Here is a 362092-nt window from a genome sequence, read left to right as displayed (position 1 = left end):
ACCCGGTCGTAAACCTGGAGCATATAGATAGAAGGAACTAGCATTAATAAATTAATAAATGCGGTAAATATGCCAACGGTCCAAAAAACCTTACTGCGAGTCCGTATAACATCCGCAATTTCATTGCGCGGTATAAATTGATTCACTTTCTGCCCTTACATCATGTGCACTGTCAGTCAAAGTCCGCATTGATTTTTATGAGATTAACCTCACAAAAAAAGCCCCCAAACATGCTCAAGACTGCAGCTGCTTTTTCATTAACTATAGATACACATTTGGAATTCCAGCAAGGCGGAAGATGAAAAAAACATCCCCCAAAAACTCAAAAAAAAACCAATATAAAGCAAAAAGTTATCTAAGCCTGAATCAAAGGACACCACACACCTTCCCCACATCCCGGCAAAGTCAAAACGCCACACCTGGAAATAATTAGAAATCTAATAATCTCCATGGTTAAAAAGACATGTGAAATCATTTCACTCATAAAAAATATTAAACAACCACGGCAATGACACAGGATTAATTGAGCACACAATTAGTTATAGGGAAGTGAAAACAATAAAAAATAAAAAAAATCCTATAGCCTTGACAAAAATCTCATCAGCTCCTTTGATTAAAACGTGAAAGCAACAATTGGCATTAGTGTGTCATTTTTATATGCCGTTGTTTTCACAAGCTTTAATACTAAAAAAACTGACCAAACCTCTTCCTGGCACGGCTATGGGGGGCCGGTCACATCTTTCTTATGTCCGTAGAAAATGGGTACATCCAAAGGGGTAACGTATGGCCACATTAGTAGCACAGCAAAAAGCGGCTGCTCTTTTCCTTGCAATCTCTGGAAAGAATATTGATACCGCGGCGTTAGATTACTACTCGCAGAAAATTGAAACTTCTGCACTTTCTCTGGAGCAAGTTGCGCAAAAATTCATTACCGGCACCTCAAGCCTGAACGGTCTGACGGCTTCTCAAATCGTAACCAAGGTCTACACCGCGGTGAACGGCAGCGCCCCTAGCAGCAGCGTGCTCGCCGATCTTTTAGCGGGCAACCCCACCACGGCGTCCGTCGTCGCCAAGGTGATTAACGACGTACTCAGCTACAGCGGTTTTGATTCAACGCTGCTGACAGCACAGAGCAATTTCGAAGCCCAAGTCGAAAAAACCCTGTTCCCAGTCGCAACCGCCGCATCGTCGGCCGGCGCAGCTGACGTCCAGGGTATTTTCCATGTCGTGGGCTTAACGCAAACTCAGGACGGCATTACCTACTGGGGAACCGTATTGGCGCAGGGCGGCAAAACGCTGGCGGCAGTCGCACAAACCTTCGTGAACAACAGCCCGCTGAAAACGTTAAGCGATAGCGATTTCATCAATGCCATCTTCCAAAATAGCTATGAACGCGCACCGACCTCGGCCGAAAGCAGCAGCTATCTTGCCTTGCTGAGTGGCGGTTCGACTCGCGGCGATGTCGTCGCTCAAGTGATCGCAGCACTGAAGGGCACCGTTGCCGCCGGCGATACCACGGCCCAACAACACTTCCAGGCGGCGACGCACGTGTGGCAACCGGGTGAACTGCCGGCCCTGAACTATCAAGAACAAGTCGCAGCCGCCTTCCTGGCAATACCGGGCCGTGGCGTCGATGCCAGCGGGCTGGACACCTGGAGCAAAGAACTGTTTGCCGGTAAGACTTATGCACAAGTCATCACTACCCTGATCAATTCCGCAGAGTCGCAAAAGAAAGGCGCTCAATTGACTGGCGATGATTTTGTTCAGCATATCTTTACCCTGGTGCATGGCACCGCCGCCACCGCTGCGCAATTAGCCAGCTATGGTGCGCTGGGGAGCAAAACAACCATCACGCAGGCCATTATCAACGACCTGCGCAACTCCGTCGCCACTGACAGTGCCACCGTCACTCAGCAGCATGGCTTCGAATACGATATCGGTACCAGCCTGCTGTACAAAACCGCTGCGTCTCTGACAGCAACGGCCGCCGGCGGCAACGCGACGGGCACCGTCAACACCGGCGCATCTCACCAAATTAGCAATGCCGAAACGGCAGTGTTGACGGATGTGCAACTGAACGCCAATGCCGCCAGCATCGTGAACCTGAAGTTCGCCGACCATCTGGCGAATCTAACCATTAACGGCACCAGCGCAGCAACGGTCAACCTGTCTGACAACGGCGTTAATCCAGGCGTAGATATCACCGTCAATAACGGCAACGTCATCTTGAATGCCAGTTCGGGTGCGGATGACGTAGTCGTCACATCGGCGGCAAACATTGCGGCCGGCACGGCGCAGTTTAACCTTGGCGCCGGCAACGACAGCCTGCACTGGGCAGGGAACGGGGTTTCGGGCGGTGCGAACAGCGTGGCCAACACGGTTAAGGCTGACGGCGGCGCGGGTACGGACTCCATCTCCGCCAACTTCATTACCAAAACTGTGGTGACCAACCAGAACGCCCTGGGCGTTCGCACCAGCACAGTGACCAGCAACGCCAATAACTTCTCGAATTTCGAGAAGATCGACCTGACCGGCTATATCGGCAAGTCCGTTGGTACGCTGATTACGACACCGCTGATTGGTTCTCCGACCACCACCAGCGTGACCACGCCAACCAACACCTTTGACTTTGGGCTGACCAACGGTACATCTACGGTTGAAGGCACTACCGGCGGCACGGTTACGCAGAACGCGGCGGCCACTAATCTGGGCACGCAAGGATTTGTGATCTCCGGTCTGGCTAACGTCAACGTCATCAACGCCGCCGGCGGCAACGCCGCGCAGCTGGAAGTGAAAGGGGACGCGACCTCCGCCAGTACGCTGAATTTCACCTTCGTGCAGAACGCCACCGATCACTTCAACATCAACTTCGATGCAGTGAGTTCCGCCAATGTGAATGCCGGCGCCATCACCCTGAACAGCAGCAGCAGCGCCCTGTTGGGTACCGCGCTGAGCACGGTGAACGTGGCCTCAGGTGGTACCGGCAACTTCGATAACATTCTGTCCTTGGCCGGTACCAATGCGCAGGTTCAGACCATCAACGTGACCGGTGACCACGCGCTGGATCTGACGCTGGGCAGCGGTTTCAGCAACGTGCGTGATATCAATGCGTCCACCAACACCGCGGGTCTGAATCTCGACTCCAGCCATGGCGGTACCGGTGACGGTATCATCATTCAGTTGCTGAACATTCTGCCGCTGAGCGTCATTACCACCAACCTGTTGGCGCCGGTGTTGACGGCGTTGGGCCTGAACGGTTACCAAATGACCGTAGAAGGTTCCAGTGCTGCCGATACCCTGGGCGTGATTGGCAACACCACGCTGACCGGTGGCGCAGGTGCCAACACCTATGACATCAAGGCGAGTAACACCCAGGCGGGTGTGACCATCAAGGACTTTAGCAGCCTTAAAGACAAGATTGTCGATGTTAACCATGGCGGCCTGACTATCTCCAATGACGCCACCGGCACGGCGGTCGCGGACTACGGCACACGTTCCGCAGACACACTGGATGCGCTGTTGGGGACGCTGGTGGGCGGTTTGACCAACGGCGTTATCGGCCTGCTGGGCGGCATTCTCGGTCTGGACAGCAGCAACTCGCTGACGTCGAAAGTGGGTGTGGCATCCGTAGTATTCAGCGGTGGCGGTAATACTGCCAGCTCTTATGTGATTATCGACAACAACGATAACCATGCGCTGGATCTCAACGATACCGTGGTATACCTGACCGGGCAGAACCACCAGCAATTGGTGGATACGCTGCACTACGCGTAAGCGTAGCGCCATCACCGAGCGAGCTGATTTTTATTCAGCGCCGCGAGGGGAAATGCAATACGTGTACTGATGCCAGCCGGCTATGCCGGCTGGCTTTTTATTGGCGTCAATGTCGGCGAGTGATGAAGAAGCGCGTCGCTTAATCCTGGATAAAAAAAAACCGCAAGCTTATTAAGCTTGCGGTTTTTTATTCACGGCGCGTACGGCGCTCTCGATAGCCTACCAAGGCGATGCTATAGGGGCACTGGAGCGCATCATTACCGGTACATCACCATCGGGTGCGGCCGTATTCCCCTGAACCTCTTTGAGCGGTGTGGCACTTTGGTTTTGCGGAGCTTCAGCAGACATAAAACTGCGCAGGCTTGAAGAAATGCCGCTTGCAGGTTGGCTCACCGGTTTTTCCTGCCAGAAAAGCATCGCATGCTGATTATTGCCTTTCAGGGCTATGGAGATTTTCCCGCCCGGCAGCACTTGATATTTTTCGACGGAATAGGATCGCGCAACATCTGCCACCTGACTTAAAGCCAGCATCGACGGCTTCGGTTGGCCGTTCCGCGTCAGCAACCCAAATCGATGTTCGTTGATTTTCGGGTTGTCGCCATCATCGAGCAAATCGTACCACCATACCCCCTTAATAAAGGGACGCGATTTGGCCAGGAAGGTATATTTCACCACATATTGCGCGGCCACATCTTTTGATAACCCGCCTTTACCGTCATAGGTTGGCACACCAATTTCCGTGATATAAATCGGCACCGTCTTACCTGCTGCCTTTGCAAGCCGGGCCTCAAATTTATCCACGACGCCGAGGTTCCCCTCAGGGGCCCGTATAGCGTAATTATCGTTGCCATACGAGTAAGGGTGGATAGAGAAGCCATCAACGTAATTCAGCACGCCGAGTTTAACGATGTTATCAACCCAGGAAGGATCGCGAGTGCCTGTTGGGTTAGCCGTTCCCGTAATGACAATTGCGTTGGGATCGGCTTTTCTCACCGCAGCCGCCGTTGCTTTCACCAGCGCGACGAAAACTTCCGGCGGCGGAGGCGTCCGCGGCTTTGGCTTAATTGCAGTGGCATTCGTCCATTCGTTCCAGATCTCGTAATACTTGATCTTGCCCTTGTATTTAGACGCTGTCCAATACGCATAATTGGCGAATGCCTGAATGGCCTCAGGGGTGGTTGGATAACCCGATGGATCGTAAAGCTTGTTACCGTACGCCAATACTAATAACCCATTCAGACCGAATTTCGCCTGAGCATCGTTAAACGCTTGGTCAGCCTTTTGCATATTGCCGGTTATGACATACTGCCCTTTTTGCTGTTCCAACCCGCTCCAGGGAAAATCCGCACGATACGACGTGAAACCGTATCGCTTGATCAGCTCCAAATATTTATCCGGATCGTTGGGATACCAGCGAAAATGCGCATGCACCCCGACTTCGAAAGCCAACGCATTCGCACTGATGAACATCAGCGGCAATGCGAGAGCCAGCGATGCGGCGGGTCCCTGGCGACGCATCCGTTTACGGCTTGATTTAGTCAACATCTGACCTCCAGTTTTAAAAGAAAAATGAATCGTCTCAATACCCCAGAGATCAGGAAATCCGCATTTCCCGGGCGCGACGCTCGGAGAAAACCTCAGTACGCCGCTTTATTAATGAATCCTTTGAAAATGGTCAGGAAGACGATTTTAATGTCTAACCAAACGCTCCAGTTACGGATATAGTCCAAATCGAACTCAACGCGCTTTTGCATTTTTTCCAACGTATCCGTCTCGCCACGCCAACCATTGATTTGGGCCCATCCCGTAATGCCTGGCTTCATTTTATGGCGCAGCATATAGCCGTTGATCAACTTTCTATACTGCTCATTATGTGCCACGGCATGCGGCCTTGGACCTACGATCGACATGTCGCCTTTCAATACATTGACAAACTGCGGCAGTTCATCCAGCGAGGTGCGTCGCAAGAAGGCGCCGACAGGTGTTAAACGCGAGTCCCCTTTTTTCGCTTGAACGACTTTATCGCCATCTTCCATCACGGTCATCGAACGGAACTTCCATACCTCGATAGCCTTACCATCCATGCCATAACGCCTTTGTTTGAAGATGATCGGGCCGGTAGAGGTAAACTTAACCATACCGGCGATCAGCAACAGAACCGGAGATATGAACAGCAGAATAAATATTGACAGAATGATGTCTTCAATACGCTTAATCACCTGATTAATCCCGCTCATCGGGGTATCAAACAATGAAACGACAGGGACGCCATTAATTTCTTCAGAACGCGACTGTAATATATTGAACGTAAAGATATCAGGAATCAGCATCACTGAGCAGGTCGTATCAGAAAGATCCGCAATCGTATCTTTGATCAATTTTTCCTGCTCCATCGACATTGCGATATATACCCGATCAATACGCCCACATTTTGCATCGCTGACGAGTTGAGACAAGTCGCCACAGCGCTCAATCTTGCTGTTCAATGGAGAATTATCATTGTCGTAAATGCCCAACACTTTAAATCCCATCCAGTGAGCATCACGCAAAGACTCTGCCAGGCGAATGCCGACGGGCATCGCCCCCATGATGGCCACATTACGGGTATTGAAACCAATATTGCGCATGTATCCCAAGAGCAGCCGGATCACGCTGCGCGTAATGATCAAACCGCAGCACACCAACAGATACCATTGGATATAAATGGAATATTCGTTGTTGAACACATTTATCAACGCCACCGTGCCCGACGTCAACAGCAGGCTCAACGACCAGTTTTGCAAAATGAGCTGGATTTCCAGACCCGCACGCACACCACGCCATGATCGATAAAAATCAGTAATACCACCAATCATTTGGAAGATGACGATCGAAATTAATACCATAATCCAGTGCTGCATGCTGAATGCGGCACCGGAGATTAAGCAGGATAAGTACAATCCGCTAAAGATAACGAAAATATCAGAGAAGCGCTGAAGCATTGAAGTAAGAGAAGCATTAGTATGCAACACACCCCGACGGAAACCGTTCATAGATAACTGCCTATTAACTATCATAGTATAGATGCCTTTTGTTAGTTTTCTCTGGTACCTATATCACTTCGCAATGCTGGGCCGTATACCGCCCACCCAGCATTAGAATATAGCTTTAAAACCAGAGATCAGCTTCGAAGCAAGGCCAGTATTTCCTCTGTTTTCTTCTGCATCAGTGCAGGATTGGCTCGCGACTCGACGTTCAAACGCACCACCGGCTCAGTATTCGAGCTGCGTAAATTAAATCGCCAATCTGCAAATTCCAGACTAATGCCATCGGTCGTGTCAAATTCCAGCGCCGAAGGCCGATAGCGATTTAATACTCTTTCGATCGCGGCTTTTGGATTTTGCAGTTTGCTATTAATTTCACCCGATGCTGGATACGCGATCATACGATCCCCGACCAACTCCCCGAGCGTCTTGTTTTTAATGCACAGCAACTCAGCAACCAACAGCCATGGGATCATGCCGCTATCGCAATATGAAAAGTCGCGGAAGTAATGGTGGGCACTCATCTCGCCGCCGTATACGGCGTCTTCCAGGCGCATACGTTCTTTAATGAATGCATGGCCAGTTTTCGACATCACCGGCACTCCGCCCGCCTGCTTGACCACATCAATGGTGTTCCAGCTCAAGCGTGGGTCATGGATGATTTTCGCCCCGCCGTCTTTCTCCAGAAACGCCTCTGCCAGCAGGCCAACGATATAGTAACCTTCAATGAATCCACCGTTCTCATCGAACAAGAAGCAGCGATCGAAATCACCGTCAAACGCGATCCCCATATCCGCCTTATACTGGCGCACGGCTTGCGCCGTATCTTCCCGACATTCCGGTAGCAACGGGTTAGGGATCCCGTTGGGGAAATTGCCGTCAGGCTGGTGATGAACCTTGATAAACTCAACCGGCACCTGAAGCTGCTTGAAACGCGATTCGATAGCATCGATGACGTGACCGGCCGCGCCGTTACCGGAGTTGACCACCAGCTTCAACGGTTTGAAGTTAGCCGTATTCACATAGCCCAGCAGATGATCCACATACTCTTTTTCAATCGATATTTTTTCGTAGCTACCGCGCTTGGCCGGATCAACCGCAGCGAAGCTGTTATTTTCCGCCAGGCGCTGAATATCGCGCAAACCGGTATCACCGCTGATCGGCTTGGCTTGGCTGCGCACCAGCTTCATTCCATTATAATTCATAGGATTATGGCTAGCCGTCACTTCGATGCCACCATCGAGACCTAAGTGGAAAGTGGCAAAATAGATTTCTTCAGTCCCACTGACGCCAATATCCAGAACATTAACCCCAGCATCGCGTAGCCCCTCAGCCAACGCGAGTTTTAGTTCCTCGCTGGTCAAACGAATGTCTCCCCCGACGACAACGCTTTGAGGTTGCAAAAACTCTCCATAGGCACGGCCGACACGATAGGCGATATCGCTGTTCAGTTCTTCACCTAGTTGCCCGCGAATGTCGTATGCTTTGAAACAAGTCAATGATTGAGACATATTGAGATCCTTACCAAATGTAAATACAGCGATGCGGCTCAAATATCCGCCGCACCAAAATTCTTAATTATGCTGAGCGGAATCGCCGATTCGCACGATATCGTCCTCGCCCAAATAGGCACCCGATTGAATCTCAATCAAATCCAACGGGATTTTTCCCGGGTTTTCGAGAGAATGTTCAACCCCAAGAGGGATATAAATGGATTCGTTTTCACTGATGAGTTGCATTTTTCCATTGGTATGCACTTTGGCGGTGCCTGACACCACGACCCAGTGTTCCGAGCGATGATGATGCATCTGCAAGGACAATTTCTCACCAGGCTTCACGGTAATGCGGCGAACCTGGAAGCGATCGCCTTGCGCAATCGCATCATGTTTGCCCCATGGACGATAAACCTCACGGTGCTGTTTGCTTTCGGAGCGCTTTTGCCGTTTCAGCTGATTGACGATTTCCTTCACGTCTTGCACTTTATCTTTATCGGCAATCAACACGGCGTCTTTTGTTTCAACCACAACCAGATTGTTCACCCCAACAGCGGCCACCAATTTATGCTCCGCGCGAATGTAGTTATTTGAACAGTTATGCTCAAGAACATCACCGAAAGTAGAGTTCCCTTTTGTGTCTTTTTCGCTGATTTCCCACAATGCAGACCATGATCCGACGTCATTCCACCCCGCGTCCAGAGGCACGACGACAGCATCTGCAGTCTGTTCCATCACGGCATAATCGACAGACTCATCCGGGCAGGCGATGAAAGCGTTTCGATCAACGCGGATAAAGTCCATATCGGGGGTCAGATGCGCGAGCGACAGCTTACACGCGTCCAAAATATCTGGGCGGAAACGCCCCAATTCTTCCAGGTAACGGCTGGCTTTGAACAAGAACATGCCGCTATTCCAGAGATATTCACCGCTGGTCAGATACTGCTGCGCAGTATCAAGATCAGGTTTTTCAACGAACCGCGAAACGCCGCAAATACTGGAACCGTCGATGCTGGTACCTTTTTGAATATACCCATAGCCCGTTTCCGGGCCCGTCGGTACTATGCCGAAAGTAGCCAGTTTACCCGCTTCAGCATAAGGAATCGCCTGATTCACCGCGTCGCGGAAAATCTCTTCGTCCTGAATGACGTGATCCGCGGCCAATACCAACATCAGCGGATCGTCACCGCTGGAAACGGCCTGCAAAGCGGCGAGCGCAATCGCCGGCGCGGTATTACGCCCTACCGGCTCCAGAATAATATTATGTGACAAACGCGTTATTTGTCGTAGCTGTTCAGCCACGATAAAACGATGCTCTTCGTTACATATAACAAGAGGATCAATAATGTCTAACCCTTTAAGCCGCATGACCGTTGTTTGCAACATGGAAAACTCGTTGCACAGTGCTAAAAACTGTTTGGGAAATAATTCACGAGAAAGCGGCCACAGGCGACTTCCTGTTCCCCCAGCCATAATAACAGGATAAAGGTTACTCATTTTTACTCTCACCGATTAAATATAATAGGAAAAAAAAGTTATTTTCATTCCAAAAACGTGGATGTATCGATTATCTGTAAAGACGGTAGGTATTGGATACCATTTTTTCTGAAGTGAAATTAGCATTGTAGAAATCGACACAGTCTGCTTTCATTGCACCCCAATCACGCTTGTCGCGAGTACTCAGTATTTCAGCGGCCTCATCAGCTGCATTGGTCGTAAACAGATAGCCCGTAACACCTTCATTCACCACCTCCGGCAATGAACTGCAGCGGCTGGCGACCACAGGCAACCCATAGCTCTCTGCCTCAACGGCGACAAGGCCAAACGATTCCCAGCGGCTTGGCATCAACAACACATCCGCATAAGTGAAATAAGGAGCCATCGCTGAAGGCGTCAACCAGCCTTTAAAGTCCATTCGGACATGAGGCGCGGGTTGTTCTTTCGCATGCACATTGCCGCCGACGATCGTGATTAAAAATCTGTCATCCAGTTTATCGGCAATCTGCTGAACCAAATCAAATCCTTTTTGGTAATCAAAGCGGCCAACAAACAATATATTGATTTTATCTTGATGATAAGGGTTAGTCTCATCGGGCAACGCGACAGGAGGCTCTACGCCGTTATAAACCACGGTCAAATTACCCGGTTCCATTCCGGCCATCAGTGCCGTTCTTTTCTCATATTCGCTGGTACAGATGATCACATCGGTATTCTTTTGCAGTACTTTCTCTATCTTGGCATAGAACTTTTTTTTCTTTTCTGATGTGTCCATCAGGAAAGAAAAAGCATGTGGGCAATAAATAATTTTGGGTTTGCACGTCATTCTTACCAATGGCGTTAACAACCGACAAACAACCCCTGCAAAAGTACTGTGGACGTGAATGACATCCGGTTTTTCTTTACGCACTAACTGGATATAGTTAATAGCCAAAGAGATAAATGAAGGGATATTTCTCCCGGTGCGCGAAAACACCTTCATTTTTTCATCAGGGAAAGCCCCGATCTCGCGGTATTGGCTATCGGGCAACACACAGTAAAAATCAAATTCATCATTTTGCTGTACAAGTTGTCTAATTACCGTAGCGACGCCACCTTTCACTGTTTCGGCAACATGCAGCACTTTTTTTTTCATTGCATAGCTCTCGTCATTATCTCGCTCAACGCTGCAGCCGAACGCATCCAATCGAAACGTTTGACATTCTCAAAACCCTCAGCGATTAAAGTTTGGCGCAACGCTTCATCCTGTATAATCCGCTCCAGTGCCTGTTGCATTTCCGGGATATTCTCCGGCTCAAAGTACAATGCACTCTGCAACAACACCTCGGGCAAAGAAGCGCGATTGGACGATACTACCGCGCAGCCACAGGCCTGTGCTTCTAACGGAGGAATGCCAAACCCTTCATATAAAGAAGGAAACACAAAGGCACGAGCATGAGAATAGAGTTCGACAAGCTGTTGATCGCTCACCCGCCCCAAAAACTGTATGTTATCGTTCGCCGCAGCTTCTTTTGTCGAAAACCCCACATCCGCGAAGTTCTTATTGGCGGCTCCAATGATTTTCAGTGTTACATCCTGGCTGTTTGCCATTTTAGAGAAAGCGGCAATCAGACCATGAAAGTTTTTGTGATAATTTGGAGACGAAACAGCCAATAAATAGGGGCGCTCTGTATCGGATACTGGCGCAGCGGGTTTAAACTGCTCAGAGACCGCATTATAGATTACGTAAATATTGTTTAATGGGTAGTCAAACGCCTGGCTAATTTCTTTTTTAGAAAACTCACTAACCGTGATCAACGCCTTACTGTGACGTAGCATCAGAGGGACTAGATTATTATAAACAAAACGAAATTTTGCAGAGTAACTTTGCGGATAGCGTTTATATATAATGTCGTGATGAGTAACAATTTTATTACGATAAAAGATCGGTGCCGTATTACAAAGGTTAATGAGAAGCGGACTTTTCTTTTTCCTTAAAAAAGCAGGAAGCTCCAACTGCTCCCAAAAGTGGCCACTTTTCTTACCCACTACCTGAACATTCAATTGCGACGCGATATCGTGATGAATAATATTAGGTGGCGATACAAAAATGACATCATGCCTAATTTTACTCAGCGCAAGACATATTTCTTGAGCAAACCGCTGAACACCTGTCAAATCCTGCGTTAAAAATCGCGCATTGACATAGATCATTAATTACCTCGTAACTTTAAATAATATCGCGTCAATGTAGCGATTGAATATAGCCTACATTCTTCTTTGACCGACTCACGGCCCCCGTCTCGGGCGTTCTAATCGACAATAACAAGATTGAGATAATGATTGGGAATATGTAGCCTGGATAGTTTGTCAACGGGTTATTGTAAACAAAGTTCATCGATAGCGAGATCATCCAGTATAGGTAAATACTGGGGTTAAGGCCAAGACGAGTACGTTGATAAAGAATGCCAAGAATAACCGACGCAACGATAACAAGAATAATGATGCCGACATTCCCGTAATTCGACAACATGTAGATATACATACTGTCAAGCGGGATTGAGTTCGTATTGTCATCGCCAATCACTGCGTTGCCATTCACAGCATACCCAGCGCCGATAAATGGCGAATATTCACTGTCAGCTCGCACGGCCTCTATATTGACTGTACGAAGTAAAATGCTGTTCTCCGCGTAAGCATTCTCCTTCGGAAATATCATCTCATAAATACTGTAATTGGTTGTCGTAATATAAAAGAACAGTGACAAGACCATCGTTACCATGGTAACTGAGTTCAGGCTAAAACGTTGAGAGAAAAAGCGTCTCAACATCAGGAACATGATATAAAGCAGCGCCATAATGATCGCCGTTTTCGATGTTGAAAATGCGATCCCTACCATAGTGAGAAGAATATACTTTTTGCGATGTTTTACGCTTACATAAGGCGATAACACCAGTGCAAAGAACAGATATTCACTGAGGCTGAATGGCCCGGTGAGCAAACCAAAAGCACGTAATTGACCTTGGATAGTGCGCAGCAGAAGACCATATTCTTTACCAAACTGTGTCAACTGTGGGCCTGGGTCAAAACCGATTAGCGCATAAAGCAGGCCTGCCAAGCTGGATTCGGCGACTGCAAAAAGCGCATTCAATACGGCAAAGAAAATATAGTACTTGATGATTTTATTAACAATTTCGACACGTTCATTATATTCGAAAAGAAGTAAAACGGCCGCGAAGAAAAAAGAACCGAATGTAAGCAACTCTAAGCGAAACTGAACTATAGAACGGAAGAAATCAAATCTTCCGGCAATCATACTAAAAAGAATATAAACTAACGAGAAGACTACCATTGACAAGAAAAAGACCAATACGCTTCTACACTGTTTTGACACGGTAGGATTACGCGCAAAAAGTAGTATTAGTACGAAAACTGGAACTGCCATGGCAAAAAAGTCTTTATATAACAAAAGTGCCCTGGTCGACATATACGCAGCGACGGTCACGACGCCGTTCAATGAGAGCAATGCCATGTACGTCAGCAAAAGAAAAACAACCAGCGACTTTGTCGATACTCTCATTATGACCCTCTATACACACTCTCATAGGCATCGGTTATTTTTTCCAGTTCAAAAAACGAACGACGCGATTTATTGTTATTTTCTCTAACAACGCTTACCACACTAGCGACAGAAAAATCTTTTAGCTCGAAAATGTTGTCGTAAAAAGCGGCGATTTCAGCCACTCCACCATTGAAAGACGTATACACAACCTTACCAGAGATGGCTGATTCCGCAACTGTCCGCCCAAAGGGTTCATTCCACCGCGTCGGTAGAACAACGGCGTCAATCTGCGTCATAAACTCTTCAATCTTGATAAAGCCAAGCAAATGAATGCCTGCTTCCAACGCCAACCCCTTCAACTTCTCGCCAGAAGCGTCACCGTTGAATCTGCCGGCGGCGTAGAATGCAACCTGAGGATCGCCGCTGGCCTGTTTTGCCAGAGCACAAAACTCATCAAACCCTTTGTCTTCGGTGAGACGGCCGACAAAACCGATCCTGACCTTTTCGCTGACGGTCGGTACGTAGTCTATCGCCGCGACAGGATTGTAGATATGCGTATGCACCGCGTTGCGAGCAAATCCATTTCCCTGATGCAAGGCGGAAATATATTTACTTATACCAACAAAAGCATCCACGCGCTGACTGGCTTTTTTCTTTAGATAAGAGGTGATGCGCACTGCAGGCGACTGTACATCCATATTTTGGCCATGTTTAAACAACGTGCCATTGGGGTGGAATAGATAATAATCGCGAGTCGTATGCACCACGCGCGCCCCCAGCTTCTTGGCCACTCGCCACGCAGCAACGGAAAACCCGCTGAGGTTGTTGGTATGCACCACATCCGGAGAAAATTTGCGTAGCTCGTTGCGCATGGCTCGAGCCATAAATGGATTATAAGAATCGAGTAGATGCCACACCGCTTTTTTTAATTTGCTTGCAGCTGATGCCTTGAACGGCCAGTACACATTCTTGAGAGGTAAATAGGCAATATGCACGCCATTAAGCGTGTCATACTTTACCTCATCAAGTTCATGAAGACAAAATACACCAACTTCATGCCCGGCCCGTTGCAAACTTTCAGCCAATAGTTGGACTGATACCTCAGCACCACCTATTTTATAAGGAGCATAAAGCGTGTTAATTAAAGCAATCTTCATTCCCATCACCAAAATATAATTTATAAGATTAAAGTTTGTTTTTAATCAGCGTAATGTCCGCGTTTTCATAACTCTCATAGTTTTTATAAATTGCGCCGACGAATCCGACCCATTCTGGCGACAAAACTTTCTCATCGAGAACATAAGCGGTTATTTTTATTTTTTCATCGTATATCTTCACAAGATTATCATACAATGATGAATAAAAACCGGCTATAGACCTGACGTTCTCCCCAGCCACAATCGGATAAACCTCAAAGGGAAAGTCCAAGCGACGAACCTCTACATGCTTTCTGATTTCCTCTATTTTCTCTTCACGTTCGCGGCGATGAGGAATATAAACCAGTTCGGCATCAGTCTGGCTTGACTTTAAATCGCTTATCATTTTAAGCGTCAAATCAATATCATCAACAGACGTTACCCCCGCCTCAAAAAGCGGCGTGCCTATAATGAAGACTCTGTTCTTGCCATCAGGAAGGCTGGCCAGTTTAGCCTTAAAGTTTTGGTAACTGTGTTTAATGACCACATCGCGTTTTGAAACATTGCCTTCAATGTCATACACAGAGAAAAAGGTTATTTTTTCGCGCTCATTATTGGTCATGCCAAGTGACTTAAGGAAAACCGACTTTACGATGCTCCGAGTAGTGACATTATTGTAACGTTTAATTCTGAGCGTTGCCGTACCGTCATCCAGTAGAACTACATCCCTTTTTGGGTACTTATGCGCCAAAATCCAAAAAACTCTGGCGCGGTACTCACCGGCGATCAAAGTGACAGTTTCCTTCGCACTCACTACTGAAGTCGCGCTCTTCAATTGCCGCTTAATGTCAAAAGCATTGCCCAAATTCCCCTCAGCATCAATGGTTTTCAAGGAGCGATGCTTAATCATCTTCAGCAGATACACGATCTGACCATGATTCAACGCGGAATTGGCCGAGCGCTTATTGACAATCAGCAGATCGAGCATGATGTCATTCGCATCAAGATATTCAATGAGATTAAAAGCCTGAAGCGGTGACTCGATATACGCAATGTACTTACTCATATTTCTAATATCCGATTAAGCTACGGGCATGAATGTTTAGTTGCCGTTCAATGGAATTTGCCTTCAGCTTTAAGCTGCAGATAATGAGCAACATCACGTTGTGAAAAGGGTTTGGCAGGATGGCCACCGGCTATAGCGTAAGGCTCTATATTTTTAACCACCACGCTACCGGCTTGGATAATCGCCCCCTCACCAATGCTGACGCCAGGAAGAACAATGACATTGATTCCTAACCACACATTATCTCCTATGTGCGTGTCCTTCAGCACATAAGTATTATCGTAGGGAATAGCGTTTCCATGATGATTATGATTTTCTGTAATTAGCACACAGCCAAAACCACAATGGAAATTATCACCAATAACAACCCTGCCCTTGCCGACCACCGTCAAGCCATTAGAATTGAAGTTGTTGCCAAGCCGGGTTTTGTTATTAACCACAGTTAAAAAATTGACTTTCGGATCGCGGCCGCAGCTTTCAGCCACTCTGATAACTTTTGAGCGATAACGCTGCTTACGTAAGTTTCGCAACCATCGCTTAAGACTTGCTAGCATCTTTTCCTCTCAATGCTGATCTGTCGCTTGCCACAATAAAAAGTCACTGCACATGCATAAAAACTGGAAATTGCATATACCAGGCAGAAATACTCAACTTTTATTTCCGTCATGGTGATGACAAAGATACCAATCAAATGCGTAATCATCGAGCCCATAGTAATAATCGATATTAATTTATTTTTACGATAGTAAAACAGTGAGTGCGTAAAAATATAATAAATCGATAAAAATGCAGTTCCAGGCAAAAGTATGTTGAAGTAATAAATTGCGCTATTGAATTCAGCATTAAATAAATATGGAAAAGCAAACGGCAGAATAAAGAAATAAATAACACATGAGACAATAACCAGAGCCGTGTATCCATATTGAATAAGCTCCACGCCTCGAAAATCGTTCGCTTTAAGTTTGCGGTAAATAAATGGCTGGAACGCCTGATTGATTACACCAAAAAAAAGCATAACGATGGAGGTTAGCTGGAATGCCAAGCCATAAACCCCCACAACAGCAGTGCTCATGTAATGAGCGATAAAGAAACGATCTACCGATGACTTAATCCAATAACTACCGTGATGCGGTAATAAGGATACCCCATAGCTAATGATTTCCTTATAACGTTTACGCGACGGCTCGAGCTCGCTGCGTTTAACCGCTCTCTTCCGGTAGACAAAGAACTCATAGGCTAACTGAATGCTGAAAAATGATGCCGCGATCGCTATCAAACGTTGTCCTGGCGTCGCCGCTATCATTTCAAAAAGGGCGATCGTGAACAAAACATTGAATGCGGAAAGCAAAAATTGACCGATAGCCGCAACTTTATAAGTCTGACTAATGCGCAAATGCGATAAATTGATAAAGTTCAGCGCTTGTGCCAGAGAAGCTAAAACAACCAGAAAACCATCACTGAAAGAAACTGAGATCTTGGTGACAAGTGTGACTATGTAGAATATAGCCACCAATAGCACGCTCGACGCGACAGCCAAGGTGATGTTATCTCTGCGGAACACCAGGGAGCTCCCTTCCCCCTCCTGCATATATTTGACCGGCAACAGACCTTGACCACTGAACGAAATGAAAATGATCAAGATCTGAATAACGGACAAATACAGAGTCAGCGCGCCGTACCCCGACGCGCCAAGGTGTGCTGTCAAATAAGGCAATATGATGAAGCCGATGACTTTGCCGAGAATATCCCCTATCGACAAAGCCGCAGCCCCCATAATGGCTTTACTCATTTACAGATACTTTTCCAGGAAGTTAAGCGCATGCCAGAACCCTTCCCCTTGGTTTTTGTGCCCCTGCCACACTTCCGGAATAAACTGCGCGCCCGGCGCATAGCGGCGCAGATCATCCGCCAGCTCGTCAAAGTTCACATCACCTTTACCGATCTGAACCCCTTCACCATCCACACCCAGTGCATCAACAATATGCATGTGCGCGGTATAAGGGCCGACTTTCTGGGTGAAGTCATGAAGATCCCATTGGTAATAATTGCAAGCCATCATGGAGTGCGACGTATCATAGCAAATACGATAGCCGTATTTTTCACAGAACGCTTTAATCTCGTCCGGATCGACAAAGAGGTTGTGGTAGCTCTGGCCACCAAAGTGCCATGGGAATGGAGGCATCGTTTGGATGATAATTTCAACGCCTTCTTGATTGATCTCCCCCAAAGCGGCACCAATACGTTCGTACATCGCCTGACGCGACTCTTTCGGCAAGAAACCGGTGGTATTGAAACCACCCGCATTCACCACGATGACCGGACGCTCAGTTTTCGGGAAATACTGCTTTAATGCGCGAGTCACATCACAGACACGCTGCAACTGTTTGATCGAATGGGCAAGATAAGCAGGATCATCCGTTGCCAAGTCCAAAATATGATCGTTGGCGAACAACTCTGGGCTATGTACCGCAAAACCGATATCTTCAGCGCCGGAGAAGAATTCGGTCAAATCCAGCTCCATGTCCTGATAGCTCAGGTGGAATTCGACGAAATCCAGGTTGGATTTATTCTTCAGCTTGCCGTAATCGTGATAGCGCACAGGAATGCCGAACGGACGATTGAAGTCATAGTCCTTAGCCTCTATCGCTACATCATTCAGATCTGACTCGTAGAAGTAACCGCCTTTTTCGTGGTCACGATTGGCTTTCTTCCCGACCAATTGCTCCAGATACAGAGGCTGCAGACCCTGGCCCGGGCTCTTCACCTCTACCATCTCGCGGGTAATGATTTCGCCTTTTTTCAGATCGCGATTGATAATCAAACTCTTCGCCAGAGTTTCGCGATTGATCATTTCCCCTTGGGTGATAGTACGCTCGCCGGCATTGCCCATGGACTCTTCAACTTCGCGGATGCGCACAACCATCTCTTTGAACTCAGGTGGTAAAAGAGACACTTTATGGTCATTGCCTTCCATAGATTTGTCGATGGTGAAGTGTTTCTCGATCACGCGTGCGCCCAAGGCAGTAACGGCGATCGGCACGGAAATACCGCGCTCATGGCCGGAATAGCCCACCAGGCAACCCGTTACCTGCTGCAGACGCTTGATATAGGCCAGGTTGACGTCTTTAAACGGCGTCGGATACGTTGAGTTGCAATGCAGAATCACAAACTCGGCGCCTTTGGATTTCAAAAAATCAACCGAGCTTTTGATTTCCGCTTCGCTGCACATGCCGGTAGAACAAATCAGCGGTTTGCCTGTAGCAGCCAGCGCGGCCAACATTTCGTGGTTGGTGAAGTCGGCGGAAGCGACCTTATAACCTTCCATACCGTAGTTTTCCAGTATTTCAAGGCTCTTCAGATCCCAAGGGGTACATAGCGGGGTCAACCCCTTCTCCTTGCAGTAATCGAACACTTCGATCAGTTCTTCATTGCTCAACTGGAATTTTCTTAGCAAATCCAGCGTGTACTGCGCGCCAAGATCGGCTGATTTGTCTTTATCGTTGCCGCCCTTATATAGCGAGCTCAGGTCACGCATTTGGAATTTAACGCAATCGGCCCCCGCGTCAACCGCCAGGTCAACCAGATGCTTAGCCAACTTGATGTCGCCATTATGGTTGTTGCCAATTTCAGCAATAATGTAAGTCGGCGAAGTTTCAGTGATGGTGTGCTTGCCGATCGTCAGGCCTTTTTCGCTTTGCAGCGCCACAGCGACCAGACGCCGATAGTCATCAACCAGCGGCAATACGTCAACGCCATTCGTAAACAGTGAGTCAATCTCGTTACGTGGCGCGTCCACTTTTTTATAGCGAACGTTCTGGTTCATCACTTCTGACATTTCGCGACTCAGATCGAAATCACCATTAGTGATCCAGCGGCGGAAATCACCGTCAGAAAAAGAGCCGCACAGCTTGCCGTCTTCAGTGACAACAAAAATGATTCGCTTTTTGTTCGAGTTGATTTTTTCTAATGCTTTAATGATTGATTCTGTTTCAAACACTAAAAAATCAGATATCTTTTTCTGGATTAACATGAATTATCTCCCACTCCAATTTTTCAAAATTACTTCAACAACCGCCCAATCCAGCAGGGTGTCAATTTCAAAGCTTTCCTCTTCAGACATCTTATGCGCAATGACTTTACCGCCAAGACGATTACCGGTGCTGAGGAGAATGTCACTTCTCGTAACGTAAATAGAACCGTTTTCTTTGAGTTTGATATTTTCAGGCTTAATATCTTGCCGACGCGGACGGTTTAAATAATCGTAATAAGCTTTCGGATTGTCTTCGTTTTCCCACAGGAAATGCCAAAACTCACATACACTCAGTAATGAATCGGCTTTTTTTTCGATAATCTTTTTGATTGCAGAATCAATCGCATCATCTTTACGTACAGGAGAGGTTGCCTGCAGCAAGACGGTATAGTCTGGATGGTAATTCTCATGTTCAGCCAACCATTCCAGGGTATGCAAAAGTGCAGGTTCCGTCGCGGCGGTATCGTTCGCGAGATGAGCTGGGCGCATGAACGGCACTTCTGCGCCATATTCCCTGGCTACAGCAGCAATATCCTCACAATCTGTTGAAACAATAACGCGCTCAATACTCGAAGAATTTAATGCCTGCTCTATGCTCCAGGCAATTAATGGTTTACCTGCAATTTCTTTAATATTTTTCTTGGGAATACCCTTAGACCCACCCCTTGCCGGAATAATTGCAAGATTACTCATTTATTCTCTCCGAAATTGGATTTTACTAATTACTTTGAATGAATCAGAAAGCTCCTCATTACGAGGAGCTTTTTCTTAGAAGGGGATTTATTTATACTCGTAAGCGTAGTAGCCGTAGGCGCTACCCGATTTATTTTCTACGGCGTTAAGGATAATACCTTTAATTTCCATGCCGTTTTGCTCGAAGCGACGAATACTCACTTCGATCTCTTTCAGCGAGTTCACGCCATAACGCGCGACCAACAAGGTAGTGCCTACATTGCGTGCGACAATCGCGGCATCCGTCACCGCCAGGATCGGCGGGGTATCGACCAGAACGATGTCATACTCTTTGCCTGCCCATTCCAGGAATTCCGTCAGGCGGTTGTGCATCAACAGTTCTGACGGGTTCGGTGGGATCTTGCCACGCGAGATAAAGCTAAGATTCTCAATCGAGGTCTTTTTGACCGCTTGCTGCGCTGTCGCTTGTCCTGACAATACATCGGACAGCCCTACGCCCAATTCACAGTTTAACAGTGAGTGGGCGTAGCCTTTACGCATATCGGCGTCCACGACCAGAATACGTTGCCCCGCCTGAGCGATAACGGCTGCCAAGTTGATACTGACAAACGTTTTGCCGATGCTTGGGCTGGCGCCCGAAATCATTAGAACGTTATTTTTGGCCTCCAAGGAGGCAAAATGCAGGCTGGTACGCAGGCTTCTGACGGCTTCGATCGCCAGATCGGCCGGATTGCCCACGGCAAGCAGGGTGTAACTCCTGTTGCTATTGCGCTTGCCGGACAGCATGGTTTCGCGGTCACTTTTTTGCTGCCATTCAGACAGCGGAATACTGGCGTAAACGTTGATCCCTTGCTGTTCCAGCTGTTCCGGGCTTTCGATGCCGCGATGCAGCATGGTTTTAAGCAATACAAAACCCGTCGAGAACAAGCCACCCAGCAACGTGACTATCAGTACGATAATGGTTTTTTGCGGTTTAACCGGACGAGGCTGCGTAACGGCAGGATCCACGATTCGCACGTTACCAACCGTGCTCGCTTTAGTAATCCCCAGCTCTTGCTGTTTATTCAGCAACTGCATGTAAATCTCTTGCCCGGCCTGCACATCACGGGTCAAGCGCAAAATTTCCTGCTGGGTTTTCGGCATGACGCTGACACGCTTGTTCAGCTTGTCTTTTTCTTGCTGCAGCGTAGCGCGTTTTTCCATCAGTGCACGATAAGCGGGGTGTTCTTTGGTATAAAGCTTGGAGATTTCCGCTTCTTTAAACGTTAGCTCATTCAGTTGAGCCTCAACCCCCACGATCGTATCAAGAACAGACTTCGCTTCAAGTGACAGATCGACAGAATCATTCGCCTGACGGAAACGGTTGAGCTTATCTTCGGCGCTATCCAGCGAGCTGCGAACTTCCGGCAGTTGTTCTTTCAAGAAATCCAGGCTTTTAGCGGCCTCTTCCGATTTACGCTCGACGTTCTGCAACAGATAATTTTTGCTGATGCTGTCAAGAATGTTTCGCACTAATATCGGATCGTCACCGGTCAAGCTCAACGCCAAAACGCCGGTATCTTTGCCTTTGTCTTCAACGGTCAATGCATCCAACAGATTATTGGTCGCAACCAGTCGCGCCAACTTGGCGACTTCAAATACGGTGCCTGGCTCCGCTGAAATATCGCTTACCAGCAAGGAAACCCCATGGCCGCTTTCCAGCGCACCGACTTTCCCTTTGATAATCTCGGTGCCGTTATTGCTCAACACATAGTTCTTTGCGTCGATCACCGTCAATTCCAGCTCAAGATCGTCTGAGTTGGCTGGCACATTGAGGCGGGACAACGCAATTTTGGCAGGTTCGGTTCCCGTCAAGCGGGCCCAGCCGCGACCAAATACCGGGAAGTATTTTTGCTGCACCACCGTTTCAAGGTTCAGATCATCGACAGTCTTGCCCGTCACCATGCGTGACTTTATCAGCTCGATCTCCGTGGAAGAGCCCGGTTGACTGTTCGGCAGCATTTGGGATAGGTCGTTGACCAACGAGTTACCGACGTTTTGTTCAACCTGAACCATCGCGTCAGCTTGATATATCGGAGTCGCGAACAGTGAATAAATGATCCCGGCAACAGAGAATAACGCAGTAATCCCGATGATGAGCCAGCGGTGATCAATTAAAGTTCCCAACAAGCGACTTAGATCAATCTCATCATGATTATTGGCTGTTGATAAGCCTGGTTTCGTATTATCAGTCATTGTAATCTCTGGTTAACGATTTAATGCCTGGGCCCATTTTTGGGCTGCATCATCAAGAAGGCGGTAAACAAACTCAAACGCTTCAGCGCTCTTTCTGTAGGGATCGGGAATTTCTTTCTGTCCCAACCAATGGGCGAAAAGCATGGTTTTGCCTCTGACCTCCGGAGCCAAACGGCAAACGGCATCGATATGCCCTTTCTCCATAACCAGAATCAATGAATATTCCCGGCACATTTCTTTCGTCAACTGTCTGGCTTCATGGCCCTCTAACGACAGCTGATGTTTTTCCGCAATGGAAATAGCGCTCTTGTCCGCAGTTTTGCCAACTAAGGCGCCGATGCCTGCGGAAGCGATCTCTTTTTCCGGCAGATGCCGCTTCAAGAGACGCTCCCCCGTGGGGGAGCGGCAAATATTACCTACGCAGACAACCAAGATAGAATCAAACATGGCTAACCCCCCTACTACGGCCAGTTGCGGATACGCAGTGAGCCTTCCGTGAGATTGTTGAAGCTATCGATGGTTGGTGCCAACTGAACGATCAGACGGTTCCAACGCGCGATTGGCGCTGCCGTCACGTAAACAATGTCATACGGTTGCAGATGGAATTCAGCCCCCATCACCAATGCTGTCGCATCGGACATATTGAGCTGATAAATATTAGCCAGCTTGTTGCCCTGCGTTCCGTGCAACGGCCGGATAACGAACACGCCGGTCGCATCGGCCGCAGCTTGGCTTATCCCTTGAGAATTCCCCAACGCTTCCGTCAACGTCATGCCGCTGCGATCCATTTTAAGCGTCGCAGGGGTCTTAACTTCACCCATAACAAACACTTTAAGATCGTCGTTGCGCGGAATATACAGAATATCCCCCGGATAAAGCAGACGGTTTTGGGTCAGATCGCCATTCTGCATCAGCTTTTGCAGCGACAGACTCTGCTCTTTTCCATTGTGCGTGAGAACGATGTTGCGCCAGTCGGCATTTTCAGTCAGACCGCCTGCAGCGTTAATCGCATCCATCACAGTTAAAGGTACGTTGGTGATCGGCTGCTGTCCGGATTTGGTAACTTCGCCCGTCACGTAAGCTTTTTGCGAGCGGAAAGCGGCAATATTGACGTCAACCTGCGGGCTTTCGATGTACTGAGCCAAACGGGAGGCGATTTGATCGCGGATTTGGGTAACGGTTTTACCCACCACGTTTACCTTACCGATATAAGGATAGAAGATCGTGCCGTCGGAGTGTACCCAGTTGCCTGTGTCGCTGGCGCTGCGGTATTGCCCCGCAGGCGTGGTCAGCTCAGGGTGATCCCAGACGGTAACGTTAAGGACGTCGCCGATCCCGATCCGGTACTCATACGTACGCAACGATGCATCCAGCTGCGCATTCGACTGAGCAACCACCTGTGTCGGACGCATTGAGTCCAACAGCTTCGGTGTCATAGGGTAAATGTTGACCAGCTTATCGATATCGAAGTCAGCATCTTCTTGTTTTACGACGTCTTTTCCGCTGGTCGATAAATGGGTTCCAGGAAAAACAGTGCATCCACTGATTACGCTAATCGATATCAATAGTGATATCGCTTTCAATTGTCGTTTTGCCATCAAATTATCATCACTTTCAAGTAAATGTATCTGCAAAGCTACTATGCGCGCCAACCGTGGCAGCGTCTCTGTAACCTTATCAAACTGTCTGTCGCTTGCTGCGCCGTCTCAAAACATGGGCTCTGTTTGCAATTATCGAGAACGTTTATCTGCCGTTGATAAGAGCAAAGCTATTATGAGCAGGATAAATAAACTGTGATGCCCAGCACCGGTAAAAATCAGTGCGGAGGCGAGTTTAAACTTTAATTTTTTATTAATAACAGCGACTTGTCATAAGCACATGGCCATACCGCATAAAACTCTCTCGCCATAGCAACTCGGATAATCGCAGTAAAATGTATACTAATATAAAAAATGGGACAGTGAAATTCCCCAAAATTCAACAACTATTCTAGCTTCTCCCGCCATGATGGCAACGGCCCTCATCGAGAGAAGCGAGAAGTTTTACTCAAAGCGACAGCTGTTCAGCCCATTCACGGAAAGCTTTGCCTTGGGTTGGGTGCCGCAACCCATAAGTGACAAAAGCGCGAAGGTAACCCAGTTTTTCACCGCAGTTGAACGATTCCCCCACCAGCTCCGTCGCCTCTACCGGTTTGTGTTTCAACAATTCTGCAATCGCATCGGTCAGTTGAATACGCCCCCAGGCTCCCGGTTCCGTGGTCTCCAGCAGCGGCCAAATATCGGCAGACAAGACATAGCGCCCTACCGCAGAGTAGTTGGATTCCAACTTGGTTTCCGGCGCCGGTTTTTCAATAATCGATGTGATACGAGCACTTTCACCCGGTTTCAGGTTGCTGGCCTCACACTCAACCACGGAATAATCATGCAGTACGTGTTCGTCTGCCTTTTGCACCAAAACCTGGCTCAGGCCGCTCTGCTCAAAGCGCGCAATCATGTGTGACAGGTTGTCTTTCTTCAAGTCGGCTTTTGCGTCATCCAGCAAGATGTCCGGCAACAGAACGACAAATGGAGAATCACCGACCAACGGTTTAGCGCAGAGAACGGCATGTCCCAGTCCTTTTGGCTGCCCCTGGCGAATGTGCATCAGCGTCACGCCTTTTGGCGTTATCGACTGCACCTCATCCAGCAGTTGCCGTTTCACGCGTGCCTCCAGCATCGCCTCCAGCTCGAATGAGGTATCGAAATGGTTTTCAATGGCGTTCTTGGAAGAATGCGTCACCAGGATGATCTCTTTAATCCCCGCCGCGACGCATTCGTTGACAATGTATTGAATCAACGGTTTATCAACGATTGGCAACATCTCTTTCGGAATCGCTTTGGTCGCCGGCAGCATACGCATGCCCAATCCGGCAACGGGAATAACCGCTTTCAACTTCGTCATGGTAGACCTCATTCAATCTCGTGATCGCTTTCAGCCGCAGTGGCGACAGCCTGTTACTTTCCCAACGTCTGCTTCAACCAGCGGCTGAAATTTTCACCTTCCGAACCGTGACGCAGACCGTACTGCACAAACGCCTTCATATAGCCAAACTTGTCGCCACAATCATGGGACTTACCGCTCATATGGAATGCTTCAACCGTTTGTTCATCCATCAGCATCGCAATCGCATCGGTCAGTTGAATCTCATCACCCGCGCCGGGAGGGGTTTTCTCAAGTAGCGGCCAAATATCGGCGGCAAGCACATACCGGCCGACGACGGCCAGATTGGAAGGGGCATCCTCGCGGGCCGGCTTCTCAACCACCGCCGTCATCGGAGCGCTTTCTCCCGCGGCGATCGTCGCGCCTGCGCAATCTACCACACCGTATTTGGACACATCTTGTTCCGGCACAGGTTCAACCATGATTTGGCTGTAACCCGTATCACCAAAACGTTGGATCATTTTAGCCAGATTTTCTTTGCGCAAATCCGCCGTAGAATCATCCAATAAAACATCGGGCAACAGCACAACGAAAGGAGCATCACCCACCATTGGTTTGGCGCACAGCACCGCATGCCCCAGCCCTTTCGCCTGTCCTTGACGCACCTGCATCACGGTCACATCCGGGGGACAAATGCTTTGCACTTCACTCAGGAGTTGGCGCTTCACGCGCGCTTCGAGCATGGCCTCCAGCTCAAACGAAGTGTCAAAATGGTTTTCAATCGCGTTTTTCGATGAATGCGTGACCAATACGATATCTTTAATCCCCGCCGCCACGCATTCAGCAACAATGTACTGAATTAAGGGCTTATCGGCCACGGGCAACATTTCTTTAGGGATAGCCTTGGTCGCCGGCAACATACGGGTTCCCAAGCCCGCAACGGGGATCACTGCCTTAAGTCTTGTTTGCATTTTCATTCCAATTCATCGTAGCGCTGCATTCATCTGTGCAGCGTGAACAAGGGGATCCAATCGGGCACGCTACCGCCCTTGGCTTGCAGCTACCAAAGTACTGTTAATGACGCATCCCCCCACGTCATTGCATGAGCCAGGCAATTTTTATGCAAAGCGGCACTCATTCTTCGTTTGAACTGTCATGCTGTTCACAAAAAAATAAAAAAACCGGTGCCTTTATAACCAAACAATGTTAGTTACTGCCGTTATATGACTAAGATTCTTATACTAATGTCTAAGTGATACAAGCCTTAGATCCCCCCAGTCAGCCGTTTTCAGAATAAGACTACTCGTGCCGCATACCGATAAGAATCATAGCCAAAGAAAATTGTTTTAATGTTTTGATTTAAATAAATTTAATAAGGCGTTTCTTTTCTGAGCGCATGGCATCCCGGTAGATATTTGCTCCCCAGGCCCTTGATTCCTTTGGCCGCTCGGCGCCGATCGATGTTTACGGCAATCCTCCTGTTCTGAACCACATCCTCCCGATTAAAGTTGAATTTTGCCGCCTCAACGCCCATCATTCCCGTGCGGCATAAGCCGTAGAACTTACAGGTGAAATTGGGCGTATGGAATGGATCGCTGATCCAACAATTTGGGCCGGCCTGGCCACTTTGGTCGTGCTGGAAATCGTGCTGGGTATAGACAACCTTGTCTTCATCGCCATTCTGGCGGACAAATTACCAAAACAACAAAGAGATAAGGCCCGTGTCGTCGGTTTGTTGCTGGCGCTGGTCATGCGTCTGGCGCTGCTCGCCTCCATCTCGTGGCTGGCGACGCTGACCAAACCGATGTTCATCGTCGCGGAGCACCCCTTCAGCGGCCGCGATCTGATCATGCTGGTCGGCGGGATATTCCTGCTGTTCAAAGCCACCATGGAGCTGAACGAGCGGCTGGAAGGCAAGGACGAAGAGCAGCACGGCGCGCGCAAAGGCGCACGTTTCTGGCCGGTAGTGGCGCAGATCGTGGTGCTGGACGCCGTTTTCTCGCTCGACTCGGTGATCACCGCGGTGGGGATGGTCGATCACCTGGCGGTGATGATGATCGCGGTCTGTATCGCCATCGGCCTGATGCTGTTGGCCAGCAAACCGCTGACGCGCTTCGTCAACGCGCACCCGACTATCGTTATCCTGTGCCTGAGCTTCCTGCTGATGATTGGCTTTAGCCTGGTGGCGGAGGGCTTTGGCTATCACATTCCTAAAGGCTACCTCTACGCGGCGATCGGCTTCTCGGTCATGATCGAGGCGCTGAACCAGCTGGCGCAGTTCAATCGCCGTCGCTTCCTGTCGAAGGTGCGGCCGCTGCGTGAACGCACCGCCGAAGCGGTGCTGCGCATGCTGAGCGGCAAACATGAAGAAGCGGAAGTCGACAGCCATTCCGCCAACCTGCTGGCGGACAGCGACAGCGAAAACGGCGAGATCTTCAATCAGCAAGAGCGGCGCATGATCGAACGCGTACTCGGCATGGCGCAGCGCACGGTCAGTAGCATCATGACCTCGCGTCACGACGTCGAATACCTTGAGCTGAACGATCCGCAGGAAAAGCTGACGCAGTTGCTGGAACGTAATCAGCACACGCGCATCGTGGTGGTGGAAAGCAGCGCCAGCGACGAACCGCTGGGCGTGATCCACACCATCGACGTCCTCAAACAGCAACTGGCGCAGGCGCCGCTGGATCTGCGAGCGCTGATACGCCAACCGTTGATCTTCCCGGAGCAGCTCACGCTGTTAAGCGCCCTGGAGCAATTCCGCCAGGCGCAGACGCATTTTGCCTTTGTGGTCGATGAGTTCGGCTCCGTCGAAGGCGTCGTCACCCTGACGGACGTGATGGAAACCATCGCCGGCAACCTGCCGGAGGCCGGCGAAGAGGTGGACGCACGCCACGACATTCAGCAAAACGAGGACGGCAGCTGGACCGCCAACGGCTATATGCCGCTGGAAGATCTGGTGTTGTATCTGCCGATGCCGCTGGAAGAAAAGCGCGAATACCACACGCTGGCGGGGCTGTTGATGGAACACAGCCAGCGCGTGCCGCAAGAAGGAGAACAAATCAAGATCGGTGACTACCTGTTCGAACCATTGGAGGTCAACAGCCACCGCATCCTGAAAGTGAAGATCACCCCGCCGCCTCCACCGGAGGAGTACGAGGTTTAACATCGAGGCCGGGCATCGCCCGGCCTTCCTTTTACTGGGGAACCAGCAGCTCCGTCGCCACGATCACCACCACCAACCCGACAATTACCGGCACTGAAGTACGCTTCACCACATCAAACGGCGAGATTTTCGCCATGCCGGAGACCGCCACCACCACGCCGGAAACCGGCGACAGCGTACGGCCGAGATTAGAGGCCTGCAGCATCGGGATCACCAGATAGGCAGGATTCACGCCCATCTGTGCCGCCAGTTTCGGGATCAGTTCGACAAACGCATAGAACGGCGCATTGCCGGAGCCGGTGGTCATGGCCGCCAGCATGGTGATCACCACCAACACCAGCATCATGATCAAACCGCCGGTACCGAACGACTGCGCCAACCCGATCAACCCGCTGATAAAGCCGACGGTGCTCAACCCTTGCGCGAAGACACCCGCGGCCACCAACAGCATCACCACGCTGGCGAATGCATCCGCCATACCGCGATACGCCACTTCCAGGCCGCTGAATACCTGTTTGGCGCTGAAGCTGCGCACGAACTCGATCACTGCCGCCAACAGTATGCACCCTACCAGCACGGTAATAATGTGCAGCTCCGGCCCCCATTTGCCGTCGAAGATCAGCACGCCGAGGATCGGCGTAAACGGCAATATCGCGTAGAACCCCGGCGCATGCGTTTTTATTTCACTGACGTCCATGATGTGGTGCTGTTCATCACTCTTCTTATCGAGATAACGCTGCCAGAAAAAGTGCGCCACGGCCATGCAGACGATGGCCGCAATCGAGATAGGCAGCGTGGTTTTGAACGCGAAGTCCACCAGCGGCATTTCCGCCGCCTTGGCTGCCAGCACCACGTCGCCGGAAGTCGGCGCCAGGATAATCGCCGCCGGCGAAGCGCAAATGGCCGCCGCGGCGCCGCGGCTAATGCCAACGTTCACCATCAATGGGAACAGCGTCGCCATCAGCAATACGCCGAGTCCAGTCGCGGAAGAAACCGCCAATGACATCAGGCAAGCGACAAAATAGGCCGCCACCATCAGCAGGTAAGGCGAATTGATCATCTGCAATGGGCGCGAGGCCAGCTTGACGACCACGTCGTTGGCGCCGATATGCGTCATATAGGCGGCGAAACCGCACAGCATCATGATCATCATGCCCAGATCGCCGCCGCGGCTCATCAGCAAGATCTTGACGTACTCGATCATATCGGTCGCGCGCCAGCCGGTAGATGCGGCGCCGGACGGCAACAGCGTTTTCCCCATCAGGGCGCTGATGCCAAGCAGCAGCAGCCCTCCCACCATCAAGACGCCCGTGGCGGAATACCCTTTGATGATATAACGGCCCACGCCCGCCGCCACCGCCGCGCCAATAAGAAGCTCTATCATGTTTCCTCAACTCGTCATTTTTTCGCGCTCAGGCGCATAGTCATAGCAGAATGCGCCCTTACTCTGCACAAATTGATCGCGGGTCTTCATGACCTTCATCAAGGTAACGGAGGGAAATTATCGCGGGAAACGTCGATACTGACGCGGGCCGCAAAACGGCCCGCGTCAGGAGGGATTACAGCTTGTCGAGCAGCTTTTTCAGATCCTGACCCTCGCGCGAACCCTTGTTCTTTTCAGCCCACTTGTTCAGCGCATCCTTGGCCCGATCCTGCAGCGTTTTACGCAGCACCTGATCGACCTGCAGTTGATAATTCAGCTGTTGCCACGGCCCGTAGACCCGCAGCGGGATCGGCGTTTTTTGCAGCTGTTCGATCAGCTCGCCGCGCCCTTGCCAACCGCCGGTGACGCGCACGTTAAGCGCCATATCACACTGTTTGCCCGGCATATCGATGCTGCCGGCGCCGGTCAGCGCCAGCAAAGGCGAATCCGCCGTCAGGCCGCTGAGTTTGATCGTGCCCTGGTTCAGGGTAGCTTGCGCCGAAACATTTTTGACTTCGGTATAGCGCTGATAGCTGTCTTGACCGCGCACGCTGTTGTCATTGCGCGCCACGGCCTGTTGGATCAGTTGCTGGATGTTCAAACCGTGCAGTTGCGCATCCTGCATCGCCAGCTGCGCCGTACCGCGCCAGCGGTGCTCAAATGACTGTGAAGAGAGGCGATCGCCGGTCAGATCCCCTTTCATGCTGAACTTGCCGGTCAGCATCTGCGGCATGTCGAAAGCTTTGAGTACCGTGCCCAGCTCAATTTGGTTCAGCGTCGGTTGCACGCTGATGACCGGTTTATTGCCGCGTGCGTCGAGCGATCCCGGCAAGGAGAAATCACCGCCGGCCAAGTGCCCGGCAAGCTTGTGCAGCGTCAGCAGGCCGCGTTGATTGTCCGCGGCAACGGCCAATTGGGTGACGTTCATACCGCGATAGGTCAACTGCGCCGCTTGCAGGTTCAACTGCGCGTTGAAATCGCGCAGCGCTTCCAGGTTCTGCTGCCGATCGTCGACCTGGCTGGCGATCACCGGCGGGGCGGTTACGGCGGGCTGTTCGGCGGTATTGGTGCTGGATTGCCAGCCGGAAAGCGCGTCGAGATCGAGGTTAGCCGAATTGAGATTCACCACATAGTCCGGCACCGCCCCCAGCGTGGCGCTGATATCGCCGGCCAACTGGCTGTTGTTGGCGCTGACGTTCAGCTGGCTGACGGCAATCTGTGCCGGCGTCTGTTGATAGACCACCAGGGCATTGCCCTCGCCCTGAATGCCGCCGTTAAGAATGTCCGCCCCGGCCAGTTGATAATTGAACTGGGTCACTTTGGCGCCGATCTGGTGCGGGAACTGCTGCAGATCGATATCGGCCGTCATGCTGAAGGCCAGGTCGCGCTGATCGCGGTTGACCCGGCTGGACAGTTCAAGCTGCGCCTGCCGTTTCTCCGTTTGCTGCAGGGTAAGATTGATGTCCCGGACATTGATTTGCGCGTTGTCGGCGCGCTGCCAAATCAGCAGGCTGTCCACGACGCGCAAGTTATCGATGTCGAACTTCCAGGCCGTGTCTGCCGCATCAGCGCCGCTGCCGGCCGGCGCAATCGGGGCGTCCACTTGCGAGTGCTCTTCACTGTCGGGCGTGAGACGAATGACGGCATTTTTCAACATTACCTGTTTCACAAACAGCTGATGCGACAGCAGCGGCAACAGTTTGACGTCAAGGCGCATGTTTTCCGCGCTCACCACCGGCGCCTTGGCGCCCGGCGCGGTCAGCGTCATGCGCCCGGCCAAAATACTGAGCTGCGGCCAGATATGCCAACGCAGGTCGCCTTCAAGCGTTAGCTGGTAGCCGCTCTTCTGCTCGACCTTTTTGACCATGTAACCGCGAAAATCATTCGGATTGACCAGCAGTACCAGCGCGGACATTCCCGCCACCACGACCACCAGTAAAATCGCCAATGTCGTCAGTAATCTTCTCATGCCACCCTCTTGTCAGCGCCACACCGACGGCGCATCCCGCGCCGTTAGTCCTTGTCGATTCGACTGGCTACTGCGCCCTGCTGATCGCGATATTTTGCGTCCTGCCGGCTGTTATATGGCCGGGCCGCCGGGCCGGACAACGGCTCAAAGCTCAAGGCGCCAATCAGCATCCCCGGCCGCAGCGCCAGCGGCAGCTTGCCGGAGTTGTAAAACTCCAGCACGATGCGCCCGTGCCAGCCCGGATCGATACGGTGCGCGGTCACGTGCACCATCAGCCCCAGACGCGCCAGAGAAGAACGGCCGTCGAGCCAACCCACGAGATCGTTCGGCAGCGTCACGGATTCGAACGTCACCGCCAGGGCCAGTTCGCCGGGATGAAGGAAGAACGCCTCGCCTTCCGGCAGGACAATCTCGTCGCTCATCACGCGATCCAGCGCGGCGCTGACTTCATCTTTCGGCCCGCTGAGATCGATAAACGGTGCGGTATGGCCGCGGAACACGCGGAACTGATTGCCCAAACGGACATCTACTGTGGCCCCGTTGATGCGTTCAAGCGGCGGGCGCGGCGAAATCACCAGTTTCTCGCTATCCAGCCAGGCTTCTATATCGCGGTCGCACAGTCTCATGTCTTTCTTCTCCATCAAAACGCGTAACTAAACAAAAATTGCCACACAACGGGCGAAAGGTCTACGCCGGGGTGCAAATAGTTGGCCGTCGGCCGGAAATGCGCATTTCCGGCCATTAAGCGGCATTATTCAAAGAATTGGCTGATTTTGGCTTTCAGAATATCGATCGCGATGCGGTTTTTGCCGCCGCGCGGAACGATGATATCGGCGTATTGTTTGGAAGGTTCGATAAACTGCAGGAACATCGGGCGCACGGTCTTCTGGTATTGCGCCATCACCGAATCCATCGAGCGACCGCGCTCGTTGACGTCGCGCTTCATACGGCGCATCAGGCAGATATCCAGCGGCGTGTCGACGAAGATCGAGAAGTTCATCTCCTGGCGCAAACGGATATCCGTCAGCAGCAAGATCCCTTCCAGAATGATCACTTTTTTAGGTTCCAGGTGGACGGTTTCTTTCTTGCGCGTGTGTTCGGTGTAGCTATACAGCGGCAGCTCGATCGCCTTACCGGCCTTCAGCATCTGCAGATGCTGGAACAGCAGGTTATGATCCATGGCGCTCGGGTGGTCATAGTTGGTTTTGACCCGTTCTTCCATGGTCAGGTGAGTCTGGTCTTTATAGTAACTGTCTTCTGGAATAACGCCGATGTGCTCATCACCGACTTGCTCGCGGAGTTCGCGGTACAACGTGCTGGCGATAAGGCTTTTTCCGGAGGCAGATGCGCCAGCTATACCAATAATGACGCACTGATGCGGATTGTCAGTCATAAAATTAAAGACCTGATTTCATAGTGTGAAGGGGGGAACTAAAACGCGACAATTATAGGGAGTCGCCGGGGATTGCGCCACTGTATATTGCGCGGCGGCGGGTGAATTCGGGCTGCCACGCCACGGGCACGCGGCATTTTAAGATTCTCACGGCTAGGGCAATGCCCCGCAACAGGTTACACTCCTGCGCTGACTTAGGGACCCCGTAGTCTTTCATCGGAGAATGATGTGCTGGATTGGTATTTTTTGACTTTTTTCGGCGACAGCATGCTGCTGCTGCCCTGCGCGCTGATTCTGTTTTTATTGCTGCTCGCATCGCCCGCCACCCGCGTTGCAGGTTGGCAATGGGCGCTGATTTTCGGTTTCACCGGCGGACTGGTCTGCCTGTCCAAGTTGGCCTTTATGGGCTGGGGCATTGGTAGCGCAAGTTATGATTTCACCGGATTCAGCGGCCATTCGGCCCTCGCGGCCAGCATCTGGCCGCCGCTGCTTTGGGCTTTAACCGGTCGATTTTCCCACCCGGTGCGCAGTATCGCGCTGGTGACCGGATGGATATTGCCTTTCACCATCGGCGTGTCGCGCCTGGAAATCCGCGTGCATTCGGTATCCGAGGTCATCAGCGGGCTGATGTTAGGCTACCTGGCCAGCGCGCTGTTTTTATGGCTGCAGCGAGGGAAAGCGCGACCACAGCTTGCCTGGCCGCATTTGGCCATCGCGCTGGCCTTGCCGTTGGCGCTGATGGGACAGCGGCAGCCGGCCCCCACCCAGGGATTGCTGGAACATATCGCCAAAACGCTGGCGCAGATCGAACGCCCTTATACCCGGGCAGATTTGCACAACCCTACCCGCATCCCATAAAAAAACCCGGCGCTTAAGCCGGGTTTTTCATCGCCATAGGCAGATTACAGCGCGCGGAAGGCAATCTCCGTCGGGATCGCTTCCCCCTGCCAATACATCTGCGCGGCCACGCGGCCGGCCAGTTGACGATACATGTCGGCGAATTCGCTCTCCGGGCGGCTGATCACCGTCGGCGTACCGCGATCCAGATCTTCGCGCAGCGAGATGTGCAGCGGCATCTGCCCCAGCAGACGGCTGTTATATTTCTGCACCAGCTTCTCGGCGCCGCCAGTGCCAAAGATCGGCTCATGGTGGCCGCAGTGGCTGCAGATGTGCACGCTCATGTTTTCGACGATGCCCAGCACCGGCACATGCACTTTCTCGAACATCACGATGCCCTTGGCGGCATCCAGCAGGGCGATATCCTGCGGCGTGGTGACCACCAGCGCGCCGGTCACCGGAATGTTCTGCGACAGCGTCAGCTGAATGTCGCCGGTGCCCGGCGGCATGTCCAGCACAAGATAATCCAGATCCGGCCACAGCGTATCCTGCAGCAGCTGCATCAGCGCCTTGCTGGCCATCGGGCCGCGCCACACCATGGCGTTGTCGTCGGTCACCAGATAACCGATGGAGTTGGTCGCCAGGCCGTGCGCCATGATCGGCGCCATGTGCTGCCCGTCCGGCGAAGTCGGCCGTTCATGTTCGGTGCCCAGCATATTGGGGATCGACGGGCCGTAAATGTCGGCGTCCAGAATGCCGACCTTGGCGCCTTCGGCGGCCAGCGCCAGCGCCAGGTTGACGGCGGTGCTGGATTTCCCCACCCCGCCTTTGCCGGAGCTGACGGCGATGATGTTGCGCACGCCTTTGATCCCGGCTTGGCCGTTGGCGCGTTTCAGCGTCGTGATATCGTGTTTCAGCTTCCAGTCGATGGCGGCGGCGCCGGTCACGCGCAACAGCTCAGGGCCGACGCTCGCCTGCAGCGCTTCAAAACCGCTCTGCCAGGCAAACGGCATCGTCAGTTCGATATGCAGTACGTCGTCCAATAATGCGCAGTGATGAATAGCCTTCAGCGCGGTCAGGTTGTTTTTCAACGTCGGGTGTTCAAAGGCGGCCAGTACACCGGTCACCAGGGCGCGCAGAACTTCGGGGTTGGTCTGCTCAGGGGATTTTGCGTTCATCCCGGCTCCTTGATTTTGAATGAGTCGCTTCCGGCTAAGCATATCAGAACTGCCCGGTAGCTGGCGCGTATAACCTGTAAGAAACCGCCCTAGCAGCGAAGGGCGCGATCGGTTAACATCGAAGGCCCTTTTATTCATTACAGAAAGCAAGTTCTCACTATGGCTCAAGTCGCGAAAAAATTATTGGTGACGTGCGCGCTACCGTACGCAAATGGTTCCATCCATCTCGGCCACATGCTCGAGCACATCCAGGCGGATATCTGGGTGCGTTACCAACGAATGCGCGGCCACGAAGTGCATTTCATCTGCGCGGACGACGCGCACGGCACGCCGATCATGCTGAAAGCGCAGCAACTGGGTGTGAAACCGGAAGAAATGATCGCGGAGATGAGCCAGGAGCACCAACAGGATTTCGCCGGCTTTGGCATCAGCTATGACAACTACCATTCGACCCATAGCGATGAAAACCGTGAGCTGTCCACCCTGATTTACAGCCGCCTGAAAGAAAACGGTTTTATCAAGAACCGCACCATTTCTCAGCTGTACGATCCGGAGAAAGGCATGTTCCTGCCGGACCGTTTCGTGAAGGGCACCTGTCCTAAATGCAAATCGCCGGATCAGTACGGCGACAACTGCGAAGTGTGCGGCGCCACCTACAGCCCGACGGAACTGATCGATCCGAAGTCCGTAGTTTCCGGCGCGACGCCGGTGATGCGCGACTCGGAGCACTTCTTCTTCGATCTGCCGGCCTTCAGCGAAATGCTGCAGGCGTGGACGCGCTCCGGCGCGCTGCAAGAGCAGGTGGCGAACAAGATGCAGGAGTGGTTCGAATCCGGTCTGCAGCAGTGGGACATCTCCCGCGATGCGCCTTATTTCGGCTTCGAAATCCCGGATGCGCCGGGCAAATACTTCTACGTCTGGCTGGACGCGCCGATCGGCTACATGGGTTCCTTCAAGAACCTGTGCGACAAGCGCGGCGATCTGGACTTCGACGAGTTCTGGCGCAAAGACGCCACCACCGAGCTGTATCACTTTATCGGCAAGGACATCGTCTACTTCCACAGCCTGTTCTGGCCGGCGATGCTGGAAGGCAGCAATTTCCGCAAACCGACCAACCTGTTCGTGCACGGCTACGTGACGGTGAACGGCGCCAAGATGTCCAAATCGCGCGGCACCTTCATCAAGGCCGGCACCTACCTGCAGCATCTGGACGCCGACTGCCTGCGTTATTACTACGCCGCCAAGCTCTCTTCACGCATTGATGACATCGATCTCAATCTGGAAGACTTCGTGCAGCGCGTGAACGCCGACATCGTCAACAAGGTGGTGAACCTGGCGTCACGCAACGCCGGCTTTATCAACAAGCGCTTCGGCGGCAAGCTGGCCGACAGCCTGGCCGATCCGGCGCTGTACCAGACCTTCGTCGACGCGGCGCAGAGCATCGCCGAAGCCTACGCCGGCCGCGAGTTCAACCGCGCGATCCGCGAAATCATGGCGCTGGCCGATCTGGCCAACCGTTACGTGGATGAGCAGGCGCCGTGGGTGGTGGCGAAAGAAGAAGGCCGCGATGCCGATCTGCAGGCCATCTGCTCGATGGGCATTAACCTGTTCCGCGTGCTGATGACTTACCTGAAGCCGGTGCTGCCTTCGCTGACCGAGCGCGCCGAAGCGTTCCTCAACGCCGAGCTGAGCTGGGACGCGATCCCGCAACCGCTGCTGGGCCATCAGGTGAACGCGTTCAAAGCGCTGTTCAACCGCATCGATCTGGACAAGGTCAGCGAAATGGTCAACGCCTCGAAGGAAGACATGGCCGCCGCTAAACCGGTGACCGGTCCATTGGCCGATGATCCCATTCAGGAAACCATCACCTTCGACGACTTCGCCAAGGTGGACATGCGCATCGCCCTGATCAAGAGCGCCGACTTTGTCGAAGGCTCCGACAAACTGCTGAAACTGCAGTTGGACCTGGGCGGTGAATCGCGCCAGATCTTCTCCGGCATCCGCTCCGCTTACCCGGATCCGAAAGCGCTGGAAGGCCGCCTGACCATCATGGTCGCCAACCTGGCGCCGCGCAAAATGCGCTTCGGCATTTCAGAAGGCATGGTGATGGCGGCAGGCCCCGGTGGGAAAGAGATCTTCCTGCTGAGCCCGGACAGCGGCGCGCAGCCTGGCATGCAGGTCAAGTAATCGCGCAGATGCGTGGCATAGGGAGGGTCGAGCTTGCTCGGCCCTTTTTTTATGCCCCAATCCCCACGTTATAAGCATGAAGAAAAAGTCATAACCGCCCTGATTCCCCTGCTCGCCGCATCCGGCTATGATGCTCCGAAACCCAGAATAGACGTCCAGACAGAAAGACTGCTATAACAGACCTTCACCGGGATCGTTTCCCTGCTTTTTTGGAGCCTATAATAATGAAAAACCTCAAGACTTCGCTGCTCGCCCTCAGTCTGCTGGCCGCCCTGCCGCTGCAGGCGGCGGAAAACGCCGCCGTGCCGGCCGCCATCGCTCAACATCAGGGGCCGGTGCGCATCGCGGTGATCCGCAACCTCGGATCCGACGACAACACCACGCAATTTTTGGCGGGCGCCATTCAGGAAGGGCGCAAGCTGGGCTTCAAGGTGGACACCTTCCTCAGCAACGGCGACGATGCGCGCTTCCAGGACTTCGTCAACCAGGCTATCAGCCAGAAATATGACGGCATTATTCTCTCGCAGGGGCGAGCCCCCTATTCCACCGACCTGGTTAAACGCATCGCGGCGGCCGGCATCGCCGTCGCGGCGTTCGATACCGACGTCGGCGGCCACGTTCCCGGCGTCACCGTCTCGCAGCAGGACGACGCTTCGCTGGCTAACGCCTCGTTCGGCCAGTTGGTGAAGGATTTCAACGGCCAGGCCAACATCATCAAACTCTGGGTAGCAGGCTTCCCGCCGATGGAGCGCCGCCAGGCCGCCTATCAGCAGTTGCTGAAACAGCATCCGGGCATTCACGAGCTGGAATCGATTGGCGCGGTTTCATCCGACGTGCAGGGCGATACCGCCAATAAAGTGGGTGCGGTGCTGGCGAAATACCCGAAAGGCAAGATTGACGCCATCTGGGGCACCTGGGACGCTTTCACCCAGGGCGCTTACAAGGCGCTGAAAGAGAACGGCCGCACCGAAATCAAACTGTACAGCATCGACATCTCCAACCAGGACTTGCAGCTGATGCGCGAAGCCGGCAGCCCATGGCAGGTCAGCGTGGCGGTGGATCCGAAGCTGATCGGCGCGGTCAACCTGCGCCTGGTGGCCAACAAGATCGCCGGGGAAAGCACGCCGGACAGCTATCAATTCAAAGCGGCGGTCATTCCGCAGGCGCTGCTGCTGGCGCAGCCGGGGCCGGTCAACGTCGCCGGGCTGGCGAAGATCATCCCCGGCTGGGGCACCAGCAGCGATTTCGTTCAGCCGTGGTTCGCCACGCTGCAGGCCGAACACGGTAAATAATGCTGTTTTTGACGAGGCTGCCGACGCAGCCTCTGTTTTTAAACTAATTATCGGCTTTCCCCTTCCGTCCTCGCCAAAATACGCTATGTTATCTGCATCGCCCAATAACTGTATGCATAAACAGGCTTCGAATGAAGGGATTCCCCTCGCTGATTAACATGCTGCTGGCCAGTTCGCTGGTGTTGACCATCGGCCGCGGCGTGACGCTGCCGTTCATCACCATCTACCTCACCGAGCATTTCCATCTGCTGCCGAAGAGCGTGGGCGTGATCCTGGGCGTCAGCCTGACCCTCGGCATCCTTGCCAGCCTGTACGGCGGCTATCTGGTGGACAAATTCAGCAAGAACCGCCTGATCCTGCTGTCGATTTTATTGTTTGCGCTGAGCTTCTTAGCCATTCCCTGGATCCCGCGCCCCGGCGGCGTGATCGTGGTGCTGGCCATCTTGCATACCTGTTATTCGGTGCTAAGCATCACCATTAAGGCCTGTTTCGCCGACGGGTTGCCGGTTGAGCAGCGCATCAAGGCTTTTTCCATCAACTACACGCTGGTCAACGTCGGCTGGGCGATCGGTTCTGCGCTCGGCGTTCTGGTGGCCGGGCTTAGCCCGCTGCTGCCGTTTTATCTGTCGGGCGGATTGGCGCTGGCGACGGTGGCGGCACTGAGCCTGCGCTTGCGCGGCCGGCAACAGCGCGCAACGCCAGCCGCCGCCGCACCGGCCGCGCTCCCCAACTTCCGCCAGACGCTGACTATCCTGCGGAGCGATCGGCGGCTGATCTACTTCACCCTCGGCAGCACCCTGGGCGCCGTGGTGTTCGGTCAGTTCACCGGCTATCTGTCGCAGTATCTGATCACCGTCTCCAGCGCCGAGTTCGCCTACAAAATCATCGGGCTGGTGATGATCGTCAACGCCAGCATCGTCATCGCCCTGCAATACCTGCTCAGCCGCGGCATGCGCCAGGAAAACATGCTGCGCTGGCTGGTGCTGGGCACGCTGTTTTTCATCGTCGGGCTGCTCGGTTTCATGGCGGCCGGCCAGGCGGTCTGGCTATGGCTGGCGGCGATGGCGGTGTTTACCCTCGGCGAAATCATCGTTATCCCGGTGGAATACATGTTTATCGACTTTATCGCGCCGCCGCACCTGAAAGGCAGCTACTATGGGGTACAAAACCTCAGCGCGCTGGGCGGCGCCATCAACCCGGTGCTGTGCGGGGTGCTGCTCAGCTATGCCGCGCCGCCGTTGATGTTCGTGATGCTGATCGCCGCCGCCCTGCTCAGCCTGCTGTTTTTCTTCCTCGGCCACCGGCTGGCAGAACACGCGGCGGCGGCGGCCGAAGACGTACGCTGATCCCGCAGGCAGCGGCCAATACGGGCTGTCAACCCGCCGCTCGGGCATAGCACCCATAGCGAGAATTCATGGTGCGATCTGTGGCATGGCTCACAGTTTAATTGTATGATGAATACATCAGTTAAACGGGAAAAGACAATGGCCAACGTGCTCACACTGTGCTGGAAATACCTAAGGGCCCTGCTCCTCATCTACCTGTGTCTGTTCGTCGGCAACGCGGTGGCGGCGCTGCTGCCGTTTGCCATTCCCGGCAGCATCATCGGCATGCTGCTGCTGTTCGCCCTGCTCTCAACCCAGATTATGCCGGCCAAATGGGTTAAACCCGGCTGCCATTTGCTGATCCGCTATATGGTGCTGCTGTTCGTGCCGATCGGCGTCGGGGTGATGAAATACTACGACCAGATCGTCGCGCATCTGGGCCCGCTGGTTATCTCTTGCCTCATCAGCACGCTGATGGTGCTGGTGGTGGTCGGCTATACCTCACACTATTTTCATCGCGAGCGCCGCATCGCCGGCAAGCCCGACGACACGGAGGGCAACTCATGATCCACGAAATCTGGTGGTCGCTGCCGCTGACGCTGGCGGTCTATTTCGGCGCGCGCTGGCTGGCGCGCAAGCTGAATATGCCGCTGCTCAACCCGCTGCTGGTGTCCATGGCGGTGATCATCCCGCTGCTGCTGCTCACCGGCATTCCCTATGAGCGCTACTTTCAGGGCAGCAAAATCCTCAACGATCTGCTGCAGCCGGCGGTCGTCGCGCTGGCCTTCCCGCTCTATGAGCAGCTGCACCAAATCCGCGCACGCTGGAAGTCGATTATCACGGTGTGCTTCATCGGCAGCCTGACCGCCATGATCAGCGGCGGCGCCATCGCCCTGTGGTTGGGCGCCACGCCGGAAATCGCCGCCTCTATCTTGCCGAAATCGGTCACTACGCCGATCGCGATGGCCGTCGCGGACTCGCTCGGCGGCATTCCGGCGATCAGCGCGGTTTGCGTTATTTTCGTCGGCATCCTCGGCGCCGTGTTCGGCCACACGCTGTTCAACCTGTTGAAAATCACCACCCCCTCGGCGCGTGGCCTGGCGATGGGCACGGCTTCCCACGCGCTGGGCACCGCGCGCTGCGCGGAGATGGACTATCAGGAGGGCGCCTTCGGCTCGCTGGCGTTGGTCATCTGCGGCATCATCACCTCGCTGCTGGCGCCGTTTGTGTTTCCGGTGCTGCTGCATCTGTTCGGTTGATCAGGGTGAAACTTGCGATACATCTCGCATTTATGTATTTCATTGCATTAATTTCATTAATTAAGAGACATTAATCACACTTTAATGTCTCTGGCCTGCCTAGAATGTTATCCCGTTAACCCGTAGAGAGACTTTCTATGCATCCGCGTTTTCACACCGCTTTCAGCGCACTGCCCGCGACACTGCAATCCGCCCTGCAGCCCTATCTGGACGCGTCCGACTTTCCGGCGATGTTCACGGCCGAGCAAGCGGCGGCGATCCGTTCAGGCTGCGGGTTGGACGATGACGCGCTGGCATTCGCGCTGCTGCCGCTGGCGGCGGCCTGCTCGTTAACCCCGATATCGCATTTCCACGTCGGCGCCATCGCGCGCGGGCAAAGCGGCAATCTCTATTTCGGCGCCAATATGGAATTCAGCGGCGCGCCGCTGCAGCAATCCGTGCATGCGGAACAAAGCGCAGTGACTCACGCCTGGCTGCGCGGCGAAAAAGCGCTGGCCTCGATCACCGTCAACTATACGCCGTGCGGCCACTGCCGCCAGTTTATGAATGAGCTGAACAGCGGCGGCGCGCTGCAAATCCGTTTGCCTGGCCGCGCGCCGGCCACGCTGGCGGACTATCTGCCGGACGCCTTCGGCCCGAAAGATCTGGATGTCGCTTCACTGCTGATGGACGAGGTCAATCACGGGCATCAACTGCCGCTGAACGATGCGCTGACGCAAGCGGCGCTGGCGGCGGCCAACCGGAGCCACGCGCCGTACAGCAACGCCCACAGCGGCGTGGCGCTGGAAACGGCAGACGGCAATATCTACGCCGGCCGCTATGCGGAAAACGCCGCTTTTAACCCGAGCCTGCCGCCGCTGCAGGCCGCGCTGATCCTGCTGAACCTCTCCGGCGGCGACTGCCGGGCTATCCGTCGCGCCGTCCTGGCCGAACCGCAGGACGCGAGCATCAGCCAATGGGACGCCACCCGCGTCACCCTGGCGGCGCTGGGTTGCCAAAACGTCAGCCGCGCCGCTTTTTAAGCGCGCCACGGCGGGGCCATCCGGTTCCGCCGCTAACAGCACCGCCCGCCAAATACAATGCCCCGACGCCGCCAGAGACACTTTCTTTAGTTAAAAAATCATTTGATTGTCGATAATTACGCCAACCTGGTTCATCATCGGGCAACAAATGCTGTACATCTTCTCTTTATCTTTTAGGATCGTCGGCAATACAGTTATCTGATACGTGAAGAGTAAAACTGATGGAACTAGAATACGAAAGCAAACGCCCGCTCTACATCCCTTACGCCGGCCCGATTCTGCTGGAATTTCCGCTGCTGAACAAAGGCAGCGCTTTCACCGAGGAAGAACGTAGCCACTTTAACCTGCACGGCCTGCTGCCGGAAGCGGTGGAGACCATCGAAGAACAGGTGGAACGCGCCTACCGTCAGTATCAGGATTTCAAGAACGATAACGATAAGCACATCTACCTGCGCAACATCCAGGACACCAACGAAACCCTGTTCTACCGTCTGCTGGACTCGCACCTGAGCGAGATGATGCCGATCATCTACACCCCGACCGTCGGCGAGGCCTGCGAACACTTCTCCGATATCTATCGCCGTGCGCGCGGGTTGTTCATCTCCTACCCGAACCGCGATCGCATCGATGACATGCTGCAAAACGCCACCAAGCAGAACGTTAAGGTGATCGTGGTCACCGACGGCGAACGCATTCTCGGCCTGGGCGACCAGGGCATCGGCGGCATGGGCATCCCAATCGGCAAGCTGTCGCTGTATACCGCCTGCGGCGGCATCAGCCCGGCCTATACCCTGCCGGTGGTGCTGGACGTCGGCACCAACAACCCGCAACGCCTCAACGATCCGCTGTACATGGGCTGGCGCCATCCACGCATCTCCGGCGAGGAATATCACGCCTTCGTCGAAGAGTTTATTCAGGCGGTCAAACGCCGCTGGCCGAACGTCCTGCTGCAGTTCGAAGACTTCGCGCAGAACAACGCCACCCCGTTGTTGAACCGCTACCGCGACGAGATTTGCTGCTTCAACGACGACATTCAGGGCACCGCCGCGGTCACCCTCGGCAGCCTGATCGCCGCCAGCCGCGCCGCCGGCAGCCAGCTGCGCGATCAGACCGTCACCTTCCTCGGCGCCGGTTCCGCCGGCTGCGGCATCGCCGAGCAGATCATCGCGCAGATGAAGTCCGAAGGGTTGAGCGAAGACGAAGCGCGCGCCCGCGTGTTCATGGTTGACCGTTTCGGCCTGCTGACCGACAAACTGCCGAACCTGCTCGACTTTCAGAGCAAGCTGGTGCAGAAGAGCGACAATCTGGCCGGTTGGGAAACCGCCAGCGACGCCATCTCGCTGCTGGACGTGGTGCGCAACGCCAAGCCGACCATTCTGATCGGCGTGTCCGGCCAGCCGGGGCTGTTTACCGAAGAGCTGATCCGCGAGATGCACAAGCACTGCGAACGCCCTATCGTGATGCCGCTGTCCAACCCGACCTCGCGCGTGGAAGCCCGTCCGGAAGACATCATCAACTGGACCGACGGCGCCGCACTGGTGGCGACCGGCAGCCCGTTCGCGCCGGTAAGCTATAAAGAGCAGCTGTACCCGATCGCCCAGTGCAATAACTCCTACATCTTCCCGGGGATCGGTCTGGGCGTGCTGGCCTCCGGCGCCACTCGCGTCACCGATGCCATGCTGATGGCCGCTAGCCGCGCGCTGGCGGACTGTTCGCCGCTGGCCACCGACGGCCACGGCGCGCTGCTGCCGAATATCGACGATATTCAGGGCGTGTCGAAGTGCATCGCCATGGAAGTGGGTAAAGCCGCCCAGCTGCAGGGCGTGGCGATCGTCACCTCCGAAGATGCGCTGTCGAAAGCCATCGAGCACAACTTCTGGCGGCCGCAGTACCGCAGCTACAAGCGCACCTCGTTCTGAATGGTGAGCTGAAATGACCCAGCCCGGCTCCGCCGGGCTTTTTTGTGCGGCAAAACCGCCGAAAAATGCGGCGGCGCGCGTGCTTCAGGCGGTTCGCGTCTTGCGTCGGTCGGTCAGGTAAAGTAGCCTTGATCCATCTTTTTCAGCCCGGCGCGCGTAAGGCAACAACATGTGGAAACGCCTGATCATCAGCCTGTTCATCATCATTGCGGTGTTGATGGGTTCGGCTATTGCGCTCGATCGCTGGATCAGTTGGAAAACCGCGCCTTACGTCTACGACGAACTGCAGGAATTGCCGCACCGCCAGGTCGGCGTGGTGCTCGGCACCGCCAAGTATTACCGCACCGGAGTGATCAACCAGTACTACCGTTACCGCATTCAGGGGGCGATCAACGCCTATAACAGCGGCAAGGTGAAATACCTGCTGCTGAGCGGCGACAACGCCCAGCAAAGCTATAACGAACCGATGACCATGCGGCGCGATCTGATCGCCGCCGGCGTGGCGCCGAGCGATATCGTGCTGGACTACGCCGGTTTCCGCACCCTGGACTCCATCGTGCGCACCCGCAAGGTGTTCGACACCAACGATTTCATCATCATCACCCAGCGCTTCCACTGCGAGCGCGCGCTATTCATCGCCCTGCACATGGGCATTCAGGCGCAGTGTTACGCGGTGCCGTCGCCGAAAGACATGATGACGGTGCGCGCCCGCGAGATCTTTGCTCGCCTGGGCGCGCTGACCGATCTGTACATCCTCAAGCGCGAACCGCGCTTCCTCGGCCCGCTGATCCCAATCTCCGCCATGCACACCGTGCCGGAAGACGCCCAGGGCTATCCCGCCGTGTCACCGGAACAGTTGGTTGAGCTGGAGCACAAGCTGAAAGAAGAGAAGCAGAGAACCAAACAGCCTTAATCATCCGGCAGAGGGTTTGACACCCGCCTCGGCAATACGCTAAAAGGGCGTATTATCCGAGAGAAAACAAAGTGTTAACGAATACCGGATGATTTGCGTAAAGCGCTCTCTACGTACGCTGACAGCTTATTGCGGCATTGAAAGCGGGGATGCCCTTCTGCCACCGCCGAATGAACTATTCAAACGGTCCAATTCAATGAAGAGGACCATCAGATCATTACTGTCCAGTCCAATCAGGGCGAGTTCCTGTACCAGTGATTGCAAGAGCAATTGTTTGCGGGCGTCAGGGGAACCAGAGGAAAGCATGGCTTCAATCAACACGAAGTTGGCGCTGCGGGGGGAATCCAGGTCAGGATAAGTGGGATCCACATATAAATCGTCTTCCTCAAGACGGATAAAGCGCTGGAATTGATCGTTCGCAGGATAGCCGGTTTTTACTACCGCCGCGTGAATAGCTGATGAAATTCTTTTCTTATCAAGCGTATTACGACTTTTCAGCGTAATGGTAAATACAGGCATAGTTTGCTCCCCGGAAACGGTAGGTGAAACAAGTTTACTGACTTCATACCGCGTTGGTAGCCCGAAAACTGTGTCACGCTGTAACCAATCCAGCCTAAGATCAGGCGATATCCCGAGATACCTCGCCAGCCATTGCCAAATAATGCCTTATTATTTTGCCTGGCACCGTACAGCGCCCCAACGTAACAAGGCCGGCAATAGGCCGGCCCTGTTGTCTGTACTGCGGTAAACCTACTTCTTCTTGGCGTATTTCAACGAGTCCAGCGCCACGGCGAAGATGATGATGCTGCCCTTGATGATGTACTGCCAGTACGGGTTGATGCCGATATAGGTCAGGCCGTAGTTGATGACGGTAAAGATGATCACCCCGGTCACCACGCCCCACACCGTACCCACCCCGCCGGCGAAGGAGACGCCCCCCACCACGCAGGCGGCGATGGCGTCCAGCTCATACATAAAGCCGAGGTTATTGGTGGCGCTGCCGATGCGTCCCGCTTCCAGCAAGCCGCCGAAGGCGTAGAACACGCCGGACAGCGCATAGATCATGATCAGGTTCAACGGCACGTTGACCCCGGACACCTTGGCCGCTTCCGGGTTGCCGCCGATGGCGAAGATGTTCTTGCCGAAGCGGGTCTTGGTCCACAGGATCCAGACGAATATGATGGCGATCAGCGCGTAAAAGGTGATGTAGGACAGCTTAAAGTCGCCGAAGCGCAAGAAGCCCTGGGCAAAGGTGGAAAACTTCGGATCGAAACCCGCGACCGGCGACGCGCCGACCGAATCGTAATACAGCGAGTTGATGCCGTAGACGATGATCATGGTGCCCAAGGTGGTGATGAACGGCGTCACGTTGAGATAGGCGATAATCAGGCCGTTAACCAGGCCGATCACCGCGCCGACCGCGCACACCAGCAGGATGACCAGGGGAATCGACCAGGTTTCCATGTGCGGGAATACCTTGTTGACGTTATCCATCGATTGCAGCAGCGTGGCCGCCACCACCGCCGCCAGCCCTACCTGCCGCCCGGCGGACAGGTCGGTGCCCTGAGTCACGATCAGCCCCGCCACGCCCAGCGCGATGATGATGCGCACCGAAGACTGCGTCAGGATGTTGCTCAGGTTCATCAGGCTGAGGAAGGTAGGATCCTGAATGATGATGATGGCCAACAGCACCAGCAACACCACGTAAATGCCGCCTTCCTTGAAATAGGTAAATAAGGTTTTTTTATTTAGCGCGTTCATAATTCCGATCCTTAAAGGTGCAGGGAGGCGAGACGTAAGATTTCATTTTGCGAGGTCTGTTTGGTGTTAACGATGCCCGCAACCTGACCATTGCTCATCACCAAAATACGGTCGGTGATCCCCAAAAGCTCCGGCATTTCGGACGAGACGATAATGATCCCCTTGCCCTTCTTCGCCAGTTCGGTCATCAGTTGATAAATCTCGAACTTGGCGCCCACGTCGATGCCGCGCGTCGGTTCATCCAGCATTAGGATCTCCGGCTGCGTCAGCAGCCAGCGGCCGATGATCACCTTCTGCTGGTTGCCGCCGGACAGCGAGCCGATATGGGTGTGATGCCCCGGCGTTTTCACCCGCATGGCGTCGATCACCCACTGGGTGTCGCTCTTCATCCGCGCGTTATCCAGCAGGCCGAGCTTGTTTTTATAATTGCGAATGTTGGAGATCAGCGAGTTGAAGCCCACATCGAGGTAAGCGTAAATCCCGGTGGATCGGCGCTCTTCGGTCACCAGCGCAAAACCGTGGTTAATCGCTTCGTTGGCGCTGTGGTTATCGATCGCTTTCCCGTGCAGCTTGATGGTGCCCGCCACCTTTTCGCGAATGCCGAACAGGGTCTCGACGATATCGGTGCGTTTGGCGCCCACCAGCCCGGCGATGCCGAGGATCTCCCCTTGATGCAGATCGAAGGACACATCGCGGATCGAAGGCTGGCGCAGCGACGTCAGGTTTTTCACCTCGAGGATCACCTCACCCGGCGTGTTTTGCCTGTCGGGGAAGCGCTGGCTCAGCGAGCGGCCGACCATCATGGCGATGATCTTGTCCATATCCAGCCCTTCCAGCGGCTGGGTGGCAATCCACTGGCCGTCGCGCAGCACCGTTATCTCGTCACACAGCTGGAAGATCTCCTCCATCTTGTGCGAGATATAGACGATGCCGCAGCCGCGTTCTTTCAGCTTGCGGATGATGGTGAACAGGTGATTGACCTCTTTCTCCGTCAGCGAAGAGGTCGGTTCATCCATGATGACGATCTTGGCGTCGTAGGAAAACGCCTTGGCGATCTCGATCATCTGCATCTGCGACACCGACAGGTTGCCCACCTTTTCGCGCGGGTTGATGTCGATATCCAGCTCGTCGAAGATCGCCTGGGTGTCTTTGAACATCTTGTCCTGATCGACGAACAGGCCTTTGGTCGGATAGCGCCCCAGCCACATGTTGTCCATCACGGTGCGTTGCAGCACCAGGTTCAGCTCCTGATGCACCATCGAAACGCCGTGTTCCAGCGCTTCCTTCGAGCTCTTGAAATCGATTTCCCGGCCCTGAAATACAATGCTGCCGCTGTCTTTTTTGTAAATGCCGAACAGGCATTTCAACAACGTCGATTTCCCCGCGCCGTTCTCCCCCATCAGGGCGTGAATCGAGTGCGGACGGACGCGTAAATTGACATTGTCCAAGGCTTTGACGCCGGGAAATGACTTACAGATATCCGTCATTTCCAGCAAAAATTCGCGTGAGCTATCGGCCATAAATACACCTGGCTTAACGATCTTGCAGTCGTAAACATCCCCGCCGGCGGTATCCCTGGTGTTGGCGCCGCAGGCGGGGTCTTAGCGGGATCTCAATTCTTATTTAACAAACTGAGACAGGTTGTCTTTATCTACGCCGACGTAAGGAATACGCACGACTTTATTTTCGATTTTATATTGGGTGCCTTCGGTGGCCGGCTTGCCCGCCGCCAGGTTTTTCGCCAGCTCGAAGGTGGCCTTCGCCTGGTTGTCGGCGTCGTTCAGCACCGTGCCCGCCATCGCGCCGGATTTCACCAGCGCCAGCGCTTCAGGCAGCGCATCGACGCCGAACACCGGAATACTGGTCTTGTTGTGCGCTTTCAGCGCTTCCACCGCGCCCATCGCCATGGCGTCGTTGTTGGCGATCACCACTTCGATCTTGTTGGCGTTCGGGCCGGAGAGCCAGGCATCCATCTTGTCTTTCGCCTGCGCGGTATCCCACATCGCGGTATCCATCTGCAGCTGCTGGGTCTTGATGCCTTTTTCGTTCAGCGTTTTCACCACGTAGGTGGTGCGCGCTTCGGCATCCGGGTGGCCCGGCTCGCCTTTCAGCAACACGAACTGGATCTGGCCGTCTTTGTTCAGATCCCAGGCCGGGTTGGCTTGCCAGTGTTTGGCGATCAGTTCGCCCTGGATCACGCCGGACTCTTTGGAGTCGGTGCCGACGTAATATGCCTTGTCATAGCTGTCCAACGCCTTGCGGGAAGGTTCTTTGTTGTAGAACACCACCGGGATATCGTTTGCGCGCGCCTTATCGATAACCACCGGCGCCGCGGCCGGGTCGACCAGGTTGATCGCCAGCGCTTTCACGCCTTTGGCCAGCAGCACGTCGATCTGATCGTTCTGCTTGGACTGGTCGTTCTGCGAGTCATTCATCAACAGGGTAACGTCCGGTGAAGCCTTGGCGTCTTTCTCGATCGCCTTGCGCACCACCGACATGAAGTTGTCGTCGTATTTGTAAATCGTGACGCCAATACGGGTGTCAGCATGGGCTGCGGCGCCAAACATCATGGCTGCGGCCATGGCGGCCAGGGTGAAAACCTTCTTATTCATTGTCAGTCTCCGGTTCTGTGTAGGGTATTACTCGTCTTTGAGCCAATGGTCACCGGCAGTGCGCACACCCCAGGCCTGGCGATTTCCACTCAACACCTGTCGTCCGTGGATCTTGTTATTTCCGAGAAATGCTGTGTCAGCGCGAGATAAAGGTTGCAGCGGCAAGGGCCTTTGCGCCGGAAAACGCCTAGAGCATAGACGGCGCGATGTTAATATTCTGTGAATTTTCTCACAGATTGAAAACGGTTACACAAGATTAAATCGTCAGAGAGTGACCGTCGCCTCACTTTGCCAGGGGGCGACAGAATGGCGCCGCACCAGCGTCGGCATGAACAGATGACCGGCCTGCGGCTCCGCCAGGCCTGCTGCGCCCTGCAATGCCAGCTCGGTGGCCAGCGTGGCCATCGAGACGATCGGGTAGCGCACCGTGGTGAGTTTGGGGCTGGTGTAACGCGCGATGGGGATGTCGTCGAAGCCGATCAGCGAGAAATGCTGCGGCACCGTGATACCGTTTTCTTTCAACACCGCCATAGCGCCGGCGGCCATGGCGTCGTTGTAGGCGAACACTGCGCTCAGCTGTAAGTTGCGCCCCAGCAGCTCCACCATCGCCGCCTCGCCGCCCTGCAGATCCGGCGAACCATAGGCACGCCAGTTGTCGGGCGTGGCCAGCCCGGCGGCGGCCATCGCCTGCGCATAGCCCTGCTGGCGCAGCGGCCCGTCTTCGATCGGGTGATTGGAGCCCAGATAGCCGATGCGCCGATGGCCCTGCGACAGCAAAAGACGCATCGCCATTTCTGCGCCGCAGACGTTATCCAGCCCGACGCAGCGCGGCTCATAGCCGGGGATAATCCGGTTGATCAGCACCATGCCCGGCACCTGCTCCAGAAAACCGATCAGCTCGGCGTCGCTCAGGGCTTTGGCGTGAACAATCAGGGCGTTACAGCGTTGGCGGATCAGCACTTCGATCGCGTGGCGCTCTTTGTCCGCCTGATGATAGCTGTTGCCGATCAGCAGATACTTGTGGTGTTTCTGCGCCACCGTGTCTACCGCTTTCACCAGCGCGCCGAAGAACGGATCGGAGACGTCCATCACCACCACGCCCAGGGTATCGCTGCTTTGGGTCGCCAACGCCTGCGCGTTGGCGTTGGGGCGATAGCCCAGATCCGCCACCGCCTGCAGCACCTGCTCGCGCGTCTCTTTGCTGGTCAGCGCGCTGTGGTTCAGCACGCGGGAGACGGTCGCCACGGAGACCCCGGCGCGTTTCGCCACGTCGCGAATGGTGATCGGATGAACTGGAGGCATGCGGGATCCTGAAATCGGGGTTGTGGCCGGTGGCGCTATCCTACCCCGATTGGCCCGCTGCTCTGCGTGAATTACGTCACAGGAAAGAAAACGTTTACATACATTTTTTTAACCTGCCGACGGGCGCTCACTTCAGCGTCCTGGGTTCCGCTGCGCCGGCGGCCAGCTGCGTCAGCTTGCGCCACAGCCATTCCATCGGCCCCTGCTCGAAGTAACGCAGCCACAGTGCGGAAAACGCCAGGTTGGTCAGCCAGACCAGCGGCACGAACGCCAACAGCTGCAGCCGGTCAAACTGCTCATAGAGGCCGAAACGATAAAACAGCGTGGTGCAGATCAGCGTTTGCAGCAGGTAGTTGCTCAACGCCATACGCCCCACCAGGGTCAGCCAGCGGGCGATGCGCAGGCGCGACAGTGCAGGCCAAAAACCGTAACACAGCGCCAGATAGCCCATCGCCTGCAGCGGTGCGCCCAGCTCGCGCGGGACCTGCAGCAGGAAACCGCTCCAGCGATAGTCCCACTGCACCTGCCATTGCAGCGCCACCGCCGGCAGCTGGATCAGCACCGAAAGCGGCAGCAGCCACGCCGCCTGCCGCAGGTAATAGCCGGATGAGTAGCTGCCGCGCAGCCAGCCGCTGCGCATCAGCCCGGCGCCGAACAGCATCAGCCCCGCCAGCTCCCAGCCATACTGCGCGCCGATGGCCAGCAGGCTGGAGGAGAGCAAATCGGCGCGGCTACGCCAGGCTTCGAAACCGCCCTGCAGCTTCCAGAACTTCTCGTACTGCAACTCCGCCACGCCCGGCTGCCAGAAGCTGCCCGGCTCACCGTGCGAGACGAAGCCGAGCAGCAGCAGCACCGCCACGCCAATCAAGTACAGCACCACGCCGGTTTTCAGCAGTTGGACGGTTTCTTTGGCTTCGCGGATCATGCGCCAGCACACCAGGCCGATCAGCCCGTAGGCCAGCAGAATGTCGCCGTCCCACAGGAAGATCGCGTGTGCGAGGCCGAACAGCACCAGCCACGACAAGCGCGCGCGGATCCAGCTTTTGCCGCGCCGCAGCAGCATTTGCAGCCCGGCGCCGAACAGCAGCGCGAACATCGCCAGGAACTTGGCCTGGGCGAAGAGATCGAGCAGCGCCCAGGTCCAGGCGTCGCGCGATGACGGCATCCCCAAATAGGCCGGGTTGAGGTAGGCGGCCTTCGGCAAGCCGAAAGCGCTGATGTTCAGCAATAAAATGCCGAGGATGGCGATGCCGCGCACGCAGTCCAGCGTGGCGATGCGCGGCAGAGGATGACTGTTCATTTTTTATCGCTGTCTTCCGCTCATGAAAAAGGCGCCCGCAGGCGCCTGTTGTCGTCTTGCGGGTCGCCCCGCAACGCCATCACCCCTGGTGATGACGCACCGCACGCAGGAACTCCTGGCGGGTATTCTGGCTGGACTTGAACAGCCCCCCCAGCGAGGTGGTGGTGGTGGCGCTGGTCGCGTCACGAATGCCGCGCGCCTTGACACAATAATGGACCGCATCGATCGATACCGCCACGTTATTGGTGCCGAGCAGAGTCTGCAGCGCGACCAGGATCTGCTGGGTCAGGCGCTCTTGCACCTGCGGACGCTGGGAGAAGAACTGCACGATGCGGTTGATCTTCGACAGGCCGATCACCGAGTCTTTCGGGATATAGGCCACGGTAGCCTTGCCGTCGATGGTCACGAAGTGGTGTTCACAGGTGCTGGTCAGTGTGATATCACGCACCGTCACCATCTCATCCACCTTCATCTTGTTTTCGATGACGGTGATTTTCGGGAAGTTGGCGTAGTCCAGCCCGGAGAAGATCTCGTCGACATACATTTTGGCGATGCGATGCGGCGTTTCCGCCAGGCTGTCATCGGACAGATCGAGATTCAGCAGCTGCATGATTTCGGTCATGTGCTCTTTGATGCGACGCTTGCGCGTTTCGCGATCCAGCACTTCCCCGCGCAGCGGCGTCTCCAGACCACGCTCTTCCAGTGCCGCATGCACCAGCGCGGCTTCTTTACTTAATGATGTCATGTATTTGTTCTCCTGCGGACGGAACCCGCCGGCGGCCTGGTAGGGCGTGCGGCCGGCGAATTGCTTGCTCTCGTGACGGCAGAGTTTTCGTGGTGGATAACGTGAACCCGGTCAAGATTTTGCCCCCACTGTAGATGAGAGCGCGGCGATTATCCAGCGATAGTGCTTCATCCGCAGGTGAAATATTCGCATTTAGCACAATCGGGCCGGCTGCGGGTTTCCATGCTTTTTGTATGGATTTTAATCACCGAGTCGCCGTTTTTTGCGCCAACCGCCGCGCCGGGGTATTCACCACCAGCCCCCCGGCCGCCAACAGCGCCGCCACCGCCACATACAGCGCCGGCTCCAGTCGATGGGTCATGGCGGTCGACAGCGCCGACAACATCGGCCCGACCAGTTGGCCGATCGCATAACCGGTGGTCAACAGTCCGGCCATGTAACGTGCATGACGCGGCGCCAGCTCACGCCCGTGCTGAAGAGCAAGTTGCACCACGCAGAGGAAACCGCCGCCGGTCAGCAACGCCCCGAGCGCCAGGCCGGCCACGCCCGGCACCACTTCGGCGCTCAGCACGCCCACCGCCTGTATCCACAGCGTGATCGCCAACCGGGTCTGGGTGGTCAGCCGATGGCGGGTCAGAATGCCGATGACAATCCCCAGCACCGCCGCACCGCCGAACACCGGCCAGACGAACTGCGCGAACAGGCTGGCGGGAAACCGCGCCGCCGCCATCTGCGACAAAAAGGTCGCCGGCAGGATGTAGCCGAAGCCGGCCAGACTGTAGCTCCACACCAGGCGTTTGAGCGCCGGCGTCAGCAGCAGCGGCTCCGGGGCCACGTCCGGGCGATGCAGCTCGCCGCTGCGCGGCAGAAAGGCGCTAATCCCCCCGACCAGCACCAGCGCCAGCCCGCCATACACCAGCCAGGCCTGCGCCGCCGTCAGCCCCAGCGCGTTGATGCCCACCGCCAGCATGCCGCTGAGGAAGATACCGGCGCCCGGCCCGGCGAACACCGCCGCGCTCAGCGCCGGCCGGCCGTAGTGCGCCAACCGCTCGTTGGTCCAGGCCGCCACCAGCACCATCGCCCAGCCGCTGGCCCAGCCGATGACGAAGCGCAGCGCGCCGTGCGTCCATTCATCCTGCGCCAGCGCCGACAGCAACGTCAGCGCCATCGCGCCCCATACGCCCAGCCACAGGCGCCGCTCGACGTGGCGCGTGGCGCGCATCGCGTCGTAGGCGCCGCACAGGTAGCCCAAATAGTTGATCGCCGCCACCAGCCCGGCGCCGGTCAGGCTGAACTGATGTTCCGCGATCATCAGCGGCACCTGCGGGGTGAAAGCGAAGCGGCCAATGCCCATCGCAACGATCAGCGCGGCAAACCCGCTCAAGGCAATACGTAAAGCCATACCGGTATCCAAAAGGTTAAAAGAAAGTTGCCAGTATCATGCCGCAGTATTAAACTCACAAAAACTGAATAATACTAATCAAGTTCATCACGAAACGAGAACATTATGGATCTGACCCAGCTTCGCATGTTCTGCTGCGTAGCGGAAACCGGCTCGGTCGCCCGCGCCGCCGAGCAGCTGCACCGCGTGCCGTCGAATCTGACCACCCGGCTGCGCCAGCTCGAGCAGGAGCTGGGCGCCGATCTGTTTATCCGCGAAAAACAGCGCCTGCGCCTGTCGCCGATGGGCCATAACTTTCTGTGCTACGCCAACCGCATCCTGGCGCTGAGCGACGAGGCGATGAGCATCACCCACGCCGGCGAACCGGCGGGCAATTTCGCCCTCGGTTCGATGGAAAGCACCGCCGCCACCCGCCTGCCCTCGCTGTTGGCGGCTTACCACCAGCGCTTCTCGCAGGTTTCACTGTCGCTGACCACCGGCACCTCCGGCGAAATCGCCGATCGGGTGCGCGCCGGCACGTTGGCGGCCGCCCTGGTCGACGGGCCGGTGCCTTATGACGAGTTGAACGGCTGTATCGCCTATCCTGAACATATGGTGGTGATCTCCTGTCTCGATCACGCGCCGATCCACAGCGCCAAAGACGCCAACGGCGAAACGCTGTTCGCCTTTCGCGCCAGCTGCTCCTACCGCCTGCGGCTGGAAGCCTGGTTCAAGCGCGAAGGCGCGCGGCCGGGGCAGATTATGGAGATCCAGTCCTATCACGCCATGCTGGCCTGCGTCGCCAGCGGCGCCGGGCTGGCGATGATCCCGCATTCGGTGCTCAGCCTGCTGCCGGGCCATGAGCGGGTCCGGGTTCACGCCCTGCCGCCGGACGTGGCCGACACCGCCACCTGGCTGCTGTGGCGCCGCGACGCGTTCGGGCCAAACGTGCGCGCGCTGAAAGAATTGATTATTGAACAGACGGAAACCGCCGCTGTTGATGAAAGCACCCCCAACAATTTAACAGACGTTAGCGATATCGCCTGATTTAAAAGAAAACCACTGAGGAGACTATGATGGAGATGATCAAAACCCGCGCCGCCGTTGCCTGGGGTCCGAACCAGCCGCTGAAGATCGAAGAAGTCGAGCTGATGCCACCGCAAAAAGGCGAAGTGCTGGTGCGGATCGTCGCCACCGGCGTTTGTCACACCGACGCCTACACCCTGTCCGGCAAAGATCCGGAAGGCGTGTTCCCGGCGATCCTCGGCCACGAGGGCGGCGGCGTGGTGGAAGCGGTCGGTGAAGGCGTCACCAGCGTGGCGGTCGGCGACCACGTGATCCCGCTCTACACCCCGGAGTGCGGCGAGTGCAAATTCTGTAAATCCGGCAAGACCAACCTATGCCAGGCGATCCGCGCCACCCAGGGCAAAGGGCTGATGCCGGACGGCACCACCCGCTTCTTCAAGGACGGCAAGCCGATCTTCCACTACATGGGCACCTCCACCTTCTCCGAATACACCGTGGTGCCGGAGATTTCACTGGCGAAAATCAATAAGGAAGCGCCGCTGGAAGAAGTGTGCCTGCTGGGCTGTGGCGTCACCACCGGCATGGGTGCGGTGATGAACACCGCCAAAGTGCAGCCGGGCGACACCGTGGCGATCTTCGGCCTGGGCGGCATCGGCCTGTCGGCGATCATCGGCGCGCAAATGGCCGGCGCGGGCCGCATCATCGGCATCGACATCAACACCAGCAAGTTCGATCTGGCGCGCAAGCTGGGCGCTACCGATCTGATCAACCCGAAAGACTATGACAAACCGATTCAGGAAGTGATCGTCGAGCTGACCGACGGCGGCGTCGACTTCTCCTTCGAGTGCATCGGCAACGTCAACGTGATGCGTTCCGCGCTGGAGTGCTGCCACAAGGGCTGGGGTGAATCGGTGATCATCGGCGTCGCGGGCGCCGGGGAAGAGATCTCGACCCGGCCGTTCCAGCTGGTCACCGGCCGCGTCTGGCGCGGTTCGGCATTCGGCGGCGTCAAGGGCCGTTCGCAGCTGCCGGGCATCGTCGAGCGCTATCTGGACGGCGAATTCGCGCTGAACGACTTTATTACCCACACCATGGGGCTGGAGCAGATCAACGAAGCGTTCGATTTGATGCACGAAGGCAAATCGATCCGTTCCGTCATCCACTTCGACAAATAAGCCAGGAGGCAGAGATGACGTTGTCATTGGAACTTCTCGAAGAGCACCGCATGTTCGGCGGCTGGCAACAGCGTTATCGCCACGCGGCGCAGAGCCTGAATTGCAACATGACATTCAGCATCTACCTGCCGCCGCCGCGCGATGACAACCCGCCGCCGGTGTTGTACTGGCTGTCGGGGCTGACCTGCAACGACGAGAACTTCACGTTGAAAGCCGGCGCGCAGCGCATCGCCGCCGAGCTGGGCCTGGTGCTGGTGATGCCGGACACCAGCCCGCGCGGCGACGAGGTGCCGAACGACGAAGGCTACGATCTGGGCCAGGGCGCCGGGTTCTACCTGAACGCCACCCAGGCGCCGTGGGATCGTCACTTCCGCATGTACGACTACATCAGCGCCGAACTGCCGGCGCTGATCGAACAGCACTTCAGCGTCAGCGATCGTCAGTCGATCTTCGGCCACTCGATGGGCGGCCACGGCGCGCTGATGATGGCGTTTCGCAATCCGCAGCGCTTCCGCTCGGTATCGGCCTTCGCGCCGATCGTCAACCCGTGCCAGGTGCCGTGGGGCCGCAAGGCGTTCACCGCCTATCTGGGCAGCGACGAGAGCCAGTGGCTGCAGTACGACAGCTGCCATCTGCTGGCCAGCGGCGCGGAAAAAATGCCGGTCCTTATCGATCAGGGCGATGACGACCAGTTCCTGGCCGATCAGCTGCAGCCGGCGCGGCTGGCCGAACTGGCGCGCCAGCGCGACTGGCCGCTGACGCTGCGCATTCAGCCGGGGTACGATCACAGCTACTTCACCATCGCCACCTTCGTGGAAGATCACCTGCGCTTCCACGCCGAGCACCTGTTCCGCTGATAAAAAATCCGGGCGGTTTAACCGCCCGGATTTCTTCAAAAGCCATCAATCAGAAAATCGATAGCGGCTTTAATTTGATTCCTGTGCTCATTGACATTACCAACGGCCTTCCCAATCTGCGAAATACGTACGGCAGCCATCTCATGCGTCATAACAAGAAACTTTTCGCCGTTGACCTCAATCTCCGGGCATAAACGTGCAGAAATTTTAACCCTGACGTTATCCAAAGCATAAAGAGGGATCATTAACCGGGTCGAGAGGACATCAATAAGATCGCTTTGAACGTCCAGTAAGTAGGGATAGGCTGATGCCGGATACGTATTGTCATATACGGTAATATTGCATGTTCAAAATGTCCGATATTCATCAGACAACAAACCATTTTCTTCAGTGATACGATTAAGTTCTTCTAACGCCGCGCGATTTTGCTCGCGCCACTGTTGAATCTCAATATCCCTGACGCGGACGCTCAATGCGTCTGTCAATACGGATGACACATTGACGCCCAGGGATTTTGCGCGCTGGAAAAGATCGCGATCGATGGTTACGTTGACTGTCTTTTTCGTCACATTGCTATTTGCCATATCCATACCTCATCCCTGTAATATACACGGGTCAAATTTTCATCAGTTATACTCGTAAAACAGGGGTATGCCAATTCAGCGATACCCTCACCCCTTCAATTTCGGATCGAGCGCGTCGCGCAATCCGTCGCCCAACAGGTTGAACGCCAGCACGGTGATGAATATCGCCAGGCTGGGGAAGATCGCCACGTGCGGCGCGATCACCATATCGGCGCGCGCTTCATTGAGCATCGCCCCCCACTCCGGCGTCGGCGGCTGGGCGCCCAGGCCCAAAAACGACAGGCTGGCGGCGGTGATGATCGAGGTGCCGATGCGCAGGGTGAAATAGACAACGATCGAAGACAGGGTGCCCGGCAGGATGTGCCGCAGGATGATGGTCCCGTCCGAGGCGCCGATGCTGCGCGCCGACTCGATATAGGTCAGGTGCTTCAGCACCAGCGTATTGCCACGCACCAGGCGGGCGAAGGCCGGAATGCTGAAGATCGCCACCGCGACGATCACGTTGGCCATGCCGCTGCCCATGATCGCCACCACGCCAATCGCCAGCAAAATGCCGGGAAACGCGAACAGCACGTCGCAGACGCGCATGGTGAGGCGATCCCACCAGCCCTCATAGTAGCCGGCCAGCAGCCCCAGCAGGGTGCCGATCGCCCCGCCCGCCAGCACCGAGAACACCCCGGCCGCCAGCGAAATGCGCGTGCCCATCAGGATGCGGCTGAAGATATCGCGCCCGAGGGAATCTACGCCCAGCCAGTGCACCAGCGAAGGCCCCTCATTCAGCCGGTCGTAATCGAAGTAATTTTCCGCATCGAACGGCGCCAGATAAGGCGCCAGCAGCGCCGCCGCAATCAGCAGCAGCACCAACAGGCCGGCGACCAGCGCCGCCCGCTGACGGCGAAAACGCCGCCAAAACTCACCCCACGGCGTGCGTACCGCGTTAGGGTCGATAAGCGGCATCGCCTTCAGTGCGGCGTTGCGCCGCCAATGCTTAATCATGCCGCATCCTCATTGGTAACGAATCGCCGGGTTGATCGCCGCGTACAGCATATCCACCAGCAGGTTGATCAGGATGAACTCCAGCGAGAACAGCAGCACCTCGGCCTGGATCACCGGGTAATCGCGCATCTCCACCGAATCCACCAGCAAGCGCCCCAGCCCCGGCCAGTTGAATACCTTCTCCACCACGATCGAACCGCCGAGCAGGAAGCCGAACTGCAGCCCCATCATGGTCACTACCGGGATCATCGCGTTGCGCAGGCCGTGTTTCATCACCACCACGCTTTCCCGCACGCCCTTGGCGCGCGCGGTGCGCATGTAGTCCTCCTGCAACACCTCGACGAACGAAGCGCGGGTGAAGCGCGCCATCACCGCCGCCACCGCCGCCCCCAGGGTGATCGAAGGCAGAATGTAGTGCCGCCAGCTGTCGGCGCCCACCGTCGGCAGCCACCCCAGCTCGACCGAGAACACCTGCATCAGCAGCATGCCGAGCGCAAAGGCCGGGAACGAGATCCCCGACACCGCCAGCGTCATGCCGAGGCGATCCGGCCAGCGGTTGCGCCACACCGCCGACACCACGCCAATCGCCAAACCGAACGCCACCGCCCACAGCATGCTGGCGACGGTCAGCCAGAAGGTCGGCATAAAGCGCGAGGCGATCTCTTCGCTCACCGGCCGCTTGGACACCATCGAGATGCCGAAGTCGCCCCGCAGCGCATTGCCGAAGAAGTGCGCGAACTGCTGCGGCAGCGGCTTATCCAGCCCCAAATCCTTGCGCACCAGCTGCACCACCGCCTCGTCGGCCTCCGGCCCCGCCGCCAACCGCGCCGGATCGCCCGGCAGCAGGTGGACGAACAGGAACACCAGCACCGCCACAATCAGCAGCGTCGGGATCAGACCCAGCAGTCGTTTCAGAAAATAATTGAGCATCTCATTCCTTCCCCCGCCCGCCGCCGTCGGGCCGCAGACGGGGATGGGCGCCTTATTTCAGATCGGCGTTATCAAAGTTGAACGAGGTATCCGGCATCACGTAGAAACCGCTCAGCTGTTTGCTGTTGGCCGACAACAGACGTTCGGTCGCCAGGAAGATCCAGGGCGCGTCGGCCCAGATGCGATCCTGCGCGTCCTGATACAATTTCTGCTTCTCGGCGCGATCGGTGGTTGCCAGCGCGTCGGTCAGATCCTTGTCCACCTGCGGATTGCTGTAGAACGCGGTGTTGAACTGCTTCGGCGGCGCCGCCTGGGTAGAGAACAGCGGCGACAGCGCCCAGTCCGCTTCCCCGGTCGAGGCCGACCAGCCGGTGTAGAACAGCCGCACGCCGGTGTCTTTCACCCCGACGCTCTCCACCTGCGCCGCGCGCTGCCCGGCGTCCATCGCCGTCACCGTCACTTTCACCCCCACCTGCGCCAGCTGCTGCTGGGTGAACTGCAGCACCTTCTGCGCGGTGCTGTGGTTGTGGGAAGACCACAGCGTGGTGGTGAAGCCGTTCGGGTAGCCGGCCTCTTTCAGCAGCTCGCGCGCCTTGGCCGGATCGTACGGCCACGGCTTATAGCGGGCGGCGAAATCGATCGCCGGCGGCACCGGTCCTTCCGCCGGCACCGCGTAGCCGGCGAACGCCACCTTGATCAGCGCGTCCTTGTTAATCGCGTAGTTCAGCGCCTGGCGCACCTTCGGGTTGTCGAACGGCTTTTGAGTGACGTTCATGCTGATGTAACGCTGCAGGATCGACGGCGCGGCCACCACGTCCAGCTTGGCGTTGCCTTCCAGCACCTTGGCCTGCTCGTAAGGGATCGGGAAGGCGAAGGTCGCCTCGCCGGTCTGCAGCATCGCCGCGCGGGTGTTGTTATCCACCACCGGGCGCCAGGTGATGCTGTCGAGCTTCGGCAGCCCCGGCTGCCAGTAGCCGTCGAACTTCTTCACCTTGACGAAATCGGTCTGGTTCCAGGTCACGAACTGATACGGCCCGGTGCCCACCGGGTGGAAACCGATTTCCTTGCCGTATTGCTTCAGCGCCGCCGGGGAGATGATCGCCGCCGCCGGATGCGCCAGGTTGTTGACGAACGCCGAGAACGGCGCCTTCAGCACGATCTTCACCGTATTGGCGTCCACCGCTTCGGTTTTGTCGATCATCTTGAACAGGTTGTAACGCTTGAGGTGGCTGTCCGGGTTGCTGGCGCGATCGAGGTTGATCTTCACCGCCTCGGCGTTGAATGCGGTGCCGTCGTGGAATTTAATGCCCTGGCGCAGTTTGACGGTATAGGTCAAGCCGTCTTTGCTGACCTCATAGCTGTCCGCCAGCACGTTCACCAGCTTCATGTCCTTGTCGAAGCCGAACAGCCCCTGATAGAAAGACTTGGCCACCGCCTGCGACAGCGTGTCGTTGGCGTCGTAGGGATCGAGGGTGGTGAAGTTGGAGGCCACGGCGATCACCGCGTCCTTCGCCGCCCAGACCGGGCCGGTTCCCGCCGCCAGCAGTACGGCGGCCAACAGCGCATTGCGTTTGAATGTGTGCTTCATGTCGCTTGTCTCTCCTGAGGTCTTTAAAAAGCACCGGCGATCGGGTGGCGGGCGACAAAGTGCCCGGCGCCAACCTGCACCAGCGGTGCGGTAACGGGTTCATCGCCCAGTGCACGCACCGGGCTGGGGATCTCATCGGCCGGCAGCGGCTGCCGTTTGTGAGCATGTGCGGGATCGGCCACCGGCACCGCCGCCATCAGCTTGCGGGTATAGGGGTGCTGCGGATTGTCGAACACCGCCTGCCGCGGGCCGATCTCGACGATCTGCCCGAGGTACATCACCGCCACCCGGTGGCTGATGCGCTCCACCACCGCCATGTCGTGTGAAATGAACAGAAAAGCGATGCCGAACTCACGCTGCAGATCGAGCAGCAGATTGACGATCTGCGCCTGAATCGACACGTCCAGCGCCGAGACCGCCTCGTCGGCGATCACCACTTTCGGGTTCAGCGCCAACGCGCGCGCGATGCAGATGCGCTGACGCTGACCGCCGGAAAACTCGTGCGGATAGCGGCGCGCATGTTCCGGCAACAGGCCGACGCGTTCCAGCAGCCAGGCCACCCGCTGTTCCGCCTCGCGGCCGCGCATCACGTTATGCACCAACAGCGGCTCCATGATGGAAAAACCGACCGTCAGGCGCGGATCGAGCGAGGCGTAAGGATCTTGAAAGATGAATTGAATATCGCGCCGCAGGTGCTGCAGCGCCGATCCCTTCAACCGATCGATTCGCCGCCCGTCGAAGGTAATGGTGCCGCTCTGGCTGTCCACCAGTTTCAGCAAAGAGCGCCCGGTGGTGGACTTGCCGCAGCCGGACTCGCCCACCAGCCCCAGCGTCTCGCCGGGGTAAAGATCGAAACTGACGTTTTCCACCGCGTGCACCCGGCGAGTGACCCGATTGAACAGCCCGCCGCGCAGATCAAAACGCGTGACCAAATGCTCCACCCGCAGGATCGGCGCAGCGTCTGGCGGCACGGTATCCTGCGGCGCGGCATCGCCCTCGCCATCCGCCAGCGGAAACTTCGCCGGCAGCGGCCGATCGGCCATCGCCCCCAGCTTCGGCACCGCCGCCAGCAGCGCCCGGGTATAGGCCTGTTGCGGCGCGGCGAACAGCTCGCGCACCCGATTTTGTTCCACCTGCTCACCGCGGCGCATCACCAGCACCCGGTCAGCGATCTCCGCCACCACGCCCATGTCGTGAGTGATGAAGATCACCCCCATCTGCATCTCCTGTTGCAGCACGCGGATCAGCTGCAGGATCTGCGCCTGAATGGTGACGTCGAGAGCGGTGGTGGGTTCATCGGCGATCAGCAACGCCGGCTTGCAGGAGAGCGCCATGGCGATCATCACCCGCTGGCGCATGCCGCCGGAAAGCTGATGCGGGTAGCGCCCCAGCACCTCTTTAGCCTCCGGAATGCGCACCAGGTCGAGCATGCGCAGCGCCTCCTGGCGCGCGCTGCGGTGGTCCATGCCCTGATGCAAACGCAGCGATTCGGCAATCTGCTCGCCGACCGGAAACACCGGGTTGAGCGAGGTCATCGGCTCCTGGAAGATCATCGCCATATCGGCGCCGCGCACCGTGCGCAGCGTGCGCTGCGAGGCGCGCGCCAAATCGAGCAGCGCGCCGTCGCGCCGGCGCAGCGTCATGGCGCCGCTGACGATACGCCCGCCGCCCTGCTCCACCAACCGCATCAGCCCCAGCGAAGTGACCGATTTGCCGGAGCCGGACTCACCGACGATCGCCAGCGTCTCGCCGCGATCGAGATCGAACGACAGGTTGCGCACCGCTTCCACGGCGCCGTCCGCTTGCGGAAAACGGATGCTCAGATCGCGCACCGCCAGCACCCGCTGCGGCGGCAATGACAACCCGTCGCCGGCGGGCCGGAATGAAACGTCGGTCATACACCCTCCCGGTGAACGCTTAGCGATAAATCCCGACGGACGGCGCATCGCCGACATAGCCAAAACCGCGGTACATCCCCTCGCTGTTGAACGGCAGCGCGATATTGCCGTGGCGATCGACGGCGATCATGCCGCCGCTGCCGCCCAGCGCCGGCAGCTTCTCCATCACCACCCGATCGCTGGCCTCTTGCAGGCTGAGCCCGCCGTATTCGATCAGGGCGGAGACGTCATAGGCCGCCACGCCGCGCATGAAGATTTCGCCGGTGCCGGTGCTGGAGACCGCCACGGTGGCGTTGTTGGCATAGCAACCGGCGCCGATGATCGGCGTGTCGCCCACCCGCCCGGTCTGCTTGTTGGTCATGCCGCCGGTGGAAGTGGCGGCGGCGAGGTTGCCCAGCGCATCCAGCGCCACCGCGCCGACGGTGCCGAATTTGCGATCGGGATCGAGCGGATCCCCGGCCTGCGCCGCGCCGTCGTGATCGAGCAAGACTCGCCCCTGCTCCGCCTGGGCGCGGTGCAGTTGATCAAAGCGTTCCTGGGTAAAGAAGAAGTCGGGAGTAACCATTTCCAGGCCGTGGGCGGCGGCAAACTTCTCGGCGCCTTCGGCGGCAAACAGCACGTGTTCGCTGTTTTCCAGCACCGCGCGCGCCGCCAGCACCGGGTTGCGGATATGGCTGACGCCGGCGACAGCGCCGGCGTCGCAGGTGCGGCCGTCCATCACGCAGGCGTCCAGTTCGTGGGTGCCCTGATGGGTAAACACCGAGCCTTTGCCGGCGTTGAACAGCGGGCATTCCTCCAGCAGCCGCACCGCTTCGGTCACCGCGTCCAGCGCGCTGCCGCCCTGTGCCAATACCGCCTGCCCGGCGGCCACGATCTCGGACAGCGCCTGGATATACTGCCGTTCTTTTTCCGCACTCAGCGCCGCCCGGGTAATTGCGCCCGCGCCGCCATGAATGGCAATCACTGGTTTGCTCATTTGCCTGACACCCTGTGTTAATCCCGCCGTTGCGCAGCGAATAAGCTGAACGCGGTATCATTATTATTCAGTCTTTTTCGACTCTATTTAGTCCTACAGTGGAAGTACAGCATAACGTCCACGCCCCGCTTTTAGCGTAGCGCGCTTAGACCATTTCGCACCTTGAAATAGCTTATTGGAATAAAAAACAGCAGGTTATAAAAAGCGGCAAACCGCTGACAGTGCGGCTGGGATTATTGGTAATTTCGCGAGAGGAAATAGCGGTAGAGCGTAATGAAATAAACGTTCGCGCTGAGTCACGCTTATTGCGGCGCCCGGCCTGCTGTTTTTACCCGGCCGGGCGCAGATGATCCGACGATTAAAAACCCGATCCTGGCTGCTGTAAAAAGGCCTCTTCTTCCGGCGTGCTGGTGCGCCCCAATATCGCATTGCGATGCGGGTAGCGGCCGAAACGATCGATGATCGCCTTATGCCGCAGCTCGAACTCCAGCTGGTCGCCATTATTGAGCTCGGTATATAACACCAGCGCCTGCTGGTGGATCAGCGGCGATTCCGAATGCATGAACGGCAGATAAAGGAAGCCGCGCTGCTCGCGGCTCAGCCGTTCGCACTCCCCGCTGCGGATCGCCTCCTGTGCCAGGACCAGCGCCATGCCGTCGCAGGCGAATGACTGCGGCGTGCCGCGAAACAGGTTGCGGCTGAACTGATCGAGCACGATCACCTCCGCCAGGCGCCCTTCGATGGTGTCGCGCCAGTGCGCCAGCTCCCCCGCCGCCGCCGCCCGCCAGATTTCGCCGAAACGGCTATGCAGCAGACGATCGAAATCATCGTCCTTTTTGAACCACATGATCGGTTCGATCTCGTCGAACCAGAACTCGATAACCTGTTTATGCATCATGATCCTCCTCTGTTTTTCGCAGTTTATACCCGATCGCCCTGACGCCGCAGTGCGAAAGATGGCGGGCATAACCCGTTCTCCCCCCCGGCGTTCTCTGCCATAATACCCGCACTTTGTCGCTATCATTGCGCACCCTGATTACGGAGTTCCCCTTATGGATCATTGCCATACTTCCGATCTCATCTCCCTGGAGCAAGCGCTGGAAAAAATGCTCGGGCAGATCGCCCCGCTGCAACAGACCGAATCCGTCGCGCTGACCGCCGCCGCCGGCCGCATCACCGCCGCGCCGGTGGTCTCGCCGCTCGACGTGCCGCCGTTCGCCAACTCGGCGATGGACGGCTATGCGGTGCGCCTCGCCGATCTGGCGGCCAATGCGCCGCTGCCGGTCGCCGGGAAAGCTTTCGCCGGCGCGCCGTTCGACGGTGAATGGCCGGCCAACAGCTGCGTGCGCATCATGACCGGCGCGCCGATCCCGGCCGGGGCGGACGCGGTGATCATGCAGGAGCAGGCAGAAGTGAGCGAGCTGGGCGTGCGTTTTACCGCGCCGGCAGAAGCCGGCCAGAATATCCGTCTGGCGGGTGAAGACATTCGTCGAGGCGCGAGCGTGTTGCCGGCCGGCGTGAAGCTGGGCGCCGCGCAACTGCCGCTGCTGGCTTCGCTTGGGATCGCCGAAGTGCAGGTGATGCGTAAGCTGAAGGTCGCGGTGTTCTCCACCGGCGACGAGCTGCAGCCGGTCGGCCAGCCGCTGCAAGCGGGCCAAATCTACGACACTAACCGCTTCGCGGTGCGCCTGATGCTGGAGCAGATGGGCTGTGAAGTGCTCGATCTCGGCATTATCCGCGACGATCGCGATGCGCTGCGCGACGCCTTCACACAGGCGAACAGCCAGGCCGACGTAGTGATCAGCAGCGGCGGCGTCTCAGTCGGCGAAGCCGACTACACCAAACAGATGCTCGATGAACTGGGCCAGGTCAGCTTCTGGAAGCTGGCGATCAAACCCGGCAAACCGTTCGCCTTCGGCAAACTGGGCCACGCCTGGTTCTGCGGCCTGCCGGGCAACCCGGTTTCCGCCGCCCTGACCTTCTACCAACTGGTGCAACCGCTGCTGGCGAAGCTGGCCGGCCACAGCGATTGGCGCCTGCCGCCGCGCCTGCGCGCCCGCGCGCTGACGCCGCTGAAGAAATCGCCGGGCCGCCTCGATTTCCAGCGCGGGGTGTTCAGCAGCAACGCCGCGGGCGAACTGGAGGTCAGCACTACCGGCCACCAGGGCTCGCACGTCTTCAGCTCCTACAGCCAGGGCAACTGTTTCATTGTGCTGGAGCGCGAACGCGGTTCGGTGGCGGTAGGCGAAACGGTGGAGATCGAGCCGTTCAACGCCCTGCTGAGGAGCTGAACATGTTGCCGGAATTGACCGACGCCGAAGCGCTGCGCTACAACCGCCAGATCGTGCTGCGCGGCTTTGACTTCGACGGCCAGGAGAAGCTGAAGGCCGCCCGCGTGCTGATCGCCGGGCTGGGCGGGCTGGGCTGCGCCGCCGCGCCATATCTGGCGGCGGCCGGCGTCGGCCATCTGGTGCTGGTGGATTTCGACACCGTCTCGCTCTCCAACCTGCAGCGCCAGATCCTGCACCGCGACGATCGCATCGGCCAGAGTAAAGTCAGCTCCGCCAGGCAGGAACTGAGCGCCATCAATCCGCATATCCGCATCGACGCCATCGACGGCCGTCTGGAAGATGACGCGGTCGCGGCAGAGATCGCCGCCAGCGATCTGGTGCTGGACTGCACCGACAACGTGGCGGCGCGCGACGCGCTGAACCGCCTGTGCCACGCGCAGCGCAAACCGCTGGTTTCCGGCGCGGCGATCCGCATGGAAGGCCAGCTCAGCGTGTTCACCTATCAGCCGGGCGAACCCTGCTACCGCTGCCTGAGCCGGCTGTTCGGCGACAGCGCCCTCACCTGCGTCGAAGCGGGCGTGATGGCGCCGCTGGTCGGCACCATCGGCACCCTGCAGGCGATGGAAGCCATCAAGCTACTGGCCGACTATGGTCAGCCGCTGCGCGGCAAGTTGTTAATGTTCGATGCGATGAGCATGCAGTTCCGCGAAATGAAGCTGCCGAAGGATCCGCACTGCGAAGTGTGCGGCGGGGAATGACGGATAAAAAAAGGGCGGGATAATTCCCGCCCTGATGCGTTGCCGCGAGGGTTATACGATGCCCTGGCTGCGCAGATAGTCTTCGTAGTTGCCGGTAAAGTCGATCACCTTGTTCGGGGTGATTTCCAGAATCCGGGTCGCCAGCGAGCTGACGAACTCACGGTCGTGGGAGACGAAGATCAGCGTGCCTTCGTACATCTCCAGCGCCATGTTCAGCGATTCGATGGATTCCATATCCAGGTGGTTGGTCGGTTCGTCCATCACCAGAATATTCGGGCGCTGCATCATCAGCTTGCCAAACAGCATGCGGCCCTTCTCACCACCGGACAGCACCTTCACGCGCTTCTTGATGTCGTCCTGGCTAAACAGCAAACGGCCCAGCACGCTGCGCACCGCCTGCTCGTCGTCTTTTTCCTGCTTCCACTGGCTCATCCAGTCGAACACGGTCAGGGTGTCGTCGAACTCGTATTCGTGATCCTGCGCGTAATAACCGATACGGGCGTTTTCCGACCACTTCACGGTGCCGCTGTCCGGCTGCGCGTCGCCCACCAGCGTTTTCAACAGGGTGGTTTTACCGATGCCGTTGGCGCCCAGCACCGCGACCTTCTCGCCCACTTCCACCATCAGGTTCAGCTTGTTGAACAGCGGGCCTTCGTCGAAGCCCTTGGTGAGCGCTTCCACTTCCAATGCGTTACGGAACAGCTTCTTGTCCTGCTCGAAACGGATGAACGGGTTCTGGCGGCTGGAGGCTTTCACCTCTTCCAACTGGATCTTGTCGATCTGGCGGGCGCGCGAGGTGGCCTGCTTGGATTTGGAGGCGTTGGCGCTGAAGCGGCTGACGAACGACTGCAGCTCGCTGATCTGCGCTTTCTTCTTGGCGTTGTCCGCCATCAGACGCTCACGCGCCTGGGTGGCGGCGGTCATGTATTCGTCGTAGTTGCCCGGATAGACGCGCAGCTCGCCGTAGTCCAGATCCGCCATGTGGGTGCAGACCATGTTCAGGAAGTGACGGTCGTGCGAGATGATGATCATGGTGCTGTTGCGCTCGTTCAGCACCTGCTCCAGCCAACGAATGGTGTCGATGTCCAGGTTGTTGGTCGGTTCGTCGAGCAGCAGGATTTCCGGATCGGAGAACAGCGCCTGCGCCAGCAACACGCGCAGCTTGAAACCCGGCGCGATTTCGCTCATCGGGCCATAGTGCTGTTCCACCGGAATGCCCACGCCGAGCAACAGTTCGCCGGCGCGCGCTTCGGCGGTATAACCGTCCATTTCGCCGTAGGCCACTTCCAGGTCGGCCACTTTATAGCCGTCTTCTTCGCTCATCTCCGCCATGGCGTAGATGCGATCGCGCTCTTCCTTCACCGCCCACAGTTCGGTGTGGCCCATGATCACGGTGTCCAGCACGCTGTACTGCTCGAAGGCGAACTGATCCTGACGCAGTTTACCCAGGCGCTCGTTCGGATCGAGGAACACGTTGCCGCCGCTCGGCGCCAGATCGCCGCCGAGGATTTTCATAAAGGTGGACTTGCCGCAGCCGTTGGCGCCGATCAGGCCGTAACGGTTGCCGCCGCCGAATTTGACAGAGATGTTTTCAAACAACGGCTTACTGCCGAACTGCATGGTGATGTTGTTAGTGCTTAACACAGCGCTCGCTCTTTATACATAGGGAATGTGATTTGGCGCGCATTATGCCACAACGGGGTGCAGAGATCGCGGGAAGTTTCGGTGACATTTTGAGCGGCGAGTTCACACCGTTTGCCGGCGGGCATTGGCTTGCGTACAAAAAAGCCTGCTAGATTCAGCGAAAAGGATTTCTGCGAAAAGCGCAAAGCAGATAGCCAACGACATGGCGGATGCCGTAAACATTGACAGCAATTTAGTGCGCGGGTTTGCACAAGGTTTTATCAGCGTACCGGTCGATTTCTACTACCTGGGCTACGACTATATTGATACTGAAAACAGATGGTTAAACTCGCAAGATAAAGAGCGATTTATCAGACTCATCAAGTCAGGCCTGGCCAATAAAGCGAGCATCGAGAAAGTGGCTCATATCTTCATCGAAAACTTCGCCAGTAAGGTCAAGTTTGAAGATGTTAAGGACATGACCATAAGAACATCAGGCAAACTCATCGGCAAATTCGCCTTTAATCAGTTAGCCACCGCAAACATGGGATATATATTCTCTAAACAAATCATCCCACGGCTTGTCTCGGGTGTTGCCGTTGGCTCAATTCTCACCGCTGGAGCAAGCCTATCGCGCTCTGTCTATACATCACGCGACTTGAGGGCAAGAAACTCACGGATGTATGATCAACTCAGACGCCTGGGAAACCTCGATCTGTTGTACTTTCTGTTAGAAAACAAAGTCCGACCATTCGAGGATGCCGTCTCGGTTTGGGAAAAAGATCGAAAGAAATTCAACCAAATTTGTCAGTACTTTTTTGCAAAGGTTAACGTATGAAGAACTTTATGCTGGCGGCTTTATCCAGAATTATTCAGGGCATAGGGTGTGGAGTGGTAGCCCTCTCGCTATTGGCCATTGCCTGGTTCATTTTTTATTCTGACGATAGTTTTAAGTATCTGTGGGTTGCGACCTCCATAGCTGGAATTTTCTTAGGGTATTTCATTTTCAGGTTTGCGGTTAAAAAAATACACGACGGAATCCCTGATTAAATAACATTGTGTTCAATTGAGCAGCAGATCACTCAGTCCAAAGAAACTCGCGTCAATTATTACATAGCTTGTCCTAATACCGACGCTCAGCGCAGCTGCTTCTCCAGCCACGCGCGCATATCCGCCACCACCCGCGTCATCTCGCTGTCGCCATTTTCGCGCCGCATCACATGGTCCAATCCAGCGTAATTGACATAGGTAATGTTCGTTTTGCCGGCTGTCCGCAACTCGTCGATCATATTGTCGACCGCCCCCGGCGAAACGGCGCGATCCTGGTCACCCTGCACGATCAGCACCGGCGTCTTGATGCTGCGCAGGGTGGCAAGCTGATCGATGTTCAGCATGCCATGCCACCAGGCATAGCCATGATCGCTGGCGTTCAGGGGGAACGGCGGCGCCGTCAGCACCTGCTGTAAAAATGCGTTCAGCCCGGCTTTCTCTTCTTTTGGCGCGTCGGCCACGCTGTGGCGCACATCGTCAATAAACCAGCGTCCGCCGCCGCTGAACGCCAGGGTGGCGTCAACCAGGCCCGAGGAGGCCGTCACCAGATTGGCGATCACCGCCCCTTCGCTGCCCCCCCAGCACCGCGACCTTTTGATAGCCGTTGCGCGCACTCACCGCCTGCAGCACCTGGGTGACATCGCTCACCCGCCGCTGCGGCGTATCATGCTGCACGAAAGCGTCCGGGCAATCCTGCCGCGGCACCTCTTCGCGGTACGGCAAGGTGTCGTCGATGCCGTATTTCTCCACCGTCAGCAGGTCTGCGGCGGGTAACACCTGTCGCATCGGCGTGACCAGGCGGATATGCCGCACGCTGTTGCAATCCGAACCTTGCAGGATCACCAACAGCGCCGCCGACGATTGCCCGGGCACCGCAGCGTCCAGATAGTAATGAATACTCGAACCATCCTCCCGCGGCAGCGTCAGCGCTGCAGATTGCGCCATCGCCAGCCCGCTCCACAGCGCCAATACGCTCAGCATGCCTGTCGCCACTCTCATCACTTGCTCCTCTTCCCTGTTGCGTTCGGTTAATTCGTCTTTTCTGGTCTACGCTTCATGCCAATCACGTTTCTGACAGGGAAGCCTTACCATGCCACACCTCTATAACACCGCGCTGCTGATCGGCGCCGCGCTGAGCGCCATCGCCGCCCTGCTGCATATTTGGGTGATCGCCGCCGGGCCGCGCGGCTATCGGCTGTGCGGCGCCGGCTATCGCTTCATTAAGGCGGCGGAAGCGGGTAAAAAGTTCCCGGCCGTCGTCACCGCCGGTATCGCGCTGGTGCTGTTTATTTGGGCGCTGTACGCGCTGTCCGGCGCGGGCCTGATCGCGCCGCTGCCGCTGCTGCGGCCCGCGCTGTTTATCATCACCTTTATCTATCTGCTGCGCGGTGTCGCCGGCCCCTTCGCCCTGCGCGATACCGGCCGCAGCCAGCGTTTTATCGTCGTCAGCTCGCTGATTTGCCTCGGCTTCGGGCTGGTGCATCTGCTGGGGATGACGCAGCGCTGGAGTGCGTTGGCGTAACGCCCTGTTGCTGCAAGACGGCGATAAACGCCTGCGCTGCGGCGCTGCGGTAAGCGTCTTTACGCTGCAGCAACACCGCCTGCCGAGCCGGCATGGCGTTGGCCAACGCCACTTTTTTCAACTGCCGGTTCTCGCGCGCAATGGCGGCCGGCAGCAGCGTGGCGAGCTGCCCGCGCTGCACGATCTCGACGATGGCGCCCAGCGCATTGGCCTCCACCGCCACCTGCGGCCGAAAACCGAGCTGCGTGCAGTAGCGATCGATAAACTGCCGCGTGGCGAAGTCGCCGCTCAGCAAGGCCAGCGGCAGATGTTGCCACTCCGCCAGCGTCAGCGGCCGACGCCGCGCCGCCAGGGGATGATCGGCGCCGACCATCAGCTCCAGCGTCTCGCTGAACAACGGTGTGGCTTCTACCTCCACCGACTGCGCCATCTCGAAGGCGATCCCCAGATCCAGTCGATCCTGCGCCAGCAGCGCCTCGATCCGCTCTTGCGCCATCTCCTCAATGCTCAGCGTAATCCCCGGGTAGCGGCGGTAGAACGCATCGATCGCCGGCCCCACCAGATAGGCGGTGAACGTCGGCGTCATCGCCAGCCGCAAATGGCCGCGCGCCAGCGTCGCCACGTCATGGATCGCCCGCGCGCCGGCGTCCAAATCCTGCAGCGCCAGCCGCGCATAGCGCATCCACGCCTCACCAGCGTCGGTCAGACGCACGGCTCTGCTGCTGCGATCGAACAACGGCGCTCCCAGTGCGTCTTCCAACTGCTTGATCTGCTGGGACAACGTCGGTTGCGAGACGTGCAGCGCTTCGGCGGCGCGGGTGAAGTTGCCCTGTTCGGCAACGGCCAGAAAATAACGGATGTGTCGCAGCAGCATAGCGCCCCAGCTATTAGTAAAACCTATAGCCAGCATTATAAATGGGTCTTAGACCCTATAGCCAGAAGCGTTCATCATGCCGCCATCGCATAACGACACCCAATGGAGAAACGGATGAAAGAGGTGATTGAAGGCTTCCTGAAGTTCCAGCGCGAAGCCTTTGTTGAACGCACGGCGCTGTTTCAGCAGTTGGCGACCCGCCAAAACCCGCGCACCCTGTTTATCTCATGTTCCGACAGCCGCCTGGTGCCGGAGCTGGTCACCCAGCGCGAGCCGGGCGATCTGTTCGTGATCCGCAACGCCGGTAACATCGTGCCTTCTTTTGGTCCCGAACCCGGCGGGGTGACCGCCTCGGTCGAGTACGCCGTCGCTGCGCTGGGCGTAGAAGACATCGTGATCTGCGGCCATTCCGACTGCGGCGCGATGACCGCCATCGCCACCTGCCAGTGTCTGGATCACCTGCCGACGGTCGCCGGCTGGCTGCGTTACGCCGATTCCGCCAGGGCGGTCAACCAGGCTTATCCGCACGCCTCCGACGTAGCCCGGGTCGCGTCGATGGTGCGCGAAAACGTCATCGCCCAGCTCAACAACATCAAAACGCACCCTTCCGTCGCCCTGGCGCTGGATCAGGGCCGCCTGGCGCTGCACGGCTGGGTCTATGACATCGCCAGCGGCGCTATCGAGGCGCTGGACGGCGAAACCCGCCGCTTCGTGCCGCTCGCCACCCATCCCGAGGTGACCGCCACCCCGGCGATCGCCCGTTTTTAAGCCCACAAAAGGAGTCAACATGACACACTCTCTGCACAACACCGCCCCGCGCGAAGCGCTCACCGACACCATCATGGCCGCCAAGATCCGCCATAATCTGACGTTCGAAGCGCTGGCCGAGGGCACCGGCCTCAGCCTGGCATTTGTCACCGCCGCCTTGCTGGGGCAGCACGCGCTGCCGGAACCGGCGGCGCGCACGGTGGCGGCCAAGCTGGGGCTGGACGAAGAGGCGGTGCAGCTGCTGCAAACCATCCCGCTGCGCGGCAGCATTCCCGGCGGCGTGCCGACCGATCCGACCATTTATCGCTTCTATGAAATGCTGCAGGTCTACGGCTCCACGCTGAAAGCGCTGGTGCACGAGCAGTTTGGCGACGGCATCATCAGCGCCATCAACTTCAAGCTGGATATCAAGAAGGTCGCCGATCCGGACGGCGGCGAACGCGCGGTGATCACCCTGGACGGCAAATACCTGCCGACCAAGCCTTTCTGATTGGCCTTGCGCCGGCGGCCCGCGCTGCCGGCAAATTGACAGCCAACCGGCCATTGGCTACATTAACTGCGCTGAAACGCCGCCCTGGCGTTTTTCACTGCCCGAGGCCTGTATGTTGGAGATTGTAACCACCCGATAGTCGCTTCCTTGCCGTATGGCGAGGGACTCTGACGTATCCGACGCGCGTTTGCGCGGGGATGCGCGTATCTGGGGTTATTACAGGATCTCCCAACATGAACATTTCCAAAGCGGAACAACGCGTGCTGCACGTGTTGGCCAAAGGCGGCTATATCGCCTTCACCCGCAACGACGCCGGTCGCGTCACCCACGTCGAATGCTACACCCGCGAAGGGCTCGGCCTGGCCGACTGCTCGCTGGCCGTTTTCACCAAGCTCAAAACCAAACGCCTGATCCTCTCTCGCCAGGGGCGCCCTTATCGCGTCACCTTCGCCGGGCTCAAGGCCGTGCGGGCGCAGCTGGACAACCGTTAATCATCGATACCGGCCGGGCAGGCAGTCCGGTCGGTTCAGCGTTTTTAATCAGGATACAACCATGAACATCACGTTACGCCACGAAACGCCGGCCGACGTCGGCGCCATCACCACCCTGACCGCCGCCGCGTTCCTGCACGCCGAACACAGCAGCCACACCGAGCAGTTTATCGTCAATGCGCTGCGCGCGGCGGGAGCCCTCACTCTGTCGCTGGTCGCCGAGCAAAATGGCACACCGATCGGGCACGCGTCCGTCTCGCCGGTCGTGCTCAGCAACGGCGCCGCCGGTTGGTACGGGCTGGCGCCAGTGTCGGTGCTGCCGGCCTGTCAGAACTTGGGGATCGGCAGCCGGCTGATCCGCCAGCTATTGGCCGAACTGCAAGAACGGCATGCCGCAGGCTGCGTGGTGCTGGGCGATCCGAATTATTACGGCCGTTTCGGCTTCCAGGCGCAAAGCGCGCTGACCCTGCCGGGCGTGCCGCAAGACTACTTCCGCGCCATCGCCTTCCAGGGCGCGCTGCCGTGCGCGGAGGTCGCCTTCCACAACGCGTTTAACGCCGAAGCCTAACCCTGTTGCCGGCACCGTCATGGCGCCGGTTTTCAGTCCCGTTCGCCATAACGCAAGACGGTCATTCCTTCCACCGCTGCGCCAGCGTCGATTTCCCTGCGCCGGCCTTGCCGCACATCAGGTGTAAAACTGCAGGGTAGGTTTGCATGCCGTTCTCCGGTCGTTGCCGGAAGGGGATAAAAAAAACCCGCCTGCCGGCGGGTTTTTTATTGGCGGCACACGCGCTATCCCACCCTTTGGAGAAGGGTGATAATAATTTGCGCGAATGGGCGGTAGGATTTTTTCATAGCTAATGAATATGACAACCGTACGCCGTTGTCAATTCGCCGTCATCAATCCCTGTTCTCGCACAAACTCGGTGAATAAACTCACTTTCTGCTGCACATGCCGGCGCGTCGGGTAAACCGCGAAAACCTGATGCACGTCGGCAATCTGTTCAGGGAACAGCCGTACCAGTCTGCCAGCGGCGATCTCGGAATCCGCCACAAACGACGGCAGCGAACCGATGCCCAGTCCCGCCATCAGCATATCCCGCAGCATCAGGCTGTTGTTGGCGATCAGCCGGGGAGTGAACGTCACGCTCAGGCTCTCCTCGCCGGCGGTGAACTGCCACTGCCCCGGCTTTTCCGCCAGGGAATAGGCCAGACAGCTGTGGCGCTGCAATTCATTGGGCGTTTGCGGCACGCCGTGCTGCGCCAAATAGCCGGGCGCGGCGCAAATTCGCTGATGCACGTCACCCAGCGCCCGGGCGCTGAGGGAAGAATCCGGCAGTCGGCGGCGAATGCGCAAGGAAATATCGAAACCGGCCGCCACCACGTCCAATACCCTGTCGTCCAGCGTCAGTTCCACCTGCAGCTGCGGGTAACGTTGCATAAACGGCGGCAGCAGCGGCGACAGCACCGTCAGGCCGAACGAGAGCGGCGCATTGACCCGCAGCGTGCCGGAGACCTGCTGCGCGCTGGCGGCAACCGTCTGCTCCAGCGCGTCGAACTCGCCAAGCAACCGGCAGGCTTCCTGGTAATAGAGCTGCCCGGCTTCGGTCAGGCTCATGCTGCGGGTGGTGCGCACCAGCAACAGCGTCCCCAACCGACTTTCCAACTGCTTAATCTGCTTGCTCAACGCCGCCGGCGTGATCGCCAGATCCTCCGCCGCCTTATAGAAACTGTTGCGCTCAACCACGCGGCGAAAGGCGCGCATCGTCAGTAGCACGTCCATATTATGTCCTGATAGTTAATTATAAATTCAATAAAACACAGATTATTAACCCCGACAACCTCAGTAGACTTTATCCAACCGCTTCCCTGAGTGGGAAGTGAATTTAATCTACTGATAATCATGGAGTTAATAATGAAAAAGACCCTGTTCGCCCTGATGCTCGGCCTGAGCGCCGCCACCGCCCCCGTCGCCGCGCTGGCGCAATCCCCCGCCGCCGATAGCCGCCAGGCGGGTTATGTGCAACCGCTGACCGCCGACAACAGCCTGTTGCTGCTGGTCGATCTGCAGGACATGTTCGGCATGACCATTTCCTCTATCGATCAAACCAATCTGGTGAATAACGCCGCCGGCATCGCCAAGGCCGCCAAGGTGTTCAACGTGCCGACCATTCTGGCCTCGGCCAACGCCAAAAGCTTCGCCGGGCCGGTATTCCAGCAGGTGACGCAGGCACGCCCGGACCTGCAGGTGTACGATCGCACCGCCATCAACGTCTGGCAGGATCGGCGCGTGGTGGATCTGATCAAACAATCCGGCCGCAAGAAAATCATCATCGGCGGGCTGTGGACCGCCAGCTGCGTGATGCTGCCGGCGCTGTCCGCTCTGGGCGAGGGGTATGAGGTCTACATATTGTCGGACGTCACCGGCGACATTACGCCAGATAGTCAAAACAACGCCATGCAGCGCCTGGTACAAGCAGGCGCCACCCCTATCAACTGGGTGGCGTTGATGCTGGAATGGCAGCAGGACTGGGGCCACAAGGCCACGGCGGGGGGCGTATTGCAGATCGCCCGCGACCACGGCGCCGCCTGGGGGATGGGCGCCAGTTACGCCGGGGCGATGAAGGTGGGCAGCGAAGCGAAATAGCGGACGAAAGCCCGCCGCAGGCGGGCTTTTTTCAGGTGCGGTGATAGCAACGGCTATCCTGCGGCGCCTGGTCGCGGCTCTCCAGCCCGTAGTCCCGCACCACCTCCGCCACCCGCAGCCGGTACTGCGCCAGCACCTCGCCACGGCCGCCCGCCTGCGCCGCCCGGTGCTGTTCGAGATTGCGCCACTGCTGCACCGCCGCCTCGTCGCGCCAGAAGGAGAGCGACAACAGGCGCTCGGGATCGGCCAGGCTTTGAAAGCGCTCGATGGAAATGAATCCGTCGATCTGCGCCAGCAGCGGCTTCAGCGCCGCCGCCAACTCCAGGTAGGTCTCCCGCTGCCCGTCGGCGGCCTGCAGTTCAAAAATCACGGCGATCATCCTCGTCTCCTCTCAACGGTAAAATTCCGGCACACGCGCATTGAACGAACGGCGCCACTGCACCGATTTCAACGCCCGCTCATCAATATCCAGCGAACGCAGACACACAGCACCAGAGTGCGATAACCACAGGTTAGCGATGGACGAGCAGTCATACTTCGTCTAACCTCGAAGTATGCATAACATCGAGATAGAAGATCGTTTAGCGGCGCTGAGCGCCGCCATCGCTGACCGCACCCGAGCGCGCATGCTGTGCCTGTTGATGGACGGGCGCGCCTACACCGCCACCGAGCTCAGCGCGGCGGTCGAGGTCGCCCCGTCTACCGCCAGCGCACACCTGGCGAAACTGCTGGAGCAGCGGCTGATTGCCTGCGTCAAACAGGGGCGCTACCGCTATTTCCGGCTGGCCGGGCAACCGGTGGCCGCAGCGCTGGAAGGCCTGATGGCGCTGGCGGGCGTGCCGCGCCCATCGGTGAAGAGCAGCACGCCTACCTCGCTGCAGTATGCCCGCACCTGCTACGACCATATGGCGGGCGAGGTGGCGGTGAAGCTGCACGATCGGCTGCATGCGCTGAACTGGCTGACCGGCGAAGAAGACTACCGGTTAAGCGACGCCGGTCAGGCCGCGCTGAGGCGGCTGGGCGTCGATTGCTCGCCCGCCCCCACCCGCCGCCGCTTCGCCTGCGGGTGCCTGGACTGGAGCGAACGCCGATCTCACCTCGGCGGCGCGCTGGGCGCCGCGCTGTTGGCCGTCTTTATCCAACGCGGCTGGATCCTTCGCCGGCTCGACAGCCGTGAGCTGCAGCTGACCCCCGCCGGTAAAAAAGCGCTGGCCGCACATTTTGACCTCACGGTGTAACCCGGCGACAGGGTAGTTTTACTGCAATACTCTAGGGGTACGCTTAAGCGACCCCGCCAACCCGAGGAGTTTCCATGCTCGATTCCACCCAATTCCCGATCGTCAAACGCTGGCCGGCTCAACATCCGGAACGGCTGCAGCTCTACTCTCTGCCGACGCCGAACGGCGTCAAAGTGTCCATCATGCTGGAAGAGATCGGCCTGCCTTATGAAGCGCACCTGATCGACATCGGCAACAACGAGACCTGGACGCCGGAATTCCTGGCGCTGAACCCGAACGGCAAGATCCCGGCGATCATCGATCCCGACGGCCCCGGCGGCTGGCCGCTGCCGCTGTTCGAATCCGGCGCCATTCTGCTCTACCTGGCGGAAAAGAGCGGCCGTTTCCTGCCGCAGGATCCGGCGCAGCGTTACGAAACCATTCAGTGGGTGTTCTTCCAGATGGCCGCCGTCGGCCCGATGTTCGGCCAGCTCGGTTTCTTCCATAAATTCGCCGGGCGCGAATATGAAGACAAGCGGCCGCTGGAGCGCTACAAAAACGAATCGAAACGCCTGCTCGGCGTGCTGGAAACGCGCCTGGAGGGCCGCGACTGGATCATGGGCGCGGAGTACACCATCGCCGATATCTCGCTGCTGGGCTGGGTGCGCAACCTGATCGGCTTCTATGAGGCGCGCGAACTGGTGGAGTTCGACAGTTTCCCGCGTGTCGCACAGTGGTTGGAGCGCGGTCTGGCGCGGCCGGCGGTGCAGCGCGGGCTGGCTATTCCGGCGCGCACGGCCTGAGACGCCAAACGGGGTGGCCGCCGGGCCATCCCGCCTTTCGCTGTCATAAAATTGTCATCCCTCTGCTCTACTCTCCTTACGTAACAATTTGATGTTATTTATATTGTTGTATTACGACAAGGAGCTTACCCCATGCAACCTGCTGTATCCCTGCTCGCCGGCGCCGTGCTGTCCGCCCTGCTCTGTTCCTCCGCTATCGCGGCGGAAACCTCGCCCAATGCTGATGGCCTGACCGAGCGCGCCGCACGCGGCAACCTCGCCGAACAGGGCGGAGCCCGTCGTCTGGCCGGCGATCAGACCGCCGCGTTGAAGGCGTCGCTGTCGGACAAAACGGCGAAAAACGTGATACTGCTGATCGGCGACGGCATGGGGGATTCCGAGATCACCGCCGCGCGCAACTACGCTGAAGGCGCAGGCGGTTACTTCAAGGGCATCGACGCCCTGCCGCTGACCGGGCAATACACCCACTACTCGCTGGACAAGAAAACCCGCAAGCCGGATTACGTGACCGACTCCGCCGCCTCCGCCACCGCCTGGACCACCGGGGTGAAAACCTATAACGGCGCGCTCGGCGTGGACGTGAACGGTAAAGATCAGCCGACGCTGCTGGAGATCGCCAAGGCGGCCGGCAAGGCCACCGGCAACGTCTCCACCGCCGAGTTGCAAGACGCTACGCCGGCGGCGCTGGTGTCGCACGTCACCTCGCGCAAATGCTACGGCCCGGAGGAAACCAGCGAGAAATGCGCCGCTAACGCACTGGAAAACGGCGGCCGCGGCTCCATTACCGAGCAGCTGCTGAAAACCCGTGCCGACGTCACGCTGGGCGGCGGTGCGAAGTCCTTTAACCAGCTGGCGAAAAGCGGCGAATGGCAAGGAAAATCGCTGAAAGATCAGGCGGCGGCGCAGGGTTACCAGTGGGTGAGCAACGCGGATGAGCTGCAGGCCGTTACGTTGGCCAACCAGCAAAAACCGCTGCTGGGCCTGTTCGCCGACGGCAACATGCCGGTGCGCTGGTTGGGGCCGAAAGCCAGCTATCACGGCAACCTCGACAAGCCGGCGGTAACCTGCGAAAACAACCCGGCGCGCACCGCGGCCACGCCAACGCTGGCGGCGATGACCGAAAAAGCGATCGCGCTGTTGAAAGATAACCCGAATGGCTTCTTCCTGCAGGTCGAGGGCGCGTCGATCGATAAGCAGGATCACGCCGCCAACCCGTGCGGGCAGATTGGTGAAACCGTCGATCTGGACGAAGCAGTGCAAAAAGCGCTGGCCTTCGCCCGCGCCGACGGCAACACGCTGGTGATCGTCACCGCCGACCATGCGCACTCCAGCCAGATCGTCGCCGCCGGCGCCAAAGCGCCGGGCCTGACCCAGCTGCTGACCACCAAAGACGGCGCGCCGATGACCCTCAGCTACGGCAACTCGGAAGAAGAATCGCAGGGGCACACCGGCACCCAATTGCGCGTCGCGGCCTACGGCCCGCACGCCGCCAACGTGGTGGGATTGACCGATCAGACCGATCTGTTCTTCACCATGCGCGATGCGATGGGCATCCAGTAACCGCCTGCCGCACGATGGCCGCCCGCAACGGCGGCCATTTATTATTGGTTACCGATAGGTATTTGCAATTTAACCGCAATTATTGTGTGATAACGAAATAACGTTTAATTGCGCGACAATTAACCCCCTAAAATAACGCGGTTATACGGCCTCTCCCCCCTCTTTGTTTATTACTGCGACAGCAACCGGCCTATTTTTGCTTATATTCATTTTTTTTAGTTACAAAAGTAGTTTTTAACATTCTCGCAAACAATAATACCCCGCCAGTAACGTGAACCGATCAATTTGCACCCGGACGGCCTGCAATAGTTCACTTTTCGTTAAATACCCTATTAACAAAAAGGCATTATCGCTGCCTATCGGCTCACGCCGGGCGGTCGGCTTCATTATTTTCCAGGGTAACTCCCGCTAAATTCTTTCACCTGCAATGAGTAGAATTTACACACAAGAGATTTAATTCAATGAGAAAATTACTCGTCCTGATTTTCAGTCTCAGCCTGTTTGGCGTTACGCAGCAGGCGGCGGCTGAAGAGAAGAATAAAACCGTCGACGTGGTGTTGATCGGCGGCGGCATCATGAGCGCCACCTTGGGTACCTATCTGCATGAGCTGGAGCCGACCTGGACCATCGACATGTATGAGCGCATGAACGGCGTGGCGGAAGAGAGCTCCAACGGCTGGAACAACGCCGGTACCGGCCACTCCGCCTTCAGCGAAATGAACTACACGCCGGAAAAAGCCGATGGCACCATCGACATCAGCAAGGCGGTGAAGGTCAACGAGTCTTTCGAAATCTCCCGTCAGTTCTGGTCTTATCAGGTGAAAAACAATGTCCTGAAAGATCCGAAATCCTTTATTAACAGCGTGCCGCACATGAGCTTCGTGTGGGGCGACGACAACGTCAACTTCCTGCGTAAACGCTACGCGGCGCTGCAGCACAGCACCCTGTTCCGCGGCATGGAATACTCCGAAGATCCTGCGCAAATCAAACAGTGGGCGCCACTGGTGATGAACGGCCGCGATCCGGCGCAGAAAATCGCCGCGACCCGCATGCCGCTGGGTACCGACGTTAACTTCGGCGTGATCACCCACCAGCTGGTTGACGCGCTGAGCGCCAGCGACAAGTTCAAGCTGAACCTGAGCCACGAAGTGCGCGACATCAAGCGCAACGCCGATCAGACCTGGAGCGTGACCGTTGCCGATCTGAACCGCGACGGCAAAGAAACCACCGTTAACGCCAAGTTCGTGTTCATCGGCGCAGGCGGCGCGTCCCTGACCCTGCTGCAGAAATCCGGCATCCCTGAAGCCGACGGCTACGGCGGCTTCCCGGTCGGCGGCCAGTTCCTGGTCACCACCAACCCGGCGATCGCCAACCAGCACCTGGCCAAAGTGTATGGCCTGGCCAGCGTAGGTTCGCCGCCGATGTCCGTGCCGCACCTGGATACCCGCATGCTGGACGGCAAGCGCGTGCTGCTGTTCGGGCCGTTCGCCACCTTCTCCAGCAAGTTCCTGAAGAACGGTTCGCTGTTCGATCTGATGCACTCGCTGAGCACCTCGAACCTGATGCCGATGACCCACGTCGGTCTGGATAACTTCGATCTGGTGAAATACCTGGTCGGCCAGCTGATGATGAACGACGACGATCGCTTCGCCGCGCTGAAAGAGTACTTCCCAGACGCCAAGCAGGCAGACTGGAAGCTGTGGACCGCAGGCCAGCGCGTGCAGATCATCAAGAAAGACGCGGATAAAGGCGGCGTGCTGCAGTTCGGCACCGAAGTCGTCAGCTCTGAAGACGGCAGCATCGCCGCTCTGCTGGGCGCTTCGCCGGGCGCTTCCACCGCTGCGCCAATCATGCTGCACCTGATGGAAACCGTGTTCAAAGACAAAGTGGCGACGCCGGAATGGCAGAGCAAGCTGAAAGAGATCATCCCGTCCTACGGCCACAAGCTGAACGGCGATATCGAGATGACCAACAAGATCCGCGGTTACACCAGCAGCGTACTGGGTCTGAACTACATTGAAGTGAAACCAGAAACTAACTGATTTTCCGTCACTTCCTACTGAAAAGGCCGCTTTATGCGGCCTTTCTTTTATCCCCCTGCCATTCAAAGAGCATTTTTGGCCACCTTTTTACCCCCGGTTTACCCTTGCGTAACGGCGCACTCACGCCTATTATCAAAGAATATACTTGGATAATTAAGCTAAGTCACTGTGACCTGAATGTCGTTTTTGCGGGAGAACTAAAACCATGGATCGCGTCAATATCATTCACGATTTACTAGACTGGATTGAAACTCATCTGGATCAGCCGCTGCTGCTGGATAACGTCGCCGCCAAGTCGGGCTACTCCAAATGGCACCTGCAGCGCATGTTCCGCAGCACCACCGGCCACGCGCTCGGCAGTTATATCCGCGAGCGGCGCCTGTCGCAGGCGGCGCAGGCGCTGCGCTCCACCCCACGCCCGATCCTGGATATCGCCCTGCAATACCATTTCGACTCTCAGCCTTCGTTCTCGCGCGCCTTCAAGAAACAGTTCGGCAAAACCCCAGCAGTGTATCGCCGCACCACCCGCTGGGACGTCGCAGAATGGCCGGCGCAGCCGATAGAAATGCAGGCCGAACCGCGCCATGATGCCCCTACGCTGCCCCGTTGGTACGCCGGCAAACCGCCGGAAGGCGTTTGCACCAGCTGGATGGGGCTGCGTTAATCAGCGCGGTATAAGGCACAAAAAAGGGTTCAGTTCGCGAGAACTGAACCCTTTCTTTATTGACCAGGCACCGAATTATTTGAAGGTGACGTCAATATTCGCCGATGCGCTGAACGGCCCCACTTTCGGGTTGGTGCTCAACCATTTCAGGCTGGCCATAAAGTTCTTTTCAACGATGGTGCCGTTGACCAGGCCCAGATCGACCGGGCTGTTCATCATGATCGGCGTATTTGGCGTCGCCGCCTGCGAGATCAAAATACCGAAGCCGCTGTCGCTGGTCGGCAGGATCACGCTGTTATCCTGCAGCGGATAAGTGCTGCTGAAGCTGGCCTGCAGCGTCTCCCCCTGGCAGTCCTGTCCGGTCGTCGGATCGGACATATTGGCGGCCACCGAGAACGGCACCTGTTTCTCGATTTTGCCCACCACCGCATTCTGACGCGGGATAGTGCCGAAGTTCACCGTCGAACCGTTGTTGGCCACCACGGTGATTTTCGGGTTGCAGGAAATAAACTGAATGTTGCCCAGCCCGGAAATGTAGGCGTTAAAGTTGCTGTTCGGCGTGCCGTTCAAGCCGCCGACGCCATCAACCTGGAATACCGAGTACGAGTTGTTGTCGTTGATCTTGCCGCCGGCCGGCGGCGCCTTGCCGGTTGCTTTAATATAGATGGCGTAAGACACGGTTACCGTCAGCGATCTGGCCGGAGACAAACAACGGCTGCCCGAACGGCGGCATTCCGTGCCGGGACCGACGTCCTGACGTGCGCCTTTAGTCGGTTTGACATCGATCCCCTGATAAGTGACACCCACTTCGATCGAATTATGGATCTGACTCATCCGGGACTGCGGATCCCAGTACAGGTAAGCATTTTCCCCTTTCGGGTTGTTCCAGTCATCCGTACATTGGAAGGTCGAGGTAAAGGTCTGCGAACGCCACAGCAACGCGCCCGGCGCGGTATTGGCGGTCGACACCTTGATGGCTTTATCCAGCACGATATCCTGGCGAATGCTGCCGTTCTGCTTACACGACAGCGCATAGCTGCTCTGCGAAAACGCGCCCAGCGTGACCAGCAGCCCAGCCGCCAACCCGAGATTCTTGTGCTTTAACAAAGAAGACATATCCTTTCCTTTTACGGTTTTCCGCAGGTCAGCGAAAGTTCCTGATAACCCATCAGCTGTTCGGTCGCCGCTTTCAATTCCGGCACCACCAGTGAGCAGCTTTCGCCCGCGTCGTTGCCCCATTTCACCAGCAGGCGATCCCCTGCGGAAGCCCCTGAAATATAAATATCGCCGTTGGTACCGACAGTACCGTTGTTCTTGCCGTCCGCACTGAAGACGTTGGCGCCAATCGGCGGTACGCTGCCGTCGGCCATCTTGCTGTGTACCAACAGGCTTTGGCCCGTGTGCGTTTCAAACTTCACGCGGGTGATTGCGCCGTAAGTCGGCACCACGTCTCTCGCCGCCATCGGGATATCCAGGCCGTTGCCGATATCTTCGGTGCGCAGCGCCACGCGGTTATGGCGGTATGGCGACGCAGAGGTCATCACCGCGTAACCGAAGCGGTCGATGGCGACACCCGGTTGGTTTTCGATACGAACGCCCTTGGCGTCTTTGGCTTCCACCAGCACAAACGTATTCTGCAGCGGCTGGGTCAACGTCACGCCGCCGGAGTGTGCGACGATGCCGCCCGCCACGCCCAACGAAGACTGCTGATAATCTTTGCTGTAGCTATAACCGGCATTGATGGTCCCCATGCTGCCCTGATAACCGACGTTGGCCGAGCTGGTTTGGCCCGAATAACGATCATGACCGCTTTGCACCGCATAGTTCAAGCGGTTGTCATCCAGCGCGGTGCCGCTCAGGCCGGCGCTGTAGGTATTGCCGCTCTGCTTGCTGTGGCCGGCGTTGAAGCTGGCGGTCATGTCCGACGAATCCTTGCTGAAGAAGCTGAACGGAATCGATACGGTCAGGTTGACGCTGCGGTCTTTATAGCCGTAGTTGCTGCGGCTGTCCTGATAGAAGACGCCATAGCTGATATTTTTATAGCTGCTGTTGAAACCGGTTTGTACGGTGCGGTCTTCGCCGGATCCGCCCCAGTAAGACTGGTTGCTGAGGTTGGCGTACAGCGTCGAATTACCGGCGATGCGCTGGTTGACAGACAGCTCAACGCGCTGGCGTTTGTTGTTGAAACGGCTGGTGTAATAGCTGCGACGGCGAGATTCCGCCCAGTCCGGCACGCCCAGGTTGCGATCGTTTTGATCGTAGTAATCGTTACGGTAATAACCGTTCTCATAGCGTTCGCGCTCGGCAACCGCATCGGAGAAATCATAATAGCCGGAGGTCGAGTAACGGTAACCGGCAATGCGGAATTCCGTCCCCCAATCGTTGAGCGACTTGGAATACAGGAAACGGAAACTCTCCCCCTGCTTGTCATCGCCGTTCACCAGGTTGGTGTCGGAATAGGACATATCAAAAGAGACAGCCCCCCAGTTCCCCAGGTTTTTACCGAGGCCCACGACCGCTGAACGGTAGTTTTCCGCCACCAGCACGCCACCGTAAGGCGTGATGTCATACGCCATACCGTGCGACAAGGTGCCTTGGACAAACTTGGGCTGATAGCGGCTGGTGCCGTCGTGGTATTTACCGGCGGTCAGCTGATAGTTCCAAATCCCTTCGCGCAGCATGTTCGGCACCGAGGAGAACGGCACGACGAAAGAGGTTCTCGAACCGTTGGCTTCGATAACCGTCACGTCCAGGTTACCGCTCAGGGTGCTTGGGAAAATGTCCGTCAGCGCAAACGGCCCTGGCGGCACGTTGGTGCTGTAAATGGTATAGCCGTTCTGACGCACTTCAACGCGCGCGTTGGTCGTCGCCACACCGCGCACCACCGGCGCATAGCCGCGCTGGCTTTCCGGCAGCATGTCGTCGGCGCTGGACATCTGCACACCGCGGAACTGAATGCTGTCGAAAACATTGTTATTAGTGTTGGTCTGGCCGATCACCAGACGGCTGCGCAGAGAAACGATGTCCGTTTCCGCCCAGCTGGAAATGTTCTTCCAATGCGTACCGGCGCCCGACTGTTGGTTCAACGTCGAGTTGTTGCGCAGGCGCCAATCGCCAATATTGAGGCCATTGTTAAGGCTCAGGAAGTAATAGTCGGAAGTCTTGTCGTTCTGGTTGTTGCCGTAGCGGTTATGAGTGCCGCTAAAGTTATAGTTAACAAAGCCGGCATTGATGCCGCGATCGTAAACTTTCGGCGAAATGGCGCCTTGCGGGCGCGGGATCAGAAACACCTGCGGCACTTCCAGATCCATACGCTGTACGGCGGCGTCATAGCTCAGCTTGGCGCCGGAGATCTGTTGTGGCAATGCGTAGCATTGCGCGGCACCGGCGGTGGTCAGATCGCCGGGCAGCTTTACGCCGTAATCCTGGTAGTCCACCGCCGTCAGGCACGGCGCTACCGGAGAGTCTTTGGATTCTTTCTTGAACTCGATTTCGCGGTGATCGATACGCTGCCCGTTGAGATAGATATCAAACGGATATTTACCCGGCAGAATATCATCCCCGCTGGCCAACGACGCCACCTGGGCGATATTGTCATCGCCATGGATGAAGGAGGTGTTGAACTGCTCCTCCGCCATGGCCATCTGTGAGAATGAAAAAGGCACAGCAGAAAAATAAATTACACCATTAATCAGCTTCACCAAACGTTTTGGCGCGAGGGTTGTTATTCTTTTGTGTGCCATTTCTTTCATTCCTTGAAGTGCTTCAAATCAATTCAGTGCGACGTTTTTAATCTCGGTGTGACCGCCATAGTCGTTGATATAGGTAAACGACATAGTGTTGGCTGATTGCGCCCCCTGAGGCAGGGAGATGCGCAGGCTGTCGTGTGGCTTGACCATGTCGGCGTTCACTTTCCAGCTCTTGCCGCCGCTCTTCAGGTTCAGCACGCCCAGCGTGACGAACAGCGGGCCATCGTTAGTCACGACTAAATTGCCGCCCTGGCGCTTCCACTTCAGCGCTTCCGCCTGCTGTTGCAGGTTGGTTTTCAACGAATCCGGGCGATAGAACAGTTTGATACGGGTACGGATCGCCACCTGCAGCACGTTATCTTGCTTAGGCGTTGGCGGAATTTCCTGTACGTTGACCCAGAGCAGAGATTCTCTGTCCTGCGGCAAACCGCTGCCGGAATAGATAAAACGCAAAATGGCGTCTTTCTTGGCAGCCAGCTTCAAAATGGGTGGCGTCACCACGATCGGCAAATTCTTAGGCATCTGGCTTGCATCGCCAGTATCCAGCCAGGTTTGCACCATGTAGGTATCGTCGCTGTCATTGCTGATTGAGAGCGATGCGGATTTACTTGCACTGTTATAGATGACACGCGTCGCATCAACCTGAATGCCGGCAAAGGCATTAACAGAGAATGCGAATAAAATACCAGTCAGAATTTTTTTCATCGGAATGTCTCAACTCTCAAAATTTAGCCATCCTTGGCCAATAACTCTATCTATCCTGCCAGCGAATTATTTGTATTCGATGGTGAAGGTAGCGTTAGAGTTTGCCTGACCGGCAGTTACCAGATCCTGGAAGGATTTGTAACGAGCGCGCAGGTTGAAAGTCGCAGCGCCTGGGTTATCGCCATCAGCAGCAACGGTTACGGTAGCTGGGGTAGCCACTTCCTGAGAGATTGGCAGAGTAGAACCGTTGTTATCCAGAATTTCAACGCCAACGCCAGTCGCGCCGCCAGTTACAGCCAACAGCTCTGGGTGGCCGGCTGGGGTGTTACCGTCGAAACGCAGGGTGTAGTTACCCGCTTCACATTTCTCCAGGCTGATATCGAAAGCTTTAGCACCGCTGGTAGAACCGGCAGTTGGGAAAGCGGTGGTAGGATATTTACCCAGGTAAACTTCTTTATTCTGGTCTTTATCAACAACTTTACAGGTGGACTGTACAATTTCACCGGTGAATTTAACGTTGCCGTTTGCTGCCATTGCGTTGGAAGCAGTTGCAGACAATACCAGGGCAGCCAAAGGCAATAATACTTTTTTCATTTCCAGCTCCATAGAACAATAAAATAATCGATTCAGTGGCGGGCTTATATATATATTGCCGCCACTGAGCATACACTCAGCGATAGCACTCCCTTGCTGAAAAGGAGCGTTGCCTCGATGAACTCATTGCCGGACGAAATATAGACTAAGCATATTCTTAATGTTAAATCGTTTAAAACATTCATAAGCCCCCTCTTGATAGGAATAAACTATCGGCGGATACCTATCGATCGATGTTGACGATTCATATGAATAGGAATAATCTGTGTTTGGGAAAGCTGCAGAGTTCAAGATTTTGCATTAAGGCCTGAAAATCAGAATATTATCCCGAATATTTACACTTAGTAACATATTGCGACGTTTGGACTTTGGCACGAATTACGCGTTTAATGGTCTGTCGACACGTTTCGGCCATCCTGACGCTTTAAATAAGAAATTTACCAATAAACCTGGAGTAACTTTCTTTTTAACCATTTAAAATCAACAAGTTAAATATCAATCCAAGGATTGGGAAATGAGCGGTTCTTTCAGAGAGAAAAATAACGGCATTAATTATGTTTTTCAGCCAATGTTCGCGAAATCGGGACAATTGCTGGCCGTTGAATGTCTGTCTCGCTTTACGTTTAATAGCGAATACGCCCATTTTTCTCCTGAACAGTTCTTTCGTCACGCCGACAGCGCAACCCGGATTGAGATTTTGATGGATCAGATCAATCTGATCGATAAATACAAACACTGGTTTCATGAAAACCAAGTGATAGCCACTTTGAATGTTGACGATTATTCCCTGCAATCGCTGGCGAATACTCACTTTGCCGAAAGAATTAATGCCCTGCGCTGTATTCATTTTGAGATCAGCGAGAATTCAACCCGGCTGGTGAAAGATCGCGTGCACGGCGATCCGTCATTGAATAGTTATTCATTTTGGCTCGATGATTTTGGTTCTGGCTATGCGGGTTTTTCCGCGTTGTACAACAGCCAGTTCCGCTTCGTTAAGCTCGACCGTTTTTTGCTTTGGGACTTTATGAAAAAGTCCGGCGGCGAGGGCTTGATGCGCGCGTTACTGCGCTTCTTTTACCTTAATCATTACAAGGTAATTATCGAAGGAGTTGAAACTCCCGAACACAAGAAATGGCTGGATGAAATGCCATATTACGCACTGCAGGGAAAGCTGTGGAAGGAATCCAGCATCAAGGATTTGAACTCGCTTCTTACAGCTGAATACTTTTAACTCGGTATTGGTGTTTGCCCTATGTCTAAAAACAACGTTCTTGTGATTAGTGAGTGTAAGTACAGCTATGTTGGCCTGTCGGTGCTGCTGAAGAAACACTACGGCGCGTACGATATCCGCCTGTTTTCCGATTTCATGCATGGCGGCGCCAAAGCGGAGAAGATCACCAAGCACGATATCGCGCTGATTTTCACCTCGCAAAACCTGGAACAGAGCGTCAACGTGATAGAAAGCCTGGTGTCCCTGCACCAGCAATACAACAGCAAGACGCGCCTGCTGGTGTTCTATGACGACGAGCGGGTAGTGAAACTGCTGTCGATCCTGGGGATTTCCGTTGAGTTGGTCTCCACCCGCATTCCGCTTTATTCGCTGCAGGAAAAAATCCAGCGGCTGCTGGAAAGCAAGGAACCGGGCGGCATCCGGGTGCAGAAAACCCGCGAGCTCAGCCCGGCGGAAAGCGACGTGATCTTCAACCTGCTGCGTGGCGACAGCCTGCTGCACATTGCGGAAAAGCGCGGCACGCACCCGAAAACCATCTTCTCGCAAAAATACAGCGCGATGAAAAAGCTGCGGCTGCGCAGCATGAGCACCATCTTCGTCGCCGGAAAATAAACATCTTGGCTTGTTGCGCGGCACGCCGCGCGGCAACCCCCTTCCGCCAGGTTAAATTAATGTAACAACCGGCGACAAAGCAGCAACAGACACACAACATCCTCTCCTGTTGGTTACGATTTGCACACGGATTATCCGTGAGTCATGTCGTGTGGATTAAAATAAACATCAGGAGATGTTATGAAGTCGTCCTTATTCAGCCGCTATACCTGCTTTGTGCTGAGCATCTTGCTCACCCTGGTTTTCTTGATCATGATGCACAACCATCCGTGGTTCTGGCTGCCGGCCCTGGCCTGCGGTTGCCTGATGGTGCTGGGTATCTACGATCTCACGCAGCAGCGCCACGCCATCTGCCGCAACTACCCGATCATCGGCCGCCTGCGCTTCTTCTTCGAGTTCATCCGCCCGGAACTGCGCCAGTATTTCCTCGAGCAGGATAATGAAGAGATCCCGTTTTCGCGCACCCAGCGCACGCTGGTGTATCGCCGTGCGAAAAATGAGATGGGTGACAAACCGTTCGGCACCCTGCTGGACGTCTACCAAACCGGCTATGAGTGCATCGGCCACTCCATGCGGCCGGTCGAAGCCGCCGACCCAACCAGTTTCCGCATCACCATCGGCGGCGCCGATTGCCGCCAGCCCTACTCCGCGTCGATCTTCAACATTTCGGCCATGAGCTTCGGCGCGCTCTCCGCCAACGCCATCCGCGCGCTCAACCTCGGCGCGGCCAAGGGCAACTTCTACCACGACACCGGTGAGGGCAGCATCAGCCGCTATCACCGCGAAAACAACGGCGATCTGGTGTGGGAGCTGGGCAGCGGCTATTTCGGCTGCCGCACCGCCGACGGCCATTTCGATCCGCGCCGCTTTGCCGAACAGGCGCAAAGCCCGCAGGTGAAAATGATTGAAATCAAGCTCAGCCAGGGCGCTAAACCCGGCCACGGCGGCATTCTGCCGGCGAAGAAGGTGGATGCGGAAATCGCCGCCACCCGCGGCGTGCCGGAAGGCGTGGATTGCATCTCGCCGGCTTCGCACAGCGCCTTCACCACCCCGCTGGAAATGATGCATTTCATCCAGCAGCTGCGCGAGCTGTCAGGCGGCAAGCCGGTCGGTTTCAAGCTGTGCATCGGCCACCCGTGGGAGTTCGTCGCCATCGTCAAGGCGATGCTGCACACCCGCATTCTGCCGGACTTTATCGTGGTGGACGGCAAGGAAGGCGGCACCGGCGCCGCGCCGCTCGAACTCTCCAACTATATGGGCATGCCGCTGCGCGAAGGGCTGCTGTTCGTGCATAACACGCTGGTGGGCTGCGGCCTGCGCGACCAAATCAAGATTGGCGCCAGCGGCAAGATCATCAGCGCTTTTGACATCGCCAGCGTACTGGTGCTCGGCGCCGACTGGGTGAACTCGGCGCGCGGCTTTATGTTCGCCGTCGGCTGCATCCAGTCGCAAAGCTGCCACACCAACCACTGCCCGACCGGCGTCGCGACGCAAGATCCGCTACGTCAGAAGGCGTTGGTGGTGCCGAACAAGGCGGAGCGCGTCTATCACTTCCATCAAAATACGGTGAAAGCGCTGGCGGACATGCTGGCGGCGGCCGGCGTCAGCCGCCCGGAGCAGCTGACCTCGCACCATATGCTGCGCCGCATCACGCCGACCGAGATCAAGGTATACGCCGATATCTATTACTACCTGGAGCCCGGCGCGCTGCTGCAGCCGGAGATCAAAAGCGAGTTCTACGCCCGCATGTGGCGCATGGCGACGCCCACCAGTTTCGATCAGGCGATCTCGCTGCCGGCGGCATGATGGGATAAGGGATAAAAGAGAGTTGCCCCCTCGCCTTGGGGAAGAGCATATGGAGAGGGGTTGCTTGCTACGGCGGCCCTCCCCCTCAACGGCGAGAGGGCGTGTCGGTTACTGCTTGCGCACCGGCGCATCGCCGGCGACGTAGTAGTCGGCGGTGCTGCGCGGCAGCGGCGTGCGCTGGCGAATGCGATCGGCGATCTTCTCGGCGATCATGATGGTGGTGGCGTTCAGGTTGCCGGTGATTATCAGCGGCATGATTGACGCATCCACCACCCGCAATCCTTCCATGCCGTGCACCCGGCCCTGGCCGTCGACCACCGCCATTTCGTCTTCGCCCATCTTGCACGAGCAGGAGGGGTGGAAGGCGGTTTCGGCGTGCTCGCGCACGAAGGCGTCCAACTGCTCGTCGGTCTGCACCTCCGGCCCTGGGCTAATCTCGCGGCCGCGGTATTCGTCCAAGGCCGGCTGCGCCATGATTTCGCGCGTGATGCGGATAGCGTCGCGGAACTCCTGCCAATCCTGTTCGGTCGCCATGTAGTTGAACAGAATGCTCGGATGCTGGCGCGGATCTTTCGATTTCACCTGCACCCGGCCGCGGCTCGGCGAACGCATCGAACCGACGTGCGCCTGGAAGCCGTGCTCTTTCACCGCGTTGCTGCCGTTGTAGTTAATCGCCACCGGCAGGAAGTGATACTGAATGTTCGGCCAGGCGAACTCTGCGCGGCTGCGGATGAAACCGCCGGCCTCGAACTGGTTGCTGGCGCCGATGCCGGTGCCGTTGAACAGCCACTCCGCGCCGATCTTTGGCTGGTTAAACCATTGCAACGCCGGGTACAGCGACACCGGTTTCTTGCAGGCGTACTGCAGGTACATCTCCAGGTGATCCTGCAGGTTTTCCCCCACCCCCGGGAGATCGTGCACCACGTTGATGTCCAGACTTTTCAGCAGCGCCGCCGGGCCGACGCCCGAACGCTGCAGAATTTGCGGCGAGGCGATGGCGCCGGCGCACAGCAGCACTTCGCGGCGCGCTTTGGCATGGGTCAGCTGATTGCTGTCGCCCTGCAGATAGTTGACGCCCACTGCGCGCTTGCCCTCGAACACGATATGGTCGGTCAGCGCATGGGTGACGATCTTCAGGTTTGGCCGTGAACGCGCCTGATCCAGATAACCGCGGGCGGTGCTGGCGCGGCGCCCTTTCGGCGTCACGGTGCGGTCCATCGGGCCGAATCCTTCCTGCTGGTAACCGTTCAGATCGTCGGTGCGCGGATAGCCCGCCTGTACGCCGGCTTCCACCATGGCGTGGAACAGTTCGTTGTTACCGGCCTTCGGCGTGGTGACGCTTACCGGGCCATCGCCGCCGTGGTAATCGTTCGGGCCGATATCGCGCGTTTCCGCCTTGCGGAAATACGGCAGACAGTCCAGATAGGTCCAGTCTTCCAGACCCGGCGCCTTGGCCCAGTTGTCGAAATCCATCGCGTTGCCGCGAATGTAACACATGCCGTTGATCAGGGATGAACCGCCCAGCCCTTTGCCGCGGCCGCATTCCATCCGGCGGTTGTTCATGTGCGGCTCAGGATCGGTTTCATACGCCCAGTTATAGCGGCGGCCCTGCAGCGGAAACGCCAGCGCGGCCGGCATCTGGGTACGGAAATCCATCCGGTAATCCGGGCCGCCGGCTTCCAGCAGCAGGACGCTGACGTCGGCGTCTTCGGTCAATCGGGTGGCTAACACGTTGCCGGCGGAACCGGCACCGATAATGATGTAGTCAAATTCCATTCATTATCTCCTAAATATTCATATGCCTGAATGATGCGAATGGCTTGAATTCCGCATGCTGAATATATCGAGGCAGTTTTGGATGCAAAAAAGATATATCCCCTATGGATTTCGAGTTACAGCCAGGCGGCAAGGGCGCAGAGCCCCAGGCGCTTACTCAAGTAAGTGACTGGGGTCTGCGCTCGCAGCCAACAACGCTGTAGCTTGAAAGACGACGGGGATAGTTAAAATACCGAGGCGTATTCGCCCAGCTCGACCTGCACCGATTTGATCTGGGTGTAGTGCTCCAGCGTGGTCAGGCCGTTTTCGCGGCCGACGCCGGACTGCTTATAGCCGCCGACCGGCATTTCCGCCGCCGACTCGCCCCAGGTGTTGATCCAGCAAATGCCGGCTTCCAGCTGGTGGATCACGCGGTGCGCGCGGGCCAGATCGTGGGTCACCACGCCCGCGGCCAGGCCGAAGGTAGTGTCGTTGGCGCGGCGCACCACTTCCTCTTCGCTCTGGTAGCTGAGGATGCTCATCACCGGTCCGAAGATCTCTTCGCGCACGATTTCCATGTCGTCGCGGCAGTCGCTGAATACCGTCGGCGCCACATAAGCGCCCTTGCCGAATTCGCCGTGGGTGACGCGTTCGCCGCCGCACAGCAGGCGCGCGCCGCTGTTTTTGCCGCTCTCGATAAAGCGCAGCACCGATTCCATGTGCGCGAAGCTGACCAGCGGCCCGAAGTTGGTTTGCGGATCGGTCGGATCGCCGAGGCGAATGCGTTTCACGCGCTCGAGAATTTTCGCCTCAAACTGCGCCTGCAGCGCCGCCGGCACGAAGACGCGGGTGCCGTTGGTGCACACCTGGCCGGAACTGTAGAAGTTGGCCATCATGGCGATATCGGCGGCGCGATCCAGATCGGCGTCGTCGAAGATAATCAGCGGCGACTTGCCGCCCAGTTCCATGGTGACTTCCTTCAGCGTCGAACCCGACGCGTTGGCCATCACCTTCTTGCCGGTTTTCACCCCGCCGGTGAAAGAGACTTTGGCAATGCCCGGATGGTCGGTCAGGTACTGCCCCACCTCCGCGCCGCTGCCGGTCACCACGTTGAACACGCCGTCCGGCAGGCCGGCTTCGGTGTAGATTTCCGCCAGCTTCAGCGCCGTCAGCGACGTGACTTCACTCGGTTTGAAAATCATCGCATTGCCCGCCGCCAGGGCCGGCGCGGACTTCCACAGCGCGATCTGAATCGGGTAGTTCCAGGCGCCGATGCCAGCCACCACGCCCAGCGGTTCGCGGCGTGTGTAGACGAACGAGGTATCGCGCAGCGGGATCTGCTCGCCTTCAATGGCCGGGATCAGGCCGGCGTAGTACTCCAGCACGTCGGCGCCGGTGACGATGTCCACCGCGGTGGTTTCCGACATCGCTTTACCGGTATCCAGCGTTTCCAGCGCCGCCAGCTCATCGTTGCGCTCGCGCAGAATATCCACCGCGCGACGCAGGATGCGCGAACGCGCCATCGCCGTCATCGCCGCCCACACCTTCTGCCCGCTGGCCGCGCTGGCCACCGCACGATCGACGTCTTCAGCGCCGGCGGACTGGACTTCAGCCAGAACTTCGCCGTTCGCCGGGTTAATGGCGTTGAAGGTTTTTCCAGCGGTGCTGTCTACATAGGCGCCATGAATATAGAGCTTCTGCAAGCCAAAACGGGACATAGGATCTCCTTGAGTTAGCCTCCGGGCGGCGTTTGCCCCCGGAGTTGGAACGTGATGTATTCGGTCGTGAGCGCCAGCGCCTGCGCCTGATTGAACGCCGAACCGCGCAGCGCGCTGCGCAGCCACAGCCCATCGATCAGCGCCGCCAGCCCCTTGGCCGCCAACCGCGCCTGCGGCTGCGGCATGACGCGGCGAAATTCGGCGCACAGGTTGGAATAAAGCCGGCGGCCGTTCACCTGTTGCAGCCGGTTGAGCTGCGGCTGGTGCAGGCTGCTGGCCCAAAAGGCCAGCCAGGTCTTCATCGCCGCGCTGTTGATCTGGCTGTCGTCGAAGTTGCCGGCGACGATCGCCTGCAGCCGCGCCGCCGGGCTGTTATCGGTGAGCGCCTGCAAGCGCAACTTCACCGCCTCGCCCAGATGGCTGATCAGATAGCGCATCGTGGCTTCCAGCAGGCCGTTCTTGTCCTTGAAATAATGGCTGATGATGCCGTTGGAAACGCCGGCCCGCCGCGCGATCTGCGCGATGGTGGCGTCATGCATTCCCACTTCGTTTACCGCGGCGAGCGTGGCATCAATCAACTGCTGCCTTCTGATTGGCTGCATTCCTACCTTTGGCATATTTCGACTCTCACAAAACCGACTTCGGCCTTATCTCAGCGGGCAAATTTCACTGCCGTTTCGCCCGTGATTCAGGTCATCATGAGGACTATTAAACTTTTTTTTGATTGAACGTTCAATAAAAATTGCATATATTTTATTGCCGCCTGGTTAAAAATTTGTACTATCTGGTTGTGGAACTGGCTGATTTTTGTGAGGTAATTAACGAATCTGACCAAAATCAGTGGCTGTAAGCGGTTCCCGCCGCGAAGCGCTCCGGTGCTTCAGCAACAGGCGAAAGCGGCGTTACTCAGGCCATTCCCATGGGGATGGCCGCCGCCTTCATTCGCCCGTTTTCCGGCGGCGCCAACGCGCCCCGAAATGCGGAGCGGCACGATTTTACTCAGTTCAGAGGATGACGATGACAACACGCGAAACCTCCTCCAAACCGCAGCAGGACCGCCTCAACCCTGTGGTTTTCTTCACCTCGGCGGGGCTGATCCTGGCCTTCTCGCTGATGACCATCTTTTTCACCGACTTCTCCGGGCAGTGGATCACCCGCACGCTGAATTGGGTGTCGACCACCTTCGGTTGGTACTACCTGCTGGCGGCGACGCTGTACATCGTGTTCGTGGTGTTTATCGCCGCCTCGCGCTTCGGTTCCATCAAGCTCGGGCCGGAACAGTCCAAACCGGAGTTCAGCCTGATGAGTTGGGCGGCGATGCTGTTCGCCGCCGGCATCGGCATCGACCTGATGTTCTTCTCGGTCGCCGAGCCGGTGACCCAGTACATGATGCCGCCGGAAGGCGACGCGCAAACGCTGGAGGCCGCGCGCCAGGCGATGGTCTGGACGCTGTTCCACTACGGCCTGACCGGCTGGTCGATGTATGCGCTGATGGGCATCGCCCTCGGCTACTTCAGCTATCGCTACAATCTGCCGCTGACCATCCGCTCGGCGCTGTACCCGATCTTCGGTAAGCGCATCAACGGCCCGATCGGCCACAGCGTGGACATCGCCGCGGTGCTCGGCACCATCTTCGGGATCGCCACCACGCTGGGCATTGGCGTGGTGCAGCTCAACTACGGCCTCAAGGTGCTGTTCGAGATCCCGGAAAACCTGACGGTGCAGGGCTCGCTGATCCTGCTGTCGGTGATCATGGCCACCATCTCGGTGACTTCCGGCGTCAACAAGGGCATCCGCATCCTGTCCGAGCTGAACGTGCTGCTGGCGCTGGGTCTGATCCTGTTCGTGTTGTTCTTCGGCGACACCGAGTTCCTGCTCAACGCGCTGGTGCTTAACGTCGGCGATTACGTCAACCGCTTTATGGGCATGACGCTCAACAGCTTCGCCTTCGATCGGCCGGTGGAATGGATGAACAACTGGACGCTGTTCTTCTGGGCCTGGTGGGTGGCGTGGTCGCCGTTCGTCGGCCTGTTCCTGGCGCGCATCTCGCGCGGGCGCACCATTCGTCAGTTCGTGGTCGGCACGCTGATCATACCGTTCGTGTTTACCCTGCTGTGGCTGTCTATCTTCGGCAACAGCGCGCTGTACCAGATCATCCACGGCAACGCCGAGTTTGCTCAGGAAGTGATGCAGTTCCCGGAGCGCGGCTTCTACAGCCTGCTGGCGCAATACCCCGGCTTCACCTTCAGCGCCTCGGTGGCCACCATCACCGGCCTGCTGTTCTACGTCACCTCGGCGGACTCCGGCTCGCTGGTGTTGGGCAACTTCACCTCGCGCCTGGCCGACATCAATAATGATGCGCCGAACTGGCTGCGGATTTTCTGGTCGGTGGCCATCGGCCTGCTGACCATCGGCATGCTGATGACCGACGGCGTGCCGGCGCTGCAGAAAACCACGGTGATCATGGGCCTGCCGTTCAGCTTCGTGATCTTCTTCGTGATGGCCGGGCTGTATAAATCGCTGCGGGTGGAAGACTACCGCAAGGCCAGCGCGCTCAGCACCCTGGCGCCGGTGCCGGTCTCCAGCCACGACGTGCTCAACTGGAAACAGCGTCTGTCGCGGGTGATGAACTACCCGGGCACGCAGTACACGCAGAAAATGTTGGATAAGGTTTGCCGTCCGGCGATGCAGGACGTGGCGCGCGAGCTGGAGTTGCGCGGCGCGAAAGTGGAGTTCAGCGAAGTGCCACCGACCGAAGACGAACGCCTGAACCACCTGGAGCTGCTGGTGCACCTGGGCGAGGAACAGAACTTTATCTATCAGATCTGGCCGATGCGCTACTCGGTGCCTGGCTTCACCTACCGTGCCCGCTCCGGCAAGTCGCACTACTACCGGCTGGAAACCTTCCTGATGGAAGGCACCCAGGGCAACGACCTGATGGACTACAGCAAGGAACAGGTGATTGGCGATATCCTCGACCAGTATGAGAAGCACCTGAACTTCCTGCACATTCATCGCGAAGCGCCGGGGGGCACCCTGACCTTCCCGGATATGTGACGGCCAATCAATAACGAGAGGGCGTAGCCAGGCTACGCCCTTTTTTATGCCTGCTCGGCCGGCAAATCGGCTTTCAACAGCACCAGGGAACCGGCCAGCAACACCAGATCCTTGATTAAAAAGCTGGTGGCGCCGGCCATGGCGGGAAAACCGCCGGCGGAGGGCTCCCAGGCGCCCGGCGTGGAAAAGATCAGCGTCAGCGTGGTCAGGTAGGTCACCGTCGATCCGATCGCCCCCAGCAACCCCAGCCGCCGCGACCAGAATCCCGCCAGCAACAGCAAACCGAAGCTCCACTCGGCGACGCCCAGCGCAAAGCTGGCGCCGCGGATGCCGAACGCCTGGTGCATCCAGCTCAGCAGCGGGCTGTTGCCGATCAGTGGCACCAGTCCCTGCGCTTCGTAATCAAACCACTTGGCGTAGCCGAAGGCGGCGAAGATCACCACCAGCGCCGCGCGCATAAAGATAACGTCCCCGTTCGAGCGCCGAAAGCGCCGCAGCCATGTCGCCAGCATCATCCTCTCTCCTTATGTTGCCCGCGGCCGCCGCGGTTTGCCGCTTGCGACCGCGGGGTACGGCGGCTTACTGCCCCATCGCGTCCTTTTTCATTTCGTCTTTCTTCATGCCGTCTTTGGCCATACCGTCTTTCGCCATGCCATCCTTTTTCATGGCGTCTTTCCCCATCTTGTCTTTCTTCATGCAGTCCTTGCCCATGCACGCTTTCTTCATCCCATCTTTCGCCATGCCGTCGTGCGACATCTGGCTCATGCCGTCCTTTTTCATCGCGTCTTTGCTCATGCCGTCCGCGGCGTTGGCGCCGGCCACGCCCAGCATCAGCGCGCTGCACATCATCATTGCGAATAACTTTTTCATGGTATTTCCTTCCGTCATGTCAAAGGCACCGGAGTGCCGGAGAATGGCCGGCGGCCGCCTCAGCTGCCGCCAAACCAGTTGTAACCCTGGTCTTCCCAGTAACCGCCCGGGAAGCGGTTGGTGACCTCGATCACCTGAATGTGCTTCGGATTCTTGTAGCCCAGCTTGGTCGGCATGCGCAGCTTCATCGGGTAGCCGTACTTGCGCGGCAAGATCTGGCCGTCGTAGGTCAGCGCGATAATCGTCTGCGGATGCAGCGCGGTGGCCATGTCGATACTGGTGTAGTAGTCGTCGGCGCATTTGAAGCTGACGTAGCGGGCGCTCAGATCCGCGCCGATCGCCTTGAGAAAGGTGGCGAACGGCACGCCGCCCCACTTGCCGATAGCGCTCCAACCCTCGACGCAAATATGACGCGTCACCTGGCTGACCTGCGCCATCCGATGCAGCTGCGGCAGGCTCCAGGCGCGCTTGTCCTGCACCAACCCCGCCACCTCCAGCCGATAGTCGTCGCCGTTGATGTCGGGCGCGTCCTCCTCGGCGTAAAAGGCGTTGAATGGGAATGGCCGGGTGATCATCGACTCCGGGTAGACCGGCGCCAAACGATCGCCGTTGAACAGCCAGCCCTGCACCCGATCGTTGAGGCGCGAAATACGGCTCAGCGCCTGCTCGACGTTGGCGTTGCCGCTGAGATCGCAGCCGGTAAGCATGGCGATACCGCCCAACGTCAGGCCGTTGCGCAGAAAGCGGCGGCGGGATGACGCGGTCAACAAGCGCTGCGCTTCTTTGACGATCGCCTGCCCTTCAACGATCGTCATGATCTGTTTATCCTTTTTCATCGTGAACTCCTTAACGTCCGCGCAGCATGGCCAGCAGCGTCCGCGGCACCAGCGCCACCATCACCAGGTGAATCGCGACGAAGGCCACCAGCGCCGACATGGCGAAAAAGTGGATATAGCGCGCCGCTTCATAGCCGCCGAGCAGCGTGCGCAGCAGTGGAAACTGCACCGATTTCCACAGCACCAGTCCGGACAGCGCGCTCAGCACGCCAAGGAGCATCACCGACAGGTAGGCCACGCGCTGCACCATGTTGTAGTGGCGCAGATCGGCGTGCTGCAACCGGCCGCGCAACGCCGCGCCGACATCGGCGAGAAACTGCTTCGGGCTGAGCGGCCAATATTTGCGTTTGAAACGCCCGCTGGTCAGATTAAGCAGCAGGTAGCACAGCCCGTTGACGCCAAACAGCCACATGCCGGCGAAGTGCCACTGCAGCGCGCCGCCCAGCCAGCCGCCGAGCGTCAGCTCGTTGAAAAAGCTGAAGTTGAACAGCGGCGAGGCGTTGTAGATGCGCCAGCCGCTGGTCACCATGATCAGCATCGCCAGCGCATTCAGCCAATGCGTTAACCGCAGCCACAGCGGATGTACGGTCTGTCGTTGTTCCGGGGTGAGAGTGAGGCTCATAACGATTCCTGCCAGCTAACGATGCGATGAACCGAGTATTCCCCGGATTTGTTCCCCAAGACCTCACGCAGAGTTAAATAAAATGTGATAACTCCGCCGGTGGCGGTTGTGTAGACTTCAGAGAGAATCGGGCAATCAGCGGTAATGAGAATGGACAAGCCAAAACGAATTTTGATCGTCGAAGACGACGGCGACATCGCCGAGCTGCTGCAGCTGCATCTGCGTGACGAGGGTTACGCCATCAGCCACGCCGCCGACGGCAATCAGGGCATGGCGATGCTGGAACAGGGCGGCTGGGACGCCTTGATCCTCGATCTGATGCTGCCGGGCGTGGACGGATTGGAGATTTGCCGCCGGGCGCGCACCATGACGCGCTACACGCCGATCATCATCACCAGCGCGCGCTCCAGCGAGGTGCACCGTGTGCTGGGGCTGGAGCTGGGCGCCGACGACTATCTGGCCAAACCCTTTTCCATGCTGGAGCTGGTGGCGCGGGTCAAGGCGCTGTTTCGCCGTCAGGAGGCGATGAGCCGCAACCTGCGCATGGACGCCGGCGCGCTAAGCTTCAACGATCTGACCATCGATCCTATCGCCCGCGAGGTGCGCCTGCACCAACAGCCGATCGAGCTGACGCCGCGCGAATTCGACCTGCTGTACTTTTTCGCCCGCCACCCGGGCCAGGTGTTCTCGCGCCTCAGCCTGTTGAATCAGGTCTGGGGCTATCAGCACGAAGGGTATGAGCACACCGTCAACACCCATATCAACCGGCTGCGCATCAAGATTGAGCGCAATCCGGCGGAACCCGAGCGCATCCTCACGGTGTGGGGCATGGGCTATAAATTCGCGGCCGCGCCGCAAGAGTGAGCCATGAAAAACCTTACGTTAGCGCAGCGCCTCACGCTGATCTTCGCGCTGCTGATCGTCATCGGCTGCGCCTTTTCCGGCTGGATGCAGGTGCGCAGCAGCACCCAGTACAGCCAGGCGGTGATCCAGCGCCTGTCCGGCAACCTGGCGCAGCATATCGCCGACAGCAATCCGCTGCTGGGAGTGAACGGGCCGGATCCGCAGGCGGTGCATACCCTATTCGACCAGCTGATGGCGGTGAACCCCAGCGTGGAGGTTTATCTGCTCGACAAACAGGGCGCGATTATCGGCAACGCCGCGCCGGCCGGGCATCTGAAACGGCAGCGGGTCGCGCTGGCGCCGCTGCAGGCGCTGCTCGATGGCGCGCAGATGCCGGTGTATGGCGACGATCCGCGCAGCGCGGACGGGCGCAAGGTGTTTAGCGTCGCGCCGCTGAAGGTCGACGGCCGGGTCGAAGGCTATCTGTACGTGGTCTTGCTCGGCGAAGAGTACACGGCGCTGGCCAGCAACGCCCAGTTCAACTCGGCGGTCAGGATGGCGCTGTGGACCTCCGGGGTAATGGTGCTGTTCAGCCTGCTGGCCGGCGGTTTCGCGTTTTACTGGGTCACTCGCCCCATCCGGCGCCTGACCCGCCAGGTCAATGCGCTGGACAGCGGCGGCATCGAGGCGGTGCAGGCCTACGCGGCGCTGCCGGCGTCGCCGGCCGGGCGCGACGAGGTCAGTCAGTTGCAACAGGCCTTTCACCGCATGGCGCAGCGTCTCGCCGAACAGTGGCAAACGCTGGCGCAGCAGGATCGGCTGCGGCGCGAATTCATCGCCAACGTCTCGCACGATCTGCGCACCCCGCTCACCTCGCTGCACGGCTATCTGGAAACGCTGTCGGTCAAGGCCGCCACCCTGAGCGATACCGAACGGCGCCGCTATCTGGAGATCGCGCTGGCGCAGAGCCGCAAGGTGGGCAAGCTGGCGCAGGAGCTGTTCGAGCTGGCGCGGCTGGAGTACGGCGTGGTGAAACCGCAGAAAGAACCCTTCTCCCTCAGCGAACTGCTGCAAGACGTGTTCCAGAAGTTCGAGCTGGCGGCGGAGGCGCGCAATCAGCGGCTGCACGCCGACATCGCTCCCGGCATTCCGCCGGTGTTCGCCGATCTCAGCATGATTGAGCGGGTGCTGACCAACCTGCTGGACAACGCCATTCGCCATACGCCGCCCGGCGGCGACATTGGCGTGCGGCTGTGGCGGCAGGAAGGTCGGGTGATGGTGCAGGTCAGCGACAGCGGCCCCGGCATTCCGCAGACGCTGCGCGCCGATCTGTTCGTGCGGCCGTCGATCCTGAGCGGCGCCCGACGCCCCGCCGGCGGGCTGGGGTTAATGATCGTGCGGCGCATTCTGCAACTGCACGACAGCGACATCCAACTGATTGAACAACCGCAAAGCGGCGCCTGCTTCCGCTTTGCCATTCCGCCGCGTGAGTCCGGCACAACGGTTATTGCGCGAGCGGGAACCGCAGGCTGAAAATGAGGCTGGCGGCAGACGCGCGCCCGGTACATTCGGCGCGCACCTCACCGCCGTGCAGCGTCATGATGGCGCGTACGATAGACAGCCCGAGGCCGCTGGCGTGGCTGCCGGCGCTGCGCGCGGGATCGGCGCGGTAGAAACGATCGAACAGTTTTTCCAGCTGTGCCGGCGCGATCGGCGGCCCCTGATTGATGACCTGCACCCACCAGGCATCGGCGCGCCGTTCAGCCCGCAGGACGATCAGGCTGTTTTCGTCGGCATAACGCACCGCGTTGGCCACCAGGTTGCTCAGCGCCCGCTGGAACAACATCGCGTCCGCCTTCAGCTCGCCTTCCCCCTCGCAGCTCAGCGCGATGCCGCGTTCTTCCGCCAGCCCTTCGAAGTAATCCGCCACCCGCCGCAGCTCGGCCGCCACATCCAGACGACTGTAGTTCAGCGCGGACTGCGCCTCACCGGCGCGCGCCAGAAACAGGATGTTTTCCACCATGCGCGAAATGCGCTCCAGCTCATCCATATTGTTCGACAGCAGGGTTTCGTACTCTTCCACGCTGCGGGATTGATACAGCGCCACCTGACACTGGCCCATCAACGCGCCCACCGGGGTGCGGATCTCATGGGCCAGATCGGCGGAAAACTGCGTCAGCCGCTGATAACCTTCATTCAACCGATCGAGCATCGCATTGAACGAACGGGTCAGCTGCTGCAATTCCTTCGGTGCCCCCTGTTCGCTGAGGCGCGTCGACAATGTATTGGGCGCGATCTGCGACGCCTGCGCCGCCATGCGCCATAGCGGCTTCAATCCCCGGCGCATGACCCCATAGCCCAGCAGCGCAATCAGCAGGAAAGCCACAATGACCGCCGCGACAATGCGCCACAGGTAACGCGCCAGCATCTTCTGCTCGTTGACCATCACGTGCGCGGCGGAGATCTGCAGCAAACTGCCGTCTTCCAGGCGCACCATCGCCGACGCCGCGCGCAGCGGCACCCCCTGCGCCGTTTCCCCGCCGCGCACGGCGGCCAGCGTCTGCGCCTGTTCGGGCGGCGTCGGCGCGATCGGCGGCAGGGCCACCCTGGCCGGATTCACATTGATGAGCGGCTTTTGCCCCGGGATTTGGAAAATCAGCACGTCCTGTTCATTGCCCAGCATATTTTCGAACAGGCCGTTATTGGCGGTCAGACGCGCCAAAGGAAAGCGCTGCCCCAGTAAATGGCGGAAATACTCGATGCGCCCGGTCACCTGCAGATCGCTGCGGAGCGTCATTTCCTGACGCATGGCGCCGAACAGATACCAGCCCGCCCCGCTCACCACGCAGGCGGCCACCAGCGCGAACAGCATGGCGGTGCGCAGCGTCAGCGACACCGGCCGACGTGAAGCGCGGGCGTTCACGAGCGCGGCTCGCAAACATAGCCGATGCCGCGCACGCTGTGGATCAGCTTGACGTCGAACGGCCGGTCGATTTTGGCGCGCAGGCGTTTGATCGCCACGTCAACCACATTGGTATCGCTGTCAAAATTCATGTCCCACACCTGAGAGGCTATCTGCGTGCGCGACAGCACTTCGCCTTCGCGCCGCACCAGCAGATGCAGCAGCATGAACTCCTTGTTGGTCAACGGGATCACCTGATCCTGGCGCACCGCCCGGCGGCGCAATACGTCCAACTGCAGATCGGCGATGGCGTAATGATCGGCTTCGCGCGCCGGCCCGCGGCGCAGCAAGGTGCGCAAACGCAGCACCAGCTCGGTAAAGGAAAACGGCTTGATAAGATAGTCGTCCGCGCCCAGCTCCAAACCGTGGATACGATCCTGCACGCCGTCGCGGGCGGTGAGAAACAGGATCGGTACGTCGCTTTTCTTGCGCAGCACCTCGATGACCTGCCAGCCGTCCAGCCCCGGCAGCATCACGTCGAGCACGATCGCATCGTAATCCTGCTCCAACGCGCGAAACAGCCCATCGGTGCCGGTGCGCGCCAAATCGACGCCGTAGCCCGCCTCACCCAGCCCTTTCTTCAGGTAATCCCCTGTGCCGATATCGTCTTCAACTACCAGTATTCGCATGCTCGCCACCTCGTTACGTCTGCAAAAATACTAGCAGTTTCGGCGGACAAACTTGATGACATTAATGTCATCAAACGGCCATGGCGCTGACCCAGTAGGTCAACCATGCTTAACCGGCAAACTCATTTCAGGAGAACGTTATGATTACCCGTCATCGTATAGCCGGTTTATTGTTATCCACATTACTGCTGTCCAGCGGCTTGGCCGCCGCCGCCCAACCGCCGGGCAAGGTGATTGCGCCGCTGCGCGGCACCATCAGCCAGGTTGCCGACGGCAATCTGCAACTGACCGATCGCAAAGGCGAGACACTCAGCGTCAAGCTGAACGATCAGACCAAAGTGCTCAGCGTTTCCAAAGCCACGCTGGACGACATCAAACCGGACAGTTTTATCGGCACCGCCGCCGTGCCGCAGCCGGACGGCTCGCTCAAAGCGCTGGAGGTGCACGTGTTCGCCGCCAGCCTGCGCGGCACCGGCGAAGGGCATTCGGCTTGGGAATCCGCCGACGGCAAAGTGGACACCATGACCAACGGCACCGTCGGTAAACTGCTCAAATCCAACGGCCGCACCCTGACCGTCACCTACGGCAACCAGCAGAAAACCGTCGTCGTGCCGGAAGACGTGCCGATCGTGACGCTGGATCCGGGCGATCTGAGCCTGCTGAAACCGGGCGTGCACATTGTGCTGTTCTCCGCCGTCAACGATAAGGGCGAACGCATCGCCACCCGCATTTCCGCCGGCAAAGACGGCACCGTGCCGCCGATGTAACCGGAGGAAAGCCATGAAAACCAACGCGTCGCGGCCGGTGCATCGCTGGCCGGTTCGAATCACTCATTGGATCAACCTGTTCGTCATGGTGTGCATGTTCATGAGCGGTTGGGAAATCTACAACGCCTCGCCGCTGTTCGATTTCCGCTTTCCGCCGCAGATGACGCTGGGCGGTTGGCTGGGCGGCGCGATTGGTTGGCATTTGGCGGTGATGTGGCTATTGGCGCTCAACGCCGTCTGCTATCTGCTGTGGAGCCTGTTCAGCGGTCATTTTCGCCGCGATCTGTTGCCGCTTCGCATCGGCGCGCTGCGGCAGGATATCTGGCTGGCGTTGACGCTGCGCCTGCGCCACCGGCATGGCCACTATAACGCCATTCAGAAACTGATGTACCTCGGCGTACTGGCGCTGGGTCTATTGCTGGTGCTGTCCGGCCTGGCGATTTGGAAGCCGGTTCAGCTACAGGGATTGGTCGCGCTGTTTGGCGGCTTCGATTTCGCACGCTACGTGCATTTTTTCGCCATGGCCGGCATCGGCCTGTTCGTGGCGATCCACGTCTTTATGGTGGCTGTCGTGCCCAAAACGCTGTGGGCGATGATAACGGGTGGCAAACATGAATGAGAAAAAACAGCGGGCAGCCGCGCCGACGCTGGAACCGGACCAAAAAAAGCAGTTGGTCAATCTGCAACGCCGGCTGATGTTGCGCTCCGGGCTGACGCTGGGCGGCATCGCCATGCTCACCGGTTGCAACCTGCAAGACGGCGATCGGGTGGATAAGGTGCTGTGGGCCATGTCGCGCTGGAACGACCGGGTGCAGGCCTGGCTGTTCAGCAGCCAGCGGTTGGCGCAAACTTACCGCCCCGATCAGATTACCCAGCCTTTCCCCTTCAACGCGTTTTACCCGGAATACAACGTCCCCGAGATCGATCTTGCCGGCTATCGGCTTGAGGTCGCGGGGAAAGTGGAGAAAAAAGCGCCCTGGACGCTGGAACAGCTGCAGCGGCTGCCACAGCAAAGTCAGATCACGCGTCTGATCTGCATTGAGGGCTGGAGCGCCATTGGTCAATGGGGCGGCGTGCCGCTGCGCACCTTTCTGCAGCACGTCGGCGCGGATCTGAATGCCGGTTACGTCGGCTTCAAATGCGCCGATCGTTACTACGCCAGCCTCGACATGGCCACTGCGCTGCACCCGCAGACCATCCTGGCGCTGGATTTCGGCGGCAAGGCGCTGCCGGCGGACTATGGCTACCCGCTGCGGCTGCGCGTGCCGACCAAACTGGGGTTCAAAAACGCCAAACATATCGCCGCGATCTTCGTCAGCGACGTCAATCCGGGCGGCTATTGGGAGGATCAGGGCTACAACTGGTTCAGCGGCATTTAGTTTTGCGCGGCGCTGCGCACAACCCTCATTGGCGGCTGGAGGATCTTCTCCGCCGCGATTAATAATCTGTTCGTCACAAAGGGGATAACTATAGGAAAAATAATAGTAAAAAGGATTTTATCATGGAGATTGATGTGAGGGAGTCACATACAGGGGTAGCAGACACATACAGGTATCAGATTGCGGTCAGAAAAGATGATGGTAAAACGGCCATCTATCATTTGGATTTCAAGAAAATTGGGCAAAACATGCACCATTGGTTTGCCCCAGTGTATGTGGACACGACTCTCCTCAATAATGCTTTCTCTCTGGAGTTTTATGATGTTAAGGCGTTGAGCGACGCAGACAGGCATCGGCGCTCAGCTTTCGATACCTATACCGCAATGCATTACACCCTTTTCCAACGCGAACGATTATTCGTAGTTGGCATTGGAGAAACCCTTCTCAAGTTTGCCTATCAGTATCATGCCAGGATCATCTTAAGCGCACCGTTAAGGCCAGCATTAGCTAAAATTTATGATTTTTTGTTGAAAAAATACGCTCACAAAGGGCATTATTTATACAAAATAGAGTTTATAAAGGACGGCCTCTATGTCATCGAAATCCCGCGTAGCCCCCATAGCATCCCACACTTACCAGCAGCACGTTAAGGAACAGCGCCTGAAAGAGATGCAAGCTTTCCACAAAGAGTGGTGGGAACAAAGGCGCCGCGAATGGCGTGAACGCGGCGGCATTGAAGCAAGTGAAGCGCCCGCACGTGGCATCGATACCGAACTTTCATCCTGATTCCGGTTCGTTCTTATTCTTCTTCTCCCGCCGTCAGCAATGCAATCCCCGCTTGCTCAATGGCCTCCCGCGCGGCGGCGGGCAACCCTTCGTCGGTAATGACGGCGTCAAAGGCAGCGATCGGCAGCGCCAGGTAGGTCGCGACCTTGCCGTATTTGGACGTATCGCTGAGCAGAATGCGGCGGCGGCTGGCCTCGACGATGGCCTTCTTCACCATCACCTTGTCTTCGTTCGGCGTCGACAGGCCGCGCATGCTCCACGAAGAGGCGGAGATGAACGCCAGATCGATAAACAGACCGCGCAGCGCCTGTGCCGCCGCTTCGCCGACGCAGGAGCGGTTTTCCCGGCACACGGTGCCGCCGGTGTGGATGATTCTGCACTGGCTGTGTTCGATCAGGAAGCCGGCGATGACAAAGTCGTTGGTCACCACCGTCAAATCGTCACGTTCACCGATCTGTTTCGCCAGCGCCAGCGTGGTGGTGCCGGCATCCAGATAGATACAGCTGCCAGCGGGAATTTGCCGCGCCGCCAGCCGGCCAATGGCGAGTTTCTGCCGGCTGAACATCCCCTCTTTGGCCTGGTGCGAAGGTTCGCTCGCCACCCGCTCGGGCGCCTGCACGCCGCCCGAGACCGACTGCACCGCGCCCTGTTCCTCCAGCTTTTGCAAATCACGGCGGATCGTCATGTGCGACACCCCCAGCCGTTCGGTCAGCTCGGCAATGCTGACGACGCCGCGTTCGGATACCAGCGCAAGAATTTGTTGATGGCGTTCTACAGGTATCACGGTTCCCTCTCGTTGCTGCGGTGATAATAATTGTGATTTTACGTCAATTTTCGTTCACCGATAGCCCTAATTTTTCACGGCGTGATGACGCGCGCAGTTAGTCCAGGTAAACATAAACTTATTTAAAAACATAATAGTAATGTTGATACGGGCCAGAAATCAGACGAAAAATTCGTTTCACATATTGTTAATTATTGTGATATCGATCGCGGATAAACCGTCGACAAGCACTTACATTTAACACAACAAAACAAATTATCACTAAAATTAACAGGAGTGCAATATGACACACCCAGGGAATTATGCCGTCTGCATCATCGGACTGGGCGCGATGGGCATGGGCGCGGCGCGTTCGTGCCTCCGCGCCGGATTGACCACCTACGGGGCGGACCTGAATCCGCAGGCGCTGGCGACGCTGCAACAGGCTGGCGCGAAACAAGCGTCTACCAGCGCCTGCGACTTCGCGGCCGACCTGGACGCCGTGCTGCTGCTGGTGGTGAACGCCGCCCAGGTGAAGCAGATCCTGTTCGGCGAACAAGGCCTGGCGCCAAAGCTCAAGCCAGGCACCGCGGTGATGGTCTCTTCGACCATTTCCGCCGATGACGCCAAACAGATCGAGCAACGGCTGCTGGAATACGGGCTACCGATGCTGGACGCGCCGGTTTCCGGCGGAGCGGCCAAGGCGGAGGAAGGCCAGATGACGGTGATGGCCGCCGGCGCCGACGCCACCTTCGAGCGTCTGCAACCCGTGTTGGACGCCATCGCCGGCAAGGTTTACCGCATCGGCGAGACGATCGGCCTGGGCGCGACGGTAAAAATCATCCATCAGCTGTTGGCCGGCGTGCACATCGCCGCCGGAGCGGAAGCCATGGCGCTGGCCGCCCGCGCCGGCATCCCGCTGGACGTGATGTACGACGTGGTCACCCACGCCGCCGGCAACTCCTGGATGTTCGAAAATCGCATGCGCCACGTGGTCGACGGCGACTATGCGCCCAAATCGGCGGTGGATATCTTCGTCAAGGATTTGGGACTGGTGGCGGATACCGCCAAGGCGCTGCACTTCCCGCTGCCGCTGGCCTCTACCGCTTTCACCATGTTTACCGCCGCCAGCAACGCCGGTTACGGTAAAGAAGATGACAGTGCGGTAATCAAAATCTTTGCCGGCATCGATCTGCCGCAGAAAAAGGAGGCGCTCTGATGCTGCTTGGCGTAATCGCGGATGACTTTACCGGCGCGACCGACATCGCCAGTTTTCTGGTGCAAAACGGCCTGCCGACGGTGCAGCTGAACGGCGTGCCGCAAGACGAAACCCAGATCAATGCGCAGGCGGCGGTCATCAGCCTGAAATCGCGTTCCTGCCCGGCAGAACAGGCGGTCGAACTGTCGTTGCAGGCGCTGGCCTGGTTGCAAAAACAGGGCTGCCGCCAGTTCTACTTCAAATACTGCTCCACTTTCGACAGCACCGCACAGGGCAATATCGGCCCGGTGACCGACGCCCTGCTCACCGCGCTGGGGGAAAATTTCACGGTTGTCTCACCGGCGTTGCCGGTAAACGGCCGCACGGTCTATCAGGGCCACCTGTTCGTCGGGGAACAGCTGCTGTCTGAATCCGGCATGCGTCATCACCCGGTCACGCCAATGACCGACAGCAACCTGCTGCGCCTGATGGAATCCCAGGCCGCCGGGCGCTGCGGGCTGGTGACGGCGGCGGAAATGGATCACGGCGCCGAGGCGGTCAGCGAGAAGCTGCGCCAACTGGCCCAGGAAGGCGTGCGCTACGCGGTGCTGGATACGCTCAACGAGCGGCATCTGCTCATCCAGGGTGAAGCGTTGAAAACGATGAAGCTGGTGACCGGCGGTTCAGGCCTGGCGATCGGCCTGGCGCGGCAATGGGCGCAAAGCGGCGATCGTGCGGCAGAGGCGGCCGGCGCGCCGCAGGGGGAAAAAGCGGCGGTGCTGTCGGGCTCGTGTTCTGTGATGACTAACCGGCAGGTGGCGCACTATCGCGAGCGCGCTTCGGCGCAGGCCATCGATATCGACCGTTGCCTCGAACCGCAGGCACGCGCCGCCTACGCCGCCGAGTTGGCGCACTGGGCGCAGCATCACGCCGGGGAGGCGCTTGCCCCGCTGATCTACGCCACCGCGGCGCCGGAAGCGCTGCAGCAAACGCAACGGCAGCACGGTAGCGCCGCCAGCGAGGCGGTGGAGGCATTGTTCGCCGAACTGGTGGTGCAACTGCGCCAGTTGGGATTCAGCCGCTTTATCGTCGCCGGCGGAGAAACCTCCGGCGTGGTCACGCAGGCGCTGGGCATTCGCGGCTTCCATATTGGCCCCAGCATTTCCCCCGGCGTTCCCTGGGTGCGCGCCAGCGATCGGGCGATTTCCCTGGCGCTGAAATCAGGCAATTTTGGCGATGAAGCCTTCTTCGCGCGCGCGCAAACGGAGTTTCCAGTATGACCATGACCATCGAACAACAGGCGCGCGAAGAGATGGTGCGCCTCGGCGCCTCGTTTTTTCAACGCGGTTACGCCACCGGTTCCGCCGGCAACCTCTCGCTGTTGCTGCCGGACGGCGCGCTGCTGGCGACGCCGACCGGCTCTTGCCTGGGCGAGCTGCAGGCCGATCGCCTGTCTAAAGTGAGCCTGAACGGCGACTGGCTCTCCGGCGACAAGCCGTCGAAAGAGATCAGCTTTCACCGAGCGCTGTATCTGAACAATCCTGAATGCAAAGCGGTGGTGCACCTGCATTGCACCTACCTCACGGCGCTCTCTTGCCTGCAGGGGCTGGACGTCGACAACGCCATCAAACCGTTCACCCCCTATGTGGTGATGCGCGTCGGCAAGGTGCCGGTGGTGCCCTACTATCGCCCCGGTGACGAAAGGCTGGCGCAGGATCTGGCTCGCCTGGCGCCGACCCACCGCGCCTTTTTGCTGGCCAACCACGGGCCGGTGGTGACCGGTAAAAACCTGCGAGCGGCGGCGGACAATGCCGAAGAGATGGAAGATGCGGCGCGGCTGATCTTCACCCTCGGCGATCGTCCGATCCGCTATTTGACCGATGATGAAATTGCCGAATTACGGAGCTGACCCATGCCTAAATTTGCCGCCAATTTATCGATGATGTTTACCGAGGTGCCGTTCCTCGATCGCTTCACCGCCGCTGCCGAACAAGGCTTCAGCGCGGTGGAATTCCTGTTCCCTTACGAACATCCCGCCGAGCTGTTGGCCGAAAAGCTGCGCGAACACGGCCTGCAACAGGTGCTGTTCAATACCGCGCCCGGCGATGTCGCCGCCGGCGAATGGGGGCTGGCGGCGCTGCCGGGCCGCGAGCAAGATGCGCGCGCTGATATCGATCGCGCGCTGGCCTACGCCATCGCCCTTTCCTGCCCCTGCGTGCACCTGATGGCCGGCGTGGTGCCCGCGGGCGCGGATCGGCAGCGTTATCTCGACACCTTTATCGCCAATGCGCGCTATGCCGCCGACGCCTTCGCCCCGCACGGCGTCAAGGTGCTGATCGAAGCGCTCAGCCCGCCGGTCAAGCCCGACTACCTGTTCGCCAGTCAACATCAGGCGGCGGAAGCGGTGGCGGCGATCGAGAGACCGAACGTGTTCATCCAGTTCGACTTTTTCCACGCGCAGTTAGTGGACGGCAATATCAGCGGGCTGCTGGAAACGCTGGCCGGGCGCTACGCGCATATCCAGATAGCCTCGGTGCCGGATCGTCATGAACCGGACGAGGGCGAACTGAATTACCCGTGGCTGTTCGACAAGCTGGATGCGCTCGGCTATCAGGGCTGGATCGGTTGCGAATACCGCCCGCGCGGCGACACCGCCGCCGGACTCGGCTGGCTGAAGCCTTACCGCTAAAGCCGCACGCCGACACCAGGAAAACGATTTTATAACAATGAAGCGCACCCGTATCGCCACGCGGCGATCGCGGTGCCCAACGCTTACCCAACGAAAGGCTTTTTTCATGTCTACCTCTCTGCTGTTGCTGATTGCCGTACTCGGCGTGGTGCTGCTGTTATTGATGGTGATCAAGGCGAAGGTGCAACCCTTTGTCGCGCTGTTGGTGGTCAGTCTGCTGGTGGCGTTGGCCAGCGGCATTCCGACCGGTGAAGTGATGAAAGTGATGACCGCCGGGATGGGCGGCGTGCTCGGCTCGGTGACCATCATCATCGGTCTGGGGGCGATGCTCGGGCGCATGATCGAACACTCGGGCGGCGCCGAGTCGCTGGCGCAACGCTTCAGCCAGGGGCTGGGGCCGAAACATACCGTCGCCGCGCTGACCCTCGCCGCATTTATCCTCGGCATTCCGGTCTTCTTCGACGTCGGCTTTATCATTCTGGCGCCGATTATTTACGGCTTCGCCAAGGTCGCCAAAGTGTCGCCGCTGAAGTTCGGCCTGCCGATGGCCGGCGTGATGTTAACGGTACACGTCGCGCTGCCGCCGCACCCCGGCCCGGTCGCCGCCGCCGGCCTGCTCAACGCCGACATCGGTTGGCTGACCATCATCGGCCTCGCGATCTGTATTCCGGTCGGCGTGATCGGCTATTTCGCCGCCAACTACCTCAACCGCAAAACCTATCCGTTATCGATAGAGGTGCTGGAACAGCTGCAGCTGGCGGCGCCGGAGCCGCGGCCGGAAGATCACGCGCCGCTCAGCGATCGCATCAACCCGCCCGGCGCCAGCCTGGTGGCGGCGCTGATCGTCATCCCGATCGCCATCATCATGCTCGGCACCGTCTCCGCCACGCTGTTGCCGGCAGGCTCGGCGCTGCGCGATGCGCTGTCTCTGCTGGGGTCGCCGGCGGTGGCGCTGATGATAGCCCTGCTGCTGGCCTTCTACTTCCTGGCGCTGCGCCGCGGCTGGAGCCTGCAACACGCCAGCGACGTGATGGGCGCCGCGCTGCCGACCGCCGCGGTGGTGATCCTGGTGACCGGCGCGGGCGGCGTGTTCGGCAAGGTGCTGGTGGAATCCGGCGTCGGCAAGGCGCTGGCCGAAGTACTGACGGCCATCGGCCTGCCGCTGGTGCCCGCCGCCTTTATCATTTCGCTGGCGCTGCGCGCTTCACAGGGTTCCGCCACCGTGGCGATCCTGACCACCGGTGGCCTGTTGTCGGAAGCGGTCAGCGGGCTGAATCAGCTGCAGCTGGTGCTGGTGACGTTGGCGACCTGTTTTGGCGGGCTGGGGCTTTCCCACGTCAACGACTCCGGTTTTTGGATCGTCACGCGCTATTTGGGGCTGTCGGTGGCCGATGGCCTGAAGACCTGGACGGTGCTGACCACCCTGCTCGGTCTGAGCGGCTTTCTGTTCACCTGGCTGTTGTGGCTGGCGGTGTGATTTCTCTGGCATACTGAACGCCGTTGTTTTTCATCGCCTTTCACCCTGTGCAGGAGCAGCAACATGACCGTAATCAACACCGCGCCAACGCTTATCACCGAACGCCTGCGGCTGGACGCGCACACGCTGGACGACTTCGACTCGCTGGCCGCGCTGTGGGCCGATCCGCTGGTGGTGCGCTATATCGGCGGCACGCCGCGCGACCGGGAAGACTCCTGGGGGCGCCTGATGCGCTACGTCGGCCACTGGGCGCTGCTGGGATACGGGTATTGGGCGGTGCGTGACAAACAAAGCGGCGAGTATCTCGGCAGCATCGGCTTCTCCAACTTCCTGCGCGACATCACCCCGGCGCTCGACGCGCCGGAAATGGGCTGGACGCTGGTGAGCTCGGCGCACGGCAAAGGCTACGCCACCGAGGCGCTGCGGGCGGCGCTGGCCTGGGGTAAGACGCATCTGCCGGGCGCGCAAACCGTCTGCATCATCTCGCCGGAAAACCAGGCCTCGCTGGCGCTGGCGAAAAAAGTCGGCTTTAGCGAAAGCCACCGCAGCGAGTATCACCAGAGCCCGATTGTCGTGATGCATTGCCCGCTTTGAATGCCTAAGCGCGTTGCACCGTCAACGCCGTCTGAATGAAGTTGTCCCGCAGCGCGTCGGCGCGCTGCGGATCCCAGGCGATACCGACCTGCCACTCCGTCTCCTCGCCGCTCAGCGGTAAAATGTCGATACCGGCCGGCGCGATATGCGTGATGCTGTGCGGCAGCAGCGCGACACCGACGCCGGCGGCAACCAACGCCAACAACGTTTGGATATCACCGGCCTGCTGCACCACATTCGGCGTCAACCGGTGAGCGGCGATAAACCGCAGCGACTGATCGCTCAGCCCGCGCCCGCGTTTGGGCGTCAATTGCAACAGCGGCAACTGATTGAAACGCGCCATCAAATCGTCGGCGCGCAGCGCCAGCGCGCCCGGCGCGGCCAGCACCAACCGATCGCTCAGCAATGCCACGCCGCACAGCGGCGTATTGACCGGCAAGCGCACGAACCCCGCCTGCAACTCTCCCTGCAGCAACAGCTGATACTGGCGTTCCGACGGCAAGTCCTCCAGACCGATCGCCACCTCGGGGAACCGTTGGCGAAAGGCCGCCACCAGCTGCGGCGCCAGATGAAAGCTGGAAAGGCCAAATCCCAGCGACAGCCGCCCCGCTTCCCCGAGGGCCACCCGCCGCGCGCGCCGCTGAAACTGCTGGTACTGCGCCACCAGCGCCTGCGCCTCCGGGTAGAGCCGCTGCCCGCCGGCGGTGAGCACCGCCCCCTGTCGGCCACGCTCGAACAATCGAACGCCGAGCTGGGTTTCCAGCGCCTGAATTTGCTTGCTCAGCGCCGGTTGGCTGATGCATAGCCGGCTCGCCGCCTGACGATAGTTACCCTGTTCGGCCAGCGCCACCAAGGCGCGCAGTTGTTTTATATCCATTCCATTAAGTTATCGAATAGGGAATTTAATTGATTATACAGTAATCAATCCACCTGCTGTAATCAACGCAGACCCTAACCGGAGAGACCCCATGACCATCTCATTGCGCGCCGCCACGGTGCAATTCCAGCATCGCGCCAACGATAAAAATTACAACCTGTCGACCATCGAGCGCTTTATCGCTCAGGCGGCCGAGCAGCAGGTACAGCTGCTGGCCTTCCCGGAAATGTGCATCACCGGCTATTGGCACGTACGCCATCTGTCCGACGCCGAAGTGCGGGCGCTGGCGGAACCGATCGCGGCCAGCCCTTCGCTGGCGCGCATTCGCCCGCTGGCAGAGCGTTACAACATGGCGATCGGCGTCGGGCTGATCGAGCTGGGCGATGACGGCCGTTGCTACAACGCCTACGCCGTATGCCTGCCGGACGGCGCGCTGCATGTGCACCGTAAACTGCATGCCTTCGAACATCCGGCTCTCGCCAGCGGCGATCGCTATACGGTGTTCGACACCCCCTGGGGCGTGCGCGTGGGCGTATTGATCTGTTGGGACAACAATCTGGTGGAGAATGCGCGCGCGACGGCGCTGCTGGGCGCGGAGGTGTTGATGGCCCCGCACCAGACCGGCGGCACCCATTCGCGCAGCCCGCACGGTATGAAGCCGATCCCACAGGCGCTGTGGCAACGGCGAGCGGAAGATCCGCAGGCGATAGAAGCCGCCTTTCGCGGCGAACACGGCCGCGGCTGGCTGATGCGCTGGCTGCCCTCGCGCGCTCATGACAACGGGCTGTTTTTGCTGTTCAGCAACGGCGTGGGCCGCGATGACGATGAGGTACGCACCGGCAATGCGATGATCCTCGATCCCTACGGCCGCATCGTGGCGGAGACCTGGGCGGCGGAGGACCGGCTGGTCAGCGCCGATCTCGATCTGACGCTGATCCCGCTCAGCACCGGCCGCCGCTGGATTTACGGACGCCGCCCCGAGCTGTACGGTTTACTGACCGAACCGCAAGGCTATGAGCGCGATGCCCGCAGCGCGCGCTTTTCGACGCAGCCGACGGGGCGCGGCGGCTAATGACAGATAAAAAAAATCCGCCCGAAGGCGGATTTTTTATCCGCGCGGCAACCTGTGCCGCGCATTCACGCCCGCAGGCATGAAGAAATCTTAGAAGCGGTAGCCTACGCCAACGTTCCAGCTGCCAACGTCCACGCTGCGGATGCGGCTCTGCTCGTAGCCAACGTCCAGGGCAACGTTTTCGATTGGGTTGAACTGCAGACCGGCACCGTAGGTGAAGCCGTAGTCGCTGTTGCCACCTTTGTTACCGCCAGCCTGGGCGTTGTCGATGTTTTTGCCGTAGCCAACACCGATCACACCGTAGATGCTCGCCCAGTCGTTGAAGCGGTAAGCTGGACCTGCGGTGATGGAATCGTACTGAGATTTCTTGTAGAAACCGCTTTCAGAACGATTTTTTTCCAGGTGGGTGAAGGAGCCGATCACACCCAGTGGGTTGTTGTCGAACTCGTAACGGTATTTCAGGTTGAAACCGTTGGCCTTGTTAGCAACGCCTTGGAGATCACCCTGCGCATAGCCAGCGGATACGGTGCTCTGACCAGCGAATGCGGTACCTGCGCTAACTGCTAATACGCAAGCTGCTACTGCGGAAAGACATGCAATTTTTTTCATAACCACCTCAAACGCGTTTTATTATTAAGTACATCCATTTGTTCATGCTTTGAAAATATAACAAAAATTAGCGTGAAACTCTGCCTTGAAATGAGTGTCTAATGCTTTATATCGTGTAACAGAAGATTTCAAGAACAGTGTATCTGCTTCTTTTCGCTCTATTTTCGGCCGTATTCTACGGCGTTCTGTGACAAAAATCACCAATTTAATATCCAGATAATTCCTAAGAAAAAGCGCACTTTTTGACCAAATTCGCCACATCTCATCCGAGGATCGGCGGATTTCACCGCGATGCGCGCTTTTCTCAGACAGATTTTCGCCATTTCATTTACACTGCTCGCATCCCCGTTTCGACCGTTTTCTCAAGGCTGAGGAACGGCGCAAAAAAGGCCCGTTAAGGATGTCGTTATCTACTTCCGGCAGAGCGCCCTCCGCGCTGCTGCCCATCTGTCTGTTAATCATCGCCATGGTGTCTATCCAAAGCGGTGCCTCGTTGGCCAAAAGCCTGTTCCCGATCGTGGGCGCGGAAGGCATTACGACGCTGCGTCTTTTCATCGGCACCCTGATTCTGTTCATTATCTTCCGCCCGTGGCGTATGCGCATCGTCGCCGGCAGCCGCTTGCCGCTGCTGATTTACGGCCTGTCGCTCGGCGCGATGAACTACCTGTTCTACCTGTCGCTGCGCACCGTGCCGCTCGGCATCGCCGTGGCGTTGGAGTTTACCGGCCCGTTGGCGGTGGCCATGTTCTCGTCACGGCGGCCGATCGACTTTCTCTGGGTGGCGCTGGCGATCGCCGGGTTGTGGTTCCTGTTGCCGCTCGGCCACGGCGTAGGCGGGATCGATCCGTTCGGCGCCGCCTGTGCGCTCGGCGCCGGCGCCTGCTGGGCGGTCTATATCATTTTCGGCCAAAAGGCCGGCGGCGATCACGGCCCCGGCACGGTGGCGCTCGGTTCGTTGATCGCCGCGTTGGTGTTCTGCCCGATCGGCGCCTGGCAAACCGGCAGCGTGCTGTTCAACCTCGATATTCTGCCGGTCGCGCTGGCGGTGGCGATCCTCTCCACCGCGCTGCCTTATTCGCTGGAGATCATCGCGCTGCCCAAAATTCCGGCGCGCACTTTCGGCACCTTAATGAGCCTGGAGCCGGCGATGGCGGCGCTGTCCGGCATGCTGTTCCTCGGCGAACACCTGAGCGGCGTACAATGGTTGGCGCTGGCGGCGATCATCGCCGCCTCCATGGGTTCCGCCCTGACCATTCGCCCCAAACCGCGCCTCGAAAGCCTTTCCTGATCGCCTGACTCGCCTGCCGACCGCAACGCCGGAATGCAGGCGGGTTAACTGTTTTCCTCGTGACAAATCGGCATACTTCCCCTTAGCCTGTATCGCAGGCTCTTTGGACTTTCGCTCACATGGAGAATAACAGTGATTCACAACAGCCTGTTCAACCCACGCTTCGGCCGCGGACTCGCGCCAGCGCTGGTTTCAACCCTGACCGAGTTGCGCCGATGCGACCTGCCCGAACTGGCGCTGGGCCATCACCCGATCGACGGCGATAACATCTTTATGGACGTGATGACGCTGACCACCGTGCCGGCGGCGGAAAAGCGTGCCGAAATGCATCAGGAGTACATCGCGCTGCATCTGCTGATCAGCGGCGAAGAACGCATCGAATACGGCCTGGCGGGCGACTGGCATCGCGAACATCCGCATGCAGAAAATAGCGACCTGCTGCTGCTGGACATCAAACGCCACCCGCAAACGCTGCACATGACGCACGGTATGTTCGCGATCTTTTTCCAGATGGAACCGCATAAGACCGGCTGCGTGTGGCAGCAGCCGCAGCACGTCAAGAAAGCGGTGGTGAGGATCCATCACCGCCTGCTGCTGTGAGCCTGCGGCAGCGCCCGTAGAAAATCGGCGGCCTGGCGGGGAGAGCGCAAGCGCTTGAAACGGCGTCCGGCGTCGGGACGGGCCATCTCCGCCAGGTATTTTCGCCGGTTCTTCGAGTAAGTGCGGATCGTCCACAGCACGATCGACTCGCGGCTAAAGAAAGAACGGCGGAAGCTTTCCCGATTGCCGGTGCCCGGCCACAGCTCGCTTTTGCTGGCCGCGCGTCGGCACGCGCGCCGCACGGCTTGCCACAACGTGCGGCAGAAACCGTAGTCCAGCCACAGGATATAATCGACCTCGCGCCACTTGATCGGTTGCGTGCGGCTGTAATTGCCGTCCAGCACCCAGCCATCCCCCGCTTCGGCCAGCGTCTGTTCAAGCCGCGCCAGGAACGCGTCATCGGGCGTTCCCTGCCATTCGGGCCGCCAATACAGCCTGTCCATCTCGATATAGGGCACGCCAAGCCGCTCCGCCAGTTGACGCGCCAGGGTGCTTTTACCGCTGCCGCTGGTGCCGACGACGTTAATTTTCATTATTCGCCTATAAAGAGAGAGGATAATTGCCCTACTGTAGCGGCATCAATTACCGCTATCAATATGAATGGATGAGAAATTAACACCACGATAACAAAGCGGATATTTAGCCGAAACCCGCAGGCGAAAAAATAAAATAACCAAGGTAAATTTTCACAGCCATAAATAATAAATCAGTGAATGATAAATAATTATATTTTTCATGCTGTTGCATTAAATAAAAATTCAACCAGACCAATTATTCGTAGGCTAACCCTATTTGTGCAATAGCCATTTTCGTCCGGCAAAAATAAACAGCCCTGCTATAATTGATCCCGTAACGAAATAGGACAACGACTAATCAAGAGGATATCTGATATGAGTACCGCTAAACTGGTGAAAACGAAATCTTCTGATCTGCTGTATACCCGTAACGATCTGGACGAAAAAGTTAAACTGGCCGCCATCAAGGCGCTGAACCATCAGGTCGTGCAATTTATCGATCTTTCGTTGATCACCAAACAGGCGCACTGGAACATGCGCGGCGCGAACTTCATTGCGGTCCATGAAATGCTGGACGGCTTCCGCACCGCCATCATCGAGCATCAGGACACCTTCGCCGAACGCGTGGTGCAACTGGGCGGCGTGGCGCTGGGCACCGTACAGGTGGTGAACGATCGGACGCCGCTGAAAAGCTACCCGACCAATATCCACAGCGTGCAAGAGCACCTGAAAGCGCTGGCCGATCGCTACGGCGCGGTCGCGAATGACATCCGCAAAGCCATTACCGAAGTGGAAGACGAAGACACCGCCGATATGTTCACCGCCGCCTCGCGCGATCTGGACAAATTCCTGTGGTTCATCGAATCCAATATCGAATAACGCGAAAGCGTTGCAGATCGCCCGTTGTTCCGGGCAGCGCAGGCTGGGCTTCGCCCGGCCTGTTTTCTTTTGCACGACCGTTGCATTGTACAAAAAACGGCCCATATTAAACGGTAGGGTTTCCTTGTCAGGAGGTGATGATGGCCAGCGGCTGGGCGGCGGACGGCGCCGTACAAGATCAGATTGATTCCACCGTCGACGATGCGGTGCAGCGCGCGCGTGAAGCGCTCGGGCACGGCGAGAGCGAACGCTATTGCCAGGAATGCGGAGAACCGATCCCCGAGGCGCGCCGCAAGGCGTTAAAAGGCGTGCGTTATTGCCTCGCCTGCCAGACCGAACAAGACAAAAAACACGCGGCCACCAGCCTGTACAACCGGCGCGGCAGCAAAGACAGCCAGTTGCGTTAGCATTATCTGCTCCCCTTTTTCTCCTCTCGCGGCCCCCGCTTGCACCGTCGGTGCATCATGAAAGTTAGAGTTAGTTATCAATATTGAAGCAAAAACGTTAAAGAACGGTTGTTTCACAGCCAAAATTTGGTTAATGATAGCCCCGTGCACCAAGATAATTCTTACGCACCATTTTAGTGCCTCATTGTGGTGCACAACCATAACAATTCGCCTTTCCGGCACAACATCACGAAGTAACTCTTTGTTTTTATAGTAGTTGAAAACATGGCACGATTTTTTCATGGCACCAACTGCAATATAAAAAATGGGTAATCCGCAACCTGTACAGGAATTCCTCTCATGAAGTCGATTTTTAAAGTCTCCCTGGCCGCACTCTCTCTGGCCTTTGCCGTAAGTTCCCACGCAGCAGACAAACTGGTGGTCGCCACCGACACCGCATTCGTTCCTTTTGAGTTCAAACAAGGCGACAAATACGTCGGCTTCGACATCGACCTGTGGGCCGCCGTCGCCAAAGAGCTGAAGTTGGACTACACCCTGAAACCGATGGACTTCGGCGGCATCATTCCGGCGCTGCAGACCAAAAACGTCGATCTGGCGCTGGCCGGCATCACCATCACCGATGAGCGCAAGAAAGCCATCGACTTCTCCGACGGTTACTACAAGAGCGGCCTGCTGGTGATGGTCAACGCCGACAACAACAGCGTGAAAAGCATCGACGATCTGAACGGCAAAGTGGTGGCGGTGAAGAGCGGCACCGGCTCGGTGGATTACGCCAAGCAGCACATCAAAACCAAGGATCTGCGTCAGTTCCCGAACATTGACAACGCCTACATGGAACTGGGCACCAAGCGCGCCGACGCGGTGCTGCACGACACGCCAAACATCCTATACTTCATTAAGACGGCCGGCGCCGGCAAGTTCAAAACCGTCGGCGATTCACTGGAAGCGCAGCAGTATGGCATCGCCTTCCCTAAAGGCAGCGACGCGCTGCGCGAGAAGGTGAACGGCGCGCTGAAAACCCTGCGCGAGAACGGCACCTATAACGAAATCTACAAGAAGTGGTTCGGCACCGAACCTAAGTAAGCTGTGAATTTGGCAAGCTATTAACTTAAGCACAGGGGGCGCTTAACCCCCTGCGCTTCGTTGTATCTGATACCCACGTTTGGGATCACCGGGAGAAATATCATGCAGTTCGACTGGAGCGCCATCTGGCCCGCCATTCCTATCTTGTTAGAGGGCGCCAAAATGACCCTGTGGATTTCGGTCCTCGGTCTGATTGGCGGCCTGATCATCGGCCTCGTCGCCGGCTTTGCCCGCACCTACGGCGGTTGGATCGCCAACCACATCGCGTTGGTGTTTATCGAAGTGATCCGCGGCACGCCGATCGTGGTGCAGGTGATGTTCATTTACTTCGCCCTGCCGATGGCGTTCACCGATTTGCGCATCGATCCGTTCACCGCGGCGGTGGTGACCATCATGATCAACTCCGGCGCCTACATCGCGGAAATCACCCGCGGCGCGGTGCTGTCTATCCATAACGGTTTCCGCGAGGCCGGCCTGGCGCTCGGCCTGTCGCGCCGCGAAACCATCCGCTACGTCATTATGCCGCTGGCGCTGCGCCGCATGCTGCCGCCGCTGGGCAACCAGTGGATCATCAGCATCAAAGACACCTCGCTGTTCATCGTGATCGGCGTGGCGGAGCTGACCCGTCAGGGTCAGGAAATTATTGCCGGTAACTTCCGCGCGCTGGAAATCTGGAGCGCCGTGGCGGTTATCTACCTGATTATTACCCTGGTGCTGAGCTTCGTGCTGCGTCGTCTGGAAAGAAGGATGAAAATCCTGTGATTGAATTTAAAAACGTCTCCAAGCATTTTGGCCAAACCCAGGTGCTGCACAACATCGATTTGAAGATCGACAAAGGCGAAGTGGTGGTGATCATCGGGCCGTCCGGCTCCGGCAAATCCACCCTGCTGCGCTGCATCAACAAGCTGGAAGAGGTGACCAGCGGCGATCTGATCGTCGACGGCCTGAAAGCCAACGATCCGAAAGTGGACGATCGGTTGATCCGCCAGGAAGCCGGCATGGTGTTCCAGCAGTTCTATCTGTTCCCGCACCTGACGGCGCTGGAAAATGTCGCCTTCGGCCCGATCCGCGTACGCGGCGCGAAGAAGTCCGATGCGGAAAAGCTGGCGCGCGAGCTGCTGGCCAAGGTCGGTCTGGCGGAGCGCGCCCACCACTACCCGTCCGAACTGTCGGGCGGCCAGCAGCAGCGCGTGGCGATCGCGCGCGCGCTGGCGGTGAAGCCGAAAATGATGCTGTTCGACGAGCCGACCTCCGCGCTCGATCCGGAACTGCGCCACGAAGTGCTGAAGGTCATGCAGGATCTGGCCGAAGAAGGGATGACGATGGTCATCGTCACTCATGAAGTCGGCTTTGCCGAAAAAGTGGCGTCGCGCCTGATCTTTATCGACAAGGGCCGGATTGCCGAAGACGGCAATCCGCACGATCTGATCAATCATCCGCCAAGCCCGCGTCTGCAGGAGTTCCTGCAGCACGTGTCCTGACCCAGGCGGTTTAACGGCGGGCGCGCCACGCGCCCGCCGCTTTCATTCCGCACGCTCTCCCACGCCCCGTCGCGCCACCTTTCCTACTATATTCATTGTTTTTCATCGTATTGCTTTTATATCCGCCGATCACAGAACGCCAAAGAGAGGAACCATGCCGCCAAACGCATACTCCCGACGAGGTTCTCATCTGCGAGAACACCTGCTTTTCCTGCTGCTGTTGCTGGCCCTGAACGTCTTCGCACCACCGGCCCTGGCGCAAAATGCGCCGTCCGCGCCCGCCGACAAGAGCGAGCAGCAGAAAGCCGCCTACGCCGCGCTGGCCGATCTGCTGCAAGACGACAAAGCGCGCGCGGAACTCATCAACCACCTGAAACAGACCGCCGGCGACGCCCCTGCCGCCGCGCCGGCAACGCCGGCAACGCCGGAAGAATCGACGCCCGCTACGCTGAGCGACAGCCTGAACTCGCTGGCGCAGGAAGGCATCGGCACCTTTAACCAAAAGCTTGGCGCGCTGCAAAAGCTGATCGACTCCGGCCCGAAGCGCGTTTTCAATCCCGCCGGCTTTTTCCGCGCGCTGGGCTACTTTCTGCTGACGGTGGCGGTCACCTTTGCGCTGTTCCACCTGATCCGGCGGCTGATCGCGCCGCTGTACAAACGCATGGGCAGTTGGGGACACAATGCGCGGCTACAGCGCGGCCCGTGGTATAAACGCCCTGCCGCCATTCTCGGCGCTTTCGCCATCGATCTGCTGGTGCTGCTGCTGGCGCTGGCGGCGGGCAATCTGTTCGCCCGCCACGTCCACGCCGACAGCACCACCATTCTGCGGCTGCAGACCCTGTTTCTCAGCGCCTTCGCGGTGATTGAATTTTTCAAGGCGGTGCTGCGGCTGATTTTCGCCCCCAACTTCGACTATCTGCGCCCCTTCCCCTTCAGCGACCGGAGCGCGCACTACTGGAACACGCGCCTCGCCTGGCTCAGCGGCCTGATCGGCTACGGCCTGATGGTGGTGGTGCCGGTGGTGGCGGTACAAATAAGCTACCCGGCCGCCGCCACCGTCAACCTGGTGGTGATGCTGGCGCTGACGCTGTACGCCATTTGGCTGATCCTGCACAACCGCAAGCCGATACAGCAACAGATCAACCTGCTGGCCGAACGGTCGATGGCGTTTTTCAGCGTGATCCTGCGCGGCCTGGGGCATATCTGGCATCTGCTGGCGATCGCCTATTTTCTGGTGTTGTTCGTGCTGTCCCAGTTCGACATCGGCAACAGCCTGCGCTTTATGATGAGCGCCACGGTGAAAAGCCTGTTGGTGGTCGGCGTCGGCGCGCTGCTGTCCGGCATGCTGACCCGCTGGATTTTCCGCCGCATTTCACTGCCGACCGACGTCAATCTGCGCTACCCGATGCTCGAGCGGCGCATCAACTCCTACATCCCGAACGGGCTGAAGATACTGCGGGTGATGGTGGTGCTGGCGGTGACGCTGTTCCTGCTCGATGCCTGGCATCTGATTAATCTGTACCAGTGGGCGGGCAGCGAAAATGGCCAGCGGACGCTCGGCGGGCTGGTGCATATTCTGCTGATCCTGTTGATCGCCGTGTTCAGCTGGACGCTGATGGCCAGCATCATCGAGCACCGCCTGGCGCTGGAGCTGAGCAACGGCGTGCGGCCGAGCGCGCGCGAACGCACGCTGCTGACGCTGTTTCGCAACGTGTTGGCTATCGTGATCAGCACCATCACCGTGATGATCGTGCTGTCGCAGGTCGGACTGAACATCGCGCCGCTGCTGGCGGGCGCCGGCGCGCTGGGGCTGGCCATCAGCTTCGGTGCCCAGACGCTGGTGAAAGACGTGATCACCGGCGTGTTCATCCAGTTTGAAAACGGCATGAACACCGGCGAATACGTGACCGTCAGCGGCATCACCGGCACCGTGGAGCGCATGACCATCCGCTCGATCGGCCTGCGCGACGACTACGGCGTCTATCACATCGTGCCGTACTCTTCGATCACCACGCTGGCCAACTATGCGCGTGAGTTCGGGGTATACCGCGCCAATTACACCGTCAGCCGTGACGAGGACATCGATCGGGTCAATGCGGTGCTGCATCAGGCCATCGAGGCGCTGAAGCAGGATGAGCAGGTGAAGCATTTCCTGATTGGCGAGCCGGTCTTCAACGGCGTGGTGGCGCTGGGCGATCGCTCGTTCACCACCCGCGTGACGGTGCGCACGCAGGCGCTGAAACAGTGGGTGGTGCAATACGCCCTCGACCGGCTGGTGAAAATCCATTTCGATCGGGCCGGCATCGGCATGCCGCAGCAGGCGATGCAGATTTCCCGCGCGCCGCAGCCGCATGACGAGCAGGCGCCGCCCGCGGCGATCTGAGGTTAGCGCCCGCGCCCGCAGGGCTGAGCGGCCAGGAAGGCCGCCACGTCCTGCCGGTAGGCGTCGTATTGCACCGAGCGCGGGGCAAACAGGCCCACCACGTTGATCAGCCACGGATGGCGCGCGAACAGCGGCTTGACCATCACGTGATCGGCCTCGTCGATGCGCGTCACCGTCAGCAGCGAGGCCGGGATCGTTTGCCGATACACACGCTCGGTTTCGTCCGCGTCCACGTTGACGTCGCGCCCGCCCAGGATCAGGTGCACCGGCGTGGCGAAATGCCGCAATCCCGCCGTCGCGTCGCTGGCCATGTTGGCGCGGATAAAGCGCCAGCGGTCGGCGCTCAATGCGGCGGCGGCGCCATACTCACGTCGGTACTGCGCGTAGCCGTCCGGTTGTTCGAGCAGCGTTTGGATATGGCGCCAATGCGCCTCGCGCGCCTGGATCTGCGCTTCATCATCCCCTGCGGCCGCCATCGCCGCCCGGGTGTTATAGCGCCCCTGTCGCAGCCAGTTGATCGCCGGCGCCAACGCCAGCGTGAAGGCGATGTCGGGGCGCAAACGCGCCACCTCCGGCATCACCCACCCCGCCTGGCTGGTGCCCCACAACCCCACGCAGCGCGCATCGAAGCGCCCGTCTCGCCGGACCCAGTCGATGATATCGGCGGTTTCCCGCGCGCGATCCGCCATGGTCTGATGCAGCCAGTTGCCGCCGGAGCCGCCAACGCCCGGCTTATCGAAGGATAAAACCGCATAGCCTTGCTGCGCCATCGCCTCCCAAATGCCGTAATAGCCTTCGTCGCGGCTGGCGTTGGCCGGCCCATCGCCGTGCACGAACACCACCACGCCGGGCTTGAACGGCGCATGCTCCGGCAGCACCAGCGTGCCGGTCAACCGATTGCCGCCGGCGGACACCGCGACCGGTTCGGTGACAAAGCGAAAGTCGTTGACGTAAATCACCCAGCCAAGCGCCGCCAAAACCAGCGCCACGAGGCACAGCCCTATTTTGCGCACGTCGTCTCCCCGTTGCGTTTCTCCATCAATATCCAATCGGCCTGGCCGAACAGCAGCCCCAGCAAGGCGTAATGCTCTTCGCGTCGCACCTGAAAGCCGCAGCGCCGGTACAGACGCTGCGCATCCACGTTGCGCCGGCTGACGTGCAGGCTCAGGCGCCGGCCTGCGCCTTGTTCGGCGGCGTAGCCGTTCATCCACTGCAGCAGCCGCCTGCCCACCCCTTTGCCGCGCTGATTCTCCGCCACCGCCAGGTAAGAGAGATACAGCTCATCGGCCGCCGGGGCATGCTGCAACACCACCATTTGCAGATACATGCGCCAAACGTTCAGCCAGCCATAGCGGCGACACAGCCGCCAAATCGGCAATGCGCGCGGGCGCAACCCGCCGTCGCCCTCTGCCTCGGCCGCATTGAGGGCAAAAGCCGCCACCACCTGTTCATTCTGTTTCACCACGAAGCTGCGCTCCCGGCTGCCGCTTTGCCGCCAACGCCACAGCCGATAGAACAGACGCCACTGAAGGCGGGCGCTCAGACGGCGCGCGCGCTGGAATTTGTCGCTGAACGCGGCGTAGATCAACGCCGCCGTTTGCAGCCGGTCAGCGTCGCGATAAGGCTCAATGTGCAACATATCAACCTCGACTAGGGTTGGCGGTAGAGCAGTTGCTCCAACAGCCGCACCGGCGTGATCGCCTCCGGCGAAGGCGACGCGAAGATCGCCTGCCGCCAGGCCTGGCTTTCGATCACGTCCAGCACCAGTTGCGCGAGCGGCAAGGGCGCTATCGCCGGCGCTATCTCGCCGATTTGCTGAGCTTCGGCGATCGTCGTCGCCAGCGCCTCAATCAACTGCCGCTGGTTGGCGCTGAACGGTTCGGCCAATGCCGGGTTACGCGCCACTTCAGCCACAATCTCCGCCGACAGTTGCACATTGTCCGGTTCGGCGACAAAAGCGTGATAGGCGGTGAAAAAGGCCGACAGCGCCTCTTTCGGCCGCTTTCTGTCGGCCAATAATCCGGCGGCGAACTCGGCGAATACACCGTTTTCCAGCAGCGCGATCTCGCCGATCAGCGCCTCCTTGCCGGAAAAATGGTTATAGAGGTTGCCCACGCTGACGCCCGCTGCCTGGGCGATATCCCGCATGCTGGTCTGGTGAAATCCCTTATGGGTAAAGCTGTGCAGCGCGGCCTCAACAATCTTTTCTCGGTTTCCCATCGTCAGTTCCCGAAACGGTGAAGGGGGCGCCTGGCGCCATAAATTGACATGAATGAACGAACGTTCGTTCACATTAAGTTTAGCATAGACCGGTAAAATTGAACCGCAGCTCAACGGCGTGCAAATCGGCGGGAATATAAAAACGCCGCCCCGCTTTCAGGGGCGGCGTCCGGCAGACTCAGTGCAACGCGTCGCCTTGTTTCACCGACGTAAACGCCTGCATCAGCTTCACGACGTCATGCATGCCGATATTGACCTGGTTGATCACTTCTCCGGCATCGTGAGTCAATGCCACACCGCCGCCGGCCTGTTCCACGCAGGTCGCCATGCCGGCGATCGCCGCCGCCACGCCTTGCTGGATAGACTTGGTCATGCGTTCGATCTCGGTCGCCGCCTTGCGCGACTGCTCCGCCAGCGTGCGCACTTCATTGGCCACCACCGCAAAACCGCGCCCGTGCTCACCGGCGTGAGCGGCTTCGATGGAGGCGTTAATCGCCAGCAGGTTGGTTTGGGCGGCGATTTTACGAATGGCTTCGACGATGGTGCCGATCTGCTGAGAGCACTTGCCAAGCTCGGTGACCACGCCCGACGTTTCGCGCGCCGCCGCTTCGACCTGCTGCATGCCTTTCACCGCCTGCTGCACGATGACCGCGCCCTGCGCCGCTTGCCGATCGGTATCCAGCGACAGATGATGCGCGTTGCGCACCATCTCTTCTTCGTGCTGCTGCTGTTGCATTAGCCGGGTGATGTCCTGGGCAATCTTCACCACTTTCACCACCTGGCCTTCATTGTCGAGGATCGGGTTGTAACTGGCCTCCAGCCATACCCGTTCGCCGCGCCGGTTGACGCGCTCAAAACGCCCGGTGATGAACTCGCCGCGCGCCAGGCGCTGCCAATGCCGCCGATAATCGTCGGAAGCGGCGAACGCCGGCGGGCACAGCACCGCATGCGACTGCCCGCATGCCTCTTCCAGGCGATAGCCCATCAGCGCCAGCATATTGTCGTTGGCGCTGACAATGGTGCCCTGCGGCGTGAAAGCGATCATCGCCATCGATCGATTCAGCGCCGCCAGCAGGCTGCGGTGTTCCTGCGCCTGGGTCACTCGCTCGGTCACTTCGCTGGCGATCTTGACGATTTCCACCACCTTACCCTGTTTATTCAGCACCGGCGCGTAGGTGCCCTGCAGCCACACCGCCTCGCCGTTTTTCGCGATGCGCTTTATCGTGTCCGTGATGGGCTGCCCCTTATTCAGCGTCTCCCAATGCTTGCGATATAACGGGCTGGCGACATAGTTCGGATCGCAGAAAATACGGTGATGCCGGCCAATCACGTCATCGCGTTGAAATCCCAGCGTGTTGAGGAAGAGATCGTTGACGCGCAAGACCGTGCCGTCGGGCGAGAATACGATCATGGGAACGGCGTGTTCTATCGCGCCCAGTTCGGCGCCTTTGTGGGTAGTTAACTGACTGAATCGTAACAGCATAAGGTGTAGTCCTTGTGGCAGATGATGGCGCTTTTCTTATTTTGTCTGGCCACATGCCGCGCCCACACGCAGACGTGCCATCGCGGAAGGAACGGGCAGCGCCGAACCTTCTGGTTATTGCTATTAACCGGATTAAATTTATTTATTCAGTAAAGTAATTATTCGAATTTAAATAAACCAACAACCTAAGATTTTTATTATTAAATGCGTAATGAGAATAACGTAAGTAATGAAAATTGAAAGGTAAAATGCGGATTTTTATCGGCGCCGGCAGGATAACCGGCGCCGTTGAGCTAACACATCGCCTCTTACGCGACCAGCGGCTCCGGCTCAGTCACCGTGCCGTTGAGCATGATTTCCGGCACATAGCGCAGTTCATTGAGCAAACTTTGATGGTCCTGCCCCAAGAGCAGGATGACGCTGTCCGCCGCATCCAGACGGTGGTCATCATTGTTATCGACAATGAGGTAACTGCTGTTTTGCTCGCCGAGAACGCTGCTGACCCCGACCTTGGCGCTCAACGCGCCAGGCTGACCGAGATCGAGCAACGCGGCCAACAGCTGGCTGGCGCTGCCGCCCTGCTCGGCCGTCAGGGCGCTGATTCTCGCCTCCATGCCTTGCGCATCGCTGACCCCATAATCCGCCAGCTTAGCGCCGGCGCCATGGGCAATCCGCAGGCCCGAAAGCACATCGTCGATGCTGCCCTGCGTCAGCGAAAAGTCTTTTAACGTCACGCCTGACGCCGCCGTGCTGCTCTGCAGCGTAACGTGGCTTTTCCCTGCGCCGGCGACGATCGTCGTGTCTCCCTGCACGTTAAATTGATCGCTGCCTCCTCCGCCTTTGACCAACAGCTGTTCGCCCTGTAGCCCAAGATCTTCCAGCAGCGGCGCCAATTTGGCCTGCGCGCCACCACTTAACGGCAGCAAGTCCAACATTTGAATGATCGTGCCGTCACCGCTGCCGCCATGAGAGGACGTCAGGGTGAACCCATTACCGGCGAAGGCCGAAGCGTCAACCTGGCGGACCTGAGTGTACCCCTCCGTTAGCGTCAGGTTGAAATTCGCGCCGCCGGACAACGTAATGTCTTGCACCTGATCATTTTGCCCCGTCAGCGTCAAGGCGCCATTTCCCCAGCCGCCGGTGTTAATGGCAACCAATGTCAATGGATTTTCATCGCCATGCGAGTCAAGCGCCAACGAGCCGGCATTACCGCGCCCGGAGAACAACAGATCGAAACGATCGGTGGCATTCTCAAGGAAGGCTATCTCCAGCCAGCTGTCCGCATGATCGCCGATACCGCTGATTTCAAGGCGCGCCGCATCGGCATTGGCGTTGATCACCTTGACGTTATCCGCCCGGCCGGACAACAACAATCCCTCACGGCCAAGCGCCTGCGCCGCCCGGCTCTGCACGACCGTCCCACCGTCCGTTCCCTCTACGGTGGCGTTGCCGCTCAGCACCCCGTAGTCAAACACATGAGCACTCGTCGCCAGCGCTTTCGTGCTGTAACCGTTCCAACCGATTTGCGTCAGCGTAGCTTCCGCCTGGCCGATATAACCCGCCATATCTATCTGTTCGAAATGACTGAAATTGGCGGCATTGCTGCTCACCGTACTGATGCGCACGCCAAAGAGATCGAGCGTCGAGGTCATTTTGACGATCAGGTTGGCGGACAAAATATCGTGCCCGTCACCGCCATCGGCGCTGAATATCCATCCCACATGATTGGCGCCGCCATCGGCATTGCCTCCCCATAGCAGGCTGTCATTGCCGTTGTTCAGATAAAAGTGCCCTTGGGCGGCGGCGAGATCGGCCTGCGAAGTGAGCTGCACCCGATCGTCGCCATAAGTGCCATGCACTGTCACATTGGCATTGTTTACCGTCATGTCCACCCCATACCGAGCCGCAGGGTTATTATGCAGCCAGATATCCGCCGCAGCGTCGCCATTGACGATCAGGTAAGAAAGCTGCGAGGCATAGCTCAGGTCAACCGTGACGTCCGCGTCAGCATCCAGGAACACCCTGAACAGCACGGCGGTTTCCGCATTGCTCAGCGTATGGTGAGCATGCGTATTCACCGTACCCGATGCGTTGCCTCCCCCCTCGCTGGTGGCGAGAGACGCGGTCGTTTTATACGCCAGGCTGGCGCCGACATCGCGCGCGAACATCCACTGTTCATACTGAACATCACCTGTCGGCGGCGCATTGATCAGCTCGGCGATCACCGCCTGCGTGACCAGGGCCTTGTCGCCGCCCAGCGCCCGGTAGTGGTCCAACTGCTGTTCATTCGCCGCCCGGCCATGCACCGCCTGATAGACGTGCTGAATAAAGTCGTCCCCCTGTAAACCACCGATCTGCGCCTGAAATTCCGGCGTCGCCAGAAGGGCCGTGACCAATTCGGTATAGCTCAAGGTGCCGGAGGCCAGCGTCTTGCTCCAATTGTCCAGCGAGACGCTGTCCACCGCCCGCTCGGGCAATGCACGGAACAGCGCCGCTATCTGCTCCAGATACTCGGTCGCCGGCAGTTCGCCCGGCGAATATTCCTGGCCCGCCGCATTGAAATGCTGTTGAGCCGCCGCATCTTCCGGCGCCACCACCCCGCGCAACTGCGCGATCATATCCACCAGCAGATCGCCGCGCGTCGCGCCTTCCGCCAGCCGTTGCTGGTAAGCGGCCAGTTCAGTTGCCGTCGGTGGCCGTTCGAATCCCTGAGCGAACAGATGCAAAATGAAGTCATGATCGGAAAGATCGTTAAGCGGCAGGGTGGCAATCTTGCTCTGCGCCAACGCAGCCAGATCGCCCCCCTGATTGAGCAGCTTGCCGTCATGCGCAATTTCATCGGTCTGCCAGGGTGCTCGCAGCAGATAAAACATCGCCTGCGCGTCGCCGCTTCCGCCGGCGGCATCGGCGGCCGTGCCGGGATACAAACCTTCTGCAATGCGCTGATCGAGCGCATCACGCTGCGCCAGCATCACCGGATCGTCCCCCAGATAGTTAAAGAGGTCGATGACGACGCTGGCGACAGCGCTGTTGAAATGCCCCTGTTGCAGTAAGGCATTGATGTAATCCGGATCGGGAGCGCTATTGTAAACGGAGAAATAAACCTGGCTGAGAATGTCGTATTCGCTTTGGCCGCTCATCCACCCAGCATCAGGTTGGCTCATTAGAATACTGGCCATATAGGCGGGCGGCTGGCTGCCGATATCAAATGCGCTGTCGTAGTAATCGATTTCCGCCGTCGTCGGCAAACGCCCGAAAATGCCGATGATTAAGGCGCCGATCTCTTGTTGCGTCGCTAAAGGAATCATAATAAATCCCGTCAGTGTAATGGACTAAGTTCGCGGCATGGCTGCGCCGCGGCCTGTCTCCTACCTCGCGAAGAGAGACATTGCACACTGCCTGGAGGGGTTTTTATAGGTATGACTACAGTTAAGAAATGCTGATGCGATAAGTCAATAAAACGGGGAAAACCGATCCTCGGTATGGGACTTTGCTCCCATACCGAGGCACCTGAAGGCTTAGCGCCAGCGTTCGGCTGCCCAGGCGGCCTGTTGCTCTGCGTCGTGGAAGGTCCAGGCGACGAAGCGGCTGATCTTCTGCCCTTGCGCCATCTCGATGGTGCGCACCTCGGCCGCGCCCGCCACCTTCAGCGCATGATAAATGGCCGGCAACGTGGTATTTTTCGAGATGAGCGAGGTGAACCACAGGCAGTTGTTGGCCTTGCCGACGCTCTCCTCCACCATCTTGCGCACAAAGGCTTCTTCGCCGCCTTCGCACCACAGCTCATTGTTCTTGCCGCCGAAGTTTTGCACCGGCTTGGCGGCCACTTCCCCTTTGCCCAGTTTATGCAGCTTGCGGCGGGTGCTGGCGCGCGCTTCCTGCTCGGACGCATGGAACGGCGGGTTGCACAGGGTGGCGTCGAATTTCTCGGCCGCGCCGATAATGCCGTTAAAAATCAGCTCAGGCTGTTTTTGCAGCCGCAGGCGCACGCTGTTGCGCAGCGTCGGGTTCATCTCGACGATCATCTTGGCCGAGTTGAGCGACACCGGATCGATTTCGGAGCCGGTGAAACGCCAACCGTATTCGCGCAGGCCGACGATCGGGTAAATGCAGTTGGCGCCGACGCCGACGTCGAGGATCGCCACGCCCTTGCCGCGCGGGATCTCGCCGCCGTTGCTGGTCGCCAGCAGATCCGCCAGGTGATGCAGATAGTCGGCGCGGCCGGGGATCGGCGGGCACAGATAATCAGCCGGAATATCCCAGTGTTCGATGCCGTAAAAGTGTTGCAGCAACGCACGGTTGAGCATTTTCACCGCCGCCGGATCGGCGAAGTCCACCGAGACATCGCCCCAGGCGTTCGGTTTTACGAACGGCGCCAGCGCCGGGCAGCTGGCGATCAGCGCCGGGAAGTCATAGCGCGAACGATGACGGTTGCGCGGATGCAAGCCGCTTTTCTGCTGCGGGAAGGTTTTCTTTTTTTCCACCGTGACGGGCTCTCTTGAAGGGATTTCCGGCGCGTAAGATAACACATCCGGCCCGCAATGGCGCAGCGGCGGGAAACCCGGCACAATGAAAGCTTCATCGATTGCCGCAGGATCCCCCATGAACCGTGAATCTCGTTATTATTATGAACCCGCCGCCGGCCACGGCCTGCCGCACGATCCGCTGAACGCCATCGTCGGCCCGCGCCCCATCGGCTGGATCTCTTCCCGCAGCGCCGCCGGCTTGCGTAATCTGGCGCCCTACAGCTTTTTCAACTGCTTCAACTATCGCCCGCCCATCATCGGTTTCGCCAGCACTGGCTGGAAAGACAGCGTGGCGAATATCGTGGAAACCGGTGAGTTCGTTTGGAACCTGGCGACACGCCCGCTGGCGGAAGCGATGAACCACAGTTCCATCCCCCTGCCGCGCGGCGAGGATGAATTCGCCTTCGCCGGCGTCACGCCGCTGCCCGGGCGCCGGGTCAAAGCCGAGCGCGTGGCCGAAAGCCCGGTGAACTTCGAATGCCGGCTGACCCAGTGCATTCAGCTGCAAACCGCCGCCGGGGAACAGGTAGAGACCTGGCTGATATTGGGCGAAGTGGTGGCGGTGCACCTCGATCCGGCGCTGCTGGACGAACACGGCGTCTACCAGACCGCCGCTGCCGAACCTATCCTGCGCGCCGGCGGCCCAACCGCCTACTACGGCATTTCCGAACAGCACCGTTTCGATCTGGCGCGCCCGACGCGCTGATCGTCTCCCCCTGTTTATGCAGAAGATGAACGGGGGAATTAATAATCAAAAAATCTGAACAAAACTGTCAACACTCTCCGATTTCATCCCGCCTGTCACTGCGCAATAATCTTCCCATCGAAAGGCAGACCCCTTTCTCCCTAATTCACTTTGACAGGAATGACGAACATGAAAACCATCAAAACTTTTGCTGCCGCTATCGCCCTGGCCACCGCTTCTTTCACCACTTTTGCCGCTGAACACGTCAGCGCCCAGGATGCCGCCCAATTCGAAAAAGCCGGCGTGATCGTCGCCAGCGGCGCAACCGACCTGAGCAGCCTGAAGTCTCAGCTGGCCGCCAAAGCCGATGCCGCAGGCGCCAAGGCTTTCACCATCACCTCTACCAGCGGCAATAACCTGATGCACGCGACCGCGGTTATCTACAAATAATCGCCGCCCCAGACGTCAAAAAGCCCGCCGGATATCACCCCGGCGGGCTTTTTTTATGTTCGCGTACGTCAGCGCTGAATGGGTACGACAGCGAGTTTTTTGCCGTCCGCATTATCACCACCCCACGCGTCAACGACCCGGGAAATACCGTTGCAAACAGGCAGAAACCCTGTATTCAATGGGGTTTGCGGGGGGCTTGCACACACATTTTTTTACCTGCCCATGGCTGGACTAACGGAAGAGGATGATTATCATGTTACGCAGACTACAGATGCAGAGAGCGTTGTATGCAACATATCATTGAAGGTTTCCTCAGTTTCCAGAAAGAGATTTTCCCACAGCGTAAGGAACTGTTTCGCAGCCTTGCCTCCAGCCAAAATCCTAAAGCGCTTTTCATCTCCTGTTCTGACAGCCGTCTGGTTCCCGAGCTGGTGACGCAGCAAGAACCTGGGCAACTGTTCGTTATCCGCAATGCCGGCAACATCGTTCCTTCCTTTGGCCCGGAGCCGGGTGGGGTTTCTGCGACCATCGAGTACGCGGTGGTGGCATTGGGTGTTACTGATATCGTGATTTGTGGCCACTCGAACTGTGGCGCCATGAAGGCTATCGCGTCCTGCCAGTGCCTCGACCCCATGCCTGCGGTAGCTCACTGGCTGCACTATGCGGATGCGGCCAAAGCGGTGGTCGAGAAGAAAACCTGGAATAGCGAAACAGACAAAGTTAACGCTATGGTGGAAGAGAACGTGATTGCTCAGCTAAATAATATCAAAACCCATCCTTCTGTGGCGGTGGGTCTGCGCAACAGCGGGCTGCGCCTGCACGGCTGGGTGTACGACATCGAAAGCGGCGAAATTCGCACGCTGGATAGAAACACCAAGAGCTTCGTGTCTCTGGCCGATAATCCCGACGTCTATTTCGAATAAAATAACGCCCGGTTTTTATCATTAAATAAAATCCACGCCGCGGCGTGGATTTTATTGTCAGCCTTAAGGCAAGCGCGCCTCTATCGCCGCAGCGAAGTCGCGGCACATCCGCTCGTCACCCTCGGCGTTGTCCGCCAATACCGTCTCGCCATCCACCACCCGAATGTGCGCCTGCAAATCGAAATCCGCCGGCGGCTGCGGGCGCTTGGCCGCGGCGGCCATCGTCTGCTGCGCCTCATGCCACGCCTGCGCCACCGTCTGGTTGCAGGCCTGCGCCAGATAGTCCGGATTAAACCCTTCGCCAGTCAGGCTGCGCAGCGTGTCGTCATGGCTGACACTGTTGCCCGGCAACCAGTAGTGTTGCGCCAGATCCGGGCCAATGGCCGGGTTGTCCGTCAGATAACCGTCGCGCTGCAGGAAGAAGTGGCGGGTTTGTTCCACCGCCATCATCGCCAGCAGGTAGCCCTGATAAGAACAGGCGGACTCCAGCGACAGCAGATGCGGGATCGCCAGCGTCGGGCGCGGGCTGCCGCTGATGCCGAGGATCTTCTGCTCAACCTCGCGCGCCAGCGCGGTGATGGCTTCCGGCGTGCGCTGCCCGTCATCCCACTGATACAGCGCCCACTCGAAGTACGGCACCAGCAGGATATGGCGTTCGTTGAACGCGCGCATCGGCTGGCGCGCCGCGATGCCGGCTTCGATCAGTGCATCGGGCACCGCCTCACCGGCGGCGTTTTTCGCATAGCGTTTCAGCCAATCGGCGTCGTCCAGCAGGCTGTCGCAGAACATCGACTGGGTTTCGGCATAGGCCATCGAAGTCGGCGGGAACTCCTGCGAAAAGCACGGCGCATTCTGGCGAATGTTGGCGAAATGCGCCGCATGGCCGCCTTCGTGGAACAGCGTGTTAAGCCCGTAAGCCCCGCTGCCCACCTGCCCCGGCTGCGCCAGACTGGTGAAGTTGATGCGCGCCGGCACCCATTCCCCCTGGCGTACAAACGGCGGCACCGGGCCGTGCATGAAGCCGTTCTCATACTTGCCTTTGCGCACCAGCAGATCGAGGTTCATCTCCGCGCCGCCAAAACCGATGTGCAGGCGTTTGAAGCTGTCGACCCAGCGTTCCAGCGAACGGGAAAACGGGAAATAAGGATCCAGTTGGCGGGTGACGTCGCCGGCGCTGGCGAAGCGGACGTTCCATGGCTCCAACGCCTGGCTGCCCTTCTCGGCCGCCAGCTGTTGCAGACTGCGCGCGTTGGCCTCGCGGGTTTCCCGCTCGAAGCGATCCAGAATGGCGAACAGCTGCTCCGGCGTCATGCGCTCGGTCTTGTTCACCTTGTAGTCGAAATAGTTGCGATAGCCCATCTGGCGCGCAAAGCGGTTGCGCAGGCCGATCAGCTCCGGCAGGCCGTTATGCAGCAGCCATTGCTCCAGATCGCGCAGCGCCTGCTGCGAGCTGCGGCGGTAGTCTTCGTTCGGGTTGGTCGCCTGGTTGGTCAACAGCTCGCCGAGCGAAGCCGCCACGCGCCGGCCGTCGGCGTTCAGATGGGTGACCTGATAGCCCTTGCGGCGCGAGTAGAGATCGGATTCGGCGTGGATGATCTGATCCAACAGCGCCTGCGCCTGCGGATCTTCAATGGCGTTACAGTCGAAGAAACGCAGCCAGCCTTGCAGGCCGTGGATCAGCGCATCGCGCTGCGCCTCCTGCGGCAGCGTTTCCAATCCGGCCAGCAGATTGCGGATCTCGGCCAGCCGGCGCGGTTCGGCGATAAAGCGCTTATAGGCGCTTTCCGCGGCGGAAAAGCGCGCCGAGACGTCTTCGCCGCCGGTGCCCATGTAGTTTTGCCAGAACAGCTCTTCTTTGGCGCGGTGAACGTCGAGGTAATCCTGGTTCAATTGATTGAAGTAATCGAGAGCCTGTTGCATAACCGTCCTTCTCAGCCGATGAGGAAATATCCCAGTATAGTCGCGCTCAGGCCTGATGCAGGCGTTTCAGCCCCTGCTCCAGCGTCTCGCTCTCGCCGGCGGCCACCAGGCAACAGGCGACCTGCCGCTGGATGGCCTGCGGGATCGCCACCTCGCCCGCCAGGCAGCGCTCGGTCCAGCGCGCGGTGGTTGCCGCGTCTTTCGCCGCCGGCAACGCCGGCGTTTCATCCTGCAAGGTGCGCTCCAGCAATATGCGCTGTTCGCCGCCGACGATATGGTGAATCTGCGGGCAGCGCAGCGGATTGGCGTAGGCTTCGCCTTCGGTGCCGTGCATCAACAACCCGCGGGCGCCGATCTGACGGAAAAACGACGCCACTCGGCCGACATACTCCGGGTGTGAGACGCTGGCGAGACGCAGCGCATCCTGTTCACCGAACGGCGTCGCCAGCTTGGCCAACGTATGGGCGCTGTTGCGCACCCCCATGCGCCAACGCAGCCCGAGCTGCCGCGCCAGCGGCGCCGACAGCGCGGAAACCGGCATGAATACCGCCTCGCCGTTATCGAGACGCTGTTGGGCGTGAGCGGCCTGTTCCGACCACGGCAGCCCAAGCGCGCGAAAAATCTCGGCGCTGGTCACGCGGGTGCTGTCGTCCAGCACGCCGTGCACCACCACCGGCAGGCCCACTTTCGCGAGCAGCAGCGCCAGCAGCGGCGTCAGATTGGCCTGCTTGCGCGCGCCGTTATAGCTCGGCAGCACCACCGGCAATGGCCGCCCCTGCGGCGCCTGCAGCGGCAAGACCTGCTGCTGCATCGCCTGATAGAACCCCAGCATCTCCTCTTCGGCTTCGCCCTTGATGCGCAGCGCGATCAGAATGCCGCCCAGCTCCAGCTCGGGGACCTCCCCGGCCAGCATCGCCTGATACAGCTCAAAGGCGGTCTGTCGATCCAGATCGCGCGCATGGTTTTTGCCGCGGCCTATTTCTTTGATAATTTTGGTGTAATCCATCCGAAGGTTCCCTCAGCTCACTCTTCGGTTAGCATACCCTATCCGCGCCGCCGCTCAACCTCCGCCGCCAGCCGCCGCTGCGTTTCATCGCCATCGCGCAGCCCGGCGATCACCCCGCCGGCATCGTCGGCGCTGCGGTTTTGGCTCATTTTCCATTTGCCTTCGCGCCGGGTGACGGCGATCTCGATACCGACGATGCCTTTAAGCTGTGCGGCGATGTAGTTGGCCGGCGCATCCTCGATCCGCCAGGGTTCAGGACGCCGCCCTTCCTGCTGCGCGGTGAGATCGATCAGTTGGCGGCGCAGCCAGGCCGGGTCGTCCGTCACCGTCGGCACGCCATGCAGCTGCACCACGCTGTAGTTCCAGGTCGGCACCACCTTGCCGGTCTGGCGCTTGCTCGGGTACCAGCCGGGCGACACATAGCCCTCCTGGCCCTGAAAAATCACCAGACATTCCGCCGCCTGTTGCAACCGTCGCCAGTGCTCGTTGGCGCGCGACAGGTGCGCCCGCAGCCGGATCTGCCCCTGTTCGACATCGGCCAGAAACGGCAGCGGATCGGCCGTCAATCCCTGCTCGCCGTGGCTGACCAACAGCCCCAGCGGGTGGGCGCGCACCAACGCCAGTTGGGCATCCAGATCGTCTTCGCGAAATGCGGCGGGTTGAAACATCAGTGTGGCTCCTTATCGCTCTCTCATGATGTCGACAGTAAAGCACCCGCCGGCGGCCTACTTAAGATCCGCTTTCTGAGTATTTCGAGTGATCCGGTTTAACAAGATCAGGGCGACGCCCATCGCCACCAAATTACAGAGCATCGCGCCGGCAAAGGCCTGCGCATAGCGTTCCGCCGCGCCGCCGCTCGCCAACAGCGGCACAAAACCGACGCCGCTGACCACGATGCCCAGCGCGCCCCCCACCTGCTGCACGGTGGCCACCAGACCCGCCGCCATGCCCGCCTGCCGCTCCGGCGCCAAACCGAGCACCAGATTCAGCAGCGGCGTCATGCTCAGCGCCTGGCCGAATCCCAGCACGACCAACCCCGGCAGCAGCCGCAGCGGATGCGCCAGCGCCCCGCCCCACAGCGCCTGCGCCATCAATAGCGCCAACCCGGCGGCGTAAATCGCCACGCCCGCGCTCAGCACGCCGTTGCCCCAACGCAACGTCAGCCGGGGCGCCAGCATCGAGGCCAGCATAAAGGCCGCGCTGGCCGGGGCGAACAGGCTGCCCGCCTGAAAAGGCGTCAGCCCCGCCCCCGCCTGCAGCAGCAGCGCGAAGCACAAGAAAAACGAGGAGGCGGTGGCATAAATCGCCAGCACCACCGCCATGCCCGGCGCGAAGCCCGCCTGGCGGAACAGCGCCGGATCGAGCACCGCATCATCACCGCGCTGCGCCAGGCGGCGCTCCCAACGCAGGAAGCCCCACAGCGTCAGCAACGCCAATGCCAACATCGGCGCGATCCACCACGGCCAACCGCGCGCCGGGCCTTCCAGCAACGGCAGCAGCAACAGCGACAGGCCGGCCGCCGCCAGCCACAGGCCAACGCCGTCCAGCCGCTGCGCCTGCGCCACTCGCGATTCGGGAATGCGCCGCGCCGCCCACAGCGCCAGCGCGCCGATAGGCAAATTGATCAAAAAGATCATGCGCCAGCCGCTGCCGAACAGGTTGGCCTCGATGATAAATCCGCCGAGGATCTGGCCGAAGATTGCCGCCAACCCCAGCGTCATGCCCAGCCAGGCGAAGGCGCGCCGCCGCTGTTGCGGCGCGTACAGCACCCGCATCAAGGCGTAAATTTGCGGGAACAACAGCGCCGCCGCCGCCCCCTGCAGGATACGCGCGGCGATCAACAGGCTGAGCGATCCCGCCAGCCCGCACAACAGGGAGCTCAGCGTGAATCCCAGCATGCCGAGGCTGAACAGACGCCGACGCCCGAAGCGATCGCCCAGACGCCCACCGGCGATCAACAGCACCCCAAACGCCAGTTCATAACCGGCGACGATCAAACCGATACCGGCGAAATCGGCGGCGAACTGTTGCTGGATCACCGGCGCCGCCACGTTGACCACAAACAGATCGAACACCGTGACGAAGCCGCCTAACAACAACACCGGCAGACCGGGCAATCCCCGCCGTTCAACAGATAATGAATGTTCCATACCACCTCCAGAGATTATGATGGCCGCAGTATGGAATAGAGTTTAAACTGTTACTATATAGCCATTTATACTATTACTGACAGCAACAGGACGGCCGACATGCCCCCACGCACCCTCGAACGCACCCGCCACGAACTGGGGGATTTTCTGCGGCAAAAGCGAGAACAACTGTCGCCAGAGTCAGTCGGCTTGCCGAGCGGCAGCCGCCGCCGCACGCCGGGCTTGCGGCGCGAGGAGGTGGCGGCGCTGGCCGGCGTCGGCCTCACCTGGTACACCTGGCTGGAGCAAGGCAGGGAAATCAATGCGTCGGTGACGTTTTTGGAAAATCTGGCGCGGGTGCTGCAGCTCGACGCCGCCGGCCGCTACCACCTGTTTTTATTGGCGCATCAGCGCCCGCCGGTGCCGGTCGGCCATCAGTGGTGCCAGGTTTCGCCGTTGGTGCGGCGCCTGCTGGACGACCTGACGCTGCGGCCGGCCTACGTCATGAACCTCAGTTGGGACATCATCGCCTGGAATCCGGCGGCGCAGCGGCTGTTCGCCATCGGCGAGCGCCCGGCGCAAGAGCGCAACATGTTGTGGATGCTGTTTGCCGATCCGCAGCTCAATGCGCGCCTGCTGGAGTGGCGGGCGCAGGCGCCGCAAATCCTGGCCAGCTTCCGCCGCGACTACGCCCGCGCGCCGGAGGATGAGGTGATGCGCCAACGGGTACAGGCGCTGGAGCAGGTATCGCCGCAGTTCCGCCAGCTCTGGCGGCAGCATGATATTCACGGACGTTGCCAGGGGCGGCGCAGCTTCACCATCCCGGAGATCGGCCCGGTCACCTTTGACCACGCCTCTTTCATCGTCGACGAAGAGAACCACCTGCGGCTGGTGATGTACAGCGCGCTGCCGGACGAACCGGCCAGCGCGGCGTTTGAAGCGCTGCTGCGCGAAGATTAACGACGGCTGTCGAAAATGAGTTTGCAGGCCAGCCCGGCGAACACGCCGCTCAGCAGATAGTTCGGCCAACGGGCGCTGAAGCGACGGCCGACGAAACGGCTTTTCATGCCGCTGACCGCCAGGATCACCCCGCCGTTAATCAGCAAGCCGACCAGATTCAGCACCGTCGCCAGCGCCAGCATCTGCACCACCACCGAGCCGGCGCGCGGATCGATAAACTGCGGGAACAGCGCCAACACGAACAGCGCCATCTTCGGGTTGAGGATGTTGGTCAGCAATCCCTGACGGAAAATGCGCGCGGTCGGCACCGCCTGCAACCCGGCGGAAGCCTGCAGACTGCTGCCGGATCGCAGCGTTTTCCACGCCAGATAGAGCAGATAGGCCGCGCCCAACATTCTCACCGCATCGTAAGCCAGCGGCACCGCGACGAACAGTTGCGACAGCCCCAGCGCCGCCGCCAGCGCGTGGCAGTAAGTGCCGAGCTGAATGCCCGCCAGCGAAGCGAAACCGGCGCGCCGCCCCTGGCTGACGCTGCGCGAAGCGATCAGCAGCATATCCGGGCCGGGGGTCAGCGCCAGCGCCACGCAGGCGCCGGAAAACAACAACAGCGTTGCGGCATCAATCATGAATCACCTGATAAGAAGACAGACGGGAATGGAGCGTCCATCATAGCGACGCCGACGTGGCTTGTCAGCGCCGCTCGCGTCAGATCACCCACAAATCGAGATACTCGTTGACCGGCATCTGCGCCAGCCGCTGCCGGTCCAGCGACACCTCGAGAATGCGCTGCTGCTGCAGGGCCGGGAACTGGCGCGCCAGGTTGGTTTTGAACTTCTCGATCAGCAGCGGGATGCCCGCTTCACGCCGCCGCGCATGGCCGATAGGGTACTCCACCACCACCTCATCCAGACGGCTGCCGTCGGCGAACTCCACCGTCAGCGCATTGGCTATCGAGCGTTTTTCCGGATCGTGATAATCGCGCGTGAAGGCGGGATCTTCATGGCAATGTATCTTGCTACGCAATGCGTCGATGCGCGGATCTTCGGCCACCCGGTCCTCGTAATCGGCCGCCGTCAGCCGGCCGAACAGCAGCGGGATCGCCACCATATACTGAATGCAGTGATCGCGATCCGCCGGGTTATCCAGCGGCCCTTGCTTGTCGATAATGCGCAGGCAGGCCTCATGGGTGCGGATGCTCACCCTGGCGATATCGGCGGCGGTTTTGCCGGCGGCCTGCATCTGGCGGTGCAGCGTCATGGCCGCCTCCACGGCGGTCTGGGCATGGAACTCCGCCGGGAACGAAATTTTAAACAGCACGTTCTCCATCACGTACGCGCCGTACGGCCGCTGGAAGCGGAAAGGTTTGCCGTCGAACGAGACGTCGTAGAATCCCCAGGTCGGCGCCGTCAGCGCCGAGGGATAGCCCATCTCGCCGGTGGCGGCCATCAGCGCCAGCCGCACCGCGCGGGCGGTCGCATCCCCCGCCGCCCAGGATTTGCGGGTGCCTGCGTTCGGCGCATGGCGATAAGTACGCAGCGATTGCCCGTCCACCCACGCCAGCGACACCGCGTTCAGGATCGCCTCGCGGCTCAGGCCGAGCAGCTGCGCCACCACTGCGGTGGATGCCACCTTCACCAGCAGCACGTGATCCAGCCCCACCCGGTTGAAGGCGTTTTCCAGCGCCAGGCAGCCTTGGATCTCATGCGCCTTGATCATGGCGATCAGCACCTGCCGCATGGTCAGCGGCGCTTTGCCCGCCGCCACCGCCTGGCGCGAGAGCCAGTCGGCCACCGCCAGGATCCCGCCCAGGTTGTCCGACGGGTGGCCCCACTCCGCCGCCAGCCAGGTGTCGTTGAAGTCGAGCCAGCGGATCATGGCGCCGATATTGAACGCCGCCTGCACCGGATCCAGCTGGAAACGGGTGCCCGGCACCCGGCTGCCGTTCAGCACCTCGGCGCCCGGCACCACCGGGCCCATCAGTTTCTTGCAGGCGGGGTAGCTCAGCGCCTCCAGCCCGCAGCCGAGGGTATCGAGCAGGCAATAGTGAGCGGTGCGGTACGCCGCCGGGGTATCGACGGCCTCTTTCATTACATAATCGACGATATCGACCATTTCGCGATCGAACGGCGGACGGCCGGTGTTGGCAGACTCAAGCATCATGATTCCCAAAGGCTCCATAGTGAAAACGACACGATAACGATCGGCGCTCAGCGCTGATCCAGCGGCACGAACGCCCGCGCTTCCGGCCCGGTATAGTTGGCGGACGGGCGAATGATTTTGTTGTCCTGCCGTTGCTCGATGATGTGCGCCGACCAGCCGCTCACCCGCGCCATGACGAACAGCGGCGTGAACATTTCGGTGGGCACCCCCAGCTGGTGGTAAGACACCGCCGAGAACCAGTCGAGGTTGGGGAACATGTTTTTGGTGTCGCGCATCACGCTTTCCAGCCGGTCGGCGATGTCATACAGCTTCATCGCGCCCGCGTCCTGCGACAGGCGCAGCGCGATCTCTTTGATCACCTGATGGCGCGGATCGGCGACGGTGTACACCGGGTGCCCGAAGCCGATCACCACCTCTTTGTTATCGATGCGGCGGCGAATGTCGGCTTCCGCTTCGTCCGGCGTTTCATAGCGTTGCTGGATCTCCAGCGATACCTCGTTGGCGCCGCCGTGCTTCGGCCCGCGCAGCGCGCCAATGGCGCCGACGATCGCCGAATAGACGTCGGATCCGGTGCCGGCGATCACCCGGCCGGCGAAGGTCGAGGCGTTGAACTCATGCTCGGCGTACAGGATCAGCGACGCATGCATGGCCTTTTCCCAGCTGGCGGAAGGCGCTGCGCCGTGCAGCAGGTGCAGGAAGTGGCCGCCGATGGAATCGTCGTCGGTCTCAGGCTGAATGCGCTCGCCGTTGTGGCTGTAGTGATACCAGTAGAGCAGCATCGATCCCAACGACGCCAGCAGCCGATCGGCGATGTCGCGCGCGCCGGCCGCGCCGTGCTGCTCTTTTTCCGGCAGCGTGCAGCCGAGGGCCGAAACGCCGGTGCGCATCACGTCCATCGGGTGAGACGCCGCCGGCAGCGCCTCCAGCACCGTGCGCACACTGGCGGGCAGGCCGCGCAGCGCTTTGAGACGGTGTTTATAGGCCTGCAGCTCGTCGCGGTTGGGCAACTTGCCGTGGATCAGCAGATGGGCGACCTCTTCAAATTCGCAGTGGCGCGCGAGATCGAGAATGTCATAACCGCGGTAGTGCAGATCGTTGCCGCTGCGCCCTACGGAACACAGCGCGGTATTCCCGGCGGGCACGCCGGATAACGCCACGGATTTTTTCGGCTTAACGCCAGTCGGGCTTTGCGGGGGGATCGCTTGGCTCATACTGTCCTCATTTGGCTTCTGCGTGAATGGCGCTTATTCGTCGCGCTGGCGAGCGAACAAAGCGTCGAGTTTCTCTTCGAACAAATAGTAGTTGATGCTTTCGTACAGCTCGTTGCGGGTCTGCATGGTGTCGATGACGCTTTTCTGCGTGCCCTCCTCGCGCAGGGCGCGGTACACCCGCTCCGCCGCCCGGTTCATCGCCCGAAAGGCCGACAGCGGATACAGCGCCATATCCACCCGAGCGCTGCGCAGCTCGTCGGTGGTGAACAGCGGCGTCGCGCCGAATTCGGTGATGTTGGCAAGGATCGGCACCTGCGTCGCTTCGGCGAAACGGCGGTACATGCCCAGTTCGGTGATCGCTTCCGGGAACAGCATGTCGGCCCCGGCCGCCACGTAAGCCTGAGCGCGCTCGATGGCCGCCTCCAGCCCCTCCACCGCCAGCGCGTCGGTGCGCGCCATGATCACGAAGTCCGGATCGCTGCGCGCATCCACCGCCGCCTTGATGCGATCCACCATCTCTTCGGTGGAAACGATGGCCTTATTGGGCCGATGGCCGCAGCGCTTGGCGCCGACCTGATCTTCGATATGCAGCGCCGCCGCCCCGGCCTTGCTCACCGAGCGCACCGTGCGGGCGACGTTGAACGCCGATGCGCCGAAACCGCTGTCGACATCCACCAGCAGCGGCAGCGGGCAGACATCAGTGATGCGGCGAATATCGGTCAACACATCGTCCAGCGTCGAAATGCCCAGGTCCGGCAGCCCCAGCGAACCGGCCGCCACGCCGCCGCCGGAAAGATAGATGGCCTGGAACCCCGCACGCTGAGCCAGCAGGGCATGGTTGGCGTTGATCGCGCCGGCGATTTGCAGGGGTTTTTCTTTACTCAGGGCCTGACGAAAGGCGAGCCCGGGTGAGCGCAGCGTCATGACGTTCTCTCCGATTAGCTAGATGGAACAGACAGAGCAAGGGGCGGGCCAGGTTGCACTTTGGCGAGGAAAAAATTAAAAGCGATAAAAATAAGTGAGTTATAAAATTCGCGTCGCCATTGGGCAGACCAAGCGATAAAAAACGTTTCAGTTAACGTTTCAATCGCGGTTTCAATCGGCATATTTGAAACATGATTGAAACAAGGCTACACCTAATGCAGCCACTTCCATTCGGTAACCCACCATGAGCGATCACATCACGCCGTCCCGCACGCCGGACAAACCGGTGATCTGGACCGTCTCCATCACCCGCCTGTCCGAACTGTTCCGGGACATCAGCCTCGAGTTCGACCACCTGGCGGCCATCACCCCGATCCGCCTCGGCTTTGAGGAGGCGGTGCAGCATATCCGCGCTCGCCTGGCGACCGAGCCTTGCGACGCCATCATCGCCGCCGGCTCCAACGGCGCCTACCTGAAAAGCCGCCTGTCGGTGCCGGTCATTTTGGTCAAACCCGGCGGCTTCGACCTGCTGCAGGCGCTGAGCCAGGCGCGCAGAACCGCCGATCGGATCGGCGTCATCACCTACAAAACGCCCCTGCCCGCGCTGCTGGAGTTCCAGCAAACCTTCGATCTGCCGCTGGAGCAGCGCAGTTACGTCACCGAAGAGGATGCGCGCGGCCAGATCGCCGAGCTGAAAGCCGCCGGCATTCAGGCGGTGGTCGGCGCCGGCCTCATCAGCGATCTGGCGGAAGAGGCCGGGCTCACCGCCATTTTTCTCTATTCCGCCGCCACCCTGCGCGCCGCCTTCAGCGACGCGCTGGACGTGACGCGCCTGATGCTGGGCGGCGGCAAACGCGGCGGCGATTACGCCGCGCGCAATACCCTGCAGCCGCGCTATGGGCTGAGCGATTTACAGGGCGATTCCCCGCAGATGGAACAGACGCGACGCACCATCATGCTGTACGCCCGATCGCCGGCGGCGGTGTTGATCGAAGGCGAAACCGGCACCGGCAAAGAGCTGGCGGCGCAGGCGATCCACCGCGAATACTTTTCCCGGCGCGGCGCGACGCCGCCGTTCGTCGCCATCAACTGCGGCGCCATCGCCGAATCGCTGCTGGAGGCGGAGCTGTTCGGCTATGAGGAAGGCGCCTTCACCGGCTCACGACGCGGCGGCCGACGCGGGCTGTTGGAAACCGCCAACGGCGGCACCCTGTTTCTGGACGAGATCGGTGAAATGCCGCTGCACCTGCAAACCCGGCTGCTGCGGGCGCTGGAAGAAAAAACCATCACCCGGGTGGGCGGGCAACAGCCGGTAAAGGTCGATTTTCGCGTTATCAGCGCCACCCACACCCGCCTGGAGCAGGCGATTCAACAGGGCGATTTTCGCGCCGATCTGTTTTACCGTCTGAGCGCCCTGCGGCTGCAGCTGCCGCCGTTGCGGGCGCGCGGCAACGATATTGCTATGCTGGCGGAACACTTTCTGAAACAGTCGCTGGCGGCGCTCGACGTGCCGCTGACGGAGCCGCTGCGCGCCGCCCTGGCCGGGTGTTACACCGCACTCAGTCATTACGCCTGGCCCGGCAACCTGCGCGAGCTGCGCAACATGATGGAACGGGTGGCGCTGATGCTGAGCACCGGCGCTGCGCCGAGCGGCGAGACCCTGCAGTGGCTGCTGCCGGAGCTGGCGGTGGCGCCGCCGCCCGAGACGCCGGCGGCGCCCGTCTCCGCCCACGAAGCCCTGGCGCGGTGCGGGGGCGACCACGCCGCCGCCGCCCGGTTGCTCGGGATCAGCCGCACCACCTTATGGCGCCGGCTGAAAAAACCGAACTGAGCATCAGCCGGCGCGCCGGCCGTCCGAGGCCGGCAGCAGCCGCGCTCGCCGATCGCCCAGCAGGTTCATGCCCGCCGCCGCCAGCAGGATGATCGCCGCGCCCAGCAGCTGCCACGCAGACAGCCGGTGGCCAAACGCCAGGCGATCCACCAGCATGGCGGCGATCGGATAGATGAACGACAGCGAGCCGATCAGGTGGGTCGGCAGCCTCTGCAACGCGCCGTACATCAGCACGTACATCAGGCCGGTGTGCAACACGCCGAGCGTCGCCAGCATCCCCCACTGGCCAACGCTGGCCGACGCATGAAAATCCACCAGCGGCAACAGCATCACCGCCCCCACCGTCACCTGGATCAGCGCAATAAGATGCGGCGGCGTGCCCTTCAGCCGCTTGGCCGCCAGCGCCATCAGGGCGTAGAAAAACGCCGCGCCGAGCGCCAGCGCGATGCCGGCCAGATAATGGCTCTGCTCCCCCGCCTGCCGCGGCTGCGCCAGCACCACCAGCATCATGCCGCCGAACGCCAGCCCCAGCCACAGCAGCTTGCGGGCGGTCAGCCGTTCCCCCAGAAACAGCGCCCCCAGCCCCACCAGCATAAACGGCTGGGTGTTGTACACCGCGGTGGCGATGGAGATAGACGCATAGGAATAGGCGGCGAACAGCAGCAGCCAGTTGATCACCAGCGCGACGCCGCCGGCGATCGCCAGCAGCAGCGTGGCGCGCGTCAGCGCATCGCGTCGCAGCTGCCCCAATACGCCGCACACCGCCAGCAGCACCAGCGCGCCTACCGCGCAGCGCCAAAACACCACGTTGATAACCGGCTGGCCGGACATCAACACAAACCAGCCGATAGAGCCGGAAATCAACATCGCCGCCGCCATCTCCAGCGATCCGCGTTTTATCTCTGCATTCATTCTGCGTTCCTCGAAGCTTGCCCAGAGACATAGCTTGCGGCTTCGCAGGGCGGCCTTCCATAGCATAAAAAAGGTAAATATGCTTAACTGCCTTTTTCTCGCAGCTATAATAAATAAAATACCTAACGGAGGCGTTATGGATGATATCGATCGCCAAATCCTGACCATTCTGGCGGAAGATGCGCGCGCGTCGTTGAAGACGCTGAGCGCGCAGGTGGGGCTGTCGTCGCCAAGCACGTCGGAAAGACTGCGGCGGCTGGAAGAAAGCGGCGTGATCCAGGGCTATACCCTGAACGTCAATCTGCAGGCGGTGGGCTACGCCTTCGAGTCGCTGGTGCGCATCAAGCCGCTGCCGGGCATGCTGAAGAAGGTCGAGCAGCTGATTCAGGCGATCCCGGAAGTGGTCGAATGCGATAAGGTGACCGGCGAAGACTGCTTTATCGTGCGGCTGGTGGCGCACTCGATGGCGCAGCTCGACCACACTCTCGATCGGCTGGCCGAGCATGCGCAGAGCAACACCTCGATCGTGAAAACCACGCCGGTCAAGCGCCGCCTGCCGCCACTGCTCTGATTAACGCCGCCGCTTGCGGGCGAACGGGTTGCCGCGCTTCTTCTCTTTTTTGGCCGCATCGGCGGCGGATTGCAGCGCCGCCAGATGCGCCTTGTCGGCCTCCGGCACCGCGCGCTGCTCGATCGGGAACACCGGCAGCGACGCCAACAGCCGCGAACCGTAATTTTTGGTCAGCAACCGGCGATCGTAGATCACGATCTCGCCGTAGCATTGGTTGCTGCGGATCAGACGGCCGACCTGCTGGATCAGGTTGAACGAGGCGCTCGGCAGGCTCTGCACTTCGAACGGATAGCGCTTCAGCGATTTCAGCCACTCGCCTTCGGTGATGATCACCGGGCTGTCGATCGGCGGAAACGCGATTTTGTGAATATGCACCTGGGTCAGCAGTTCGCCTTTCAGATCCAGCCCTTCGGCGAACGATTGCAGCCCCACCAGCACGCTGGCGACGCCCTTCTCCACCCGCTTGCGGTGCTCTTCCACCAGCCGGTAGCGCGGCTGGTCGCCCTGCACCAGCAGCATCAGCCGCAGATCGGTCACGTAGCTGAGGAAAGTCTGCATCGCCCGGTGGCTGCTGAACAGGATCAGCATGCCTTTGTGCTTGCCGCTCGCCTGCTCGGCGCGGAAAAACCGCGCCATTTCCTCGAGGTGCTCCGCCTCGTTGGCGAGCGCCGGTTCATAGCGCATCTGCGGAATGACAATCTTGCCCTGTTCGACGTGATTGAACGGCGATGAGAGCGTTTCGAAGCGATCGCCGGCCTTCTCGCTCAGCCCGCTCATCTCTTGCAAACGCGCGAAGCTGTTCAGTGAACGCAGCGTGGCCGAGGTGACCACCACGTGCGGCACCTTGCGCCACAGCAGCTTCTCCAGCTGATCGCTGACGCGGATGCCGACGCAGTGCAAATACAGATGGGTGACGTTATCGCGCAGTTCGCGCGTGACCCATTTGGAGATCGGCGCGTTGGACGACTTGTCGAGCGCCGCCAGCCGCCACAGCTTGCTCATCGCCTCCAGATAGCCCAGCGTGCGGCTCATCTGCAAGATGGCGCGGTGCAGGCGCATGATGTCGTGCTTGCCGGTCTGCTCGGTAAGATCGTTAAGCACGAACTCCGCCAGCCCGCGCAGCGCATCGGTCAGTTTGAACAGCCGCGCGCAGTTCTCCACCATCTCCGCGGGCAGCTCGCCCATTTCAAAACGGTGCTCGGCCGCCACGCTGTCGCCGGGCAGATAGGCGCTGACCTGATGCTCGAAGATCTGCACCAGCTCACGCAGCTCCTCGCAATGGTTCTTCAGCCGTTCGCTGTTGGCCAGCCCCGGCGGATTCTTCGGCCGATACTGCGTCATGCACTGCTCGACCTGGCGGACGATCATGTCCAGCTGCAGGTTGGTCGACAGCGCGGTGATTTCCCCGTCGATCTCCAGCGCATCGCGCGCCACCTCCGGCAAATGGTGGCCTTCGTCCAGCACCAGCAGCAATTCTTTCGGGTTCGGCAGCACCGATTCCGTCTCCAGCGCCGCCATCACCAGCGCGTGGTTGGCCACCACCACGTCGGCGCTCTCGATCTCTTTGCGGGCGATATAAAACGGGCATTCACGGATGTAATGGCAGTTGCGCCCCAGGCAGTTGGCCTTGTCGGTGCTCAGCTTGGCCCACAGCGGATCGTCGATGCTCTGCTGATAGTGATCGCGCAGTCCGTCCCACTCGAAGCGGGCCAACGCCTTGGTCAGTTTCTGGCACAGCGCCTGCTCTTCGCCGCTGGACGGCGCCAGTTCGTCGTCGAGGAACAGCGTCAGATCGCCCTGTTGGCTAACGTCGGTGCTCATCGCCGCCAGGTTGCGCGGGCAGACGTAACGCCCGCGGCCAAAGGCGCCGGTAAATTTCAGATCGGGGATAATCTTCTTCAGCAGCGGCAAATCTTTGCTGTAGATCTGGTCCTGCAGCGCCACGTTGGCGGTGCTCACCACCAGCGGCTTGCTCTCCGCCCGCCCGACGGCGATGCCCGGGATCAGGTAAGACAGCGTTTTGCCGACGCCAGTCGGCGCCTCGATCGCCAGATGGCGCGGGTAGTCGCCGGCCAGCGTCTTCGCCACTTCGGCGATCATCTGGCGCTGGGGCGCGCGGGAAATAAAATCCGGTATTTGCTGCTGCAGGGCTTTGTACCACTGGCCAATCTGATCTTTAACTGCGGAGGAGAGCGCCATTCAACTCTTATCTAAACGAAATGATGGCGCTATTGTCCCACAGACCGCCGACGACGTCAGCCCGAGTTACGCCTGCGGATCGATCATTGAGGCGCGCCCGCCGCCGAACGACCACTCGTCCAACTGGGTGGTGGCGATCACCACCATCACATCCTCGGGGTTCAGCCGCAGCTTTTCCGCCAGCAGCGCCGCCAGCCGTCGGTAGAAACGCCGCTTGGTGTCGCTGTCGCGCGGCCGCCCGGCGGTGATGTAAAACAGCACGAAATCCGCGCTGCGCGGCCCGCCGAGATAGTCGCGATCGTAGATAAGCTCGCCGGGGCGGTATTGATCGATCACCTGAAATTTGTCCGCCGGCGGCACGTCGAACGCCTCCACCAGCGCCTGATGCAGGCTGTCGGACAAGGTTTGCAGATAGTCGGCGGACTTGCCCTGATGCAGGGCGATGCGGCTAAACGGCATGGGGCGCCTCCGGTTCCAGCTCGCGCAGGCGCGCCACGGCCGACGCCGCCGCGGGCCAGCCGGCGTAGAACGCCAGGTGGGTGATGAGCTCAGCCAGCTGCTGATGCGCCACGCCGTTGCGCTGAGCCAGTTGCAGGTGAAACGGCAGCTGTTCCACGCGGTTAAGCGCCACCAGCGCGGCGACGGTGATCAGGCTGCGTTCGCGCGGGCTCAGCGCCGGCCGCTGCCAGACATCGTCAAACAAGACGCTGTCGCTGAGCTGCGCCAGCTTGGGGGCGATATCGCCGAACGCCTGTTGCCCGGCCTGGGATTTTGATGGCATCACACTCTCCTGTCAGTTGCGGATAGCCTTACGCTACCCGCCAGCGAGGCGAGTGAAAATCGGGATTTTCGGCAGTCTCAGTTCAGAAAAACGGGAGGGTTCCCCGCCGGGCGGCGGGGCGATGTCACGGTTCCAGCGGGGCAACGCCGTCGAAATGGGCGCTCAGCAGCGCATTCAGCTCCGGCCGCTGTTCCACCCGTTCGGCAATGGCGTACAGTCGCGGGCAGTGTTGCCGGAACCACGCGCGGCCCGGCCGCCAGTTGCACATTACCGCCAGGTACAGATCCAGCGCGCTGAAGCTCTTGCCGAGAAACCACGGGCCAGACGCGCCTGCGGCGGCGTTCAACTGCCGCAATAAACGCTCGCGATAATCCATTACCGCGTTTTTCAGCTGTTCCGCCCCTGCTGCCTGCGGCTGCCAGCGCTGCGGATGGTCGGCATAGGTGAAGGTGGGGTAAATCTCCGCGTTGATGAACAGCAGCCAGCGCAGAAAACGCGGCAACAGCGGCGAACCGCCGGGCGGCGCCAGTTCGGCATGCGGTGCGCGATCGTGCAGCAGCAGGATAATCGCCGCGCTCTCCGTCATCACTTCGTCATTGGGCAGCACTAAGGTGGGCACCTGACCCAGCGGGTTCAGCGCCAGCAGGCGATCGCGCTCCGGGCCGTCCTGCGTGTAATCCACCTCCTCATAGCCCCAGGGGAAAGCGGTCAACGCCAACGCGGCGGCCACGATGGTCGAGCCGCAGCCCTGCGTACCGAACAAAGTATAAGTATCGTGCATGATTCCTCCCGCAGCGGAACAAGGTATCGGTAACTGTAGACCAGCCGCCGACCATCGGCTGAAGAAAAAATTCACCCTTTGCGCGACTTTTTTAATCGTTCGACATGAAAATGAATTTTTTGTCATAAATAGATCACATTACTACGGTAAAAATTCTCCGCCGCCAACAATCAGGCGGCACAGTAAAACAGCAATGCAACTGATGATAAGCGTCTTTCAATCGAATAAAGCAGGGTAACCCATGAAACGTAATCTTCTGGCCGTTATTATTCCGGCACTTTTACTTGCGCAAGCGGCACAGGCAGCAGAAATCTACAATAAAGACGGCAACAAGCTCGATTTTTACGGTCGTGTGAAAGCCCTGCATTATTTCTCCGATGATGCCGGCAACGACGGTGATAAAACTTACGTCCGTATCGGCTTTAAAGGCGCGACTCAGATTAACGATATGCTGACCGGCTATGGCCAGTGGGAATATCAGATCGCCGCCAACCATTCTGAATCCGACGGCACCAAAGACACCAAAACGCGTCTGGGCTTCGCCGGTCTGAAATATAAGGATCTCGGCTCCTTCGACTACGGTCGCAACTACGGCATCATTTACGACGTTGGCGCCTGGACGGATATGATCCCTGAATTCGGCGATGATGCTTATATCAAGACCGACAACTTTATGAACGGCCGTACCAATGGCGTCGCCACCTACCGTAATAACAACTTCTTCGGTTTGGTTGATGGCCTGAAATTTGCCGTGCAGTACCAGGGCAAGAACGAAAACGACGGCCGCTCCGCCAGCAAGGCGAACGGCGACGGCTGGGGTCTCTCCTCCAGCTATGAAATCATCGACGGCCTGAGCGTGGGCGCCGCCTATGCCTCTTCCAACCGCACCGCCACGCAAAAGGCGGGCACCTTCGGTAAAGGCGACAAGGCCGATATCTGGGCCGGCGGTCTGAAATACGACAACAACAATGTCTACCTGGCCGCGACTTATTCGCAGAGCCGCAATATCGCGCCTATTTCCGGCACCGCCACCATCAATAATAACTCGACCTCCGTTAGCGGCTTCGCCAATAAAGCGGAAGGGATTGAATTGGTCGCGCAATATCAGTTCGACTTCGGTCTGCGCCCATCGCTGGGTTACGTTCAGCAGAAAGGCAAAGATATTGAAGGCATCGGCGACGTCGATCTGGTTAAATATTTCGACGTCGCGGCGACCTATTACTTCAACAAAAACATGTCCACTTATGTCGAATATAAAATCAACCAGCTTGATGACGACAACAAACTGGGTCTGAAAAACGACGACGTCGTTGTTGTCGCCCTGACCTACCAGTTCTGATGTGATGAATGAATAACCACCACTGCAAACTTTAGCATCACTTGATACCCAGAGTTTTATTTCGCCGGGCGGCTGCGTCCGGCTTTTTTGTTTTTATTTTCCCCGCCAGCGAATCCCCCCGCTTGCCTTGCAAAACAAACGGGTCTACATGTATAGCTTTCCCCCGAGCGGAATCAGCCATGCATAACGACGGACGCTTCGACTACCACAACGCTTTGCGCTACAGCAGCGACGAACTGGCCAACATCCTCAACCACTGTTTTGAAAACTACATCGTGCGTTTCGTGCTCGACGGATCGACTTTCGCCGCCCGCTTCGGCGCCGAAGATCTCAGCCTGAACGACAGCCTGATCGTCACCCACCGCCATGAACCGGTGGCGGTGGCGCTGATCGCCCGCCGTGGCCGTCACAGCCGGGTTGCGGCTTTTTCCGTGCGCCCGGAGATGCGCGGCCAGGGGCTGGGCAAGGCGCTGATGCAGCGGCTGGTGGCGGATGCCCGCCAACGCGGCGACCATCGGCTGTCGCTGGAAGTGATCGAAGGCAACGACGCCGCGCTGGCGCTATACCATCGCGCCGGGCTGCGCATCGTGCGCACCCTGACCGGCCATCAGGCGCCGGCGGAAGTGCCGCCAGGCACGGCGGCGCTGCAGGCGGTCGATCCGCTGACCGTCAGCCACCGCCTGACGGCGGAAGGCGCCACCGACCTGCCCTGGCTGATTGCCCCCGAATCGCTGTTCAAGCTGCCGGGCACACCGCGAGCCTATACGCTCAATCGTCAGGCCTACGCCGTGGTGATGCCCGGCGCCGAGCACTGCTGGCTGCGCCTGATCTACGTGCCGCCGCAGCACCGCGGCCAGGGGCATGCCCGCGCCTTGCTGGCCGCCCTGCAAGCGCAGTTCGCCCCTTTGCCGCTGACCGCCAACGTTTTTGTGCCCGAGGTGGCCGCCCCCTTCTTTACGCATCTTGGCTGGCGGCAGGATCCCCTGCGCCAGTTCGAGATGGATATGCTGCTGGACAGCCCACAAAAATAAAACCGAGAGAGATAACGATGGCAGGAAAACAGGCAAAGAAACTCACCCTCGGCGCGGCGGTTGGCGTCGCGCTGCTGACGTTGGCCGGTTGTGCGCAGCCGCCGCACACCGACGCCCAGGCCCAGCAGCGGCTGGCGGATCAGTCGGTGCTGGCGGTGAACTGGTTCCAACAGTCCGGCGAATACCAGGCGCTGGCGCATCAGGCGTTCAACAGCGCGCAACGCGCCTTCGATCAGGCCAAGACCGCGCCGGGCCGCAAAAAGGCGGTGGTGGTCGATCTGGATGAAACCCTGTTGGACAACAGCGCCTACTCCGGCTGGCAGGCACAGCACGGCCAGCCGTACGACGGCGCCACCTGGGCCCAATGGACGCAGGCCGAACAGGCCGGCGCGGTGCCGGGCGCAGTGTCGTTTGCCCGCTACGTTAACGCCCACCAGGGGACGATGTTCTACGTCTCGAACCGCAAGCAGAGCGAATACGCCGCCACGGTGGCCAACATGCAGAAACTCGGATTCACCGGCATGTCGGAAAAAACCGTGCTGCTCAGCACCGATACCTCCAATAAGCAGGCGCGCTTCGACGCCATCAAACAAGCCGGCTATGACATCGTGGTGTACGCAGGCGACAACCTGAACGACTTCGGCGCCGCGACTTACCACCAGGACAATGCGCAGCGCCGGGCGTTCGTCAGCGAGAATCAGGGCAAGTTCGGCACCGAATTCATCGTGCTGCCCAACCCGCTGTACGGCGATTGGGAAAGCGGCCTGGCTCGCGACTACAACAAGCTGACGCCGCAACAGAAGCTGCAGGTGCGCCAACAGGCGATCAAGGCCTGGCGCGGGCGCTAAGCCTCACAGCAGTTTGTACATATAGCAGGTGGCCTCCAACGCCCCGCCGTCGCTGGCGCGGGCGTATTGCGGGATGTCGCCCGCCGCCTCGAACCCCAGTTGACGGTACAGCCCCTGCGCCGCGCTGCCGCTCAGAGTATCCAGCACCAACAGGCTGCGGCAATGACGCGCCGCCAGCGCCTGCACTTCCTGCATCAACAACCGGGCGACGCCCTGCCGCCGCGCCTGCGGGTGCACCATCAGCTTGACCACTTCCGCGCGGTGGCGGCCGTTGTCCGGCATCGCCAGTAACAGCTGCACGGTGCCGACCGGCCGGCCGTTCGCGAGCGCCACCAGCATCGCACGCTCTCCCCGCGCGATGGCCGGCAGCAACCCCTGCCAAAATGCCTGCGCCTGTTCCTGCGTAAAGGGCATGACAAAACCGATGCTGGCGCCGTGCGCCACGCTGGCGTGCAGCATCTCGGCCAAGTCGGCAATGGCGCTTTGCGCCGCGTCGGCGTCCCACTGTTGCAATTCAATCATGGCTATGGCCTGCAGATAACGAGGGTGTAATGGGCCGGCTCATCGCCGGGGACATGGAAACGGGAGGCGCCGAACAGGCGGTAGCGCAGGCAGTCGCCGGCCGACAGCCGGAAAACGCGCCCTTCCAGGGTCAATTCCAACTGCCCGGACAGCAACCAAAGGTGATGTTCCAGCGCCGGAATCGACGGCAGGTCGTAATCGATCTGCGCGCCAGCATCAAGCCGGGCTTCGATAAACTCGGCCTTATACAGCGCGGCAGGCGGGGAAACGGAGCGACGGTGAAAACCGCTGGCGCGATCGACCCACACCGGTTGTTGCAGCGGCCGCAGCAGCTCCGGCGGTTCGTCTTCGATTTCGCTCAACAGGCGCGACATGGTTAACCCGTAGGCGGCGCACAGCCGGTTCAGCAACGATGCCGTCGGGCTGGTCTCGGCGCGCTCCACCCGCGAGAGCGTCGCCCGGCTAAGGCCGGTGCGCTGCGCCAACTCCTCCAGCGACCACGCCCGCTGCTGGCGCAAATCCGCCAGCCGCTGCGCCAACCTCAGGTCGGCCGTCTCCAAACCGTTATCCATCGTTCATACTCCGCTTAAAAATCCCATATAAGAGAAATAATCTCAAATTAGAGATATAGCAAGCGGATTTTAAAATGTCGCGCAGGAATAACGCCTGGATCACCGCGAATATCACCAGGTGAGGAGAAGCGCTCTAGCTCTCGCGCGAGGGCGGGGTTTGTACAAAATTGCCCGTTTCGGCCCCCGGCGGCGCGATCGCCGCGCAGCGCCAGGCGCTGAATACCGCCAGCAGCGGCGCCAGCGCGAACGCCAGGAACAGCCAACGCGCCGCCGATGCCGCGCCCGTCGCGCCGCCCGGATCGTTCAGCCCCGCCAGATTGACGATCATCCCGGCCAGCGCCGCGCCGAATGCGGTGGCGAACAGCTGCACCGTGGTAATTGAAGCGCCGGCGATATCTTTGTCCGCTTCAGGCGCCACCTGCAAAATGCGCGTCAGCAGGTGCGGCCAACCGAAGCCGATGCCGAATCCCACCAGCAATAGCGCAATGACGATCGGCGCCAGCGCCTGCCAGTGGCCGCCGGACGGCGTCGGCATCAGGATCGCCAGTGCCAGCAGGCCTACCAGCACAAACAGCGGCCCGCTGACGATCGCCCGGCGAATGCCCGCCCCACGCCAGCCGGAGCTGAGGATCTCGGACAGCGTCCAGCCGGCGGCCATGGCGGCGGCGATATAGCCGGAGATCAGCGGCGACTGGCCGTGCAGCAGCTGCAGGAAATAGGGCACGAAGATTTCGCTGGTCATGCCGATCACCAGCAACGCGGTCGTGATGTACAACGCCGCCAGCGATGAGCCGCGCCGCAATGCGCCATGCGGCAACAGGCGGGCGCGCGCGTGCGCTTCACGCTTCATCAGCCAGGCCATCAGCACCAGCGAAAGCGCGATGCCCGCCAGGTTGATCCAGGCGCTGTGCGCCAGGCTGCCGGCGGACACCACCAGCACCGCCACGGTCAGCAACAGCAGTTGCGCAGTCGGCAACGGCGCGGCCGCCTGCTGCGCCTTGCCCTTGGGCAGGATCAGGAAGGTAAACGCAGCGTACAGCGCCATGATCGGCAGCAGAATGCCGAAGGCCCAACGCCAGGCGTGCAGCTCGGCGAAAATGCCGCCCACCGCCGGCCCCACCAGGGTGGCGATGCCCCACATCGCCGAGATAAGCGCCATGGCGCGCGGCCACAATCGCTGCTCGAACACCAGGTTGATCATCGCGTAGGAGAGCGCAAAGATCAGCCCGCCGCCGAAGCCCTGCACCGTGCGGCCGATCAGCATCACCGGCATGCTCGGCGCCAGCGCGCACAGCGTCGCCCCGGCGATAAAGAACAGCGAAGCCACCAGATAGGCGCTGCGTGCGCCATAGCCGCTGAGCAACCGGGCCGACAGCGCGGAGCCGAGGATCGACGCCACCACGAACAGCGTGGTGTTCCAGGCATAGAGATCCAGCCCGCCGATATCCTGCACCACCGAGGGCAGAATGGTGGTGGCGACCAGAATATTGATGGCATGCAGCGCCACGCCGAGCGAGAGCGCGATCGCACTGGCCGCATTTTTGCCGGAGAAAAGGTCGCTCCAGCGGCTATCGTCATGGGTTATCACGGTTGTCGTCCTGTTTTCAGAGGAATGGCATTGAGTTGGTCATAAGATTGCGTTAAATTTAACAAGAGTTATCTTGGAATAAGTTAGGGCGAGGCGGAGAAATATGTCAAGAATAAACTTGGAAAATAGCGGCGGCACCGCACAATCGGTCAGTGACCGCTTGCTGACGTTATTGAAAACCCGCGGCCCGCAGCTAGCTTCTGACGCAGGAAAGGTGCTCGGCACCACCGGTGAGGCGGCCCGCCAGCAGTTCGTCAAGCTGGCGAAAGAGGGGTTGGTCGAAGCGGTGGCGGAAACGCGCGGCGTGGGCCGCCCGGTGCAGCTGTGGCATTTGACCTCGGCCGGCAACGCGCGCTTTCCCGATACCCATGCGGATCTGACGGTGCAGCTGCTGCGCACCGTGCGCGACAAGCTGGGCGAACAGGCGATCGACGTGCTGATCGAGAGCCGCGAGCAGGAAAACCGCATCAACTACAAGCAGGCGATGATCGGCGCCACCGAACTGCGCGAACGCGTGGCGCGCCTGACCGAGATCCGCTGCCGCGAAGGGTATATGGCCGAATGGCGCCAGGAGGAGGACGGTTCCTATCTGCTGGTGGAAAACCACTGCCCGATCTGCGCCGCCGCCACCGTCTGCCAGGGCTTCTGCCGGGCGGAATTAAGCATCTTCACCGAAGTGCTGCAGGCGCAGGTGGAGCGCGCCGAACACATTTTGGCCGGCTCGCGCCGCTGCGCCTACCGGATTTCACGCCTGTAACACCGGTTTTTGCCCACGTTTTCAACCGGTACAGATTATTCTGCTTGTGCACCCCGCACCTTCCCTTCTAAGGTTGAACTAACGAATATTCAGGCAAACAGCGGGCCTCGCGCCCGCTCTGGCAAATCCGTCGGCGCTTAGCGCAGCGGCAGAGTAACCCCACGGGAGTTGAACGATGAAGAAGCCGCATGCCGGATTCTGGCTGGCGACGCTGGGACTGGGCGTTTGCTGGCTGCTGGCGCTGCTGACTCGCGATCGGCTCAACGGCATACTGCTGGCCGGCGCGGCGCTGGCGCTGATCTTTACCCCTGCCGCCCGCCGCAAAGGCGCGGCCCTGGCCGCCCTGGGCGGTATCGGCATGGATGGGCTGTGGAGCTACAGCGGCGTGCTGCACTACAGCGGGCAACACGGCCTGCCGCTCTGGACCATCGCGCTGTGGATCGGCTTCGGCTGCTGGTGGTATTGGTTGCTGGACGTCGTCAGAGCGGCCCCCTGGCCGCTGGCGGTGTTGGGCGCCGCCGTCGGCCCCTTCGCCTACGCCGTGTCCTGGAAGCTGGACGCCTTGTTGCCCGGCGTGCCGCCCGAGTTCATGCTGCTGCTGCTGGCCGTCGGCTGGTCGATTTACCTGCCGGCCGTCAGCTGGCTGCAGTGGAAACAGCAAGGCCATTGAACGGCTTTCAGCCGCCGGAAAAATAATGCCGAAGGCCATTGCTTATCGGTTGCCCGATCGGGTTTACTGAGCGTTCTAATAATAATCATTCCCGCAAAATACAATCCTATGCTTAGCCAACAAAGCCGTAGCGTCCTGCCGTTGATCGGGGCGTTGTTCACGTTATATATCGTTTGGGGTTCCACCTATTTCGTCATTCGCCTCGGCGTCGCGCAGTGGCCGCCGCTGATGATGGCCGGCATTCGTTTTCTGATCGCCGGTATCGTGCTGTTCAGTTTCCTGGCCTGGCGCGGCCACGCGCTGCCGACGCTGAAGCAGTGGCTGGCCGCCGGCGCTATCGGCATTCTGCTGCTGGCGGTGGGCAACGGCCTGGTGACGGTGGCGGAACACCAACAGGTGCCGTCCGGCATCGCCGCGGTGATGGTGGCGACGGTGCCGCTGTTCACCCTCTGCTTCAGCCTGCTGTGGGGCATGCGCAACACCAAACTGGAATGGGCCGGCATCGCGCTCGGATTGGTGGGCATCGTGCTGCTCAACACCGGCAACAACCTGGTGGGCAACCCGACCGGCGCGCTGCTGATTTTGCTGGCGTCGGCCAGCTGGGCCTTTGGGTCGGTCTTGGGATCGCGCATCTCGCTGCCGGCCGGGCCGATGGCCGGCGCGGCGGAGATGCTGGTCGCCGGCGTGGCGTTATTGGCAGCCAGCCAGCTGAGCGGCGAGCGCCTCACTCAGATGCCGAGCACCGGCGGCTTTCTGGCGCTGGGCTATCTGATCGTCTTTGGTTCGATGCTGGCGATCAGCGCCTATATGTTCTTGTTGAAGAACGTGCGCCCGGCGGTCGCCACCAGCTACGCCTACGTCAACCCGGTGGTGGCGGTGCTGCTCGGCATCGGTTTTGCCGGCGAATCGCTGGCGCCGCGCGAGTGGCTGGCGCTGGTGATCATCGTGGCGGCGGTGGTGCTGGTGACGCTGGGAAAATACCTGTTCGCCCGTCCGGCCAACGTGCAGGCCATCGACTGCGAACGGCGATGATCACAAAGGGCGGTCTGCGGGCCGCCGTTAAAAACGATTCTTGTTTCACCCGGCGAAGGGGCTATAATTCCCGCTGTTCCAAGCAACCTGCGAAATTATTCCTATGCTGAAAAAAGCGTTCGTCATCGTCATCGCCCTGTGCGCCTTCGGTTCTCTGGGCGGCGTATTCCTCGCCGGGCTGAACATCTACACCCGTTCCACCACCCCGCACGAAGAAAGCGCGCCTGCCGGGGATGCCGCCGCTACGCCGGCGCAAACCGAAACCCTTCAGGCCAAGTGATCGTCCATCCAGCGCTGGCAGCGCTGCTGTAAAAAGCGCTGCAGCTGCCTGACGCGCTCCGACACCTGCGAACGATGCGGGCAGACCAGATTGATCGGCACCGCGTCGCTGCGCCATTCCGGCAACAGCTGCACCAACCGCCCGGCGCGAATATCCGCCGCCACGTCGATCGCCGACTTGCGCACCACGCCGTGCCCGCCCAGCGCCCAGCGCCGCGCTACCTCCCCGTCATCGGTAAAATAGCTGCCGTTCAGCGGCAGCTCGACCAGCTCCTCACCGCGCCACAGCCGCCATTCCACCTGCCGTTTGCCGCTGGGCTGATACACCAGAATGCTGTGCCGAACCAGATCGGCCGGCGTTTGCGGCGCGCCGTGCCGCCGCAGGTAATCCGGGCTGGCGCAGATCAACCGCCGATGCTGCGGCAAGATCGGCAGCGCCACCAGCGAAGAGTCGGCCAGCGGCCCGAAGCGCAACGCCACGTCCACCGGTTCGCGTAACAGGTCGGCCTGCCGATCGTTGATCAGAAGCTGCAGCTGAATATGCGGATGCTGCAAGCGGAACTCATCCAGCCAGCCGAGCAGCAAATTGCGGCCAAAATCCGACGGCGCGGAAATCTGCAGCACCCCGGACAGCCCCTGATGCTTCTCGCGGATCGCCTGCTCTCCTTCGGCTAACGCGCCCAGCGCCAGGCGCGCGCTGTCGAGATAGCGAGCCCCCTCCTCCGTTAACCTCAGGCTGCGGGTGGAACGCACCAACAGCCGCGCGCCCAACTGCTGCTCCAGCCTTTTCACCGCGATGCTGGCCGCCGCCGGCGTCATATCCAGCGCGCGCGCCGCGGCGGAAAAACTGCCGCCGTCCACCGTGCGGACAAACACCTCGAGATCGACAAATGAGGTCATGTATTTCCCTTCTTAGAGAGCCGGATTCACGGCGTATCGGATTGACGATAAAACGCCCAATGGTTATGATTAGATCATAATAAATGGAGCTTTGATCAATGGATGAACACAACGGACTGGACTACATCCTTAGCCTGCATGGCACGCGGGTCAATCGTGAGGATGGCTATTGGTGGAAAATCGAGGCTTGGACGGTGACCCAAACGGCCTTTATCCCTCACGGCATCCGTTACAATTTAACCTTGCATGATAACCACAATACCCGGGTTTTTGGCATAGATAACGCGCATGCCATTAAAACACCCCGCAAAGGTAAATTTTCAGGCCGCGTCGTTTACGATCACCAACATGACTCCCCGACGGACAAAGGCTCACCCTACGAGTTTCATTCCGCCTATCAGTTGGTGGAAGATTTTTTTACCCGGATAGACGAAGTCATACGCAAGAGAGAAAACCGAGGTTGATGATGAAAGCACTGATTGGCGTGATGCCTGAAGAACTGATTCGCAAACGCACACTGGCGATCGCAAAAGGGGAATACCAGCCACAGGAACGTGAGCCCAAAGTGTGGTTTACGTCGATGATTGCGCTGGCCCAAGTGCTCAGCAACGAGAATATTGCCCTGCTGCGTCTGATCGACACTGCCCGCCCCGAGACCATCAGCCAGTTGGCCGAACTGTCGGGGCGCCAGGTCAGCAATCTGTCCACCACGCTGAAAACGCTGAGCGGGCACGGCCTGGTGGCACTGGAAAAACAGGGGCGTTCAGTGAAACCCCGAGCGCTGTTTACCGATTTCGAAATCATCGTGGATCAGAAGCTAAACGCCCGCTTTAGCGCGGCATGATCTTTAATATTTATTAATAAGTGTTTATCAGTAAGGCCGATTGTTAGGTGATTTTCAATCAGGAAAGATAGATCCCGTTGAAACTTACCTAAAAAGAGGCCTTAACATGACGATTCCTGACTCCCCCCTGAAACAAAAAAAACTGGTGATCTTGGGCGGCACCAGCGGCATTGGCGCCGCGGTGGCCTACGCGGCGGCGGCGCGCGGCGCTGAAGTGGTGCTGGCTTCGCGCCGCCTTCCCCATGCCGGGGAGAAAAACGACGCGCTGCATCTGATGCAGGTCGATCTGACCGATGAAGCGTCGCTGCATGCGCTGTTTGCCGCCGTCGGCGCTTTCGACCATCTGGTGATCACCGCCGGGCCGTTGGTGGACGCGAAGCCGCTGGCGGAGACTGCTTTTGAGCAGGCGCAGGCCGACTTCAACGTCAAATTCTGGGGCAGCTTGCGCGCGGTGCAGGCCGCGCTGCCGACGCTGGGGCCGCAGGGCTCGATCACCCTGACCTCCGGCCAGCTGTCGCGTAAATACCTCAACGGTCAGTTGGTCAAAACCGCCATCAACGCCGCGCTGGAAGCGGTCGGCAAACAGCTGGCGAAGGAGCTGGCGCCGCGGCGGGTGAACGTGGTCAGCCCCGGCATCACCGCCACCGAAGCCTACGACGGCATGAGCGCCGCGCAGCGTCAGGCGCTGTTCGAGCGCGTAAGCGTCAGCCTGCCGGTCGGCAGGGTCGGCCAGGCGGCCGACGTCGCGGCGGGTTATCTGCTGGCGATGGAGAACGGCTTCGTCACCGGCAGCGTGATCGACATCGACGGCGGCGGCCTGCTGTAACGGCGGCTAGAGCGCCGTCACGCCCTGCGCGGCGGCCTGCTGTTCCAGCACGGTGATAATCTGGTAGGCCGAACGCGGCACCAGGCTGAAATCGCCGATCAGCAGGCGGTCGCTGACCGCCTCATCCAGCATCGCTCGGGCGCCGGCGCGCAGGATTTCCACCTGTTCCGGCGGCGTGCCGGCTGCGGTGATCAACGGCAGGCCCGGCACCGCAGCCGTGCGGCCGATGATTTTCAGCCCCTCCAGCGCCTGTGGCTGCGCGCGGCGCAGCAGTTCCATGCTGATCGAATCGATGGCGGCGATATCCGCCTGCCCGCTGCGGATCAGCTTCAGTGACTGATAATGCGCGCCGGAGGCGATAGCCGCCCCGAAGAATTTCCCGTCCTGCGCCAGCGGCGCGATCAGCGCGCGCAGGCCGTTGTAGCCGGACTGGGAATCGGTGCTGTTATACGCCGCCGTTCGGCCGCGAAAATCCGCCAGCCGCTCGCCGGGATCGTCCGCGCGCACCACCAGCCAGCTGCGGTAATTCGGCCCGTCGCACCCTTCCACCCGGTAGTGGTAGGTGCCGATTAGCTGCACCTGCGGCAAGGTGCTGACCAACGGATAACCGCAGGTTTGGCTGAGCAGCAGATCGTCGCGCCGCCAGTGCTGCGCCAGATCGTCCGGCCAGCTGAGCCGTTCCGGCGCCGCCGGCAACCCCAGCCGCAGCAGCTTGTCGCGCAACACCTGCCAGAAGGATTCGGCCTGCTCCCGGCCAACGCCGTACATCGGTAGAGACACCTGCATCATTTCCCCCTTACCCCGCCGAAGTGGCCGCCAGCGTCTGCTGACGCCAGGCGGTGAGATAACGCACCCAACGTTCGAACAGCATATCGGTGATAATAGCCAACAGCGCCACGACCGCCGCGCCCTGGATCACATAGGCGGTGTTAAACCCGCTCAGGCCGATGATGATCGGCGAGCCGAGCGTCTTGGTGCCTACGGTGGAAGCGATGGCCGCCGTGCCGATGTTGATGATCACCGAGGTGCGGATCCCGGCGACGATCACCGGCGCCGCCAGCGGCAGTTCAACCCGCCACAGAATTTGCCAGGCGCTCATCCCCACGCCGCGGGCGATCTCGCGCGTGGAGGGCGGCACCGATTCGATGCCCGCCAGCGTGCCCTGCAGGATCGGCAGCAGGCCGTACAGCACCAGCGCGATGATCGCCGGCTGTTCGCTGAAGCCCATCACCGGCACCGCCACCGCCAACACCGCCACCGGCGGGAAGGTCTGCCCCACCGCCACCACCGTTTCCACCAGCGAACGAAATTCCCGGCCGCTGCGTCGGGTCACAGCCACGCCCGCCGCCACGCCGATCGCCACCGCGATCAGGCTGGAGATCGCCACCAGCGACAGGTGCGCCCCCACCAGCGCGATAAAGCTGTCCTGCTGATAAATGGGCCGCTCCAGATCGGGGAACCAGGCGGCGAACAAGCCGCGCAGATGATCCATGCCGAACACCAGCGCCAACAGCAGCGCCAGCGTCCAGGGCAACGGATCGCGCAGCAGGCGCCCGATGCGCCCGCTCATGACAGCGCCTGCCCGGCGATCAGATCGTTGAAATGCAACACCCCCAACGCTTCGCCCCGTTCATCCACCACCGGCAGGCAGTCGCTGCCGCGCGCCACAAACACCGACAGCGCCTCGCGCAGACTCATGGCGGCGGCGATCGGCTCGCCCCCGGCGACGCCGGGCCGCACCCGCTCCGCCACCGTACCCAGCGACAGCAGCTTGATGCCGCGATCGCTGCGCCCGAAGAAATCGCGCACGAAGTCGTTGGCCGGTGCAGTCAACAGCGTCAGCGGCGTGCCCTGTTGCACCACCCGCCCCTGATCGAGCAACACCAGGCGATCCGCCAGGCCCAACGCCTCGTCGATATCGTGCGTCACCAGCACAATGGTACGGCCGGAGAGCTGATGGATGCGCGCGATCTCCGCCTGCAGCGCCGCTCGGGTGACCGGATCCAGCGCGCCGAACGGTTCGTCCATCAGCAACACCTCGGGATCGGCAGCCAGCGCGCGCGCCACCCCCACCCGCTGCTGCTGCCCGCCGGACAGCTGGTGCGGATAGCGGCGGCGAAACAGATCCGGCTCCAGATGCAGCAGCTCCAACAGTTCGGTAACCCGATCGCGAATGCGCGCGCGCGGCCATTTCAGCAGCTGCGGCACGGTGGCGATGTTCTCCTCCACCGTCCAGTGCGGGAACAGACCGATCGATTGGATCGCATAGCCCATGCGCCGCCGCAGATCCTGCGGTTTGAACGACTGGATCTCTTCGCCGGCAAAGAGGATCTTGCCCCGATCGTGTTCGATCAGGCGATTGATCATTTTTAACGTCGTGGACTTGCCGGAACCCGAGGTGCCGATCAACACGGTGAATTCACCCTCGGCGATGTGCAGCGTGAGATCGTCGACCGCCGGCTTGCCCTGAAAAATTTTACTGACTTGCTCAAAGTGAATCATCGGCGCGATACGTCCAGGATTGAAACCCAAAATTTAAACAGCGAATCGACGATGACCGCCATCATGACCACCGGGATCACCCCCAGCAGAACCAGATCCAGCGCGCTGCTGAGCAGCCCCTGAAAAACGATGGCGCCAAAACCGCCGGCGCCGATCAGCGCCGCTACCACCGCCATGCCGACGGTCTGCACCGCCAGAATGCGCACGCCGGTCAGGAATAGCGGCAGCGCCAACGGCAGCTGCACGCGCAGGAAGATCTGCCCGCGCGTCAACCCCATGCCGGTGGCGGACTCAATCACACCGGCCGGCACGCTTTGCAGTCCCGCCACCACGCTGCGCACCAGCGGCAACAGCGCGTACAGCACCAGCGCCACGATCGCCGGCGCCATGCCGATACCGCTGACGCCGTGCTCCGCCAGCCAGGGCACCGCCGTCGCCAGCCCCGCCAGCGGCGCGATCAGCAGGCCGAACAGCGCGATGGACGGCACAGTCTGGATAATGTTCAGCGCGGAGAAAATCGGCCGCTGCCAGCGTTCGGAACGAAAGCACAGCACCCCGAGCGGCACGCCGATCGCCAGCGCCGGGGCCATCGTCGCCAGCAGAATGGTCAGGTGCTGCAACAACGCGGCGTCAAACACTTCCTGCCGATTATGGTACTCCTTCAGCAGCGACAGCTGATCGAGCTGATGGCCGAACAGCAGCAGCGCCGGCGGCACCAGCACCAGCGCGTTGCCCAGCATCCGCCGCAGATGCGACGCGGTGAGGCGCGTCATGGCGTCGGCGGCGATCAGCAGGCTCAGCGCCATCGTCAGCCAGCAGCCGCTGCCCCAGGAGGTGCGTGCCAGGCGCGATCCCTCCTGCGCCAGACGCCCGGCGGCCTGCCCGCTGATCCAGAACGCCAGCGTCAGCACCCCGCAGGCGGCCAGCGCCGTCAGCAGCGCCCGTCCCCGCGTCGGCGGCAACAGGCTGAGGATCGCCAACGCCGCCAGCGGCAACAGCAGCCACAGCGCCGGGCCGTGCAGCAGGGAGAATAAGGACAGGCTTTTACCCGACAGCAGACGATTGGGGGCATAACTGAGGAACGGCAGGCCGAAGGCGGCCAGCAGCAACAGCATGAACAGCGTCAACAAGACGCGATGTTTTACGGCGATAGTCAAAGAAACGCTCCGGCTCCCTCGGTTTACCCCCTCTCCCGACGGCAAAGGGGGCACCTCGGCATTATCCCTTAACAAACCCTTTCTCTTTCAGGTAAGCGGCCGCCACCTGTTTGGCGTCCTGGCCTTCCACGGCGATCTGCGCGTTGAGTTTTTGCAGCGTCGGCCCGTCCAGCGAGGCGAATACCGGCTTCAGCAGCTCAGGCAGATTGGCGTGCGCCTTCAGCGCCGCTTCGCGCACGATCGGCGCCGGCGCGTAGATCGGCTGTACGCCTTTCGGGTCCGCCAGCGTCTGCAGCCCCAGCGCCGCCACCGGGCCATCGGTGCCGTAGGCCATCGCCGCATTGACGCCGGAGGTCTGCTCCGCCGCCGCCTTGATGGTCACCGCCGTGTCGCCGCCGGCCAGGGACAGCAGCTGATCCTGATTCAGTTTGAAGCCGTAGGCGTTCTGGAACGCCGGCAGCGCATCCGGCCGTTCGATAAATTCCGCCGAGGCCGCCAGCTTGAACTTGCCGCCGCCGTTGATCCACTTGCCGAGATCCGCCAGCGTTTTGAGATGGTTGGCGTCCGCCACGTCCTGACGAATGGCGATGGTCCAGGTATTGTTGGCCGGCGCGGCGTCCAACCAGACGATTTTGTTTTTGTCGTAATCGAGCTGCTTCACCTTCTCGAAGCCGGCCTGGGCGTTCTTCCACGCCGGATCTTTCTCATCGGAGAAGAAAAATGCGCCGTTGCCGGTGTATTCCGGGTAGATGTCGATCTCGCCGGAGGTGATGGCGCCGCGCAGCACCTTGGTGGTGCCGAGCTGCAGCTTGTTGGTGGTTTTAATGCCGTTGGCTTCCAGCACCTGCACGATGATGTTGCCGAGCAGCGAACCTTCGGTATCGATCTTGGAGCCGACGCGCACCGAGTCGGCCGCCTGCGCCAGACCGCTGGCGGCCAGCAGAGCCAGGGCGACGGCAAAGGAACGTCCGCGTGATAAGGTGATTGCCATACTTTTCCTCTGGTTATATGTTTTCCGGCTCATGGGCCAGTTCGGTTGGAAAATCCTGAGAAACACGCTTCCAGCGCGCAATAAGTTTTTTCTTCGGCAGGACATCGCGTTCCTCCCGCCGTTCGCCGGCGCTCAGCGGATGCACGCCGACGTCGATCGGCGTCAGCGCGTAATCGCGTAGCCACTCGCCATAACCCTGCGCGACGAATCCCTGGCTGCGGCGCTGATACGCCTCGCGTTCCGCCAGGTAGACTTCGCGCAGGCCATACCAGGGCAGGCCGGGCAAATCGTGATGCACTAAATGGTAGTTCAGATTGAGAAACAGCAGCCGCCACGGCCAGCCCGCCTCATTAATAATAGAACGTGCCTGCGGTGCGTCCACGGCGCGATGCTCAAAAAACGATCTTACCTTGGTCAGCGCCAGCGCCGGGTAGCTGATGGCCAACAGGTAAAACGCCGCGCCGATGCCCTGCATCTGCAGCCAGTACAGCAGCAGCGCCAACAGCGACAGGTGCGCCAGCCACATCGCCCAGGCGCGCCGATCGCCCGCTGCAAGCGTCTTCACTGCGCCGAACAGCGTGGTGACGATATCCAGCGCCGGGCCGAGGAGCACCCGGCCGATCAGCGTATTGCGCACCGCGGCCAACAGCGGCAGCAGGCGGGGATAACGCCGCCACTGCGCGGCGCTGAAGTAGTAACTTTCGGGATCTTCATGCGGATCGGTCAGGTGGTCGTTGCGGTGATGGCGCAGATGCGAATCCCGATACAGCCCGTAGGGATACCACACCGCCAGCGGCAACAGGCCGAACAGCTGATTGACGCGCGGCCAGCGCGTCGGATGGCCGTGGATCAGCTCGTGTTGCAGCGACATATACCCGGTGGTCAGCAGGATCAGCAGCGGCGCGCCAAGCCATGGACCCTGCGCCTGCCAATAATGCGCCACGCCGAACCAGCCGCCGTACACTGCCGCCATGATCCCCCAGGTGGGCAGTTCCAGCCGCCAGTGCCAACGCTGATAAAGCCGCCGGATGCGGTCGCGTTGTTCGGGGTGCAAATAGTGGGCGTGGGACATGCTGCGGCTCGCGGTTGAGGAGTTTCCCCCCAGTATCCGTGAGCCGTAACGACGTTCAAAATAACGAAAATGGCAAAGCTAAGTGAAAATTCAGCGGGTTGCGTACGCGGCATGCGGCTCACACGCCACCGGGAAATTCACCGAGTTGGCGATAAAGCACAGGTGATGCGCCTTCTCGTGAAGCTGTTGCGCCAACTGCAGATCGTCACCATCGCGCACTGTGACCTGCGGCCGCAGCGTCACCGAGGTAAAAAAGCCGCCGCGCGCGGCGTCTTCGCGCATCACCCCCACGGCATCGTCCTGATAGGCCAGCACCGAAATCCCCGAGGTGGCGCACAGATGCAGATACCATAATTTGTGACAGGCGCTGAGCGATGCCACCAGCAAATCTTCCGGATTCCAGCGCGTCGCGTCACCGCGGAAGGCCGGATCGGCTGAGCCGGCGATATCTGCCTTGCCCGCGGCGCCGATCAGGTGATCGCGCCCATAGGCGCGGTAATCTTCCGTGCCTGCCCCCAGATTCCCCTGCCAGGTGACCGCCACCTGATAATGATGCTCGCCTTTCATGCCTTTTTCTCCCGTTGGCCGGCCAATGAAAAATCATCTTAATGCATGCCCGGAAAACACTATTGGCGGAAAAGCGTGAATACGCAAACGGCGAGACGAGAAAAAACGGGCCGCGCAAGCGGCCCGTCGGTCACATCCCTTTAGGGAACGAAATCGAGCACCACGGCGTTGAACAGCGCGTACTCGGTGGCGTTGGTCATCGGCGGAAACTGCGCGCGCTGCACCGCAGCGCTCGCCGCCGCGCACAGGGGCGCATCGCCCCTCACGATCTTGCTGCTCGCCAGCTTGCCGTCCGGCCGCAGCCGTATGCTGATGGTGCAGCGTTGGCCGCGCGCGCGCTCCGGCGAGCGCAGCTCGCGGCTCACCGCGTTATGCACCCGCTCCGGGTAACTGAGCTGCGTTGCGGCCAGTGCCGGGGCCTGCGGCAACGGGGTGCCGGTCTGATGGCCGGCCCCGGCGCCGCAGCCGCTCAGCAGCAACAACGCGAACAGGCTTAGTGTCTTTTTCATTCCCGATGTCCTTATTGGGGGATTTATCCTTATCGAGCGGCCCTCACTGCGCCGCCGGGTAGGCCTCGCCGTCGTCCGCATAGCGCTGCAGCCGCTCGCGCCACCATTTGGCCGCCAGGCCGCTGGCGCTTTCCCGCCAGCCGAAATAGGCGATGTCGCTGCACCGTTCCGATTCGACGCGTTTCGCCACCAGTTCGCCGCTGTTCAGGTAAGGTTCTGCCAAAGAACGCGGCAGATAGCCGCAGCCCAGCCCGGCCAGCTGCGCCTGCAGTTTGGCGTCGAAACCGAAGACCGTCAGCGTGTCCTGCTCTTCCAGCAGATTCAGGCTCTGCGGCGCGTTGACGCGCGAAGTGTCGCGCACCACCACCGCCCGGTGCTGACGGATTTCGTCCTTCGGCAGCGGTTCCGGCAATGCCGCCAGCGGATGCTGCGGCGCGACGGCGAACACGTAATCCAGCTGCCCCAGCCTGCTGAACGCATAGCCTACCCGTGACGGCGGCTCGCAGATGGCGCCGATGATAATGTCGGCGCAACCGTAAACCAGCGACTCCCAGGAACCGGCCAGCACCTCGTGGCTGAAACGCAGCCGGGTATGGTGATGCTGCCGATAAAACTCGTCGATCAGCGGCAACAGGCGGGCAAACGGGAAGGAGGCGTCGATCCCAAGCGTAATCTCGCTTTCCCAGCCGTTCTCCACATAGCGCGCCTGCTGTTCCAGATCCTGCGCCGCGCGCAGCAGCACCCGCCCTTTTTCCAGCATCAGCTTGCCGGTATCGGTGAACTTCGCCCGATGGCCGGAGCGATCCAGCAGGGTAATGTCGAGATCGTTCTCCAGCTTTTGCACCATATAGCTCAGTGCCGAAGGGGTTTTAAACAGTGCGGCGGCCGCGGCGGCGAAAGATCCGTGCCGGTCCAGCGCGTCCAAAATCAGCAGCGCTTCCAGGTTTAATCTCATGCTTTCTCCCGTGTATAAAAAAACTCAACAAGTCGGCAAAAATTCTGCGGTATCTTTGAAATCGCCCTCTGCCTACCATGGGTTTTATCGGCGTTACACTCATCAGATGTTCAACCGAAATATCACTGGGAAGGTAAATTATGTCCAAGTTTCAACTGCTTGATAAAGACAATTCCGCACTGATTTTTATCGACCATCAACCGCAAATGGCCTTCGGCGTGGCTAATATTGATCGTCAGCAACTGAAAAACAACGTTGTTGGTTTGGCGAAGGCAGGCAAGATTTTCAACGTCCCTACCCTTTTCACCTCGGTCGAAACCGAAAGCTTCAGCGGCTATATCTGGCCGGAACTGCTGGCGGTGCACCCTGAAATCACCCCGATTGAACGCACCTCAATGAACTCCTGGGAAGACGCGGCCTTCGTCAAAGCCGTGGAAGCCACCGGCCGCAAAAAGCTGGTGATCTCCGCGCTGTGGACCGAAGTCTGCCTGACCTTCCCGGCGCTGATGGCGCTGGAAGCCGGCTATGAAGTGTATGTGGTGACCGACACCTCCGGCGGCACCTCCGTCGATGCGCACGAACGTTCGATCGACCGCATGGTGCAAGCCGGCGCCGTACCGGTGACCTGGCAGCAGGTGCTGTTGGAGTACCAACGCGACTGGGCGCGCAAAGACACCTACGACGCGGTGATGGCGCTGGTGCGCGAACACAGCGGCGCGTACGGCATGGGCGTCGACTACGCTTACACCATGGTGCACCACGCACCGGCCCGCACGGTGAAATAATTCCCCTTGCCCCGGCCCCGCGCCGGGGTATTTTCAGGAGTCGGTTTTATGGCCCATCCGCAGCATGTCACGCTGGTGATCACCCACCGTTTGGCGCCGGGGAACGAGCAGGCCTATGAGGCCTGGCTGAACCGCATCATGCCGGACGCCGCGGGCTTCACCGGCCATCTGGGCGTCAACGTCATCCGCCCATCCGACAGCGAACAGGCCTATACGGTGCTGGTCCGCTTCGACAATCTCGACAATCTCTACCGCTGGCTCAACTCGCCGCTGCGCAAGCAATACATCGAAGAAGTCACTCCGCTGTTGCTGGAGAACGACCATATCGAGATCCGCCCCGGCGCGGAGTTCTGGTTTACCCCGCCCAACCCCGGCGTGCGCCAGCCGCCCCAGTGGAAGCAGTTCATCATCACCCTGCTGGTGATCTTCCCTTCCACCAATCTGGTGCCCTGGTTTTGGGGGCTGGCGCTGCCGCAGCTGGACGGCACGCTGCTCGGCCATTTTCTCAATGACGCCACCGTGGTCGCCCTGGTGGTGTACCTGTGGATGCCTATCGTGACTCGCGTTTTTCATCAATGGCTGACCCGCCGCTAGGCGGTTCGCCGGGAGAATATTATGAACCACCACGCTTCATTGATCATCACCAACGGCAAGTTTCACACCGTCGATCGCCAAAATCCTACCGCACAGGCGGTCGCCATCCGCGACGGCAAGTTTCTGGCGGTCGGCAGCGAAAGCGAAGTCATGCAGCACGCCGGGCCGGAGACCCAGGTGATCGATCTGCACGGCCACACCGCCATTCCGGGCCTGAACGACTCGCACCTGCACCTGATCCGCGGCGGCCTGAACTATAACCTGGAGCTACGCTGGGAAGGCGTGCCCTCGCTGGCCGACGCGCTGCGCATGTTGAAAGAGCAGGCGCTGCGCACGCCGAGCCCGCAATGGGTGCGGGTGGTCGGCGGCTGGACCGAGTTCCAGTTTGCCGAACGCCGCATGCCGACGCTGGACGAAATCAACCAGGCGGCGCCGGACACGCCGGTGTTTATTCTGCATCTCTACGATCGCGCGCTGCTCAACCGCGCGGCGCTGAAGGTGGTCGGCTACACCAAAGACACGCCGAACCCGCCGGGCGGCGAAATCCAGCGCGACGCCAACGGCAACCCGACCGGCATGCTGATCGCCAAACCCAACGCCATGATCCTGTACGCCACGCTGGCGAAAGGGCCGAAGCTGCCGCTGGAACAGCAGGTCAACTCCACCCGCCAGTTCATGCGTGAGCTGAACCGCCTCGGCCTCACCAGCGCCATCGACGCCGGCGGCGGTTTCCAGAACTACCCGGAGGATTATCAGGTGATTGCCGAGCTGCACGAGAAAAAGCAGCTGACCATCCGCATCGCCTATAACCTGTTCACCCAGCGGCCTAAACAGGAGCTGGAAGACTTCGAGCTGTGGACCGACATGCTCAAGCCGGGCCAGGGCACCGACTTCTATCGCCACAACGGCGCCGGCGAGATGCTGGTGTTTTCCGCCGCCGACTTCGAAGACTTCCTGCAGCCGCGCCCGGATCTGCCGCCGGGCACCGAAGACGAACTGGAGCGGGTGGTGCGCCATCTGGTGGAGCACCGCTGGCCGTTCCGGCTGCACGCCACCTATGACGAATCCATCAGCCGCATGCTGGACGTGTTCGAGAAGGTGAACCGCGATATTCCGTTCAACGGCCTGCACTGGCTGTTCGACCACGCCGAAACCATTACCGAGCGCAATATCGAGCGCGTCAAGGCGCTGGGCGGCGGCATTGCGGTCCAGCACCGCATGGCGTTCCAGGGTGAGTATTTCGCCGACCGCTACGGCATCGAAGCCACCAAACATACGCCGCCGGTGGCGAAAATGCTGGCGGCCGAGCTGCCGGTCGGGCTGGGCACCGACGCCACCCGCGTCGCCAGCTACAACCCGTGGACGGCGCTGTACTGGCTGGTCTCCGGCCGCACCGTCGGCGGCATGGCGATGTACGACGACAGCGCCCGGCTGGATCGCGAAACGGCGCTGATGCTGTGGACGCAAGGCAGCGCCTGGTTCTCAACCGAGCAGGGCAAAAAAGGCCAGATCAAGGTCGGCCAACTGGCGGATTTGGCGGTGCTGTCGCAGGACTATTTCAGCGTGCCTGAAGAGCAGATCAAAGGCATCGAGTCGGTGATGACGGTGGTGGACGGCAAAGTGGTCTACGCCGCCGGCAGCTTCTCGCCGCTGGCGCCGCCGCCGCTGCCGGTGCTGCCGGACTGGTCGCCGGTCACCCAGGTGCCGGGCCATTACCGCTCCGCGCCGCCGTCGGCGGCGGCCCGCGTCGGGGTCGTGAGCCAGGCGCATCAATGCTGCGGCCCGTGCGGCGTGCACGCGCACCAGCATGACATCGCGCGCCGCTCCAGCATCCCGGTGTCAGATGAGAATGCCTTCTGGGGCGCGTTCGGCTGTTCGTGCTTCTCGTTCTAAGTTATCAAGCCAATAACTTATTATAAAATTAATTTAATAAGCTATTAAGCTAGCAACACAATAAATTAATGGCGCTGTCCGCGGGAGAGCGCCATTTCATTTTCAATCGCGGTTGATCTCCAGCCAGCGCCGCTGTTCGGCGGAGGCGGCTATCGCATCCAGCACGCAAGACACTTTCCAGCCTTCTTCAAAGTCCGGCCACATGCGATCGCCCGCGGCGATGCCATTGACCAGATCGCGGATCTCCACCGTCTTCTGATCGTTAAAGCCGATGCCGTGCCCGGCGCTGATGCAAAACGCCGCGTAGTCCGGGTGCTTTGGCCCCACCAGCAGCGTCTTGAACCCCTGCCGCTCCGCCGGTTCATCGTGCCGATACAGTTTCAGCTCCGCCATCCGCTCCTGGGTATAGCTCAGCGTGCCTTTGGTGCCGGTGACCACATAGGTCAACCCCATCTTGCGCCCGCAGGCGATGCGCGAGGTTTCGATAGTGCCCATCGCCCCGCCGGCGAAACGCAGCAGCGCGCTGGCCTGATCTTCGTTTTCCACCGGGTGCAGCCGCGTCGGGTCCTGCGGATCCGGGCGCTGTTTGATCACGGTCTGCATATCGCCGGAAACCGCCACAATATCGCCCACCAGGTAGTGCGCCATATTGACGATGTGCGCCGCCAGATCCCCCAGCGCGCCTAACCCGGCGCTGGCGCGGCGGCAGTGCCAGTCGATCGGCGTGCGCGGATCGGCCAGATAATCCTCATTGTGGGTGCCGTAAAAATGCACCACCTCGCCGATTTCGCCGTTGGCGATAATTTCGCGCGCCAGTTGGCTGGTGGGGTTTTTCATGTAGTTAAAACCGACCAGCGTTTTCACCCCCTTGGCGCGCGCGGCCTGCACCATCTCCGCCGCATCGGCGGCGTCCAGCGCCAGCGGCTTTTCCGAATACACGTGCTTGCCGTGACGGATCGCCGCCAGCGCCATCTCTTTGTGCAAGAAGTTGGGGGCGCAGATGTCCACCACATCGATCGCCGGATCGGCCACCAACTGCCGCCAGTCGCCGGTCGAACGCGCAAAACCGAATTCGGCCGCGCGCTGCGCCGCCAGCTCGGGCGTCACCTCCGCCAGCATCTCCAGCACCAGTTCCCCTTTCAGAGGAAAGACCGTGGCGGCCTGCGCATAGGCGATAGCGTGACAACGCCCGATATAACCGGTGCCGATTAACCCAACGCGTACCTGTTTCATCATTTTCTCCCGTGACCGAAATTCTGTGTAGAACCAGGCGTAGCTCAATGAAACGCGCCGGTTGATAACGGGTTTATATGGAATATAAATTTCAATAACAAGCACACAGGAAAATAAAGTTCATATTCGTGATGCCGTTCATGAAACATTGACGGGATGATGCAACGAGGAAAGTTCGGACACGACGGGACGTATCCGGACAAGATAAAATGAACCATTTATTTCATATCACGGTAAACCGTTGGCGCCGTGCTGCACATAGCCAGGGCGTTGCAGCAGGCGCTGCTGATAGGCCGCCAGCGCCGCATAATTCGGCCGCTCGAACGGCGTCATCAGCCAGCGGTTCAGCGACAGCCCCAGCACCACGTCCGCCAGCGTGAAGGCGGCGCCGGCGGCATAAGGGCCGTGCTGCGCCAGATGTGCGTCCAACAGGCCCATCAGCCGATTCCATTCGCGCTCGGCGGCGGCCAGGCTGGCGGCATCCTGATAATCCGCATGCCCACGCACCCGCGACATGAACACGTAGCGCCAGGCGCCGTTCAGATCGGTGGCCTGCCAGTCCATCCACATCTCTACCGCCGCGCGCGCGCCGGGTTCCTGCGGCAGCAGATCGCGGCGCCCCTCCCGCCCCGCCAGATAGCGGCAAATGGTGTTCGACTCCCACAGCACCCGCTCGCCGTCGATCAGCACCGGCACCAGGCCGTTGGGATTCAACGCCAGAAACGCCGGCTCCTGCGTGGAGCGAAAGCCGCTGCCCCAGTCTTCCCGTTCCAGCGTCAGCCCCAGCTCCTGACAGGTCCATAACACTTTGCGCACGTTGATTGATGAAGCCTTGCCCAAGACTCTCAGCATCGGTTTTCCTCTTATCTATTCTTTCCAGAAAGGTTTACATCCTTCACGCAGCGCTTCTGCACGCGACAAACCAATATCGATCAGCCGCGCATCGTCCAGCAATAATAATTCTTTTCGCGTCCTGTAGCGTTGCAGATACAGACGCCAGCGTGACCCGCCGAATGAGCGCCGCCGCGGCGCGCCAGTAAACAGAGCCATCTTGTTATTCCCCCTGATGTTTTCGCCTGGTAGTGATGATGCGCGCCAGGCAAAAAACAGTACAGATTCACGCTGGCGTTATTTTTTTCATACAGCTGCGCCAAAAAACCCGCTGAATGGTTTATTTTGAAAGTATCTGTACCGGTTTTTTAATCCTTACCCCCGATGAGAGGCCTCTGTATGACACGCTACGCCACGCTGGCCGCCATTCTCAGCCAACGCATTCAGCAAGGGTTGTATCCGGCCGGCCATCGCCTGCCTTCGGTGCGCGCGTTGAGCCAGGAGCACGGCGTCAGCATCAGCACGGTGCAGCAAGCCTACCGGTTGCTCGAGGAACAGCGCCTGGTGGAAGCGCGGCCGAAGTCGGGCTACTTCGTGCATACGCGGCGCGCGCAGGCCGAGCTGCCCGCCATGACGGCGCCGGTGCAGCGGCCGGTGGACATTTCGCAATGGGAGCAGGTGCTGGAACTGGTGCGCAGCCGGCCGCGCGAAGGCCTGATCCAGCTGGGGCGCGGCATGCCGGATATCGCCGAACCGACGATGAAACCGCTGATCGTCGCCCTGCGCAACGCCGCCCGCCACGGCGACCTGCGCAGCCTGTATTACGACAGCATTCAGGGCGTTGCCGCGCTGCGCGAACAGGTGGCCCGTCTGCTGCTGGACTCCGGCTGCCAAATCGGCCCCGATCAGTTGCTGATCACCACCGGCTGTCAGGAAGCAATCTCCGCCGGGCTGCGCGCCGTTTGCCAACCCGGCGACATCGTGGCGGTCGATTCGCCCTGCTTCCACGGCACCATGCAGACGCTGAAGGGTCTGGGCATCAAGGCGCTGGAAATCCCCACCGATCCGCTCACCGGCGTCAGCCTGGCGGCGCTGGAGATGGCGCTGGAACAGTGGCCGGTCAAGGCCATCCTGCTGACGCCCAACTGCAATAATCCGCTGGGCTACATCATGCCCGACGCCCACAAACAGCGGCTGCTGACGCTGGCGCAGCGCCACGACGCGGCGATCATCGAAGACGATGTCTACGGCGACATCGCCTATCACTACCCGCGGCCGCGCACCATCAAGTCATTCGACGACGACGGCCGCGTGCTGCTGTGCAGTTCGTTTTCCAAAACGCTGGCGCCGGGGCTGCGCGTGGGCTGGATCGCGCCCGGCCGCTACCTGGAACGGGTGCTGCACATGAAGTTCATCGGCTCCGGCGCCACCGCCACCCAGCCGCAGCTGGCGATCGCCGAATTCATCCGCGGGGGGCACTATCTGCAGCACCTGCGGCGCATGCGCGCCCGCTACCAGCAGAACCGCGACCGCATGACCGATCTGATCCTGAAATACTTCCCGGCCGGCACCCGCGTCAGCCGGCCGCGCGGCGGTTTTATGCTGTGGATCGAACTGGACGAAGCGTTCGACACCCTGCGACTGAACCGCCATCTTGAACAGCAAGGCGTACAAATCGCCGTCGGCAGCATTTTTTCCGCCGCCGGCAAGTATCGCAACTGCCTGCGCATCAACTATGCGCCGACGCTGACGACGGAGATCGAACAGGCGGTACAGCGGGTCGGCGCCACCATCCAGGCGCTGATGCCGGCCGACAGTTTGGCGCAATCAGATTAAATCTTGACGCGATCGGATTATCGGCGCACGGACAGGCTGTTTTAGAGTAATGCCTTCTCTTACCACTGGCAGGCAACAACCATGAGCAGCGATCAAATTCCGGTTTCCAGCGCGCTGGCGGTGCGCCTCGCGGCGCTAGGTGTCGATCTCGAACGGGTCGGTCAGGTGGCCGGCTTGCCCGCCGGGTTGCTCAGCGAGCGCCGCATAAAAGTGCGGCTGACCACCCACCAGTTCTTCGCCGTCTGGCGCGCCCTCGCCCAACTGAGCGACGATCCCGCCTTTGGTCTGCGGCTGGGCGGCGACGTCGCGCCGGAGCATTACGATATCGCGTCAGTCGCCGCACTGCACTCCGCCACGATGGGCGAAGCGCTGCGCAAAGTCGCGCGCTACAAACGGTTGGTGTGCCCGGAAGAACTGATGCTGGAGGAAGACGGCGACAGTATACGGCTGCATACGCGCTGGACGATGATCGAAGACCATACGCCGGAATTATTGATCGATACAATGTTCGCTTCTATCACCGCCCTGTGCCGCCGTGGCACCGGCTTGCCGCTGCAGCCCAAGGCGCTTGAGGTAACACGCCGTCACGATCCCCACTCGCCGCTGTTGCGCCACTTCGGCTGCCCGGTGCGATTCGATGCGCCGCAGGACGTGCTGGTGTTCGATCGCGCGCTGATGCGGCAGCCGCTCATCACTTATGATCAGGACATGTTGGCGCAGTTGCTGCCGGAGCTGGAGGCCGAGTTGGCCGAGGTGCGCGCCGAGCAAAACTTACCGATGCAGGTGATGGCGATCCTCGGCCGCAGCATGCGCGGCCAGCGCCCCAGCGTCAACAGCGTGGCCGCTGAACTCTATCTCAGCCCGCGCACGCTGCAGCGCCGCTTGCAACAGCACGGCTACAGCTACCAGCAATTGTTGGACAAAACCCGGCACCGCACCGCCTGCCGATTGTTGGCGGAAACCGACCTTGAACCGGGCGAAATCGCCTTTGTGCTGGGATTCGAAGAGCTGAATTCGTTCAGCCGCGCCTTTATTCAGTGGGAAGCGCTGACGCCCAGCCGCTGGCGCACGCAGCGCGCCGCCGGCCAGTGGGAGAACAGAGCATGAAAGTGATTATTTTCGGCGCCAGCGGCATGGTGGGTCAGGGCGCGCTGCGAGAATGCCTGCACGATCCGCGGGTCAGCGAAGTGCTCAGCATCGGCCGTCGCCCGCTGGCGCAAAGCCACGCCAAACTGCGCCAGCTCTCCCTGCCCGATCTGCGTGATCTGTCGGCGCTGGCGCCGCAGCTCGCCGGCTACGACGCCTGTTTCTTCTGCCTGGGGATTTCGTCCTCCGGCCTGAGTGAAGCTGAATATCGCGCGGTGACTTACGATCTGACGCTGGCCGCCGCCCGCCCGCTGGCGACGCTGAATCCGTCGATGGTCTTCGTCTACGTCTCCGGCCTCGGCACCGACAGCAGCGAACGCGGCCGCAGCATGTGGGCTAGGGTCAAGGGCGCCACCGAAAACGCGCTGCTGGCGCTGCCGTTCCACGCGGTGATGTTCCGTCCCGGCGCCATTGTGCCGCTGCACGGCATTCGCTCCAAAACCCGCCTCTACGATCTGGCCTATCGGCTGTTCAAGCCGCTGTGGCGCGGCGCATTGCGGCTGTTTCCCGCCCGGGTAAGCAGCACCGAACGAATCGGGCGGGCAATGCTCGCGGTGGCGCGACGGGAAAGCGCGCTGCGCATCGTCGAACCGGCGCAGATCAACCGGCTGGCGACGCTGTGAAATAACGTCATCCACCGCCCCGCCGCCAATACTCCGCCACCCGGCGACGCAGATGGTCGATGCCCTGCGGATGATGAATGAACTGATCCACCGGCATCATCCGCCAGCGCTGTCCCTCGTCGCCGAAACGTATGGCGGCGATCTGCGCGGGGGCGATCTCGCCGGCCATGAACCAGGTCGGGGGATAGCCGGGCAGAATGCCGTCGTAGCGCCGCCGCCAGACAACCTGACGTTCGGCGATCGCCACGCCGAATTCTTCCTGCGTCTCCCGCTGCACGCACTGCAGCGGCGTTTCGCCGTTTTCCCGCCCGCCGCCGGGCAGATCCCACAGGCCGGGCCACGGAATGCCCGGTTTGTCGTCCCGTTGGTAAACCAACAAGAGATCGCCGCACAACAGTGCGATCTTGGCCCCGCCAAACGCCCAATCCGTCATGATTTCTTCGCTCCCGGCCCATTGCCTTTGACTGAACATCATACTTCATCCCCGCGCGGCCTGGTGTATAGTGAAAATCCGTTTTCACAACAGGCGAACAATAACGATGAACTCTCCGTTTCTGGTGACCCCTCAATGGCTTGCGCAACATATCAACGATGAAAATCTGGTGGTGATCGACGTCCGGATGTCGCCGGTGGGGCTAACGCCGAAAAAGGACATGCTTGCCGAGTTCGAACGCGGCCATATCCCCGGCGCGGTCTATTTCGACATCGACGACGTGGCGGACAAAAACACCGCGCTGCCGCACATGCTGCCGACGGCGGCGGAGTTTGGCGAGGCGGTGGGCAAGCTGGGCATCGGCGAGCGCGATACCCTGGTGATTTACGATGAGGGTAACCAGTTCTCCGCGCCGCGCGGCTGGTGGACCTTCCGCAATTTCGGCGCCCAGCATGTTTACGTACTGGACGAAGGGCTGAACGGCTGGACCGCGCAGGGCCAGGCGCTGGCCACCGGCCCGGCGCAGCCTGAACCGCAGACGTTCAACGCCCGGTTCAACGCCGACGCGGTGGTGGATATGCGGCAAGTGGAACAGGCGTTAGGCACGCCGGTGCAAATTCTCGACGCGCGTGCCGCGCCGCGTTTCCATGCCGAAGCGCCGGAGCCGCGCCCCGGCCTGCACCGCGGCCACATTCCCGGCAGCATCAACATTCCGTACGGCGAGCTGCTGGAAAACGGCCGCTTCAAATCGCTGGAGGCGCTGCGCCAAACCTTCAGCGACAAGGGGGTGGACATCAACGGCCCGATCATCACCAGCTGCGGCTCCGGCGTGACGGCGGCGGTGCTGGCGTTTGGCCTGCTGTCGCTCGGCGCGCCGCAGGTCAAGTTGTATGACGGCGCCTGGAGCGAATGGGGCCAGCTGAGCGGCAAGCAGCCGATCGCCCAAGATTAGGTTTCGATCCGCTCGACCACGATCTGCGCCAGCCGCTGCACGGCGGCCGAAGGTTGATCCTCGGCGCGGTGCAGCACCACGCCGAGCTGGCCGAGAACGGGCAGCAGATCGGGGGCCAGCGGCGACAGGCCGGGCGGCAAACCCGCCGCCGTGCGCACCGTGACGCCCAACCCGGCGCTCACCGCCGCCCACACGCCGTTCAGGCTGCGGCTGGTAAAGGCGATGCGCCAGGGAATGCCGGCGCGATCCAGCGCCTGCGTCGCCGCGCTGCGCATCAGACAGGGTGCGTCGAACATCACCAACGGCAACGGCTCATCCCCTTCTCGCCACGGCGCCAGCGCGAAGCCTGGCGACGCGATCCAGTGCAACTGCCGCTGCCCCAGCGCCTGATGAAACGGCGTGCTCAGACCGCCATCCCACGCCAGCGACAGATCCAGCTGGCCTTTCAGCACCCAGTCGATCAGCTCGGCATTGCGCGCGATGCGCGCCTCGATCCTCACCTTTGGATTGGCGCGCGCGAAGCTGCCCAACACCTGCGGCAGAAACGTCTCGCCGAAATCCTCCTGCAGCCCCAGCCGCACCGTGCCCTGCAGATCCAACCCGCGCACCGCGGCGGCGGCTTCGTCATTGAGCTCCAGCAGGCGGCGCGCGTAACCAAGCAGGGTCTCCCCCGCCTCGGTCATCACCATGCCGCGTCCGGCCTTGCGCAGGATCGGCGCGCCGACCTGCTGCTCCAGCTTTTTCAGGTGGGCGCTGACCGCCGACGTCGAACGCCCCAGCCGTTCAGCCGCCTTGGCGAAGCTGCCCAGCTCGACGCCGGTGACGAAGCTGCGTAAATCCTCGAGATCGAACGTGATTCGCCCCATGCTGACCATCCTGATTTTCTGAACTATCAATCAAAATAATACCGATTTTACTAATAAAGATGGCGTGTCACGCTCTCCCGGTCAATGTCTTTCAGGAGAATCCTTATGCTCGCGATGCAATACCGTTTCACCCTGCCCGCCGATTACGACATGGCGATCGTCCGCCGCCGCATCGCCGATGTCGGCCACCGGCTCGACGCCTGCCCGCAGCTGATCGTCAAAGCCTATCTGTACGCGCAGCGCAGCGAAGGCAGCGCCGAGAATCTCTACGCTCCCTTCTACCTGTGGAACAGCGGCGCCGGCATGAGCGACTTCCTGATCGGCGAGGGTTTCAGGGGCCTCAGCCAGGCGTTCGGCTGGCCGCGCGTCAATCACTGGCTGCCGTGGCTGGCGCATTTCGATCGCCCTCATTTGGCCGAGGCCGCCTGGGCGACCTGTCAGGAAAGGGCCATCGCCCCCTACAGCGATCTGCCTGCGCTGCGTCGGCAACAGCAGGCGGTGCCCGGCGCGCTGGCCTCCATCGTGGCGTTCGATCCCGCCGAGTGGCGGTTAGTGCGGCTGGATGTCTGGCGTGAACCGCCGCAGGCGCGGCCGCAAAACGGTCAACTGTTCCGCGTCGGCCATCTGTCCGCGCCCTTTGACCACACTGCGCCGCGGGTTGACAGTCAAACTTGATATTGATAATCATTATCAAAATTGCATATTCATTTGCGGCTCGCGGGATGCGGGCCGCTATCCGGGGTCAACCGTCATGTCGTCATCACCAATCACACCTTACGCCACCACCTGCTGCATCGTGGGAGGCGGCCCCGCCGGGCTGATGCTCGGCTATCTGCTGGCGCGGGCGGGGATCGATGTGACGGTGCTGGAGAAGCACGCCGACTTCCTGCGCGATTTTCGCGGTGACACCATTCACCCGTCGACGCTGGAAGTCATGCACCAGCTGGGCCTGCTCGACGAACTGCTGACGTTGCCGCACCAGCGTGCGGAGTCCCTGCACGCCGAAGTCGCCGGGCGCGACATCAAGCTGGCGGATTTCACCCGCCTGCCGACGCGCTGCAAATTTATCGCCTTTATGCCGCAGTGGGAGTTCCTCAACTTTTTGGCCCAGCGGGCCGCCGCCTTCCCCAACTTCAGGCTGCTGACCTCGACGCAGGTTCACCAGCTGCTGTACGACCGCGGCCAGGTGTGCGGCGTGCTGGCCGACACGCCGGAAGGCCCGATCCGCGTGCGCAGCCAGTTGGTGGTCGGCACCGACGGCCGCAACTCGGTGGTGCGCGAACAGGCGGCGCTCAGCAGCCGATCCTTCGGCGCGCCGCGCGACGTAGTGTGGATGAAGCTCAGCAAGCAGCCGGGCGATCCGGCCTGGTCGATGGGCCACACCGGGCCGAAACAGAACTTCATCATGATCGATCGCGGCGACTACTGGCAGTGCGGCTATTCGATCGACAAAGGCAGCTTCGACGCGATCCGCCGCAGCGGGCTGGAGAAATTTTTGCTGCACCTCGCCGAGGTGGCGCCGTTCCAGGACGATCGCCTGCAGGAGATCGTCGAGTGGGATCAGGTAAAACTGCTGAGCATTCGCATCGATCGTCTGGATCGCTGGGCCAAACCGGGGGTGCTGTGCATCGGCGACGCCGCGCACGCCATGTCGCCGATCGGCGGCGTGGGCGTCAACCTGGCGATTCAGGACGCGGTGGCCGCCGCCAACGCTCTGATCCCGCCGCTGCGCCAGCATCGGCTGCAGCTGAAGCATCTGCTGAGCGTGCAGCGCCGGCGCGAATTTCCCACCCGGGCCATCCAGTTTCTGCAGATCAAAATGAGCCAGCGCAAACCGGGCGAACGCCGCGCGGCGGGCGGCTCGCGCCTGATCGCCCGCGTCAGCAACAGCCGCTGGCTGCCGCGCCTGTTCGGCCGCATCATCGGCCTCGGTTTTCGCCGTGAAACGCCGCGGCATCTGTCCAACGAAACCTGCCCGCCGGAATAGCATTGGTGATTTTTTCATCGCGCCGTATAATGGTTAAATCGAACGATTTAATTAACTGGAGCGATTAAATGTACGCACTCACCGCGAACGAGGCCAAAACCCAATTCGGCGATTTGCTGCTCAAGGCGCAGCGTGAACCGGTGCAAATCAATCGCAACGGCAAACCGGTCGCCGTCGTCATGTCTGTAGAAGATTACCAGGCGCTGGAAGATCTCAAATTAAGCGCACTGCAGCAAAAAATCGCGCAGGCTACCGCCGAGGAAGACGCCGGTAAGGCGGTAGACGGCGATGCCTTCTTCAACCGTCTGCTCACCGATGAAACAGACTGAGATGCCCGCGTTTCGCCTCACCCCGCAGGCCCAACAAGATCTGCTGGCTATTCGTCATTTCACCATCGAGCACTGGGGCCAAGCGCAATCTCGCCGCTATCTTGAGCAGTTGAGAGAGGTGATGCATCATTTGGCAGATATGCCGGAAGCGGGTAAAGCTCACTTCCACGATCTGGGCGAAGAGATACGCAGTTTTCCTTACGCCAGCCATAGGATCTACTACCGCAGCCGCCCTGCCGGCATCACCGTTCTCGCCATTTTGCATCAGGCGATGGTGCCCCACCGGCATCTGGAACAGCGGCTGTAATTTTTCTTACTCAAAGGGGCACTGATGTTCACCGTTCGTCAGGCATTGCTGGAAGATTTAACCCTGGTGCGCGATATCGGCATCCGCACCTATCGCGCCCACTTCGGTGAGCTGTGGCGCTACCCGCACGAGCTGGAGGCCTTTCTGGCGGAGGATTTTTCCGTCTCCGCACTGGAACGGACGCTGCGCGATCCCGACGTGTGCTGGCTGCTGGCCTATGAGAATGACGCCCTCGTCGGCTATGCGCGGCTCAACGTCGACAGCCTGCTGGCGCCAACGCAAACCCGCGGCGCAGAGCTGCAGAAAATCTATTTCCTGCCGGGCCATGCCGGCAATGGCTATGGCCAGCGCCTGTACGAACAGGTGCAGCAACGGGCTATCGAGCGCCGGCAAAAAACGCTGTGGCTGGAAGTGCTGCAACGCAACACCCGCGCCCAACGTTTTTATCAGCGTCAGGGATTAAGCATTTGTGGCGAGACCTGCTACACCAGCGCCCAGGGCTCGATAGGCATCTGGTATATGAGCAAGGCGCTGTAACCGCGCCCCGCTCCGCCGTCGTTTAGCGCGGCTCCCGCTGCAGCATCAGGAACAGCAAGGCAAACGCATTGGGCGCCAGGTAGATCAGCGCCCCCAGCTGTACCGCCAGCGGATCCTTCTTGGCCTGCCAGGCCATGAACCAGTCGCCGGCGACCACCATAAAACCGACGCCCCACACCGCAATTGCGCAAAGCGCCCCCAGCATCGCCCAGGCTTTGCCCTTGGCGAAGGCGGCATAAGGGCCTTTCAATCGCCCGATCATCAGCGCCACGCCCGCGGCCGCGAATAGGCCGGCCAGCGTTTCCAGCGTGGTGATGACCGCCAACCCCAACATGCAGGCCCAGTCGGCGCGGATCGCGCGCCACATCAGCCCCGGCGTTTGATAGGTATCCTGCATGGCGAGCAGCGGCCCCACCGCATTGCGCGCGGTGCCGGCGAAATCCGCCGTATTGTTCAACAGGCTAAACAGCCCCCACAGGGCCGGAAACAGAGACAGGACGATGCAACCGAGGCGTGACACAGTGATTTCGTTCATGGTTATCCTTAATGAATAAACGGGTGGCTCCCGTCCTCATGACGGGACCGCTATTGAGATCCTGATAGTTTGACGTGCACAATGTAAGAACTAATCTTACAATGACGCAGCATAGCCGAAAGTGAGGAGGAACAATGGGCAGAACACTAACGGTAGATCTGGGTGACGAACTGCGTAGCTTCGTCGAAGACCTGGTGGCCAGCGGCGATTACCGAACGCCCAGCGAAGTCATCCGCGAATCCGTGCGCACTTTGCGCGAACGTACCGCCGCCTCAAAACTGGAAGAGCTTAGGCGCTTGATCGCCGAAGGAGAGAACAGCGGCGAAGCCGTCGAATGGGATCGTGATGTGTTCATGGAAAGAATACGGAGCAAAGCAAAAGGATGCGCAGGAGAGTAACCGTTCGTCCAAAAGCGTTGGACGATATGGAAGAGATCTATTTTTACGGGTTGGCGCACTTTGGCTTGCAGGTGGCCGAAGATTATCTGCGCCGCCTGCATCAGGCTTTCGATAACCTTAGCCACCACCAACTCGGCAAAAACATCGATGCAATCGGCCCCGGCCTATGGGTATTGCCCGTCGCCAACCACCTGATTTATTTTCGACAGCACAGGCGGGAAGTGAATATCATCAGAGTGCTGCATCATTCCCGCGATCCGCTCAGCCAATCCTTTTTCAGCTGACCCAACGTTAAATCGCCACCAGCCCGCGTACGCCGTCCTGTTCCATATTGCTGCCGGCGCCGCGCTGCACGATGCTGCCGCGCGACATCACCAGATAGCTGTCCGCCAGATCGGCGGCAAAGTCATAGAACTGCTCCACCAACAGGATCGCCATATCGCCCCGCGCCGCCAGGTGTTTGATCACCGCGCCGATCTCCTTGATCACCGAAGGTTGGATCCCTTCCGTCGGCTCGTCGAGGATCAGCAGCTGCGGCCGGCAGGCCAGCGCCCGGCCGATCGCCAGCTGCTGCTGTTGCCCGCCGGAGAGATCGCCGCCGCGCCGATCCTTCATTTGCCGCAGCACCGGAAACAGTTCATAGATCGGATCCGGCACCGCGCGCGCGTCGGCGCCGGAAAAGCGCGCCAGCCCCATCAGCAGATTCTCCTCGACCGTCAGACGCGGGAAAATCTCCCGCCCCTGCGGCACATAGGCGATGCCCGCCTGCACCCGCTGATGCGGCTTTTTACCTGTGATGGTTTCGCCCTGCCAACGGACGCTGCCGCTGCGCGCCGGGACCAGCCCCATCAGGCATTTCAGCAGCGTGGTCTTGCCCACGCCGTTGCGCCCCAGCAGGCAGGTCACCTCGCCGATGCGCGCCTCGAACGACAGGCCGCGCAGAATGTGGCTGCCGCCGTAAAACTGATTCAATTCCTCTACCTGCAGCATGATTACGCCTCCTCAGCGCCCCAGATATACCTCAATCACCCGTTCATCGGCCTGCACCTGCGCCAGCGATCCTTCCGCCAGCACCTGTCCCTGATGCAGCACCGTTACGCGATCGGCGATGGTTTCCACAAACCCCATATCGTGCTCCACCACCATCAGCGAATGCTTGCCCGCCAACTCGCGGAACAGTTCGGCGGTGTAGTCGGTTTCGGCGTCGGTCATGCCGGCCGCCGGCTCGTCGAGCAGCAGCAGGTGCGGCTCCTGCACCAGCAGCATGCCGATCTCGAGAAACTGTTTCTGCCCGTGGGACAGCAACCCGGCGGGCCGGTGGCGCTCATGCCCCAGCCGCAGGGTCTTCAGCATCTCGTCGATGCGGTCGCGCTGCTCGCTGCTTAGGCGGGCGCGCAGGCAGGCCCACACCGATTTACGGGTTTTCTGGGCGATCTCCAGATTTTCGAACACCGTCAGCGCCTCGAACACCGTCGGTTTTTGAAACTTGCGGCCGATGCCGGCGTGGGCGATCTGCATCGGCGCCAGCCGGGTCAGATCGACGGTCTGATCGTAAAACACCCTGCCGCTGTCCGGCCGGGTTTTGCCGGTGATCACATCCATCAGCGTGGTCTTGCCGGCGCCGTTGGGGCCGATCACGCAGCGCAGTTCGCCGACGCCAATGCGCAACGACAGATCGGTCAGCGCGCGAAAACCGTCGAAGCTGACGTTGACGTTGTCGAGCTGCAGCACCGGATCGGTTTGCTGCCGGTATTTGTCCGCCGGCAGCGGATGGGTAAACAGTTCGTCGGTCACTTGCATCGCCTTCATGAGCTTTTCCTCCGACGCAGCAGGCCAATCACTCCTTTCGGGAGAAACAGCGTGACGACGATAAACATCAGGCCGAGGAAGAACTGCCAGTATTCGGGAATGGCCATGGTGAACCAGCTCTTGGCGCCGTTGACGATGCCGGCGCCGAGCAGCGGCCCCACCAGGGTGCCGCGCCCGCCGAGGGCGACCCAGATGGCGGCCTCGATGGAGTTGGTCGGCGACATTTCGCCGGGGTTGATGATGCCGACCTGCGGCACATAGAGCGCGCCGGCCAGCCCGCACAGCACCGCCGACAGTGTCCAGACGAACAGCTTGAAGCCCTTCGGATCGTAGCCGCAGAAGGTCAGGCGGTTTTCCGCATCGCGCACCGCGGTCAGCACCCGGCCGAACTTGCTGCGCGCCAGCGCAAAGCCGATGGCCAGGCTGGCGGCCAGCAGCAGCACCGTCGCCAGGAACAGCGCCACCCGCGTGCCGGCGGCGGTGATGGGAAAGCCGAGCAGCGTGGTGAAACCGGTAAAGCCGTTATTGCCGCCGAAACCGGTCTCGTTGCGAAAGAACAGCAGCATGCCGGCATAGGTCAGCGCCTGGGTCATGATCGAGAAGTACACCCCTTTGATTTTCGAGCGAAAGGCGAAGTAGCCGAACAGGAAAGCCAACAGGCCCGGCACCAGCACGATCAGGCACAGCGCCCAGGCGAAATGCTGGGTGCCGCTCCAGAACCACGGCAGCTCGTTCCAGGAGAGGAACGCCATAAACGCCGGCAGCCCGTCGCCCGCCGCCTGCCGCATCAGGTACATGCCCATGGCGTAGCCGCCGAGCGCGAAGAACAGCCCGTGGCCGAGCGACAGCAGCCCGGCATAGCCCCACACCAGATCGAGCGCCACCGCCACCACCGCGTAGCACAGGATCTTGCCCGCCAGCGTCAGGGTATAGGTGGACACCGCCAGCGGATGATCCGCCGGCAACAACGTCATGAACGGCATGACCAGCAGCGCCAGCAACGCCAGCCCGCCGATGCTCAACGCCAGCCGGGGCGCTTTCTGCACGCCGGTTACGGTCAATGGTTGGCTCATCAGTCAATCACCCTGCCCTTAAGGGCGAACAGCCCCTGCGGACGCTTTTGAATAAACAGAACGATCAGCACCAGGATCAGGATCTTGCCCAACACGGCGCCGATCTGCGGCTCGAGGATCTTGTTGACGATGCCGAGACCGAAGGCCGCCGCCACCGTCCCCGCCAGCTGGCCGACGCCGCCGAGCACCACCACCAGGAACGAGTCGATAATGTAACCTTGCCCCAGCTCCGGCCCGACGTTGCCCAACTGCGACAGCGCCACCCCACCGAGCCCGGCGATGCCGGATCCCAACCCGAAGGCCAGCATGTCCACCCGCCCGGTGGGCACGCCGCAGCAGGCCGCCATCGCGCGGTTTTGCGTCACCGCGCGCACGTTCATGCCGAGCCGGGTTTTGTTCAGCAGCAGCCAGGTCAACGCCAGCACCAGCAGCACGAACGCGATCACCGCGATGCGGTTCCACGGCAACACCAGGTTCGGCAACAGCTGCACGCCGCCCGACAGCCACGCCGGGTTGGCGACCTCGACGTTCTGCGCGCCGAACAGCACCCGCACCAGTTGGATCAGCACCAGGCTGATGCCCCAGGTGGCCAGCAGGGTTTCCAGCGGCCGGCCGTACAGGTGGCGGATCACCGTACGCTCCAGCAGCATGCCGATCCCGGCGGTGATGGCGAACGCCACCGGCAGCGCCGCCAGCGGGTAGAGCGCCAGCCACTGCGGCGCAAATTGCTGAAACAGCCCCTGCACCAGATAGGCGGAATAGGCGCCGAGCATCAGCATTTCGCCGTGCGCCATATTGATGACGCCGAGCAGGCCGTAGGTGATCGCCAGGCCAAGCGCCGCCAGCAGCAGGATCGAACCGAGCGACAGGCCGCTGAACGCCTGGCCGAGCAGATCGCCGATCATCAGGCGGTGCTGCACGCGCTGCAGGCTGCGCTGCGCCTCGGCGCGCACCGCGGCGTCCGGCTCATTGGCCGCGTCGGTCAAGGCTTGCAGCCGCGCGCGGGTTTCCGGCTCGCCCGATTCCCCCAGCAGCCGCACCGCATTGAAGCGCACCTGCGGGCTGGCGTCGGCCAATTGCAGGTTCGCCAGCGCAATGCTCAGCGCGTCGCGTACCTGCGGGTCTTTCTCCTGCGCCAGCCGCCGGGTCAACAGCGGCAACTGCTCGCCCTGCGCCTCGCGCTGCAGCGCGGTCGCCGCCTGCAGCCGCACCGCCGCGTCCGCGCTGACCAACCGCTGCGCCGACAACGCGTTGGCGATCAGAATGCGCAGCCGGTTGTTCAGCCACACCTTCTTCGGCTCGCCAACCGGGGCCGCCTCACCTTCAAGCGGCAGATAGCGGTCGCCCTGGCGGATAAAGGCGCGTTTCGCCCCGTCGATCGCCACGGTTTCCTGCTGCAGCCCCTGCAGCAACGGCAGGCGCGCGGCGTCCGGCTCGGCCGCCCACGCCTGCAGCAGTTTGGCCTGCTGCGCGCGAGTGGCCGCCGCGAACTCATCGGCCGGCCCAGCCTGCGCCAGCAGGGGCCAGGCGCACAACAGCCACAGCCCGGCGCGCACAAAGGATAAAAACGGAGATTGCATCAGCTGCCTCTTCTGTTGAGCCGGCGCGCGTCGGGCCGCGCCGGCGCTGAGTGACGTTACTTGCCGCCTTTCACCGGGTAATCCGGTTTTTTGTCGTTGCCGGCGATATACGGACTCCACGGCTGCGCGCGCACCGGCGCCTCGGTCTGCCACACCACGTTGAACTGGCCGTTGCCCTCGATCTCGCCGATCATCACCGGCTTGTGCAGGTGGTGATTGGTCTTGTCCATGGTCAGCGTGAACCCCGACGGCGCGGCGAAGGTTTGCCCGGCCATCGCCGCGCGCACCTTATCGACGTCGGTGGTGCCGGCCTTTTCCACCGCCTGCGCCCACATGTGGAGGCCGACGTAGGTGGCCTCCATCGGATCGTTGGTGACCGCAGTGGCGTAATTCGGCAGATTGTGCGCCTTGGCGTAGGCTTTCCACTGGCTGACAAACTGTTTGTTGGTCGGGTTATCCAGCGATTCGAAGTAGTTCCAGGCCGCCAGGTTGCCCACCAGCGGCTTGGTGTCGATGCCGCGCAGCTCTTCCTCGCCGACCGAGAAGGCGATCACCGGCACGTCGGTGGCCTTGACGCCCTGGTTGGCGAGTTCTTTGTAGAACGGCACGTTGGAATCGCCGTTGATGGTGGAGATCACCGCGGTGTTGCCGCCGGCGGCGAACTTCTTGATGTTGGCGACGATGGTCTGGTAATCGCTGTAGCCGAACGGCGTATAGACCTCTTCGATATCCTTGTCCTGCACGCCTTTGCTGTGCAGGAAGGCGCGCAGGATCTTGTTGGTGGTGCGCGGATAGACGTAATCGGTGCCCAACAGGAAGAAGCGCTTGGCGCCGCCGCCGTCCTCGCTCAGCAGGTATTCCACCGCCGGGATCGCCTGCTGGTTCGGCGCCGCGCCGGTGTAGAACACGTTCGGCGACATCTCTTCGCCTTCGTATTGCACCGGATAGAACAACAGTCCGTTCAGCTCCTCAAACACCGGCAGCACCGACTTGCGCGACACCGAAGTCCAGCAGCCAAACACCGCCGCCACCTTGTCCTGGCTCAGCAGCTGGCGCGCCTTTTCGGCGAACAGCGGCCAGTTGGAGGCCGGATCCACCACCACCGGCTCCAGCTTTTTGCCGAGCACCCCGCCTTTGGCGTTGATCTCGTCGATGGTCATCAGCGCCACATCCTTCAGCGGCGTCTCGGAAATCGCCATGGTGCCGGAGAGCGAACTCAGAATGCCGACCTTGATGGTGTCGGCGGCCTGCGCGCTCCAGGCCAGGCCCATGCCGATCGCGGCGGCGGACAGCGCAAAAGCTTTGATAAAACGACGACGTTGCATAGTTCAAACTCCTGATGTGTGTGAAATCAAAATTGTTGCGCCGAGCGCGCAGGCTGCTGAGCCCGCGCCTGGTGCAACATGTGCAGCGTTATTTTTCGTACCTCTGCCTTGCTGACGGCGATGTGCTCGCCGAGCAGCGTTTGCGCCGCCCCGCTTTGCCGCCGCAGGATCGCCTGCAAAATGGCGGCGTGCTCGCGGTAGGTGGCGTCCACCCGCGCCTGCTGGGTGAAATCCAGCCGGCGAATGATGCGGATCTTTTCTGTCAGCTCGCGGTGAATGCGCGCCATTTCGCCGTTGCCCGCCGCGGCCACCAACGCCTGATGAAACTGCTCATCGTGCTGCGACACCGCCTTGCCGTCCGCCAGACGCGGCGCTTCGGTCCAAAAACGGCTCAGCGCCGCCAGCGCGTCCGGCGTTTCCCCTGCCGGGCGTTCGCACAGCCGTTTCACCGCCTCTTGCTCAAGCACGATGCGCAGGTCGTACAGCTCTTCGAAGTAGGCGAAGTCGAACGGCCGCACCTGCCAGCCGCTGCGAAACAGCACCTCGACATAGCCTTCGCGCTCGAGTCGAAACAGCGCCTGGCGCACCGGCGTGCGGCTGGCCGCCATGCGCTGCGCCACGTCGCTTTCGCTGAAGCGATCGCCCGGCAGCAGGCGAAACTCGAAGATGTCGGCCTTGAGCTGCAGATAAATGCGCTCCGCCAGCCCTTCCGGGCGCGCCTTGTGCTCTCCGTTGGTGATTTGCATCATCGCCCCTCCGTTCAGACCGCTTTTTCCAGCCACAGCAGGGCGTCGCCCGGCCCGACCGGCCGCCCCTGCCGGCAGCTGATGCGTTTAACGATCCCGGCGCGCGGCGCGGTGACCGCCAGCTCCATTTTCATCGCCTCGACCACGATCAGCGGCTGCCCGGCCGCCACCGCCTGCCCCGGTTCCACCAGGATCTTCCACACGCTGCCGTTCAGATCGGCGCTGACCAGATCGCCGTCGATGGCGTCTTCTTCCTCCGGCGGCAACAGCTGCGCCTCGGCCTCGTCGTCATCGCTGCGCCAGCGCGCCACTTCGGCGCTGAACGCCTGTTGCTGGCGATGCTGGAAGTCGGCGATCGCCTCGGCATTGTCGGCCAGGAAACGGGTGTAGGCGGCGAAGTCGAACTCGCTCTCTTCGATGCGCACCTGCATGCGCCCTTCACGGAACGCTTCGCGCTGCTCGTCCAACTCTTGCTCGCTGACCGGATAGAAGCGCACCTGATCGAAGAAGCGCAGCAGCCAGGGTTCACCGGCGGTGAACTGCGGGTTTTTGAGAAACTTGTTCCAGATCGGCAGCGTGCGCCCGACCAGCTGGTAACCGCCCGGCGAGTCCATGCCGTAGATGCACATGTACATGCCGCCGATGCCGACCGTCCCTTCGGCGGTGTGGGTGCGCGCCGGGTTATATTTGGAGCTCAGCAGGCGATGGCGCGGATCGAGCGGCACCGCGCAGGGCGCGCCGAGGTAGACGTCTCCCAGCCCGAGGATCAGGTAGCTGGCGTCGAACAGAATGTCGCGCACCTGCTCGCGTTGGCTCAGACCGTTGATGCGCTGAATGAAATCGACGTTGTTCGGTAGCCAGGGCGCCGAGGCGCGCACCGTCTGCTGATAACGATCCACCGCCCCCAGCGTGGCCGAATCCTCGAACGCCATCGGCAGCCAGACGGTGCGCGTTGGCACCTTCAGGCGGCTGACGTCCCCCAGCGCCCGTTCGCGCGCCAGCAGACGCTGCAACAGGTCGGCCTGGCTTATCAGCCGGCTGTCGTAGCGGATCTGCAGCGAACGCACGCCCGGCGCCAGCTCAGCCACACCCGGGATCGCCTCCTGCCGCAGCGACTGCATCAGCAGATGTATGCGCAGCCGCAGCGCCAGATCGAGCACATTGTCGCCGTACTCCATCAGGATGTAGCCGTCCCCCGCCTGGCGATACGCCACCGCCGGGCGCCCGTCCGCCGCCGGCAGCGCCGCCAGCACCGCGGCGGAAACGCTATCCGCCGGGGCCAGATCCGGCGGCGGCAGGGTGATGGCCTTCACCGCCGCCAGCGCTTCGATGCTGCCGAGCTGCGCCTGCTCCAGCGACTGCACCTGCCGGAAGCCGATCGGATGGAACCGGATGCGGTCGCCCGGCTTCACCTGCCCCACTTTCCACAGTTCGGCCTTGGCGATGGTCACCGGGCAGACGAAGCCGCCAAGGCTCGGCCCGTCGCGGGTCAGGATCACCGGGAAGTCGCCGGTGAAGTTGATGGCGCCGATGGCGTACTCACAGTCGTGCACGTTGGAAGGATGCAAACCGGCCTCGCCGCCGTCCTCCCGCGCCCACTCGGGCTTCGGCCCCGCCAGGCGCACGCCGAGGCGGTTGGAGTTGTAATGCACCTGCCAGTCGGTGGCGAAGAAGGCCTCTATCGATTCAGCGGTGAAAAAGTCCGGCGCGCCGTGCGGCCCGTACAGCACGCCGATGTGCCACTGGTCGCCGTAGTGCGGGATCAGGCTGTCATCCATCGCCTGCGGCGCGGCGATCGGCGCCGGCGTAGTGCAGGCCGCCAGCGCCGGTTGGGCGATCGCCAGCATGTCCGCCACCCGCAAGGTGCGCCCGGCGTGGCCGCCGAACTGGCCCAGCGCGAAGGTGGAGCGGCTGCCGAGATACACCGGCACGTCAAAGCCGTTGCGTACCGCCAGATAGGTGCGGCAGCCGTGCGTGGCGCGCCCCAGCGTCAATACCTGCCCGGCCCGCACCGCGATCGGCCGCCAGTAGGCAACCGCCTCGCCATCCAGATCGGCCGGGCAGCTCGCGCCCGTCAGCGCGATGGTGGCGTCGCAGTGAAAGCGCAGCGTCGGCCCCTGCAGGGTAAACTCCAGCCCGGCCGCCGCCGGGTGGTTGCCGACGATGCGGTTGGCCAGCCGAAACGCGAAGTCGTCCATCGGGCCGGACGGCGGCACGCCGATGTCCCAATAGCCGAGGCGGCCGGGATAATCCTGCACGCTGCTGTAGGTGCCGGGTTGCAGCACTTCGAGGCAGTGCGGCTGGAAACGCAAATCGTCCAGCAGGCGCGTCCAGACGTCGCCGCGCTGAAATTGCGGCGTGGCGATCACCTGCCGCAGATAGTCGAGGTTGGTGGCGATGCCGTGCAAACGGGTCGCCGCCAGCGCCACGCGCAATTTTTCCAGCGCCTGCGCCCGATCGGCGCCGTGCACGATCAGCTTGGCGATCATCGGGTCGTAAAACGCCGACACTTCGCTGCCGGTCGCCACCCAACCGTCGAGGCGCACGTCGTCAGGGAAATGCACCTCGGTCAGCACGCCGGGACTGGGCTGGAAGTTTTTCAGCGGATCTTCGGCGTAGAGGCGCACTTCGATCGCCGCGCCCTGCGGCGCGCGCTGCAACGCCGCCCAATCCAGCGCGTCGCCCGCCGCCACCTGCAGCATGCATGCGATCAGATCCAGGCCGGTGACCATTTCGGTGACCGGGTGCTCGACCTGTAAGCGGGTGTTCACTTCCAGAAAGTAAAACTCGTCGCGCGCGGCGTCATAGATAAACTCTACGGTGCCGGCGCTGCGGTAATTCACCGACTCGCCCAGCGCCACCGCCGCCCGATGCAGCGCCTGGCGAGTCGCCGCCGGCAGGTGCGGCGCCGGGGTTTCCTCCACCACCTTTTGGTTGCGCCGCTGCAGCGAACAGTCGCGCTCGCCGAGCGCCGCCACCCGCCCCTGGCCGTCGCCGAAAATCTGCACCTCGACGTGGCGCGCCCGATCGACGAATCGTTCGATAAAGGCGCCGGCGTCGCGGAAGAACTGCTCTCCCAGCCGTTTGACGCTGTCGTACGCGTCGCGCAGCGCCGCCTCGTCGTCACAGCGCGTCAGGCCTATGCCGCCGCCGCCGGCGGTGCTTTTCAGCATCACCGGGTAGCCGATGCGCGCGGCGGCCGAGACCGCCTGCTCAACGCTCTCCAGCAAGCCGGTGCCCGGCGTCATCGGCACCCCGGCCAACGCCGCCAGCTCGCGCGCCCGGTGCTTGAGGCCGAACTCGCGCATCTGCGCCGCCGTCGGGCCGATAAAGACTATGCCCGCCGCTTCGCAGGCATCGGCAAACTCGGCGCTCTCGGACAAAAAGCCGTAGCCGGGGTAGATCGCCTGTGCGCCTGTGGCGGCGGCCGCCGCGAGGATCTTGTCGATGCGCAGATAACTGTCGGCGGCCTTGTCGCCGCCGAGCGCCACCGCCCTGTCGGCTTCGGTGACGTGCGGCGCATTGCGGTCGGCGTCGGAGTAGACCGCCACGCTGGTTACGCCCAGGCGTTTCAGGGTGCGAATGGCGCGGCAGGCGATTTCGCCGCGGTTAGCGATCAGTACGGTAGTAAACATGTTCATGCCCCCTCAACGCTGGCGAGATAATCACGCCAGCCGCCAAACTCAGTGATATCCGTGGCGCCTTCCAGCGCCCAGGCTTCGCAGATGAACCCCTTCACCCGTCGGCCGTCCGCCAGCAGCAGCGTGCCGATGCCCAATGGCGCAGGGATTTCCGCCACAAACTCGCCGAAACGGGCCAGCGGGATGTCCCACAGCTCAACGCGGATCGCCGCCCCCTGCGCCGCGCGCGCCAGCCCCGGCTTCGGCGGCTCGGTATCGGCCAACGCGTAGAGGCGGTAACAGGGAGCGGTGACGGTTTGTTCCACCCGCACCGCATCGCGCTGCGTCAGTTGGACGTTGAGCGGCATGCCGCTAAGGTGAGCGCCCACTACCGCCAGACGCACGTGTCCCGAAGACGAGGCCGGCGCCGGCTGCGGCGGCAATGCCCGGCCGATAGCGCCGAGCGGCAAGGCGCATTGCCATTGCCAGCGCAGGCCAAACGCCGCCAGCGCCCGGTCATGCCAGGCGGGCGCAATCAGGGTGATGCCCGCCGGCAGGCCGTCTTCGCGCAGCGGCCCCGGCAGCGCCAGCGCGCTCAGATCGGCCAGGTTGGTGAAATTGGTGTAAGTGCCGAACTGCGAATTGAACAGCACCGGCTCCTGCGCCATCTCCGCCAGGGTGCGGATAGTGGGCGCGGTCGGCACCACCAGCGCGTCGAACGGCGCCAGCCGCTGGGCGATTTGCCGCGCCAGCTCGGCGCGCAGGTATTCCGCCTTGTAGGCGTCGCAGGCGCTGTAGCCGAGGCCGTTGCCGACGATGCCGCGCACCACCGGATCGATGGCCTGCGGGTTCGCTTCCAGCACCTGCTCAATCGCCACGGTGCGCTCCGCCACCCAGGGGCCGTAATACAGCTGTTCCGCCAGGGTGCGAAACGGCGCGAAATCGAGGGGTTCCAGCGTGGCGCCGCCCGCCCGCAGCTGCGCCAACGCACGGTGAAACGCCCGCTCGGCCTGAACGTCGCCGAAAAACTCCAGCTGGGCGGGAATCGCGAAACGCGGCGCGGCGGGGATATCCGCCGGCGCGGTATGCGGATCGGGGCGGGAATACGGGTCTGCCGCGTCAAAGCCGCTCGCCAGCTCCGCCACCTGCGCGGCGTCGGCCACGGTCAACGCGAAGACCGACACCGTATCGTTCAACCGGCAAGCCGGCACCACGCCGCGGTTGGATAACCGCCCCTTGGTCGGCTTCAGCCCGACGATGTTGTTGAACCCGGCGGGCACGCGCCCCGAACCGGCGGTGTCGGTGCCCAGCGCGAACGGCACCAGGCCGCGCGCCACCACCGAGGCGGAGCCGGAGCTGGAACCGCCGCTGACGTAGCGGCTGTCGAAACTGTTGACCACCGCGCCATACGGTGAGCGAGTGCCCACCAACCCGGTAGCGAACTGGTCGAGGTTGGTTTTACCAAGGGCGATCGCCCCGGCGGCGCGCAGGTGGGCGACCACGGTGGCGTCCGCCGCGGCCTGATAGGTGAACGCCGGGCAGGCGGCGCTGGTCGGCCAGCCGCCGACGTCGATATTGTCTTTGATGGCGAAGGGCACGCCGAACAGCGGCAGGCGGCTGAGATCGCCGGCGACCGCCGCCAGCCGTTGCGCCAGCTGCCGATACTGCTGTTCGCGCTGCGCCGGCGTGGCGAGATACAGCCAGGCGTTATCGTCCGGGTTCAGGCCGGCGACCAGCGTTTCGATCGTCGCACTGACGCAGGCGAGGCGCTCGCCCGCCGGACGGGTTTGATAATGGTGCTGCCATTCACTGAGGGTAAAACCGCACGCTTCAACAGGTTCGCTCATCGACTGAATTCCATCTGGTACACAAGATGGGATTCAACAGAGCAACCGGCGTGCCAATTTTTAATCTCATGATTTCAATAAATTATAATTAAAACTTATGACGGCGGCGGCGAACGGGCTGCACCAGCGGCGCGCAGCGGGGGAACAAAAAGAGTGCAATGGCGGGATGGCGCAGAGAAAAAACCGGGGCGACGACACTCGCCGCCCCGGAGGTCGATGTGGCTCAGTCGTTGATGCGTTTCAAACCGACCGGGGTAATGCAGTAGGTCTGTTGCTTGCCCTTCTCCGCCAACCGCAGGTGCTGCATTTCGTTGACGATCGCCAGACGGTTGTCCGGCTCTTCATGCCGCAGATGGATCACCTCACCGCCGTAGCCTGACAACGGCAACACCCAAGTTTTCGCCGGTTGATTTTGGCTGCCGATGACGTCGTAACTGAGCACGATGTTGCCGTCCGCATCCGTCACGCTGAGGAAGGCATAGCTGTCGGTGAAGTAGTGGTGAGCAATCCCCGCCGCCAGCGTCACAGTCACGGTTTTTTTCACCAGATCGACGGCGCAGGTCAGAAACTGGCGATCGCCAATCCCTTTGCACGCCACGGTAAACGCATTGCCGACGTGAGCGCCCGGCGACGCATTGTCGGCCGGCAGGCAATCCCGATAGGTCGCCAACAATGACTCGCGCTGCGGCTCGGCAAAGGCGCCGATCGCCAGATAAATATCATCCTTGAACGACGACGACGGCGCGTAGTAAGCCGGCAGCAGGTGGCGCAAACGCTGCGCCGCCTGTTCCAGGCGCGCCAGCAGCGCTTGCTCGGGATCGCCGGGCAACGCCGGATTTTTCAGCCCGCTGGTTTCGATACGCAGCACGTTGGTTTTGTTTTTGTTATCGATGACGCCGGCCGCCGGCGGATTCAAACGCACCCGGCTCGGCTCTACATGGTAAATCTCGATGTCATCACCCTCGGCAAACGACAGCTCGTCATGACTTAACGTAGCCTGAGTGCCCTGAATCTCCTTGCTGAAGCGCACCGCGCCCTGCCGATCGCGCAGCGTCACCCGGGCATAGATTTCACCGGGGAAGTAGGCGTGCGGCGTGGTGCTGGTCACGTCAACCACCAGCGCCCCTTTGGCACGATCGACGACCACGGTGGCGAAGACCGCATCGCTCAGGCCCAACAGGTTGATCTCCTGCGAAACGATCGGCGAAGCGGCTTTGCGCTCGAAACGAAGCGTCACCGCGTTTTTCCCCTGCTTCACCGTCAGGTAACCCGCCGTCGGCCGATATTTACGATCTTTGCCGGTCGGCAACCGCAAGGTATACACGCCGATCGGCAGCGCAGTCAGGGCCAGGGTCGGCGCGTCGATACGGATTTTGTGGGCATAGCGCGCCCCTTCCATCAGGACAAGATCCTCACCGTAGATCTGCGCAAAATCATCGATATCCAGACTCAGGGTGACGTCGCCTTTCAGCCCGCTCGCCTTGAGCTGACAAGAATCGACCAGCCGCAGCGAGGAATCCAGTTTCAGCTGCGCCTGCAGCGCCGGCAGATTCTGCGCGTCCACCAGTTGATACAGCGGATACACCGCCTTGGCGTGGCTGAACGCGTTGCGGTCGCGCTGCGCTTGGGTGATCACGCCGCCGGTCAGCTCGACGAACGGCGTCACATCGATTTGCTCGCCGGCCGCGGCGAAGCTTGCCGACAGCAGATCCAGCAAGGCATGTTCCGACGGCACGAAACCCGTCGTGTTGCAGCTTTGGCGATATTGCTGATTAAAGTGCGTGAAGGCGTTCTTGCCTGCCTTGTCGACCATCAGCATCGCAAAGAACAGCTTGGAGCGGAGATCCCACTGGTTTAGCGGCGTACCCTGAGCGATCAAATCGATGATTTTCTTCTCGACGCCGGCCGCGTTGCCGTAGTTATACAGCCACCCCTCCTGGTATTTGCGTTCCCCCAGCATCACGTCCTGATAGCAAGCGGCATAAATATTGTTCCACATCTCACCGGTGGAGAAATATTTGTCGCCCATAAAGTGCCCCTGATAGCCGTGCGCGATCTCATGCAGGCTGCCCCAGTTGCTGTCTTTCGGCGTCAGCCAGAAGCTGCTGACCGAGTTGCTGGTTTCCGCCGTCCAGCGGCCGCCGTAATACGCGGCGCCGGCGCCGTGCTTATCGGCCTTCATAAAGTAGCGGTTGCGAATATTGCGATCGGATTCGTGTTCAGCCTCGAACGAAACGCCGGTCAGCGCATTATAGAAAGTGAAAATGCGATCGTAGTAGGCGATCAGCCCGTCGATGTTTTTCGCTTCGCCCAGCGACTTCAGCGTCGGTTTACTGATTTTCGGCACCAGCAACACAGCGTACTCCGCATCGACCAGGGCAAACTCGGCGTCCCGCTCGTCCCAGCGGGCAAAGAACGCGGCTTCGTTTTCGCCACGGCGATAAACCGGCAGCGCTTTTGCCGTGTCCGGATACTCGAACTCCAGCGCCGGCTCGCCCTGCCCATACGGCGTATCGATGAACGGCACCGAGACGGCATTGACCTGGGCCTCGACCCAGCTCGCGCCGACGCTGAATTCCGCCTCCGTTTTGCTGTCGTCATTCAGCAAGCGCAGCGTGAGCTTGCCGGTAAACGCCGCGTTGGTCTGGCGTACTCGCAGCACCTGCCCGGCGGCGAGAATGATGCCCAGATGCTGGCGATCGTGATCGATGCCCTTGCTCATGCCCGCTGCATCCAGCCAGACCGGCCGGGTCAAGGTGTAAAGTGATTGGGTTTTCGTGATGGTTGGCATCCTGCTTTCCTCATGGTTTGGGTGACTGAATTGACCATGAGAAAGTAACCGGACGGGCGGCACGCCCACCATCAATGGCGGATGGCTGAGGGCCAGTACAACAACGGCGGGCGGGAGAGGGGCAATAAAAAAGGCGCAACCTTGCGATTGCGCCTGATGTTCGGTGAACGCTGCGCGTTACTCGCCGCGAATGCGCTGCGCCAGCCCTTTGAGGAAGTAGCGCAGCATCTGATCGCCGCACGGGCGGTAGTTCTTGGTGCCCTCTTTACGGAACAGCGCGCTCAACTCCGGCTTGGAGATGCGGAAGTCCACCGCGGTGAAAATCTGGTGCATGTCGGTGTCTTTCAGCTCGAACGCCACGCGCAGCTTTTTCAGCACCAGATTGTTGGTGATCGGCAGTTCAACCGCCGGCGCCGGGAACTTGTCGTCCTTGCCGCGCTTGAAGAACACCAGGCCGTTGAGGAAGTGCGCCATCACTTCGTCCGGGCACTTCTCGTAGCCCGGCTCGCCTTCTTTGATCACGTAAGCGTCCATCGCCGACACCGCCACCTCGAAATCGTCCAGTTTGATAATCTCGACCATTTTGGCGTTGTTAATGCTCAGCATATAGCGCACGCTGCGCAGCACGTCGTTGTTCATCATGGGATTGCATTGCCTTATTTGTCTAACGGGGACGTGCGCATTGTAAAAAATGCCCCATACCCAAAATAATTGGAGTTGCATCGCGGCGGCAAATTTGTAAGCCCCCGGAGCATAGTTAACTATGTGACCGGGGCGCGCAAATGCAGCCAACAAAGAGGCAACTCCAAGTATGACGGGTATGGCCGCACACCTTGAATGTGCGGCAGTATAGGGATCGGAAAGGGGTTTCTCAATCGATTTGGCTTTTTTGCTGATACAGCGGGATGTCTTCGCCGATGATGTACTTGTTGCGCAGCATTGACGAGACCTTGTCCATGATCATCACCACCACCACCAGGATCAGAGTGATGAACATCACCACGTCCCAGTTCCACAGCCGCATGTTCTCCGCGTACACCAGGCCGATGCCGCCGGCGCCGACGAAGCCCAGCACCGCCGCAGAGCGGGTGTTGGACTCGATCTGATACAGGCTGAGCGCCAGGAAGGTGGGGAACGACTGGGTGAAAATGCCGTAGCGGTGCTTCTGCAACCCGTTGGCGCCCACCGCCGTCAGGCCGCGGCTGGGGGACTTGTCCACCGCCTCGTGCCCTTCGGCGTACAGTTTGCCCAACAGCCCGACGTCCTGCATCACGATAGCCAACACCCCGGCGAGCGGCCCCATGCCGACGGCGCGCACGAAGATCAGCCCCCAGATCGCCATGTCGATGCCGCGCAGCACGTCCAGCAAGCGGCGCACCAGCACCGAAATCGGCCGCAGCAGCGGCGTCGACATCACGTTGCGCGCGGCGAAGAACGACAGCGGCAGCGCGATCAGCGACGCGGTGATGGTGCCGGCGAACACGATGGCGATGGTGATGCCGATCTGCTGGAAGTAGTACATGAACGGCCAGTTGGCGAAGTCGTGCCAGACGAACATGCGCAGGAAATAGCGCCCCAACTGCTGGCAGCCGTTGATAAACTGCGGCCAGCTAATGCCGAAGACCAAGAAGAAGAACACGTAGTACAGCACGATCGCCAAGGCGATCAGGCCGACGGTGCGCAGGTAACGCCCCTGCTGCGCGAAGATCGCCGGATGCTGCTGTTTTAGCTGGCGCAGCGTTTCCGCCGACGCCGGAGTACCCGCTATCATTTTTCCCCCTCCACCACGCGCTTGCGCAGCTCGCCCGACACGTAGTCGAGCACGGAAACCACCACGATGATCAGCAGCAGCGTCATGCTGACCTGATCGTAGCGGTCGAGTTTAATGTTGGTCATCAGCTCCTGGCCGATGCCGCCCGCCCCCACCAGCCCCAAAATGGTCGACTGACGGAAGTTGATCTCCAGCCGCATGAAGCTGTAGGAGAGAAACACCGGCTTCACCTGCGGCCACAGGCCGAAGCGCATGCGCTGCAGCGGCGTGGCGCCGCAGGCCGCCAGCCCGCGCACCGGCTTGTTGGAGGCGGTTTCGATCGATTCGTAGAACAGCTTGGTCAGGCTGCCGATGGTGTGCAGCGCCAGCGCCAGGAAGCCGGGAATGGCGCCGATGCCGAACGCCATCACGAACATCACCGCCCACGCCAACTCCGGCATGGTGCGCAAGAACGCCACCAGCGTGCGGATCGCCAGCCGCACCGAGGCCGGGGTATAGGTGTTGCCGGCCGCCAGAAACGCCAGCACGGTCGCCACCAGCACCGAGAAAATGGTCGCCGCCAGCGCCAGCTGCAGGGTCTCCCAGATCAGCGGCAGCTGGATGTTCAGGCGATAGCCCCAGTAGGCCAGCGAGCCTTCGGTGCGCCCGTCGGCGAACAACAGGTTCCAGTGCAACGTCGGCACGGTTTCGGCCAGATAGTCGAAGAAGTGCGGAATAGACACCCAGACGGTGTGCAGGTTGAACTCGGCGAGGTTGCCGGCGCCCAGGTACAACACCACCAGCCCGAGCGACCACAGCAGCGCTTCGCGCTTTTGCTTGCTGCGGATCCGTTGGTAATAGTGTGCGAAATCGGTATTCAATGCAGGTCTTCCATCTTGATGGAACAAGGGGTTCAGCATGCTGAACCCCTTCATTCGAACGGCCGAGGCAGCCGGGAATTAACGGTCGCCTTTGGTCAGCTCGCGCTTCATATCGATGATGGTCTGGTATTCCGCCAGGGTCGTGTCGCCGATGTGCTGTTTGCCGCCCATCGCTTTGATAAAGCACGCGTGATCGTCTTTATCCAGCTTCTTGATAGCGGTGACCACTTTGGCCTTGAAGTCGGCCGGCAGCGAGTTGCTCACCAGGATCGGGCCGTTCGGGATCAGCGGCGACTGCCAAATGATGCGGATCTGCTTCATCAGGTCCGGGTGATCCATGCGGATCATGCGGGTGAACGCGCCGCTGGTGTAGCCGGTGTTGTAGTCGCCAATCATCGACGCCCAGGTCACCGCGCCTTCGAACTGGCCGTTCAGCACGCCGAGGATGTCCTGCTCGTGGCCGCCGGAGAAGGTGACGCTGGAGAAGGTGTTGTTGTATTTGTTGTCGACCGTGCCGCCGAACAGCTTTTTAAACGCCTGGTTCGGGATCAGGAAGCCGGAGGTGGAATCCGGATCGGCGAAGCCGATGGCCTTGCCTTTCAGGTCTTCCAGTTTCTGGTACGGGCTGCCGGCCTTCACCACCACCACCGAGTGGTAGCCGCGCGACTGGTCAACGTCGTCGACCGCGATGCCGACGATGTCCACCGCTTTCGGATCCTTGATGTAGACCGAGGCGAACGACGACGGCGACATGCTCAGCACCAGGTCAATCTTGCCGCCCAGCAGGCCCTGGATCACGCCGGAATAGTCGGACGAGTTGCGCAGCTTGGTATCGACGTTCAACTCTTTGTCCAGGAACTGCTTCACGCATTGGTTATCGCCGATCTGCTGGGTGGCGTTCTGGCCGCCGAGAATGCCCAGGTTCAGCTCTTTCGGCGCATCCGCTGCGGCAGCATTAAATACCATCATCGCGCCGGCCATCAGGGTGGTCAGACTCAATACTTTTTTCATCAGGTGTGCCTTGTGTGTAAAGGGTAAAGGTCAAAAGTGCTTCAATGGATCTGATTGGCTTCTTCGCCATACAGCTGGTGCAGGATCCGTTCGTTCAGTTGCGAAGGATGCCCGTCAAACACGATCTTCCCGTGGGCGATGCCGATCACCCGCGAGCAATACTCTTTCACCAGTTCGACCGAGTGCAGATTCACCATCACCGCGATGCCGTCTTCGCTGATTTTCTGCAGCGCGTCCATGATGCGGCGGGTGTTTTTCGGATCGAGCGACGCCACCGGCTCATCGGCCAGCAGGATTTGCGGGTTTTGCATCAGCGCGCGGCAGATGGCGACGCGCTGCATCTGACCGCCGGAGAGGTGCTCGGCGCGCTGCAGCGCGTGCGGCAGCATGTTGAGCCACTGCAACAGCTCGATGGCGCGAGCGCGGTCGGCGTCATCGAACAGTTTGAAGAAGGATTTCAGGGTGGAAGTGTGGCTCAGGCGGCCCAGCAACACGTTGGTCATCACGTCCAGCCGCGGCACCAGGCAGAAGTCCTGGAAGATCATGCCGCAGCGCGCGCGCCACTGGCGCATCTGGCGGCCGGCAAGCTGGGCGATATCCTGCGCCACGCCATCGTCTTCGAAGTGCAGCATCTCGCCGCAGCTGGAAGGAATGGTGCCGTTGAGGGTATGCAACAGCGTGGACTTGCCCGCGCCGGAGCGGCCGATCACCGCCACGAATTCGCCGGCGTGCAGATCGAAATTGATGTCATCCAGCACGCGCTGCTGCGCTTTGTAGGCCTTGCCGAGCCCCTTTACCGATAACACTTTGCGGGATGCGGCGGCGTGCTGCCCTGGGAACTCGTGCTGCGCCAATTTTAACAGTGCCTGAGCCATATGATTTCTCTGGTTTCAGTGGCTAATCATTATGGGCACCTATTAACGGATAAGTTTATGACAGTGGGATGATGGTTTTATGGCCGGGGCGTGACGCGTGCCGCCCCGGCGTGCGCCTCACGCCAGGGTGAAGAAGTCCAGCCCCAGCGCCGCCTTGACCTGCTGCAGCGTCCGCTGGCTGACCTGATGCGCGCGGCGGGTGCCGTGCTGCAGGATGCGCGTCAGCTCGCCTTTATCGGCGATGAATTCGGCGCGGCGGGTGCGGATCGGTTCGAGCAGGCTCTGCAGACAATCCTCCAGCAGCCGTTTGATCTTCACGTCCCCCAACCCGCCGCGGCGGTAGTGCGCCTTCAGTTCCGCCACCAGCGCGGCGTCTTCGCAGAAGGCGTCCAGATAGGTGAACACCATGTTGCCCTCCACCCGGCCGGGATCGCTGACGTTGAGATGGCCGGGATCGGTGAACATGCTCATCACCGCCTTGTGCACCTCGTCGGCGCCGGCGCCAAGCGGGATGGCGTTACCGCGCGATTTCGACATCTTGCCCTGCCCGTCCAGCCCTGGCAGACGCCCAACGTTGCTCAACAGCGGCTGGCACTCCGTTAATATCGGTTGGCCGACGATGTGGTTGAAGCGCCGCACGATCTCGTTGGTTTGCTCCAGCATCGGCAGTTGATCCTCGCCGACCGGCACGTGGGTGGCGCCGAAGGCGGTGATGTCCGCCGCCTGGCTGACCGGATAGATCAGAAAACCGGCCGGCAGGCTGCGGGCGAAATCCTTCTCGGCGATTTCGTTTTTCACCGTCGGGTTGCGTTCCAGCCGCGCCACGCTGACCAGATTAAGGTAGTACATCGTCAGTTCGGCCAACGCCGGCAGCGCCGACTGCAGGCAGATCGTGGTCTTGTGCGGATCGATGCCGACCGCCAGATAGTCGGCCACGACGTTGAGCACGTTGGCGCTGATTTTTTGCGGGTTGTTGCCGTTGTCGGTCAGGCCCTGCAAATCCGCCACCATCACCGTTTGGTTATGCTGGTGCTGCAGTGCGACGCGCTGGCGCAGCGAGCCGACGAAGTGGCCTAAATGCAGTGGGCCGGTGGCGCGATCGCCGGTAAGAATGGTGTAGCTCATGACAGTGCTCCTGAAGGTCTGTAGACCGCCGGATCAACGCCACAAAAAATAATGCCGCCAAACCGGCGGCATTAAAAAGAGATGTGAATACTCGTGCCGCCTCAGAAGAGGCGCCACCATGACTGATTGTGGGTGGAGTGCATCGATATATTCATGCCATCAAGGTATACCCGCCGCGGCAGCGCGTCAATAGCCCGCCGCCGGCGCGTAAGACGGCGTTACACTCCGGCATTTGCGTTCCTGGCCTGGCGCGCTAGGGTAAAACCTTCAACCTGAAAAAGGAGCGCATGATGAAGATCGGATTTGCCGGACTGGGTGGGATGGGCAGCGCCATGGCGGCCAACCTGTTGCAGGCGGGCTTCGCCTTAACGGTATGGAACCGCTCGCCACAGGCGGCGCAGCCGCTGGTGAGCGCCGGCGCGCGGCAGGCCGAACGGCTGGAACAGTTGGCCGATGCCGACGTGCTGATCACCATGCTGGCCGACGATGCCGCCACGCAGCAGGTGGTGGTGGACAGCGGATTGCTGCAGCGGATGAAACCGGGCGCGCTGCATATCAATATGGCGACCATCTCGGTCGAACTCGCCAAACGCCTGACGACGCTGCATGCGGAACACGGCATCGGCTACCTCGCCGCGCCGGTGCTGGGGCGGGTCGACGTGGCCGCCGCCGGCAAGCTGAATATTCTGGCGGCCGGCGATAGCGAGCGGCTGAAGCAAGCGCAGCCGCTGTTCGATGCCCTCGGCCAGAAAACCTGGCACTTCGGCGCCGATCCGGCGCAGGCCAACGTGGTCAAAATCGCCACCAACTTTACGCTGGCCAGCGCCATTGAAGCGATGGCGGAAGGCAGCGCGCTGGTGCGCAACTATGGCGTGTCCGGCGCCGACTACCTGCAGATGCTGAGCGGCACCGTCTTCGCCGCCCCGGCTTACCAGGGCTATGGCGCGCTGATCGCCGCCGAGAAGTATTCACCCGCCGGATTCCGGCTGGCGCTGGGGCTGAAGGACGTCGGGCTGGCGCTGGCCGCCGGCGCCGACAGCCATACGCCGATGCCGTTCGCCGGGGTGCTGAAAGACAACTTCCTCGACGCGATGGCGCAGGGGGATGCGGATCTGGACTGGGCGGCGCTGGCCAAGGTGGCGGCGCGGCGAGCGGGCCTGAAATAACGAACGGGGGCGCTGGCCCCCGTTTTCCGTTCTCAGAACACGATGTCCGCCGCGGGCACGGCGCGGATCGGCACGCCGAAGCTGTCGATATTCGACAGCGTCTCGTTATGGTGGGTGCGGATCAGCAAACCGTCGGCATAGGATTTGTCGTGGCAGGTGTGCGCATCCGCCGCCAGCGTCACCGGATAGCCGCGCGCCGCGGCGCTGCGCACCGTGGTATCGATGCAAAACGGCGTGGAGTAGCCGCAAACCACCAGCTGCGATACGCCGTTGGCGATCAGCAACGCGCCGAGCGAGGTGCGCAGGAAGGAGTCCGGCGTGGTTTTATCCACCCGATGGTCGCCCGGCGCCACCTTCAGCGCCGCGAGCACTTGCCAGGCGGCGCTGCCGTGCGGCAGTTCGTCGTCCGGCGTGTGGTGCTGAATCACGACAACCGGCACGCCCGCCCGGCGGGCGCGCTCGCTCAACTGATTGATGCGCGCAACGGTGCCCGCGGCATCCGCCGGCGGCGGCGTAAACAACCCTTCCTGCACATCGATAATCAACAGCGCGGTGGTCATGGCGGCTCCCGAAGAGAAGATAAATGGCGTCAGCACACCGGCTGGCGCGGGCGGAAAATGTGGTCAACGCCCTGCTCGCGCAGCCGGTTCACCAGATCGTGCCCGCCGTTCGGCGTGGCGTGCGCCAGCTGGCGCTCGGCGGTAAACACCGGGCTGGCCCAAAACAGGTTCACCGGGTCGCCGTACTGCTGCGGCAACGCCAGGTGCGCGTGATGCGGATAGAAGGACGACGATAAAATATAGCCTTCGTAGCCCAACGGCGCCACGTCGGACTCCAGCGTGTGCCCTTCGCCGATCCAGGTCAACCGCGCCCACGGCGCGTGCGCGAAACCGGCCAGCGCGCTGGCCATCTGCACCGCGTTGTCTTCGGTCATGTATTGGCTGTCGATGGCGATCGCCATCTCCATGCGGCGATAGCGCGAAGCCTCGTCGTTGAACAGGATCTCCACCCACGGCATCGGCCGGATGCTGACCCCCATGGTGAGGAAGTAATAGATGCCGTCGCGCTCGTGCTGAGTGATGGCCATCGGCGGCCACTTGCCCTGATCGATGGCGTAATATTTTACCGAAGGGCCGAAATGCTGCTCATAGCGCGCCTGAAAATCGCGCTGCATCTTCGGCCACGGATTGCCCTCTTCACGCTGCCAGCTGCGCCAAAACTGCCGGGTGCTTTCCGCCTGCGCATATTGCGTGTTGGTCGAGGCCGAACCGAGCGGATAGGCCAGTGGGCTCTCCTTGATGCAGCTGGCCGAATAGCACACCGAATGGTCGATATACAGGCTCCAGCCGGGGATCACCGCCAGCAGTTGGCCGTAATACCACAGGGCCGCGCCGTCGTCGCTTTCGCTCCACACCACCATCAGCCCTTCCGGGTTCAGCGGCGCTTCCCCTTCCAGGTTGCGGCAAAACTCCGCCGCCAGCATCGGCGGCTGCCCTTGTTCCAACGCGGCGCGATCCTCCTGCAGCGGCGCGGCGGCCAGGTTGCGCAGCCAGCAGGCGCGCACCTGATAGCGATCGCTGTAGGCTTCGGCGGGATAGATGTAAAAATAGGCTGCCCGGTGATCTTGCTGAACCACCGCGACCAGCGTCTGGTTCTCATTGCTGACTTCAGCAAGTACGTATGACTCGTTCATATCACCTCAATAGGGTCAGGGCGCGGCAGAATCGGCTGCGCGCCAAAAATGGAATGTGGCTTTGCCCCAAGTGTAAAACGCATTACTGGCCGGATCACCCGTAAAAGTCTCAAAAACGGCCGTAAACGAAGATAAACAAAGGCTAATTATAGCGGCTGCGGCTCATGACGGCCGAGTGATGCGCCGCACCGCGCGCTGATAGGAACCGTTGCGCATCGACGCGCCCAGCACCTTGCCCAAACCGGCGGCGCCCGTTCGCACCAGCCGCCGCCGCAGCGCGCCCGGATGAAAACCGAACTGCCGCTGCGCCCAGTCGGGCAACAGATCGATGCCCGCCTGCATCACCACCCCACCGAGCGGGCGCGCCAACGCGCTCGGCGCCGGCGCCTTCAGCAGAATGCGCGCCACCTCTTGGGTGCGTTCATCGCACACCAGCTGCGGCCGCATCGCCTGCAGGTATTCTTCGACCTCCGCGCAGGACTGAGGTATTGCAGTGGCTCCCAGCGCGGCGGCCACGCGCGCCGCTTCACGATAGTATTGATCCTGCAAATCGTGGGAAAGATGGGGGTTACGGTAGCGCAGGTGGCTGGCCAGAAAGCGGCTGCTCTCCGCCACGTGCACCCAGGTCAGCAGCGCCGGATCGCTGGCGGCATAAGGCGTGCCGTCGCCGCCGACGCCGGTTACCCGCAGATGGATGGCTTTGACTTTGGCGATCAGCCGCTCCGCCTCGGCGGTCGGGCCGAAAGTGGTGACCGACACGAACTGGCTGGTGCGGCGCAGGCGGCCGATCATATCGTCGCGAAAATTGGAGTGATCCCATACGCCGGCCAGCGCCAGCGGGTGCAGCATTTGCAGCAGCAAGGCGCTGACGCCGCCGCACAGCATCGGCGTGAAATCGCGATGTACCTGCCAGATGACAGACTGCGGGCCGAACAGCCCCGGATCGCCGGGCGGATTCTCAAAATCGACGCCGCCGAGCGCCAGCCCGGTCAGGCTGAGCACCTGTTTCTCTATCGCTGCGCGTACCGCTTCCATCCTGCCGCCCTCTTGCTGGTTCAGCGGCCAGTGTATCACGCGGCGATCGCCTCATTGCGCCCTGCGGCGGTTGAAAGCATTAACTTACTGAATTACAGTTGTTATACCGCTTGCAACAAGGCGGACCTATTCGATCCACTGCAGAGGCGCTTTGCAGGGCGTTAACCCACGTTAATTCGGCACTAACCCCACAAAACCTCTATCTAGTTTCTTTTCCTTCAACTTAGATAGCAGAGAGTTCGATGATTACCATCAGAGCACGCGCGGCGGAAGACAACGCGCAATTGGCAGATATCTGGCTGCGTTCGGTGCGCGCCACCCACCATTTTTTAACCGAAGACAACATCGCGCAGCTGTTCCCGCTGGTGCTGAACGACTACCTGCCGGCGGTCAACGTTTGGGTGGCCGAAGAACGCCCGGGGCATCCCTGCGGCTTTATCGGCCTGAACGGCAACAAGGTGGAGATGTTGTTTATCGACGCGGATCAGCGCGGCAAAGGGGTGGGCAAAGCGCTGCTGACCCACGCGGAAACGCTGCACGATGAGCTGCAGCTGGACGTGAACGAGCAAAATCCGCAGGCCAGCGGCTTCTACCGCCACTACGGGTTTGTCATCACCGGCCGCTCGCCGCTCGACGGTCAGGGCAACCCGTTCCCGCTGCTGCACATGAAACTGGAAAAACGCTAGCCCTCCGCCGGCCGCCCTGCGGCCGGTTTCTTCCCCCGCCTCCCCCGCCGCCTTATATATCAAATCAGAATAAGTAATAGATTTTACATTCTTCCTGTCACTATAAACCCTCGGTAGGATTGCCCGGTATTCACCCGCAACAGAGGTTCCGTCAGCCGAAAAGCCGAACGATCTCTGTCCGGCGCACCGCGCTCTGGACGGAATGCTGTGATGTATCGATAAGGATCCGCTTCGCTATGATCGTTCTTTCGAACGTTTGCAAAACTTTTGACAGCACACAGGGCCGCGTCGTGGCGGTAGACAACGTCAGCCTGGCGGTAGAGGCCGGGCAAATTTACGGCATCATCGGCTACAGCGGCGCCGGCAAAAGCACCCTCATCCGCCTGCTCAACGGTCTGGAAACGCCCACCAGCGGCCGCATTGACGTGGGCGGTTTTGATATCGCCCGCGCCAAAGGCAGCCATCTGCGCCAGGCGCGCCTGAAAATCAGCATGGTGTTTCAGCACTTCAACCTGCTGTGGTCGCGCACCGTCAGCCAGAACATCGCGTTTTCCATGCAGATCGCCGGCGTGCCCAAGGCGCAGATTGCGCCGCGCGTGGCGGAACTGATCGCGCTGGTCGGCCTGCAGGGGCGCGAAAACGCCTACCCGTCGCAGCTCAGCGGCGGCCAAAAGCAGCGCGTCGGCATCGCCCGCGCGCTGGCCAATAACCCGAGCGTGCTGCTGTGCGACGAGGCCACCTCGGCGCTCGATCCGCAGACCACCGACGCCATTCTCGACCTGCTGTTGGACATCAACCGTCAGCTGAAATTGACCATCGTGCTAATCACCCACGAGATGCACGTGGTGCGCAAAATCTGCCACCGCGTGGCGGTGATGGAAAACGGCCGCATCGTCGAAGAAGGCCCGGTGCTTGACGTGTTCACCCGGCCGCAGCAGCCGATCACCCGACAGTTCGTCAAACAGGTGTCGCAGTATGCGGACACCGAAGAGAGCTTCAACCCGCAGCTCACCGCCCACCTGCCGGGGGCGATTTTCAAGCTGACCTTCGTCGGCGTGCAAACCCATCAGGCGGTGATCTCTGAAGTGATCCGGCGCTACGCCCTGACCGTCAACATTCTGCACGGCAAGATCAGCCACACCCTCAACGGTTCGTTCGGCGAACTGTACATCCACGCCGAAGGCAATGAACAACAAGTCGCCGACATGCTCAACCTGCTGCACGAAAGAGACATCGCCGTCGAGGTTATCCAACATGATTGAATCCCTGTTCCCCCACCTGCGTCTGGACCAACTGTGGGACGCCACCTGGGAAACGCTGTACATGACCGGCATCGCCGGTTTGGCCACGCTGGTGCTGGGCATCGTGCTCGGCGTGCTGCTGTTTTTAACCTCGAAGGGCCAGCTGTTGCAGAACCGGGCGGTCTACTCGCTGATCTCCGTGTTGGTCAACGTCTTCCGCTCTATCCCGTTCATCATTCTGATCGTGCTGCTGATCCCATTCACCAAGTCGCTGATCGGCACCATTCTCGGCGCGGACGCGGCCCTGCCGGCGCTGATCGTCGGCGCGGCGCCGTTCTACGCCCGGCTGGTGGAGATCGCGCTGCGCGAGGTCGACAAAGGAGTGATCGAAGCGGCGCGCTCGATGGGCGCCAAAAACCGCACCCTGATTTTCCGCGTATTGCTGCCGGAAAGCTCGCCGGCGCTGGTTTCCGGCATCACCGTCACCCTGATCGCGCTGGTGAGCTACACCGCGATGGCCGGGGTGATCGGCGCCGGCGGCCTGGGCAACCTGGCCTATCTGGAAGGCTTCCAACGCAACCACAGTGACGTGACGCTGGTGGCGACGCTGACGATCCTGCTGATCGTTTTCGTCATTCAGTTCATTGGCGACACCCTGACAAGAACGCTCGATAAACGTTAATTAACCAAGGAAAACGATGATGAAAAAGCACCTACTGATGTTGGCTTTCGCCTCTGTCGCCACCCTCGCCTCTTACGGCGCCGCCGCGGCGACCAAGCTGGTGGTCGGCGCCTCCAACGTGCCGCACGCCGAGATCCTCGAACAAGCCAAACCGATACTGGCGAAGGAAGGCATCGATCTGCAGATCAAGCGCTTCCAGGACTACATTCTGCCGAACACCGCCTTGGCCAGCCACGACATCGACGCCAACTACTTCCAGCACGTGCCTTACCTGAACTCGGTGCTGAAAGACCACGCCGACGACAAGAGCTACGACTTCGTCAGCGCCGGCGCGATCCATATTGAGCCTATCGGCATCTACTCGAAGAAGTACAAGAGCCTGAAAGATCTGCCGGAAAACGGCAAAATCATCATGCGCGACGCGGTGGCGGAAGAAGGCCGCATTCTGTCTATTTTTGAACGGGAAGGCGTGATCAAGCTGAAGCCGGGGGTGAGCAAAGTGGACGCGCGCATCACCGACGTGGTGGAAAACCCGAAACACCTGAAGTTCCAGGCCAACGTTGAAGGCGCGCTGCTGCCACAGATGTACAACAACAACGAAGGCGACGCGGTGGTGATCAACGCCAACTACGCCATCGACGCCGGGCTGAATCCGACCAAGGATCCGATCGCAGTCGAAAGCGGCGAAAACAACCCGTACGCCAACATCATCACCGTGCACAAAGCCGACGTGAACAAGCCGGAGATCGTGGCACTGGTCAAAGTGCTGCACTCCAAACCGATTCAGGACTTTATCCGCGAGAAGTACCAGGGCGCGGTGATCCCGGTCAATCAGTAATGGGTTAGACGGCCCGGTGAAAACCGGGCCGGTTGTCACACCTTATTGCCAATCTGGCTGAGCCGCGGCCACACCAGCATCAACGCCTCCAGCAACCGCAGCAGATCGCCGCGGCTTGCCCCTTCGCGCGCCTGCACCGACATGCCTTCAATGGTGCAAATGACGTACTTCGCCAGCAGCGCGGTGTCGGTCTTCGCCAGCAGTTCACCCTGCTGCACCTTGCGATCGAAGCAGGCTTTCAGCGCCGCTTCCTGGGCATGATGTTTTTTGCGCAGCATCTGGGCGACGTCGTCGGACGCGGACGACAGCGCGGCGGAGGCGCACACCATAAAACAACCTGACGGCGTATCGGGGTCGGTAAACACTTCGACGGAAGAACGCACGTAGGCCTCGACGATCTCGGCCACCGGCAACGCCTGTTCCAACAGTTGGTTGGTGCAGGTGGTGTATTTTTGCAAATAGCGTTCCACCGCCGCGCGGAACATCCCTTCTTTGTTGCCGAATTCCGCATACAGCGTCGGCGCCTTGGCGCCGGTCACTTCCACCAGATCGGCCAGCGAGGTGGCTTCATAACCGTGCCGCCAGAACAGATCGAGCGCGCTTTCCAGCGCCCGATCGCGATCAAATTGTTTCGGTCTGCCGCGGCTTTTCTTGCCGCAGACCGCTTCATTGATGCTCATCGTTCCTCTCCTATCCCGCTCCACGGCAGGGTTAGCACAAATAACTTAACGATCATTATAAAAAAATATTGCGCGCTCGTCGAGAACCGATTAGCATTTAGTTATCGATCGTTAAGATAATTTAGCGAAGCGGATTAAACCCCTCTATTCACCGTTATCGGAAAGGAATTAACATTATGAAAAACTTAAAATTAACCTTAGCAGCTCTCACTCTGGCCAGCGTTTCCTTCGGCAGCTTCGCCGCTGATTTGGTTCAGAACCAACCGGCTGACCAGCAGAAAGTGGGCGTTATCACCGTCAGCGGCGCATCCGATCTGACCTCGCTGGAAAACAGCCTGGCCGCCAAAGCCGATCAGGCCGGTGCAAAATCCTTCCGCATTATCGGCGCCGGCGGTAACAACCAGCTGCATGGCACTGCAGAAATCTATCAATAACAAAGCATTAAGCCTGTGGACTGCATACCTTTATTGCTCACAGCGCCAGGGCGTAAAAAAAATTAATTAACGAGCATTAAAAAAATACTTGCAATCCGTCAAACCGGCATCTAACATTAAATTATCGATCGTTAATAAATTTAACGACCTTACAAAACAAACATCGTAAAGAACAAAGATAGGAAATAAGACCATGAAAAACCTGAAAATGACCATCGCAGCCATCGCACTGGCCTCCGTCTCCTTCGGCAGCTTCGCCGCCGATCTGGTTAACGCGCAACCCGCCGACCTGCAAAAAGCCGGCGTCGTCACCGTCAGCGGCGCGTCCGACCTGAGCAGCCTGGAAAATAAACTGGCGGCCAAAGCCGACGCGGCGGGCGCCAAATCTTTCCAGATCATCGCCACCACCGGTGACAACAAACTGCACGGCACCGCGATCATCTACAATTAATCGCCGGATCGGCAATCGTGCAAAAGGGCGGCTCAGGCCGCCTTTTGTTTGCTTTAACGCCAACGTTCTGTTGTAAGCTGTAGCGACCTTTTCCCGCTGAGCCGAGCAACGCCATGACTCCCCTGCTGTTCCACAAATATCACGGTCTGGGCAACGACTACCTGGTCTGCCACCGCTCGGTCGCCGAACGTCTGAGCCAGGAACAGATCCGCCTGCTGTGCCACCCGCATTACGGCATCGGTTCCGACGGCCTGCTGATCGACAGCGGCGACGCCGTCAATCCCACCCTGCGCATCATCAACCCGGACGGCTCCGAAGCGGAGAAAAGCGGCAACGGCCTGCGTATCTACGCGCGCTATCTGTTCGACAGCAAGCGCGTGGCGCATCAGCCGTTTCTGGTGCACACCGCCGGCGGCGACGTGCGTTGCCAGGTGGCGGAAGACGCGCATCAGATAACCGTGGAGATGGGGCGCGCCAATTTCAGCCCGGCGGCGCTGCCGGCGTTGATCGATCTGCCGGAGGCGCTGAACTATCCGCTGCCCCTGAGGGAGGAGACGTTAAGCGTTTCGCTGGTGTCGATGGGCAACCCGCACTGCGTGGTGCCGGTGGAAAAACTGGATCTGGCGCAGGTGCATCGGCTCGGACCGCAGATTGAACGCCATACGCTGTTCCCGAAACGCACCAATGTACAACTGGTGGAAGTGGTCGATCGCCAGACGCTGCGCATCGGCATCTGGGAGCGCGGCGCCGGTTTTACCCTCGCCTCCGGCAGCAGCAGCTGCGCCGCCGCCAGCGTGATGCGCAAGTTGGGACGAGTCGGCGATCGGGTTAGCGTGCGGATGCCGGGCGGCGAGCTGCAGATCGCCTTCAGCGGCGATTTTCAGGTCAGCATGCGCGGACCGGTGCATAAAATCGCCACTCTGACGCTGGACGAAGATTGTTTTGCCGGCGGCGCAGGGCTGTTTACGGGATCCACCCCAGCAGTCTGAACCACAGATAATCCAACGGCACCAGCAGCGCAAAGCTGAGCGCGGCCAACAGCAGGCACAGCTTCAGCCCCTCGCGCGCCGGCACTTTGCCCATCCCCATCGCCACCACGATCGGCGAAGCCTGATACGGCAGCAGCGGCGTGGCATAGCCGATCACCTGGGTCATCAGCACCGTCAGCAGCGGCAAGCCGCTGCCCGCGGACAACGCCTGCGCCAGCGGAGTAAACAGCGCCGGCACGCCGTTGGCGGTCACAACGAAATTCAGCAACGCGGTGATCCCCACCAGCGAACCGAACGCAGCGAACGGTTTGCCATGCAGATCCGGCATCATCGCCAGCAGCGCGCCGCCCAGCCGATCGCCGAGACCGGAGTGGCTGACCAGCGCGGTCAGCCCCAGGATCCCCGCCACGTAGATACAGGTTCGCACGTTAACCCCGGCGGCGAACTGCTCGCCGTTGAGAAAACCGATGCGCGGCAACAGGCAGAAGCAGGCCGCCGCCAACCCGATCCAGGCGGGGGCGATGCCGTGCCAGCTGTCGGTCATCCACAGCAGCACCGTAATGCCCAACAGTGCGATCAGCCGCCACTCGGCGGCGCTGAGCGGGGTTTGCGCCGCCTCGGCCGCCACCGGCTGCGGCCGCGCGCGGAACAGGCCGCAGATGCACAGCGTCAGCAGCGCGCCTTTGGCGATCCCGAGCACCGGGGCGTGCAACAACAGGTAAGAAAGATAAGCGAAGTGGCTGCCGTAGGCGCTTTCCGCCGCGCCACTCATCACCAGATTGGGCACGTTGGCCGGCAGGATGCTGGCGGAGAGCTGGAAGGTGCCGAACCCCACCGCCAGCGCCAAACCGATGCGGCCGCGCGAGCCTTCCGCCAGGCCGGCGCGATTGGCCAACGCCATGACGATCGGCATCAGCAGCGTAATTCGCCCCATGTTGGAGGGCATGACGAACGCCAGCGCGTAGCTTATCGCCACCACGCCGCCCACCAGGCGGGGCCAGGAACCGGCCAGATGCGGCAAGAGTCGGTTGGCCAGGCGATCCGCCAAACCGGTGCTGCGGATGGCGGTGCCCAACACGAAGCCGCTGAGCACCAGCCAAAATGCGGAGGACGCGAAACCGGAAAAGGTCACCGCGGCGGGCGCCAGCTGCAATACCATCACCGCCGCAAAGAACAGCAGCGCGACCAAATACTCCGGCAGGCGGGCGCTGGCCCATAGCGCGATGACCACCAGCGTGACCAGCGCGGACAGCGCCATCGGATCCCCCAACATAGTTTCCTCCCTGATAAAACGTTGTGATTGTTATCAAACGGTTAACAGGGTGACACAAGGCGCGGGCGTTAACCTTGAAACCGCTCACATATCGTCGTTCTGCAGATTTTTCAGCATGCACACATTGCAGCCGTGGTGGCCGGTATTGCCGCGCCGTTCCGTCAACAGCGTGAACCCCAGCGCATAGTACAACCCGATCGCCTCTTTCAACTGTTCGGTGGTTTCCAGGTAGCAGTAGCGATACCCCGCCGCCCGCGCCGCCTTCAGCGCCTGCACCACCATATGGCGCGCCATGCCTAGCCCGCGCGCGCCGGGTTTGAAAAACAGTTTTTGCAACTCGCAATAGCCGGGCTCTTCGCCGGCCAGCGGCGCCATGCCGACGCCCCCCACCACCTGTCCGTCCCGCTCCAGCACCCAGTAGTGGCCGCCGTTGTCGCGATACAGACCGGTCAGCCGATCGAGATCCGGATCGTGCAGGCTGACCCCTTCCATTTTGTCCATGCCGTACTCGCGAAACACGTCGCGAATGATCGCCGCCATCGCCGCATCGTCGCGCTCGACGATCGGCCGCACCCGCAGGTTGGCGTCGCGCTGTTTGCGCGCGCTGCGCAGCGCCGCGGTCATCTTTTTCATCGCCGCGGTGGTGCTCGCCAGCTCATCGTCGTCCAACTGCGCCAGCGCCGCCTGCATAAAACCGTCGGCGTCGCTCTCGATGCCGGCCAGCGTCTTGCCGCCCTGTTTACTCAACCGATGCAGGTTGTGCCGCTTGTCATCAGGATGATCCACCGTTTCTATCACGCCGGCGGCCACCAGGCTGCGCAGCGCCCGGCTGGCGCTGGCCTTGTCGATGCACAGCCGGGCCGCCAGCTCGGTGACGCCCAGCGGCTGCTCGCTGACTTCGATCATCAGATGGATCTGCAGCGGCGAAAAGCGCGAGCCGTTGCTCTGCTTGTTCAACATGCCGAATTCTCTGACCAAACTGCGCGCCAATGCTCTGAAATCCCTGATGTTCACAATTGATATCCCCAATTAACTACCGATAAAAAATGAGATTTAGTTGATAGTGTTATCTAATTCTCACTACCTTAACGGATCATCAAGCCGCCATGAACCCCGGTATAACAGAGAAGCTGATGCAAAACGTTACATTACCCAATACAGTAAACTGATTAATTCAAAAAAATCAGAATAAAAATTCATTAATTTAATGTTGATAAAACAATAAACCAGTTAAAAAACATACAATCGTGAAAAAATCTGCGGTTAAGAGAAGAAATCGATATCAATCCATTGCATTACAATAGGTTACAACAATGTTAATAGCGGCATTAATGCCGATATCTTGTTGTAATTTGTTACATATTCATGGCAGGATCGCGACGCTTCCATAACGGCGACAACGCTCGTTATGGAAACATCGGGCGCGGGTTGCTCCCGCGCCGTTTTATGCTCATGGAGAGATCGCATGCCAATGAAAAAATCACTCGCCGTCTGTTCCGTCGCCCTTTCCGTCACTTTGCTGGCGGGCTGTGCGACCGAATCCTCCCGCTCTTTGGAAGTGCCGAAAGTGGCTTCCTACAACACCACTTATCAGGGCCCACGCAGCCCTATCGCCGTCGGTAAATTCGACAACCGCTCCAGCTACATGAATGGCATCTTCTCCGATGGCGTCGATCGGCTGGGCAATCAGTCCAAGACTATCCTGATCACGCATTTGCAGCAGACTGGCCGTTTCAACGTGCTGGATCGCGCCAACATGGAAGAGTTGAAAACTGAAGCCGGCATTAAAGGGAAAGCACAAACGCTGAAAGGCGCCAACTATGTGATTACAGGCGATGTCACCGAATTCGGCCGCAAAGAAGTCGGCGATCATCAGCTGTGGGGCATTTTGGGCCGTGGTAAATCACAGGTCGCTTACGCCAAAGTCAATCTGAACGTCGTGAACGTACAGACATCAGAAGTCGTCTATTCCTCTCAGGGCGCCGGTGAATACGAACTGTCCAATCGCGAAATCATCGGTTTCGGGGGCACCGCCAGCTACGACTCCACCCTTAACGGCAAGGTGCTGGATCTGGCCGTGCGTGAAGCCGTCAATAACCTGGTTACCGGTATCGAAAACGGCGCATGGCGCCCTGCTAACTAACGGAATAGAAGCAGAGAAAGATGATAACTAAAAAAATGGGCGGGGCGCTGTTTGCAGCGACCCTGTTGGCCGGCTGCGCCGCGCCGAAAACGCTTTACAATTGGGATGGCTACCAAACTTCTCTTTATCAATACTACCAGCAGGATGGGCAAAGCCCTGAGCAGCAGATCGCTACGCTGAAAGAGATCGTCGAGAAATCCCGCGCCAAGGATAAAGCCGTACCGCCGGGGTTGCATGCGCAACTGGGGCTGCTGTACAGCAAAACCGGCAACGACGGACAAGCCATGAGTGAATTCAACACGGAAAAAACGCTGTTCCCGGAATCGGCACCGTTTATGGATTTCCTGATGGCCAAGGATAAGGGGAGCTTTAAATGAAGCGTGTACTCACTTTCCTCAGCGTTACCGCCATCCTGTTGCTGAGCGGCTGTGCCAAGCAAACGCCTTATGACTATGCGGCATTCCATGAGAGCAAGCCGAAGTCGATCCTGGTCTTGCCGCCGATGAATCAGTCGCCGGATGTCAAAGCCAGCCACAGCGTGCTCGCCAGTGCAACCTTACCGCTGGCCGAGGCCGGTTACTATGTGATGCCGGTCGCTGTAGTGGAGGAAACCTTCCTGCAAAACGGTCTAACCAACGCCAACGACATCCGCGCCGTCAGTCCGAAAAAACTGCACCAGATTTTCGGCGCCGACACCGTGCTGTACCTGGATGTCACGCAGTACGGTACCAGCTACATGGTGATCAGCAGCGAAACTCGCGTTACCGTAGCCGCTCGCCTGGTTGACCTGCGCAACGGCAAACAGCTGTGGGCCGGCACCGCCACCGCATCCAGCAACGAAGGCAACAACAATTCCGGTGGCCTGCTGGGCATGGTGATCAGCGCCGCGATTTCACAAATCGCGGATACCATCAGCGATAAAGGGTTCGACATTGGTGCCATCGCCAATACTCGCCTCCTGTCGGCAACAGGTCAGAACGGCGCCATTCTTTATGGCCCGCGCTCGCCTCATTACGCCAGCCAGCGTTAAGCAGTCTCTCGGGCGGCCTTCTCGGGCCGCCTATGCCAAACTTGTCCCTTTTGCCAAAAGTAGCCCATGCTTTAACTGCACCTCTCCTTCTGGCTAACCGGGACGCTGGCTCATGACGAAAAAAACCACCCTGCTGCAATTCTTCCACTGGTACTACCCCGACGGCGGCAAACTGTGGCAGGAGGCCGCCGAGCGCGCCCCGCACCTGGCCGAACTAGGCATCACCGATCTGTGGCTGCCCCCCGCCTGCAAGGGCGCTTCCGGCGGCTACTCCGTCGGCTACGACACCTACGATCTGTTCGATTTGGGCGAATTTGACCAGAAAGGCAGCGTGGCCACCAAATACGGCGACAAGGCGGCGCTGGAACATGCCGCCACTACGCTGCGCGAACACGGCGTGGGGGTGATCTACGACGTGGTGTTCAACCACAAGCTCGGCGCGGACGAAAAAGAACGGGTACACGTATTCAAGGTGGACGCCAACAACCGCAACGATATCGACGACCAGGGCTTCGACGCGCTGGCCTACACCCGCTTCACCTTTCCCGGTCGCCAGGGCGTGCATTCCGAGTTTATCTGGGATTACAAATGCTTCAGCGGCGTCGACTATGTTGAGCAGCCGGACGACAAAGGGGTGTTTAAAATCGCCAACGACTACGGCGACGACGGCTGGAACGATCAGGTCGACGACGAGAAAGGCAACTACGACTACCTGATGGGCGCCGACGTGGAGTTCCGCAACGCCGCGGTGACGGAGGAACTCAAATACTGGGCGCGCTGGCTGCTGGACACGCTGCCGTGCGACGGCTTCCGCCTTGACGCCGCCAAACACATTCCCGCCTGGTTCTTCAAAGAGTGGGCGGATCACGTGCGCGGCAGCGCGCAGCGCGACCTGTTTATCGTCGCCGAATACTGGTCGCACGATCTCGGCGCGCTCCAACAATATATCGAGTTGGTGGACGGCAAGGTGATGCTGTTCGACGTGGCGCTGCACCTGAAGTTTCATCAGGCATCGAAACAGGGCGACGGCTTCGACATGGCGCAGATCTTCACCGATACCCTGACCGCCGCCGATCCGGCCCACGCGGTGACGCTGGTCGCCAACCACGATACCCAGCCGCTGCAATCGCTGGAAGCGCCGGTGGAACCCTGGTTCAAACCGCTGGCCTATGCGCTGATCCTGCTGCGCGAACAGGGCGTGCCCTGCGTGTTTTACCCCGACCTGTATGGCGCCAGCTACCGCGACAAGGGGCGCGACGGCGGCGAATACCAGATCGACATGCCGGCGATCCCGGAGCTGGAGAAGCTGATCGCCGCCCGCCAGCGCTTCGCCAACGGCCCGCAAACCGACTACTTCGACGACAGCCACTGCGTGGCCTTCAGCCGCGCCGGCACCGCCGAGGCCCCCGGCTGCGTGGTGGTGCTGACCAACGGCGGCGAGAGCGGCAAGACGATCGCGCTGGGCGCCGATTTGGCGCACACCGCCTGGCGCGATTTCCTCGGTAATCGCCAGGAGGAAATCACCACCGACGACCAGGGCAGCGCCCATTTCCCGGTTAACGCCGGCAGCGTCAGCGTCTGGGTGCCGACAGGCAGCCTGTGAACGCCCGCCGCCGCGCAATGATGCCGCGGCGGCAAAACTAATGTTTGCCTTTCGGGTCTAACTTACGCTATCAACTGCGCAAGCCATTCACACCGGAGCCTAAATAGGGTACAAGGCTGCATGAAAATTCCAAAACGACTCCAGCCGCTGGTGGATGACGGGTTAATCGACGACGTCATCCGCCGGTTGAAAAGCGGCAAAGAAGCCGACGTGTTTATCGTGCGCTGCGGCGATGAGATCCGCTGCGCCAAAGTGTACAAAGAGGCCGAGAAGCGCAACTTCAAGCAGGCGGTTCACTATCAGGAAGGGCGCAAGGTGCGCAACAGCCGCGACGCGCGCGCCATGAGCAAAGGCTCCAAATTCGGCCGCCAGCAGCAGGAAGAAGCCTGGCAAAACACCGAAGTGGACGCGCTGTATCTGCTGGCCAAGGCCGGGGTGCGGGTGCCGCAGCCGGATATCTGCCTGGACGGCGTGCTGCTGATGGAGCTGATTACCGACGAAGAAGGTCTGGTGGCGCCGCGCCTGAGCGATGTCATCCTGACGCCGGAACAGGCGCGCGCCGATCACGCCCTGATGATGAATTACGCGGTGCGCATGCTGTGCGCCGGGCTGGTGCACGGCGACCTGTCGGAATTCAACGTGCTGATGGATAAAGACGGGCCGGTGATCATCGATCTGCCGCAGGTGGTGGACGCCGCCGCCAACAATCACGCCAAAAGCATGTTCGAGCGCGATATCAACAATTTGGCGGAATATTATGGCCAATTCGCGCCGGAACTGCGCGACAGCCAATACGCCAAAGAGATTTGGGCGCTGTATCAGGAAGGCAATCTGACGCCGGACAGCGCCCTCAGCGGCCGGTTCAGCGAAATCCAGAAGCGCGCCGATGTCGGCTCGGTGCTGGAAGAGATCCAGGCCGCCAGCGAGGAACACCAGCGCCGCCTCATGGCGCGCAACGCGGAAGAGTAACGCGCCGCGCTATTCGACGCGAAACACCTCCGGCCGCTGCGGCGTCGCCGCCTCGTGATAGATATCCCCCAGATAGCCGGCGATCTCCTCTTCGCGCAGATCGGCCGGCAACACGATATCGTGGCTGGGGGCATATTTGCGCTCCGGCAGCGTCACGCGGAACAGCCGCCATTCGTCCCCGATGCGCTTCACGCCCAGCAGACGGCCGAACACGTTAAAAATCATCATCCGCCATTCCCCCTCTCGTCGCTTTCAGGCTATAACACTGTGATGCCGCCGCAGTGAAAAGGAAAGCGTATGAGTGAAAAAACGCCGCAGTTCTGGCGCGATCCGCAGTTGCCGTTCGTCGAAGCCCGCGCCATCGCGGATGGCCGCCAGGCGTGTTACAGCCTGCACAGCCACGAATTCTTTTCCATCGGCGCCATCACCGGCGGCGTCAGCACCTATGTCAACGGCGAGCGGCGCATGCAGGTCAGCGCCGGCGATCTGGTGATCATCAACCCGCAGCAGGCGCACGCCTGTAATCCGATCGCCGACCGCAATTGGTCGTACATCATGTTCTATCTCGATCTCGCCTGGATCGGCGCGCTGCAGCAGGAGCTGCTCGGCGGCGAAGGCGAGCGTTTTGTTCCGTTCAGCCAGCCGCTCAGTCGCGATCCGGCGCTGTTCCACGGCCTGAATCGCCTTTATGCGCTGCTGACGGATCCGCTGTGCAGCGCGCTGGAAAAACAGATCGCCATGGTGGAGTATTTCAGCGCCCTGCAGCTCGGGCTGGGCGATGTCCGCCAGCCGGAGACGCCGCCGCATAGCCGACTGGAAGCGGCGGCGGCGTTTATCGACGCGCACTGCACCCAGCCGCTGACGCTGGACGACATTTGCCGCTCCGCCGCGCTCTCCCCTTCTTACCTGATCCGCGCCTTCCGCCAGCGTTACGGCATGACGCCGCACGCCTATCTGATCAACCGCCGCGTGCAGCACGGCCATCGGTTATTGAAAAGCGGCCTGCCGATCGCCGCGGCCGCCAGCGAAAGCGGCTTTGCCGATCAGGCGCACTTTCAGCGCACCTTCAAACAGCTGTTGGCCGCCACGCCCGGCCAGTATCAAAAACCCTCCGCCAACAGATAACAAGCGCTGGCCGCCAGCAACGCCGCCATCGCGCGATTAAAGCGTTGTACGTTGCGCGCCTGCCTGAGCAGGCCGCGCAGCATCGCGCCGACATAGGCCCAGCAGGCTACCGAGGCATAGCAAATCACGAAGTAGAGCCCGGCGAACTGCCATAGCAACAGCATGTCGCCATCGCCGACAAAGGCGCCGAGGCTGGCCACCGACGCCAGCCATGCCTTGGGATTCAGCCATTGCATCAGCGCGCCGTACCAGCAGGAAGGCGCCTGCGCCGCGCCGTTGCCCAGTCTGCCGTCGTCAAACACCAGCCGATAGGCCATAAACAGCAGAAAAGCCACGCCGGCCCACTGGATCAAGTGGGTCAGCCCCGGCCACAGGATCAGCAGCTGGTGCATGCCCAAACCCAGCAGCACCAGCAACAGGGTAAACCCCAGCGTGGCGCCGAACACATGGCGTTGGGTCGCGCCAAAACCGAATTGCGCCCCGGCGCTCAATGCGACGATGTTGACCGGGCCAGGGGTGATGGAAGCCGCCAGCGCAAACGCGGCCATGGAAAGGTAGATATTCATGATGGACACCTGAGAAAATATTCACAGGCGCCAGAATGCCGACCGCCGCCGACACCGTATTGAACAGAATTACCCTGTTCGGTTTAGCGCACGGCGACGGCCCGGCGGCGCGGCAGCCCGAAGGTGTTGACCGCCATGCCGGCCAGCACCAGCAATGCGCCGCCGAACTGCGCCGGCGACAACGCTTCGTCCAGCAGCAGCCAGGCGGCGAACAGCCCGACCAGCGGCACCAGCAGCGTCAGCGGCGCAACGCGCCAGGTTTCATAGCGCCCCAGCAAGCTGCCCCACACCGAATAACCGAACAGCGTGGCGGCAAACGCCAGATAGGCCACCGCCAGCCAGGTGCCAACCTGCACATGACTCAGGCTGCTCAGCACCACCTCAGGGCCGTCGAACAGCCAGCTGCAGGCCAGGAACGGCACGACCGGGATCGGCGCGCTCCACACCACCAGCGATAAAATATTACGCTGCGGGAAACCGGCCAGGATCTTCTTGTTGGTCAGGTTACCCAGCGCCCAGGAAAACGCCGCCGCCAGCGTCAGCAACAGGCCCGCCAGGGGGACCGCGCCGCTGCCCGGCTTATGCAGGCTGGCCTGCGCCAGCACCAGCATGCCGCCGCTGGCGATAGCGATGCCGACGAAATGGTTGACCCGCAGCTTTTCGCCCATCAGCACGACGCCCAACAGCAGGGTGAAGAACACCTGCGCCTGCAGCACCAGCGAGGCCAGCCCCGCCGGCATGCCCACCTTGATGGCGACGAACAAAAACGCGAACTGCGCGAAGCTCATGGTCATGCCGTACAGCAGCAGCCATTTCCACGGGATCGTCGGGCGCGGGATAAAGAAGATCGCCGGCAACGCCACCAGCAAAAAACGCATCCCGGCCAGCAGAAACGGCGGCATGCCCTGTAAACCGAACTTGATCACGACGAAATTCACGCCCCAGATCACCACCACCAACAGCGCCAACAGCCGATCGCGCAATGTCATCCTCGCCCCGCTTATCCCATTGAAAATTCGCTTTGCCTTGCAGATTACAACCAAACCGGGGACATGGACACCGGCAAACGCCGGCGCTTATTCCGGCATCAGGCCGATAAAGGTGGTCTTCTTGCGCGGGCCGGTCATCAGCGCTTCCAGCTTCTCCACGCACTGCAGGTAGTGCGGGGTCTGCTTGTGCGCCGCCACCGCCTGCTCGTCGCGATAGGCTTCGTAGATGTAAAACCGCGTCGGGATCTGTTCATCCTGCAGCACATCGAAGCGCAGGTTGCCCGGCTCTTCGATCGCGCCCAGGTGATTGGCGCGGAAAACATCGATAAATTCGTCGATTTTTTCTTGTTTAACGTTGATCTCAACCAATGTGACGTGCATGGCAACTCCTTGTTTAAACGGCGCGCCGTAACATGGCGCTTTCCAACCATAGGTTTATTCCCGTCGATTGCCCTGCCGCAACGGCAATTTTGCCGCCTGGCTCACAAATCGCGTCGGCGACGCCCACTCCTCCCCCGGCGGGGTAAGGCGGCGGCATCTATAGTTAACACTCCTCCCCCTGAGAGCATAGGCTATGGATAACTACTTGATGGCGCTGGACGCAGGAACGGGCAGCATTCGCGCGGTGATCTTCGATCTGGCGGGTAACCAGATCGCGCACGGCCAGGCGGAGTGGCAACACCTGGCGGTGCCGGGCGTGCCCGGCTCGATGGAGTTTGACCTCAGCCGCAACTGGCAGCTGGCCTGCCAGTGCATCCGCCAGGCGATGCAACGCGCAGGCTTGAGCGCTCAGGCGATCCGCGCGGTGGCCTGCTGCTCGATGCGTGAAGGCATCGTGCTGTACGACCGCAACGGCGTGCCGATCTGGGCCTGCGCCAACGTCGACGCACGCGCCAGCCACGAAGTCAGCGAGCTGAAAGAGCTGCACAACCACGGCTTCGAACGCGAGGTGTACCAGCACTCCGGCCAGACGCTGGCACTGAGCGCCATGCCGCGCCTGCTGTGGCTGGCGCACCATCGGCCGGACATCTACCGCCAGGCGGCGACACTGACCATGATCAGCGACTGGCTGGCCAACATGCTGAGCGGTGAACTGGCGGTCGATCCTTCCAACGCCGGCACCACCGGCATGCTGGATCTGACCAGCCGCGACTGGCGGCCGGCGTTGCTCGACTTGGCCGGGCTGCGCGCCGATATTCTGTCGCCGGTGAAAGAGACCGGCAGCGTGCTGGGGCGCGTCACCGAGCAGGCGGCGCAGGAGAGCGGGCTGCTGCGCGGCACCCCGGTGGTGATGGGCGGCGGCGACGTGCAGCTCGGCAGCCTGGGGCTCGGCATCGTGCGCGCCGGGCAGACGGCGGTGCTCGGCGGCACCTTCTGGCAGCAAATCGTCAACCTGCCGGAGCCGGCCATCGATCCGGAGATGAACATCCGCATCAACCCCCACGTCATTCCCGGCATGGCGCAGGCGGAATCCATCAGCTTCTTTACCGGCCTGACCATGCGCTGGTTCCGCGACGCCTTCTGCGCGGAAGAAAAATTGCTGGCGGAGCGGCTGGGGATCGACGCCTACAGCCTGCTGGAAGAGATGGCGGCCAGAGTGCCGCCGGGCGCCTACGGCGTGATGCCGATTTTCTCCGACGCCATGCATTTCAAAACCTGGTATCACGCGGCGCCGTCGTTCATCAACATGTCGATAGACCCGGAGCGCTGCAACAAACAGACGCTGTTCCGCGCGCTGGAGGAGAATGCCGCCATCGTCTCCGCCTGCAATCTGGAACAGATCGCCGCCTTCTCCGGCGTGCAGGCCCGTTCGCTGGTGTTCGCCGGCGGCGGCGCCAAGGGCAAGCTGTGGAGCCAGATCCTCAGCGACGTCACCGGGCTGACGGTGCGGGTGCCGGTGGTGAAAGAGGCCACCGCGCTGGGCTGCGCGATCGCCGCCGGCGTCGGCGCCGGGCTGTACGAGTCGCTGGCCGAAACCGGCGAGCGCCTGGTGCGCTGGGAGCGCGAGCATCAGCCGGACATGACCCACCACGCGCTGTATCAGGAACAGAAAGAAACCTGGCGGCGGGTCTACGCCGATCAGCTGACGCTGGTGGACAACGGCCTGACCACCTCGCTGTGGAAAGCGCCGGGGCTATAAGCGCCACGCGGCATTCGGTCATAACCTTATGCCGTTTTATTCCTTTCTCTTAGGCGCGGCGCAAGCCGCGTTTTCACTCGCCGCCGCGATTGTTTCCTCTCAGAAACAGTGTAACCACCGCAGATGGATTTATCTGCGCCTTCGGCCTGCCGTAGATTGTGACTTCGGTCACACCGTGCCCCGCGCACGGCCTGCGCATTCACCTGAGACGAGCGGCATTATGCTGAATAATAAAGATAACCCTGCATCATCCCCGTGGCCGGCGATCTTCTCGCTGACGGTCGCCTGTTTTGTCATGGTCACCACCGAGTTTCTGCCGATCGGGCTGCTGACCAACATCGCCCCCTCGCTCGGCGTCAGCACCGGCACCGCCGGGCTGATGGTCACCATGCCCGGCATCGTGGCGGCGGTGGCCGCCCCCGCATTGAGCCTGATTTCCGGCCGTCTGGATCGGCGTTTACTGATGCTGGGGCTGTCGCTGTTGCTGATGGTGTCCAACCTGGTGGCGGCGCTGGCCGTCAACTTCCCGATGATGCTGCTGGGCCGCGTGCTGCTGGGCATCTGCGTCGGCGGTTTCTGGTCGTTCGCCGCCAACTACGGCCGCCATCTGGTGCCGGAAGCCAGCCAAGGCCGCGCCACCGCGCTGATCCTCAGCGGCATCTCGGTCGGCGCGGTGTGCGGCGTGCCGGCCGGGGCGCTGATCGGCGATCTGTTCGGCTGGCGCGCCGCCTTCTTCGGCGGTGCGGCATTGGCGGTCGGCGTACTGGCGGCGCAGCTGCGTTTGCTGACCTCGGTGCCGCCTTCCCGGCCGGTCACGCCGCGCGATCTGGTGCTGCCGCTGCGCCTGCCGATGGCGCGCATCGGCCTGATCGCCATCGTGCTGCTGTTCATCGGCCACTTCGCCGCCTACACCTACCTGCGGCCGCTGCTGCAACAGGTGTTCGTGCTCAGCCCATCGGCGATCTCGCTGCAGCTGTTGGCCTATGGCGCCATCGGTCTGCTGGGCACCTTTCTCGGCGAGCGTCTGGCGGAACACAGCCTGCGCGCCACCTTCATACTGATCGCCGCCATGCTGGCGGGCATTTTGATCGTTTCGCCGCTGCTCAGCGGCCTCGCCGGCGCCACGCTGATGGTGCTGGTATGGGGGCTGGCCTTTGGCGCCGTGCCGGTCTGCGCCACCAACTGGATGTTCGCCGCCGTGCCGCAGGCGCCGGAAGCCGGCCAGGCGCTGTTGGTGTGCGTCATCCAGATCGCGCTGGCCTCCGGCGCACTGCTGGGCGGTGAAGTGGTGGACTGGCAGGGCGTCAGCAGCGCCATGCTGTTCGGCGGCGCGCTGATCCTCTCCGCCACGCTGGTGTTCGGCCTCAGCTTGCGCTCCGGCGCGATTGGCGCTAAACAGTGTTAATCATTATCTATCTGCAGAAACATGCCCCGGCCACCGCCGGGGCATGGCGTTGAGAACCTATGGACCATCATTTGCTCGCTATCCGGGTATTTAACCGCGTGGTGGAAACCGGCGGCTTTACCCGCGCCGCCGATTCGCTGGGCATGCCGAAAGCGACGGTCACCAAGCTGATCCAAAATCTGGAGGATCACCTGCAGACCAAGCTGTTTCAGCGCACCACTCGCAGCGTGTCGGTCACCCGCGAAGGCGAATGCTATTACCAAAATACGGTGAAATGGCTGGCGGATTTGGAGCAGATGGAGGGCTGCCTGACCGAGTCGCAAAGTTCTCCGCAGGGCGTGCTGCGCATCGACACCGGCAGCGGCACCGCTCGCCAACTGCTGTTGCCGGCACTGCCCGGCTTTTTGGAACGCTACCCGCAAATCCAAATCGATCTCAGCATCGGCGATCGCGTTATCGATCTGATCAGCGACAGCGCCGACTGCGTGATCCGCAGCGGCCCATTGGCCGACTCCAGCCTGATCGCACGGCGTCTGTTCGATCTGGACTGGGTCAGCTGCGCCACCCCTGCTTATCTGGCGCGCCACGGCGCCCCGCGCCACCCGTGCGATCTGGAACAGGGTTTTCCGATGGTGCACTACCGCCATCCGGTCAACGACCGCATCCATCCGCAACGCTATGTCGAACGCGGCAAAGAGATCGCCATCCAGCAGCGCTACCCGGTCAGCATCAATGAAGGCAACGCGCTGCTGGCGGCGAGCCTGGCCGGATTAGGCATCATCCAGATTTATCGGTTTATGGCGCAGCCGCACCTCGAGCGCGGCGAACTGGTCAGCCTGCTGCACGACTGGCAGCCGCCGCCGGAGCAGATGTACGTGGTCTACCCGTCCAATCGCCACCTCAGCGGCAAGCTGCGGGCGTTCATCGACTGGGCGGTGGAGACGTTTCGCTAGCAGCGAGATGAGCCGCACGCTGTCGCCGCGCGCAGTGTGGTATTATTTACCGCATAGTGATTCACCACGGACAACCACCATGGCCTATATCCCCAAAAACTATGCGAAGCTGGAAACCGGCTACCGCGAAAAAGCGCTGAAACTGTTCCCCTGGGTGTGTGGGCGCTGCTCACGCGAGTTCGTCTATTCCAACCTGCGCGAACTGACGGTGCACCACATCGATCACGATCACAGCAACAACCCGGAAGACGGCAGCAACTGGGAAATGTTGTGTCTGTATTGCCACGACCACGAGCACTCGAAATACACCGAGGCCGATCAATACGGTTCGACGGTAGTGGCCGGTGAAGACGCGCAGAAAGATGTCGGCGTCGCCACCCACAATCCGTTCGCCAACCTGAAAGCGATGATGAAGAAATAATGCCGCAAACAGCTTAATAGCCAACTAACTTATTAAGCTGTTAAATTAATAAACCCACCTCCGCATCGTCACTTCCCAGAGAATTCCTACTTACCCATCCGGGCCATCCAGCGCAAAATAAGCTGCGCAGTTAACGACATACTGGCTTGGCAAGCCGCCGCAGTTGGTGCATATTGTTCGCGAGTTGTTCTTGTTAACCTGTTTGATTATCAACCTAATAAGCGCATTAACTTAATAAGTTACCCGCTTAATAACTTGAGAGATGGCAGCATGATTGTTCTGATTGGCTCGCAAAAAGGCGGCGTCGGCAAGTCGACGAAAGCGGTGAATATCGCCGGGTATCTGATTCTTAAGCAAGGCAAGACGGCGATCATCGTCGATGCCGACGACCAGAAATCAATCATGACCTGGTACAACGACCGTCAGAACGTCGAAGGGCTGCCGCACATTCCGGTGGTGGCCGCGTCGGGCAAAATCAAGGAAACGCTGCTGGAGCTGGATCGCCATTACGACTACGTGATCGTCGACACCGCCGGCCGCGACAGCGCCGAACTGCGCTCCGGCCTGCTGGCCGCCGATCTGTTCCTCTCGCCGCTCCGCCCTTCGCAGATGGACCTCGACACCATCGGCTATCTGTCGGAGATGTTCTCCACCGCGCAGGAATATAACGAGAAGGTCAAAGGCTACATCGTGCTGAACATGTGCCCGACCAACATCTTCATTAATGAAGCCAACGAAGCGGCGCAGGTGCTGAGCGAATACCCGGAGTTCACCCTGGTGAGCAACCGCCTGTGCGACCGCAAAATTTACCGCGACGCCTGGGGCGAAGCCATCACCGTGCATGAGGCGAACAATGAAAAGGCGCAGGCCGAGATCGAATGCCTGGTGAAAGAGGTGATCCTGTGAAGAAGCGCACCCCCACCCACCGCATGTCGGAAGACGAATTCATCAACAGCGCCACCTCGCACACGTTGCCGGTCGCGGCGCCCGCGCCGGAAACCAAGCCGGCCGGCCGCAAGCGCACCTATAAGGCGATTTCCGTCAGCCTGACGGACAACCACATCGAAGCCATCGATGAGGTGATCGTGCAGGCGGCGCGCAACGGCATCGTGCGCATCACCCGCTCCGACATCATCAAGCTCGCCATCGACGGGCTGGCGGAGAAAAGCGAAGCGCAGCTGCTGGAACTGCTGAAGAAGCTCTGACCGCACGGCAGCCGCCGGCTGACCCAGCCGGCGGGCCGTTATCATCTTGAGTTCCCCGCCACCTCGCACCGGTAGTCCTGAATTTCGCCGGCCGAGCCCAGGTTCAGATCGGTCAACGTCAAACGGTTCGCCAACAGCAGCATCTCGCCCTGCGGGCTGACCGCCAGCGCCAGACCGTAATTGCCGATGCTGTCGCCCTGCTCGGCCACATAGTTTTGCAACAAGCGGAAAGGATCTTCCTGGGTTAAATCGGTGCCCGCCAATTTTCTGGCCAGGTAGTGGTGGCCGACCAATTTCACCGCCAGCGGTCGCCACTGTTGATCTAATTGCTCCGCCTGTTCCCCCAGCGCGTTATAGACATCCTGGCGCAAGCAGGCAACGTGAATATGCAGCTGATTCTGAGAACGGCCATATTTCGAATTGACCGCCAGAGAAAGCCACGCGTCTTTTAACGGTTTACCCAGCTCGCCGGATATATGTTCGCGGTTGTTCCAGGCCAGGGCGAAATAATGCGGCGTTCGCTCCGCTTGCAATATCGGGCTCTCGATGCCGCTGACCTTTTCGGTTGGCATCACCAGATCGTGATAGGGACCTTTGCTGTCTTTAAACAGTACATAACCCTCTGTTAAGCCAACCTTTACACAGGGCGCCGGATCGTGGTTCTGTTGCTGATTGGGCACGCACTGCTGGCTAACGATTTGCCATAACGCATTCGGATTGCCGCGCCCGAAGAACCACCACAGCACCGCCGCCAGCAGCAAAATAACAAGCAAAATAATTAATAGTCTGAAAAGTCTTTTCATCGCGACGCCCTGTTTAGCTATTCCATCTTGAAAGGAGCGCCAGCATAAATCAAGGCTCCGGCCTCGACCAGAATATTATCCTTAATGCCACCTTTCATTGACCTCTTGTTAGCAAAGGATAATGACAAATACGTCGCCACCTGAGTAATTTAAGGTAAATTAATACCGCAGGTTGAATATGAGTATGATATAAGCAGCCGGACTCTCTTTATATAAGGAACCGATAAGATGCCAACGATGGGCAAATCCCTGCATTACCTCGACGTGGGTTCGGGCTTTCCGTTGCTGCTGGGCCACAGCTATCTGTTCGATCTGAATATGTGGGCGCCGCAGTTCGAAGCGCTGGCGAAACGCTACCGCCTGATCGTGCCGGATCTCTGGGGCCACGGCGATTCACCGGCGCTGCCGCCCGGGCGAAACAGCCTGTCGGATATCGCCGCCGATCATTTGGCGCTGATGGATCGTTTGGATATTGAAGAGTTCGGCATCGTCGGCCTGTCCGTAGGCGGCATGTGGGGCGCCGAACTGGCGGCGCTGGCGCCGGAGCGGGTGAAAGTGCTGGCGCTGCTGGACAGCTACCTGGGCGACGAAACGCCGGAGGCGCGGCAGCGCTATATGGGCATGCTGGCCGCCGTGGAACAGGCCGGCGCCATCGCATCGCCGCTGCTGGAACATGTCGCGTCGCTGTTTTATTCCGATGATGTCCCCGACGCCTTATTGCAATCGCTGCTGTGCCAGCTCCAGAGCCTGCCCGCCGATCGCCTGCGCGAGAGCATCGTACCGCTGGGCCGGATGATCTTTGGCCGCCCCGACAAGCTGGCGCTGCTGGAAAACATCACCGCCGCCAGCATCGTCATCACCGGCGCGCAAGATAAGCCGCGCCCGCCGGCAGAAGGCCAGCGCATGGCGGATCTTCTCGGTTGTCGGCATGTACTGATCCCTGACGCCGGGCATATCAGCAACAAGGAAAACCCGACGGCGGTCAACGAAACGCTGCTGGCGTTTCTGGCTGAAAACACTACGCCACTGTTCTGGTAAGATGCTCCGGGCCGCGGGCCCGGAGATTCCCTTCAGACGAAGCCTTAAGGAGGGGGAGGCTAAATCCGGCGCTTATTGGCCGATAGACGTCAGCCCCTGGCGGATCCCTTCGTCAGCCTGCTGACACCACGCCTGCAGACCCTGCGGCGCTTCCTTCTCCAACGCAACCACGTTGCCGTCGTCGTTCAGCACATTGCCTTCACGGCCCATCGCTTCGCGCTTGTCGCCGTCGCGGGTGTCGACGCCGCCGGGGATCGCCGCCACGTAGGCCACCATTTTCTTGGCGTTGTCGATGCTGTCCGCTTTCAGGAAACCTTTATCGACACAGTAGGACATCAGCCCGGCGGTATTACGCGTGATGTCATAGACGTTTTTCAACGCGGCAGGATCCATCCCTTCGGCGTTGGCGGTGTTGAACAAGCCCAGAGTCGCGGCAATCATGCCGGTCAGAATGATCTTTTTCATTGTTATCTCGTTTTAATAATGAATTATTTAGTTTTGAATTATTCACAAAAATAATGTGAATGTCGGTACGGTATAACGGCGGCCCAGATTAACACAACCCTGACGCGTTAATAACTGTGATTAAGTTAACCTCCAATAAAATAAAAATGCATGATGGGGTTATTATTCCGCCCGGCGTCAGTTTTTTACGCGCGACATTAACCGCACCCAATTCAATTTAAAATAGTCTCACAGGGAATGATTTACAACGGAAGCGTTGGTCTGCGGTCAATCGCGCCCTCGCCCTTTGCTAAAACCACAGGCGTGGCATAGCCTGTTAAGACGCGCCACGCCTTAGGGGAAGGAGAGCCGCATGAACCATTCCGTCCGGCCGCCGCAATGCGACGACAAAACCATTCTCGATATCACGATGAATTTATATCTCTATCCGGCGGCGCTTATTGCGCACCGCCTGGGCATCTTTGAGTTTATTGCTCTGCACCCCCGCAATCTGACCGATATATGCGCTCAGGCCAATGTGGAAAAACGCCCGGCGGAGACGCTGGTCATGGCGTTAGTGGCATTGAAATTGATCGCCAGAGACGGCGAAACATTCTCTCTGACGCCGGAAGCGGAAATCTTTTTGTTAAAAAACAACCCGCATTACTTCGGCTATTTTTGGGATTTGATGATTGAAAACAGCGAGATTTTCACGCTGCAAAACCTGGAAAGCGCCATCAGAAAGAATACTTCGCAGGTGTATGGCGAGCAGGAGTTGTTTGAAACGCATACGCTCGACGCCGACAGAATGCGGCGTTTTACCCACGCCATGCACAGCCTGAGCATGGGATCGGCCAGCGTTTGGCCTACGTTGCTGCCCCTCGGCGCCTGCCGCGCGGCGCTGGATATCGGCGGCGCCTCCGGCGCCCATGCCATCAGCCTAGCGGCCCACTGGCCGGCGCTCACGTGCACCGTGTTCGATCTGCCGGAGGTGTGCCCGCTCGCCGCCGACTACGCGCGCCATTACGGCCTCAGCCACCGCATCGGCACCCACAGCGGCGATATGTGGCGCGATCCCTACCCGGCGGCGGATCTGCACCTGTACTCCAATATTTTCCACGACTGGCCGATGGACAAGAACCGCTTCCTGGCGCAAAAGAGCTATGCGGCCCTCCCGCCCGGAGGCAGGATCGTGATCCACGAAGTGCTGTACAACGATGACGGCGACGGCCCGCCTGCCGCCGCGGGGTACAGCCTGATGATGATGGGATGGACGCAGGGCCGCCAATACTCCGGCAAGGAAATCGGCGGCCTGCTGCGCGACATCGGCTTCGGGCCCGCTCAGGTGCTGCCGTCGCTCGGCTATTTCAGCATCGTCACGGCGCAAAAACCCCTGACTTAACGGTTCACCGATCGCGCCATGCGGCTGTAGGTGTGGCGCACGCCGCGAATCGCCACGCTGTAGGCGAAGATGTTTTCCGGCAGCGCCAACCCCAAATAGCCGGTATCGCCGATATGATGCAGATCGGCGCCGGCCATTTTGCTCATCAGCGCAATCTGCCGCACGGTCTGCACGTCGGCCCCCTCTTGCGAGGTGCCGATCGCCGTCATCGCCAGCGCGCCCTGCCGCTGGGCAAAGGCGATCAACGCCGCCACTTTCTCCTGCGACATGCCGGGAATGGTGCCCGGCGCCGGCAACAGCACGATGTCCGCGCCGTTTTCCACGAACAGCGCGATGTCCCGCTCGCCGATCAGCTGGCTGCCGCTTTCGCGCACAATGCCCGCGCCGTGCATTTTGCCGGTCACCAGCACCATCTCGTCGCCCACTTCATCGCGGATCGCTTTCAGCGCGGCGGCGATCGCCTGATTGCTGACGCCGTTGTTCGGGTTGCCGGTCAGCACCAGCATGCGCGCGCCGAGTTGATACAGTTTACGGGCATTTTCGGCGGTGGCGGCGCGGCCCGCCGTCATCTGCCAGAAGTCGTTATGTTCGGTAGCGAAAGCCGGATCGACCGCCTCCAGGTTCACCCCGACCACCCGCCCGGTCAGGCGCTGCAGCGTGCGCAGCGCCTCCTGCGGCGGCACGTCGGCGGGCAGGCCCGCGATATGCGGACGATCGACGTCGAACAGGTTCAACAGCAACAGATCGGCGCCCTGACTGGCCGCCAGTTCGGCATTGGTGACGTTATTGAGCAGCGGCTGAGTGACCGCGATGGTTTCGCTGACCAAGATGCGCCCTTCGCTGGCGCGGATGGCGTAGAGCAAATCGGCTTTGCCGATATCGGCCAGATCGCTGGCGCTGCAGTCCAGATAGCGTTTCATGAGGCAAGCTCCGGTGACATTAGCGGAAAGGATGCATCCCCCTCTCCCACCGCAGTGAAAGAGGGGGAAAAGGTTACTTCAGCGTAAAGCTTTGCGCCCGCACGTTGTCGGAATCCAGGCCGACGAACACGTTGAATTTACCCGGCTCCGCCCCCCATTTCAGGCTGGCGTTGTAGAACTTCAGATCGTCTTCGCTAATCGGCAGTTCGACCTGCTGCGACTGACCGGCCTTCAGCATCACTTTCTTGAAGTTGCGCAGCTCCTTCACCGGCCGGCTGACCGAGGCGGTCACGTCCTGCAGATACAGCTGCACCACCGTGGCGCCGTCGTACTTGCCGGTATTCTTCAGCGTGACGCTGGCGGTTAGCTTGCCGTTGCGCGCCATCGTCGGGCTGGATAATTTCAGATCCGACAGGCTGAAGGTGGTGTAGCTCAGGCCGTAACCGAACGGATACAGCGGGCCGTTCGGCGAATCGAAGTAGCGTGAGGTGTACTTGCCCGGATTCTCCTTGCCGAACGGACGGCCGGTGTTCAGGTGGTTGTAGTACATCGGGATCTGGCCGACCGAGCGCGGGAAGGTCATCGGCAGCTTGCCCGACGGGTTATAGTCGCCGAACAGCACGTCCGCCACCGCGTTGCCGCCCTCGGTGCCGCTGTACCAGGTTTCCAGCATCGCGTCCGCCTGCTCGCTCTCCCAGCTCAGCGCCAGCGGCCGGCCGTTCATCAGCACCAGCACCAGCGGCTTGCCGGTGGCTTTCAGCGCGGCGATCAAATCGCGTTGGCTCTGCGGGATCGTGATGTCGGCGCGGCTGGAGGCCTCATGCGCCATACCCTGCGATTCCCCCACCACCGCCACCACCACGTCGGCCTTGTTCGCCGCCTGTACCGCTTCGTCGATCATCTGCTGCGGCGAGCGGGTATCGAACGCCACCGCCGGCTCATACTCGTTCAGATAGTCGATGATGCCTTTATCCTGCGTGACGTTGGCGCCCTTGGCGTACAGAATGCGCGCCTTGTCGCCCACCGCCCGCTCCAGCCCTTCGCGCAGGGTGACCGACTGTTTAACCACCCCGGCGGCGGACCAACTGCCCATCACATCGCGCTGGCTGTCGGCCATCGGCCCGACCAGCGCGATGGTCGCCTGCTTGCTCAGCGGCAGCGTCTGCTTATCGTTCTTCAGCAACACCATCGTCTTGCGCGCCACCACCCGCGCTTCGGCGCGGTGCAGACGGCTTTCGGCGTTGGTGTCCTGCGGATCGGAACCCGCCGGGCCCAGATGCACGTAAGGATTGGTGAACAGCCCCATGTCGTATTTGGTGTTCAGCACGTCGCGGCAGGCGCGGTCGATATCGCTTTCAGGCACCAGCCCGTCCTTCACCAGACCCGGCAGGTACTTGTCGTAGAACTCGTCGCTCATGCTCATGTCGACGCCGGAGGTGATCGCCAGGCGCACCGCGTCGCGCGCGTCGGCGGCCACGCCGTGTTTAATCAGCTCTTTGATCGCGCCGTGGTCGCTGATGGTGATGCCTTTAAAGCCCCACTGCTCACGCAGCAGATCTTTCAGCAGCCACGGGTTGGCGGTGGCCGGCACGCCGTTGATCGCGTTGAGCGACACCATCACCCCGCCGCTGCCGGCGTCCACCGCCGCTTTGTAAGGCGGCAGATAGTCCTGATGCATGCGCAGCGGGCTCATGTCGACGGTGTTGTAATCGCGGCCGCCTTCGACGGCGCCGTACAATGCAAAGTGCTTGACGCTGGCCATCACCGAACCGGGTTTGGCCGGATCGCCGTTCTGGAAACCGTCGACCATCACCTTGGCGATTTTCGATACCAGCCAGGTATCTTCGCCGAAGCCTTCGGACACCCGGCCCCAGCGCGGATCGCGGGTAATATCGACCATCGGCGCGAAGGTCATGTTCAGGCCATCGTCGCTGGCCTCCTGCGCCGCCACGCGGGCGCTGAGCGCAATGGCTTCCAGATCGAAGCTGGCCGCCAGCCCCAGGCTGATCGGGAACACGGTGCGCTGGCCATGCACCACGTCATAGGCGAAGAACAACGGGATTTTCAGGCGGCTGAGCTGCATCGCCTGATCCTGCATCACCCGGATATCCGGCCGGGTAACGGTATTGAAGATGGCGCCGATCTGCCCTTTGCGGATCCCCTCGCGGATCGCTTCTTTCGGGTTATCCGGCCCGACGCTGATCAGCCGCAGCTGGCCGATCTTCTCTTCCAGCGTCATCTGCTTCATCAAATTGGACACGAAGGCGTCGCGCTGCTGGGCGTGAATGCCCTGCGTTATCGGCGTTTCCTGCGCAAAAGCCGGACTGAGGGCCAGACCGGACAACATACTCACCACACAAAGCCATTTCATCTTGTTTTATCTCAGGCGTGTTTCCGCCGCCAAAGCCGCGGGGTTTAATCGGAGTGAAGAAACAGTTTGCCACACTCTGTTTCATCGCCAAGGGAATTCGCATCGCTAATATTTACAAAGCATTACAGGTTATCGGCAGGTAATTCTGCAGCCGGGCGCGGCTGTCGGCGGCCTCCGCCGACAGAAAATCGACCAGCGCGGTTAACGTCGGCGGCGCCACCGTGCGTTCAGGATAGACCAAATAATAGGCCGCGCCGCTGCTGACGCAGAGCGGGAACGGCGTCACGACGCGCCGCGCCTGAATATCCTCCTCCAACAGGCACAAATCGCCGATGGCGATGCCAAACCCTTGCAGCGCCGCGCTCATCGCCAGATCGAGGGTATCGAAATGCTGGGCCTTGCCGGACGGCAACGCATCGGCGCCCGCCGCCTTCAGCCAGCGCAGCCAGTCGCGCCGATCGCGCGTCGGGTGCAGCAGAGTTTTGTCCGTCAAGTCCGTCAGCCGAGGCGCCGGCGGCAGAAACGTCGGCGTGCAGACCGGCGTGAGGATTTCGTCGAACAGCAGGTGCGCGGCCAGCTTTTTGCCCGGCGGCCGGCCGAATAGCACCGCGGCGTCAAACTGCTCGGCGCTGAAATCCAGGCCGTGTGACACCGAGGCGGTCAGTTCGATGTGCATGTCCGGCCGTTCATTCTGCAGGCGAATGATGCGCGGCAGCACCCAGCGCATGGCGCAGGTCGGGCATTTGATGCGCAGCGCCCCCGGCGGGGCGGCGGCTCGCGTCAGGGCTTCATCCAACTGCCCCAGCGCCTGCTGCACCGGCGCCAGCAGCTGCGCGCCCTGCGGCGTCAGCGCCAAACCGCGCGCCTGGCGGCTGAACAGCGGATACCCCAGGCGCTGTTCCAGCCCGAGAATTTGCCGGCTGACCGCCCCCTGCGTCAGGTGCAGCTGCCGGGCGGCATGGGTAAAGTTGAGGCGTTGCGCCACCACCACAAAGGTTTTCAATACGTCGAGCGACGGCAGGGGTATCGGCATAGCGAGCCTCGATTAGGTATGATCGTAGTGCATGGCAAGTATGACAAACTTTCCCTTGTCCGCCTACGCCGGCTGATGCTTAATCGCTCAACACTTCCCTGTTTGCCTGGAGCCCATCATGCAGAGCGCCTGCTCATCCCGCTCGAAGCTGCCGGACGTCGGCACCACTATCTTCACCGTCATTGGCCAACTCAGCGCCGAACATCAGGCCCTCAATCTGTCGCAGGGCGCGCCCAATTTCGCCGGCGATCCGCAGTTGATCGAGGCAACGGCGCAAGCCATGCGCGCAGGTCATAACCAATACGCGCCGATGAGCGGCGTGGTGGCGTTACGTGCTGCTCTGGCGGAAAAAGCTGAACGATTGTATGGCGCGCGCTATGACGCCGACGAAGAAATCACGGTGATCGCCAGCGCCAGCGAAGGGCTGTACTCGGCGATCAGCGCGCTGGTGCATCCCGGCGACGAGGTGATCTATTTCGAACCGGCGTTCGACAGCTATGCGCCGATCGTGCGCCTGCAGGGCGCCACGCCGGTGGCGATCAAACTGTCGCTGCAGGATTTTCGCGTCGACTGGGACGAAGTGGCCGCCGCCATCAACGGCAAAACGCGCATGATCATCGTCAACACGCCGCACAACCCGACCGGCGCGGTGTTCGACGCGCAGGATATCGACCGCCTGACCGCCCTGACCCGCGACACCGACATCGTGATCCTGTCCGACGAGGTCTACGAGCACGTGGTGTTCGACGGCGATATTCACCACAGCATGGCGCGCTATCCGCAGTTGGCGGAACGCAGCGTGATCGTGTCGTCGTTCGGCAAAACCTACCACGTCACCGGCTGGCGCGTCGGCTATTGCCTGGCGCCGGCGGCGTTGATGGACGAAATCCGCAAGGTGCACCAGTTCATGGTGTTCTCCGCCGATACGCCGATGCAGCACGCCTTCGCCGCCGCGCTCGCCAACCCGCAGAGCTACCTGGGGCTGGCGGCGTTTTACCAACAAAAGCGCGATCTGCTGGCCAGCGCCCTGCAGGATTCGCGCTTTGAGCTGCTGCCCAGCCGCGGCAGCTTCTTCATGCTGGCCCGCTTTAGCGGCTTCAGTCACGAAAGCGACAATGATTTCGCCGTGCGCTTGATCCGCGAAGCGAAGGTGGCGACGATCCCGCTGTCGGCGTTCTACAGCGACGGCACCGATACCGGCCTTATTCGGCTGAGTTTTTCCAAAGATAACGAGACCCTGCTGGAAGGCGCGCGCCGCCTGAGCCAGGTGTAATTTTTTGTCCGACCATGGGAAAGGGGCACTGCCTATGAAAGCTTTGAAAACGCTGTTCGCCGCCGGATGCCTGCTGGCCGCCGGCTCTTCTCTGGCGGCGGAAAACAGCCTGCGCTTCGGTCTGGAAGCGCTGTATCCGCCGTTCGAATCCAAATCCGCCAGCGGCAAACTGGAAGGGTTCGACATCGAGTTGGGCGACGCGGTGTGCGCCGCCGCGCAGTTGCAATGCAGCTGGGTGGAAACCTCGTTCGACAGCCTGATCCCAGCGCTGCAGGCGCGCAAGTTCGACGCCATCAACTCGGCGATGAACGTGACCGAACAGCGGCGCCAGGCGATCGCCTTTACCGACGCCATCTATCAGGTGCCGAACCGCCTGATCGCCAAAGCCGGCAGCGGCCTGCTGCCGGACGCCAACGCGCTGGCGGGCAAACACGTGGGCGTGCTGCAAGGCTCGATTCAGGAGATTTACGCCAAAACCCATTGGGCGCCGGCGGGCGTGGATGTGGTGTCTTACCAGGATCAGAATCAGGTGTATCTCGATCTGGCGGCCGGTCGGCTCGACGCCACGCTGGTGATGGCGCCCTCGGGGCAAAGCGGCTTCCTGTCACAGCCGGACGGCAAAGGCTTCGCCTTCGTCGGCGAGGCGGTGCGCGACGACAAAATCCTCGGTGAAGGCATTGCCTTCGGCCTGCGTAAAGGGGATGAGGCGCTGAAGAAGAAACTGGATGCCGCCATCGCCAAAGTGAAGCAGCAAGGCACGGTGGCGGCGCTGTCGAAGAAGTATTTCGGCGATATCGACGTGACGGTGAAGTGATGGACGGGGGCGGCACCGCCGCCCCCTGCCGCGTTTAGCGATCGAACACCGAACTGTTCAGCGCGCGATCCTGCTGGTGGCGCTCCAGCGCCAATTCGATCAGGCGCGTGATCAGCGCCTGGTAGCTGACGCCGCTGGCGGCCCACAGCTTGGGATACATGCTGATGTTGGTGAAGCCCGGCAGCGTGTTGATCTCGTTGATCACCACCTGGTTGTCCGGCGTCAGGAACACATCCACCCGCGCCAGCCCGAAGCACTCCAGCGCGCGGAACGCCTTCAGCGCCACCTCGCGGATGTGGTCGCTCACTTCCGGCGCGATCGCCGCCGGCACCACCACCTGAGCGCCCTGCTCATTGATGTATTTGGTGTCGTAGGAGTAGAAGGCGTCGCTCAGCACGATCTCGCCGCACACGCTGGCCTGCGGATCGTCGTTCCCCAGCACCGCGCACTCGATCTCGCGGCCGACGATCGCCGACTCCACCAGCACCTTGTGATCGAAACTGAAGGCCAGTGCCACCGCCGCGTCAAACTCGGCGCGGTTTTCCACCTTGCTGACCCCGACCGACGAGCCCTGGTTGGCCGGCTTGACGAACAGCGGCAGGCCGAGGCGCTCGCTCAGTTGCTCAAACGTGAAGCCGGCGCGGTTGGCGCGCGTCAGGGTGACGAACGGCGCCACCGCCAGCCCGGCGTCGCGCAGCAGGCGCTTGGTCACGTCTTTATCCATGCTGACCGCCGAGCCGAGCACGCCGGCGCCGACGAACGGCATATTGGCCATGCGCAGCAGCCCCTGCAGCGAGCCGTCCTCCCCCAGCGTGCCGTGCACGATCGGGAAAATGACGTCGAGCTGGCCCAGCGCGCCGGCGCTGCCCGCTTCGATCAGCTGCTGTTTTTCCTGGCCCGGGATCAGCGCCACGTTCTTGTTCGAGCGGTTCAGCGCGATCAACGCCGGATTCTCGGCGTTGAGCAGGTAATTGGAGGCGTCGTTGATGTGCCACTGCCCCTGTTTGTCGATCCCCAGCAGCGTGACGTCAAACTTCTCTTTGTCGATTGCATCCACAATGTTTTTGGCCGACTGCAGCGACACCTCATGCTCCGCCGATTTACCGCCAAAAATCACCCCAACACGTAGTTTAGTCACGCCTTAAATCCTTCTGAAAAATCATGGCAAAAAAGTCGTTCATCACAATAAACGCATTGCCTGGCGGCGGCAATCGTTGTTGCCAGAATCTTCTTACGCCACAGAATGCCACATCGCGACCATCCAAAACGTATACACTTCGTATATTGTTCATTTATGGAGACGCCAATGGGCATCGTAAAAATTTCGGACGCGCTGCATGACGATCTGCGCCTCGCCAGCCTGACCATGACGCGTTCGATCAATGCGCAGGCCGAGTACTGGATCAGGATAGGCATGCTGGCGGAGTTCCATCCGGAACTGACCTATCCGCAGCTGGTAAAAAAAATGATGAAAGATAATGCGCTGACGCTGAAGGAGATTGTCGGGTGAAACAGATTGTGATTAAAACGCCGGAAGAGATTGCCAAAATGCGCCATTCCGGCGCTCTGCTGGCCAAAGTGTTTGCTATGCTCGATGAGGTCATCGTCGAAGGCATCTCCACCATGGAGATCAACGACCGCGCCGAGGCGTTTATCGTCGAAGAACTGAAGTCGCGCCCGGCCAGCAAGGGGCAGTATGATTTCCCCTATGTGCTCAATACCTCCGTGGACGATGTGGTGTGCCACGGGGTGCCGTCGGCCAGCAAAATCCTGCGTTCCGGCATGATCGTCAACGTGGATATTACGCTGGAAAACGGCGGCTATATCGCCGACTCCAGCAAGATGTACTGCATCGGCCAGGTGACGCCGCTGGCCAAACGGTTGGTGAACAACGTCTACGAATCGATGTGGCAGGGCATTCGCGCGGTCAAACCGGGCGCCACTCTGGGGGATATCGGCCACGCCATCCAGCGGCACGCCGAACAGGCCGGCTACAGCATCGTGCGGGAATATTGCGGCCACGGCATCGGCCGCGACATGCACGAAGAGCCGGCGGTGCTGCACTACGGTCAAGCCGGCAGCGGCATGGCGTTGCAGGAAGGCATGGTGTTCACCATCGAGCCGATGATCAACCAGGGCGACCGCCGCATCAAACAGAAGAAGGACGGCTGGACGGTGGTGACGCGCGACAAAAAACTGTCGGCGCAGTGGGAACACACCGTGGCGGTCACCGCCGACGGCGTGGAGATCCTGACGCTGCGCGACGAAGAGCGCCGAGCCGGTTACGTCGAGCGCTACTAAACCCGCAAGCCATTAGCCTACCAAGCTGATGGCTTAATAAGTTATTTAATTAATAACCTCTTAGCTTGTTGCGCGGCACCCCGGCGCCGCGGTTAAAGCGACGGAGATGACAGGGAGACAGGCAGCATGCAGTCAGGCAATCAGACGTTTATCAATCAGCTCAAGGACATCGTCGGCGGCCCGCAGCTGTTGACCGGCGATCGCAACACCGAGCGTTATCGCAAGGGGTTCCGCTCCGGCGAAGGCCAGGCGCTGGCGGTGGTATTCCCTACCAGCCTGCTGCAGCTGTGGCGCATTCTGCAGGCCTGCGTGGCCGCCGACAAAATCGTCATCATGCAAGCCGCCAACACCGGCCTGACCGAGGGCTCAACCCCCAGCGGCAACGACTATGATCGCGATATCGTCATCGTCAGCACCCTGCGCCTCGATCATATTCAGGTGCTGGACAACGGCAAGCAGGTGGTCGGCTTCCCCGGCAGCACCCTGCACCACCTCGAGAAATTGCTCAAACCCTACGGCCGCGAACCGCATTCGGTGATCGGCTCCTCCTGCATCGGCGCCTCGGTGATCGGCGGCGTATGCAACAACTCCGGCGGCTCGCTGGTGAAACGCGGCCCAGCCTATACCGAAATGGCGCTGTACGCCCAGTTAGGGGAAGACGGCCAGCTGCGCCTGGTGAACCATCTGGGCATCCGCCTCGGCGACACGCCGGAAGAGATCCTCACCCGGCTGGAAAAAGGCGACTATCGCCCGGAGGACGTCGAATACGGTGAGCTGCGCGCCTCGGATAACGAATACGCCAGCCGGGTGCGCGACGTCGATGCCGACACCCCTTCCCGCTTCAACGCCGACAAACGCCGCCTGTACGAAGCCTCCGGCTGCGCCGGCAAACTGGCGGTGTTCGCGGTGCGACTCGACACCTTCGAGAAAGAGGGCAAAGAGCAGGTGTTCTATATCGGCACCAACGACACCGCGGTGCTGACCGAACTGCGCCGCCACATGCTGAGCAAATTCGAAAACCTGCCGGTGGCCGGTGAATACATGCACCGCGATATCTTCGACATCGCCGAGGTGTACGGCAAAGATACCTTCATGATGATCGACAAGCTCGGCACCGATCAGATGCCGCGCTTCTTCACTCTGAAGGGCCGCATGGACGCCAGCCTCAACAAGCTGCCGCTGCTGCCGCACAACCTGACCGATCGGCTGATGCAGGGCCTGAGCCATCTGGCGCCGAGCCACCTGCCGAAACGCATGAAGGAATACCGCGAACGTTTCGAACACCATCTGCTGCTGAAGATGGCCGGCCCCGGCGTGGAAGAGGCCCAGCGCTACCTGACCGACTATTTCGCCCAGGCCGAAGGCGCCTTCTTCGCCTGCACGCCTGACGAGGGCAAAAAGGCTTTTCTGCACCGCTTCGCCGCCGCCGGCGCCGCCGTGCGCTACCACGCGGTGCACGCCGACAAGGTGGAGGATATTCTGGCGCTGGACATCGCCCTGCGCCGCAACGACACCGACTGGTTCGAAACGCTGCCGCCGGAAATCGACAGTCAGTTGGTGCATAAACTGTATTACGGCCACTTTATGTGCCACGTCTTCCACCAGGACTACGTGGTGAAAAAAGGCGTGGACAGCCATGCGCTGAAAGAAAAGATGCTCGAGATCCTCAACCGGCGCGGCGCCGAGTACCCGGCGGAGCATAACGTCGGCCACCTCTATCACGCCAAACCGGATCTGCAGGCGTTCTACCGCACCGCCGATCCGACCAACAGCTTCAACCCCGGCATCGGCAAAACCAGCAAACGCAAAGGCTGGGCCGAAGACCCCCGCTAAGACCGCTCAATTAGCCCGCCGCCGCACCCGGCGCGGGCCTCCTCTGCCCTACCGGCCTCATCGCGATCTTTCTGCGCCTTTAAAGATGCATTTTTATTGCAACTTATAAAGTTCCCGATTACCATTCACTCTATCATCGCAAATGAGAATCAATTACAAAGCTGTCATGACGGATACATGACATCCGCCGTGGCATTCACCGCGAAGTTAATGAGAAGGAACCTACCATGAGTCAAACCCTCGATTCCGCCCAGCTGCTGGCCGCGCTCGATAAAGTAATGGTGATCTCCACCACCGATCTGCAGGGCACCATCACCTACGTCAACGATCTTTTTTGTCAGCTGACCGGCTTTTCCCGGGAAGAGCTGGTGGGCCAGCCCCACAGCATCGTGCGCCACCCTTCCGTGCCGAAAGCCGTTTACAAAGCGATGTGGGACACTATCAAGGCGGGCGGCATCTGGACCGGCATCATTCCGAACGTCGGCAAGGGCGGCGTGCTGTACGTGGTCGACACCACGGTGCAGCCGCTGTATGACGCCCAGGGCAATATCGAGGCCTATATCAGCATCCGCCGCGTGATCAACGATCTGATGACCGACTTCGAATCGGTGGAATTCGCCAAAGAACAGTTCGACAACCACTACGACAAGTAACCGCTATGGCCGACATCATCGAACGCATCCTGATTGGTTACGGTTCGGAGTCGGGCAACGCCCGGGCGCTGGCGATGCGCCTGGGCGAGCAAAGCAGCCTGCAACCCTACCGCCCCGTCGTGAAAGAACTCAACGCCATCCAGCCCGCCGATGTAGGCGAGCGTGACGCCCTGCTGATCGTCTCCAGTTCATTTGGCGACGGCGAGCCGCCCGCCAACGCCGAGCGTTTTTCCGACGCGCTGGCGCAATGGCCGGATCGCCACCGGTTGCGCTACGCCATCTTCGGTCTCGGCGACACCGCGTACCCGCATTTCTGCGGCTTCACGCAGGCGCTGGATGCGCGCCTGAAGCAATACGGCGCCCGCGCCATCATCAATCGCGTCGACGCCGACGTTAACTTCGAACCGTTCTTCACCACCTGGCTGACGACGCTGGAGAAGGTGCTGGCCGGCGATGCCCAGGCCGGCCGCGATTTGCATCTGCGCGTGACCGCCTACGGCGAAGACCATGCGTTCAGCGCCGCCCTCCTCGAACGGCGGCCGCTCAGCGCTCGCACGCCGCAAGCCTGGCATCTGCGGTTGAATATCGCCGGCAGCGGCATCGTTTACCGGGCGGGAGATACCGTCTATCTGTTGCCGGAGAACGACGAAGGATTATTGACCCGGCTGGCAGACTGGCTCGGCAGGCCGGAGGCCGTCGACGCGCTGCGGCGCCGGGAGCTGCGCCAGCTCAGCAAAACGACGCTGCGCGAACTGGCGCAGTTGGCCGACAGCGAAGAGCTCAAAGGCTTGCTGAAGATCCGTCAGCGCAAAGCCCTGGAGAGCTATCTGTACGGCGCCGATCTGCTGGACGTACTGCACGATTTTTGCCCGCCGCACACGATCACGCTGGAGAACCTGTTGGCGCTGCTGCCCGTTTGCCTGCCGCGCGCCTACTCCATCGCTTCGGCAACGCGGGCAGAGAGCCTCGACCTGTGCGTGCGCGACGTACGATATGAACGCGACGGCCGCACCCGGCGCGGCACGGCAACCGGCTGGCTGCTCAAGCACCCCGGTCCTTTCCGCCTTTTCTGCCGCGCCAACCCCGGCTTTTACCTGCCGCGCGACACCGCCTTGCCGGTGCTGCTTATCGGTACCGGTACTGGCATCGCACCGTTGATTGGCTTACTGCGCGAAATGGCCGCCCAGGGCGAACGGCGTGAAACCGTCCTGATCTTCGGTGAGAAAAGGCGCGGTGAAGACTTCCTTTATGGCGAGGAGTTGGTCACGCTGAACGCGACGGGCGTACTCACACGGCTCATCACGGCATTCTCGCGCGACGCCGCCGACAAGTATTACGTGCAACACGCCATCGACGATCGCGCCGATGTCGTCAGCGGCCTGCTGCGGCGGGGCGCGCATGTCTACCTGTGCGGCAATCGTCAGTATCTGGAACATGCCGTGGCGACGGCGCTGGAGCAAGCCTGCGGGGCGGAAAACCTGTGGCAGACGCTGATTGAGCAGCAGCGCCTGCACCTGGAACTCTATTGACGTTCATCGTTCCGCGCGCAGCAGCAAGGAGACGATGAACGCGCCCCCCAGCCCGGCCGTAATGATGCCGATGGGCAGCTCCTGATTGGGGATCAGGCTGCGGCTGAGCATGTCGCCGCCGGTCAGCAGCATCGCCCCCAGCAGGCCGCACATCGGCACGGCCAAACGGTGGCGCACGCCCACCAGGCGCCGGGCCAGATAGGGCACCATCAGCCCGACAAACCCTATGACGCCCGTCAGCGACACGAGAAACGCCGTAGACAATGCGCAGCACAGAAAGGTCTCGGTGCGCAGGCGCGCCACATTGACCCCCATCGAATGGGCGGTGTGCTCGCCCGCCAGCAGCGCGTCCAGCGCCCGCCAACGCAGCGCCGTAAACCCGGCCAGCAGCGCGAAACTCACCAACGGAATGAACAGATTATCCCAACGCGCCAACCCCAACCCGCCCAGCGACCAGAACAACACCGAACCGGCCGCCCGCTGATCGCCGGAAAACACCAGGTAGCTGGTGAGCGCGCTGAACAAAAACGAGACCGCCAGGCCGCAGACGATCAGCTGCTCGGCGCGCCTGACCCGGCTGACGCGAAACAGGATCATCACCGCCATCGCGGACAAAATGCCGCCGGCGAAAGCGGACAGCGGCAGCGTCAGCGCGCCCAGCGCATCGCCGAAACGCGTGATGACCAGCACCGCGCCGGCGGAGGCGCCGGAGGAGAGCCCAAACAAAAAAGGATCGGCCAGCTCATTGCGGGTGGTGGTCTGCAGCAGCGCGCCGGTCATCGCCAGCCCGGCGCCGGTCAAGGCCGCCAATAAGGCTCTGGGCACCCGCAGTTGCACGACGATGGTATCCAGCATGCCGGATAGGGGCGCCGATGAAAGCCCCAATGCCGCCATCGTCTGCCGCCATGACAGCGCGACGCTGCCCAGCTGCAGGCTCCAGATCATTAGCCCGCACAACACTGACAGCGCCAGCGGCGCGAGCAGCATAAACCGCCGGATCGGCGAGTTCATTCAGCCGCCGGCGCGTACAGCGCCCGCGCCAGCTTTTCCACCGCGCCGATGTTGGCCGGCCCCGGCGTCAACTCCGCATACTGCAGTTTCAGATAACGATGGTGCCGTACCGCGGGCGTCAACTTCATCAACGGGTGAGACTCGAGGAAGCGCCGCAGCGCATCGGCGCCTGACCCGGTCTGATAATCCAGCAGAATAATGAAGTCGGGCTCGGCCGCCGCCACCGCCTCCCAGGACGCCGTCGTCCAGCTCGCCGGCAAATCGTCCATCACGTTGCGGCCGCCCGCCGCTTCGATGATCGCCGTCGGCATGGCGTATTTGCCGCTGGTGAAAGGCTTCTCCTCCCCCGAGTCATAGACGAACACCTTGAGCGGCGGCTGGCCCGCCGGTCTGGCGGGAAGCGCAGCCAACCGCCGCCGCCAGCCTTCAACCAGCGCGGCGGCCTCTTGCGGCTTGCCGAAAATCTTGCCGAGCTTCAGCTCATCGTCATACAGCAGGTTCATATCGGCCTTCTGCGGCCGCCCGCCGGCCTGTACGCAGCTCTCGCTCAGCACCAGCGTTTTGATGCCGAACGGGGCGAGCTTCTCCGGCGTGACGTCGCCGCCGATCTTCATGCCGTAATTCCAGCCGGCGAAGAAGAAGTCCGGCTGTGCCGCCAGCAGCGTTTCCAGAGCGGGATATTTCGGCGCCAGTTCGGGAATGGCGCCCATCGCGGCCTTGAAATCGGGCGTCAGTTTGTACCAGCCGGTGATGCCGGTCAGCCCGACAATGCGATCCTGCAGATGGAGCGCAAAGGCCATCTCGGCCATGTTGATGTCGTTGATGACGGCGCGTTGCGGCGCCTGGTTGAAGGTGACCGGCGTACCGCAGCTTTCTACGGTGACGGGAAATTTTTCGGCCGCCGCCGCCCCGCCGGCCAGCAGCAGGAGCAGGGGGAATACGCGTGTGTTCATGTTTCTCTCTGGTTTATCAAGCGCAATGGGGAACGTCAAAAATACGCAGCGTTTTCCCGCTGACGGGGTGCGCCACCTTGAAGCTGTTCATGCCGAACACCGGCAAAATCACCGGGGTCTGCAACACCGCCTCGGGCGTGCCACAGGCCACCTGGCGGCTTTCGTTGAGCACCAGGATCCGATCGGCAAACGCCTCCGCCACGGGCAGATCGTGCAGCACCGCAATCACGGCGATGTCTTTATTCTTCACTAGCGACAGCAGCGCCGAGCGCCCGGGCGGATCGAGGTGATTGGTCGGTTCATCCAGCAACAACAGGTCGGGAGACTGCGCCAACGCCCGAGCCAGCGCGGCGCGCTGACGCTGGCCGCCCGAGAGCCGCCCCAACGGATGGTGTCTGAGCGGCGCCAGCCCGGTTTCCCTGATGGCCTCGTCAACGATGCGCTTTCCCGTCGCAGAGCGTTCGCCATGCGGTAAACGGCCCAACGCCACATAATCCTCGACCGACAGCCGCAAATCCGGCAGATCGTTTTGCGCCAGAAAGGCGATGCTTCTGGCGCGCTCCGCCGCCGGCCACGTGGAAAAGGCACGCCCCCGCCAGTAAATGCCGCCGCTGTCCGGCCGCGTTTCGCCGATCAGGGTGCGCAACAGGCTGGACTTGCCGCTGCCGTTGGGGCCGATCACCGCCAGCTTCTCACCGGCGCGGAGCGCGAAATGGATGGTGTCGAGTATCAATGCCCCGCCGTGGCCGGTCAGGCTAACTCCATCAACGCGGAGGATGTCGTGAACTGAATTCATTATGCGTCAATTGTTATATTATAACATATCAATATTTTTACCACGATTCCGCGCCTTCTGCAAAAGCGAATCGCAACCTCTTTTGCCGCACGCGCTGCGTGCCGCGAGACTGGGAGCAAGCCGCACCCCTGCGTCAACACTGCGCGGCAAAAGCAACATAGCACACCTTTTAATTAATGATAATGATTTTCATTATCATTTAAATCATTGTGATTTCCGATTGCACGCCCCGCTGAACTTGGTTATGTTTGAAGCGATTAGTTTTATTTCCGGTTTGCAGGAACCCCTATGACTCCGTTGGCGCACAGCACAGATCCGACAAACGCGACCGCTTCGGCCGTCGTTTTGCTGTGTGCTTCCTCCGCCCCACCCGCCGTTTCCTCTGTCGTTTCAGCGGTTGCCGCTTACCCGCCACGCATTGTGGTTGCGCGTTAAGCCACACCGACTTTTTACCTCCGGCTTATTGATCTGTTGCGTTCAGGCGTAGACCGCCGCGCGCGCCGGAGCCTGTAATTTTCACGACAGGTGAAATTGATATGCGATTCCCTTCTCTCTGGGCCAATGCCGGCCTGGCTACGCTGTTCGTCCTGCTCTGGAGCAGCGGCGCGATCTTCTCCCGTTGGGGATTGGAGCACGCCTCCGCTTTCGCTTTTCTGTTCTTCCGCTGCGCCATCGCGCTGGCGGTACTGTTGGCCATCGGCCTGTGGCGGCGCCAGTGCCTGCCCACCCCCGGCACCCGCCGGCGCGTCGCGCTGATTGGCGTGTTGATGATCGGCAGCTATCAGATCTGCTATCTGCTGGCGTTGGAACAGGGCATTACGCCCGGCGTGCTGGCCACGTTGCTCGGCGTACAGCCGATCCTCACCCAGTTCATCACCGAACGGCGCTGCGCCGGGCTGCGCGCATTCGGGCTGGCGCTGGCGATGGCCGGGTTGACGCTGGTGGTGTACCAAAGCCTGATGGTGGCTCATTTCTCGCCGAGCGGCATGCTGTTCGCCTTTATCGCATTGGGGAGCATGACCGCCGGCACCCTGCTGCAAAAGGGCATGACGCAGCCGCCGCTGGCGGTCTTGCCGCTGCAGTATGCCATCGGGCTGTTGATGTGTGCGTTGGCGCTGCCGTTTGAGCCGCTGCGGGTCGACTGGCGGCCTGAGTTCGTGCTGCCGCTGCTGTGGATGGCGGTGGTGATCTCAGTGCTGGCGACCTTCTTGCTGTATCGCCTGATCCAGCGCGGCAATCTGGTGCAGGTCACCAGCCTGTTCTACCTGATCCCGGCGGTCACCGCCCTGCTGGATTACCTGCTGCTCGGCCACGCGCTGGCCGCGCTGAGCCTGTTGGGGATGGCGGGCATCGTGCTCGGCGTGATGCTGGTTTTCCGCCGCGCATAAAAGCAAAAGCCCCCGCGCCGTTCCACCGGCGCGGGGGCGACAACAACAACCGTTAACTCAGAACAACCAGGAACCGTACCCCCACAGCAGCACCGTCACCCCAAGCAGCAGCTCGAGCAACAGAATGCCGATGGCGAAGGTCGAGCTGGAGAAGATGAACCCTTCCTTACTGTCGATATTCAGGAAGTGCGGGATCCCCAGATTCAGCAGATAGCCCGAATAGCACAGGCCGATAATGCCGACAAACAGACACAGCCAGACGACCGGATAGAGCGCCACAATCCCGCTGAGGAACATCGGGGTCGCCACATAGCCGGCGAACACCATGCAGCGGTGCAGGCTGGGGCGCGATTCATAACGCCGCGCCATCCAGTGAATGACTTTCCCCATGGCCGCTACGCCCGCCAGCATCAGCAGGTAGAACGCCACGGCGGTATAAAACGCGGTAAACATGTCGAGCCTGATGGCATGCCCCTCGCCGGAGAGCCAGCCCAACTGGGTGGTGCCGATAAAGGCGCAGACCACCGGGATGGCTGCCAAGAGCAACACGTGATGGGTGTATAGGTGCGAGACGCTTTCATTCTCGCTTTTGATCTGTTCGAACTCGGCGCTGGGATGCGCCAGAAGTCCCCAAACATGACTGACCATGAGACACCTCCTATCTCGCCGTAGGCCGCGATCGGCGAACGAATTTCACACCTCCGACGGACTGCTACCCGTGCGAGGATTGCGGCCACGGGGCTCTCTCCCCTGTACTAATTATAGTCTTTCGGCGAAAAAACGTGCGGAAAGCGCAACGCCGCAGCGCTTTGTCTTATACTCCCACCATAAAAACCAGGCTGCGAGGAAGGTCATGTCATCCGTAATCACCACCCGCCAGGCGGGGATCGTCGACGTCGACGCCGGGCGCAACGTCACCGTAATCGAGCCCTGCAATCTGTACGGCTGCCGGCTCGGCGACGATGTCTTCGTCGGCCCGTTCGTGGAGATCCAGCGCCACGTCAGCATCGGCGCGCGCAGTAAAATTCAGTCGCACAGCTTTATCTGCGAATACGTCACCCTCGGCGAAGCGTGCTTTATCGGCCACGGCGTCACCTTCGCCAACGATCTGTTCAAAGACGGCGCGCCCAACGCCGATCCGGCCAGTTGGGGGCGCACCTGCATCGGCGATCGGGTATCCATCGGCTCCGGCGCCACAATCCTGGCGGTGGAGATCTGCAGCGACGCGGTGATCGGCGCCGGGGCGGTGGTGACCCGTGACATCACCCGCAAGGGGATTTATGCCGGCAACCCGGCGCGCCTGCTGCGGGAGCTGCCGTAATGACCCCGGCCATCCGCATCGCGGCCATTGAGGCGCTGCCCGATGATTATCTGACGCGCGGCGATTTCAGCTTCACCATCGCCTGTTACGCTCTGCCGCAGTTCGACAGCCCGGTCGACAGCTGGCCAACCCGCCCGGTGGCGCCGTTTCGCAAGCGGTATCCGCTGGCGCCGTTCGCCAACGAAGACAGCGTGACCTTCCTGGCGTATCGCCAGAATGACGCCGTTGGCCATATTACGCTGAGCAAAAACTGGAACGGTTACACCCTGATCGACGAGATCGCCGTCAGCGCTCATGCGCGCCGTCAGGGCATCGCCGGGGCGCTGCTGGACTGCGCCAAACAGTGGGCGCGGCAGCAGGAAACCTCAGGTATGATGCTCGAAACGCAGAACAACAATCTGGCGGCCTGCCGCTGCTACCAGCATTACGGATTTATTCTCGGCGGCATCGATCGTTTGCTGTACCGCGCCGAGCCGGAGATCGCCGATCACGAAATCGCGCTGTTCTGGTATTTGCCGTTCAATAGCGAAATCGGTTACTGATTTATCGAACGTCATTGAGGCTATGTTTACTTTTTAACCCCTACCATCGGATGAGAACTGTTATCACTTACTCTGATAAGCCAGCGACACCCAGGGAGGGCCGTATGAACCAGAACAAGGCTGTTTTACTGATGTTAGCTATCGCCATGAGCGGATGCGCCGATCGCCCCGCCGCCGTCGCCCCCGCAACGCCGCCGACCGGCGTCACCGTTTCGCCGCCGGGCGCGCAGCCGGAGATGGACGCCAGCACCCGCAGCAAGCTGCGTGAGATCCTCGCGCTGCGCGCCGGTTGGCCTGCCGCGCAGCCGCATGGCCGCAGCGTCGATTTGATTTCGCGTGAATTCCTCGGCACGCCCTACCTCGCCAACCGCCTGATCGGTGCGCAGAGCACGCCCGAGCTGCTGGTGATCGACTTCCGCGGGCTGGATTGCTTCACCTACATCGATTATGTGGAAGCGCTCAGCACCGCCCGCAGCGAGGCCGAGTTCGTTCAGCGTCTGGTGGACATTCGCTACGTCGACGGCAAGATAGCCTTCCCGCAGCGCAAACACTTCTTCACCGACTGGGCGCAGCGGCCGCACAAGGTGGCCGAAGACATCACCGCGCAGCTCAGCCCGCACGCCGTCAGCCTCGTGAAAACCCTCAATCAAAAGGCGGACGGCGGCAGCTACCTGCCCGGTTTGCCCAACGTACAACGCAGCGTGACCTATATCCCCAGCGACAACGTCGACGACACGGTGCTGGCCCAGCTGCGTACCGGCGACTACATCGGCATTTACACCAACCTCGCCGGGCTGGACGTGACCCATACCGGCATCTTCGTAATGACCGACAACGGCCCGGTGCTGCGCAACGCCTCATCGCGCAAAGCCAACATGCGGGTGGTCGATTCGCCCTTTATGGATTACGTGATGGCTACGCCGGGCATCGTGGTGCTGCGCTCGCTCAGCCGATAATCCCCCGCCGCATAACGGCTATAAGCTATAGCCGTTTATGCTGAACGAGCGTTTGACTTCATCGGCGGTTCAGGCTTAGCTGTAAGAACAAAAACCAACTGATTTTATTGTTCTTTTCAGGGAGACTTCGATGACCTTACGCTGGCGTATCACCCCTCTGGCGGCGGCCTTCGCCGCCGTATTGGCGCTGCAGGGCTGCGATCAAAAAACCGACCAAAACCATATCAAAGTCGGCGTCATCAACGGCGCGGAACAGGACGTGGCGGAAGTCGCCAGGCAGGTGGCGAAAGAGAAATACGGGCTGGACGTCGAGCTGGTCGGCTTCAGCGGTTCGCTGCTGCCGAACGACGCCACCGACAAAGGCGAACTGGACGCCAACGTGTTTCAGCACCGCCCGTTCCTCGAACAGCAAAACAAAGATCACGGCTATAAGCTGGTGGCAGTCGGCAATACCTTCGTCTTCCCGATGGCCGGCTACTCCAAAAAGATAAAATCGCTGAAAGAGTTGCCGGACGGCGCGGTGATCGCCATCCCGCTCGATCCGACCAACCTGGGGCGCGCCCTGCTGCTGCTGGAAAAAACCGGGCTGATTAGCCTGAAGCCTGGCAAAGGGTTGCTGCCTACCGCCCTGGACATCAGCGCCAACCCGCATCGTTATCAGATCATGGAGCTGGAAGGCGCGCAGCTGCCGCACGTGCTGGACGATCCGAAAGTCACCGTCGCCGTCATCAGCACCACCTACATCAACCAGACCGGCCTGTCGCCGACCAAAGACGGCATCTTCATCGAGGATAAAGACTCGCCGTACACCAACATCATCGTCACCCGCGAAGACAACAAGGACGCGCCAAACGTGCAGAACTTCATCAAGGCCTATGAGTCGGACGAAGTGGCCAAGGCCGCCGAGAAGATCTTCAACGGCGGCGCGGTGAAAGGCTGGTAATCACAGGCAAAGAGCCCCTTCCCGCTCATCATCGGGTTTTCTTATCTCACCATAAGAAAACCCGATTTACCCCGGCGGCGAGCGGCGCGCATAATGGCGTTTATCCGCTGATTTCCAAGGTAAACAGGCATTACCATGACGCTCTCCGCTCCCGTACTTAGCCTCCTTGACGCCACACCGGACGATATGGCCGCCGTGCTGCGCATTTACACCCACCACGTGCTGTACGGCGCGGCCTCGTTTGAAGAACAGCCGCCGACGCTGACGGAAATGCAGTTGCGCCTGAGCAAAGTGCGGGAAGCCGGGCTGCCCTGGCTGGTGGCGAAAAGCGAAGGCCGTATTGTCGGCTACTGCTATGCCACGCCGTATCGCCCCCGGCCGGCCTATCGCTTTACCGTGGAAGACTCGGTATATATCGCCGAAGGGCAACAGGGCAAAGGCGTCGGCAAGGCGCTGCTGAGCGCGCTGATCGCCCGCTGCGAGCAAGGTCCCTGGCGCCAGATGCTGGCGATCGTCGGCGATTCCGCCGCCAACCGCGGCTCGCTGGCGCTGCACCAGTCACTCGGCTTCACCAGCGCAGGGACGTTAAAAGCGGTAGGGTTCAAGCTGGGGGAATGGCGCGACACGCAGATTATGCAGCGCGCGCTGGGCGCGGGCGACAATCGGCATCCTTGAAGGCATGGCGACGCACGATAGGGAGTTAGCGTCTATAGTGAAGAGTGATTTCATTGAGTTAGCGCCAACCGCGCGCCACCTGTAACCGGTAAGGGAGAATCAAATGAAAATTATTCTGTGGATAGTCGCCATCATCTTTATCGTGGGTTTGTTGACGATTACCGGCGTTCTCAAACTGATCTTTTAATCCATCTCATACGTCCCGCCCCTTCCGGGGCGAGACTTTTCATCATGCCTTGAAACGCGCGCGTACCGCGCCCAGCGCCGACACCGCCGCCAGCACCACGCCGCCGGCCACCAGCCCGAACGCCACGTTCAGCAGAGCCGGAACCACACCCTGCAAAAGATGGCCAAACGTCGGCACCACGGTGGTGTACGAGGCCCAGTCTTCGAACAGGTGATGCACCGGCGGCAAACCGTGGGTCAGAATCCCGCCGCCGACCATAAACATGGCGACAGTGCCGACGATCGACAGCGTTTTCATCAGATAAGGCGCGGCGCGCACGATGCCGCTGCCGATGGCGCGCGCCAACGCGCTGCCTTTGCGGCTCAGATACAGCCCCAGATCGTCCAGCCTGACGATGCCGGCGACAATGCCGTACACGCCGAGCGTCATCACGACGGCGATGCCGCACAAGACGATCACCTGCTGGCTGAAGGTGGCGCCGGCGACCGTGCCCAGCGTGATGGCGATAATCTCGGCGGAGAGCACGAAATCGGTGCGTATCGCCCCTTTCACCTTGCGCTTCTCATAGGCCGCGGCGTCCTCATTGGCGCCGGGCCCGTCCGATTTTTCCTCCTGCGCCGTCTTGCCGTGGCTCAGGCTGTGAAACACCTTTTCGAACCCTTCGTAACACAGGTAGGCGCCGCCCACCATCAGCAGCGGCGTAATCGCCCAGGGCGCGAAGGCGCTGATCAGCAGCGCCAGCGGCACCAGGATCGCCTTGTTGATCAACGAGCCTTTGGCGACGCTCCACACCACGGGCAGTTCGCGATCGGCTTTAACGCCGGTGACCTGCTGCGCGTTAAGCGCCAGATCGTCCCCCAGCACCCCGGCGGTTTTTTTCGCCGCCATCTTGCTCATTAAAGAGACGTCGTCCAGCAACGAGGCGATGTCGTCGATGAGGGTAAGTAAGCTACTTCCTGCCAAAATGATTCATCCTTTTCATATTCACGGGCCATTCTATGTTTAGCATAGCGGTAAAGCATCATGAAAGGATATGGGAGGATCTCGGAAAATGCCGGGCGCGCGATTGCCGCCCGGCGCCGGCGTTAAGCCCCCTCGCCCGCCAGCCCCTCATCGGATCCGATAGCGAACGCACGCGTGATATGTTGAAGGACAAAACGATGGGCATCAAAGACGCACGATAAATGCGTACTGCCCTCAAGCAAGCCAAAGGCAACATGCACGTTGCCGTGCCGTTCGACGAAGCGCTGCAAGGATTGCGCACTGAACAACTCGTCCTGCGCTGCCGCCAGCAGCAAGGTCGGCAATCGCAACGCCGCCAGTTGCTTGGCCGGGGCGCGCGGCGTCAACGCATTAGCCATATTGACGCTGTATTGGCAGACAAAATCGGGGGCGGCGGCCAGCACCGCCGGGGGAAAATTCAGGCTGACCGCCCGAGCGTGCCCAAACCACCGCCCGCCGCTGAGCGCATTGGCGACAAACGGCCATTGGCGCACCTGGGCAAAACGGGCCGTCGCCGCCAGATCGCGGGCCATCCCGGAAAATGGCCCCAGCTCGGGCGCCAGCAGGATCAGGCTGTCCGCCTGCTGCTCGCCAGGATAGCGGGTCAAATAGTTGAGCAACATCCCGGCGCCGCTGGAATGGCCCAGCAGGTGCCTGCGCGCCAACGGAAAACGGCGGCGCATTTCCGCCAGGATGACATCGACATCGCGCCAAATACGCTCAGGCCGCTCAACCGTTCCCCTCTCTCCCGCGGAATCGCCGTGCCCGCGGATATCCACCAGGCACACCGCGAGCGTCGGCTCGGCGGCCAACTGGCGCGCAAGAACGTCATACCCGGCGGCGCTGTTAACCCCACCGCCGTGATAAACCACGATCACTTCTTCACTCTCGGCAGTGTGCCGATACAGACGATAGCTCAACCCATCGATACGACCGGACAGCATGTCCGCATGCCCGCCCGGCCACTCGCCGTAAGACTTCGCTTGCTCAACATAGCGGTCAAAATCAATCAAAGCGCACCTTTCCATGACGTTGTCGGTATTTCCTACGGCAAAATTCCCCGCCCTCACGATGATAAGCATATGAAATAACAGCAGGAACTACCATGCCTTTTACACGCTGAGCCCTTAGTATCAGGGCAGATCGCCCGCCGGCACATTGAGCTGCCAGGAAAGGCCGAAACGATCGTTGAGCCAACCGAAACGGGCGCTGAAGCCGTAGTCATCGAGCGGCATCAGCACCTTGCCGCCCTCCGCCAGCCGGTGGAACGCCCGCTCCAACGCTTCTTCGTTAGGCAGGTTGATGAACAGCGACACCGCCGGGGTGAAGCTGAAGTCATGGCTGATCGGGCTATCGGTAAACACCAGGTTCTGCCGATCAAAATCGATGGACGCATGCTTGATCAACCGCCGGCCGTCCGGCGTCGGGTCGTAATGCTGCACCTGCATGAGCCGAAAACGCTCGAACACCTGGCTGTAGAGATCGATCGCCTGCTGCGCCTCTCCCTGGAACATGACAAAGGTCGAAACCTGACTCATAACATCCCCTCCGGCAAACGTTGTGGTATTAATGGAGGATAGCGGATTACCGTTGAAGCGGCGGAAAGGAGCAACCATGAGCATCATTCATCGCCTGGCGCAGCCGGACGATCTCAACGGCCTGTTAGCCTTGTATCGCGAGCTGCGCCCGCAGGACGCGCCGCTGCGCGCCGACGACGCGCGCCGCACCCTGCAACGCCTGCTGGACGATCCGGCGATCCGCCTGGTGGTGGCGGCGGACGAGGAACAGCCGATCGCCACCTGCATGCTGGCGCTGATCCCGGGGCTGGCGCATCAGGCGCAACCGTTCGGCGTCATCGAACACGTGGTGACGGCGGAGCCCTACCGCGGCCACGGCGTGGCGCTCGCCATGATTGAATACACGCTGCAGCTGGCCTGGCGTAAAGGCTGTTACAAGGTGATGCTGCTGTCGGGACAGCAACGCACCGGCGCGCACCAGCTTTATCTCAAAGCGGGTTTCGACGGCGATCGCGAGCGGGGATTTGTCATCAGGCGGCCCGAGGGCCGATAGCGGCCTGCAGCAAACGGGCAGGCCGCCAGGCGGGTTATTCGCTGTCGTTTTTCGCCAGACGGGCGTCTTTTTGGCGGCGATAGTCACGGGCGGCGGCCGGGATCGGCGTCACCTTGCCGGTTTCAATCCAGCTGCGCAGCCGGTTGGCGTCGGCGAAGTGGGTATATTTGCCGAAGGCGTCCAGCACCACCAGCGACACCGAGCGGTTGCCGATCACGGTGCGCATCGCCAGGCAGTGGCCCGCCTGGTTGGTGAAGCCGGTCTTGGTCAGCTGAATGTTCCACTTCGGGTTGTACACCAGATGGTTGGTGTTGCGGAACGGCAGCGTGTAGTTCGGATCCTTGAAGCTGGCCATGCGCTCGGTGGTGGTGCTGAGCTGGCCGATCAACGGGTATTGCTTGGTGGCGATCAGCAGCTTGGTCAGATCGCGCGCCGTCGATACGTTATGAATAGAGAGCCCGGTCGGTTCCACGTAATGGGTGTTGGTCATGCCAAGCGCCCTGGCCTTGGCGTTCATCGCTTTGATGAAGGCGTTGTAGCCCCCCGGATAGTGGTGCGCCAGGCTGGCGGCCGCGCGGTTTTCCGACGACATCAGCGCCAGCAGCAGCATATCCTTGCGGCTGATTTCGCTGTTCAGCCGCACCCGTGAATACACCCCTTTCATCTCCGGCGTCTGGCGGATGTCCACCGCCAGCATCTCATCGAGCGGCAGGTGCGCGTCCAACGTGACCATGGCGGTCATCAGCTTGGTGATCGAGGCGATCGGCACCACTTCATCCGGGTTGCGCGCATACATCACCTTATGGGTTTGCATATCGACGACCATCGCGCTGCCGGAGGCCAGCTCAGGCTGGGTGGCGTGCACGGCGGCGGCGTTGTCGCTGGCCAGCGCGCGCGGCGCAAAGCCTGCGCCCGCCTGCAAAGCGAGCAGGGTCAGAACCAAAACACGTATTTTCACAGGCATTACTCTGAAATGGGGGCTTGAACTCAGCGAATTATATGTGAGGGTTCAGCGCTTGGCACTGGGATTGTATGGCGGATTTGTGACAAATTCTGTCGGCCGAAAAACGACGCAGCCCGCGGGCGCTCTGGGATGAACGCCCGCGTAGAAAAAGTTACAGCGCCGGCTGCCAGGCCGACTGCGGCAGCAGGTACAGCCCCGGCGTTTGCCGCGCTCCCGCGCCGACGATATGGCCGATGCCGGCCGCCATCACCGCCAGCGTGACGTCGAAGGCGTTGAGGCTGTCGCCGTAGCCGGCGGTCAGGTTGAACATCGACCCGTTGGCCAGCAAATAGACCGTCTTTTCATTCAGTTGGTAAGCATTCACATAAGGCATCGGCTCGTGGTGCTGCAGGCCCTTGAGGAAGCCGACGTCGATCTCTTCCGCCACGTGGCCGACGTTGAGGATAAACACGCCGTCCTGCGCCTGTTGCAGATGCTGCGCCGAAAGCACGTTTTTCGCGCCGGTCGCGGTGGCGATCACGTCCGCCTGCGCGACCCCGCTCGCCAGATCCACCACCTGCCAGCCGTCATAACGCGCCTGCAGCGCGCGCGCCGGATCGATTTCCGCCACCATCACCTGGCCGCCGTAGGCTCTGGCCGCGGCCGCCGTCCCCTGCCCGACCAGGCCGTAACCGATCACCAGCACGCGCTTTTCATGCAGCGTCAAGTGGGTGGTCTGGAAGAAAGTGTGCCAGGCGGTCAGCCCAACCATATGCCGATTGTGCAGCCCCTCTTTCACCGGCAGATCGTCCCAGTTGAAGATCGGGTAGCGCGGCGCCACGCCGTTCAACCGGTTGATGCCCGAGCCGGTGGCCTCCAGCCCGGCGACGATCTGCGGGCCGTTCGGCGATTGGTGCAAACGGGTGGTCAAATCCGCTCCCATTTCGCACAAATGAGTCGGCCGCCAGGCCAGCGCGCGGTCGAAGGATTCCGACCATTCGCCGGCGCTCATGTCACGCCAGGCATAGGCCTGCGCGCCTCGCCGCTCCAGCCAGCTCACCACATCGTCCTGCACCGTAGTGGGATTGCAGGTGGTCAGGAAGATCGCCGCGCCCTTGTCCAGCAGGCCGGCCACCAGCGGCGCCATTTTCAGATCCAGGTGCATGTTGCACGCCAGCCGCACCCCGTGCAGGTCCGGCAACGCCGCCACCGCGGCTCGGGTGCGCGTCATATGACGCGTCGCCCAGCTCAATTCGCTCTCAAAATCCTGATACATCCGTTGCTCCTCTGGTGTGCCCCGCCGCCAGGCGTGGCAAAAAATTATCCCGCGCGGCCGAGCCGGCGGATCGCCTGCGGCGACAGGCCAAAGACGCGGATAAACGCCCGCCTCATGCGCTCCGGATCGCTGAATCCCACCGAACGGGCGATCGCCTCCAGCGGCTCGGCGCTCTCTTCGATGCGTACCCTGGCCGCCTCCACCCGCAGCTGTTCGATCACCTTGGCCGGCGTCTGCCCGGTTTCGGCGCGGAACAGCCGGCCGAACTGACGCTCGCTCAGGCAGGCGGCGTCGGCCAGATCCGCCACCGACAGCGGCAGGTGCAAATGTTCGCGCGCGTACGACAGCGCAGCGCGCATGCGATCCGACGACGGGTTCAACGCCAGCAACAGCGAATACTGCGACTGCCCGCCGGGACGACGGTGATAGACCACCAGCTGCCGCGCCACGGCCGCCGCCAGGGTGGCGCCCAGATCGTCCTCGATCAGCGCCAACGCCAGATCGATGCCGGCGCTGATGCCGGCCGACGTCCAGATATCGCCATCGCGAATGAAAATGCGGTTGCTGTCGACGCGAATGCGCGGATAACTCTGCTGCAGCCGCGCCGCATGATACCAGTGGGTGGTGGCGCGTTTGCCGTCCAGCAGCCCGCAGGCCGCCAGAATAAACGCCCCGGTGCACACGCTGGCGATACGCCGCGCTCGTCGGCTTTGGTTGGCCAGGAACGCCGCCAGCGCCGGTGACTGCGCCGCCATCACGTTGCCGCTGCCGCCGGCCACCACCAACGTATCGAAACGCTCGTCGCCGCACGGTTGCGTGGCGATTTCCACCCCGGCCGAGCTGGCGACCATGCCGCCCTGCGGCGAGATCGCCACGCAGCGGTAGGCCGGCGGATCGGTAAACTGACTGACGTTATCGAACGCCGCCAGCGGGCCGGCAAAGTCCAGCAGGTTGAAACCGGGAAAAACCACAAAACCGATCGTTTTCATGATGGCGCTTTTTGAGGGTTATCTGTCATATCAGCCAAACACAGGGCGGCTATTATGGCCCAGGTCCAACGATAAAAATGAGGCGAATGTCATGTCTGAACCACTCGTGATTGTATTTCCCATCTATCAAGGCGTCACCCAACTCGACTTCACTGGCCCCTTGCAGTTCCTGCGCCGCATGCCGGGCGCGGAAATCATCGTCGCCTCGGTAGACGGCGCGGATGTCGAGTCGGAAGGCTTGCACTTCACCCAGTTGCGCCCGCTGCCGGAGATCGCGCGCTGCGACGTGCTGTGCGTGCCGGGCGGCAGCGGCTGCGCCCAGGCGCTGCAGGATAAAGCGTTCATGCAGCAAATCCGGCGGCTGGGGGCCGATGCCCGCTACCTGACCTCGGTATGCACCGGTTCGCTGATCCTGGCCGCCGCCGGTCTGCTGGCGGGCAAACGCGCCGCCTGCCACTGGTCGATGCGCGACAGCCTGAAGCTGTTCGGCGCCATACCCAGCGCTGCTCGCGTAGAACGCGACGGCAATGTGATCAGCGGCGGCGGCGTCACCGCCGGCATCGACTTTGCGCTGGCGCTGATCGCCGAACTGCACGGCGAAGACACCGCCCAAATGATCCAGCTTTATCTGGAATACGCCCCGGCGCCGCCGTTCGAGGGCGGCACGCCGGAACTGGCTCCACCGCACATTTACGCCAGGGTACAGGCACAAATGGCGGAAAGCCTGGCGCGGCGCAGAGCGTTGGTGGCCCAAATCGCCCAAGGCTAGCGATCGGGCGTATACTTACCCTTATGCGTCAGCCACATAAGGAGCAAGGAATGACCGATTTGGCCCACTACATTACGGACTACGGTTACTGGGCGTTGTTTATCGGCTGCCTGGCGGAAGGGGAAACCATCACGCTGCTGGGCGGCATCGCCGCCCATGAAGGCTTACTGCACTGGCCGTGGGTGATCGCGGTGGTGGCGCTGGGCGGCATGATGGGAGACCAGCTGCTGTACTTCGCCGGCCGCCGGTTCGAAGGCCGCGTCATCTCGCGGCTCAAGGGGCAGGAAAAGCGCATCGCGCGCGCCAGAAGGCTGATCGCCCGCCACCCGATGCTGTTCGTTATCGGGGTGCGTTTCATGTACGGTTTCCGCATCATCGGCCCGGTGCTGATCGGCGCCAGCCGCCTGCCGCCGTCGCGCTTCGTGCCGCTCAATATCCTCGGCGCCATTCTCTGGGCGACGATCTTCGTCATGCTCGGCTATTTTGGCGGCCAGGCGATCGAACGCTTCGTTACCGGCTTCGACAAAAAGCTCTCCGGCCTGCTGTTTGTCGCGCTGGCGATCGCCGCCATCCTGCTGGTGCGTTTCTGGTGGCGTAAACGCCACCCGGAGTAAGCAAACGCAGCGGGCGTCAGCTTTCCTGCGGCGCCGCGCGCATCAGCTCGACCAGCTCGCGCGCCGCCTTGTCCAGCGGGCGGTTCTTCAGCCAGATCAAATGCATCGGCAAGCGCAGCTCGTTCTTGGTGTTTTTGAATTTCAGCCGCACCAGCCTCCCCTGCGCCAGCAGCGGCTCGGCCAGCGACAGCGGGAAGTTGCCCCAGCCCAGGCCCGCCTCCACCATGTTCAGCGCCATCGGCAAGCTGTCGGTGCGCCAATACGCCTCCGCCACCTGCGGGCGCAGATCGCCGATCGGCAGATCGCGGCTGGCCACCATGATCTGCCGCACGTTGACCAGATCCTCGAGAAACAGCTCGCCCGCCGCGCCGTCCAGCGCCGGGTGCTGCGGCGACAGCATCGCCACCAGCGATTCCGCGCCGACGAAGTGGAACTGTTCTGCGCTGTTGATGTTCAGCCCGCCAAACGCCAGACAAACGCCGACGCGCTCCTGATGCAGCATATGCAGCACGTCGTCCTGCGGCGCGCTGAGCACTTCGATGTTCAGCAGCGGATAACGCTGCGACAGCGTTTTCACCGCCGCCAGCAGGCCGGCGCCGTTGATATCCGACGCCACGCCGATCGAAAGTCGACTCTCCAGCCCCTGGGATAGCTCGATGGCGTGCACCTGCAGTTGCTTGAGCTGCCCGGCGATCAGGCGGGCGTGCGGCGCCAGAGCCAGCGCCAGCGCGGTCGGCGTCGGTTCGCGGTGAGAACGGTCGAACAAGGCAAAACCGAGCTCCGCCTCCATGTTGGCGATGGCCATGCTGACGGCGGACGGCACGCGCCGCAGCGCGCGGGCGGCCGCGGAAAACGAGCCGCGATCGAGCACCGCCAAAAACAGTTCGATATTGTCGCTGGAGAAATTCATTGTTTAACTTGTCAACAAAACTGACAGCTCCTAACTTTTTCTATCAATGTGATTGACGTTATCTTAGCCGCCGTCGCCACAGAGGCAACTAAAAACCGATCGGGAGAAAACGATGCAAGGCGTCAAACGCAAACTTGTGTATGTCACCGCTTATGAAATCATCGGCATGGCGATCTCGGCGCTGGGGCTGGCGCTGTTGTCAGGCCATGCGCCAAGCAGCACCGGGCCGCTGGCGGTGGTGATCACCACCATTGCGGTCAGCTGGAACTTTATTTACAACTATTTATTCGAGTGGTGGGAAAGCCGCCAGGTGTCGCGCACCCGCACGCTCAAACGCCGCATTTTGCACGCCGTCGGCTTTCAGCTGACGCTGGTGATGTATCTGATCCCGCTGATCGCCTGGTGGATGGGCATCACGCTGTGGCAGGCGCTGCTGCTGGATATGGCGTTGATCGTCATCATTCCTTGCTACACCTTCCTGTTTAACTGGGCGTTCGACAAGCTGTTCGGCCTGCCCGCATCGGCCCTGCCGGCCGGTGAATCGGCCTAAGACTCGCTACGCGCCCACCGACCCGCTGCTGATCCCATTTTCTGCGCGGGTCGCCATTTCCTTCCCCCTTAATTCTCACCGCGAAATATAAGAACAACACCCTGTAATTTGCACGGTAATTATTATTTTGTGATTTTAATCACTTTTTATTCTTCGATATTTCCGTCTTGATAAAACATCACATCTTTTTGAATAATATATCCTTTTATATTTGGATTAAAAAATAAACACAATTGTTCACGTTTTATGCGCAGTATTTTTTGCCACCATTACGGAGAAAAGGTAGCATGCTTCGCCGTTATTTTAATGATGGCTGTATACACAATAAACAGCGGAATGATGCCACGACCTCATTCTCATGACGATTGGTCATAGCAATCGTTTGCTCTCGTTAAGAGCAGGGTTAACATAGACAGGTAAACAGGACGGATAATGCACTCACAAAAAAAGTCGGCGGATGACAAACACGCCGCCAGAAGACGCTGGCTAGACTCTCATGAATCCGGTTATCACAAAAGCATGGGCAACCGGCAAATCCAAATGATCGCCATCGGCGGCTCCATCGGTACCGGCTTGTTCCTCGGTACCGGCGGCCGTCTCGAGTTGGCCGGGCCGGCGCTGGCGCTGGTCTACCTGGTGTGCGGGATCTTCTCTTTCTTCATCCTGCGCGCGCTGGGCGAACTGGTGCTGCATCGCCCTTCCAGCGGTAGCTTCGTTTCTTACGCCCGCGAATTCCTCGGTGAGAAAGCCTCTTACGTCGCCGGCTGGATGTATTTCCTCAACTGGGCGATGACCGGCATCGTCGACATCACTGCCGTGGCGCTGTACATGCACTACTGGGGCACCTTCGCCGACGTGCCGCAGTGGCTGTTTGCCCTCGGCGCGCTCGGCATCGTCGCCACCATGAACATGATCGGCGTGAAGTGGTTCGCCGAAATGGAGTTCTGGTTCGCGCTGATCAAGGTCGTCGCCATCGCGCTGTTCCTGATTGTCGGCGTCGTCTTCCTCGGCACCGGCACCCCGGTCGCCGGCCACACCACCGGCATGCACCTGATCACCGAAAACGGCGGCATGTTCCCGCACGGCCTGCTGCCGGCGCTGGTGCTGGTGCAAGGGGTGATCTTCGCCTTCGCCGGCATCGAGCTTATCGGCACCGCCGCCGGCGAGTGTAAAGATCCAGCTAAAATGATGCCCAAAGCGATCAACAGCGTGATCTGGCGCATCGGTCTGTTCTACGTCGGCTCCGTGGTGCTGCTGGTGCTGCTGCTGCCGTGGAACGCCTATCAGGCCGGCCAAAGCCCGTTTGTCACCTTCTTCAGCAAGCTGGGCGTGCCTTACATCGGCACCATCATGAACATCGTGGTGTTGACCGCCGCGCTGTCCAGCCTCAACTCCGGCCTCTATTCCACCGGCCGCATCCTGCGTTCGCTGGCGATGGGCGGCTCCGCGCCGAAGCTGATGGCTAAAATGAGCAGCCAGCAGGTGCCTTACGCCGGCATCCTGGTTACCTGCGGCATCTACGTGATCGGCGTGGTGCTCAACTACCTGGTGCCGTCGCGGGTATTCGAGATCGTGCTGAACATCGCCTCACTGGGCATCATCGCCTCCTGGGCGTTTATCATCGTTTGCCAGATGCGCCTGCGCAAAGCCGTGCGCGAAGGCCGTGCGCAGCCGGTATCGTTCAGAATGCCGGGCGCGCCGTTCACCTCCTGGCTGACGCTGGCGTTCCTGCTGATCGTGGTGGTGATGATGGCGTTCGACTACCCGAACGGCACCTGGACCATCGCCACCATTCCTGTGCTGGCGGTGCTGCTGACGCTGGGCTGGTTCGGCCTGCGCAAGCGCGCGCAGGAAGTGAAGCTGGAGCAGCAGGCTCACGAAGAGCAGAACCCGCGCTGAATCGACAAACCGCCCTCCGGGGCGGTTTTTTTTATCCGCTATAACCGGCCGTAAAACGTCATTCTGGCGCTTTCCGACAGCATAACATCCGGCTGCGCATTGTAGGCCAGCACCACCAGCATGCGCGTGGTGTCGCCTTCGGTCGGCGTCACCCGGTGCATGGCGTTGCGCCCGCGAAACAGTACTAAATCCCCCTCCTCGATCGCCAGCTGTTTGACCGCCCGCTCGCCGTCCAGCACCTGCGTGACCCCGGCATAGTTCATCTCGCCGCGATCGGCGTCGCGCAGGTTCTCAACGTATTCGAAACGGCCGCCCGCCTGCGGTTTCTGGATCAGCAGCGTGATGGCAAACGAGGAGTTGTCAAAATGCCAGCCCAGCTCCTGACCGGCGTGGGCGTAATGCAGGTTGATCGACGACAGCCGATCGGCGTAGGGATACAGCTGCGCCTCATCCAACACCGCGCAGAGAAACTCGCGAAACGCCGGGGCGTCGTACAGCGCGCGCAGCGGCGACTGCAGCGGAATATCCTCGTCGGTAATGCAGCCCTTGGACGACGACACCAGCCGGTTGCGCGCGTGATCGGCCGGCAGCGCGTCGTCCTGCGGGCGCAGATACACGTTGTGTTGGCTGGTGGCATAAAACGCCGCATGGTGCTGTTCGGCGCCCTCCAGCCTTATCGTCGCCAGCGCGGCGGCGCGCAGAAATCCCGGCAGCACCAGCGCGCCGGCGCGCGCCAGCGTTTGCCGGCAACGGGCGCGGAACGCGGCGTCGTCGATGGGATGGGCGGACAGATCGATAATATCGGCAAGTGGCGGCATGACGTTCCCCTCGTGTGCGAAAGCCGGATGCCTCTCACTGTAGCGAATGCCGCATTGCCGCCATAACAAAAATACGTTATGGATAAGCTAACGAATTCTTAGCGATAAGCCCTTTTCATGCACTCACCGTCCCGTGCGCGCTTGCCCAAGCTGAGCGCCATTCTGGCGTTCGAAACCGCCGCTCGCACCGGCAGCCTGGCCCGCGCGGCGGATGCGCTGGCGCTGACCGCCGCCGCCGTCAGCCAACAGATCCGCCAGCTCGAACAACATCTGGGCATCACGCTGTTCATTCGCGCCAAAAGCGGCGTCACGCTGACCGAGCAGGGCGCGGACTACCTGGCCTACGTGCAGGAGGCGTTTGAAACGCTGCGCGTGGCGCAGCAGCACGTGGAACGCCAGCGCGGCAAGCAGACGCTGACGGTGTTCACCCTGCCGGCATTGGCCTCCAAATGGCTGAACCCGGCGCTGGGCGACTGGCTGGCGCAGTGCCCCGACGGCGATCTGCGGCTGCACGCGACCCATGCGGCGGTCGATTTCGCCCATTCGGCGGCGGATTTCGCCCTGTGCTTCGGCGATCAGGATTACCCGCTGCTGGAAAAGGCGCGGCTGTTTCAGGATCGGGTGCAGCCGGTATGCAGCCCGGCGCTGCGCGATCGCGGCGACTGGACGCAGCTGCCGCTGATCCACGTCGACTGGGGCAAGGAGAGCCAGTTTTTGCCGGGCTGGCACGAGTGGTTCACCGCCGCCGATCGGCCGCCGCCGCCGCGGCGCGGGCTGACCTATAACCTGACGTCACTGGCCATCGACGCCGCCGTGCAAGGGCGCGGGGTGCTGCTCGGCCAGCGGCGGCTGATCGCCCGTGAACTGGCGGAGGGCCAACTGGTCACGCTGGCCGAACCGGCGCTGCCGCTCAGCAAACCCTACTACGTGGTTTACCCGCCGCGCACGCTGGAAAAACCCGGCGCAGCGGCGTTTCTCCGTTGGGTGCAGGCGCTGGCTCAGCGCGCGGTATAACCGCCGTCGATGCTGTAAAACGCGCCGGTGGTGAAACTGCTGTCGTCCGAAAGCAGGAAAGCCACCGTTTTCGCCACCTCTTCCCGCGTCGCCATCCTCCCCATCGGGTGCGAAGCGGCCATCTGCGCCCGCGCCGACGCCGGCAGTTCCCCCATCGCCGGCGTATCCACATAGCCCGGCCCGACGGCATTGACGCGCACGCCGCGCGTGGCGAATTCCAGCGCCGCCGAGCGCGTCAGGCCCAGCACGCCATGCTTGGCGGCGGTATAAGGTGCGATCCCGGCAATGCCCACCACGCCGTTGGCGGAAGAGAGGTTCACCACCGCCCCGCCGCCGCCGGCGACGATTGCCGGCAGGCCATACTTCATGCCGAAAAACGTGCCGCTCAGGCAAGTGGCGATCACCTCATGCCAATCGTCGACCGCGTACCGATCGATATCCACCTCGTGCGGGCCGGTGATCCCGGCGTTGTTGACCAGCAGATGCAGCGCGCCGCAGCGCCGCACGGTCTCTTCAATACCCTGCTGTACCGACTGCGCATCGCGCACGTCCATCCGTAACGTCATCACCCGCCGGCCGTCGGGATCGAGCCGCGCAGCGGCGGCGGTGAGAGGCGCTGCGTGGCGGCCGGTCACCACCACCGTGGCTCCGCGCCGAAACAGCTCGGCGGCGATCGCTTCGCCAATGCCGGTGGACGCGCCGGTCACCAGCGCCACCCGATGTTTGAAATCTTGCATAGCCGTTCTCCTGTAACGTTGAACTCAGGGGAACAGGCTAGCGCCGGCAAGTGACAGTTTGCGGCAGCAGTGATGCCCAACACGGCGAGAAATAAAAGGAGTAATGCTTATCAATATTTTATCTATACGATGGAAGTAAATTGTATAACCATTTTATTTTCATCATTAAATGTATAAGGCGCACCCACTCTGACGCCAAAACTCATTATAACTTTTTATATATTAGTTAGATTAAACCCCTATTTTCCCCGCTGTCACAAAACTGTCATAGATAAATGCATCTTAACTTTTCGGAGCATTTATCATGGCAAAGACTCGCATTATCGCTACCATCGGCCCCGCCTCTCGCCACATCAACACGTTGGCAGCGCTGGAAAAAGCCGGCATGTCCGTCGCCCGATTGAACGGTTCGCACAACACGCTCGACTGGCATGCGGAAACCATCGCCCTGCTGCGTAAAACGTTGCCGGATACGCCGGTGCTGTTGGACATTCCCGGTAGAAAAATCCGCACATTGCAACTGAAACACGAACCCTCATTCACTAAAGGGCAAACGCTGATCCTCACGACCGATACCTCGCATAACGGGGAGGAAAAAGTCCCGGTGGGGTACGGCCGGTTGCATGAACGGCTGACGGTGGGCGATAAGGTTTTCGCCGATGACGGCACCCTCTCGTTCCAGGTCGTTAACATCGTCGATCGGGACATCCACCTGCAGGCCGACATGGACGGCCAACTGAAAAGCCGCAAAGGCATCAATGTGCCTGGCATCGATCTCGGGCAGGCGCTGATAACGGAGAAAGATCGCGACATGATCGCCTTCGCCAAAGCACATCAAGTGGACTACATCGGCATAAGCTTCGTCGAAAGCGCGGCACACATCAACGCGATCAGAACGCTGATCGGAGGCGATACGCCCCGCATCGTGGCGAAAGTGGAAAACAGCGGCGGCATAGAGCATCTGGAGGAAGTCATCGCCGCCGCCGACGTTATCATGATCGATCGCGGCGATCTGGCGGTAGAAACCTCGATCGACCGCGTTTCTCTCTACCAAAAACAGATCCTCCTAGCCGCCTCCCATGCGGGCAAACCCACCATTGTAGCGACGGAATTGCTGCACAGCATGATAGAGAACCCGCTGCCAACCAAAGCGGAGGTCAGCGACATCACCAACGCGGTGCTGGATGGCGCCGCGGCGGTGATGCTCTCCGGTGAAACCGCCGTAGGCCGCTATCCTCTGGAGGCCGTTGCCCGTATCGCCAGCGTAGCCCATCAGGCGGAACAGCATTTAGCGCATGCGCCCCACTCATCCCCCCCTGCGCAGGTTGACGATATTCGACAGGCTGTCGGCGCCCTTATCCGCGCCTTGCCGATCTCCCGGGTGGTGGTGTTTTCTCGCACAGGTTACAGCGTGCGCATCGCCGCCATGGCCAACATCGGCATCCCGATCGTCGCATTCGGCAACGATGCGGCGACGGTGCGCAGCTGGAATATGCTGCCAGGCATCACCGGCCTGACATTGCCTCGGATCGATCTGACACAGCCGGAAACCGAACGTTTGGCTCTGAATGTCCTGTCAGACAATGGATTGATAAATCGGCACGATGTTTTGCTGCTGGTCAGCGCCCAGCAAGACAATCAGCATATCAGCGGGAATATCTTGCGCACGCTCAGCGCCGATGCCTACCTGCAATCTGACGCGGCGCGGGAACCTCACCGGAAAGAAGAGGTGGCCTGATGGATAATCATACGTTGTTCTATCTGGTGATTGCGCTATTTGCCGTGATCCAATCGGTTTTCGGCATGGGCATCTTGGTGTTCGGTACACCGACGCTATTAATGCTGGGCGTTGATTTCTCCTCCGTACTTGGGCTGCTGCTGCCGTCGTCGGTGCTGATCTCTCTGACGCAGACGCTTGGCGCCCGCCGCATTGCTTTTCCCGCTCGCGAAAAGGTCAATATGCTGATTTGCGCCATTTTCGTCATTCTGGCGCTGAGCCTGGTCTTGCATTCGACGGTGAAAGTGAATGTCGATCTGCTGGTGGGCGCCATCCTGCTGTTTTCCGCCTTGATGCGCTTTCGTCTGTCACTGCAAGAAACATTGAAACGTTATCTCGGCAAACATCAGCGCGCTTATGTCGCAGTCATGGGTCTGATACATGGCGTCACCAACATGGGTGGCGCCTTGCTGGCACTCTACGCTGCCGCCAGCCATCGCGAGAAACTGGAGATAAGAACCACCGTCTCCCGTTACTACCTGATGTTCGGTTTAATTCAATTGGCCACGCTGGCCAGCATTAAATGGCAAGCCCTGAGCCTCGACGGTTTCACCGCGGCACCGCTGGCTCTACTGGTGTATCTGGTCGTCGGCAATCTGCTGTTCAAGAGAGCCAGCGCTCCCGTTTATGAAAAAATGGTGACCGGCTTTATTGCCTTCTATGGCGTGGTCGTTCTCACTAAAGGCTATTTATAGGCTCCCCATGACGACGACTCTCTTTTCTCTGATCCCGGTGATATTTTTAATCGCCATGGGATTCACACTACGGCACAAGAACCTGATCGATCGGGCTTTCTGGCTGCCCTGCGAAAAGCTGAATTACTTTTATCTCTTCCCGGCGCTGATGTTTATCCAGGTCGGCAAAGCCGACCTCAGCCAGTTTCCGGTGCGGCCGATTGCCCTGTCTGTACTGGGCGCTGTCCTGATTGGCGCCTTGTCGTTGTACCTCTGGCGAATCTGGCTAAAACAGCCCGGGCCGGTTTTTTCTTCGGTCATACAGGGCGCTCTGCGCCCCAATACCTACATCGGGGTTGCCGCAGCGGCGGCGACTTTCGGCCACACCGGCCTGACGGTGACCTCCATCAGCATCGCCGTCGCCATCCCGCTGTTGAACGTGGCCTCGATTGTCATACTGATGCATTACGGTCAGGGTACCCGCCCCGGCGGCAAACAGATCGCCAAAGCGCTGGGGAAAAACCCAGTGATCCTTTCGGTCTTGGCCGGTCTGGCCTTCAACGCCAGCGGCTGGTCGCTTGGCGCGGCGCTGGAGAACATTCTCACCATTCTCGGCGGCGCCTCTCTACCATTGGGGTTGCTGGCGGTCGGCGCAGGGCTGGATATACAGGCGGCGCGTACGGCGCAGGGCCCCGTACTGCAATCGTCCTTCGTCAAGTTACTGCTGGTACCGCTGTTGACGCTGGGAATCGGCATCACCCTGGGCATCTCCGGCCCGGTGCTGGCGACTATCGTCCTGTTTAACGCCTTACCCTGTACACCTTCCGCCTACATCATGGCGAGACTGCTGGGCGGCGATCATCGCTTGTCGGCCGGTATCATCACGATCCAAACGTTGCTGGCGGCGGTCACCATTCCTGTTATTTTGCTGCTGACCCAGTTTTCAGCTCATCCAGCTTAAGATGGGCCTCATACTTCCGCCACAACGCGTCGAACCAGCCGTCGTCTCCATGACGATCGTTGATGCGCTCGACCGCTTCCGCACACTGTCGGCGGGCCAAGGCCAACAGGCCGGCCTCGCCCGCCGATAAAACAGCCAATAAGCGCGCCATTTCCACCAGATAGTGACGGGCAAAGGAGACATCGTAATCGGTAATGTTCTTGCTGTTGTCAATCAAGTCGCACAGTTTGATGGTCTGCGCTTCCGCACAGGCCTGCGCGCTGTGCCGCAGATTGGCATTTTTACGGTGCAGACGCTCACCGCCGTAGCTGCGAGGCTGCACGTCGGTCAACATTTCCACATAACGCTCGACCGTCGGACCGAATTCTCGCCGGATATCCGCCAGGGTCACCGCCGTATCTTCTACCGTATCATGCAGCCAGGCAGCGGCGACCATTTCTGGCGTCGGCTTAGCCCGCTGCAGCAAATCCACCACCGCTGCAGGATGCACGATATACGGCTCCCCGGTGAACTTGCGTCGCTGATTGCAGGCATGATGAGCGTCATTGGCAAATCGCTGCGCTTTCAAGGTTAAATCCATACTTTCTCCTTATCCATATCGATTCAGTGTAACGGCAGCCATGCTGACATCTGAGTCGATTTGGTTATGAGTTATGCCGACAACGCAGCACGTAATGCGCTCACAAACGCCGCAAAGCCCGCTATTTTATGCCTACTTTTTCTCATGCGAGACACCCTGTGGATACCCAACGCTACCTGCAGCATATCGGCTTTGCCGGCGCCGCCCGCCCTGATCTCCCCACGTTGCAACAGCTGCACCATCGCCACATGCTGAGCGTACCGTTCGAGAACCTGAGCATTATTTATCATCAGGGCATTCAGTTGGCGCCCGAAGCGCTGTTCAGCAAGGTGGTGGAGCGTAACCGCGGCGGTTTCTGTTATGAGCTGAACACGCTGTTCGCCCTGCTGCTGCGGGAGATCGGTTTCAAGGTGAGCTTCATCTCCGGCGAGATCCGCGCGCGCGACGGCCATTTCGGCCCGCCCTACGACCATCTGGCGCTGCGGGTGGATCTGGCGGAGCAGGCCTGGCTGGTGGACGTCGGTTTCGGCGATTCCTTCCTGACGCCGCTGAAGATCGTCGCCGCCGAGCCGCAACCGCAGGCCAGCGGCACCTTCCACCTGGAGCGGGAAGGCGAGTATTACCTGCTGGAGCGCCGCAACGGCGACCAACGCTCGCATGCCAAAACGCTGTATCGCTTTACCGTTCAGCCGCGCGAGTTGCACGAGTTCGACGAGATGTGCCGGTTCCACAGCACCTCGCCGCAGTCGCATTTCACCCAACGCCTGGTGTGTTCACGGCCGACGGAACACGGCCGGGTGACCCTCAGCGACATGAAGCTGATCGTGACCGAAGATCACCAGCGCCACGAAACGACGCTGCATTCGGAAGAGGAACGCCGCGCCGCGCTGTGGCAGCATTTCGCCATCGATTTGGATCGTTGACGGCGCCGGCAACGCCCTTTTATTACGATTCTGTTACATCGATTGCATAACCGCGCTTGGCTGATTGCCAGCACCGCGGCGGCAGGCATCATAGGGTCATGATTCGGCAACAGAGTGCGAAAATGATCCGTGTGATACTGGTGGATGACCATGTGGTGGTGCGCTCCGGCTTTGCGCAATTGCTCAGCCTCGAAGACGATCTCGACGTGGTGGGGCAATACAGCAGCGCGGCGGCAGCCTGGCCGGCATTGCTGCGCGACGACGTCAGCGTCGCGGTGATGGACATCGCCATGCCGGATGAAAACGGCCTGAGCCTGTTGAAACGCCTGCGGGCGCAGAAGCCGCAGTTCCGCGCGATCATCCTCAGTATCTATGACTCCCCGACTTTCGTGCAGAGCGCGCTGGATGCCGGCGCCAGCGGCTATCTGACCAAACGCTGCGGGCCGGAAGAACTGGTGCAGGCGGTGCGCTCCGTCGATATGGGCGGCCATTACCTGTGCGCCGACGCGCTGCGGGCGCTGCGCGGCGGCGAGCAGCCGGCCACGGCGCTGGAAGCGTTGACCCCGCGCGAGCGCGAGATCTTCGATCTGCTGGTCAAAGGCGACAGCGTAAAGGAGATCGCGTTCAAGCTCGATCTCAGCCATAAAACGGTGCACGTGCATCGCGCCAACGTCCTGGGCAAGCTGCAGTGCAACAGCACCATCGAGCTGGTGCATTTCGCCCTCGACCATCAGCTGCTGGCGGGGCATTGATGTCACCCCGCTTCCGGCCCTGGGTTATCTCGCTGTTTATCCTGTTGGCCTGGGGCAGCGGCTGGCTGATGCTGTGGACGCTCGGTTTCTACCTGACCCACAACGGCAATCAGGCGGCGCTGTTTCTGCCTCACGGCGTCTATCTCGCGCTGCTGATCCTGCTGGCGCGCCGCTATTGGCCCGCCCTGATGATACCGCCGGTGCTGCTGCTGTTCTGGCTGCACGGCGAACGCCTGCTGAGCGGCTACAGCCTGCTGGCCGCGCCGTTCATCACCCTGCTCCCGGCCGCGCTCGCGCAGCGGTTCTGGCGCCGTTTTCCGCTCTACTGGCAGCGGCTGACGCTGCTGCTGGCCGCCGTGACCGCCGCCTCGTTGCTCAATACCGCCCTGCTTGCGCCTTTCGCGCACAGCCCGGCGATGCTGCTCGGCCTGGCGTCGTTTACCGGCGGCGTCTTGCTGACCCCGTTCGTCTACCTGATCTTTGAATTTCTGCGCCAGCAGCACCGTTACCACCTGCTGGGGCTGGACACCACCAACCCGCCGCTGCGCGCCTCCTTAATCATCTGGTGCAGCCTGTTTTTCGTTATCGGCATCGGCACCCAGATGGTGCTGTCGCCGGAAATCGAACGCCTGCTGCTGATCGTGGTGTTTCTGCCGAACGTGGTGATGGCGTGGAAGTTCGGTTGGCAGGGCGGCGTACTGTCCGGCCTACTCGGCAGCATGATGATCACCCTCGCCCGGCAGGTCGGCGTGGGGTTCGGCAATCTGGTCGAGCTGGAAATCTTTCTGGCGACGCAGGCGCTGCTCGGCATCGGTCTGGGCATCGCCATCAGCCGCCAGCAACACCTGGCGCAAAACCTGCACCATTATCGCCGACGGCTGGAAGAAGAGCTGGCGGCGCGGCGGGCGCTGACCGAAAAACTGATCCACACCGAAGAAGACACGCGGAAAAACCTGGCGCGCGAGTTGCACGATGAAATCGGCCAGAACATCACCGCGATTCAAATTCAGTCGCAGCTGGTCAAGCGGGCGCGCGATCCGGCGCAAACCCAGGCCGCCGCGAACCAGATAGCCGATCTCGCCCGGCGCATTCATCACTCCACGCGCCAGCTGCTGCGCCAGCTTCGCCCGCCCGCGCTGGACGAGCTGGCGTTCAAAGACGCGCTTCACCACCTGCTGAATGAATTCGCCTTCAGCGAACGAGGCATCCGTTGCCGTTTCGACTACCGACTCATCGACACGCCCGCCGGCGAGACGGTGCGCTTCACCCTCTACCGGCTGTTGCAAGAGCTGCTCAACAACGTGTGCAAACACGCCGAAGCCAGCGAAGTCGCCATCGTCTTGCATCAACAGGGTGAGCTTTTGCACCTCGAGGTGCGGGACAACGGCATCGGCATCCGTGCGGACAAGGTGCCCGGCTTCGGCATTCAGGGGATGCGCGAACGGGTCAGCGCGCTCGGCGGCGAACTGACGCTGGAAACGCAGTGCGGCACCCGAGTAATTGTTAACCTGCCCACAAATTTGCAACAAACCGCCGACTAACTAGGAAAAAGTCTTAGCCACTCCGGACTTTCTCTCATCCCCTTTCCCTTTCACCTTCTTATAGTCAGCACCAGGGAGGCGGCTATGCAAGCACGCTCGGCATCTGAAATCGATCATCGTTACCGCGCGCTGCGCCCGCGACTGCTGCTGTATATGGTCATCGGGTACGCCGCCTTTTACCTGACGCGCAAAAGCGTGAATTACGTGCTGCCGGCGCTGCAAACGGATTTGGGGCTGGATAAAGGGGACATCGGCCTGCTCGGCTCGCTGTTTTATCTGAGCTACGGCCTGTCGAAATTCGCCGCCGGGTTGTGGCACGACGGCCATGGGCAGCGCGGGTTTATGGGGATCGGCCTGTTCGCCACCGGAGTGCTGAACGTGGCGTTCGCCTTCGGCGAATCGCTGACGCTGCTGCTGGCGGTCTGGGCGCTGAACGGCTTCTTTCAGGGCTGGGGCTGGCCGCCCTGCGCGCGGCTGCTGACCCACTGGTATTCGCGCAACGAGCGCGGCTTCTGGTGGGGCTGCTGGAATATGTCGATCAACCTCGGCGGCGCGATTGTGCCGCTGATCAGCGCCTTCGCCGCCCAGCGCTGGGGCTGGCAGGCGGCGATGTTGATCCCGGGGGCCGTCAGCATGGTGCTGGGCATCTGGCTCATGCGGCAGCTGACAGGCACGCCGCAGGAAGAAGGCCTGCCGTCGGTCGGCCAGTGGCGCCACGATCCGCTGGAGCTGCGCCAGGAACAGCAAAGCCCGCCGATGGGACTGTGGCGGATGCTGCGCACCACGATGCTGAAGAACCCGATGATCTGGTTGCTCGGCGTCTCTTACGTGCTGGTCTACCTGATCCGCATCGCGTTGAACGACTGGGGCAACCTGTGGCTGACGGAAAGTCACGGCGTCAACCTGCTCAGCGCCAACGCGACGGTGATGCTGTTCGAGATAGGCGGCCTGCTCGGCGCGCTGTTCGCCGGCTGGGGCTCGGATGTGCTGTTCGGCGGGCAGCGCGCACCGATGATTTTGCTGTTCACGCTCGGGCTGATGGTGTCCGTCGCCGCGCTGTGGCTGGCGCCGGTGCACCACTACGCGCTGCTGGCGGGCTGTTTCTTTGCGGTGGGCTTCTTTGTCTTCGGCCCACAGATGCTAATTGGCCTCGCCGCCGTGGAATGCGGGCACAAAGGCGCCGCGGGCTCCATCACCGGCTTTCTCGGCCTGTTCGCCTATCTGGGGGCGGCGCTGGCGGGCTGGCCGCTGTCGCGGGTCATCGAAGGCTATGGCTGGTCAGGCATGTTCAGTTTGCTGTCGATCGCCGCCGTTCTTATGGGTTTATTGCTGATGCCGCTGCTGATGGCGAGCGTTACCACCTCTACCGAGAGAAGGATAAAACAATGAAAAAAACGTGGGTCACTACCCTGATAGCATCCGGCATCGCGCTGGCGACGTTGAGCGGCGCCGCGCACGCCAAGGGCCGCCTGGTGGTTTACTGCAGCGCCACCAATGAAATGTGCGAAGCGGAAACCAAAGCCTTCGGCGAGAAATATGACGTGAAAACCTCGTTCATCCGCAACGGTTCCGGCAGCACGCTGGCAAAAGTGGACGCCGAGAAGAAGAACCCGCAGGCGGACGTCTGGTATGGCGGCACGCTCGATCCGCAATCCCAGGCCGGTGAAATGGGGCTGCTGCAGCCGTACAAATCGCCGAACCTCGACCAGGTGATGACGCAATTCCGCGATCCGGCCAAGCTGAAAGGCAACTACTCCTCGGCGGTCTACGTCGGCATTCTCGGCTTTGGCGTCAATACCCAGCGCCTGAAAGAGAAAAACCTGCCGGTGCCCAAGTGCTGGAAAGACCTGACCAAGCCGGAATACAAGGGCGAGATTCAAATCGCCGATCCGCAAAGCTCCGGCACCGCCTACACCGCGCTGGCGACCTTCGCCCAGCTGTGGGGAGACGATCAGGCGTTCGATTACCTCAAGCAGCTGAACGCCAACGTTTCGCAGTACACCAAGTCCGGCATTGCCCCGGCGCGCAACGCCGCCCGCGGTGAAACGGCGATCGGCATCGGTTTCCTGCATGACTACTCGCTCGAAAAGGAACAGGGCGCGCCGCTTGAGCTGATCTCGCCGTGTGAAGGCACCGGCTACGAAATCGGCGGCGTCAGCATCCTCAAAGGCGCGCGCAACCTCGACAACGCCAAGCTGTTCGTGGATTGGGTGTTGTCGAAAGAGGCGCAGGAGCTGGCGTGGAAGCAAGGCAAGTCCTATCAGATCCTGACCAATACCACCGCCGACACCTCGCCGAACTCGCTGAAGCTCGACGACCTGAAGCTGATCAACTACGACATGGACAAGTACGGCTCGACCGAGGTCCGCAAGGCGCTGATCAACAAATGGGTCAGCGAAGTCAAGATGGGTAAATAAGCCCACATTCTGCGCCTGTTGCCGGGTAAGCCTCACGCCTTACCCGGCCTGAACATCCGGGAAACTTATGTCACATACACATGCACTCCATCTCGTGAAAAAACGAGATGCGATATTCCTTTGGGTTTTGCTTGGCTGGCTGGCGTTCGCCCTGCTGCCGAGCTGGAGCCTGGATTACGGCCTGCTGGAGTCCACCGGCGATGAAATCCTCGCGGCCTACGGCTGGTCACACCGCAATATCAGCTGGCTTTGGTGCCTGTTGCCGAGCCTGCTGCTGCTTCGCCCCTACGCCGCGGCGGGCGGTGAACGGCGGCGGCGGCACGCGTTCGACGCCGGCTGGGCGCTGCTGTGCATGGCCTTTATCGTCGTCAGCGCCACGTTGGCGGGACGCGGCTTAGGCTACGCCACCCTGGTGCAATTGACCGCGCTGGGCGCCATCATGACGCTGGCGCTGACCCGCCTCGAATGGCTGGGCGGCGACCGTTTCGTTATCGGCGCGCTGGTCACCATCGTGGCGCTGATCGGCGTCTTCATCGTCTGGCCGAGCATCGCGATTTTCATTCCGATGTTTACCGACCAGACGGGCGCGTTCGCGCCGCTGGCCTTTATGAACGTGCTGTCGCAGGCGCATATCGTTCAGGTGATCCTCAACTCCATCGCCCTATCGATCGCGGTGGGCGCCGGCTGCACCTTCTTCGGCCTGGTGCTGGCGATTTACACCACCCGCATCGCCAAACGCAGCGCCATTATCGGCCGCATCTTCTCCATCCTGCCCATCGTCACGCCGCCGTTCGTCGTCGGCCTGGGCGTCACGCTGATGATGGGGCGCTCCGGCTACGTCACCGAGTGGATGGTGACCTGGTTCGGCCTGACCAACACCAACTGGCTGTATGGTTTTACCGGCATCTGGCTGGCGCAGGTGCTGGCGTTCACGCCGATGGCGTTCATGATCCTCGACGGCGCGATCAAGACCATTCATCCTTCGCTGGAAGAGGCCTCCTACACCCTGCGCGCCAGCCGTTGGCAAACCTTTAACGGCGTGTTCGTGCCGCTGCTGAAACCGGCGCTGGCCAACGCGTTTCTGATCGTGGTGGTGCAATCGCTGGCCGACTTCAGCAACCCGCTGGTGCTCGGCGGCAACTTCGACGTGCTGGCGACGCAAATCTATTTCTACATCACCGGCTCGCAGCTCGACTATCAGGCCGCCAGCACCCTCGGCGCCTTCCTGCTGCTGTTCTCGCTGCTGGTGTTCTGCATCCAGTACCTGTGGATCGGCAAGCGTTCCTACGTCACCGTGTCCGGCAAATCCTACCGCGGCGATGTGCAGCCGCTGCCGGTCACGCTGGTGTGGAGCGTGATCGCGTTGCTGGCGGTGTGGATAGCCTTTAACGCCTTGCTCTACGGCAGCATTTTCTACGGCAGCTTCACCGTCAACTGGGGGGTGGATTACACGCTGACGCTGGATAACTTCATCAAGCTGTTCGGCCAGGGCATGAGCGACGGCGCGTGGCCTTCGCTGCTCGACACGCTGCTGTACGCCGGGATCGCCGCGCCGATCACCGCCGCGTTCGGTCTGCTGATCGCCTGGATCGTGGTGCGCCAGCAGTTCAAGGGCAAAAAGACCATCGAGTTCACCACCATGCTGTGCTTTGCGGTGCCGGGCACCGTGGCGGGCGTCTCTTACATTCTCGCCTTCAACAGCGCGCCGGTGTACCTCACCGGGACGGCCGCCATCGTGATTATCTCGATGGTGATGCGCAACGTGCCGGTGGGCATTCGCGCCGGGATCGCCGGGCTGGGCCAGATAGACAAATCGCTGGACGAAGCCTCGCTCAGCCTGCGCGCCGGCTCGCTGCGCACCATCACGCACATTCTGCTGCCGCTGCTGCGCCCGGCGATCCTGTCGGCGCTGATCTACAGCTTCGTGCGCGCCATCACCACCGTCAGCGCCATCGTCTTCCTGGTCACCCCCGATACCCGCGTGGCCACCGCCTACATCCTCAACCGCGTGGAAGACGGCGAATACGGCGTGGCGATCGCCTACGGTTCAATTCTGATCGTGGTGATGCTGGCGATTATTTTCCTCTTTGACTGGCTGATCGGTGAGGCACGCATCTCCCGTTCAAAAGCCAAAAACCAGGCGTAATGGAGCCCATGATGAGCCAGAAAAATTTCGTTGAACTGCGTAATGTCTCCAAACGGTTCGGCAGCAACACGGTAATCGATAACATCACGCTCACCATCCCACGGGGGCAAATGGTGACACTGCTCGGCCCTTCCGGCTGCGGCAAGACCACCATTTTGCGCTTGGTCGCCGGGCTGGAGAAACCGAGCGACGGGCAGATATTCATTGATGGTGAAGACGTCACCCATCGTTCCATCCAGCAGCGTGATATCTGCATGGTATTCCAGTCTTATGCCCTGTTCCCGCACATGTCGCTGGGGGAGAACGTCGGCTATGGCCTGAAGATGCTCGGCATTCCGCGCGCCGAAGTGAAAGCGCGCGTGCAGGAAGCGCTGGCGATGGTGGATCTGGCGGGGTTCGACGATCGCTATGTCGATCAGATCTCCGGCGGCCAACAGCAGCGCGTGGCGCTGGCGCGCGCGCTGATCCTCAAGCCTAAAGTGCTGCTGTTCGACGAGCCGTTGAGCAATCTCGACGCCAACCTGCGCCGCAGCATGCGCGAAAAGATCCGCGAGCTGCAAAAGCAGTTTGATATCACGTCGCTGTACGTCACCCACGATCAGAGCGAGGCCTTTGCGGTCTCAGACACCGTGCTGGTGATGAACAAAGGGCATATCATGCAGATGGGTTCGCCGCAGGATCTCTATCGGCAGCCCGCTTCGCGCTTTATGGCGAGCTTTATGGGGGACGCCAACCTGTTCCCGGCCAGTTTCAGCGCGGAACATGTCGATATCAGCGGCTATCGCCTGCCGCGCCCCGCGCACTTTGCCGCCCAGGGCGCCGGCACGGTGGGCGTGCGCCCGGAGGCGATCACGCTGAGCGAGCATGGCGATGAAAGCCAGCGCTGCGTGATCGAACATGTCGCCTACATGGGGCCGCAGTATGAGGTGACGGTGGCATGGCACGGACAGCAGATTTTGCTGCAGGTTAACGCCACCCGCCTGCAGCCGAACGTCGGCGAGCAGTATTATCTGGAAATTCATCCCTACGGCATGTTTATGCTGGCGGATGCGGCATAATAAGCATCACTCTTAAGCGTTAGAATAACGGCCATCCCGAACGGGATGGCCGAAAATAATCGCCAAAAACACCGTATTTATCTATTTTTACAATTCCACCCAAGTCCTTGTTCAGCCGAGAAATAAATATAACCACACCCGCCAGAAAATAACCACCCAGACCCCTCAGGGTGATATTTTTATTTAAATGGGGTAAGCTTGATTCCGCAATCGAAATTATTTAACGGCCAACTCAAGGAGAAATTCATGAGCAACAATGCAAACGCACAGGCGCAGCTGGATAATTTACGCAACGTCGCTTCCCAGCTGAAGGAAATGCGCCACTATGCGCAGGCGAATACCGAGACGCTCTCCGCACACTGGCTGGCCTTCGATCAGGGGGAATGTAAAAATAAGGCATTCGCCGAAGCCATTAACGACCTGTTGAATAAACAGAGCGCCTGTCTGGAAGGACTGGAAAAAACCATTCAGGATATCGAGATAGAATTGAACCGTCTCGACAAAGCCGCCTGATAATACCATTTTAAATAAACCCGCCGCGCGCGGGTTTATTTTTAGCTGCGGCAGATGACGCGCGCAATATCCCCAGACGTCGTCAGCGCGCGTATTTCGCTGAACAGTTCGGTGGCTTCGTCATATTCTTTACGCAAATAACCCAGCCACTGTTTGATGCGTGCCACGTGATACAGACCGGTGTCGCCCTGCTTTTCCAGATGGACATATTTTTGCAGCAGCTCAACCACCTGCGGCCAGGGCATGCGCGGCTCGTTATACTTCACCACCCGGCTCAGGTTCGGCACGTTGAGCGCGCCGCGCCCCAGCATGACGGCGTCGCAGCCGGTCGCCTGCAGGCAATCCTGCGCGCTCTGGTGATCCCAGATCTCGCCGTTGGCGATCACCGGGATGCTCAGCCGCTGACGGATCTCGCCGATCGCCGCCCAATTGATGCGATCCGCCTTGTAGCCGTCCTCTTTGGTGCGGCCATGCACCGTCAGCTCGCTGGCGCCGGCCTGCTGCACCGCATCGGCGATTTCAAAGCTGCGGCTGGAGGAATCCCAGCCCAGACGCACCTTCACCGTGACCGGCAGATGGGCCGGCACCGCCGCGCGCATCGCTTTGGCGCCCTGGTAGATCAGTTCCGGATCTTTGAGCAGCGTCGCCCCGCCGCCGCTGCCGTTCACCAGCTTGGACGGGCAGCCGCAGTTGAGATCGACGCCGTAAGAGCCCAGTTCCACCGCACGCGCGGCGTTTTCCGCCAGCCATTGCGGGTACTGCCCCAGCAGCTGTACCCGCACCAGCGTGCCCGATGGCGTGCGGCTGGCGTGACGCAGCTCCGGGCACAGCCGGTAGAACGACTTGGCCGGCAGCAGCTGATCGACCACGCGCAAAAATTCGGTGATGCACAGATCGTAGTCGTTCACTTCGGTGAGCAACTCACGCACCAAAGAGTCGAGAACGCCCTCCATCGGAGCCAATAATACGCGCATGACCAATCCCAGCTAAAAAAAGACCCGCAATGATACGGGTGAATGCCCGCGCCAGACAAGCCTCAGCGGGCATTAAAAATGCCGTCAGCCCAGCCGGCGGATCGGTTGGCCGGCGAGGAACGCCGCAATGTCCTCGACCGCCTCGGTGAAGTAAGCGCGGTAGTTGTCGTCCGCCACATAACCCACATGCGGCGTCGCCAGCACGTTGGGCAGTTGGCGAAACACATCGTCGGCCGGCAGCGGCTCCGTCTCGAACACGTCCAGCCCGGCGCCGGCGATCTTCCGCTGTTGCAGGATGTCCACCAACGCCGCCCGATCGACGATCCCCGCGCGCGAGGTGTTGATCAGGTAAGCGGTGGGCTTCATCGCCGCCAATTCATCACGCCCCACCAACCCGCGGCTGCGGTCGCTCAGCACCAGGTGAATGGAGACAAAATCGCTCTGCTCAAACAGCGCCCGTTTGGATGACGCCAGCTCAGCGCCCTCCTGCGCCGCCCGTTCCGCCGTCAGGTTTTGGCTCCAGGCCAGCACCCGCATGCCGAACGCCTGCGCCACCTTGGCCATTTGGCCGCCGATCTTGCCCAATCCCAGCAGCCCCAGCGTCTTGCCCTGCAGGGTGACGCCGAGATCCCGTTGCCACGGACCGTTGTTTTGCAGCCCGACGCTTTCCGGTACGATATGCTTCGCCAGCCCGAGCAGCAGCGCCCAGGTCAACTCCATCGGCGCCGCCGACCCGCTGCGGGTGCCGCACACGACTACGCCACGCTCGGCGGCGGCGGCCAAATCGATAGCGGCGTTGCGCATGCCGGAGGTGATCAGCAGCTTCAGCTTCGGCAGCCGCGCCAGCAGCGAGGCGGTCATCGGCGTGCGCTCGCGCATGATGACCAAAATGTCGCACTCCTGCAGATGCACCGCCAGTTCCGCTTCATCGGTAAAGTGCGCGCTGATGGCGGACACCTCCACCCGATCGGCCAGCGCCGACCAGTCCGCCATCTTGAGCGCCACCTGCTGGTAATCATCGAGAATTGCGCACTTCAATTTCATCTCCGTCTCCTGGAATGTAGGGGTAGCCACCGTCCAGCCTAGTACGAAAATGGCGTTCCGCCAGGCAAAAAAAAGCCGCCCGTATCGGCGGCTTACTCTTTGAGCAATCAGGCTTATTCAGCCGGTTTGCGATTGCGCGGGCGGCGCGAAGACGGCGCGCCGGAACGGCGTTGACCGTCCCCCTGCGGGCGAGCGTTGCCGTTGCCACGGTTTTCACGCTGGCCGCCGTTCGCGTTACCGCTGCGCTGACCGCCGCCGTTACCGGAACGCTGGCCGCCGCCGTTGCCGCGCGGCGCACCGCGTCCGCCGCCCTGGCGGCCGTTGATGATCGGCTCGGCTTTGATGGTCGGATCCGGCTCGTAGCCCGGCAGCGCAATGCGCGGAATTTCACGCTTCAGCAGACGCTCGATGTCGCGCAGCAGCTTGTGTTCATCCACGCACACCAGCGAAATAGCTTCACCGGTGCGTTCCGCGCGGCCGGTACGGCCGATACGGTGCACATAGTCTTCCGGCACGTTAGGCAGCTCATAGTTCACCACGTGCGGCAGCTGGTCGATATCCAGACCGCGCGCCGCGATATCGGTCGCCACCAGCACGCGGATGCGGCCGTCTTTGAAATCGGCCAACGCACGGGTACGGGCGCCCTGGCTCTTGTTGCCGTGGATCGCCGCAGCGGTGATGCCGTCTTTGTTCAGCTGTTCCGCCAGGTGGTTGGCGCCGTGCTTGGTGCGGGTAAACACCAGCACCTGTTTCCAGTCGCCTTCGCCGATCATCTGCGACAGCAGTTCCCGCTTACGCTTCTTGTCGACGAAGTGCACGCTCTGTTCGATCTGCTCGGACGCGGTGTTGCGGCGCGCCACTTCCACCGAAGCCGGGTTGTGCAGCAGCTTGTTGGCCAGCGCCTTGATGTCGTCGGAGAAGGTCGCGGAGAACAGCAGGTTCTGGCGCTTGGCCGGCAGCTTGGCCAGCACGCGGCGGATGTCGTGGATAAAGCCCATGTCCAGCATGCGGTCCGCTTCGTCCAACACCAGAATTTCGATTTTGGACAGGTCAACCGCGTTCTGATGTTCCAGATCCAGCAGACGGCCCGGCGTCGCCACCAGGATATCGACGCCGCCGCGCAGCTTCATCATCTGCGGGTTGATGCTCACGCCGCCAAACACCACCAGCGAACGCAGGCGCAGGTGTTTGCTGTAGGCCTCGACGTTTTCGCCGATCTGCGCCGCCAGCTCACGGGTTGGCGTCAGGATCAGCGCGCGCACCGGGCGACGGCCTTTGACCGGATGGTCATGCTTGCTCAGCAGCTGCAACAGCGGCAGGGTAAAACCGGCGGTTTTACCGGTGCCGGTCTGGGCGCTGGCCATCAGGTCACGACCTTCCAGCACGACAGGGATAGCCTGACGCTGGATTGGCGTCGGTTCGCGATAGCCCTGTTCTTCAACAGCGCGCACAATTTCAGCACTTAAGCCGAGGGTTTCAAATGACATAAAGAGAAAAACTCCAGATCCCCCCTAACCTAACGGTGTTCGGTGCAGTTTCCTGGGAGGATGATCAGACGGGGCATTAAGCATGACCACGAGGGATTGGCACAAACTGCAGTGCACCAGGCGCCGATTGTAACAGAAGTCGCGCAATAAAAAGCACTTTTACGCACCTAGAGCACAATCTGCCGTAAATTCAGCATTGTCTGAAGCCGATCACATAACTCATTGTGGTTAGCGGTTGCGTTTTAGACAATCTGGCATAAAGTTAATCATATGATTGATTAACTTCGAGCGTGACCCATGCCAGCTTCCGTCCCTCATCAGGCCGCCGGCCGGGCGCGCGGCGAGCAAACGCGCAGGCAGCTGCTCGCCGCGGCGACCGAACTGTTCGGCGAATTCGGCCTGCAGGGCGCCACCACGCGCGATATCGCCCAGCGCGCCGGCCAGAACATCGCCGCCATTACCTACTACTTCAGCTCCAAAGAGGGGCTGTATCTGGCCGTGGCGCAGTCGCTCGCCGATTTCATCCAGCAGGCGTTCGCCCCGTTGGCCGAAGAGGTCGATCGCTTTGGGCAAGAAGCGCCCGAACAACGCTCACCCGACGCGGCGCTACGCTTGCTGCAGCGTGGCCTGCTGGCCTTCAGCGAGCTGATGACCCAGCCGCACACGCTAAACCTGAGCAAAATCATGTCGCGCGAACAGCTCGCCCCGACCGAGGCCTACCCGCTGATCCACCGCCAGGTGATCGCGCCGATGCACGAGCGGCTGTGCCGCCTGCTGTCGGCCGCCACCGGCATCGACGAACGCGCCACCCGCCTGGTGTTGCATACCCATGCGCTGATCGGCGAGGTGCTGTCGTTCCGCGTGGCGCGAGAGACCATTCGCCGTCAGGCCGGCTGGCAAGAGATTGGCGAGGGCGAAGCGGCGCAAATCGCGGCGGTGCTGAGCGAGCATATCGAGATTTTAGTTATTGGGCTGCGCCAACGTCACGGCGCGTAAATTCAGGCAGGGAGTGTTATGAACAAAAAACGCAGTGCCTTGATCGTGTTGTTAATTCTGCTGATCGCGGCCGCCGCTTACGGGGTCTGGCATTACCAACAGCAGCAGGATAAGCCGCTGACGCTGTACGGCAACGTCGATATCCGCACGGTCAACCTCGGCTTTCGCGTCGACGGCCGCCTGGCGTCGCTGACGGTGGATGAAGGCGATGCCGTTCAGCCAGGCCAGCTGCTCGGCAAGCTGGACGACGCCCCCTACCGCAACGCGCTGCAGCAGGCCGAAGCCAACGTCGGCAGCGCGCGCGCCAAACTGTCGCTGCTGCAGGCCGGCTATCGCACCGAAGAGATAGCCCAGGTGCAGTCAGAAATGGCGCAGCGCCAGTCCGCCTTCACCTATGCCGACAGCTTCCTGAAACGCCAGCAGGGGCTGTGGGCGAAAAACGCCACCTCCGCCGACGCGCTGGAGGATGCGCGCACCGCCCGCAATCAGGCGCAGGCCAATCTGCAGGCGGCGAAGGACAAGCTGTCGCAATACCGCAGCGGCAATCGCCCGCAAGAAATTGAACAGGCCAAGGCCGACGTGGCGCAAAGCGAAGCGGCGTTGGCGCAGGCGCAGTTGAACCTGCAAGACGCCACGCTGATCTCCCCTTCCGCCGGCACGGTGCTGACCCGTGCGGTAGAGCCGGGCACCATGCTCGGCGCCGGCGGCACGGTGTTCACCCTGTCGCTGACCCGGCCGGTGTGGGTGCGCGCCTACGTCAACGAAACCAGCCTGAATCAGGCGGTGCCCGGCACCGAGTTGGAAATTTACACCGACGGCCGCCCCGGCAAGCCTTATCACGGCAAGATCGGTTTCGTCTCGCCGACCGCGGAATTCACGCCGAAAAGCGTTGAAACGCCGGATCTGCGCACCGATCTGGTGTATCGCCTGCGGGTGATCGTCACCGACGCCGACGACGCGCTGCGCCAGGGCATGCCGGTCACCCTGCGCTTCGCCAAACCCTGAGGCCGGCCATGGAACAGGCGCACACCATCGAGCTGGAAGGGCTGGAAAAACGCTTCCCGTCGCTTGAGAAACCGGCGGTCGCCAGCCTGACCACCACCCTGCGCAGCGGCGCGGTGATCGGGCTGGTCGGCCCGGACGGCGCCGGTAAAACCACCCTGCTGCGCATGCTGGCCGGGCTGCTGCAGCCCAGCAGCGGCAAACTGCGGGTCGCCGGGCTGGATCCGATCGCCCAGGATCGTCAACTGCACGCGATCCTCGGCTACATGCCGCAGAAGTTCGGGCTGTATGAGGATCTGACGGTGATGGAGAACCTGACGCTGTACGCCGATCTGCGCGGTGTCACCGGCGATCTTCGCCGCCAGACCTTCGAACGGCTGCTGAAATTCACCGATCTGACCCGCTTCACCGAGCGCCTGGCGGGCAAGCTGTCCGGCGGCATGAAGCAAAAACTGGGACTGGCCTGCACGCTGGTGGGCGCCCCCCAGGTGCTGCTGCTGGATGAACCGGGCGTCGGCGTCGATCCGATCTCGCGCCGCGAACTGTGGCGCATGGTGCACGAGCTGGCCAACGACGGCATGTTGATCCTGTGGAGCACCTCTTATCTCGACGAAGCCGAGCAGTGCCGCGAAGTGCTGCTGCTCAACGAGGGCGAGCTGCTGTTCAGCGGCGCGCCGCAGGATCTGACTCGCCGTATGGCCGGGCGCACGGTGTTGATCGCCGCGCCGCCGGGCAGCCATCGATCGTTGCTGCAGCGGGCGATCTGCCTGCCGGCGGTCACCGACGGCGTGATCCAGGGCAAGTACCTGCGCCTGATCCTGAAAGAAGGCGAAGATCACCGCCAGCTGCTGCAGGCGCTGGATCTGCCGGACGCCGAACTGAACGAAGCGGATCCGCGCTTCGAGGATGCGTTTATCGATCTGCTCGGCGGCGGCCCCAACCATCGCTCGGCGCTGGCGGAGATCATGCCGACCGTCAACGGCGAAAGTGGCGAAACGGTGATCGAAGCGGTGCAGTTGACCAAGAAATTCGGCGATTTCACCGCCACCGATCACGTCGATTTCCAGGTGCGGCGCGGCGAAATCTTCGGCCTGCTCGGCCCGAACGGCGCCGGCAAGTCCACCACCTTCAAAATGATGTGCGGCCTGCTGGTGCCGTCCGGCGGCAAGGCGCTGGTGCTGGGGATGGATCTGAAGACCAGTTCCGGCAAGGCGCGCCAACGCCTCGGCTACATGGCGCAAAAATTCTCGCTGTACGGCAACCTGACAGTGGCGCAGAACCTGAAATTCTTCTCCGGCGTCTACGGCCTGAGCGGCAAGGCGCAGCGCGACAAAATCGACGAGATGTCGCGCGCCTTCAACTTCGCGCCGATCCTCGATCAGACGCCGGACGCGTTGCCGCTCGGCTTCAAACAGCGCCTGGCGCTGGCCTGCGCGCTGATGCACGAACCGGATATTCTGTTCCTCGACGAACCGACTTCCGGCGTCGATCCGCTGACGCGGCGCGAGTTCTGGCTGCACATCAACGGCATGGTCGACAAGGGCGTGACGGTGATGGTGACCACCCACTTTATGGACGAGGCGGAATACTGCGACCGCATCGGCCTGGTGTATCGCGGCAAGATCATCGCCGCCGGCACGCCGGACGATCTCAAACAGCAGGTGGCGCGCGACGACAATCCCAGCCCTTCGATGGAGCAGGCGTTTATCGAGCTGGTGCAGGGCTACGACGAGGAGGAAACGCGGTGAGCGATAACCGAACCCCAATCGACGAGAGCGGCTTCTCCTGGCGCCGGCTGCGCGCGCTGTGCCTGAAGGAAACGCGGCAGATACTGCGCGATCCCAGCAGCGGCCTGATCGCCTTCGTCATCCCGCTGATGCTGCTTTTCATCTTTGGCTACGGCATAAACCTGGACTCCAGCAAGCTGCATCTGGGCATTCTGATGGAGCAACAGAGCGAAGACGCGCGCGATCTGGCCCACGCCTTCGCCGGTTCGCCCTATATCGAACCGACCATCAGCGACAACCGCCAACAGCTGATCCAGCAGATGCAGGCCGGCACGATCCGCGGCCTGGTGGTGATCCCGGTGGATTTCGACCAGCGCATGGCGCGCCCGCACGACAGCGCCCCTATCCAGGTGATCACCGACGGCAGCGAGCCGAACACCGCCAACTTCGTGCAGGGCTATGCCCAGGGCGTATGGCAAGTTTGGCAGCAGCAGCGCGCCGCCGATCGGGGGAACAACGACAAACCGCTGATTGACGTGCAGATGCGCTACTGGTTCAACCCGGCGGCCATCAGCCGGCACTACATCATTCCCGGCGCCATCACCATCATCATGACGGTGATCGGCGCCATTCTCACCTCGCTGGTGATCGCCCGCGAATGGGAGCGCGGCACCATGGAGGCTCTGCTGTCCACCCAGGTGACGCGCAGCGAGCTGCTGCTCTCCAAACTGATCCCTTATTACTTCCTCGGCATGATCGCCATGGCGCTGTGCATGGCGGTGGCGGTGTGGGTGCTCGGCGTGCCCTATCGCGGTTCGCTGCCGATCCTGCTGCTGATCAGCAGCCTGTTCCTCGCCAGCACCCTCGGCATGGGCCTGCTGATCTCCACCCTCACCCGCAACCAGTTCAACGCGGCGATGGTGGCGCTGAACGCCGCCTTTCTGCCGTCGATCATGCTGTCCGGCTTCATTTTCCAGATCGACAGCATGCCGGCCATCGTGCGCGCGGTGACCTACATCATTCCGGCGCGTTACTTCGTCAGCACGCTGCAAACGCTGTTCCTGGCGGGCAACGTCGGCACCGTGCTGGCGATCAATCTGCTGTTCCTGATCGCTTCCGCCGTGGTGTTCATCGGCCTGACGGCCTGGAAAACCCAGCGTCGGCTGGATTAAGGAGAAAGAGCGATGTTTCACCGTCTGTTGACGCTCATCATCAAGGAAATGCAGGCGCTGCTGCGCGATCCGCAAACCCGCGCCATCCTGATCATGCCGGTGATCCTGCAGGTGCTGCTGTTCCCGTTCGCCGCGACGCTGGAAGTCACCAACGCCACCATCGCGGTCTACAGCGAGGACAGCGGCCAGGCTTCGGTGGAGCTGACCCAACGCTTCGCCAAGGCTAAAGCTTTCTCCCATGTGCTGCTGCTGCGCAACCCGCAGGAGATAAAGACCACCATTGATAACCAACGGGCGCTGCTGCTGATCCGCTTCCCGGCGCAGTTCTCGCGCGATATCGCCGCCGGCAATACCGCGCCGCTGCAGCTGCTGCTCGACGGGCGCAACTCCAACAGCGCGCAGATCGCCGCCAACTACGTGCAGCAGATCGTGCAGGAATATCAGAACGAGCTGCTCGGCAACCGCGCCAAACCCAACAACAGCGAACTGGTAGTGCGCAACTGGTATAACCCGAATCTGGACTACAAATGGTTCGTGGTGCCGTCGCTGATCGCCATGATCACCACCATCGGCGTACTGATCGTCACCTCGCTGTCGGTGGCGCGCGAACGCGAACAGGGCACGCTGGAACAGCTGCTGGTCTCGCCGCTCACCACCTGGCAAATCTTTATCGGCAAGGCGGTGCCGGCGCTGATCGTCGCCAGCTTCCAGTCCAGCATCGTGCTGTTGATCGGCATCTTCCTGTACCAGATCCCGTTCGCCGGATCGCTGCTGCTGTTCTATGCCACCATGCTGATCTACGGGCTGTCGCTGGTCGGTTTCGGCCTGCTGATCTCGTCGCTGTGCGCCACTCAGCAGCAGGCGTTTATCGGCGTGTTCGTGTTCATGATGCCGGCGATCCTGCTCTCAGGTTACGTCTCGCCGGTGGAGAATATGCCGGTGTGGCTGCAGGATCTGACCTGGGTGAACCCGATACGCCACTTCACCGACATCACCAAGCAGATCTACCTGAAAGACGCCAGCTTCAGCATCATCTGGCGCAGCCTGTGGCCGCTGCTGGTGATCACCGCCACCACCGGCAGCGCCGCCTACGCGCTGTTTCGCCGCAAAATCGCATAAAAAAAGCTCTGCATATCACATGCAGAGCTTTTTGATCGCCAGATACTCTAAGGCTTGAAAGACGACGGATTTAGCGGCGGTTGCCGAAGATGCGCAGCAACATCAGGAACAGGTTGATGAAGTCGAGATACAGCGTCAGCGCGCCGACGATGGCGTACTTGCGGAAGCCGTCTTTATCATCGGCGTTCAGCTGCTCGCCCATCGCCTTGAGTTTTTGCGTGTCGTACGCGGTCAGACCGACGAACACCACCACCCCAATGTAGGTAATCGCCCACATCAGCGCGGTGCTTTTCAGCCAGATGTTCACCAGCGAAGCCAGCACGATGCCGATCAGCGCCATGAACAGCATGCTGCCGAAGCCGCTCAGATCGCGCTTGGTGGTGTAGCCGTACAGGCTCATCGCGCCGAACATGCCGGCGGTGACCACGAAGGTGCTGGCGATCGAGCTGTAGGTATAAGCGATGAAGATGCTCGACAGCGTCAGCCCGGTCAGCGCCGAGTACAGCATGAACAGCGAGGTGGCCACCGCGCCGCTCAGGCGGTTGACCATGCCGGAAATCACGAACACCAGCGCCAACTGGGCGATGATCAGACCGAAGAAGGTGATCTGGCTGGAGAAGATGAAGTTGAGGATCGCGGGCGTATTGGCCGCATACCAGGAAACGAACGCCGTCAGCAGCAGACCGCAGGTCATCCAGCCGTAAACCTGCGCCATGTAGGCCTGAATGCCGCTGTTGGCACGTTCGACGATTGAACCATTAGAGCGTGGATATCGGTCCATGACGGTTACCTTTTGCGTTGTAAACAAGATTCCGAAGCCCCGCGAACGGGGCTTCGCCTGCTATAAGCGTACCACAGAATAGGCCGCGCGAAAGCGGCAAAGGTCTTGATTTGTTTCCGCTGTTGAGGCGTTATTTAGCCGCGTCGTGCCAGCGCTGCGCGGCCTGACGATCGCTGTCGCGAGCGTCCACCCAACGATCGCCCTGGCCGGTCGCTTCGCGCTTCCAGAACGGCGCGCGGGTCTTCAGGTAGTCCATGATGAACTCGCTGGCGGCGAACGCCATGCCGCGGTGCGCGCCGGTCACGCCGACGAACACGATCTCGTCGCCGGGATACAGAGCGCCGATGCGGTGGATCACCGTCACGCGCTGCAGCGGCCAACGGCTGCGCGCCTCGGCCACGATCTCCGCCAGCGCCTTCTCGGTCATGCCGGGATAGTGTTCCAGCGTCAGCGCGCTGACGTCGTCCCCGAGGTTATGGTTGCGCACCTTGCCGGTGAAGGTCACCACCGCGCCGTCGGCGTCGCACTGCGCCAGCCACTGGTACTCGTCGCCGACGTTGAACGGCGCTTCGCCCACGCGAATGCGGGTGTTTTCCATGCTTACCCCCCGGTAACCGGCGGGAAGAAGGCCACTTCATCGCCGGCGCGCAGCGGGTGATCCGCCGTCACCAGCGACTGATTGACCGCCGCCAACAGCTTGCCGGACTCCAGCGCCAGCGCCCAGCGATCGCCGCGCGCGCACAACGCCTGGCGCAGCGCCTCGACGGTCGGGTAATCCGCCGGCATCGACAGCGCGCCGGTACCCACCAGTTCGCGCACCTGCGCGAAGAAAAGAATATCGATCATGCGTTCACCTTAAAATCGCCGGATTTGCCGCCGCTTTTCGCCAGCAGGCGCACCGGGCCGATCACCATATCTTTCTGTACCGCTTTGCACATGTCATAGATGGTCAATGCCGCCACCGAGGCGGCGGTCAGCGCCTCCATCTCGACGCCGGTTTTGCCGGTCAGCCGGCAGCAGGTTTCGATGCGCACCCGGCTGTGCTCCGTTTGCGCCTCCAGCTGCACTTCGACTTTGCTCAACATCAGCGGGTGGCATAGCGGGATCAGTTCCCAGGTGCGTTTGGCCGCCTGAATGCCGGCGATGCGCGCCGTGGCGAACACGTCGCCCTTATGATGGCTGCCGTCGACGATCATCGCCAGCGTGGCGGGCAGCATGTCGACGAAGGCTTCGGCGCGCGCCTCGCGCACCGTTTCGGCCTTGGCGGAAACGTCGACCATATGGGCTTCGCCGGCGGCGTTAATGTGGGTTAGCTGTGTCATGAATCAGGGCTTCTTCAAATGGGGCTGGAAGTTGCACGGGCGATGGCGCGCGTCCAACTGCTCTTCGATAATCCGCTCCCAGGCGGTGCGGCAGGCGCGGGTGGAGCCCGGCATGGCGAAAATCACCGTGCGGTTGGCCAGGCCGGCCAGCGCGCGCGACTGGATCGTCGCGGTGCCGATCTCTTCGTACGACACCATGCGGAACAGTTCGCCGAACCCTTCCACCTCTCTGTCGAACAGCGGCAACAGCGCTTCCGGCGTGTTGTCGCGCGCGGTAAAACCGGTGCCGCCGGTGATCAGCACCGCCTGCACGTTGTCATCGGCGATCCACGCGGAAACCCGCGCGCGGATCTGGTAAATGTCATCTTTGACGATGGCGCGATCCACCACCTGATGGCCGGCTTCCTGCGCCGCGTCCTGCAGATATTGGCCGGAGGTGTCTTCCGCCGCGCCGCGGCTGTCGGACACGGTCAGGATGGCGATATGCGCCGGAATAAACTCGCTGCTCGCATGGCTCATGGTTCAATAAGCTCCTATTGGCTGTCAGCCGCCGATAAACGACAGGTTCTGGGTGATCCCGCTGTTGCCCTGATGCAGGAAATGGGTCTGCTTCTTGCTCAGCAGCCCGCTCTGAATGCGCGCCTTCAGCGCGTCGAGCTGGCCGTCGTCCGCCAACAGATCGCGCAGGGGCACCCCCTGCTCGCCGAACAGGCACAGATGCAGATTGCCGATGGAAGAAACGCGCAGCCGGTTGCAGCTGGCGCAGAAGTCTTTTTCATACGGCATGATAAGACCCACCTCACCCTGGTAGTCCGGGTGGCTGAACACCTGAGCCGGGCCGTCGCTGCGGCCGCGCGCCTGGCGCTGCCAGCCTTGCTGTTCCAGCTGCCGGCGAATCACTTCGCCGGAAACGTGGTGTTTGCGAAACAGCTCGCCGCCCTCGCCGGTTTCCATCAGTTCGATAAAGCGCAGCTGGATCGGCCGATCCTTGATCCAGGCGAGAAACGCGCCGAGTTGCTGGTGATTGACGTCGCGCATCAGCACGGCGTTGACCTTGACCTTGCTGAAACCGGCGCTGAAGGCGGCGTCGATGCCGTCCATCACCTGGCGGAACTTGTCCTGGCCGGTGATGGCGTGAAACTGGCGGGGATCCAGGCTGTCGATGCTGACGTTGATCGCCGTCAGGCCGGCGTCACGCCAGGCGGCGACATCGCGCGCCAGACGGTAGCCGTTGGTGGTGACCGCCAGGGTACGGATGGCCGGGTTTTCCCGCACGGCGGCGATGATCTCGGTAAAATCACGGCGCAGCGAAGGTTCGCCGCCGGTCAGGCGCACCTTTTCGGTGCCCAGTTCGGCGAACGCGCGGCTGACGCGGCGGATTTCATCCAGCGACAGGAAGCTTTTCGGGCTGCCGCTCGGCTTGTAGCCGTCGGGCAGACAATAGGTGCAACGAAAGTTGCACACGTCGGTGATCGACAAGCGCAGGTAATAGAACTTGCGCTCATAAGCATCAATGAGTTGCGGTACCATAACACCTTTCCAAAGTCGGGAGATGCGAGCGTTTCCCCTCTGCACCCTGGTGGCTGACTTCGCCACGGCCCAGGCGCCATATCGTTCCGGATGAACAACGTAGGCGCAGGGGCTAGGAGTTTGATTTCTCTTCCCGCTACCTTGAGTAGCCGGAATGAAACCGTGGTTTTCAGCAGAATTCTAGCGCTAATCGGCAACGATAGCCAACGCGTTAATTCGCTATATAATTGTCTATACAGCGTTTTTAGACGCCGTCTATTCGGGTAAACCATGATAAACATCGCTTGCGTGGACGAATTGACCAGAATCACGCAAATGACACTCTTTATCGCGTTTTTATGCCGGATCCGCTACCTTATGCGGGCAGTTCAGCCCCTTTGTAAGGAAATTTATGCGTAATCGTACCCTGGCCGATCTCGACCGCGTGGTGGCGTTGGGCGGCGGGCACGGCCTGGGCCGTGTGATGTCGGCCCTGTCGTCCTTAGGCTCCCGCCTGACCGGCATCGTCACCACCACCGACAACGGCGGTTCCACCGGCCGCATCCGCCGTTCGGAAGGCGGCATTGCCTGGGGCGATACCCGCAACTGTCTCAACCAGCTGATCACCGAACCGAGCGTCGCCTCGGCGATGTTCGAATACCGTTTCAGCGGCAACGGTGAGCTGGCCGGCCATAACCTGGGCAACCTGATGCTGAAAGCGCTGGATCACCTGAGCGTGCGCCCGCTGGAAGCGATCAATCTGGTGCGCAGCTTGCTGAAGGTGGATGCGGCGCTGATCCCGATGTCGGAGCAGCCGGTGGATTTGATGGCGCACGATCACGAAGGCAATCACGTTTACGGTGAAGTGAATGTCGATCAACTGGCCCACATGCCGCAGGAGCTGATGCTGTCGCCCCCGGTCAACGCCACGCGCGAAGCGCTGGACGCCATCGCGCAAGCCGACGTGATTCTGATCGGGCCGGGCAGCTTTCTCACCAGCCTGATGCCGCTGCTGCTGCTGGACGATCTCACCCAGGCGCTGCGCCGCAGCAGCGCCAGCATGATCTATATCGGCAACCTCGGCCGCGAGCTGAGCGTGGCCGCCGCGGCGCTGTCGTTAAAGGATAAGCTGACGCTGATGGAAGAGAAGATCGGCCGCCGGATGATCGATGCGCTGATCGTCGGCCCGGCGGTGGACGCCAGTGAAGTGCAGGATCGGGTGGTGATTCAACAGCCGCTGGAAGCGAGCGACATCCCCTACCGCCACGATCGCCAACTGCTGCGCCAGGCGCTGGATCACGCGCTGGTGGAGCTGGCCGCCCGCCGCTGACCGAATTTAACCGTCTCGCCCGCGCAGCCAGGGATTATCGCTGGCCGGGGCGGGATGGCTGACCATATCGATATACAGATCTTCCACCTCTTTGCGCGCCCAGGGCGTGCGACGCAAAAACTTCAGGCTGGACTTGATGCTCGGATCGCTGCGGAAGCAGTTGATGCGAATGCGCGCGCCCAGTTCGGACCAACCGTAGTGATCCACCAGTTTATTCAGCAGTTGCTCCAGCGTCACGCCGTGCAGCGGGTCTTTAGACTGGTGTTGGCTCATGTTCGGTACTCTTCGTGGTCAAATCGGGCCGCACACCATAACAGCTTTGGCGCGGCCGACAAGGAATTTTGACGCCCACGGCGCGGGCGCCGTCCAACGGTCAGGAAATCGCGATGAACTGCTCGCGCAGCTGGTGGATCTCGTCGCGCAGCGCAGCCGCCTGCTCGAACTCCAGGTTTTGCGCGTGGGTGTACATCTGCGCTTCCAGATCGCGGATTTTCTGATCCAGCGCTTTCGGCGTGAGGTTCTGGAGCTGAGCGCCGCCGTCCACTGCCTTGCTCCTGCCTTTACCCTTGGCGCGGTTGACCGGCTGACCGATCTGCAGAATGTCGCCGATCTTCTTGTTCAGCCCCTGCGGCACGATGCCGTTGGCTTCGTTATAGGCCTGCTGCTTGGCGCGGCGCCGCTCGGTTTCACCGATCGCCTTGGCCATCGAATCGGTGATGCGATCGCCATACAGGATCGCCTTGCCGTTCAGGTTACGCGCCGCGCGGCCGATGGTCTGGATCAGCGAACGTTCGGAACGCAGGAAGCCTTCCTTGTCGGCGTCCAGAATCGCCACCAGCGACACCTCAGGCATGTCGAGCCCCTCACGCAACAGGTTGATGCCCACCAGCACGTCGAACTCGCCCAGACGCAGGTCACGAATGATTTCGACCCGTTCCACGGTATCGATATCCGAGTGCAGGTAGCGCACGCGCTCGCCATGCTCTTCCAGGTATTCGGTCAGGTCTTCCGCCATGCGTTTGGTCAGGGTGGTCACCAGCACGCGCTCGTTGATCGCCGCGCGCTTGCGGATCTCGGAGAGCAGATCGTCCACCTGGGTGGCGACCGGCCGCACTTCCACGATCGGATCCAGCAACCCGGTCGGCCGCACCACCTGATCGATCAGATCGCCGCCGGATTTCTCCAGCTCATATTTGCCCGGCGTGGCGGAAACATAGATGGTCTGCGGCGCCAACGCCTCGAACTCCTCGAAGCGCAAGGGGCGGTTGTCCAGCGCCGACGGCAGACGAAAGCCGTACTCCACCAGCGTTTCCTTGCGCGCGCGGTCGCCCTTGAACATCGCGCCAATCTGCGGAATGGTCACGTGGGATTCGTCGACCACCAGCAGGCCGTCCGCCGGCAGGTAGTCGAACAGCGTCGGCGGCGGCTCGCCCTCGGCGCGCCCGGAAAGGTAGCGCGAGTAGTTTTCGATGCCCGAGCAGTAGCCCAGTTCGTTCATCATCTCCAGATCGAACTGGGTGCGCTGCGTCAGGCGCTGCTCTTCCAGCAGCTTGTTGTTGGCCAGCAGCACCTTGCGGCGGTCCGCCAGATCGACCTTGATCTCTTCCATCGCCTGCATGATCCGCTCGCGCGGCGTCACGTAGTGCGATTTCGGGTAGATGGTAAAACGCGGCACCACCTGTTCAATCTGGCCGGTCAGCGGATCGAACAGCGACAACCGCTCCACTTCTTCGTCGAACAGCTCGACGCGCAACGCCAGCTCGTCCGATTCCGCCGGGAAGATATCGATCACCTCGCCGCGCACGCGGAAAGTGGCGCGCTGGAAAGCCTGATCGTTGCGGGAATACTGCAGCTCCGCCAGGCGGCGCAAAATGGAGCGCTGATCGATGATCATCCCCTGGGTCAGATGCAGCATCATCTTCAGGTAAAGATCCGGATCGCCCAGGCCGTAGATCGCCGACACCGACGCCACCACCACCACGTCGCGCCGCTCCAGCAGCGCCTTGGTGGCGGAAAGACGCATCTGCTCGATGTGCTCGTTCACCGAAGCGTCTTTTTCAATGAAGGTGTCGGAGCTGGGCACGTAGGCTTCCGGCTGGTAGTAGTCGTAGTAGGAGACGAAGTACTCCACCGCATTCTCCGGGAAAAACGCTTTCATCTCGCCGTACAGCTGCGCCGCCAGCGTCTTGTTCGGCGCCAGCACCATGGTCGGCCGATTCAGATCGGCTATCACGTTGGCGATGGTGAACGTCTTGCCCGAACCGGTGACCCCCAGCAGCGTCTGGTGCGCCAGGCCGTCTTCCAGCCCCTCTTCCAGCTTGCGGATGGCTTCCGGCTGATCGCCGGCCGGTTTGAACTCGGAATGCAGTTTGAAAAGTTTACTCATTGCTCGGCTACCCTGTGGAGATGCGCGCGCTCAGGCGGCCAGCCGGCTCTGCGCCGGACATGGCCCCTAATTATGGAAAGTGTCGGCGATTTGCGCCAGTGCCCATGATACTGGATATAAAACCAGCTTCAAGCGGATTCGTCGCCGCGCCCGGCACTGCGGCAATGCCGTTGCACCGTGACGTTACAGCGGGGTGACATTTTTATTGTCAATAACAGATTTATCCCCAGAACTTGCCGCGAATTAACTTATTGATAGCACCGCGTCGAAAAATCATACATAGAGACCTGATCAATACCCCTGCGTCTTGATTTTAATTAATCTATTGATATATAAGATATTTAATAAAAAGACGAGAATGCGGGCAAAGCGAACAGAACCCGCGTCCGCTCTCGCTTTGCAGCGTTTTTCTAAATCTAATACACAAGGTTATCCACAGGAATAGTGGATAACTCTCACCGCCCCGCCCGGGGCGGGAGTTACAGAAAGAAAGCTTTTCGCCCTTTACACTCGCCAAAATGGCTTTTTTAGTTATTTTTTCATAAAAATATCGCTTTGTTTATGCCGATTAATACTAAAAATCCCCATTGCCAAAATCGCATCGGCCCCTTTCTCGCGGATCGCGCTTGACGGCGGCGCAATGCCTTGCACCATGCCCTCCCCGAAGAGCACCACAAGAGTGCAAAAAACGTCCGGGTTAACTTCCCCGCGTATTTTCAGGCTGTCACGGCAGCGCGCGTCAGGCCTGACCAGCGGTTAACAAGGCGATAACAATCCCCGTTTTCACCCGGCGGTAAAACTGGCCTGAGAGTTGCTTTATCTTCCTGCGTATAAATGCGGTGCGGCAGCGTGATGCGCTGCCAGCCGCAGCGTGTACCCCTCGCGGTGCTATCGCCTGTAAAAGCGCAAGAACGACACCAAGTCGTCACAAGCGTCGTTTTTAACGACATATTGACTGTCATTCCGTCCACCGCAGACCTTGCTCTGGCTCATTGGACGGACGGCATCTTGTTCCAGACATTGCCACACTCGGGAAATTCGCCGCGCATGCGGCCTTTGCTGTCCCCCGCCAACGAGTGAAACGAGCGTCTATGAGGAGAATGCCAAATGCTGAGCCTGAGATCGGTCAATCAATTCTACGGTCAAAACCACACCCTGTGGGACATCAACCTGGAGCTGCCGCGCGGCCAGTGCACCGTGCTGCTCGGGCGCAACGGCGTGGGCAAGACCACGCTGGTCAACTGCATCATGGGGCATTTGCCGGTGGTGAGCGGCAGCATGACCTGGCAGCCGGCGGATCAGCCGCCGCAAAACCTGCTGCTGCAACCGATGGAGCGCCGCGCGGCACTGGGCATCAGCCACGTCCCGCAAGGGCGGCAACTCTTCTCGCAGCTGAGCGTGGAAGAGAATCTGCAGGTGGCGCAGATGGCCGTGCGCGGCGCCCCTCGCCGCATTCCGCCGCTGATCTACAGCCTGTTTCCCAATTTGCGCCAGATGCGTACCCGCCGCGCCGGCGATCTGTGCGAAGGCGCCCAGCGCCAGTTGGCGATCGGTCGTGCGCTGGCGCAGGAGCCGGCGCTGCTGATCCTCGACGAACCCACGGCGGGCGTGCCGCCCTCGATCGCCGCCGACATCGGCAACGTGATCCGCAGGCTCAACTATGAATTGGGCATGACCATTTTGCTGGTAGAACATCAGCTGCCGTTCGTGCGCCGGGTGGCGGACCGCTTTTGCCTGTTGGATAGCGGGCGCACCGTGGCGCACGGCGCGCTGGCGCAGCTGGATGAGGCGCTGATCGGCGCCGGGCTGGCGGGACAGGAAGGAAGATGAGGGGGACTCCCCCTCATGGGGCGTTTGTTTATAGCAGGCTGATGTCCAGATACTGCCCCAACCGCGCCCGTTCGGCCTGCGGCAGGTGCGGGATTTCGCCCAGCAGCGGCGCCGGCAGCATGCGGCACAGCGTGGCCAGGTATTCCTGATGCCGCCGCCCCGGCGGCGTCACGTCGTTGGCGATCCAACCGGCCAGCGTCAGCCCCGCCTGTTGCACCGCCTGCGCCGTCAGCACCGCGTGGTTGATGCACCCCAGTTTGATGCCCACCACCAGGATCACCGGCAGTTGCTCCTGCCGTACCCAGTCGGCGAAGGTGTACTCCGCCGACAGCGGAGTAAACCACCCGCCGGCGCCCTCGACCAGCACCCAGTCGGCGCGCTGCTCCAGCCGGCGCAGGCCGTCGGACAGCCGCGCCGCGTCGATCGGCCGGCCTTCATCGGCGCTGACGATATGCGGCGAGGTCGGTTCGGCAAAAACGTAAGGGTTCACTTCGTCGTAATCCAGCGCCACGCCGCTGTTGGCCTGCAGCGCCAGCGCGTCGCCGTTGCGCAGCCCCTCGGCGGTCATTTCGCTGCCGGAAGCGACCGGCTTATAGCCGGCGCTTCGGTAACCCGCCCGGTTGGCGGCCTGCAGCAAGGCGCTGCTGGCGACGGTTTTCCCCACTTCGGTGTCGGTGCCGGTCACGAACCAACGTTTAATCACGATAAATCACTCCATAAGCCAGATGATAGCTGAGCGGGAACTGCCCCTGCCGGCACGGGTAAGCCGCCTGCAACGCGGCGAGACGGCCGCGCGACATCAGGCCGCCCTCGCGCCCCTGATGCAAATGCGTCGCCCCGATGCCCTTGAGCGAACGCATCAGCGTCATCACGTCCGGGTAGTTCAGGGTGCGTAATTCCGTCACCAGCTCGTGTCGATAGGTAGCGCAGGCGGCGCGGATCTGCGTCAACGGCAAAAAGGCGTTCACGTGACGTTCGCCGTCCACCTGTTGCCAGGCGTCCCCCAATTCCTCCAGCGAGCCCGCCGCCAGCGTGGAAAACAGGATCACGCCGCCGGGACGGGTCACGCGATACAGCTCCGCCAGCGCAGCGGGCAGATCGCTGCACCACTGCACTACCAGGCTGCTGAAACAGATGTCCATCGCCGCGTCGGGCAGTGGCACCTGTTCGATATCGCCCAGCAGATAATGGTGCGCCGCCTGTTGCTGACGGGCGAACGCCAACATCCCCGGCGCCAGATCGAGCGCGGTCACCTGCTTGCCGCGCTCGCGCCACATACGGCTGAAATAGCCGGTGCCGCAGCCGGCGTCCAGCAGCCGTTCGCCCGGGTGGGAACTCCCCATCCCCAGTAAGCGCTCGCCAACGTCACGCTGCAGCGCGGCGGCGGCGTCGTAGCTGCCGGCCGCGCGGCTGAAGGCCGAGGCGACCGCCTGTTTGTTCACCCTGTCATTGGCTGACGTCATGCAATACCTCCAGCAGGCGATCGATGTCCTGCGGCTGGTGCGCCGCCGTCAGGGTAATGCGCAGCCGCGCGCCGCCCGGCGGCACCGTCGGCGGACGGATGGCGCTCACCCACAGCCCCCGCTCGCGCAGGCGGGTCGCCAGATCGAGCGCGCGTTGATTGTCACCCACCAGCAGCGGCTGGATGGCGGTGTCGGAGTCCGTCAGGGTCAGCGCCAACGGCGCCGCGCCCTGGCGGAAACGGCGAATATTGTCCTGCAGCCGGGCGCGCAGTTCATCACCCTCTTGAATGCAGGCCAGCGCCGCCTGCAGCGCGCAGGCCTGCGCCGGCGGCATCGCGGTGCTGTAAATCAGATGGCGGGCGAACTGCAGCAGATACTCGGCGGTCGCCTCATCGCACAGCACCGCCGCGCCGCTGACGCCGAACGCCTTGCCGAAGGTCGCCACCAGCAGTTCAGGGCGCACGCCCTGCTGCCAGCAGCTGCCGCGGCCTTGCTCGCCGCGCACGCCGACGCCGTGGGCATCGTCCACCATCAGCCAGGCGCCCGCCGCGCGGGTCAAGCGGTACAGTTCCGCCAATGGCGCGCCGTCGCCGTCCATGCTGAACACCCCTTCGGTCACCGCCAGCCGCTGCCCATCGCAGGGTTTGGCCAGCAAATCCGCCAAAGCCTGCGGCTGATTGTGCTGGAACCGGCGCAGCTCGGCCGGCGACTGCGCCGCCGCCTCCAGCAGCGAGGCGTGGCTGAGGCGATCGGCCAAAATGCGATCGCCCTTCTGCATCAACGCCGCCAGCACCGCCTGGTTGGCGGCGTAACCGGAGATGAACAGCAGCGCGCGCGGATAGCCGAGCCACGCCGCCAGTTGCTCTTCCAGCGCCTGATGCGCCACGCTAAAGCCGGTGACGTGGCCCGAACCGCCGCTGCCGACGCCGTAACGCTGCGCGCCCTGCTGCCAGGCGGCGATCACCCGCGCATCCTGGCTAAGCCCCAGGTAGTCGTTACCGGAGAAGTTCAGATAGAGACGATCGTCGAGCCGGATCTGGCGGCCGTTGCCGCCCTCGGTGGCCTGTCGCCGACGGTAGGCGGCGTTGAGGCGCCGCTCCGCCAGCGCCTGCTCGATGCGTTGTGGCCAGCTCATCACGGCGCCGCGTTGTAAAACTCGGCGGTATCGGCGTTCAGCAGTTGCTTGGCCAGCACCTGCTGTTGCTGGTTGTCGCCGTGTTCGGTGGCGGTCTGCTGCGGGTTCAATCCCAGCTTGCGGAACAGCTGCAGATCCTTATCTTCTTCCGGATTCGGCGTGGTCAGCAGCTTGCAACCGTAGAAGATGGAGTTGGCGCCGGCCATGAAGCACATCGCCTGCGTCTGTTCGTTCATCTGTTCACGGCCGGCGGAAAGGCGGACATAAGAGGATGGCATCATGATGCGCGCCACCGCGATGGTGCGGATGAAGTCAAACGGATCGACGTCGTCGTTATCCGCCAGCGGCGTGCCTTTCACCTTCACCAGCATGTTGATCGGCACGCTCTCCGGCGGTTTCGGCAGGTTGGCCAGTTGCACCAGCAGCCCAGCGCGGTCGCGCACCGTTTCACCCAGCCCGACGATGCCGCCGGAGCACACTTTGATGCCAGCGTCGCGCACCTTGTCGAGCGTATCCAGACGCTCCTGGTAGCTGCGGGTGGTGATGATGTTGCCGTAGAACTCCGGCGAGGTGTCGAGGTTATGGTTGTAGTAATCCAATCCGGCTTCCGCCAACCGCTCGGCCTGAGTACCGTCAAGCGTGCCCAGCGTCATGCAGGTTTCCATGCCCATCGCTTTCACGCCCTGCACCATCTGCTGCAAATAAGGCATATCGCGCTCGTGCGGGTTCTTCCACGCCGCGCCCATGCAAAAACGGGTCGAGCCGTTCGCTTTGGCTTTGCGCGCCGATTCCAGCACCTGCTCAACCTGCATCAGTCGCTCCGACTCCAGGCCGGTCTTGTAGCGTGAGCTCTGCGGGCAGTATTTACAGTCTTCCGGGCAAGCGCCGGTTTTGATCGACAGCAGCGTGCTGACCTGCACCTGACGCGGGTCGAAGTGCCGGCGGTGTACGGTTTGCGCTTCGAACAGCAGTTCAAGCAGCGGTTTATCAAACAGGGCCTGGGCTTGCCCTACTGTCCAGTGAATGCGATCGGCCATCATGGCGTCTCCAAAACGAAAAAGTGTCGCCAGTTTAAATATTGTGGATATACTGTCAACCAATCTTAATTCAATTTGGTTTACAAGTATGTCTATCACCGCTTCCGACCTGGCGTTTGACCAACGCCATATCTGGCATCCCTACACCTCCATGAGCCGCCCGTTGCCCTGTTACCCGATCGAGTCGGCCAGCGGCGTCGAGCTGCAGCTGGCGGATGGCCGGCGTCTGGTGGACGGCATGTCCTCCTGGTGGGCGGCGATCCACGGGTACAACCATCCGAGTCTGAATCAGGCCGCCAGTCAGCAACTGGAGAAGATGTCGCACGTGATGTTCGGCGGCATCACCCATCCGGCCGCCATCTCGCTGTGCCGTCGGCTGGTGGAGATGACGCCGGAAGCGCTGCAGTGCGTGTTCCTGGCGGATTCCGGTTCGGTGGCGGTGGAAGTGTCGCTGAAGATGGCGCTGCAGTATTGGCAGGCGCGCGGCGAGCGCCGGCAGCGCATCCTGACGCTGCGCCACGGCTATCACGGCGATACCTTCGGCGCGATGTCGGTCTGCGATCCGGACAACTCGATGCACAGCCTCTATCAGGGCTATCTGGCGCCGCACCTGTTCGCCACCGCGCCGCAGTGCCGCTTCGATGAGGAATGGCGCGAAGAGGACATTGCGCCGTTCGCCGCGCTGCTGGAGCAGCACGCCGGTGAAGTGGCGGCGGTGATCCTGGAACCGGTGGTGCAAGGCGCCGGCGGCATGCGCATCTACCACCCAACCTACCTCAAGCGGGTGCGCGAGCTGTGCGATCGCCATCAGGTGCTGCTGATCGCCGATGAGATCGCCACCGGCTTCGGCCGCACCGGCAAGCTGTTCGCCTGCGAACACGCGCAGGTGGTGCCGGACATTCTCTGCCTGGGCAAGGCGCTGACCGGCGGCTACATGACGCTGTCCGCTACCCTGACCACCCGCCACGTAGCGGAGACCATCAGCAACGGCGCGGCCGGCTGCTTTATGCACGGGCCGACCTTTATGGGCAACCCGCTGGCCTGTGCGGTGGCGGACGCCAGCCTGGCGCTGCTGGCGGAAAATCGCTGGCAGGCGCAGGTGAGCGCCATCGAAGCCCAGTTGAAGCGGGAACTGCTGCCGTTGGCGGCGCTGCCGAAGGTGGCGGACGTGCGGGTGCTGGGGGCGATTGGGGTGGTGGAGATGCGCGAACCGGTGGATGTCGCCGAGCTGCAGCGCGGGTTCGTCGAGCGCGGGGTATGGATCCGGCCATTCGGCAAACTGATTTACCTGATGCCGCCTTACATCATCGAAGCGGAACAGCTCAGCCGCCTGACCGCCGCCGTGGCCGCCGCCGCGCGTTAATGCCTTACCAATGCTGGTCCAGATAGCGGGCCAGCAATCCCAGACACAGCAGCCAGAGTAAAATGATCATCGCCGCCGCCATGCGGCCGGTGGGGTTATCGACGCGCTTTTGCGCCTTCTCGCGCAGCTCGGCCATCAGCGGTTTGGGGATCAGGCGCACCGCCAGCATGATACCCAACGGCACGATGATCACATCGTCCAGATAGCCCAGCACCGGAATGAAATCCGGGATCAAATCGATTGGCGAGATCGCATAGCCGGCCACCAGCAGCGCGATGAGCTTGGCGTACCATGGGGTGCGCTTATCACGGGCGGCCAGCCACAGCGCGTAGATATCGCGTTTGATGCCTTTGGCCCAACGGCGCAACCAACCGAACCACGGCGTGCGTTTTTTCAGTGAAATCATGATTACTTCATATAAGAACGTAAAACGGTCATCAATTGCTCGATGTCCTGCTCACGCTGCTGCGGCGTAGCGTCCGCGGCAGCCAGATGTTCGCGCACATGCCCTTCCAGCACCTGCGCCATTAAACCGTTGACCGCGCCGCGCACCGCCGCGATCTGCTGCAGAACAGCAGAACATTCGCCGCCGCTCTCCAGCGCGCGCTCCAGCGCTTCGGCCTGCCCTTTAATGCGGCGCACCCGCGCCAACAGCTTCTTTTGATCTCTGAGGGTATGGCTCATTATTTCCGCTCGATTGTTATTTACTATACTGGGGTATAGTATATTCCAGCACACTACCTTTTGCTGAGGAACTTCACCATGACGTCTCACGCGCCCGCTTTGCACCGCGAGCACAGCCACGTTTTTGACGATGGTAACCCATTGGCCGAAAGAAACACCAGATGGGCGGTGATACTCACCGCCAGTATGATGGTCATCGAGATCGCCGGCGGTTGGCTGTTTAACTCGATGGCATTGCTGGCCGACGGCTGGCACATGAGCTCGCATGCGCTGGCTCTGGGCTTGTCGCTGCTGGCTTACGGCGCCGCACGCCGGTTGGCCAAGGATCGCCGCTTCAGCCTCGGCACCTGGAAAATAGAAGTGCTGGCCGGTTACACCAGCGCGGTGTTGTTGGTGCTGGTGGCGGCGCTGATGCTGTTCCAGTCCGCGCAGCGGCTGCTGAATCCCAGCCCGATTCATTACAACGAAGCCATCGCCATCGGTACGATCGGGCTGGCTGTCAATCTGCTTTGCGCCTGGCTGTTGCGCGGCGGCGGCCACCATCACCACCACGGGGATAACCACGATGACCCTCATCATGACCTCAACCTGCGCTCCGCCTATATCCACGTCATCGCCGACGCCGCCACCTCGGTGTTGGCCCTCGTCGCGCTGTTTGGCGGCAAGCTTTGGGGCGCCGCTTGGCTCGATCCGTTGATGGGCATCGTCGGCGCGATGATGGTGGCCGCCTGGGCCTATAGCCTGATGCGCGATAGCGGGAAGATTTTGCTGGATGCCGAAATGGACGCCCCCGTGGCGCAAGAGATTCGTCAGACCCTGGCCACTTCCGGCCACCCACTCACGCTGACCGATTTGCACGTAGGCCGCATCGGTAAAGGAAAATATCATTGCGTCATCGCCCTGAGCAGCGCCGATCGCGCCCTCACCGCCGATCGTGTGCGCCAACTGTTGGCCGCGCATCCCGAACTGGTGCATGTCACCGTCGAGATCAACCGTCCGCCGTTGGCGCAAGGGGTTGTATTGTTCCACCGAAAAGATCTAGCTTAGGGGTCCGCGTTTATCGATAACTGGGAGTCATTATGGCTTTTCGTTTGTACAGCAACGATCTGCAGGACGGCGGCACAATGCCGCAGACGCAGGTCTTCAACGGCATGGGCTACCACGGCGATAACCTGTCGCCGCACCTGGCCTGGGACGGCGTGCCCGAGGGCACCAAGAGCTTCGTCGTCACCCTGTACGATCCCGACGCCCCAACCGGCTCCGGCTGGTGGCACTGGGTGGTGGCCAATATTCCGGCCGACGTGCGTGAGCTGCCGCAGGGCGCAGGCTCCGGCAAAGCGCCGCTGCCGAGCGCCGCGCTGCAAACCCGTACCGACTTCGGTTCGGCCGGTTACGGCGGCGCCGCGCCGCCGAATGGCGAAAGCCACCGCTATCAGTTCACCGTGCACGCGCTGGACGTGGAAAGCATTGAGGTGGATGAAGGGTCCAGCGGCGCACTGGTGGGCTTTAACGTGCATTTCCACAGCCTCGGCAGCGCCACGCTGACGGTGATGTTCAACTGATCCCCCGCCCATAAAAAAGCGCGGTCAACCGCACCGCGCTTTTCCACTCTGGCCTGGCCGACGAATTACTTCGCCAGCACGCTGACCCACATCGGGCCTTTGCCCACCGGATAACGCGCCAGCGTAGTCAACTTACCGCTGGCCTGATCAATTTCATGCACCGCGATGTGATCGGACTTCTGGCCGGACGAAATCACGAAGCGGCCGCTGTGATCGATATTGAAACCGCGCGGCTGCGTTTCGGTCGGATAATAGCCGACCACGCTCAACGTGCCGCCGTCTTCGGAGACGCTGAAGAGGGTCAGAATGCTGGCGGTGCGATCGCTGGTGTACAGGAAGCGGCCGTTCGGCGTGATATGAATGTCCGCCGCCCAGCGGGTGCCGTCGAAATCGTCCGGCATGATATCCAGCGTTTGCGTCACGGTGTATTTGCCGCCGTTTTCCGAAATCGCCAGCACGTCCACCGTGCCGTTCAACTCATTGACGCAGTAGGCGAACTTGTCGTTATGGTGGAACGCCATATGGCGCGGGCCGGCGCCGGCGGCGATATCCACCGCCTCCTGCGCGTGCGGCGTCAGCTGGCCCGCCTGGCTCAGGTTGAACAGACGGATGCGGTCTTCTTTCAGACACGGCACCAGCACCAGCTGGTTGGTCGGATCGATGTTCGCCGAGTGCGGCGCGCTCAGGCCGTCGATCTGTTGGATCGGCGCCGTCACCACGCCGTCGTGGCCGATCGGGCTGATGCTGGCGCAGTTGCCGCTGTAGGAGGCGGAGAACAGGTAACGCCCCTGCAAATCGGTGGAGATATGGGTCGGGCTGCCCGGCAGCGGCGCCATGCCGGCCTGCTGCAGCGTGCCGTCCGCCTCGATGCGGTAGCTGACGATGCCGAACGCCGGACGCACGCCGACGTACAGGTGGGTCTTGTCCGGATGAAGGGTCATCGGCTGCACCTGGCCCGGCACGTCAACGGTTTGCAGCAGCGCCAGCGCGCCGGCGTCGTCCAACTGCCAGACGTGGATCTGCTGGCTCTCCGGGCTGGCGACATAAACGATTTGCTTCATGTGTTCTCCTTGCAAAGGGTAAAAGAGGAACCGGTTTCAGGCCGTTCGATTGCTCCTAGCTTACCGCACATCCGTCGCATGGCAACCCTGCTTAGCACCGGAAGCTCACGCGGTTTTCTCCATAGGCTATCCGGTGTACCATCGGATTAATTTTATGGCTAACGATAACGAGAACCCTATGAGCTACCGCGTCATCGCCCTCGATCTTGACGGCACCCTGCTGGACAATCAAAAACGCATCTTACCGCAGTCGCTGGAAGCGCTGGCGCAGGCGCGCGCCGCCGGCGTCCAGGTGGTGGTGGTCACCGGCCGCCATCACGTCGCCATCCATCCGTTTTACCAGGCGCTGCAGATAGATACCCCGGCCATCTGCTGCAACGGCACCTACCTGTATGATTTTCAGCAGAAAAAGGTGCTGGCCGCCGATCCCTTGGCGAAGGAGCAAGCCAAGCAGGTGCTGCAGATGCTCAAACAGACCGACATTCACGGGCTGATGTACGTTGACGATGCCATGCTGTATCAGGAGCCGAGCGGCCATGTGATTCGCTCGCTGGCCTGGGCCGAAACCCTGCCGGCGGCGCAGCGCCCGACGCTGCTGCAGGTCGGCAGCCTGACGCAGGCGGCCGACGACGCGCAGGCGATCTGGAAATTCGCCACCTCGCACGCCGATATTCCGGCGCTGCGCGAGTTTGCCGACACGGTGGAAAAAGAGCTGGGGCTGGCGTGCGAATGGTCCTGGCACGATCAGGTGGATATCGCCAAAGGCGGCAACAGCAAAGGCAAACGCCTGCGCCAATGGGTGGAGTCGCAGGGGCTGAGCATGGATCAGGTGGTGGCGTTCGGCGACAACTACAATGACATCAGCATGCTGGAAGCGGTCGGGTTGGGCGTGGCGATGGGCAACGCCGATGACGCGATCAAGGAACGCGCCGATCTGGTGATCGCCGATAACCTGCAGCCGGGCATCGCCGAAGTGATCCGCACCCGCATACTCTAGTTTTTTCGCCCTCCCACCGGGAGGGCCTGCCTTAGCGGCTCTCGCGGCTGATCGACACGCTCTTCACCTGCGCGTACAGCCACTGCCCGGGGCGGATCGCCAGTTCATCGCGCGCCCACGGCGTGATCCGCGCCCACAGCACGTGTTCCCCGACCGCCAGCTTCACTTCCACCTGCCCGTCCACGTCCAGACACTCGCTGACCTTGGCCGGCAAGACATTGCGAATGCTGCTGTTGACCGGCGGTTGCAGCACCAGCGAGACGTCGGCGGCGTTGATGCGAATGCGCAGTTGGGTGCCCAATTCGGCGTCGATGCCGCTGACCCACAGCCGTTGATCGCCGAGCGCCAGCGCAGTCATGGCATAGCGTTGATGATGCTCAATCACGCTGACGCGCAGCACGCTGCTCTGATCTTCACGTTGCAGCCACGGCCGCAGCGCGCTGCTGGCCCAGACGGCTTCCAGCCCGCCGAACGCGCGCACCTCACCGCGATCCAGCACCATCACCTGCTCGGCCAGCCGCAGGATCTCGTCCAGGCTATGGCTGACGTAGAGGATAGGGATGTTCACGTCCTGCGCCAACCGCTCCAGATACGGCAGCAGCTCGCGTTTGCGCGGCAGATCGAGCGAGGCCAGCGGTTCGTCCATCAGCAGCAGTTCCGGCGCCGTCAGCAGCGCGCGGCCGATCGCCACCCGCTGTTTTTCACCGCCGGAGAGCGTCAACGGCAGCCGATTAAGCAGCGGCCCGATGCCCAGCAGCTCGACAATGGTATTGAACTGCGCGCGCATGCCGGCCGCCATGCCGTACTGCAGGTTGCCGCGCACCCGATAATGCGGGAACAGGCGCGCATCCTGGAACACGTAGCCGATACGGCGCTTTTCCGGCGGCAGGCAGAGGCCCGCGGCGGTATCCACCAGCGTGCGGCCATTGAGCGCGATGCGCCCCTGCTGTAAACGGGTCAGGCCGCCGATGGCGTTGATCAATGAGGTTTTTCCCGCGCCGGACAGGCCGAAAATCGCGGTGATGCCCTGCGCCGGCAAATCGGCGCGGACGTTGAGATTAAGGTCGCCCAGCTGCTGCGAGAAATCCAGCTCCAGCATTTACGCCCCCATCCGTTTGCGGCCCCAGCGGGCCAGCCATTCGGACACCATCAGCGAAGCCAGCGACAGCACGATGGCGATCGCGCACAGCCGCGCGGCGGCGGCCTCCGCCCCCGGCGTTTCGATCAGCGTATACATCGCCAGCGGAATGGTGCGGGTTTCACCGGGAATGTTGGAGACGAAGGTGATGGTGGCGCCGAACTCCCCCAGCGAGCGGGCGAAGGCCAGCACCACGCCGACAATGACGCCGGGCAGCGACAGCGGCAGCGTGATGGTGAAAAACACCCGCCACGGGTTGGCGCCCAGCGTGCGCGCCGCCAGCTCCAGCCGAGTGTCCACCGCCTCCAGCGCCAGCCGAATGGCGCGCACCATCAGCGGAAACGCCACCACCGCCGACGCCAGCGCGGCGCCGCGCCAGCTAAAGCTGAAGCTGAAACCGAACCAGTCGTACAGCCGCTCGCCGATGACGCCGCGCCGCCCCATGGCGATCAGCAGCAAATAGCCGACCACCACCGGCGGCAGCACCAGCGGCAGGTGAATGACGCCATCCAGCAGCGCTTTGCCGGGAAAACGGCAACGCACCAGCACCCAGGCCATCAGAATGCCGAACGGCAGGCTGCAGACCACCGCCAAACCGGAGACTTTCAGGCTCAGCTCAACCGCCTGCCACTCATACTCGCTCAGAATCATTTACGCGGGGTGAATCCATAATGTTCGAAAATAGCGGCCGCTTCCGGACTCTTCAGATAGGTATAGAAAGCGCTGACCGTCGGAGTTTGACGATCTTTCACTATCGCCATCGGATATTCAACCGGTTTGTGGCTGTCTTCCGGGAACACGCCCACCACTTTCACCTTGTCGCTGGCGACCGCATCGGAGCCGTAGACGATGCCGAGCGGCGCTTCACCGCGTTCCACCAGCGCCATCGCGCTGCGCACGTTGTTGGCGCGCGCCAGTTTCGGTTCCAGCGCGCTCCAGGCGCCCAGATGCTCCAGCGCCTCTTTGGCGTAGATGCCGGCCGGCACGTGATCCGGATCGCCCACCGCCAGGCGGCCGCCGCTGAGCAGCTTGGCCCAGTCGGTCTGCTTGTCGATGGCAATCTTGTCTTGTTTATCGCTCTTGGCGGCGATTAGCACCAGTTCGTTGCCCAGCAGCGTGTAACGGGTGTCTTTCACCATCTGCTGCTTGTCGATGGCGTAATCCATCCACTGCTGATCGGCGGAGATAAACAGATCGGCCGGAGCGCCCTGCTCAATTTGGCGCGCCAGCGTCGAGGACGACGCAAAGGAGGAAACCACCTGCACGTCCTTGCCTTTTTGATATTGGGTGGCGATGTCCTGCAGCGCGTTGGTCAGCGACGCGGCGGCGAACACGGTGATCTTTTCCGCCGCCGAAGCCTGAGCCACCAGGCCCGATGCCAGAACGATCCCGCCAACCCATTTGGTCCATTGCTGTTTCATTGTTTTTCTCCGCAAGTTAACGTGCATTATCACTCTTCGTTATATAAAAAATAATATAACGTTGCGCGAAAGCTTGTCATGCGGTTTATCGGCAAAGCGTGAGATAACTTGAGGAATGCCCGCCGGGGGATGCCGGCGGGTATCGGGATGGGGAACGGTCAGTGCTGGGTGCGGTTTTCTTTCGAACGGCCCACTTTGGAGAAGACGTTGAACACTTCGCCAAAACCGTAGATCAGGCCGAGAATGAGCGCCATGACCACCGGCACCATCACCACGGCGAACAACAGACTTTTCAATAATTCCAACATGATAGCCTCGCTTAACTGCCCATTGAGCGGCAAATGCCTTTCACCGCATATCGGGTTATTCTAACCCAAAAAAATCGCTAAAACCGGAGTTATTTTAGCCAGCGAGGCGAAATTGTGATCGGCCAAACGTGCCCTTTCAGCCTCCCTCATCCCGGCGCGGGGTAATAGATCAACGGCGGCGCATAGCCGGCAGGCGCCGCCAGCTTGGCCTCCACACCGTATACCGCGTGAATGTTCTCCGGCGTCAGCGCCTGCCGCGGCGCGCCCGCCGCACAGATCCCGCCCCGCTGCAGCAGCGCGATCCGATCGCAATAACAGGCCGCCAGATTCAGATCGTGCAGCGTCACCACCACGCTGAGTTTCAGCCGCCGCAGCAAGGCCATAAACTGCTGCTGATGGGCGATATCCAGATGATTGGCGGGTTCGTCCAGCAGCAGCCACGGCGTTTGCTGCGCCAGCGCGCGCGCCAGATGCACCCGCTGCCGTTCACCGCCGGACAGCCGCTGCCAATCGCGATCGGCCAGGTGGCTGATGCCCACTTGCTCCATCGCCTGCCCGGCGAGGCGGCGATCCTCGGAACCAAAACCACGCCAGCGGCTGACATGGGCCAGACGCCCCAACAATACCGCCTCCTTCACCGGCAGCGCGAAGGCGCCGGGGGCGGATTGCTCGAGAAAAGCGATGCGCCTGGCGCGTTCCCGCCCGGAAAATGCGGCGATTTCGCGCCCTTCCAGCCAAACGCGGCCGCCGGCGGCGGGCTGCAGCCCGGCCAGCAGCTTAAGCAGCGTCGATTTACCGCTGCCGTTGACGCCGAGCACGCCGGTGATCTCACCGGGCAAGGCGCAAAAACTGAGATTTTCCAGCACAGTGCGCGCCCCCGCTCGCCAGCTCACCGCTTCGGCGCACAGGCCGGATCGCGCTTTTTCAATCGTCATGCATTGACCTTTCGATACAGCAACAGCAGGAATATCGGCACCCCCAGCAGCGCCGTCAGCACGCCGACCGGCAGCTCGCGCGGCGCGAACAGCGTTCTGGCCAGCGTGTCCGCCGCCACGGCGAACAAGGCGCCGCACAGCGCGCTGGCCGGCAACAGCAGCCGATGCCGCGAGCCCACCAGCCGCCGGGCGACATGCGGCACCGTCAGCCCGATAAACCCCACCGCGCCGCTGAACGCGACGATCGCCGCCGTCAGCGCGGTGGTCACCACATACAGCAGCAGCTTCAGCGGGGCCACCGCCACCCCCAGCGAAGCGGCGGTCACGCCGCCAAACGCCAGCGCGTCCAGTTCGCCCGCCCGCAGCCAGCAAAGCAGCAGCGTCGCCGCCAGCGCCAGCCCGCACAGCCCGACCTGCGGCCAGCGCGCGTCGCTGAACGATCCCAGCAGCCAGAACATCACGCCGCGCGTGGCGTTGGCGTCCGCCTGCCAAAGGGTGATCAGCGAAGTCAGCGCGGAGAGCAGCTGCGTCACCGCCACCCCGGCCAGAATAAACAGCGTGGACTCCCCCTCCAGCGAACGTCCGGCCAGCAGCATCACCAATGCAAACGCCGCCAGCGCGCCGATAAACGCCCCGCCGGACACCGACAACAGGCCGCCCCCCAGCCCCAACACCAACACCGTCACCGCCCCCACGCCGGCGCCGGAGGAGATCCCCAGCACCCAGGGATCGGCCAGCGGGTTGCGGGTCAGCGACTGCAGCACGGTGCCCGCCAGCGCCAGCCCGGCGCCGGCCAGCGCCGCCAGCAGCGCGCGCGGCATCCGCAGCGACCAGATGATGCGCTGATACACCTCGGCATCGGTCTGCGCACCGCCGCTGACGCCGAGCACGATGCGCCAGGCGTCGTGCCACGCGATCGGCGCGGGCCCCGACAAGGTGGCGCCCAGCAGGGCCAGCGGCAGCGCCGCCGCCAGCAGCAACAACCCGCCGGCCTCACGGCCGGGCAGTAACCGCCGGCTCATGCTATTTCCAGCCTGCGATCACATAGTCGTCCAACAGTTGCCATACCGTCCCCGCCTCGCTGAAACCGGCTTGTCTGAGGGCCGCAAGCTGGAAATCCACCGGTGTCGGCGGCGGTACCGGCCGGCCGGCGAACAGCGCTTCGCGCTCGGCCTGATAAGCGGCCAAGGCCGGCGATTGCAGTGCGCCGGCGAACCAACGATCCCAATCCTCAACGCCGCTGTCCCAGGCGTGTTGTTGGGTCTGCTCGTCGTGCCGTTCGGCCAACGCTTTCAGCCGTGGCTGACGGTGGTCATAGCGCTGATGATCGGCATTGAGGAATACGCCGCCGGCGGCCAGCAGCCCGGCGACGTTACGGTACAACGCCAGCTGCTGCTCCGGCATCAGCCAGTGCAGCGCCGTGCTGGACACCGCCGCCTGCGGCGTGGGGCCGGACAGCACGGAAAAACAGGCAGGATCCGCCAGATCGGCCTGCAGAATGCGGATCCGATCGCCGTACGCCGCCAGCGCGCCGCGCGCCACCGCCAGCAGCAGCGGATCGAGATCGATGGCGGTCACTCTGGCCTGCGGAAAACGCTGCAAAATACGCAGGCTCAGCGATCCCGGGCCACAGGCCAGATCCAGCACGTGAAAATCCTGGCCGACGGCCAGCGCCAGCACGTCCAGTTGGGCGTTAAAACGCGCTTCGCGTTCGGCGATGTAAGCCGCCTGCTGGCGATCCCAGGAGTCCAGCAGCGAAGAGAATGAAACGGCAGTCATATCAAGGTTCCTTGTTGGAAAGCGTCGGAGTCTGCGGCGGCAAGGCCGCCAGGCCCCGAATCAAACGGCCCAGCGCCGCCACGGTGCGGGCGGAAGGGTCCATGTCGTAACCGGGGAGGATCACGTAGTGCCGCTGACGTACGGCGCGCAGCGTAGCGGTCAGCGGGTGATGCTCCAGAAAGGCGATCTTGTCGGCCGCGCTGTCCCCGAAGCCGCCGCGCGGCAGATCGCCAAGCACGATCGCATCCGGATCGCGGGCGGCGATAATCTCCCAGGATACCGTCGGCCACAGCTCGGGCAGATCGCCGAACAGGTTCTCGCTGCCGACGCTGCGGCTCAGCAAACCTGGCGCGCCGCAGCAACCCGCCACGTAGGGCGTCTGCGTGCCGGCATACCACCACAGCAGACGCCGATGCGGCAATGACGCGCGCTGCGGTTCGAGCGCCTTCAGCTGCTCGCGCAGCCGCGCGATCAGCGCTTCACCGGCGCGGCCAGCGTTAAAAATGCGCGCCAGCTCCCGCAGCTCGGTGAAAATGTCTTCGAACGTCAGCGCGGCGGCGATCGCGCTTTGCTGGCCGCTGCAGGCGCCGGGAGAGAGATAAGTATCGATGCCCCATTCCGCCAACCGCGCCCGATCGGGCGTTTCCGGGCTGTGCAGCCAGTAATAGCTGGCCGAATAGACAAAATCCGGCCGCATCAGCAGCAACGCTTCCGCCGTGGGCGGCGCCGGGCCGACGGGCGCCCGCAGCGTATCGGCCGACGCCGTCGGCGCGGGATCGCGCGTGCGGTCATACCCGACCACGCCGATCGCACGGCTAGCCAGCCCCAGCGCCAGCAGGTTTTCCAGCGCCGGATTGGCGTAGACCAGCACCCGCTGCGGCGGCTGCGGATAATCGCGCATTGCCCCGCAATTGTGCAGGCTGACGGCATAGGCGTGCAGCGGCACGCCCCAGCCCAATCCCAGGGCGCACAACAACAGGTAAAGCGAACGTTTCACGACGTCAGAACCTGACCGACACGAAGGTTTCATAGCTGCGCGGCGGCGCGATCAGCGCCTGATCCGGGTAGGTGCGCTGATAGGCGTACAGCTGGTTGGTGGCGTTGCGAATGCGGAAACCGACATCGACGATCGGCGTCAGCTGATAATCCGCCGCCAGATCAAGCGTGGTGTACGCGCGCATCTTGCGCTGGTTGGCGTCGTCGTTGTAACTGCTGCCGACATAGCGCAGCGAAGAAGCCAGCCCCAAACATTCCGTCGCCTGATAATGCACGCTGAGGTTGGCGGTCCAGTCCGGGATATAGGCCGGGCGATTGCCGTTGTAGCTGCGCAGCGGGCTGCCGCCGCGATAGTCGTCGTAGCGGGCGTGCGTATAGGCGGCGTTGCCGGCCAGCTCCCAACGATCGTCGGGACGCAGCACCACGCCAAGCTCGATGCCGCGCGACGTCTGCCTGCCTACCGCGTTCAACGCATCCGGCCGCTGCGCATCGGGCACAAACAGGTTGTCCTTGCGCAGTTCATACAGCGCCAGCGTCGCCTCGCCCTTGTTACCCCAAAACTGCCCTTTGGCGCCGGCCTCCCACTGGCGCGCTCGCGTCAGCGGCAGATCGGTCTGCGTCGGGCTGAGGAAGAACAGATCGTTGCCCGGCTCCTGGCCGGTGGTGTAGTTGGCGTAAAGCGTGAGGTTATCGGTCAGCGCATAGCTGGGGCCCAGGCTCCAGGTGCTGAAAACATAGGTGCGCGCGCGGCTCTCTTCCTGCGGCCCCTGGAAGCGCCAGTCCATGTCCATATGGTTGTAGCGCAGTTGGCCCAGCAACGCTAAACGCTCGGTCAGGCTGAAGCGATCTTCAAGAAAAGCGGCGTACTGATTCTGAGTAACGTGGCGCACCGGCGCGCGTTGACTGGCGGTGCCCTGAGCGAACGGTTCTCTGGGCGGCGCGCCGAGCGGCACGTCCTCGGAGCCGGGGAAACCGTTGGAGTAGTACTGAAAATGCCGCTTGCTCAGATCGAAGCCGACCAGCAACCGGTTATCGAAACCGGCGATAACGCGATCGAACACCAGCGAACTGCGGTTGCCGATCAGATCGTCGTCGTGCGCCAGAGCGCCGAAAGAGTCGCGGTTGACGTCGCCGGGCCGGGCCGCCGCCGCGACGCGGAAACGCTCGACGTTGCGCCATTCGCGAAAGCCGCTGTAGTAATAGAATTGGTTATGCCACTCCACTTCGGGCGTCATAAACCAGTCCAGACTGGCCTGAAACGCGGTGGCGTTGCTCTGGATGCGGCTGTCGGTCAGGTTGTTGTAATTGATGTCGCGCAGCTCGCCGGCAATGCGCCCATCCAGCAGCGGCGTGCCGTAGTAAGGGTTGTTGGTGCGGTTGAGCATGCGGTCCAGGCTCAGCGTCAGCAACGCATCGTCCGTCAATTTAAGCAGCAGCGAGCCGGAAACCCGCTTCTGCCGATCGCGTTCATACTGCACGTTGCTGCCGCTGTCGTTGCCGCTGACGTCTAACCGGTACGCCACCGCATCGTCCACCAGCGCGCCGCCGGCCCCCAGATGCATACGCTGGCTGCGGTAGCTGCCGAAGCCATAGTCGAGTTCAACCGGCTGGCGGCTGAAGGTCGGCCGCCGCGAGATCAGGTTGACGCTGCCGCCTGCGGCGCTCAGCCCGTTCAATGCCGACCCTGGCCCGCGCAGCACCTCAATGCTGTCGTAATGCGCCGGATCGCCCAGCTGCAGCGTGCTGCCGGGCATCTCTACGCCGTTATACAGCCAGGCGATCGGCCGAAAACCGCGCGCGGAAAAGTTGTTGGACAACGTTGGCGAAGCGACGCCGGACAGACCGGTGGCGCGCTCGACGGCGGCGGCCAGCGAGCGATCGCCCCGCTGTTGGATCGCCCGCGCGCGGATGATATCGACGCTGCGCGGCGTCTCCCGAGCGCTCAGCCCGAGCTGTGACGCGCTGCGGCTCAGGGCGTTCAACGCATCGTAACGCCCGGCGGAGGCCGCCGCCTCCACGGTGAGCTGTTCTTCACATCCTGTGACATTGCGAGCTTTATCGCAGTCGGCGGCGAAAGCCAGCGGCACCGTCAGTGCGCCGCCGACCCATGCGGCGGCAAGGCATAAAGATTTTTTGGGCGTGCCAAGACGCCGGCGTGTCGTACTCATGTGGTGCATCCCTGTGGTGAAATAAAAACCGGCCGCAGCCGGCGCAAAGCCTTATCGTTTTTCTGTTATGTTATATTATAACAATAAAGCAATGCCAGTCTTTATTACCCCGCTCTCCAGCGCACGGCGTTTGGCGCTTTGCCGCCAAATCGGCGACAATAAGATTTTTGCCGCCGACAGGATGCGCTATGCAGGCCGAAATTCTTCTGACTCTCAAACTCCAGCAAAAGCTGTTCGCCGATCCGCGCCGCATCGCGCTGCTGAAACAGGTGCAGCACACCGGCTCCATCAGCCAGGGCGCCAAACTGGCGGGCATCAGCTACAAAAGCGCTTGGGACGCCATCAATGAGATGAACCAGCTGGCGGAACACACGGTGGTGGACCGCGCCACCGGCGGAAAAGGCGGCGGCGGCGCGCAGCTGACGCACTACGGCCAGCGGCTGATCCAGCTGTATGACCTGCTGGGCCAGGTGCAGCAAAAGGCCTTCGACGTGTTGCAGCAGGACGATCTGCCGCTCGACAGTCTGCTGGCGGACATCTCGCGCTTTTCGCTGCAAACCAGCGCGCGCAATCAATTTTTCGGCACCGTCATCGATCGCGATCATCAGCAGGTGCAGCAGCATCTGGCGATCTTGTTGAACGACGGCAGCACTCGCCTGACGGCGGCCATCACCCAGCAAAGCGCCGACCGGCTGCAACTGACGCCAGGCAAAGAGGTGCTGGCGCTGATCAAGGCGCCCTGGGTGCGGTTAAGCGTCGAGACGGCGGAACATGCCGACGCGGATAACGCGCTGGCGGGCGTGGTGGCCGGCATTCAGCCAGGCGCCGAACACAGCGAGGTGCTGGTGACGCTGGCGGGGGGCGAAACCCTGTGCGCCACGCTGACGACGGCGGAGTTGCAGCGCCTGCAGCTGAGCGTCGGCGCCGCCGTACACGCCCTGTTCAACGCCGACCACGTGATTGTCGCCACGTTGTGTTAAGCGCAACGTAACGTTGCATTTTTGTTGATTGACATCCCCCTGCAATGCGCCTATTTCTAAGGCAAATAATTGCAAAAAAAGGAACAGGTGATGTCGTCGTTGCATATTTCGCAAGGTTCATTCCGCTTAAGCGATACCCGCACCCTGACGCTGGATGCACTGGCGATCCAGGCCGGCGACAGCTGGGCCTTCGTCGGCGCCAACGGCAGCGGCAAATCCGCCCTGGCGCGCGCGTTGGCCAACGAACTGCTTATGCTGAGCGGTGAACGCCGCAGCGACTTTCAGCACGCGGTGCGCATCTCCTTCGAACAGCTGCAAAAAATGGTCAGTGACGAGTGGCAACGCAACAACACCGATCTGCTCAGCGCGGACGAAGACGACACCGGCCGCACCGCGGCGGAGATCATTCAGGAAGAGGTGAAAGACGCCGCGCGCTGTGAGCGGCTGGCCGCGCAGTTCGGCATCACCGCCCTGCTGACGCGCCGCTTCAAATACCTCTCCACCGGCGAAACGCGCAAGACCCTGCTGTGCCGGGCGCTGATGCCCGAGCCCGACCTGCTGATCCTCGACGAACCCTTCGACGGGCTGGACGTGCACTCGCGCGCGCAGCTCGCCGCGTTGCTGAGCGAGCTTTCCGCCCAGAGCCAAACCGTGGTGCTGGTGCTCAACCGGTTCGACGAAATACCGGATTTTGTCCGCCAGGTGGGCGTGCTGGCGGACTGCACCCTGACCAGCCGCGGGCCGCGCAGCCAGGTAATGGCGGACGCGCTGGTGGCGCAGTTGGCGCACAGCGAAAACCTCAGCGGGCTGGCGCTGCCGGAAACCGAGGATCCGACGCAAAAAGTGGCCCTGCCGGCGGATCGGCCGCTGATCGTCCTGCGCGACGGCGTGGTCAGCTATAACGATCGGCCGATCCTCAATCATCTCGACTGGCAGGTTAACCCCGGCGAGCACTGGCAGATCGTCGGCCCGAACGGCGCCGGCAAATCCACGCTGCTCAGCTTGATCACCGGCGATCATCCACAGGGCTACAGCAACGATCTGACGCTGTTCGGCCGCCGCCGCGGCAGCGGGGAAACCATCTGGGAAATCAAACGCCATATCGGCTACGTCAGCAGCAGCCTGCATCTGGATTATCGCGTCAACACCAGCGTGCGCAACGTGGTGCTGTCGGGGTTCTTCGATTCGATCGGCATTTATCAGGCGGTCTCGGATCGTCAGCGGCAGCTGACAGAGCAATGGCTGGCGCTGCTCGGGCTCAACGGCGCGCGCGGTGACGCCCCGTTCCACAGCCTTTCCTGGGGCCAACAGCGGCTGGCGCTGATCGCCCGCGCGCTGGTGAAACACCCGGCGCTCCTGATCCTCGACGAGCCGCTGCAGGGGCTGGATCCGCTCAATCGCCAGCTGGTGCGCCGCTTTATCGACGTGCTGATCGGCCAGGGCGCCACCCAGTTGCTGTTCGTCTCGCACCATGCCGAAGATGCGCCGCAGTGCATCACTCACCGCCTCAGCTTCGTGCCCGACGGCGAAGGCGGCTATGGTTACCAACAGCAACGGCTGGAGGCGGCCTCCGCCTGAAACGCGGCGTAAACATATCCGGCAACACTTCACCGCAGCACATCACATTTGGCCTTTTATCATAGAAAGGAAGAAGGCCATTTTTGGAGACGCCATGTCCGCTGCGTTGATTATCATCGACCTGATCGAAGATCTGATCGGGCCCAAAGGGCGCGCCAACCACTGCTGCGAACAGGTGATGACGACCCACCTGCTCGCCAACGTCAATGCCGCCGCGGCCTATGCCCGGGTGCGAAAAATCCCGGTGATTTGGGTGCGGGTGGGATTCGCCGACGATTATCATGACATCCCGCCCCATTCGCCGCTGTTCAACCATCTCAAGCAGATCGGCGCGCTGCGGCTAAATGGCCCGGGCTGCCGCTGGATGCCCGAACTGCATCAGGAAGAGACCGATCTGCAGTTTGAAAAAACGGCAGTCAGCGCTTTCTCCGGTAACAATTTGTTAGCCTGGCTGCGGCAACATCGGTGCCACCATCTGCTGCTGGCGGGCATCAGCACGCCGCTCGCCATCGAGAGCACCGCGCGGCAGGCGCACGACGCCGGCTTTCAGGTGACCGTGCTGCACGATCTGTGCGCGGCCCCCACGCAGGAGATCCACCAGCAGAGCCTGGATACCCTGCAAAACCTGGCCGAAATCACCCGTTCGCAGGCATGGATGAAAGGCTAACCCTCCTCGTCGCCGGTCGTGTGGGCCGGCATCATGCACAAATGCATCACTGCCCCGACCTTTAGCGTCATCCTGGTGTGCTACTATCCGCTCTAGCGCTCAATTTTGCCATCATCGCACGCCGCAAAGGCGCTGAGCGCCGTGTACATATTTAAAGGGACATATCATGTGGGGCGTACTGGCTGCTTCGTTATTTTTCTTGCCGTTTAATCGGCTGATAGCCTGGGTGATCCTGGCCGCCTCGGCGGGCATGGGGCTTTATCATGGGGTACTGACGCCGCTCAGCCTGAGTTATCTGCTGGCGATCGTAGCGCTGGCGGGGTTGCGCCACCATTTTCGCGCGCAGCGTAATCTGGCGATTGCGCTCGAAGGGCTGGTGGTCGCAGGCTGCGTGGCGCTGTTCTTGCACCTGGTGCCCGGCATCCACAATCAACTGATGATCGACGGCGAAAAAGCCGGTCCGCTCAGCGCGCCGTTCACCATGTATTACAACTTCGATAAGGCGATGGTGCCCTTCCTGCTGTTCGCCTGCTTGCCCACGCTGTTTTCCGCCGAACGCGGCGGCAACGCCGGCAGAGCGGGCTGGATTGCGCTGCTGCTGGCCGTGCCGGCGCTGTTGCTGCTGGCCGTCGCGCTGGGCGGCTTAAAAATTGAGTGGCATGCGCCCGCCTGGATCCTGCCTTTCGTGATGGCGAACCTGTTCTTTGTCTGCATGGCCGAGGAAGCGCTGTTTCGCGGCTACCTGCAACAGCGCCTCAGCCAGTGGCTGGGCGCCTGGCCGGCGCTGATCGTCGCCTCCCTGGTGTTCGGCGCCGCGCATCTGGCGGGCGGTACGCTGATGGTGATCTTCGCGACCCTCGCCGGGGTGATCTACGGCCTGGCGTGGATGTGGAGCGGCCGTCTGTGGGTGCCGATTCTGTTCCATTTCGGGCTTAATCTGACCCATCTGCTGTTCTTCACCTATCCGCTGTACCAGCATTCTTAACGGCTGAAGCCGGCAGAGACCCCCTCTCTGCCGGCTGGTCGGGTGAAAACGCTATCACCGGCACTTCACCGCAATGCCCTCAATCACGTTGCCGCCTGCTTTTCTTCGCCCGTCCAGCGCTTTGCAATGAAGTGTAAACGATTCCATTTTTCGCGTTAGATCACCTTTTTACCGCCGCGCGCGTGCTATCTTTCTGCGCAACAGCCTCTCCCTGTTCAGCAACGGGCGTCTCAAGACGGTAATTGGAAGCGATTACACTTTCGTCGGCGCCAAGAAAGGAACCGTATGACGGAATTTAACCCTATCGATCATCCGCACCGCCGCTACAATCCGCTGAGCGGCCAGTGGGTGCTGGTCTCACCGCACCGCGCCAAGCGCCCCTGGCAGGGCCAGCAGGAGGCCGTCCCCACAGAAACGCTGCCGGCGCACGATCCCGACTGTTTCCTGTGCCCGGGCAACGCGCGCGTCACCGGCGATCGCAATCCGGATTATCGCGGCACCTATGTTTTCACCAACGATTTCGCCGCGCTGATGAGCGATACGCCGCCGGCGCCCGACAGCCAGGATCCGCTGATGCGCAACCAGAGCGCGCGCGGCGTCAGCCGGGTGATCTGCTTCTCTCCCGATCACAGCAAGACCCTGCCCGAACTGACGCTGCCGGCGCTGGAGCAGGTGGTCACCACCTGGCAGGCGCAAACCGAGGAGCTGGGCAAGCACTACCCCTGGGTGCAATTGTTCGAAAACAAAGGCGCGGCGATGGGCTGCTCCAACCCGCACCCGCACGGGCAGGTCTGGGCCAACAGTTTTCTGCCAAACGAGGCCGAGCGCGAAGATCGCCTGCAGCAAGCGTATTTTCGGGAGCACGCCTCCCCGCTGCTGCTGGACTATGTGCAGCGCGAGCTGGCCGCAGGCGAACGCATCGTGGTGAACACCGAACACTGGCTGGCGGTGGTGCCCTACTGGGCCGCCTGGCCGTTTGAAACGCTGCTGCTGCCGAAAACGGCGGTGCAGCGCATCACCGATCTCAGCGCGGCACAAAGCCAAGATCTGGCGCTGGCGCTGAAGAAGCTGACCAGCCGCTACGACAACCTGTTCCAGTGTTCTTTCCCCTATTCGATGGGATGGCACGGCGCGCCGTTCAACGGCGCCGACAACCGACACTGGCAGCTGCACGCCCATTTCTATCCGCCGCTGCTGCGTTCAGCCAGCGTGCGCAAATTTATGGTCGGTTACGAGATGCTGGCGGAAACCCAGCGCGATCTGACCGCCGAACAGGCCGCAGAGCGTCTGCGCGCCGTCAGCGATATTCATTACCGTGAAGCCGGAGCCCAAGCATGAGCCTGAAACCGCTTACCCATTCCCTGTTTACCGAACACTTCGGCTACGCGCCGGCGTTGACCATCCAGGCGCCGGGGCGGGTGAATTTGATCGGCGAGCATACCGATTACAACGACGGCTTCGTGTTGCCCTGCGCCATCGATTACCAAACCGTCATCGCCTGCGCCAAGCGCGACGACCGCCAGATCCGCGTGCTAGCCGCCGATTATCAGAATCAGCAGGATCAATTCTCGCTCGACGAGCCGATCGTCAGCCATCCCGATCAGCGCTGGTCCGACTATGTGCGCGGCGTGGTGAAACATCTTCAGCGACGCAACCCCGATTTCGGCGGCGCGGATCTGGTGATCGCCGGCAATGTGCCGCAGGGCGCGGGGCTCAGCTCCTCCGCCGCGCTGGAAGTGGCGGTAGGCCAGGCGCTGCAGGCGCTCTATCAGCTGCCGCTGGACGGTGTGGCGCTGGCGCTGAACGGCCAGGAGGCGGAAAACCAGTTCGTCGGCTGCAACTGCGGCATCATGGACCAGCTGATCTCCGCGCTCGGCCGGCGCGACAGCGCTCTGCTGATCGACTGCCGCTCGCTGGAGACCCGTGCGGTGCCGATGCCGGACAGCGTCGCGGTGGTGATCATCAACTCCAATGTGCAGCGCGGGCTGGTGGACAGCGAGTACAACACCCGCCGCAAACAGTGTGAAGAAGCGGCTCGGTTCTTCGGCGTCAAGGCGCTGCGTGACGTCAGCCCGGAACAGTTTGAAGCACGTCAACATCAGTTGGATCCGTTGGTGGCCAAACGCGCGCGCCATGTCATCAGCGAGAATACCCGCACGCTGGCGGCGGCCGATGCGCTGGCGGCCGGCGATCTGCAACGCATGGGCCGGCTGATGGCGGAGTCCCACGCCTCGATGCGTGACGACTTCGAAATCACCGTGCCGCCGATCGATCGGTTGGTCGAGATCGTCAAAGCGACGATCGGCCCGCGCGGTGGCGTGCGCATGACCGGCGGCGGCTTTGGCGGCTGCATCGTCGCGCTGATGCCGCAGGATCTCGTGGAGACGGTGCGTGCCGCCGTGGCGCACGAGTATCCGCGGCAAACCGGCGGATTGCAGGAAACCTTCTATGTCTGCCAGGCTTCGCAGGGGGCCGGTACATGCTGACGATGAGCACGGCAGCGGCGCCCGATGGGCAGCCTTACCAGCTGACACTGCTGCAAAACGCCGACGGCATGACGGTGACGCTGATGGACTGGGGCGCCACCTGGCTGTCCGCCGTCTTGCCGCTCAAATCCGGTGAAAAACGCGAACTGCTGCTCGGCTGCCGCAGCCCGGCGGACTACCCGTATCAAGGCGCCTATCTGGGCGCCACCGTCGGCCGTTACGCCAACCGCATCGCCAACGCCAGTCTGCCCATCGACGGGAAACCCCATGCGCTGGCCGCCAATCAGGGCGCCCACCAGCTGCACGGCGGCCCCGACGGTTTCCATGCCCGCCGCTGGCGCCGGGTACAGCACGAGGCGCAACAGGTTTGCTATGCGCTGCACTCGGCGGAGGGCGATCAGGGTTTCCCCGGCAATCTCGACGTGCAGGTTTGTTACCGCCTGACCTCGGATAATCGTCTGGAAATCAACTATCTGGCGCAAGTCGATCGCCCCTGCCCGGTCAATCTGACCAACCACGCCTATTTCAATCTGGACGGCGCCGGCACCGACGCCCGCGCCCAACGGCTGCAGCTGTTCGCCGATCGCTACCTGCCCGTCGACGCCGAGGGCATTCCCTGCGCCGATCTGACGGCGGTGGACGGCAGCGGCATGGATTTTCGTCAGCCGAAAACGTTGTTACAGGATTTCCTGCGCGATCGCGACCAGCAGCGGGTGAAAGGCTACGATCACGCCTTTCTGCTGCAGCGTACCTGTGGGGCGCTGGAGAGCCCGGCGGCGCATTTGTGGTCAGCCGACGGGCAAGTGCAAATGAGCGTGTTCACCGACGCGCCTGCGCTGCAGCTCTACAGCGGCAATTATCTGGCCGGCACGCCGGCGCGCGATGGCGGCAGCTACGCCAACCATGCCGGCGTGGCGCTAGAGAGCGAGTTTTTGCCGGACAGCCCGCACCATCCCGAGTGGCCGCAGCCGGACTGTTGGCTGCAACCGGGGAGCCGCTACCGCAGCGCCACGCATTATCAGTTTTATCCTATCTGACCCGCTACGCCCCTCGCCGTGCGGCCGGGGGCAATTTGTTATAAATGCTTACCTTTTAGCGCCATCCCCCCACCGGCGCCCACCTTCCCTTATTCCAAAGCGCGCACTACACTCAGGCTACCGTGATAAGCACAACGCCTTGTGCAACGTCACCATTTTCGGCCGATGGCGGCCAATCAATAGCTGAAGGAACACCTATGCGTCTGATTACTGCACTTCCATTGCTGGCGGGCTTAATGCTGAGCACCAATCTGATGGCGGCCGACGCGACGACGGCGACGAAAACGCCTTCGCCGGCGCAGGCGGCCCAACAGAAACGCATGACCGATTGCAACCAGCAGGCATCCACCAAGTCGCTGAAAGGCGCCGATCGCTCCACCTTTATGAGCACCTGTCTGAAGTCCGAAGGCGCCGCTGCGTCCGGCAAAACCCTGACGCCACAGCAGCAGAAAATGAAAAGCTGCAATGCCGACGCCAAGACCAAGGATCTGAAGGGCGACGCGCGTAAAACCTTCATGAGCAACTGCCTGAAAAAATCGGCCTGATTTCCCCTCTGCCACGGCGCGTCCGGAGCGATTCCGACGTGCCGTTTCTCCCCCTTCCGCATCAGCCTGAACGATTCAGCTTTTTCCTTTCGCCAGCCCTTACTTTGCGGCAAGAAATTGGCTATGGTTAGACACTATCGATTGCCGAGCCCCGGCCCGCGGCAATATAATGATTTTCGTTATCATTGAAATGTCAGATTATTAAGGAGTTAAGCTATGGCTGTAACTAAGCTGGTTCTGGTGCGTCACGGCGAAAGCCAGTGGAACCAAGAAAACCGCTTCACCGGTTGGTATGATGTTGATCTGTCCGACAAGGGCCGCACCGAAGCGAAAGCAGCAGGCAAGCTGTTGAAAGAGGAAGGTTTCACTTTTGACTTCGCTTACACCTCCGTACTGAAGCGCGCGATCCACACCCTGTGGAACATCCTCGACGAGCTGGATCAAGCCTGGTTGCCAACCGAAAAATCCTGGAAGCTGAACGAACGTCACTACGGCGCGCTGCAGGGTCTGAACAAAGCGGAAACCGCGGAAAAATACGGCGACGAGCAGGTGAAACAATGGCGTCGCGGCTTCGCGGTGACCCCACCTGAGCTGACCAAAGAAGACGAACGTTACCCTGGCCACGATCCGCGCTACGCCTCGCTTAGCGAGCAAGAGCTGCCGCTGACCGAAAGCCTGGCGCTGACCATCGATCGCGTTATCCCTTACTGGGACGAAGAGATCCTGCCACGCATCAAGAGCGGCGAGCGCGTGATCGTTGCGGCGCACGGCAACTCCCTGCGCGCGCTGGTGAAATACCTGGATAACCTGAGCGAAGATGAAATCCTCGAGCTGAACATCCCAACCGGCGTGCCGTTGGTGTATGAGTTCGACGAGAACTTCAAGCCAACCAAACGTTACTACCTGGGTAACGCCGACGAGATCGCAGCAAAAGCGGCGGCCGTAGCGAACCAGGGTAAAGCGAAGTAATTTCGCCCGTTCACGAAAAAGCCCCCGTTTTTCACCGGGGGCTTTTTTATTGCTGCTGCGCCATCGCCTCGTTCACCGCGTCCAGCCGTTCCTGCATCGCCGGATGGGTGCTGAGCCAGGCAGGCAGCGCCCAGTCATCGGTCTTTTCTCGTTCAGGCGCCTGTGCCAACGCGCGGTAGATCGCCGCCATTTCCGCCAGCGAACGCCCCTGGCGCTGCATTTCCGCTATCGCAAACGCATCCGCCTCACGCTCCATCCCGCGAGAAAACTGCATCTCATTCACGAAGGATGCGGACTGCAGCAGCGTGTCGCCGATGCCGCTGACGTCACCCGTCATCCACATCAGCGTCAACGCCACCAATGACGAACGCACCAACATGCGCATCGGGTGACGATGGGCGTGATGCCCCATCTCATGCAGCATCACCGCCGCCAAGCCATCGTCGTTTTTTGACAAGGTGACCAGGCTATCGCTGAGCACCAGCGTGCCGTCCGGCAGCATAAAGGCGTTCGGCGCACCGGGCGCCGCCATCAGCTTCAGCGAGAGCGGCGTGCGCTCCTGGCGCATGTCGGCCGGCATCACCTGCCGGAACAGCTGCTGCAGCGCCCGTTGCCGCTCGGCCGGCAGTGCGGAGGGCGCGAAGCCGCTCTGGTCCAAGAACGTCTGCGTATGTTCGCCCAGCGTCTGTTCCACCGAGGTGGGGATGCGCATGGCGATCTCGCTGCTCGCCCACGGCAGCACCACGTAAACGTAAGCCACTACCGCCAACAGCGTCATCAGCAGCGCCAGGGCGACGCCGCGTTTATGGCGCTCCAGGCGATGCACCCACCCCGGCGAACGGCGTTGATAGAACCAGCGGCGAAAGGCCGCGTCGTCGTCAGGCACAAAGCGCCCGCCGCCCTTGAAGGTGAGCGTCAGCGGAATATTGCCCAGCGCGGCAGAAACGGTGATGTCCGTCAGCGGGATGTAACGCTGTTCATCCTGCCGCTGCAACGTCACGCCTTCGCCGCTTTCGTTCACCAGCAGACGAGCCGCCTCACGTGCGGCCCGTCCCGGCAACTGATAAGCGCCTTCAAGGATCATCGGCGCCTCAGAAGTTGCCGCCCAGATCCAGCGCCTGCAGCGCTTCTTCGGCCACCGCGCTGTTGGCGCTTTCCTGATGCGCCGTAATGTCCAGCAGCGCCAGATCGCCTTCAACCGCCGTGCAGGCCGCCAGATAACGGGCATGACGCACTTCCGCCACCGGCGCCGCCAAACCGAGCGAGAACAGGGTAATCAGGGTATTGGTGATCAACAATCCCATATACGGCAGCGTTTTCATTGAGGAATGCAGCTTGATGTCGCCGTTCAGCCTTGCCTGGTTAAACAGATAGTTGCGCTGGGCAACGACCTGGTAGCTGCTGGCCACCAGCGCGCCGATCAACAGCACCACCATCATCAGCAGAAGGCTGCTGATATTGTCCAGCACCAGCACATCAATGGCTTCATTGGTTAACATGCCCATCAACACCATCTGATAGAGAGTAAAGAAGAACGAACCGATGCACACCAACGCAACCAACATGAATGGCAGGAATATGAGCAGGCCGATCAAGGCAAATTTGATAAAGGCCGATTTCTTCAGTTCGGCAATAAACGGTGTGCGCCCGAAGAACAGGTTATTAACGTACAAATCATGCTGCAGTGCGCTAATAATGCCGTTTACCGCCGCAAATGCCGGCACGGCCAAAATCAGCGTCAGCACCAGCATAAAAGCGATGGCGTTGATGCTGCCAAGACCGCTGCCAATGCCGAGCAAGATGATCAGACCGACATACAGCCCGATAATCAGCAATAACGGGCAGAACAGTAAAGCCCAATAGGCACGCCCGGTGCGGCAGACATAATTAAAACGCACGCCGCGATAGCTCGACATAATCGCATTGTAGCGCCAGCTGCGAATAACGATCCACGGCAGCAGGGCAAGCAACACCAGCAAAGCCAGCAGCCCCAACAGGGGCGTTATCGCCAGCAAGATATAAAACACGATGATGCCGCCGATCACCAACAGCCGCCCTTTCAGAATTTGCAGCGGTTGTGCATGGTAGTCGAAACGATCGCCGTCCAATTCCGTGTTGCCGTAAAAATAGCGGCGACGGCGCACCGTCGCCCAGGCGGAATAGATGCCCAGGGTCAGGACGGTCAATAATGCATTGACTAACCAAATAGCGAAGTACTCACCACCTTTCCCATGGAATTTAATCCGGTGCAGCCCCAGCGGCTGCGAGGTATTGTTTGTCATAATTCTTTCATCCTGAAAGGAATAAGGTCATACCACTCCCCACTTATTAGGCCTGCGGGGTTTATGGAATAAAAAAAGCGTCTTATATAAGCACAATGCCGCGAGTAGTGACAATTATTCTTTTCTTAAATAGGAATAATGCGAAGAGGGTCGCTTAAGGACTTAATTGGCCTATTAACTGTAAGCCTTAAAGTCGTGGAATATAGAGAAGTGTAATGGCAAGGATAAAACAAGGGCCCGCTATCGGGCCCTTGTCATTGTTTGCGGTTATCCGCGGCGCGCTTTCACCGCCGCCGCCAGATCGCGCAGCACGGTTTCGGTGTCCTGCCAGCCGATGCAGCCGTCGGTCACGCTCTTGCCGTAAACCAGCGGTTCGCCGCTTTCGAGGTTCTGGTTGCCTTCCACCAGGTGACTTTCGATCATCACGCCGATGATCGCTTTTTCACCGCCGCTAATCTGCCCGCAAACGTCAGCGCTCACGTCCATCTGCTTTTTGAACTGTTTGCTGCTGTTGGCATGGCTGAAGTCGATCATCACCTGCGCAGGCAGCCCGGCTTTGCTCAGGCCGGCTTTGACGTCCTTCACGTGCGCCGCGCTGTAGTTCGGCTCTTTGCCGCCGCGCAGAATAATGTGGCAGTCGCCGTTGCCGCTGGTGTTAACGATCGCCGAGTGGCCCCACTTGGTCACCGACAGGAAGCAGTGCGGCGCGCCGGCGGCGTTGATGGCGTCGATCGCCACCTTGATGGTGCCGTCGGTGCCATTCTTGAAACCGACCGGGCACGAGAGGCCGGAGGCCAGCTCGCGGTGCACCTGCGATTCCGTGGTGCGCGCGCCGATGGCGCCCCAGCTCATCAGATCCGCCAGGTACTGCGGCGTGATCATGTCGAGGAATTCGCCGGCGGCCGGCAGACCGCTGTCGTTGATCTCCACCAGCAGTTTGCGCGCCAGGCGCAGGCCGTCGTTGATGTTGAAGCTGTTGTCCATCTGCGGATCGTTGATCAGGCCTTTCCAGCCCACGGTGGTGCGCGGTTTTTCGAAGTATACGCGCATCACCACTTCCAGCTCGCCGCTCAGTTCTTCACGCAGCGCCAGCAGGCGCCCCGCGTACTCTTTGGCGGCTTGGGTATCGTGGATGGAGCAAGGGCCAATCACCACCAGCAGGCGATCGTCGCTGCCACGGAGGATATTGTGAATCGCGCTGCGGGCCTGGGACACCGTCTTTGCCGCGCGTTCGGTAGCCGGGAATTTCTCCAGCAGAGCCACCGGCGGCAGGAGTTCCTTAATATCATTAATGCGTAAATCGTCGTTTTGGTAATTCATAGCTTTTCCATTCGGTATCGAGGGGTATTTCGCAGTGCGTAACGGTGTAGATCCCAACAATCTAGCCTGTGGGAATGGCGCTGTAAATCACCTTTGCCCCCCTCCGCTGGAACCGCCAAATTAACAGCAGATTGTGCTGTTTCATCAGGGGAGCGCAGAGCCTCCTTTTTCGCTATGCTAGCGATCGGAATATAAAGCGACCCGAGTTGAACATGCCTTCTCTGTTATTAGTTGATGACCACCCGGTGGTTCATGTCGCACTGGAAGCGGCGCTAATGAAATCATCCCGCCCCTACCGCCTGCAGGCGGCGCAGGACGACGTCCAGGCGTTGGCTCTGCTGGCCGAGGCCGCTTTCGGCCTGGTGATCCTGGATATCGGCCTGCCGCAGGTCGATGGGCTGCAGCTGTTGAAAAAAATCCGCCGCCGCTACCCGCAACAAAAGATCCTGATCTATACCGCGCAAGAGGCCGATGTGTATGCGCGCATGGCGCATGCCGCCGGCGCCGACGGTTTCGTCAATAAAGGCAGCTCGCTGGCGGAGTTGGTGCTGGCGATCGAGCAGGTGCTGGACGGTGAAGCCAGTTTTCCCGCCGCCGCGCTGGCCGAAGAAGCGCCGACGGCGGACGGCGGGCTGCTCACGCCCAAGGAGCTCGAGGTGCTGGGTTTGCTGAGCCAGGGGCTGTCCAACCTGCAGATCGCCGACCGGCTGCACATCAGCAACAAGACCGTCAGCACGCACAAGAAAAACATCCAGCGCAAAACCGGCGCCGGTAATCTGCTGGAGCTGGTGGCGGTATTTAAAGAGCTGGCGCCATGATGCGCCGCGCCCTGCTGCTGCTGATCCTGTGGTGCGGCCTGGCGCAGGCGGGGGAGCCGGTGCGCTATCAGCTGGTCAGCAATCTGAATACCCCCGAGAACATGCTGATCGTCGGCGAGAAAAACCCCTGGCGCGACCACACGCTGCGCGTCGGCATCATCAGTGAGAACACCAGCCCGTACAACATCATTGTGGATGACGATCTGTATGGGCTGAACGCCGACTACCTCGGCTATATCCAGCAGGTAACCGGCATTCGCTTCGCCATTTACGGCTTCGCCGATCTGACGCAGCTGGAGCAGGCGCTGCACGACGGCAAAATCGATCTGCTGTATGGCATCCCGCAAAGTGAAGCGCTGCACGGATTGGCGATCTCTCAGCCCTATTACGTCAGCAACCTGCGCGTATTGCGCGACCGCAGCAACGATCGGCCGGTGATGCTCAACTCCGCCAATGCCCGCGTCGCGATCGGCGCGCTGACCGACATGCAGTCCGGCGGCGCCCTGCAGGCGGTGGCGTCGCAGATCCAGCGCTACGACAACAACCTGCAGGCGGTCTATTCGCTGCTCAACGGCAGCAGCGACTACTTTATCGCCGACGAGGCCAGCGCCAGCTTTATCATCGACCAGTTGCAGCTCGGCCAGCTCTATCAGATTGAAAGCAACGAGAACCTGGGCAACCTGTCCTTCGTGTTCGCCGCCGCCGACCCGCGGCTGATAGATACGCTGGACACCGCCATCGCCGACGCACCGATGGAGCTGATGAATGCCCTGCAGAGCCGCTGGAGCAAAAAGATCCCCAGCTACCTCGATACCGGCAATGCCGATCTGACGACGATGGAGAAGAATTGGGTGGCGAGCCACCGCGTGGTTTACTACGCCGCCATCGAGAACAATTTCCCGTTCGCCTACCGCGGCTCCGACGGCCAGCCGCGCGGCTACGCCATCGATATTCTCAACATCATCGCGCAAAACACCGGGCTGCGTTTCGCGCCGCTGTGGGCGCGCAACGCCGAGCAGGCCGATCAGCTGGTGCAATCCGGCCAGGCCAGCTTCCGCGCCGCCCTGCCGCTGGCGCGCGGCGTCAAGGCGCGCTACAGCGCCAGCATGCCGATCCACCGTTCGCTGTGGGGCGTTTACGTCGGCCAGTATGCCAACGGCGTCTCGACCTGGGGCGATCTGGCCGGCAAGCGCATCGGCGTGCTGCAGGGCGATTTGGCGCAGGGGCTGGTGCCGGAACAGGAACAGACCGTCAGCTTCGCCGACAGCAAGTCGATGTACGACGCGCTGGCCAACGGCCAGCTGGATGCGCTGGTGGATAACGTCATCTCCGCCAACTTTTTGGCGCTGTCGCGCTATTCCGGCGCCATCAAGCTGGCCTTCGCCGCCAACAACATCCCCTATCCGGTGGCTTTCGGCGTGCGCCGCGATCAGCCGCTGCTGCTGGCGATCCTCGATAAGAACCTGATGCAGATCCCGGCGGATACCCTGCAATCGCTGCGCGACGAGTGGATCGTCGATCGCAGCAACCTGATCGACGCGGTGAACGACAACCGCATGCCGCCGCAGACCACCTGGCTGCTGGCGCTGTTGGCCGCCGCTACCGTGCTGCTGTTGGCGCTGACGCTGCGCCGTTTCATGCTGCAGCGCCGTGAAAAACGCGAACGCGAAGAGCTCGAGCAGGCGCGCCGCCGCGCCGAAGCGGAAAATCGCATGAAGAGCAAATTCCTCGCCACCGTCAGCCATGAACTGCGCACGCCGATGCACGCCATCCTCGGCCTGCTGGAACTGGAGCTCAAACGCCAACCTGCGCCGGAAGGCCTGCCGGTGATTTACAGTTCGGCCTCATCGCTGCTCAACCTGCTCAACGACCTGCAGGATCACGCGCGGCTGGAAACCGGGTCGTTGACGTTGGCGCCAAAACCGGTGGCGCTGCGCCCCTGGGTCGCGCGCATCGACGCCCTTTACCGACCGCTGATCGGCGATCGGCCGTTGACGCTGAGCGTGGTGGCGGATCCGGCGCTGCCGGAGGCGGTGATTATTGATGGTGAGCGTTTACTTCAGGTGGCTAACAACCTGATAAACAACGCGATAAAGTTCACGCCGCGCGGCGCCATTCAGGTCGAAGTCGGCTGGCGCGCGCAGGATGAGCGGCAGGAGGAATTGCATCTGACGGTGAACGACAGCGGCTGCGGCATCGCCGCCGATGAGGTGGGCAAGCTGTTTCAACCGTTTTACCGCGCGCGCGGCGCGCAACGCATCTCGGTGCAAGGAACCGGTTTGGGCCTGTCGATCTGCAAAGAAATCGTCGAACAGATGGGCGGCCGCATCGCGTTGCACTCGCAGCCGGGCGTCGGTACACGCGTCGAGGTCGCGATACCGGTCGAGCTGAGCGGCGCGCCGCCGGCTGTCGCCCCGGCAGAACGTAGCTTTGATCTGCCGTCTTCCGCCATGCGTACCGCGCTGATCGACGATCACCCCACCAATCTGTTGCTGCTGGAACGCCAGCTGCGCCACTTCGGGCTGCAGCCGGCCCGCTTTGAACAAGGCTATGCGCTGCTGCAGGCCCAGCGCCGGCAGCCGTTCGATCTGCTGTTTATCGACTATAACATGCCGCGCCCGGACGGACTGACGCTGGCCAGGCTGATCCGGCGCGACGAACAGCGGCTGCAGCGCCCGCCTTGCCGCATCGTGCTCTGCTCGGCAGACGTGCAGGAGTTTACCCGCATCCCGCCGGGCCTGGTGGCGATCGACCACTTCCTGACCAAGCCGATTTCACTGGCGGCAATCGGCCAGGTATTGGCTCAGCAACCGCAGGCTCAGGAAGAAAAGTCAGTCCTTACTGACCTACGGCAAACGCTGGCTGAGATGGCGGGCGGCGATCGCGCCATGATGCAGCGGCTGGCGCAGACGCTCAACGACACGCTGCGGCAAGACCGGCAGCGGCTCGCGGATGCCGTCGCCGCGAGCGACTGGCCACGCCTGGAACAGGCGGCGCACCGCATCAAGGGCAGCCTGCTGATGCTGCAGTTGCCGGAAGCCGCGCGGCTGTGCCAGCAACTGGTGGAAACCGCACGTCGGGGCGAACTTGCCGCCGCCGCTTATACTAAATTAAAGGCGTCAGTGGCGCAGATAGAACCGGAGCTGGACGCTCTGCTCGCCGCCGCCCCCACTTTCGCTATGCATAAGGATGAATAATGTCGGACACTCCACACGTACACCTGCCGAAAGACAGTAATAGTAAACGCCTACTGACCGCTTTTTTAGTCACCGCCGTCTTTATGGTGGCCGAAGTGGCCGGCGGCCTGTTGTCCGGCTCGCTGGCGCTGTTGGCCGACGCCGGGCACATGCTGACCGATGCCGCCGCGCTGTTGGTGGCGCTGATGGCGGTGCACTTTTCCCAGCGCAAGCCCAACGCGCGCCACACCTTCGGCTATCTGCGCCTGACCACCCTGGCGGCCTTCCTCAACGCCGCGGCGCTACTGGTGATCGTGGTATTCATCCTGTGGGAGGCGATACGGCGTTTCTTCGAACCACAGCCGGTGATGGGTACTCCGATGCTGATCATCGCCATAGCGGGGCTGCTGGCGAACCTGTTCGCCTTCTGGCTGCTGCATCGCGGCAGCGAAGAGAAAAATATCAACGTGAGGGCGGCCGCGCTGCATGTGCTGGGCGACCTGCTCGGCTCGGTGGGCGCCATCGTCGCCGCCATCGTCATTCTCGCCACCGGCTGGACGCCGATTGACCCGATCCTGTCGGTGCTGGTCTCCTGTCTGGTGCTGCGCAGCGCCTGGCGGCTGCTGAAGGAGAGCTTCCACGAGCTGCTGGAAGGCACGCCGCAGGAGGTCGACATCGCCAAGCTGCAAAAAGACCTGTGCCTGAACATCCCGGAAGTACGCAATATCCACCATGTACACGTCTGGCAGATCGGCGAACAGAAGCTGATGACGCTGCATGCGCAGGTGATCCCGCCGCATGACCACGATGGGCTGTTGCAACGCATCCAGGCTTATCTGTTGGAACACTACAAGATCGGCCACGTGACCATCCAGATGGAGTACCGGCACTGCGAGACGCCGGACTGCGGTATCAACCGGGCGCCGGAGCCGAGTGAACACTCACATGCCGAAGCGCATTCCCATCTGGGACATCACCACTAAGCCACGAGGGCGCCATCACGGCGCCCTCTGCGTTGTTACGGTGCGGAAGAGAGCGGATTGGAACGGTTGCGCCCGGCGCTCTTGATCCACAGCCAGGAGCCGTTCAGGGCGATCAGCGTCAGAATGACATACTCCAGCGCCATCGCGTACACGCCCTGGTAGGCGAAGATCGCCACGCTGATGACATCGATAACCACCCACAGCAGCCAGTTTTCCACGTACTTGCGCGTCATCAGGATCATCGCCACGATGGAGAGCACCATCATCGCCGAATCCCAGAACGGGAACGCGTCCGGCTGCAGCGTCGGCATCTGCACGTTCAGCCCCAGCCCTTGCATCACCGCCACCGCAATCTGCGTCAGCCAGGCGAACACGCGGTCGATGTTGAAGGTCATCAGGCCGATGCCGATGACGCAAACCGCCGCCCAGGCCAACGCTTTCGGCAGCGGCAACCAGCGGATCTGCAGCTCGGCCTGGTTATCCTGGGTTTGGCGGCTCCAGGCATACCAACCGTAAATATTGGCGCCGAAGAAAAACAGCTGCAGCAGCAGGCTGGCGTACAGCTGGATCTGGAAGAAAATCACCGCGAACAGCGTGACGTTGATCAGGCCGAACAGGTAGTTGATGATTTTTTCCTTGCTGGCGTACCAGATGCACAGCAACCCGAACAGTGTGCCGATGGCTTCGATCCACGACAGATCGTAACCGCCCGCGCCAAGCGGAATATGCACCAGAATATTGCTGGTACTGAAGAAGCTCATGAGGTCATCCTTTTAAACGGTTAAGCGTTGCCTTTAACCTGCATCTTAAGCTGAGCGGCGAAATCCAGCATGCGGTTCAGCGGCACCAGCGCCTTTTCACGCAGCGCGGCGTCCACGTGGATCTCATGCTGCGCGCCCCCCTGCTCCAGCCCTTCGGCAATCGCCTTCAGGCCATTCATCGCCATCCACGGGCAATGCGCGCAGCTGCGGCAGGTCGCGCCTTCCCCGGCGGTCGGCGCTTCGAACAGCTCCTTGTCCGGACAAGCCTGCTGCATCTTGTAAAAGATACCGCGATCGGTGGCGACGATCAGCTGTTGATGCGGCAATGTTTTCGCCGCCTGAATCAGTTGGCTGGTCGATCCCACCGCATCCGCCAGCTCGACCACCGCCTGAGGCGATTCGGGATGCACCAGGATGGCCGCCTGCGGATAGAGCGCCTTCATGCGCCGCAGCGCCTGGGTCTTAAACTCGTCATGGACAATGCAGGCGCCTTGCCAACACAACACGTCAGCGCCGGTCTGCTTCTGCACGTAGCTGCCGAGATGACGATCCGGCGCCCAGATAATTTTCTCGCCCAGGCTATCCAGATGCTCGATCAGTTCGACGGCGATGCTGGAGGTCACCACCCAGTCAGCGCGCGCTTTGACCGCCGCCGAGGTATTCGCATAGACCACCACGGTGCGATCGGGATGGCTGTCGCAAAACGCATGAAACTCCTCTTCCGGGCAGCCCAGATCCAGCGAACATTCGGCAAACAGCGTCGGCATCAGCACCTGCTTTTCCGGGCTGAGGATCTTGGCGGTTTCCCCCATGAAACGCACGCCGGCCACCAACAGCGTGGAAGCCGGATGCGCGCTGCCGAAGCGCGCCATTTCCAGCGAATCCGCCACGCAGCCGCCGGTTTCTTCCGCCAGCGCCTGGATTTCCGGATCGGTATAATAGTGGGCGACCATCACCGCGTTGCGCTGCTTGAGCAGGGTTTTGATCTTTTCGCGATAAAAGGCTTTTTCGGCTACGTCCAGCGGTACCGGTTTAGGCGGGAAGGGATACACCGCCGCATTGACATCAAACATTTCACTCATCGCTGCAATCTCATGCTAGGCTGGGCGCCTGCCGCTTGAATATTGCCTGCCGCAACGCCCTTCGTTTTATATACTAAACAAAATACCTAAATCAGCGCGAAAAGTCCGCTGATATTTTCAATTTTGCGCACCTATTGTTTAATAGATTAAAAACACAGGCATTGCCCGTGCAGTTCACAGCGGATAACCGCTTGGCGAGAACGTATAGCCGTTCAGAAAAGAGCGGGATGACGATCGGAGTGTTGTTGAAACGAGAAAGCAGCGGATTCAGATTGCGGTGATGCGGATGCGATAAAAGGCGCTTTTTCTGAATGGGTGGGTCGTGCAGGATTGATTCGGCCTGTGGCCTCACCCTGCGGGCAACGCTGCGCGTTGTCGTATCGCTATGCGATGCTCGAACCTGAACGCAGGATCTCACCCGCACGACTCGGTGACCATGTTAAGCGAGAAGATGAGGTCAGGTTTGGATGTTACAGAAACGAAAAAAGCGCCCAAAGGCGCTTTTTTCTGAATGGGTGGGTCGTGCAGGATTGATTCGGCCTTTGGCCTCACCCTACGGGCAACGCTGCGCGTTGTCGTATCGCTACGCGATGCTCGAACCTGAGCGCAGGATCTCACCCGCACGACTCAGTGGGCTATGTCAGCAAGAAGATAAAGGTAGAGTCAGGTGGGCGCAGATGCGAAAAAAGCGCCAAAAGGCGCTTTTTTCTGAATTGGTGGGTCGTGCAGGATTCGAACCTGCGACCAATTGATTAAAAGTCAACTGCTCTACCAACTGAGCTAACGACCCGCAGTGTGGTGGGTGATGACGGGCTCGAACCGCCGACCCCCTCCGTGTAAAGGAGATGCTCTACCAACTGAGCTAATCACCCACTGCTGTGGTACTGCTATTTTTCACATCTTGTCCACTCAAAGAATGGTGGGTCGTGTAGGATAACTCGCCCTTCGGGCCACCACCGGAGTGATGTTGTCTCGCTTCGCGAGACTCGAACCTTTACGGTTCTCATCCTGACGATTTAACACCTTGCTCTATTAAAGAGTGGTGGGTCGTGCAGGATTCGAACCTGCGACCAATTGATTAAAAGTCAACTGCTCTACCAACTGAGCTAACGACCCACTGATGTGGTTTACTGCTGATGGCGAATAGGTTATTGGAACCGACTCGCGGAAAACAAGGATGGGGATGTTCAGGACAACTCGACGGGTACTCGACTCGGACCTTTACTTTGCCACATCAAACCGATTCTGAAGCTGCCATTCTTAAAGAATGGTGGGTCGTGCAGGATTCGAACCTGCGACCAATTGATTAAAAGTCAACTGCTCTACCAACTGAGCTAACGACCCATAACAGTGGTGGGTGATGACGGGCTCGAACCGCCGACCCCCTCCGTGTAAAGGAGATGCTCTACCAACTGAGCTAATCACCCACTGTTGTGGTTACTGCTACTTCAGAAATTGGTGGGTCGTGCAGGATTCGAACCTGCGACCAATTGATTAAAAGTCAACTGCTCTACCAACTGAGCTAACGACCCAATTTCCCTGCCGCTTTAACATCTTGCAAGATGTCTTGGCAACGGCGGCATATATTACTAATTTATCTTGGCAGCGCAACCTAAATTTTTTACCGATGCGTTCAACTGCTTGTTCTTCACGCGAATGAGCCCAGAAATCGGTCAAATCGACTAACTTCTGGGCTCATTTTTCTAGCCGTTAACCGCCTACGCGACTTTTCGCCTGCTTGGCCGCCGCACTGGTTGGGTATTGTTTAATCACCTGCTGGAACACGGCCTTGGCTTTATCAGCCTGCCCTTTTTCCTGCATGATGATACCCACCTTGTACATGGCGTCCGGCGCCTTCGGTGATTTAGCGTAATTCTTCACCACCACCGCAAAATAGTAGGCCGCATCGTCTTTTTTACCCTTGTTGTAGAACAACTGGCCCAGCCAATAGTTGGCATTGGGCTGGTAAGTGGACTTCGGGTACTGTTTTACGAAGGACTGAAAGGCGGAAATCGCCTGGTCATACTGTTTTTTTTCCAGCGCCAGAGAAACAGCGGCGTTGTAGTCACTGTTCTCATCACCGCCGCTCGGCGTTGCAGAAGCGGCTGCAGGCGCGCTGCTGCCCGCATCGGAAGATGCGCCTGCGGCTGCCCCGCCGGCAGCGCCCGCTGCCGCAGAGGCGCTCTGAGCGCCGCCCTGGCTGAGGCTATCCATCTGTTGATAGATTTGCTTCTGGCGTTCAACGACCTGATTCAACTGATACTGGCTTTCCTGGATTTGTCCACGGAGAGAATCAATGTCGCGTTGATTGTCAGAGAGTTGCTGCTGGAGTTGGTTTAAAAGCTGGCCTTGAGCATTGCTGATGCGCTCAAGCGAGGTGACACGGTCTTCGACCGAGCCGGAGCCGACATTACTGATTGGCGCTTGGGCAGTAGCGGCCCAAGGGGCCGCTACGCCAACCAGTAACGACAGACTCAACAGGTGACGTCTGAAGTTACTGTTCATGCGATTCTCTTAGTAAACCAGAACGGCACGACGGTTTTTAGCATAAGCCGCTTCGTCGTGGCCCAGTACTGCTGGTTTTTCTTTACCGTAAGAAACGATAGAGATCTGGTCAGCGGAAACGCCTTTACCCTGCAGGTACATTTTAACGGCGTTAGCACGACGCTCACCCAGAGCGATGTTGTATTCCGGCGTGCCGCGTTCGTCAGCGTGGCCTTCAACGGTCACTTTGTAAGACGGGTTGTTACGCAGGAATGCAGCGTGCGCGTCCAGCATCTGAGCGAATTCGGAGCTTACGTCATACTTGTCCAGGCCGAAGTAAACGATGTTGTTCTTCTGCAGTTCTTGCATCTGCAGACGAGCTTGTTCTTCGGAAGACAGGTTGCTGCTGCCGTTTTCCATACCAGTGCCGGCGCCAGCGCCCATACCAGATTGGTCGTTGTTCGCGCTTTTGTTAGAACTACAAGCTGCTACAGCCAGAACTGGCAGTGCCAGCAGAAGCCCTTTCAGCACTTTGTTCAGTTGCATTTCTTTGATCCTTTTATAGTTTGCCATACATATTTACACATGCATCACAGATACGGCGACCAGGCAGGGAATTTGACCTGTCCATCAGTTGCCGGAAGACGCGCTTTGAAACGCCCATCAGTTGACACCAACTGCAGCACGGAGCCCATACCTTGCGTGGAGCTATAGATCACCATGGTGCCGTTTGGCGCAATACTAGGCGTTTCATCCAGGAAGGTGCCGGTCAAAACCTGAACGGCGCCCGATCCAAGATCTTGTTTGGCGATGTGTTGTGCACCACTGTTGGTGCTCACCATCACCAGGAATTTACCGTCGGAGCTGACTTCAGAATCCTGGTTCTGAGAGCCTTCCCATGTCAGACGCTGTGCGGCACCGCCGCTGGCGCTGATTTTATAAATCTGCGGACGCCCGCCCTGGTCGGAGGTAAACGCCAGAGACTGGCCATCCGGGAACCAGGTCGGTTCGGTGTTGTTGTTGCGGCCATCGGTCAGCTGCGTGATCTGGCCGGAGCCGAGGTTCATCACGTACAGGTTCAGGCTGCCGCTCTTGGACAGCGCGAAGGCCAGCTTGCTGCCGTCCGGCGAGAACGCCGGCGCACCGTTGTGGCGCGGGAACGAGGCGATCTGGCGGATAGCGCCGTTAGCCAGGGTCTGCACCACCAGCGCAGAGCGGCCGCTCTCGAAGGTCACATAAGCCAGTTTGCTGCCGTCCGGCGACCAGGCCGGCGACATCAGCGGCTCAGGCGAACGGTGCACCGTGAACTGGTTGTAACCGTCGTAATCCGCTACGCGCAGCTCGTACGGGAATTTCCCGCCGTTGGTCTGCACCACGTAGGCGATACGGGTGCGGAACGCGCCCTTGATGCCGGTCAGCTTCTCGAACACTTCGTCGCTGGCGGTATGGGCAGAATAACGCAACCACTGTTTGGTCACTTTATACTGGTTCTGCGCCAATACGGTGCCCGGCGAACCCGAGGTGTCCACCAACTGGTAGGAGATCAGGTAGCTGCCGTCGGCGCCAGGCTGAACCTGGCCGACAACCACGGCGTCGATGCCCAATGCAGTCCAGGCCGCCGGCGTCACTTCAGACGCGGAGGTCGGTTGCTGCGGCATGCGAGCCACGTCGATCGGGTTGAATTTGCCGCTGTTGCGCAGATCCGCGCCGACAATCTTGCCGATATCTTCCGGCGGCGTGCCTGGGCCCGCCCATTTAAACGGCACCACGCCAATCGGACGAGCGGAGTCGACCCCTTGGGTGATTTCAATGCGAACTTCCGCGTGCAACACGGACGCCCACAGAATTAAAAAACCTAGCGCTACTCGAAATGCCTGCTTCATCTCATCTCCCTTATCCAGGCGGGATGCCTGCGATAAATTAGCAGAATTTTAACAAACCAACTTACGTAAAACTACATAATCCCTGTTGGTTACCTTAGTACATCCCTGTGATCTTACTCAGTCAATCAACCGTTATTGCGGTTTGAATTCAAGGATAGAATTCTTAAAGTGCTGATAAACGGCATCGCTCGGCGGCTTAGGTATGTGCGCCAACTTGGCGGCAGAGACCGCGGCCTGACACAAAGCAGGATCGCCGCCCGCCGCTTGTACGCTTATCAGCAGGCCGTCCGGCGCCAGCTTGATACGCAGGTCGCAGGTTTTGCCGGCGAACGAGCTGGCGTCATAGAACTTGCTCTGAATCGCCCCTTGGATCTGCCCCATATAACCGCTGATATCCGCACCGCTGGCGCCCGCCGTTTTGGCATTGCCCTGCCCGGCCGGTTTACCGTCGCCCTTCGATTTGGCACCGCCGCCTTTCGGCGCGTTCTTGCCATCCGCCAGGCCGCCAAACAGATCGCTAACTTCCTCCGATTGTTTCGCAGCCTCGGCGGCGGCCTTCTTCTTGGCGTCCGCAGCGGCTTTTTTGGCGGCAGCGGCTTTCTCGGCCGCCGCTTTCTTCTCTGCCTCGGCGGCAGCCTTCTTCTCGGCTTCCGCTGCAGCTTTTTTCTCGGCTTCAGCGGCCGCTTTCTTCTCCGCGGCCTCTGCGGCTTTCTTTTCTGCCGCAGCGGCCGCGGCTTTCTTCGCCTCTTCCGCCTGTTTCTTGGCGGCGGCGGCAGCTGCCGCTTCTTTCTTGGCTTCCGCTTCGGCTTTTTTCTGGGCTTCCGCCTGCGCCTTGGCGACCTTGTCCGCTTCGGCCTTCGCCTTGGCGGCGGCGGCTTCGGCGACCTTCTGTTGCTCTTTGGCCTTGGCTGCGGCGGCTTCCGCCGCTTTTTGCTGCTCGGCGGCCTGTTTCTGCTGCTCCGCCGCCTTCTGCTGTTGCTCAGCCTGCGCTTTGGCGTCCTGCGCGGCTTTCTCCTGCGCCGCCAAACGCTCTTTCTCCAGCTCTTTCAGGCGCTGCTGTTGCTCCGCCTGCTTCTGCTGAAGCTCTTCGGCCTGTTGCTCCGCTTTTTTCTGGCGCTGCTTCTCGGCACGCTGCGCATCGTTGCTCTGCTGCTGCTGGCGGTTGTACTGTTCCACCACGGCACCGGGATCGACCATCACCGCGCCCACCACGGTGCCATCGCCGCCGCCGCCGGCGCCCATGTCGACCTTTTCCTGCAGCGATCCCCAAATCAGCAGGGCAATCAGTATGAAGTGCAGAACGACCGAAACAATAACGGCGCGGTTCAGCTTATCGTTTTGCTCAGTTGCCTTTACCAAAATAGATTCCCAAAAACTGGTGTTGCTTATACGGGGTTCCTGAGCCGCAGCGCAGGAACCGGGTTGCCGTTGGCCTTACGGTCAGATCGGCTGGGTCATCAGCCCCACGGAAGCCACGCCCGCCTGATGGAGAATATTCAATGCCTTGATAATCTCATCGTAAGGGACTTCCTTCGCACCGCCGATCAAAAAGACCGTTTTCGGGTTAGCCGCCAAACGCGACTTGGCTTCGGCCGCGACTTGCTCAGGCGGCAGCAGCTCCATACGGTTGTGATCCACCACCAGGGTGTATTGACCTACGCCGGAAACCTCGAGGATCACCGGCGGATTGTCATCGCTGGACACCGTCTTGGAATCGGTGGCGTCCGGCAGGTCAACCTCCACGCTCTGCGTGATGATTGGCGCGGTTGCCATAAAGATCAGCAGCAGCACCAGCAACACGTCGAGCAGCGGAACGATGTTAATTTCGGACTTCAGCTCGCGCCGACTACGTCCACGTACTCTCGCCATGCTACCTCCTACTTATTTGCTGTCGCTGGAGAAGGCCTGACGATGCAGAATAGCGGTGAACTCTTCCATAAAGTTGTCGTAATTCTGCTCAAGCTTGTTGACGCGCTGGTTGAGACGGTTGTAGGCCATTACCGCCGGGATGGCGGCGAACAGACCGATCGCGGTGGCGATCAGCGCTTCGGCGATACCCGGCGCCACCATCTGCAGCGTGGCTTGCTTCACCGCGCCCAGCGCGATAAAGGCGTGCATGATCCCCCACACGGTGCCGAACAGGCCGATATACGGGCTGATCGAACCGACGGTGCCGAGGAACGGAATATGGGTTTCCAGCGTTTCCAGCTCGCGGTTCATCGAAATGCGCATCGCGCGCGACGCTCCTTCGATCACCGACTCCGGCGCATGGTTGTTGGCGCGGTGCAGGCGGGCGAACTCTTTGAAACCGGAATGGAAGATCTGCTCGGAACCGGTCAGGCTATCGCGACGCGCCTGACTTTCCTGGTACAGACGGGAAAGCTCGATACCGGACCAGAATTTGTCTTCAAAGGCTTCGGCGTCGCGCGTCGCCGCATTGAGGATGCGGGTGCGCTGAATGATGATCGCCCAGGAGGCTACCGAGAAGCATATCAAAATCAACATGATAAGCTTAACCAGCAGGCTCGCCTTCAAGAATAAATCTAGGATGTTCATGTCAGTCACTGCTTAAACTCCGCGACAATAGACTTAGGAAGCGCTCTTGGCTTCATTTGGTGTGGATCAATACAGGCAATCAGGACATCTGCCTGGCTCAGTAGGGCCCCGTCAGAATTGACAATGCGTTGAGCAAACGTGAGAGAAGCCCCGCGCAGAGAGGTGATTTCACTCTGGACCTCCAGTTGCTCGTCGAGACGAGCCGGAGCCAGATAATCCACCGTCATGCGCCGGACGACAAAAGCGACTTGTTCACTGAGCAGCTGCTGTTGATGAAAGTTGTGCTGACGCAGCATCTCTGTGCGCGCTCTTTCAAAAAAGGCGACGTAGCGGGCGTGATAGACCACACCACTGGCATCGGTATCCTCGTAGTAAACGCGAACCGGCCATCGAAACAACGTATTACTCACTCTACTTCCCAGCAATGCAATTTAACGCTGCTACTATACGCAAGACGGATCGGGTTGGGAATGGGTTACAAGATGGGAATGAAAATAATTATGGGCCGTGAGGGCCCATAACGTGGGGACATCGGGGAGATTATAAAGAAACGTAAAGTAATCCTGCGCACAAGATCACAATTGCGGGAAGCGGCGCGAAAAAAGCGCGCCAGACGCTGCGCTGCGGGCGGAATCCGAAACCGTGGATCACCCCGGCGCATACGGCCCAAATCAGCAACAGCCCTTCCCAAATCTCCAGCGAGCTGGTTTTGGCGGCGAAACGCGTCGGATCCCAGAACACGCACCCCGCCAAAATCAACGCCAGCGCCAGGGAAAGGGCCCGAACCGGGCCCTTGTCGGTGACAGCGTACAGCTTGTCAATCACGGACGAGCTCATCACTTACCGTCTTGCTGAGCTTTGGTCGCTTCGCTCTGCTCAAGCGCCAGCGCCGTGATGATGCCAAAGGCGCAGGCAAGAAGCGTTCCGAGAATCCAGGCAAAATACCACATGGTTTAGCTCCTTATCCTTAGTACAGCGAATGCTTGTTGTTTTCGATGTAATTCTTGTCGAGGCGACCGAACATTTTGTAGTACGACCAGCTGGTGTACGCCAAAACGATAGGCACGAAGATCGCCGCCACGACGGTCATCACTTTCAGCGTCAACAGGCTCGAGGTCGCGTCCCACATGGTCAGGCTGACGTTAGGCACAGTGCTGGACGGCATCACGAACGGGAACATGGTGACCCCGGCGGTGAGAATGACGCAGGCGATGGTCAGCGACGAGGTGACGAACGCCAGCGCGCCTTTCTCCAGACGCGAGAACAGGATGGTGAACAACGGCAGCACCACGCCCAGCGCAGGCAACGCCCACAGCAGCGGATACTTGTTGAAGTTGATCAGCCATGCGCCAGCCTGATGCGCCACTTCTTTACGCAGCGGGTTGGATTCCGCCATGGTGTCCAGCGCCGAAGTGATCACGTAGCCGTCGATGCCTTTCACCAGCCACACGCCCGCCAGCAGGAAGCATACCGCCATGATCAGCGTCGCGATCTGCGCTGCGGCGCGTGACCGCAGGTGGATCTCGCCGGTGGTGCGCATCTGCAGGTAAGTCGCGCCCTGAGTGACCAGCATGGTCAGACTGACCACGCCTGCCAACAGACCGAACGGATTCAGCAGTTGGAAGAAGTTGCCGGTGTAGAACAGACGCAGGTACTCGTCCACATGGAACGGCACGCCCTGCAGCAGGTTGCCGAACGCCACGCCGAACACCAATGCAGGCACGAAGGAACCGATGAAGATGCCCCAGTCCCACATGTTGCGCCAGCGGGTGCTCTCCAGCTTGGAACGGTAGTCAAAACCGACCGGGCGGAAGAACAAGGCCGCCAGCACCAGGATCATGGCGACGTAGAAGCCCGAGAAGGCCGCTGCGTAGACCATCGGCCAGGCGGCGAACAGCGCGCCGCCGGCGGTGATCAGCCACACCTGGTTACCGTCCCAGTGCGGGGCGATGGAGTTGATCATCACCCGGCGCTCGGTATCGGTTTTACCGATGATGCGCACCAGGATGCCGACGCCCATGTCGAAACCGTCGGTGACGGCGAAGCCGATCAGCAGTACGCCAACCAGCACCCACCAGATAAATCGCAGTACTTCATAGTCAAACATACGTGGACTCCTGTTTAGCGCGCTTCCTGCACGGCGGCAGTCGGTTGTTCAAAGTGGTAGCGGCCGGTTTTCAGGCTGCTTGGACCCAGACGCGCAAACTTGAACATCAGGTACATTTCAGCCACCAGGAACAGGGTGTACAAGCCGCAAATCAGCCCCATCGAGAACAGAATGTCGCCCGCGGTCAGCGAAGAGTTGGCGACTGCGGTCGGCAGCACCTCACCAATCGCCCACGGTTGACGGCCGTATTCCGCCACGAACCAGCCGGCTTCCACCGCGATCCACGGCAGCGGCAGGCCATACAGCGCCGCACGCAACAGCCATTTTTTCTGGCCGATGCGGCCGCGCACCACGCTCAGGAAGGACAGGCCGATAATCAGCAGCATCAGCACGCCACAGGCCACCATGATGCGGAAGGCGAAGTACAGCGGCGCCACGCGTGGAATGGAGTCCTTGGTCGCCAGCTGGATCTGCGCTTCCGTCGCGTCGCTGACGTTCGGGGTATAACGCTTCAACAGCATGCCGTAGCCCAGGTCTTGCTTGGTTTTGTTGAATTCCGCACGCACCGCAGGATCGGTATTGCCGCCGCGCAGCTCTTCCAGCAGCTGGTAGGCTTTCATGCCGTTGCGGATGCGCACTTCATGTTGCGCCAGCAGATCTTTCAGGCCGGTGACCTGCGTGTCGGTGGAACGCGTGGCGATCAGGCCAAGCGCATACGGGATCTGAATAGAGAAGGAGTTTTCCATCTTGTCCTGATCGGGAATGCCGAACAGAGTGAAGGACGCCGGCGCCGGCTGGGTATCCCACTCCGCTTCGATGGCGGCCAGTTTGGTTTTCTGTACGTCGCCCATTTCGTAACCGGATTCGTCACCCAGCACGATCACCGACAGCACCGCAGCCATGCCGAAGCTGGCGGCGATGGCGAAGGAGCGCTTGGCGAAAGCGATGTCGCGGCCCTTCAGCAGATAGTAGGAGCTGATGCCCAGCACGAACATGGCGCCGGTGGTGTAACCTGCAGCCACGGTGTGAACGAATTTCACCTGCGCAACCGGGTTAAGCACCAGCTCGGAGAAGCTGACCATCTCCATGCGCATGGTTTCGAAGTTGAAATCCGACGCGATCGGGTTCTGCATCCAGCCGTTGGCGACCAGGATCCACAGCGCGGACAGGTTGGAGCCGAGGGCCACGAACCAGGTTACCGCCATGTGCTGCACCTTGCTCAGACGATCCCAGCCGAAGAAGAACAGGCCGACCAGCGTCGATTCAAGGAAGAACGCCATCAGACCTTCGATAGCCAGTGGGGCCCCGAAGATATCGCCGACGTAATGAGAGAAATACGACCAGTTGGTCCCGAACTGGAACTCCATGGTCAAACCGGTGGCCACACCCAGAGCAAAGTTAATCGCAAATAACTTTCCCCAGAATTTGGTCATGTCTTTATAGATTTGTTTGCCAGACAGGACATATACCGTTTCCATAATTGCCAGCAAGAACGCCATACCGAGCGTTAATGGGACAAATAAGAAATGGTACATCGCCGTTAAAGCAAACTGTAAGCGCGACAGTTCGACAATATCAAACATCTTGACTCCTTGCTCCTCGCAGGAAGACTCCGACACGCGGTTATCGGCATGCTTCTTTCAAAGCCGCCAGTAACGCCCCGCAGTGAATGCCCTTAAACACAACAAATTTGATCCAGCTTCTCCGCTTTCAACCGCACACTCGCCAATAGCCTCTCGGGCCGTCGACAAGCACGCCACTGAAAACCGACAACGGGTAACAAATGCAACAAGATCAACCATCCATAATCACAACATGGATGATACTCGCCCAATCCCACACAATAAATAGGTTTTTACGTGACGTGGGTTGGACTTTTGGTTACAGGTCAAATCTTAGCCGAAAGAGGTACTTCGGGCTAATTTGATCTGAGACAATTTAAGCCTATCCGCATATTATTTCCATATTCATCAGCACATTTCGCCTATTTTTCTTGAGGGCATGTTGCGCAATGGTTTAATTGTTTTTTAATGATATTTTTGTGTTAAATAAATGTAATTTAAAAGAGCCGCCATTGTATTATTACGCGCTTATTCTGCGACATAATTAACCTTTTATTTCCATTAAGCCGTGACAGTGATTGCAGTCACAAAACAACAAATCTCTCTCCAATATTAGTCTATTTCTCGCGATGGGATCGTAAAGGTTGCGATTTTGTAGCAAAATGACCGATTATGTTAAAATTGCATTGAGTGACAATAAGTTATGAAAAAAATCATCTTTGCCTCTGTCTTGGGACTCTCGGGAAACGCCATGGCCGCCGAAACGGTAAACATCACCCTGCTGGGCACCTCCGATCTGCACGGTACCTTCGTGCCTTGGGACTACGCCAGCGACACGGAAAACCTGGCGGGCAGCCTGAGCCAGATAGCCACTCAGGTCAAAAAGGTACGCGCCGAGCAGCCTAACCTGATCCTGGTGGACGCCGGCGACACTATTCAGGGCAACTTCGTTGAAACCTTCAAGCATGAGGCCGTCAGCCCGATGATGCTGGGCCTCAACGCGCTCAACTACGACGTCTGGGTGATGGGCAATCACGAGTTCGACTTCGGCCTGCCGGTGCTGGCCACCCCGCTCAAGCAGTTCAAGGGCGCGGCGCTGGCGGGCAACATCGTCTGGGACAACGGCAAGCCTTATCTGCCGGCCTACACCATCCTCGAACGCCAGGGCGTGAAGATCGGCATTATCGGCATGGACACGCCGATGACCGCTGAATTCGCCAAGGGCACCGATCGTATCAAAGGACTGAACTTCACCGATCCGGTGCAGGCGGTGAAACAGGTCATCAAACAAATCGACGGCCAGGTCGATGCCATCGTACTGGTGGCGCATATGGGCATCGACAACGAGAACCAGCGCCCGGGCACCGGCGTGGCCGACATTGCCAACGCCAACCCGGAACTGGCGGCGATCGTCGCCGGCCACATGCATGTGAAGATCGACAAGGCGGTGATCAACGGCGTCATCATCACCGAACCGGACAAATACGGCCGCGCGCTGTCACGCATCGATCTGCAATTTGAACGCCGCGACGGCAAATTCACGCTGATCGACAAAAACAGCTACACCTACCCGATCAAAGGGCTGACGCCGGACAGCGCCATGCAGGCTCTCTACCAGCCGTATCATGACATTTTGCGCGCCAACGCCAACCGGGTGGTGGCGAAGCTGAGCGGCAGCGATCTGGTGCCTGCCGACGAGTTCCGCGGCATTCCTCAGGTGCACGTGCAGGATACCGGCATCAGCGCGCTGTTCCAGCAGGCCGCCCGTCACTACGCACCGCAGGCGCAGGTGATCGCTCTGCAGATCGACAACGATCGCGCCAAACTGGACGTCGGCGACATCAAGGCCAAGGATATCGCCTTTAACTACCAATACGCCGGCGGCGAGATCACCGTTTATCAACTTAACGGTAAAGCGCTTAAACGCTATATGGAGTGGTCCGCCGGCTACTTCAATCAGCTGCAGCCGGGCGACGTCACCTACAGCTTTAACCCGGCGCGGCGTTCGTCCAAATATTCCACCAACGATTTCTTCGATGGCGTCACCTATACCATTGATCTGCGCCAACCCGCCGGTTCGCGCATCGTCGATCTGCGCCTGGCGGACGGCACGCCGGTCACCGACGACATGCCGATCCGTCTGGGCATGAACAGTTACCGCATGGGCCACCTGACGCAAAAGGGCGGCGCGCTGGAAGGGCAATCCTTCCCGGTGCTGTTCGACAGCAAAGCGCAATACGGTGAAGAAGAAGGCACCATTCGCCACCTGGCCCTGCGCTACCTGACGGAAGTGAAACACGGCCAATACCAGGGCGTGCCGCCGCAGCGCTGGAAACTGGTTGGCATGGAAGGATACGAACCGCAGCGGGCGATCGTCAAACGGCTGCTTAATGAAGGCGTTATCCAGGTACCGACCACCGACGACGGGCGCTACACCAACGTCGCCTCGATCAACGTCAAAGACGCGCTGTTCAGCAACGCCGACGATTACCGCGCCGCCCTCACCTCGCTGGGGCAGCAGCGGCAAGCCGCCGCGGATCCGGTGCAGCAGCGCCGCCTGCAGGATCGGATCGCGCTGATCAAGGCGCTCAACGACTTCTGATCTTTACCCATAAAAAAGGCCACCCAATGGGTGGCCAAACATGTCGAGATATTGTTATTTCGTACTAGGTTCTTAGCGCTTCAGCACCGCTTTTACCGCGTCGCCGATGTCCGCCAGGCTGCGAACGGTTTTCACGCCCGCCGCTTCCAGCGCAGCAAACTTCTCGTCCGCCGTGCCTTTGCCGCCGGCGATGATGGCGCCCGCGTGGCCCATGCGTTTGCCTTTCGGCGCGGTCACGCCAGCGATGTAACCCACGACCGGTTTGGTGACGTGTTCTTTGATGTAAGCCGCCGCTTCTTCTTCAGCGCTGCCGCCGATCTCACCGATCATCACGATCGCTTCGGTCTGCGGATCCTGTTGGAACATCTTCAGGATATCGATGAAGTTGGAGCCCGGGATCGGGTCGCCGCCGATGCCCACACAGGTGGACTGGCCCAGACCGGCATCGGTGGTTTGTTTCACCGCTTCATAGGTCAGGGTGCCGGAGCGGGAAACGATGCCCACTTTGCCCGGCAGGTGGATGTGGCCAGGCATGATGCCGATTTTGCACTCGCCCGGGGTGATCACGCCAGGGCAGTTCGGCCCAATCATGCGCACGCCGGCTTCGTCCAGCTTCACTTTCACGGTCAGCATGTCCAGGGTCGGGATGCCTTCGGTGATGGTGATGATCAATTTGATGCCGGCATCGATCGCTTCCAGAATGGAGTCTTTGCAGAACGGCGCTGGAACGTAAATGACGGAGGCCGTCGCGCCGGTCGCTTCAACCGCTTCACGCACGGTGTTGAACACCGGCAGACCCAGGTGCTGAGTGCCGCCTTTGCCTGGGGTGACGCCGCCAACCATTTTGGTGCCGTAAGCGATAGCTTGTTCGGAGTGGAAAGTCCCCTGGCTACCGGTGAAGCCCTGGCAAATTACTTTGGTGTTTTTATCGATTAAGATGGACATTATTTACCCTCCACTGCTGCAACAACTTGCTGAGCCGCATCAGTCAGGCTGGTCGCAGCAATGATATTCAGGCCGCTGTCCGCCAGTTTCTTGGCGCCCAGTTCGGCGTTGTTCCCTTCCAGGCGCACCACGACCGGGACGTTAACGCCCACTTCAGCCACTGCGCCGATGATGCCGTCGGCGATCAGATCGCAACGAACGATACCACCGAAGATGTTAACCAGAACCGCTTTCACCTTGTCGTCGGACAGGATGATTTTGAACGCTTCGGTCACGCGCTCTTTGGTCGCGCCGCCGCCTACGTCCAGGAAGTTGGCCGGCTCGCCGCCGTGCAGTTTAACGATGTCCATGGTGCCCATCGCCAGACCTGCGCCGTTCACCATGCAGCCGATGTTGCCGTCGAGGGCAACGTAGTTCAGCTCCCACTGAGCCGCACGGGATTCACGCTCATCTTCCTGAGAAGGGTCACGCATTTCACGCAGTTCAGGCTGACGGAACAGGGCGTTGCCGTCGGCGCCCAGTTTGCCGTCCAGGCACACCAGATCGCCCTGCTTGGTGATCACCAGCGGGTTGATCTCAACCATCGCCAGGTCGCGCTCCAGGAACAGCGTCGCCAGGCCCATGAAGATCTTGGCGAACTGGCTGACTTGCTTGCCGGTCAGGCCCAGTTTGAAGGCCAGCTCACGGCCCTGATAAGGCTGTGGACCCGCCAGCGGATCGATGGTCATTTTGTGGATCAGTTCAGGGGTTTCTTCCGCCACTTTCTCGATTTCCACGCCGCCTTCGGTAGACGCCATGAATACGATGCGACGGGTCGCGCGGTCTACGACGGCGCCCAGGTACAGTTCTTTATCGATGTCGGTCGCCGCTTCAACCAGGATCTGGTTAACCGGCTGGCCCAGCGCGTCAGTCTGGTAAGTCACCAGACGCTTGCCCAACCAGGCTTCCGCGAAAGCACGGATATCTTCTTTGCTGTTGACGACTTTAACGCCGCCCGCTTTACCGCGGCCGCCAGCATGAACCTGACATTTCACCACCCACGGGCCGGAGCCGATTTTGGATGCGGCTTCTTCTGCTTCACGCGGAGTGGTACAGGCGTAACCGGTTGGTGCCGGCATGCCATACCGAGCAAACAGCTGTTTTGCCTGATATTCGTGTAAATTCATGATGTTCTATCCATTCAGTTCTGAAGGTTTTTAGCCGGACCATTATTACGCGGTAAACCGCATGGTTTTCCGGCCACATAGCACAGAGTGCGGGCGCGGCACGCCGCGCCCGGCAAGGGTTACTAGACGTCCAGCAGCAGACGAGCCGGATCTTCCAGCATCTCTTTGACCGTCACCAGATAACCGACGGATTCTTTACCGTCGATCAGGCGGTGGTCATAAGACAGCGCCAGATACATCATCGGCTGGATCACCACCTGACCATTGACCGCCATTGGGCGATCTTTGATGGCGTGCATGCCCAGGATGGCGCTCTGCGGCGGGTTGATGATCGGGGTGGACATCAGGGAGCCGAATACGCCGCCGTTGGTAATGGTGAAGTTACCGCCGGTCAGCTCTTCCACGGTCAGTTTGCCGTCGCGGCCCTTAACGGCCAGCTCTTTGATTTTCTTCTCGATGTCAGCCATGCTCATGGCGTCCACATCGCGCAGTACCGGCGTCACCAGGCCGCGCGGGGTAGAAACCGCGATGCTGATGTCGAAGTAGTTGTGGTAAACCACGTCGGAACCGTCGATCGACGCGTTCACTTCCGGGAAGCGCTTCAGCGCTTCAACCACCGCCTTGATGTAGAAGGACATGAAGCCCAGACGCACGCCGTGGCGCTTCTCGAAGGCTTCGCCGTACTGTTTGCGCAGATCCATGATCGGCTGCATGTTGATTTCGTTGAAGGTGGTCAGCATCGCGGTGCTGTTCTTCGCTTCCAGCAGACGCTCAGCGACGCGTTTGCGCAGGCGAGTCATCGGCACGCGTTTTTCGCTACGGCCGGCCAGAGCAGGCTGCGGTGCGGCTTCAGCGGCGGCGGCCGGTTTGGCGGCGGCGCCGCCTTTGGCCAGGTGCGCTTCCACGTCTTCACGCGTGATGCGGCCACCCACGCCGGTGCCTTTGATGGCGCCGGCATCGAGGTCGTGTTCGGCGATCAGGCGGCGAATCGCCGGGCTGAGCGCGTCATTGCTTTCTTCTTCCAGGCTCGCGGTCGCGCGCTGTGCAGGCGTGGACTCTTTCTCCTGGCTCTTCTCGGCGGTCGGTTTGCCGGAGCTGTCGCCTGGGCGGATGCGGCCGAGCAGCTGGCGAGACAGTACGGTCGCGCCCTCTTCTTCCACGATAGCATCGAGAATGCCCGCTTCACTGGCCGGCACTTCCAACACCACTTTGTCGGTTTCGATTTCAACCAGGACTTCATCACGCTGCACGCTGTCACCCGGCTTTTTGTGCCAGGTGGCTACGGTCGCATCGGCAACCGATTCAGGAAGGTCAGGAACCAGAATATCTACGCTACTCATTTAGCTTTCCCTTAAGTTTTTTATCATCTGCTTGCCGGCCCCACGGCCGGCAAGCGAGCGAACATTAGTCAATATTCAGCGCGTCGTTCACCAGAGCCTGCTGCTGCTTCTGGTGTACGGACATATAGCCCACCGCCGGAGAAGCGGAGGCCGGACGTCCTGCGTAACGTAAAGAAGCCCCGAACGGCACCACTTCACGGAAGTTGTGCTGGCTGCAGTACCAGGCGCCCTGGTTCAGCGGCTCTTCCTGACACCAGACGAAATCATGCACGTGCGAGTATTGCTCCAGCACGGCCTGCACGGCCTGATGCGGGAACGGATACAGCTGCTCGATGCGCACGATGGCCACGTCTTTCTGCTCGTTCTTGCGACGCTGTTCCAGCAGGTCGTAGTAGACCTTGCCGGAGCACAGCACGACGCGCTTGACCGCTTTCGGATCCAAGTCGTCGATCTCGCCGATCGCCGGCAGGAAGGTGCCGTTGGCCAGCTCGTCCAGCGAAGAAATCGCCAGCGGATGACGCAGCAGCGACTTCGGCGACATCACCACCAACGGACGGCGCATACCGCGCAGCGCCTGACGACGCAGCATATGGTAAACCTGCGCCGGCGTAGACGGGACGCACACCTGCATGTTCTGCTCTGCGCACAGCTGCAGATAGCGTTCCAGACGCGCGGAAGAGTGCTCAGGGCCCTGGCCTTCATAGCCGTGCGGCAGCAGCATCACCAGGCCGCACATACGGCCCCATTTTTGCTCGCCGGAGCTGATGAACTGGTCGATAACGACCTGCGCGCCGTTGGCGAAGTCGCCGAACTGCGCTTCCCAGATGGTCAGCGTACGCGGTTCCGCCGTAGCGTAGCCGTATTCGAACGCCAGCACCGCTTCTTCAGACAGCACGGAGTCCCAGACCTTGAATTCGCCCTGGCCGCTGTGGATATTCGCCAGCGGAACGTAGACCGAACCGTTTTTCTGGTTGTGCACCACCGCGTGACGGTGGAAGAAGGTGCCGCGGCCGGCGTCTTCGCCGGAGATGCGGATTGGAATGCCTTCATCCGCCATGGTGGCGTAGGCCAGCGTTTCGGCGGCGCCCCAGTCGAACGGCTTGTTGCCTGCGGCCATCTCGGCGCGGTCAGCGTAGATTTTCGCCACGCGCGACTGCATTTCGATCGCTTCCGGCACGGTGCTGATGCGGCGTGCCAGCTCCTGCAGGCGCTTCATCTCAACCTTGCTCGGGTACTCTTCGTCCCACTCGTGGTTCAGGTACGGTGACCAGGTGAAGGAGTGCAGGTTCATCGGACGCCACTCTTCAACCACGCAATCGCCGCGGTCGAGCGCGTCGCGGTACAGGTTGACCATTTCCGTGGCATCTTCCAGGCTGGCCACTTTCTGCTCGGTCAGCACGTCAGCATAGATTTTGCGCGGCGTAGGGTGTTTCTTGATCTTCTGATACATCACCGGCTGGGTGGCGCTCGGCTCGTCGGCCTCGTTGTGCCCATGGCGACGGTAGCAGACCAGATCGATCATCACGTCACGCTTAAAGGTGTTACGGAAATCCAACGCCAGGCGGGTGACGAAGGCCACGGCCTCCGGATCGTCCGCATTAACGTGGAAGATCGGCGACTGAACCATTTTGGCGATGTCGGTGCAGTATTCGGTAGAGCGCGCATCCAGCGGGTTGGAGGTGGTGAAGCCAACCTGGTTGTTGATGACGATACGCACGGTGCCGCCCACTTCGTAGCCGCGGGCCTGAGACATGTTCAGGGTTTCCTGAACCACGCCCTGGCCGGTGATGGCGGCGTCGCCGTGGATGGTGATCGGCAGCACCATGTTGCTGCGCGCTTCGTCCAGACGATCGCGACGGGCGCGAACCGACCCCATGACCACCGGGCTGACGATCTCCAGGTGCGACGGGTTGAACGCCAGCGCCAGGTGAACCATGCCGCCTTCGGTTTCCACGTCGGAAGAGAAGCCCTGGTGATATTTCACGTCACCGGTGCCGAGGTGTTCTTTATGCTTGCCGGCGAATTCGTCGAACAGATCGGCCGGCTTTTTGCCCAGCACGTTGATCAGCACGTTCAGACGGCCGCGGTGGGCCATGCCCAACACCACTTCGCGCGTGCCGTTCTTGCCGGCGTGGCGCACCATCTCTTTCAGCATCGGCACCAGCGCGTCGCCGCCTTCCAGCGAGAAGCGTTTGGCGCCCGGGAATTTGGCGCCCAGGTAACGTTCCAGGCCTTCCGCCGCGGTCAGCTCGTTCAGGAAACGGCGTTTTTCGTCGGCGGTAAAGCTGGCGCGCCCCACCACCGACTCGATGCGCTGCTGGATCCAGCGTTTCTCTTCGGTGTTGGTGATGTGCATGTACTCAGCGCCGATCGACCCGCAATAGGTCTGCTTCAGCGCGGCGTACAGATCGCCCAGCTTCATGGTTTCTTTGCCGATGGCGAAAGAGCCCACGTTGAAGGTTTCCTGGAAATCGGCTTCGGTCAGGTTGTGGTAAGCGGGATCAAGGTCAGGAACTTGCTCGCGCTGCCACAGGCCAAGCGGATCGAGGTTGGCATGCTGATGCCCGCGGAAGCGGAAGGCGTTGATCAGCTGCAGTACCTTGACCTGTTTGGCGTCGGTTTCCGGATCGGTGATGGTGGTGTTGTAGCGCGCGGAGTCTTTCGCCAGGCGGCGGAAGTAATCGCGCGTTTGAGAGTGAAGCTGATCGGGTTTGACACCCGCGGTTGGTAGCTGTTGAAAAATGGAACGCCAGCTATCTTCAACGGAACCCGGATCGGTTAAGAAGTCTTCATAGAGCTGCTCTATGT

354 protein-coding genes, 6 tRNA genes, 3 other RNA genes and 1 riboswitch (1 of these 364 cut by a window edge) are annotated in these 362092 nt (G+C 60.4%); of the genes, 161 read left to right on the top strand and 202 right to left on the bottom strand.

The genetic code is table 11. The annotated features are described in order from the left end of the window. The first annotated feature begins 783 nt into the window (after positions 1-783). Positions 784-3774 carry a beta strand repeat-containing protein gene (locus ACP39K_RS10075; RefSeq protein ID WP_147827015.1) on the top strand — a complete coding sequence of 997 codons (2991 nt, stop codon included), beginning with the start codon at positions 784-786 and terminating at the stop codon, positions 3772-3774. 219 nt (positions 3775-3993) lie between these two features. On the opposite strand, the gene ACP39K_RS10070 is transcribed toward ACP39K_RS10075, so the two are convergent. The 18 genes from ACP39K_RS10070 to galU (ACP39K_RS09985) form a co-directional block, all read right to left on the bottom strand. Next, a complete protein-coding gene (locus tag ACP39K_RS10070) occupies positions 3994-5319 on the bottom strand; it encodes a cellulase family glycosylhydrolase (RefSeq protein WP_050487525.1) in 1326 nt (441 codons plus the stop codon). A gap of 92 nt (positions 5320-5411) precedes the next feature. After that, a complete protein-coding gene (gene wcaJ / locus ACP39K_RS10065; protein ID WP_049299854.1) occupies positions 5412-6806 on the bottom strand; it encodes an undecaprenyl-phosphate glucose phosphotransferase in 1395 nt (464 codons plus the stop codon). Positions 6807-6934: 128 nt separating this feature from the next. Then, entirely contained in the window at positions 6935-8308 is a 1374-nt protein-coding gene (gene cpsG, locus ACP39K_RS10060) for a phosphomannomutase CpsG (protein ID WP_089184398.1), read from the bottom strand. 63 nt (positions 8309-8371) lie between these two features. Next, the gene (locus tag ACP39K_RS10055; protein WP_028127955.1) at positions 8372-9787 is read right to left on the bottom strand and encodes a mannose-1-phosphate guanylyltransferase/mannose-6-phosphate isomerase; all 1416 of its coding nucleotides are present in this window, start codon (positions 9785-9787) and stop codon (positions 8372-8374) included. 70 nt (positions 9788-9857) lie between these two features. After that, positions 9858-10922, bottom strand: coding sequence for a glycosyltransferase family 4 protein (locus ACP39K_RS10050; protein WP_497008462.1), 1065 nt, complete (start codon positions 10920-10922; stop codon positions 9858-9860). Beyond that, complete coding sequence (locus tag ACP39K_RS10045) at positions 10919-11980, bottom strand: glycosyltransferase family 4 protein (protein WP_089184396.1); 1062 nt, start codon at positions 11978-11980, stop codon at positions 10919-10921. Before ACP39K_RS10045 ends, ACP39K_RS10050 begins: the two co-directional genes overlap by 4 nt. Positions 11981-12011: 31 nt before the next feature. Continuing rightward, complete coding sequence (locus ACP39K_RS10040) at positions 12012-13346, bottom strand: O-antigen ligase family protein (protein WP_016928424.1); 1335 nt, start codon at positions 13344-13346, stop codon at positions 12012-12014. Continuing rightward, positions 13346-14485, bottom strand: a complete 1140-nt coding sequence (locus ACP39K_RS10035) for a glycosyltransferase family 4 protein (RefSeq protein WP_115436701.1) — start codon at positions 14483-14485, stop codon at positions 13346-13348. The genes ACP39K_RS10040 and ACP39K_RS10035 overlap by 1 nt, the downstream gene beginning before the upstream one ends. Before the next feature lie 28 nt (positions 14486-14513). Continuing rightward, entirely contained in the window at positions 14514-15530 is a 1017-nt protein-coding gene (locus tag ACP39K_RS10030) for a hypothetical protein (RefSeq protein ID WP_089184395.1), read from the bottom strand. A gap of 47 nt (positions 15531-15577) precedes the next feature. Further along, complete coding sequence (locus tag ACP39K_RS10025; protein WP_071525944.1) at positions 15578-16084, bottom strand: acyltransferase; 507 nt, start codon at positions 16082-16084, stop codon at positions 15578-15580. Then, positions 16078-17319 carry an oligosaccharide flippase family protein gene (locus ACP39K_RS10020; RefSeq protein ID WP_089184394.1) on the bottom strand — a complete coding sequence of 414 codons (1242 nt, stop codon included), beginning with the start codon at positions 17317-17319 and terminating at the stop codon, positions 16078-16080. The genes ACP39K_RS10025 and ACP39K_RS10020 overlap by 7 nt, the downstream gene beginning before the upstream one ends. Continuing rightward, positions 17320-19560 carry an N-acetylneuraminate synthase family protein gene (locus ACP39K_RS10015; RefSeq protein ID WP_016928430.1) on the bottom strand — a complete coding sequence of 747 codons (2241 nt, stop codon included), beginning with the start codon at positions 19558-19560 and terminating at the stop codon, positions 17320-17322. It abuts the gene before it with no gap. A 3-nt stretch (positions 19561-19563) separates the two neighbouring features. Beyond that, positions 19564-20253, bottom strand: coding sequence for an acylneuraminate cytidylyltransferase family protein (locus tag ACP39K_RS10010; protein ID WP_016928431.1), 690 nt, complete (start codon positions 20251-20253; stop codon positions 19564-19566). A gap of 87 nt (positions 20254-20340) precedes the next feature. Beyond that, complete coding sequence (wzc, locus tag ACP39K_RS10005) at positions 20341-22488, bottom strand: tyrosine-protein kinase Wzc (protein ID WP_028127952.1); 2148 nt, start codon at positions 22486-22488, stop codon at positions 20341-20343. 12 nt (positions 22489-22500) lie between these two features. Further along, positions 22501-22935, bottom strand: coding sequence for an arsenate reductase/protein-tyrosine-phosphatase family protein (locus tag ACP39K_RS10000; RefSeq protein ID WP_016928433.1), 435 nt, complete (start codon positions 22933-22935; stop codon positions 22501-22503). Between the two features lie 14 nt (positions 22936-22949). After that, positions 22950-24086, bottom strand: a complete 1137-nt coding sequence (locus ACP39K_RS09995) for a polysaccharide export protein (protein WP_089184393.1) — start codon at positions 24084-24086, stop codon at positions 22950-22952. A gap of 448 nt (positions 24087-24534) precedes the next feature. After that, positions 24535-25428, bottom strand: a complete 894-nt coding sequence (galU, locus tag ACP39K_RS09990; RefSeq protein WP_016928435.1) for a UTP--glucose-1-phosphate uridylyltransferase GalU — start codon at positions 25426-25428, stop codon at positions 24535-24537. A gap of 53 nt (positions 25429-25481) precedes the next feature. Continuing rightward, the gene (gene galU / locus ACP39K_RS09985; protein ID WP_497008466.1) at positions 25482-26378 is read right to left on the bottom strand and encodes a UTP--glucose-1-phosphate uridylyltransferase GalU; all 897 of its coding nucleotides are present in this window, start codon (positions 26376-26378) and stop codon (positions 25482-25484) included. 611 nt (positions 26379-26989) lie between these two features. Between galU (ACP39K_RS09985) and ACP39K_RS09980 the strand changes: the two genes are divergently transcribed. Beyond that, the gene (locus tag ACP39K_RS09980) at positions 26990-28573 is read left to right on the top strand and encodes a TerC family protein (protein ID WP_016928437.1); all 1584 of its coding nucleotides are present in this window, start codon (positions 26990-26992) and stop codon (positions 28571-28573) included. Positions 28574-28604: 31 nt separating this feature from the next. On the opposite strand, the gene dcuC is transcribed toward ACP39K_RS09980, so the two are convergent. The 4 genes from dcuC to udk form a co-directional block, all read right to left on the bottom strand. Then, positions 28605-29957 (bottom strand): anaerobic C4-dicarboxylate transporter DcuC, encoded by a 1353-nt coding sequence (gene dcuC / locus ACP39K_RS09975; protein WP_033640874.1) that lies wholly within the window; start codon positions 29955-29957, stop codon positions 28605-28607. A 175-nt stretch (positions 29958-30132) separates the two neighbouring features. Then, on the bottom strand, positions 30133-31965 hold the full coding sequence (gene asmA / locus ACP39K_RS09970; protein ID WP_048796652.1) for an outer membrane assembly protein AsmA: 1833 nt from the start codon (positions 31963-31965) through the stop codon (positions 30133-30135). Positions 31966-32009: 44 nt separating this feature from the next. Further along, complete coding sequence (gene dcd, locus ACP39K_RS09965) at positions 32010-32591, bottom strand: dCTP deaminase (RefSeq protein WP_004938917.1); 582 nt, start codon at positions 32589-32591, stop codon at positions 32010-32012. 125 nt (positions 32592-32716) lie between these two features. Continuing rightward, complete coding sequence (gene udk / locus ACP39K_RS09960; protein ID WP_004938922.1) at positions 32717-33358, bottom strand: uridine kinase; 642 nt, start codon at positions 33356-33358, stop codon at positions 32717-32719. Between the two features lie 228 nt (positions 33359-33586). Here udk and ACP39K_RS09955 point away from each other — a divergent pair, with 228 nt between their 5' ends. Next, positions 33587-34216, top strand: coding sequence for a phosphatase PAP2 family protein (locus ACP39K_RS09955; protein WP_033640876.1), 630 nt, complete (start codon positions 33587-33589; stop codon positions 34214-34216). A 44-nt stretch (positions 34217-34260) separates the two neighbouring features. Here the strand turns inward: ACP39K_RS09955 and apbC are convergent, their stop codons facing one another. After that, positions 34261-35373, bottom strand: coding sequence for an iron-sulfur cluster carrier protein ApbC (apbC, locus tag ACP39K_RS09950; protein WP_016928441.1), 1113 nt, complete (start codon positions 35371-35373; stop codon positions 34261-34263). A gap of 159 nt (positions 35374-35532) precedes the next feature. On the opposite strand from apbC, the gene metG reads away from it, so the two are divergent. The 8 genes from metG (at position 35533) to sanA (ending at position 45290) form a co-directional block, all read left to right on the top strand. Next, complete coding sequence (metG, locus tag ACP39K_RS09945; RefSeq protein ID WP_033640877.1) at positions 35533-37560, top strand: methionine--tRNA ligase; 2028 nt, start codon at positions 35533-35535, stop codon at positions 37558-37560. 224 nt (positions 37561-37784) lie between these two features. Continuing rightward, a complete protein-coding gene (locus tag ACP39K_RS09940) occupies positions 37785-38852 on the top strand; it encodes a sugar ABC transporter substrate-binding protein (RefSeq protein ID WP_048796656.1) in 1068 nt (355 codons plus the stop codon). Between the two features lie 131 nt (positions 38853-38983). Beyond that, positions 38984-40198, top strand: coding sequence for an MFS transporter (locus ACP39K_RS09935; RefSeq protein WP_497008461.1), 1215 nt, complete (start codon positions 38984-38986; stop codon positions 40196-40198). A gap of 138 nt (positions 40199-40336) precedes the next feature. After that, entirely contained in the window at positions 40337-40744 is a 408-nt protein-coding gene (locus ACP39K_RS09930; protein ID WP_004938939.1) for a CidA/LrgA family protein, read from the top strand. Continuing rightward, positions 40741-41436: a CidB/LrgB family autolysis modulator gene (locus tag ACP39K_RS09925; protein WP_016928446.1), complete on the top strand. Its 696-nt coding sequence runs from the start codon at positions 40741-40743 to the stop codon at positions 41434-41436. Before ACP39K_RS09930 ends, ACP39K_RS09925 begins: the two co-directional genes overlap by 4 nt. Before the next feature lie 137 nt (positions 41437-41573). Continuing rightward, positions 41574-42458 (top strand): cytidine deaminase, encoded by an 885-nt coding sequence (gene cdd / locus ACP39K_RS09920; protein ID WP_033642446.1) that lies wholly within the window; start codon positions 41574-41576, stop codon positions 42456-42458. 221 nt (positions 42459-42679) lie between these two features. Beyond that, the gene (locus ACP39K_RS09915) at positions 42680-44377 is read left to right on the top strand and encodes an NAD-dependent malic enzyme (RefSeq protein WP_004938945.1); all 1698 of its coding nucleotides are present in this window, start codon (positions 42680-42682) and stop codon (positions 44375-44377) included. 169 nt (positions 44378-44546) lie between these two features. Continuing rightward, entirely contained in the window at positions 44547-45290 is a 744-nt protein-coding gene (gene sanA / locus ACP39K_RS09910; RefSeq protein ID WP_033640881.1) for an outer membrane permeability protein SanA, read from the top strand. Between the two features lie 126 nt (positions 45291-45416). Here the strand turns inward: sanA and ACP39K_RS09905 are convergent, their stop codons facing one another. From ACP39K_RS09905 to ACP39K_RS09870, 8 genes are all read right to left on the bottom strand, one after another. Next, a complete protein-coding gene (locus tag ACP39K_RS09905) occupies positions 45417-45809 on the bottom strand; it encodes a tautomerase family protein (protein WP_033640882.1) in 393 nt (130 codons plus the stop codon). Between the two features lie 231 nt (positions 45810-46040). Then, positions 46041-47051: a galactose/methyl galactoside ABC transporter permease MglC gene (gene mglC / locus ACP39K_RS09900; RefSeq protein ID WP_004938953.1), complete on the bottom strand. Its 1011-nt coding sequence runs from the start codon at positions 47049-47051 to the stop codon at positions 46041-46043. Between the two features lie 11 nt (positions 47052-47062). Then, positions 47063-48571, bottom strand: coding sequence for a galactose/methyl galactoside ABC transporter ATP-binding protein MglA (gene mglA, locus ACP39K_RS09895; protein WP_004938959.1), 1509 nt, complete (start codon positions 48569-48571; stop codon positions 47063-47065). 99 nt (positions 48572-48670) lie between these two features. Next, on the bottom strand, positions 48671-49663 hold the full coding sequence (mglB, locus tag ACP39K_RS09890) for a galactose/glucose ABC transporter substrate-binding protein MglB (protein ID WP_004938962.1): 993 nt from the start codon (positions 49661-49663) through the stop codon (positions 48671-48673). A 264-nt stretch (positions 49664-49927) separates the two neighbouring features. Then, complete coding sequence (gene galS / locus ACP39K_RS09885) at positions 49928-50965, bottom strand: HTH-type transcriptional regulator GalS (RefSeq protein ID WP_016928450.1); 1038 nt, start codon at positions 50963-50965, stop codon at positions 49928-49930. A gap of 127 nt (positions 50966-51092) precedes the next feature. Continuing rightward, positions 51093-52265 (bottom strand): DUF418 domain-containing protein YeiB, encoded by a 1173-nt coding sequence (gene yeiB / locus ACP39K_RS09880; protein WP_016928451.1) that lies wholly within the window; start codon positions 52263-52265, stop codon positions 51093-51095. Positions 52266-52344: 79 nt separating this feature from the next. After that, positions 52345-53010 (bottom strand): GTP cyclohydrolase I FolE, encoded by a 666-nt coding sequence (folE, locus tag ACP39K_RS09875; protein WP_004938969.1) that lies wholly within the window; start codon positions 53008-53010, stop codon positions 52345-52347. A gap of 244 nt (positions 53011-53254) precedes the next feature. Continuing rightward, a complete protein-coding gene (locus ACP39K_RS09870) occupies positions 53255-54412 on the bottom strand; it encodes a YbfB/YjiJ family MFS transporter (protein ID WP_033640883.1) in 1158 nt (385 codons plus the stop codon). Positions 54413-54517: 105 nt separating this feature from the next. On the opposite strand from ACP39K_RS09870, the gene ptrR reads away from it, so the two are divergent. Genes ptrR through fghA form a run of 3 tightly spaced genes read left to right on the top strand, consistent with a single transcriptional unit; the run spans position 54518 to position 57449 of the window. Beyond that, a complete protein-coding gene (gene ptrR, locus ACP39K_RS09865; RefSeq protein ID WP_079449477.1) occupies positions 54518-55438 on the top strand; it encodes a putrescine utilization regulator PtrR in 921 nt (306 codons plus the stop codon). 29 nt (positions 55439-55467) lie between these two features. Next, positions 55468-56592 carry an S-(hydroxymethyl)glutathione dehydrogenase/class III alcohol dehydrogenase gene (locus ACP39K_RS09860; protein ID WP_016928454.1) on the top strand — a complete coding sequence of 375 codons (1125 nt, stop codon included), beginning with the start codon at positions 55468-55470 and terminating at the stop codon, positions 56590-56592. Positions 56593-56606: 14 nt separating this feature from the next. Then, positions 56607-57449 (top strand): S-formylglutathione hydrolase, encoded by an 843-nt coding sequence (gene fghA, locus ACP39K_RS09855; RefSeq protein WP_015377214.1) that lies wholly within the window; start codon positions 56607-56609, stop codon positions 57447-57449. Between the two features lie 35 nt (positions 57450-57484). On the opposite strand, the gene ACP39K_RS09850 is transcribed toward fghA, so the two are convergent. The 8 genes from ACP39K_RS09850 to ACP39K_RS09815 all read right to left on the bottom strand — a co-directional run bounded on the left by ACP39K_RS09850 (position 57485) and on the right by ACP39K_RS09815 (position 65316). Next, a complete protein-coding gene (locus ACP39K_RS09850) occupies positions 57485-57787 on the bottom strand; it encodes a CcdB family protein (RefSeq protein ID WP_028127948.1) in 303 nt (100 codons plus the stop codon). A 9-nt stretch (positions 57788-57796) separates the two neighbouring features. Beyond that, complete coding sequence (locus ACP39K_RS09845) at positions 57797-58039, bottom strand: type II toxin-antitoxin system CcdA family antitoxin (RefSeq protein ID WP_079449478.1); 243 nt, start codon at positions 58037-58039, stop codon at positions 57797-57799. Positions 58040-58120: 81 nt separating this feature from the next. Further along, complete coding sequence (gene gsiD, locus ACP39K_RS09840; protein WP_016928457.1) at positions 58121-59029, bottom strand: glutathione ABC transporter permease GsiD; 909 nt, start codon at positions 59027-59029, stop codon at positions 58121-58123. A gap of 9 nt (positions 59030-59038) precedes the next feature. Next, positions 59039-59959 carry a glutathione ABC transporter permease GsiC gene (gene gsiC, locus ACP39K_RS09835; RefSeq protein WP_016928458.1) on the bottom strand — a complete coding sequence of 307 codons (921 nt, stop codon included), beginning with the start codon at positions 59957-59959 and terminating at the stop codon, positions 59039-59041. A gap of 52 nt (positions 59960-60011) precedes the next feature. Next, complete coding sequence (gene gsiB, locus ACP39K_RS09830; protein ID WP_016928459.1) at positions 60012-61547, bottom strand: glutathione ABC transporter substrate-binding protein GsiB; 1536 nt, start codon at positions 61545-61547, stop codon at positions 60012-60014. A 23-nt stretch (positions 61548-61570) separates the two neighbouring features. Then, positions 61571-63445 carry a dipeptide ABC transporter ATP-binding protein gene (locus ACP39K_RS09825; protein ID WP_497008460.1) on the bottom strand — a complete coding sequence of 625 codons (1875 nt, stop codon included), beginning with the start codon at positions 63443-63445 and terminating at the stop codon, positions 61571-61573. 19 nt (positions 63446-63464) lie between these two features. Continuing rightward, positions 63465-64421 carry an isoaspartyl peptidase/L-asparaginase family protein gene (locus ACP39K_RS09820; protein ID WP_115116025.1) on the bottom strand — a complete coding sequence of 319 codons (957 nt, stop codon included), beginning with the start codon at positions 64419-64421 and terminating at the stop codon, positions 63465-63467. 358 nt (positions 64422-64779) lie between these two features. Next, positions 64780-65316 (bottom strand): DUF924 family protein, encoded by a 537-nt coding sequence (locus ACP39K_RS09815; protein ID WP_016928462.1) that lies wholly within the window; start codon positions 65314-65316, stop codon positions 64780-64782. Positions 65317-65473: 157 nt separating this feature from the next. Between ACP39K_RS09815 and moeA the strand changes: the two genes are divergently transcribed. Together moeA and moeB are read left to right on the top strand one after the other, a co-directional pair. Continuing rightward, positions 65474-66712: a molybdopterin molybdotransferase MoeA gene (moeA, locus tag ACP39K_RS09810; protein WP_212562277.1), complete on the top strand. Its 1239-nt coding sequence runs from the start codon at positions 65474-65476 to the stop codon at positions 66710-66712. A gap of 2 nt (positions 66713-66714) precedes the next feature. Then, positions 66715-67470 (top strand): molybdopterin-synthase adenylyltransferase MoeB, encoded by a 756-nt coding sequence (gene moeB, locus ACP39K_RS09805; RefSeq protein WP_048796072.1) that lies wholly within the window; start codon positions 66715-66717, stop codon positions 67468-67470. A 51-nt stretch (positions 67471-67521) separates the two neighbouring features. Here moeB and ACP39K_RS09800 read toward each other — a convergent pair whose 3' ends face one another. After that, on the bottom strand, positions 67522-69114 hold the full coding sequence (locus ACP39K_RS09800; protein ID WP_060444248.1) for an ABC-F family ATPase: 1593 nt from the start codon (positions 69112-69114) through the stop codon (positions 67522-67524). 124 nt (positions 69115-69238) lie between these two features. Here ACP39K_RS09800 and ACP39K_RS09795 point away from each other — a divergent pair, with 124 nt between their 5' ends. Further along, positions 69239-69931: a hypothetical protein gene (locus ACP39K_RS09795; protein ID WP_497008459.1), complete on the top strand. Its 693-nt coding sequence runs from the start codon at positions 69239-69241 to the stop codon at positions 69929-69931. Next, positions 69928-70143, top strand: a complete 216-nt coding sequence (locus ACP39K_RS09790; protein WP_497008458.1) for a hypothetical protein — start codon at positions 69928-69930, stop codon at positions 70141-70143. The genes ACP39K_RS09795 and ACP39K_RS09790 overlap by 4 nt, the downstream gene beginning before the upstream one ends. A gap of 86 nt (positions 70144-70229) precedes the next feature. Here the strand turns inward: ACP39K_RS09790 and ACP39K_RS09785 are convergent, their stop codons facing one another. Further along, entirely contained in the window at positions 70230-70703 is a 474-nt protein-coding gene (locus tag ACP39K_RS09785) for an alpha/beta hydrolase family protein (protein ID WP_497008457.1), read from the bottom strand. Then, complete coding sequence (locus ACP39K_RS09780) at positions 70663-71142, bottom strand: hypothetical protein (protein WP_497008456.1); 480 nt, start codon at positions 71140-71142, stop codon at positions 70663-70665. The genes ACP39K_RS09785 and ACP39K_RS09780 overlap by 41 nt, the downstream gene beginning before the upstream one ends. Positions 71143-71233: 91 nt before the next feature. Here ACP39K_RS09780 and ACP39K_RS09775 point away from each other — a divergent pair, with 91 nt between their 5' ends. Further along, positions 71234-71665: a hypothetical protein gene (locus tag ACP39K_RS09775; RefSeq protein ID WP_497008455.1), complete on the top strand. Its 432-nt coding sequence runs from the start codon at positions 71234-71236 to the stop codon at positions 71663-71665. Here the strand turns inward: ACP39K_RS09775 and cynR are convergent. Next, positions 71589-72539 (bottom strand): transcriptional regulator CynR, encoded by a 951-nt coding sequence (gene cynR / locus ACP39K_RS09770; protein WP_197817900.1) that lies wholly within the window; start codon positions 72537-72539, stop codon positions 71589-71591. The genes ACP39K_RS09775 and cynR overlap by 77 nt on opposite strands. Positions 72540-72653: 114 nt before the next feature. On the opposite strand from cynR, the gene ACP39K_RS09765 reads away from it, so the two are divergent. The 4 genes from ACP39K_RS09765 (at position 72654) to ACP39K_RS09750 (ending at position 74856) form a co-directional block, all read left to right on the top strand. After that, positions 72654-73307, top strand: a complete 654-nt coding sequence (locus tag ACP39K_RS09765; RefSeq protein WP_497008454.1) for a carbonic anhydrase — start codon at positions 72654-72656, stop codon at positions 73305-73307. A gap of 19 nt (positions 73308-73326) precedes the next feature. After that, the gene (gene cynS / locus ACP39K_RS09760) at positions 73327-73797 is read left to right on the top strand and encodes a cyanase (RefSeq protein WP_497008453.1); all 471 of its coding nucleotides are present in this window, start codon (positions 73327-73329) and stop codon (positions 73795-73797) included. A 233-nt stretch (positions 73798-74030) separates the two neighbouring features. Beyond that, a complete protein-coding gene (locus ACP39K_RS09755) occupies positions 74031-74288 on the top strand; it encodes a YjhX family toxin (RefSeq protein WP_004939031.1) in 258 nt (85 codons plus the stop codon). Between the two features lie 61 nt (positions 74289-74349). Further along, positions 74350-74856 (top strand): GNAT family N-acetyltransferase, encoded by a 507-nt coding sequence (locus ACP39K_RS09750; protein WP_079449483.1) that lies wholly within the window; start codon positions 74350-74352, stop codon positions 74854-74856. Between the two features lie 318 nt (positions 74857-75174). Here ACP39K_RS09750 and ACP39K_RS09745 read toward each other — a convergent pair whose 3' ends face one another. Further along, positions 75175-76071 (bottom strand): LysR family transcriptional regulator, encoded by an 897-nt coding sequence (locus tag ACP39K_RS09745; RefSeq protein WP_497008452.1) that lies wholly within the window; start codon positions 76069-76071, stop codon positions 75175-75177. A gap of 132 nt (positions 76072-76203) precedes the next feature. On the opposite strand from ACP39K_RS09745, the gene ACP39K_RS09740 reads away from it, so the two are divergent. After that, the gene (locus ACP39K_RS09740; RefSeq protein ID WP_033640899.1) at positions 76204-76935 is read left to right on the top strand and encodes an isochorismatase family protein; all 732 of its coding nucleotides are present in this window, start codon (positions 76204-76206) and stop codon (positions 76933-76935) included. Between the two features lie 31 nt (positions 76936-76966). Here ACP39K_RS09740 and ACP39K_RS09735 read toward each other — a convergent pair whose 3' ends face one another. Next, positions 76967-77314: an antibiotic biosynthesis monooxygenase family protein gene (locus ACP39K_RS09735; RefSeq protein WP_089184381.1), complete on the bottom strand. Its 348-nt coding sequence runs from the start codon at positions 77312-77314 to the stop codon at positions 76967-76969. A gap of 175 nt (positions 77315-77489) precedes the next feature. On the opposite strand from ACP39K_RS09735, the gene ACP39K_RS09730 reads away from it, so the two are divergent. The 5 genes from ACP39K_RS09730 to ACP39K_RS09710 all read left to right on the top strand — a co-directional run bounded on the left by ACP39K_RS09730 (position 77490) and on the right by ACP39K_RS09710 (position 83221). Next, positions 77490-78173 carry an ArsR/SmtB family transcription factor gene (locus ACP39K_RS09730; protein ID WP_060444240.1) on the top strand — a complete coding sequence of 228 codons (684 nt, stop codon included), beginning with the start codon at positions 77490-77492 and terminating at the stop codon, positions 78171-78173. Positions 78174-78247: 74 nt separating this feature from the next. Beyond that, positions 78248-78955: a glutathione S-transferase N-terminal domain-containing protein gene (locus ACP39K_RS09725; RefSeq protein WP_497008451.1), complete on the top strand. Its 708-nt coding sequence runs from the start codon at positions 78248-78250 to the stop codon at positions 78953-78955. A 132-nt stretch (positions 78956-79087) separates the two neighbouring features. Beyond that, the gene (phoA, locus tag ACP39K_RS09720; RefSeq protein ID WP_497008450.1) at positions 79088-80515 is read left to right on the top strand and encodes an alkaline phosphatase; all 1428 of its coding nucleotides are present in this window, start codon (positions 79088-79090) and stop codon (positions 80513-80515) included. A gap of 461 nt (positions 80516-80976) precedes the next feature. Beyond that, complete coding sequence (gene mqo, locus ACP39K_RS09715; protein WP_016928479.1) at positions 80977-82557, top strand: malate dehydrogenase (quinone); 1581 nt, start codon at positions 80977-80979, stop codon at positions 82555-82557. A 205-nt stretch (positions 82558-82762) separates the two neighbouring features. Beyond that, positions 82763-83221, top strand: coding sequence for a helix-turn-helix domain-containing protein (locus ACP39K_RS09710; protein WP_004939075.1), 459 nt, complete (start codon positions 82763-82765; stop codon positions 83219-83221). Between the two features lie 75 nt (positions 83222-83296). Here the strand turns inward: ACP39K_RS09710 and ACP39K_RS09705 are convergent, their stop codons facing one another. The 4 genes from ACP39K_RS09705 to ACP39K_RS09690 all read right to left on the bottom strand — a co-directional run bounded on the left by ACP39K_RS09705 (position 83297) and on the right by ACP39K_RS09690 (position 88269). Then, positions 83297-84337, bottom strand: coding sequence for a fimbrial protein (locus tag ACP39K_RS09705; protein WP_016928480.1), 1041 nt, complete (start codon positions 84335-84337; stop codon positions 83297-83299). Between the two features lie 11 nt (positions 84338-84348). Further along, positions 84349-86964, bottom strand: a complete 2616-nt coding sequence (locus tag ACP39K_RS09700; protein WP_033640906.1) for a fimbria/pilus outer membrane usher protein — start codon at positions 86962-86964, stop codon at positions 84349-84351. Positions 86965-86991: 27 nt separating this feature from the next. After that, a complete protein-coding gene (locus tag ACP39K_RS09695) occupies positions 86992-87675 on the bottom strand; it encodes a fimbrial biogenesis chaperone (protein WP_016928482.1) in 684 nt (227 codons plus the stop codon). Positions 87676-87741: 66 nt separating this feature from the next. Beyond that, positions 87742-88269 carry a fimbrial protein gene (locus ACP39K_RS09690; protein ID WP_004939088.1) on the bottom strand — a complete coding sequence of 176 codons (528 nt, stop codon included), beginning with the start codon at positions 88267-88269 and terminating at the stop codon, positions 87742-87744. 514 nt (positions 88270-88783) lie between these two features. On the opposite strand from ACP39K_RS09690, the gene ACP39K_RS09685 reads away from it, so the two are divergent. From ACP39K_RS09685 to ACP39K_RS09675, 3 genes are all read left to right on the top strand, one after another. Next, complete coding sequence (locus ACP39K_RS09685; protein ID WP_016928483.1) at positions 88784-89500, top strand: EAL domain-containing protein; 717 nt, start codon at positions 88784-88786, stop codon at positions 89498-89500. 21 nt (positions 89501-89521) lie between these two features. Then, a complete protein-coding gene (locus ACP39K_RS09680) occupies positions 89522-90112 on the top strand; it encodes a LuxR family transcriptional regulator (protein ID WP_004939094.1) in 591 nt (196 codons plus the stop codon). A 180-nt stretch (positions 90113-90292) separates the two neighbouring features. Then, positions 90293-91918, top strand: coding sequence for an FMN-binding glutamate synthase family protein (locus tag ACP39K_RS09675; RefSeq protein WP_033640907.1), 1626 nt, complete (start codon positions 90293-90295; stop codon positions 91916-91918). 108 nt (positions 91919-92026) lie between these two features. Here the strand turns inward: ACP39K_RS09675 and betA are convergent, their stop codons facing one another. The 3 genes from betA to betI form a co-directional block, all read right to left on the bottom strand. Continuing rightward, entirely contained in the window at positions 92027-93694 is a 1668-nt protein-coding gene (gene betA / locus ACP39K_RS09670; RefSeq protein WP_016928485.1) for a choline dehydrogenase, read from the bottom strand. A 224-nt stretch (positions 93695-93918) separates the two neighbouring features. Then, positions 93919-95391: a betaine-aldehyde dehydrogenase gene (betB, locus tag ACP39K_RS09665; RefSeq protein WP_016928486.1), complete on the bottom strand. Its 1473-nt coding sequence runs from the start codon at positions 95389-95391 to the stop codon at positions 93919-93921. 14 nt (positions 95392-95405) lie between these two features. Beyond that, the gene (betI, locus tag ACP39K_RS09660) at positions 95406-96008 is read right to left on the bottom strand and encodes a transcriptional regulator BetI (RefSeq protein WP_004939107.1); all 603 of its coding nucleotides are present in this window, start codon (positions 96006-96008) and stop codon (positions 95406-95408) included. A 400-nt stretch (positions 96009-96408) separates the two neighbouring features. Between betI and ACP39K_RS09655 the strand changes: the two genes are divergently transcribed. Continuing rightward, positions 96409-98448, top strand: a complete 2040-nt coding sequence (locus ACP39K_RS09655; protein WP_004939112.1) for a choline transporter — start codon at positions 96409-96411, stop codon at positions 98446-98448. 44 nt (positions 98449-98492) lie between these two features. Here ACP39K_RS09655 and ACP39K_RS09650 read toward each other — a convergent pair whose 3' ends face one another. The 4 genes from ACP39K_RS09650 to ACP39K_RS09635 all read right to left on the bottom strand — a co-directional run bounded on the left by ACP39K_RS09650 (position 98493) and on the right by ACP39K_RS09635 (position 100776). After that, complete coding sequence (locus ACP39K_RS09650; protein ID WP_089184380.1) at positions 98493-98963, bottom strand: YkgB family protein; 471 nt, start codon at positions 98961-98963, stop codon at positions 98493-98495. Between the two features lie 64 nt (positions 98964-99027). Then, positions 99028-99318, bottom strand: a complete 291-nt coding sequence (locus ACP39K_RS09645) for a pentapeptide MXKDX repeat protein (protein ID WP_033640911.1) — start codon at positions 99316-99318, stop codon at positions 99028-99030. 59 nt (positions 99319-99377) lie between these two features. Then, entirely contained in the window at positions 99378-100154 is a 777-nt protein-coding gene (locus ACP39K_RS09640; RefSeq protein WP_147827032.1) for a molybdopterin-dependent oxidoreductase, read from the bottom strand. A 10-nt stretch (positions 100155-100164) separates the two neighbouring features. Then, positions 100165-100776: a cytochrome b/b6 domain-containing protein gene (locus ACP39K_RS09635; protein ID WP_016928493.1), complete on the bottom strand. Its 612-nt coding sequence runs from the start codon at positions 100774-100776 to the stop codon at positions 100165-100167. A gap of 150 nt (positions 100777-100926) precedes the next feature. Here ACP39K_RS09635 and ACP39K_RS09630 point away from each other — a divergent pair, with 150 nt between their 5' ends. Both ACP39K_RS09630 and ACP39K_RS09625 read left to right on the top strand, forming a co-directional pair. Further along, positions 100927-101640, top strand: coding sequence for a winged helix-turn-helix domain-containing protein (locus tag ACP39K_RS09630; protein WP_016928494.1), 714 nt, complete (start codon positions 100927-100929; stop codon positions 101638-101640). A 3-nt stretch (positions 101641-101643) separates the two neighbouring features. Next, complete coding sequence (locus ACP39K_RS09625) at positions 101644-103152, top strand: sensor histidine kinase (RefSeq protein ID WP_497008449.1); 1509 nt, start codon at positions 101644-101646, stop codon at positions 103150-103152. On the opposite strand, the gene ACP39K_RS09620 is transcribed toward ACP39K_RS09625, so the two are convergent. Both ACP39K_RS09620 and ACP39K_RS09615 read right to left on the bottom strand, forming a co-directional pair. Then, positions 103124-104542: a heavy metal sensor histidine kinase gene (locus ACP39K_RS09620; protein ID WP_016928496.1), complete on the bottom strand. Its 1419-nt coding sequence runs from the start codon at positions 104540-104542 to the stop codon at positions 103124-103126. The two genes, ACP39K_RS09625 and ACP39K_RS09620, sit on opposite strands and share 29 nt — an antisense overlap. After that, positions 104539-105210, bottom strand: coding sequence for a heavy metal response regulator transcription factor (locus ACP39K_RS09615; RefSeq protein ID WP_016928497.1), 672 nt, complete (start codon positions 105208-105210; stop codon positions 104539-104541). The genes ACP39K_RS09620 and ACP39K_RS09615 overlap by 4 nt, the downstream gene beginning before the upstream one ends. Positions 105211-105350: 140 nt before the next feature. Between ACP39K_RS09615 and ACP39K_RS09610 the strand changes: the two genes are divergently transcribed. The 4 genes from ACP39K_RS09610 to ACP39K_RS09595 all read left to right on the top strand — a co-directional run bounded on the left by ACP39K_RS09610 (position 105351) and on the right by ACP39K_RS09595 (position 108006). Then, positions 105351-105977, top strand: a complete 627-nt coding sequence (locus ACP39K_RS09610) for a hypothetical protein (protein ID WP_089184377.1) — start codon at positions 105351-105353, stop codon at positions 105975-105977. A gap of 13 nt (positions 105978-105990) precedes the next feature. Further along, on the top strand, positions 105991-106596 hold the full coding sequence (locus ACP39K_RS09605) for a cytochrome b/b6 domain-containing protein (RefSeq protein ID WP_497008448.1): 606 nt from the start codon (positions 105991-105993) through the stop codon (positions 106594-106596). Beyond that, positions 106589-107356 carry a molybdopterin-dependent oxidoreductase gene (locus tag ACP39K_RS09600; protein ID WP_048795953.1) on the top strand — a complete coding sequence of 256 codons (768 nt, stop codon included), beginning with the start codon at positions 106589-106591 and terminating at the stop codon, positions 107354-107356. The genes ACP39K_RS09605 and ACP39K_RS09600 overlap by 8 nt, the downstream gene beginning before the upstream one ends. A 122-nt stretch (positions 107357-107478) precedes the next feature. Continuing rightward, a complete protein-coding gene (locus ACP39K_RS09595) occupies positions 107479-108006 on the top strand; it encodes a hypothetical protein (RefSeq protein ID WP_042706764.1) in 528 nt (175 codons plus the stop codon). Positions 108007-108155: 149 nt separating this feature from the next. On the opposite strand, the gene ygbI is transcribed toward ACP39K_RS09595, so the two are convergent. Next, positions 108156-108926, bottom strand: coding sequence for a DNA-binding transcriptional repressor YgbI (ygbI, locus tag ACP39K_RS09590; RefSeq protein ID WP_016928502.1), 771 nt, complete (start codon positions 108924-108926; stop codon positions 108156-108158). 283 nt (positions 108927-109209) lie between these two features. On the opposite strand from ygbI, the gene ltnD reads away from it, so the two are divergent. The 6 genes from ltnD (at position 109210) to ACP39K_RS09560 (ending at position 114863) form a co-directional block, all read left to right on the top strand. Beyond that, positions 109210-110124, top strand: a complete 915-nt coding sequence (ltnD, locus tag ACP39K_RS09585) for an L-threonate dehydrogenase (protein ID WP_147827034.1) — start codon at positions 109210-109212, stop codon at positions 110122-110124. Continuing rightward, on the top strand, positions 110124-111383 hold the full coding sequence (otnK, locus tag ACP39K_RS09580) for a 3-oxo-tetronate kinase (protein ID WP_273831735.1): 1260 nt from the start codon (positions 110124-110126) through the stop codon (positions 111381-111383). The genes ltnD and otnK overlap by 1 nt, the downstream gene beginning before the upstream one ends. Beyond that, positions 111380-112012: a 3-oxo-tetronate 4-phosphate decarboxylase gene (gene otnC, locus ACP39K_RS09575; protein WP_016928505.1), complete on the top strand. Its 633-nt coding sequence runs from the start codon at positions 111380-111382 to the stop codon at positions 112010-112012. The genes otnK and otnC overlap by 4 nt, the downstream gene beginning before the upstream one ends. 3 nt (positions 112013-112015) lie before the next feature. Continuing rightward, on the top strand, positions 112016-112792 hold the full coding sequence (gene otnI / locus ACP39K_RS09570; RefSeq protein ID WP_016928506.1) for a 2-oxo-tetronate isomerase: 777 nt from the start codon (positions 112016-112018) through the stop codon (positions 112790-112792). Positions 112793-112898: 106 nt separating this feature from the next. After that, positions 112899-114269, top strand: a complete 1371-nt coding sequence (locus tag ACP39K_RS09565; protein WP_147881579.1) for a GntP family transporter — start codon at positions 112899-112901, stop codon at positions 114267-114269. 63 nt (positions 114270-114332) lie between these two features. Further along, the gene (locus ACP39K_RS09560; RefSeq protein WP_016928508.1) at positions 114333-114863 is read left to right on the top strand and encodes a GNAT family N-acetyltransferase; all 531 of its coding nucleotides are present in this window, start codon (positions 114333-114335) and stop codon (positions 114861-114863) included. 4 nt (positions 114864-114867) lie between these two features. Here ACP39K_RS09560 and ACP39K_RS09555 read toward each other — a convergent pair whose 3' ends face one another. Then, a complete protein-coding gene (locus ACP39K_RS09555) occupies positions 114868-115740 on the bottom strand; it encodes a LysR family transcriptional regulator (protein WP_060444229.1) in 873 nt (290 codons plus the stop codon). Between the two features lie 91 nt (positions 115741-115831). Here ACP39K_RS09555 and ACP39K_RS09550 point away from each other — a divergent pair, with 91 nt between their 5' ends. Further along, on the top strand, positions 115832-116812 hold the full coding sequence (locus tag ACP39K_RS09550) for a nitrilase family protein (protein WP_033640923.1): 981 nt from the start codon (positions 115832-115834) through the stop codon (positions 116810-116812). 90 nt (positions 116813-116902) lie between these two features. On the opposite strand, the gene ompX is transcribed toward ACP39K_RS09550, so the two are convergent. Then, on the bottom strand, positions 116903-117421 hold the full coding sequence (gene ompX / locus ACP39K_RS09545; protein WP_004939201.1) for an outer membrane protein OmpX: 519 nt from the start codon (positions 117419-117421) through the stop codon (positions 116903-116905). 400 nt (positions 117422-117821) lie between these two features. Here ompX and rhtA point away from each other — a divergent pair, with 400 nt between their 5' ends. Both rhtA and nanQ read left to right on the top strand, forming a co-directional pair. After that, positions 117822-118709, top strand: coding sequence for a threonine/homoserine exporter RhtA (gene rhtA / locus ACP39K_RS09540; protein WP_004939202.1), 888 nt, complete (start codon positions 117822-117824; stop codon positions 118707-118709). A 132-nt stretch (positions 118710-118841) separates the two neighbouring features. Continuing rightward, entirely contained in the window at positions 118842-119309 is a 468-nt protein-coding gene (nanQ, locus tag ACP39K_RS09535; RefSeq protein ID WP_197817911.1) for an N-acetylneuraminate anomerase, read from the top strand. Here nanQ and ACP39K_RS09530 read toward each other — a convergent pair. Continuing rightward, positions 119291-119842 carry a shikimate kinase gene (locus ACP39K_RS09530; RefSeq protein WP_048795959.1) on the bottom strand — a complete coding sequence of 184 codons (552 nt, stop codon included), beginning with the start codon at positions 119840-119842 and terminating at the stop codon, positions 119291-119293. The genes nanQ and ACP39K_RS09530 overlap by 19 nt on opposite strands. A gap of 357 nt (positions 119843-120199) precedes the next feature. Here ACP39K_RS09530 and dps point away from each other — a divergent pair, with 357 nt between their 5' ends. The 6 genes from dps (at position 120200) to ybiO (ending at position 126057) form a co-directional block, all read left to right on the top strand. Further along, entirely contained in the window at positions 120200-120703 is a 504-nt protein-coding gene (dps, locus tag ACP39K_RS09525) for a DNA starvation/stationary phase protection protein Dps (protein WP_004939215.1), read from the top strand. A 140-nt stretch (positions 120704-120843) separates the two neighbouring features. After that, positions 120844-121110 (top strand): DksA/TraR family C4-type zinc finger protein, encoded by a 267-nt coding sequence (locus ACP39K_RS09520; protein WP_033640926.1) that lies wholly within the window; start codon positions 120844-120846, stop codon positions 121108-121110. A gap of 339 nt (positions 121111-121449) precedes the next feature. Beyond that, positions 121450-122193 carry a glutamine ABC transporter substrate-binding protein GlnH gene (gene glnH / locus ACP39K_RS09515; RefSeq protein ID WP_019454486.1) on the top strand — a complete coding sequence of 248 codons (744 nt, stop codon included), beginning with the start codon at positions 121450-121452 and terminating at the stop codon, positions 122191-122193. Positions 122194-122295: 102 nt separating this feature from the next. Continuing rightward, entirely contained in the window at positions 122296-122955 is a 660-nt protein-coding gene (gene glnP, locus ACP39K_RS09510; protein ID WP_004939229.1) for a glutamine ABC transporter permease GlnP, read from the top strand. Continuing rightward, on the top strand, positions 122952-123674 hold the full coding sequence (gene glnQ / locus ACP39K_RS09505; RefSeq protein ID WP_004939230.1) for a glutamine ABC transporter ATP-binding protein GlnQ: 723 nt from the start codon (positions 122952-122954) through the stop codon (positions 123672-123674). The genes glnP and glnQ overlap by 4 nt, the downstream gene beginning before the upstream one ends. Before the next feature lie 154 nt (positions 123675-123828). After that, positions 123829-126057 (top strand): mechanosensitive channel protein, encoded by a 2229-nt coding sequence (gene ybiO, locus ACP39K_RS09500; protein ID WP_251684524.1) that lies wholly within the window; start codon positions 123829-123831, stop codon positions 126055-126057. 2 nt (positions 126058-126059) lie between these two features. On the opposite strand, the gene ACP39K_RS09495 is transcribed toward ybiO, so the two are convergent. The 6 genes from ACP39K_RS09495 to rlmF all read right to left on the bottom strand — a co-directional run bounded on the left by ACP39K_RS09495 (position 126060) and on the right by rlmF (position 134244). Next, positions 126060-127070, bottom strand: a complete 1011-nt coding sequence (locus ACP39K_RS09495) for an alpha/beta hydrolase family protein (RefSeq protein WP_060444224.1) — start codon at positions 127068-127070, stop codon at positions 126060-126062. Next, complete coding sequence (locus tag ACP39K_RS09490) at positions 127058-127696, bottom strand: GNAT family N-acetyltransferase (RefSeq protein ID WP_033640929.1); 639 nt, start codon at positions 127694-127696, stop codon at positions 127058-127060. Before ACP39K_RS09490 ends, ACP39K_RS09495 begins: the two co-directional genes overlap by 13 nt. 11 nt (positions 127697-127707) lie before the next feature. Further along, complete coding sequence (locus ACP39K_RS09485; RefSeq protein ID WP_033640930.1) at positions 127708-128277, bottom strand: TetR/AcrR family transcriptional regulator; 570 nt, start codon at positions 128275-128277, stop codon at positions 127708-127710. A gap of 178 nt (positions 128278-128455) precedes the next feature. Further along, positions 128456-129760, bottom strand: coding sequence for a methyl-accepting chemotaxis protein (locus ACP39K_RS09480; protein ID WP_048794719.1), 1305 nt, complete (start codon positions 129758-129760; stop codon positions 128456-128458). 308 nt (positions 129761-130068) lie between these two features. After that, positions 130069-133068, bottom strand: a complete 3000-nt coding sequence (locus ACP39K_RS09475) for an autotransporter outer membrane beta-barrel domain-containing protein (RefSeq protein ID WP_497008447.1) — start codon at positions 133066-133068, stop codon at positions 130069-130071. A gap of 210 nt (positions 133069-133278) precedes the next feature. After that, positions 133279-134244, bottom strand: a complete 966-nt coding sequence (gene rlmF, locus ACP39K_RS09470) for a 23S rRNA (adenine(1618)-N(6))-methyltransferase RlmF (protein ID WP_170913119.1) — start codon at positions 134242-134244, stop codon at positions 133279-133281. A gap of 118 nt (positions 134245-134362) precedes the next feature. Here rlmF and ACP39K_RS09465 point away from each other — a divergent pair, with 118 nt between their 5' ends. The 3 genes from ACP39K_RS09465 to ACP39K_RS09455 all read left to right on the top strand — a co-directional run bounded on the left by ACP39K_RS09465 (position 134363) and on the right by ACP39K_RS09455 (position 136344). Continuing rightward, the gene (locus ACP39K_RS09465) at positions 134363-134992 is read left to right on the top strand and encodes a flavin reductase family protein (protein WP_033640932.1); all 630 of its coding nucleotides are present in this window, start codon (positions 134363-134365) and stop codon (positions 134990-134992) included. Positions 134993-135160: 168 nt separating this feature from the next. Next, positions 135161-135421, top strand: coding sequence for a multiple stress resistance protein BhsA (gene bhsA, locus ACP39K_RS09460; protein WP_004939265.1), 261 nt, complete (start codon positions 135161-135163; stop codon positions 135419-135421). 287 nt (positions 135422-135708) lie between these two features. Beyond that, positions 135709-136344 (top strand): carbonic anhydrase, encoded by a 636-nt coding sequence (locus tag ACP39K_RS09455; protein WP_004939270.1) that lies wholly within the window; start codon positions 135709-135711, stop codon positions 136342-136344. A 63-nt stretch (positions 136345-136407) separates the two neighbouring features. On the opposite strand, the gene ACP39K_RS09450 is transcribed toward ACP39K_RS09455, so the two are convergent. The 4 genes from ACP39K_RS09450 to ACP39K_RS09435 are packed head-to-tail and all read right to left on the bottom strand — an operon-like array spanning position 136408 to position 141420. Then, positions 136408-138264 (bottom strand): M3 family metallopeptidase, encoded by a 1857-nt coding sequence (locus ACP39K_RS09450; RefSeq protein ID WP_497008446.1) that lies wholly within the window; start codon positions 138262-138264, stop codon positions 136408-136410. Between the two features lie 46 nt (positions 138265-138310). Then, entirely contained in the window at positions 138311-139270 is a 960-nt protein-coding gene (gene ybiB / locus ACP39K_RS09445; RefSeq protein WP_016928528.1) for a DNA-binding protein YbiB, read from the bottom strand. A 38-nt stretch (positions 139271-139308) separates the two neighbouring features. Beyond that, positions 139309-139938, bottom strand: coding sequence for an FMN-binding negative transcriptional regulator (locus tag ACP39K_RS09440; RefSeq protein WP_497008445.1), 630 nt, complete (start codon positions 139936-139938; stop codon positions 139309-139311). Positions 139939-139995: 57 nt separating this feature from the next. Then, on the bottom strand, positions 139996-141420 hold the full coding sequence (locus ACP39K_RS09435) for an MFS transporter (RefSeq protein ID WP_033640935.1): 1425 nt from the start codon (positions 141418-141420) through the stop codon (positions 139996-139998). Between the two features lie 99 nt (positions 141421-141519). On the opposite strand from ACP39K_RS09435, the gene ACP39K_RS09430 reads away from it, so the two are divergent. Then, complete coding sequence (locus tag ACP39K_RS09430; protein WP_033640936.1) at positions 141520-142359, top strand: helix-turn-helix transcriptional regulator; 840 nt, start codon at positions 141520-141522, stop codon at positions 142357-142359. On the opposite strand, the gene ACP39K_RS09425 is transcribed toward ACP39K_RS09430, so the two are convergent. From ACP39K_RS09425 to prpB, 4 genes are all read right to left on the bottom strand, one after another. Continuing rightward, positions 142356-142985, bottom strand: coding sequence for a LysE family translocator (locus ACP39K_RS09425; protein WP_060444218.1), 630 nt, complete (start codon positions 142983-142985; stop codon positions 142356-142358). The genes ACP39K_RS09430 and ACP39K_RS09425 overlap by 4 nt on opposite strands. A 79-nt stretch (positions 142986-143064) precedes the next feature. Continuing rightward, on the bottom strand, positions 143065-144516 hold the full coding sequence (locus ACP39K_RS09420; RefSeq protein WP_060444436.1) for a bifunctional 2-methylcitrate dehydratase/aconitate hydratase: 1452 nt from the start codon (positions 144514-144516) through the stop codon (positions 143065-143067). 50 nt (positions 144517-144566) lie between these two features. Next, positions 144567-145730 (bottom strand): bifunctional 2-methylcitrate synthase/citrate synthase, encoded by a 1164-nt coding sequence (prpC, locus tag ACP39K_RS09415; RefSeq protein WP_330764723.1) that lies wholly within the window; start codon positions 145728-145730, stop codon positions 144567-144569. 33 nt (positions 145731-145763) lie between these two features. Continuing rightward, entirely contained in the window at positions 145764-146654 is an 891-nt protein-coding gene (gene prpB, locus ACP39K_RS09410; protein WP_016928535.1) for a methylisocitrate lyase, read from the bottom strand. A 244-nt stretch (positions 146655-146898) separates the two neighbouring features. Here prpB and prpR point away from each other — a divergent pair, with 244 nt between their 5' ends. Then, a complete protein-coding gene (prpR, locus tag ACP39K_RS09405) occupies positions 146899-148485 on the top strand; it encodes a propionate catabolism operon regulatory protein PrpR (RefSeq protein ID WP_048795887.1) in 1587 nt (528 codons plus the stop codon). Between the two features lie 3 nt (positions 148486-148488). Here prpR and ACP39K_RS09400 read toward each other — a convergent pair whose 3' ends face one another. After that, entirely contained in the window at positions 148489-149397 is a 909-nt protein-coding gene (locus ACP39K_RS09400) for a DMT family transporter (RefSeq protein ID WP_048795888.1), read from the bottom strand. A 136-nt stretch (positions 149398-149533) separates the two neighbouring features. Between ACP39K_RS09400 and ACP39K_RS09395 the strand changes: the two genes are divergently transcribed. Then, positions 149534-149968, top strand: coding sequence for an Lrp/AsnC family transcriptional regulator (locus tag ACP39K_RS09395; RefSeq protein ID WP_016928538.1), 435 nt, complete (start codon positions 149534-149536; stop codon positions 149966-149968). Here the strand turns inward: ACP39K_RS09395 and dinG are convergent, their stop codons facing one another. From dinG to ACP39K_RS09375, 4 genes are all read right to left on the bottom strand, one after another. Further along, entirely contained in the window at positions 149969-152167 is a 2199-nt protein-coding gene (gene dinG, locus ACP39K_RS09390; RefSeq protein WP_497008444.1) for an ATP-dependent DNA helicase DinG, read from the bottom strand. Positions 152168-152233: 66 nt separating this feature from the next. Continuing rightward, positions 152234-152626, bottom strand: a complete 393-nt coding sequence (locus ACP39K_RS09385; protein WP_033640941.1) for a tautomerase family protein — start codon at positions 152624-152626, stop codon at positions 152234-152236. Continuing rightward, positions 152616-152948 (bottom strand): carboxymuconolactone decarboxylase family protein, encoded by a 333-nt coding sequence (locus ACP39K_RS09380; RefSeq protein WP_033640942.1) that lies wholly within the window; start codon positions 152946-152948, stop codon positions 152616-152618. Before ACP39K_RS09380 ends, ACP39K_RS09385 begins: the two co-directional genes overlap by 11 nt. Before the next feature lie 124 nt (positions 152949-153072). Continuing rightward, positions 153073-153729: a glutathione S-transferase family protein gene (locus ACP39K_RS09375; RefSeq protein WP_033640943.1), complete on the bottom strand. Its 657-nt coding sequence runs from the start codon at positions 153727-153729 to the stop codon at positions 153073-153075. Between the two features lie 241 nt (positions 153730-153970). On the opposite strand from ACP39K_RS09375, the gene ompC reads away from it, so the two are divergent. The 3 genes from ompC (at position 153971) to ACP39K_RS09360 (ending at position 156947) form a co-directional block, all read left to right on the top strand. Beyond that, positions 153971-155068 carry a porin OmpC gene (gene ompC, locus ACP39K_RS09370; protein WP_004939326.1) on the top strand — a complete coding sequence of 366 codons (1098 nt, stop codon included), beginning with the start codon at positions 153971-153973 and terminating at the stop codon, positions 155066-155068. Between the two features lie 179 nt (positions 155069-155247). Continuing rightward, complete coding sequence (locus tag ACP39K_RS09365; protein ID WP_033640944.1) at positions 155248-156099, top strand: GNAT family N-acetyltransferase; 852 nt, start codon at positions 155248-155250, stop codon at positions 156097-156099. A 17-nt stretch (positions 156100-156116) separates the two neighbouring features. Continuing rightward, positions 156117-156947, top strand: a complete 831-nt coding sequence (locus tag ACP39K_RS09360) for a 5'-nucleotidase, lipoprotein e(P4) family (protein WP_089184367.1) — start codon at positions 156117-156119, stop codon at positions 156945-156947. Positions 156948-156950: 3 nt separating this feature from the next. On the opposite strand, the gene ACP39K_RS09355 is transcribed toward ACP39K_RS09360, so the two are convergent. The 3 genes from ACP39K_RS09355 to ACP39K_RS09345 all read right to left on the bottom strand — a co-directional run bounded on the left by ACP39K_RS09355 (position 156951) and on the right by ACP39K_RS09345 (position 159629). Further along, positions 156951-157469, bottom strand: a complete 519-nt coding sequence (locus ACP39K_RS09355; protein ID WP_033640946.1) for a GNAT family N-acetyltransferase — start codon at positions 157467-157469, stop codon at positions 156951-156953. A 2-nt stretch (positions 157470-157471) separates the two neighbouring features. Beyond that, entirely contained in the window at positions 157472-158041 is a 570-nt protein-coding gene (locus ACP39K_RS09350; RefSeq protein WP_411750711.1) for a helix-turn-helix domain-containing protein, read from the bottom strand. A 133-nt stretch (positions 158042-158174) separates the two neighbouring features. Then, positions 158175-159629, bottom strand: coding sequence for an MFS transporter (locus tag ACP39K_RS09345; protein WP_497008443.1), 1455 nt, complete (start codon positions 159627-159629; stop codon positions 158175-158177). A gap of 103 nt (positions 159630-159732) precedes the next feature. On the opposite strand from ACP39K_RS09345, the gene ACP39K_RS09340 reads away from it, so the two are divergent. From ACP39K_RS09340 to ACP39K_RS09325, 4 genes are all read left to right on the top strand, one after another. After that, positions 159733-160386 carry a helix-turn-helix transcriptional regulator gene (locus tag ACP39K_RS09340; RefSeq protein WP_028127924.1) on the top strand — a complete coding sequence of 218 codons (654 nt, stop codon included), beginning with the start codon at positions 159733-159735 and terminating at the stop codon, positions 160384-160386. Between the two features lie 175 nt (positions 160387-160561). Then, the gene (locus ACP39K_RS09335; protein ID WP_015377128.1) at positions 160562-161056 is read left to right on the top strand and encodes a DUF2878 domain-containing protein; all 495 of its coding nucleotides are present in this window, start codon (positions 160562-160564) and stop codon (positions 161054-161056) included. A gap of 108 nt (positions 161057-161164) precedes the next feature. Next, positions 161165-162088, top strand: coding sequence for a drug/metabolite exporter YedA (gene yedA, locus ACP39K_RS09330; RefSeq protein ID WP_033640949.1), 924 nt, complete (start codon positions 161165-161167; stop codon positions 162086-162088). A 103-nt stretch (positions 162089-162191) separates the two neighbouring features. Next, complete coding sequence (locus ACP39K_RS09325) at positions 162192-162368, top strand: YohO family small membrane protein (RefSeq protein ID WP_016928550.1); 177 nt, start codon at positions 162192-162194, stop codon at positions 162366-162368. Here the strand turns inward: ACP39K_RS09325 and ACP39K_RS09320 are convergent. After that, positions 162356-163267 carry a LysR family transcriptional regulator gene (locus tag ACP39K_RS09320; protein ID WP_497008442.1) on the bottom strand — a complete coding sequence of 304 codons (912 nt, stop codon included), beginning with the start codon at positions 163265-163267 and terminating at the stop codon, positions 162356-162358. The genes ACP39K_RS09325 and ACP39K_RS09320 overlap by 13 nt on opposite strands. Before the next feature lie 98 nt (positions 163268-163365). Here ACP39K_RS09320 and ACP39K_RS09315 point away from each other — a divergent pair, with 98 nt between their 5' ends. From ACP39K_RS09315 to ACP39K_RS09305, 3 genes are all read left to right on the top strand, one after another. Then, the gene (locus tag ACP39K_RS09315) at positions 163366-163731 is read left to right on the top strand and encodes a toxin-antitoxin system TumE family protein (protein ID WP_004939355.1); all 366 of its coding nucleotides are present in this window, start codon (positions 163366-163368) and stop codon (positions 163729-163731) included. Beyond that, positions 163731-164111 carry an HVO_A0114 family putative DNA-binding protein gene (locus ACP39K_RS09310; RefSeq protein WP_004939357.1) on the top strand — a complete coding sequence of 127 codons (381 nt, stop codon included), beginning with the start codon at positions 163731-163733 and terminating at the stop codon, positions 164109-164111. The genes ACP39K_RS09315 and ACP39K_RS09310 overlap by 1 nt, the downstream gene beginning before the upstream one ends. Positions 164112-164217: 106 nt before the next feature. Continuing rightward, positions 164218-164937, top strand: a complete 720-nt coding sequence (locus ACP39K_RS09305; protein ID WP_033640951.1) for an SDR family oxidoreductase — start codon at positions 164218-164220, stop codon at positions 164935-164937. Between the two features lie 6 nt (positions 164938-164943). Here ACP39K_RS09305 and ACP39K_RS09300 read toward each other — a convergent pair whose 3' ends face one another. From ACP39K_RS09300 to ACP39K_RS09260, 9 genes are all read right to left on the bottom strand, one after another. Then, positions 164944-165705 (bottom strand): phosphate/phosphite/phosphonate ABC transporter substrate-binding protein, encoded by a 762-nt coding sequence (locus ACP39K_RS09300; RefSeq protein ID WP_080286928.1) that lies wholly within the window; start codon positions 165703-165705, stop codon positions 164944-164946. A gap of 28 nt (positions 165706-165733) precedes the next feature. Next, entirely contained in the window at positions 165734-166507 is a 774-nt protein-coding gene (locus ACP39K_RS09295; RefSeq protein WP_033640953.1) for an ABC transporter permease, read from the bottom strand. Then, positions 166504-167439: an ABC transporter ATP-binding protein gene (locus ACP39K_RS09290; RefSeq protein WP_016928556.1), complete on the bottom strand. Its 936-nt coding sequence runs from the start codon at positions 167437-167439 to the stop codon at positions 166504-166506. Before ACP39K_RS09290 ends, ACP39K_RS09295 begins: the two co-directional genes overlap by 4 nt. Further along, positions 167436-168596 carry an ABC transporter permease gene (locus ACP39K_RS09285; RefSeq protein WP_033640954.1) on the bottom strand — a complete coding sequence of 387 codons (1161 nt, stop codon included), beginning with the start codon at positions 168594-168596 and terminating at the stop codon, positions 167436-167438. The genes ACP39K_RS09290 and ACP39K_RS09285 overlap by 4 nt, the downstream gene beginning before the upstream one ends. Positions 168597-168657: 61 nt before the next feature. Continuing rightward, positions 168658-169587, bottom strand: coding sequence for a glycine betaine ABC transporter substrate-binding protein OsmF (osmF, locus tag ACP39K_RS09280; protein WP_016928558.1), 930 nt, complete (start codon positions 169585-169587; stop codon positions 168658-168660). 13 nt (positions 169588-169600) lie between these two features. Then, positions 169601-170659, bottom strand: a complete 1059-nt coding sequence (locus ACP39K_RS09275; protein WP_497008441.1) for a fatty acid desaturase — start codon at positions 170657-170659, stop codon at positions 169601-169603. 90 nt (positions 170660-170749) lie between these two features. After that, positions 170750-171226 (bottom strand): OsmC family protein, encoded by a 477-nt coding sequence (locus tag ACP39K_RS09270; protein ID WP_016928560.1) that lies wholly within the window; start codon positions 171224-171226, stop codon positions 170750-170752. 140 nt (positions 171227-171366) lie between these two features. Then, positions 171367-171735 (bottom strand): cell envelope integrity TolA C-terminal domain-containing protein, encoded by a 369-nt coding sequence (locus ACP39K_RS09265; protein ID WP_089184364.1) that lies wholly within the window; start codon positions 171733-171735, stop codon positions 171367-171369. A 43-nt stretch (positions 171736-171778) separates the two neighbouring features. Then, positions 171779-172690, bottom strand: coding sequence for a LysR substrate-binding domain-containing protein (locus ACP39K_RS09260; protein ID WP_004939387.1), 912 nt, complete (start codon positions 172688-172690; stop codon positions 171779-171781). 140 nt (positions 172691-172830) lie between these two features. On the opposite strand from ACP39K_RS09260, the gene ACP39K_RS09255 reads away from it, so the two are divergent. The 3 genes from ACP39K_RS09255 to ACP39K_RS09245 are packed head-to-tail and all read left to right on the top strand — an operon-like array spanning position 172831 to position 175962. Further along, positions 172831-173475, top strand: coding sequence for a hydrolase (locus tag ACP39K_RS09255; protein WP_004939390.1), 645 nt, complete (start codon positions 172831-172833; stop codon positions 173473-173475). Positions 173476-173523: 48 nt separating this feature from the next. Next, a complete protein-coding gene (locus tag ACP39K_RS09250) occupies positions 173524-174069 on the top strand; it encodes an antibiotic biosynthesis monooxygenase (RefSeq protein WP_033640957.1) in 546 nt (181 codons plus the stop codon). A 21-nt stretch (positions 174070-174090) separates the two neighbouring features. After that, positions 174091-175962: an amidohydrolase gene (locus ACP39K_RS09245; protein ID WP_016928564.1), complete on the top strand. Its 1872-nt coding sequence runs from the start codon at positions 174091-174093 to the stop codon at positions 175960-175962. A gap of 102 nt (positions 175963-176064) precedes the next feature. Here the strand turns inward: ACP39K_RS09245 and ACP39K_RS09240 are convergent, their stop codons facing one another. The 3 genes from ACP39K_RS09240 to ACP39K_RS09230 form a co-directional block, all read right to left on the bottom strand. Further along, positions 176065-177195: a Gfo/Idh/MocA family protein gene (locus ACP39K_RS09240; protein ID WP_033640958.1), complete on the bottom strand. Its 1131-nt coding sequence runs from the start codon at positions 177193-177195 to the stop codon at positions 176065-176067. 228 nt (positions 177196-177423) lie between these two features. After that, the gene (locus tag ACP39K_RS09235; protein WP_033640959.1) at positions 177424-178047 is read right to left on the bottom strand and encodes a glutathione S-transferase family protein; all 624 of its coding nucleotides are present in this window, start codon (positions 178045-178047) and stop codon (positions 177424-177426) included. Positions 178048-178062: 15 nt separating this feature from the next. Beyond that, positions 178063-178245, bottom strand: a complete 183-nt coding sequence (locus ACP39K_RS09230; protein ID WP_016928567.1) for a DUF1127 domain-containing protein — start codon at positions 178243-178245, stop codon at positions 178063-178065. A 180-nt stretch (positions 178246-178425) separates the two neighbouring features. Here ACP39K_RS09230 and ACP39K_RS09225 point away from each other — a divergent pair, with 180 nt between their 5' ends. The 3 genes from ACP39K_RS09225 to ACP39K_RS09215 all read left to right on the top strand — a co-directional run bounded on the left by ACP39K_RS09225 (position 178426) and on the right by ACP39K_RS09215 (position 181631). Then, entirely contained in the window at positions 178426-179862 is a 1437-nt protein-coding gene (locus ACP39K_RS09225; protein WP_033640960.1) for an aminotransferase-like domain-containing protein, read from the top strand. An 81-nt stretch (positions 179863-179943) separates the two neighbouring features. Further along, positions 179944-180969 (top strand): AraC family transcriptional regulator, encoded by a 1026-nt coding sequence (locus ACP39K_RS09220; RefSeq protein WP_346418089.1) that lies wholly within the window; start codon positions 179944-179946, stop codon positions 180967-180969. After that, entirely contained in the window at positions 180966-181631 is a 666-nt protein-coding gene (locus tag ACP39K_RS09215; RefSeq protein WP_497008440.1) for a Rossmann-fold NAD(P)-binding domain-containing protein, read from the top strand. Before ACP39K_RS09220 ends, ACP39K_RS09215 begins: the two co-directional genes overlap by 4 nt. 7 nt (positions 181632-181638) lie before the next feature. Here the strand turns inward: ACP39K_RS09215 and ACP39K_RS09210 are convergent, their stop codons facing one another. After that, entirely contained in the window at positions 181639-182064 is a 426-nt protein-coding gene (locus ACP39K_RS09210) for an NUDIX hydrolase (RefSeq protein ID WP_033641463.1), read from the bottom strand. A gap of 106 nt (positions 182065-182170) precedes the next feature. On the opposite strand from ACP39K_RS09210, the gene sseA reads away from it, so the two are divergent. Further along, positions 182171-183016, top strand: coding sequence for a 3-mercaptopyruvate sulfurtransferase (gene sseA, locus ACP39K_RS09205; protein WP_497008439.1), 846 nt, complete (start codon positions 182171-182173; stop codon positions 183014-183016). On the opposite strand, the gene ACP39K_RS09200 is transcribed toward sseA, so the two are convergent. Continuing rightward, positions 183013-183882 (bottom strand): LysR substrate-binding domain-containing protein, encoded by an 870-nt coding sequence (locus tag ACP39K_RS09200; RefSeq protein ID WP_033640963.1) that lies wholly within the window; start codon positions 183880-183882, stop codon positions 183013-183015. The genes sseA and ACP39K_RS09200 overlap by 4 nt on opposite strands. A 105-nt stretch (positions 183883-183987) precedes the next feature. On the opposite strand from ACP39K_RS09200, the gene ACP39K_RS09195 reads away from it, so the two are divergent. The 5 genes from ACP39K_RS09195 (at position 183988) to ACP39K_RS09175 (ending at position 187042) form a co-directional block, all read left to right on the top strand. Then, positions 183988-184557: a DUF4865 family protein gene (locus ACP39K_RS09195; RefSeq protein WP_049299498.1), complete on the top strand. Its 570-nt coding sequence runs from the start codon at positions 183988-183990 to the stop codon at positions 184555-184557. 76 nt (positions 184558-184633) lie between these two features. Further along, entirely contained in the window at positions 184634-185869 is a 1236-nt protein-coding gene (locus ACP39K_RS09190) for an FAD-dependent oxidoreductase (RefSeq protein WP_060444204.1), read from the top strand. Between the two features lie 68 nt (positions 185870-185937). Next, a complete protein-coding gene (locus ACP39K_RS09185; protein WP_016928576.1) occupies positions 185938-186198 on the top strand; it encodes a type II toxin-antitoxin system Phd/YefM family antitoxin in 261 nt (86 codons plus the stop codon). After that, positions 186158-186505, top strand: coding sequence for a type II toxin-antitoxin system RelE/ParE family toxin (locus ACP39K_RS09180; protein ID WP_060444203.1), 348 nt, complete (start codon positions 186158-186160; stop codon positions 186503-186505). Before ACP39K_RS09185 ends, ACP39K_RS09180 begins: the two co-directional genes overlap by 41 nt. A 24-nt stretch (positions 186506-186529) precedes the next feature. After that, entirely contained in the window at positions 186530-187042 is a 513-nt protein-coding gene (locus ACP39K_RS09175) for a GNAT family N-acetyltransferase (protein WP_033640966.1), read from the top strand. 22 nt (positions 187043-187064) lie between these two features. On the opposite strand, the gene ACP39K_RS09170 is transcribed toward ACP39K_RS09175, so the two are convergent. Further along, a complete protein-coding gene (locus ACP39K_RS09170; protein WP_033640967.1) occupies positions 187065-187577 on the bottom strand; it encodes a DUF2165 family protein in 513 nt (170 codons plus the stop codon). Between the two features lie 134 nt (positions 187578-187711). Between ACP39K_RS09170 and ACP39K_RS09165 the strand changes: the two genes are divergently transcribed. Together ACP39K_RS09165 and ACP39K_RS09160 are read left to right on the top strand one after the other, a co-directional pair. After that, positions 187712-187975, top strand: a complete 264-nt coding sequence (locus ACP39K_RS09165; protein ID WP_004939442.1) for a type II toxin-antitoxin system ParD family antitoxin — start codon at positions 187712-187714, stop codon at positions 187973-187975. Continuing rightward, entirely contained in the window at positions 187960-188259 is a 300-nt protein-coding gene (locus ACP39K_RS09160) for a type II toxin-antitoxin system RelE/ParE family toxin (protein WP_042783942.1), read from the top strand. Before ACP39K_RS09165 ends, ACP39K_RS09160 begins: the two co-directional genes overlap by 16 nt. A 7-nt stretch (positions 188260-188266) precedes the next feature. On the opposite strand, the gene urtE is transcribed toward ACP39K_RS09160, so the two are convergent. The 15 genes from urtE to trpS all read right to left on the bottom strand — a co-directional run bounded on the left by urtE (position 188267) and on the right by trpS (position 208408). Further along, the gene (gene urtE / locus ACP39K_RS09155; protein WP_330764714.1) at positions 188267-188965 is read right to left on the bottom strand and encodes an urea ABC transporter ATP-binding subunit UrtE; all 699 of its coding nucleotides are present in this window, start codon (positions 188963-188965) and stop codon (positions 188267-188269) included. 12 nt (positions 188966-188977) lie between these two features. Further along, a complete protein-coding gene (gene urtD / locus ACP39K_RS09150; RefSeq protein WP_015377102.1) occupies positions 188978-189784 on the bottom strand; it encodes an urea ABC transporter ATP-binding protein UrtD in 807 nt (268 codons plus the stop codon). Further along, positions 189781-190857 (bottom strand): urea ABC transporter permease subunit UrtC, encoded by a 1077-nt coding sequence (gene urtC / locus ACP39K_RS09145; protein WP_025302022.1) that lies wholly within the window; start codon positions 190855-190857, stop codon positions 189781-189783. Before urtC ends, urtD begins: the two co-directional genes overlap by 4 nt. Then, positions 190857-192437 (bottom strand): urea ABC transporter permease subunit UrtB, encoded by a 1581-nt coding sequence (gene urtB / locus ACP39K_RS09140; protein WP_497008438.1) that lies wholly within the window; start codon positions 192435-192437, stop codon positions 190857-190859. Before urtB ends, urtC begins: the two co-directional genes overlap by 1 nt. Before the next feature lie 56 nt (positions 192438-192493). Next, positions 192494-193762 carry an urea ABC transporter substrate-binding protein gene (urtA, locus tag ACP39K_RS09135; RefSeq protein WP_033640971.1) on the bottom strand — a complete coding sequence of 423 codons (1269 nt, stop codon included), beginning with the start codon at positions 193760-193762 and terminating at the stop codon, positions 192494-192496. A gap of 26 nt (positions 193763-193788) precedes the next feature. After that, positions 193789-194508, bottom strand: a complete 720-nt coding sequence (locus ACP39K_RS09130; RefSeq protein WP_060444434.1) for a GntR family transcriptional regulator — start codon at positions 194506-194508, stop codon at positions 193789-193791. A 14-nt stretch (positions 194509-194522) separates the two neighbouring features. Further along, a complete protein-coding gene (gene uca, locus ACP39K_RS09125; RefSeq protein WP_497008437.1) occupies positions 194523-198143 on the bottom strand; it encodes an urea carboxylase in 3621 nt (1206 codons plus the stop codon). A gap of 2 nt (positions 198144-198145) precedes the next feature. Next, complete coding sequence (gene atzF, locus ACP39K_RS09120) at positions 198146-199975, bottom strand: allophanate hydrolase (protein WP_413713011.1); 1830 nt, start codon at positions 199973-199975, stop codon at positions 198146-198148. 223 nt (positions 199976-200198) lie between these two features. Further along, positions 200199-202766, bottom strand: coding sequence for a putative mucin/carbohydrate-binding domain-containing protein (locus ACP39K_RS09115; protein ID WP_497008436.1), 2568 nt, complete (start codon positions 202764-202766; stop codon positions 200199-200201). Between the two features lie 177 nt (positions 202767-202943). Continuing rightward, positions 202944-203408, bottom strand: a complete 465-nt coding sequence (locus tag ACP39K_RS09110; RefSeq protein WP_016928588.1) for a YehS family protein — start codon at positions 203406-203408, stop codon at positions 202944-202946. 229 nt (positions 203409-203637) lie between these two features. Then, positions 203638-204537 carry a phosphonate ABC transporter, permease protein PhnE gene (gene phnE, locus ACP39K_RS09105; protein WP_025302015.1) on the bottom strand — a complete coding sequence of 300 codons (900 nt, stop codon included), beginning with the start codon at positions 204535-204537 and terminating at the stop codon, positions 203638-203640. After that, complete coding sequence (gene phnE / locus ACP39K_RS09100; protein WP_273832954.1) at positions 204534-205397, bottom strand: phosphonate ABC transporter, permease protein PhnE; 864 nt, start codon at positions 205395-205397, stop codon at positions 204534-204536. The genes phnE (ACP39K_RS09105) and phnE (ACP39K_RS09100) overlap by 4 nt, the downstream gene beginning before the upstream one ends. Before the next feature lie 78 nt (positions 205398-205475). Continuing rightward, positions 205476-206408 carry a phosphonate ABC transporter substrate-binding protein gene (gene phnD, locus ACP39K_RS09095; RefSeq protein WP_004939482.1) on the bottom strand — a complete coding sequence of 311 codons (933 nt, stop codon included), beginning with the start codon at positions 206406-206408 and terminating at the stop codon, positions 205476-205478. Between the two features lie 41 nt (positions 206409-206449). Then, a complete protein-coding gene (gene phnC, locus ACP39K_RS09090) occupies positions 206450-207283 on the bottom strand; it encodes a phosphonate ABC transporter ATP-binding protein (protein WP_004939485.1) in 834 nt (277 codons plus the stop codon). A gap of 117 nt (positions 207284-207400) precedes the next feature. Beyond that, complete coding sequence (trpS, locus tag ACP39K_RS09085) at positions 207401-208408, bottom strand: tryptophan--tRNA ligase (protein WP_048795766.1); 1008 nt, start codon at positions 208406-208408, stop codon at positions 207401-207403. A 290-nt stretch (positions 208409-208698) separates the two neighbouring features. Between trpS and ACP39K_RS09080 the strand changes: the two genes are divergently transcribed. Then, positions 208699-209574, top strand: a complete 876-nt coding sequence (locus ACP39K_RS09080) for an NAD(P)-dependent oxidoreductase (RefSeq protein WP_497008465.1) — start codon at positions 208699-208701, stop codon at positions 209572-209574. 32 nt (positions 209575-209606) lie between these two features. On the opposite strand, the gene ACP39K_RS09075 is transcribed toward ACP39K_RS09080, so the two are convergent. From ACP39K_RS09075 to ACP39K_RS09065, 3 genes are all read right to left on the bottom strand, one after another. Beyond that, positions 209607-210134 carry a cysteine hydrolase family protein gene (locus ACP39K_RS09075; RefSeq protein WP_033640977.1) on the bottom strand — a complete coding sequence of 176 codons (528 nt, stop codon included), beginning with the start codon at positions 210132-210134 and terminating at the stop codon, positions 209607-209609. Positions 210135-210163: 29 nt separating this feature from the next. Further along, positions 210164-211267 (bottom strand): suppressor of fused domain protein, encoded by a 1104-nt coding sequence (locus ACP39K_RS09070; protein WP_016928594.1) that lies wholly within the window; start codon positions 211265-211267, stop codon positions 210164-210166. A 162-nt stretch (positions 211268-211429) separates the two neighbouring features. Continuing rightward, a complete protein-coding gene (locus tag ACP39K_RS09065; RefSeq protein WP_497008464.1) occupies positions 211430-212302 on the bottom strand; it encodes an oxygenase MpaB family protein in 873 nt (290 codons plus the stop codon). A gap of 242 nt (positions 212303-212544) precedes the next feature. Between ACP39K_RS09065 and ACP39K_RS09060 the strand changes: the two genes are divergently transcribed. The 4 genes from ACP39K_RS09060 to ACP39K_RS09045 all read left to right on the top strand — a co-directional run bounded on the left by ACP39K_RS09060 (position 212545) and on the right by ACP39K_RS09045 (position 215749). Next, a complete protein-coding gene (locus ACP39K_RS09060) occupies positions 212545-212988 on the top strand; it encodes an acetyltransferase (RefSeq protein ID WP_016928596.1) in 444 nt (147 codons plus the stop codon). 236 nt (positions 212989-213224) lie between these two features. Next, positions 213225-214250 carry a methionine ABC transporter ATP-binding protein gene (locus ACP39K_RS09055; RefSeq protein ID WP_033640979.1) on the top strand — a complete coding sequence of 342 codons (1026 nt, stop codon included), beginning with the start codon at positions 213225-213227 and terminating at the stop codon, positions 214248-214250. Then, positions 214243-214911, top strand: a complete 669-nt coding sequence (locus ACP39K_RS09050; protein ID WP_004939505.1) for a methionine ABC transporter permease — start codon at positions 214243-214245, stop codon at positions 214909-214911. Before ACP39K_RS09055 ends, ACP39K_RS09050 begins: the two co-directional genes overlap by 8 nt. Positions 214912-214930: 19 nt before the next feature. Further along, entirely contained in the window at positions 214931-215749 is an 819-nt protein-coding gene (locus ACP39K_RS09045; RefSeq protein ID WP_016928598.1) for a MetQ/NlpA family ABC transporter substrate-binding protein, read from the top strand. A gap of 35 nt (positions 215750-215784) precedes the next feature. Here ACP39K_RS09045 and ACP39K_RS09040 read toward each other — a convergent pair whose 3' ends face one another. After that, positions 215785-216429, bottom strand: a complete 645-nt coding sequence (locus ACP39K_RS09040; protein ID WP_016928599.1) for a TetR/AcrR family transcriptional regulator — start codon at positions 216427-216429, stop codon at positions 215785-215787. 176 nt (positions 216430-216605) lie between these two features. On the opposite strand from ACP39K_RS09040, the gene bhsA (ACP39K_RS09035) reads away from it, so the two are divergent. From bhsA (ACP39K_RS09035) to dapF, 3 genes are all read left to right on the top strand, one after another. Next, a complete protein-coding gene (bhsA, locus tag ACP39K_RS09035; protein ID WP_016928600.1) occupies positions 216606-216863 on the top strand; it encodes a multiple stress resistance protein BhsA in 258 nt (85 codons plus the stop codon). Positions 216864-217056: 193 nt separating this feature from the next. Further along, positions 217057-217314, top strand: a complete 258-nt coding sequence (gene bhsA, locus ACP39K_RS09030) for a multiple stress resistance protein BhsA (protein WP_016928601.1) — start codon at positions 217057-217059, stop codon at positions 217312-217314. Between the two features lie 113 nt (positions 217315-217427). Continuing rightward, positions 217428-218303, top strand: coding sequence for a diaminopimelate epimerase (dapF, locus tag ACP39K_RS09025; RefSeq protein WP_497008435.1), 876 nt, complete (start codon positions 217428-217430; stop codon positions 218301-218303). On the opposite strand, the gene ACP39K_RS09020 is transcribed toward dapF, so the two are convergent. Together ACP39K_RS09020 and ACP39K_RS09015 are read right to left on the bottom strand one after the other, a co-directional pair. Next, positions 218278-219576 carry an SLC13 family permease gene (locus ACP39K_RS09020; protein WP_016928603.1) on the bottom strand — a complete coding sequence of 433 codons (1299 nt, stop codon included), beginning with the start codon at positions 219574-219576 and terminating at the stop codon, positions 218278-218280. The two genes, dapF and ACP39K_RS09020, sit on opposite strands and share 26 nt — an antisense overlap. Positions 219577-219660: 84 nt before the next feature. Next, the gene (locus ACP39K_RS09015) at positions 219661-220566 is read right to left on the bottom strand and encodes a bifunctional helix-turn-helix transcriptional regulator/GNAT family N-acetyltransferase (protein ID WP_080441329.1); all 906 of its coding nucleotides are present in this window, start codon (positions 220564-220566) and stop codon (positions 219661-219663) included. A 481-nt stretch (positions 220567-221047) separates the two neighbouring features. Between ACP39K_RS09015 and ACP39K_RS09010 the strand changes: the two genes are divergently transcribed. The 5 genes from ACP39K_RS09010 to ACP39K_RS08990 all read left to right on the top strand — a co-directional run bounded on the left by ACP39K_RS09010 (position 221048) and on the right by ACP39K_RS08990 (position 225321). Further along, complete coding sequence (locus ACP39K_RS09010; RefSeq protein ID WP_016928605.1) at positions 221048-221719, top strand: CsgG/HfaB family protein; 672 nt, start codon at positions 221048-221050, stop codon at positions 221717-221719. A gap of 20 nt (positions 221720-221739) precedes the next feature. Beyond that, on the top strand, positions 221740-222096 hold the full coding sequence (locus ACP39K_RS09005) for a DUF4810 domain-containing protein (protein ID WP_048795762.1): 357 nt from the start codon (positions 221740-221742) through the stop codon (positions 222094-222096). Beyond that, a complete protein-coding gene (locus tag ACP39K_RS09000; protein ID WP_016928607.1) occupies positions 222093-222749 on the top strand; it encodes a DUF799 domain-containing protein in 657 nt (218 codons plus the stop codon). The genes ACP39K_RS09005 and ACP39K_RS09000 overlap by 4 nt, the downstream gene beginning before the upstream one ends. A 112-nt stretch (positions 222750-222861) precedes the next feature. Next, positions 222862-224352 (top strand): alpha-amylase, encoded by a 1491-nt coding sequence (gene amyA, locus ACP39K_RS08995; protein ID WP_261267147.1) that lies wholly within the window; start codon positions 222862-222864, stop codon positions 224350-224352. Between the two features lie 120 nt (positions 224353-224472). Further along, a complete protein-coding gene (locus tag ACP39K_RS08990) occupies positions 224473-225321 on the top strand; it encodes a PA4780 family RIO1-like protein kinase (protein ID WP_016928609.1) in 849 nt (282 codons plus the stop codon). Between the two features lie 9 nt (positions 225322-225330). Here the strand turns inward: ACP39K_RS08990 and ACP39K_RS08985 are convergent, their stop codons facing one another. Beyond that, complete coding sequence (locus ACP39K_RS08985) at positions 225331-225549, bottom strand: DUF7661 family protein (RefSeq protein WP_016928610.1); 219 nt, start codon at positions 225547-225549, stop codon at positions 225331-225333. Between the two features lie 69 nt (positions 225550-225618). Here ACP39K_RS08985 and ACP39K_RS08980 point away from each other — a divergent pair, with 69 nt between their 5' ends. Next, on the top strand, positions 225619-226446 hold the full coding sequence (locus ACP39K_RS08980) for a helix-turn-helix domain-containing protein (RefSeq protein WP_497008434.1): 828 nt from the start codon (positions 225619-225621) through the stop codon (positions 226444-226446). On the opposite strand, the gene ACP39K_RS08975 is transcribed toward ACP39K_RS08980, so the two are convergent. From ACP39K_RS08975 to lsrG, 3 genes are all read right to left on the bottom strand, one after another. Then, positions 226422-227012, bottom strand: coding sequence for a LysE family translocator (locus ACP39K_RS08975; RefSeq protein ID WP_497008433.1), 591 nt, complete (start codon positions 227010-227012; stop codon positions 226422-226424). The two genes, ACP39K_RS08980 and ACP39K_RS08975, sit on opposite strands and share 25 nt — an antisense overlap. Positions 227013-227095: 83 nt before the next feature. After that, positions 227096-228001, bottom strand: a complete 906-nt coding sequence (locus ACP39K_RS08970) for an O-acetylserine/cysteine exporter (protein WP_004939557.1) — start codon at positions 227999-228001, stop codon at positions 227096-227098. An 87-nt stretch (positions 228002-228088) separates the two neighbouring features. Further along, a complete protein-coding gene (gene lsrG / locus ACP39K_RS08965; RefSeq protein ID WP_497008432.1) occupies positions 228089-228382 on the bottom strand; it encodes a (4S)-4-hydroxy-5-phosphonooxypentane-2,3-dione isomerase in 294 nt (97 codons plus the stop codon). A gap of 193 nt (positions 228383-228575) precedes the next feature. Between lsrG and lsrK the strand changes: the two genes are divergently transcribed. From lsrK to ACP39K_RS08935, 6 genes are all read left to right on the top strand, one after another. Further along, on the top strand, positions 228576-230141 hold the full coding sequence (gene lsrK, locus ACP39K_RS08960) for an autoinducer-2 kinase (RefSeq protein ID WP_033640999.1): 1566 nt from the start codon (positions 228576-228578) through the stop codon (positions 230139-230141). Positions 230142-230361: 220 nt separating this feature from the next. Continuing rightward, on the top strand, positions 230362-231546 hold the full coding sequence (locus tag ACP39K_RS08955) for an MFS transporter (protein ID WP_033641000.1): 1185 nt from the start codon (positions 230362-230364) through the stop codon (positions 231544-231546). A gap of 59 nt (positions 231547-231605) precedes the next feature. Continuing rightward, on the top strand, positions 231606-232499 hold the full coding sequence (locus ACP39K_RS08950) for a LysR family transcriptional regulator (protein ID WP_033641001.1): 894 nt from the start codon (positions 231606-231608) through the stop codon (positions 232497-232499). 79 nt (positions 232500-232578) lie between these two features. Then, entirely contained in the window at positions 232579-232920 is a 342-nt protein-coding gene (gene yajD, locus ACP39K_RS08945; protein ID WP_016928619.1) for an HNH nuclease YajD, read from the top strand. Between the two features lie 270 nt (positions 232921-233190). Then, a complete protein-coding gene (locus ACP39K_RS08940; protein WP_033641002.1) occupies positions 233191-233826 on the top strand; it encodes a division plane positioning ATPase MipZ in 636 nt (211 codons plus the stop codon). Continuing rightward, positions 233823-234125 (top strand): hypothetical protein, encoded by a 303-nt coding sequence (locus ACP39K_RS08935; protein ID WP_033641003.1) that lies wholly within the window; start codon positions 233823-233825, stop codon positions 234123-234125. Before ACP39K_RS08940 ends, ACP39K_RS08935 begins: the two co-directional genes overlap by 4 nt. A gap of 41 nt (positions 234126-234166) precedes the next feature. Here ACP39K_RS08935 and ACP39K_RS08930 read toward each other — a convergent pair whose 3' ends face one another. Then, entirely contained in the window at positions 234167-234928 is a 762-nt protein-coding gene (locus tag ACP39K_RS08930; RefSeq protein ID WP_033641004.1) for a CDP-diacylglycerol diphosphatase, read from the bottom strand. Between the two features lie 237 nt (positions 234929-235165). On the opposite strand from ACP39K_RS08930, the gene ACP39K_RS08925 reads away from it, so the two are divergent. Continuing rightward, positions 235166-235966 carry an alpha/beta fold hydrolase gene (locus tag ACP39K_RS08925; RefSeq protein WP_079449529.1) on the top strand — a complete coding sequence of 267 codons (801 nt, stop codon included), beginning with the start codon at positions 235166-235168 and terminating at the stop codon, positions 235964-235966. A 72-nt stretch (positions 235967-236038) separates the two neighbouring features. On the opposite strand, the gene ACP39K_RS08920 is transcribed toward ACP39K_RS08925, so the two are convergent. Beyond that, complete coding sequence (locus tag ACP39K_RS08920) at positions 236039-236431, bottom strand: hypothetical protein (RefSeq protein WP_016928624.1); 393 nt, start codon at positions 236429-236431, stop codon at positions 236039-236041. A 352-nt stretch (positions 236432-236783) separates the two neighbouring features. On the opposite strand from ACP39K_RS08920, the gene ACP39K_RS08915 reads away from it, so the two are divergent. Then, positions 236784-237812 carry a methyltransferase gene (locus tag ACP39K_RS08915; protein ID WP_016928625.1) on the top strand — a complete coding sequence of 343 codons (1029 nt, stop codon included), beginning with the start codon at positions 236784-236786 and terminating at the stop codon, positions 237810-237812. On the opposite strand, the gene ACP39K_RS08910 is transcribed toward ACP39K_RS08915, so the two are convergent. The 3 genes from ACP39K_RS08910 to ACP39K_RS08900 form a co-directional block, all read right to left on the bottom strand. Continuing rightward, on the bottom strand, positions 237809-238732 hold the full coding sequence (locus ACP39K_RS08910; protein WP_033641006.1) for a DUF7916 family protein: 924 nt from the start codon (positions 238730-238732) through the stop codon (positions 237809-237811). The genes ACP39K_RS08915 and ACP39K_RS08910 overlap by 4 nt on opposite strands. 73 nt (positions 238733-238805) lie before the next feature. After that, complete coding sequence (gene bglX, locus ACP39K_RS08905; protein ID WP_497008431.1) at positions 238806-241103, bottom strand: beta-glucosidase BglX; 2298 nt, start codon at positions 241101-241103, stop codon at positions 238806-238808. A gap of 112 nt (positions 241104-241215) precedes the next feature. Next, complete coding sequence (locus ACP39K_RS08900) at positions 241216-242136, bottom strand: LysR substrate-binding domain-containing protein (protein ID WP_033641008.1); 921 nt, start codon at positions 242134-242136, stop codon at positions 241216-241218. Positions 242137-242254: 118 nt separating this feature from the next. Here ACP39K_RS08900 and ACP39K_RS08895 point away from each other — a divergent pair, with 118 nt between their 5' ends. Both ACP39K_RS08895 and ACP39K_RS08890 read left to right on the top strand, forming a co-directional pair. Beyond that, complete coding sequence (locus ACP39K_RS08895) at positions 242255-243409, top strand: methionine aminotransferase (protein ID WP_033641009.1); 1155 nt, start codon at positions 242255-242257, stop codon at positions 243407-243409. A gap of 34 nt (positions 243410-243443) precedes the next feature. Then, positions 243444-244223 (top strand): ABC transporter substrate-binding protein, encoded by a 780-nt coding sequence (locus tag ACP39K_RS08890; RefSeq protein WP_033641010.1) that lies wholly within the window; start codon positions 243444-243446, stop codon positions 244221-244223. Between the two features lie 34 nt (positions 244224-244257). Here the strand turns inward: ACP39K_RS08890 and ddlA are convergent, their stop codons facing one another. Then, complete coding sequence (gene ddlA / locus ACP39K_RS08885; RefSeq protein WP_015377061.1) at positions 244258-245361, bottom strand: D-alanine--D-alanine ligase; 1104 nt, start codon at positions 245359-245361, stop codon at positions 244258-244260. A 168-nt stretch (positions 245362-245529) separates the two neighbouring features. Here ddlA and ACP39K_RS08880 point away from each other — a divergent pair, with 168 nt between their 5' ends. The 5 genes from ACP39K_RS08880 to ACP39K_RS08860 all read left to right on the top strand — a co-directional run bounded on the left by ACP39K_RS08880 (position 245530) and on the right by ACP39K_RS08860 (position 250539). After that, the gene (locus ACP39K_RS08880; protein WP_004939618.1) at positions 245530-245733 is read left to right on the top strand and encodes a ParD-like family protein; all 204 of its coding nucleotides are present in this window, start codon (positions 245530-245532) and stop codon (positions 245731-245733) included. Continuing rightward, entirely contained in the window at positions 245730-246524 is a 795-nt protein-coding gene (map, locus tag ACP39K_RS08875) for a type I methionyl aminopeptidase (RefSeq protein ID WP_033641011.1), read from the top strand. The genes ACP39K_RS08880 and map overlap by 4 nt, the downstream gene beginning before the upstream one ends. Before the next feature lie 126 nt (positions 246525-246650). Further along, positions 246651-248357, top strand: coding sequence for a D-lactate dehydrogenase (dld, locus tag ACP39K_RS08870; RefSeq protein ID WP_164095280.1), 1707 nt, complete (start codon positions 246651-246653; stop codon positions 248355-248357). Positions 248358-248584: 227 nt separating this feature from the next. Further along, a complete protein-coding gene (locus ACP39K_RS08865) occupies positions 248585-249010 on the top strand; it encodes a PAS domain-containing protein (protein WP_023447580.1) in 426 nt (141 codons plus the stop codon). Between the two features lie 5 nt (positions 249011-249015). Continuing rightward, positions 249016-250539 carry a flavodoxin domain-containing protein gene (locus ACP39K_RS08860; RefSeq protein WP_497008430.1) on the top strand — a complete coding sequence of 508 codons (1524 nt, stop codon included), beginning with the start codon at positions 249016-249018 and terminating at the stop codon, positions 250537-250539. A gap of 3 nt (positions 250540-250542) precedes the next feature. Here ACP39K_RS08860 and ACP39K_RS08855 read toward each other — a convergent pair whose 3' ends face one another. From ACP39K_RS08855 to ACP39K_RS08845, 3 genes are read right to left on the bottom strand one after another with little or no spacing between them, the layout of a single operon-like run. Continuing rightward, positions 250543-251550 (bottom strand): FecCD family ABC transporter permease, encoded by a 1008-nt coding sequence (locus ACP39K_RS08855; protein ID WP_033641014.1) that lies wholly within the window; start codon positions 251548-251550, stop codon positions 250543-250545. Continuing rightward, the gene (locus ACP39K_RS08850) at positions 251547-252503 is read right to left on the bottom strand and encodes an ABC transporter substrate-binding protein (RefSeq protein WP_048795752.1); all 957 of its coding nucleotides are present in this window, start codon (positions 252501-252503) and stop codon (positions 251547-251549) included. The genes ACP39K_RS08855 and ACP39K_RS08850 overlap by 4 nt, the downstream gene beginning before the upstream one ends. 16 nt (positions 252504-252519) lie before the next feature. Beyond that, positions 252520-253236 carry an ABC transporter ATP-binding protein gene (locus tag ACP39K_RS08845; protein ID WP_197818024.1) on the bottom strand — a complete coding sequence of 239 codons (717 nt, stop codon included), beginning with the start codon at positions 253234-253236 and terminating at the stop codon, positions 252520-252522. Between the two features lie 599 nt (positions 253237-253835). Here ACP39K_RS08845 and ACP39K_RS08840 point away from each other — a divergent pair. After that, positions 253836-254687 carry a DMT family transporter gene (locus tag ACP39K_RS08840; RefSeq protein ID WP_048795750.1) on the top strand — a complete coding sequence of 284 codons (852 nt, stop codon included), beginning with the start codon at positions 253836-253838 and terminating at the stop codon, positions 254685-254687. Between the two features lie 57 nt (positions 254688-254744). Here ACP39K_RS08840 and ACP39K_RS08835 read toward each other — a convergent pair whose 3' ends face one another. After that, positions 254745-255335 (bottom strand): Yip1 family protein, encoded by a 591-nt coding sequence (locus tag ACP39K_RS08835; RefSeq protein WP_025301967.1) that lies wholly within the window; start codon positions 255333-255335, stop codon positions 254745-254747. Positions 255336-255540: 205 nt separating this feature from the next. On the opposite strand from ACP39K_RS08835, the gene ACP39K_RS08830 reads away from it, so the two are divergent. The 6 genes from ACP39K_RS08830 (at position 255541) to ACP39K_RS08805 (ending at position 259311) form a co-directional block, all read left to right on the top strand. Beyond that, positions 255541-256008: an acyltransferase gene (locus ACP39K_RS08830; RefSeq protein ID WP_048795749.1), complete on the top strand. Its 468-nt coding sequence runs from the start codon at positions 255541-255543 to the stop codon at positions 256006-256008. Further along, complete coding sequence (locus ACP39K_RS08825; protein WP_033641018.1) at positions 256008-256550, top strand: GNAT family N-acetyltransferase; 543 nt, start codon at positions 256008-256010, stop codon at positions 256548-256550. The genes ACP39K_RS08830 and ACP39K_RS08825 overlap by 1 nt, the downstream gene beginning before the upstream one ends. Before the next feature lie 104 nt (positions 256551-256654). Continuing rightward, positions 256655-257506 (top strand): DUF1460 domain-containing protein, encoded by an 852-nt coding sequence (locus tag ACP39K_RS08820; protein ID WP_497008429.1) that lies wholly within the window; start codon positions 256655-256657, stop codon positions 257504-257506. A 130-nt stretch (positions 257507-257636) separates the two neighbouring features. Then, positions 257637-258449 (top strand): MetQ/NlpA family lipoprotein, encoded by an 813-nt coding sequence (locus tag ACP39K_RS08815; protein WP_015377051.1) that lies wholly within the window; start codon positions 257637-257639, stop codon positions 258447-258449. Positions 258450-258584: 135 nt separating this feature from the next. Beyond that, the gene (locus ACP39K_RS08810) at positions 258585-259124 is read left to right on the top strand and encodes a GNAT family N-acetyltransferase (RefSeq protein WP_028127650.1); all 540 of its coding nucleotides are present in this window, start codon (positions 258585-258587) and stop codon (positions 259122-259124) included. A 103-nt stretch (positions 259125-259227) separates the two neighbouring features. Then, entirely contained in the window at positions 259228-259311 is an 84-nt protein-coding gene (locus ACP39K_RS08805; RefSeq protein WP_016928643.1) for a small membrane protein YohP, read from the top strand. A gap of 42 nt (positions 259312-259353) precedes the next feature. Here the strand turns inward: ACP39K_RS08805 and ACP39K_RS08800 are convergent, their stop codons facing one another. From ACP39K_RS08800 to ACP39K_RS08790, 3 genes are all read right to left on the bottom strand, one after another. Beyond that, entirely contained in the window at positions 259354-260274 is a 921-nt protein-coding gene (locus ACP39K_RS08800) for a DUF808 domain-containing protein (protein WP_497008428.1), read from the bottom strand. Between the two features lie 122 nt (positions 260275-260396). Continuing rightward, positions 260397-261326, bottom strand: a complete 930-nt coding sequence (locus ACP39K_RS08795) for an alpha/beta fold hydrolase (RefSeq protein ID WP_497008427.1) — start codon at positions 261324-261326, stop codon at positions 260397-260399. A 120-nt stretch (positions 261327-261446) separates the two neighbouring features. Beyond that, entirely contained in the window at positions 261447-261851 is a 405-nt protein-coding gene (locus tag ACP39K_RS08790; protein WP_060444181.1) for a VOC family protein, read from the bottom strand. A gap of 76 nt (positions 261852-261927) precedes the next feature. Here ACP39K_RS08790 and ACP39K_RS08785 point away from each other — a divergent pair, with 76 nt between their 5' ends. Then, positions 261928-262383 carry a GNAT family N-acetyltransferase gene (locus ACP39K_RS08785; RefSeq protein WP_033641022.1) on the top strand — a complete coding sequence of 152 codons (456 nt, stop codon included), beginning with the start codon at positions 261928-261930 and terminating at the stop codon, positions 262381-262383. Positions 262384-262417: 34 nt separating this feature from the next. On the opposite strand, the gene pbpG is transcribed toward ACP39K_RS08785, so the two are convergent. The 3 genes from pbpG to ACP39K_RS08770 form a co-directional block, all read right to left on the bottom strand. Beyond that, positions 262418-263347, bottom strand: coding sequence for a D-alanyl-D-alanine endopeptidase (pbpG, locus tag ACP39K_RS08780; RefSeq protein ID WP_028127653.1), 930 nt, complete (start codon positions 263345-263347; stop codon positions 262418-262420). A 151-nt stretch (positions 263348-263498) separates the two neighbouring features. Continuing rightward, on the bottom strand, positions 263499-264602 hold the full coding sequence (locus tag ACP39K_RS08775) for an adenosylhomocysteinase (protein WP_497008426.1): 1104 nt from the start codon (positions 264600-264602) through the stop codon (positions 263499-263501). Positions 264603-264646: 44 nt separating this feature from the next. After that, on the bottom strand, positions 264647-265591 hold the full coding sequence (locus tag ACP39K_RS08770; protein ID WP_016928650.1) for a GlxA family transcriptional regulator: 945 nt from the start codon (positions 265589-265591) through the stop codon (positions 264647-264649). 91 nt (positions 265592-265682) lie between these two features. Between ACP39K_RS08770 and ACP39K_RS08765 the strand changes: the two genes are divergently transcribed. Further along, the gene (locus ACP39K_RS08765) at positions 265683-266360 is read left to right on the top strand and encodes a DJ-1/PfpI family protein (protein ID WP_161544501.1); all 678 of its coding nucleotides are present in this window, start codon (positions 265683-265685) and stop codon (positions 266358-266360) included. A gap of 50 nt (positions 266361-266410) precedes the next feature. Then, a complete protein-coding gene (locus tag ACP39K_RS08760; RefSeq protein ID WP_025301947.1) occupies positions 266411-266974 on the top strand; it encodes a DedA family protein in 564 nt (187 codons plus the stop codon). A gap of 16 nt (positions 266975-266990) precedes the next feature. On the opposite strand, the gene ACP39K_RS08755 is transcribed toward ACP39K_RS08760, so the two are convergent. Further along, positions 266991-267884 (bottom strand): LysR family transcriptional regulator, encoded by an 894-nt coding sequence (locus tag ACP39K_RS08755; protein ID WP_016928653.1) that lies wholly within the window; start codon positions 267882-267884, stop codon positions 266991-266993. A gap of 112 nt (positions 267885-267996) precedes the next feature. Here ACP39K_RS08755 and ACP39K_RS08750 point away from each other — a divergent pair, with 112 nt between their 5' ends. Both ACP39K_RS08750 and ansP read left to right on the top strand, forming a co-directional pair. Then, the gene (locus ACP39K_RS08750; RefSeq protein WP_048794767.1) at positions 267997-268434 is read left to right on the top strand and encodes a PACE efflux transporter; all 438 of its coding nucleotides are present in this window, start codon (positions 267997-267999) and stop codon (positions 268432-268434) included. A 432-nt stretch (positions 268435-268866) separates the two neighbouring features. Further along, complete coding sequence (gene ansP / locus ACP39K_RS08745) at positions 268867-270333, top strand: L-asparagine permease (protein WP_028127655.1); 1467 nt, start codon at positions 268867-268869, stop codon at positions 270331-270333. A gap of 38 nt (positions 270334-270371) precedes the next feature. On the opposite strand, the gene ACP39K_RS08740 is transcribed toward ansP, so the two are convergent. Beyond that, positions 270372-271151 carry a HalD/BesD family halogenase gene (locus ACP39K_RS08740; RefSeq protein WP_346403575.1) on the bottom strand — a complete coding sequence of 260 codons (780 nt, stop codon included), beginning with the start codon at positions 271149-271151 and terminating at the stop codon, positions 270372-270374. A 117-nt stretch (positions 271152-271268) separates the two neighbouring features. Here ACP39K_RS08740 and ACP39K_RS08735 point away from each other — a divergent pair, with 117 nt between their 5' ends. Further along, entirely contained in the window at positions 271269-272165 is an 897-nt protein-coding gene (locus tag ACP39K_RS08735) for a LysR substrate-binding domain-containing protein (protein WP_147827079.1), read from the top strand. On the opposite strand, the gene ACP39K_RS08730 is transcribed toward ACP39K_RS08735, so the two are convergent. Further along, a complete protein-coding gene (locus ACP39K_RS08730; RefSeq protein ID WP_033641028.1) occupies positions 272150-272902 on the bottom strand; it encodes an SDR family NAD(P)-dependent oxidoreductase in 753 nt (250 codons plus the stop codon). The genes ACP39K_RS08735 and ACP39K_RS08730 overlap by 16 nt on opposite strands. Positions 272903-273206: 304 nt before the next feature. Here ACP39K_RS08730 and pyk point away from each other — a divergent pair, with 304 nt between their 5' ends. The 3 genes from pyk to ACP39K_RS08715 are packed head-to-tail and all read left to right on the top strand — an operon-like array spanning position 273207 to position 276314. Continuing rightward, entirely contained in the window at positions 273207-274640 is a 1434-nt protein-coding gene (gene pyk / locus ACP39K_RS08725) for a pyruvate kinase (protein WP_016928659.1), read from the top strand. Next, a complete protein-coding gene (locus ACP39K_RS08720) occupies positions 274640-275374 on the top strand; it encodes a TSUP family transporter (protein ID WP_033641029.1) in 735 nt (244 codons plus the stop codon). Before pyk ends, ACP39K_RS08720 begins: the two co-directional genes overlap by 1 nt. 7 nt (positions 275375-275381) lie before the next feature. Continuing rightward, on the top strand, positions 275382-276314 hold the full coding sequence (locus ACP39K_RS08715) for an AEC family transporter (protein WP_033641030.1): 933 nt from the start codon (positions 275382-275384) through the stop codon (positions 276312-276314). Here the strand turns inward: ACP39K_RS08715 and ACP39K_RS08710 are convergent. Next, complete coding sequence (locus ACP39K_RS08710) at positions 276274-276894, bottom strand: HD domain-containing protein (RefSeq protein ID WP_016928662.1); 621 nt, start codon at positions 276892-276894, stop codon at positions 276274-276276. The two genes, ACP39K_RS08715 and ACP39K_RS08710, sit on opposite strands and share 41 nt — an antisense overlap. Positions 276895-277052: 158 nt before the next feature. On the opposite strand from ACP39K_RS08710, the gene ACP39K_RS08705 reads away from it, so the two are divergent. From ACP39K_RS08705 to ACP39K_RS08670, 8 genes are all read left to right on the top strand, one after another. Then, positions 277053-277817 (top strand): arylamine N-acetyltransferase family protein, encoded by a 765-nt coding sequence (locus ACP39K_RS08705; RefSeq protein WP_048794765.1) that lies wholly within the window; start codon positions 277053-277055, stop codon positions 277815-277817. Positions 277818-277939: 122 nt separating this feature from the next. Then, the gene (locus ACP39K_RS08700) at positions 277940-278569 is read left to right on the top strand and encodes a response regulator transcription factor (protein ID WP_028128264.1); all 630 of its coding nucleotides are present in this window, start codon (positions 277940-277942) and stop codon (positions 278567-278569) included. Then, positions 278569-280110, top strand: coding sequence for an MASE1 domain-containing sensor histidine kinase (locus tag ACP39K_RS08695; RefSeq protein WP_048797128.1), 1542 nt, complete (start codon positions 278569-278571; stop codon positions 280108-280110). Before ACP39K_RS08700 ends, ACP39K_RS08695 begins: the two co-directional genes overlap by 1 nt. Positions 280111-280170: 60 nt before the next feature. Then, a complete protein-coding gene (gene uhpC / locus ACP39K_RS08690) occupies positions 280171-281499 on the top strand; it encodes an MFS transporter family glucose-6-phosphate receptor UhpC (RefSeq protein ID WP_227944646.1) in 1329 nt (442 codons plus the stop codon). Next, positions 281496-282527, top strand: a complete 1032-nt coding sequence (locus tag ACP39K_RS08685; RefSeq protein WP_004939729.1) for an ABC transporter substrate-binding protein — start codon at positions 281496-281498, stop codon at positions 282525-282527. The genes uhpC and ACP39K_RS08685 overlap by 4 nt, the downstream gene beginning before the upstream one ends. 67 nt (positions 282528-282594) lie before the next feature. Further along, a complete protein-coding gene (locus ACP39K_RS08680; protein WP_089184346.1) occupies positions 282595-284673 on the top strand; it encodes an ABC transporter permease in 2079 nt (692 codons plus the stop codon). Between the two features lie 11 nt (positions 284674-284684). Next, positions 284685-285731, top strand: coding sequence for a ferric ABC transporter ATP-binding protein (fbpC, locus tag ACP39K_RS08675; RefSeq protein WP_033641035.1), 1047 nt, complete (start codon positions 284685-284687; stop codon positions 285729-285731). Between the two features lie 246 nt (positions 285732-285977). Further along, positions 285978-286244: a hypothetical protein gene (locus tag ACP39K_RS08670; RefSeq protein ID WP_110611052.1), complete on the top strand. Its 267-nt coding sequence runs from the start codon at positions 285978-285980 to the stop codon at positions 286242-286244. A 41-nt stretch (positions 286245-286285) separates the two neighbouring features. On the opposite strand, the gene dusC is transcribed toward ACP39K_RS08670, so the two are convergent. The 3 genes from dusC to rhlE form a co-directional block, all read right to left on the bottom strand. Beyond that, positions 286286-287218, bottom strand: coding sequence for a tRNA dihydrouridine(16) synthase DusC (gene dusC, locus ACP39K_RS08665; RefSeq protein ID WP_028127658.1), 933 nt, complete (start codon positions 287216-287218; stop codon positions 286286-286288). Positions 287219-287302: 84 nt separating this feature from the next. Next, positions 287303-288262 carry a D-2-hydroxyacid dehydrogenase family protein gene (locus ACP39K_RS08660; RefSeq protein WP_033641036.1) on the bottom strand — a complete coding sequence of 320 codons (960 nt, stop codon included), beginning with the start codon at positions 288260-288262 and terminating at the stop codon, positions 287303-287305. Between the two features lie 113 nt (positions 288263-288375). Then, the gene (gene rhlE / locus ACP39K_RS08655; RefSeq protein WP_048797125.1) at positions 288376-289749 is read right to left on the bottom strand and encodes an ATP-dependent RNA helicase RhlE; all 1374 of its coding nucleotides are present in this window, start codon (positions 289747-289749) and stop codon (positions 288376-288378) included. 297 nt (positions 289750-290046) lie between these two features. Here rhlE and ACP39K_RS08650 point away from each other — a divergent pair, with 297 nt between their 5' ends. Genes ACP39K_RS08650 through ACP39K_RS08630 form a run of 5 tightly spaced genes read left to right on the top strand, consistent with a single transcriptional unit; the run spans position 290047 to position 295765 of the window. Beyond that, the gene (locus tag ACP39K_RS08650; RefSeq protein WP_033641038.1) at positions 290047-290745 is read left to right on the top strand and encodes a CerR family C-terminal domain-containing protein; all 699 of its coding nucleotides are present in this window, start codon (positions 290047-290049) and stop codon (positions 290743-290745) included. An 18-nt stretch (positions 290746-290763) separates the two neighbouring features. Continuing rightward, positions 290764-291750: a secretion protein HlyD gene (gene hlyD / locus ACP39K_RS08645; RefSeq protein WP_089184345.1), complete on the top strand. Its 987-nt coding sequence runs from the start codon at positions 290764-290766 to the stop codon at positions 291748-291750. Between the two features lie 8 nt (positions 291751-291758). Beyond that, positions 291759-293495 (top strand): ATP-binding cassette domain-containing protein, encoded by a 1737-nt coding sequence (locus tag ACP39K_RS08640; RefSeq protein ID WP_497008425.1) that lies wholly within the window; start codon positions 291759-291761, stop codon positions 293493-293495. Continuing rightward, on the top strand, positions 293492-294646 hold the full coding sequence (locus ACP39K_RS08635; protein WP_033641041.1) for an ABC transporter permease: 1155 nt from the start codon (positions 293492-293494) through the stop codon (positions 294644-294646). Before ACP39K_RS08640 ends, ACP39K_RS08635 begins: the two co-directional genes overlap by 4 nt. Positions 294647-294658: 12 nt before the next feature. Next, positions 294659-295765 carry an ABC transporter permease gene (locus tag ACP39K_RS08630; RefSeq protein ID WP_033641042.1) on the top strand — a complete coding sequence of 369 codons (1107 nt, stop codon included), beginning with the start codon at positions 294659-294661 and terminating at the stop codon, positions 295763-295765. A gap of 70 nt (positions 295766-295835) precedes the next feature. On the opposite strand, the gene ACP39K_RS08625 is transcribed toward ACP39K_RS08630, so the two are convergent. The 6 genes from ACP39K_RS08625 to moaA all read right to left on the bottom strand — a co-directional run bounded on the left by ACP39K_RS08625 (position 295836) and on the right by moaA (position 299398). Next, positions 295836-296546 carry a Bax inhibitor-1/YccA family protein gene (locus ACP39K_RS08625; RefSeq protein ID WP_004939761.1) on the bottom strand — a complete coding sequence of 237 codons (711 nt, stop codon included), beginning with the start codon at positions 296544-296546 and terminating at the stop codon, positions 295836-295838. Positions 296547-296676: 130 nt separating this feature from the next. Next, a complete protein-coding gene (gene moaE, locus ACP39K_RS08620) occupies positions 296677-297144 on the bottom strand; it encodes a molybdopterin synthase catalytic subunit MoaE (RefSeq protein WP_016928678.1) in 468 nt (155 codons plus the stop codon). Positions 297145-297146: 2 nt separating this feature from the next. After that, positions 297147-297392, bottom strand: a complete 246-nt coding sequence (gene moaD, locus ACP39K_RS08615) for a molybdopterin synthase sulfur carrier subunit (protein ID WP_048794856.1) — start codon at positions 297390-297392, stop codon at positions 297147-297149. Further along, positions 297389-297868 carry a cyclic pyranopterin monophosphate synthase MoaC gene (moaC, locus tag ACP39K_RS08610; protein ID WP_025301929.1) on the bottom strand — a complete coding sequence of 160 codons (480 nt, stop codon included), beginning with the start codon at positions 297866-297868 and terminating at the stop codon, positions 297389-297391. The genes moaD and moaC overlap by 4 nt, the downstream gene beginning before the upstream one ends. Positions 297869-297871: 3 nt before the next feature. After that, positions 297872-298387 carry a molybdenum cofactor biosynthesis protein B gene (gene moaB, locus ACP39K_RS08605; protein WP_025301928.1) on the bottom strand — a complete coding sequence of 172 codons (516 nt, stop codon included), beginning with the start codon at positions 298385-298387 and terminating at the stop codon, positions 297872-297874. 24 nt (positions 298388-298411) lie between these two features. After that, complete coding sequence (gene moaA, locus ACP39K_RS08600) at positions 298412-299398, bottom strand: GTP 3',8-cyclase MoaA (protein WP_033641045.1); 987 nt, start codon at positions 299396-299398, stop codon at positions 298412-298414. Then, a riboswitch (molybdenum cofactor riboswitch) is annotated at positions 299385-299529 on the bottom strand. Its footprint overlaps the gene before it by 14 nt. Before the next feature lie 260 nt (positions 299530-299789). Here moaA and ACP39K_RS08595 point away from each other — a divergent pair. Then, positions 299790-300707, top strand: a complete 918-nt coding sequence (locus ACP39K_RS08595; protein WP_025301926.1) for a gluconeogenesis factor YvcK family protein — start codon at positions 299790-299792, stop codon at positions 300705-300707. Between the two features lie 6 nt (positions 300708-300713). Here the strand turns inward: ACP39K_RS08595 and ACP39K_RS08590 are convergent, their stop codons facing one another. From ACP39K_RS08590 to ACP39K_RS08580, 3 genes are all read right to left on the bottom strand, one after another. Beyond that, complete coding sequence (locus ACP39K_RS08590; RefSeq protein WP_004939783.1) at positions 300714-300980, bottom strand: VF530 family protein; 267 nt, start codon at positions 300978-300980, stop codon at positions 300714-300716. A 100-nt stretch (positions 300981-301080) separates the two neighbouring features. Continuing rightward, a complete protein-coding gene (uvrB, locus tag ACP39K_RS08585) occupies positions 301081-303093 on the bottom strand; it encodes an excinuclease ABC subunit UvrB (RefSeq protein WP_016928683.1) in 2013 nt (670 codons plus the stop codon). Positions 303094-303624: 531 nt separating this feature from the next. After that, positions 303625-303747, bottom strand: a complete 123-nt coding sequence (locus tag ACP39K_RS08580; protein WP_254925154.1) for a hypothetical protein — start codon at positions 303745-303747, stop codon at positions 303625-303627. 453 nt (positions 303748-304200) lie between these two features. Here ACP39K_RS08580 and ACP39K_RS08575 point away from each other — a divergent pair, with 453 nt between their 5' ends. Beyond that, positions 304201-304923: an ATP-binding cassette domain-containing protein gene (locus ACP39K_RS08575; protein ID WP_016928685.1), complete on the top strand. Its 723-nt coding sequence runs from the start codon at positions 304201-304203 to the stop codon at positions 304921-304923. A gap of 28 nt (positions 304924-304951) precedes the next feature. Here the strand turns inward: ACP39K_RS08575 and bioD are convergent, their stop codons facing one another. Genes bioD through bioB form a run of 4 tightly spaced genes read right to left on the bottom strand, consistent with a single transcriptional unit; the run spans position 304952 to position 308558 of the window. Continuing rightward, complete coding sequence (bioD, locus tag ACP39K_RS08570) at positions 304952-305626, bottom strand: dethiobiotin synthase (RefSeq protein WP_089184344.1); 675 nt, start codon at positions 305624-305626, stop codon at positions 304952-304954. Further along, positions 305619-306386, bottom strand: a complete 768-nt coding sequence (gene bioC, locus ACP39K_RS08565) for a malonyl-ACP O-methyltransferase BioC (RefSeq protein ID WP_089184343.1) — start codon at positions 306384-306386, stop codon at positions 305619-305621. The genes bioD and bioC overlap by 8 nt, the downstream gene beginning before the upstream one ends. Continuing rightward, positions 306370-307521 carry an 8-amino-7-oxononanoate synthase gene (gene bioF / locus ACP39K_RS08560; RefSeq protein WP_060444167.1) on the bottom strand — a complete coding sequence of 384 codons (1152 nt, stop codon included), beginning with the start codon at positions 307519-307521 and terminating at the stop codon, positions 306370-306372. Before bioF ends, bioC begins: the two co-directional genes overlap by 17 nt. Beyond that, complete coding sequence (bioB, locus tag ACP39K_RS08555; protein WP_028127661.1) at positions 307521-308558, bottom strand: biotin synthase BioB; 1038 nt, start codon at positions 308556-308558, stop codon at positions 307521-307523. The genes bioF and bioB overlap by 1 nt, the downstream gene beginning before the upstream one ends. An 88-nt stretch (positions 308559-308646) precedes the next feature. Between bioB and bioA the strand changes: the two genes are divergently transcribed. Then, the gene (bioA, locus tag ACP39K_RS08550; protein ID WP_089184342.1) at positions 308647-309921 is read left to right on the top strand and encodes an adenosylmethionine--8-amino-7-oxononanoate transaminase; all 1275 of its coding nucleotides are present in this window, start codon (positions 308647-308649) and stop codon (positions 309919-309921) included. 4 nt (positions 309922-309925) lie between these two features. Here bioA and ACP39K_RS08545 read toward each other — a convergent pair whose 3' ends face one another. Together ACP39K_RS08545 and ACP39K_RS08540 are read right to left on the bottom strand one after the other, a co-directional pair. Beyond that, positions 309926-310327 carry a YkvA family protein gene (locus tag ACP39K_RS08545; protein ID WP_025301916.1) on the bottom strand — a complete coding sequence of 134 codons (402 nt, stop codon included), beginning with the start codon at positions 310325-310327 and terminating at the stop codon, positions 309926-309928. Positions 310328-310329: 2 nt separating this feature from the next. After that, the gene (locus ACP39K_RS08540; RefSeq protein WP_004939805.1) at positions 310330-310605 is read right to left on the bottom strand and encodes a metal/formaldehyde-sensitive transcriptional repressor; all 276 of its coding nucleotides are present in this window, start codon (positions 310603-310605) and stop codon (positions 310330-310332) included. 78 nt (positions 310606-310683) lie between these two features. Here ACP39K_RS08540 and dmeF point away from each other — a divergent pair, with 78 nt between their 5' ends. Both dmeF and ACP39K_RS08530 read left to right on the top strand, forming a co-directional pair. Further along, on the top strand, positions 310684-311652 hold the full coding sequence (gene dmeF / locus ACP39K_RS08535) for a CDF family Co(II)/Ni(II) efflux transporter DmeF (RefSeq protein WP_072009686.1): 969 nt from the start codon (positions 310684-310686) through the stop codon (positions 311650-311652). 32 nt (positions 311653-311684) lie between these two features. Next, positions 311685-312167, top strand: a complete 483-nt coding sequence (locus ACP39K_RS08530) for a kinase inhibitor (RefSeq protein ID WP_016928694.1) — start codon at positions 311685-311687, stop codon at positions 312165-312167. A 65-nt stretch (positions 312168-312232) separates the two neighbouring features. On the opposite strand, the gene pgl is transcribed toward ACP39K_RS08530, so the two are convergent. Beyond that, positions 312233-313228: a 6-phosphogluconolactonase gene (pgl, locus tag ACP39K_RS08525; RefSeq protein WP_089184341.1), complete on the bottom strand. Its 996-nt coding sequence runs from the start codon at positions 313226-313228 to the stop codon at positions 312233-312235. Between the two features lie 178 nt (positions 313229-313406). Between pgl and ACP39K_RS08520 the strand changes: the two genes are divergently transcribed. Continuing rightward, positions 313407-314225: a pyridoxal phosphatase gene (locus ACP39K_RS08520; protein WP_089185313.1), complete on the top strand. Its 819-nt coding sequence runs from the start codon at positions 313407-313409 to the stop codon at positions 314223-314225. A 31-nt stretch (positions 314226-314256) separates the two neighbouring features. On the opposite strand, the gene modC is transcribed toward ACP39K_RS08520, so the two are convergent. From modC to ACP39K_RS08475, 9 genes are all read right to left on the bottom strand, one after another. After that, entirely contained in the window at positions 314257-315324 is a 1068-nt protein-coding gene (gene modC / locus ACP39K_RS08515) for a molybdenum ABC transporter ATP-binding protein ModC (RefSeq protein ID WP_016928697.1), read from the bottom strand. Then, on the bottom strand, positions 315325-316014 hold the full coding sequence (gene modB / locus ACP39K_RS08510; RefSeq protein ID WP_016928698.1) for a molybdate ABC transporter permease subunit: 690 nt from the start codon (positions 316012-316014) through the stop codon (positions 315325-315327). It abuts the gene before it with no gap. Beyond that, positions 316011-316784 carry a molybdate ABC transporter substrate-binding protein gene (modA, locus tag ACP39K_RS08505; protein ID WP_033641052.1) on the bottom strand — a complete coding sequence of 258 codons (774 nt, stop codon included), beginning with the start codon at positions 316782-316784 and terminating at the stop codon, positions 316011-316013. The genes modB and modA overlap by 4 nt, the downstream gene beginning before the upstream one ends. 158 nt (positions 316785-316942) lie before the next feature. After that, positions 316943-317092: an AcrZ family multidrug efflux pump-associated protein gene (locus tag ACP39K_RS08500; protein WP_004939813.1), complete on the bottom strand. Its 150-nt coding sequence runs from the start codon at positions 317090-317092 to the stop codon at positions 316943-316945. A gap of 146 nt (positions 317093-317238) precedes the next feature. Continuing rightward, a complete protein-coding gene (locus ACP39K_RS08495) occupies positions 317239-318000 on the bottom strand; it encodes an ABC transporter ATP-binding protein (RefSeq protein ID WP_406948068.1) in 762 nt (253 codons plus the stop codon). Between the two features lie 23 nt (positions 318001-318023). Further along, a complete protein-coding gene (locus ACP39K_RS08490; RefSeq protein ID WP_033641054.1) occupies positions 318024-319049 on the bottom strand; it encodes a FecCD family ABC transporter permease in 1026 nt (341 codons plus the stop codon). Between the two features lies 1 nt (position 319050). Beyond that, complete coding sequence (locus ACP39K_RS08485; RefSeq protein WP_049299445.1) at positions 319051-319806, bottom strand: class I SAM-dependent methyltransferase; 756 nt, start codon at positions 319804-319806, stop codon at positions 319051-319053. A gap of 1 nt (position 319807) precedes the next feature. Then, a complete protein-coding gene (locus ACP39K_RS08480; protein ID WP_089184340.1) occupies positions 319808-320803 on the bottom strand; it encodes an ABC transporter substrate-binding protein in 996 nt (331 codons plus the stop codon). A gap of 4 nt (positions 320804-320807) precedes the next feature. Further along, positions 320808-322970 (bottom strand): TonB-dependent siderophore receptor, encoded by a 2163-nt coding sequence (locus ACP39K_RS08475; protein WP_497008424.1) that lies wholly within the window; start codon positions 322968-322970, stop codon positions 320808-320810. A gap of 188 nt (positions 322971-323158) precedes the next feature. Here ACP39K_RS08475 and modE point away from each other — a divergent pair, with 188 nt between their 5' ends. The 9 genes from modE to gpmA all read left to right on the top strand — a co-directional run bounded on the left by modE (position 323159) and on the right by gpmA (position 332217). Continuing rightward, on the top strand, positions 323159-323950 hold the full coding sequence (modE, locus tag ACP39K_RS08470; protein ID WP_497008423.1) for a molybdenum-dependent transcriptional regulator: 792 nt from the start codon (positions 323159-323161) through the stop codon (positions 323948-323950). A gap of 90 nt (positions 323951-324040) precedes the next feature. Then, positions 324041-325528 (top strand): molybdate ABC transporter ATP-binding protein ModF, encoded by a 1488-nt coding sequence (gene modF, locus ACP39K_RS08465; protein ID WP_089185312.1) that lies wholly within the window; start codon positions 324041-324043, stop codon positions 325526-325528. A gap of 94 nt (positions 325529-325622) precedes the next feature. Continuing rightward, complete coding sequence (locus ACP39K_RS08460) at positions 325623-326195, top strand: cysteine hydrolase family protein (protein WP_089184337.1); 573 nt, start codon at positions 325623-325625, stop codon at positions 326193-326195. Positions 326196-326361: 166 nt separating this feature from the next. Then, positions 326362-327180, top strand: a complete 819-nt coding sequence (locus tag ACP39K_RS08455) for a CPBP family intramembrane glutamic endopeptidase (RefSeq protein ID WP_033641059.1) — start codon at positions 326362-326364, stop codon at positions 327178-327180. Between the two features lie 285 nt (positions 327181-327465). Continuing rightward, positions 327466-328518, top strand: coding sequence for a galactose-1-phosphate uridylyltransferase (galT, locus tag ACP39K_RS08450; protein WP_060444161.1), 1053 nt, complete (start codon positions 327466-327468; stop codon positions 328516-328518). After that, complete coding sequence (galK, locus tag ACP39K_RS08445) at positions 328515-329666, top strand: galactokinase (protein WP_060444160.1); 1152 nt, start codon at positions 328515-328517, stop codon at positions 329664-329666. The genes galT and galK overlap by 4 nt, the downstream gene beginning before the upstream one ends. After that, positions 329660-330703 (top strand): galactose-1-epimerase, encoded by a 1044-nt coding sequence (gene galM / locus ACP39K_RS08440; protein WP_089184336.1) that lies wholly within the window; start codon positions 329660-329662, stop codon positions 330701-330703. The genes galK and galM overlap by 7 nt, the downstream gene beginning before the upstream one ends. A gap of 197 nt (positions 330704-330900) precedes the next feature. After that, complete coding sequence (locus tag ACP39K_RS08435) at positions 330901-331248, top strand: PsiF family protein (protein WP_028127665.1); 348 nt, start codon at positions 330901-330903, stop codon at positions 331246-331248. A 216-nt stretch (positions 331249-331464) separates the two neighbouring features. Continuing rightward, a complete protein-coding gene (gpmA, locus tag ACP39K_RS08430) occupies positions 331465-332217 on the top strand; it encodes a 2,3-diphosphoglycerate-dependent phosphoglycerate mutase (RefSeq protein WP_016928714.1) in 753 nt (250 codons plus the stop codon). A 46-nt stretch (positions 332218-332263) separates the two neighbouring features. On the opposite strand, the gene ACP39K_RS08425 is transcribed toward gpmA, so the two are convergent. The 3 genes from ACP39K_RS08425 to aroG form a co-directional block, all read right to left on the bottom strand. Further along, a complete protein-coding gene (locus ACP39K_RS08425) occupies positions 332264-333301 on the bottom strand; it encodes a M48 family metallopeptidase (RefSeq protein ID WP_033641063.1) in 1038 nt (345 codons plus the stop codon). 7 nt (positions 333302-333308) lie between these two features. Further along, positions 333309-334499 carry a YjgN family protein gene (locus ACP39K_RS08420; protein WP_048795559.1) on the bottom strand — a complete coding sequence of 397 codons (1191 nt, stop codon included), beginning with the start codon at positions 334497-334499 and terminating at the stop codon, positions 333309-333311. A gap of 267 nt (positions 334500-334766) precedes the next feature. Beyond that, positions 334767-335819, bottom strand: a complete 1053-nt coding sequence (gene aroG / locus ACP39K_RS08415) for a 3-deoxy-7-phosphoheptulonate synthase AroG (protein WP_016928717.1) — start codon at positions 335817-335819, stop codon at positions 334767-334769. 212 nt (positions 335820-336031) lie between these two features. Here aroG and ACP39K_RS08410 point away from each other — a divergent pair, with 212 nt between their 5' ends. Genes ACP39K_RS08410 through zitB form a run of 3 tightly spaced genes read left to right on the top strand, consistent with a single transcriptional unit; the run spans position 336032 to position 340796 of the window. Beyond that, on the top strand, positions 336032-336637 hold the full coding sequence (locus ACP39K_RS08410; protein ID WP_028127666.1) for a response regulator: 606 nt from the start codon (positions 336032-336034) through the stop codon (positions 336635-336637). Continuing rightward, positions 336634-339834, top strand: coding sequence for an ATP-binding protein (locus tag ACP39K_RS08405; protein ID WP_251684587.1), 3201 nt, complete (start codon positions 336634-336636; stop codon positions 339832-339834). The genes ACP39K_RS08410 and ACP39K_RS08405 overlap by 4 nt, the downstream gene beginning before the upstream one ends. Further along, entirely contained in the window at positions 339834-340796 is a 963-nt protein-coding gene (zitB, locus tag ACP39K_RS08400) for a CDF family zinc transporter ZitB (RefSeq protein WP_028127667.1), read from the top strand. The genes ACP39K_RS08405 and zitB overlap by 1 nt, the downstream gene beginning before the upstream one ends. 35 nt (positions 340797-340831) lie before the next feature. Here zitB and pnuC read toward each other — a convergent pair whose 3' ends face one another. The 22 genes from pnuC to cydA form a co-directional block, all read right to left on the bottom strand. After that, positions 340832-341557, bottom strand: a complete 726-nt coding sequence (gene pnuC / locus ACP39K_RS08395; protein ID WP_016928721.1) for a nicotinamide riboside transporter PnuC — start codon at positions 341555-341557, stop codon at positions 340832-340834. 20 nt (positions 341558-341577) lie between these two features. Beyond that, positions 341578-342639 carry a quinolinate synthase NadA gene (gene nadA / locus ACP39K_RS08390; RefSeq protein WP_015376982.1) on the bottom strand — a complete coding sequence of 354 codons (1062 nt, stop codon included), beginning with the start codon at positions 342637-342639 and terminating at the stop codon, positions 341578-341580. Positions 342640-342952: 313 nt separating this feature from the next. Further along, a non-coding RNA gene (locus tag ACP39K_RS08385) (RtT sRNA) lies at positions 342953-343077 on the bottom strand. A gap of 75 nt (positions 343078-343152) precedes the next feature. Then, positions 343153-343277, bottom strand: a non-coding RNA gene (locus ACP39K_RS08380) — RtT sRNA. Between the two features lie 76 nt (positions 343278-343353). Further along, a tRNA-Lys gene (locus tag ACP39K_RS08375) sits at positions 343354-343429 on the bottom strand. 6 nt (positions 343430-343435) lie between these two features. Next, positions 343436-343511 (bottom strand) — tRNA-Val (locus ACP39K_RS08370). A gap of 45 nt (positions 343512-343556) precedes the next feature. After that, a non-coding RNA gene (locus ACP39K_RS08365) (RtT sRNA) lies at positions 343557-343666 on the bottom strand. A gap of 13 nt (positions 343667-343679) precedes the next feature. Next, positions 343680-343755, bottom strand: a tRNA-Lys gene (locus ACP39K_RS08360). Between the two features lie 152 nt (positions 343756-343907). Continuing rightward, positions 343908-343983, bottom strand: a tRNA-Lys gene (locus ACP39K_RS08355). 7 nt (positions 343984-343990) lie between these two features. Further along, positions 343991-344066 (bottom strand) — tRNA-Val (locus tag ACP39K_RS08350). Positions 344067-344095: 29 nt separating this feature from the next. Then, positions 344096-344171, bottom strand: a tRNA-Lys gene (locus ACP39K_RS08345). Positions 344172-344349: 178 nt separating this feature from the next. Beyond that, on the bottom strand, positions 344350-345144 hold the full coding sequence (gene cpoB, locus ACP39K_RS08340) for a cell division protein CpoB (RefSeq protein WP_004939852.1): 795 nt from the start codon (positions 345142-345144) through the stop codon (positions 344350-344352). A 9-nt stretch (positions 345145-345153) separates the two neighbouring features. After that, entirely contained in the window at positions 345154-345669 is a 516-nt protein-coding gene (pal, locus tag ACP39K_RS08335; RefSeq protein WP_004939853.1) for a peptidoglycan-associated lipoprotein Pal, read from the bottom strand. A 44-nt stretch (positions 345670-345713) separates the two neighbouring features. Continuing rightward, positions 345714-347006, bottom strand: a complete 1293-nt coding sequence (tolB, locus tag ACP39K_RS08330) for a Tol-Pal system beta propeller repeat protein TolB (protein WP_004939856.1) — start codon at positions 347004-347006, stop codon at positions 345714-345716. A 132-nt stretch (positions 347007-347138) separates the two neighbouring features. Continuing rightward, a complete protein-coding gene (tolA, locus tag ACP39K_RS08325) occupies positions 347139-348365 on the bottom strand; it encodes a cell envelope integrity protein TolA (protein ID WP_033641066.1) in 1227 nt (408 codons plus the stop codon). 81 nt (positions 348366-348446) lie between these two features. Next, positions 348447-348875: a colicin uptake protein TolR gene (gene tolR / locus ACP39K_RS08320; protein WP_004939859.1), complete on the bottom strand. Its 429-nt coding sequence runs from the start codon at positions 348873-348875 to the stop codon at positions 348447-348449. Between the two features lie 12 nt (positions 348876-348887). Continuing rightward, positions 348888-349571 carry a Tol-Pal system protein TolQ gene (gene tolQ, locus ACP39K_RS08315; RefSeq protein WP_004939862.1) on the bottom strand — a complete coding sequence of 228 codons (684 nt, stop codon included), beginning with the start codon at positions 349569-349571 and terminating at the stop codon, positions 348888-348890. Next, a complete protein-coding gene (gene ybgC, locus ACP39K_RS08310; RefSeq protein WP_004939863.1) occupies positions 349568-349972 on the bottom strand; it encodes a tol-pal system-associated acyl-CoA thioesterase in 405 nt (134 codons plus the stop codon). The genes tolQ and ybgC overlap by 4 nt, the downstream gene beginning before the upstream one ends. A 130-nt stretch (positions 349973-350102) precedes the next feature. Beyond that, positions 350103-350399, bottom strand: a complete 297-nt coding sequence (ybgE, locus tag ACP39K_RS08305; protein WP_033641067.1) for a cyd operon protein YbgE — start codon at positions 350397-350399, stop codon at positions 350103-350105. Next, positions 350399-350512, bottom strand: a complete 114-nt coding sequence (gene cydX, locus ACP39K_RS08300; RefSeq protein WP_004939868.1) for a cytochrome bd-I oxidase subunit CydX — start codon at positions 350510-350512, stop codon at positions 350399-350401. The genes ybgE and cydX overlap by 1 nt, the downstream gene beginning before the upstream one ends. 17 nt (positions 350513-350529) lie before the next feature. Then, complete coding sequence (gene cydB / locus ACP39K_RS08295; RefSeq protein ID WP_016928727.1) at positions 350530-351669, bottom strand: cytochrome d ubiquinol oxidase subunit II; 1140 nt, start codon at positions 351667-351669, stop codon at positions 350530-350532. Positions 351670-351683: 14 nt separating this feature from the next. Then, positions 351684-353252, bottom strand: coding sequence for a cytochrome ubiquinol oxidase subunit I (gene cydA, locus ACP39K_RS08290; protein ID WP_033641068.1), 1569 nt, complete (start codon positions 353250-353252; stop codon positions 351684-351686). 682 nt (positions 353253-353934) lie between these two features. Here cydA and ACP39K_RS08285 point away from each other — a divergent pair. Continuing rightward, entirely contained in the window at positions 353935-355833 is a 1899-nt protein-coding gene (locus tag ACP39K_RS08285) for a bifunctional metallophosphatase/5'-nucleotidase (protein ID WP_147827550.1), read from the top strand. A 72-nt stretch (positions 355834-355905) separates the two neighbouring features. Here the strand turns inward: ACP39K_RS08285 and sucD are convergent, their stop codons facing one another. The 4 genes from sucD to sucA form a co-directional block, all read right to left on the bottom strand. Next, entirely contained in the window at positions 355906-356778 is an 873-nt protein-coding gene (sucD, locus tag ACP39K_RS08280; RefSeq protein ID WP_004939878.1) for a succinate--CoA ligase subunit alpha, read from the bottom strand. Further along, positions 356778-357944 (bottom strand): ADP-forming succinate--CoA ligase subunit beta, encoded by a 1167-nt coding sequence (sucC, locus tag ACP39K_RS08275; RefSeq protein ID WP_015376978.1) that lies wholly within the window; start codon positions 357942-357944, stop codon positions 356778-356780. Before sucC ends, sucD begins: the two co-directional genes overlap by 1 nt. 122 nt (positions 357945-358066) lie before the next feature. Next, the gene (gene odhB, locus ACP39K_RS08270; protein WP_015376977.1) at positions 358067-359284 is read right to left on the bottom strand and encodes a 2-oxoglutarate dehydrogenase complex dihydrolipoyllysine-residue succinyltransferase; all 1218 of its coding nucleotides are present in this window, start codon (positions 359282-359284) and stop codon (positions 358067-358069) included. Between the two features lie 64 nt (positions 359285-359348). After that, positions 359349-362092, bottom strand: partial view of a 2-oxoglutarate dehydrogenase E1 component gene (gene sucA, locus ACP39K_RS08265; protein ID WP_025301881.1) — the 3' portion only. 64 nt of this gene lie beyond the right edge of the window; 2744 of the gene's 2808 nt are visible here — the last part of the coding sequence; the start codon falls outside the window, past its right edge; the stop codon is at positions 359349-359351.

The organism is Serratia sp. EC4, from assembly GCF_059652115.1.
The sequence above is the reverse complement of the archived record's forward strand: the minus strand, read 5'-3'. Positions and strand labels throughout refer to the sequence as shown.

What these genes read in the sequence shown, in the direction of transcription:
- ACP39K_RS09755 (WP_004939031.1), top strand. Translation starts at nt 74,031, where the DNA reads ATGAACATTTCCAAAGCGGAACAACGCGTGCTGCACGTGTTGGCCAAA.
- ACP39K_RS09335 (WP_015377128.1), top strand. Translation starts at nt 160,562, where the DNA reads ATGAAGAAGCCGCATGCCGGATTCTGGCTGGCGACGCTGGGACTGGGC.
- ACP39K_RS09325 (WP_016928550.1), top strand. Translation starts at nt 162,192, where the DNA reads ATGCTGAAAAAAGCGTTCGTCATCGTCATCGCCCTGTGCGCCTTCGGT.
- ACP39K_RS09070 (WP_016928594.1), bottom strand. Translation starts at nt 211,267, where the DNA reads ATGAACGAGTCATACGTACTTGCTGAAGTCAGCAATGAGAACCAGACG.
- ACP39K_RS08490 (WP_033641054.1), bottom strand. Translation starts at nt 319,049, where the DNA reads ATGAGCCGGCGGTTACTGCCCGGCCGTGAGGCCGGCGGGTTGTTGCTG.
- pgl (WP_089184341.1), bottom strand. Translation starts at nt 313,228, where the DNA reads ATGAAGCAAATCGTTTATGTCGCCAGCCCGGAGAGCCAGCAGATCCAC.
- ACP39K_RS09265 (WP_089184364.1), bottom strand. Translation starts at nt 171,735, where the DNA reads ATGAAAAAGACACTAAGCCTGTTCGCGTTGTTGCTGCTGAGCGGCTGC.
- ACP39K_RS09210 (WP_033641463.1), bottom strand. Translation starts at nt 182,064, where the DNA reads ATGACGGATTGGGCGTTTGGCGGGGCCAAGATCGCACTGTTGTGCGGC.
- ACP39K_RS09435 (WP_033640935.1), bottom strand. Translation starts at nt 141,420, where the DNA reads ATGGAACATTCATTATCTGTTGAACGGCGGGGATTGCCCGGTCTGCCG.
- ACP39K_RS08405 (WP_251684587.1), top strand. Translation starts at nt 336,634, where the DNA reads ATGATGCGCCGCGCCCTGCTGCTGCTGATCCTGTGGTGCGGCCTGGCG.
- uvrB (WP_016928683.1), bottom strand. Translation starts at nt 303,093, where the DNA reads ATGAGTAAACTTTTCAAACTGCATTCCGAGTTCAAACCGGCCGGCGAT.
- cynS (WP_497008453.1), top strand. Translation starts at nt 73,327, where the DNA reads ATGACACACTCTCTGCACAACACCGCCCCGCGCGAAGCGCTCACCGAC.
- ACP39K_RS09400 (WP_048795888.1), bottom strand. Translation starts at nt 149,397, where the DNA reads ATGAATGCAGAGATAAAACGCGGATCGCTGGAGATGGCGGCGGCGATG.
- ACP39K_RS08775 (WP_497008426.1), bottom strand. Translation starts at nt 264,602, where the DNA reads ATGTATCAGGATTTTGAGAGCGAATTGAGCTGGGCGACGCGTCATATG.
- ACP39K_RS09730 (WP_060444240.1), top strand. Translation starts at nt 77,490, where the DNA reads ATGCATAACATCGAGATAGAAGATCGTTTAGCGGCGCTGAGCGCCGCC.
- yedA (WP_033640949.1), top strand. Translation starts at nt 161,165, where the DNA reads ATGCTTAGCCAACAAAGCCGTAGCGTCCTGCCGTTGATCGGGGCGTTG.
- ACP39K_RS09845 (WP_079449478.1), bottom strand. Translation starts at nt 58,039, where the DNA reads ATGGATATGGCAAATAGCAATGTGACGAAAAAGACAGTCAACGTAACC.
- yajD (WP_016928619.1), top strand. Translation starts at nt 232,579, where the DNA reads ATGGCCTATATCCCCAAAAACTATGCGAAGCTGGAAACCGGCTACCGC.
- apbC (WP_016928441.1), bottom strand. Translation starts at nt 35,373, where the DNA reads ATGAACGCAAAATCCCCTGAGCAGACCAACCCCGAAGTTCTGCGCGCC.
- ACP39K_RS09290 (WP_016928556.1), bottom strand. Translation starts at nt 167,439, where the DNA reads ATGATTCACTTTGAGCAAGTCAGTAAAATTTTTCAGGGCAAGCCGGCG.
- ACP39K_RS10000 (WP_016928433.1), bottom strand. Translation starts at nt 22,935, where the DNA reads ATGTTTGATTCTATCTTGGTTGTCTGCGTAGGTAATATTTGCCGCTCC.
- ACP39K_RS09490 (WP_033640929.1), bottom strand. Translation starts at nt 127,696, where the DNA reads ATGTTGCACATTGAGCCTTATCGCGACGCTGACCGGCTGCAAACGGCG.
- ACP39K_RS08920 (WP_016928624.1), bottom strand. Translation starts at nt 236,431, where the DNA reads ATGAAAAAGATCATTCTGACCGGCATGATTGCCGCGACTCTGGGCTTG.
- ACP39K_RS08710 (WP_016928662.1), bottom strand. Translation starts at nt 276,894, where the DNA reads ATGGATTTAACCTTGAAAGCGCAGCGATTTGCCAATGACGCTCATCAT.
- ompX (WP_004939201.1), bottom strand. Translation starts at nt 117,421, where the DNA reads ATGAAAAAAATTGCATGTCTTTCCGCAGTAGCAGCTTGCGTATTAGCA.
- ACP39K_RS08540 (WP_004939805.1), bottom strand. Translation starts at nt 310,605, where the DNA reads ATGAGCCATACCCTCAGAGATCAAAAGAAGCTGTTGGCGCGGGTGCGC.
- folE (WP_004938969.1), bottom strand. Translation starts at nt 53,010, where the DNA reads ATGACATCATTAAGTAAAGAAGCCGCGCTGGTGCATGCGGCACTGGAA.
- ACP39K_RS08595 (WP_025301926.1), top strand. Translation starts at nt 299,790, where the DNA reads ATGCGTAATCGTACCCTGGCCGATCTCGACCGCGTGGTGGCGTTGGGC.
- ACP39K_RS09055 (WP_033640979.1), top strand. Translation starts at nt 213,225, where the DNA reads ATGATCGTTCTTTCGAACGTTTGCAAAACTTTTGACAGCACACAGGGC.
- ACP39K_RS10010 (WP_016928431.1), bottom strand. Translation starts at nt 20,253, where the DNA reads ATGAGTAATCTTGCAATTATTCCGGCAAGGGGTGGGTCTAAGGGTATT.
- ACP39K_RS09060 (WP_016928596.1), top strand. Translation starts at nt 212,545, where the DNA reads ATGATTACCATCAGAGCACGCGCGGCGGAAGACAACGCGCAATTGGCA.
- ACP39K_RS08455 (WP_033641059.1), top strand. Translation starts at nt 326,362, where the DNA reads ATGTGGGGCGTACTGGCTGCTTCGTTATTTTTCTTGCCGTTTAATCGG.
- ACP39K_RS08625 (WP_004939761.1), bottom strand. Translation starts at nt 296,546, where the DNA reads ATGGACCGATATCCACGCTCTAATGGTTCAATCGTCGAACGTGCCAAC.
- ACP39K_RS09260 (WP_004939387.1), bottom strand. Translation starts at nt 172,690, where the DNA reads ATGAGATTAAACCTGGAAGCGCTGCTGATTTTGGACGCGCTGGACCGG.
- bioA (WP_089184342.1), top strand. Translation starts at nt 308,647, where the DNA reads ATGTCTATCACCGCTTCCGACCTGGCGTTTGACCAACGCCATATCTGG.
- ACP39K_RS09040 (WP_016928599.1), bottom strand. Translation starts at nt 216,429, where the DNA reads ATGAGCATCAATGAAGCGGTCTGCGGCAAGAAAAGCCGCGGCAGACCG.
- ACP39K_RS08575 (WP_016928685.1), top strand. Translation starts at nt 304,201, where the DNA reads ATGCTGAGCCTGAGATCGGTCAATCAATTCTACGGTCAAAACCACACC.
- ACP39K_RS10015 (WP_016928430.1), bottom strand. Translation starts at nt 19,560, where the DNA reads ATGTTAATCCAGAAAAAGATATCTGATTTTTTAGTGTTTGAAACAGAA.
- ACP39K_RS09420 (WP_060444436.1), bottom strand. Translation starts at nt 144,516, where the DNA reads ATGCTTGAGTCTGCCAACACCGGCCGTCCGCCGTTCGATCGCGAAATG.
- moaC (WP_025301929.1), bottom strand. Translation starts at nt 297,868, where the DNA reads ATGACACAGCTAACCCACATTAACGCCGCCGGCGAAGCCCATATGGTC.
- ACP39K_RS08975 (WP_497008433.1), bottom strand. Translation starts at nt 227,012, where the DNA reads ATGAATATCTACCTTTCCATGGCCGCGTTTGCGCTGGCGGCTTCCATC.
- ACP39K_RS09230 (WP_016928567.1), bottom strand. Translation starts at nt 178,245, where the DNA reads ATGGCTCTGTTTACTGGCGCGCCGCGGCGGCGCTCATTCGGCGGGTCA.
- ACP39K_RS09870 (WP_033640883.1), bottom strand. Translation starts at nt 54,412, where the DNA reads ATGGCTTTACGTATTGCCTTGAGCGGGTTTGCCGCGCTGATCGTTGCG.
- ACP39K_RS09465 (WP_033640932.1), top strand. Translation starts at nt 134,363, where the DNA reads ATGAACCGTGAATCTCGTTATTATTATGAACCCGCCGCCGGCCACGGC.
- ACP39K_RS09935 (WP_497008461.1), top strand. Translation starts at nt 38,984, where the DNA reads ATGAAGGGATTCCCCTCGCTGATTAACATGCTGCTGGCCAGTTCGCTG.
- ACP39K_RS08860 (WP_497008430.1), top strand. Translation starts at nt 249,016, where the DNA reads ATGGCCGACATCATCGAACGCATCCTGATTGGTTACGGTTCGGAGTCG.
- ACP39K_RS09735 (WP_089184381.1), bottom strand. Translation starts at nt 77,314, where the DNA reads ATGATCGCCGTGATTTTTGAACTGCAGGCCGCCGACGGGCAGCGGGAG.
- ACP39K_RS09340 (WP_028127924.1), top strand. Translation starts at nt 159,733, where the DNA reads ATGTCAAGAATAAACTTGGAAAATAGCGGCGGCACCGCACAATCGGTC.
- galU (WP_497008466.1), bottom strand. Translation starts at nt 26,378, where the DNA reads ATGCAAACAAGACTTAAGGCAGTGATCCCCGTTGCGGGCTTGGGAACC.
- ACP39K_RS09270 (WP_016928560.1), bottom strand. Translation starts at nt 171,226, where the DNA reads ATGAAAGGCGAGCATCATTATCAGGTGGCGGTCACCTGGCAGGGGAAT.
- ACP39K_RS09980 (WP_016928437.1), top strand. Translation starts at nt 26,990, where the DNA reads ATGGAATGGATCGCTGATCCAACAATTTGGGCCGGCCTGGCCACTTTG.
- ACP39K_RS09355 (WP_033640946.1), bottom strand. Translation starts at nt 157,469, where the DNA reads ATGATTGAATTGCAACAGTGGGACGCCGACGCGGCGCAAAGCGCCATT.
- ACP39K_RS08720 (WP_033641029.1), top strand. Translation starts at nt 274,640, where the DNA reads ATGGATAATCATACGTTGTTCTATCTGGTGATTGCGCTATTTGCCGTG.
- ACP39K_RS09215 (WP_497008440.1), top strand. Translation starts at nt 180,966, where the DNA reads ATGAAAGTGATTATTTTCGGCGCCAGCGGCATGGTGGGTCAGGGCGCG.
- ACP39K_RS08985 (WP_016928610.1), bottom strand. Translation starts at nt 225,549, where the DNA reads ATGATGATTTTTAACGTGTTCGGCCGTCTGCTGGGCGTGAAGCGCATC.
- ACP39K_RS08785 (WP_033641022.1), top strand. Translation starts at nt 261,928, where the DNA reads ATGAGCATCATTCATCGCCTGGCGCAGCCGGACGATCTCAACGGCCTG.
- ACP39K_RS08670 (WP_110611052.1), top strand. Translation starts at nt 285,978, where the DNA reads ATGAGCAACAATGCAAACGCACAGGCGCAGCTGGATAATTTACGCAAC.
- ACP39K_RS09750 (WP_079449483.1), top strand. Translation starts at nt 74,350, where the DNA reads ATGAACATCACGTTACGCCACGAAACGCCGGCCGACGTCGGCGCCATC.
- modA (WP_033641052.1), bottom strand. Translation starts at nt 316,784, where the DNA reads ATGAAACAGCAATGGACCAAATGGGTTGGCGGGATCGTTCTGGCATCG.
- ACP39K_RS09820 (WP_115116025.1), bottom strand. Translation starts at nt 64,421, where the DNA reads ATGAGCAAACCAGTGATTGCCATTCATGGCGGCGCGGGCGCAATTACC.
- ACP39K_RS08630 (WP_033641042.1), top strand. Translation starts at nt 294,659, where the DNA reads ATGTTTCACCGTCTGTTGACGCTCATCATCAAGGAAATGCAGGCGCTG.
- ACP39K_RS09240 (WP_033640958.1), bottom strand. Translation starts at nt 177,195, where the DNA reads ATGAAACAGGTACGCGTTGGGTTAATCGGCACCGGTTATATCGGGCGT.
- betB (WP_016928486.1), bottom strand. Translation starts at nt 95,391, where the DNA reads ATGTCCCGTTTTGGCTTGCAGAAGCTCTATATTCATGGCGCCTATGTA.
- ACP39K_RS08930 (WP_033641004.1), bottom strand. Translation starts at nt 234,928, where the DNA reads ATGAAAAGACTTTTCAGACTATTAATTATTTTGCTTGTTATTTTGCTG.
- ACP39K_RS09600 (WP_048795953.1), top strand. Translation starts at nt 106,589, where the DNA reads ATGAATGAGAAAAAACAGCGGGCAGCCGCGCCGACGCTGGAACCGGAC.
- ACP39K_RS09530 (WP_048795959.1), bottom strand. Translation starts at nt 119,842, where the DNA reads ATGAAAATTAACGTCGTCGGCACCAGCGGCAGCGGTAAAAGCACCCTG.
- ACP39K_RS08940 (WP_033641002.1), top strand. Translation starts at nt 233,191, where the DNA reads ATGATTGTTCTGATTGGCTCGCAAAAAGGCGGCGTCGGCAAGTCGACG.
- ACP39K_RS09725 (WP_497008451.1), top strand. Translation starts at nt 78,248, where the DNA reads ATGCTCGATTCCACCCAATTCCCGATCGTCAAACGCTGGCCGGCTCAA.
- gsiB (WP_016928459.1), bottom strand. Translation starts at nt 61,547, where the DNA reads ATGAAGCACACATTCAAACGCAATGCGCTGTTGGCCGCCGTACTGCTG.
- ACP39K_RS08500 (WP_004939813.1), bottom strand. Translation starts at nt 317,092, where the DNA reads ATGTTGGAATTATTGAAAAGTCTGTTGTTCGCCGTGGTGATGGTGCCG.
- urtD (WP_015377102.1), bottom strand. Translation starts at nt 189,784, where the DNA reads ATGAAGGCGATGCAAGTGACCGACGAACTGTTTACCCATCCGCTGCCG.
- wzc (WP_028127952.1), bottom strand. Translation starts at nt 22,488, where the DNA reads ATGACTGATAATACGAAACCAGGCTTATCAACAGCCAATAATCATGAT.
- ACP39K_RS08815 (WP_015377051.1), top strand. Translation starts at nt 257,637, where the DNA reads ATGACCTTACGCTGGCGTATCACCCCTCTGGCGGCGGCCTTCGCCGCC.
- modB (WP_016928698.1), bottom strand. Translation starts at nt 316,014, where the DNA reads ATGATTCTGAGCGAGTATGAGTGGCAGGCGGTTGAGCTGAGCCTGAAA.
- ACP39K_RS09160 (WP_042783942.1), top strand. Translation starts at nt 187,960, where the DNA reads ATGCGCAGGAGAGTAACCGTTCGTCCAAAAGCGTTGGACGATATGGAA.
- ACP39K_RS09555 (WP_060444229.1), bottom strand. Translation starts at nt 115,740, where the DNA reads ATGGATATAAAACAACTGCGCGCCTTGGTGGCGCTGGCCGAACAGGGT.
- ACP39K_RS09745 (WP_497008452.1), bottom strand. Translation starts at nt 76,071, where the DNA reads ATGGACGTGCTACTGACGATGCGCGCCTTTCGCCGCGTGGTTGAGCGC.
- ACP39K_RS08700 (WP_028128264.1), top strand. Translation starts at nt 277,940, where the DNA reads ATGATCCGTGTGATACTGGTGGATGACCATGTGGTGGTGCGCTCCGGC.
- mqo (WP_016928479.1), top strand. Translation starts at nt 80,977, where the DNA reads ATGAGAAAATTACTCGTCCTGATTTTCAGTCTCAGCCTGTTTGGCGTT.
- atzF (WP_413713011.1), bottom strand. Translation starts at nt 199,975, where the DNA reads ATGAGCGAACCTGTTGAAGCGTGCGGTTTTACCCTCAGTGAATGGCAG.
- betI (WP_004939107.1), bottom strand. Translation starts at nt 96,008, where the DNA reads ATGCCAAAGGTAGGAATGCAGCCAATCAGAAGGCAGCAGTTGATTGAT.
- sseA (WP_497008439.1), top strand. Translation starts at nt 182,171, where the DNA reads ATGAACTCTCCGTTTCTGGTGACCCCTCAATGGCTTGCGCAACATATC.
- ACP39K_RS08890 (WP_033641010.1), top strand. Translation starts at nt 243,444, where the DNA reads ATGAAAGCTTTGAAAACGCTGTTCGCCGCCGGATGCCTGCTGGCCGCC.
- ACP39K_RS09000 (WP_016928607.1), top strand. Translation starts at nt 222,093, where the DNA reads ATGAAGCGTGTACTCACTTTCCTCAGCGTTACCGCCATCCTGTTGCTG.
- ACP39K_RS09655 (WP_004939112.1), top strand. Translation starts at nt 96,409, where the DNA reads ATGACAACACGCGAAACCTCCTCCAAACCGCAGCAGGACCGCCTCAAC.
- ACP39K_RS08990 (WP_016928609.1), top strand. Translation starts at nt 224,473, where the DNA reads ATGAAAATTCCAAAACGACTCCAGCCGCTGGTGGATGACGGGTTAATC.
- ACP39K_RS09255 (WP_004939390.1), top strand. Translation starts at nt 172,831, where the DNA reads ATGTCCAAGTTTCAACTGCTTGATAAAGACAATTCCGCACTGATTTTT.
- ACP39K_RS08910 (WP_033641006.1), bottom strand. Translation starts at nt 238,732, where the DNA reads ATGAAACGCTATCTGGACTGCAGCGCCAGCGATCTGGCCGATATCGGC.
- glnP (WP_004939229.1), top strand. Translation starts at nt 122,296, where the DNA reads ATGCAGTTCGACTGGAGCGCCATCTGGCCCGCCATTCCTATCTTGTTA.
- ACP39K_RS08825 (WP_033641018.1), top strand. Translation starts at nt 256,008, where the DNA reads ATGACCCCGGCCATCCGCATCGCGGCCATTGAGGCGCTGCCCGATGAT.
- ACP39K_RS09045 (WP_016928598.1), top strand. Translation starts at nt 214,931, where the DNA reads ATGAAAAAGCACCTACTGATGTTGGCTTTCGCCTCTGTCGCCACCCTC.
- bioC (WP_089184343.1), bottom strand. Translation starts at nt 306,386, where the DNA reads ATGACGTCAGCCAATGACAGGGTGAACAAACAGGCGGTCGCCTCGGCC.
- ACP39K_RS09630 (WP_016928494.1), top strand. Translation starts at nt 100,927, where the DNA reads ATGGACAAGCCAAAACGAATTTTGATCGTCGAAGACGACGGCGACATC.
- ACP39K_RS09180 (WP_060444203.1), top strand. Translation starts at nt 186,158, where the DNA reads ATGCCTTCTTCAACCGTCTGCTCACCGATGAAACAGACTGAGATGCCC.
- ACP39K_RS09080 (WP_497008465.1), top strand. Translation starts at nt 208,699, where the DNA reads ATGAAGATCGGATTTGCCGGACTGGGTGGGATGGGCAGCGCCATGGCG.
- ACP39K_RS09065 (WP_497008464.1), bottom strand. Translation starts at nt 212,302, where the DNA reads ATGGAAGCGGTACGCGCAGCGATAGAGAAACAGGTGCTCAGCCTGACC.
- ACP39K_RS08865 (WP_023447580.1), top strand. Translation starts at nt 248,585, where the DNA reads ATGAGTCAAACCCTCGATTCCGCCCAGCTGCTGGCCGCGCTCGATAAA.
- ACP39K_RS09485 (WP_033640930.1), bottom strand. Translation starts at nt 128,277, where the DNA reads ATGGGAAACCGAGAAAAGATTGTTGAGGCCGCGCTGCACAGCTTTACC.
- galT (WP_060444161.1), top strand. Translation starts at nt 327,466, where the DNA reads ATGACGGAATTTAACCCTATCGATCATCCGCACCGCCGCTACAATCCG.
- bglX (WP_497008431.1), bottom strand. Translation starts at nt 241,103, where the DNA reads ATGAAATGGCTTTGTGTGGTGAGTATGTTGTCCGGTCTGGCCCTCAGT.
- ACP39K_RS08660 (WP_033641036.1), bottom strand. Translation starts at nt 288,262, where the DNA reads ATGAAATTGAAGTGCGCAATTCTCGATGATTACCAGCAGGTGGCGCTC.
- asmA (WP_048796652.1), bottom strand. Translation starts at nt 31,965, where the DNA reads ATGAGAAGATTACTGACGACATTGGCGATTTTACTGGTGGTCGTGGTG.
- ACP39K_RS08590 (WP_004939783.1), bottom strand. Translation starts at nt 300,980, where the DNA reads ATGAGCCAACACCAGTCTAAAGACCCGCTGCACGGCGTGACGCTGGAG.
- ACP39K_RS10020 (WP_089184394.1), bottom strand. Translation starts at nt 17,319, where the DNA reads ATGAGTAAAGCCATTATGGGGGCTGCGGCTTTGTCGATAGGGGATATT.
- otnI (WP_016928506.1), top strand. Translation starts at nt 112,016, where the DNA reads ATGCCTAAATTTGCCGCCAATTTATCGATGATGTTTACCGAGGTGCCG.
- ptrR (WP_079449477.1), top strand. Translation starts at nt 54,518, where the DNA reads ATGGATCTGACCCAGCTTCGCATGTTCTGCTGCGTAGCGGAAACCGGC.
- ACP39K_RS09350 (WP_411750711.1), bottom strand. Translation starts at nt 158,041, where the DNA reads ATGGATAACGGTTTGGAGACGGCCGACCTGAGGTTGGCGCAGCGGCTG.
- ACP39K_RS09605 (WP_497008448.1), top strand. Translation starts at nt 105,991, where the DNA reads ATGAAAACCAACGCGTCGCGGCCGGTGCATCGCTGGCCGGTTCGAATC.
- ACP39K_RS09305 (WP_033640951.1), top strand. Translation starts at nt 164,218, where the DNA reads ATGACGATTCCTGACTCCCCCCTGAAACAAAAAAAACTGGTGATCTTG.
- sucD (WP_004939878.1), bottom strand. Translation starts at nt 356,778, where the DNA reads ATGTCCATCTTAATCGATAAAAACACCAAAGTAATTTGCCAGGGCTTC.
- osmF (WP_016928558.1), bottom strand. Translation starts at nt 169,587, where the DNA reads ATGGCAATCACCTTATCACGCGGACGTTCCTTTGCCGTCGCCCTGGCT.
- odhB (WP_015376977.1), bottom strand. Translation starts at nt 359,284, where the DNA reads ATGAGTAGCGTAGATATTCTGGTTCCTGACCTTCCTGAATCGGTTGCC.
- pal (WP_004939853.1), bottom strand. Translation starts at nt 345,669, where the DNA reads ATGCAACTGAACAAAGTGCTGAAAGGGCTTCTGCTGGCACTGCCAGTT.
- ACP39K_RS09915 (WP_004938945.1), top strand. Translation starts at nt 42,680, where the DNA reads ATGGAACTAGAATACGAAAGCAAACGCCCGCTCTACATCCCTTACGCC.
- ltnD (WP_147827034.1), top strand. Translation starts at nt 109,210, where the DNA reads ATGACACACCCAGGGAATTATGCCGTCTGCATCATCGGACTGGGCGCG.
- sanA (WP_033640881.1), top strand. Translation starts at nt 44,547, where the DNA reads ATGTGGAAACGCCTGATCATCAGCCTGTTCATCATCATTGCGGTGTTG.
- ACP39K_RS08740 (WP_346403575.1), bottom strand. Translation starts at nt 271,151, where the DNA reads ATGCCGCCACTTGCCGATATTATCGATCTGTCCGCCCATCCCATCGAC.
- bhsA (WP_016928600.1), top strand. Translation starts at nt 216,606, where the DNA reads ATGAAAAACTTAAAATTAACCTTAGCAGCTCTCACTCTGGCCAGCGTT.
- otnK (WP_273831735.1), top strand. Translation starts at nt 110,124, where the DNA reads ATGCTGCTTGGCGTAATCGCGGATGACTTTACCGGCGCGACCGACATC.
- sucC (WP_015376978.1), bottom strand. Translation starts at nt 357,944, where the DNA reads ATGAATTTACACGAATATCAGGCAAAACAGCTGTTTGCTCGGTATGGC.
- ACP39K_RS08770 (WP_016928650.1), bottom strand. Translation starts at nt 265,591, where the DNA reads ATGAAAACGATCGGTTTTGTGGTTTTTCCCGGTTTCAACCTGCTGGAC.
- ACP39K_RS08915 (WP_016928625.1), top strand. Translation starts at nt 236,784, where the DNA reads ATGAACCATTCCGTCCGGCCGCCGCAATGCGACGACAAAACCATTCTC.
- ACP39K_RS08810 (WP_028127650.1), top strand. Translation starts at nt 258,585, where the DNA reads ATGACGCTCTCCGCTCCCGTACTTAGCCTCCTTGACGCCACACCGGAC.
- lsrK (WP_033640999.1), top strand. Translation starts at nt 228,576, where the DNA reads ATGGATAACTACTTGATGGCGCTGGACGCAGGAACGGGCAGCATTCGC.
- galM (WP_089184336.1), top strand. Translation starts at nt 329,660, where the DNA reads ATGCTGACGATGAGCACGGCAGCGGCGCCCGATGGGCAGCCTTACCAG.
- ACP39K_RS09595 (WP_042706764.1), top strand. Translation starts at nt 107,479, where the DNA reads ATGGAGATTGATGTGAGGGAGTCACATACAGGGGTAGCAGACACATAC.
- moeB (WP_048796072.1), top strand. Translation starts at nt 66,715, where the DNA reads ATGTTGCCGGAATTGACCGACGCCGAAGCGCTGCGCTACAACCGCCAG.
- ACP39K_RS09190 (WP_060444204.1), top strand. Translation starts at nt 184,634, where the DNA reads ATGTCGTCATCACCAATCACACCTTACGCCACCACCTGCTGCATCGTG.
- ACP39K_RS09995 (WP_089184393.1), bottom strand. Translation starts at nt 24,086, where the DNA reads ATGGCAAAACGACAATTGAAAGCGATATCACTATTGATATCGATTAGC.
- cpoB (WP_004939852.1), bottom strand. Translation starts at nt 345,144, where the DNA reads ATGAACAGTAACTTCAGACGTCACCTGTTGAGTCTGTCGTTACTGGTT.
- udk (WP_004938922.1), bottom strand. Translation starts at nt 33,358, where the DNA reads ATGACTGACAATCCGCATCAGTGCGTCATTATTGGTATAGCTGGCGCA.
- ACP39K_RS08695 (WP_048797128.1), top strand. Translation starts at nt 278,569, where the DNA reads ATGTCACCCCGCTTCCGGCCCTGGGTTATCTCGCTGTTTATCCTGTTG.
- tolB (WP_004939856.1), bottom strand. Translation starts at nt 347,006, where the DNA reads ATGAAGCAGGCATTTCGAGTAGCGCTAGGTTTTTTAATTCTGTGGGCG.
- cydB (WP_016928727.1), bottom strand. Translation starts at nt 351,669, where the DNA reads ATGTTTGACTATGAAGTACTGCGATTTATCTGGTGGGTGCTGGTTGGC.
- ACP39K_RS09860 (WP_016928454.1), top strand. Translation starts at nt 55,468, where the DNA reads ATGGAGATGATCAAAACCCGCGCCGCCGTTGCCTGGGGTCCGAACCAG.
- metG (WP_033640877.1), top strand. Translation starts at nt 35,533, where the DNA reads ATGGCTCAAGTCGCGAAAAAATTATTGGTGACGTGCGCGCTACCGTAC.
- urtA (WP_033640971.1), bottom strand. Translation starts at nt 193,762, where the DNA reads ATGCAACGTCGTCGTTTTATCAAAGCTTTTGCGCTGTCCGCCGCCGCG.
- cdd (WP_033642446.1), top strand. Translation starts at nt 41,574, where the DNA reads ATGCATCCGCGTTTTCACACCGCTTTCAGCGCACTGCCCGCGACACTG.
- ACP39K_RS08485 (WP_049299445.1), bottom strand. Translation starts at nt 319,806, where the DNA reads ATGACTGCCGTTTCATTCTCTTCGCTGCTGGACTCCTGGGATCGCCAG.
- ACP39K_RS09385 (WP_033640941.1), bottom strand. Translation starts at nt 152,626, where the DNA reads ATGCCGTTTAGCCGCATCGCCCTGCATCAGGGCAAGTCCGCCGACTAT.
- lsrG (WP_497008432.1), bottom strand. Translation starts at nt 228,382, where the DNA reads ATGCACGTCACATTGGTTGAGATCAACGTTAAACAAGAAAAAATCGAC.
- phoA (WP_497008450.1), top strand. Translation starts at nt 79,088, where the DNA reads ATGCAACCTGCTGTATCCCTGCTCGCCGGCGCCGTGCTGTCCGCCCTG.
- ACP39K_RS09020 (WP_016928603.1), bottom strand. Translation starts at nt 219,576, where the DNA reads ATGTTGGGGGATCCGATGGCGCTGTCCGCGCTGGTCACGCTGGTGGTC.
- ACP39K_RS09185 (WP_016928576.1), top strand. Translation starts at nt 185,938, where the DNA reads ATGTACGCACTCACCGCGAACGAGGCCAAAACCCAATTCGGCGATTTG.
- ACP39K_RS08755 (WP_016928653.1), bottom strand. Translation starts at nt 267,884, where the DNA reads ATGAATTTCTCCAGCGACAATATCGAACTGTTTTTGGCGGTGCTCGAT.
- amyA (WP_261267147.1), top strand. Translation starts at nt 222,862, where the DNA reads ATGACGAAAAAAACCACCCTGCTGCAATTCTTCCACTGGTACTACCCC.
- ACP39K_RS09560 (WP_016928508.1), top strand. Translation starts at nt 114,333, where the DNA reads ATGACCGTAATCAACACCGCGCCAACGCTTATCACCGAACGCCTGCGG.
- ACP39K_RS08835 (WP_025301967.1), bottom strand. Translation starts at nt 255,335, where the DNA reads ATGGTCAGTCATGTTTGGGGACTTCTGGCGCATCCCAGCGCCGAGTTC.
- cpsG (WP_089184398.1), bottom strand. Translation starts at nt 8,308, where the DNA reads ATGTCTCAATCATTGACTTGTTTCAAAGCATACGACATTCGCGGGCAA.
- urtB (WP_497008438.1), bottom strand. Translation starts at nt 192,437, where the DNA reads ATGCAATCTCCGTTTTTATCCTTTGTGCGCGCCGGGCTGTGGCTGTTG.
- ACP39K_RS08530 (WP_016928694.1), top strand. Translation starts at nt 311,685, where the DNA reads ATGGCTTTTCGTTTGTACAGCAACGATCTGCAGGACGGCGGCACAATG.
- galU (WP_016928435.1), bottom strand. Translation starts at nt 25,428, where the DNA reads ATGACGAAGTTGAAAGCGGTTATTCCCGTTGCCGGATTGGGCATGCGT.
- prpR (WP_048795887.1), top strand. Translation starts at nt 146,899, where the DNA reads ATGAGCGATCACATCACGCCGTCCCGCACGCCGGACAAACCGGTGATC.
- ACP39K_RS09245 (WP_016928564.1), top strand. Translation starts at nt 174,091, where the DNA reads ATGAACCACCACGCTTCATTGATCATCACCAACGGCAAGTTTCACACC.
- ACP39K_RS08765 (WP_161544501.1), top strand. Translation starts at nt 265,683, where the DNA reads ATGTCTGAACCACTCGTGATTGTATTTCCCATCTATCAAGGCGTCACC.
- ACP39K_RS09440 (WP_497008445.1), bottom strand. Translation starts at nt 139,938, where the DNA reads ATGTTTCAACCCGCCGCATTTCGCGAAGACGATCTGGATGCCCAACTG.
- ACP39K_RS10045 (WP_089184396.1), bottom strand. Translation starts at nt 11,980, where the DNA reads ATGATCTATGTCAATGCGCGATTTTTAACGCAGGATTTGACAGGTGTT.
- ACP39K_RS09740 (WP_033640899.1), top strand. Translation starts at nt 76,204, where the DNA reads ATGAAAAAGACCCTGTTCGCCCTGATGCTCGGCCTGAGCGCCGCCACC.
- moaB (WP_025301928.1), bottom strand. Translation starts at nt 298,387, where the DNA reads ATGAGCCATGCGAGCAGCGAGTTTATTCCGGCGCATATCGCCATCCTG.
- ACP39K_RS09430 (WP_033640936.1), top strand. Translation starts at nt 141,520, where the DNA reads ATGCCCCCACGCACCCTCGAACGCACCCGCCACGAACTGGGGGATTTT.
- ACP39K_RS08545 (WP_025301916.1), bottom strand. Translation starts at nt 310,327, where the DNA reads ATGATTTCACTGAAAAAACGCACGCCGTGGTTCGGTTGGTTGCGCCGT.
- fbpC (WP_033641035.1), top strand. Translation starts at nt 284,685, where the DNA reads ATGAGCCAGAAAAATTTCGTTGAACTGCGTAATGTCTCCAAACGGTTC.
- betA (WP_016928485.1), bottom strand. Translation starts at nt 93,694, where the DNA reads ATGGAATTTGACTACATCATTATCGGTGCCGGTTCCGCCGGCAACGTG.
- ACP39K_RS09010 (WP_016928605.1), top strand. Translation starts at nt 221,048, where the DNA reads ATGAAAAAATCACTCGCCGTCTGTTCCGTCGCCCTTTCCGTCACTTTG.
- ACP39K_RS08830 (WP_048795749.1), top strand. Translation starts at nt 255,541, where the DNA reads ATGTCATCCGTAATCACCACCCGCCAGGCGGGGATCGTCGACGTCGAC.
- urtE (WP_330764714.1), bottom strand. Translation starts at nt 188,965, where the DNA reads ATGCTGCAGGTAGAGGAATTGAATCAGTTTTACGGCGGCAGCCACATT.
- ACP39K_RS08680 (WP_089184346.1), top strand. Translation starts at nt 282,595, where the DNA reads ATGTCACATACACATGCACTCCATCTCGTGAAAAAACGAGATGCGATA.
- ACP39K_RS09165 (WP_004939442.1), top strand. Translation starts at nt 187,712, where the DNA reads ATGGGCAGAACACTAACGGTAGATCTGGGTGACGAACTGCGTAGCTTC.
- ACP39K_RS09705 (WP_016928480.1), bottom strand. Translation starts at nt 84,337, where the DNA reads ATGTCTTCTTTGTTAAAGCACAAGAATCTCGGGTTGGCGGCTGGGCTG.
- ACP39K_RS09300 (WP_080286928.1), bottom strand. Translation starts at nt 165,705, where the DNA reads ATGTACGGCGTTGGCCGGGAGCAGGCCGAATCCTTCTGGCAGGTGTTG.
- ACP39K_RS08750 (WP_048794767.1), top strand. Translation starts at nt 267,997, where the DNA reads ATGCAAGGCGTCAAACGCAAACTTGTGTATGTCACCGCTTATGAAATC.
- ACP39K_RS08950 (WP_033641001.1), top strand. Translation starts at nt 231,606, where the DNA reads ATGGACCATCATTTGCTCGCTATCCGGGTATTTAACCGCGTGGTGGAA.
- ACP39K_RS09250 (WP_033640957.1), top strand. Translation starts at nt 173,524, where the DNA reads ATGGCCCATCCGCAGCATGTCACGCTGGTGATCACCCACCGTTTGGCG.
- ACP39K_RS09685 (WP_016928483.1), top strand. Translation starts at nt 88,784, where the DNA reads ATGAGCGGTTCTTTCAGAGAGAAAAATAACGGCATTAATTATGTTTTT.
- ACP39K_RS09480 (WP_048794719.1), bottom strand. Translation starts at nt 129,760, where the DNA reads ATGCTGTTACGATTCAGTCAGTTAACTACCCACAAAGGCGCCGAACTG.
- galS (WP_016928450.1), bottom strand. Translation starts at nt 50,965, where the DNA reads ATGCCTCCAGTTCATCCGATCACCATTCGCGACGTGGCGAAACGCGCC.
- nadA (WP_015376982.1), bottom strand. Translation starts at nt 342,639, where the DNA reads ATGAGTGAAATGTTTGATGTCAATGCGGCGGTGTATCCCTTCCCGCCT.
- mglA (WP_004938959.1), bottom strand. Translation starts at nt 48,571, where the DNA reads ATGGCCGATAGCTCACGCGAATTTTTGCTGGAAATGACGGATATCTGT.
- ACP39K_RS08685 (WP_004939729.1), top strand. Translation starts at nt 281,496, where the DNA reads ATGAAAAAAACGTGGGTCACTACCCTGATAGCATCCGGCATCGCGCTG.
- ACP39K_RS08650 (WP_033641038.1), top strand. Translation starts at nt 290,047, where the DNA reads ATGCCAGCTTCCGTCCCTCATCAGGCCGCCGGCCGGGCGCGCGGCGAG.
- dld (WP_164095280.1), top strand. Translation starts at nt 246,651, where the DNA reads ATGCAGTCAGGCAATCAGACGTTTATCAATCAGCTCAAGGACATCGTC.
- ACP39K_RS09315 (WP_004939355.1), top strand. Translation starts at nt 163,366, where the DNA reads ATGGATGAACACAACGGACTGGACTACATCCTTAGCCTGCATGGCACG.
- ACP39K_RS09940 (WP_048796656.1), top strand. Translation starts at nt 37,785, where the DNA reads ATGAAAAACCTCAAGACTTCGCTGCTCGCCCTCAGTCTGCTGGCCGCC.
- ACP39K_RS09775 (WP_497008455.1), top strand. Translation starts at nt 71,234, where the DNA reads ATGCCACACCTCTATAACACCGCGCTGCTGATCGGCGCCGCGCTGAGC.
- dps (WP_004939215.1), top strand. Translation starts at nt 120,200, where the DNA reads ATGAGTACCGCTAAACTGGTGAAAACGAAATCTTCTGATCTGCTGTAT.
- dmeF (WP_072009686.1), top strand. Translation starts at nt 310,684, where the DNA reads ATGACGTCTCACGCGCCCGCTTTGCACCGCGAGCACAGCCACGTTTTT.
- ACP39K_RS09905 (WP_033640882.1), bottom strand. Translation starts at nt 45,809, where the DNA reads ATGCCTGTATTTACCATTACGCTGAAAAGTCGTAATACGCTTGATAAG.
- dinG (WP_497008444.1), bottom strand. Translation starts at nt 152,167, where the DNA reads ATGGCGCTCTCCTCCGCAGTTAAAGATCAGATTGGCCAGTGGTACAAA.
- hlyD (WP_089184345.1), top strand. Translation starts at nt 290,764, where the DNA reads ATGAACAAAAAACGCAGTGCCTTGATCGTGTTGTTAATTCTGCTGATC.
- wcaJ (WP_049299854.1), bottom strand. Translation starts at nt 6,806, where the DNA reads ATGAACGGTTTCCGTCGGGGTGTGTTGCATACTAATGCTTCTCTTACT.
- gsiD (WP_016928457.1), bottom strand. Translation starts at nt 59,029, where the DNA reads ATGATTAAGCATTGGCGGCGCAACGCCGCACTGAAGGCGATGCCGCTT.
- ACP39K_RS09645 (WP_033640911.1), bottom strand. Translation starts at nt 99,318, where the DNA reads ATGAAAAAGTTATTCGCAATGATGATGTGCAGCGCGCTGATGCTGGGC.
- ACP39K_RS09175 (WP_033640966.1), top strand. Translation starts at nt 186,530, where the DNA reads ATGTTCACCGTTCGTCAGGCATTGCTGGAAGATTTAACCCTGGTGCGC.
- ACP39K_RS09310 (WP_004939357.1), top strand. Translation starts at nt 163,731, where the DNA reads ATGATGAAAGCACTGATTGGCGTGATGCCTGAAGAACTGATTCGCAAA.
- ACP39K_RS09690 (WP_004939088.1), bottom strand. Translation starts at nt 88,269, where the DNA reads ATGAAAAAAGTATTATTGCCTTTGGCTGCCCTGGTATTGTCTGCAACT.
- ACP39K_RS08435 (WP_028127665.1), top strand. Translation starts at nt 330,901, where the DNA reads ATGCGTCTGATTACTGCACTTCCATTGCTGGCGGGCTTAATGCTGAGC.
- ACP39K_RS08580 (WP_254925154.1), bottom strand. Translation starts at nt 303,747, where the DNA reads ATGGTGCAAGGCATTGCGCCGCCGTCAAGCGCGATCCGCGAGAAAGGG.
- gsiC (WP_016928458.1), bottom strand. Translation starts at nt 59,959, where the DNA reads ATGCTCAATTATTTTCTGAAACGACTGCTGGGTCTGATCCCGACGCTG.
- ACP39K_RS09115 (WP_497008436.1), bottom strand. Translation starts at nt 202,766, where the DNA reads ATGCCAACCATCACGAAAACCCAATCACTTTACACCTTGACCCGGCCG.
- ACP39K_RS09650 (WP_089184380.1), bottom strand. Translation starts at nt 98,963, where the DNA reads ATGATGCTGGCGACATGGCTGCGGCGCTTTCGGCGCTCGAACGGGGAC.
- ACP39K_RS08410 (WP_028127666.1), top strand. Translation starts at nt 336,032, where the DNA reads ATGCCTTCTCTGTTATTAGTTGATGACCACCCGGTGGTTCATGTCGCA.
- ACP39K_RS08840 (WP_048795750.1), top strand. Translation starts at nt 253,836, where the DNA reads ATGCGATTCCCTTCTCTCTGGGCCAATGCCGGCCTGGCTACGCTGTTC.
- ACP39K_RS08820 (WP_497008429.1), top strand. Translation starts at nt 256,655, where the DNA reads ATGAACCAGAACAAGGCTGTTTTACTGATGTTAGCTATCGCCATGAGC.
- modC (WP_016928697.1), bottom strand. Translation starts at nt 315,324, where the DNA reads ATGCTGGAGCTGGATTTCTCGCAGCAGCTGGGCGACCTTAATCTCAAC.
- ACP39K_RS09455 (WP_004939270.1), top strand. Translation starts at nt 135,709, where the DNA reads ATGCAACATATCATTGAAGGTTTCCTCAGTTTCCAGAAAGAGATTTTC.
- ACP39K_RS09615 (WP_016928497.1), bottom strand. Translation starts at nt 105,210, where the DNA reads ATGCGAATACTGGTAGTTGAAGACGATATCGGCACAGGGGATTACCTG.
- ACP39K_RS10070 (WP_050487525.1), bottom strand. Translation starts at nt 5,319, where the DNA reads ATGTTGACTAAATCAAGCCGTAAACGGATGCGTCGCCAGGGACCCGCC.
- bioB (WP_028127661.1), bottom strand. Translation starts at nt 308,558, where the DNA reads ATGGCCGATCGCATTCACTGGACAGTAGGGCAAGCCCAGGCCCTGTTT.
- ACP39K_RS08805 (WP_016928643.1), top strand. Translation starts at nt 259,228, where the DNA reads ATGAAAATTATTCTGTGGATAGTCGCCATCATCTTTATCGTGGGTTTG.
- ACP39K_RS09195 (WP_049299498.1), top strand. Translation starts at nt 183,988, where the DNA reads ATGCTCGCGATGCAATACCGTTTCACCCTGCCCGCCGATTACGACATG.
- ACP39K_RS09680 (WP_004939094.1), top strand. Translation starts at nt 89,522, where the DNA reads ATGTCTAAAAACAACGTTCTTGTGATTAGTGAGTGTAAGTACAGCTAT.
- ACP39K_RS09610 (WP_089184377.1), top strand. Translation starts at nt 105,351, where the DNA reads ATGATTACCCGTCATCGTATAGCCGGTTTATTGTTATCCACATTACTG.
- ACP39K_RS09110 (WP_016928588.1), bottom strand. Translation starts at nt 203,408, where the DNA reads ATGATGAACAACGACGTGCTGCGCAGCGTGCGCTATATGCTGAGCATT.
- ACP39K_RS08980 (WP_497008434.1), top strand. Translation starts at nt 225,619, where the DNA reads ATGAGTGAAAAAACGCCGCAGTTCTGGCGCGATCCGCAGTTGCCGTTC.
- ACP39K_RS08855 (WP_033641014.1), bottom strand. Translation starts at nt 251,550, where the DNA reads ATGAACTCGCCGATCCGGCGGTTTATGCTGCTCGCGCCGCTGGCGCTG.
- rhtA (WP_004939202.1), top strand. Translation starts at nt 117,822, where the DNA reads ATGTCGTTATCTACTTCCGGCAGAGCGCCCTCCGCGCTGCTGCCCATC.
- moaA (WP_033641045.1), bottom strand. Translation starts at nt 299,398, where the DNA reads ATGGTACCGCAACTCATTGATGCTTATGAGCGCAAGTTCTATTACCTG.
- dcd (WP_004938917.1), bottom strand. Translation starts at nt 32,591, where the DNA reads ATGAGACTGTGCGACCGCGATATAGAAGCCTGGCTGGATAGCGAGAAA.
- ybiB (WP_016928528.1), bottom strand. Translation starts at nt 139,270, where the DNA reads ATGGATTACACCAAAATTATCAAAGAAATAGGCCGCGGCAAAAACCAT.
- ACP39K_RS08790 (WP_060444181.1), bottom strand. Translation starts at nt 261,851, where the DNA reads ATGAGTCAGGTTTCGACCTTTGTCATGTTCCAGGGAGAGGCGCAGCAG.
- pyk (WP_016928659.1), top strand. Translation starts at nt 273,207, where the DNA reads ATGGCAAAGACTCGCATTATCGCTACCATCGGCCCCGCCTCTCGCCAC.
- phnD (WP_004939482.1), bottom strand. Translation starts at nt 206,408, where the DNA reads ATGAAAAAAGTATTGAGTCTGACCACCCTGATGGCCGGCGCGATGATG.
- ACP39K_RS08760 (WP_025301947.1), top strand. Translation starts at nt 266,411, where the DNA reads ATGACCGATTTGGCCCACTACATTACGGACTACGGTTACTGGGCGTTG.
- ACP39K_RS09365 (WP_033640944.1), top strand. Translation starts at nt 155,248, where the DNA reads ATGCATAACGACGGACGCTTCGACTACCACAACGCTTTGCGCTACAGC.
- ACP39K_RS09050 (WP_004939505.1), top strand. Translation starts at nt 214,243, where the DNA reads ATGATTGAATCCCTGTTCCCCCACCTGCGTCTGGACCAACTGTGGGAC.
- modF (WP_089185312.1), top strand. Translation starts at nt 324,041, where the DNA reads ATGTCGTCGTTGCATATTTCGCAAGGTTCATTCCGCTTAAGCGATACC.
- zitB (WP_028127667.1), top strand. Translation starts at nt 339,834, where the DNA reads ATGTCGGACACTCCACACGTACACCTGCCGAAAGACAGTAATAGTAAA.
- bhsA (WP_016928601.1), top strand. Translation starts at nt 217,057, where the DNA reads ATGAAAAACCTGAAAATGACCATCGCAGCCATCGCACTGGCCTCCGTC.
- ACP39K_RS08475 (WP_497008424.1), bottom strand. Translation starts at nt 322,970, where the DNA reads ATGAGTACGACACGCCGGCGTCTTGGCACGCCCAAAAAATCTTTATGC.
- ACP39K_RS09700 (WP_033640906.1), bottom strand. Translation starts at nt 86,964, where the DNA reads ATGGCACACAAAAGAATAACAACCCTCGCGCCAAAACGTTTGGTGAAG.
- urtC (WP_025302022.1), bottom strand. Translation starts at nt 190,857, where the DNA reads ATGAGCCAACCATTGACCGTAACCGGCGTGCAGAAAGCGCCCCGGCTG.
- ybiO (WP_251684524.1), top strand. Translation starts at nt 123,829, where the DNA reads ATGCCGCCAAACGCATACTCCCGACGAGGTTCTCATCTGCGAGAACAC.
- ACP39K_RS09075 (WP_033640977.1), bottom strand. Translation starts at nt 210,134, where the DNA reads ATGACCACCGCGCTGTTGATTATCGATGTGCAGGAAGGGTTGTTTACG.
- ACP39K_RS09170 (WP_033640967.1), bottom strand. Translation starts at nt 187,577, where the DNA reads ATGAACGAAATCACTGTGTCACGCCTCGGTTGCATCGTCCTGTCTCTG.
- ACP39K_RS09710 (WP_004939075.1), top strand. Translation starts at nt 82,763, where the DNA reads ATGGATCGCGTCAATATCATTCACGATTTACTAGACTGGATTGAAACT.
- ACP39K_RS09130 (WP_060444434.1), bottom strand. Translation starts at nt 194,508, where the DNA reads ATGCAAATCACCAACGGAGAGCACAAGGCGCGCCCGGAAGGGCTGGCG.
- tolR (WP_004939859.1), bottom strand. Translation starts at nt 348,875, where the DNA reads ATGGCGAGAGTACGTGGACGTAGTCGGCGCGAGCTGAAGTCCGAAATT.
- cynR (WP_197817900.1), bottom strand. Translation starts at nt 72,539, where the DNA reads ATGCTGCTGCGACACATCCGTTATTTTCTGGCCGTTGCCGAACAGGGC.
- ACP39K_RS09395 (WP_016928538.1), top strand. Translation starts at nt 149,534, where the DNA reads ATGGATGATATCGATCGCCAAATCCTGACCATTCTGGCGGAAGATGCG.
- ACP39K_RS10030 (WP_089184395.1), bottom strand. Translation starts at nt 15,530, where the DNA reads ATGAGTAAGTACATTGCGTATATCGAGTCACCGCTTCAGGCTTTTAAT.
- galK (WP_060444160.1), top strand. Translation starts at nt 328,515, where the DNA reads ATGAGCCTGAAACCGCTTACCCATTCCCTGTTTACCGAACACTTCGGC.
- dcuC (WP_033640874.1), bottom strand. Translation starts at nt 29,957, where the DNA reads ATGATAGAGCTTCTTATTGGCGCGGCGGTGGCGGCGGGCGTGGGCCGT.
- mglC (WP_004938953.1), bottom strand. Translation starts at nt 47,051, where the DNA reads ATGAACGCGCTAAATAAAAAAACCTTATTTACCTATTTCAAGGAAGGC.
- glnH (WP_019454486.1), top strand. Translation starts at nt 121,450, where the DNA reads ATGAAGTCGATTTTTAAAGTCTCCCTGGCCGCACTCTCTCTGGCCTTT.
- ACP39K_RS09790 (WP_497008458.1), top strand. Translation starts at nt 69,928, where the DNA reads ATGAAGAACTTTATGCTGGCGGCTTTATCCAGAATTATTCAGGGCATA.
- mglB (WP_004938962.1), bottom strand. Translation starts at nt 49,663, where the DNA reads ATGAATAAGAAGGTTTTCACCCTGGCCGCCATGGCCGCAGCCATGATG.
- ACP39K_RS09765 (WP_497008454.1), top strand. Translation starts at nt 72,654, where the DNA reads ATGAAAGAGGTGATTGAAGGCTTCCTGAAGTTCCAGCGCGAAGCCTTT.
- ACP39K_RS09450 (WP_497008446.1), bottom strand. Translation starts at nt 138,264, where the DNA reads ATGCAACAGGCTCTCGATTACTTCAATCAATTGAACCAGGATTACCTC.
- ACP39K_RS10050 (WP_497008462.1), bottom strand. Translation starts at nt 10,922, where the DNA reads ATGAAAAAAAAAGTGCTGCATGTTGCCGAAACAGTGAAAGGTGGCGTC.
- moaE (WP_016928678.1), bottom strand. Translation starts at nt 297,144, where the DNA reads ATGGAAAACACCCGCATTCGCGTGGGCGAAGCGCCGTTCAACGTCGGC.
- ACP39K_RS08850 (WP_048795752.1), bottom strand. Translation starts at nt 252,503, where the DNA reads ATGAACACACGCGTATTCCCCCTGCTCCTGCTGCTGGCCGGCGGGGCG.
- ACP39K_RS09780 (WP_497008456.1), bottom strand. Translation starts at nt 71,142, where the DNA reads ATGAGAGTGGCGACAGGCATGCTGAGCGTATTGGCGCTGTGGAGCGGG.
- ACP39K_RS08970 (WP_004939557.1), bottom strand. Translation starts at nt 228,001, where the DNA reads ATGACATTGCGCGATCGGCTGTTGGCGCTGTTGGTGGTGGTGATCTGG.
- pbpG (WP_028127653.1), bottom strand. Translation starts at nt 263,347, where the DNA reads ATGCCTGTGAAAATACGTGTTTTGGTTCTGACCCTGCTCGCTTTGCAG.
- ACP39K_RS08955 (WP_033641000.1), top strand. Translation starts at nt 230,362, where the DNA reads ATGCTGAATAATAAAGATAACCCTGCATCATCCCCGTGGCCGGCGATC.
- dapF (WP_497008435.1), top strand. Translation starts at nt 217,428, where the DNA reads ATGACTCCCCTGCTGTTCCACAAATATCACGGTCTGGGCAACGACTAC.
- ACP39K_RS08730 (WP_033641028.1), bottom strand. Translation starts at nt 272,902, where the DNA reads ATGCAAGATTTCAAACATCGGGTGGCGCTGGTGACCGGCGCGTCCACC.
- ACP39K_RS08895 (WP_033641009.1), top strand. Translation starts at nt 242,255, where the DNA reads ATGCAGAGCGCCTGCTCATCCCGCTCGAAGCTGCCGGACGTCGGCACC.
- ACP39K_RS09005 (WP_048795762.1), top strand. Translation starts at nt 221,740, where the DNA reads ATGATAACTAAAAAAATGGGCGGGGCGCTGTTTGCAGCGACCCTGTTG.
- ACP39K_RS09695 (WP_016928482.1), bottom strand. Translation starts at nt 87,675, where the DNA reads ATGAAAAAAATTCTGACTGGTATTTTATTCGCATTCTCTGTTAATGCC.
- phnC (WP_004939485.1), bottom strand. Translation starts at nt 207,283, where the DNA reads ATGGCTCAGGCACTGTTAAAATTGGCGCAGCACGAGTTCCCAGGGCAG.
- ACP39K_RS10035 (WP_115436701.1), bottom strand. Translation starts at nt 14,485, where the DNA reads ATGAAGATTGCTTTAATTAACACGCTTTATGCTCCTTATAAAATAGGT.
- moeA (WP_212562277.1), top strand. Translation starts at nt 65,474, where the DNA reads ATGGATCATTGCCATACTTCCGATCTCATCTCCCTGGAGCAAGCGCTG.
- ACP39K_RS09925 (WP_016928446.1), top strand. Translation starts at nt 40,741, where the DNA reads ATGATCCACGAAATCTGGTGGTCGCTGCCGCTGACGCTGGCGGTCTAT.
- fghA (WP_015377214.1), top strand. Translation starts at nt 56,607, where the DNA reads ATGACGTTGTCATTGGAACTTCTCGAAGAGCACCGCATGTTCGGCGGC.
- ACP39K_RS08520 (WP_089185313.1), top strand. Translation starts at nt 313,407, where the DNA reads ATGAGCTACCGCGTCATCGCCCTCGATCTTGACGGCACCCTGCTGGAC.
- ACP39K_RS09220 (WP_346418089.1), top strand. Translation starts at nt 179,944, where the DNA reads ATGAGCAGCGATCAAATTCCGGTTTCCAGCGCGCTGGCGGTGCGCCTC.
- otnC (WP_016928505.1), top strand. Translation starts at nt 111,380, where the DNA reads ATGACCATGACCATCGAACAACAGGCGCGCGAAGAGATGGTGCGCCTC.
- ACP39K_RS09815 (WP_016928462.1), bottom strand. Translation starts at nt 65,316, where the DNA reads ATGCATAAACAGGTTATCGAGTTCTGGTTCGACGAGATCGAACCGATC.
- ACP39K_RS09675 (WP_033640907.1), top strand. Translation starts at nt 90,293, where the DNA reads ATGAAGTCGTCCTTATTCAGCCGCTATACCTGCTTTGTGCTGAGCATC.
- ACP39K_RS09930 (WP_004938939.1), top strand. Translation starts at nt 40,337, where the DNA reads ATGGCCAACGTGCTCACACTGTGCTGGAAATACCTAAGGGCCCTGCTC.
- ACP39K_RS09360 (WP_089184367.1), top strand. Translation starts at nt 156,117, where the DNA reads ATGGCAGGAAAACAGGCAAAGAAACTCACCCTCGGCGCGGCGGTTGGC.
- ACP39K_RS10040 (WP_016928424.1), bottom strand. Translation starts at nt 13,346, where the DNA reads ATGAGAGTATCGACAAAGTCGCTGGTTGTTTTTCTTTTGCTGACGTAC.
- cydX (WP_004939868.1), bottom strand. Translation starts at nt 350,512, where the DNA reads ATGTGGTATTTTGCCTGGATTCTCGGAACGCTTCTTGCCTGCGCCTTT.
- ACP39K_RS09225 (WP_033640960.1), top strand. Translation starts at nt 178,426, where the DNA reads ATGACACGCTACGCCACGCTGGCCGCCATTCTCAGCCAACGCATTCAG.
- bhsA (WP_004939265.1), top strand. Translation starts at nt 135,161, where the DNA reads ATGAAAACCATCAAAACTTTTGCTGCCGCTATCGCCCTGGCCACCGCT.
- ACP39K_RS10055 (WP_028127955.1), bottom strand. Translation starts at nt 9,787, where the DNA reads ATGAGTAACCTTTATCCTGTTATTATGGCTGGGGGAACAGGAAGTCGC.
- ACP39K_RS10075 (WP_147827015.1), top strand. Translation starts at nt 784, where the DNA reads ATGGCCACATTAGTAGCACAGCAAAAAGCGGCTGCTCTTTTCCTTGCA.
- trpS (WP_048795766.1), bottom strand. Translation starts at nt 208,408, where the DNA reads ATGAGCTACACCATTCTTACCGGCGATCGCGCCACCGGCCCACTGCAT.
- ACP39K_RS10025 (WP_071525944.1), bottom strand. Translation starts at nt 16,084, where the DNA reads ATGCTAGCAAGTCTTAAGCGATGGTTGCGAAACTTACGTAAGCAGCGT.
- ACP39K_RS09275 (WP_497008441.1), bottom strand. Translation starts at nt 170,659, where the DNA reads ATGTCCCACGCCCACTATTTGCACCCCGAACAACGCGACCGCATCCGG.
- gpmA (WP_016928714.1), top strand. Translation starts at nt 331,465, where the DNA reads ATGGCTGTAACTAAGCTGGTTCTGGTGCGTCACGGCGAAAGCCAGTGG.
- phnE (WP_025302015.1), bottom strand. Translation starts at nt 204,537, where the DNA reads ATGATAGCGGGTACTCCGGCGTCGGCGGAAACGCTGCGCCAGCTAAAA.
- ompC (WP_004939326.1), top strand. Translation starts at nt 153,971, where the DNA reads ATGAAACGTAATCTTCTGGCCGTTATTATTCCGGCACTTTTACTTGCG.
- yeiB (WP_016928451.1), bottom strand. Translation starts at nt 52,265, where the DNA reads ATGAACAGTCATCCTCTGCCGCGCATCGCCACGCTGGACTGCGTGCGC.
- ACP39K_RS09640 (WP_147827032.1), bottom strand. Translation starts at nt 100,154, where the DNA reads ATGAAAAAGGATAAACAGATCATGACGATCGTTGAAGGGCAGGCGATC.
- ACP39K_RS08425 (WP_033641063.1), bottom strand. Translation starts at nt 333,301, where the DNA reads ATGATCCTTGAAGGCGCTTATCAGTTGCCGGGACGGGCCGCACGTGAG.
- ACP39K_RS09625 (WP_497008449.1), top strand. Translation starts at nt 101,644, where the DNA reads ATGAAAAACCTTACGTTAGCGCAGCGCCTCACGCTGATCTTCGCGCTG.
- ACP39K_RS09550 (WP_033640923.1), top strand. Translation starts at nt 115,832, where the DNA reads ATGACCATCTCATTGCGCGCCGCCACGGTGCAATTCCAGCATCGCGCC.
- prpB (WP_016928535.1), bottom strand. Translation starts at nt 146,654, where the DNA reads ATGACGCTGCGCTCACCCGGGCTCGCCTTTCGTCAGGCCCTGAGTAAA.
- ACP39K_RS08880 (WP_004939618.1), top strand. Translation starts at nt 245,530, where the DNA reads ATGGGCATCGTAAAAATTTCGGACGCGCTGCATGACGATCTGCGCCTC.
- ACP39K_RS09425 (WP_060444218.1), bottom strand. Translation starts at nt 142,985, where the DNA reads ATGATTGATGCCGCAACGCTGTTGTTGTTTTCCGGCGCCTGCGTGGCG.
- cydA (WP_033641068.1), bottom strand. Translation starts at nt 353,252, where the DNA reads ATGTTTGATATTGTCGAACTGTCGCGCTTACAGTTTGCTTTAACGGCG.
- ACP39K_RS08460 (WP_089184337.1), top strand. Translation starts at nt 325,623, where the DNA reads ATGTCCGCTGCGTTGATTATCATCGACCTGATCGAAGATCTGATCGGG.
- ACP39K_RS08640 (WP_497008425.1), top strand. Translation starts at nt 291,759, where the DNA reads ATGGAACAGGCGCACACCATCGAGCTGGAAGGGCTGGAAAAACGCTTC.
- ACP39K_RS08735 (WP_147827079.1), top strand. Translation starts at nt 271,269, where the DNA reads ATGCACTCACCGTCCCGTGCGCGCTTGCCCAAGCTGAGCGCCATTCTG.
- aroG (WP_016928717.1), bottom strand. Translation starts at nt 335,819, where the DNA reads ATGAATTACCAAAACGACGATTTACGCATTAATGATATTAAGGAACTC.
- prpC (WP_330764723.1), bottom strand. Translation starts at nt 145,730, where the DNA reads ATGAGCCAAGCGATCCCCCCGCAAAGCCCGACTGGCGTTAAGCCGAAA.
- ACP39K_RS08420 (WP_048795559.1), bottom strand. Translation starts at nt 334,499, where the DNA reads ATGACAAACAATACCTCGCAGCCGCTGGGGCTGCACCGGATTAAATTC.
- ybgE (WP_033641067.1), bottom strand. Translation starts at nt 350,399, where the DNA reads ATGAGCTCGTCCGTGATTGACAAGCTGTACGCTGTCACCGACAAGGGC.
- uca (WP_497008437.1), bottom strand. Translation starts at nt 198,143, where the DNA reads ATGTTTACTACCGTACTGATCGCTAACCGCGGCGAAATCGCCTGCCGC.
- ACP39K_RS09295 (WP_033640953.1), bottom strand. Translation starts at nt 166,507, where the DNA reads ATGAGCGGGCGCATCGGGCGCCTGCTGCGCGATCCGTTGCCCTGGACG.
- ACP39K_RS09635 (WP_016928493.1), bottom strand. Translation starts at nt 100,776, where the DNA reads ATGAGCCTCACTCTCACCCCGGAACAACGACAGACCGTACATCCGCTG.
- ACP39K_RS09520 (WP_033640926.1), top strand. Translation starts at nt 120,844, where the DNA reads ATGGCCAGCGGCTGGGCGGCGGACGGCGCCGTACAAGATCAGATTGAT.
- pnuC (WP_016928721.1), bottom strand. Translation starts at nt 341,557, where the DNA reads ATGAGCTTCTTCAGTACCAGCAATATTCTGGTGCATATTCCGCTTGGC.
- dusC (WP_028127658.1), bottom strand. Translation starts at nt 287,218, where the DNA reads ATGCGCGTATTATTGGCTCCGATGGAGGGCGTTCTCGACTCTTTGGTG.
- ACP39K_RS08925 (WP_079449529.1), top strand. Translation starts at nt 235,166, where the DNA reads ATGGGCAAATCCCTGCATTACCTCGACGTGGGTTCGGGCTTTCCGTTG.
- modE (WP_497008423.1), top strand. Translation starts at nt 323,159, where the DNA reads ATGCAGGCCGAAATTCTTCTGACTCTCAAACTCCAGCAAAAGCTGTTC.
- ACP39K_RS09475 (WP_497008447.1), bottom strand. Translation starts at nt 133,068, where the DNA reads ATGATTCCTTTAGCGACGCAACAAGAGATCGGCGCCTTAATCATCGGC.
- ACP39K_RS08715 (WP_033641030.1), top strand. Translation starts at nt 275,382, where the DNA reads ATGACGACGACTCTCTTTTCTCTGATCCCGGTGATATTTTTAATCGCC.
- ACP39K_RS09320 (WP_497008442.1), bottom strand. Translation starts at nt 163,267, where the DNA reads ATGACCTCATTTGTCGATCTCGAGGTGTTTGTCCGCACGGTGGACGGC.
- ansP (WP_028127655.1), top strand. Translation starts at nt 268,867, where the DNA reads ATGCACTCACAAAAAAAGTCGGCGGATGACAAACACGCCGCCAGAAGA.
- ACP39K_RS09565 (WP_147881579.1), top strand. Translation starts at nt 112,899, where the DNA reads ATGTCTACCTCTCTGCTGTTGCTGATTGCCGTACTCGGCGTGGTGCTG.
- ACP39K_RS08285 (WP_147827550.1), top strand. Translation starts at nt 353,935, where the DNA reads ATGAAAAAAATCATCTTTGCCTCTGTCTTGGGACTCTCGGGAAACGCC.
- moaD (WP_048794856.1), bottom strand. Translation starts at nt 297,392, where the DNA reads ATGATCGATATTCTTTTCTTCGCGCAGGTGCGCGAACTGGTGGGTACC.
- ACP39K_RS09825 (WP_497008460.1), bottom strand. Translation starts at nt 63,445, where the DNA reads ATGACCGACGTTTCATTCCGGCCCGCCGGCGACGGGTTGTCATTGCCG.
- ACP39K_RS08900 (WP_033641008.1), bottom strand. Translation starts at nt 242,136, where the DNA reads ATGCCGATACCCCTGCCGTCGCTCGACGTATTGAAAACCTTTGTGGTG.
- rhlE (WP_048797125.1), bottom strand. Translation starts at nt 289,749, where the DNA reads ATGTCATTTGAAACCCTCGGCTTAAGTGCTGAAATTGTGCGCGCTGTT.
- ACP39K_RS09380 (WP_033640942.1), bottom strand. Translation starts at nt 152,948, where the DNA reads ATGCCATCAAAATCCCAGGCCGGGCAACAGGCGTTCGGCGATATCGCC.
- ACP39K_RS09200 (WP_033640963.1), bottom strand. Translation starts at nt 183,882, where the DNA reads ATGGGGCGAATCACGTTCGATCTCGAGGATTTACGCAGCTTCGTCACC.
- bioF (WP_060444167.1), bottom strand. Translation starts at nt 307,521, where the DNA reads ATGAGCTGGCCACAACGCATCGAGCAGGCGCTGGCGGAGCGGCGCCTC.
- ACP39K_RS09375 (WP_033640943.1), bottom strand. Translation starts at nt 153,729, where the DNA reads ATGCACGATACTTATACTTTGTTCGGTACGCAGGGCTGCGGCTCGACC.
- ACP39K_RS09235 (WP_033640959.1), bottom strand. Translation starts at nt 178,047, where the DNA reads ATGCTGAGAGTCTTGGGCAAGGCTTCATCAATCAACGTGCGCAAAGTG.